The organism is Caulobacter sp. (assembly GCF_965279145.1).
Classification (GTDB): Bacteria; Pseudomonadota; Alphaproteobacteria; order Caulobacterales; family Caulobacteraceae; genus Caulobacter.
In genome coordinates, this window is record NZ_OZ257139.1 from 1354854 (window position 1) to 1772500 (window position 417647).

Sequence of the window (417647 nt, forward strand, 5' to 3'; positions counted from 1 at the left end):
GACTATGCGGCCCAGGGTGACGATATCGCGCCGCTCGGCGCGCGGACGGTAGACCGCGCGGGTCAGGTCCAGGCCGCTGGGCAGGGTGATGACGGGACAGCCGGACATGGCCTCGATCATGCGGCCCACCGAGTCGCTGATGGCGCCGTTGAGGCGAACGAAGCGGGGCAGCAGGCTCTGCATGACACTGTAGAAGGCCGAGGCGCGGACCTCGCACCAGTGCAGGAGGGCGCGCTCGCGGGCCTTGCGGGGCAGGGTCAGCACATGCAGCAGGGGCCATTCGTTGAGCAGGTAGAAATCGTGTTCGCCCTTCTTGGCCACGGCGCGGGTGCGCAGGGCGAAGCGGCACATCTGGGGCCAGTCGCGGCGCATGGCCGAGAACAGGGGGCGCTTGTAGGTGGCCGCGATGGGATAGCGATGGACGGCGAGGCCGCCGATGGTCTCGGTCGGGGCCAGGCCCCGCTCATGGCCGATGCAGTAGATGTCTACCGTATGGCCGCGGGCTTGGAGCGCTTCGCCCAGTCCGCGAAAGAAGGCTTCCTGTCCACCGATGCTTGGCGCGTAGAGTTCGGTGAAGACCGCGATCTTCATGGAGCGGCGACTTTGCGGGGCTGGGGTTCGGCGGCCAGGTTGTAGCGCGCGGTCAGTTGGGGGCTGAGGTCGGGGGCGGCCCAGAGGTCGGACAGGGCGTCCTGGATGTCGTGTTGGGGACGCCAGCCGAAGCCGGCCTCGATGCGCCGGATGTCGGCGCCCAGATATGGCCGGTCGACCGCGCGTGCACGGGAGGGGTCGTGCTCGACGACGATGTCGAGGCCGGTGATCGCGCGCAGGCGCTCGAGGATCTCCTCGACGGAGTATTGCTGCGCCGTACCGAGATTGACGGTGACGGTCTCGCCGGGAGGGACCTCGCCGCGCAGGGCGACGGCGGCGAAGCCGCGGGCGGCGTCGGCGACGTGGATGTAGTCGCGCTTGGGCCACATGTTGCCCAGGCGGATGGTGGTGAGGCCCGCCTTCAGCTGGGCGATGATCTCGGGCAGCAGGTGGGGGTTGGTCTCGCCGGGGCCGGCGACGTTGAACAGACGCACGATGACGGTGGAGAGCCGGCGCGTCTCGGCGAAATAGCGCACGTAGCCCTCGCCGTGCAGCTTGTTGAGGCCGTAGACGTCGCGGGGGCCGATCTCGGAGGCGGCCTCGTCATGCAGGTCGTCGGAGGGGGCGTAGACGGCGCCGCTGCTGGCGAAGACGAATCGGCAGTCGGGGGGGCAAGCGGACAGGAGGTTGACCAGGCCGACGACGTTGGTGGCGGTCGAGAAGCCGGGCTGGTTCTCGCAGAGGGGGATGAAGTGGATGGCGGCCAGATGGACGATCACGTCGGGACGGAAGCGTTCGACGACGGCCGTCAACGCCGGCAGGTCCAGAATATCCAATGTTTCCAGTTGGATGTGATCAAGGTCTTTCGGAGACAGGCGGTCCGGCCCGAAGGTCAGCGTATCGACGACGCAGACGTCATGGGTCGTGTAGAGTTCACGCGAGAGCGCGCGACCGACATAACCAGCGCCGCCCGAGATCAGGACTCTCTTGCGCAATTTTCCCCCGCGATGTCAGTCAAGCGCTTTAGACTTACCCAATCCTTAGAATAGATGCCTTAAATTATTTCTACCGAGGCTCCATTCGCCATGAGGCGGGAGCGGGTCGCCCGGGTGCTAAAAAGCGCCATCGCCATCGGCGGGGCGCCTATATTCAACGCTCTCGCCGCGCCGTCGGGTCAGGGTAGACATCACCACGAGGATAGCGAAGCCGAGGGCGCCCATCGGCAGGTTCGGGCGCAGGGACACCTCCGACAGCGCCGCCGCGCCCCAGCCGATCAGGAAGATCACGCACACCTGGGTCAGCAGGCTCACATGGGGCCCGCGGGCGGTCGCCGCGCGGGCGATGGCCCAGGCTACGGCTCCATAGAGCAGCAGGGATCCGACGAGGCCGGCGCTCAGGGCCAGGTCGATATAGCCGTTGTGGGTGTTCTGGGCGTGGAAGCGGGCGATGATGTAGGGCGTGAGCCCTCCGACGCTGGCCGAGCCGTAGCCGTAGCCGAACAGGGGCTGCTGGATGAACATCCGGTAGGCCGCGCTCCAGATCTCGGTGCGTCCGGAGAAGTCCGATCCGCGCCCCAGGGCCTGGAGCGCAACGTCCTTGAGGGCCAGGCCCATGACCAGCAGCGGCGGCGCGAGCATCAGGCAGACCACGCGCGCCAAGCCTTGCATGAGGAAGAAGACCCCGTAGGCCGCGCCGCACAGGCCCACGAGCACGAAGGCCGAGGCCGAGCGGCTCTTGAGCACCAGCAGCAGGGTCAGGGCCATGGCCAGGTACTGGATCCAGCGCGCGCCCAGCAGTTCCCGGCCCTTGACGGCATAGATGATGAAGAACACCGCCATGATCTGGCCCAGGGCGTTCTTGTGGGTGTAGACGCCGCGCCAGGCGCCGGCGTGGCCGCCCTGGGACGCCTCCTCGGCGCCGTGGACGCCGTAGAGCGGCAGGGCCAGGATCGTCAGCAGGGAGAAGCCGGCGATCAGCAGGCCGGTGTAGCCGATCACCCTGGCGACGCTGAGCTCGTCACACCAGACCACCAGCACCACCCCGGCCAGCAGGGCCGTGGTCAGGTAGATCACGTCGGTGATCGAGTTGCCGGGGGTCTCCGACCAGCGCACCGAGCAGGCGACATAGAGATAGAAGGCGCACAGGAGCGGAAAGCGCGGCGGCATGCGCAGGGCCGCGCGCCATCGCCAGGCCGCCAGGCCGCCCAGGGCCAGGAGGATGCCGCCCTTGAGGGCCATCTGCAGGTGGGCGTTGGCGTAGATGGCGCGCGAGGTGCTGGGATCGGTCAGGCTGGCCGCGCCGGGGACGATGCCCTTGATGAGGAATTCCCAGGGGTTGCTGATCATCAGCAGCAGGAACGCCAGGCCCAGAAGGCGCAGCCGCGTCGACCAGCCGCCATCGGCCAGGAGCCCCCCGGTCGTCGGCTCGGTGCTGAGGAGCGCGCTGCTCATGGCTGCATGATCACTTGAAGATCGAAGGGCGGGCGCGCGACCAGATTCGCGCGCGCTCTATCGACTACGCCGCAACAGGTTGACGCCCCATGTATATCCAAGCCTGATCTTGCGCGTGCGTCGCCGACCGTTTCGGCGAGGGGTGTGGTGTTTTGATGGCGTCGAGCAGTTTTGAGGCAGGGATCCGGGGGATGCGGGTCCTGCATGTCATCGCCGACGGCGCGCCGGGCGGCGGGCCCACCATGGTCCAGACGCTCTGCGCCCAGATGGCGCCGTGGGGCGTCGAGCCTCTCATCGTCACCCAGGCCGACAGCCCTCTGCACGCCCAGGGACCGGCCGCAGGCCTGAGGACCGTCGGGCTGGACTTCGCCAGCCGGGCCGCCGGGCTGCGCCTGGCGGGCCAGATCGCCCGGTTGGCGGCGCAGGAGCGGATCGACCTGATCCACGCCCACGGCGCTCGCTCGGCCCTGCCGGCGGCCCTGATGAGGCGCTCGGAGCGTCCGCCGCTGGTCTATACGGTCCATGGCTTCCATTATCGCCGCAAGCCCGCGCCGCTCCGCTGGCTGGGGCGCGAGGCCGAGCGCTTCTGCATCCGGCGGGCCGAGGCCACGACCTTCGTGTCCTCGGGCGATGAGGCGAGCGCGCGCCAGGAGCGCCTGCTGGGCGCGGGGCGCGCTGTCCTGATCCACAACGGGGTTTCGGTTCCGCCGGGCCTGGCCGTTCCCGACGCCCAGCGCCGGTTCGACCTGGCCTTCGTCGGCCGCCTGCACCCCCAGAAGGATCCCCTGATCCTGCCCGACATCCTGGCGGCCATGCGCCCGGCCCGGCCCAGCCTGCTCGTGGTCGGCGGCGGCCCCCTGGAGGGGGCTCTGCGTGAGCGGATTCTCGCCCGGGGCGTGGAGGCCCAGGTCACCCTGCTGCCGGCCATGCCCCGGGCCGAGGCCCTGGCCTGGCTGGCCCAGGCGCGCGTCTGCGTCCTGCCCTCGCTGTGGGAGGGGCTGCCGATCTCCCTGGCCGAGGCCATGCTGCTGGACGTCTGCGTGGCGGCCTCGCGGGTCGAGGGCAATATCGAGATCGTCCACGACGGTCAGACCGGCCGTCTGGCCCCGGCGGGCGAGGCGGCGGGCTTCGCCAAGATCCTGGGCGAGCTCCTGGCCGCGCCCGAGCCGCGCGCGGCCTTGGCCCAGGCCGGCCGCCGCTTCGCCGAAGAGACCTTCTCGCCGGCCCGCCAGGCCCAGGCCTTCGCCGATCTCTACGCCCGCCTCCTGGCCGTCCGCGCCGGCGCCCAACCTTCCGAGAGACCCGAATGAAAATCGCCTTCGTCGGCTGCGGCTACGTCTTCGACATCTATATGCGCAGCCAATGGGCCCATCCCGAGCTGGAGATCTGCGGTGTCTTCGACATCGATCTGGCGCGCTCGGCCGTCGTCGCCCGCCATTACGGCCTGAGGGTCTATGACAGCTACGCAGCGCTGCTGGCCGATCCGGCGGTCGAGATCGTCGTCAACCTTACCAGCATCGGCGCGCACCACGCCGTGGTCCGGGCCGCCCTGGAGGCGGGCAAACACGTCTATTCCGAAAAGCCCCTGACCACGGACCTGGCCCAGACCCAGGCGCTGTTCGCCCTGGCCCAGGCCTGCGGCCTGGTGTTCACCGGCGCCCCCTGCAACCTCTACAGCGACGCGGTGGCCACGGTCTGGAAGGCCGTGCGGGACGGCGCGGTCGGTAAACCGGTGCTGGTCTACGCCGAGCTGGACGACAATCCCGCCCACCTGATGGGCCTGGAGACCGTGCGCAGCCCGACCGGCGCGCCGTTCCCCTATGTCGAGGAGCTGCAGGAGGGCTGCACGGTCGAACATGTCGGCTACCACCTGCTGTGGCTGTGCGCGCTGTTTGGGCCGGTGCTGTCGGTGGCGGCCTTCTCCACCTGCCTGATCGCGCACAAGACCGACACGCCTCTGGACCCGGCCGACACCCCCGATCTGTCGGTGGCGTGCCTGACCTTCGCGGACGGGGTTTCGGCGCGGGTGACCTGCAGCTGGGTCGCCCCGCGCGACCACAGCTTCACGGTGATCGGCCAGGCCGGGGCGATCAGCGTCGACAACGTGTTCCACGACCAGTCCCCGGTGCGCCTGGAGCGGTTCTCGCGGGTCAGCCTGAGCGCGCGCAAGGCCTACACCCTGCGCACCCAACCGCTGATCGGCCGCCTGTTTGGCCTGGGGGGGCGACGCCTGAAGCTGGTGCGGCGCTGGAAATCCCATGGCGTCGAGGCCGAGCGGGGCGTGGGGCGTTCGCTCAAGCACCGGTTCGTCAGCTGGCTGCGCCGCCGCGAGGTCTACGCCCAGGACAAGCTGCTGGGGGTGGCCGAGATGGTCCGGGCCCTGCGGGAGGGCCGCCCCCAGCCGACCCCGCCCGACTTCCTGGCGCATCTCAACGAGGTCACCCTGCTGATCCATCGGGCCGGCGCCGGCGCCGGTCCGGTGATCCCGACCACCCGCTTTGTTCCCCTCGAGCCCCTGCCCGACATGATCGCGGGCCAGCCGGACTATCGGGCCGCCTATCGCCCCCGCCGGCTGGAGGCGGCCCTGGGTGGGTTGGTGGCGGCCTTGCACCGGCGCTAGAGTCCTTGCCGATCTGATGGTTTCAATCAGATCGGCAAGGGCTCTATTTCAACAGCTTATGCCATGGCCGGCGGGGTGTGGCCGTCGTGGTCCAGGGCGTCGTAAAGCGCCTGTTCGAGCTTGAGGAAATGGGCCTCCCAGGTCCAGTTCTCCAGAACGTAGCGCCGGGCCTCCTGGCCCATGGCGACCGCCTGGTCCGGCGCCTGCAGGAATCGGATCACCCCCGCCGCGAAGGCCTCCGGATCGTCGGCGATGACCAGGGTGCCCGCCGGGGCCTGGATGCCCTCGTTGGAGACGCTGGTGGCCACTACGGCCTTGGCCGAGGCCATGTACTCGATCAGCTTGTTCTGCATGCCCCCGGCGGCGCGCACCGGGTTAACGCAGACGGTGGCCGAACGGATGATCGGACCCACGTCCGGCACCGAGCCGGTCACCGTGACGCCGTCGCGACCGTCGAGGGCGCGGATTTCCGCCACGGGGTCGCGGCCCTGGATGATCAGTTCGGCGTCGGGGACGGCGGCCCGCACCTGGGGCCAGCAGGTCTCGAGAAACCACTGGATGGCCTGGATGTTGGGCTTGTAGAGCATGCTGCCCGAGAACACGACGCGTCCGGGAACCAGCTCCTCGGGGGCTGCGGGCAGGAAGCGGTCGGTGTTGGTGCCGTGGGCGCCGTAGACCCAGTTGTCGATCGGCGCCAGCCCCTCGGCGGCGCAGACGTCCTTGATCGCCTCCACATCGCGCGGCCCGATGAGCACGCTGCGCGTGAAGTCCTTCCAGACGTGGGCCTCGAAGCGACGCAGCAGGCGCCACTCGATCCAGTAGATGAAGCGCTTGGCCAGGCCCGTCTCGTTGCGGAAGATGCGCTCGGTGTTCAGCGTCTGCGACAGCTGCATGGCCAGGAAGGACACCACGCGCCGGCCCTGGATGAGGCTGGCCTTCTTGGAGTGGAAGAGGCCTCGCACCACCGGGGCGCTGCGGATGTAGTAGACATAGGCGACGTCGTATTCGCCGCGCTTGACGGCGCTGGAGACCGCTCGCTCCATCTTGCCGTTGCGGAAGAAGCCCACCTGCAGAGGCTGCCCCCTGAGCAGGGCCCGCGCCACGCCCCAGGCCGCCCGGAGGAGGGAATGGGAGTAGAGGTTCACGTTGCGGCAGACGCCGCGCAGCCAAGCCTCCTGCTTGTCGTTCATCTCCCCACCCACGTTCAGGGTGAAAAAATCGACGTTATGGCCGCGCGCCTTGAGGAAGCTGAGCAGGTGGGCGACCGTCAGTTGGTCGCCCCGCATCATCGGAAAAGGCACGCGGCTATAGGCGAACGCAATGTTCAGCGGTCGCGGAGCCGCGTCGCAGCACATCTGCTTTGGTAGGTCCGTTGGCAACGACCGCCGCCCCCTTGAAAGAACCGGTTCCAGAGCGCGTCTGGGTCAAGCTTGTGCGGACGACCCTAACGCGCCAGGTCCCTTTTCCGACAGACCAGAAAAGGCTGTCGCACCGAAAATGTCTCGTGATCTGATCCAAGGCCCCCGGGATGGCCTTCCGGGAGCGCCGTCTAGGCCAGGGCGCCGATGTCGATCTTACGCTTGGTCTTCAGCGCCAAGCCCTTGGAGCGGGCGGAGGTGTCGACGACCAGATCAAACTCCGTAGCCTCGGCGGTCTGTTGGTCGATCAGCAGCTCGCCAAGGTCGGGCAGGTGCTGGAACGAGTAACCCAGGTTCTGGCCCAGCAGGTTCTTGGGCTCCACGAAGGGGTCCAGGATCGACAGCTTGTAGCCGCCCTGCAGGAACTTGCGGGCCAGGTCGATGTTGGGGCTCTCGCGCAGGTCGTCGCTGTCCTTCTTGAAGGACACCCCCAGCATCAGCACGCGCGCGCCTTCGGCCAGGTCCTTGACGCACATCTCGAAGAGGAAATGCTTGTGAGCCTCGTTGCTGCGGATCAGCGAGTCGACCACGTGGGCCGAGGCGCCGACATCGCCGGCGATATATTGCAGCGCCCGCACGTCCTTGGGCAGGCACGAGCCGCCGAAGGCGCCGCCCGGACGCATGTAGTAGGGCGAGATGTTGAGCTTGGTGTCGGAGATGAAGATCTCGTGGACCTTGGTCGCGCTGATGCCCAGGCGCACGCAGACCCGACCGACCTCGTTGGCGAAGGCCACCTTCAGGGCGTGGAAGGTGTTGTCCACAAACTTGGTGAACTCCGCCTCGCGATAGCCCACGTAGAACACCGGGGCGTCCAGGCCCTCGTTGACGATGTCCATGTTCTTGTTGGGCTTGCCGTCATGAGTGCCGATGACGATCTTGGGCGGCGAGAAATAGTCCTTGATGGCGCTGGATTCCCGCAGGAACTCCGGATTGTAGACCAGCTCGATGACGCCGACCTTGTCGCCCATCACCCGCCTGAAGATCGGATAGACCAGCTCTTCCAGCGTGCCGGGGCGGATCGTGCTGCGATAGACCACGGTCAGCGGCCGGCTGCGGTCCTTGTCGACCGCCGTGGCGATCTGGCGCGACACCTCGGCGATATAGCTCATGTTGTGCGAACCGTCCGGGGCGCTGGGCGTGCCCACGCAGACGATGGCCATGTCGCAATCGGCCAGGCGGTTCTCGATGGCCGAGAAGCAGGTCAGCTTGCCGTCGGCCACGGCGGTGGCGATCAGCTCCTCCAGGCCCGGTTCGCTGATCGGCGACTTGCCGGCCATGACCGTCGCCAGCTTCTGTTCGCTGACATCGAAACCCACGATCTCATGGCCGCTCTTGGTGAGGCAGGCTGCGGCGGTCAAGCCAACATAGCCAAGACCGAAAATACCGATCTTCATAAAATCCCCGTCTCTACCAATATGTCACGAGAGCTTGGCGTACGAGTAGCGCCGAGTGTCATTTGGCATAAGTCTGATCTGTCAACAAATGCCTTCTGGCCATTGCAACAACAATAGCGCGACCTTGCGTACGCGCAGGCGTTCAGACTATGGGATGACCCGATTTGTGGCGACTCCAACGAAGATGCCGGCCCCAATGACAGGACGCAAAAATATTCTTTACGAAGTTTGGCTAGGGCCTGTGTTTCGTTGGGGAATTCCCAAACCGGTGATTGTCTGACTCGTAGGGGCCGGCTGACGCGACGCTATGGCCCGCAGGACGACAAATGGGATCGGATCAAGGATTTCCTGCCGGGCCGAAAAGGCCAGCAGACGCATCGCCGGGGACTTCCTGCGCCACCTCACTGCGGCTGCGCCCTACAAGATCTACACCGTGCTGACCGACAATGGCGCGCACTTCACCACGCCAGCCGCCGGTGGCTCAGCGGTCCCCGAGATCAAGCTGGCCCTTTAGCGCGGCGAGCCGGTCCGGGCCCATGGCTTCGAGCTGGCCTGCGTCCAGGCCGACACCGATCATCGCCTCACAAGCCCAAGCATCCCGGGACCAACGGCCAGGTCGAGCGGATGAACAAGACCATCAAATAACCGACCGTCAAACGCTTCTACTGCGAGATCCACGACCAGCTTCGTCCCGCCTCGGCGACTTCATCGACGCCTACAACTTCGCTCGCCGCCTCAAGACCCTGCAGGGCCTCACCCCCTACGAATACGTCTGCGAAATCTGGACAAAAGAGCCCGCCAGATTCAAGGCCCATCCAATCCCTCAACGTCCGGGACTAAATATCTAGAGAAGCCAGCCGCTGAAATTGGTCTGATTGCCGACGAGCAGCAGCATCGCGTCCGCCTTGCCGTCGCCGTTCACGTCGAAAGAAGCCGTGGTGATGTTCGCGCCGGCGTCGTAGCTGATCAGGAGTTCGGCCGGCTTGTTGCTGAACGCGGTAACAATCTGGAACGCCTGATCCCCGCTGACCAGCGTGTTGGCGTCGAAGGCCCGCACATCGATCGTATCGCCAGCGCTCAGGTCCATAATGGTGTCCGGCCTGGCGACCGTCGTGTCCGACAGGGCGGAGGTGTATACAAAGGCATCATTACCGGCGCCGCCGGTCATCTTGTCCGCGCCTTCGTTGCCGAAAAACCGGTCATTGCCGGCCCCGCCATCCATGGTGTCGTCGCCAAAGCTGGCGTAGAGGCGGTCATTGCCGTCGCCGCCCGAGAGGTAGTCATTGCCGTTGCCGGCGTTGATGATGTCGTCGCCGGCTTCGCCATACAAGACGTCGTCGCCACCCTCGCCGTTCAGGGTGTCATTGCCGTCGCCGCCTGCGCAGTAGTCATTGCCGTTGCCGGCGTTGATGATGTCGTCTCCGGCGTCGCCATAGAGGAGGTCGTCGCCGGCATCGCCGTTCAGGGTGTCGCTGCCCGCGCCGCCGCTCAACGTGTCATTGCCCGCGCCGCCATAGATGGTGTCGGCGCCGTCGCCGCCAGACAGCCAGGTGTCGGCGCCGTCGCCGCCATAGATGAGGTCGTCGCCGGCGCCGCCAAAGATAGAATCCGCGCCGCCGTCGCCGGAGAGCGTGTCGGCGCCGTTATCGCCCGAGATCACATCGTCGCCGTCTCCGCCGTAAATGCGGTCGTTGCCGTCGCCGCCGGACAGCCATTTGTCGTTTCCGGCGCCGCCGTAGATCACATCGTTACCCATGCCGCCGTAGATTTCGTCGACGCCGCCGTCGCCGTACAGCGTGTCGTCGCCGTTGTCGCCCGTGATCCCATCGTCGCCGTCTCCGCCATAAATGCGGTCGTTGCCGTCGCCGCCGGACAGCCATTTATCGTTTCCGGCGCCGCCGTAGATCCCATCGTTACCCTTACCGCCGTAGATTTCGTCGACGCCACTGGTCCCGTAAAGGTAGAGGTCGTCGCCGTCCGTGCCCATCACGGTGCTGACGGCTTTGGTCAGGGCGCTGGCCACGGCCGTCTTAGCGCTCGCGGTGACGCCGGAAACGGCGTTCAGGACGCTGTCGTCCGGCTTCGACGAGTAGACGTGGACATAGTCGACCAGCAACTGGGCGGTCTTGAACTGGCTCGGGTCGACATCACCGGGCATGGGGCCACCGATCGCCAGATTCAGGATCATGAACATCGGCGTGTTCATGCCGGCCGGGGTGGCGATCTTGTAAACCGGCACGCCGTCGAAGTACCAGGTGATGTCGTCCTTGGTCCAATCGACGCCATAGGTGTGGAAACCGGCCGTCATGTCGGTGAGGAAGGCCGACTGACCCGTGGTCATTCCACTTGACGTGTTGTCGTGCAGAGTGGTGATCAGCTTTGTCGGATCCTGGCCGATCATCTCCATGACGTCGAGCTCGTACGAGTTCGTCATATCGGCGTTGACCAGCCAGAAGGCGGGCCACGCACCCTTCCCCGCCGGCATCTGAGCCCGGATCTCAAAGTAGCCGTATGTCTGGCTGAAGCTGTGCGCGGTGTTGAGCTGGCCGGACGTGTAGGCTGAGTTGTTGACCAGCGACGCGATCGAGGGGTCCGTGGCTGTAGCAGTGATCGTCAGGACCCCGTCCTTCACCGTCCAGGGCTTCACGCTGCTGGTCGGCGCGTAACGGGAGTCGATGTACCATTCTTGCTCGCCCGGAAAGCGCGAACCGTTGGCGGTGCCCTGCCAATAATAGGAGGTTTCCCACGTACCCTGGCTGCCGTTCCAGAGGCTCAGATTGTTGAAATCGTCACTGAAGGTCAGAACCGCGGTGGCCGACGATGTCATGCTAAATCTCCCGTTCAAGGGAGAAGTTATTATCGATCTGTGAATATAGGTCTGATCAACGCGGCTAAAAAGCTCTATGCAAGATCGGTAAACCTAGAATTTACCATAAACAAATTGCAAATATTTTGAAGTTAATATTTAAAAAACTTCATGTTTTACTCCACTCAGCCCTAACAACTTCGGTAACGCATTGGCGTAACTCTGTTATACTAAAGGTGTGCGACAGCTTAATCCCCGCGACGTGTCGACCCACACCCCATGCGTTCAGAGCTAGCAAGATGAACTCGGACGCGATCGCGGCGATCACCGCGCCAGGCAAACCCCACACCGGAAGGAGGACGATGTTGATCGCCACGCTGGCGACTGCGCTGATCCCCGCATAGGTGACGCGGCGATGCACATTCTGTCCCTGGACCAATACGGCGCTGTAGGCGCTTTGCACGAACCGCAGGGGAATGGTCAGCGAAAGCCAGGCAAGGACGGTGGCTGCGGCGGCGTACTTGGGACCAAAGATCAACGGCATCGCATAGCGGGCCCCCAACGCCGTGCAGACCATTCCGACAAGGCCGATGATCGCCATGGTCGCGACCGAAAGATGCAGAACTCCCCGAAAGGCGGCGGCGTCATGCTCGGCCCATCGACAGATGCGCCCCATGAGGAATTTGGTGAAGATTATGTTCGGCACCAGATGGATCGCGGCGATGATCAGGAGCGCGCTGTTGAACATCGCCGTCTGCTCGGGCCCAAGCACGGCGGAGATGATCAGGATCACGCTCTGGAAGTAGACGATATAGAAGATCGTGATCAGGGCGAACGGGAAGGCGCGTCGCCCGGTCTCGAGCATGCTCGGCGGACGCCTCTTGACGTCGGCCGCCCCCTCAGTGGGCGCGACGTGCCCCGCTAGCCTGACATGGCCATGCACGAACTGCCAGACGACCAACAGAGTTTGGGCCAGAAGCAACAGGCCGATCGCGGCGTACCCGAGGAGCACCGCGTCAAGGGTAAGCGCATGGGCCAGCATCAGCAGGGCGGCGATCAGAAAGCGACCGACCTGCGAAACCGACTGCCAGATCGCCAATCGGCCGAAGCGTTCTTCGAGCTGGTGCTTTACGGAAATGATCTCGACGCCACACTGGCCCAGAAGCATCAAGGCGCATAGCGGCACCACCCCCCAGGGACGATCCATCCCGATCTGGGCGAAGAACAGGAAATAGACCGCCAAGCCCACAAGGCTGGCAAGATTGGTTACCGCGAGCAGCTTAACCGACGGCCACACCCATCGATAGCCCCCGCGCCCCTCCGCCCCGAACGCCTGCACCCAGAACCAGTTCACGCCGAAGGTGGCGATCGGCGACAGCAGATTCACGGCGGCGAGCACCGTGGCGAGATGACCATAGTCGGCCACGCTAAGCGCGCGGGCCAGCAGGAGTTGCGTTGCGAAGGCGAACCCCGCCGAACCAAAGGTGCCACCGAACAGCAACAGCAGCGGCCCCAGTCGCGCAGCGGCGCGAGCAAGGCGACCAGAAGGCAGGTCCTGAACTTGGTTCATCGAGCGTCCGCGTGTCGAGGCGCCGCGCGCTCATACGCCACGTGTGGCGCCGGGCGCCGAACTATCCGATAGTAATCGTGCTGTTGACCAGCGCATGCTGGTCGGGCCGTGATGCGGACCTCTAGCGAAAGATTCAACGTCAAAAAATGACCCACGAAGTCCACGAAGTGTTCAGCCCGAAGATGTCCAAGTCGCGAAGACTCCTTCGGCTTGTCCTCGGGGCTCTGGACCCCCGCGCCTATTTGCATCTTATCCGGATCGTGAACTACTACAATCACACCCACGTCGTCCCGCGGCGCAAGGTCAGGATGGGCGCCGACTGTGCGATCGCGCCGGATGTCAACTTCGCGCACGGCGAGCGGATCAGCCTTGGAAGTCGGGTCAATATCGGCCCGCGCTGCCACATCTGGGCAGGACCTTCCACAAGCGAGATTCGATTGGCCGACGACGTGCTGCTCGGTCCCGAGGTGCTCATCACCGCCGCGACCTACGACTACAATCGCGGCTCACCCGTCAATGCCCAGCCGATGAAGGAGCGCGATATCGTGATCGGCCGCGATGTATGGATCGGTTGCCGCGCCATCGTTCTGGCCGGCGTGACGATCGGCGACGGATGCGTGATTGGCGCAGGATCGATCGTGACCAAGGATCTACCGCCGGGGTCGGTGGCCGTCGGTGCGCCAGCGCGTGTGGTCCACTCCAGGCCGGGCTTCGCGTGAAATGACTTTTGATCCTCTTCTCCGACGTCGGGTCCTGAAGGGCCTGACTACGGTTTCGCTGGTCGGCGCTGCGCTCGCGAGGCCCTACCTGGCGCGTGCGGCGCCAGGGAACGCGGCGGCGCGCAAGCTGCTGAATGGCGTCAAGTCGGCCAAACCCACGACGGTCATGGCGTCACCGCCGTCGATAGTCGCCAAACCGGACTGGGCGGGATCGACGATCTCGGGCGTCTATCGCAGCGAAATGAAGCCGATGATCCGCCCCGATAGTCCGCTGCTGCGTCAAGTCTCGGGCAATCTCCGACAGATGCCACGGGATCCAGCCGCGTTCACCGCCGGCTACATCAGCCATGACGCGGGCGGCGGCCCCGTGAGTGGCTTCTCCAATGGATGGGGTATCGCCTTCCTGTTCTCGGGCTATGGCTTCGACTTCGCGCTCAACGGCTACTACTACGGAGGTCCGAAGCGTTTTCTCATCCGGATCAACGGTCAGTGGACACAAGCGGAGGACAGCGTCAGCCAGACCGAGCAGGTCGCCGTCGTGCAGGTTACCTTCCCCAGCCCGGTGAAAAACGCTCTTGTCGAAATCTTCTTTGGCGAAGCGATCTATCTGTACGGCTTCAATGTCGATGCCCGAGCCAACATAACCGCCCCGCCGGTCGATCCCGCCGAAATCCGGGCCGTCATGCTCGGCGACAGCTACGCACAAGGCTATAACGGCCGAACGCGCCGCTCGGGACTCCCGCATAGGCTCGGCGAGGCGCTCGGCGTTCGAAACATCGTCGCCTCGGGCGTCGGTTCGCAAGGGTGGGTCGCCGCACAGGCCGGCCGTACGCAGTTGGATCGCATCCTTCTGGGCGACCTCGACCGCTTCGGGCCTCTAGATCTCGTGGTTCTCTATGGCTCAGTCAATGACTGGCGGTCGCCCGAGGCGTTGATCCGAGGCAATGTCGCCAAGGGCGTCAAGGCGGCTTCAGAACGACACCCAGAGGCGATCAAGTTGTTCCTGTCCAGCTTCTCCGCCGACGGCGCGGTCGTCTCGCCGTCACGCAACGCCGCCGCCCGAGACGCGGCCCTTGCGGGTGGGGATGACCGCACGGTGGTTCTGGATCTCTTCGCGCTCGGGCTGCCGAGAATTCGTGGCGACCGCACGGTCGATAGGACGCACCCGAACGAGGACGAGTGCCGCGATCTGGCCCAGGCTATCGCCAAGGCGTTCGCTGAGCGCCTGACCAAGATGACCTAGGGCCGGCGCGCGGCGCCGCCTTGAACACCCGCCCTTTCCACGCAAGGAACGTCATGTCCGCCCCCCCTCTTCGCCAACTGTCCGGCAAGCCGATATCACGCCTGGGCATTGGCTGCAGCCGAATCGGGTCCTTCAACAACGACACGCCGATCGCGGAGACCCGGGTCATGCTGGCCGAGGCCTTGGACCTGGGAGTCACCGTCTTCGACACGGCCAACATCTATGGCCAGGGCGACAGCGAACGGGAACTGGGACGCCTGCTCAAGGGACGGAGTGAGCAGGCTTTCGTCGTGACCAAGCTGGGCAAACGGTTCTCGATGAAGATGCGGCTGCTTCGGCCCGTGAAACCCCTGATCAAGGCCGTTCTGCCGAAGGGCGGGCGCGCGGCGGTCACCCAAGCGCGCGACTCGTCGATGGATCCAGACGACTACCGGCCCGAGACCTTCGCACCGACCCTGAAAGCGTCGCTACGCCGGCTGGGGATGGATTGCATCGACGGCCTGATGCTGCATGGCCCGCGCGCGCCCGTGCTTTCCGACGGCGCCGTCCCAGAGGCCCTGGCCGGGCTGGCCAAGCAAGGCCTCGTCCGCCACTGGGGCGTTTCGGTCGACACCGAGGAAGAGCTCCGGCTGGCGCTCGCCATGCCGGGACTGTCGATTCTCCAGATCCCGCTCGACCTGATCGAGGCGATCGCGGGCTCTCCCCTTGAACAAGCCGTGCGCGCGTGCGGCGCCGTCGTCTTCGCCCGTGAGGTGATGCGGTTTCAGCCCGACCTCTCGCCGCCTCAGGCGGTCGCGAGAGCCGCGACCTTTCCGATCATCGACTGCGTGCTGGCCGGCGTTTCAAGCCGCAAGCACATGCGCGAGTTGGTAGCGACGATCCGGAGCTAAGACGAGCGCCCATGCGCAGGGCCAGGCTCAAGTCGAACCGCGCGCCACTCGAGGTTTGAGAACAGGACGCAAGGCGGCGAGGATCGGCTTCTCAAGCAGCAGATGAGTCATCACGCCTGCGACTCCGACCGAGATCAACACCAGGACCAGCAGCGTCGCGTCGAGCGCCGGTCCCAAATCGGGCAGTCGCCCCCGGACCAGATCCGCCGCCTTTATGACGAACGGATGGGTCAGGTAGATGGAGTAGCTGGCTTCTCCCAGCAGAAGCGGAATTCTCCATCCCGCCGACGCCGACGCCGACGGCTGCTCCAGCCATAGCGCCACGGCCATGATGGCGATCGCCGGGAGACCCCATTTGACCACCCGATGTAGGTGAGGCCACGCGCTGTCGCCCAGAACCAGAACGCCGAACATCGTGGCGCCCAGCAGAAGGAGGCTGATGCGGCGGCCAGCCGATAGGGGCCCGGCGGGGGAGCGAAGGCGATAGACCAGACTCAGCCACATCCCCGCGACGAACTCGATCATCAGGGGATCGGTGTAGGTCTGCATCGGGGCCCCACGGGGCGGCGACACCAGGCCCAGACCGACAAGAGCCAGAAGCGCCGCGCTGACGACGGCCAGGCGCAACACCTCGCGCCGGATCAGCAGAGCCGCCGCGAACACCAGGTAGAAGAACATCTCGTTGTTCAGGGTCCAGCCGACAAACAGGACCGGATGGACGGCGCCCGAACCGTCGAAATAGGGGATGAACAGCAGGGACTTGATCAACATCGCCCCGGTCGGCGGCCCGGCCGCGCCGGCAAGCCCCGGAGTGACTAGGGCCATCGCGAACAGGAAAAGCGTGATGAGCCAGTAGATCGGCGCGATGCGGACAACTCGCTTGGCCATGAACGCGCCCGGTCGCCCGAAATCGCCCTGCCGGCTGACATGCGCAATGATGAAGCCGCTGATGACGAAGAAGATATCGACCCCGGCGTTGCCGAAATCGACGGGCATGACGCTCTCGATCGGCGTCAGCACTCGCGCGTGATAGAAAACCACCAAGTAGGCGGCGATGGCGCGCAGGACCTGGACGTTCTTGAGCACGCCGCCACGGTCGCCGCGCGTCTCAACGACAGCTTGCTGAGTCATGACCCGGCCTCGTTTCTCGACAAGAGGCCGGCCCCGGCCTGGCGCGCGGTGGCCCAACGCAGGAAGGGCTTCTCCACCAGCTTGTGGACGGCGACGCCCACCGCCGCGCTGATCACGATCGAGACGACCATCACGATCGCAAACTGAACCGGACCCGTCAGCGGGGCCCGCTTCAGCACGATCTGGACAACCGGCAGGGTCAGGGTGTGAGTCAGGTAGATCGCATAGCTCGCGTCGCCCAGTAGCTTCATAGCCGGCCAGCGCGGCAGGCGCGGCTCGAGCGCGACGGCGCCCAGGACGACGGCCGCAGCGGCGATGGCTCGCCCCACGATCGCGTCCGGCGCATTCCCGGCCCAGACCAGATAGGCGAACCCGAGCGGCGCAAGCGCGCCCAGGGTCAAGGGCGCGGCCTTGGACGCCGTGGCGGAGACCCCCGCGACGGCGATCCAGAGGCCCAGCACGAACGGCAGCAGCTGGAGGCTGGTGTAGGTCCCCGGCGCCGCGCCTTCGGGGGAGAGCCACAGGCCAAGCGCCATCAGGAGAAGGATGATCGCGGAGGTCGCGGCCGCCGGCCTGCGAACCAACAGGCCCACGGCGAAGACGGCGTAGAAGAACACTTCGAAATTCAGCGTCCACCCCGGAACCAGATAGGGCCAGACGCCGGGGGCGAGCGGGCTTTCGTGGGGAACGAACAGCAGCGACAGGACCACATGGCGGATCAGGTCCGGGGTCAGGGCCTCACCCTTGGTCGTCACCTGCAGGCCTAGCATCACAAGCGTCGCGGCCCAGTAGAATGGCGCGATCCGCAAAAAACGCCGCCAGGCGAACGCGCCCACGGTTTCGTCGCGCGCGGCCCAGAACATGATGAAGCCGCTGACCACGAAGAAGATGTCGACTCCCGTCGCCCCCCACGTGGCGTCATGCATCGGATTAAACAGCCAGGTCGCCGGATTGCGGGCGTGATGCGCCACGACCATCAGCGCGGCGATCGCGCGTAGATACTGAATCGACAGCAGCGGCCCGGCGCGCGGTGAGGAATTGGCGACCAACGGCGATGCCCCTCGCAAGGTGTCGCTAAGCGCCACCGCGTCCCCGTACGTGGACCTTCACCGGCGGCGCGGCGTATTCCGGCACCCGTTTGGGCTTGGGCGGCGCGGGGGGGAGCATGCAGCTGGCGACGAGGAATCCCAGGTTTGTCCACGTCAGCACCGCGATCGGGAAGCTGTTGGTGAACAGCACAGTCTCGAACGAATTGTGGACCAGCACCCCGCCAAGATAGACGCTCAGGATGACGCCCGCGGAGTCCACCGGCGCGGTAAACGCTCGATAGCCGATCGCCGCGACCAGCCCGAACACCACGATCAGGCCGACAAAGCCGCCCTGCAACCCGACATTGAGGAAGGCGTTGTGGGTCGAGAACGGGCGCCCCGTCACATCAGAGGCCCTGACCGTGGGACCATAGCCCAAGGGCGGCGCCTCGATGATGGCCTCGGAGATCGAGCCCCACATCTTCTGGCGGCCCGAAAGCATGGAGCGGCCGGTCTGCTTCCTGACCTCGGCGTCCACCAGCCGGAACTCCGGGATTTTCTGGTACTGGGTGTAGACGGCGATCGCGCCGACGCCGATGGAGACCGCCAGCAGGACGGGAATCAGCCGCGCCCAGCGCACCTTGACGAGATTCAGCAACGCCACGCCCAGCGGCATGGCCAGGCCCAGGGCCAGCATCAGGCGATGCCCCGTCGCCAGGGCGCCGCCCAACACCAGCACCGCCAGCAGCACCAGAGGCCCCGCGCCGCGCTCTCCGCGCGCATAGCCGCACAGGAAATTCAACATGGCGGTCGCGAAGATCACCCCGCCCAGTACGTTCTTTTCGCGCCCCGCCGGATTGAGCAGGGCCACAGCGGCGATGGCCAGGCACAGCAGCACGCAGACGACCTGCACGATGATCAGGTACTTGGGATAGTCCTTCGCGCGGTTGCGCAGCGCCCCGCCGACCAACAGCGCCGCCGAAGACAGCACGATGGTCGACACCGAGCGCAGGATCGTCTCCGGGCTGACGTCCGCCGGCGTGCTGGTCAGCGACAGCAACGTCACCCCGACATAGGCGAGCAGCACCCAGCCCACGCTCCCCAGCATGCGGGGCGCGGGATAGACCGAGCCGATGACCGCGAAGACCGCCGCCACGGCGATGGCCAGGTCCAGCCCCGGGCCGTTGGTCAGGTAGGAGTCGATGTTCGAGGCCGCCGAGACGCCGGCGAGCAGGCAGACGGCGGCGATCGACAGCGCCACGGGCCAGCGCGAGTTGTAGTCCGACTCCAGCGGCAGCTTCGACTTGGCGATCACCATGGCCCATTCTCTGACAGCATCGAAACCCCCGACCGCCCGCCTCCCGCGAGCGGTGAAACCCTAGAGCCTTTCCGGGGCGTAGGGAATCATTCGCGACGGATGATCGATCCCCTCGTCGCAACGCCGGCGCGCGTCAGGGTCGCGGGCCGGCGGAAGGGGCGGGAACTGGGACCGGAGCCAGTTGGTAGACGCGCACATAGTCGACCACGAAGGCATCCAGACCCGCCAGCAGCGGACTGGCGCCGCGCCAGTTGGCGCGATCGATCGGCTCGTCGGAGATCACGATCGACAGCGGAACCTGGCACACCCCGCCCGCCGCCGTCTCCCAGACCATGTCTCCGTCGATATAGAACCGGTAGAAGGTCGGCGACCACCACACCGCGTAGGTATGGAAGTTGAAATAATCGATCCGCTTCTGAGGCTTGAAGTTAGCGGTCTTTTCCTCGGGACCGTAACCGTCCCAATGCAGGTTAATCTCGATCCGTCCCGTGCGGCTCGGCGCTTCGAAGATGTCAATCTCGGTCCCGTCGCGCCCCTCGTCGCCGACCCTGTTGACTTCGGGCCCAGTCAGCCAAAACGCGGGGCGGTTGCCCGCCGGTATACCGGGCAGCTTGGCCCGGATCTCGAAATAACCGAACTTCCACCGGGCTCGCCCGCGTCCGTCGACGCCAGCGCCGGCCAGTCGGCCGTCCTTGCGCGTGGTCCGGAAGACCAAGTTGCCCTTACCGTCCAGCACGACGTTGTCGCGAAGGAACCAGCCGTCGCCGCGCGTTTTGTCAGGATGCACGAACCAGGCCTGCGGATCGATGCGCTCGCCGTTGAACTCGTCAGCAAACGCAAGACCCCAAGTCATGCCGTTAGGCGGTGGCGGTAGCGAGTCCATGGGATTTAACCTTCTCTGGGCGAGACGCTCAGTGATGATGACGGATGGAGGGAATTTTGAGTTAAAGCCTGCCTAAAGAATCATCGCTCCATATAGACAACGGCAAGAAGGCTTTCCTTTGACGGGATCTCGGCAAGGCTGAACGCCGCCTTGCCGTTCGCCGTCAATTTGCCAATGGACGCCAGTGGGCCGAAGCCGCTAAATCCGTAGCGGTCCGCGATGGCTAGGCCGCTAGGGATTTTCGCCTGGACCGAGAACTTATTGGGATTTCTATGTCGAACACCCCCGGACAGAGATCAGACGCTCGCTACACCTTTCCAAGCCTTCCTTGGTTGGTGGGCAGCGCGCTGCTCGCAACGTCGATCTTCCCAATTTTCCTCAATAACAATCCCGGGTTCACCCTTAGTGTTCAGCTGCTACTGCCCATGGCCGCCGTGCTTTTGGCAGGGCGCCAATTTATTCAGAATTTTTACTTTCAGGCTGCTGCCGCGGCCTATTTTTTGGTCTTAAGCGTCGTCAACGCTTGGCCGCTGCTATCGGCAGCAAAAGAAGCCTATCAAATCTTACACTTCTCACTTTCGGCCGCACTCCTCCTATTTGCATTCGACAAACGCCCGAAAGAAATGGCTCTCGCCGCCAAGGCTTTGGTGATTGCCAATGTGATGATGATTCCCGCCGTATTTCTTTTCAGATTCGTTCCCTCGATCGAGTCTGCATATGTGCGCTCGGACGTACTCAAGCTTTTCGTCAGCCCCACGGTGATTGAATGGTTTGGCGATGTTGGCAACAACGTCGCAGACCCCGATAAAGCCGCTGGGCTGCTCTACATGAATGGCAATCAGGCTGCAGGGTACTTTGTAGCCCTAGGATGCCTAGCCTATCTGGCTTTTCAGGGCCGTCTCAGGATTGCGTTTTCTGCTTTGATGTTCGCTGGCGTTTTTGCGACCGGTTCGAAGACGCCACTCTTCGCGGTCCCGATGGTTGCACTAACCGTTGCCTTCTTGATGTATACTAAAAGGATGCATGAAGCTCTTCGGTGGTTTTTTATCATCGTCATCCTGAGCCTAGCGACATTTTTCGACGTACTTTTCGGCTTCTCAGGAGAAGTCGGCGAAATTGATACATTCAAGATCCGACTTCGGCTGTGGGCTCGAGCCATTGAACATCTTAACGATTACTGGCTATTCGGCTCAGGCGAAAATTATTGGTATCAACTTTGGTACGATCAGGGCGCGCTTTACTTTACAAAACTCCCCGTTCACAACTACATTCTCCGAATTTTGATGATTGGCGGAATCGGCACCGCCATTTTGATCGTCTCTCAACTCGTACTCATTGAGAGAAAAATCGTTGCACTTGAACACAAGTACGGAACTAGGGTGTATTTCGGATTTGCAGCATTTATGTATATCGCGATCTACTCTCTTGTTGAGAATTTTACCATATTTGGCGACAGTAGAGTTGGCATTGTGCTCGCGTGCTGCTACGCACTTTCGACGACCGATCCATCGAAACTATTCGGATCCTCTACAGTCACGCGTAGACGAGCGCGTATTCCTGTCAAAGTACGTACTCGCAACGCACCCAGCAGTATTTGATTGCTGATTCAAAGAAGCTGCTTGGGAAGCAATCGCGCAAACGCTGTGCGCCTCGCCCACGCAGCACGACTGACACTGGTCGTCTTTCTGGTTCAATAGGAGACCGCATGGCCGAGGCGAAAACCCCCAGCGACCGCGGCAGGATTGATAACCTTCAGATCCTGCGGGCGGTTGCGGCCTTGGCTGTCGTCGTGAGCCATTCCTGCGGCGATGTGATCGACATCTTCGGCGCGGGCTCCGCAATACCGCCGTTGCCGGGCCAGTTTGGCGTCGAGATATTCTTCGTCATCTCGGGTTTCATTATTTGGCATATCGCGAGCCGGGATTTCTCGAAGCCGGGAGCGTGGAAGCACTTCGCCTGGAACCGGGCCTGGCGTGTCATTCCGCTCTACTGGCTGACGACGCTGGCCTATATCGCGATCGGTCGATTGGTCCCGGGAGCGATCAATCGCGACGGTTTCGAGTGGACGCACGTCCTGGCGTCCTTCGTCTTCATCCCGGTGCAAGGCCCCTCGGGGTCGATGAGCCCGATCTATTCGCTCGGATGGTCGCTGAACTACGAGATGTTCTTCTACGCCATAATGGCCTGCCTGCTTGGGCTCCGGGCCCGGACGGCGCTGATCGTGCTCAGCGTGGTGATGGTCGTGCTGGCGTCGCTTCATCCGTTCACGCCGGTCAACACCGCGCCTTGGGTCTGGACCCGGGCGTTTGTGATCGAGTTCCTGGCCGGGGTTCTGCTCTCGGCGCTGTGGGCCCGCTATGCGCGCAGACTGCCCGCGGGGCTGTTCCTACCCGGTCTGGCCGTCGCCCTCACGGCCATCATCGCCTATTTCCAGGCCTCGTTCGGACCCGCGCAGGTCGCCGCCTGGGCTGACGGCGCCGCCTATCCGCTGCGCCCGGAAACCATGGTGATGGCGGTCGGCCTGGTCGCCTTCGGCCTGTTCTGCGCCCAGCCGAACAAGGAGATCTGGATCCGCAAGCCGCTGAAGCTGATCGGCGACGCCTCGTTCAGCCTCTATCTGACGCACATGTTCGTGGTGCGGATCGCCGCCAAGGTCGCCGAGAAGGCGCACGTTGAGCGCTTCCTCTCGCCCCCGATCTTCTGGGCGATGCTTGTGCTGCTTTGCTGCGTGGCCGCCTATTTCAGCTACATGCTGATCGAGAAGCCCGGCGCGGATCTGGCGAAAACGCTGTGGCGGAAGTTCAACCGTCCGGCCGCCGCGGAGAAGGCGGCCTAGGCAAGGCCTTCAAGCGCTTAGACGCCCCTTCATGAAGCATCGGATGGCGTGGCGGAGCGAGAGGGCGCGCCCTCTCGCTCCGCCACGCAAAGAAATACTTGCGTCCCCATCAGCGCCTACTTTCGTTAGGCTCCGCAACGGGCGTATGCCTCACCTAGCTGCTTCCTAGAAAGCGCACACGATCTGAGTGACCGGCTCGATCAGAGAGAGAGCTGCGGACGCGGGAGAGAGGTCCCGACACACGACGGACGAATCGCTAACACCGAACTCTCAGGGGCGCAAACGGTGCTCGGGCGCAGCAGCGAGACCAGTGACGATCTCGCTGCCCTTTGCCGAATGCCGCCTATCGGACCAGAACGATCCCGAACGAGAGCTTGTTGACGTTGAAATTGCCACCCTTGAGCAGGCCCTTCGAGCTCTGCTCCATCCGCGAGAGGCCGGCCGTCAGGCCCAGGCCGCGGTTCAGCAGGTAGGTGGCGCTGGCGCCGAAGGTGGTCCGCTTGTCGTCGCGGTCCAGGCCGACGAAGTTCAGCTTGTCGCGGCCGACCGAGCCCGTGAGGATCAGGTTGCGCAGCAGCTCGTGGTCGACCTGACCGCCGAAGTGGGTGGCCAGGGCGCCGGCGGAGCCGACCAGGCCGCTGTCCTGCAGCTTGCGCTCGGTGTTCAGGGTGACCGTGGTGATCTGGGTCGGGAACCACTCCAGGGTGCCGCCGGCGCTGTAACCGGAGATGTCCTTGAAGGCGGCGCCTTTGAAGTCCTGCTTCAGCCAGCCCACGCCGATATCGGCGCGCAGGACGTTAGTCAGCTGGAAGTTGGCGCCGACCAGGAACTCGGCGCCCTTGGAGTCGCGATCCACGCCGCTGACCGCGGTCTTGAAGTTATTGGTGTTGTGCGTGACCTTGGTGAACAACGCCGTGTCCGGGGTCAGGGCGTAGTCAGCGCGGCCCGTCATCACGGTGATGTCGCGCTCGCGGAACTTCTGGCTGATCACCGCGCCGGCGGCCGTGCGGCCGTCGTCATAGGAGAAGTTGTCGCGATTGGCCGAGCCGGTCAGCCGTACGCGGTTGAACGCGCGGGTGGCGCCGAGATAGGCGCTGCGCTGGTCGAACTGGATCGGCTTGATCGACGCCGTGGGATTGCTGGACGCCGTGCGCTGCTCGACGAAGTGGCCCGCCGAGGCGCCGCCCGTGATGTTGGCGTCACGTAGCACGTCCAGACGGCCCCGCGCGCCGAGTTGCCAGCTGGCGCTGTTCTCTTCGCTGACCTTGGCGTAGCGATCGAACTCGGTCGAGGCGTTCAGCGCGATCTCGTTGCGAGCCCAGTTCGACTTGACCATGACCGACGGCGTCAGGGCCAGGTAGCTGGCCGACTTGGCGTTGGTGTTGGAGCCGTAGAGGTTGTCCGTGTGGATGACCTGGGTGGTCAGCTTGGGATTGACCAGGAACGCGCCGGCGCGGACGCCGAGCGGCTCATACTCAGGATGCGGGCGCTCGCGGACCGCGACGTTCTTGGTGCGCGAGAACGAATTGTTGGTCTGCGCAAAAGCCGGCGCGCTGGGCACGGCGACCATGGCCGCGACAACGATACCGACGCCAGCCCAGTTCAAGTTGCCCTGCATGCTCTAAACCCCCAAGAAGCCGTTCCACATAGCGACGTTGTCGCCTGGCCGCAACGGCCATCGCTAGAGCGCTTTCGATCTAAGTGCGCGCGGTTAAACCGCTCAAACACGCCCTAAGTGCATGAATCTTAAAGCCTCTATGGCTGGCCGTAGGTGCCCGTCTGGCCCGAACCACCACCAGCGTTGATCGGCGGCGCACCCAGCAACGACACGCCGTTGCCGACGCCCGCGCTGGGGCTGATCAGGGCGGCGATCGCGCGCCGCGCCGTGGCGAAGGCGGCAGCAATCGGCGGCGTCCATTGCCCGTCGGCCTTGAGGCGCGCCTCAGCGATGTTCAGCGCCGCCGAGGCGACGCCAGGCGTAGCGCGCGCGGTGGCCAAGGCGCTCTCCAGGAACGATTCGGTGTTCGCCTGCAGCGTCTTGGGGTCGCTGCTCTGAATAGCCTGCTTGACACCGTTGACGATAGCGGCGGCGAGGCTCGCCGAGCCCGGCTCGGATTGCGCATGCGCGGCCGGCGCGATGACCACCGCAGGCACGGCGCAGATTAGCGCGAGAGCGAAGACAAAAGTTGGAAGTCTCATGTCGAGAACCTGATCTGACCCCTGCCGCGTAACTCTGAGTTGATTCTAGCCATGCCTCATCTCTCCCCGAAAATCAAGCTCGTTGAGGCCCGCGACCCAGATTCTACGGCACATTGCCGAGCGTGTGTTGAGTCTAGCGCGATACCTGCCCAAAAAATGGGAATGTTAATGGTTACTATTTTCCGCTGAGCCAAACCTGAGACTCCCAGAAGGCCGCCACAAAGGCCCCCTCCGGATTGCGAATGCTTTCCAGCATAGCGACCAAGACCTTTCGATACTGCCCAGTCGACAACAGCGCATCGAACTCTCGCTTGACCTGAATCCTCGTGGCGGGATCGACCTGCCCCCAGTTCTCAAGGGCAAAGCGGATGCGCCAGACCGCCACCGACTGATCCAGCGGGATCAATTGGTAGGATCGCCGCAACTGCGCCGCTCCGGTCGGGGTCAGCCGCCCTTGCTCGAGCGTATCGATATAGGCCAGGCGCAGGACGCCGGAGGTATTGTAGGGCGAATCCTGGATCGCGGCCAAGGTCGCCCTCCGGGCTGCGGCGAGCCGCGCCGGGTCGCGCCCCCCCTCGATCAGGCGCACGGCCAGCCGATCGTAGCCCGCCGAGACCGGGATGATCCGCTGACCCGCGACGACGACGGCGCCGCCCGCCAACAGGCTCGCAAGCGCTGTAGCCCCGAGCACGGCGACGGCGAGGCCCAGTACGGCCAGGATCGGCGCCCGGCGAAGCTGGTCGCTGGGGTCCTGCGAGGGCCTTAGGGCCAGTCCGACCTGAAGACCCAGCAGCAGCGCGAACAGCGCCGCCACCGAGGGCGTCTGCAAGCCGAAGTCGCTGACGCCATGGATCAGGAAGATCAAGTCCACACCGAACAGCGCCCAGAGGAGACTCGAGGAGACCTTGCGACGGATCGCGCCGACCACGCACAGGCCGATGGCCGTCAACAGGGTCGAGCCCATGCAGAGCGCGCCTAGCACGCCCGCCTCCTCCAGCCATTGGAGGTAAAGATTGTGGGCCGCCCGCATCATCCACAATCGTGGAAACGTATCGGCGGTCAGGTGGGTGCGGTTGAGGATGTCGAACGTCCCCAGACCATGGCCCCACAACGGCCTTTCCAGGAAAACGCCCCAGTGCAGGGCGAACAGCTCGCCCCGGATCGCGGCGTCGGCCGGTGCGGTAAATAACCGCTCGACGAAGGCCCCGCCGAAGGCGACGCCGACCGCCAGCACCACAATCGTAACACCGCCCAAGGCGATGCGGTTCATCGCACCGCTACGCAGCCACTGCGAGATCAGAAGAACGATGAACGCCGCCGCGAACGCCGCGATGGCGCCGCGCGAGGCGGTCAGCATCAGGGCTGTGGCCAGAACGCACGCCACGCCGATCCAGCCAGCGAGAAGCGCCCACCCTCCGCCGCCGGCAAACGTTCGCCGCAGACCCTGCATGATCTCGTAGACGGCAAGCAGCAGCAGAACCGCAAAGACGAGGCCTGCCGTGTTCGCGGTGTGATAGGTAGCAGCCAGGCGTCCCGCGAAGATCGCGGAGTCCATCCCGGCCTCCATCGCCCAGATCGCCCAGGCGGCGAAGACCGCGCCGCCTATGACAAGCCACCTGATAGTGCGCACTGCGGCGCGATGGGTCGCCGCGATAATGGCGCCGAGCATGAACAGGCAGCCAAAGCCCAAGATGACGATCACATCGACGCTGGTCGCCGACGGGTCGAGGCTTCGAGGGCGCCAGCTCCAGGGCGCTGCAGCCGAGGCGAGCACGGTGACGCCAGCCAGAAAGACAATCTGCATCGCCAGCAGGGCCGGCCGACGGCCGACGGCGGCGCCGCTGCCCATTTGCAGGCACTGCCACGCCAGAAGCGCTGCGGCCGAAACGGTCATCAGCAACGCTGACTCCGAGGCCAGGGCGCCCCAAGACGCCTGAAGCGCCAACAACAGAGCCACGACGATCGCGCCGGTCACCGACCGTTGCGCGCCCCACACGTCAGCCTGATCGATCCGTGTCAGAGCCGCAGTCATAAACCTTCATTCCAACGCCAGCTATGGCGATTAAAAGCGCCTTCCCAACTCGCGCCAGGAACGAGTCGATGCCGCACGCTCAACTGGCCGCCGGCGCCGATATCCATACCCAGGCCATCGGGTCACCGCCCGGCGCCTGCCGCTCAAGCCAGCGATAGCCCGTGGCGGACCAAGGCGTCACCCAAGCGGACAGGTTGTCCAGCACATATTCGCCCCGATCGGTGGCGACGAGCAGAACGGCGTGTCCCTCGCCCGCTGGGGTCAGCACCAGGGCGATTGAAAGCGCCTTGGGCGATAGACCCTTTGCAATGAGACTGCGACGCTTCTCAAGCACGTAGTCTTCGCAGTCTCCATAACGCTTCCCCTGCTCAAGCGGCAAGGTCCAATAGTCGCTCGCCCCCCAGGCTGTACGATCGTCGTCAAACTGTATCGCGCGGTTGATTGACTTGTTCACCTTGGTCAACAGCGCCATCGTCTCGCGATCAAGCTGGATCTGGGCGTCGGTATCCGACGTCGCGCGCACGAGAGCCGCGGTCGTGGAGCCCTCCACCGGCGCCTGCTGGAACCGGGCGGCGGCGAAGAGCGCGCTCCAGTCGGCGCGGCGCTCATTGCTTACCGCCCAACCCGCAGACGCGCCACCCGACGCTGAGACCGTCCCGGACGCGGATGACAGGCCGGACGGCGCGGCGTCGCCCCGCGCCACCTCGACCACGCGCTCATCGACGGTAGCGCGTTTCGTCTCGCCACACTCCTGAGGCGTGCGTGCGCAGAACGCAATGAAGCCGGCCGGAGCCGGCGCGGCGGGCCCTATGACCAGCATCGCGCTTGAACTTTCGACGGTGGCGCAGGCGGCCAGACCGTTCAGTGCGGCCACAAGCACGGCGGCCTTCAGAACTCTAACCAGCGACGGGGACATGGGTAAGGCCTCGCAATTGAGGCCCCAACCTGATCCGAATGGAATTAAAATTGATGTTTAAATTATAGTGTATTCAAATTTAACAGCCAAAATCCCCCAAAAAATCAATTAACACGATATAAACGAAGATAAATTATTGGCTAATTTGTATCCTACATCACTAGCAATTCTCAAAATTGGTTATCGAAATAAAAACGCCCAATCCACCGATCGAAAATATACTGTAATGCGCATCGAGATTCCACGGAGCAGGATAAGGTTAATTCCATTGGCAATTTTAGGGATTTCTTAGCTAGCTTTCTTGAACCGATATTTACCCAGACAGCTTCAGATAGGCCATCTCACGCCAGACGCGTGCCGAACCGGCTCATCAGAGGCTCCATTATGTCTGCTCAACGGAAATTCGCGTCAGGGACAGAAGCCTCTCCCAAGACGAAAACGCGCCACGGACCACAACTGGTCGGGGACGGCGCAGTCGCGCAAGCATCCCCGGCCCTCGCGCTCCAGAGCCTTTTGGAACTCGAACTTCGCGATGACCGCTGGCCCGTCCGCCAACGCGCGACCTTCCTGCTGCTGAGCGGCGCCGTCGCGTGGACGGCGATCTTCATCAGCATCTCGGCCATCGCCCACGGACTGTAACGTCAACGCCATCCGGCGACTGGGTCGCTGGATTGGCGTCACGAGACCTTGCTATACCTCCCTGGCGGGGACCTCGGCGCGAGGTTGAGATCCGCTCAAGGGGATTCCGGCTTGACGCCTGACGCAGGGACCAAGAACAGGTCGAGAGAGCAAATCTCCACACCGGTCGAGCCGCCCAAGGGCTTCTTCCCCGGCATTCAGATTCTCCGCGGCGCCGCGGCGATGTTGGTGGTTCTGTGCCACACCGTGGTCCAGATCACGGAGTTCTATGGGCCAACCCCGCAAGCCCTGGGCCTTGTCACCTTCGGCATGTCCGGCGTCGACATCTTCTTTGTCATCAGCGGCTTCATCATCACCTTTGGGTCGACCGGCGCTTCGGCGCCTAACCGATGGCGCTTCCTCGCCAACCGGGCCATCCGAATCTACCCCCTGTATTGGCTGGTGATGACGGCCATGCTTTCGCTGACGGCGCTGGGGCTCTTCTCTTCGATGCGGTCAAGCCTCGGCGAGATCGTCCTTTCCTACCTGCTCGCGCCGGTCGAGCACCCCGTTTTTCCGCTGGCGTGGACGCTCACCTACGAGATGTTCTTCTACGCCCTGATGTTCGGGACATATGGCCTGCGGGGACGCCCCGCGCTCTTCGTGGCGACCAACATCGCCCTTCTCGTCGGGTTCGTAGCCGTCTGCGCGACCGACGCCTTCCACATCGACTTCTTCCGCCGTGGCGAAGTGGTGATGGAATTCTGCGCCGGAATGCTGCTGGCCCTCGCCTATCGCCGGCTTGGCCCCCGCATGATCTTGCCCACGCCCTGGGCCCTAGCACTGGGCCTTTTCGGATTCGTCTGGCTGGCGGCCGGCGTGGTCGCCGCGCCGCACGCTCCGGGCGAGCCCCCCGCCTGGCGGTCTCTGATCTGGGGCCCTGGGGCGGCCATGATCGTCTTTAGCGCGCTATCGATGAAGTCCGGCTCTGGGTGGGGCTACAGGACGTTACTCGCGATCGGCGACGCATCCTATTCGATCTATCTGACCCACGTATTCCTGATCGGGGCCTATCACCTGGCCTTGGCCCGTACGCCGCTGTCCCATTTTGATCAAACCCTGCCCGCTCTAGGCGTAATGGCCCTCAGCGCGCTGGCGGGCCTCGCGAGCTATCGCCTGGCTGAACGCCCGCTGCTGGTCGCCATGCGCCGCCGACTCCTGGGCGAGCGGCGCTCCGCAAGCCTTGGGGTCGCCTAGCGGCCGGCTAGCGCCGATCGCATGCGTCATTGCGCAGATTCGCGGCGCCGCTCTTGCATACGGACCGCACCGAAGGGTCGTGTGATTGTCCGCGCGCCTCAAAAATGCCATTCAGGGACATTAGCGTTCAGGCTACAGTCATCTGTCGGCAATAGAGTGATTGGGCGATCACACTTTTCGTTGGATGGAACCAGGCTGCGCAGCAAAGTCAGCCAGCCAAGCGTTTCGATGAAAGTTACGGAAGACACGATGAACCGAAAACTACTCATCACCACTGTGTGCGGCATCCTGATGGCCAGCGGTTCCAGCGCTTGGGCTCAGGACAGCGCCGCGACGGCGCCCTCCCCTGCGGTGACTAGCGCCGGATCCGTTTCGTCGGACTACGTTCTCGGCCCGGGCGACAAGATGCGCGTGATCGTGTTCGGGGAAGACACTCTGAGCGGTCAGTTCGTCGTTGCGGACAACGGCCTTGTCGCCATGCCGCTGATCGGCGTGGTCCCCGCCGCAGGCAAGTCCGTTCAGGATTTCCAGAAGCGCATCGAAGCCCTGCTGGTGGATGGCTACCTTCGCGATCCCCGCGTCAGCGTCGAGGTGCTGACTTTCCGCCCGTTCTACATCCTCGGCGAGGTCAACAAGCCGGGTGAATACCCCTACACCAACGACCTCAACGTCGTGAACGCCATCGCCAAGGCCGGCGGGTTCACCTATCGCGCCAACACCAAACGGGCTTTTGTGCGCCGCTCCGGCGAGGCTAAGGAGCAGCAGTACGGCTTGGACAGCAAACTGACGATCTCACCGGGCGACACCGTTCGCATCGGCGAGCGCCTCTTCTAGAGCCAGCCCTTCGCGTCGGCCTGAGTGGTCTCGGGTCGGGGCGACCGATAAAAGTCATAGGGCGGCAGGATATCCTGCCGCCCTATTTTCTTGGGTGATGATCAGAGGCCGGCGAGACTACGCCGGAAGTCGAATCACGCCGGAGGGCTCACGTTCAATACTCCGGAGCGTCTCTCGATCCGAACACGGCCTATTCCGCCCCCTCCACGGATCCGCTACGCGCCACCGGCAGGCTCTCTCCATCCACACCGCGCCTCGAACGCGAGGATGATCGGGAGACGTGAGAGCCCGCGTCTTGGCCCGAGCCTTCGGAACTGATCGAGCGACGCCGACGCCGGGGCCGATGCTCGACCACCTCTCGGAAATTGGCGCAGAACAGCATGCACAGCAGCGGGTAGATGGGCACAAGGAAGCCGCCCCCCATGAAGCTGAAGAAGACGAAGAAGCAGATCGATACGCGCCAGTTCGGCGTACGCCAGAAGAGCGCATAGATGAAAAGGGCGTAGAACGAGATGGCGGTGAGTAGGCCATACTCAACTGTCACCTTGGTGAAGGGCCACCAGACGACGTTGTCGGCCTTGAGGATCGAGCCCGCGCCGATGCCCGTATAAAGGGCGTCGTCCCGGTGAAGGAAGTCGACAAGCAGCTTCCAGGGGGCGATGAACCGGTGATTGGCGCTGGTGTTTTGGCGCTGGTACTCGGTGAAACGCCCCGACATCTGATCGAACCAGTTGATCTGGTCAGCGACGATCAAGGCCGCGACGAAGGCGATAGCCAACAATATCCACGTACGCCGGGTGAACCGTGTCAGCAGGAACGGCAAGGTGAGCGCCAGCATGAACAGCCCTGTACCCGCGAAGGTCAGCAGCAGAGCAATGATCAGGAAGGCCGTCGGAACGACCCGTTGGAGATAGACAATCTCCATGACCAACGCGAGACAGAGGAACTGGGAGAGGATCGAAACCTCGGCGAAGAACACGCCATTGGGCTTCATGAACTGTGAGTCTGGCGTGATAGGCTGGATATAGACGAAATTGGGCATGAGCAGCCCAGGCGGGATCATCTCATCCAGGTTGGGCCAGGCTCGCCAGCCTGCAGTCAATTGCACGAGATGCTGCAGCAGCACGATGGCGCCGGCGACCATCATGATTCCGATGAACAACTCCACGATAACGCGGAAGATCCGGGGCGGCACTTCGTAGAAAACCACGAAGGGCGCGTAGATCAGGAGGGCCAGCAGGAAGCTGGTGGTCGACTGGCCCGCCGGTTGGAAGAACGTGCTGACGAAGGCGAAGAAGCAAAACGCGCCGTAGAGCAGCGCGCGAACCTTGTCGACCTTGGGCCTGACCCAGTAGGCGAGAACCGCCATGCCGCCGACTGCCGTCGGGAGGCACAGTTGCAGCAACTTGTCGGACGCCGGCAGACCCACTTTCTGGAACATCGTCAAGGCGAGCATCTGCACGAGAGCGTAAATCAACAACGCCTTCTGAGGCTTTGTCGCGCCACGATAGATGTCGAGGATGCTGGGCTTTGACTTCGAGCGCTTGCTCCGCTCTCGCCGACCGTTGATTGAAATCTGCATGGTTTTAATCGCCCCCAGAACGTCCGCGCCATTCATAGTCAGGCTGCGGTCGCGATTGGCAAGATTGTTGATGGCGAACTTAGCGCCTTGCGGCTGTCGCCTGGATCAAGGTCAGCTTGTCTTCATGAATACGTACAGCGGTCAGAACGCCGCTCGCGTAGGCCCCGGTATCGATGCCCAGCTTTCCCTCTTGGATCTTGGGGGAGTCGACGGGCGTGTGCCCGTAGATCACGAGCTTCCCGGGCATCGGGTCCGCGGCGTCCAGGAACTCGCCCCGAATACCCATGAGGTCCCGAGGCTCCTGACGCTCAAGTGGGACGCCCGGCTTAACCCCCGCGTGGACGAACACATAGTCGCCGATCGCTCGAAAAAGTTCCGTGGCCTTGAGGAACTCTAAGTGTCGATCTCCAATCTTGTGGCGAAGCTCTTGCGCCACCGCATCAAGTTCCTTCTGATCAGCTTCGGGTCCGGGCGGGGACACGCCGTAGGACTGCATAGTGGCCGCGCCACCGAGGCGCCGCCACATGGTCCAAGTGCTCGGCGCGCGCGTGAACTCAAGTAGGTACTGGTCATGGTTGCCGCGCAACATCGTCGCCTTGAACGGCACGTTGTCCGCTAACGCAATCAACGTATCGATTACTCGTTTTGTCTGCAGACCGCGATCAACATAGTCACCAAGGAATACAACCTCAGCTTCGGCGGCGCCGCTCTTCTGAATATCTGAGGTAATTAAGCCGATCATGACGTCGAGTAGATCAGCTCGGCCGTGGATATCGCCAACGGCGTAAATCATGGAAACTCCGTGGTGGGCGCGGGGATTGGTCTTAATTTTTCTGAGGTCTTGAAGTGTAAGAGTATCGCCAACGCGCAGGCGATTTCAAGCCGCTGGCGCATGCCAAGAGGCAGATCGGCGCTGAACACCAGCGCGCCGGCCCCGTCGATCCGCATTTAGGACGCGGGCGCCTGGTTGGACCAGCTTCGAGGCGTGCGCCGCGAGCCCATAGGGAACAAGTGTATCATTCCGGAGCGATGCGGCGCCAACAGACGGAAAACAACTCAACCATGTCCATGCGCGCCGGCACGCTCACCCAGAGCGTTAATCAACGTCCTATCGAACAGAGAAGCGGCAATTCTCCTGCGCGCAAACACGCCCGCGCCCTTCGTGCTTGACCAATCCCGGCGCACACTCCCCACCTATGGGGATTGAATTGCCATAATATCCGATCGCTTCATGTTTTTGGCGCTCGTTACCGAGACGCTTGTGACATAACACGCCGGAAAGTTTGGCGACACACCACGGCTACGATAAACCGTCTTGCTCCTGGCATACAGTTTTCTGGCCTACAGCTTGCAGATAGGCTCCGCAGCACGACGGTGTGCGACTTGAGGGGACGTCGTCCATGACGGATGTTTGGGGGTACCAGTTGCACGAGCCCGCGCCGCAGACTTGGTCCAATCGCTTGGACGAGATGGCCATCCGCGCCTGCGATATCGCCTTCTCCCTCGTCATCCTGGTCTTCTGCGCGCCCCTCATGCTCATCACCGCCCTCGTCGTATGGGCCCAGGACGGCGGCTCTCCCCTCTTTGGTCACCTGCGCATCGGCCGCGACGGCAAGACCTTCCGATGCCTGAAGTTCCGCAGCATGGTCACCGACTCCGCAGAACGCCTGGCTAGGCTTCTGGAATCCAGTCCCGCCGCGCGCCAGGAGTGGGAGCGCGACCACAAGCTCCGCAACGACCCTCGCATCACCGCCTACGGCGCATTCATACGCAAAACCAGCATCGACGAGCTTCCCCAGCTCTTCAACGTCCTCCGTGGCGAGATGAGCCTCGTGGGGCCCCGCCCCATCGTCGCCAGCGAGGTCCCTCGCTACGGCCGATACATCTCAAGCTACTATTCCGTCACACCCGGCATCACCGGCCTGTGGCAGGTCAGCGGACGCAACAACACCACCTACCGGCGACGCGTCGTCCTCGACGTCGCCTTCGCTCGCTCCAGGACCTTCGTCCTCTACATGAAAATACTCTTCGCAACCGTTCCCGCCGTCTTCCTCTCTCGCGGCGCATTCTAACCCCCCTCCCTTCGGCTAACTTGCCGACCACATTATCGTGGAGATGCGCCGCGCGGGATCGTCCGACGCCGTTCTAGGGCTCAAGCACCGGGTAGAGGAAATCGAAGGCGTCGGTAGTGACCACCGATACGCGATAGTGCGCCTTGTCCTTGAAGTTGCTCCTGCCTCCGACCACGATCGAACACCGCTCGCGGGAACAGAGAAGGTCTGCTGGCTCCGCTGCGGGCGGAGATAGTCCGTAGCTCGTGACGAATATATTCCGCTTACGGACTGAACACCCGAGCAATGACGTTCGGAAGCAAGTTTAGGGCAGACCCAGTCGACACGTCAGGGGCCGGTGATCCGAGCCCAGGTCGGCCCCGACCACGCACCCCATGGAGCGCACGCCGCGAGACGTCAGCACGTGATCGATCGGCGAGCCGAAGACGTACCGTCCTGGCTTCGACAGGATACGGGTTGCTTGCGGGATCAGAGAATAGTCCGCGTCATAGAGCTTGGCCGCGCGAAGGAAGCCGAGAAAATGCGGCGACCACCGAGTCGTGTTCAGGTCGCCAACCACAATCCGATCGCTGGTGTGGGCTCTGCCTTCGTTGGCGAGCCCCCAGCCGAGCCACTGCCCAAGCGTCTTCAGATACAGGTTCCTCAGCGACCAGGCGTCGCGGGCACGCAAGGTGTCAGCGTGAAGAACCATCACGTTGACGGGGCGGCCCTCGATGCTGACGATGGCCGAAACCATCAGCCTATCCGCGCCGAGCGGCGCATAGACCTCCGCCGAGAGGATGGGATAACGGCTCAGCAGTTCAATCCCTCCGTGCGGTTGCTGCTGAACCAGTTCGGGTGACGCGATGCGAGCCGAATAGGGATAGACGTCGTGAAGCTTCTGAAGAACGCCAAGCCAGTTCCACGAAACTTCCTGCAAACCGACGATGTCCGGGCGCGTCTGGCGGAGCCAGCGATCCAAATCGTCGTAGCGCCTGTTCTGGTGCAACACATTGAAGGTGGCGACGGTGACGACGCGGCTTGGCGTGAGCAGCGGCGCGGCCACTCGGGTCGGCGGCGACAGCAGGATGACCAACATGCTTCCCAGCGCAAGCGCCAGCGCGGCCGAGACCAGCTTCAATCGCAACGCCAAGCTTATCAGCAGCAGAACAGCCGCCGGGATGGCGTAGAGCGGCTGGAAGAGGGTCATGACGTCCGCCCACCAGAAGAACGGCGCGGCGAACCAGGCCAGAGCTAGAAAGCCAACGACCACGGCGCAGATCGCTAGGGTGGTGTTCGCCACGACCAAGGCATGGCGCTGTTCTCCGAACACCTCGTCCCGAGCATTCTTCGCCATTCAGCCGCCCCTCGCGCCCCGCACTACTCAACAAACGCGCGGAGAACCCCGACGCCTTGTGAGCCTTAACATGCGGGGGACAGTGTGCAGCGAAAATTGCTAGACCGTTACTGATTTCCCGTCAGGAGCACCAGGGGCTCGGCCGTTGACCGCGGGACGCGCGCGGGCGCCACGCGCTCGCGCAGGTCGGCGTCATGTCGCGCGCGCGACGGAGCAGCCCCTGTCAGGACCAGAGCCCTACGCCGCCCAGCTTGACGCCGAACAGCATGCGATCTCGGCCATCTAACCGGAGACAGGTCAGGACGCCGGTCGCGTAGGCGCCGGTATCGACCCCGATGCGGTAGTCATTGACCATCGGCGCGGTGTCCGTTGAGTGGCCATGAACGATGACCCGCTCGAAGGACCCCTTGTGGTTCAGGAATCGCTCTCGGATCCACAGGAGGTCCTGCTCGGTCTGGGCGTGGATCGGCCGCCCTGGACGAATACCTGCGTGCACGAAAAAGAAGTCGCCGAATTCGACCCCAGGTTTTAGCCCGCGCAAAAACGCGACGTGGCTCGGAGGCATCGCCGCGCGAAGCGCGTCTACGGCCTCGACCCAGGCCGCGGGATCAGCGCCACCCGCGGGAGGCTTCACGCCGTAGGACATCAGCGTGGCGTTCCCGCCAACCCGCGCCCAGCCTGGTCCCTTGTCCGGCGCGTCGAGGACATCGAGCATCATCTGCTCGTGGTTCCCGCGCAGCGCGATAACGGAAAGTCCGGGGATGGAAAGGGACAGCAGCCGGTCGATCACTCCCTTGGAGCTTGGCCCGCGATCCACGTAGTCGCCCAGAAAGATGATGAACCGTGCCACATCCGCGCGCGAAGCGCGGCAGTCCTCAGCGACCCAATCGATCAATCGATCAAGCAGATCGAGACGGCCATGTATGTCACCGACCGCGTAGACGAGCGTATTGGGCGGGATCTCCGCGTCCTGCGGGCGCTTTCGCGCAAGGGTGTTCATGAACGATCGGCACCTTCCCTTAATTGACCGAGACGACGGTATCCCACGGAGATAGTTAGCGGTTAGTACGAACGGAAGCTCGCTGCGCGAATGCCGCACGGGACGGCCCGACCGCCCAAGCGCGTTGTGACGCCCAATGCGGGCCGGCCCGGAAAGGCCGGACAAGCCCGCCAGACCCAGACGCCTACACTCTTGATCATGCTCCGGAGAGAAACGGCCTGACCCGCGCAACCCGTCGCTTTGCTCACGCACGGTCGCAAACGCGCCACCTCAGCGCGCATCCTTAACGCACTTCGCCCGACGGGAGTTCCTGATGGGCTTAGAAGCCCAGAATCATCGCCAGCACCCGCCGCTGGAGCGGAAGATCAGAATGCCTGGCCGGAGTCGTCTAGAAGGGCCCGCGCCAGTCAGCGGCAGCAGGTGATCACCCGGCCAACTGGCGATAGAAGGTCTGAAGCGCCGCGGGATAGTCTGGCCCCGGGAACTTGATCAGGGTGGTCATGGCCGTGAAGCCGATGGCCGAGGCCAGCATCCACAGCGCGCCGCGCAGGTTTGGGGTCAGGCTGATCCCGTTCACCCCGCGCCGCCAGCCATGGCCACGCGCATCTGCTCGGCCTGTTCGGGCGTGATCCCCATGGCCGAAAGGATCGGCGAAGGGGCGTCCTTGTCCCAGGCGCTGCGGCCGCCGACCGTGATGCCGCCATCGACCACGATGTGAGTGCCCGTGACGAACTCGGAATCGTCGCTGGCCAGATAGAGCGCCGCCCGGGCGATATCCTCGGGCAGTCCCGCCTTGGGAATCGGCTGGATCTTGGGTCCGACCTCCGCGACCCGCGCGGCCATCTGGTCGGCGACCTCCCGCGGCAGCCCCATCGAGGCGCCGAAGATCGAGGTGGCGATCAGGCCGGGGCAGATCGCATTGACCCGGATTTTCTGGGGCGACAGCTCAGCCGCCGCGCAGCGGCTCATGTGGATCACCGCCGACTTGGCCGTCGAATAGGCCAGCGGCCCAAAGCCCGCCTGCAGGCCCGCGATGGACGCCGTGTTGATGATCGAGCCGCCGCCCCGCTCCAGCATCAGCGGGGTCGCGTATTTCATGCCCAGGGCCGGCCCCCGCACCAGCAGGGCGAAGGTCCAGTCCCAACCCTCGGCCGTCATGTCGGCGACGCCCAGAGGCGTTCCGCCGTGGCCGGCGTTGTTGAACAGGATGTCGAGCCCGCCGAAGGCGTCCTTGGCCATGTTCACGGCGGCGGCGATGTCGGCTTCGATGGTCACGTCGCACTGGGCGAAGCGGACCTTGTCGGGGAAACGCTTCTCCAGCATCGCGCCCTTTTCGGCCTGCAGGTCGGCGGCGATGACACTGGCGCCCTCGGCCACGAACAGCTCCACCGCCCCAAGGCCGATGCCCGAGCAAGCCCCGGTGATGACGGCGACCTTGCCGTTCAGACGTCCAGCCATGGTGTTGTTCCTTCCCGCTGCGCCCGACCTCTGATGGATCGGTGATCAGCGATCATATTCGCGGAGGAACGGCGGCTTGACTAGCCTTGAACGGAGCGGGCCGTATCGGTTTTCGCGGGCCGAACCGAGCGCGCCCAAAAGGTTCTGCGCAGATCGCTCAAGGCCGGCCCGACCAGGAACCAGGGCTCGACGCAGTAGCGGGAGAACAGGCGGCGCGGATCAGCCATCAGGCGGAACAGCCACTCGACCCCCATTTGCCCCATCCAGCGCGGCGCGGCTTTCTGCACGCCGGCCTCGTAGTCGAAGGCACCGCCGACCGTGAAGTGGACGCAGGGGCCGAGAACGGCCGCGTGGTTCTCCAGCACCCAGATTTCCTGACGCGGCATGCCCATGCCGACCAAAAGTATATCGGGCTTGAAAGCGTTGATGGTTTCGACGACGGCGGCGTTTTCCGGAGAGGAGGCTCGGGCGTCGAAAAAGCCGTGATGGGTTTCCAGGGTGACGCCCGGCCAGTCGGACAGGATCTTTTCCCGCGCCCTCTCGGCCACGCCCGGCTCACCGCCGACGAAGAACACGCGCCAGTTCTCGGCCTGGGCCCGCGCCCAGAACAGGTCGCGCCAATCCAGGTACGTGCAGCGATGAAACTGCCGGCTGGCGTTGCCGATCACCCGCGCCCACAGCAACAGCGGCGTGGAATCAACCTCGACCAGATCGGCCGTCTGGAAGAAGGCTCTGACCCGGGCGTTCTGCCGTATCAGATACAGGCTGTGGAGATTGTGGTTGGCGACAACCGAACTTTCGCCGCGAGCCAGACGACCTGAGACGAAGTGAAAGACCTCTTCGGCGCGGACCAGATCCATGGTCTCGCCCAGCAACCGCACCCGTTCCTCCGGCCGGCGCTTGAGGCGAAACGGACGATCGCCTCCCTGCTGCGGCGAGATTGAACGAGCGGCCTGGGGCATTCTGCGGCTTCCTCTGGAACCGCGTCAGCCTTAGCCAAGCGTCGTAATCATCCCGATAAAACTTGTCCTTAGCGAGGGTTAACCCTGACGGCGAAGCCGCGCTCGCCGTCAGGGATCGGAGCGTCAGTCGTTGGTCACGACGACCTTGCCCATGGCCTTGCGACTGGCCAGATGGGCGATGGCCTCGCCGGCCCGGGCCAGCGGGAAGCGTTCGGAGACGTGCGGCTTGATCTTGCCCTCGGCGTAGAGCGCCATCAGTTCCTTGACGTTCTGGGCATGGCCGGCCGGATCACGAGCCACCGAGGCGCCCCAGAACACACCGACGATGTCGCAGGACTTCAGCAGCGTCAGGTTCAGCGGGATCTTGGGAATGCCCGACGGGAAGCCGATCACCAGGAAGCGGCCGTTCCAGCCGGCGGCGCGGATGGTGGCTTCGGAATAGTCGCCGCCGACCGCGTCATAGGCCACGTCCCAGCCATTGGGCCCGCAGGCTTCCTTGATCAGATTGGCCAGGGCCTTCTGGCCGTCCTTGTCGAACGGTCCGCGCGGATAGACCACGCCGCTGTCGGCGCCGTGGGCGATGGCCAGATCGACCTTTTCCTGGCTGGAGGCGGCGGCGATGACGCGCGCGCCGGCCGCCTTGCCCAGTTCTACCGCCGCGAGGCCGACGCCGCCGGCCGCGCCCAGCACCAGCAGGGTCTCGCCAGCCTTCAGATGGCCGCGATCCTTGAGGGCGTAATAGGAGGTGCCATAGGTGAGAATGAAGGCGGCGGCCTCATCGAAGGGCATGTTGTCGGGGATCTTGGTGCAGCGGCCCTCTTCCAGGGCCAGCTTCTCGGCCATGCCGCCCCAACCGGTCGAGGCCAGCACGCGATCGCCGACCTTGAACTTCGTCACGCCCTCGCCGACGGCGGCGATCAGGCCCGAGACCTCGCCGCCCGGCGCGAAGGGCCGGGTGGGCTTGAACTGGTACTTGTCCTCGATGATCAGCACGTCGGGATAGTTGACCCCGCAGGCCTTGACGTCGATCAGCACCTGGCCGGGACCGGCCACGGGATCGGGCAGTTCTGACAATTCCAGGGTTTCGGGGCCGCCGACCACCGTGCTGAGAACCGCCTTCATCTGTCTTCTCCCGTCTTTATTCGTTAAGAGGCCGGACGCTAACGCAGGGCGCGCGGCCAAGGAAGCGGAATGTCAAACAAACGTTTTAGTCTCGCCCTGCACGGCGGCGCGGGCTCGGCCCCTGGGCATGACTACAGCCAGGAGATCGCTCACATGCGCGGGCTGGTCGAGGCGGCGCGCGACCGTCTGGCCGCGGGGGACAGCGCCCTGGACGTGGCGACCGCCACCGTTGTCGCCCTCGAAGCCAGCGGCCTCTACATCGCCGGCAAGGGCGCCTCGCCCAATGCGGCCGGGGCCTATGAGCTGGACGCCTGCCTGATGGACGGCGCCAGCGGACGGGCCGGCTCGATCGCCACGCTGCAGGGTTTCGAGAGCCCAATCCTGGCCGCCCGGGCGGTGATGGAGAAGACCCCGCACGTGATGCTGGCCGGCGAGGGCGCCATGGCCTTCGCCCGGTCGCAGGGCCTGAAGGAGATCGAGGATCCCGCCAGCTGGTTCACCCAGGCCGGCGCCTTTGAGTCCAACCATCCGCCCGATCACCCCACGGGCACCGTCGGCTGCGTGGTGCGCGACGCCGAGGGACGGCTGGCGGCGGCGACCTCGACGGCTGGCGTGTTCGGAAAGATGCCAGGACGCATCGGCGACAGCCCCCTGATCGGGGCCGGCGCCTGGGCCGACGACACGGTCGCGGTCTCCTGCACCGGCCAGGGCGAGTTCTTTATCCGCACGGCGGTGGCGGTGCAGATCGCCCACCGCATGCGTTTTGGCGGCGAGAGCCTGGAAAGCGCGGCGGCCGCCGCCATCACCGGGGTCGCGGCCCTGGGCGGGGACGGCGGACTGATCGCGATCGACCGCGATGGTCGCGTCGCCATGCCCTTCGCCTCCGACGGCGTCAAACGCGCTGCCCTGCTGCCGGACGGAACGATCTTCAGCGCCGCGTTCTGAGTCGCCGATTGACGGTGGGCACATTGAGGCAGGCGGTCGATTGAACCTGTAATCCTTGGTGGATAGGTTGCCGCCATGCCTGCACACACTGGACAGTGGCTGACCCTGGCCGGCGAGCTGATCGGCCACGCCCCCCCTCCGGTCCTCCGGGCCACCTCCCCCAAAGGGGAGGATCTGCCCGCTATCGGACACCAAGACCCCGCCTACGTCCCCGCCACCTTGAACGTCGCATGGGCGCGCGCCACCGGCTTGCCGTCGGCGCTGACCGTGCAGTCGGCGTAGCACAGGCTCTTCCCCGGCTTGATGAAGTCGGTGTCGAAGGTCAGCCATTGGCCCAGCTTCGCCGCGCCCAGATAGTCGAGGCTCAGCGAGACGGTGACCAGACCATTGGACGGGATCTGCAGCGCCGCCAGCATCACCCCGCACGACAGGCCCATGGCGTTGTCGGCCAGGGCGGCGATCAGGCCGCCGTGCGGGGCGCCGCGGGAGTTGGTGTGGGGCTCGCGGATCTCGATGCCCAGCACCCAGCGGTCGGCGCGGATGTCGGCGAAGATCGGCTCCCATGGCGCGGTCAGGGGGCTCTTGCGGGTATGGAGGACGAAAGGCTCGGGCGGCTGGAAGGTCATGGTCGCGCTCCGTGATGACCAATCCAAACACGCGTTTGAATTGGCGGCAAGCGCGCGGGCCGTGCTAGCGTCACCGTGAAGCGGAGGAGTCGATGGCCAGGAGCGGAGCCAGAGAGGGCGGCGGGCGAAAGCTGGACGCGGCCAAGGTGGTCCAGACGCTGGATAGTCTGCGCGCGCGGGTGTCCGAGCGGTTTCCGGACTCGGGCCTGGCCCAGGTCTGCGCCGAGCTGACGGCCACGGCCCGCACCACCGCCCAGCGCGCCAGGCGGCTGTCGCGGCCCTATCTGGGTCTGCGGCTGCTGGTGCTGGCCATCGTGGTGATCGCCGCGGGGCTGGAGGTTGGACTGTTCGCGCGGCTCGACTGGCTGGCCAGCCTCAACAGGGCCGACAGCTTCGGCCTGGCCTCGGGCCTGGAGTCGGCGGTCAACCTGATCGTGCTGTCGGGCGCGGCGGCCTGGTTCCTGCTGTCGCTGGAGACCCGCTGGAAGCGGATCCGGGTGCAGAGGGCCCTGCACGAACTGCGGTCCTTCGCCCACGTGATCGACATGCACCAGCTGACCAAGGACCCGACCCTGGTGCTGGGGCCGCGCACCAGCTCCTCGCCGGCCCGCGAGATGAGCCGCTTCCAGCTGGCCCGCTATCTGGACTATTGCGCCGAGATGCTGGCCCTGACCGCCAAGCTGGCCGCCCTCTATGCCGGCGAGACCAATGACGCGGTCATCGTTTCGGCGATCAACGATATCGAGACCCTGACCTCGGACCTGGGCCGCAAGATCTGGCAGAAGATCATGATCCTGGGCCAGCTCGACGAAGCGCGCCCCGCCAGCTGAACCGCGACCGGGGCGAGACGTTCAATGTCCATGCGCGCCTTCGCCCACCTGCTGGACCGCCTGTCCCTGACCAGCTCGCGCAACGCCAAGCTGACCCTGATCGAGGACTTCTTGAGGGGCCAGCCTGATCCCGATCGCGGCTTCGCCCTGGCGGCCCTGACCGGGGCCCTGTCATTCAGCGCGGCCAAGCCGGCCTTCATCCGCAAGGCGGTGGAGGCGCGGATGGACGCCCAGCTGTTCGCCTGGTCCTACGACTATGTCGGCGATCTGGCCGAGACCGTCGCTTTGGTTTGGCCCACGCGGCCCGGGGCCAATCGCGAGCCGGAACTGTCCGAAGTGATCGAGGCCCTGCGCACCGCGTCGCGCGGCGAGGTCCAGCGGCTGATAGAGGACTGGCTCGACGCCCTGGATCCCGATGGTCGCTGGGCGCTGCTGAAGCTGATGACCGGCGGCCTGCGGGTGGGCGTCTCGGCGCGCCTGGCCAAGCAGGCCTGCGCCAACCTCGGCAAGGTCGAGATCGGCGAGATCGAGGAGGTGTGGCACGCGCTGGAGCCCCCTTACGGCGATCTGTTCGCCTGGCTGGAGGGGCGGTCGGAGCGGCCCTCGCCCGACGCGCCGGGGCGTTTTAGGCCAGTGATGCTGGCCCAGGCGATCGACGAGGCCGTCGACTTCGCCAAGCTGGATCCCGCCGACTATGTGGCCGAGTGGAAGTGGGACGGCATCCGCGTGCAGGCGGTTTCGGAGCGTGGCGAGCGGCGGCTCTACACCCGCACTGGCGACGATATCTCGGCGACCTTTCCCGACGTGCTGGCGGCGCTGGATTTCGACGGCGCGATCGACGGCGAACTGGTGGTGATCCGCGACGGGGCGCTGGCGTCGTTCGGCGATCTGCAGCAGCGGCTGAACCGCAAGACGGTGGACGCCAAACAACTGGCGAGCTTTCCGGCCGGCATCCGGGCCTATGACCTGCTGCTGGACGGCGAGACAGACGTGCGGTCGCTGCCGTTCGTCGAGCGCCGGGCGCGGCTGGAGGCCTTCGTGGCCAGGATCGACAGCCCGCGCATCGACCTGTCGCCCCTGCAGCCGTTCGAGACCTGGGAGGGACTTGCGGCGCTGCGCGCCGATCCGCCCGAAGGCGACGCGCGACTGTCCGAAGGACTGATGCTCAAGCGTCGCGACAGCGTCTATGAGCCCGGCCGGCCCAAGGGGCCGTGGTTCAAGTGGAAGCGCGATCCCCGGCTGATCGACGCGGTGCTGATGTACGCGCAGCGCGGTCACGGCAAGCGGTCGAGCTTCTATTCGGACTACACCTTCGGGGTCTGGCGCGAGGACGAGCGGGGCGAGCGGTCGCTGACCCCGGTGGGCAAGGCCTATTTCGGCTTCACCGACGAGGAGCTGAAACAGATCGACAAGTTCGTGCGCGACAACACCGTCGAGCGGTTCGGGCCGGTGCGCTCGGTGCGGGCCGATCTGGAGTTTGGCCTGGTGTTCGAGGTGGCGTTCGAGGGGCTGCAGCGCTCGACCCGGCACAAGTCGGGCGTGGCCATGCGCTTTCCCAGGATCAGCCGCATCCGCTGGGACAAGCCGTCGCGCGAGGCCGATGTGCTGGAAACCCTGGAGCGCATGCTGGATTAGGGCCCGGCGTTCACCTGTCGTTTTCCATGTCTGCTTAGGCATGGAGGCAGGAGACCGCGTATGTTCAAGTTCCTGGCGTCCTTGCTTCCACACCTGCCGGCCAACGCCGACGAGCGTTATCGGCAGGTCTTTTCCAGGCTGGGCCTGACGGTGCTGCTCAGCTGGGCGCTGCACCTGATCCGGCGGGACGACCTGATTGTCGCCTGGGTGGCGACCAGTCTTTCGGTGCAGGTGCTGGAGTTCTTCGCGGTGCGGCCCTTCGCCGGCGGCCGGACGCCGGTGCGGCATGTCCAGGCCCATGCCCTGCTGATGTTGGCCTCGATGGTGGCCATGGCCGTGGTCCACGCCGGGGTGGTGACGATCTTCTGGCTCAGCAACCAGCCACCCCTGATGGCCGTGGCCCTGATGGTGCTGGCGGGCGGCGCGCTCAACAATGTCGCCTCGGGCGTCGACAGCCGGCCGCTGTTCTATCTGGGCGCCACGCCCTATGCGATCAGCCTGGCGACCATGCCGATCTGGTGGTGGCGCGGCGCGCACGGGCAGGTGGCGATCCTGTCGGTGTCGGTGGTGTTCTTCATGATGGCGGTGCACGCCACCTGGCTTCGACTCCACCTGGCCCGCAAGGCGGAGATCGCCGCGCGCGAGGACGCTGACGCCCGCCGCATCCAGGCCGAGGACGCGGTGGCCGACCGCGCCGCCATGGCCGCGATCGTCAGCCATGAACTCCGCACGCCGCTGTCGGCGATCCTGGCCGGAGCCCACATGATCCGCCGGGGCGCGCACCCGGCCCAGACCGCCGCCACCGCCGACCTCATCGTCGACGCCGGCCACCTGATGACCGGCCTGCTGACCGACATGCTCGACCAGGCCAAGATCGAGGCGCGGGCCATGAGCCTGGAGAGCCGCGACTTCGATCTGCTGGGCGCGCTGCGCGACGCCACCCGGTTCTGGAACGCCCAGGCCGCCGCCAAGGGACTGAGCCTGCGCGAACCGCCGGGCGAGCAGCCCGCGGTCTGGGTGCGCGGCGATCCCTTCCGCCTGCGCCAGATCCTCAACAACCTGCTGTCCAACGCCGTCAAGTTCACCGAGGACGGCGTGATCGAGCTGCGGCTGGCGGTCGAGGCGGCGGACGACGACAGCCTGGGGGTCGTCATCGAGGTGCAGGACAATGGCCCGGGCATTTCGCCCGAGGCGATGGCGCGGCTGTTCACGCCCTACGCCCAGGCCTCGCAGGAGACCGCCCGGACCTATGGCGGTACGGGACTGGGCCTGGCGGTCAGCCGCCAGCTGGCGCGGCTGATGGGCGGCGAGCTGGACGCCCGGCCCGGCGCCCCTCGAGGCGCGGTCTTCCGCCTGACCCTCAACTTCACGGCGGGGCGCGAGGAAGCCATCGCCAGCACGCCTGCCACGCTGGGCGGCGCGCCGGCCCTCTCGACATTGAAGGTCCTGGCGGTCGACGACCATGAGGTGAACCGCCGGACCCTGGCCCTGGTGCTGGAACCCCTGGGCGTGGCCCTGTCGACGGCGCCGGATGGCCTGGAGGCGCTGCGGCGCCTGGATGCGGAGCGCTTCGACATCGTGCTGATGGACGTCAACATGCCCGGCCTGGACGGGCGCGAGGCGACGCGGCGGCTGCGGGCCGGCGCGGGCCTCAATCGCGACACGCCGGTGATCGGGTTCAGCGCCGGGGTGGCGGTCGAGGAAGTCCAGGCCTGCCGTGACGCCGGCATGACCGACTGGCTGGCCAAGCCGCTGGATATCCGGGCGCTCTACGACGCTCTGGACCGCGCCACCGCGGCCTAGAGTCTCTCAGTTGGCCGACGGCCCGGCGTGGAACAGCCGGCCCTTCTCGGTGATGATCACGGCGATCAGCCCCGCGAGACCCGAGCCGGTGAAGCCCAGGGTCAGGGGTCCCACCGTGCCGTCGAACAGCTGGCCGATCCAGAAGCCGAACAGCGCCCCGCCGATGGTGGTGATGAAGCCCTGAACCGAAGCCGCGGTGCCGGCCAGATGGCCCAGGGGCTCCATGGCCAGGGCGCCGAAGTTCGACATCGTCAGGCCAAAGCAGAACATCATCCCCGCCTGCATGAAGGCGAACACCCATAGGCTCTCATGTCCACTGAGGGCGATCAGGGCGTGGACGCCAGCGAAGGCGATATAGCCGCACAGGGCCACGTGCGAGACCAGCCGCATGCCCAGCTTGCCGACGATGCGTGAATTGATCAGCGACGACACGGCGATGCCCGCCGCGATGCCGGCGAAGATGACCGTGAACAGCTTGCCGGCGCCCAGCACGTCGACGAACACCTGCTGGGCCGAGTTGAGGAAGCCGAACAGTCCGCCCAGCACCAGGGTCGAGGCCAGGGTGTAGCCGACGGCCACGCGGTTGGTCAGGCACGCCTTGAACGCCGCCAGCACGGGTTTGACCTCCAGCGGGACGCGGTCCTGCGGATGCAGGGTCTCGGGCAGCTTGATCGCGGTCCAGGCGATGACCAGCAGGCCGAAGATCGCCAGCACGCCGAAGATCCACGGCCAGGGCGCGACCAGAACGATGGCTTGGCCCACCGACGGGGCGATGATCGGCACGGCCAGGAAGACGATGAACGACAGCGACATCACCTTGGCCATCTGCCGGCCGCTGTAGCAGTCGCGGACGATCGACACCGACAGCACGCGGGTCGCGGCGGCGCCCACGCCGCACAGGGCGCGGGCGACCAGCAGCATCTCGAACGAGGTGGAAAAGGCGCAGAGGGTGGCGAACAGGACGTACAGCGCCAGACCGACCAGCAGCACCGGCTTGCGTCCGAAGCGATCGGCCAGAGAACCATAGACCAGCTGCGCGGCGCCGAAGCCCAGCAGATAGGCGGTCAGGATCCACTGGCGCTGGTTCGGACTGCCCACGCCCAGCGCCTCGCCGATCTGCGGCAGGGCCGGCAGCATCGAGTCGATGGCCAGGGCGTTGGTGGCCATCATCGCCGCGATCAGGGCGATGAATTGCCTGGAGCCCATGCCGGGATGCGGCGTCGGGGTCGGCTCGGCATTGGACATCGGCAACCTCGGTCTGGACGACGTCCGACCTGAAGGCGCGACGCTACGCCCGTCCTATAGCCGCCGGAGATGACAGCCGCCAACCATCGCTGACGGGGTCCTAACCGTTGAAGGCGCGGATCGCGTCGATGATCGTCTGCTGGTCAGCCTCGCCCAGATAGGGGTGCATCGGCAGGGCCAGCACCGTCTCGGCCTTGGCCTCGGTGACCGGCAGGCCGCCGGCGCCGCGCGGGAAGTCGGCATAGGGCGCCTGGATGTGCATCGGCACCGGATAATAGACGGCGGTCGGAACGCCCTGCGTCTTCAGGTGCGCGGCCAGGCCATCGCGGTTCTCGTGCTCGATCACGTACTGCGCCCACACCGAGACGCCGCCGTCGATGACCTTGGGCGTGGCCAGCACCGCGCCGGCCAGACCGTCGGCATAGCGGTCGGCGACGACCTGACGCAACGCGATCTCTTCGGCGAAGATCGCCAGCTTCTCGATCAGGATCGCCGCCTGGATCGTGTCCAGCCGCGAGTTCATGCCGATACGGGTGTTCAGATACTTGGTGTCGTGGTCGAAGGTGCGGCCCACCAGGTCCGGGGCCACGGCCTTGCCGTGGACGCGGTAGCTGTCCATCAGGTCCCACAGCACCGGATCATTGGTCAGCACCGCCCCGCCGTCGCCATAGCAGCCCAGCGGCTTGGCCGGGAAGAAGCTGGTGGTGGCCACATCGGCCCAGTGCAGCGGGTGATGGCCATTGAGCGTACAGCCGAACCCCTGGGCGCTGTCGGCGATCAGCTTCATGCCCTCGCGGTCGCAGATGGCCTTGATGGCCGGATAGTCGGCCGGCTGGCCGAACAGGTCGACCGCGATCACCACCTTGGGCGTCAGCTTGCCGTCGGCCTTCACGCCGGCGATGGCGGCTTCCAGCTTGGCGGGGTCGAGGTTGAAGGTGTCGGGCAGCACGTCGACAAAGACCGGGGTGGCGTCGACCCACGGCACCACTTCCGGCGTCGCGGCGAAGGTGAAGGACGGGCAGAACACCGCGTCGCCCTTGCCGATCCCCCAGGCCATCAACGGCAGGGCGATGGCGTCGGTGCCGTTGGCGCAGGACAGGGCCAGCCTGGCCTGGCCGAAGGCGGCCAGCTTGGCCTCGAACTCGCGAACCTGCGGGCCCATCACATAGGCGCCGCTGTCGAGGACGCCGGCGATGGCGGCGTCGATCCTGTCGCGGATCCGGCGCTGCTGCGCGGCGAGGTCGATGAAGGGCATGCTCATGGGCGGGGCTCTTAGAGGCGGATCGAAGCGAGTTCGAGCCAATTGATGTAACCGACTGTTTCGCCAGCACGAAGCGGGGCCTTGAGGGAACAGGCCGGCGGCCCTCGCCGTTGACCGCTCGTGGCGGGGGCGCCATCGAGAGTTCCATGACCAAGCCGACGATTATTCCGCCCCAAGCCCGCCTCCCCTCGATCGCCAATGTGAGGGCCGACGAGACCATGCTGGGACACTTCCTTGACTGGCTGGGCAAGGTGGCGGTCAATCTGGTGGTGGCCGGGATCATCCTGATCCTGACCTTCTGGCTGGCGGGATGGCTGGCCGGGGTGGTGCGCCGGGCCCTGGGCCGCGTGCACCGGACCAATCCCGACCCCACCCTGCAGAGCTTCGGCGCCTCGCTGGTCCGCTACGCCGTGATCGCCGTGGGCCTGGTGGCGGTGCTGCAGCAGCTGGGCGTGCAGGCCACCTCGATCATCGCCGTGCTGGGCGCGGCCTCCCTGGCCATCGGCCTGGCCCTGCAGGGCGCGCTGTCCAACGTGGCGGCCGGGGTGATGATCCTGATGTTCCGCCCCTACAAGGTGGGCGACACCATCGAGACGGCGACGCGGGTCGGCACGGTCAAGTCGCTGGACCTGCTGTTCACCGAGATCGCCACGTTCGACAACGTCAAGGTGATGATCCCCAACAGCAAGGTGTTCGGCGACGTCATCCTCAACTACTCCACCCACCGCACGCGCCGGGTGGACGTGCTGTTCAAGGTGCCGCTGAAAACCGATCTGGTCGGCGTGCTGAAACGTCTGCGCGAGCGGGCCGAGAGCGATCCGCGCATCCGCAACGAGCCGGCCGTGCAGATCGAGGTCACCGACCTGTCGGAAGCCTTCGCCCAGGCGGCGATCCGCGCCTGGACGGCGCGCGAGGATTTCGCCGCGGTGAAGACCGACCTGATGCTGACGGCTCACCTGCTGTCGGAAGACCCGGCCCGCCAGGACCTGCCGCCGCCGCGTCCGTCCAAGGCGATCGATCCCTCGCCGGCCATGCCGGGCGAAGGCGAGCATCACCTGTTCAGGCTGCCCCGGCCGCGTCGGAGCCGACCGTCGGGGTCGAGCAAGGCTCCCTCCTCGCCCAAGACCTGATCAGCCGGCCCCCAGGCAAAGACGATCGTTCGGGATTTACGAAGTATCGGGCCGCTCCTAGCGTCAGCCCATGACCGAGCGTTTCGCCGCCGATTTCGAGACCCTGTTCCGGACCGTCTATGGGGCCGCCGTGCGGCGCGTGCGGGACAAGCGCGAGCGCCTGTCGCCCGAGACCGTGGCCCTGCTGGACCACCTGGCGGCGGCCGGTCCCCTGACCGCCAGCGAGCTGTCGCGCCATATCGACCGCGCGCCCAGCACGCTGACCGAGATGGTCGATCATCTGGTCGCCAAGGGCTTGCTGACCCGCGACCGCGACCCGGTCGACGCGCGCCGCAGCTTGATCTGGCTGACCGACGCGGGCCAGGCGGCCCTGGTCGAGGCGCGCAATGTGCTTGACCACGACATGCTGGCGGCCGCCGGCCGGCGCCTGACCGCCGAGCAGCGCGCGGCCTTGCTGGATCTTTTCCAGACCTTCGTCACCCAGCTGAAAGGAGTCCGACCATGAGCCATAACTGCGAGAGCTGCGGCATGCCGATCGAGAACGGTCGGTACTGCCAGCATTGCGTCACCGAGGACGGCGTCCTGCAGGATTTCGACACCCGCTTCGAGCGGATGGTGCAGTGGCAGGAGCGGCGCGGCAGCCCGCGCGCCCAGGCCGAGACCGAAACCCTGGCCTATATGGCCAGGATGCCGGCCTGGAAGGATCACCCAAGGGTTCTGGAGCGGCTCTCGACCTGACGACGTCGGGCCGGAAAGGCCTCAGGCCTGACCCAGCGTGCCGCGCAGACGCAGCCATTCCTGCGCGAACTTGCGGCTGACCCCGGCGTCCTCGAACACGACGCGGCGGATCTGGCCGGCGATCTGCGGGGCGTCGTGGATGATCACGAAGGGAAAGCCGTTGGCCGACAGGAAGCCCTGGACGAAGGTCGAGAAGCTGGCGGCCTCGGCGGAGTCGGCGAGGCGGATTTCGGCGGTGGCGTCGGTCGGAACCATGACGGTCTCCCCAGTTGCTGACGCCACCCTAACGCACGAGATCGCAAATGCGAACACAGTTCGCGTAAGCGAAATAATCAGTGATCAGTATGTACGGCGCCAGGCGAACCCGGCGCCGTACCAATCTGAAGCCCTAGAGGATCGATTGGCCGGTGCCGGCCCAATCCTTCATGAACTGTTCCAGGCCCTTGTCGGTCAGCGGATGCTTGAACAGGTCGCTGAACACGGCGGGCGGGATGGTGACGACATCGGCGCCGACAATGGCGGCGTCCTTGACGTGGGCGACATTGCGCACCGAGGCGGCCAGGATCTCGGTCTCGTAGCCATAGTTGTCATAGATCGTGCGGATGTCGCGGATCAGGTCCATGCCGTCGAAGCCATAGTCGTCCAGGCGGCCGATGAAGGGCGAGACGAAGGTCGCGCCGGCCTTGGCGGCCAGCAGGGCCTGGGTCGGCGAGAAGCACAGGGTGACATTGGTTGAGATGCCTTCGCTGGCGAAGGCGGCGCAGGCGATCAAACCATCGCGGGTCAGCGGGATCTTGACCACCACATTGGGGGCGATGCCGGCCAGCTTCGTGCCTTCGGCGATCATGGCGTCGGCGGTGGTGGCGGCGACCTCGGCGCTGATCGGACCGGGCACCAGGTCGCAGATCTCGGCGATCACTTCCAGCATCGGACGGCCGGCCTTGGCGATCAGGGTCGGGTTGGTGGTCACGCCGTCCACAAGGCCGGTGGAGGCCAGATCGGCGATGACCTTGGTGTCGGTGCTGTCGAGAAAGATCTGCATGGGACTCTTGCGCTGAAGTCTATGGGGGCTTGGCCCGGTTTATCGCGATGGGCGGTCCGGCGCCAGCATTCAGGCCTGAATGCCGTCGGCAACCAGCTGGTCGGCCACGCGCCGCACGGCCGGCCGCCAGGGCTGCGGCTCGAAGCCAAACACCCCGGCCAGCTTGCCGCTGTCCAGCGGCGAGCGCGGCGGGCGGGCGGCGGCTTCGGCGAAGGCGTTTTGCGTCGTGGGCTCGAGCCGCGCGCGGGTCTGCGGATCGCGTTCGATGGCCGCCTTGGCGAAATCGAAGCGACTGGTCTGCCCGGCATTGGCGAAATGGAACAGGCCGAACGCGGGATCATCGGCCTTCGCCGCCGCCCAGCGCCCGGCGTTGGCGACCATGAACGCCGCCAGGGCCTCGGCGTCGGTGGGACTGCCGAACTGGTCGGCGACCACCTTCAGCACGTCCCGCGTGCGGCCAAGCCTGAGCATGAAACTCACATAGTTGCGGCCATACGGCGAGAACACCCACGAGATCCGCAGCACCGCCGCGCGAGGATGGGCGAGCACCGCCTGTTCGCCGGCCAGCTTGGAGCGGCCATAGACGCTGATCGGATTGGGCGTGTCGGTCTCGACATAGGGGCGATCGGTCTGGCCGTCGAAGACGCTGTCGGTCGACAGATGTACGAACGGCAGGTCACGCTCGGCGCAGGCCGCGGCCATCGCCGCCGGCCCGTCGGCATTGACCGCGAAGGCCAGGTCCGGCTCGGATTCGGCGCGATCGACCTGGGTGTAGGCGGCGGCGTTGATCACCAGATCACAGTCGGCGGCCAGGATCGCGGCGCGGAGGGCGGCGGGGTCGGTCAGGTCGACATCGTTTCGCGACAGGGCGGTCAGCGCGACCCTGCCCCGCGCCGCCGCGATCAGGGCCTGTCCGACCTGCCCCGTGGCGCCGAACTGCAGGACCTTGAGGGTCATTTCAGGCCGGGAACCCGGTCGCCCAGAACCTCGACCACGAAGGCATGCAGGTCGCCGCCGGGAAACAGGTAGCCGGGCATGCCCGCCCGGCGGCCGGCTTCGACGTCGCTGTCCTTGTCGCCGATGATCACCGCCTGGGCCGGCGTCAGGCCGCTGTCGGCCAGGCCGCGCAGCAGCATGCCGGGATTGGGTTTGCGGTCGGGGTGGTCGGCCACCCGATAGGCCTCCACCGCCGCGTCCTCGTGGTGGGGCGCGAAATAGAAGGCCTCGATCCGCCCGCCCAGCGGCGCCAGCTGCCTCTGCATCTCGGCGTGGAAGCGGTGCATGGCCGCCTCGTCGAAATAGCCCCGGCCCACGCCCGACTGGTTGGTGACCACCATCACCCTAAGCCCCGCCCGGGTCAGCGCCGCCACGGCCTCGCGCGCGCCGTCGATCCAGTCCAGCCTGGCCGGGTCGCTGACATAGCCATGGTCGATGTTGAGCACGCCGTCCCGGTCGAGAAAGACGGCGGCGAGGGGCGGCGAGGTGTCCATAAGGCGAGCTTTATCGCCTGAGAGCCCATCGCAACAAGGCTCTGTCTTGGCGAGAGCGGTAGACTTCGCCTAGAAAACACCCGCACCTGGAGAGCACCCGATGACCGACGCCTTTGACGACGCCGCTCGCCTTCGCGACCTGTTGAAAGGTTGGGCGCTGTCGACCGCCTTTCCGCTGTGGTGGAAGGTCGGCGCCGACCACAAGAACGGCGGCTTCTTCGAGACGATCGAGCAGTCGGGCGAGGCCAAGGACTCGCCGCGTCGGGGTCGGGTGCTGCCGCGCCAGATCTACGCGTTCTCGACCGCCGGCGAGCTGGGCTGGACCGGTCCGTGGCGCGAGGCGGTCGATCACGGCCTGGCCTATTATCTGGACATCTATCGCCGGCCTGACGGCCTGTTCCGCGCGCTGGTCGGTCCGGGCGGCGTGAGCCTGGACGACAGCGCCGCGGTCTATGACCAGGCCTTCGCCATGTTCGCCCTGGGCATGGCCACCAAGGTCAAGCCCGAGCGTACGGACCTGCGCCAGATCGCGGTGTCGGTGCGCGAAACCCTGATGGCCACGCTGAAGCATCCCCTGGGCGGCTTCCACCTGACCGATCCCGAGACCCTGCCCCTGCAGTCCAATCCGCACATGCACCTGTTCGAGGCCTGCCTGGCCTGGAACGAGGTCGACGCCGATCCGGCGTGGCGGGCCCTGGCCGACGAGATCGCCGAACTGGCGCTGTCGAAGTTCATCGCTCCCGACACCGGCGCGCTGCGCGAGTTCTTCGCCGCCGACTGGAGCACCGGTCCCGGCGTCGAAGGCCGCATCTGGGAGCCTGGCCACCAGTATGAGTGGGGCTGGCTTCTGCTGCGTTGGGGCAAGCTGGCCGGTCGCCAGGACGCGATCACGGCGGCCCTGCGCATGCTGGACCTGGCCGAGCAGGTCGGCTGCGACGCCGAGCGCGGCGTGGCGATCAACGCCATGCTCGACGACATGACCGCCCACGACGACGGCGCGCGCCTGTGGCCGCAGACCGAGCGGATCAAGGCCGGCGTGCTGGCGGCCGAGATCACCGGAGAGGATCGCTGGTGGGGCGTGGCGGCGGCCGGCGCCGAGGGCCTGATGCAGTACCTGCGCACGCCCGTGCCGGGCCTGTGGCGCGACAAGCTCAAGCCCGACGGTTCTTTCGTCGACGAGCCCGCGCCCGCCAGTTCATTCTACCACATCGTCTGCGCCATCGGAGAGATGGACCGGGCGGTCTCGGCGAAAGCCGCCCAGGCCTGACGGCCTGGGCGATAGCGTCTAGACCCGCCGGGTGACCAGCAGGGTCGCTCCGGTGGCGGCGGTGACCGAGGTGGCCGCATCGATAGCGGTCAGCGCGGCGTTCAGGGTGGTGTCTCCGGCCAGGATCTGGACGGAGCCGACCGGCAGTTCGACCGTCTCGCCGGCCGCCAGGGTCCAGATCGAGACTTCCGAGTCGCCGACAGTGGTCAGGACGCGTCGCGGACCATCGCCGCGATCACGGCCGGTGGCGATGGCGCGGCCATCCCGCTTGAGGCCGTCGACCAGGGCCTTGACCGACTGGCTGGCGTCGCGATGGCAGACGAGAACGGCGTCGGGCTCGGCGATCACGACGATGTCCGAAAGGCTGATGACGCCGACGAATGGGCCGGTCGAGCGCACCAGGACATTCTGGCTGTCGATCAAGGCCACGTCGCCCGACACGGCGTTGGCCTTGTCGTCCTTGGGGAAGGCGTCCCAGATGGCGTCCCAGGCGCCCAGGTCCGACCACGAGAAGGCGGCGGGGACCACGGCGGCCTTCTGGGTCCGCTCCATCACGGCATAGTCGAGCGAGATCTTGGCGGCGCCGGAGAAGGCGGCCTTGTCCAGCCGACCCACCGCGCCATCGAGGGTCAGAACATCCATGCAGGCGCGCGCGGCGGCGGAAATGCTGGGCTCGAAGGCGTCCAGTTCGCCCAGCAGCACGCCGGCCTTGAACGCGAAATTGCCGCTGTTCCACAGATAGCCGTCGGCGACATAGGACTCGGCGGTGGCGCGGTCGGGCTTCTCGACGAAGGCGGCCACGGCGCTGACGCTGCCGTCCAGCAGGGCCTGACCTGGCCGGATATAGCCAAAGCCGGTGGCGGGGCTGGTCGGCTTGACGCCAAAGGTGACGATCCAGCCCTGGGCGGCGGCGCGGGCGGCGACGACGGCGGCCTCGCCGAAGATCTCGGGCTGGGCGATATAATGGTCGGCGGCCAGCATCAGGGCCACGCCGTCAGGGTCACGCGACTCGACATAGGCGGCGGCGGCGGCGACGGCGGGCGCGGAATCCCGGGCCTCGGGCTCGACCAGCACGGTGACCGGAACGCCGATCTCGGCGGTCTGGGCCAGCACGAAGTCGATCATGGCCCCGCCCGTCACGATGACGATCTCGGCGCGGCCGGGGAGATTGGCCACCCGCAGCACGGTGTCCTGGAAACTGGAATGGTCGCCAATCAGTTTGAGAAACTGCTTGGGCTGGTCGGCGCGCGAGGCGGGCCAAAGACGCGTGCCCGAACCGCCGCACAGGATCACCGGATAGATCGCGCTCACAAGTCCCCCACCATCATTCGACCTCACACCGAGGCCCCTAGCGTCAACTAGCACGGGTATCTTAACGAGCGAATGTCGGGAGTGACTTCCCCATCAATCTTCGCGGATCGCCGTATTGGCGTGCAGTTCCGCCAGCCAGATGTCGGCGGTGGCGTCCGACGGCATCCGCCAGTCGCCGCGCGGCGACAGGGCGCCGCCCGACGAGATCTTCGGGCCGTTGGGCATGGCCGAGCGCTTGAACTGGTTGGCGAAGAACCGGCGGAGGAAGAGATCCAGCCACCGTTTGATCTCGGCCAGGTCATAGGCTTTGCGCGCCGCCTCTGGCGTGCCGACCGGCCAGCCGCCTAGGTCCGCGTCATGCCAGGCGCTCCAGGCCAGGAAGGCGATCTTGGACGGGCTCATGCCGTAGCGGGTCAGGTAGTAGAGATTGAAGTCCTGCAGGGCGTAGGGCCCCACGAAGCTCTCGGTGGCCTGAACCTGCTCGCCGGGCACCAGTTCCGGCGAGATCTCGGTATTGAGAATGTCTTCCAGCAGATCGCCGGTCGCCGCATCGACGTCGCCCGAGGCCGCCACGAAGCGGATCAGGTGCTGGATCAGGGTCTTGGCCACGCCCGAATTGGGATTGTAGTGGCTCATCTGGTCGCCGACGCCATAGGTGCACCAGCCGAGCGCCAGTTCCGACAAGTCGCCGGTGCCCACCACCAGCGCGCCGTTGTGATTGGCCAGCCGGAACAGATAGTCGGTGCGCAGGCCCGCCTGGATGTTCTCGAACGTCACGTCATAGACCGGCTCGCCCCGCGAATAGGGGTGGCCCAAGTCCTTCAGCATCTGCTCGGCGGCCGGGCGGATGTCGATCTCGTCGGCCGTCACACCCATCGCCGTCATCAGCTTCCAGGCGTTGGACTTGGTGCGATCCGAGGTGGCGAAGCCCGGCAGGGTGTAGGCGAGGATGTTGCTTCGGGGCAGGTCCAGCTGGTCCATGGCCCTGGCGGCGACGATCAGGGCATGGGTCGAGTCCAGCCCGCCCGAAATGCCGATCACCAGTTTCTTCAGGCCCGAGGCCTCGACCCGGCGGGCCAGGCCCTGGATCTGGATGTTGTAGGCCTCGTAGCAGTTCTCGGCCAGCTTGGCCGGGTCCGACGGCGTGAACGGGAAGCGCTCGACCGTGCGGGCCAGGGCCAGGTCGCCGGCGGGCGGCGTGAAGTCGAACGGCGCGATCCGGAACGGCGTTGGGGCCAGGCTCGCGGCGTCGCCGAAGCTGACCACCCGCATGCGCTCCTGACGGATGCGGTCGACATCCACATCGGCCATGGCCATCACGGCGGTGGTCGAAAAGCGCGGGGTTTCTGCGAGAAGGGCGCCCATCTCGTGGATGTCGGCGTGGCCGTCCCAGGCGACGTCGGTCGAGCTCTCGCCCGCCCCGGCCGCCGAATAGACATAGGCGGCGATGGCCCGCGCCGACTGGCTGGCGCACAGCAGGCGGCGAGTCTCGGACTTGCCGATGGTGATGTTGCTGGCCGACAGGTTCAGCAGGATCTCGGCCCCGGCCATGGCCTGGGCGGTGCTGGGCGGGGTGGGCGTCCAGACGTCCTCGCAGATCTCGATTCCCACATTGAAGGGTGTCGGGCCGCTGGCCCGAAGGATGATGTCCGTGCCGAACGGCGCCACCTCGCCGGCCAGGGTCACGGTCTTGCCCACCACCCCCGCGCCCGGCGTGAACCAGCGGCGCTCGTAGAATTCGCGATAGTTGGGCAGGAAGCTCTTGGGGATCACACCCCGCACCCTGCCGCCCTGGATGGCGACGGCGGTGTTGTAAAGTCGGCCATCTACGCGCAGCGGCGCGCCCACCACGAACAGCGGGGCCAGCGCCGCGCTGGCCTCGGCCAGGGTTTCGATCGCCGCTTCGACGGCGTCCAGCAGGGCGTCCTGTTGCAACAGGTCGTCGATCGAATAGCCGGTCAGGCCCAGTTCGGGGAACACCAGCACCGCCACGCCCGCCGCGTCGGCCTGACCGACCAGATCGAGAACGCTGGCGGCGTTGGCGGCCGGATCGACCAGCTTGACCTTCGGCACGGCCGTGGCGACGCGCACGAAACCGTGGCGGTAGGGCGAGAAGAACGGAAGGTTCGCCAAGGCGGGCCCCTTAGTTATGCTAAAAATGAGCATAAGTCTCGATCCAGCTATAGCCGGTCCGGCCGTTGTTGCAAAGCATCGATGCGACATCGAAGTGTCATGGGAAGCGCGCCCAAAAGGCCCGCGAAACTTGACCCACGGGGGTCATCGTGCGACCTCGCGCCCGCGCAGCCCTGCAAAACATAACGAACAAAGACGAACGCCCATGCCCGTTTCGCCCATCAAAATGGCCGACGCGATCCGCGTCCTTTCCATGGATGCGGTCCACAAGGCCAAGTCCGGACACCAAGGCATGCCGATGGGCATGGCTGACGTGGCGACCGTGCTGTGGAGCAAGTTCCTCAAGTTTGACGCCGCCAAGCCCGACTGGGCCGACCGCGACCGCTTCGTGCTGTCGGCCGGCCACGGCTCGATGCTGATCTATTCCCTGCTTCACCTGACCGGCTTCAAGGCCATGACGATGAAGGAGATCGAGAATTTCCGTCAGTGGGGTTCGCTGACCCCCGGCCACCCGGAAGTGCACCACACCCCCGGCGTCGAGACCACCACCGGCCCGCTGGGCCAGGGCCTGGCCACCGCCGTCGGCATGGCCATGGCCGAAGCCCATCTGGCCTCGCGCTTTGGCTCCGACATCGTCGATCACCGCACCTGGGTGATCGCCGGCGACGGCTGCCTGATGGAAGGCGTCAGCCATGAAGCCATCAGCATCGCCGGCCGCCTGAAGCTTTCCAAGCTGACCGTGCTGTTCGACGACAACAACACCACGATCGACGGCGTCGCCACCATCTCCGAGACCGGCGACCAGGTCATGCGCTTCAAGGCCGCCGGCTGGGCGGTCAAGGTCGTCGACGGCCACGACCACGGCAAGATCGCCGCCGCCCTGCGCTGGGCCACCAAGCAGGACCGCCCGACCATGATCGCGTGCAAGACGCTGATCTCGAAGGGCGCGGGTCCCAAGGAAGGCGACCCCCACAGCCACGGCTACACCCTGTTCGACAACGAGATCGCCGCCTCGCGCGTCGCCATGGGCTGGGACGCCGCGCCGTTCACCGTGCCCGACGACATCGCCAAGGCCTGGAAGAGCGTCGGCCGTCGCGGCGCCAAGGTTCGCAAGACCTGGGAAGCGGCGCTCAACGCCTCGGCCAAGGCCGGCGAGTTCAAGCGCGCCATGTCGGGCGCCCTGCCCGACGGCGCCTTCTCGGCCGTCAACGCCCATATCGAGGCCATGGCGGCCAGCAAGCCGGCCAACGCCACCCGCGTTCACTCCGGCGCGGCCCTGGACCATCTGATCCCGTCGATCCCGGAAATGATCGGCGGCTCGGCCGACCTGACCGGCTCCAACAACACCTTCGTCAAGGGCATGACGGCGTTCGACACCCCCGACTACGCCGGCCGCTACGTCCATTACGGCGTGCGTGAGTTCGGCATGGCCGCGGCGATGAACGGCATGGCCCTGCACGGCGGCGTCATTCCCTATTCGGGCACCTTCCTGGCCTTCGCCGACTACAGCCGCGCCGCCATCCGCCTGGGCGCCCTGATGCAGGCCAAGGTCATCCACGTGATGACCCACGACTCCATCGGCCTGGGCGAGGACGGTCCCACCCACCAGCCGGTGGAACAGGTCGCGTCCCTGCGCGCCATTCCCAACCTGCTGGTCTTCCGCCCTTGCGACGCGGTGGAAGCCGCCGAGTGCTGGAAGATCGCGCTGGAACAGACCTCGACCCCCTCGGTCATGGCCCTGTCGCGCCAGAAGACCCCGGGCGTCCGCGCCTCCGGCGCCGAGAACCTGTCGGCCAAGGGCGCCTATGAGCTGCTGGCCGCCGAGGGCGGTGAGGCGGCGGTGACGCTATTCGCCACCGGCACTGAAGTGGCGCTGGCCGTCGCCGCCCGCGACATCCTGCAGGGCCAGGGCAAGCCGACCCGGGTGGTCTCGGTTCCCTGCTGGGAGCTGTTCGAGCAGCAACCGGCCGCCTATCGCCAGGCCGTCATCGGCAAGGCGGCCCGACGCGTCGCGGTTGAAGCGGGCATCCGCCAGGGCTGGGACCGCTTCATCGGCGAGGACGGCGGCTTTGTCGGCATGACCGGCTTTGGCGCCAGCGCCCCGTTCGAGCGCCTCTACAAGGAATTCGGCATCACCGCCGAAGCCGTGGCCGCCGCCGCGGCCTGATCCCGATCCAGCCAGGGTGGGCGTCGGCCCGCCCTGGCCAGGGCGTCAGATATCCCAGTCGACGCGGAAGCCGGCTGACTCCGCCAGCGCGCCCATGACGCGCTCGAAGGCGTGCGCCAGCGTGCCGTCGACCTGGCCCAGCTCGGGATCGAACGGCAGGTTCTGCCCGCCCAGCCCCGCCAGAGCCTGGAAGGCCGCGACTCGGCCCCAGAACATCGTTCCCGCCGGAAAGGCGGTCCTGGGTCCGTAGCGAAAGCCCAGGCGGCGCGCGAGATAGGCCACGCCATCGGCGTTCTGGGTCATGATCCCAGGATGGTCGAAGCCGACGCGGGTGTCTTCGCCGGCCAGCAGGCCCAACCTGGGGTCTTGCGCGAACCGGGCCAGGGCCTTGCGGGCGGGCTCGGGCGACATCAGCCCATCCAGCAGGCGATCGCGCCAGGCGGCGCCGTCGGACCGGTGCGGCGACTTCTTGCTGTGCGCCTTGCAGAAGAGGGTGTGGCCCCGGCCCCGGGCGATCTCCAGCGCGGTCAGGAACGGGGCGACGTCGCGGCCGCGATTGGGCGCGGGCGCCAGCACGGCGCCGGGCACGGCGCGCGCCAGGGCTTCGACGGTCTCGTCCGGCCACTGGTCCGGGAAGGTGACGATGACGTCCAGGCTGGCGCGCAGGGGCGCCAGGCGGGCGGCCAGGTCGTCGATCAGGTCCGGATAGTAGATGTGGAACAGCATCACCGCGTCGTGCGCCCGGGGCAGGTCGCGCGAGGCGAGGACGGCGGGGTGCAGCAGAGCGGTGGCCGGCGCCAGGTTGGCGACCGCGCGCCGCAGGGCCTGGGCCGAGGCGTGGCCGTACCAGCGGTCGGGCTCCAGATAGGCGCCCTCGCCCCACTCGTTCCAGGCGTTGACGAAGACCAGTCGCTCGTCCGGCGGCGCCAGTCGCATGCTGCAGTCCAGGGCGGCGCTCGACCACGCATGGAAGCGCTGCGGCGTCGCGCCGTGGAAGATGTTGCTGAAGCCCGGCTTGCGGGCCTCGTTGTCCCAGGAGGGCATCACGCCGGGGAAGATGCGGGCGTCCTGGCGCTGGCCCAGCGCGGCGATCCGCCCCTCGACGATGGCGCTGTAGTCATAGACGCGGCCGCCGAAGTCGGGGTTCAGGCGCTCGACCGTCTCGGTGATGTCGCCCTGGGTCAGGGCGTGGGGCGGGAACTCGACCAGGCCGTCGAAGCCGGCGTCCTTGTAGGCCGAGAAGCCGAAGGCGTTGGTGCAGAGGATGAAGAGCTCGCCGATGCCGATGTCGCGGGCGCGCCGGCGCCAGCGCTCCACCGTCGCCGCCGCGCTGGGCAGGGTGTCGGGGCGATAGACGATCAGCAGGGGCTTGCCGCCGACCCGCACATAGCGCGGCGAGGCCATGTAGCGCGCCAGGTCGTCCAGCAGCGCCCGGTCGTCCTCGGGTGAATGGTTCTGGCCGATCAGGATGTCGGACTCGCGGCCGTCCCAGCGCCGCGTCCAGTTCTCGTTGGCCCAGCACAGGGCGAACGGCAGGTCGATCGCGGGGTCGCCCACGAAGGCGTCGAGCGGCCGCTCCAGCAGGCGCTTTCCCTCGAACCAGTAGTAGTAGAAGCAGAAGGCGTCGACGCCGGCGTTCTTGGCCAGATCGGCCTGGGCTCGCAGCACCTCGGGCACGCGCAGGTCATAGAAGCCCAGCTCGCCGGGCAGGTGGGGCTGGCGATGGCCGACGAACTGCGGCGTGGCCTTGCTGACATTGGTCCACTCGGTGAAGCCCTTGCCCCACCAGCGGTCGTTCTCCGGGAACGGATGATACTGCGGGAGATAGAAGGCCAGCACCCTGGGAGCGTCCGGCGCCTTGGGCGGCGGGTGCAGGGCCGGGGCGGCGAACTCTGGGCTGGTCTGGCCCTTGGCCACGCCGACGGCGTTCAGATAGGCAGCCCGCCACGGGTCTCGGCTGAAGCCGGCCAGGGCGCTGCGGCCCATCGTCATCAGGCCGCGCGGGTTGCGCAGGCTCCGCAGGCCGGTCCGGACCCAGCGGGCCGTGTTTGGGGAAACCTTGCGAAGCCCGGCGCGCAGCAGCCTGCGGGGGGCCGACAGGCGCGGGGCGGCGCCGCTCGGCTCCGAGGCGGGGTCGACGCGAAACGCCTCGATCTCGAACTGGCCCGGCGTCTTCGAGGGCAGGAACAACACCTGCGACAGCGCCCCGGCATTGGTGTGGACCACCACCGCGTAGACGTCATCGCCGACGGGCTTGAGCGCGATCGGCTGGCCCAGTTCCAGGCCGTCGCCCCAGTCGACGATGATGCTGGGGCCGTCGACCACGCCCTCCAGGGCGCGGATCGTCACCGCCACCCGGACCGACGCGACGCCGTCGAAGGCGGGCTGCTCCGCCCGCGTCAGGCGCAGCAGCATGTCGGCGTCGGGAGACAGGGTTCGAAACTGGCCCGGCGGTCCGGCAGCCTCGATGGCCTTCCGGGGCGTGGGGAGCCGTCCGCTCACGCCGCGTTGCTTCTCTCAAGCCACTCGGCGGTGGTGCCGAAGAAGGTCGGCACGCCGGATTCCATGGTCATGACCTTGTTGCAGACCGCCGCGGCCAGCTTGTAGTCGTGGGTGGCCAGGACGACGATCTTGGCGGCGTCGACCATGCCGCTGAGGCGCTCGGTGGCCCGCTTCTGGAACTCGGCGTCGCCGGCGCTGATCCACTCGTCCATGATCATGATCTCGGCGTCCATCTGGGTGGCCACCGAGAAGGTCAGGCGCGCGATCATGCCGGCTGAATAGGTCTTGAGCGGCATGTGCACGAAGGCGCCCAGGCCCGAGAACTCGACGATGTCGGGCATGCGACGCTTGATCTCGCGATCCGACATCATCTGCATCATCGCCAGGTTGCGGATGTTGTCCAAGCCCGAGGCCTCGATGTCGAGGCCGACGGTGATGGAGATCATCGAGCTGATCCGCCCGCGAATATCGACCTTGCCCGAGGTCGGCGCATAGATGCCGGCCAGGATCTTCAGCAGCGAGGTCTTGCCCGAGCCGTTGTGGCCGATCACGGCCAGCCGGTCGCCTTCCTCCAGCCTGAAGCTGACGTCCGACAGGGCGCGGATGTAGCTGACATCCTTGCCTTCCTGGATCAGGCGGCCGCCGACGGCCATGTTGAACACCGCGTTGCGCAGCGACTGGGCCCGAACGCTGTAGAGGTTGTAGTCCAGCGTGACGTTCTTGAGTTCGACGGAACTGCTCATGGGACCTACAACCAGAACACGACGCGAGTGCGGGCGAAGGTCAGGCTGACCAGCGTGACGATGACCGCGACTCCGAGATAGGCGAGCGACGCCATAAGGTCATGATAGGGCACCATGTGCCCCATCAACGGCTGCCGGATGATCTCGAGCAGGTGGCTGAACGGGTTGAGGTCCACGACCCAGCGCATGGTCTCGGGCACCTGCGAGCGCCGCCAGAACACCGGCGTCAGCATGAACAGGCTCTGGGCGACAAAGCCGACCATGTAGTTCACGTCGCGATAGCGCACCGAGATCATGCCCAGCGGGATGCTGACGAACAGCCCGGCCAGCAGCAGGATCGGCAGGGTGATCAGCAGGCTCCAGTGCGGCACCACCGCCAGCTTCATCACGATCAGCACCAGCCACAGACCGACGATCTGGTGCAGGAAGTTGATGAAGATGCGGCTCATCTGCTGGAAGGCGTGGAAGCTCAGCGGCAGGTTTCGCACCTGCATCACGCCGGCCGCCTGCACGAAGGTGCCGGCGATCTCGGGCAGCAGGCCGCCGGCCAGCGACCAGGCGACCACGCCGATCATGATGAAGGGCAGGGTGTCCTTGCTGTTACCACCGAAGATCGAGCCGTAGATGATGGCCAGGGAGAAGGCGGTGGCCAGGGTGGTGCTGGCCATCCAGACCGGGCCCAGCAGGCTGCGGCGGTAGCGGGTGACGGTCTGCTCGACGCTCACCCGCCACCACAGGGGCGTCAGGCGCACACCGCGATACAGGTCCAGTACGGCGGCTTTGAAATTACCGGCGAGGCTCATTCAGAAGCCATTCCTGCTGACGGCGAAGACATTCGGCAACTCACGCGAACAGGTCGGCGTCGAGCGAAACTCCCAAACACCCCTCCCGCCAAAGCGGGCGCCTTCTTAACAGGCCTTGGGAGCTTGGGAAACATTTCATCCGGCGGCGCGACCCGCTGATTCTTCTAGAGGTTTAGGTCGGTTCGACCCTCGGGAACAGCCGCTGATCGCGACGCGCGAGCGCCGGTTTTCACGGCTATTTTTCGGGGATTTCAGCGCCCCGTCGCATGACGGCGCCAAGGGCGGGACGGAGGCTTTTCACAGGCCCAGACGCTGGCCGGCATAGCGGTCGCGCAGCGGTCGCCACCAGTCCTCGCGGGCCAGATACCATTCGACGGTCTTGCGCAGGCCGGTGTCGAACGTCTCCTCCGCCGTCCAGCCCAGTTCGGTTTCCAGCTTGGTCGCGTCGATGGCGTAGCGGGCGTCGTGGCCCGGACGGTCGGGGACGAACCGGATCAGGTCGCGACGCTTCAGGCCCGGCTGGGGCCGCAGTTCGTCCAGCAGATCGCAGATCGCCTCGACCACTTCCAGATTGGTGCGCTCGTTGCGACCGCCGACAGTGTAGCTCTCGCCGACCCGACCGCGAGTGGCGATGGTGACCAGCGCCCGGGCGTGGTCGTCGACATAGAGCCAGTCACGGATGTTGTCGCCCTGGCCATAGACCGGCAGCGGCTGGCCCTCGAGGGCGTTGAGCGTGACCAGCGGGATCAGCTTCTCGGGGAAGTGATACGGGCCGTAGTTGTTCGAACAGTTGGAGACCACCACCGGCAGGCCATAGGTGTGATACCAGGCGCGCACCATATGGTCGGACGCGGCCTTCGAGGCCGAATAGGGCGAGCGCGGATCATAGGGCGTGGTCTCGGAAAACAGCCCCTCGGCGCCCAGGCTGCCGAACACCTCGTCGGTCGAGATGTGGTGGAAACGGAAAGCCCCGGCGGCCTCGGCGTCCAGCGTCCGCCAATAGTCCAGCGCCGCCTGCAGCATCACATAGGTGCCGACGATATTGGTCTGGATGAAGGCGCCCGGCCCGGTGATCGAGCGGTCCACATGCGACTCGGCGGCCAGGTGCATGATGTGGGTCGGCCTGAAGTCGGCGATGGCGCGCGCCACAGCGCCCGCGTCGGCGACGTCGCCCTTCACGAAGGCATAGCTGTTGTGGCCGCGCAGGTCGTCGAGGCTGGCCTCGGAGGCCGCATAGGTCAGGGCGTCGAAATTGAGGATCACCGCGTCGCCCTGGCCGGCGAGGTAACGGCAGACGGCCGAGCCGATGAAACCGCAGCCGCCGGTGACCATGATGCGGAGTTTGTGCTGCGACATACCCTGGAAAGCCTCGGCCATCGAAGAAGACGGCCGTATCCAGTTTTTCCTGTAGTTGCAACCGCGCAGGCCGGAACGCCGGTCGAGGACCGCTAGTCGGTGAACACCACCGTCTTGCGGCCGTTCAGCAGCACCCGGTCTTCCAGGCGATAGCGCAGGGCGCGGGCCAGGACGCGGCGCTCGATGTCGCGGCCCTTGCGGATCAGGTCCTCGGGCGTGTCGCGGTGGCTGATGCGCTCGACGTCCTGCTCGATGATCGGGCCTTCATCCAGGTCGCCGGTGACATAGTGGGCCGAGGCGCCGATCACCTTCACGCCGCGGGCATGGGCCTGGTGATAGGGCTTGGCGCCCTTGAAGCCGGGCAGAAACGAGTGGTGGATGTTGATGCAGCGCCCGGCCAGCTTGGCCGACAGCCCGTCCGACAGCACCTGCATGTAGCGGGCCAGCACGACGATATCGGTCTTCGTCTCCTGGATCAGCTTCCAGAGCGCGGCTTCCTGCTCGAACTTGGTCTCCTTGGTCACCGGCAGGTGATGGAAGGGCAGGCCCGACAGATCGACATTGGCATAGGTCTCGGCCGGGTGGTTGGCGACGACCCCGGCGATCTCCATCGGCAGCTCGCCGATCTTCCAGCGATAGACCAGGTCGGCCAGGCAGTGGTCGAACTTGCTGGCCAGGATCATCACCCGGTAGCGGTCTGTGCGGGCGCGCAGCGTCCACTTCATCGACAGGGCGGCGGCCACCACCGTGAAGTCGGCGCGCAGGGCTTCATGGTCGGCGTCGTCGGCGTCGAACACCACGCGCATGAAGAACTGGCCGGTCTCCTGGTCGTCGAACTGCTGCGCGTCCAGGATGTTGCAGGCGCGTTCGAAGAGAAAGGCGGACACCTTGGCGACGATGCCGCGCTGGTCGGGGCAGGAGAGGGTCAGGATCATGGTCCGCTCCCTCTAGAGGCTTGGCGGGCCGAAGAAAAGCGTCTCGGCGGATGGCGCGGGGACGAAACGGCTCGGCGGAGGCAGAAAACGGTCGGGTTTCGGCAAGGGTATGCCTCGCGCGCGGACAAGATCCGCGATCTGCCCGCGCCCGGCTAGGCAGCGACGAGGCGACGGGTCTAGGCTCCGCCCATGGCATCCTCCTCCGAAGCGCTTTCCGTTCGCGCGATCGACGTCCTGGCCAAGCTGGTCGCGTTCGACACCACCTCGCGCCTGTCCAACCTGGCCCTGATCGAATGGGTCGAGGGCTATCTGTCCGATCTGGGCGTGGCCTCGCGGCGGGTGCCCAATGTCGACGGTACGAAATCCAACCTGCTGGCCAGCATCGGCCCGGCGGTGGAGGGCGGCGTCGTGCTGTCGGGCCATACCGACGTGGTGCCGGTCGATGGCCAGCCGTGGTCCACCGACCCGTTCGTGCTCACCGAGAAGGACGGCCGGCTCTATGGCCGGGGGACCTGCGACATGAAGGGCTTCCTGGCCCTGGCGCTGGCGGCCGCGCCGGATCTGGCGGCCGCGACGTTGACCAAGCCGGTGCACCTGGCCTTTTCCTATGACGAAGAGGTCGGCTGCCTGGGCGCGCCGGACATGATCGAGGTGATCGCCCGCGACCTGCCCAAGCCGGCGGTGGTGGTGGTCGGCGAACCCACCGACATGGTCGCCGTCAGCGGTCACAAGGGCATAGCCAGCTTCCGCGTCACGGTCTCCGGCCGCGAGGCCCATTCCAGCCTGACCCATCTGGGCGTCTCGGCCAACATGGCGGCGATCAGGCTGATGGCGGGCCTTGTCGAACTTTCGGAAAGGCTGGAGCGCGAGGCCGATCCCGCCTCGGCATTCACGCCAAAGGGCGCGAGCCTGACCATCGGCCAGGTCAATGGCGGCACGGCGGTCAACATCCTGGCGCGCGAATGTGTCTTCATCTTCGACCTGCGCACCCCGCCCGGAATGGATCCGATGGCGATCCTGGCCGGGTTCTTCGCGAAGGCCGAGGCGATGGACACCGAGCTGAAGGCCCGCGCGCCCGAGGCCGGGGTCAGGGTCGAGCGTCGCTCTCTGACGCCCGCCTTCGCGCCCGAGGTCGATGGCGCGGCCGAGGCCTTCGCCCGCCGGATGGCCGGCGACAACGGACCAGCCCGTGTCGTGCCCTATGCCGCCGAGGCCGGGCAGTTCCAGGGCGCAGGGTTCTCGACGGTGATCTGCGGCCCCGGCTCGATCGACCAGGCCCACCAGCCGGATGAGTTCGTGGAGATCTCCCAGATGCAGCGCGGCGCGGCCTTCATGGCGCGGCTGATCGAGGATCTTTCGGTTCGGGCGGGACCGGACGGTGGGACATGAAGAGAAGCAGAATAGTTCTGGTAATATTTCTCGCTACTGCGGTCGCTTATATAGCGTGGGCCGCTACGCCATTTAGCAGCACGCGCCTTGCGTTACGCAGCGACTATGGGCGCATTGATTCTGGTGAAATGTTCGGAATTCGCATTGGATTACCAATCCAGTCAGTTCCGCTGAATTTAAACAATCATGGGTTCAAGTTTCGCGAAAAGGACACGGACTCATACTGTCTAAGACATGACAATGGCCCGAATTACCGAGTAAATATCTATACGGACGATAGCTGGAGGCGCGCCACCTTATGTGTGGTTTATGATAGTGGCGCGGTGGTGAGGTATATTGAATGGTCTTACGCAACATTTATGATTGATATGTAGAAAAATTCTCCAATCATTTATCGCCCTTTTGACCTGATAATCTCTGTTTCCGGATCACGAACCGCCGCCCCACGAACGCCACCGGGTCGATCGACATCACCCGCAGAATCGCCAGCGACCCGATCTTGCGCCGGGCCTGAACCGTCCTGCGGTCGGCCATGACCGCCTTGAGATCCGCCCTCTGCAAAGCCGCCCTGATCCCCCGCACCGCCGGCCCGGCGTCGCCCCGGCGCAGGTGCAGCAGCAGCAGGGCGCTTGTCACCGCCACATGCAGGGGCGTGGTCAGCCACAGCAGCACGGGCGGGGTGTTCTTCAGGAAGGTCCAGATGCGGTTGCGCGAGCCATGGAAGATCGCGAAGTCCGAGCGCACCCCGGTGCTGGCCGAGCCCACATGGGCCACGCGGGCCCCGGGCAGCAGCACGGTCGCGCGGCCGGTCAGGCGCAGGCGATAACCCAGGTCGACGTCCTCGCAGTAGCAGAAGAACCGCTCGTCAAAGCCGCCAAGGTCCAGAAACAGCGCCCGGTCGATCAGCATGGCCGCGCCGCACGACGAGAACACCTCGCCCTCCGGCAGGTCGGCCGGCAGCCTGCGGCCATAGCCACCCCGGAAGGGAATGCCCGCCGAGGTCATGTTGTCGCCGGCGCCGTCCAGGCGATCGGGCTCATCGACCGAGGTCTGCAGCGAGGCGAAGCTTTCGATCCCCGGATACCGGGCGACGCCGTCCATCAGGGCGGCCAGCCAGTCGGGTTCGGGATAGGCGTCGGGGTTGAGCAGGGCCAGCCAGCGGCCTCGCGCCCGGCCGACCGCCAGGTTGTTGCCGGCCGCGAAGCCCAGATTGGCGCCGGGCTCCAGGAAGATCAGCGACGGATCGGCCGCCACGGCCGCCTGGGGCGCGCCGTCGGTCGAGGCGTTGTCGACCAGGAGGATCTCGAAATCGGTGAAGGTCTGAGCCTTCAGCCCCGCCAGGCAGCGCTCGAGGGTGGGGCCGCTCTGGTAGGAGACGATGATCACGCTGACCGCTGGCGCGCTCTTGTCATCGGGGATCGGCGCGGGCATCGGTGGTCGGCTCATTTCCAGTCGAGTTCCCGTCATGAAGATCACGCCCCTGGCGATCCCCGAGGTCCTGCTTATCACGCCCGCCCGGCATGGCGACGAGCGGGGCTGGTTTTCGGAGACCTTCCGTCAGGCGGCCCTGGAGGAGGCGGGGTTTACCAGCCTGTTCGTTCAGGACAACCACGTGCGTTCGACCCGGCGCGGCATCCAGCGCGGGCTGCACTACCAGAAGCCGCCCCACGCCCAGGACAAGCTGCTGCGCTGCGTGGTCGGGGCGATCTTCGACGTCGCCGTCGACATCCGCAAAGGCTCGCCGACCTGGGGCCAGTGGGTTGGGGCCGAGCTGTCGGCTGAAAACCGCCAGCAACTGCTGGTCCCCAAGGGCTTCGCCCACGGCTACTGCACGCTCAGCGACGACTGCGAGGTGATCTACAAGGTCACCGACTACTACGCGCCGCAGGCGGAAGGCGCGGTGCGCTGGAACGATCCGGCCATCGGCATCGACTGGACGATGCCCAACAGCGAGATCGCGGCCAATGCGCGGGATGAAGCCGCGCCGCTGCTGAGCGAGATCGACTCGCCGTTCGCGTACTGAAGACAGGGATCGCCAATGACCTTCACCGACCTCTTCTGGACCTCAGGCGAAGGCCTGCCGCTGCACGCCCGAGACTATGCGCCGGTGGGCGACGTCACCGGCCTGCCCGTGATCTGCATCCACGGTCTGACCCGCAACGCCCGCGATTTCGAGGACCTGGCGCCGCTGATCGCGGCCCGCGGCCGTCGTGTTCTGGCGGTCGATGTGCGTGGTCGGGGCCTGTCGGCCTGGGATCCCCAGCCCCTCAACTATCACCCCGGAACCTATGCCGGCGACGTCGTGGCCCTGCTGGCGGCGACCGGGATCGAGAAGGCGGTGTTCATCGGCACCAGCATGGGCGGGCTGATCACCATGGTTCTGGCCTCGTTCAAGCCCGAGGCCATCGCGGCGGCGGTGTTGAACGACGTCGGCCCCGAGCTGTCGCCGGTGGGTCTGGCCCGCATCGCCGCCTATGCCGGCGGGGCCAGCCGGTTCGAGACCTGGCCCGAGGCCGTCGACTACGCCCGCCGCATCAACCAGGCCGCCTTTCCCGCCTATGGCGACGCCGACTGGGACCGCTTCGCCCGCCGGTTCTTCGACGAGAAGGACGGCGGCTACGTCCTGGCCTGCGATCCCGACATCTCGGCGCCCATCAAGGCCGCGGCGGCGGCCGGGCAGCAGGGCGGTTCGGCCCTGGCGCCGGACATGTATCCGCTGTTCCGCGCCCTGACGAAGGATCGCGAAGTGCTCCTGGTGCGGGGCGGCATTTCCGACCTGATCGATCCGCCGATCGTGGAACGAATGTGCGCCGCCGCGCCCCAGATGGCGGTGGTCGAGGTTCCCGGCGTCGGGCACGCGCCAATGCTCACCGAGCCGCAGGCCTGGACAGCCATCACCGATCTGCTCGATCGGGCCCCCTGAGGCGCCGCGAGACGTGCGGAGGCCGGATCGAATGTGCTAGACGCGCCCCCGACGCCCCCTTCGCCAGCTATTGTTCCGCGTCCAGACAGGTAGCCCATGACTCTCGACCTCGCCGCCATCCAGGCCGCCGCCGGCCGCCTCAAGGGCCATATCGAGCGCACGCCGTGCCGCTATTCCAAGACCCTGTCGAAGATCACCGGCGCCGAGGTGTGGGTGAAGTTCGAGAACCTGCAGTTCACGGCGGCCTACAAGGAGCGCGGCGCGCTCAACAAGCTCATGCTCCTGTCCGACGCGCAGAAGGCCAAGGGCGTCATCGCCGCCAGCGCCGGCAACCATGCCCAGGGCCTGGCCTATCACGGCGCCCGGCTGGGCGTGCCGGTGACCATCGTCATGCCCAAGACAACTCCCTTCGTGAAGGTGCAGCACACCCGCGACTTCGGCGCGACGGTGATCATCGAGGGCGAAAGCTATGACGACGCCAACGCCCACGCGCTGAAACTGCGCGAAGAGCAGGGCCTGACCTTCGTCCACCCGTTCGACGACTATGACATCATGGCCGGACAGGGGACCATCGCCCTGGAGATGCTGGAAGACGCGCCCGATCTGGAGGTCCTGCCCGTGCCGATCGGCGGCGGCGGCCTGATCAGCGGCGTGGCCACGGCGGCCAAGGCGCTGAAGCCCGACATCCGCATCATCGGCTGCGAGCCGGCCATGTATCCGTCCTTCACCGCCAAGATGCGCGGCATGACCGCCCATTGCGGCGGCCAGACGATCGCCGAGGGCGTTGCGGTCAAGACCGTGGGCGAGCTGACCTATGGCGTCGCCCGGCCGCTGATCGATGACGTGCTGCTGCTGGAAGAGCCGCACATCGAGCAGGCCGTGGCGCTCTACTGCAATGTCGAAAAGACCATCGCCGAGGGGGCCGGGGCGGCCTCGCTGGCGGCGCTGCTGGCCTATCCGGAACGCTTCCGGGGCAAGAAGTGCGGCCTGATCCTGTGCGGCGGCAATATCGACACCCGCCTGCTGGCCTCGGTGCTGACCCGCGAGCTGGTGCGCGCCCAGCGGCTGGTGAGCCTGCGCATCGTGGGCGACGACCGTCCGGGCCTGCTGTCGACCGTGGCCAACGTGATCGGCGTGATGGGCGCCAACATCATCGAGGTCAACCACAACCGCCTGGCGCTCGACGTCCCCGCCAAGGGCGCGGAGTTCGACATCACCATCGAAACTCGCGACGCCCAGCACACCCAGGAAATCATCGACGCCCTGCGCGAGAAGGGCTACCCGCCGCGGTCGGTTTAGGGCGAAAATCCTCTCCCTGAAGGGGGAGGCGACCGAAGGTCGGAGGGGGAAGTGGCAATGAATGAGCCGCGACTTCCCCCTCCGTCGGCTTCGCCGACACCTCCCCCGCTAGGGGGAGGATTTACGGCCGCTACTCCTTCACCGTCCCCTTCGGCGACCGCAGCACATCGATCAGTTCGATCCTGAAGATCATCACGCTGTTGCCGGGGATCGGACCCTTGTCTTCCGCGCCATAGCCCAAGGCCGGGGGCACATAGAGCATCCACTCGTCGCCGGCTTTCATGCGCTGCAGGGCGATGATCCAGGCCGGCACCAGGCCGTCCAGCGGGAACGAGGCCGGCACGCCGCGCTCGTAGCTGCTGTCGAAGATCGTGCCGTCGATCAGCTTACCCTCGTAATTAACCTTCACCTCGTCGGCGCGCGTGGGGTGCATGCCGCCCTGCGGGCCCGAGCGGATGACCTTGTACTGCAGACCTTCCGGCAGGGTGACCACGCCGGGCTGCTTGGCGTTCTGGGCCATGAAGGCGTCGGCGGCGGCCAGGTTTTCCTTGGCCTTCTTGCTCCCGCAGCCGGCCAGGGAGACAGCCGCTCCGGCGGCCATGAGGGTGAGAACGGCGCGGCGGTGCATGGGGGCCTCCCGGGGACAATCTGGCGGTTGAGCTAGCAGTCTGAGCACGAAGATCAATCGTCCGTTCCCCGGAACCGTCAGGCCGGCGACGATTTCATCGAACGGCGGTGGCGTTTCGCGTGAGCGCCCCCTAGAAACCACCTCCAGTGAAACCGATGAGGCGCTCATGAAACCCGTCCGCAAAGCTGTTCTTCCCGTCGCCGGCTTTGGCACCCGCGTGCTTCCAGGCACCAAGACGACGCCGAAGGAACTGCTGAACGTCGTGGACCGGCCGATCCTGTCCTATGTGGTCGCGGAGGCCCGGGCGGCGGGCATCGAGCACTTCGTCTTCGTGACCGGCCGCAACAAGGGCGCGATCGAGGACTATTTCGACCATCAGGTCGAACTGGAGGCCGCGCTGGCCGCCAAGGGCAAGACCGAGATGCTGGATGAGCTGCTGGCCGAGCTGCCCAAGCCCGGCGAGATGAGCTTCGTGCGCCAGATGGCCCCGCTGGGCCTGGGCCACGCGGTGTGGTGCGCCCGCGACATCATCGGCGACGAGCCCTTCGCGGTGCTGCTGCCCGACATGGTCATGCACGCCAAGACGTCCGCTCTCGCCCAGGCCATCGAGGCCTATGATCAGGTCGGCGGCAATATCGTGGTGGTCGAGCCCTGCCCGCAAGGCCAGGCCCACCAGTACGGCATCGTGGCGCTGGACGGTCAGGACGGCCGCCTGAACCGCATGACCGGCATGGTCGAGAAGCCGCCGAAGGGCACCGAGCCCTCCAACCTGTTCATCAGCGGCCGCTACATCCTGCAGCCCGAGATCTTCGACCTGCTGGCCTCGCAGGAAAAGGGCGCCGGCAACGAGATCCAGCTGACGGACTCGATGCTGAAGCTGATGGGGACTCAGGAGTTCCACGCTCTGGAATACGAAGGCGTCACCTATGACTGCGGCGACAAGATCGGCCTGCTGCGGGCCAATGTCGCCTTGGCGCTGGCCCATCCGGAGCTGGGCTCGGCGGCGCGGACGGCGATCGAGGATCTGCTGAAGCTGTAAGCAAGGTCCTCCCCCTGAAGGGGGAGGCGGCCGAAGGCCGGAGGGGGAAGACCGCAATGAGTCAGCAGAACTTCCCCCTCCGTCGCCTACGGCGACACGTCCCCCGCTAGGGGGAGGACTTCAAGCCCACTCCGCCAACACATCGGTGTCTTCTTCAACGCCCCGCAACGTCGCCGCCCTGTCCGGCGCCAAACGCCGCGCCGCCCACACCGCCGCGCCGCGCACCACCGACGCCGGATCGCTCAACAACGGCTCGACCACAGCCATCAACCCGGCATCGCCGCTGTTGCCGATCGCGTAGAGCACATTGCGTACAAACCGGTCGCGCCCGATGCGCTTGACCGGACTCTTGGAAAACACCGCCCGGAACGACGGGTCATCCAGCACGGCCAGCGCCGCCAGCGACGGCCCCTTCAGCGTCTCCCGCGCATGAAACGCCGCCTCGCTGGAGACCTGGGCGAACTTGTTCCACGGGCACACCGCCAGGCAGTCGTCGCAGCCATAGATCCGGTTGCCCATCGCCGACCGGAACTCGACCGGGATCGGGCCGGCCAGCTCGATGGTCAGGTAGGAGATGCAACGCCGCGCATCGAGGCGATTGGGCTCGGGAAAGGCGTTGGTCGGACAGACATCCAGGCAGGCCCGGCACGAGCCGCAGTGATCGGCTTCCGGCGCATCGGGCGGCAGGTCCAGGGTGGTCAGCACCGAGCCCAGGAACAGCCATGAGCCGAACGGCCGCGAGACGAGATTGGTGTGCTTGCCCTGCCAGCCCAGTCCGGCCCGCTGGGCCAGGGGCTTTTCCATCAGCGGCGCGGTGTCGACGAACACCTTCACCTCTTCCCCGAAGCGTCGATGCATCCAGCCGGCCAGAAGCTTGAGCCGCTTCTTGACCACGTCGTGATAGTCGTCGCCCTGGGCATAGACCGAGATCGCGGCGCGGTCGGGATGATCCAGGGCCGTCAGCGGATCGTGCTCGGGACCATAGTTCATGCCCAGCACCACGGCCGATCGGGCCTCGGTCCACATGGCGGTGGGATGGCTGCGGCGTTCCAGCGTCTCTTCCATCCAGCCCATGTCGCCATGGAAGCCGTCGGCCACGAAGTCGGCCAGCCATTGGCCATTGGGCCAGGCGGCGGTCGCGTCGGCGAAGCCGCACGCATGGAAGCCCAAGCGCAGGGCCTCGGCGCGGATCTCGTCCTTCAACAGCTGGTTCGGGTGACTAGAAGTCGAGGTCGTCATAATGCGCGGCCGGCGCGAGGCCGGGCCAGCGATCGGCCAGGATGGGCCTGAAGCAGGGCCTCGATTTCAGCTTCATGTACCAGGTCTTGGCCGTCTGGAAGTCCTGCCAGGGCACGTCGCCGAAATAGTCGATCACCGACAGGTGGGCGGCGGCGGCGAAATCGGCCAGGCTCATGCGGCGGCCGGCCAGCCAGTCGCGGGTCTGCAGCAGGCCATCCACATAGGCCAGATGGTGGCGCAGCGCCTCGCGGCCGCGGCGCAGGGCCGAAAGGTCCGGGGCGCCCAGCCGCAGCAGGCGCTTTTCCATCTTCTCGTGCAGCAGGAAGCCGTTGACCTCATTGTCGAACTTGCGATCGAACCACTGCAGCAGGCGGCGGGCCTCCGCGCGCTCGCTCGCGTCGCGGCCCAGCAGAGCGGGCTCGGGCTCCTGCTCCTCGATGTGTTCGAGGATGGCGCGGGTCTCGCAGACCACGGTCTTGCGCTCGTTGCGGATCTCGACCAGCACCGGGGTCACGCCCGACGGGTTCAGCGCGATGAAATCGTCGGCGCCTTCCCAGTAGCGAACCTGGACCTCGACAAAAGGCAGGCGCTTTTCCCCCAGCACCAGACGCACCTGCCGCGAGGCGGGGTCCAGGGGGAAATGATGAAGGGTGCGATCGACGCTCATGCCCATTTACGCTCAGGCTGCATCAAAAGAGCGATGCGCCGTTTTGCTTAACAAGAGATTGCTGAACGCCGTTAACCCAAGGAATGCAGGCGTTTGCGTCGCATTTTGGCTCTGGCCGCCCAGGCTTCAGGCGTTCATCCGGCCGATCAGGGCGGTGGTGCTCTGTCCCGCCTTGAGGTCGGCCAGCAGCACCCTGCCGCCATAGCCCAGCACTACGTCAGACCCGACCACCGTCTCGACGGTGTAGTCGGCGCCCTTGACCAGCACGTCGGGACGGAAGGCCTCGATCAGCGTCAGCGGGGTGTCCTCGTCGAACAGCACCACCAGGTCCACCGACGACAGCGAAGCCAGCACCGTGGCGCGGCCGGCCTCCTTCTGAACGGGCCGGGTGGGGCCCTTCAGCTTGGAGACCGAGGCGTCGGTGTTGAGGCCGACGATCAACCGGTCGCAGGCGGCCTTGGACTGGTCCAGCAGCGAGACGTGGCCGGGATGCAGCAGGTCGAAACAGCCATTGGTGAAGCCAACCTTCAGCCCGCGGGCCCGCCAGCCGGCCACGATGGCGCGGGCCTGGTCCAGGTCGGCGATCTTGATCTCGCCCGGCGCGCCGGCGTCGGAATGGGCCAGGGCTGTCAGTTCATGGGCGGTGACCACGTCGGTCCCCAGCTTGGCCACCACCAGGCCGGCGGCCAGATTGGCGAGGCGCGCGGCCAGGGCCAGCGGCGCGCCGGCGGCCACGGCCAGGGCCAGGGTCGCGGCCACGGTGTCTCCGGCGCCGGAGACGTCGAACACCTCGACCGCGCTGGCCGGGATGTGCACGGCCGGCTCGCCGCGCACGCTCAGGGTCATGCCCGCCCCGCCCCGGGTGACCAGGGCCGCCCGCAGCGTCGGGGCCATGGCCAGGATCGCCGCGCCGGCCTCTTCGGAGGCCTCGTCGCTGGCGTCGGTGATGCCAGTGGCCTCGGCGGCCTCCTTGCGGTTGGGCTTGATCAGGGTGGCGCCGTCATATCGGGCGAAGTCGCGGCTCTTGGGATCGACGATCACCGGCTTGCCTGCGGCGCGGGCGGCGTCGATGGCCTCGCGCACGACCTGCGGCGTCAGCACGCCCTTGGCGTAGTCGGACAGCACCACCACGTCGGCGGCCGCCAGGCGCTGGTTGAAGGCGGCCAGCAGGGTCGTCGCCTCGGCCGGCCCACGATCTTCGCGATCCACCCGCAGCATCTGGTGCGAGCCGGAGATGTAGCGGACCTTTTCCGTGGTGCGGCGGGCCGTGTCGGTGACAAGGCGGGCTTCGATCCCAGCTTCCTCGGCGATCATGGCAGCCAGGGCGCGGCCGGCCTCGTCATCGCCGATCAGGCCGATCAGCACGGCCTTGCCGCCCAGCGCCGCGACATTGCGGGCCACATTGCCGGCCCCGCCCAGCATGGCGGTCTCGCGCTCGACGGCGATCACCGGCACGGGAGCCTCGGGCGAGATGCGATCGACGGCCCCGTAGATGAAGCGGTCCAGCATCACATCGCCCAGCACCAGCACGGTCTTGCCGGCGAAGGCGTGGGGCAGTTGGGCCAGGGTGTCGTCCATGAAGCGCGTCTCGAAGCGGTGTTCAGGCCGCTATTGGCCCGTTCAGGGCCGTGGGAGCAAGCCCCTCAGCCGTGATCGCTCTCGGCGAACAACCCGCCATGGCTCTCGGCCTTTCCCCGTGGATCGGGGTGGATGATGATGTCGGCGGCCGGAAAGGCTTCCAGCAGGCGGTTCTCGGCCGCCACCATGATGGTGTGGGCCTCGGCCAGCGAGATGCCGGCTTCCAGGTCGGCGTGCATCTGCATGTGGACATAGGGGCCCGAGGCGCGGGTGCGCAGCTGGTGCACCCCCAGCAGGCGCGGATCCTCGGTGGCCAGGGCGACGATGCGCTTGCGGTCCTCGTCGGGCAGTTCGCGGTCCATCAGCTGGTGAGAGGCCTCGCCGAACACCCCGATCGCACCCCAGATCAGCCACAGGGCGACCAGCAGGCCGGCGACGGCGTCGATCCAGCCCAGGCCCAGCCAGGAGGCCGCGCCGATGCCGACCAGGGCCACGGCGTTGGAGGCCAGGTCGGCCGCGTAGTGGGCGCGGTCGCCCGAGACGGCGATCGAGCCCGTCGACTTCAGCACCCGGGATTGGGCGACGATCAGGCCCACGGTGAGAACGATGGAGATCACCATCACCGCCATGGCGACCAGGCCCTGCTCGACCGGGCGCGGATGCAGCATGGCGCGGATGGCTTCCTGGCCGATCAGGGCGCCCGAGGCGAAGACCAGACCGGCCTGGGTCAGGCTGGAAAAGGCCTCGGCCTTGCCGTGACCGAAGCGGTGCTCGGCGTCCGGCGGCTCGGCCGCGTAGCGCACGGCGAAGAAGGTGATCAGCGAGGCGATCAGATCCAGGCCGGAGTCCGACAGCGAGGCCAGCAGGGCCACAGAGCCGCTGGCCAGCCAGGCCAGGGTCTTGACCACGATCAGCACCGCCGCGACCGCCACCGACAGGGCGGTGACGCGGCGGGTCAGGGCCTGGGTTTCAGGCGAAAGGGCGGAGAGCGTCATGCCGCCTCCTTAACAAGCGGCGACGCGCGGCCCCAGCGAGAACGACTCGCGCGAGTCGTTCTCGCCTTTGCGGGTCAGGCCGCCTGGCGAACCCCCGGCCCCACATAGACCGATTGCGGCCGGATCAGCTTGCCGCCCGCCAGCTGTTCGCGGGCGTGGGCGATCCAGCCCGCCGTGCGGCCCATGGCGAAGACGCAGGTGAAGCTGGACGGCGGCAGGCCGAGGGCCTCCAGCAGCAGGGCCGTGTAGAACTCGACATTGGTGTCCAGCGGTCGGTCGGGCTTGCGCTCGCGCAGGATCTGGAGGGCCGCCTGCTCGACGGCCTCGGCGAAGGCGACGCGGCCGGGCAGGGTCCTGGAGGCGCCCGACAGCTTGCGCACGGCGGCCTTCAGGGCGTCGGCGCGCGGGTCGCGGACGCGATAGATGCGGTGACCGAACCCCATCAGCCGGTCGCCGCGCGCCAGGGCCTTTTCCAGCCAGGGCCGAGCGTTCTCGGGCGTGCCGATGGCGTCCAGCATGTCGATCACCGGACCGGGCGCGCCGCCGTGCAGCGGACCCTTCAGGGCCGAGATCCCGCCCAGCACCGCCGAGGTCAGGCCCGCGCGCGTCGAGGCGATGACTCGGGCCGCGAAGGTCGAGGCGTTCAGACCATGGTCGCAGACGGTGACCAGATAGGCGTCCAGCGCCCGGGTCTCCGCGTCGCTGGCGGGTTCGCCCCGGGTCATCCGCAGGATGTCGGCGGCGTGCGACAGGGCCGGATCGGGCGCGACCGGCGCCTTGCCGGCCGCGACGCGCAGCACGGCGGGCGTGAAGACGGCCGGGGCGGCCAGCAGCAGCAGGGCGGTGGCGAGATCATCGCCGTCGGGCAGGCGCGCCAGCAAGGCGCGCATGGCCTCGACGGGATCGCGTTTGGCCAGGCCTTCGTCGAGCGCCCCCACCTCGGCGAACACCTTGACCCGGGCCGCGCCCAGGGCCGACGCGAGGTCGGCGGGGGCCTCGTCGAAGAAGCCATCGAACAACAGGTGCGCGGCCTGCTCGAACGTGGTGTGGCCGGCGAGGTCCTCGACGGCATAGCCGCGAATGACCAGGCGGCCATGAGCGCCGTCGACGTCGGACAGAACGGTGTGGGCGGCGATCACGCCTTCGAGCCCGTGGGCCAGACCTTCGGACATTTGAGGTCTCCTTTCGTCGCGCAATTCGCGCCCGCCGTGCTTGATCGTCAATCTTGATCAATATAATCAATCTATATGGCGAACGACTGGCTGGACGCGGAACAGGTGCTGGAACGGCTGGGGATCCGGCCGCAGACGCTCTACGCCTATGTCAGCCGGGGCCGGATCGAGGCCGCCGCCCATCCCGATGATCCACGCCGCAGCCTGTATCGCGCCTCTGACGTCGCGGCGCTTTCCGCCCGCAAGGCGCGGGGCCGGCGCGCGGCGGATGTCGCGGCCGAAGCCATCGCCTGGGGCGAGCCGGTGCTGGCCTCGGCGATCACCACGGTGGCGGGCGGCCGGCTCTGGTATCGCGGCCGCGACGCGGCGGTGCTGGCGCAGGATCACACGCTGGAACAGACGGCGCGGCTGCTGCGCGGCGGCCACGGCGCGGCGCTGAAGGCGGCGCGGACGGGGGAGGTCGTGGCCGGCGAGACCGCCCGAGCTCGACTGTTCAACGCCCTGGCGTTGCGGGCGGGGGCGGAGGCCCCGGCGCGCGGGCGGGCGCCGCTGGCCCTGGCCATGGAGGCCGCCAGCCTGCTCGACGCCGTGGTCGACGCGGCGGCGGGCGAGGTCACCGAAGGTCCTGCCCATCTGCGCCTGGCGCGGGCCTGGGGCGTCGACGCGGCGGGGGCGGACCTGCTGCGGACGGCGCTGGTGCTGCTGGCCGACCACGAGCTGAACGCCTCCACCTTCGCGGCCCGTGTCGCCGCCTCGACGGGGGCGTCGCTGTCGGCCGCCGCCCTGGCCGGGCTGTGCGCCCTGTCGGGGCCGCTGCATGGCGGCATGGCCGCGCGGGTCGAGGCCTTCGTCGCGGAGGCCGATCGGGCGGGCCCCGCCAGGGCCGTGTCGGCGCGCCTGGCGCAGGGATCTTCGACGCCGGGCTTTGGGCATCCGCTCTATCCGGATGGGGACCCGAGGGCGCGGGCCTTGCTGGCGGCGTTCGAGCCGCCGGCTCTGCTGGCGGATCTGCGGCGGGAGACGGAGGCCGCGACGGGCCAGCTGCCGAATATCGATTTCGCCCTGGTGGGTCTGGCCCGGGCGCTGGCCCTGCCGACCGACGCGCCGTTCATCCTGTTCGCCGTGGCGCGCACGGCCGGCTGGCTGGCCCATGCGATCGAGCAGGGGCAGACCGGGCGGCTGATCCGGCCGAGGGCGCGGTATGTGGGCGAGGCGCTGGTGGTGGGAGCTGGCGGGGGGGCAGGACAGGTGTGAGGGGGCGGTGGTGGGGATGCAGGCTGTCGGCGCTGGAAGCGGGCGGCCCGAAGGTCTGAGAAGGGTGGATGGCGGACGCTACCGACTGAACGCCAACGTCAAACTCTCTTCAAATGGAGGCTGGCTGACGGCACTGAACCAGTCCTCGCGGAACCCCGGAAGAGCTTGAAGGTGCTCGACTAGAGCAAGCCATTCACTAGCCTCCTCGTGGCAGAACCACGTGTGGCCATCAGCCTCGACCTCACAACAGATAAGATCGGTGGTGATCTCATCCCGCTTGAAGAAGATCACTTTGGTGATGCTCGACAGAGGGATGTTCGTGGCGGCGGCGTTCAGCAAGGCGGGCATGAACCAACGTCGCAAGAAGAATACATGTGCGCAACGGGTGGTTAGGAAACGTTGCGGGTGACGCTGAAGCCGACACCGACCTCGGCGGTCACAAAGCCTTCTTCACGAAACGTTCGATCAAGATCTTCGCTGAGTTTGACGCCAATCCAGTCGATCTTCGACCAATTCGGATGGTGAAGGTCCACTGTCTCGCCAGAACATCGCTACTGCCGATTTCGTCCATGCCGGACTTGAACAGCGCACTGTTCGGATCTGTGGCCTTTGCACGCCATTTTTCTTCAGCGAGCGCCCTGTTTTCAGGAGACGCGACCAACCAAAAAGCGTCGCCCACTACGGGGGTCTCTTCGGACCCGTAGTCTGGTGAGAAGGCGACAACGACATGCATCGCCGTGATGTGTCATGCCGAGCTAGTGTCCGCAACGGGTCGGAAGCAGCTATTGCCTTCCCGCCCCACAAGCGGGCGCCCTGCGCCCCGCTCATCCTTAGATCTCCTGGAGGCTGCAGCGTGCTGGTCTGGAAAGGTCAGTCAAGGACCGCCTCCGGCGGCCGCGTCGCGGCGACGCGGAGCGTCGTCCTTGAGTGACCTTTCCAGACCAGCGATCGTCTCGCCGTGAGATTTAAGGATGGCTCCCTTCGGCGTGAAGGCGGCGGGACCAAGTCCTCCCCCTGAAGGGGGAGGCGGCCGGAGGCCGGTGGGGGAAGACCGCAATGAGTCAGCAGCACTTCCCCTCCGTCGGCCCCAAGGGGCCGACACCTCCCCCGCTAGGGGGAGGACTTATGGGGACAGGCCGCGCTCAATCCCCGTTCCTGCCAGAACAAACCCCAGCCAGATCAAGCGCTTGTAAAAAACCTGATCGCGCCAATCCTCCGCGTTCAAACCTCCCGCATAATCAATCTCACCTGACAGCACGGGAAGGGCGCACGTACGGCGACCGTTGCAGCTGTCAGGGGTGGTCGAGCGGGAAGCGTCCGTCGGCCGTCGTCTGAAGGCCCGATGGGGTCTGGCGGAGCGGAGCGGTCCTTGCGGGGGCCGAACGTGTCGAGGCCAGGCCCGGACCGCCGGGAACTCCCCTTGGCGACGCCCGCACGATGCGCAGCAGGCATGGGCTGAAATCGCCCATGCGGTCTGGACGGGGTCGTCAGCCCCTCCACCCGTCGGGGGCCTAAGGTCGGGAGCGGGTTAAAACCCCGCGCCCCGAGGGCTCACCGGATAACGGCTGCGCGGAGCGTCTGTCTTCGGCGAAACGGTATTCAACTATCCCATCTTCCGGGCGAGGCCCGGACGCTCCGCAGCCCTTCCCATCAACTCGGCGGTTTCCGCGCGAGGCTGCGAAGCCGTGTCCGCCAGACTTGCCCCCTACTGACCGCTATCGCGGTCGTCTTCCCCCGGAGGGGGAAGATGGGATCCGCGCTTCTTCATCTTCCCCCTACGGGGGAGGAGCGCCGCAGGCGCGGAGGGGGCAAGTTCCTAGCGCCCGCAAACGCCTAGGCCGCGACCTCTTCCGCCGCCAAAGGCTGCGGCAGACGGCTGACCATCTCCTTGGGGCAGACCTGCCAGAACAGGTCCCGCACCCGGTCCCAGTCGCGCAGCAGGCTCTCGGCGAAGGCCGAGTCGGTCTCGCGGGCGTGTTCGGCCACCAGGGAGCGCAGCACGCCCTCCCAATAGGGTGAGGCCAGGCGCTGGACGACGATGCTTTCGGGGTTGAAAGCGCGCTCGAACCGGCCGTGCTGGTCGAGGACGAAGGCCATGCCGCCGGTCATGCCGGCCCCGAAGTTGCCGCCCGTCGGGCCCAGGATCACCACCTGGCCGCCGGTCATGTATTCGCAGCCATTGGCGCCGCAGCCCTCGACCACCGTGGTGGCGCCCGAGTTGCGGACCGCGAAGCGCTCGCCCGCCTGCCCCGCCGCGAACAGTCGGCCCGAGGTGGCGCCGAACAGCACGGTGTTGCCCAGCAGGGCGTTGCTTTCCGGCGCCGCCAGGGTGCGCGAAGGCTTGATCACGATGGTCGCGCCCGACAGGCCCTTGCCGACATAGTCGTTGGCCTCGCCGGTCAGTTCGATCCGCAGGCCCTGGACCGCGAAGGCCCCCAGGCTCTGGCCGGCCGAGCCCTTGAGCTGGACGGTCAGGTGGCCGGCGGGCAGGCCCTTCATGCCGAACTTGCGCACGATGTGGCTGGAGGTGCGGGCGCCGATCGAGCGTGCCGTGCTGCGGACCGTATAGGTCAGCTGCATCTTCTCGCCGCGTTCCAGCAGGGGCGCGGCGTCGCGGACGATCTGGGCGTCCAGGGTGTCGGGCACTTCGTTGCGGCCGACCACGGTGTTGTAGGGCTTGTTGCTGCCCGGATCGGCGCGAACCAGCAGCGGGTTGAGGTCGAGGTCGTCGAGGTGCTCGCCGCCGCGGCTGACCTGGGCCAGCAGGTCGGTGCGGCCGACGATGTCCTGCAGGGACTTGAAGCCCAGTCCGGCCAGGATCTCGCGCACCTCTTCAGCGATGAAGCTGAACAGGTTGATGACCTTTTCCGGCGTGCCGGTGAACTTGGCGCGCAGGGCCTCGTCCTGGGTGCAGACCCCGACCGGGCAGGTGTTGGAATGGCACTGGCGCACCATGATGCAGCCCATGGCCACCAGGGATGCGGTGCCGATGCCGAACTCCTCGGCGCCCAGCATGGCGGCGATGACGATGTCGCGACCCGTGCGCATGCCGCCGTCGGCCCGCAGGACGACAGAGTGGCGCAGGTTGTTGAGGGTCAGAACCTGGTTGGCTTCCGACAGGCCCATCTCCCACGGACCACCGGCATATTTCACCGAGGTCTGGGGCGACGCGCCCGTGCCGCCGACGCCGCCGGCGACCAGGATCACGTCCGCTTTCGCTTTCGCGACGCCGGCCGCGATGGCGCCAATGCCGGTCATGGCGACCAGCTTCACCGTCACGCGGGCGACCGGGTTGATCTGCTTCAGGTCATAGATGAGCTGGGCCAGGTCCTCGATCGAGTAGATGTCGTGGTGCGGCGGCGGGCTGATCAGCATGACGCCGGGGGTGGCGTGGCGCAGCCGGGCGATCATCTCGGTGACCTTGAAGCCGGGCAGCTGGCCGCCTTCGCCGGGCTTGGCGCCCTGGGCGACCTTGATCTCCAGCTCGACGCACTGGTTCAGATATTCGGCGGTGACGCCGAACCGCCCCGAGGCCACCTGCTTAATGGCGCTGTTGGGGTTGTCGCCGTTGGGCAGCGGCTTGTAGCGCGCCGAGTCCTCGCCGCCCTCGCCCGAGACCGACTTGGCCCCAATGCGGTTCATGGCGATGTTCAGCATGCCGTGGGCTTCAGGGCCCAGGGCCCCGAGGCTCATGCCCGGCGTGACGAAGCGCTTGCGGATCTCGTTGACGCTCTCGACGTCATCGGTGGAGATCGGGTTGCGGTCCGAGCGCCAGTCCAGCAGGTCGCGCAGCTGGATCGGCTTCTGCGTGCGCAGGCCGTTGGACCAGCGGCGATAGAGCTCATAGTCGCCGGTGTCGCAGGCGCTTTGCAGGGTGTGGATCAGGCGCGCCTCGAAGGCGTGGGCCTCGCCCGACTTGCGCAGCTTGTAGAGACCGCCGACCGGCAGGGTGACGGCGGCGCTGTCCCAGGCCTTGCGGTGCAGCTCGACCGCCTTGCTCTCGATGCCGGCCAGGCCGATGCCCGAGATGCGCGAGGGCATGCCGGGGAAGAACTCGGCGGCCAGGGCCCGCGACAGGCCGACGGCTTCGAAATTGTAGCCGCCGCGATAGGACGAGATGACGCTGATGCCCATCTTGGAGATGATCTTCAGCAGGCCGGCCTCGATGGCGCCCTTGAAGTTCAGGCACACGTCACGCAGCGTCTTGTCGCCGATCAGGCCGCGCTCCAGGCGATCCTGGAAGGTTTCCTGGGCCAGATAGGCGTTGACCGCCGTGGCGCCCACGCCGACCAGCACCGCGAAATAGTGGGTGTCGAGGCACTCGGCCGAGCGGACGATGATCGAGACGTAGGACCGCAGGCCCTTCCCGACCAGGTGGGCGTGAACGCCGCCGGTGGCCAGGATCATCGGCAGGGCCACGCGGTCCTGTTGGCTGGCCTCGTCGGTCAGCACGATGGCGCCGCAGCCGCGCAGGACGGCGTCCTCGGCCTCGGCCCGGATGCGATCGAGATTAGCGCGCAAGGCGTCGCCGGGACGCGCCTCGGCGGCGGGCAGCGGCATGGTGCAGTCGATGACCGCGACGTTCTTTTCGCCCAGCGCTTCGCGAATGCGCAGATACATGCCGGTGGTCAGGACCGGGCTCTGCAGCACATAGACGTCGGCCTGGGCGGCGTCCTGAGCCAGAATGTTGCCCAGGTTCTTGAACCGGGTCTTCAGGCTCATGACGTTGGTTTCCCGCAGCGGATCGATCGGCGGGTTGGTCACCTGGCTGAAGTTCTGGCGGAAGAAGTGGCTGAGCGGGCGATACTTTTCCGACAGCACGGCCAGCGGGCTGTCGTCGCCCATCGAGCCGACGGCTTCCTTGCCGTCCTCGACCATGGGAGCGAGGATCATTTCCAGGTCTTCGAGGCTGAAGCCGGCGGCGGCCTGGCGGCGGGTCAGTTCCTCGCGGCCATAGCTGCGCGGCTCGGGACCAGGCGCGATCTCCTTTTCGAGATCGACCATGTTGCCCAGCCACTCGGTATAGGGATGGCGACCGGCCAGTTCGTCGATGATCTCGTCTTCGCCATAGAGGCGGCCTTCGAGCAGATCGATGGCGATCATCCGGCCCGGCGCGATGGCCAGCTTGCGGGTGATGCGGCTCTCGGCCACGCCGCACATGCCCGCTTCCGAGCCCATGATCACCAGGCCGTCGTCGGTATAGGCCACGCGCAGCGGACGCAGGCCCGAACGGTCCTTGCCGGCCACGACCCAGCGGCCATCGGTGGCGCACAGGGCGGCCGGGCCGTCCCACGGCTCCATCACGGCGTTGCAATAGCTGTAGAGCGCCTTGTGGGCGTCCTGCATGTGCTCGTTGGCGGCTTCCGGCACCAGCAGGGCCTTGGCCATCGGCGCGTCGCGACCGGCGCGGACCAGCACCTCGAAGGTGTTGTCCAGGCTGGCCGAGTCCGAACCGCCCGGCTGGATAACCGGCTTCACGTCATCCCCGAACTCGCCGAAGGCCTGGGCGGCCATCTTGATCTCGTGGGACTTCATCCAGTTGATGTTGCCCTTGATGGTGTTGATCTCGCCGTTGTGGGCGAGCATCCGGAAGGGCTGGGCCAGGCGCCATTCGGGGAAGGTATTGGTCGAATAGCGCTGATGGAAGATCGCCACATTGGCGGCGAAGCGGTCGTCCTTGAGGTCGGGATAGAACTCGTCGATCGCCTCGGCCAGGAACATGCCCTTGTAGATCAGCGACTTGGCCGACAGCGAGCAGATGTAGAAGCCCGACAGGTTCTGGGCGTGGACGCGCTTTTCGATCCGCTTGCGGCACAGGAACAGGGCGCGTTCCAGCGCCTCGCCTTCCAGGCCGGCCGGGGCGGCGAGCATGATCTGTTCGATTTCCGGACGGGTGGCGTTGGCCTTCTCGCCGATCACGGCGGTGTTCACCGGCACCTGGCGCCAGCCATAGATGTAGAAGCCAAAGCGCAGGGCCTCGGCCTCGACGATGGTACGGCAGGCTTCCTGAGCGCCCAGGTCGGTGCGCGGCAGGAAGATCTGGCCCACAGCGATCGGGCCGGCGCGCAGGGCGTGGCCCGTGCGGCGCACCTGGTCGGTGAAGAAGTCCTGCGGCACCGACAGCAGAATGCCGGCGCCGTCGCCGGTCTTGCCGTCGGCGTCGACCGCGCCCCGGTGCCACAGGGCCTTCAGGGCCTTGATCGCCAGTTCGACGACCTCGCGGCGGGGCGTGCCGTCGATGGCGCAGACCAGGCCGACGCCGCAGGCGTCGCGCTCGGTGGTCGGGTCATAGGCGTGCCCGTCGATCAGGCGCTGGCGGTTGGCCAGATAGTGTTGGATCTCTTGGCTCATGATCGTCACTCCGCCGCGATCAGCGCCGAAGCGCCGACCTTGGACTTCAGATAGCGGTGGATGGCGTCGGCGGCGTCGCGGCCGTCCTTGATCGCCCAGACCACCAGGGAGGCGCCGCGCACGATGTCGCCGGCGGCGAACACGCCGTCCAGATTGGTCATCTGGTTGCGCACGTCGGCCTTGACCGTGCCCCAGCGCGTGGTCTTCAGATCGGGCGCCGACCACTTTTCGGGCAGGTTCTCGGGCTCGAAACCGAGGGCCTTGACCACCAGCTGGGCCGGGCGATCGAAATCGCCGCCCTCGATCTCTTCGGGGCTCTGACGGCCCGAGGAGTCCGGCGCGCCCAGGCGCATGCGGATGGCGCGCACGCCGGTCACCGCGTCGGCGTCGCCGCTGAGGGCGCGCGGAGCGGCCAGCCATTCGAAGGTCACGCCCTCTTCTTCGGCATTGGCCACCTCGCGCAGCGAGCCCGGCATATTGGCCTTGTCGCGCCGATAGAGGCAGGTGACCGAGGCCGCGCCCTGGCGGATGGCGGTGCGCACGCAGTCCATGGCGGTGTCGCCGCCGCCGACCACGACCACGTCCTTGCCCTCGGCGTTCAGCGTGCCGTTCTCATAGTCGGGAACGCTGTCGCCCAGGCCGGTGCGGTTGGAGGCGATCAGATAGTCTAGCGCCGGCACCACGCCCTGGCTGCCGGCGCCGGGCGCCACCAGGTCGCGCGCGGCATAGACGCCGACGGCGATCAGAACGGCGTCGTGCTTGTCGCGAAGGTCCTGAAGGCTGGCGTCGCGACCGACCTCGAAGTTCATTCTGAAGACCACGCCGCCGTCAGCCAGGCGCCGGGTGCGACGCTCGACGACGTCCTTTTCCAGCTTGAAGCCGGGGATGCCGTAGATCAGCAGGCCGCCCGCCCGGTCATGGCGGTCATAGACAACCACCTCGTGACCCTGCTCGCGCAGCATCTCGGCGGCGGCCAGCCCGGCGGGCCCCGCGCCGATGATCCCGACCGACTGGCCAGAGGCCGCGCCGGCGACCAGCGGCTTCACCCAGCCCATCTCCCAGGCCTTGTCGGTGAGATAGCGTTCGACCGAGCCGATCGTCACGGTGCCGTGACCCGACTGCTCTATGACACAGTTGCCTTCGCACAGGCGGTCCTGCGGGCAGATTCTACCGCAGACCTCGGGCATCGAATTGGTGGCCTGGGAAAGCTGGTAGGCTTCTTCCAGGCGGCCCTCGGCGGTCATCCGCAACCAGTCGGGGATGTTGTTATGCAGCGGGCAGTGGGTCTGGCAGAACGGCACGCCGCATTGCGAGCAGCGCGAGGCCTGCTCGGTCGCCTTGGCGTCGATGAAGTCGGCATAGATCTCGTGGAAGTCACCGCTACGAGCGTCCGCAGCACGCTTTTCAGGCGTCTTGCGGGCGACCGTCGTGAATTTCAGCATGCGCTCGGCCATGCGACTTCCCCAATCCCGACTTCTAGGCCCTGGTTGCAGGGTAAAAATTGCGTATCGCGGCCTATTACGGACTCTTTTCCGCAAGAAGAATGCGGTGGTCTACAAAATAGACAATATTATCCCCACCCTCGGGTTCGCCGTTGCGAGGGCTTCGCAGCAAAGGGGCTAAATGGTCCACTTTGTGGATTAACGCGGTATTTACCGCGTTGGGCGCACGCCGGAATTCTATTTTGAGGGGGCTGGAATGCCGGACTGGTTGAGCGCGATTATCCTGGGCCTCGTTGAAGGCCTGACGGAGTTCATTCCCGTCTCTTCGACGGGCCACCTGTTGCTGGCCAAGACGGCGATGGGGCTGACCGATCCCGCCTGGGACACCTTCATCGTGCTGATCCAGCTGGGCGCGATCCTGGCGGTGGTGGCGCTCTACTTCCAGCGCCTGTGGCAGGTGCTGATCGGCCTGCCGACCAAACCGGAAGCGCGTCGCTTCGCCCTGTCGATCCTGGTCGCCTTCCTGCCGGCGGTGTTTCTGGGCCTGCTGCTGCACGACTTCATCAAGGCCGTCCTGTTCGAGAGCCCGGCGGTGATCTGCTGGTCGCTGGTGATCGGCGGGGTCGTGCTGCTGGTCCTCGACCGCTGGAGCCCGACGCCGCGTCACGGCGACGCGATGAAGTATCCGCTGCTGACCTCGCTGGGCATCGGCTTCTTCCAGTGCCTGTCGATGATCCCCGGCGTCTCGCGTTCGGGCGCCACCATCGTCGGCGCCCTGCTGCTGCGGGGCGACAAGCGCTCGGCGGCCGAGTTCAGCTTCTTCCTGGCCATCCCGACCATGGTCGCGGCCTTCGCCTATGACCTCTACAAGAACCGAGACGCCATAGACGCGGCCCATGCCGGGATCATCGGTATCGGTTTCGTCACCGCCTTCATTTCGGGGATGGTGGTGATCAAGGTCATGCTCGACTTCGTCGCCAAGCGCGGCTTCGCCCCCTTCGCCTGGTGGCGGATCGCGGTGGGCGTGATCGGTCTGGGCCTGATCTACATCCCGCACTGAGCGGGACGCGCAAAAAGAAAGGGGCGGACGCCGCGGCGTCCGCCCCTTTTTCGTCAGCGCTGCCTACGCTCTAGAACGCCCCCGCCGGGGTCGCGGCGTACTGGCCGCCCTTGCGGTAGCGATAGAGGTACGACGGCACGATGGCTTCGATGCTGGTCGGGACGACGCCCGCCTCGGCCAGGCCCGGCAGGCCGTGCTCGGCGACATTGTCGAACTTCAGCAGCTCGACCTGGTCGCTGGTGATCGGCGGCGCGAGCGGCAGGATGCCGGCCTGGATGTCGCCGATCTTGCCCAGCAGCGACGCGGCGAACCAGGGCAGCGGCAGCAGGACGCGGTCGCGGCCGGTCTCGGTCAGGATCAGCTGCAGGATCTCGCGCATCGTGAAGACGCCCGGACCGCCCAGCTCATAGGTCAGGCCCTCGGCCGCCGGGTTGGAGACCGCCCCGGCGATCACGGCGGCCACGTCGCCGACGAAAACCGGCTGCAGGCGCGTGTCGCCGCCCACCAGCGGCAGGGCCGGCGACACGGCGGCCATCTGGCCAAACCGGTTGAAGAACTGGTCCTCGGGGCCGAACACCACCGACGGACGGACGATCACAGCGCCCGGGAAGGCGGCGCGGACGGCCTCTTCGCCCTCGGCCTTGGTGCGGGCGTACTTGGAGTCCGAGTTGGCGTCGGCGCCGATGGCGCTGATCTGCACGAAGCGGCTGACGCCGCCGGCCTTGGCGCGTTCGGCGACGGTCTTGGCGCCCATCACGTGGACGGCCTGGAATTTCTGACGGCCGGACTCGTAGAGGAGCCCGACCAGGTTAACGCAGGCTTCCGCGCCTTCGAGCGCCCGCGTCACCGAGGCGACGTTGCGGACATTGGCCTGGACCACCTCGATCTGGCCGACGTCGCCCAGCATGCGCATGCGGTAGGCGAGGTTGGGCTGGCGCACCGCCACCCGTACGCGGTGACCCGCCTTGGCGAGCTGCCGCACGACCTGGCTGCCGACGAAGCCGGAGCCGCCGAACACCGTGACCAGACCTTGCATCTTGTATCCTCGTCGCCTGCGATGAAGCGGGGGATAGACGACCGCGAGGCGGTTCGCAACGAATTGCGCGATTTGTCGATTGACGCGGTCAAAAGCTTTCCCTAAACGTCCCGGCCTCGCGGCGATCCAAGCGGTTGCTTCGCGGGCCCAGGTGGCGGAATTGGTAGACGCGCTGGCTTCAGGTGCCAGTGACTGAAAGGTCGTGGAGGTTCGAGTCCTCTCCTGGGCACCACCCCCTACCAACCTTCGAAAGAAGGTCGGGGTGGCGCCACAAAGATCCTTCCGATGGATATCTCGTTCGCCGTGGCTATAGTGTCGCGCGCCCCAACGGGTGTGCGGGCGCCGGACGGCGCATGTCGTTCAGCCGCGTCGCCGGAGAATTCTGAAGCCTTGGCCAATTTTGTTCATGTGGGCGACCTGCCCGACGGCGTGTTCGCCGGCGCGACCGCGATCGCGATCGATTCGGAAACCATGGGCCTGCGCCTGGGGCGCGACCCCCTGTGCGTGGTGCAGCTGTCGTCGGGCGACGGCAACGCCCACGTGGTGCAGCTGGACCGCTCCACCTATGACGCGCCCAATCTCAAGCGCCTGCTGACCGATCCGGCGATTCTGAAGCTTTTCCACTTCGGCCGCTTCGATATCGCCATGTTCCTGCTGCATCTGGGCGTGATGACCACGCCCGTCTACTGCACCAAGATCGCCTCGAAGCTGGCCCGCACCTACACCGATCGCCACGGACTCAAGGACGTGACGCGCGAACTTCTCGGCGTGGAGCTGTCCAAGGCCCAGCAGAGCTCTGACTGGGGCGCGGCGACGCTGAGCCCCGAACAGGTGGCCTATGCCGCCTCTGACGTGCTGCACCTGCATGGTCTGCGCGATCGCCTCAACGCCATGCTCGAGCGCGAGGGCCGCATGGCCCTGGCCCAGGCGTCCTTTGACTTCCTGCCCCACCGCGCGGCCCTCGACCTGGCCGGGTGGGAGGACGTCGACATCTTCGCGCATACCTGACCATGACGGCGGTCTCGGCCACGGCGGGACGCTCGATCGCCCGGGACCTGGGGCGGTGGCGCCGGCGCTCGCGCCTGATCCGGACGCTGCGGATCCTGCTGCCGGCCGGCATCGCCGGGATTCTGCTTTATGTGGCCAGCGAGGTGGGCTGGCGCTCGATGCAGGCGGCCTCGCGGCCGGCCGCCGAGGCCAAGACCCAGATCCGCATGATCGCGCCGCGCTTCTATGGCCAGTCCAGCGACGGCCGCAGCTTCATGATCACCGCCCGCTCGGCGCTGCGCGACGACAAGGACATGATGATCGTGCGGCTGGATTCGCCGACCCTGACCCTGGGTTTCGACGAGCCCCAGCCCAGCCGGGTGACGGCGAAGTCCGGCGTCTACCGCGAAGACACCCTGAAACTGCAGCTGAACGGCGATGTCCGCATCGACGACGGCGGCGGTTATCGCTTCGCGTCGGAGCAGGCCATGGTCGACACCATGACCGGAAATATCACCGGCGAGACCACAATGCTGGGCGAAGGCCCGACGGGGCAGGTGAAATCCAACGCCTACTCCGTATATGACAAGGGTGACCGCGTCGTTTTCAGGGGCGGGGTTCGCACTCGGCTCGAACGGAAGTAAGAAGACGCACGCGGCTTGGCCGTGAGCGCGAGAGATGAGGACTCTGACTTGAAGCAGCGTTGGATGGCGGCGGCGGCGATGACCGCACTGATCCTGGCGAGCGGCGGCGCGGCCTTCGCCCAGATCGCCAACGACTCCAGCGCGCCCGTGGACATCTCCGCGGACCAGCAGGAGAACATCAACAGCCAGTGCCGCACGATCTTTAGCGGCAATGTCGAGATGCTGCAGGACAAGAGCCGCATGCGCGCCAGCGTGGTCAACGCCTATTCCAAGCGCAAACCGGGCCAGAGCGGCTCGAACGCCTGCGGCGACGTCGATCACATCGAGGCCGACGGCGACGTCTATTTCGTCAACCAGACCCAGACGGTGCGGGGCGACCACGCGGTCTACACCTATGCCAACGACACGATCGTGATCACCGGCAATGTCATCGTGCTGCGTGGCCAGGACGTGGCGCGCGGCGACCGGATGACGGTCAACACCAAGACCAATGACGTGAAGCTGGAATCCAATACCAAGGGTCGCGGCAAGCCGGGCCGGGTGCGGTCGGTGATCTATCCCGACGACTCCAAGGACCAGCAACCCGCCGCTGGCGATCGCTAGGACCGCCCGGATGAAGATGACGCCCCTCGGCGGTTCCAATCGCCCCGACGCCGACGGCCTGTTTGTCGACGCCATCGGCAAGTCGTTCGGCGACCGCCCGGTGGTCAAGAGCGTGTCCCTGCGCCTCAAGCGCGGCGAGGTCGCGGGCCTGCTGGGTCCCAACGGCGCCGGCAAGACCACCTGCTTCTACATGATCACCGGCCTGATCGCCGCCGACTACGGCTCGATCTATCTGGACGGCGAGGACATCACCGCCCAGCCGATGTTCCAGCGCGCCCGGCTGGGCGTCGGCTATCTGCCGCAGGAAGCCTCGATCTTCCGGGGCATGACGGTCGAGCAGAACGTCATGGCCGTGGTCGAAATGCGCGAGAAGAGCCAGCGCGCGGCCGCCGAGACGGTGACCAACATCCTCGAGGAACTGCGGATCACCCATATCCGCAAGTCGCCGGCCGTGGCCCTGTCGGGCGGCGAGCGGCGCCGCGTGGAAATCGCCCGGGCGCTGGCCAGCGAACCGTCCTTCATGCTGCTGGACGAGCCGTTCGCCGGCATCGACCCGCTGGCGATCGCCGACATCCGCGAGGTCATCGGCTATCTGAAGAAGCGCGGCATCGGCATCCTGATCACCGACCACAATGTTCGCGAGACGCTTGATATCATCGATCGCGCGTCAATCATTCACGCGGGCGAGGTGCTGTTCGAAGGCTCGCCCAAGGAAATCGTCGACGATCCCGAAGTCCGTCGCGTCTATCTGGGCGATCATTTCGCCGAGCGCGTCTAAAAACATTTCTCTGTCAAAAGAGTAGCTTATCGCGCGCGGCCGGCCAGCCGCGCGCGATTTTCGTTGCACCGGAACGGGACTGAAGGTCGCACCGGCCCGGATATTGCAGGCGTTGGGGAGCCGTTAACCTAGTTGGCCTTTCAATGGCGGTCGAAACGTCTTTCGATTTGCCCAGGAGGGCGCATTGGCTCTCGGCCATCGACTAGAACTCCGGCAAGGCCAGGGCCTCGTCATCACACCGCAGCTGCAGCAGGCGATCAAGCTGCTGCAACTGTCCAATATCGAGCTCGACGCCTTCGTCGAGGCCGAGCTTGAGCGCAATCCGCTTCTGCAACGCGATGAGGGCGAGAGCGAGCCCGCGACCGAGATCGACCGCGAGCCGGCGGCCAGCGACCTGGGCGTCGACATCGTGGCCGAGGGCTCGGCCAATCACGAGATGGACGCCACGCCCGACGATGTCTCGCCCGGCGAACGCGCCTCGGGCGATGGCGAGCAGGCCCAGGAGGCCGGTGGCCAGATCGACTGGTCACGCGCCGGCGGCGGCGGCTCGTTCGAGCATGACGGCGACTATGAAGGCGCCCTGACGGCCGTTCCGACCCTGTCCGAACACCTCAACGGCCAGTTGGCCCAGGCCGGCCTGTCGGCGTCCGAGCAGATGATCGCCGGCGTGCTGATCGACGGCGTCGACGAGGGCGGCTATCTGCGCCTGGACCTGGCCGACACGGCCGAGCGGCTGGGATGCGCCCAGACCCTGGTCGAGAGCGTCCTGACCGTGCTTCAGGGCTTTGAGCCCACCGGCGTGTTCGCCCGCGACGTCCGCGAATGCCTGGCCCTGCAGCTGAAGGATCAGAACCGCTACGACCCGGCCATGGCCGCCCTGCTCGACAATCTCGACATGCTGGCGCGCCGCGACATGAACAGCCTGCGCCGGGTCTGCGGGGTCGACGACGAGGATCTGCGCGAGATGATCGCCGAGATCCGCGCCCTGACCCCCCGCCCGGGCGCGGCCTTCAACAGCGACACCGCCGAGACCCTGGTCCCGGACGTCCATGTCCGCGAGGGGCTTGGCGGCATGTGGCATGTCGAACTGAACACCGACACCCTCCCCCGGGTGCTAGTGGATCAGCGCTATCACGCCCGGGTTTCCAAGGGCGCGCGGACCGACCAGGAAAAGACCTTCGTCTCCGACTGCATGGCCACCGCCAACTGGCTGGTGAAGAGCCTGGACCAGCGGGCCAAGACCATCCTGAAGGTCTCCAGCGAGATCGTCCGCCAGCAGGACGGCTTTCTCGCCTATGGCGTCGAGCATCTGCGCCCGCTGAACCTGAAGACCGTCGCCGACGCCATCGGCATGCATGAGAGCACGGTCAGTCGGGTCACCTCGAACAAGTACATCGCCACCCCGCGCGGCGTGTTCGAGCTGAAGTTCTTCTTCACCTCGGCCATCCAGTCGTCCGAAGGCGGAGAGGCGCACTCGGCCGCCAGCGTCCGTCACAAGATCAAGGGCCTTGTCGACGCCGAGAAGGTCGAGAAAGACGTCCACTCCGACGACGCCATCGTCGAGATCCTGAAGGCGGCCGGCGTCGACATCGCGCGCCGCACCGTGGCCAAGTACCGCGAGGCGCTGCGTATTCCGTCATCTGTGGAGCGTCGGCGGCTGATGAAGGAAGCCTGCTGATCAAATCGGCCGGTGCGGCATATCTTCACGACCCTTTCTCCTGATCGGCGTTATAGGATCGCGGACCAGGAGTGAGCATGTCCACCGAAAGCCTAGCTGATGTGATCGAGGGGTTTGGCGAGGACGTTCGTCCGATCCTCACCGTCGGTCAGATGCTGGACGCTTTCGACAGCCGCGCCTTCGGGGCGATGCTGTTCGTGTTCGGCGCGCTGAACTGCCTGCCGCTGCCGCCGGGCTCCTCGACGATCCTCAGCCTGCCGATCCTGCTGCTGGCCCCCCAGGTCGCCCTCGGCGCCGACGCGCCTTGGCTGCCGCGCCGGATGATCGACCGGCCGGTCAGGCGCGACGACCTGCGCGGTCTGTTCCGCAAGCTCACCCCCGTGGTCAAGCGGATGGAACTGATCACCAGGCCCCGCCTGGGATGGCTGTTCACGCCGCTGGGCGAGCGGATGATCGGGGTGGTGTGCACCCTGTTGGCCCTCGTCCTCATTTTGCCTATCCCCCTGGGCAACCTCGCGCCCGGCGCGACGGTCGCTCTCCTGTCGCTGGCGCTGCTGCAGAGGGACGGCCTTCTGGCCCTGGCGGGCTATCTGATGGCCTTTGTGAGCCTGGGCCTGCTGTTCGTCAGCGCGGGGGTCGTGGCGGCCGCCGTTCACAAGATCATCGGTCTTGTTTCGAGCTTTTTCTGAACCCATTACGGCCGCTTGACACCGTCTCTGGACAGGCGCGTTGTTACGGCATGCAAGTCCAAGTCTCCGGCAAGCATGTCGACGTTGGTGAGGCTCTGCGAGCGCGAGTCTCCGACGAAATCACCCTGAGCATCGGCAAGTATTTTGACCGCGGCGGCGCCGCCGACGTGGTCATCAGCAAGGAGGGCCACGCCTTCCGCGCCGACTGTTCGGTAAAGCTGGCTTCGGGTCAGCAACTCCTTAGCCATGGATCGGGCGGTGACGCCCATGCGGCGTTTGACGCCGCCCTGGCCAAGATCGAGACAAGGATCAGGCGCTACAAGCGACGACTGAAAAGCCACTCCATCGCGGCCACGGCCAAGCAGGCCGAGAACGCTGCGATGTACGTGCTGCGGGCTCCCGACATCAATGACCACGAGGATGACGACTGGGGCGGTGACGAGGACCACCCCGCCGGCGCGCCTTCGGCCATGATCATCGCCGAGACCCAAGCCTCGTTGAAGATAATGACCGTTTCCATGGCTGTCATGGAACTGGACTTGACCGAGTCCCAGGCAATCGTGTTTAGGAACGCCGCTCACGACGGATTGTCCGTGGTGTACAGGCGGCCAGACGGAAATATCGGCTGGATCGACCCCGAACGCACGAAGTCGCTGAACGGGAACGGGTCAACCGCGAGCTAACGGATTCCTGTCAGGATCCTGGACGTTCGGGGAAACCCTCAGCAACGGCGTTTCGGCGACCGACAGCGAGCGAGCGTTTAAGTCCATGACTATCGCCGATCTCTTGGACCCTGGGGCGGTGGCGCTACGCGTCAGCGCGCCAGGCAAGCGTCAGGTCCTCGGCGTCATTGCCGACGTCGCCGCCCGGGTTCTGGGCGTCGACGCCGACGTGGTGCTGGAAGGCCTGATGGAGCGCGAGGCGGCCGGCTCGACCGGCGTCGGCCAGGGCGTAGCCATCCCCCATGCCCGCATCGAGGGTCTGGATCGTGTGCGCGCCATCTTTGTGCGCCTGGAAACGCCGGTGGCGTTCGGGTCTGTCGATGACAAACCCGTGGACCTGCTGCTGGCCCTGCTCGCTCCCCCGGAAGCCAACGCCCAGCACCTGCGGTCTCTGGCGCGGGTGTCGCGCATGATGCGCCAGCCCGAGCTGCGCGAGGGCCTGCGTCAGGCGCGATCGGCTGACGCCGTGCACGTTCTGCTGGCGCATGAGGCGACCAGCAGCGCGGCCTGACGTCCTTGGTCTGAAATTCTTCCGGCGCTGAGCGCTTCACGCGCCATCAGCCTGCAAGGCGCGGAGGAAGGCTCTCCGCGCCCCTGGGGTCAGTGCACCGAAACCGGCGCCAGTTCATGGGCGATGGCGGCCGCGACCGCCGTGTCGCGATCGACCATCACGGCCAGGCGCGCGCCGTCGGCGCGGCAGACCGCATAGAGCGTCTGGTCGGGGCTGAGATCGAAATCGGTCGTGCCGACGGGCGCGTCGGCCAGGATTTCGGCGGCCTTGATCGGCCGGACATAGACCAGATCCGGCGCGCCGAGCGCGGCGAAGGCTTCCGTCGTAAAGACCGAGGCTTGGGTATTGGGTGTCATGATGACCACCTCCTTCGAATAGGGAACGCGCCGCGTCACGCCCGGTTCATGGGGCTGTCAGGCGCGTGGGAAAGTCTGTCGCCGCTGTCGGTCAGGCGACCGAGCGAATGGGGATGCGCTTGACCAGGCGCTCTGGACGCGGCCGGGCCAGGTCGATGTGCAGGAGGCCGTGCTCCAGGGTCGCCGCGGTGACCTCTATGCCCTCGGCCAGCACGAAGGTGCGAACAAAGCCCCGCGCCGCGATCCCGCGATGCAGGAACGCCCTGTCGGCCTCGGCCCGGCTCTCAGGCTCGCGCTTGCCCGCCACCACCAGCTGGCCACCCTCGACGGTCACATGGAGCTGGTCGGGCGAGAACCCGGCGACGGCCAGGGTAATGCGCACCCCGCCTTCGTCATCCTGCTCGACATTGTAGGGCGGATAGCTTTCGGACGCGGCCTTGGCCGCGCGCTCGATCAGGTCTCGGGTGTGTTCGAAGCCCAGGAGAAAGGGGCTGTCGAACAGAATCGTTCGGGTCATCGCGAAGTCCTTCGCAAAAGCGACTTCGTTCGCGCGGTCATGACCCGGGATCGGCGCCTGGCCGCGCAACGTATTTTCTAGGTGGAGGCTTGGGTCGGCCGGTTCAAGGCGCCCTGATGGTCAAGTTCAGCGGCAAACCGCCGCGACAGCGCGTCGCCAGGAACCAGACATGGAAACGGCCGCTTCCTTTAGGGAAGCGGCCGTTTTGGTGGAGCTTAGCGGAGTCGAACCGCTGACCTCTTGCATGCCATGCAAGCGCTCTACCAGCTGAGCTAAAGCCCCGAGGTCCTTGGTTTCCCAAGAGAACCTTGGTGTTTCTCGTCGGTTCCGAACGTGTCGTCCCCGGCGAGGCGCGATGTCTATGCCGGGAGGGTTTTTGGATCAACCCTCCCGGCGAACTTTTTTCGAAGAATTTTTCGAAGGCTGTTTCAGGCCCTACAGATCGTCGTCGTCAGCGCCCGGAAGACCTTCGATTTCGTCTTCAAGAGCGTCGTCGTCGTCCTCGTCCTCGAGGAACGGCACGTCGTCGGCCTCGTCTTCGGCGAGATCCTCGTCCTCGGCGAAGTCGACGCCCAGGTCATCACCACCCGCGGGGGTCGGCGTACCCGGATCGGCGTCTTCGTCGTCGGTCTCGATGACGTCCGGCTCGACCTTGTCGATTTCCGGGGTCTCATCGACCTCGTCCTCGAAGCCGTCCTCGTCCTTGGGCGCGGGGGCGGGCTTCTCGTCCTCGGCGTCATAATCCGGCGTGACAGCGCGAGCCCGGACGCGGCGCGATTTGAGCGCCTCTTCCGGGTCGAACGACTCGCCGCATTTGGGGCAGACCGCCGGACGGCGGCCGAGGTCATAGAATTTCGATTGGCAGTTGGGGCAAATTTGTTTTGCGCCCAATTCGGGATTGGCCAAGAGGCGAACCTTTGATCCAGATGGGAAAAGCGGCCGGTGACTTGCCATGACCAAGGCCCGCTGTCAAAAGCAATCCCCTCGCGAAAACCACCAAGATCAGGGAGCCGGTTTCGGCATGACGGCTGCTGGACTGAAGAGCGGGCCTGGCGGGGCCCTTCGCGGCGTCGTCCGGGCCCCCGGCGACAAGTCGATTTCGCACCGCTCGATGATCCTCGGCGCCCTGGCTCAGGGCACCACCACGGTCGAGGGTTTGCTTGAGGGCGATGACGTCCTGGCGACCGCGCGGGCCATGCAGGCCTTCGGCGCGCGCGTCGAACAGGAGGGCGTCGGTCGCTGGCGCATCGAGGGCAATGGCGGCTTCGTCGAGCCCTCGGATGTCATTGACTGCGGCAATGCCGGCACCGGCGTGCGCTTGATCATGGGCGCGGCGGCCGGATTTCCCATCTGCTCCACCTTCACCGGCGACGCCTCCCTGCGCGGCCGACCGATGGGCCGGGTTCTGGACCCCCTGGCCCGCATGGGCGCGACCTGGTTTGGCCGCGACAAGGGCCGACTGCCCCTGACGCTGAAGGGCGGAAATCTGCGCGGCCTGACCTATCGGCTGCCGATGGCCTCGGCCCAGGTGAAATCGGCCGTGCTACTGGCCGGCCTGCACGCGGAGGGCGGCGTCGAGGTCATCGAGCCGGAAGCCACCCGCGACCATACCGAGCGCATGCTGCGCGCTTTCGGCGCCGAAGTGATCGTGGAAGACCGCGATGGCGTCCGTCACATCCGCCTGCCCGAGGGCCAGGCTCTGACTGGAACCCACGTGTCGGTGCCCGGCGATCCGTCGTCGGCTGCTTTCCCGCTGGTCGCCGGCCTGATCGTTCCAGGCTCGGAAGTGACCGTCGAGGGCGTGATGCTCAACGTCCTGCGCACCGGCCTCTTCACGACGCTGAAGGAAATGGGCGCGGATCTGGTGATCTCGAACGTCCGGATGTCGAGCGGCGAGGAAGTCGGCGACATCACCGCCCGCTATTCGCAAATGAAGGGCGTCGTCGTGCCGCCCGAGCGGGCGCCGGCTATGATCGACGAATATCCGATCCTGGCCGTGGCCGCCGCCTTCGCCGAGGGCGAGACGGTGATGCGCGGCGTGGGCGAGATGCGGGTCAAGGAAAGCGATCGCATCAGCTTGACCGCCAATGGCCTCAAGGCCTGCGGCGTTCAGGTGGTGGAGGAGCCGGAAGGCTTCATCGTCACCGGAACCGGCCAGGCGCCCAAGGGCGGAGCCACGGTCACCACCCACGGCGATCACCGCATCGCCATGAGCCACCTCGTCCTGGGCCTCGCCGCCCAGCAGGGCGTGGCGGTGGACGAGCCGGGCATGATCGCCACCAGCTTCCCGGGCTTCGCCGACATGATGCGCGGCCTCGGCGGCGACCTGTCGGAAGCCTGAGCATGGCCTTCGTCATCGCCGTCGACGGTCCCGCCGCCTCCGGCAAGGGCACGGTCGCCAGCCGGCTGGCGGCGCTCTACGGCTACGAGATGCTGGATACGGGCCTGCTCTACCGGGCGGTAGGGGTGCGCCTGCTGAACACGGGCGGTGATCTGGACGACGCGGTCGCCGCTGAGGCCGCTGCCAAGGGCCTGGACCTCTCTGAGCTGGAAAGCGCCCAGGTGCGCACCCGCGCCGCCGGCGAGGCCGCCAGCCGGGTGGCGGTGCATCCAGGCGTCCGCGCGGCCCTGTTCGCCCTGCAGCGCGGCTTCACCACCCGCGAGCCGGGCAGCGTGATCGATGGCCGCGACATCGGCACGGTCATCGCCCCCGAGGCGCCGGCCAAGCTCTACGTCACCGCCAGCCCGGAAATCCGCGCGGAGCGGCGCTGGAAACAGCTGTCGGGACAGGGCGAGACGGTCAGCTTTGACGACGTCCTGGCCGACATCCACAAGCGCGACGCCCGCGACGGCGGTCGCGAGAGCGCGCCCATGACCCAAGCCCCAGACGCCGTCTTGCTCGACACGTCGGAAATGACTATAGAGCAGGCCTTCGATGCGGCCCGCCGCATTGTCGAGACGGCGCGCGCCCGGTCGGGAAACCTCCCGGGCTAATCTAACGCCCGCCTCGCCGCCGCTTAGGAAGCTGCGGATCCGCATCAAAAATCACCCAACCCGGAATCCCCAGAACCGTCATCCGACGGCCTTCGCCAATGGGGAGTCCCTCAACACGAGACTAAACATCAGCATGGCTGACGATATGAGCTTCAACCCGACGCGCGACGATTTCGAAGCGCTGCTTAACGATTCCATGGGCGGCCGCGACTTCCAAGAAGGCACCGTCGTCAAGGGTATCGTTGTCGGGATCGAGAAAGACTTCGCGATCATCGACGTCGGTCTGAAGACCGAAGGTCGCGTTCCCCAGAAGGAATTCGGCGTCGACGAAACCGGCAAGCCCACCATCAAGGTCGGCGACTCGGTCGAAGTCTTCCTGGAACGCCTGGAAAACGCCCTGGGCGAAGCGGTCATCAGCCGCGAAAAGGCCAAGCGCGAAGAAGCCTGGACCCGTCTGGAAGGCGTCTACGCCCAGAACGTCCCGGTGCTCGGCGCCATCGTCGGTCGCGTCAAGGGCGGCTTCACCGTCGACCTGGGCGGCGCCTCGGCGTTCCTGCCCGGCTCGCAAGTCGACATCCGCCCGGTGCGCGACGTCGGCCCGCTCATGGGCAAGGAACAGCCCTTCGCCATCCTCAAGATGGACCGTCCGCGCGGCAACATCGTCGTCTCGCGTCGCGCCATCCTGGAAGAAGCCCGCGCCGAGCAGCGCACCGAACTGGTGTCGCAGCTGCAAGAGGGTGAAATCCGCGAAGGCGTCGTCAAGAACATCACCGACTACGGTGCGTTCGTTGACCTGGGCGGCATCGACGGCCTGCTGCACGTGACCGACATGAGCTGGAAGCGCGTCAACCACCCGAGCCAAGTGCTCGCCGTGGGCGACACCGTGAAGGTCCAGATCGTCAAGATCAACCCGGACACCCAGCGCATCAGCCTCGGCATGAAGCAGCTGCAGTCGGATCCGTGGGATGGTGTTGAAGCCAAGTACCCGGTCGGCGCCAAGTTCACGGGCCGCATCACCAACATCACTGACTACGGCGCGTTTGTTGAGCTGGAAGCCGGCGTTGAAGGCCTGGTCCACGTCTCGGAAATGTCCTGGACCAAGAAGAACGTCCACCCCGGCAAGATCGTCTCGACCTCGCAGGAAGTCGACGTGGTCGTGCTGGACGTCGATCCGTCCAAGCGTCGCGTGTCGCTGGGCCTGAAGCAGGCTCTGGCCAACCCGTGGGATTCGTTCCTCGAAACCCACCCGGTCGGCTCGACCGTCGAAGGCGAAGTCAAGAACGCGACCGAATTCGGTCTGTTCATCGGCCTCGACAACGACATCGACGGCATGGTGCACCTGTCGGACATCGACTGGAGCGCGTCGGGCGAAGAAGCCATGGCTCGCTACAAGAAGGGCGACATGGTCAAGGCGAAGGTTCTCGACGTCGACGTCGAGAAGGAACGCATCTCGCTGGGCATCAAGCAGCTGGGCGGCGATCCGATGTCGGGTGACACCTATCGCAAGGGTCAGACCGTCACCGTCACCGTGACCGAAGTGACCACCGGCGGCATCGAAGTTCGCTTCGGCGAAGACGACGCCCTGATGACCGCGTTCATCCGCAAGTCGGACCTGTCGCGCGACCGTCAGGAACAGCGCCCCGAGCGCTTCGCCGTGGGTGACCGCGTCGACGCTCAGATCACCAACATCGACAAGGCGGCCCGCCGCGTTTCGATGTCGATCAAGTCGCTGGAAATGGCCGAAGAGAAGGAAGCCATCGAGCAGTTCGGCTCGTCGGACTCCGGCGCTTCGCTGGGCGACATCCTGGGCGCGGCTCTCCGCGAACGGGCTACCCCCAAGGAATAGTCTTCCGTCCCTTTCGGACTGAAGTCAGCGGCGGCCGGAGCGATCCGGCCGCCGTTTTCTTTGCGCACTGCCTGGCTAACTCATTGGTCCGGCGAAGGTTTGGTAAAGGCCGCGGCCACCATGACCTGACCGGGCGGGTCTTTCTTCCGCCCAAGATCGCGTTCGCAAGCTTCGACCCTTTTCCCGACCCTGGCGGATCCGTCCATGCGCGCCCCGAGCGATTTCCGAGACGAATGACGCTCCAAGCTGCAGCGCCCGGGTTGATTCTTGTCTGCCTCAGTTCGAGCGCCCAGCCCGGCGGCGAGCGAGAATCGCAAGCAGCCTCTTGAAGACTCAACAACCCTTGGGCAAAGGTCCGGTCGCGCCAGTCCTCCCTCCGGCGCCGGGGATATCGATGATCAAGTCTGAACTCATCGCCAGGCTCGCGAATGAAAATCCGCACCTGACGCAGAAGGACGTCGAGCGCGTGGTCGGCGTGATCCTGGAGCGCATGATCGGCGCGCTCGAAGGTGGCGGCCGCGTGGAGCTGCGGGGCTTCGGCGCCCTGTCGGTGCGTTCGCGTCCGGCCCGCTCGGGTCGCAACCCGCGCACGGGCGAAACGGTCGATGTTCGCGCCAAGCACGTGCCCTTTTTCAAGAGCGGCAAGGAACTGCGCGCGCGCCTCAACGCCGACGAGTAGTCGACGCGCAATCTTGACCTGAATGGGCGAACGCCTTCAGCCTTGCGGCGGGTTCAGTCACCGGCGAGGTCATGGCGCATGAGCATCTTCAAGGAATTCCGCGAGTTCATCTCGCGCGGCAACGTCGTCGATCTGGCCGTGGGCGTGATCATCGGCGCGGCGTTCAACGGCATCGTCAAGAGCCTGGTCGACCAGGTGATCATGCCGCCGATCGGCCTCCTGACCGGCGGCCTGGACTTCTCGAAACTGGAATGGGTGCTCAAGCCCGAAGATCCGGCCACGGACGCCATCGAGAAGGTCGCCGTGCAGTATGGCGCCTTCATCAACACCCTGATCCAGTTCCTGATCGTGGCGGCGGTGGTTTTCCTGCTGGTCAAGGCGGTCAACAGCATCCGTCGCGCCGAGGCCGCCGAGCCGGGTCCCAGCGAGCCGTCAGCCCCGACGACGGGCGAAGCCCTGCTGATGGAAATCCGCGACCTGCTGGCGAGGACTCCGGCAAGCACCCCGGCGACCCCGAAGGCGGCTGCCGCGCCCAAGGCGGCGTCAACAGCCAAGCCCGCCGCCAAGGCCCCGGCGCCCAAGGCGGCCAAGCCCAGGGCCAAGGGTTAGGCCCTCAAGTGGTCGGCGCGCCCTGGAGCTCGATGCAGCCCCCGGGCTTCACGCCGCCGGCCAGCAGAGCCGTCCAGACGCCCTCGGCGTCCTCGGCGAACTGGAAGAGCTCCAGGTCCTTGGCGGCGATCATGCCGTGCTCGGCCAGGGCGTCGAAGTTCAGCACCGCGCGCCAGTAGCTTTCATCGACCAGCACGATGGGGATCGGCGGGGCCTTGTCTGTCTGGCGCAGGGTCAGAATCTCGAACAGTTCGTCGAAGGTGCCAAAGCCGCCCGGGAAAACCACCAGGGCGTTGGCCCGCATGGCCAGGTGCATCTTGCGCATGGCGAAATAGTGGAAGCGAAACGACAGCTCCGGCGTCGCATAGGGATTGGGCGACTGCTCGTGAGGCAGGGTGATGTTGAAGCCGACCGATGGGGCCCCCGCCTCGAACGCGCCCCGGTTGGCCGCTTCCATGATCCCGGGGCCGCCGCCGGTGGCGATCACATTGTCTCGCGGCCCCATCGCGCCCAGGGCGCCGCCGCGCTCCGAGGCCAGCCGGCCAAAGGCGCGCGCTGTCGCATACCAGTCGGCCTGCCGGCCGGGCCCATGCTCGCCCACCCGGGCGCTGCCGAAGACGACGATGGTTGATCGCACGCCCCAGGTCCGCAGCGCTTCCTCGGCCTTGGCGTATTCCAGAAGGAACCGGACCCCGCGCATCGGATCGCTGAGCAGAAAGTCCTGATCGAGCGCGGCGAGCCGATAGGAGGGTGAGGCCAGCTGGGCGGCGTTGTCGGGCATGGGATCTCCGGCGGCGGTCACGGGCGACGCGCGACCTCCCGGAACGACCTGGGGCCGATCCGGGCGGTCGCGCGCGGGGTCGCTACTTACCGCTGGTCAGGCTGGGGCTGTCCAGATCAAGCTTGGCGGCCGGGATCACCGTGGCGCCGGGAACAGCCCTGGTCAGGGCCTCGCCCATGACCTTGGCGTCGCCCGCGACGATGACGCTGGTCTGCGCGGGGTCCAGCAGGCCCTTGGCGAAGGCCTGGACGTCGCTGGCGCTGACCGCCTCGACCTTGCTGGCATAGACCTTGATCTCGTCCAGCGGCACGCCATAGACGGCCAGGTTGCCCAGGATGTTGGCCAGGCCTTCCGAAGTGCCCAGGTCACGGCCAAAGCCGCCGACCAGCACCGACTTGCGGGCGGTCAGCTCGCCGGCCGTCGCGGGCTCGGCGGCCAGGCGGGTCAGCTCCGAGCGGACCAGGCCCACAACCTCGCCGGCCGACTCGTTCTTGGTCTGCACCCGGGCCGCGAAGCCGCCGAACTGGCCCTGGGGCGTCAGGCTGGACCCCGCGCCATAGGACAGGCCGCGCTTGATGCGGATTTCCTGGTTCAGACGCGAGCTGAAGCCGACGCCCAGCACGGTGTTGGCGACCAGGCCCGAATAGTAGCGGGGGTCGGCGCGGGTGATGGCCGGCTTGGCCAGCACCACAGAGGCCTGACCCGTGCCCGGCAGGTCGATGACCAGGTTGCGCGGCTTGTAGGCTGTCGGGGCCGCCGGCGTGATGGGCGGCGGGGTGGAGGGCTTTTTCCAGCCGCCGAAGGCCTGCTCGGCGAGGGCGAAGCCGGCCTCGGGCGTCAGGTTGCCGGTCAGCACCAGGATGGCGTTGTCCGGACGCCAGGCGGCGGCGTGGGTCTTGACCAGGTCCTCGCGCTTGATCTTCGGCAGCGAGCCCGGGGTGCCGCCCGCCACGTGGCCATAGGCCGAGCCGGCATAAAGGATGGTGGGCGTGGCGAAGCCGGTCAGGCCGCCGGGGCGCTGGAACGACACCGACAGGCTGTCGAGGGTCTCGGCCCGCACGCGGTCCAGTTCATCGGCCTTGAAGGTCGGGTTCTGGGCGACGTCGGCCATGATCGTCATGGCGGCCGGCGCCTTGTCGGCGATGACGCTGAGGGTCAGGGACGAAGATTCCCAGCCAGAGCCGGCCTCCAGGTTGGCGCCGAGGGCTTCGGTCTGACGAGCGATATCAACCGCGCCGCGCGTCTTGGTGCCTTCGGTCAGCAGTTCCGAGGTCAGGCTGGACGTGCCGGCCAGACCGGCGGGATCGGAGCTGGCGCCGCCGCGCACGGTCAGGTCGGCGGTGATCAGCGGCAGGTCGCTGGATTTGGCGACGATGACGCGCAGGCCGTTGGCCAGGGTCTTCTCGACGGGCGAGGGCAGGACCGCCGGGACGGGGGCGGCCACGGCCGGCGGCTTTTGACGCTCGGCCTCGGGCGCCAGGGTGATGACCGCGCCGTCGAACTTCACCGAGGCGACCTTGGGGGCGACCGGGGTCACGTCCTTCTCGCCGGCCGGTCGCGCCGATTCCGGCAGATAGCGGATCACCGTGCGGCGATCATCGGCCAGATAGGTCCGGGCCACGCGCTGCACGTCGGCGGCGGTCACCTTCTGCAGGTCGGCAAGGTCGGTATTGGCGCGCGCGGCGTCGCCTTCGGTCTGCAGGGCGTAGCCGATGGCGAAGGCGCGGCCGTCGATCTCCTCGCGCTTGCGCACGGCGTCGGCCAGCAGGCCGGTCTTGGCCTCGGCCAGTTCGGCCTCGGTGGGCGGGGCGTCGCGCAGGCGGGCGACCTGGGCGCGCAGGGCCGCTTCGCCCTGCTCGGCGGTCTTGCCGCCGGCCATGATCGCGCCGAGATAGAAGATGCCGGGCTGGGCGTTGCCATTGCCCGACGAGAACACCGACTGGGCGATCTTCTGCTCATAGACCAGGCTGTCATAGAGCCGCGAGGACTTGCCGCCCGACAGGATGGCGTCCAGCACGGTCAGGGCCGCTGAGTCCCTGGCGGCGGCCGGCGGAGCCTGCCAGGTGATGGCCAGGGCCGGCAGCGGCACGTTGGGGCCATAGGTGTTGACGGTCTTGGGACCGGTGCGGGCCGGCTCGACCACGGTCACCTTGGGCAGCGGCGTCGCGGGCGTCTTCAGAGGCGCGAAATACTTGTCGATCATCGCCGACAGTTCGGCTTCGTCGAAATTGCCAGCCACGATCAGGGCGGCGTTGTCGGGGCGATAATAGGTGGCGTGGAAGGCGCGGACGTCATCGACCGTGGCCGCGTCGAGCTCTTCGATCGAGCCGATGCCGGGGCGCTTGTAGGGGTGGTCGGTGAACGACTGCTGGGTGATGTAGAGCGAGAACAGGCGACCATAGGGATTGGCCAGCACGCCCTGGCGCAGCTCCTCCTTCACGACGTTGCGTTCCGAGACGAAGGTCGGCTCGTCGATCACGAGGGTCGAGAGGCGGTCGGCCTCGGCCCAGAGCAGGCGCTCCAGATGATTGGCCGGCACCACCTCGTAGTAGTTGGTGAAGTCGTCCCAGGTGGAGGCGTTGTTGAAGCCGCCGACATCCTCGGTCAAGCGGTCGAGCGTCTCGCTGGGCATGTTGCGGGTCGACTTGAACATCAGGTGTTCGAACAGGTGCGCGAAGCCCGAGCGGCCGTTGGGATCGTCCTTGGAGCCGACGCCGTACCAGACCTGCACCGAGACGTTCGGTGTGGAGGTGTCGCGCGCCGTGAACACCTTCATGCCGTTGGCCAGCACCCGCTGCTTGTAGACGATCGGCGGCACGGCGATCGCTGCATCGGCGACGGGCGCGGCGAAGGCCATCGGCGACAGGGCGGTGGTGGACAGGGCCAGCGCCACGAGGGCTGCCTTGGCGGCGGGACGGATCATGCAGTGAGCTCCAGCGAACACGGTTGGCCGGACCCTATCACCGCGCCGCGAGAGCGAAACCTTACCGTCCTGTCATGAAGGGGCCAGGGCCTATTCGCTGGCCTCGCACTCGCGACGCAGGGCGCGCAGGGCGTCGGGGACATCGCGGCGCATCAGGCCGCTGAGGATCGGGACCGGGACGGCGAAGGGGGCGGCGGCCCACATTTCGTAGGTCACCCGCGTGCTCGCGCCGGCATTGATCGGCTGCAGCGTCCAGACGCCTTCGCAGGCCCGGATGTCGCCGCCGACGCAGGTGAAGCGGATCGTGCGGTCGGAGTCGATCTCCACGCGGGACGTGGAGCGCAGGGTCGGCAGGAAGAAGCCCCACTTGACCAGGTGTTCGCGCAGCTCCGAGCGGCCGTCGGGCGCGCGGGAAATCACCCGGCAGCGCTTGACCCCGGGGGTCATCCGCGCGGCGCGGTCGCAATCCAGTATGGTGCGCCAGACCACCGCGGCTGGGGTCGAAATGTCGATGGCCGCCTTGACCATGCCGCCGCGTCCGTGGGCGTCGGCGCTGGCCTCGACGGGAATGTCGCCGGCCCGCAGCCGTTCGGCCCAGTCGGTCGCGGCCCAGGCGGGTCTGGCCAGGCACAGCAGCAGAAAAAGGGAGAGGAGCCGGCGCATCATACTGACGCTAACGCGCCGGCGGGCTTTCCGTTAGGCCCCGGCCCGATTTTTCACCAGATCATCGACCACCGACGGGTCGGCCAGGGTCGAGGTGTCGCCCAGGCTGCCCAGTTCGTTCTCGGCGATCTTGCGCAGGATGCGGCGCATGATCTTGCCCGAGCGGGTCTTGGGCAGGCCAGGAGCCCACTGGATGATATCGGGCGCGGCGAAGGGGCCGATCTCGTGACGGACCCACAGGACCAGGGCCTTGCGAAGGTCTTCGGTGGGTTCGACCCCGGCGTTGAGGGTGACATAGGCATAGACGCCCTGGCCCTTGATGTCGTGCGGGCAGCCGACGACGGCGGCCTCGGCGACCGTCTCGTGGGCCACCAGGGCGCTCTCGATCTCGGCCGTGCCCAGGCGGTGGCCCGAGACGTTGATCACGTCATCGACCCGTCCGGTGATCCAGTAATAGCCGTCGGCGTCGCGGCGGCAGCCGTCGCCGGTGAAATACTTGCCCGGATAGGTCGAGAAGTAGGTCTCGAAGAACCGGCTGTGGTCGCCATAGACCGTGCGCATCATGCCAGGCCAGCTGTCGGTGATGACCAGGTTGCCCTCGGTCGCGCCGTCCAGCACCAGGCCTTCGGCATCGACCAGCTGCGGCTTGACGCCGGGCAGGGGCTTTGAGGCCGAGCCGGGCTTGAGGTCGGTCGCGCCGGGCAGCGGGGTGATCAGCATCCCGCCGGTCTCGGTCTGCCACCAGGTGTCGACGATCGGCAGCTTCTCCTTGCCGACCACGCGGTGGTACCAGAGCCAGGCCTCGGGATTGATCGGCTCGCCGACGCTGCCCAGCAGGCGCAGGCTCGACAGGTCGTTCTTGGTGACCCAGTCGTCGCCCTCGCGCATCAGGGCCCGAAGGGCGGTGGGGGCGGTGTAGAAGATCTCGACCTTGTGCTTGTCGATCACCTCCCAGAACCGGCTGGGGGTGGGATGGTTGGGCACGCCCTCGAAGATCAGGCTGGTCCCGCCATTGGCCAGCGGGCCATAGACGACATAGCTGTGGCCCGTGACCCAGCCCACGTCGGCCGTGCACCAGAAGACCTCGCCGGGCTTGTAGTCGAACACCGCCCAGAAGGTCCACGACGCCCAGGCCAGATAGCCGCCGGTGGTGTGCAGCACGCCCTTGGGCTTTCCCGTCGAGCCGGAGGTGTAGAGGATGAACAGCGGGTCCTCGGCGTTCATCGGCTCGGGCGCGCAGTCGGCCGACACGGCGTCGCGCACATCCTGCCAGACGATGTCGCGGTTCTTGACCAGCGGCACGTCGGCGCCGGTCCAGCGCACCATCAGCACCTTGCCCACCCAGGGGCAGTGCTTGAGCGCCTCGTCCATATTGGCTTTCAGCGGCACGCGCTTGCCGCCCCGCTTGCCCTCGTCGGCGGTGATCACGAAGTGCGAGGCGCAATCCTGGATGCGGCCGGCGATCGACTCGGGCGAGAACCCGCCGAACACCACCGAGTGCACCGCGCCGATCCGCGCGCAGGCCAGCATGGCGACGGCGGCGATCGGGATCATCGGCAGGTAGATCGTCACCCGATCACCCTTCTGGACGCCCTGCACCTTGAGGACGTTGGCCATGCGGCAAACCTCCTCGTGCAGCTGTCCATAGGTCAGGGTGTCGGAGGTTCCGGGCTCGTCGCCTTCAAAGATGAGGGCGATCTCGTCCTTCTTGTGCGGCAGGTGGCGGTCGATGCAGTTGGCGCTGACGTTCAGCACCCCGTCGGCGTACCAGCGGATGCGGAAGTCGTCCTTGTTGAACGACACGTCCTTGATCTGGGTGGGCGCCTTGATCCAGTCCAGCCGGGCGGCGATATCGCGCCAGTAGCCTTCGGGATCAGCCTGCACGCGCGCCAGCGCGGCCTCATAGGCGGCAGCGTCGACATGCGCCGACTTCGCCAGGGCTTCTGGAACCGGGAACACCTGTCCTTCGCTCACGCCGTTTTCTCCCTTGGTCTTGTTGTGGCCGGAGTATGCGAAGGCGAAGGCGCGGCGCAAGAAGACCAATCCGGTTTCCCGCGCCGCGTCGCCCGATCCGGCGTTTTTATTGTCAGAAGAAGCCAAGCGCCTTGGGGCTGTAGCTGACCAGCATGTTCTTGGTCTGCTGGTAGTGGTCGAGCATCATCTTGTGGTTCTCGCGACCCACGCCCGACTGCTTGTAGCCGCCGAAGGCGGCGTGGGCGGGATAGGCGTGGTAGCAGTTGGTCCACACCCGGCCCGCCTGGATGCCCCGCCCGAAGCGGTAGCAGCGGTTGGCGTCGCGGCTCCACACCCCGGCGCCCAGGCCAAAGGCGGTGTCGTTGGCGATCTCGAGGGCCTCGGCCTCATCCTTGAAGGTGGTCACGGCCAGGACGGGGCCGAAGATCTCTTCCTGGAAGATCCGCATCTTGTTGTGGCCCTCGAACACGGTCGGCTCGACATAGTAGCCGTCGGACAGCAGGCCCGGCAGGATCTTGCGCTTGCCGCCGGTCAGCAGCTTGGCGCCCTCGTCGCGGCCGATGTCCATGTAGCCGAGGATCTTGTTCAGCTGCTCCTCGGACGCCTGGGCTCCGATCATGGTGGCCGGGTCCAGCGGGCTGCCCTGGACGACGGCGTTCACGCGCTTGAGGGCGCGCTCCATGAACCGCTCATAGATCGACTCCTGCACCAGGGCCCGGCTGGGGCAGGTGCAGACCTCGCCCTGGTTGAGGGCGAACATGGTGAAGCCCTCCAGCGCCTTGTCGAAATAGTCGTCGTCCTCGCGGGCCACGTCGTCGAAGAAGATGTTGGGCGACTTGCCGCCCAGTTCCAGGGTGACCGGGATCAGGTTCTGGCTGGCGTACTGCATGATCAGCCGGCCGGTGCTGGTTTCGCCGGTGAAGGCGATCTTGGCGACGCGTGGGCTGGAGGCCAGCGGCTTGCCGGCCTCGACGCCGAAGCCGTTGACGATGTTGAGCACGCCGGGCGGCAGCAGATCGCCGACCAGCTCGACCCAGACCATGATGCTGGCGGGAGTCTGCTCGGCGGGCTTGAGCACCACGCAGTTGCCGGCCGCCAGGGCGGGGGCCAGCTTCCAGCAGGCCATCAGCAGCGGGAAGTTCCATGGGATGATCTGGCCGACCACGCCCAGGGGTTCGTGGAAGTGGTAGGCGATAGTGTCGTGGTCGATCTCGCTGATCGAGCCTTCCTGGCCGCGCAGGCAGCCAGCGAAATAGCGGAAGTGGTCGATGGCCAGGGGCAGGTCGGCGGCCAGGGTCTCGCGGATCGGCTTGCCGTTGTCCCAGGTCTCGGCCGTGGCCAGAAGCTCGAGATTGGCCTCCATCCGGTCGGCGATCCGCAGCAGGACCAGTGAACGATCGGCGGCGCTGGTCTTGCCCCAGGCGTCCTTGGCCGCATGGGCGGCGTCGAGGGCGCGTTCGATGTCCTCGGCCTGCGAGCGGGCGATCTCGCAGATCTTCTTGCCGTGGATGGGCGAGGCATTGTCGAAATAACGACCGTCGGCCGGGGGCGCCCACTGTCCGCCGATGAAGTTGTCATAGCGGGCCTTGAAGGGCGGACGCGAAAGCGAGTCGATGAACTCTGGCTTGGTCATGGTTTCCTCCGTCGCGCCTTGAGCGGCGTCTGGAGGTCAGGCTAGGGGCGCGCGAAGGCCGGGAGTCGGTCCGGCGGCTCAAGCCGGCGCCTTCTGTCGCAGGAATGCGACAGGTCAGACGTCTTTCGACGGCCGATGCAGGTCCAGGCGCTTCATCTTGCGGTGCAGGGTGGCGCGACTGACGCCCAGGTCACGGGCCGCGGCCGAGACGCTGCCCCCGGCCCGGCTGAGCGCCCGCTTGACCGCGCCGCGTTCAGCCTCGACCAGATCAGACCGTCCCGCGCCTTCCGGACCGGCCATCAGGTCCGAAGCCGAAGCGCCCCACTGGATCATCTGGTCGGTCAGCCGCGCCACCTTGCGCGCGGCGTGGGTGGCGCCCACCACCATGTCGTCGCCGTCGACCGCCAGCAGCGGCGTGCTCGACCGCGCGCCGGGCTCGCCCAGCATCATCAGGCGGGCATGGGGAAAGGTCTGGCGGAAGGCCTCGGCCTCGATGCGCCGGGCGGCGTCCAGCACCGCCGCGCGCAGCAGCTCGACCATGTCGCCCAGCCCCGCCCGGCACGACGACACATCCAGCGCGCCGGCCAGGCGCCCCCAGGGGTCGTAGATCGGCGCCACCGTGCAGCTGAGGCCGATGTTCTTGGTGTGGAAGTGCTCGTCGCGATGAATGGTCAGGGGGCGCTGCTCGGCGAGGCAGGTGCCGACGCCGTTGGTGCCCTCGGCGGCCTCGCTCCACACCACGCCCGTCCACAGGCCCCAGAGCCGGAACACCGAGTCATCGCCCGCCTCGCCCCGGCGATCCACCGGCGCGCCGGTGGCGTCGGTCAGCAGCACGCAGCAGCCGGCGTGGCCGACAGCCTTGAACAGGGCGTCGAGGCTGGCCTGGGCGGCGGGCAGGACCGCGCCCATGCCGTCCCGGGCCTGTCGCAGTTCGGCGCTGGACAGCACATGGGGCGGGGCGCGGCGTTCGGGATCCAGGCCATGCACGGTCACGCAGCGTCGCCATGAGGCGGCGACCGACGACAGGGCGGACTGCGAGCCATCGAGGCTGGCGAGCACGCGATGAGCGTGGCCCTGCGGGGCCATGGGCTTCCTCCCGGATTTTTTCCCAGCATGCGCCCGAGATCACGGCGCAGGCAAGACGCCCGGTTGTCGCTTAACCCCGGGGTCGGTACGCGCTATGCCGAAGGCCTGTCGCTTCCGGAGGCCCTGATGCTGCTCGCCCTCTCAACCTGGTCCGAGATCGAGACCTTCCTGAAGACCAGCAAGACCGTGGTCGTGCCCATCGGCTCGAACGAGCAGCACGGCCCCACGGGCCTGCTGGGCACCGACTGGCTGTGTCCGGAGATCATCTCGCACGAGGCCCAGAAGCAGTCCGACACCGTGCTGGTGGCGCCGACCTTCAACATCGGCATGGCCCAGCACCACCTGGCCTTTCCGGGCACCATCTTCCTGCGGCCTTCGACCTTCATCGCCGCGATCGGCGACTGGGTGCGGTCGCTGGGCGCGCATGGTTTCGAGCGGATCTATTTCCTCAACGGCCACGGCGGCAATGTCGCCTCGATCGAGGCGGCGTTCTCGGAGATCTATGCCGACTACAGCTTCCGCGGCGCGCGCGCGCCGTTCGCGCTGAAGCTGAAGAACTGGTGGGACCTGGCCGGCGTCAACGCCCTGGCCAACCGGCAATTCCCCGTCGGTCACGGCAGCCACGCCACCCCGTCCGAGATCGCGGTGACCCAGTGGGCCTATCCAGAGACGATCAAGACCACCGCCTATGAACCGAAGATCGCGCCGACGGGTCCGATCCGCGAGGCTTTGGACTTCCGCGCCCGCTATCCCGATGGGCGCATGGGTTCGGATCCAGCCCTGGCCACGCCGGAAAAGGGCGGGGAACTGGTGGCGATGGCGGCCAAGGCCCTGATCGAGGACCTGGCGGCGTTCTCGGCGGAGAAGGCGCCGGTCTAGGAGCAAAAAGGCTTGTCATCCCGGGCTTGGCGTAGCGAAGGCCCCAGATCAGGGCATGCGTCTGTGCTTGCGGCGGTCCCGGATCGACCTTTCAGGCCGTCCGGGACGACAATAGCGATTAAGCCGCTTGGCGCTGGCCGCCCGCTTGCGCGGCGTCGATCCGCAGTTCGCCCATGCGCTGAGCCAGGCGCGTCGCTTCCTGAGCCAGGGCGTGGCTGGCGGCGGTGGTTTCCTCGACCATGGCCGCGTTCTGCTGGGTGACCTGGTCCATCTGGTTCATGGTCGTGTTGACCTCGGCCAGGCCGCGAGCCTGTTCGGCGGCCGACGCGGCCATTTCGCCGATCAGGGCGTCGATCTGGTCGACCTCGTCGGCAATGGCGCGCAGGGCCTCGCCGGCCTTGCCGACATATTCGACCCCCTGGCCGACCTCGGCCGCGCTGGTGGCGATCAGGGTCTTGATCTCCTTGGCGGCGTCGGCGGACCGCTGGGCCAGGGCCCGGACTTCCTGGGCGACCACGGCGAAGCCGCGACCGGCCTCGCCGGCCCGGGCGGCCTCGACCCCGGCGTTGAGGGCCAGCAGGTTGGTCTGGAAGGCGATTTCGTCGATCACCCCAATGATCTGGCCGATCTGGCTGGAGGACTTTTCGATCGCGCCCATGGCGCTGACGGCCTGGTCGACGATCGCGCCGCTGTTACCGGCGGCGGCGCGGGCCTGTTCGACCACCTTGCGGACCCGGTTGGCCCCTTCAGCGGTCTGGCGCACCGTGCTGGTGATCTCGTCAAGGGCCGCGGCGGCCTCTTCCAGGCTGGCGGCCTGATGCTCGGTGCGGCGCGACAGGTCGTCGGCGGCCTCGGTGATCTCTGCGGTGCCCCCGTGGATCATCGACACCCCCTCCAGAGAGGCGGCGATCACGCCTGACAGCTTGTGAACCGCCGCATTGTAGTCGGTGCGAAGGCGCTCATAGCCTTCGGGAAAATGCTGATCGATGCGATGCGAGAGATCGCCGTCGGCCAGTTGCCGAAGGGCGTCGCCCAGATTGCCGACCACGGCGTTCTGGGCCGCGTCCTCGGCGGCGCGCCGGGCTTCGGACGCGTGACGCTCGACTTCCAGGGCGTCGCGGACATCGGCGGCTTCGAGTTCTTTCTGGCGGGCTTCGACGGCGTCGCGGAAGGCGACCAGAGCGGTGGTCATCTCCCCGATCTCGTCGCTGCGGCGATTCTGTGGAATTTTCGCTCCCACGTCGCCCTGCGCAAGGCGACGCAGGCACTGCGTGATCAGGACCAGCGGGGTGATAAGACCCTGACGAGCGGCGATGATCAGGCCCGCGGCCAGGGCGGCCGCGGCCAGCAATAGTCCCCCCATGACGGCCTGGCCGATACGGCTCAGGGATCTGGCCGCCGCCGCATCGCGGCTCGAGGCCTGCTCGATCTTCTCGGAAGCGCCTTCCATCGCGCCTTCCAGGGTCGTGAACTGGGTATTGAAGCCCGGCAGCTTGGCGCGCGTCCCCGCAGGGTCCTTATCCGCCACCGATGCGAGGTCCTGGGCCGCCGCGATATAGGCCTTCAGGGGCGCGTCGACTTCGGCGAGGGCGGCCTTCACGGCAGGGTCGCGCGCGATCGCCTGGCCTTCCTGGATATCCTTGTTGAAGGCCTCGACATGTTCGGCCATCGATTTTCGCACCTCGGCGATGTCGATGGCGAGCGTCGGGTCGCTGGACATGATGGCCTGGCTGACGTCCGTGCGCAGGGTATCGTGCATCATGTCCGCGTGCATGTGCAGACGCATGTTGCGCGCCGAGATTTCAGCTCGATCGAGCGCCGAGCCCAGGCTCAGCGCCACCCAAAGCCCGGTGCCCGCCGTCGCCGCGCAAAGCAGTGCGGCGCCGGCGCTCGCCCCGATAATCTTCTGACCCAGTGACGCCATCTGATCGCCTCCCCCTCGGATATCGATTCCGAGCGGCCCTCAGGATGAAGGCGACATGTCTAACGGATCTTAACCTTAAGCCTCTCGGTGAGCGACATAATGTCGCGCGATCAAGCGGTTACGATGTCTTTGCCGACGGCGCGCACCGGCCATGACATCAGCGTCTGGCCGGGACAGGGGCCCGCCACGCAGACCCCGTCCTCGATCCGGAACAGGGCCGCATGGCCGCCGCAGAGGATCAGGTCATTCTCACGCGTGAGAAAGCGGCCCGCGAATCCGGCCAGCGGCCATCCCGCATGCGGGCAGCTGTCGACATAGCCAAACAGCGCCTCGCCCCGCCGGACGACGAAGCCCGCGAACAATGCCTGGTCCTCGCGGAAGCGAAACCCCTTGGCGCCGGGTGAGGCGATCTCGTCGAGCGCGCACAGAAGCGTCCCGGGAGCCGGGCGGGCGGGATTGTCGGGGTCGGTGCGCATCAGGTCCCTGATCTCCTGTCCTGTGCTCTGCGGCCTTGGCCGGGAAGAGCAGAGGATGTGGAGCTTAAAGTTCGCCGATGGCCAGGCGCCAGGGGCGGACCTCGACGCTCTCGAACACGCCGGCGGCGGTGAAGGGGTCGTTGTCGGCCTGGGCCTGGGCGGCGGCCAGGTCGTCGGCCTCGACGATCAGCAGCGAACCGACCGGATTGCCGTCCTCGCCCAGCAGAGCGCCGGCCAGTTTCAGGCCCTTGGAGTCCTTCAGATAGTCCAGATGGACAGGCCGGGTCGCCAGGCGGTTTTCCAGCGCGCCGGGCTTGTCCTTGCAGGTGATGGCGAAGAGAGGCATCGGGCGGTCCTTGGTTGAGGGTGGTTAGCTTTGCGTCCTTCGAGGCCCGCTGCGCGGGCGCCTCAGGATGAGGAATTCAGGTGCAATCCACGATCCTCATCCTGAGGTGCGAACCGCAGGTGAGCCTCGAAGGACGCAAGACGTTTCAAACTTCAGCCTTCAGCGGGCGCGACAGCAGGCCGGCGATGGCGGCGTCGACCTCGACCTCGCCGGCCAGGATGGCGGCGACAGCCTGAGAGATCGGGGCCTCGACACCCAGGCGCCGCGCCAGTTGACGCACGGCCGGGGCCGAGGCGACGCCTTCGGCCACCGACAGCTTGCCGGCCAAGGCTTCTTCCAGGCTCATGCCCTGGCCCAGGGCCAGGCCCACGCTCATGTTACGCGACTGGGGGCTGGAGCAGGTGAGCACCAGATCGCCCAGGCCGCACAGGCCGGCGACGGTCTCGGCCTTGCCGCCCAAGGCCACCGCAAGACGGGTCAACTCGGCGAAGCCCCGGGTAATCAGGGCGGCGTGCGCGCTGCGGCCCAGACCCTTGCCCTCGACGATGCCGCAGGCGATGGCCAACACGTTCTTGACCGCCCCGCCCGCCTCCGCGCCGATCAGGTCGGCGACGAGATAGGGGCGGAAGGTCGGGGTGGCGATGGTCTCGGCGATGGCGCGGCCCAGGGCCTCGTCCTCGCAGGCCAGGGTGACGGCGGTGGGCAGGTTGCGCGCCACCTCGCCGGCGAAGCTGGGACCCGACAGCACCGCGATCGGAGCGTCCGGCAGGGTCTCGGCGGCGACCTCGGTCATCAGCTTCAAACTGCCCTGCTCGACGCCCTTGGCGCACAGCACCACCGGCACGCCGGCGCGCAGATGGGGCGCCAGGGCCTTGAGCGCCGAGCGAAGGTGCTGGGCCGGGGCGACCGCCAGGATCAGGTCGCAGCCGGCGAGACCGGCCATGTCGGAGACGGCGGCGATCTCGGCCTCGAGCGCGACGCCCGGCAGGAACAGCGTATTCTCGCCCTTGGCCTTGATGCTTTCGACCACCTCGGATTCGCGGGCCTGCAGGGTGACCTTCAGGCCGGCCCGGGCGCAGACCTGGGCCAGGGCCGTGCCCCAGGCCCCGGCGCCGATGACGCCTGCGTGCTTAAAGGTCATGCCTTGGCTCCCTTGCGACCGAAACTGTTGCTCGGATTTGACAACGCGGAAGCTTCGTCCAGCGGCCAGCGTGGACGCGCCACGGCGTCGAGATCGTCGAAAATCCCCAGCGCCAGGCGCTCCGCGCCGGCCAGGGCGATCATCGCGGCGTTGTCGGTGCAATAGGCCAGGGGCGGCGCGTCGAACGTAAAGCCGTTGTCGTCGCAGTTCTTCTTCAGCGCCGCCTTGACCGCGCCATTGGCCGCCACGCCGCCGGCCACCACGAAGCGCAGCGGCTGGTCCGGATGGCTCTCTCTATAGAGTTTCATGGCGCGGTCGGTGCGTTCCGACAGCTGGCGGGCGATGGCGGCCTGGACGGCGGCGGCCAGATCGGCGCGCGATTGGTCGTCCGTGATCTTCTCGGCCTGCCGGGCGGCGGCGGTCTTCAGGCCCGAGAACGAGAAATCGCAGTCCTTGCGGCCCAGCAGGGCGCGCGGCAGCTCGAACTTGCTCGGATCGCCGCTCGCCGCCAGCTTTTCCAGGGCCGGACCGCCCGGATAGGGCAGGCCCAGGGACTTGGCGATCTTGTCGAAGGCCTCGCCGGCCGCGTCGTCGATGGTGGTGCCCAGGCGGGTGCAGGCGCCGACCCCGGCGACCTCCAGCAACTGGCAGTGACCGCCGGATACCAGCAGCAGCAGGAAGGGATAGGGAATGTCGGCGCCCAGGCGGGCCGAGACGGCGTGACCTTCCAGATGATTGACCGCCACCAGGGGCACGTCGCGGGCGAGGGCCACGGCCTTGCCGAACGCCAGCCCGACCATCACCCCGCCCACGAGGCCGGGTCCGGCCGTGGCCGCGACGCCGTCCAGATCAGCGAACGACAGACCCGAGGCGCGCATCGCCTCGGCGGCGATGGCGTCGATGGCTTCCACGTGAGCGCGGGCGGCGATCTCGGGCACGACGCCGCCAAACGGGGCGTGCTGCTCGAACTGGGTGCCGATGACAGACGACAACACCGTCACCGTTCCATCCGCCGCGCGACGCACGACCGAGGCCGCGGTCTCGTCGCAGCTGGTCTCCAGGCCAAGGATCGTCAGGGTCTTGGGGTTCGGCATTCGGTTGCGGGGTTCCCGCCGCTCCTGTAGCAGCGATGACTTCAATCTTGTCTCCGCAGGTAACGTTCCGACCGTGTCCCGGCAACCTCCCATCCGCATTGGCGCCCGCGGCTCCAAGCTCTCACTGGCCCAGTCCGGCCTCATGCAGGTGCGGATCGCCGCCGCGCTCGGCGCGTCCCCCGGCGAGGAAGAGGCCTATGCGCCCCTGATCCCGATCGTGACCTCGGGTGACCGCATCCAGGATCGTCGCCTGATGGAGATCGGCGGCAAGGGCCTGTTCACCAAGGAAATCGAGGAAGCCCTGCTGGACGGCCGCATCGACTGCGCCATCCACTCGCTCAAGGACATGCCCGCCGAACTGCCGCCGGGCCTGATCCTGGCCGCCACGCCCGAACGCGAGGATCCGCGCGACGCCTTCATCAGCCATGTGTGCGACCGTCTGGAAGACCTGCCCCACGGCGCACGGCTGGGCACGGCGTCTCTGCGTCGCCAGGCTCAGGCCCTGCACGTGCGGCCCGATCTCGAGATCATCATGCTGCGCGGCAATGTCGACACCCGTCTGGCCAAGCTGGAGCGCGGTGAGGCCGACGCCATCCTGCTGGCCCAGTCCGGCCTGAACCGCCTGGGCCTTGGACATCTGCCGAAGAGCTGGATCGATCCGATCGCCTGCCCGCCGGCCCCCGGTCAGGGCGCCCTGGTCATCGAGACCCGGCTTGAGGATGTGAACGCCGACTGGCTGGAAGCCGTCCGTTGCCGTCCGACCACGATCTGCGTGGCCGCCGAGCGCGGCGCGCTCTATGCGCTGGAAGGCTCCTGCCGCACCGCGATCGGGGCGCATGCCATCCTGGACGGTCAAAGCCTGTCGATGATCGTCGAGGCCCTGACGCCCGATGGCGTTCAACGTTTCCGTCGCGAGGGCGAGATCACCCTGGATGGGGCCGACGATGTGGCCGCCGCCCGCGCGCTGGGCCTGTCGCTGGGCGGTCAAGTGCGGGCCGAGGGCGGCGACGCCCTGATCCTGCCGGACTAGGACCCATGAGCGCGGGCGGCGCGATCTGGATCACCCGCGCCCAGCCCGGCGCCCAGGCCACGGCCCGCCGGGTCGAGGCCTTGGGCTACGCGCCGCTGGTCGACCCGCTGCTGGAAATCTGCGCCCTGACGCCCGAGGTCGACCTGGGCGACATCGCGGCCCTGGCCTTCACCAGCGCCAACGGCGTCGAGGCCTTCGCCCGCCTGTCGGCGATTCGCGACCTGCCGGTCTTCGCCGTGGGCGAGACGACGGCCATGGCCGCCCGCGCGGCGGGTTTCGCAAATCCCGTCAGCGCCGACGGCGATGTCGAGGCCCTGGCCGCAGTGATCGCCGCGACGCGTCCCGGCCAGGTGCTGTGCGTCGGCGCCGAGGAGCCGGCCGCCGATCTGCCCGCCCTGCTGGCCCGTGGCGGCGTCGCGGCCCGCGCCCTCGCCGTCTACGCCTCGCGGGACCGCGCGCCGACGCCGCAAACCCTGGACCGCCTGGGGGAGCTTGACGCCGTGCTGCTGCATTCGCCCCGCGCTGCGCGGGGACTGGCGGCGATCCTGCGGACCGCGCCGGCGCCAGGCCTGAAGGCCCTGTGCCTGTCGCCCGCCGTGGCCGAGCCCCTGGCCGCCGCCCATCGGGAAGGACGTCTGGGGCCTGTGGCCTTCGCGCCTCGACCCCGCGAATCCGCCCTGCTGGATCTTCTGACGCGATAGCTTGAACATTGCGCGGCGGTTCGGCGTGGGGCACGAATGGGCGCATGAACGCCGCTCCAGATCCCGCTGAAATCATCGCCCCCAGCGATCCCGCGATCTATGCCCGCCGCCGTCCGCTGCTAGGGCCCGGTTTCTGGGCGATGCTCGCGCTTTGCGTCGTCTGCGTGGCGCTGGGCGCCCTGGTCACCCGCTTCGGACCCAGCTGGTTCCCGCTGAAGGCCGAGCCGGTCCAAAGCGATATCGTCGCCACGCCCAGCGCGACCCCGCCCGGTGCCCGTCTGCCGGTAGGCTCGCCCCTGCCGGTCGAGGCGACCCCACCCGACGCGGCTCCGGCCTCGGCCGAGATCGCCCGCCTGGAGGGACGTATCGTCGCCCTGGAAGCCGGCCAGAGGGGCGTCCTCGACGCCGCCGCCGCCAGCCTGGCCGCCGCCGCCCTGGCCGAGGCCGCGCAGACCTCACGACCGTTCGGCGAGGACCTGGCCAGCCTGGAGCGGGTGCTGCCGCTGTCGCCCGACCTGAGGGCCCTGGCCCGTCTGGCCGAGGCCGGCGCGCCGACCCGCGCCGGCCTGGCTGCCGAGTTCGAAAGCCTGGCCGGCCGCGCCGCCACCGCCGCCCACAATCCCGGCGAGGACGCCGACCTGCTGGCCCGCGTCCGCTACGCCCTCTCCAGCATCGTCTCGATCCGCCAGATCAGCTCGACGCGCGGCTCGACGCCGGACGCCAAGCTGGCCCGCGCCCAGCGCCTGCTCGACGAAGGCGATGTCGAGGGCGCGATCCGGGCGCTGGACACCCTTCCCGACCCCGCCCGCATGGTTCTGGCCCCGTGGCTGGCCTCGGCCGAGCGCCGCGTCGAGATTGATCGCCACGTCTCCGCCATCCGGGCCGACGCCCTGGCCGGCCTGGCCCAGGTCTCGCGGGCCGCCCCATGATCCGCACCGCGTTCATCCTCTTCGTGGTCGCGGCGGTCGCCGTCGCCATCGTGGCCCTGACGGGCGAGCCGGGCCGGGCGCATCTGGACTGGATGGGCTGGCGCATCGAGATGACGGCCGCCGCCGCCGCCCTGCTCACCCTGTTCTCGGCGCTGCTGGCCACCATCCTTTGGCGCGGCCTGATCTGGGTGATCGAAGCCCCGCGCCGCGCGGCCAGGGCCCGGGCCGAGAACAAGCGGCAACAGGGCGTCGAGGCCCTGTCGCGCGGCTTTCTCGCCGTCGCGGCGGGCGATGGCTCGGAAGCGCGCCGTCTCGCCCAGAAGGCCGCTGACCTGGCCGAGGATGCGCCCGGCCTCGTGCGCGTCCTGGCCGCCCAGGCGGCTGAGGCCGCCGGCGATCACGCCGCCGCCAAGGCCGCCTATACCGCCATGCTCGGCTTTCCCGAGATGCGCCTGGCCGGTCTGCGCGGCCTGATGCAGACCGCCCTCGCCGAGGGCGACCGCGTCGCCGCCGTCCGTCACGCCGAAACCGCCTTTGGCCTGGCCCGGACGGCCCGCTGGGCCTGGCGGGCCCTGCTGGAATCGCGACTCGAGGCCGGTGACTGGGCCTCGGCGCTGGATCTGGCCCAGAGCGCTCTGGATCGCAAGATCGTGCCCCCGGTTGTCGCCGAACGCGCCCGCGCCGCCCTGCTGGCCGCCTCCTCCGCCAGCCTGGACGGCGCCGAGGACGCCCGCAAGCGCGCCCAGGCCCTCGACTTCGCCACCCAGGCGGCCAGGCTCAAGCCTGATTTCGCCCCGGGCGTGGTCATGGCCGCGCGTCTGCTGGCCGCCGATGGCAAGGTCGCCAAGGCCGGACAACTGATCGAGGCCGCCTGGAAGAGCGCGCCCCACCCGGCCCTGTGGCTGGCTTACCGCGACCTGAAGACCAACGAGACCCCAAAGGCCCGGGCCACGCGCCTGGCCGCCCTGGCGGCCTTGAAGCCTGACGCGCGCGAGAGCCGCATCCTGCGCGTCGAGAGCGCTCTGATCGGCGGCGATCCGGTCGCCGCCCGCGCCGCCGCCCGCCTGCTGGACGCGGAGGCCCCGACCGCCCGCTTCGCCGGCCTCATGTCCCGGGTCGCCTTCGCCAACGGAGAGGCCGACGAGGCGCGCGCCTGGATCGCTCGCGGCGCTGCCGCGCCGCAGGAGCCCGACTGGTCCGACCTCGACCCCGAGGGGCGCGCCTTCGCCTATGGTCGCGAGGACTGGGCCCGCCTGGCCGTCAGCTTCGCCGAGACGGGCGAGCTGATCCACCCGCGCCACGAGCGGCGCGAGCGCACCATGAACGACTTGCCCGAGCTGCCGTCGGCCTATGTGGAATCGACGCCCTTCGTCCGCGCGGCCGAGGTCGGCGGGCCGCTGATGCCGATCCCCGATGACCCTGGCGTGTTCGACACGGCGCCGCTTTCGGAGCCTCCCGGAGAGGGTCCAGCGCCGCGTCGCAATTCAGGTGCAAGACGGCGCTTGGCAAGTGGCCCTCGCCCCGCTAAATAGGCGCCTCCTCGCGGTCGGGCTTCGCCCGAAGCGACGTGGGCCGCTTTAGCTCAGCTGGTAGAGCACATCATTCGTAATGATGGGGTCAGGTGTTCGAGTCACCTAAGCGGCACCACCCTCCTTCTCCGAAATCCGACATCTCGACGCCTGCGGCAGCCTTCCGGGTTGAGGCGGTTCGCCTGCTCGCGGACGTCCGCTCGCGCCGCTTCGGGGCGTCATTTCGCGGTCATTCGCGCCATGGCCCGCGCCGCGACGGTCCCTGACGGCGCCCCCGAAGTGGCGCGGGGAAGGGTGGCATATCCCCAAAATGGGGAGCGTTTGCCCCCTTGACCGGCCTCTGCGACAAAATGACCGTTTCAGTTTTCGCGCCGCGCCATGACCGGTTTCGCCGCCGGTCTGCCCTGTCCTGGGGCCGGCACTACCGCCAGCTCAGCTTAAGCTCCAAAGCCTCTCCATAAGTCAGATGAGGTTATGGAGCAGCCTTTCGGAGGCTATATTCGAGACATGATGATGTAAATATCGCGATAGACGATATTGAATCGTCGGTATGGCTGGGTAGTGCGGCGTTTTATACTTGCGACATCTTTAAATCTATCGAAGCGTAACCGCGTTATGCGGCGGTCGGTTACTTTCTGTTTACTATCGGACGTCCAATTCCCTAACGCGAAAGCTCGGCAGACACCGGGCAGGGGATGAACATGATGTCGAACAAGATCAAGCCAGGCGCGCTGGCGCTATTTGCCCTGGTGCTCGCCGCCGCGCCGCTAAGCGCACACGCCGACGCCGCCAAAGACCTGCAGGTCGCGGGTCGCGCACTCACCTTCCTCGAGAACGGTCCGACGGGCAAAGCCACGCTGGGCGTCGTCTTCGATCCGTCCAAGCCCGCCTCGGTCGCCGAGAAGAACGCGGTCATGGCCGCCATCGGCGGCGGCCTGAGCGCCGGCGCACTGACCCTGGTCGGCAAGCCGGTCGAAGCCGGTGACGTCGCCGGCGTGTCGGGCGTCGCCGCTCTCTACATCACCACGGGCGTCAACGCCGGCCCGGTCGGCGCGGCCGCCAAGGGCAAGAAGATCATCACGATCGGTTCGGACATGTCCTGCGTGACCAGCGGCGCCTGCGTCATGAGCGTCTCGGCCGACCCGAAGGTGGAAATCGTGGTCAGCCGCTCGGCGGCGGCCGCGGTGGGCGCGGTCTTCAAGGCCGCCTTCCGCATGATGATCCGCGAAGTCTGACCCTAGCGAACGAAAGAGACACACCCATGAAAACGACTCTCTTCGCCGGCGCTGCGGTCGGCCTCTGCATCCTCGCCTCGGCGACCACCGCTTCGGCCCAGTCGATCGACTACGGCGCGATGGAACAGCTGTTCAACGAGCCCGTCACCACCAGCGCCACCGGCTCGCCGCAACGCGCCACCGAAGCGCCGGTCGACATGACCATCATCAGCGCTTCCGACATCAAGCGCTCGGGCGCCGGCGACCTGCCGACGATCCTGAGCCGCGTCGCGGGCGTGGATGTGCTGAACTTCGCCGCCGGCCAGTCCGACGTCGGCATCCGCGGCTACAACCAGGCCCGCTCGCCGCGCCTGCTGGTGCTGATCAACGGCCGCCAGGTCTATCTGGACCACTTCGGCTATACCGACTGGGCCTCGCTGCCGATCGAGCTGAGCGAAATCCGCCAGATCGAAGTCGTGCGCGGTCCCAACAGCGCCATCTTCGGCTTCAACGCCGTCTCGGGCGTGGTCAACATCATCACCTTCAATCCGAAGTTCGACGACACCAACGTCATCGAACTGCGGGCCGGCACGGGGTCCAGCACCAGCGTCTCGGCCGTGAAGACCGTCCGCCTGGGCGAGCGCCTGTCGTTCCGGATCTCGGGCGGCGTCGACCACGCCGATGAGTGGAAGAACACCACGTCGGGCACGGGCGCCGTCCTGGCCTCGCAGATCCACAATCCGTCGACGGCCCGCGCCAATATCGACGCCGTGGCCCAGCTGAACGACAAGACGACCCTGCGCGTCGAAGGTTCGATGTCGAACGGCTCGAGCACCCAGGTGATCTCGACCTTCGCCTACGCCGTTCACCGCATCAAGACCGACTCGCTGAAGGCCACGCTGAACGCGGACACCAAGGCTGGTCTGCTCCAGGCCCAAGTCTATCACAACGGCCTGGACGGCCTGACGCCCGGTCGTCGCTACATGAACGACATCACCGTCTACAGCCTGGAAGACCTGTTCAAGATCGGCGCGGCCCACACCGTGCGCGTCGGCCTGGAATACCGCGACAACCAGCTGGACACGGCTGGCTATGCCGGCGGCAAGATCAGCTACACCGTGCTGGCGCCGTCGGCGATGTGGAACTGGGTCGTCAGCCCCAAGCTGTCGGTGACCACCGCGGTCCGCCTCGACAAGCTGAGCCTGAAGCGCACCGGCACCTTCCCCGTCGGCACGCCGCAGGCCAACAACAGCCTGTGGGATCGTGACATCACCGAGACCAGCGTCAATCTCGGCGCGGTCTACAAGGTTTCGGACAAGGACACCCTGCGCGCCACCTACGCCCGCGGCGTTCAGGCTCCGACCCTGCTGGAACTGGGCGGCCTGCTGATCCCGCCCGCCACGGCGGCGCCCACCGGCGTGCTGATCACCGGCAACCCGCTGCTGGAGCCGGCCATCGTCAGCAACTATCAGCTGACCTATGACCGCGCCCTGCCCTCGCTGAAGGCCCGGGCCAGCGTCAAGCTGTTCACCCAGAAGACCGAAAGCGTGAAGGGTCAGTTCAGCACGGCGGCCGTCGACATCGCCGCCACCGCGACCACCTGGACCACCTTCACCTACAAGAACGTGTCCGACTCGAAGATGAGCGGCGTCGAGCTGTCCGCCTCGGGCAAGCTGGACGGCGGCTTCCACTGGACCGCCGACACCACCTACACGAACGTCAATGACAAGCCCTTCACCACCCTGTCGTCGGTCATCCTGCGCAAGGTGAACTTCGAGGCGACCTCGCCCAAGTATCGCAGCAACCTCGCCGCGGGCTGGTCGAACGACAAGTGGGCGGTCGATGGCTACGCTCACTTCGTCAGCAAGTTCTCGTCGTACAACGGCAACCTGCTGGAGCCGGTCAAGGGCTACACCACGGTCGCCGGCCGGGTCGCCTACACGGTCTCCGATGGCCTGGTCCTGGCTCTGAACGGCCAGAACCTGATGCATGATCGTCAGATGCAGGCCAAGGGCCCCAGCGGCCTGCAAGCCGAGCGTCGGGTGATGATCGGCCTGACCAAGAGCTGGTAAGCTCCAACCTCAGACCCTGATCGAGGGCTCCGCCGAAAGGCGGGGCCCTTTTTCGTTGCGGGTCAGTCCCAGCCCTTGATTTTCTTCTTCTTGCCCAGCGCGAAGATGCCCGGATAGGGCCCCTTGCCGGTGCGGTAGAGGCACCAGTCGTCGTCCTTCTTGCAGGCCCCGTCGAAGGCGGCCTTCTTGTCGGGATCGATGACGGCATACATGGCCGGGCGGTTCTTGTTCTGCTCGCCCAGCTTTTCGGCGCAGGCGTTGCGCTCGGCCTTGGTCAGGGCCAGTTCGTCGGCGTTGCGACAGCCTATGCCGTCGCGCGCCGCCTCGCGAAGCGCGTCGCCGCCGCCGGTCAGGGCGCGGGCCTTGAAGCCTGGCGGGGCGACGGCCTGGGTCGGCGCGGCGGGAACCGTCAACGTCGGCGCGGGCGCGGCCTTGGCGAGCGGTGGCGATCTGGCCGGCGCCGGCGCCGACAAGTGAGCGGCGGGCTTGGGCTGGACCGGTCGCGCCATCGCCTCGGTGGGAAGCACGGGGCTGAGCAGTTCCACCCTGATGGCCGGAGGCTCGACCAGGGGCGGCATGACGCGCACGCCCGCGACCAGTCCGCCCAGCACCAGCAGGTGCGCCGCCGCGGAACCCAGCAGGATCCATGGGCCGCCGCGCTTTCGCCGCCGCCTCGGCGATGGTCCGTCGGCGATCAGGGCGAGAGTCGCCTGCATCGGTCTGTCGTCTCGCGCCCGTCCACTCAAGCTCTTCACATAGGGACGGGGTGCGGCCGAACCATGGCCCGAACATCACGGCATGGAAATGAAGGGGCCGGACATGAAAAGGGCCCGGCGTCGCCGCCGGGCCCTTTCCTGTCTCAGCGATGGAAGAGGCTTACGCCGCCGCCTTCGTCTTGACGCCGAAGCGGCTGTAGAAGGTCTCGCCGTTGGCGGCCATTTCGCGCAGAAGCTTCGGCGGCGCAAAACGCGTGCCGAACTTCTGGGCCAGGGCGTCGCAGCCCTCGACGAAGGCCTTCAGGCCGATGCCGTCGATGAAGCTGACGGGACCGCCGGTCCAGGGCGCGAAGCCCCAGCCCAGGATCGCGCCGACATCGGCTTCGCGCGGATCGACGATGACGCCTTCCTCGAAGCAGCGGGCGGCTTCCACGGCCTGGCGATAGAGGAGACGCGTGCGGATCTCCTCGATCAGGGCCTTGTCGGCGTCCGTCGTGGTGACGGGCATCAGCTCGGCCAGACCCGGCCACAGCTTCTTCTGGCCGCCTTCCGGATAGTCATAGAAGCCCTTGCCGTTCTTGCGGCCGAAACGGCCCAGCTCGACGACCATCTTCTCGATGACCGGCGCGAACGGACGCTCTTCGTACTTGTCGCCGAGGTCCTTCTTGGTCTGCTCGCCGATCTTGTAGGAGAGGTCCAGAGCGACGTCGTCGTTCATCTCCAGCGGACCGCGCGGCATGCCGGTGGCGCGGCCGACATTGTCGATGATGGCGGGGGCGATGCCCTCGGCCATCATCTCCAGGCCTTCCTGCACGAAGGTGCCGAAGCAGCGGCTGGTGTAGAAGCCGCGGCTGTCATTGACGACGATCGGGGTCTTCTTGATCTTCAGGACGTAGTCGATCGACTTGGCCAGGGCTTCCTGGCTGGTCTGCTCGCCCATGATGATCTCGACCAGGCCCATCTTGTCGACCGGCGAGAAGAAGTGGATGCCGATGAAGCTTTCCGGACGCACCGACGCCTTGGCCAGGCCGGTGATCGGCAGGGTCGAGGTGTTGGAGCCGAAGATGGCGGTGTCGGCCAGCTGGGCTTCGGCCTTCTTGGTGACGTCGGCCTTCACTTCGCGGTTTTCAAACACCGCTTCGACCACCAGGTCCGAACCCTTGACCAGGGCGTAGTCGGTGGTCGGGGTGATCAGGGCCAGGACCTTCTCGCCCTTCTCGGCGGTCATCTTGCCGCGCGAGACGGCCTTCTTGACCAGGGCTTCGGCATAGCCCTTGCCCTTGTCGGCGGCTTCCTGGGTCTGGTCGATCAGCACGCTCTCGATGCCGGCCATGGCCTGCACATAGGCGATGCCCGCGCCCATCATGCCGGCGCCGAGGACGGCGACCTTCTTGACGTCATAGGCCGGCACGCCGGCCGGACGGCCCGAACCCTTGCCCAGCTCTTGCAGAGACAGGAACAGGGTGCGGATCATGCCCTTGGCCTGGGGCGTCATCATGGTCTTGAGGAAGTAGCGGGTCTCGATCCGCAGGGCGGCGTCGAACGGCACCTGGGTGCCCTCATAGACCGCCTTCATGATGTTCAGTTGGGCCGGATAGTTGCCATAGGTGCTCTTGCGCAGCATGGCGTTGCCCATCACGAACACCTGGCTGCCGGTCGGGGTGTAGGGACCGCCGCCGGGCAGCTTGAAGTCCTTCTTGTCCCAGGGGGCGACAGGATCGCCCTTGGTCTTGACCCAGGTCTTGGCGGCCTCGACCACCTGATCGGCGGGCACGACTTCATGCACGACCTTGGCGGCCAGCGCCTCGGCCGGCTTCATCGACTTGCCTTCCAGCAGGTAGGGCGCGGCGTTCATCACGCCCATCAGGCGCGGCAGACGCTGGGTGCCGCCGGCGCCCGGCAGCAGGCCGACCTTGGCTTCCGGCAGGGCCAGCTGGATCTTCGGGTTGTCGGCCACGACGCGGTAGTGGCAGGCCAGGGTGATTTCCAGGCCGCCGCCCATGGCCAGGCCATTGATGGCCGCGGCCACCGGCTTGCCGCAGGTTTCCAGGGCGCGGAACGCCTTGTTGAGCGCGAAGCCGGCCTCGAAGGCGGCCTTCAGGCCCTCTTCGCCGGCCGCGCCGCCACCCAGGCCGCCCGAGCCGCCCAGTTCGCCCAGGTCGGCGCCGGCGCAGAAGCCGGTCGTCTTGCCCGAGGTGATGACGGCGCCCTTGATGTTGGCGTCGCTCTTGATGGTCTCGACGACGTCGCCGATTTCCTTGATCACCGAAGCGGTCAGGGTGTTCATCGTCCGGCCGGGCACGTCGAAGGTGACCAGGGCCACGCCGTCGGAATCGACCTCGATCTTGAAGTTTTCCATGGTGTTAGTTCCTTGAGGTCGGTGCTTAGACGCGTTCGATGACGGTGGCGGTGCCCATGCCGGCGCCGACGCACAGGGTGATCAGGGCGGTTTCCTTGTCGGAGCGCTCCAGTTCGTCGAGCATGGTGCTGATCAGCATCGCGCCGGTGGCGCCCAGGGGGTGACCCATGGCGATGGCGCCGCCGTTGACGTTCATCTTGTCGTGCGGGATGTCCAGCGCCTGCATCATGCGCAGGACGACGGCGGCGAAGGCCTCGTTCAGCTCATAAAGGTCGATGTCCTTGACGCTCATGCCCAGGCGCTTGAGCAGCTTTTCGGTGACCAGCGACGGCCCCGTCAGCATGATCGAGGGCTCCGAACCGATCGAGGCGCCGCCCTTGATGCGGCCGCGGGCCTTCAGGCCCAGGGCCTCGCCCATTTCCTTGCTGCCGATCAACACGCCGGCGGCGCCGTCGACGATGCCCGAGCTGTTGCCGGCGTGGTGGACGTGATTGATCTTTTCCACCTGCGGATAGCGCTGGGTGACCACGGCGTCGAAGGCCATCTCGCCCATGCCCGTGAAGGACGGGTTCAGCGACGCCAGGGTCTGCATGGTGGTGGAGCCGCGAACGGTCTCGTCGTGATCCAGGATCGTCAGGCCCAGCTGGTCCTTGACGCCGATCACCGACTTCTTGAAGCGGCCGTCGGCCCACGAGGCGGCGGCGCGGCGCTGGCTCTCGACGGCGTAGGCGTCGACGTCATCGCGGCTGAAGCCGTAGAGCGAGGCGATCAGGTCGGCCGAGACGCCTTGCGGGGCGAAATAGGTCTTGAAGGCGCTGGAGGGGTCGGTCGGCCAGGCGCCGCCGTCGCTGCCCATGGGCACGCGGCTCATGCTCTCGACGCCGCCGCCGATCGCCATGCCGGCCTCGCCGCTGATCACCTTGGCGGCCGCCATGTTCACGGCTTCCAGGCCCGAGGCGCAGAAGCGGTTGATCTGCACACCGGCGACGCTCTCGGCGTAGTCGGCGGTCAGCACGGCGGTGCGGGCGATGTCGCTGCCCTGTTCGCCGACCGGGGCGACGCAGCCCAGGATGACGTCGTCGACAAAGGACGTGTCGAGATTGTTGCGGTCGCGGAGGGCCTCGAGGACCTGGGAGGCCAGGGACAGCGAGGTGATCTCATGCAGAGATCCGTCCTTCTTGCCCTTGCCGCGCGGGGTGCGCACGGCGTCAAAGATGTAAGCGTCGGCCATTTGATGGCTCCTTCCTGCGTAGTTCTAAGCGGGTTGTCTGGTAGGCGCCGGCTCGACCCGCACATCCGTGAGGACCGAATTGGCGATGAAACAGGCGTGGTGGGCGGCCTCGTGCAGGGCGGTTTCCTCGGCCTCGCTGGGCGGGGCGCCCTCGTAGGTGATCCTGGGACGCAGCGTTACCGTGCTGATCCACATCGCGCCGTGATCGTTCCGGGTCATCTCGCCTTCGGCCATGTCGGCATAAGCGGTGATGACGAACCTGGCCCGTCGGGCGAGGTCCAGGAAGGTGAGCATGTGGCAGGCCGACAGCGCCGCGACGAACATCTCTTCCGGATCGACGCCCGCCGGGTCCGACCACGGCAGCGGCACCACCGAAGGTGATGCCGAGCCGGTCGTGGTCACGCCGCCATCGAACGACAGCGTATGGGCGCGGCTGTAGCGGCCCCGGGGGAAGTCCTCCTCCGGTTTCAGGGTCCAGCGGACGGTGGCGGTGTGGACCGACATTACTTCCAGGTTCCGATGGGAGACTTGGCGATCGGCTTGCACATCAGGCCGCGCGCCGAGACCTTGGCGCTGTAGGTCACCCGCTGGCCAAACTCCGGCGCCGGCAGGGCGCAGGCCGTGAAGCCCGAAGTGGTGACCTCAAGGCTCCAGGTCGCGATCTTGGAGCGCAGCAGGTTGTTGCAGACATCGCTGCCAGGCGTCAGCGGCAGCTTGAACTCACCCGGCTGGGGGCGCTTGCCCACCAGCTTGCCCGAAAAGGTCAGCGGCCGACGGCCGCCCTTTTCGGCCCGCACGCAGACGACCGCCGCGCGCGGATCGGCGGCGGGCGCCGCGGTCGCGGTCTGGGCCATCAGGGCGAGCGTGAGGATCACAGCGTCCTCGCGATCAGGATCTTCATCACCTCGTTGGTGCCGCCATAGATCCGCTGGACGCGGCTGTCGCGGTACATCCGGGCGATCGGATATTCGTTCATGAAGCCATAGCCGCCGAACAGCTGCAGGCAGCGGTCGACGATCTTGTTCTCCAGGTCGCTGACCCAGTATTTCGCCATCGAGGCGGTCGAGGCGTCCAGCTTGCCGGCCAGATGCTGCTCGATGCAGTGGTTGGTGAAGACGCGGGCGACGGTCGCCTCGGTCTTACATTCGGCCAGCACGAACTGGGTGTTCTGGAAGTCGATGATCGCCTTGCCGAAGGCCTTGCGCTCCTTGACGTAGGCGATGGTCAGCTCCAGCGCCCGCTCGATGGTGGCCATGCCCTGGACGGCGATGTTCAGCCGCTCTTGCGGCAGTTGGCCCATCAGCTGGAAGAAGCCCTGGCCCTCGTCCGTGCCCAGCAGGTTCTCGGTCGGAACCTTGACGTCGTTGAAGAACAGTTCGGAGGTGTCCTGGGCTTCCTGGCCCAGCTTGTCGAGGTTGCGGCCGCGCTCGAAGCCTTCGGCGCCGTCGGTCTCGACGATCAGCAGGGAGGTGCCGCGCGCGCCGGCCGCGGCGTCGGTCTTGGCGACCACGATGATCAGGTTGGCGGTCTGGCCGTTGGTGATGAAGGTTTTGGAGCCGTTGATGACGTACTGGTTGCCGACCTTCTTGGCCGTCGTCTTGACGCCCTGAAGGTCCGACCCCGCGCCGGGCTCGGTCATGGCGATGGCGCCGACCAGCTCGCCGGTCGCCAGCTTGGGCAGCCAACGGCGCTTCTGCTCTTCCGTCCCGTAGTGGACGAGGTAGGGCATGATGATGGCGTTGTGCAGGCTGATGCCGAAGCCATCCACGCCCTTGAGGCCCAGTTGCTCCATCAGCACGACCTCGTGGCGATAGTCGCCGCCGGCGCCGCCGTATTCTTCCGGCGTGGAGAGGCCCAGCAAGCCGGCCTCTCCCGCCTTGGTCCACATCGAGCGATCGACGCAGTGGTTCTTGCGCCACTGGGCGACCGTCGCTTCAGGCGCGTGCTCGTCGAAGAACTTGCCCACCGCGTCTTCAAAGATCGCGATGTCTTCCTCGGCCATGAAAGCCGGTTTTGCGACGTCGAGCACGCTCATGATCAGAAAGCCTCCGCGGGCAGCGCCATCAGGGTCGCCGAACCCGTCTTGAGTTTGGTCAGATGCGCCCCTGCGTCAGGCAAGATGCGCTCGATGAAATATTGCGCCGTGGTGACCTTGGTCGAATAGAACGGGTCGGACGAGCCGGCCGCGATCTTGGCCTGGGCCGCCTTGACCTGCAGGGCCCACATGTAGGCCAGGCCCGTCAGGCCGAAGAGGTGCATGTAGTCGGTCGAGGCCGCGCCGGCGTTGTCGGGGTTCTGCAGGCCGTTCTGCATCAGCCACATCGTGCCGTCCTGCAGTTGGGCCTTCACCTCGGCCAGCGCCTTGATGAAGGGCTTGAGGCCTTCGTCGCTGTCGTTCTCGCCGATGAACTGGTCGATTTCCTGGAAGAAGGTCATCACCGCGCGGCCGCCCTTGGAGGCCAGCTTGCGGCCCACGAGGTCCAGGGCCTGGATGCCGTTGGTGCCTTCATAGATCAGGGCGATGCGGCAATCGCGCATGAACTGGCTGACCGGGAAGTGCTCGGTGAAGCCGCTGCCGCCGTGCACCTGCACCGCGTCCGAACAGACCTTGAAGCCCTTGTCGGTCAGATAGCCTTTCAGCACCGGCGTCATCAGGCCCATGTAGTCTTCGGCCTTTTCGCGGACCTTCTCGTCCGGGTGGGCGTGGGCCAGGTCGCCGTGCAGGGCGGTCCAGAACAGGAAGGCGCGACCGCCTTCGATCAGGGCCTTGCTCTCCAGAAGCATGCGACGCACGTCCGGGTGGACGATGATCGGGTCGGCCGGGCCTTCGGCGTTCTTCGGGCCGGTCAGCGAGCGGCCTTGCAGGCGATCCTTGGCGAAGGCGACGGCGGCCTGATAGGCGGCCTCGCCCTGGGCCACGCCCTGCATGCCGACGCCTAGGCGGGCCTCGTTCATCATCACGAACATGATCTTCAGGCCGGCGTTCTCGCCGCCGATCAGCCAGCCCTTGGCGTCTTCATACTGCATGACGCAGGTGGCGTTGCCGTGGATGCCCATCTTTTCTTCGAGGCCGACGCACTTGACGCCTTCGTTGCGCTCGCCGGCCGTGCCGTCTTCCTTGGGCAGGAACTTGGGCACGATGAACAGGCTGATGCCCTTCACGCCGGCCGGGGCGCCTTCGATGCGGGCCAGAACCAGGTGGATGATGTTGCCCGACATGTCGTGCTCGCCGGCGCTGATCCAGATCTTCTGGCCGGTGATGCGATACGTGCCGTCAGCCTGGGGAACCGCCTTGGTGCGCAGCAGGCCCAGATCGGTGCCGCAGTGCGGCTCGGTCAGGTTCATGGTGCCGGTCCATTCGCCGGACACCATCTTGGGCAGGTAGAGTTCCTTCTGCGCGTCGGTGCCGCCGGTGTGGATGGCCGAATAGGCGCCGTGGGCCAGGCCCGGATACATCGAGAAGGCCATGTTGGCCGAGCTCGACATCTCGCTGAACGCCAGGTTGACGACATGCGGCAGGCCCTGGCCGCCATAGGCGGGGTCCGAGCCCAGGCCGGTCCAGCCGCCTTCGCACAGCTGCTTGTAGGCTTCCTTGAAGCCCGGCGGCGTGGTGACTTCGTTGGTGTCCTTGTTCAGCACGCAGCCGGTCTTGTCACCGACGGTGTTCAGCGGGGCCAGGACCTCGCCGGTGAACTGGGCGGCGGCCTCCAGGATCTGTTCGACCGTATCGAACGAGGCGTCGGCGAAGGCCGGCAGCTGGCCATGCTGATCGATGTTCAGCATGTCGCGCAGGATGAAGACGTGATCGCGAACGGGCGCCTGGTAGGTCATGGAAGGTCCTGGAAGAGAGAGGAGTAGAAAGGAAAGAGCTTACTTGCCCAGTGCGGCGTCCGCGTGACCGTCCAGCCGGGCGCGCAGCACCTGGTCATAGTCGGCGGCGCGGGGCAGCAGGTCGGGGCGGATCTCGGCCAGGCGCTGCTCGAGACGGGCGCAGGCCTGGTGCAGTTCGATCAGGGCGCCGTCGATATCGTCGCGCTGCTGCTCCAGCGCGGTGGCGCGCTCGCGGAACTTCTTCAGCGACCGGGCCATCTGGGCCGCGCCGTCGTCGTTCTCGTCATACAGGTCCAGCAGTTCGCGGATTTCCGACAGCGACAGGCCCACGCGCTTGCCGCGCAGGATCAGCTGCAGGCGGACGCGGTCCTTGTGGGAATAGACGCGGTTGAGGCCTTCTCGAGCCGGCGACAGCAGGCCCTTGTCCTCATAGAAGCGCAGCGCGCGCGGCGTGGCTTTGAATTCATTGCAGAGATTGCGGATCGTGAACGTCCGCTCGGGGCGACGCAGGTCAGCCAACATAGAAACCTCCCAAGAGGAAAGGCCCAGCTACGCGGCTGGGCCGCTTTGTTATCGTTGATCACTCTAGCGCCGGCTTCCGTTGACGTCAACGTTTACGTAAACGTCAAGCTGAGACTGCCCGGATAGGTTTACTTTCCTAGCGGCAAGGCTTATTTTCCTGTCGCCTCAACCCGCCGGATCTCACGCCATGACGGCTCTTTCGCACACCGAAATCTGGACCGCGATCGACGCGCTCGCAAAGCGTTTCGACATGAGCCCGTCGGCCATGGCCAAGATGGCGGGCCTGGATCCGACCAGCTTCAACCGCTCCAAGCGCATGTCGGCCGACGCCGAGGCGCGGCCCCGCTGGCCCTCGACCGAGAGCCTGGCCAAGGTGCTGGAAGCCACGGGTGTGGGATTTTCGGAATTCGCGGCGCTGACGGAAAACACAAAGCGCCCGCCGGCGCGCGGCGTGCCGCTGCTGGGCTTCGCCCAGGCGGGATCTGACGGCTTCTTCGACGACGCGGGTTTCCCGGCCGGCGAGGGCTGGGACGAGATCGCCTTTCCCGGCCTGCAGGAAGACGGCGTCTATGCGCTGGAGATTTCCGGCGACTCGATGACCCCGGTGTTTCGCGACGGCGACCGCATCCTGGTCTCGCCCTCGATCGAGCCGCGCCGCGGCGACCGGGTGGTGGTCAAGACCAACGACGGCGAGGTGATGGCCAAGGAACTGGCGCGGGTCACCGCCAAGACGATCGAACTGACATCCCTGAACCGGGACTACGGAGACCGTGTGCTGGAGCGCGGCGATGTGGCCTGGATCGCGCGGATCCTCTGGGCCAGTCAGTAAAGCCTAGGTGCGCGGGCAGTTGCCGTGCTGGCCGTTGATATAGGCGATCAGATCGCCTTCCCAGGGCGCGTCGCATGACACGTCGACCCGGTAGGAACCCCAGATGTCGTTATGCGCGGCTTCCACATGGGCGCCGGGGAATTTCGAGGTGAGGTCGCCGAGCAGAGAGTCGAATTCCGAACGATCTGACGGGCGAAGAGTGAACGAAGCCATTGGACTAACCTTGGGGTTCTGATGCTGGAACCTTACAACGCCAATTGCGGACATTCCCTTAACCGGGAATTCAGACTTCATTCATCTTAGCGGACATGGTGTCGCAGGCCCAAAGCCTGAACCGTCCTATCGCTTCAGCAGCGGCGCCCCATTGGCGTGCCAGGACCAGGCGTGATCGATGATCTCGTCCAGGCCATAGCGTGGGCTCCAGCCCAGCTTAGTACGCGCCTTGTCGTTATTGGCCACGAGGCTGGGGGCGTCGCCGGGCCGTCGGTCGGCAGGGATCAGCGGAAAAGGGGTGTTGGAGCGCCGCTCGATGGCGCCGACCAGTTCGCGGACCGTGGTGCCCGTGCCTGTGCCGAGATTGAAAGCGGTGCTCTCACCACCCGCCAGCAGCCACTTCAGGGCCAGAACGTGGGCGTCGGCCAAGTCCAGCACATGGATATAGTCGCGCACGCAGGTGCCGTCGCGGGTGTCGTAGTCGCTGCCAAACAGCGTGAAGGCGTCGCGCTCGCCCCGCGCGGCGGCGATGGCCAGCGGAATGGCGTGGGTCTCGGGCTCGTGCTTCTCGCCGATGCGGCCTTCCGGTTCGGCGCCGGCGGCGTTGAAATAGCGCAGCACCACCGAGCGGAACGCCTTGTAGCGGTCCATGTCCTCGAGAATCTGTTCGACCATCAGCTTGCTGCGGCCATAGGGATTGAGCGGCTGCTGCGGGTGCTTTTCGTCCATCGGCACATAGACCGGCGCGCCATAGGTCGCGCAGGTCGAGGAGAAGACCAGCTTGTCGATCCCGGCGCGGCGGGCGGCCTCGACCAGGGTGATCGTCCCGCCCACATTGTTGGCGTAGAAGGCACCCGGCTCGGCGACCGAAAAGCCCACCTCGATGAAAGCGGCGAAGTGGATGATTGCGGCCGGCTTGTGCCTGGCCAACACGGCGTCCAGCCGGGCGGCGTCATTGATGTCGCCCACCTCCAGCGGACCCCACTGGACGAATGACTCCCAGCCGTTGCTGAGGTTGTCATAGACGATCGGCAGAAAGCCGGCCTCGTGCAGCCTTAGACAGGTGTGGGATCCGATATAGCCCGCGCCACCAGCGACAAGGATCGGCGTTCGTTCGTTCATGGTCGTCCCATCGTCGGTGAGTTCAGGGTCAGGGAGGAGTCTGCCAGAGCCCCACGGCGGCGTCGCCGGGAATATGGTCTCCGGCGATCGCCCGGTCGCTTCGGGTCATCCTGGAGGCAGGAACTGAGCACGGCGCGGCCCGGAACCGCGGACGGCGTAGCAGGGCGGATCAGCTCCTGTGGAAGGTCGGCCACCAGGCGGCGAAGCGGGCCAGGCCCTCCTCCAGCGCCACCTTGGGCTTGTAGCCGGTCAGGGCGTTCAGTTTCGAAATGTCGGCATAGGTGGCGGTCACGTCGCCTGGCTGCATGGGGCGCATGATCTTCACGGCCTTGCGGCCGATGGCCTGCTCCAGGGTGGTGATCATCTCCATCAAGCCGACGGGGTTGCTGTCGCCGATATTGTAGACCTCATGGCCACCTTGGGCCGGCGGATTGTCGAGAACCCCGATAATCCCGTCGATGATATCGTCCACATAGGTGAAGTCGCGAGCCATCCTGCCTTCGCCATAGACTTCGATGGGCTCGCCCGCGAGGATCTTCTGGGTGAAGTCGTAATAGGCCATGTCGGGCCGGCCCCAGGGCCCATAGCCCGTAAAGAACCGCAGGCCGGACTGGGGAAAGCCATACAACCGCGCATAGCTGGCGCTGATCAGCTCGCAGGATCGCTTGGTGGCCGCATAGAGCGAGACGGGCGCGTCAGCCGGATCCGTTTCCCGAAACCCGCCCTCCGCGATCGGCCGGTCGCCATAGACGCTGCTCGACGAGGCATAGACCAGATTTTCGACGCCCGCGTGGCGGCACGCTTCCAGCACGGCCAGATGGCCCGCAAGGTTGGAGCGCTCATAGGCGAAGGGATTGTCGATGGAGTAACGCACGCCCGCCTGAGCGGCCAGGTGCACGATCCGTCTGGCGCCGCTGGTCTTGACGAGATCCAGCAGGGCCTCGTGCTCGGCGATGTCCATGCGGACCATTGAAAAGCCGGGTCGGCCCTCCAGCCGCGCAGCGCGCGCGGCCTTCAGGCGGGGGTCGTAATAGGCGTTGAAGACATCGATCCCCACGACCGCCTCGCCGCGATCCAGCAGCCGCTCGGCCAGGTGCATCCCGATGAAGCCGGCCGCGCCGGTGACAATGACGGGCCCAGAAGCCATCATGCGCGCCCGATTGAGGTGTAGGTGAAGCCGGCGCGGATCATGTCGTTGGGCTTGTAGATATTGCGCAGGTCAACGACGACGGGGGCCTTGAGGGCGGCCTTGAGGCGCTCCAGGTCGAGGGCCCGGAACTGGTCCCATTCGGTGAGGATCAGCAGGACATCGGCGCCCTCTGCCGCCTCATAGGGACCTGCGGCAAAGGTGACGCCCGGCAGCATCTTGACCGCCTCGTGGCCGCCTTGCGGGTCGAAGGCCTGGACACTGGCTCCCATGGCCTGAAGGGCCGGCAGAATGTCCAGGCTGGGAGCGTCGCGCATATCGTCGGTATTGGGCTTGAAGGTCACGCCCAGCACCCCGACGGTCTTGCCCGAGAGGTCTTGAGAGCCCAGGGCGGCGGCGACCTTGGTGGCCATGGCCTTCTTGCGGGCGTCATTGATCTCGACGGTGGCCTCGATCAGCCGGGTGGGTGCGCCATAGTCCTGGGCGGTCTTGACCAAGGCGATGGTGTCTTTCGGGAAGCACGAGCCGCCATAGCCGGGACCGGCATTGAGGAACTTGGAGCCGATGCGCTTGTCCAGGCCGATGCCCTTTGCCACCTGCTGGACGTCGGCCCCGACCTTTTCGCACAGGTCGGCCATCTCGTTGATGAAGGTGATCTTCATGGCGAGGAAGGCGTTGGCGGCGTACTTGATCAGCTCGCTGGTGCGGCGGTCGGTGAAGATGATCGGGGTCTCGTTCAGCGACAGCGGGCGATAGAGTTCGCGCATCACCGCCTGAGCGCGTTCATCCTCGGTGCCGACGACCACGCGGTCTGGACGCTTGAAGTCCTCGATGGCTGCGCCTTCGCGCAGGAACTCGGGGTTGGAGGCCACGGCGAACTGGGCGTCGGGGCGCACGCGGCGGGTGATGGCCTCGACCTCGTCGCCGGTGCCGACCGGCACGGTCGACTTGGTGACGATGACGGTGAAGCCTTCGATCAGGCCGGCGATCTCCTCAGCGGCGGCATAGACGTAGGAGAGGTCGGCATGGCCGTCGCCGCGGCGGGTGGGGGTGCCCACGGCGATGAACACCGCGTCGGCCTCCTTGATGGCGGCAGCGCCATCGAGGGTGAAGGACAGGCGGCCCTCGCGCATGTTGCGCGCGACCAGATCCTCCAGACCCGGCTCGAAGATCGGGATCTTGCCGCGCTCCAAGCGCTCGATCTTGCCCGGATCCTTGTCCACGCACGTCACCAAATGCCCGAAGTCCGCAAAGCAGGCCCCGGACACCAGTCCAACATAGCCCGTGCCGATCATCACTACGCGCATGGAATCCTCACTTGCGACCGCCCCCGGCCGGGAGCGAGATGAACCATCGCCTGCTCGTCACGCGTTTTTCGTGACGCTGCAACCTTCGACCCGACACACAACCACTGGAAAGCGCCGGCTCGCCGAAGGCCGGGCGGATCCGGGCGCTTCAGCGCCCGCCGCACGGTCCCTTCGGTCGTCCGGCGGTCAGACCGCCGTCAGTTTCTCGTCGATCAGGGCGATCGTCCGGTCCAGACCGAAGATCGCCGCGAAGGAGCCAAAGCGCGGCCCCTGGCTCTGCCCTAACAGCACTTCGTAAAGAGCTTGGAACCAGGCGCGCAAAGGTTCGAACTCATGGTCCTTGCCGACCGCGAACACCTCGTTCTGGATCAGCTCGGCGTCCTGGCACCCTTCCGGCAGCGCCGCGAGGCGCCCACGGAGATCAACGATCGCCGCGCGCTCCTTGTCGTCCGGGGCGCGGAAGGTCTTCGAGGGCTTCACGAAGTCCTCGTAATAGTTGATCGCATAGCCGGCCAGGCGGTCCAGCAAGGGCTGGCTCTCCGGCGTGGCGCCGTCGACATAGCGGCCCAGGAAGCCCCACAGGATGTCCTTGGTCGAGGCGTCGGCGGCCGAGACCAGGTTCAGCATCAGGCTGAACGACACCGGCGAGCCCTGCTCGGGAGGCTTGCCCGAGTGGACGTGCCAGGCCGGGTTGTCGATCTGCTTGTTCGGCTCCTGCTTTCCGAACGCCTCCAGCTGCTGGAGATATTCGTCCGTCGCCTTGGGGATGACGTCGAAATAGAGCTTCTTGGCCGACTTGGGGCTCTGGAACATGTAGTAGGCCAGGCTCTCGGGCGCGCCGTAGCGCAGCCACTCGTCCATGGTCAGGCCGTTGCCCTTGGTCTTGGAGATCTTCAGATTGTTCTCGTCCATGAAGAGTTCGTAGTGGAACCCTTCTGGGGGCGAGCCGCCCAGCACCTTGCACACCTGGTTGGACAGGCGGACGCTGTCGATCAGGTCCTTGCCGCTCATCTCGTAATCGACGCCCAGGGCCGTCCAGCGCATCGCCCAGTCGGGGCGCCACTGCATCTTGACGCCGCCGCCGGTCACGGGGACCTCGGTCAGCTCTCCGTCCTCGTCGCGGAACACGATCGTGCCCTTGGCGACATTGCGCTCCAGGGTCGGGACCTGCAGCACCTTGCCGGTCTTGGGGCTGATCGGCAGGAACGGCGAATAGGTGGCCCGGCGCTCTTCGCCCAGCGACGGCAGCATGATCTTCTGGATGGCGTCGAAACGCTCCAGGGCGATCAGCAGGGTCTCGTCAAAGCGGCCGCCGCGATAGCAGTCGGTCGAGGACACGAACTCGTAGTCGAAACCGAAGCCGTCCAGGAACGTGCGCAGGCGGGCGTTGTTGTGATGGCCGAAGCTGTCGAACTCGCCATAGGGGTCGCGGACCACGGTCAGCGGCTTGTCGAGGTCGGGGATCATCACCTCGCCGTTGGGCACGTTCGGCGGGATCTTGCGCAGGCCGTCCATGTCGTCGCTGAACGAGACCAGCCGCGTGGGGATCGCATCATCGGTCAGGGCGCGGAACGCCGCGCGGACCATGGTGGTGCGCGCCACCTCGCCGAAGGTTCCCATGTGCGGCAGGCCCGACGGACCATAGCCGGTCTCCAGCACCACCGGTTTGCGCAGGGCCTCGAACGTGGCGACCGCTTCGTCGGTCTTGCCGGCGTTGATCAGGGTCGAGGCAAGATCGCGCTCGGCGTCGGACAGGCGCAGACGCAGCGTGCGGGCCAGCAGGGCGCGCGCCTGCTCGAACGGCCAGGCGCGTGCGTCGCGGGCGAGGGGGGAGAGGCCTTCAAACATGCGGGCGGTATAGGGGGAAGTGGCGGTGGTGGCTAGGTTTTGGGTGAGGGGGCCTCGCTCTATCTACGAAGGAGGCCCTGGATACCGCGCCCACTCGATTTCCGCCTTCTTGAGCCGCGCAAAAGGGTCGTCGCCGAACTTCCATCCTGCTGGCATGGTCTGCCGATGGTTGGTTTGATCGACGCGATCCAAGCGCTCGGATTCTTCCTTTGAGATCAAAACGATCCGGGTGTTGTCACGGATCAGCTTGGCAAGGGCCTCATCAGATTGCTCTCGCTCCAACATCTGGTGGCACTCTTTGACGATCACTAGCCGAGGAACGACATGCTCTCGCCGGGTCGCATTTTCGGCATAGGAGCGTCCCACCACGGTCAATTCATCGGGTATGAGCAGAGCCTCCAGTAGGCGAGTGTCCGAACTGCCCTTCTCCTCCCACAAGCCGCGGATGTGCATTGCGACTCGAAGGCTCGCGCGTTCGAGTCGCTCAGCAGTTGAGTATTCTCGGCGCATCATTTTCCCCTGCAGGTGGCGCCATCCGCCGCAGCGGAGGCTGGCGCGCCCTGAAACCCTTGGTGGAATTGGAGCTCTGAGGTCAGGCCGTGTCAATGACGGCGCGCCGCGCCGCCGCGCGCGGCCGGCCTCTGGCCGGTCATTGACACGGCTTGGCCTCAGAGCAAGCTCGCCTCCAAGGATTCAGGGCGGGGCCTGGGCGGCTGGGGGCGGCCGACGCACCAACAAACGCTTGTCATCCCGGCCGCAGCGAAGCGGAGCGCCGGGACCCAGGGGCAACCGCAGTGCGCCGGCCCCTGGGTCCCGGCTCGCGCCAAGGCGCGTCCGGGATGACAAGAGTTTTGATGGGGAGGTATGGGGATAGAGGGCGCTCAATCCCCGTTCTTTCCGGAACAAACCCCAACCCAATCAACCGCTTGTAAAATAGTTGATCGCGCCAATCCTCCGCGCTCAAACCTCCCGCATAATCATGGCTGTCCCCGTCGCAGGGGGAGGGCGCTTGGTACCGGCCCAAAGCGGCGACGGGTGATGAAGCTGAGCGGGGCCGCGACGCCCCGCGTCGGGGACGATGGTGGTCTGTTCGTTGGATTGATCCGGGACCACCGGAAGCCTGGGCGCGGAACGGCGCGGATCACAGGGCGGGGATCAGAGTCCGCCTATCGCACATCGTCGGCGTCGAGACGGATTAGCCGATCGACAAGATGCGCGCCCGTCCGGGGGCTAGTTGGGAATCAGAGCTGAAACCGACGCTCGTGTGCCCCAATCCTCACGGTCAAGAACAGCTTGGCGAAGCGGACAGGTCGAGCCGAAACGCACAAAACACATCACGGTCATCCGGGTTCGTCCCGGCCGCTTCGCGCCTCCCCTTCTAACTCAGCGGTCTCCCGCGTGAGGCTGAGAGCCTGTGTCCGCCAGACTTGCCCCCTCCTGACCTGCTGCGCAGGTCAGGAGGGGGCAAGTGGTCACCAGGGAACCGACAATGCCTACTCCCCCTCCTCCTCGTCATACCCCACCAGCCGCAGCGCCCGGGCCGGCAGGCCTTCCAGCTCGCACCAGCGCAGCAGGGCCTCCTCCCGCCCATGGGTGATCCACACCTCGCCAGGACGGAGCTCCGACAGGGTCGCGGTCAGTTCGTCCCAGTCGGCGTGGTCGGACAGGATCAGCGGCAGCTCGACGCCCCGCTGCCGGGCCCTCGCCCGCACGCGCATCCAGCCCGAGGCGAAGCAGTCGACCGGATCGGCGAAGCGCCGCGACCAGCGGTCGGCGATGGCCGAGGGCGGGGCGATGACGATCTGGCCGGCGAAGTCCTTCTTCGCCTGGCCGGTGGTGGCGGGCAGCAGCGGCCCCAGATCGACGCCGTGATCTTCGTACAGGGCGTTCAGCCGCTCGAGCGCGCCGTGCACATAGATCGGCTGATCCCAGCCGCCCTCGCGCAGCAGCTTGATCACCCGCTGGGCCTTGCCCAGGGCATAGGCGCCGACCAGATGGGTGCGCTCGGGAAACTGGGCGACGCTGGCCAGCAGGTTGCGGATCTCGCCCGCGTCGTCGGGATGGCGGAAGACCGGCAGGCCGAAGGTGGCCTCGGTGATGAACACATCGCAGGGCACGGGCTCGAACCGCGCGCAGGTCGGATCGCGGCGGCGCTTGTAGTCGCCCGAGACCACCATGGTCAGGCCCTTCCAGCGCACCACCGCCTGGGCCGAGCCCAGGACGTGGCCGGCAGGGACCAGGGTCACCTCGACGCCGTTGTGGGTGAAGGATCCGCCATAGGGCACGACCTCACGGCGACCGGCGAAGTCCTCGCCATAGCGCACGGCCATGATCGCCAGGGTCTCCGGCGTGGCCGCGACCACGCCATGGCCGGCGCGGGCGTGGTCGGCATGGCCGTGGGTGATCACCGCCCGGTCCACGGGGCGGACCGGGTCTATATAGAAGTCCCCCGGCGGGCAGTAGAGGCCATCCGGTCGCGGACAGAGAAGGTCTTCGGGCTTGATCACGGCTGGATATGACAATGCGCGGACTGCTAATCATATCCCCATGAGTGATGACAACGAACAGAGCCGCATGATCGCCACGGCGATGAACGAGGGCAGCCCGCAAGCGCGGGCCCTGGGCTTCACCACCCTGAAGATCGGCGACGCGGTGGCGATCCTGAAGGTGCCCTACCGCCCCGAGATTGTCGGCGACCCCGAGACGGGGGTGATCGCCGGCGGGGTGATGACCACCCTGCTGGACCACGCCAGCGGCCAGGCGGTGCACGCGGCGCTGGAGACCTGGACCTCGATCGCCACCCTGGACCTGCGGATCGACTATATGCGTCCCGCCCAGCCCGGCCGCGACGTGATGGCCCGGGCCCACTGCTACAAGGTGACCCGCTCGGTCGCCTTCGTCCGCGCCGTGGCCTACGAGGATGATCCCGAGGACCCGGTGGCCACCGCCCAGGCGACCTTCATGCTCGACAGCAGCGCCGGCAAGAAGGCCGGGGCCAATCTCAAGCCCTCCAAGGCAAAAGGAGACGCCGCATGAGCGACGCCGACAACCGCCTGGTCGCCGTTCTGGGCTCGATCCCCTATGCCCGGTTCCTGGGCGTGACCGCCGAGCTGGCGGGCGACGAGATGACCGCCATCCTGCCGTTCGCCGACCACATCGTCGGCAATCCGATGCTGCCGGCCATTCATGGCGGGGTGCTGGGCGCCTTCATGGAGATGACGGCCGTGGCCCAGCTGTCGGTGATCTCGCCGATGAAGCGCCAGCCGCGCACGGTGGACGTGTCGATCGAATATCTGCGCTCGGGCCGGCCGGTCACCACCTATGCCCGCGCCACCGTCAAGAAGCTGGGCCGGCGGGTCGCCAATGTCCATGTCGAGGCCTGGCAGGAAACTCGCGCGGCGCCGATCGCCACCCTGCGCGGCATCTTCCTGGTCGCGCCGTCGGAAGAGTAGAGGGAGGCGCGACCATGACCCGGGCTTCGCGCGGCGGACACGGCGGCGGCAAGGCCGTGCGCAAGGGCGATCTGCCCTCCAAGCCGTGCCTGACCTGCGGTCGGCCGTTCACGTGGCGCAAGAAGTGGGAAGCGGCCTGGGACGAAGTAAGATATTGCTCCGACGGGTGCAGATCACATAAAATTACACCCATGTAATGCGAATTAATGGCAGGATGTTTCTTAAAAAGCCTTCATGACGCAAAGGTAACGGGTATTCACCCTAAGCCGCGCCTATATCCCTGCTCACCGGACGCGAACAACCGCGCCGGCCAACAAAGGGATCAAGACCATGACCATCAAGTCCAACGCTTTCGCCGGTTTCGCCACTCTGGTTCTCGCGGTTCTGCCGCTCGTCGTGATCGCCGGTTCGCTCGCCTCGAGCTTCTGAGTGATCGCCGCGTAGCTCCGTCGGCCGGCCGTCCCGAGGGTCACGAACCCCGGACCGCCCCGACGGAGCAAGGCGCAAGCCGCGCCTGCCAGACTGACCTGATACAGTTTGCGCCGCTCGAGACTCCTCGCGGCGCCCCTCTTTCAAACACCCAACAGACCGGCCGCGGTGCGGTGCAGAATGGCGTGGCGATCGGCCAGACGGTCGATGTCCGGGTCATAGCCCCCGCCGATCACGCCGGCGACAGGCACGTCCCGCGCCAGGCAAAGCCCCAGCACATAGGCCTCCCGACGCCCCAGGCCGTCATGGCTCAGCGAAAGCCGGCCCAGCTTGTCATCGACATGCGGATCGACCCCGGCGTTGAAGAACACCAGATCCGGCTGCGTCCGATCGAGCAGCCCCGGCAGGGTCTCGGCCAGTCGCGCCAGATAGGCCTCATCGCCTGTCCCGTCGGCCAGATCGATGTCGAGATCGCTCAACGCCTTGCGGGCTGGAAAGTTCTTTTCGGCATGCATTGAGAAGGTGAAGACCGAGGTGTCGCCCTCGAAGATCCTGGCCGTGCCGTCGCCCTGATGGACGTCCAGATCAACGACCAGGGCCTGGCCGATCGCACCCTCGGCCAGCAGGCGCCGCGCCGCCACCGCCACGTCGTTGAAGACGCAGAAGCCCGCGCCGCTCTCGGCGCTGGCGTGATGGCTGCCCCCGGCGGTGTTGCAGGCGATCCCGTGCTCCAGGGCCAGCCGGGCCGTCAGCAGCGTGCCGCCCGTCGCGGCGCGGGCCCGGTCGGCCACCGACTGGCTGTTGGGCATGCCGATCCGCCGGACGACATCCGCCGGCAGCGACAGCTCCAGCACGCCCCGGACATAGTCCTCGGTATGCGCAAGCAGCAGGGTCTCGACGTCGATCAGGTCGGGCTGATGGAAGCCGTCCGGTCCCGGAAGGCCCTCGGCCGCCAGCAGGGCGGCCAGGCGCGAGAACTTGTCCATCGGAAACCGGTGCCCCGCCGGCATCTCGGCGCGGAAGGCAGGGTGGTGCACGATGGGTGAGGACATCGGCAAACGATGGCGATCGGGACGACGTGACGCAAGGTCGCGTCTTGCCCCGGCGGCGCTTGGGGAATAACCCATCGCCATGCAGACGACCGACAACCTCGCCGACATCCTCGACCTCGAAGCCATCGAGGTGAACCTGTTCCGGGGCGTAAGCCCCAATGACGGGTTCCCCCGCATCTTTGGCGGCCTGGTCATCGCCCAGGCCCTGCTGGCGGCCTACCGGACCGTGCCCGAGCGGATCTGCCACTCGCTGCACGCCTATTTCATCCGCCCCGGCGATGTGAACGCCCCCGTCCTCTACGAGGTCGAGCGGGCCCGTGACGGCGGCACCTTCACCACCCGTCGGGTCGCGGCCATCCAGCACGGCGAGCAGATCTTCAACCTGGCCTGCTCGTTCCAGACGCCGGAAGACGGCTTCGAGCACCAGTCGCCGATGCCGGCCGCCCCGGCGCCCGATGAGGTGCAAACCGAAGGCGAGTTCCTGCGCAGTCTGGGCGACCAGGTCCATCCCAAGATGCTGGCCTTTCTCGACAAGCCACGCCCGATCGACATCCGTTGGGTCGATCCGCAAAATCCGGTGAAGCCGGAAAAGAAATCGGGCACCAAGGAAGTCTGGATGCGGGCCCGCGCACCGATCGGCGATGACGTTAAGATGCAGCAGGCGGCCCTGGCCTACGCCTCGGACATGGCCTTCATGGAAAGCGCCCTCCGCCCGCACGGCCTGATCTGGACCACGCCCGGCCTGCAGTCGGCCAGCCTGGACCATGCCATGTGGTTCCACCGCCCGTTCAATTTCAACGACTGGACCCTGTTCGCCCAGGACAGCCCCAGCGCCTCGCAGGGACGCGGCATGGTGCGCGGCCAGATGTTCAGCCAGGACGGAACCCTGCTGGCCTCGGTGGCTCAGGAATGCCTGATGCGGATCAAGAAATAGAGCCTAGGCGGCGGGACGACTGATCATCGTCACGCCGGCCTGGGTCAGGCCGACAAGAAGCGAGGCGATCTGGATCGCGGTGGTGATCTCGCCGGTCATGGCCATCCGCACGGCCTCCTCGGGCGTGACCCAAAAGCGCTCGATGCGCTCGGTTGGATCGTCGGCCGGCTCCGCGACCACCACGACGTTGCGCGCCACCACGGTATGGATGCGATTGGCGTGGTTGGCCGGATTGGGACTGGTCTGGCCGATCAGGGTCAGGTCGCCCGCGCAGCCGGTCTCTTCCAGAAGCTCGCGGGCGGCGGCGACCAGTGGATCGTCATCCGAAGCGTCCATCGCGCCCGCCGGCAACTCGATCGAGAAATCGCCGAGGCCATGGCGATACTGGCGGATCAGCAGGACGTTGTCGGCGGCGTCGAGGGCCACGATCTGGACCCAGTCAGGATAGTCCAGCACGTAGTAGGGGGCGACCACCACGCCCTCGTCGGTGACGCAATCGTCGGCACGAACGGCGATCCAGCGATCCTTGTGAACATAGCGCGAGGCGGTGACCCGCCACTTTCCATCGGCCATGTCCCGACACTCCTGGATCAGTCGTAATTGCGCTCGACGATGTCGGCGTCATCGGCCTCTTCGGCCGGACCTTCCGGCTCACCCACCAGGGCGGGAGGATCGGCAAGGATCAGGCGTTCGCCGATCTTCACCTCGGGCACGGCCTGCCGGGTGAAGGGCAGGAACCAGGTCTGGCCGCCCAGGGCGGGCTGGATCTCGAGCAGGTCGCCGGCCCCGAAATTCTGCACGCTCTTCACCGACCCCAGAAGGGCGTTGTCAGCGATGTGGCGCACGGGCAACCCGACCAGATCGGCCAGGTAGAATTCGTCCTCGTCGGGCTCGGGCAGGGAGTCCCGGGGGACATAGAGGCGCAGACCGCGCAGGGCGTCGGCGGCTTCCTTGGTCTCGATCCCCTTGCAGCGGGTGACGAGACCTTCCTTGGCCACGCGGGCCGAGGTGATGGTCAGGGCCGGCGATCCATCCTGGCGCAGCAGCGCCTTGAAGTCGGCCAGGCTCTTGGGGTCTTCGGTATAGGTCGTGATCTTGACCTCGCCGCGCACGCCAAAGCCGCCGGCGACGCGGCCGACGAGGATCAGGTTGGCGGGAGGCGGATTGCTCATGGGGAGAGAGACATCACCGCCCCGATCCGAAGACCGGGGCGGTGGCGTCAAAGGCCTTTAGCCTTCGGTCTTTTCGGCTTCAGCCGGGGCTTCCTCAGCGGCCGGAGCCTCTTCAGCGGCGGCTTCGACCGGGGCTTCTTCAGCGACCGGTTCCGGGGCCGGAGCAGCGGCGGCTTCAGCGGCGGCGGCGGCTTCGGCTTCAGCGGCAGCCTTGGCGTCTTCCTTGGCCTGGGCGGCGGCGGCGGCGGCGTCTTCAGCGGCCTTCACGTCGGCGGCCTTGCGGTCTTCTTCGCGTTGAGCGCGCTCGGCGCTGCGCTCTTGGGCCTTCTTGCCCGGGGCGCCCTTTTGCGGGTTGTTGCCGTGGGTCCACTCGGCGACGCCGGCGGCGGCCAGGAAGCGGGCGACGCGGTCGGTCGGCTGGGCGCCCTTGGCGATCCAGGCCTGGATCGACTCGACCTTCAGGGTGACGCGAGCGGGGTCATCCTTCTTGAGGAGCGGGTTGTAGGTGCCGACCTTTTCGATGAAACGGCCATCGCGCGGCGAGTGGCTGTCAGCAACGACGATCGAGTAGTACGGGCGCTTCTTGGCGCCGCCACGGGCGAGACGGATCTTCAGCATATCGGTAGTCCTTGAGTTCGAGTTCTATTTCTTGAACGGGTTGAAACCGGGCGGCAGACCGCCGCCCAGGCCGGAAAGGAGGTTCGGCTTGGCGTCGCCGCCACCGCCGAGACCGGGAAGACCCGGCAGGCCTCCCGCGGAATTCTGTTCGGGCTGGGCGACCTTGCCGCCACCCATCGCCTTGAGACGCGACATGTCGCCGCCGCCCATCATGCCGGCCATGCGCGCCAGGCTCTTGCCGCCGTCCTTGGACATGGCCTTGAACATGTCGGCCATCTGGCGATGCTGCTTGAGCAGGCGGTTGACCTCGGCCACGTCGACCCCGGCGCCGGCCGCGATGCGGCGCTTGCGCGAGGCGGCCAGGATGTCGGGCTTCTTGCGCTCCAGCTTGGTCATCGAGCTGATGATCGCCTGCTGGCGGCGGAAGACCTTGTCGTCGATGCCGCTCTCGGCGATCTGCTTCTTGACCTTCTGGACGCCCGGCAGCAGGCCCATGATGCCCGCCATGCCGCCCATCTTCTGCATTTGCGACAGCTGGGCCGACAGGTCGTTGAGGTCGAACTGGCCCTTGGCCAGCTTCTTGGCCATGCGCTCGGCTTCGGCATGGTCCAGATCCTGGGCGGCGCGCTCGACCAGGGCGACGACGTCGCCTTGCCCCAGGATGCGGCCGGCCACGCGGCGGGCGTCGAACACGTCCAGCGCGTCGATCTTCTCGCCGGCGCCCAGGAACTTGATCGGCAGGCCGGTGACATGGCGCATCGACAGCGCCGCGCCCCCGCGGCCGTCGCCGTCGGCGCGGGTCAGGATCAGGCCGGTCAGCGGCAGGCGCTCGTGGAAGGCCTTGGCGGTGCGGACGGCGTCCTGGCCGGTCAGGCTGTCGGCGACCAGCAGGGTCTCGGTCGGCTGGGCGATGCGGGCGATTTCCGCCGCTTCGCTCATCATCGCCTCGTCCAGCGTAGTGCGGCCGGCGGTGTCGAGGATCAGGACGTCATAGCCGCCGAGCTTGGCGGCGCTCATGGCCCGCTTGGCGATGTCGACGGCGCTCTGGCCGGCGACGATCGGCAGGCTCTCGACCTCGACCTGCTTGGCCAGCAGGGCCAGCTGTTCCATGGCGGCGGGACGGCGGGTGTCGAGCGAGGCGACCAGCACCTTCTTGCGCTCGTTCTTGGAGAGGCGCAGGGCCAGCTTGCCGGTCGTGGTGGTCTTGCCCGAGCCCTGCAGGCCGGTCATCAGGATCACCGACGGCGGGTTCAGGGCTAGGTTCAGGCCGGTGGGCTCTTCGCCGCCCAGCATGTCGACCAGGCCGTCATAGACGATCTTGACCACCTGATCGGCCGGCTTGACCGAACGGATGACGGCCTCGCCCGAAGCCAGTTCCTTGGCCTTGCTGATGAAGTCCTTGACCACCGGCAGGGCGACATCGGCTTCCAACAGGGCCACGCGAACCTCGCGCAGCGCCTCGTCGATATCCTTTTCGGACAGCACGCCGCGACCGCCGAGGCGGTCGAAGACGCCGGAGAGCCGCTCTGTAAGGCCGTCGAACATGTCGAACCCTGATCAACCACAAGACCAAACGCAATCAGCCCCCATGGACGATCACGTCGATGGGGGTCCTCGCCGCCCTCGTCCAGATGGATCCCGCGCTAGCGGGCTGGGGTCGTGACGGTAGAGGCGCTGCTGATGAAGCGCCGGAAGGCGGGCGTTATGCACAGAAAGGGCGAGGGAGTCAAAAGGCGACCCGCATAAGCGGGTCGCCGCGACCAGACCGGTGGCGTCAGGCCATGCCCAGATAGTCGCGCTTGCCCACCTCGACGCCGTTGTGACGCAGCACGGCGTAGGCCGTGGTCAGGTGGAAGAAGAAGTTCGGCTGGGCCTGGGTCTGCAGATAGGCCAGCCCCTTGACCAGGCTGGTTTCGCCGCGACGCACCAGGGTGATGTCGCGGTCCTCGGCGCCGGCGAAGGCGATCGGGTCGAGGCCCTCGACATAGGCGATGGCGCGATCGACGCGGGCGATCAGCTCGGCGAAGCTGGTTTCGGTGTCGTCCCAGGCCGGAACCTCTTCACCGGCCAGGCGCGCGCAACAGCCCTTGGCGAAGTCAGTGGCGATCTGCGCCTGGCGGATCAGCGGGAACATGTCGGGATAGAGCCGGGCCTTCAGCAGGGCTTCGGGATCCCAGCCCTTGGCTTCGACCTGGGCCTGCGCCTTGGTCAGGACGCCCTTCAGACCCTTCAGGCCCTGGACGAAGACGGGAACGCTGGCCTGATGGATGGAAATCGACATGGAAGCTCCGCTTGAACGTGTGGCGCACAGATAGGGCCGCGGGCCCCCGACGGAAAGCGCGGAACGCACCAAGGCCGGCGCGGGTTTAAGGAGCTTCAGTTCAAACCACGAGGTCTCCCCATGAAAGTCAGCGACGCCATGACCAGCCAGGTCTCGACCGCCGCCCCGACCGACTCCATCCGCCACGTGGCCCAGGTGATGGCTCACATCGACAGCGGCGTGGTGCCGGTGGTCGAGGACGGCAAGGTGATCGGCCTCGTCACTGACCGCGACATCGTGCTTCGCGTGGTCGCCGAGGGTCGCAGTTTCGACTCGCCGATCTCCGACGCCATGTCGGTCGGCGAGGTGCTGAGCGTGAAGGAAGACGACGTCCTGGCCGACGCCACCGCCAAGATGTCGAGCAACCAGGTCCGCCGTCTGGTGGTGCTGAACGACGCCGGCGCCCTGACCGGCATCCTCTCCCTGGGCGACGTGGCCAAGGACTACGGCGCCAAGCAGGTGGGCAAGACCCTGGAAGACATCTCGGCCGAGACGGGCGCCGCGCCGCATTGAGCCAACACGCGCAACCGATCAGATTTATCGTCTAGATTGCGCCCGAATAGGCCGCCAGGGTGTCGCTTCCAGTTGGGGGCGACACCTTGAAGCGAGCACTGGCCGCCTTGGCGGCGAACGCGATGATCTGCACGGCCAGCATGGCCGAGACCATTGCGCCCATCCCCGGCCTCGACGCCGTACTCGCTCGATCCGACCTAAAGTACCTCGTCGTCGGCGAGTTTCACGGCACTGCCGAAATGCCCGCCGCGTTCGGCGACATGGCGTTTGCAGCCGTCAAGCATGGCCCCGTCACCGTCTCGCTCGAAATGCCGACCGTCGACCAGCCCAGTCTTGAGCGCTACGTTCACTCGGCTGGATCAAAGATTGATCGGGCCAATCTCCTGACCGGTTCGCACTGGACATCGTCCTTCAAGGACGGTCGCAGCAGTCAGGCGATGTTTAATCTCGTGGAGCGCCTGAGAGTCGCGATCCAGGCTCATCAAAATCTGAAGATCGCGGCCTGCCAACCTGTCATGGCCGGTGATCCTGCGAGCTACGAGAAAGCCATGGGCGAATGCTGGACCGCCGCCGGCGCCCAGCAACCCAAGGGTCGGGTTCTGATCCTGGTCGGCAACATGCATGCCAGCCTGACGCCGATACGCGACTACGCACCGGCCGCCAGCTACCTGCCGCTACAGCAGACCGTCAGCCTGAACACCGCCTGGCCGGGAGGGCAGGCCTGGAACTGCCAGAAGGACGGTTGCGGACCGCACCCCATGGGTGATGGCGCGGAGCCACGGTCGCGCGGCGTTCACCTCACGCCAGCCAGCGTTGACAAGAAAGGCTTCGACGGCGTTCTGGCCCCCGGAGGACGCTTTAACGCCTCCTCACCGGCGCTGCCTTAGGCTCTATACGAAAAAGGGCGGCTCCTCGCGGAGCCGCCCTTCGTCATTCCGGACTGTCGCGAAGCCTAGACCAGCGACGGGTCGATGGTCTTGCAGACGTCCATCAGGCCCTGAACCGAAGCGACCGAAGCGGCGAACATGGCCTTTTCTTCGTCGTTGGTTTCGAACTCGATGACGCGTTCAGCGCCGCCAGCGCCGATCACGACCGGCACGCCGACATACAGATCCTTCAGGCCGTACTGGCCGGTCAGGAACGTGGCGCAGGGCAGGACGCGCTTCTTGTCCTTCAGGTAGCTGGTGGCCATGGCGATGGCCGATTCAGCCGGGGCGTAGAAGGCCGAGCCGGTCTTCAGCAGGGCGACGATCTCGCCGCCGCCGCCGCGGGTGCGCTTGACGATGCCGTCGAGCTCTTCCTGGGTCATCCAGCCTTGCTTGACCAGTTCAGGCAGCGGCAGGCCGCCGACCGTCGAGTGACGGACCATCGGGACCATGTCGTCGCCGTGGCCGCCCAGGGTCCAGGCGTGGATGTCTTCCACCGACACGCCGGTCTTTTCGGCCAGGAAGTAGGCGAAGCGCGCCGAGTCCAGGACGCCGGCCATGCCGATGACCTTTTCCTTGGGCAGGCCCGAGAACTGCTGCAGCGCCCAGACCATCGCGTCGAGCGGGTTGGTGATGCAGATGACGAAGGCGTTGGGGGCGTGGGCCTTGATGCCTTCGCCGACGGCCTTCATGACCTTCAGGTTGATGCCCAGCAGGTCGTCGCGGCTCATGCCCGGCTTGCGCGGCACGCCGGCGGTCACGATGCAGACGTCGGCGCCGGCGATGTCGGCGTAGTCGTTGGCGCCCTTCAGGACGATGTCCTTGCCGAACACCGCCGAGGCTTCGGCGATGTCGAGGGCCTTGCCCTGCGGCGTGCCTTCGCTGATGTCGAACAGGACGATGTCGCCCAGCTCTTCGCGAGCCGCGATGTGAGCCAGGGTGCCGCCGATCATGCCGGCGCCGATAAGGGCGATCTTCGCGCGAGCCATAGGGTCTCCGTCAGGACTGTGGATGGAAATTCTCGCGGCGGTCTAGACCCATGACGCTCAAGCCTCAAGCCCCCTTCCCCGTTTCGCTGCGCTGCGGCAAAACAGTCTGAACAACGATAAGGACACGCAGGGATGAGCAAGACCGATCCGGGGAACTATTTCGAGGACTTCCGGCTGGGCCAGACCCTGGTCCACGCCACGCCGCGCACCGTCACGGCGGGAGATGTGGCGCTCTATACGGCGTTCTATGGACCGCGGTTTTCGCTGTTCTCGTCGGACGAGGTGGCCCGCGCCAGCGGCCTGCGCGCCGCGCCGGTGGATCCGCTGATCGCCTTCCACATCGTGTTCGGCAAGACGGTGCCCGACATCAGCCTGAACGCCGTGGCCAATCTGGGCTACGCCGAGGGCCTGTTCCTGGCCCCGGTCTATCCGGGCGACACGCTGATGGCGGAGTCCGAGGTGATCGGGCTGAAGGAAAACTCCAACCGCAAGACCGGCGTCGTCTATGTGCGCACCACCGGGACCAACCAGCATGGCCAGCCTGTTTTGCGCTATGTGCGCTGGGTGATGGTGCGCAAGCGCTCGGTCGAGGCGGAGGTCCCCGAACAGTCGACGCCCGACCTGGCCCCGGCCGTGGCCGCCAAGGACCTGCTCATCCCCGAGACCCTGGACTTCTCGAAATACGATTTCGCCCTGGGCGGCGCGCCGCATGCCTTCGAGGACTACGAGATCGGCGAGCGGATCGACCATGTCGACGGCATGGCCATCGAGGAGGCCGAGCACGCCATGGCCACGCGGCTGTGGCAGAACACCGCCAAGGTCCACTTCAACCAGTTCGAGCGGTCTAAGGACCCGTCGGGCCGGCGCCTCGTTTATGGCGGCGTTGTGATCTCGACCGCCAAGGCCCTGTCGTTCAACGGCCTGCAGAACGCCGGCCTGATCCTGGCGATCAATGGCGGCCGCCATGTCAGCCCCTATTTTGCCGGCGGCACGGTGTTCGCCTGGAGCGAGGTGCTGGACAAGGCCGACCTGGGCGACGGGGTCGGGGCCCTGCGCCTGCGTCTGGTGGCGACGCGCGACCGGCCCTGCGATGACTTCCCGGGCAAGGACGAAGCCGGGATCTACAATGATCACGTCATCCTCGACTTCGACTATTGGGCGGCGGTTCCCAAGCGTGGCTGAGTTCGTCCTGGACCCGGCGTTCGCGGCCACATCCGCGGCGCTGGGCGACTTGCCCTTGTGCGAGGCCCGGCTTCAGCTGGACGCCCGCTATCCGTGGATCGTGCTGATCCCGCGCCAGGCCGGTCTGCGCGAGATCGAGGATCTGTCGGCGGCCGACCGTGTCGCCCTGATGGACGAGATCGTCCTGGCCGGCGCCGCGACCCGGGCGATCGGCGCCGCGCTGGGCCTGCCAGTCGACAAGCTGAACGTCGGCGCCCTGGGCAATGTGACGCCGCAACTGCACGTCCATGTCGTGGGCCGGCGCAGCGGCGATCCGGCCTGGCCGGGTCCGGTCTGGGGTCACAGCCCCGCGGAGGCGTTCACGGCCGAGGCCCTTGAGGCGGCGGTCGCGGCGGCCCGCAGGAGTCTCGGGCTCTAGCGGCCCGAAACCAGGTCAGCGCAGCTTCGGCTTCTTCTTGCCCGAGCTCTTGGCCTTGCCCGCCGTCGCCTTGCCCTTGCGGGCGGCGGTCGCCTTGGCCTTGCCGCCCTTTTTCGACTTCAGCGCCGAAGCCTTGGATCCGCCCTTCCTGGCGACAGCGGCGCACTTGGCCTTGGCGGCCTTCAGGGCCTTGCCCTTCTTGCCCTTGGTCGAGCAGGCCACGGGCGCGGCCGGACGGCTGGCGGCGGCGCGGGGCGCGCCCCACACCACCGGACCCCGGCCCTGAATCACGTAGCCCGGCGGCAGGCTGGGCGGCGCCTCGCGCTCGGCGATCACCGTCCGGGCGGCGCCGGCCTCGACCAGATCGCCCGACCAGCGGGTCTCGCCGACCGGACGCAGGGTCAGCACCGACGACACCCCGCCGCGCGGACTGAAGCGCACGATCAGGTCGGCGCCATTGCGTTCGACGCTGTCGATCAATCCGGTCGAGCCCACGGCCCCGGCCCGGCGAATATCGCGCCATGCGCCTTCCAGCGGGCCATAGCCGCCGGCGGGGTCCACCAGCTGAAGGGCATAGAGGGCCGCTCCGTCGGGACCGGAAATCTTCCAGCCGCCGTCCAGCGGCCCCTGCAGGCCCTGGGCCGCCGCGATCGAACCCTTGACCCGCAGTTCATAGATCTGTTCGGCCGGCATGACGGCGCCCTGGGGCGCGATGTGCTCGCCCGCGACAATCGAGGGCGCGGGCGATTCCGGCGCCGGGATCGGGAGGATCGTGGGCTTGTGATAGGGCGCCGGCGTGGTCGGCGTCGCATCTTCCTCGTCGGTCGTGCCGGTCTGGGTGATCAGGTCGCCCAGGGGGTCGATGGCGACCGGAGCCTGCTCGCCCGGCGCCGGGATCGGCGTGGTCTGGAGTGGCGCGGTCTGGGGAGCGGGTTGGGGCGCGGTCGTCACCGGCGCCTCCTGGGCAAGGGCCGGCGCCGCGATCAGGGCGAGAAGGAGAGCCAGGGCCCGCATCATTTTGTCCTAGACGGCCCGGGCCGCGATGGCGGCGGCCACCTCGACCAGGCGCTCGGCCTGGGCCAGGTGCAGACGCTCGGCCATCTTGCCGTCGACCCGCAGAGCCCCCTTGCCGGCATTTTCGGGCGCCTTGAAGGCGGCGATCACGGCCTGGCTCCAGGCGATCTCGTCGGCGCTGGGTGAAAACACCCGGTTGCAGATCTCCAGATGCTTGGGATGGATCAGGGTCTTGCCGTCGAAGCCGAAGTCCACGCCCTGGACGCAGACGGCTTCCAGCGCCGCCAGGTCCTCGATGTCGTTGTGTACGCCGTCCAGGATGGTCAGGCCGTGAGCCCGGGCGGCGGCGACCGACAGGGTCAGCAGCGGCAGGAACGGCGCGCGGTCCGGCGTCTGGCGGGCCCGCATCTCCTTGGCGAAATCATTGACGCCCATCACGAAGGCCGACAGCCGCGTGGACCGGCTGGCGGCGGCGATCTCCCACAGGTGGAAGGCGGCCTTGCCGGTCTCGATCATGGTCCACAGCCGCGTCGCGGGCCGGGCGACGTGCAGGGCCGCGTCATAGACCCGCACGTCGGCGGCGTCATTGACCTTGGGGACCAGCACCGCGTCGGGGCCGGCCTGGGCCGCCGCCCTCAGATCGTCGGCGCCCCAGGGCGTGTCCAGGCCATTGACGCGGATGACGACCTCGCGCGCGCCGAACCCGCCGGCCTTGACCGCCGCGACGGCCGCGTCCCGGGCGATCTCCTTCATCTCGGGCGCGACGGCGTCCTCCAGATCGAGGATGATCACGTCGGCGTCCAGTGTGCGCGCCTTCTCGACCGCCTTGGCGTTGGAGGCGGGCATGTAGAGGGCGCTGCGGCGCGGCCTTGCGACGTCGGACATCGAAATTCCCCTGAGGTCTTGTTCCCCTTCTTAAACATCGGACGCGCCATGGCGAAAGCCATCACGCGCCAGGGACGCTAAACTTCACGCCCCTGATCGCGCGAAGCGGGTTAGGATCAGGGCATGACCACGCGCTATGACGACAAGGCCCGCAACGTGCTGGGCGGCGAGCTCAAGCCCTGCTCCCTGAACCCGGTGACCGGCTTCTACCGCAACGGCTGCTGCGAGACCGGGCCCCACGATCTGGGTCTTCACACCGTCTGCGCGGTGATGACCGACGAATTCCTGGCCTTCTCCAAGGCCATGGGCAACGACCTGTCCACCCCGCGCCCCGAGTTCGCCTTCCAGGGCCTGAAGGCCGGCGATCGCTGGTGCCTGTGCGCCGGACGCTGGAAGGAAGCCCTCGACGCCGGCCTGGCCCCGCCCGTGGTGCTGGAGGCCTCGCACGAGGAGATGCTGGCGATCGTTCCGCTGGGGGTGCTGAAGGACAACGCGGCGGTCTAGGGGGCCCGTCTGGCGGACACGGCTTTGCAGCCTCACGCGAAATCTCGCTGAGTGATGGAAAGGGTCGCGGAGCGTCCGGACCACGTCCGGATGTGAGTTTGATAAATACCGTTTCGACGAAGACGAACGCTCCGCGTGACCGTTCTGGCGAAAGCGCTTCGGGCCCGGCGGTGTTATCGCCTCACCCTCGACGCCTCCGACGGGCAGGCGGGAGAGCGACTCCCCCCTGGACCGCGAGACCTTTCAGTCCGCCTGTTGCTCGCTCGACCCTCGAAGCCACGTCGTTTTAGTTTTCCTCGGCCGACCGCCGCCAGAGAACAACGAGGTTGACGGCCCGGAGCGCAAGACGCCCCTCCCGCCATCGATTGAGCTGCCCGCTCGATCACCCCCCGCCGCCGCCATGGTCGCTGGCCTTGCGCCCTTTCCTCGCGACGAGGTGAGAGCATTATGCGGCAGGTTTGAACGCGGAGGATTGGCGCGATCAGGTTTTTTACAAGCGCTTGATCTGGCTGGCGTTTGTTCTGGCAAGAACGGGGATTGAGCGCGGCGTATCCCCATAAGTCCTCCCCCTGGCGGGGGAGGTGTCGGCCCCTTGGGGCCGACGGAGGGGGAAGTGCCGCTGACTCATTGCGGTCATCCCCCACCGGCCTCCGGCCGCCTCCCCCTTCAGGGGGAGGACTTGGGCCCGCCCCCCTTCGCGCCGAAGGGAGCCATCCTTAAATCTCACGGCGAGACGATCGCTGGTCTGGCAAGGTCACTCAAGGACGACGCTCCGGGGCGTCCGCTTATGATGCTGTGGACGGCTCTCCACCCCACCGGCAGCCTTGGCTTCCGGTTAGAGCTGGAGGAAAGGCCATGGGTCAGGTTGTCACGATCGGTTTGGACATCGCCAAGTCGGTGTTCCAGGTGCACGGCGTCGACGCGGAGGGCGCCGTCGTCATTCGGCAGAAGCTCCCGCGAGCGCGTCTGCTGTCGTTCTTCGCCAAGTTGGAGCCCTGCCTCGTCGGTATCGAGGCGTGCGGCGCATCCCATCACTGGGCGCGCGAGCTCACCAGGCTAGGCCATGAGGCTCGGCTGATGCCGCCCAGTTACGTGAAGCCCTATTTGAAGCGCCAGAAGAACGACATGGCCGACGCGGAGGCTATCTGCGAGGCGGTGACCCGCCCAACGATGCGGTTCGTGCCGGTGAAGTCGCCTGAGCAGCAGGGCGTGATGGTGCTGCATCGGACACGGCTGGTCATGACGCGCCAACGCACCCAGCTCTCCAACGCGATCCGGGGTCACATGGCCGAGTTCGGCCTGACCGCCGCGATCGGTCGAGAAGGGCTGGGCAAGTTGATCGCGGTGATCCTCGATGGCGCGGACGAACGGGTGACGCGAGAAGCGCGCGTGTGCCTCACCATGCTGGTCGATCAGCTTCGGTTGGTGAACCTGCAGATCCTCGAGAACGATCGGCTGATCCGGACCAATGCCCGCGCGACCGAAGTTGGCCGCCGATTGATGGAAATCCCTGGGGTCGGGCCGCTGCTGGCCAGCGCCATGGTCGCCGCCGTGGCCGATCCTGCAGCCTTCAAGACCGGACGCAATCTGGCGGCCTGGATCGGCCTGGTCCCTCGACAGAACTCCAGCGGCGGCAAGGAGCGGCTGGGCGGCATCACCAAGCAGGGCGATCGATACCTGCGACAGCTGCTGGTGGTCGGCGCACTGGCCGTCGTTCGCTACGCGCAACGCAACGGCACGCGTCGGCCGTGGTTGGTGCAACTGCTGGCCCGACGAACGCCGAAGGTCGCGGCGGTCGCGCTCGCCAACAAGAACGCCCGAATGATCTGGGCGATCATGACCAGCGGCGAACGCTACAGGGAGCCGCAGCCGGCTTAGAAGACAGGCTCGGCGCCACGCCGCGGCCGACGAACTTGGGAAGGGCGGACGAGATGTAATGCAACAGCCGGTCGATACCGGAAGGCGGGAAAACCCATCTGCGCCAGCGCGCCTCGAGCGCGTGCTTATGGTCGGGACCCATCTTCGCGAAAGGCATTATGGCCAGCGGTCATGCGTACCGCACTAACAGGTCGAACACATGGCCGCACCGACCAAGCCTAGCAGAACATCAGATCAACCCTTGCCAACGGGGAGCCGTCCACACATGGGCATTGAGCCAAAGACTGCTTTCGACCCATAGCGGACGTTTGGCCAAGCGCAGCCTTGTGCCTGAAGGCGGTTCACTAGCGCACGAATTCTACCGAAATCACGTTGGATCCGGCGTGTCGTCAAACATTGGAACTACGATGAACTCCACATCCCGCATTCCCCGGAACACCTGACAGTCCTTGTCAGCAAGTAGTTCCTTTCGCTGCAAACCTGCCACAACAGGCGTAACGTACGTTTCTCCGGTGGCGTGCGCCTTGTAGGTTACAGCTGCGACGATGCGGAAAGACAGCCGGCTCTCGTCTTGCAATGGAGGAAATGGGAAGTTCGTACTTCTGCCTTCATCAACGAATTCGCCCGGAAAGAGGGCGCGAGTCTGTCGAGGTTCAGTTTTAAGTAGGTTATCGAATTCCAGCGGCCACGCCTCTAGCGTCTCCCAGGCAACTGCAAACGGTCTATAAATAAGCGCGACCTGAACCGCCGGTGTCTGACCTATATTTTCATAACGATAATTGATCTGGCAACCAACTTGGTCCGGATTGTCTGGATAAAGATACAAGTATGCTTTGCTTATCGAGAATTTTATCCAGGGACGTGTAGCGAGATGAGCCACTTTTGCTGCTTCGGCCGCAGCGTAGGCACCAGCCGTCGCTGAAGATAACGCTTCTCGATTCGCTTTCAGCTGCCCCCACACTAGGTAGATCCCAACAGCATTCATCAATAGGCCAATGAAGCCAAGCATCCATGCGGCCAGTGCGGATGTAGCCGCCCAGTACGCCTGCTCTTTCGAGATCAGAAATTCCGTCACAGGGTCCATACAACTCCCCGCCATAACGGCTCATTTTCTGGCGATCTATCCGCCCAGCTAACCTATTCACCAGGATGAACGAAGCTGCGTTACCATGCAAAGGTAAGGCCCGCGATTGTCGAAACGATCTATCGGTAGCAGTCCACCCTAAGCAGGCTATTCAAGTTCGATCTCGATCAGGGTAACCGTTGGATATGGCCATTGACGATCTCTCCGGCGAACCCGTCCTTGCCGGCAGCTGGTTATATGACGGAACTGTGCGTCAGCGGGTCGTGATATCGGCGTGCAACTTCGACCGAGAACACTTTTGGGCTCTGGATGAAGTCGAGCATGTTCTGGACGCCCACGACCACGAGCTAGCTCCTCCTGGACCGCTACGACCGCTAGGACCTGATGGCGTGCTCTATCATGTGGAATCCTCCCCCGATTTCGAGACGATCGCAGAAGCCAAAGCCTGGGCGGACGCGCAGACATGGGGTCCGGTGGAATGGGACGAGGAACGCCACCGGCCCGCTTAGGTCCGCTCACCACCCCGAACAGACAATCACCCTGTCCGCTTCCGGCGTCTCCCGGCTCAGCCCAGCGGGTATTCCCGCTCCAGCCGATAGACCGAGCCCTCGCCGCCCAGCCAGCTGGAATAGAGGCCAAAGCTGTCCACGCGGAACGGCGGCGAATGCAGCAGGTTGTTGGCCTGGACCCAGGCGCCGACCTCGGGCGCGGCGGGGCGCTTGAGGTAGGCCAGGGTGACATGCGGCGTATAGAGCCGCGCCTCGGGTTTCAGGCCCACCTCGCGCGCGGCCCGCTCGTTGGCCTTGGCCAGGCGACGCAGGTCCGGGCTTTCCCCGACCCCCGCCCAGACGGCGTGGATGTCGGCGCCCCCGCCGAAATGGCCGACGCCGGCCAGTTCCAGATCGAAGGCCGGGGCCTCGATCTGGGCCAGGGCTTCGTCCAGTTCGGCGGCCACCGGCTCCTGCACATCACCGATGAACTTCAGCGTGATGTGAAAGGCCTCCTGCGGCCGCCAGCGCGCGTGCTCGATGCCGTGCTGACGGGTCAGCAGGCCCAGGCCGATGTCGGGCGGCACGGCGATGGCAGTGAACAGGCGAAGCATGGGCGTCAGGGGCAGGGGTTGGGCTGCGCCGCGTGGATGGCGTTGACCGCCTTTTCCAGCTCGTCGGTCCAGGTCAGGTCGAAGGCGTCGATGGCGATCTTCAGCTGGTCCATGGTGGTGGCGCCGATAATCGTCGAGGTCACGAACTGGCGTGTGTCGCAGAACTTCAGGGCCAGCGTGGCCGGATCGATACCGAACTTGCCGGCCAGATCGACATAGGCGCGGATCGCGGCTTCCGCCCCCGGGCCCTCATAGCGCTGCATGCGGTTATAGAGCGCCTTGCGCGAGCCCTCGGGCAGGGCGCCGTCCAGATACTTGCCGGTCAGGGCGCCCTGAGCCAGCGGCGAATAGGCCAGCAGACCGACCTGCTCCCGCATGGCGATCTCGGCCAGGCCGTATTCGAACGTGCGGTTGGCCAGGTGATAGGCGTTCTGGATCGAGGCGATGCGCGGCAGGCCGCGGGTCTCGGCCTCCGCCAGGAAGCGCATCACGCCCCAGGGGAACTCGTTGGAGACGCCGATCGCGCGGATCGTGCCCTTCTTCACATGCGTGTCCAGCGCCTCGAGGATGTCGCCGAAGGTCTCGTAGTCCTGCTCGTAGTCCTTGAAGGTCTGGCCGCCGAAAACCCGCACCGGCCGGTCGGGCCAGTGCAGCTGGTAGAGATCCAGATAGTCGGTATTCAGGCGCTTGAGGGAGTTTTCCACCGCCTCGTCGATCTGGGCCTTGGTGTGCCGGGTCGGGGCGCCGTCGGCGCGCATCCAGGTCAGGCCGCCAAAGGCGCTGCCGCGACCGGCCACCTTGGAGGCCAGCACGATCTCGCCCCGCTTGCCGGTCTTGGCCAGCCACGAGCCGATGTGGCGCTCGGTATTGCCCTGGGTCTTCGGATCGGGCGGGCTGGAATACATTTCGGCCGTGTCCCAGAAATTGACCCCGCGCTCCAGCGCGTAGTCCATCTGGGCGTGAGCCTCCTCTTCGCTGTTCTGCGAGCCCCAGGTCATGGTGCCCAGGCAGCAGCGCGAGACCTGCACGCCGGTTCGTCCCAGTTCCGAATAATCCATTCCCGCCCCTAGCCCGTTTTGATTTGCGATGGAGTCTATTTAAGCGCTCTGACGCGGGTCTCAACAGCCATGCCTTGCGCGAAGGCCCCCGGATGCCGATATTCGTCAGGCGTCCATATCGGGCGCGATGCAATCAAAGGGTTTTCCCTCGATGAACGACCTCAACCGCGGCTACGCGCGCTCGATCCCGGCGGATCGCGCCGACATGTCGGTTGACGCCGGCCTGCGCAGCTTCATGCTCGGCGTCTACAACAAGGTGGCTCTGGGCCTCCTGCTGTCCGCCGGCCTCGCCTATCTGACCAGCGCCTACCAGCCGGTGGCCAGCCTGCTGTACGTGCTGACCCCGGATGGTCGCCTGGCCGGGTTCACCATGGCCGGCACCCTGGTCCGCTTCGCGCCGCTGGCGATGATGCTGGTGGCCATGTTCGCCATGCGTAACCCCACCGCCAAGTCGTCCGGCGCGCTCTACTGGGCGCTGGTCGCCTCGATCGGCGCGGGCTCGGGCGTGTGGCTGCTGGCCTATACCGGCGCCTCGGTGGCCTCGACCTTCCTGATCACCGCCATCGCCTTCGGCGGCCTCAGCCTGTTCGGCTACACCACCAAGAAGGACCTGACCGGCTTCGGCAGCTTCCTGATCATGGGCCTGATCGGCCTGGTGCTGGCCTCGCTGGCCCAGATGTTCTTGCGCCTGCCGGGCCTGAGCTTCGTGATCAGCATCCTGGGCGTGTTCATCTTCGCCGGCCTGATCGCCTACGACACCCAGAAGCTGAAGACCGCCTATTATCAAATGGGCGGCGACCAGAACTCGATGGCGGTGGCCACCAACTACGGCGCGCTGAACCTCTATCTGAACTTCATCAACCTGTTCCAGTTCCTGCTCAGCATCTTCGGCTCGCGCCGCTAGATCCTGACCGGATCGGACACGATGGGCCCCGGCGGGAAACCGCCGGGGCTTTTTCGTGGGCGACGCTCGACACCCTCGACCTCGACGGACCGTCGGCGACATGAGAGGCTCTGGCGGGGCCAAGGATGATCTTGATGACCGACCTGCGTTTCTGCCTGATCCTGACGACCGCGGCGCTACTGGCCAGCGCGGCCCACGCCCAGACCCCGCTCAAGCCCTATGCGATCGCGGCAAAGCCTCAGATGATGTCGCTGGCGCGCGACGCGGCGGGGCAGGTTTCACGGCCGGGCCTGTCCGTCCCCGTGCGCTACGCCAACGCCCCGGCTCAACTGCCGCGCGGGATCGCCAAAACCTCGGTGGAAAGCCGGCTGGCCGGCGATGGCCCGGTGGCCTCGGCGGGCGTGCTGTGCGGCCTCAAGCCCAGCGCCGACTACAGCGGCGCGGGCACGGCGCGGGGCTATGACAATGACGGCCGGTTCGTGGGCGCCAAGCTGGCGTTTGCGTTCTAGGCCTCAGTCCACCACCGAGAACTTGCCCTTCTCGAACACCTTCAGCACCTGCGCCAGCTCGTGGCCACGCTTGAGGATCATGCCGCCCTGACCGATGACCGCCCAGGCGCCCTGCTTGCGGGCCAGGGCGGGACGCTTCTCGACGCGATAGAGCGGGGCTTCGGCGGCGTGGCGGAAGATCGAGAACACCGCGCAGTCCGACAGGCCGGCGATGCCGTAGTCGCGCCATTCACCGGCGGCGACCATGCGGCCGTACAGGCGCATGAGCGTGTCCAGCTCGCGCCGCTCGAAGAAGGTCACGCCACCGGGCGAGGGGGCGGACGGGGGCTGCGGATCCAACGCCATCGGACGAATCCTAAGCCCAAACGCCGCCGCAAAGCGAGCGTGGCGTGACGGCCACGGCCCGGGAAAATGCAACACGACGGTCACGCGCCGCCGCGAAACGACCTTATTTCGGCCCATCGCCCGCCTGTTTGCGCCGCCATAAATCCAGTGTCGGCTGATCGGACATCTCGCGGTCCTGGACCCTGAACAGCCCCCCCAGCCCCCCTTGATCGCGGGCCGGTCGGCCGACAGAGCTAAATCCCCTCCCCTATGAGGCCCGCGCGGGTTCCCCCCACCGCGCGGGCCTTTTGGCGTCCGGGGGCTCGGCGAGACCTTGACCATCGGCCTTTTGGTCGCCGCATCGCGCCCCGAAACGACCTTTGTTTGGTCCATCCGCCGCCTGTTTGGCCCCGCATAAAGTCAGTGTCAGCCGACCGGCTCCGGAACCGCGGTTCCTGAACAGCCCCCCAGCCCGCCCCGCTTTCGGGGTCGGTCCGCTGACGACAAGAGCCCTCAATGAGCCCGCGCGATTTTCCCCCGGTCGCGCGGGCTTTTTGCGTTCCGCGGTGGTGGAAAGGTCAGTGCTCGGCCGGTTCCAGGACGCCGAGGATGCGGCCGCCCTTGGCGCCCTGCACCAGGATCACGGTGGCCAGGCCGTCGTCGGTCTGCTCGGGCAGACGGTACAGCCGGGGCTTGCCGCTCCACGGGCCCAGGCGGACCAGTTCGCGCACCACATTGCGATGCACCAGGGTCTGGCCCTTGTTGTCGCCGCGCTTGACGGCGATGTCCTGCTCGCGCGGATCGAACCGCACCATCCAGACCTCGCCGCCGCCGCGCGGGGCGGGGCCCGAGCCGACCGCGACGCGGGTCTTGCCGATGAACTGCATGTCGGGCGGATTGGACGGGGCCTTGGCCGCCGTCTTGACCAGATCCTCGACAGCCTCGGCCTTGGCGCCCGAGGCCTGGACCCGGCCGCCCACCACCATCTGGGGCGTGGGCACGTCGCGCAGGGCGAACTTCTTGGCGTAGGCGCGCTGGCGGTCGGCGAAGCCGGGCTTGGCGAAGGTGTCCTTCCAGCCCAGATAGTCCCAGTAGTCGACCGAATAGGTCAGGGCCAGCACGCCGTCGCGCTCGGCCAGGTCGGCGGCCAGCTGGTTGGCCTTGCCGCAGGACGAGCAGCCTTGCGCCGTGAACAGCTCGACGACCACCGGGGGCCTCGAGGCCCAGGCGGAGGTCGCGGCGAGGCCCGAGAGAGCCAGACAGAACAGGGAGAGGGCGGCCTTACGCATTGCGGGTCACTTAAGCCAAGATCGTCCCGGATAGCCGTTCACGAGACCGTGAAGCCGGGGTTCTTTTACGGAGAGGTCGTGCGCCAAAAGAAAAAGCCGGGCCCCGAAGGACCCGGCTTGATCTCGTTCAGCGTGAACCGCGCCTAGTCGGCCTTGGCCAGGTTGCGCAGCACGTAGTTCAGCACGCCGCCGTTCTTGAAGTATTCAAGCTCGGTCGGGGTGTCGATGCGGCAGCGGACCGGGAAGCGGGCGATGCGGCCGTCGGTCGGGCGGTAGAGCTCGACGATCAGCTGCTTGCGCGGGGCCAGATCGGTGAGGCCGCGGATCGAGACGATCTCCTCGCCGGTCAGTTCCAGCTTCTGCCAGCCGTCCTGGATGAACTGCAGCGGCAGAACGCCCATGCCGACCAGGTTCGAGCGGTGAATACGCTCGAAGCTTTCGGTGATCACCGCGCGGACGCCCAGCAGCTTGGTGCCCTTGGCGGCCCAGTCACGCGACGAGCCGGTGCCGTATTCCTTGCCGGCGAAGACCACCGAGGGGCGACCCTCTTCCTGGTACTTCATGGCCGCGTCGTAGATCGACATCACCTGGCCCGACGGGAAGTGCTTGGTGACGCCCCCTTCGATGTCCGGGGTGATGCGGTTGCGGATGCGGATGTTGGCGAAGGTGCCGCGCATCATGACCTGGTGGTTGCCGCGACGTGCGCCGTAACCGTTGAAGTCGATGGGCTGCACGCCGTTGTCGACCAAGTACTGGCCGGCGGGGCTGGAGGTCTTGATCGAACCGGCCGGGCTGATGTGGTCGGTGGTGATCGAGTCGCCGAACACGGCCAGGACGCGGGCTTCCACGATGTCGGTGACCGGAGTCGGGGTCATCGACATGTTGGGGAAGTAGGGCGGGTTCTGGACGTAGGTCGAGTCACCTTCCCAGGCGTAGGTCTGGCCGCCGGTGATCTTGATGCCCTGCCAGTTCTTGTCGCCCTTGAAGACGTCGCCGTAACGGCTGGCGAACATCTTTTCGGTGACCGACTTGCGCTGCAGGACGGCGATGTCTTCGTTCGAGGGCCAGATGTCCTTCAGGAAGACGTCGTTGCCCTTCTTGTCCTGGCCCAGGGGCTGGGTGGCCAGATCGATCTTCATCGAGCCGGCCAGGGCGTAGGCCACCACCAGCGGCGGCGAGGCCAGGTAGTTGGCGCGGACGTCCGGGTTCACGCGGCCTTCGAAGTTGCGGTTGCCCGACAGCACCGAGCAGGCAACCAGATCGTTGTCGCTGATCGTCTTGCTGATGGCTTCCGGCAGCGGGCCGGAGTTGCCGATGCAGGTCGTGCAGCCATAACCCACCAGGTTGAAGCCGAGAGCATCGAGGTGCTTGGTCAGGCCGGCCTTCAGCAGATAGTCGGTGACCACCTGCGAGCCGGGGGCCAGCGAGGTCTTCACCCACGGCTTGACCTTCAGACCCTTGGCGACCGCGTTCTTGGCCAGCAGGCCGGCGGCGATCAGCACCGAAGGGTTGGAGGTGTTGGTGCACGAGGTGATGGCCGCGATGACCACGTCGCCGTGTCCGACGTCGAAGTTCTCGCCTTCGACGGGGGCGCGCAGCTCGGGGTTCTCGGCCTTGCCGAATTCACCGACCAGAGACTCGGCGAACTTGGACGCGGCGTCGGTCAGCAGAACGCGGTCCTGCGGACGCTTGGGGCCGGCCAGCGACGGCAGAACCGTCGACAGGTCCAGTTCCAGCGAGTCCGTGAAGGTCGGGTCGGGCGTGCCCGGCTCCCACCACAGGCCCTGCTCCTTGGCGTAGGCTTCGACCAGGGCGACGCGGTCGGCTTCGCGGCCGGTGCCCTTGAGGTAGGCGATGGTCGCCGCGCTGATCGGGAAGAAGCCGCAGGTGGCGCCATATTCCGGAGCCATGTTGGCGATGGTCGCCTGGTCTTCCAGGGTCAGGTTGGCCAGGGCGTCGCCGTGGAATTCGACGAACTTGCCGACCACGCCCTTCTTGCGCAGCATCTGGGTGACGGTCAGCACCAGGTCGGTGGCCGTCGCGCCTTCCGGCATGGCGCCGGTCAGCTTGAAGCCGATGACTTCAGGGATCAGCATCGGGATCGGCTGACCCAGCATCGCGGCCTCGGCCTCGATGCCGCCCACGCCCCAGCCCAGGACCGACAGGCCGTTGACCATGGTGGTGTGGCTGTCGGTGCCGACGACGGTGTCGGGATAGGCGACGGTGTCGCCGTCGACGTCGTTGGTCCAGACGGTCTGGGCCAGATATTCCAGGTTCACCTGGTGGCAGATACCGGTGCCGGGGGGCACGACGCGGAAGTTGTTGAACGCCGACGAGCCCCAGCGCAGGAAGCGGTAACGCTCGATGTTGCGCTCGTACTCGCGCTTGACGTTGGCGTCATAGGCCTTGGCGTCGCCGAAGTTGTCGACCATCACCGAGTGGTCGATGACCAGGTCGACGGGGTTGAGCGGGTTGATCTTGGCCGGGTCGGCGCCGAGGGCGACCATGGCGTCGCGCATGGCGGCCAGGTCGACGACGGCGGGAACGCCGGTGAAGTCCTGCATCAGCACGCGCGCGGGGCGGAAGCTGATTTCGTGCTCGACCGAGCCCTTGTTCTGCAGCCAGGCGGCGACCGCCTTGAGGTCGGGTTCGTCAACCGAAACGCCGTCCTCGTTACGCAACAGGTTTTCCAGAAGCACCTTCATCGAGACCGGCAACGACGAAACACCGGTCAGACCGGCTTCCTCAGCGGCGCGAAGGCTGTAATAGACGTAGGTCTTGCCGCCGACGACGAGTTCGCGGCGGGCTTTGAGGCTGTCAACAGACGCCATTTCGGGAGATCCCTTCTCTGTCCACGGCCGCCCGAAAACCACTCCCGGGATCGCGCGATCGAGGCGGACCCACAGCGTCCATCCCCGCGCCGCGTACGCCCCTGACAAGTTGGAGGGGGACGGCCGAGGGCTTCTTAGCGCTGCTCGTTCACAACGTCCATGCGCCGGACAGGGACTTGGTATGTTGAGAGCTGTTCTCATAAAGGATTTGGCGATCTCGCGGGGCGAGCGCCGGCTGTTCTCGGGGCTGCATCTGAGGCTGAACGCGGGCCAGGCCATCGCCCTGACCGGCCGCAACGGCGCGGGCAAGACCAGCCTGTTGCGGGCGGTCGCGGGGCTGCTGCGCGCCGAGGCCGGCGAGATCGTCTTCGAGGCCCTGGACGCCGAGACGGCGCGGGCCGAGCACCTGCACATGGTCGGCCATCATGACGGCCTGAAATCCACCCGCACCGCCTGGGAGGAACTGCGCTTCCAGACCCTGTGGACCGGTGGAACCGAGGCCAGCGCCCGGGTGGCGGCACGGCGGATGGACCTCAATCGCCTGCTGGACCTGGAGGTCCGCCGCCTGTCGGCCGGCCAGCGTCGCCGCCTGGCCCTGGCCCGACTGATCGCCAGCCCCCGCGCCCTGTGGCTGCTGGACGAGCCGATGGCCCCGCTGGACGCCGGACATCGGGCCGCCTTCGGCGCGCTGATGGCCGAGCACCTGGCCGGCGGCGGCATGATGCTGGCCGCCGTCCATGACCCCCTGCCCGTGCCCGCCACCGTGGTGGAGGTCGGCGGATGAAGGCCTTCCTGATCCTGCTGCGCCGCGAACTGGCCCTGGCCTGGGGCAAGGGCGGCGGTCCTCTGCTGGCCCTGGCCTTCTATGCCGGCGTCGTGACCCTGCTTCCCATGGCCGCAGGCCGGGCGCCGGAAAAGCTGGCCGCCGTGGCGCCCGGCATCGCCTGGCTGGCCCTGGCGCTTTCGGCCCTGCTGTCGCTGGAGCGCCTGTTCGAGCGCGATTTCGAGGACGGGGCGCTGGACCTTCTGGCCCTGGGCCCGGCCTCCCTCGAAGCCGTCGCCGTCGCCAAGTGCCTTGCCCAGTGGCTGGCCTCGGGCGCGCCCCTGGCCCTGGCGGCGCCCGTCGCGGCCCTGGCCCTGGGCGCCGATCCGAAGATCATCCCGTTGCTGGTGCTGTGCGGCCTGGCCGGCGGCCTGGCCTTCGCCTTCCTGGGCGGCCTTGGGGCCAGCCTGGCCCTGGGCAGCCGGCGCGGCGGCCTGCTGGTGGCGGTGATCGTGCTGCCGCTCTATGTGCCGCCGGTGATCTTCGGGGCCGGGGCCCTGGACGCCCTGTCTGGCGGCCTGGCCTGGACGCCGGGCCTCTACCTGATGCTGTCCTATTGCGCGGCGGCCGTGGCCCTCAGTCCGCTGGGCATGGCGGCGGCGTGCCGCAACGCGCTGGACTGATTTAAGCGCCGTTCTTCCCGGCGAAGGCCGGGATCCAGATCGAGCCCAGAGCGCCCGCTTGGCTGGTTCGGAGATCCGGCGCGTCATCCCTCGACGCTCAGGCTGAATCTGGGCCCCGGCTGGAGTTTATCCTCGGGCGCGCGCTTTGCGCGACCCGGGGGCCGGGGAGAGCGGGTCAAATGGCCTCCGCGTCAATCCTGTAACATTGTTCACCCAAACTGACATTTTCGCGCCATACGGCGGTGCTCAAGCTTCCCGCGCAGTTTCATCAGGGAGCAAACCTCATGCGTACCTCGACCCGCAACCTGGCCCTGGCCGCCAGCGCCGTTCTGGCCCTGACCGTCGCCGGCGGGGCCGCCATGGCGCAGACGCCGCCGCCGCCCGCGCCCCCGGCGCCGCCCGCCCCGCCCATGCCACCGATGGACGCGATGATGGCCGGCGGCCCGCACATGGTGTTCATGAACATGATGCACGGCCCGCACGGCGATCCGGCCGCCCACGCCCAGCATCTGCGCGACGTGCTGCAGCTGCGCCCCGACCAGGAAGGCGCGCTGAAGACCTATCTGGAAGGCAGCGCGCCCAAGGCGATGCACGAGATGATCAAGGAAGACCGTCCCGACGACGATGACAACAAGCCCCTGACCACGCCCGAGCGCCTCGACCGTCAGGCCGCGCGGATGGCCGAGATGGCCGCCATGTTCCAGAAGCGCACCGCCGTCACCAAGGCCTTCTACGCGGCCCTCTCGCCCAGCCAGCAGAAGGCGTTTGACGCCCTGGGCCCCGAGATGGGCGGACCGCGCATGGAGATGCGTCGCATCGAGACCCGGCACGAAGGCCCTTCCCTCGGCGGCGAGCGCCGGGTGATCATCCAGCGCAAGGCCGGCTGATAAGGGTCGATACGCATTGCGGGCGTCCCTGTAGGGCTCTAATCAGCAATCCATGGACGCCCGACACCCGTTTGATTTCCTGACCAACCCCGAGCGGTTCATGACCTTCTCGCGGTGGGCGGCGCCGATGTTCGGCGCCATCGCGGCCGTTTTGGCCTTGATCGGTCTGGCCCTGACCTTCGCCGCGCCCGAGGACTACCAGCAGGGCGACACGGTTCGGATGATGTTCATCCACGTGCCCGCCGCCGTCATGAGCATGCTGATCTATCTGTTCCTGGGCGGCGCCAGCCTGCTGTCGCTGGTGTTTCGCCACGCCCTGGCCGACGCCGCCGCCCGCGCCTGCGCGCCGCTGGGCGCGATCTTCACCGCCCTGGCCCTGATCACCGGCTCGCTGTGGGGCAAGCCGATGTGGGGCACCTGGTGGCAGTGGGACGCCCGGATGACCTCGGTGCTGGTCCTGTTCCTGTTCTATCTGGGCTATCTGGCCCTGCGCTCGGCCCTCGAGGACGAGCAGAAGGCGGCTCGCGCCGCCGCCATCCTGGCCCTGGTCGGCCTGATCAACCTGCCGATCGTCAAGTTCTCGGTCGAGTGGTGGAACACCCTGCACCAGGGCTCCTCGACGCTGTTCGCCGCCCCGGAAAACCGTTTGCCGGCCGTTTATCTGTGGCCCTGGGCCCTGATGAGCCTGGCCTATCTGTCGGCCTTCGGGTCGCTGTGGCTGGTGCGCATCCGGGCGCTGGTCTGGCGGCGCAAGGCCCGCGCCCTGGCCCTTCGCATGGCGGAAAACTGAAGATGCACTTCGATTTCGACGCCGGAAAATACGCCGTCTATGTCTGGCCGGCCTTCGCGGTCAGCGCGGCGGCCTTCGCCTGGATGATCGCCGGCAGTCTGCTGCTGTCGCGCCGCTGGAAGCGCGAGACGGAGCGCCTGCAGGCGCAGCTCGACGCCCGGGACGGCGCCCGGTGAAGCGCTGGCTGGCCTTCGCGCCGCTGATCGTGCTGGCCGCCCTGGCCCTGCTGTTCGCCGGCTACGCGCTCAAGCGCGACCCCAAGGTCCAGCCGCACGCCATGGTCGGCAAGCCGATGCCGGCCCTGACCCTGCCCGAGCTGGCCAGCGGCCAGCCCGCCGCCTTCAAAGACCTGGCCAAGGGTCCGGTGCTGGTCAATTTCTTCGCCTCGTGGTGCGCGCCCTGCGAGGTGGAGCATCCGCAGCTGATGGCCCTCAAGGCCCAGGGCGTGACCATCATCGGCGTGTCCTACAAGGATGCTCCTTCCAATACCCAGGCCTTCCTGGCCCGGCTGGGCGACCCGTTCGCCGCCCGGCTGGTCGATCGCGACGGTCGCGCGGGACTGGAGTTCGGCGTCACCGGCGTGCCGGAGACCTATCTGATCGGCTCGGACGGCATGATCCTGGCCAAGCACACCGGCCCGCTGACGCCCGACGCGGCCGAGGATCTGCTGGCCAAGGCGCGATAGAACCTGTTTGCAAGGTGCGCTGACAGGTCGCGGACCTTTCCTGTTAACCCGACGTTGACCATGCTCGCCGACTTTCGGTTAACCATGTTAGACTTCGAGTCATGAGCACCGTTCGCCCCGCCGGTTGGCCCTCAGCGCCCGCGAAGCCCGCCTCGACGCCAGCGTCGGGAGCCGGGGCCGCCACGCGTTCGGCCTTCTTCCAGGCGGCGCTTGGCGACGCGGCCGCCACGCGACCGGCCCAGGCCCCCGTTTCGGTGCAGATGCAGGCGCAAGCCCAGGCCCAGCCGCAACGCCAGCCGCCGGCCCGGCCGTTCACGCAGCCGGACGCCCAGCCGCAGAAGATCCTGCGTCCGGGCTCGCTGCTGAATATCGTGGTCTAAGGGCCGTCAGGCCGCCTTCTTGGCGGCCTTGTCCTTCTTGGGCTTCTTGTCTTTCTTCGGCTTGTCGGCCTTGGCCTTCTTGACCTTGGCCGGTTCAGCCTCGGTCGCCGGATGCAGGTCGGCGCCGGCCATATCGGACAGCAGGTCCAGGAAGCCTTCGCGCTTGCCGGGTTTCAGCAGGGCCAGGATCCGCGCGTCGGCCATGGCCACCATCGGCTGGATCTCTTCCAGCATGTCCCGGCCGGCCGGAGCCAGGCGGACGCTGTTGGCGCGGGCGTCCTGGTCGGAGCGCTGACGCTCCAGGTGGCCCTTGGCGATCATCCGGGCGACCATGTCGGCCAGGGTCGAGCGGTCGATGCCGGTGGCCTTGACCAGGGCGGTCTGGGTGACCCCCTCGTTCTGGGCCACCGCCGCCAGCACGGCGAACTGGCGCTGGGTGACCCCGGCGCCGCCACACTCCTCGGCATAGATGTCCAGGGCCAGCTGCAGCACCCGGTGCAGCAGGTGACTGGGCGAACGCTCCAGCAGTCCGCCGCTCTTCTCGACCTTGGTCTTGGCCATGGCTTCGCCCTCGTCCTGTCCGCTGACGGATGAGAGATATCATCGTTACAAGTCGATTTGACGACAATACTCCGTGGGCGGTCTAAGCCGCCCGTCGGGCCTCAAGAGGAGACGGTCCAAGACAGCCTAGAAGCCCGCGTCCGGGGGTTCGGCGGCCGCCGGCTCGTCGCCCTTGGCCATGTGCTTCATGATGAAGGGCAGCTGGCTGAGGATAAACACCACCGCCAAGGGCAGAAGGCCGAGGCGGAACTTGACCCAGGTGTCGGTGGTCTGGGTCAGGCGCACGGCCTCATTGGCCGCGGCGATCAGGCTGAAATACACGGCGTAGCGGATCGTCAGGGTGCGCCAGGCCGCGTCGGCCATGTGCAGGGCCTCGCCCATCAACAACTTCAGAGGCTCGCGCCGGGTCAGCACGCCCCCGAACAGGAAGGCGGCGAGGGACAGGTTGATCACCGTCACCTTGACCTTCACGAAGGCGTCGGAGTGGAAGACGATGCCCAGCACGCCGAACACCAGGGCCATGCCGCCGAAAAACAGCGGCATCAGGGCCAGCCGGCGCTCGACCGCGTAGCCGATGGCCAGGGCGGCGGCTGACGCGGCCACCAGCACCCAGGTAGCCTTCTGGAAGTCGCGGGTGATGAAATACGCCGCGCCGAAGGCGATGGTCGCGCCGTAGTCGACGATCGTCCGGACCCAGCCGGAAGTCTTCTTGCCTGTCTCGCTCACGACCTAGTCCTCCAGACCGACCAGCGAGCGCGAGAAGGCGCGGGCGTCGAAGGGCTGCAGGTCCTCGACCCCCTCGCCGACCCCGATCAGCTTGATCGGGCTGTCGCTGGCGCGGGCCACCGGCACCAGCACCCCGCCGCGCGCGGTGCCGTCCAGCTTGGTCATGACAATCCCGGATACGCCGACCTGGTTGCCGAAGATCTTTTCCTGGGCCAGGGCGTTGCGGCCCACGGTGGCGTCCAGCACCAGAAGCGTCTCGTGCGGATAGTCCGGATCGACCTTCTTGACCACGCGGATCACCTTCAGGAGTTCGTCCATCAGGCCCTGCTTGTTCTGCAGCCGGCCGGCGGTGTCGATCAGCACCACGTCATAGTGCTCGGCCTTGGCGCGCTCGACGGCCTCATAGGCCAGGGCGGCGGCGTCGGACCCGGTGGGCTTGGACATGAAGTCGGCCCCGGCCCGGTCGGCCCAGACCTTCAGCTGCTCGACGGCGGCGGCGCGGAAGGTGTCGCCGGCGGCGATCAGGACGCGGGCGCCCTTCTCGGTCAGGTCGGCGGCGATCTTGCCCAGGGTGGTGGTCTTGCCCGAACCGTTGACGCCGATGAACAGCACCACATAGGGGCGCGGCCCGCCCAGCGGGTCGAAGCGGCCCTCGCGGTCGGCCAGCTCGGCGGCGACCAGCTCGGCCAGGGCCTCCTTGACCTCGTTGTCGGTCGACGACTTGCCAAACCGCGCCTTGCCGAAGGCGTCGGTGATGCGCGCGGCGATCTGCGGGCCAAGGTCGGCCTCGATCAGCATCTCTTCCAGGGCGTCGAGCTGTTCCTGGTCGAGTGGCTTCTTGGTGAAGACCCCCGTGACCTGCTCTGTCATCGCCTGGGACGACCGGGTCAGGCCGGATGTCAGGCGCTGGAACCAGCCTTTTTTCTGCTCGGGCTTATCGCTCATGGCGCTCCTTTAGGGGAACGGGCGAAAGTGTAAATCAGATATTACCGGCCGATGGTTTCCGCCGGGGGCCCGGCCGTGGCATGAACGCCGATGGACCCGCTTTCGGACCCGCTCTCGGCCGCCCTGTTCTGGCTCGACTACGCCGCCGCCGCTGTGTTTGGCGCCACCGGCGCCCTGGCGGCCGCGCGTCGAAAACACGACATCATCACGTTTGGTTTCTTCGCCGCGATCACCGGCGTGGGCGGAGGCACCCTGCGCGACCTGCTGATCGGCGCGCCCGTCTTCTGGATCCAGCGGCCCGGCTACATCCTGGCCTGCCTGGCCGCCGCCACGGTGGTCTGGCTGCTGGGCAGGCGCGGCTGGCGGTTTCGGGCCCTGCTGTGGCTGGACGCCCTGGGCATGGCCGCCTACGCCGTGGTCGGCACGGCCAAGGCCCTGAGCCTGGGCGTGCATCCGTTCACCGCCGTGGTCATGGGCGTGCTGACCACCGCCTTCGGCGGCGTGATCCGCGACGTGCTGGCCGAGGAGCCCAACCTGCTGCTGCGCCGGGAGATCTACATCACCGCCGCCCTGCTGGGGGCCAGTGTCTTCACGGTGCTGAAGCTGCTGGGGCTGGCGTTCTGGCCCGCCGGCATCGCGGGCTTCGTCGCGGCCTTCGGCCTGCGCGCCGCCGCGATCAAGCTGGGCTGGAGCCTGCCGGGCTTCGCGGGCGGCGAGGAGCCAAGCCCTTCTCCCCTTGCGGGAGAAGGTGGCGACCGAAGGTCGACGGATGAGGGGTCGCACTAAACGCGCCGCAATCCGAACAGACAGGTCTATCAACCCCTCATCCGAGCCGCTTCGCGGCCCACCTTCTCCCGCAAGGGGAGAAGGAAATCACGTATCCCGGTCGGGATGCTGCCGGCTGACCACCGCCCCGCCGGGTCCCATCGGCGGCCGCACCGGCATGTCGGCCAGGTGATCCATCCACGCCGGCCGGCGCTCGACCGCCAACTGGACCACAGGCTCCACCGCCGAGGGGTCGTCGAAGGCGAAGACCGCCAGGTCGATCCTGTCCTCGCTCCACTCGAAGGTCAGGGGCGTGCCACAGGCGGCGCAGAAGCCGCGGGTGATGGCGTCGGAGCTCTGGAAGGTCGACCGCGCGCCGCGCGTCCAGGTCAGGTGGGCGACCTCCACCGTGACCAGCGCCCCGAACGGTCCGGCGAAGGCCTTCTGGCACATGCGGCAATGACAGATGGAGGCCCGCCCCGGCTCGCCCTCGACCCGAAAGCGGACCGCGCCGCACTGGCAACCCCCGCTCAGACCCGCGCTGTGGGACATCGGAAACCTCAGGGCCTGGTCGGCAAGGGGGTGAGACGGAACGTCACTTCATAGCCGTCATGGTCGGACAGCACCGGGCCGCCGGCGGCCGAGCCGTCGAACCGGGCCTCGACCCGGATGGGCCGGATCGTGACGCGATCACCCTGCTTGAAGCCGATCAGGTCCTGGGTGTCGAGCCAGGGCGCGTCGCCATCGGCCGAGATCCTGGCGTCGCAGCTTGCCGGCGACTGGAAACAGACCTGGCTGACCACCTCGAACGGATAGTCGGCCATCACGTGATCGAACCGGACGGCCGAATGCATGACGTTGAAGTCGCCGCCGACGATCAGCGGCGCGCCCGGCGTGCGGTCCTGCAGCATGAAGCCCTTCAGCTCATCGGCCTGAAGATGGTGCGCGGCGGTGGCCCGGCTGCGCGGCACCCCCGAGGCGCCCTTGGAATTGAGATGGGTGTCGGCGATCTCGACGGGCGTGGGCAGGCCCGGCACGTCGAGGCTGACCAGCATCACACCCTTGTTGGCCAGGCAGTCCAGGCCCGCGCAGTAGTGATAGGCATGGGATTTCACCCAGTTGATCGGGTGATTGCTCAGCACCCACAGCCCGCTGGAGCCCCATTTCCCCCAGCCCTCGCCCTTGCGGCGATACTTCACCCGCTTGAAGCGCGGGCGCTCCTCGCGGACGACCAGGCTGCCGTCGCGCTGTTTCTTGCGCGGCCCGCGCGCCACGTGCGGATAGCCGCTGAGCCGGATCAGGTCGGCGGTCTCCTCGCGAAAACCTTCCTGCAGCAGCACCACATCGGGTTCGAGCCCCTTTTCGCGCAGGGCCGCCAGCTCGCGGCCGATGGCCTTCAGCTTGTCGCCGCGCCCCGAGCGGATCGGCCAGGGCAGGCCCTCGACATTGTAGGTCATGACGCTGAGCTCGACCGGCTTGAGCGGCCCATGCGGCGCGAAGACGGCGGGCGGCGTCTCCTCGGTCTTGACGACGCGGCCGGGGATTTCCTCGGGACGCTGATCGTCCTGGGCCAGGACGAAGGTCGGCGCGGAGAGGCAAAGCAGCCCCGAAAAGATAACGCCAAAAAATCTTGTCATCCCGGAAGCCTCGCAGAGGCTGTCCGGGACCCAGGGGCCGCCGCATCGCTTGGACCCCTGGGTCCCGGCGCTCCGCTACGCTGCGGCCGGGATGACAAGCGTGGGGGTGTCACCGGTGCATGGACCTCAAGCCGCGAGTTCACCGATCACCCGGCTGCCGTCATGGCCGGTCACCCGGAAGGCGACGATCTGGCCGTGGGCGACCTCGCCGACAAAGGCGATCTCGGTGAAGTCCTCGGCGCGGGCGACGCCGTCGCGCTCGACCAGGCCCGACAGCACGCGACCGACCTGACGCTGCAGGTGGCGTTCCAGACCCGCCTGCCCCGCTTCGCGCAGGCGGCGGGCGCGGTCCTTGATCACCGGGCCCTTGACCGGCGGCATCCGCGCGGCCGGCGTGCCGGGGCGGGCGCTGTAGGGGAAGACGTGCAGGAAGGCCAGACCCGCCTCCTCCACCAGCTTCAGGGTGTTTTCGAAGGCTTCGTCGCTCTCGGTCGGGAAGCCGGCGATCAGGTCGGCGCCGAAGGCGGTGTCGGGACGCACGCGGCGCACCTCGGCGACCAGCTTCAGGGCGTCCTCGCGGCTGTGGCGGCGCTTCATCCGCTTGAGCACCAGATTGTCGCCGGCCTGCAGGCTCAAATGCAGATAGGGCATCAGGCGCGGCTCGGTCTCGAGCAGCTTGAAGAGGTCCGGGTCGATCTCGGCCGCGTCAATCGACGACAGCCGCAGACGCGGCAGGTCGGGGACCAGCTTCAGGATCCGGCCGACCAGTTGGCCCAGGGTGGGCTGGCCCGGCAGGTCGGTTCCCCACGAGGTCACGTCCACCCCGGTCAGCACCACCTCGTTATAACCCTCGGCGGCCAGGCGGCGGATCTGCTCGACCACCTCGCCGGCCGGGGCCGAGCGCGAATTGCCCCGTCCGAACGGGATGATGCAGAAGGTGCAGCGGTGGTCGCAGCCGTTCTGGACCTCGACATAGGCCCGCGCGCGATCCTTCAGTCCGGCGATCAGGTGACCGGCGGTCTCCTTGATCGACATGATGTCATTGACCCGCACGCGGGTGGAGGTGTCGAGCAGGGCCCCCGGCGCGGCCTTTTCGGCGTTGCCCAGCACCAGATCGACTTCCGGCATGGCGGCGAAGGCGGCCGGATCGATCTGGGCGGCGCAGCCGGTGACGATCAGCCGGGCGTCGGGCCGCTCGCGCCGCGCCTTGCGGATCGCCTGCCGCGCCTGGCGCACGGCTTCATTGGTGACGGCGCAGGTGTTGAACACCACCGCGTCCGACAGGCCGTCGGCGCTGGCCCGCGCCCGGATGGCCTCGGACTCATAGGCGTTCAGCCGGCAGCCGAAGGTGACGACATCGACGCCGTCGGGACCGGACGAGACGACAGCGGGGCCGCCTTCCTCGCCAACAGCGGGCTTCGGCGGGCGCGAGATGACGGTGTAGGTCGTCACGGCCTGGCCATGAACGCCGCGAAGGCGTCCTTCCAGTCGTCGTGCCAGCGCGACAGGGCCGGACGGTTCTCGATGATGTCGCCCATGGCCCAGGCCATGCGCTTCTCGTCGACCGCGCGGGTGACGTCGTTGTCGGGGCACAGGATGTAGAAGTCGCCGGCCTCGATGCGGGCCAGCATGAAGTGCACCACCTGCTCGGGCGCCCAGGCCGCGTCGGGCTTGGGGCCCGGACCGCGCTTGGTCATGCCGGTGAAGGTGTAGCCGGGGATCAGCAGGTGGGCGGTGACCTGGCAGTCCTCGGTCTGGCGCAGGGTGTGAGCCAGACCCTCGGTCAGGGCCTTAACCGCCGCCTTTGAGACGTTGTAGGCCGTGTCTCCGGGCGGCTGGGTGATGCCCTGCTTGGAGCCGGTATTGATGATCAGGCCGGGACGACCCGACAGGGCCATCTCCTCGCCGAACACCTGCACGCCGTTGATCACGCCCCACAGATTGACGTCGAGAATGCGCGACCAGGCGTCATCGCCGGCGAAGGCGTCGCCGCCGCCGCCGACCCCGGCATTGTTCATCAGCACATCGACCGCGCCGAACTTTTCCAGGGCGACGGCCTTCAGGGCCTCGACCGCCGCGCGGTCGGCGACGTCGGTGGGCACGGCGATCGCGCCGATGGCCTCGGCCTCCTGCTTCAGCTTGCGGCCGGTGACGTCGGCCATGACCACATTGAGGCCCAGCGCGCGGAAGATCTTGGCGGCGGCCAGGCCGATGCCGTCGGCGGCGCCGGTGATGACGGCGGTGTTTCCGGCGGCGAGCGCGGGGTGGAGGCTCATGCCGCGACCTTCTCCGGCAGCTTGCCGGTATATTCCAGGGTGATCGGGCCGGTCATGATCACGTGGCCGTCGGCCTCGCGCCATTCGATGACCAGGCTGCCGCTCTCGAATTGCACGGTGGCGACGCGGTCGGTGAGGCCCCGGCGCACGGCGGCGACCTGCGCGGCGCAGGCGCCGGTGCCGCAGGCGGCGGTCAGGCCCGCGCCGCGTTCCCAAACCTTCAGCTGGATATGGTCGCGAGCAGCGATGTGGGCGAAGCCAACGTTCACGCCCTCGGGGAAGAGCGGGTGATGCTCGACCAGCGAGCCCGTGCCCGTCGCGAATTCATCGGTCACAGGCGCGTCGACGAAGAACACCACGTGCGGATTGCCCATCGAGACGCAGACTGGCGTGTGGACCAGCGGCGCGTCGATCGGGCCGACCTGCAGCTCGACCCGCTCGGTGTTCATCTCTTCGGACAGCGGAATCTGGGTCCAGTCCAGACCGGGCTGGCCCATGTCGACCGTCACCCGCTTGTCGCCGGCCATCTTGCCCGACAGGCGGCCGCCGTCGGTGTCGAACGCCACGCTATCCTTGCCGGCCGACTGCATCAGCAGCCAAGCCACGCAGCGGGTGCCGTTGCCGCAGGCGCCGATCTCGTCGCCGTCGGAATTCCAGAACCGTACATAGGCCGAGGCGCCCGCGCTGCGGGGCGGATCGATGGCGATCACCTGGTCGCAGCCAATCCCACCCTCGCCGCGTTTGGCGATGGCGCGGATCTCCTCCGCCGTCGGATTGAAGGCTTGGCTGGCGGTCTCGATCACGACGAAGTCGTTGCCGAGCCCGTTCATCTTGAGAAAGGTGCGGCTCATGGTGGGGGCTATATAGTGGAAAAGTCGCGGCGGCGTCAGGGGATGCGGCCCTTTACCCCTCCCCGCTCTCCCCGGCGAAGGCCGGGGCCCAGGTCGAACTCCGGAAAGCAGCGGGTCTGGCGCTGCCTGAAGGCGCATCATCCCCAAACGCCGAGGCTGAATCTGGGCCCCGGCCTTCGCCGGGGAGAGCGGATTAGGGAAAGGCTCCGTAATCCTCGCCCGGCTTCCCGACCATGAAATATCTGTAACCTTCTGGCGCCGGACCAATTGTCCGATACCGTCCCCCGCCATGACGTTGCTTCGCACCTGTTCCGCCGGGGCCCTGGCCCTGACCCTGCTGTCCCACGGCGCCGCGATGGCTCAGGAGAGCGACCCGCATCTGGCGCTGGAGGTCGTGGAAAGCCCCGACAGCCTGGCCTGGGTGAAGGCCCAGAACGACAGGACCCTGCCGCTCCTGTCGAGCGATCCGCGTTTCGCCGGACTTCAGGCCGAGGCGCTGAAGATCCTGTCGGCCAGGGACCGCATCGCCGCGCCCAACTTCATCGGCCAGGACGTGTTCAACTTCTGGCAAGACGAGACCCATGTGCGCGGCGTCTGGCGACGCACGACCCTGGCCTCCTACAAGACCGCCGCGCCGGTCTGGGAGACGGTGCTGGACCTCGACGCCCTGGCCCAGGCCGAGGGCCAGAACTGGATCTGGAAGGGCGCCGACTGCCGGCCCAAGACCCATGACCGCTGCCTCGTAAACCTGTCGAACGGCGGCAAGGACGCCGTGACGGTCCGCGAGTTCGACCTGACGACCAAGAGCTTCGTGGAGGACGGCTTCTCTCTGCCCGAGAGCAAGCAGAACACCGAGTGGCTGGATCCCGACACCCTGATCATGACCCGCGACTGGGGCCCCGGCACGACCACCGACAGCGGCTATGGCATGGTCATCAAGACCTTGAAGCGCGGTCAGGCCCTGAGCGACGCCGTCGAGGTGTTCGCCGGCCAGAAGAGTGACGTCTCCGCCCGGCCCAACGTGCTGCGCGACGCGGCCGGCCATCGGGTGGTGCTGATCGAACGCGCCACCGACTTCTTCCACACCGACTATAATCTGTGGGACGGCGCCGAGGTGGTTCCGCTGGCCATACCGCACAAGGCCAATGTGGTCGGCCTGCTGGACGGCCGGCTGATCATCCAGCTGAAGGAAGACGGCCTCGGCGCCAGGGCCGGTGATCTGGTCGCCGCCTCGGCGGACGCCGGCCTGACCTCCAGCCTGATCTTCTCGCCCTCGGCCCTGCAGTCGGTGGACCAGCTGACCGTCACCGACCACGTCGTGGTGGCGGCGATCTATGACAATGTCCGCGGCGGGGTGTTCACCTTCAGGCCGACCGGGACGGGCTGGACCAGGACCGCCCTGCCCGGCCTGCCCAACGCCTCGGTGGCCCTGGGCTCGCACGCCGACGAGGGCGACCAGCTGTTCTATTCGGTCGAGGGCTTCACCACCCCGACCCAGCTGAAACTGGCCGACGGCGTCAGCGGCGCCGCCGAAACCGTCAAGGCCCTGCCCGCCCAGTTCGACGGCTCCAGGCTGGAAGTCGAGCAGAAGACCGCCACCAGCAAGGACGGAACCAAGGTTCCCTACTTCCTGATCCACCCCAAGGGTCACAAGCACGATGGCGGGAGCCCCACCCTGCTGCACGCCTATGGCGGCTTCCAGCTGTCGAAACTGCCGGTCTATGACCCGCTGATCGGCAAGCTGTGGCTGGAGAAGGGCGGCAGCTACGCCGTGGCCAATATCCGTGGCGGCGGCGAGTTCGGCCCGGCCTGGCACGACGCGGCCCTGAAGGCCCACCGCCAGCGGGCTTTCGACGACTATTACGCCGTGGCCGAGGACATGATCGCCAAAAAGATCACCTCGCCCCGCCATCTGGGCGCCTATGGCCGGTCGAACGGCGGTCTGCTGATGGGCGTGGCCCTGACCCAGCGGCCCGACCTGTGGAACGCGGTGGTGGTGGAAAGCCCGCTGCTGGACATGATCCGCTACACCGTGCTGCCGGCCGGCGCCTCGTGGATCGGCGAATATGGTGATCCGGCCATCCCGGCCGAGCGGGCCTGGATCGAGGCCTATTCGCCCTATCAGAACCTGAAGGCGGGGGTGAAATACCCGCTGGCCTATATCACCACCTCGACCAAGGACGACCGCGTCCATCCCGGCCACGCCCGCAAGTTCGCCGCGCGCCTCGACGACCTGAAGGTCGATCACCTTTATTTCGAGAACACCGACGGCGGCCACGCCAACGGCGCAGACCCCAGGTCGAACGCCCGCCGATGGGCGCTGCACTACACCTACCTGTCGCGCCAGCTGATGGATCACTAACTGATGCGTAGCCTTGTCCTCGCCCTCCTCGCCTCTACGAGCCTCATGACCGCAGCGCACGCCGCCGACCCCGCCCCGCCCGCCAACACCGAGGCGCGCACCCCGCTGTCGGAACTGGGCAAGAACGATCCCTATCTGTGGATGGAGGAGATCGAAGGGACCCGGGCCATGGACTGGGCCAGGGCCCAGAACGGCAAGACCCTGCCGGTGCTGCAGGGCGACACCCGCTACGCCACGCTGGAAAGCCAGGCCCTGGCGATCCTTAACGCCAAGGATCGGGTGCCCGGCGTATCGTTCGCCGGCGACGGCGCCCTGCGCAACTTCTGGCAGGACAAGGACCACGTGCGCGGCGTGTGGCGGAAGACCACGCTGGACAGCTATCGCACCGCCGAGCCCGTCTGGGAGACGATCCTCGACATCGACGCCCTGTCCAAGGCCGAGAACGCCAACTGGGTGTTCAAGGGCGCTTCGTGTCTTCCTCCGGCCGACACCCGCTGCCTGGTCACCCTGTCGAACGGCGGCAAGGACGCCGTTACGGTTCGCGAGTTCGACACCACGACCAAGAGCTTCGTGGACGGCGGCTTCAGCCTGCCCGAGGGCAAGCAGAACTATACGTGGCTGGACGCCGACACCCTGCTGGTCGGCCGCGAATGGGAGCCGGGTCAGGTCACCAAGTCCGGCTACGCCTATGTGATCAAGAGCCTCAAGCGCGGCCAGGCCCTGAGCGAGGCCAAGGAACTCTATCGCGGGACCGAGACCGACGTGTCGGTCAGTCCGTTCGTGCTGCGCGACGCCGAGGGCAAGGTCGTGGCCGTAATGGCCCGGCGCGGCGTCACCTTCTTCGAGAGCGAGACCTATCTGCTGGACGGCCCGGCCCCGGTGAAGCTGGAACTGCCGCTGAAAAGCTCGATCCAGGGCTATGTCGACGGCCAGATGGTGGCGCTGATGGAGCAGGACTGGGCCGAAAAGGGCTTCAAGACCGGCGACCTGATCAGCTTCGACCTGGCCAAGCTGAAGGTAGCTCCGGACAAGGCCGTGGCGACCCTGGTCCTGCGCCCCACCGCTCGCCAGTCGGTGGAACAGGTGACCACCACCCGCTCCAAACTGGTCGTGGGCCTGCTGGACAACGTCAAGGGCGCGGCCCGGGTCTATACCCACGGCCCCAAGGGCTGGACCGCCCAGGCTCTGGACCTGCCGGCCAACAGCGCGATCGGCCTGGGCTCGACCGCCGAGGTCGACGAGCGCCTGTTCCTGACCGTCACCGGCTATCTGGCCCCCACCACCTACTGGCTGGCCGACGCCGGCACGCTGAAGCTGGAACAGGTCAAGGCCTCGCCGGCCCGCTTCGACGCCTCGACCCACGTGGTCGAACAGTTCGAGGCGACCAGCACCGACGGAACCAAGATCCCCTACTTCGTCGTGCGGCCCAGGGGCGTGAAGTATGACGGGACCGCCCCTACCCTGCTCTACGCCTATGGCGGTTTCCAGGTGCCGATGACCCCCGGCTATTCGGGCGTGATGGGCAAGCTGTGGCTGGAGCGCGGCGGCACATATGTGGTCGCCAATATCCGGGGCGGCGGCGAGTTTGGCCCGGCCTGGCACGAGGCGGGCCTGAAAGAGAACCGCCAGAAGGTCTATGACGACTTCTTCGCCGTCAGCCAGGACCTGATCACCCGCAAGATCACCTCGCCGCGCCGGCTGGGGATCATGGGCGGCAGCAACGGCGGCCTGCTGATGGGTGTTGCCCTGACCCAGAGGCCCGAGCTCTACAACGCCATCGTCGTGCAGGTGCCGTTGTTCGACATGATCCGCTACAGCCAGATCGGGGCCGGGGCCTCGTGGGTGGGCGAATATGGCGATCCGGCCATCCCGTCGGAGCGGGCGGTCATCGCCAAGTACGACCCCTATTCCAACCTCAAGGCCGGCCAGAAATATCCCGAGGTGTTCATCGAGACCTCCACCAAGGACGACCGCGTCCACCCCGCCCACGCCCGTAAGGCGGCGGCGCGGCTGGAGGAGCTCGGTTACCCAGTGCTCTATTACGAGAACATCGACGGCGGCCACGCGGCCAGCGCCAACCTGGCCGAGACCGCCCGCCGCCAGGCGCTGGAATATGTGTATCTGTCGCGCAAGCTGATGGACTGATCCTGCTTACCCATGGTGGACGGGGCCCGCGCCGCGTCAACTATGGGGAAAGCTATCTGGCCCAGGATCACGGCCGATCAAACCCGGTCGTGATCCGCCATGAGTCAGCCTGCCTTGAAGATCGACGTCGTCTCCGCGATGGACCTGGCGCCCGCCGACATCGACCGCTGGTCGATGCTGCAGTCGGGCCAGCCGCGCCTGGATTCGCCGTTCCTGTCGCCGCGCTGGACCCAGGCCGTGGCCAGGGCCCGGATCGCGACGGGCAAGGCCGCCTGTGACATCAAGGTCGCGATCCTGCGCGGCGGCGACGGCGTCGCCGTCGGCTTCCTGCCGGTTCGCCTGCGGTCGGACGTGGCCATGCCGGTCGGCGCGCCGATGTGCGACTATCAGGCCCTGGTCGGCGCGCCCGGCCTGGCCGTGGATCCGCGCCGGCTGCTGGCCGCCCTGGGCGCCCACCGCCTCGATTTCTGCCACATGCAGGCCGACGACGAGACCCTGGCCCGGCACGGTCGGGGCCAGACCGACTCCTGGATCGTCGAGATCCCCGACGGCTACGCCGCCTATGAAGCCCAGCGCCGGGCGGCCGGCTCGGGCGTGCTCAAGGATATCGACAAGAAGCGCCGCAAGGCCGAGCGCGAGGTCGGCCCCGCCTTCTTCCGCGCCCTGTCGGACTCGCGCGCCGATTTCGACCAGCTGATCGACTGGAAGCGCGGCCAGCTGATCGCCACCGGCCAGACCGACTATTTCCGCACGCCCTGGGTCATGGAACTGGTCCGCGACCTGTTCGCCACCCGCGACGAGACCTTCGGCGGCGGGCTCTACACCCTGCACCTGGGCGACAGCCTGGCCGCCGTGCACCTGCATCTGCGCGGCGCCCATACCCTTCACGGCTGGCTGATCGCCCACAATCCGGCGTTCGAGCGCTACTCGCCCGGCCTGATGCTGTTCCAGGATATCCTGAAGAGCATGGACGCCACGCCCTACACCCAGCTCGACCTTGGGGCGGGCGACTATCGTTTCAAGCGCGAGCTGTCGAACGCCCGGCAGACGGTGATGTTCGGCTTCTTCGGTTCGCCCTCGCCGGCCACCTTCGTGCGCAGCGCCGCCTATGGCGTGCGCCATATGGCCGAGTCCCTGCCGCTGGGGCGGATGTCGGAACTGCCCGGCAAGGCCATGCGCCGGCTGGACCTTCTGCGCGGCCTGCACTGACATCAGCCCGTCGCCGGCGCTCTAGGCTGGCGGAGGCTCGGCGAAGAAGGTTGCGCAGATCGCGTCCGCCGTCGCTTCGGAGAGGATGATCTCCGGATCCCGCACGAAGGCCAGCAACCCGTCGTCCGGGGTCTCCACCGTGATGCGCTGCAGGTCGGTGAGGCTCTTGTCCCGGCCCTGGCGCACCTTGACCTGCGCGATCAGGCGATTGGCGGTGCGCCGCCGAACCTCTTCCGGCTGGCGGATGTCCAGCCGCTCCACGCGCAGGTCCAGCAGCAGATCCTGTCCTGCCGCGCAGACCGCCAGGCGTTCGTCGATCGTCTCGCGCAGCGTCGTGGCGAAGTGGTCCGACGGTCCCTGCCCCCAACGCCATCCGGTCTGGATGACCACGTCGCGAACGCGGGGTCGCGGCGCCGCCTGGGCGGCGGAGGCCAGGGCGATGGCGGCAAACAAGGCGGCGGGCAAAACGACGGGCAGGGCTTTCATGTCGGGTCCTCGGGATGTCGGACCGCTTTAAAGCCGAGCTTGGATGAACCGCCGATGAGCAGGATCAGGCCTGGCCCAGCCCCACACGCAACGCCGGGGGATCGATGTGGCCGGCCGCCCAGGCGCGCGTCCAGGCCAGCTTTCCGAGGTTTTCGCGGAACGCGAAGCGCAGCAGGTGCTCGGCGACCACATCCTCCAGTCGCGCCAGGCCGTCATGGGAGGTGGCCTCGACGGTGATGTCGAGGCCGGTGTCATCGGCCGCCATCCGGCAGTCCCCAAGGGGAAGCGGAATGGTGGCGGTGGTCTCGTCCAGGCTGACCACGACCTTGTGGCTCCAGTGCTTGGCCAGCTGGGTCATGTAGCGGGCCGCCTTGTCGGTGGGCAGCCGGGCGTGGCTCTGCATCAGGGTCTCCATCAGAGGCGTTCGATGACGCCGGCCGCGTCGTCCAGGGCCTTGGCGATCTGCTCGACTTGCTCGGCGGAAAGCTGGCCGGCGGTGAGCTTCAGGCGCAGGGCGGTCTTGAGGTTTTCGCGGGCCCGCATGATCTGCGGCGAGAAGGCGGCGCTGCGGGCGGCGGCCTCGGCCATCCGCTCGAACAGGCCCTTCACCGGCTGGGAGTTGGCTTCCAGGAAAGCCTCGCCCTCGGCGGTGATGGTGTGCAGCTTCTTGCCGCCGCCGGCGTCGCTGACGGTGATGTAGCCCAGTTCTTCCAGCAGGGTCAGGGTCGGATAGACCACGCCCGGGCTGGGCGTGTAGGCGCCGCCGGCCGCCGTTTCGATGGCCTTGATCAGCTCGTAGCCGTGGCTGGGCTTCTCGGCGATCAGCTTGAGCACCACGAAACGCAGGTCGCCGTGGTCGAAGAACCGGCCCATGCGGCCGCCCCGGCCGTGATGGCCGCGACCGCCGTGATCGTGGCCGTGAAAGCCGAAGGGATGACGGCTGTGATGCCCGCCATGGAAGCCGTGGTGGTGAGAGTGTCGTCCAAACATGTGATTTAGATCCTATTTCGTTATATCGAAATGTTAGATATATCGGATTGGAAATTCGTCAAGAGCGTATTTCGATATATCTGATTGCGATGCGGACGACGGCCTTAGCCAAGCCGCGCGCGAAATGTGCAAGCCAACGCAACGTGGTCAAGTTTAGACAAACCAGGCCTTGATCGGAGGAAAAGCGTGAATACATGCGTGGAATCCCCGCGGCCGGAGACGGACACGGGGGTCGCGATGACAATTTCGGGGACGCCCGAGGTTCTGCGCCAAAACCCTGGACCCGAGACGGCATTCCGCCTTTTCGGTCCCTTCAAGAACCACCGGGTGAGCCGTTTTGACCTCTGATCGATCCCGCAGCCGCGACAGGACCTCCATGTCCACTGCCCTGGGCCTCGCCCTGACCGCGACCGCCCTGGCGTGGACCTCGGGCGCCCAGGCCCAGACGCGACCGCCCCGGGTCGACGCGCCGGCCGCGACCCAGGCTTCGGTCAGCCCTGACGCCGGCGATCCCTGGCGGGGCCTCAACCGCGTCTCCTTCGCCATCAGCATGGGCCTGGACAGGATCGTGATCGGTCCTGTCGCCCACCTCTACATGGCGGTGGTTCCCGGTCCGGTTCGCGATCGCGTCAGTTCGGCGGTCTATAATCTGGGCGAGCCCAATACGACGATGAACCTGGCCCTGCAGGGCCACGGCAAGGCCGCCGCCCGGTCGGGGACCCGTTTCGTGGTCAATTCCACCGTCGGGATGCTGGGCCTGTTCGACGTGGCGGCCAAGACGGGCCTCAAGCGCCGCGAGGCCGATTTCGGCCAGACCTTCGGCCGCTATGGCGCGGGGCCTGGACCCTATCTCTATGTGCCGGTCATGGGCCCCACCAACCTCCGTGACGGGACTGGCCGGGTGCTGGACATCGTCACCGACCCCCTTGGCCTCGCGTTCGGCGGACTGGAGAACCGGTTCGGCCGCGCCCGCCTGGGCGTGACCATCCTCGACACCCGCGTCGTCTATGACAGCGCTTTCGTGGCCCTGGACGACACGATCGACCCCTATGCCGCCTCCCGCTCGGCGAGCCTGCAGCGGCGCGCGGCCTTCGTCCGCGAGGCGACCGGCGAGGTTCAGGCGCTGCCGGACTTCGACGACGCCGAAACCTCATCCCCGACACCCTCGACCACGCTGGAGGCGCAGCCCGCCCAGGCAGGACCACAATGACCCAGACCCCTTCCGCCTTCCGCCCCACCCGCCGCCTGGCGCTTTGCGCCGCGCTCGGCCTGTCGATGCTGGGCGCGCCCGCCCTGGCCCAGGGCGGCGCCCGCGACGCCGGCGCCGAGCAGTTCGTGCAGAGCCGCGCCCAGAGGATCATCGGCGTACTGGCCGACAAGGGCATGACCACCGCCCAGAAGAACGCCTCGTTCCATACGGCGATCGACGAGCTGGCCGACGTGCCGCGCGTCACCAATTTCGTGCTGGGCAAATATGCCCGCGTCATCACGCCCGACCAGAAGGCCCGCTTCTCGGCGGTCTTCCGCACCTATGCCGAGGGCGTCTACCAGAACCGCCTGGGCGACTATCACGGCGAGAGCCTGAAGGTGACCGGCTCGGTCGTGCGCAAGCCGGGCGACGTCATCGTCAACACCGTGGTGGCCGGCGGCCAGGTCAGCCAGCCCCTGCCGGTGGCCTGGCGCGTGCTGAACACGGGCGGCGCCTGGAAGGTGGTCGACGTGCAGGTGTCGGGCGTGTGGCTGGCGATCACCCAGCAGCAGGACTTCGTCTCGACGATCGACAACGCCGGCGGCAACATCGACGTCCTGATCGGGCAACTTCAGCGCGGCGGACAGCGCCCAACGCGGAGCAAATAGACCATGAGTTCGCGCGAACAATGGGCCGAAACCGGCATGGGTATCGTCGTCCTGGCGGTGGCCGGAGCGTTCCTGACCTATTCCCTCAGCGTCGGCGGCGTGAAGATGAAGCCCGGCGGCTATGACGTCACGGCCAGGTTCGGCCAGGCCGGCTCCCTGGCCCCTGGCGCGGCGGTCAGCGTCGCGGGGGTCAAGGTCGGCACGGTCTCGGAAATCACCCTGGATCCCAAGACCTATCTGGCGGTCACCAGGCTTCACCTGGACCCGACGGTGAAGCTGCCGTCGGATTCCACGGCCAAGATCACCAGCGACAGCCTGCTGGGCGGGGTCCACGTGTCGATCGCGCCGGGCTCGGCGCTGGACGACCTCAAGCCCGGCGGCGAGATCGACAACACCCAGGGCGCCGTCGACCTGTTTGGCCTGATCGGCCAGGTGGTGCGTCCGCAGAGCGCCGAGCCGCCCGCCGCCGCTGCTGCTGCTGCGCCGACGCCCGCGCCAAATCCCGCCACCGTCGCGCCCGAGTCCTATTGAGATGGCCGACGCCCACGCCGTGAACCCGGTGCGCAGACTGGGGCGGTCGACCCTGTCCGGCCTGCAGATGGTGGGCTCGGTGGGCCTGTTCGCCCTGCGCGGGACCATCGCAGCCCTCACCCCGCCGTGGTTCGGCGGGCAGACGGCGCGGCAGCTGGTGGCCATCGGCTTCTTCTCCCTGCCCGTGGTCGGCCTGACGGCGGTGTTCACCGGCGCGGCCCTGGCCCTGAACATCTTCACCGGCGGCGGGCGCTTCAACGCCGAGCAGGTGATGCCGCAGATCGTGGCCCTGGGGATCACCCGCGAACTGGGGCCCGTGCTGGCCGCCCTGATGCTGGCCGGACGGGTTTCGGCCGCCATCGCCGCCGAGATCGGGGCCATGCGCGCCACCGAGCAGATCGACGCCATGCGGACCTTGTCGACCGACCCCTACCGCTATCTGGTCGCGCCCCGCCTGCTGGCCGCGACCCTGATGCTGCCGTTGCTGACCGTGATCGCCGACATCATCGGCATCGCCGGCGGCTGGCTGGTGGCGGTGAAGATCCTGCACTTCAACCCGACCATCTATGTGCGCAACACACTCGACTTCATCCAGGCCTGGGACGTCGTCTCGGGCCTGATCAAGGCCGCCGTGTTCGGCTTCATCGTGGCGCTGATGGGCTGCTACCACGGCTACAACGCCTCGGGCGGCGCGCGCGGCGTGGGCCGGGCCACCACCCACGCGGTGGTGTCGTCGGCCATCCTGATCTTCGCCTCCGACTATCTCCTCACGACCCTGTTCAGCACATGACCGACATCGCTCCCAAACTGCACTGGAAGGGCGTCAGCAAGCGCTTCGGCGGCCCGGCCGTGCTGGACGGGCTGGACCTCAGCGTCGCGCCCGGCCGGTCGCTGGTGATCATCGGCGGCTCGGGCCAGGGCAAGTCGGTGACCCTCAAGACCGCCCTGGGCCTGGTGCGACCCGACGCCGGCGAGATCCTGGTGGACGGCTTCAACACCGTGAACCTGAACGAGGGGGCGCGGCGGGAGCTGTTTTCCAGCGTCGGCGTGCTGTTCCAGGGCGCGGCCCTGTTCGACAGCCTCAGCGTCTGGGAAAACGTCGCCTTCCGCCTGATCAACGCCGACGGCGTGCCGCGCAAGCAGGCGAAAGCCATGGCGATCGAGGCCCTGTCCCGCGTTCGCCTGGGCGCCCAGGTCGCCGACCAGTATCCGTCCGACCTGTCGGGCGGCATGCAGAAGCGCGTCGGCCTGGCCCGCGCCGTGGTCGCCAGCCCCCAGATCCTGTTCTTCGACGAGCCGACCACGGGGCTGGACCCGATCACCGCCGCGGCGATCAACGAGCTGATCGTCGACCAGGTGCGCGACCTGGGCTGCACGGCCATCTCGATCACCCACGACCTGGCCTCGGCCCAGACGATCGGCGACGACATCGCCATGTTGCACGGCGGCAGGATCGTCTGGCATGGTCCGGCCGCCGACCTGAAATCGGCCGACAATCCTTATGTCCGCCAGTTCGTCGACGGACGCGCCGAGGGACCGATCGCCAATGTGGTCTAGGACGACAGCGGCCGCGACGCTCGCGGCCCTGACACTCGCGGCGCTGGCCAGCCCGGCGCCGGCCCAGGACTTCGTGCGGGCCGACTGCCGCGACTACGCCACCGCCAACCCGGCGGTGTACGACACGCCCGAGCACCAGCGCTGGTACAAACGGTTCTGGACCGGCGACTGCGAGAAGCTCAGCTTCTGCTTCCCCGGCTCGCCCAACTGGAACGACATCGTCGCCAAGCTGGTGGCGCGGGGCGGGCCCGCGGAGCGCCCGATGCTGCTGCCCAAGGCCTGCCGGCTGGGCCGGCTGATCGGGCTGGAATGGTCGCGCGAGAAGAAGATCCGCCGCATCGACACCACCGACCTGAAAACCTTCAAGACGATGCTGGAAGCCTCCGGCGACGCCCTGCGCGGCGTCGAGCGGGTGGAGGTCTCGGCCCAGACCAAGCTGAAGCGTTAGGCCGCAAACTTTCTGATCAAAATCCTTGTCATCCCGGCCGTAGCGAAGCGGAGAGCCGGGACCCAGGGGCAACCGCGTTGCGACGGCCCCTGGGTCCCGGGTCGGCTACGCCGCCCGGGATGACAAGAGTTTTGTTGGATCCAGCTTCAGGCCGCCTGCAGGGTCTCGGCCAGCAGCCGACCCTCGGCCGCCCGGGTCGAGCCGGCGCGCCAGGCCACCACGATCTCGCGGCTGGAATGTTCCGAGGTCAACGGCCGCACCGTGACGGCGGCGTTGTCGGTCAGGCCGGCCTGCACCGCCATCGACGGCAGGAACGACACGCCCAGGCCAGAGCCGATCATCTGCACCAGGGTGGGCAGGGAGGTGGCCGCGAAGCTCTCTTCATCGCCGACCCCCTTGGGCGGCTCCAGTCCGCAGGCGGCCAGGGCGTGGTCGCGCAGACAGTGGCCATCTTCCAGCAGGATCAGGTCGTCGCCCGACAGGCTGTCGGGATCGACCCGCGCCGACGCCGCCATCGGATGGTTGGCCGGAGCGGCGGCCAGCAGTTCGTCATCCTCGACATGGGCCCAGTCCAGGCCCGACATGTCGTAGGGCAGGGCGATCAGGGCGGCGTCCAGCGCGCCGGCCTTCAGGCCCGCGATCAGGCGCTGGGTCAGGTCCTCGCGCAGGAACAGGCGCAGCTTGGGGAAACGGTCGCGCAGCAGGGGCAGGGCGCGCGGCAGCAGATAGGGCGCCACGGTGGGGATCACGCCCAGCCGGAACCGGCCCGCCAGCGGCAGGCCCGCGCCGCGCGCCGCCTGCACCAGATCCTCGGTGCGGGTCAGGATGTCCTGGGCCCGGCGCACGGCCTCCTGGCCGGCGGCCGTCAGGATCACGCCCGAGCGCGCCCGATCGACCACCGGCGCGCCCAGGATCTTTTCCAGTTCCTGGATCCCCGCCGACAGGGTGGGCTGGGTGACGTGGGCGCTCTCGGCGGCCCGGCTGAACGAGCCGTGCTCGGACAGAAGCTTGAGATATTGCAGCTGGCGCAGGGTGGGGAGCATGGATCCCATATAGGCGCATCAGGCCGCCGCGCATAGAGACAGCCTATCCACAGCAATGATTTAATCGATTGGACCTATCGATCGTCGCTGGGTACATAGGCTCCACCATTTACGGGAGCACTCCATGTCCTTGATCAACACCCCCATCAAACCCTTCACGGCCGAAGCCTTCAAGGCCGGCAAGTTCGTCACCGTCAGCGACGCCGACCTGAAGGGCAAGTGGTCGGTCGTGTTCTTCTATCCGGCCGACTTCACCTTCGTCTGCCCGACGGAACTGGAAGACCTGGCCGACAACTACGCCGAATTCCAGAAGCTGGGCGTGGAGATCTATTCGGTCTCGACCGACACCCACTTCGCCCACAAGGCCTGGCATGACTCGTCGGAAGCCGTCGGCAAGATCGGCTACACCATGGTCGGCGACCCGACCGGCACGATCACCCGCAACTTCGACGTCATGATCGAAGAGGTCGGCCTGGCCGATCGCGGCACCTTCGTCGTCGATCCGGACGGCAAGATCCAGATCGTCGAGATCACCGCCGGCGGCATCGGCCGCGACGCGAGCGAGCTGCTCCGCAAGGTCAAGGCCGCCCAGTACGTCGCCTCGCACCCGGGCGAAGTCTGCCCGGCCAAGTGGGAAGAAGGCGAAAAGACCCTGAAGCCTTCGCTCGACCTCGTCGGCAAGATCTAACGTCTAAAGACCGTCGCGAGCCCTGAAGGTTCGCGATCCGGCGTCGCCGCCCGCTCACCGTCTCCCCACGGAGCCGGCGGCGACGCCCACTTTCTCTCTCGAAAAATTCCACGCGTTCCCCCCGACGGGAGAATTGCGCCTTCCATCCGGAGCCCGCCATGTTGGACGACAGCCTGAAGACCCAGCTGACCGCCTATCTGCAGAACCTGCGTCAGCCCATCGAACTGGTCGCCTCGCTGGGCGAGGGCCAGGGCTCCAAGGACATGCTGGCGCTGCTGCAGGACGTGGCGGCGACCTCCGACAAGGTGACCCTGAACCTGACCGGCGACGACGCCCGCAAGCCGTCGTTCGCCATCACCCGCGCGGCGGGCGACGCTTCGGTTCGGTTCGCAGGCCTGCCGCTGGGCCACGAGTTCACCTCGCTGGTGCTGGCCCTGCTGCACGTCGGCGGCCACCCGCCCAAGGTCGACGCCGAGGTGCTGGACCAGGTCCGCGCCCTGCAGGGCCCGTTCCACTTCGAGACCTATTTCTCGCAGAGCTGCCAGAACTGCCCGGACGTGGTCCAGGCGCTCAACACCATGGCCGCCCTGAACCCCAACATCACCCACGTCGCGATCGACGGCGCCCTGTTCAAGGACGAGGTCGAGCAGCGTCAGGTGATGGCCGTGCCGACCATCCTGCTGAACGGCCAGCCCTTCGGCCAGGGCCGCATGGACCTGGAACAGATCCTGGCCAAGCTGGACACCGGCGCCGTCGACCGCATGGCCGAGAAGATCCGGGCCAAGGACGCCTTCGACGTTCTGGTGATCGGGGGCGGCCCCGCCGGGGCGGCCGCGGCGATCTACGCCGCTCGCAAGGGCATCAACACCGGCGTCGCGGCCGAGCGCTTCGGCGGCCAGGTGCTGGACACCATGGCGATCGAGAACTTCATCTCGGTGCAGCACACCGAAGGCCCCAAGCTGGCCTCGGCCCTGGAGCAGCACGTCAAGGAATACGACGTCGACATCATGAACCTGCAGAAGGCGGTGGGCCTGGTTCCGACCAAGGTTCCCGGCGGCCTGATCGAGGTGAAGCTGGAAAACGGCGCCAGCCTGAAGTCGCGCAGCGTGATCCTGTCCACCGGCGCCCGCTGGCGCAACGTCAATGTGCCCGGCGAGAACGAATACAAGAACCGGGGCGTGGCCTATTGCCCGCACTGCGACGGCCCGCTCTACAAGGGAAAGCGCGTGGCGGTGATCGGCGGCGGCAACAGCGGCGTCGAGGCGGCCATCGACCTGGCCGGCATCGTGGCCCACGTCACCCTGATCGAGTTCGACAGCCAGCTGCGGGCCGACGCGGTGCTGCAGCGCAAGCTGGCCAGCCTGCCCAATGTGACCATCGTGACCTCGGCCATGACCACCGAGATCCTCGGCGACGGCGCCAAGGTGACCGCCCTGACCTACAAGGATCGCAACAGCGACGCGGTCCATCGCGTGGATCTGGAAGGCGTGTTCGTGCAGATCGGCCTGGTGCCCAACACCGAATGGTTGAAGGACAGCGGCGTGGCCCTGAGCAATCGCGGCGAGATCGAAATCGATCATCGCGGCGAGACCTCGATCCCCGGCGTCTTCGCCGCCGGCGACGCCACCACCACGCCCTACAAGCAGATCATCATCGCCATGGGCGAGGGCTCCAAGGCCGCGCTTTCGGCCTTCGACTACCTGATCCGCCTGGATCCAGCGCGTCCGGCGGAGCAGGCGGCGGCCTGATCTTCAGGCTTTTCGGGACCTTGCGATTCGCACCCCGCATTGGGCGGGGTGCGACGTCTGCGCCCTCGACATTCGACTTGACCTTCCGCTACTTTGTTAACTTCTGGAAAAGAGATTCGGTGCCAGCCGGCGACCAGCCGCGCGAGCTTTCCGATACCTCGGGTTGAGAAGGTGGGCGAGATGAGGCTGCTGTCCAAGAACGTCCGTGACGACAAGTCCGGCAAGGCCCCCAAGCCGGCCATGCTGGTCGAAGGCGTCGGACGTCCGGAGGGCGCTGATCGCCTGATCGAGTCCACCCAGGCCATCGGCGTCCGCTACGAGACGATCCATGGCGGCCTCGACAGCATCGCCCGCGTCGTCGAACACCTGCGCGCCATCGAGCCGCTGCTGTCGGAGATCCGCCAGCCGGTCGCCGAGGAGTTCGAAGCCCGCCGCGCCGAGCACGCCGAGCTGATCGCCCTGCGCGCCAATTACGAACAGGCGCTGCGCCAGGTCGCCGCCGCCCAGACCGAAGAACGCGAACTCAGCGCCCGCCTGGCCACTGCGGAAGTCGCCCTCAGCGAATCCGACGCCCGCCGCCAGGCCCAGGACGCCACCCTCGAAGACAACGCCCTCGAGATCGACCGCCTGCGCAACGGCCTGCTGCAGTCGGAACTCAAAGTCGGAAATCTCGACGCCTCCCTGCGCGACTCCACCGCCCGGATCGAGCATCTGGTGCAGGATGTCGAAACCCTGCGCGCCCAGAGCCAGGACATCGACACCCGTCGCGGCGAAGCCGAGGCCGCCCTGGCTCGCGCCAGCCAGGAAAACGCCCTGCTGACCGAGGAAGTCGTCACGCTGAAGAAGCGCGTCGATCAGGCCGGTCTGGACGTGGCCCGCCTGTCGCGCATCGAAACCGACCTCGAAGCCCAGATCGCCGCCGAGCGCGCGCGCATCCAGGCCACCGAGAACGCCCTGGCCGTGCACCAGGCCGACGCCGGCCGCACCATTCGCGGCCTGGAAAGCCAGGTCGAGGCCGGCCGCGCCGAGATCTCGGCCCTGCAGACCCGTCTGGAAACCGCTTCGGGCCGCGCCGACAAGCTGGAAGAGATGAACGGCCAGATCGCCCAGCGTCTAGCCGAATCCAGCGCCCAGCAGCAGGCCGTCGAACGCCGCGCCGGCGACCTCAATGTCGCCCTGGAACGCGCGCTGGACCGCATCCGCTCGCTGGAAGACGAAGCCGAAACCCTGCGTCAGCGCCATGCCGGCGTCGACACCGCCCGCGCCGCCGCCATCGAGCGCGCCGACCAGCTGGCCAAGGGCGCCGTCACCCACGACAAGGCGCTCAAGCGCGCCGAGGAACGGGCTCTCCAGCTCAAGGCCCGCATCGAAGCCCTGCAGGAGTCGCACGATCTGTCGCGTCGCCAGCAGGACGAGAAGGTCGTCGAGCTGCAGGCCCAGATCGACCGCCTCACGTCCGAGGCCGCCCTGGCCGAAGGCGCCCTGGAAGCGGCCCGCCGCGACCGCTCGCGCCTGCAGATGGCGCTGCTGGGCGCCACCGAGGACGACGTGGCGCAAGCCAGCTGATCCGAAGCGATCAGAGCTAAAATCTTGTCATCCCGGGCGGCGTAGCCGACCCGGGATGACAAGTAATTTTGCCGCACCCGCTTATTCCGGCTTTCCCGTCTCGACCTGGGCCTTCAGCCGCGTGACCTGCTGGCCGATGACGCCGTCGACCGGCGCGGCGATCTTGTCGAGCCCGCCCCGGAAATAGCCACCCACGTCGTAGGTGACCGTCAGCCGGGTCTTGCCGTCCGTCTCCGCGAGCAGGAAGGCCAGATGGCCGGTCGCGCCGCTGCTCTGCAGCGGTCCCAGCGCCCCGAACAGCACCAGCTTCTGGCCCGGAACGGCGTTGACCGTGCTCATGTGCAGCACCGAGCCGCCATTGGGTAATTTCTCGCAGAAGCAGCCGCCCGACGCCGCCGCCAGCGACAGATTGGCCGCCGAGCCGGACCAGGTGTGGGCGCCGCTCCACCAGGTGGCGGGCTGGACGATCGTGGCCCAGACCCTGGCGGCCGGCGCGGCGATCTCGACCTCATGCCGGACCTCGAAACCGTTGACGGCGGCGTCGACCACCTCGGCGCGGGCGCTGGTGGCGGCCAGGGCCAGGACGGCGGCGGTGATCCAGATCTTCATGTGGCGAGTCCCCCGTGTGGGCGGCGAGGTTCCCGCCGGCGCGGGAGCCCGTCAAGCCGGCGCGCCTCGTCCGCGCGTCAGTCCGGCGGCGAGGTGATCACCGCGCCGCCCGCCTTCAGCCGGTCCAGCACGCCGTTGGCCGGCAGCAGATAGGCCAGGTCGACCACCGCCACGGTGACGCCGCCCTTGTTCAGCGCGTCGGACAAGGCCGAAGCCGACTGGCCGATCTGCTGGGCCAGCAGGGCCGCGCCGCCGGGCGAGCGGGCCAGGCACCGCTGGGCGGCGCTGGTCGAATAGCGGGCCCGCACGCTGGCCAGGTCGCCCCGCGCCCAGTCGGCGCCGATGGTGGTCGGACGGCCGCCCTCGTATTCCAGCTCGTCCAGCGCATCGCGCAGGCAGGCCAGCTGGGCGTCCGGCGACAGTTTGGCGGCGCTGCCGACCACCGCGCTCATCCGGTACTGGCCCACGGCCCTGACCTTCAGCTTCCGGGCCCTGGCCATGCGCTCGATCGTGCTGACCGGCTTGGCCTCGGACAGGCCGGCCGCCTGGCGGAAGTCCGACAGCAGCAGGAAGCCGGCGACGGCGGGCTGCCAGTTCTTGTAGTCGCCGGCCCCCTTGCGGGCGCGGGTGCGGGCCGAGACAAAGCGGGCCTTCAGGTCCGGCGGCAGCTCGTCTTCCAGCTTGTCGCCCAGGCCCTGGCGCAGGCCGCCGCCGCCCTTGAGCACGAAGCCGGCGATTTGCGCGGGCCCGACCGAGGCCTTGGGCGGGATCAGCAGCACGTCGGCCTGGCCCAGCGCCCGCTCCAGGCGCGGACTTTTCCAGGCCAGCTGGTGGGGCAGGGGGGTGGCCGCGCCGACCACATAGAGTTTGCCGCCGCCCTTCTCGACCAGCCAGATCGCCGGCCCGGGCGCGCGGGCGACGACCAGAAGTTCCTCGACCACCGCGCTGCCGGGCTCCTGCGCGGTGGGGGCGAGGTCGACGGTCTGGGCGTGGGCGGCGGCTGAGAGCGTCAGCGCAAGCGCCAAGGCGGATAGGGCGTTCTTCAGGTTACACCTCGCAGCGTGCGGTCCTTTCCTTCTCCCCTTGCGGGAGAAGGTGTCATCCGAAGGATGACGGATGAGGGGTCGCGCGGGACAGGCCCAGAAACCCCTCACCCGACCCCGGCTTTCGCCGGGGCCACCCTCTCCCGCAGGGGGAGAGGGCAAGGTCATCAGGCCCCCGGAGGCACCGGGAACCCGCGGTCGCGCATCAGGGCGCCGATCTTCACGTCGCGGCCGCGGAAGGCCTTGAACTGGTCGACCGGATCCACCGAATTGCCCTTCGACATGATCGTCTCATAGAGACGCTTGGCCGTGGGCTTGTCGTAGAAGCCGCCCGGCGCCTCCTGGAAGGCCTCGGCCACATCGGCGGTCAGGGTGTCGGCCCACAGATAGCTGTAATAGCCGGCCGAATAGCCGTCGCCCGAGAACACGTGACCAAACTGCGGCGTGCGGTGCCGCATGACGATCTCCTTGGGCATGTTCAGCTTGGCCAGTTCCTCGCGCTCGAACGTGTCCGGATCGATGTCCACGTCGCCGGCCAGGTGCAGCTTCATGTCGATCAGGGCGCTGGCCAGGTATTCGGTGGTGTCGAAGCCCTGGTTGAACTTGTCAGCCGCCTTGATCTTGTCGACCAGGGCCTGCGGGATCGGCTTGCCGGTCTGGTAGTGGACGCAGAAGGTGTTGAGCACCTCCTTGGTCGGCAGCCAGTGCTCGTTCAGCTGGCTGGGGAACTCGACATAGTCGCGCGCCACATTGGTGCCCGACACCGACGGATAGGTCGCGTTGGCGTTCAGCCCATGGATGGCGTGGCCAAACTCGTGGAACAGGGTGGTGGCGTCATCCCACGAGATCAGCACCGGCTCGCCGGGCTTGCCCTTGATGAAGTTGGAGTTGTTGGACACGATCGTGGTGATCTCGCCCCCCGCCTTGGCCGAGAACCGCTCCTGGGTGCGGTAGGCGTTCATCCAGGCGCCGGAGCGCTTGCCCTCGCGGGCATAGGGGTCGAAGTACCACAGGCCCACATGCTTGCCGTCGCGAGTCACCTCGTAGACGGTCATGTCTTCCTGGTAGACCGGAACGCCCTCGACCTTCTTGAACTGGAAGCCGTACAGCTGGCCGGCGGCCCAGAACATGCCCTCGCGCAGCTTGTCCAGCTGCATGTACGGCTTCACCTCGTTCATATCGAGGTCGTACTTCGCCTTGCGGACCTTCTCGGCATAGAAGCGATAGTCCCAGGGCTCGATCTTGAAGCTCGCCCCCCCGGCTTTGGCGTCCTGGTCGACGATCGCCTGCATGGCCGCCACGTCGATGGCCACCTGGGCGATGGCCGGGGTCCACACCGCCTCCATCAGGCCCATGGCGTTTTCCGGCGTCTTGGCCATGGCGTTCTCGAGGCGCCAGTGGGCGTGGGTCTTGAACCCCAGCAGCTTGGCGCGCTCGACCCGCAGCTTCAGGATCTTGCCGATGATGGCGTTGTTGTCGGTGGCGCCGCCGTTGTCGCCGCGATTGACGAAGGCCTTCCAGACCTTCTCGCGGGTGGCGCGCACCGGCGAATAGGTCAGGTAGGGGTCCACGCTGGAGCGGGTGTTCACGATGATGAACTTGCCCGGCATCTTGCGCTGGGTCGCGCTGGAGGCGGCGGCGGCCTTGAGCGAGTCCGGCAGGCCGACCAGATCGGCGTCCGTCAGTGTGATGAAGGTGTTCTCGTCGGCCAGCAGGTTCTGGCTGAACTTGGTGAACAGGCCGGCCAGCTCGGTGTTGATGGCGCCGACCCGGGCCTTGGCCGCCGGGTCCAGCTTGGCGCCGGCCCGCACGAAGTTGGTGTAGTAGATCCACAGCACGCGCTGCTGCTCGGGCGTCAGCTTGGCCTTGTCGGGCGAATTATAGACCGTCTCGATGCGTTTGAAGAGCGCGGGGTTCTGGTTGATCTTGTCCTGCAAGGCCGAGAGCCTGGGGTCCATCTCGGTCTCGACGGCCTGGAACTCCGGCGAGCTCATGTTGCCGCCCCAGATCCCGTAATAGCAGTAGAGGTCGGCCAGGGTCCGGCCGCTGTCTTCCAGCGCCGCGATGGTGTTGTCGAAGGTCGGGGCGGCCGGGTTGGCGGTGATCGCGTCGATCTCGGCCAGGTTCCTGGCCATGGCCGCTTCGAGGGCCGGCTTGAAGTCGGCGACCTTGACCTTGTCGAAGGCCGGCACGCCGCCGAACGGACCGGTCCACTTGGCCAGCAGGGGATTGGTCTCGGCGGCCATGGTCATGCTCGGATTGAGGGTCGCGGCGACGCCGGTGGCGGCGGCCGAAGCGAGAAAGGTGCGACGTTGCAAGGTCTGGACTCCAAAACGTGAACCCGAAACCTAAGGCGCCGGGCGACCAACATGTAAGGGTTTTCGCGCGGAGATGCTCATTGGACCGGCGTTTGGCGGCAGGATCGGCCGCGATCACGGCGAGACGGAGGCGTTCCTTGCAACCCGATCCCAAGGCGTCTGGATCAAGATTCCGACGCCCGCCGCGTGGACGAGGCCGTGTGGGCGCGCTAAAGCCGGGGGCATGTCCATCGGCGTCTTTGACTCCGGCGTAGGCGGCCTCAGCGTCCACCGCGCCCTCGTGCAACGCCTCCCGCAGGCGGATTTCACCTATCTGGCCGACCAGGCCAACGCGCCCTATGGGCTGCGGTCCGGCGAGGAGATCGTCGACCTGACCCGCGCCGGCTGCGAGCGGCTGTTCGACACCGGCGCCAGCCTGGTGGTCCTGGCCTGCAACACCGCCAGCGCCATCGCCCTGCGCCGCCTGCAGCAGACCTGGCTGCCCGGCTATCGCAAGGCGCTGGGTCGCCCGGTCAACGTGCTGGGCATCATCGTGCCCACCATCGAGGCCGCCACCGGCCTGCCCTGGGAGCACGAGGCCGAGCGCCGCGGCGACAAGGTGGAGCAGCTGGACGTGCTGGGTGTGTTCTCCACCCCGGCCACGGCCCGCTCGCGCGTCTATGAGATCGAGATCGACAAGCGCAAACAGGACCTGGCGGTGTTTTCCCAGCCCTGTCCGGACCTGGTGCCGATGATCGAGGCCGACGCCGGCGCGGTCGAGCTGGCCCAGACCGTCGACGGCTATGTCCAGGCGCTGAAGACCCGCATCGGCCGCTTCCCGGACCGCGTGGTGCTGGGCTGCACCCACTACGAGATCATCGCCGACATCTTCCGCGCCGCCCTGCCGGCCGGCACCCCGCTGATCCAGCAACCCACCGCCACGGCCGACGCCCTGGAGCTCTATCTGGAACGCCATCCGGAGCTGGACCCCGGAACCGGCGGCTCGCGAACCTTCCTGACCACCGGCACCCCGGGCCCGCAGAACGGCCTGGTCGAAAGCTTCTGGGGCGGCCCGCTGCGGCTCGAGGCGGCTTAGGCGCGGCGGTCTACCGACGGGCTCTGGCCGTCCGGTCGATGGCCTCGGCGACAGCGGCGTACAGTTCGGCCGGAAGGTCGTGCCCCATGCCCCCCATGAGCATCAGCTCCGCGCCGGGGATCGAGGCGGCCGTATCCTCGCCGCAGGCCGGCGGAAAAAGCGGATCATCGCTGCCGTGAATGACCAGCGTCGGCGCGGTCACCGTCGCGAGTCGCGGCCGCCGATCGCCGGCCACGGCGATCGCCGCGATCTGCCGCCCGAAGCCCTGGCGATCGCCGGCGCGACGCATCTCCTCGACAATGAGACGACGGGCGGCGGCCTCATCGAACGGGTACCCGCCGCCGGCGATGCGGCGCGCGAAGGCGAGGCCATGCGCCACATATCCGGCTTCATCCAGGACGGGGTCAGGAGCAGGGCCGGCCATCATCGCCATGACGTCCGGCGCGGGCGGCGGCAGCGCGGAATTGCCGGTGCTCGACATGATCGAGGTCAGGGACATGACGCGCTCGGGATGCTCACACGCCATGATCTGGGCGATCATGCCGCCCATGGATCGACCCACGACATGGGCTCGGCCGATGGCCAGGGCGTCAAGCAGCCCAACCGCATCGGCCGCCATATCGTAAAGCGTGTAGGGGACGTCCGGCAGTCGTCCGGCCCCGAGCGCGGCCGCCAGGTCACCGAAATCCGGCGGGGCGCGGCCACTGATATGCGTCGAGCCGCCGGCGTCGCGATTGTCGAAACGGATCACATGATAGCCGCGCGCCGCGAGTTCGAGGCAGAAGGGCTCGGTCCATCGGATCATCTGCGTACCCAATCCCGCGATCAGCAGAATGGTCTCATCGGACGGCGCGCCGAACGCGTCGCAGGCCAGTTCGACGCCGTTGGTTTCCAAGCGCTTCATCGCTGGCTTCTCCTGAAGTCCCGACAACCGAGCGGAGGGACGCCAGTTTATTTACCCGGATAAAAACCATAGTCAATATCGCCCGGGTAAATATAAATGCGGCGCGTACGGGCTCGAGTGGCGTCGGGGCTGTCCCAAGCCGTGATCAACGAAGCGAGGCTGTTGATGCGCGCGCTCGGCGACGGGCGATTTCGACCCCGCGCGCCCCTTCGCCCAAACCGCGACTTTCTGAATCGCGCGCAAACGAACGCCGTAAACGCCCCTTAACCCTCTTCAGGCACAACATCGCGGTTCCACAGTTCGATACCCGGTGTTTTCGGAGAGTTTCATGGCGCGAGCGGCGCGGCGTACGACGGCGGAGCTCCTTTGGGATGCGGTTCGCTACGGCTGGGCCCAGCCGTGGTCGGCGCGGTTCCGCGGCGGCGTGATCACCGTGGTCGGCGCGGGTCTGCTGCTGGCCGTCGCCACCTATAACGCCGCCGACCCCAGCCTGAACGCCGCCACCGGCGTCGAGGCCACCAACGCCCTGGGCGGCGCGGGCGCCGCCGTGGCCGATATCGTCATGCAGTCGCTGGGTCTGTCGGCCTGGGGCGCGGCCCTGCTGATGCTGGTGTTCGGCGTGACCCGCGTGTCGCAGGCCGATCCCTCCGCCGAGCGCGAGGACCTGCGCCTGCGGGCCCTGGCCGGCGTCGGCGGCCTGCTGGCCCTGGCCGGCGTGCTGTCGGCCCCGCGTCCGCCGGCCGCCTGGCCGCTGGAAAAGGGCCTGGGCGGGTTCTGGGGCGACGGCCTGCTGCACCTGCTGGCCGGCATCTTCCATTTCGCCCGCATCCCCGGCGCCACCCTGATCGCCGCCCTGCTGCTGGCGGTGCTCGCCGCGATCGCCCTGGGCTACGCCATCGGCTTCCGCCGCTTCGACCCCGAGGCCATCGCCGACGCGGTGGGCGGCGTGCTGCAATCGCGCGAACGGGCCGAGCCCGAGCCGGTGGCCGCGCCGGCGCCGAAGCCGGCCCGCGCCCGCAAGACCGTCGAGACCCCGGTGCCGCCGCGTCGTCCGGCCCGCCCGGAAAACACCCCGCCCGAGCAGGCCTACACCCCGCCCGTTGCGCCGGCCCCCGAGGTCGATGACGAGGACGAAGGCGCCTTCGAAGAGCCGATCAGCGCCCGCCCCCTGGCCATCGCCAAGCCCAAGGGCGCCACCAAGGACAGCGGCCGCGAACAGCGCGAGCAGCAGAAGACCTTCGACTTCACCCATGAAGGCGGCTTCCAGCTGCCGGAACTGGCCATGCTGGCCAAGGCCAAGCCGCGCTCGTCGGAGGTGGACGCCGCCGCCCTGCGCCAGAACGCCCGCCTGCTGGAAAGCGTGCTGGCCGAGTTCGGCGTCAAGGGCCAGATCGACCAGATCCGTCCCGGCCCCGTGGTCACCATGTACGAGCTGGTGCCGGCCCCGGGCGTCAAGACCGCCCGCGTCGTGGCCCTGGCCGACGACATCGCCCGCTCGATGAGCGTGATCTCGTGCCGCGTGGCCGTGGCCCAGGGCCGCAACGCCATCGGCATCGAAATGCCCAACTCCCGGCGCGAGACGGTCTATCTGCGCGACCTGTTGTCCAGCAACGACTACGAGAAGACCAATTCGATCCTGCCCATGGCCCTGGGCGAGACGATCGGCGGCGAGCCCTATATCGCCGACCTGGCCAAGATGCCCCACCTGCTGATCGCCGGCACCACCGGCTCGGGCAAGTCGGTGGGGGTCAACGCCATCATCCTGTCGATCCTCTACAAGCTGCCGCCCGAGAAGTGCCGCTTCATCATGGTGGATCCCAAGATGCTGGAGCTGTCGGTCTATGACGGCATCCCGCACCTGCTGGCGCCCGTCGTGACCGATCCCAAGAAGGCCGTCGTGGCGCTGAAGTGGACCGTGCGCGAGATGGAGGACCGCTATCGCCGGATGTCCAAGATCGGCGTGCGCAACATCGGCGGCTATAACGAGAAGGCCAACGAAGCCCTGGAAAAGGGCGAGCACTTCGAGCGCACCGTGCAGACGGGCTTCGATGACGCCGGCCGCCCGATCTACGAGACCGAACAGATCCGCCCCGAGGCCATGCCCTATCTGGTCGTGGTCATCGACGAGGTCGCCGACCTGATGATGGTGGCCGGCAAGGACATCGAAGGCGCCGTCCAGCGCCTGGCCCAGATGGCCCGCGCCGCCGGCATCCACCTGATCATGGCCACCCAGCGCCCGTCGGTCGACGTCATCACCGGCACCATCAAGGCCAACTTCCCCACCCGGATCAGCTTCCAGGTGACCAGCAAGATCGACGCCCGCACCATCCTGGGCGAGCAGGGCGCCGAGCAGCTGCTGGGCCAGGGCGACATGCTCTACATGGCCGGCGGCGGCCGCATCACCCGTCTGCACGGTCCGTTCGTCAGCGACGCCGAGGTCGAGACCGTGGCCCGCTTCCTGCGCGATCAGGGCACGCCCAACTATCTGGAAGAAGTCACCGCCGGCGGTGACGAGGAACAGGAAGAGGCCATCGAAGGCGCCTTCGCCGGCGAGGGCGGGGCCAACGACCTCTACGACCACGCCGTGGCCGTGGTCACCCGCGACCGCAAGGCCTCGACCAGCTACATCCAGCGCCGCCTGCAGATCGGCTACAACCGCGCCGCCTCCCTGATGGAGCGGATGGAAAAGGAAGGCGTCGTCGGCGCCGCCAACCACGCCGGCAAGCGCGAGATCCTGGCTCCGCCGCCGCCGTCGCTGTAACGACGGATCGTTATGGCTCCGCTTGCGTTTCAGGGCGCGTGACCGCTTCAGCGTCACGCGCCCGATAACGCTTCAAGCGGAGTTCCGACATGATCCCCCTGCGCACGCCCATCCTCGCCCTGACCCTGATCACGATGGTCGGCCTCAGCGCCTGCGACCGCAGCGCCGGCCGCAAGCAGGAGACGGTGGGCAAGATCGAGTCCGGCGTCGGCACGGTGATCGGCGACAAGGACCTGAAGAAGCAGGGCAAGACCGACAAGGTCGTCGGCAATGTGAAGCAGGGCGAGCTGAAGGACGCCGTCAAGGACGCGAAGAAGTAGGGGGCGGCTCAGACGGTCTCACCCCCGCGCAACCCACGCTCCAGCTTCCGCGTTCCCCACACCCAACCTGAACGCCCCTTCATCGGAGCGCCGCCAAATCGCCTCGCGACGGCCTTTCGCTTGTCGTGTCGTCAGGGCAAAGGTTGAGACTACGGAGATATGCAGACCATGACTGACCAGACCCGCCGCTTCCTGATCGCCGCCGCCGTCGCGGGCCTGGCTGCGCCGGCCTTCGCCCAGGTTACAAAGCCCGCGCCCGCCGCGCTGAACGCCGAGCAGCAGGCCCTGGTCGACAAGGCCACCGCCTATATCCAGGACCTGTCGTCGGCCAAGGGCCGGTTTGTTCAGACCGACCAGCGCGGCACGGTCACCCAAGGGACCCTGTGGCTGCAGCGGCCCGGCAAGGCGCGCTTCGCCTATGAGGGTCCATCGGGCCTGCTGGTGGTCAGCAACGGCAGTAACGTCAACATCTTCGACAGCCGCCTGAAGACCTTCGAGAGCTATCCGCTGAGCCGCACGCCTCTGGCCCTGCTGCTGGCGCGCGAGGTGCGGCTGGATCGCGGTGTGGTCATCACCGATGTGCGCAAGCTGGCCGACGGCTTCACGATCGTGGCCCAGGACGCCAAGCGCCAGACCCTGGGCAAGATCAGCCTGGAGTTCAGCAACGCTCCCGTCGCCCTGATGGGTTGGACCGTCAGCGACGTGAAGGGCGGCGAAATCCGCGTGCGTCTGGCCGACCTGGAAAAGGCCTCGGGCTTTGATCCCAAGCTGTTCGTGTTGAACGATCCGCGCCGCCGCGTCGGCAAGCCGTAATTGTGACATTCTCACAACATGCAAGAATCAACAGCATCGCCACTTGACTTAATCTTTTGAAGTGGCATATTTAACACGCATGGCGATGAGAGCCCGACCCTCTCCTCGCAAACCGTACCGGATCCTATCCCCTCCCGGTCGCGGCATGAGAGACCCGACTTTCGCCCAGGCGCTTCAGGCGCCTGGGCGTTTTTCGTTTCCGGCGGCGCTCAAACCTTTTAGAGCCAAGCCATGCGCCTCCGTCTCGCCACCTGGAACGTCAACTCCGTCCGCCTGCGCGCCGAGCAGGTCGCCCGCTTCGTCGACGAGCAGGCGCCCGACGTGCTGTGCCTGCAGGAGATCAAGTGCCAGGAGGGCGAGTTTCCGCGTGAGGCCTTCGAGGCCGCCGGCCTGCCGCACCTGAAGATCGCCGGGCAAAAGGGCTGGCACGGCGTGGCCATCGCCTCGCGCCTGCCGTTCGAGGACGTGCCCACCCTGATGACCTGCCGCGAGGGCCACGCCCGCTGCGTGGCGGTCAAGGTGGCCGGGGTCGACATCCAGAACTTCTACATCCCGGCCGGCGGCGACACGCCCGACCGGATCGGCAATCCCAAGTTCGACCACAAGCTGGACTTCTACGAGACCCTGACCGCCGCCCTGAAGAAGCGTGATCCCAAGGATCCGCTGATCGTCACCGGCGACCTCAATATCGCGCCGGGCGAGAACGATGTCTGGAGCCACCGCCAGATGCTGAAGGTGGTCAGCCACACGCCGGCCGAACTCGAGGCCTTCGACGCCATGATCAAGTCGATGAACCTGCTGGACCTGCCGCGCCTGGCGACGCCCGAGCCGGAAAAGCTGTTTTCCTGGTGGAGCTACCGCGCCGCCGACTTCCGCAAGTCCAATCGCGGCCTGCGCCTGGACCACATCCTGGCCAGCCCTGGCCTGCGCGACGCGGCCTTCGTGGACGGCAAGGTGTCGTCCAAGGTGCATGACACCGTGCGCGAATGGGAACGCCCCAGCGACCACGCACCGGTGACGGCGGATCTGAAGCTTTAAACTGTCCCTTCTCCCCTTGCGGGAGAAGGTGGCGCGCAGCGCCGGATGAGGGGTTGAACGCCTTATCGGAAAGGCTCGCGCGACCCCTCACCCGGCCCGCTTCGCGGCCCACCCTCTCCCACAGGGGGAGAGGGATCAGCGCGCGCCACGCCCCCGCGCGATCAGCGCCGACAGATAGCTCTCCATCAGCAGCACGAACTCGTCCTCCAGCGCCGCCGGCGACAGGGCCAGGTCCGGCTCGGCCGCCGCAGCGCGCAGCAGGCCGGCCACCGCGTGGGTCAGGACGAACAGCTGTTCCGGCGAAAGATCCAGCTTCAGCTCGGCCTTGCCGCCAATCGCCGCCAGGAACGCCTGGTGGTGATGGGCCATCACCGCGTCGCCGCCGCGATCAAACAGGGCGTCCAGCAGGGCCTTGCGGGTTTCGGGCGAGCCTTCGAAGGTGGTCATCAGGGCCTGGACGATCGGGCGGACGCTGCCCAGCTGCGGCGCGGCGATCAGGGTCTGGGCGATCCGGCCGCGCGCCGCCTCGGCCCGGCGCTGGGCCATGGCCGCCAGGATCTCGGCCTTGCCCGCGAAATACTGATAGAGCGTGCCGATGCTGACCCCGGCCCGCTGGGCGATGTGGTTGGTGGTCAGGCGCTCGAGCCCATTGGTCTCCAGAAGTTGAAAGGTCGCGTCGAAAATCGCCTCGACCGTCGCCTCGGCGCGGGCTTGCCGTGGCGTTCTGCGTTCCTTTTCCGACACTTGCCTGATTCCTCCGCGCCAGATCCGCTCGCCAGACAAGGCGAGTAGGAACATGAGCAATGCTTACATAATCTGATGTCTCAGGCGAGGGGCCGCCATCCGCGAGAGGATTTCGAGCATGAACGGCACGATCGAGCAGGTCCGGGCCCGGGTCGCCGACCAGAAGACCCGCCAGCCGGAGCTCTATGGCCGGATCGACTTCGATGCGACGCCCGAGCGCTTCACCGAAGATCCGGCCGACAGCGTGGCGCCCAAGAGCGTGGCGGGCGCCGAGCCCACGGCCGAGCAGCTGGCGCTCGTCCGCGCTTACACCCTGCTGGGCGACCGGGTGGCCGACGCCTATGCCGGCCTGATGCCGCAGCACGGCTTCCGGGGCCTGATCGCGATGCTGACCAGGGCCTGCGAGGAGGGCGTCGAGGCCGTACCCGACGCGCCGCCCGAGCTGGTCGCCTTTATCCGCGACATGGAGCATGTCCCCGACTGGGTCGACATGGACCTGGTCCGGGAAGGCGCGCGGCTGGACCGCAACGCCGCGGCCAACCTGTCGCCTTTCGCCATTCGCGGCGCGTTCGTGGCCACCTTCATGAACAGGTACGCGGCCCTGCCCATGGCCCTGACCGGCACCCTGGGCAACGAGACCGCCGCGCGGCGGGTCAATGAAACGGCCAGCTTCTTCACCTCCACCCTGCTGCCCGGCGCGCTGGAACGACAGGGCGAAGGCTTCAAGGCCGCCGCCATGGTGCGGCTGATGCATTCGATGGTTCGCTTCAACGCCTTGCGCCGGCCCGGCGCCTGGGACCCGAAGGTCTATGGCGTGCCCATCCCCCAGGTCGACCAGATGCCGGCCGGCCTGATCCCGATCTTCCTGCTCAGCTACAAGCTGCTGCGCCAGGGTCGCACCACCTTCACCCCGGCCGAGCGGGCCAAGGTCGAGCTGGCCCGCTATCGCTGCTATCTGCTGGGTCTGCCCGAGGATCTGCTGGCCGACACGCCGGTCGGCGTGGTCCAGACCATGACCGCCCGCAACCAGACCCTGCGCAAGGGCTTCGACGACGAGACCTGCGGCGCCCTGGTGCGCGCCACCCTGGCGGCCTACCTGCCGCCCGACCGCTCGTGGCGCAACCGCCTGTTCGACACCGTCGAGCGCGGCTTCGCCAAGGTGTTCTTCCTGCGCCAGTTCATGGGCGGCGACGTGGCGGCCGCCGCGCGGATGGGGGTGACGATCACCGCCGCCGACCGCGCCCTGTTCGGGCTGGTCGCCGCCATCGTCACCAGCCGGATGCTGGCCTATGGCCTGGCCCTGAAGGTTCCGGGCCTGCGCGATCTGGCCGACCGCGACCTGGTGGCCCAGCTACGCCGCCATCTGGCGCGCTATGGCCACGCCGAGTTCACGACCGACGCGGCCCAGTACCGGCCGACCACGGGCGGCGCGGCGAAGCCCGCGACGGCGTGAGCAAGAACGGGGACGGAGCCCGGCCAATCCCCGTTCTTTTCGCCGTGAAGATCAACGAAATCAAAGCCCTGTAAAATAGTTGATCGCGCCAATCCTCCGCGTTCAAACCGCCCGCATAATGATCTCACCTGACAGCACGGGAAGGGCGTCCGGCCGGCGACCAGAGGCGGCTGTCAGGGGTGATCGAGCGGGGCCACCGGAGTCGCGTGAGCGGGACCGGGCTGGGCTTAAAGGAGGACAGGTGACGTAAACCTGTCCATCGGGGAACTCTCGTCGGAGGTCCCCGTCCGTCCGAAGGTACGTTCCGGGTCCTCCGGAATCGGCGAGGCTGCAGCTTGAGGGCTGGGTCCGTCGCGAGGGGGAGCGCCCGGATGGGGGTGAAGGGTTGAACCAGACCCGCGCGCCCCGGCCAGAGGGATAACGGTCACGCGGAGCGTTCGTCTTCGTCGAAACGGTACTTAGAACTCACACATTCCGGGCGAGGCCCGGACGCTCCGCGACCCTTCCCATCAACTCGGCGGTTTCCGCGCGAGGCTGCGACGCCGTGCGCTCCAAGATCCTCTCCCTGTGGGAGAGGGGTCGCCCAACGGGCGACGGAGAGGGGATGCCATGAACAGAAGGGACTTCCCCCTCCGTCGGCTACGCCGACACCTCCCCCGCTAGGGGGAGGACCTAGCAGCCGGCGCTTCGGGCTCAGCCCTGCAGTTCCACCAGGCCCAGCTTCACCCAGACGGCCTTGTCCTTGAGCGTCGACTGGATCCATTCCACATGGACGGCCCGCTCGGCCTCGGTGGAGCGGGCGGCCAGCGGGCGGGGGCGCAGGCCATAGGCGCCGGCCTGCAGCTGGCCGGCCATGGCTTCGGTGACCACCGCCGTCAGCTCCAGGGCGCGTTCCTTGCCGCCCTGCAGTTCCAGATAGACCTCGGCCAGCAGGTGGGCGTCGATCAGGGCGCCGTGCTTGTCGCGGCTTTCCAGGCTGATCTTGTAGCGTTTGCACAGGGCGTCGAGCGAGTTGTACATGCCCGGAAAGCGCTTCTTGGCCATGGCCAGGGTATCGACCCAGCGGGCTTCGGGCAGGGCGGGACGGCCGCACTTTTCCAGTTCGAAATTGACGAAGCTGCGGTCGAAGGCGGCGTTGTGGGCCACCACCACGCTGTCGCCGACGAACTCCAGGAAGCGGTCGGCGATGGCCTCGAACCGGGGCTTGCCGGTCAGGAAGGCGCTGGACAGGCCGTGGACCTTCTCGGCCTCGGCCGGCATGTCGCGCAACGGGTCGCAATATTCGTGGAACGACTTGCCCGTGGGCATGAAGTCGACCACCTCGATGCAGCCGATTTCGACCAGGCGGTCGCCGGTCTTCGGATCGAAGCCGGTGGTTTCGGTGTCGAGGATGATTTCCCGGGCCATGGCGATTCAATGGGCCGGTTCGGCGGCCCCTTCAAGTCACGCAGGTTGTCGCAGGGTCGCCAGGATCCGACGAACCTGTTGATGGGCGTGTTCCAGCCCCTGGCCGGTGTCGATCACGAAGTCGGCGCGAGCCCGCTTCTCGGCGTCGGGCAGCTGCCGCGCCAGGATGGCGTCCAGCTTGGCCTCGTCCATGCCGGGGCGGGCCAGGACCCGCTGGCGCTGGACCTCGGGCGGGGCCGAGACCACCACCACCTTGTGGACCCGCTTGTCGCCGCCGGTCTCGTACAGCAGGGGCACGTCCAGCACGACGATGTCGTGGCCGCCGGCTTGCGCGTCCTCGAAGAAGCCGATGCGGTGAGCCCCGACCAGCGGATGAACGATGGCCTCCAGCTTCTGCAGCGCCTCGGGATCGCCGACCACCGCCGCGCTCAGCCGGGCGCGGTCGATCGCGCCGTCCACGACGACACCGGGAAAGGCGGCCTCGACCGGACCCACCGCCGCGCCGCCCGCCGCGTAGAGCGCGTGCACCGCCGCGTCGGAATCATAGACGGGCACGCCTTCGGCCTGGAACATCGCCGAGGTCGTGGACTTGCCCATGCCGATCGAACCGGTGAGACCCAGGATGATCATGGCTCAGACCTCGCCAAGGTGATGCAGGGCCAGGGCGCGGACGTCGACAGTGGTCGGCGGGGCCTGGCCGTAGAAGGCTTCAAAGGAGGGGACGGCCTGGCGCAACAGCATTTCCAGTCCGTCGACCGTGCGGCGGCCGGCGGCTTGGGCCCTTTGCAGGAACTCGGTGCGCAGCGGCTTGTAGACCATGTCGACAACAACCGCCTCGAAGGGAGTCAGATCCAACTGGGCCGCCGGACCGTCTCCGCCGCCCAGCCCCAGGGACGTGGCGTTGATGACCAGACCCGCCTCGGCAAGGTGATCGTCCAGGGCCTCTTGCGGCACGGCCACGACCCGCGAGCCGAAGGTTTCCACCAGGTCATGGGCCCGGGCCAGGGTGCGGTTGACCAGACTGATCTGAGGGGCGCCGGCCAGCAGCAGAGCGGCGATCGCGCCGCGCGCCGCGCCGCCGGCCCCCAGCACCACCACCGGCGCCAAAGCGACATCATAACCGGACGCCTGGGCCTCGATCGCGCCCAGCAGACCGGGGCCATCGGTATTGTCGGCGCGGATCGTGCCGTCGGCCTCGAAGATCAGCAGGTTGGCGGCGCCGGCCATGCGGGCCAGATCGCTGGCGCTGTCGGACGCTGCCAGGGCGCGCTCCTTGAAGGGAATGGTGACGTTCAGGCCGCGAATGGCGCCGCCGCGCAGGCCGTCGATGAACGCCTCGAAGCGATCCTCGGCCGGGGCGAACGGCACATAGGCCGCGTCCAGTCCGGCCGCCGCGATCCAGGCATTGTGGATCAACGGGCTCATCGAGTGACGGATCGGCGCGCCGCAGACGCCGGCGACGATCGCCGCGCCGGTGAGGGTCGAACTCATGCCTCGAGGGCTCCATGAAGACGCAGGAAATCCAGCAGGCCCACCAAAGGCAGGCCCAGGATGGTGAAATAGTCGCCGTCGACGGCGTCGAACAGCTGCACGCCTTCGCTTTCCAGCTCGTAGCAGCCGACGCAGTGCAGGATGTGCTCGCCGCGGCGCTCCAGATAGCTGTCGAGCCAGGCGTCGCTGAACGGCCGCACCGACAGCTTGGCGCTCTGCACCACCCGCCAGATCGGCTTGCCGTCGCGGGCGACCACCACGGCCGAGTGCAGCTTGTGGGTCTTGCCGCGCAGTTCCAGCAGCAGGGCGCGGGCCTCGTCCAAGGTCGCGACCTTGTCGATCAGCCGGCCGGCGAAATCCAGGGTCTGGTCGGCGCCGATCACCAGGCCCGGCCGCTTGGTCGAGACCTTGACCGCCTTCAGTTCGGCCAGGGCGTCGGCCACCTCGCGGGGGCTGGCGCCCTCGGCCAGAAGCCCGGCCTTGGTCGCGTCCTCATCCACACCCGCGACGACGGCCTCGAAATCGACCCCGGCATTGCGCAGGATCGCCTGACGGGCCGCGCTCTTCGAGGCCAGGGTGACGGGCGTGCGACTCATCCCAGGACCTCGACCTGGCCCCGACCGCTTGACAGCAGGTTTATGATCGCCGCGGCGGTTTCCTCCACCGAACGACGGGTGACGTCGATGATCGGCCAGCCCATCTTCTCGAACAGGCGGCGGGCGGCGATGATCTCGCTGCGCACCGAGTCGGTGTCGATATAGTCGCTCTCGCGGTTCTCCTTCAGCGACAGCAGCCGGTTGCGACGGATCTGGATCAGCCGGTCGGGTGTGGTCATCAGGCCGACGATCAGGGTGTTCTTCAGCTCGAACAGCTCGGTAGGCGGCGGACGGCCCGGGACCAGCGGCACATTGGCGGCCCGCACCCCGCGATGGGCCAGATAGATGCAGGTCGGGGTCTTCGATGTCCGCGAGACGCCCACCAGGATGACGTCGGCCTGGGTCAGGTCCTGACCGCCTTGCCCGTCATCATGGGCGATGGCGTAGTCCAGCGCCTCGATCCGGTCGAAATAGTCATTGTTGAGCGCGTGCTGGGCGCCCACGCGCGTGGAGATCCGGGCGCCCAGATAGCGCGACATGGCGCTGACCACGGGATCCAGCGCCGCGATGCACGGCATTTCCAGTCGCCGGCAGCCTTCTTCCAGCGCCTGGCGCAGGTTGGGGTCGATGATGGTGTGCATCACCACGCCCGGCGCGCCGCCGATCTCCTCCAGCGCCCGGTCCAGCTGCCGGTTGGAACGGACCAGCGCATAGATGTGTTCGATCGGCAGGATGTCGGTGAACCGGGCGCAGACGGCGCGCGCCATCGCGTTCAGGGTTTCGCCGGTCGAGTCCGACACAAGATGGATATGGAAGTAGGTCGCGAAGCGGGGCGCCGGGCGGTCCTCGCCTCCGCCATTGCTCGAACCTTCCTGTGGATCATCCGTTAACGGTTGCTTAACCACTTGGCCTGCCTCTGGGGACGCGTGGGCGCCGAAACCGTCCCGAAGCGTCATGTCATGGCGCCGCTGTGATCAACGGCCGCATTGACCGCGTAACATCCCCAAGCTCACCCCGCATCCCTCGATCTTGGATCATAGCCATCCCATGTCCGGGGACGAATGGTTAACGAGCCCTTAAGCCTGGCCAAGGCCGTTAAGAGTTCATTAAGGAACGCAAGGCCCTAGCGATCCATCCCCAGGATTAACAGGGCGTCTTCCCCCTGTGGGGGATCGTGGGTAAAAGTCGAGACAGCGTGTGCGCGAGCCAGGGAACAGCGCGGTTTTCCCCAGTTCCCACTTGCTCTTCTCCTCCTACCGTCAAACTTAAGATCTTATTAAGAAATGAAGATTGGCCTTCGGGCTTGAGCCCAAGGGCGGGACGGGATTTAAGGCCTTCATGACGCTCGTGACGCCCAAGCTGCTTTCGGTCCTGTCGGGACAAACCGCCGACCGCCCTCCCGTATGGTTCATGCGGCAGGCGGGTCGCTATCTTCCGGAGTATCGGGCCGTTCGCGCCACGACGCCGGATTTCATCAGCTTCTGCTTCGATCCTGAAAAGGCCGCCGAGGTGACGCTGCAACCAATGCGGCGTTTCCCCTATGACGCGGCCATCGTGTTCGCCGACATCCTGCTGATCCCGGGCGCCCTGGGCCAGAAGGTATGGTTCGAGGCGGGCGAGGGTCCCCGGCTTGGCGAGATGCCGTCGATCGAATCGATGGCGGAACTGGCGGGCAATGCTGGCGCGAAGCTGTCGAACATCGGCGAGACCCTGACCCGGGTCCGCGCCGCGCTTGAGCCTGAGCGGGCCCTGATCGGTTTCGCCGGCGCGCCCTGGACCGTGGCGACCTACATGATCGAGGGCGGCTCCAGCGACCGGACCGGCGCGCGGACCTATGCCTACCAGCATCCCGAAAAGCTGGATCAGTTGATCGCGGTGCTGGTCGAGGCGACCATCGACTATCTGGTCATGCAGGTGAACGCCGGGGCCCAGGCCCTGAAGCTTTTCGAAAGCTGGGCCGAGGGCCTGTCGGAACCGCAGTTCGAACGGCTGGTGATCAAGCCGCACGCCGCCATCGTGCAGGGCCTGCGCGATCGGGGCGTAACCGTTCCAGTGATCGGTTTCCCCAGGGGCGCCGGCACCCTGGTCGAGACCTATGCCTCGGTCGTACCGGTGCAGGGCGTGGCGCTGGACACCCAGGCCAGCGCGGCCATGGGTCAGCGTATCCAGAAGATCAAGCCGATCCAGGGCGCGCTGGACCCTCTGCTGCTGCGGGCCGGTGGCGATGAGCTGCTGCGCCGGGTAGACCAGATGATCGAGCAGTGGGGCCAGGGTCCCTACATCTTCAACCTGGGCCACGGCATCCTGCCCGATACGCCCATCGCCCATGTCGAGCAGGTGCTTGCTCGGGTGACCGGCAAATGACCGCCCGCAAGAAGATCGCCGTCGTCCTGTTCAATCTGGGCGGGCCTGACGGACCGGACGCCGTGCGGCCGTTCCTGTTCAATCTCTTTCGCGACAAGGCGATCATCGGCGCTCCGGCGCTCATCCGCTATCCGATCGCGGCCCTGATCTCGACGACCCGCGAAAAGAGCGCCAAGGCCAACTATGCGATCATGGGCGGCGGCTCGCCCTTGCTGCCCGAAACGCAAAAGCAGGCCGCCGCCCTGGAAACCGTCCTGGCCGAAGCGATGCCGGAGGCCGAGACCAAGTGCTTCATCGCCATGCGGTACTGGAAGCCGTTGACCGAAGAGACCGCCAAGGCGGTCAAGGCCTGGGCGCCGGACGAGATCGTGCTGCTGCCGCTCTATCCGCACTTTTCGACCACCACGACGGGCTCGTCCCTGAAGGCGTGGAACAAGGTCTATCGCGGTCCGGGCCAGACCCGCGCGATCTGCTGCTATCCGACCGATGACGCCCTGATCGAGGCCCATGCCCGCCTGATCCGCGAAACCTATGAGAAGGCCGGCAGCCCCAAGCCCGCGCGTCTGCTGTTCTCGGCCCACGGCCTGCCGGAGAAGGTGATCCTGGCCGGAGACCCCTACCAGCAGCAGATCGAGGCCACGGCCGCGGCGGTGGCCGCCAGGCTCGGCGACGGTTGGGACTGGAAAGTCAGCTATCAGAGCCGGGTGGGTCCTCTGAAATGGATCGGGCCCTCGACCGATGACGAGATCCGCGCCGCGAGCCAGCAAGGTCTGGCCCTCGTGGTGACCCCGATCGCCTTCGTCTCGGAGCACATCGAGACCCTGGTCGAACTGGATCACGAATATCGCGAACTGGCCGTCGAGAACGGCTGCCCGGCCTATGTCCGCGTCGCGGCCCTGGGCGTCGAGCAGGGCTTCATCGGCGGCCTTGCCAAGGCGGTTGTCGAAGCCTTGCCGCGTGAGGGCGTGGCGCCCGCCTGCGCCTGGCGCTGCGGTGGCAACCGCAGCCAGTGCCCCCGCACGCAAGGAGCAGCGGCGTGATCGATTTCCTGGTCCAGCACTTCAACGTTTTTCGCGGCCTGCACATTCTGGCAGTGATCGCGTTCATGGCCGGGATGCTCTACCTGCCGCGCCTCTACGTCTATCACACCCAGGCCACGCCCGGTTCGGAGATGGATGAGACCTTCAAGGTCATGGAGCGCCGGTTGCTGCGCGGCATCATCAATCCGGCCTCGATCCTGACCCTCGTGTTCGGCGTCGCCCTGATCCTGGCCGATAGCCAGATCCGGGGCTGGGACTTTCTCCTGCAGCCCTGGATGCTGACCAAGCTCGCGTCCCTGGTTGTGCTGTATGGCTGGCACGGTTTCCTGTCGGCCTCGCGCCGCAAGTTCGAGCGTGGCGAGAATATCCGCTCCGAGAAGTTCTGGCGGATCACCAACGAGCTGCCGTTCGTGGCGGCGATCATCATTGTTATGTCGGTGACGACGAAGTTCCTCAACCACTAGCACACCCTTCGCGGAGGGCGTGGTGCTTGACCCGCTCTCCCGCATGTGGTTCCCATCGACCTCAGGACCGACAGGTCCTGTCTTCACGGACCGGCGCCCGTCCTGGCGCGCCCCCGGAGCCTGGCTTCGAAGGTCTGTTCCCCAATCGATCCGCGTCGTCGTCATGGCGCGCTCGCCAGGTTTCCAAGCCTGGCGTGAGACCTGAAATCCTTTTCGGCCGGATCGCGTCTCGCGGCCCGCGTCCCCGTTTGAGTCAAAACATGACCGAAGACACCGACAACGACGGTTCCATCGAGGAAGCCCTCGTCGACACCACCACCCCCGCTGAGGCGCCCGGCGCCCAATCGGCCGAGTCCGAGGACGGCGGCGACGCGGAAGACACCGGCATCGCCGACGCTGTCGCGGCCCTGGGCCTCAAGACCATGTCGCTGCAGGAGCTGAAGGAAAAGTCCCCGGCCGACCTGCTGGCGTTCGCCGAGACCTTCGAGGTCGAGAACGCCAACTCCATGCGCAAGCAGGACATGATGTTCGCCATCCTGAAGACCCTCGCCGAAGAAGGCGTGGAGATCTCGGGCTCGGGCACCATGGAAGTGCTGCAGGACGGCTTTGGCTTCCTGCGTTCGCCGGAAGCCAACTATCTTCCGGGCCCGGACGACATCTATGTCTCGCCGTCGCAGATCCGGAAGTATGGCCTGCGCACCGGCGACACCGTCGACGGCGCCATCCGCTCACCGCGTGAGGGCGAGCGCTATTTCGCCCTGACTGGCGTGGCCAAGATCAATTTCGAGGCCCCCGACAACGTCAAGCACAAGATCCACTTCGACAACCTGACGCCGCTCTATCCCGAAGAGCGCCTGAACATGGAACTGCCCGATCCGACCGTGAAGGATCGTTCGGGCCGGATCATCGACATCGTCGCCCCGCTCGGCAAGGGCCAGCGCTGCCTGATCGTCGCCCCGCCGCGCGTGGGCAAGACCGTCATGCTGCAGAACATCGCCAAGTCGATCGAGACCAATCACCCCGAGTGCTATCTGATCGTCCTGCTGATCGATGAGCGCCCGGAAGAAGTCACCGACATGCAGCGCACGGTGAAGGGCGAGGTCATCGCCTCGACCTTCGACGAGCCCGCGACCCGTCACGTGCAGGTGGCCGAGATGGTCATCGAGAAGGCCAAGCGCCTGGTCGAGCACAAGCGCGACGTCGTCATCCTGCTGGACTCCGTGACCCGTCTGGGCCGCGCCTACAACACCACGGTCCCGTCGTCGGGCAAGGTGCTGACCGGCGGTGTTGACGCCAACGCCCTGCAGCGCCCGAAGCGCTTCTTCGGCGCGGCGCGGAACGTTGAGGAGGGCGGCTCGCTCTCGATCATCGCCACCGCCCTGATCGACACCGGCAGCCGGATGGACGAAGTGATCTTCGAAGAGTTCAAGGGCACCGGTAACTCGGAAATCATTCTGGACCGCAAGGTCGCCGACAAGCGCATCTTCCCGGCCATCGACGTGCTGAAGTCCGGCACCCGCAAGGAAGAGCTGATCACCCCGCGCGACCAGCTGCAGAAGACCTATGTGCTGCGCCGGATCCTCAACCCGATGGGCGCGTCGGACGCGATCGAGTTCCTGCTCGAGAAGATGCGCCAGTCCAAGACCAACGGCGACTTCTTCCAGTCGATGAACACCTAGGGGTCCGGGTAGGGCTGAAATGCAAAAGCGCCGGGGGCATACCCCGGCGCTTTTTTCTTGGTCTGACCGCGAAAGTCCTACGGCAGCAGCAGGGTGGCTCCCGTGGTGCGTCGCCCCTCCAGCGCCTCGTGGGCGGCGCGGGCTTCGGCGAGGGGGAAGGTCTGGCCGATATCGATCTTCACCGCGCCTGACGCCAGCACCGCGAACAGGGCTTGGGCGCTTTCGTCGAGCTCCTGTGTCGTGACGATGTAGTCGAACAGGCGAGGGCGGGTGACGAACAACGACTTGCCGGACAGCTCCAGCGGCGAAAACGGCGGCACGGGCCCCGAGGCGTTCCCGAAGGTGGCGAGCACGCCCCGGCGCGCCAGGCTCTTCAAGCTGCCCTCGAAGGTGTCCTTGCCCACACCGTCATAGACGACCGCGACGCCTTTGCCGCCTGTGATCTCCGAGACACGGGCGGCCACGTCTTCCTCGCCATAGAGGATTACGTGGTCCGCGCCGAGATCCCGGGCGATCGAGGCCTTGGCGTCCGAGCCGACCGTGGCGATCACGCTTGCGCCCAGGGCCTTGCACCACTGGACGAGGATCGAGCCGACGCCACCGGCGGCCGCGTGGACAAGGACGACGTCTCCGGGTTTCACGTGGAAACATCGGCGGACGAGAAACTCGGCCGTCATGCCCTTGAGCAGCACGGCCGCGGCGATCTCGAGGCTGACCGCGTCGGGCACCTTTACGGCGCGGTCCGCGGGAACCACGGCCGACTCGGCATAGGCGCCGGGCGAACCGTTATAGGCGACGCGATCGCCCACGGCGAAACGGGTGACGCCGTCGCCCACCGCCTCGACGGTCCCAGACGCCTCCAGGCCCAGCACCATCGGCAGCTTCAGCGGATAGAGGCCGGAGCGGTGATAAGTGTCGATGAAGTTGAGACCCACCGCATGATGCCGGATCAGGATTTGTCCTGGCGGGGGCTTTGGAACGGGGAGGTCGACGGCTTCGAGAACCTCTGGGCCGCCGGTCTTCTGGATCTGGATCGCCAGCATGGACCTAGGCCAGGTTGGTCTGGAAGAAGGTCAGCGAGCGACCATTGGCCTTGGCCGCGTCTGCCGCGTCGTAGTGCGCGCCGCCTTCTCGCGCGAAGGCGTGGTCACGGCCGGCATAGGTATGGATGGTGATCTGTGGGTGATCCTTCAGCGCGGCCTGGATGACCTGCTGGGCTTCCGGCGGAACAAACTGATCCTTCTCGGCGATGTGCATCAGCAGGGGGCGGGCCAGCTTGTCGGCCTCGCCCACGTGCTTTTCCAGACCCACGCCGTAATAGGAGATGCAGGCGTCGGCGTCCGTGCGGGTGGCGGTCAGGAAGGCCAGCAGACCGCCCAGGCAATAGCCGACCGCCCCGACCTTGCCGGACACGCCGGGCAGGGCGCGGGCGGCGGCGATGGTCGCCGCGATGTCGCTCACCCCGGCGTCGACATCGAACGCGTTGAACAGTTCGAAGGCGCGCTTCCACTCAGCTTCCGACTGGTCAGTGATGTCGATGCCGGGCTCGATCCGCCAGAACAGGTCGGGGCAGATAGCGACAAAGCCCTGGGCGGCGAGCCCGTCGCAGATGTCGCGCATCACCTTGTTGACGCCGAAGATCTCCTGGATCACGACGACGGCCGGGGCGGTCTCCGCCGTCGGTCGCGCCACATAGGCCGAAAAGGCGCCGTCCGGCGTGTTGATGGTGAGGGTCTCGCTCATCGGGGCTCTCCGTCGCTTGGCGTCGATGTGACTTTCGACCAAAGCGCTCTAACGTGACACGTCGGGCCTGGCCCATAACAATATCGTGCCCTGACCTGAGGGAACCGCCATGAAGATGACCATCGAGATCGACTGCACGCCCGTGGAGGCGCGAACCTTTCTGGGCCTGCCGGATGTCAGCGCCCTCAACGACCATCTCGTGAAGGAGATGCAGACCCGCATGGACGCCAACATGGCCATGCTGGCTCCAGAGGAATTGATGAAGAACTGGATGGCCTTCGGCGCCGGCGCCCAGGACCAGTTTCGCAAGTTGATGACGGCGGCGGCGGGCGCGGCGGCGGGCAAGCGCGACTGATGACAGATACGATCTTCGCCCTGGCCACTGCGGCCGGGCGGGCGGCGGTGGCCGTCGTGCGCGTGTCTGGACCCGAAACGCGGGCCGTGGTCGCGGCCTTGGCCGGCAAGGTTCCCGCGCCGCGATTGGCCGGACTGCGCCGCCTTCGGCATGAAGGGGTCGAGCTGGACGAGGCGCTGGTGCTCTTCTTCGAAGGCCCGGCCAGCTATACCGGCGAGGACGCCGCCGAGTTTCACGTGCACGGCGGGCCAGCCGTCGTCGAGGCGCTGGTGGAAGCGCTCGTGAACCTAGGCTTGAGGCTCGCTGAGCCAGGGGAATTCACGCGGCGGGCCTTTGGAAACGGCAAGCTGGATCTGGCTCAGGCCGAGGGTGTGGCCGATCTGATCGACGCCGAGACTGAGGGTCAGCGGAGGCAGGCTCTTGGCCAGATCGGTGGCGCGCTCAGCCAACGCTACGATCGTTGGAGAGAGCTGCTTGTCCATGCGCTGGCCATGCTTGAAGCGGCGGTCGACTTCCCGGATGAGGACCTGCCCGAAGAGGTCGCGGCGCGCGCCCGTCCGGGCCTTGAAGTGCTGAACGCCGAGATCGGCGCAGCCTTGGCCGATGTTTCCCGTGGACGCCGCGTGCGCGACGGCTATCGGATCGCGCTGGTCGGGGCGCCCAACGCCGGCAAGAGCACCCTCCTGAACGGCCTTGCCGAGCGGGACGCCGCCATCGTCACGGATACGCCCGGCACAACACGTGACATCATCGAGGTCCCCCTGGTGCTGGGCGGCTATCGCGTGCTGCTGGCTGATACGGCGGGTTTGCGCGAGACGGGCGACGCCATTGAGGCAGAGGGCGTTCGGCGGGCTCGAGCCTGGGCGCAGGCGGCGGATCTGCGGATCTGGGTCTTCGACGGGTTTCACGTGGAACAGTCGAGCGGGGAGGGGAGCGATCTCCTGTCTCCGGGGGACTGGGTGGCGATCAACAAGATCGACATCGCCGATGCGATGGTAGTGGCCGACGTTCGGAACCGCTTCGTAGCCCGAGGCCTGACCGTGGAGATGATCAGCGCCCATTCGCCCGACGCTATCGGTCAATTCAGGGCCCGGCTGACCTCCCACGTGACGTCCGCCCTCTCAGGATCGGAATTTCCGGCGGCTACACGGCAACGCCACGCGGAAAGACTTCGCGAAGCTCAGGTCTACCTGGAGCGCGCTCTGTCGGATGTTGGGCTAGAGGTCGAACTCGCTGCGGAGGATGTACGTCTCGCCGCTCGGGCGCTCGCCAAGATCACGGGGCGTATCGACACCGAAGATGTGCTGGACCGCGTCTTCTCAAGCTTCTGTATCGGCAAGTAACGTTCCACGTGAAACATCGACAGGTTATCCACAGGCTGATCACAGCTCTGTCCTGAGTGTTTCACGTGAAACCTCGTGGACTCACGTCGACCTCCTCGCCTGAAGAGCGTATATGAGAGTCTAGCGCCCCCGCCAGAACCGGGGGCGTTCGCATTGAGGCGCGTACCTTTGTCCAAAACCTGGGATGTTATTGTGATCGGCGGCGGCCACGCCGGCTGCGAGGCGGCCAGCGCCGCCGCGCGCACGGGGGCTCATACCCTTCTGCTGACCCACAAGCTTGAAACCATTGGCGAGATGTCCTGCAACCCTGCCATTGGCGGTCTGGGCAAGGGGCACTTGGTCCGGGAGATCGACGCCCTCGACGGCGTGATGGGGCGAATGGCCGACAAGGCCGGCATCCAGTTCCGGATGCTCAATCGCTCCAAGGGTCCAGCCGTCCGGGGGCCGCGGGCCCAGATCGACCGCAAGCTCTATCGCGAGGCCATGCAGGCCGAGCTCCATGCCACGTGTAACCTCGATATCATCGCGGCCGCGGCCGAGGACCTGATCGTTGAGGACGGTAAGGTCGCCGGTGTGATCGACGGGGCAGGGGTCTCCTACCGCGCCTGCCGTGTGGTGCTGACCACCGGCACTTTCCTGAAGGGCCTGATCCATCTGGGCGAGACCCGAACCCCGGCCGGCCGGGTCGGCGATGCGCCATCGATCGGTCTGTCGGATCGTCTCTACAGCCTGGGCTTCCACATGGGACGCCTGAAGACCGGCACACCCGCCCGTCTCGACGGCGCGACCATCGCCTGGGATCGCCTGGAGATGCAGGCGGCCGACGACGAGCCGATCCCGTTTTCGTTTCTGACCGACAAGATTGACGTGCCGCAGATCCAGTGCGGCATCACCTATACGACGGCGGAGACGCACCAGATCATCGCCGAACGCCTTGGGGAGTCGGCCGTCTATGGCGGCCGCGCGACGGGTATCGGTCCGCGCTACTGCCCGTCGATCGAGGACAAGGTCGTTCGTTTCGCCGACAAGACCAGTCACCAGGTGTTCCTGGAGCCGGAAGGCCTCGACGATACGACGGTCTATCCGAACGGTGTCTCGACGTCGGTTTCCGAAGAGACGCAGCTGCTGTTCCTGCGCACGATCCCGGGTCTCGAGGCTGTCGAGGTCAAGCGCTACGGCTATGCGATCGAGTACGACTATGTCGATCCGCGCGAGCTGTTCGCGACCCTGGAGACCAAGCGTCTGCCGGGTCTCTATCTGGCCGGCCAGATCAACGGCACCACCGGCTATGAGGAGGCGGGGGCGCAAGGCCTAGTCGCCGGCCTTAACGCTGCTCTAGCCGCGAAGGGTCAGGAGCCCGCTGTCTTCGCGCGCGACGAGGCCTATATCGGCGTGATGATCGACGACCTTGTCACCCGTGGCGTCACCGAGCCGTATCGGATGTTCACCAGCCGGGCCGAGTTCCGTCTGACGCTGCGCGCCGACAATGCCGACCAGCGGCTGACCGACCGAGGCATCGCGCTGGGCGTCGTCGGCCCTGTGCGCGCCGAGGCCTGGACCGCCAAGAAGGCCCAGCTCGATACCGCCCGGTCCTTCGCAAGGTCGGTCAACCTGACGCCGCCCGAGGCCCTGAAGGCAGGGTTCAAGGTCAAGGAAGACGGCGAGCGCCGGAACATCTTCGCCTTGCTGGCCTATCCCGAAATCACCCTGGATCGACTGGCTGAAGTCTGGCCCGAGGTTTCCACGTGGAACATGGCGGTCCGCGAGCAGATCGAGATCGAAGCGGCCTATGCCGGCTACCTCGACCGTCAACAAGCCGACGCCGCGTCGTTCCGCAAGGAAGAGGATCTGCGTCTGCCGGCGGATCTTGACTATCGCGCCGTGGGCAGCCTCTCAAACGAGGTCCGCGAGAAGCTGGCTCGGGTGAAGCCCCTTACCCTAGGCCAGGCGGCCCGTATCGAAGGCGTGACGCCCGGAGCGCTGACCGCGCTTCTGGCCCACGTGCGTCGCCATGCAGCCTGAGTCCCTCACCGTTCCGGAAGTCGCGTCCGAGCCTCTGCTCGACGCGGCCGGTTATCAGGCCCTCACGGGGGTGACCGACAGCCAGTTGGCCGATCTCGCCCGCTACCAGACTCTGCTGGCCGAGTGGAACGAGGTCATGAACCTTGTCGGGCCCGCCACCCTCGCCACCTACTGGACCCGGCACGTCCTCGACAGCTCGCAACTGCTGGCGATGGCGCCGGACGCCAGGATCTGGGCTGACCTCGGCGCCGGCGCCGGTCTGCCCGGAATCGTGCTGGCCATACTTCTGAAAGACACACCCGGGGCCAAGGTCCATCTCGTCGAGAGCATGGCCAAGCGCTGCCGGTTCCTGACCGAGGTGGTCGCGGCGCTGCATCTTCCCGCCCAGGTGCACAACGCCCGGGCCGAGGAGCTCAATCTCAAGGTCGAGGTCGTCACGGCTCGCGCCTGCGCGCCGATGACCAAGCTCCTGGGTTTCTCGTGGCCCTATCTGCACCGTGGCGCGCTCGGCCTGTTCCTGAAGGGACAGGATGTCGCGATGGAGCTTTCCGAGGCCGAGAAGGCTTGGAATTTCGATGCCGAGTTGCGACCTAGCCAAAGCGACCCCCGTGGTCGGATCGTTCAAGTGAAAAGGCTTTCCCGTGTCCGCTAAGCCAACCCAGCCGCTCCGCGTTCTCGCTGTCGCCAACCAGAAGGGTGGGGTGGGCAAGACCACCACGGCCATCAATCTGGGCACGGCCCTGGCCGCCTGCGGCGAGCGGGTCTTGCTGATCGACGCCGATCCGCAGGGCAACTGCTCGACGGGCCTTGGCATCACGCGCAAGCAGCGCCGCACGACGCTCTATGATGTGCTCATGGGCGCCTCACCGGTGGTGGACGCCGCTGTCGCCACCAGCCTCCCCGGCCTGGACGTCGTACCGGCCGACGCCGATCTGTCGGGTGTCGAGTTGGAGCTCGGTCAGACCGCGCGCCGGTCATACCGCCTGCGCGACGCCCTGGAGCCGCTGCGCGCCAACGGCCCCTATACCTATGTCCTGATCGACTGCCCGCCGTCGCTGAACGTGCTGACCGTCAATGCCATGACCGCCGCCGACGCGGTGTTCGTGCCCCTGCAGTGCGAGTTCTTCGCCCTGGAAGGCCTGACCCAACTGATCCGCACCATCGAGCGGGTGCGCGGCAGCCTCAATCCGAACCTGGAGATCCAGGGCGTGGTGCTGACCATGTACGACAAGCGCAACAGCCTGTCGGAACAGGTGGCCAAGGATGTGCGCGCCCACTTCGGCGACAAGGTCTATGACGCGGTGATCCCGCGCAACGTCCGCGTCTCGGAAGCGCCGTCCTTCGGCAAGCCCGTCCTGCTGTATGATCTGAAGTGCGCGGGCAGCCAGGCCTATCTGAAGCTGGCCCGTGAAGTGCTCAGCCGCGAGCGCACCCGCCAGGCTCAAGCCGCCTAAAACCGGCCGCCTGACCTAGAACCGTCGATACGAGTTGAGAATGGAGTCCGCCGTGGTGGGAGAGCCGGGTATGGCCGAAGGGCGCAGGGGTTTGGGACGCGGTCTGTCCGCCCTACTGGGCGAGGTGGATTCCGCGCCGGCCCAGGCGCCGGGCGAACGTCTGGGCGGGGCCAACGAGGCGCCGATCGAACTTCTGCGCCGCAACCCGGATCAGCCGCGACGCACCTTCCGCGAGGACGACCTGGTCGAGCTGTCCAATTCGATCCGCGAGAAGGGCATCCTGCAGCCGATCCTGGTGCGTCCCGCGCCGGGCGCGACGGGGGAATACCAGATCGTCGCCGGCGAGCGCCGCTGGCGCGCGGCCCAGCGCGCCGGCCTGCGCAGCGTGCCGATCCTGGTGCGCGAACTCGACGACCTGGCGGTGCTCGAGATCGGCATCATCGAGAACGTCCAGCGCTCTGACCTCAACATCCTGGAAGAGGCGCTGTCGTACCGCGTCCTGATGGACAAGTTCGACCGCACCCAGGAAAACATCGCCCAGACCATCGGCAAGAGCCGCAGCCACGTGGCCAACACGCTGCGTCTGCTGGCCCTACCGGAAGAGGTTCAGCAGCACCTGGTCAGCGGTGAGCTGACCGCCGGTCATGCCCGCGCCATCGCCGCCGCCGAGGATCCCGCTGCTCTGGCCCGTGAGATCTTGAGCAAGGGTCTGTCGGTCCGCGATACCGAAGCCCTGGCCCGCAAGACGCCCGACGCGCGCCCGTCCAAGAACAAGGGCGGCCGTCCGGCCCGCGTCAAGGACACCGACACCCAGGCGCTCGAGTCGGACCTGTCGTCGGTTCTCGGCCTCGATGTGGTCATCGACCATCGCGACGGCGCCGGCTCGCTGACGATCAGCTATGCGACGCTCGAGCAGCTGGACGACCTCTGCAATCGCCTGACACGCGGGGTGTGATCGAACGCACGCGGTGTGGTCCTGAAGGGTGTGATTTCACATATTTTCAGGGTCCTCTGTCGCGCACGGAGCGGCGCCTTTCCGTACTCGGGGAGGCGCCGTTTTCGTGAGACGAGGCGGATTTTCGGGAATTTCGCCGCAAAGCCCTGTTCCATAAGGCTTTCCGGAAAGTCGTCCACAAGCGGGCAAACGGCCTGTATTCGCGATTTTCGACCTAAAGACCCAGCCGCCGGGCGCGGCCAGCGATCATCAGCGCAAGACGTTCAGAAATCAGCTGATCGGGCGAGCCCGAGGTCTTGCAAGCGCGGTCCGCGGTGAGGATCTCACCCTGGATGTCGAGCAGGGTCTCCAGGGTCCAGGCCCGGGCCTGGCGGAGGAACTCCCGTTCCTGTTTCCAGAAGACGCCGGAAGCCTTGGCGGCCTGGGCCAGGTCGATGCCGTTCTTGTGCAGGGTCAGGGTGCGGCGCAGGCGGCCCAGATAGTAGCCCATGGCGCGCACGGCGGCGGGTCCGCCTTCGCCCTCGGCGGCGGCGCGGCGCAGACCGGCTTGAGCAGGGCCCAGGCGTCCGCCGAAGGCGTCGGCCGCGGCGTCGCTGAGAGAGGCTTCAGGCTCCACGCCCAGGAAGTCCGTCAGATCAGCCGCCGTGGCGTTCACGCCGCTGCCGGGGCCCAGGAAAAGGATCAGGCGCTCGATCTCCATCCGCGCCACGCCGCGCTCCTTGGGCAGGCGTGAAACGAACAGATCGAGGGCTTCGCTGTTGAGGCTGACCTTGTCCCGGGCCAGGGTCTCGCGGGCCAGCCGGGCCATGTCGCCGGCTTCATCCTCGTAGCAGGGGATGACGGCGCAGCCGGCGGCCTTCTCGCCGACCTTGCGCAGGGTGGAGTCGCGCCCCAGGGCGCCGGCCTCGATCAGGAAGAAGGCGTCGGGATTGAGCTGGCCTTCGACGTGGCGGGTCACCGCCTCGGCGGTGGCCTTGTCGGGACCAGCCTTCTCGCCCGTCAGGCGCAGGCGCACCAGCCGGCGGCCGCCCATCATCGACAGGGCTGAAAGCTCTTCCTCCAGCTTGCCGGGGTGGGACTCGACGTCGCCCTCGGTCAGTTGGGCGGTGTCGAACGGATCATCGGGACGGGCGAAGAGTCGCTTGGCCAGCTGATCGGCGCGATCGCGCACGACCCCGCGATCGCGGCCATAGATGACGACAGCCCGGATCTCCGGGGTCGGATCCTTGAGGAACCGCTCAACATCCGGTCGCTTGGACAGGATCATGGCGGGGCGTCAGGCCTTCTTGCCCGCCAGCCAGGCGGCGAGGTCGAGCTGGATCTTGCGCGCCACCTCGGCGGCGGCGCGTTCCTGACCGTCCTGCTGGGCGATGACCGCGGCATAGGGCTGGTCAGCCGAGTCGTAGGTGACGGTGGCTTCGGTCTCGCCCTTGCGGATCTCCGCGCCGGTTTTCGCGTCGCCCAGCCGCCACTTCACCTTCATCAGCAGTTCGTAGCGGTTGGCGATGTTGTCCACCCGTACGCCGCGCGCGTAGCGATGCTCCTGCACCGAAAAGGTCAGCCTGTATGCGGGCGAGACCCCGGCGTCGCGGGCCAGGGCGTCATCCAGCTGCTCGCGCAGCAGAAAGCCGGCCCGACCGTCGGCCGCGACCGTCTCGATCGCCGCGAGACCCGGCGAGACGCCCGGCGTTGCGTAGAGCGGGGTGAAGCCGCAGGCCGTCGTGGCGAGGGCGACGACGGCGAGGGCGCCGGCCAGGAGAGTGCGTTTCATCGGTCAGTTGGCCACGATGTTGACGATACGGTCCTTGACCACGATCACCTTGCGGACCGTGACCCCTTCAAGGTGGGCCAGGACGGCGGGATCCGCCAGCGCGATCTTTTCGACCTCGGCTTCGGCGAGACCCGCCTTGACCTTGATCTCGCCGCGACGCTTGCCGTTGATCTGGATCGGCAGGACCCGCTCATCATCGGCCGCCAGGGCCGGATCGGCCACGGGCCAGGCGGCGTTGACCACCATGCCTTCGCCGCCCAGCGCCGCCCAGGCCTCTTCAGCCAGGTGGGGCGTGAACGGAGCGACCAGACGCGCCAGGATGTGCAGGGCTTCCTTGCGGGCCGCCAGCACGCCCTGAGAGGCTCCTTCGGCCGGAGCGGCCTTGAGGGCGTTGAGGAACTCGTACAGACGCGCCACGCCGCTGTTGAAGCGGAAACCCTCGATGCTGTCGGTGACAAAGCCGATCAGCTTGTGGGCCGACTTGCGCAGGGTTAGCGCCGCCTCGTCCGAGGCGTCATGATCGAAATCGCCGGCCGGCTGGCTGTCGAACTCGTTCCACAGTCGGTGGGTGAAGCGCCAGGAGCCCTCGACGCCCGAATTGGTCCACTGCACGTCGCGCTCGGGCGGGCTGTCGCTCATCACGAACAGGCGCGCGGCGTCGACGCCATAGGCCTCGAAGATATCCTCGGGGGCGACGACGTTCTTCTTGGACTTCGACATCTTCTCGATATCGCCGATGGTGATCGGCTCGCCGGTCGTGGCGTGGGTCGCCGAGCGCGTATTGCCTTCGACGGTGATGCGGATGTCGGAGGGCTCAACCCACTCGCCGGCGGCGTTCTTGTAGGCCTCGTGGGTGACCATGCCCTGGGTGAACAGGCCCGCGAACGGCTCTTCGACCGACAGCAGGCCCTCGTCCTTCAGGGCGCGGGTGATGAAGCGGGCATAGAGCAGGTGCAGGATCGCGTGCTCGACGCCGCCGATATATTGGTCGACCGGCATCCAGTGATCGGCCGAGGCCTTGTCGATGCACGCGTCGGCGGTCGGATTGGCGAAGCGCGCGAAGTACCACGAGCTGTCCATGAAGGTGTCGAGCGTGTCGGTCTCGCGCTCGGCCGCGCCGCCGCAGGTCGGGCAGGTGGTGTGCTTCCAGGTCGGGTGGCGCACCAGCGGATTGCCCGGCTTGTCGGCCTCGAAGGTGACGTCTTCGGGCAGCACCACCGGCAGCTGGTCTTCCGGCACCGGCACGGGACCGCATGACGGGCAGTGGATGATCGGGATCGGGCAACCCCAGTAGCGCTGGCGGCTGACGCCCCAGTCGCGCAGGCGATAGACCGTCGCGCCCTGGCCCTGGTCCTGGGCCTCGATGCGGGCGATCGCCTCGGACTTGGCGGACTCGATGTCCATCCCGTCCAGGAATTCCGAATTGTAGATCGAGCCGGGGCCGACATAGGCCTCCTTGCCGACCGCGAAGGTCGACGGATCCTCGCCCGGCGGCAGAACCACCGGCAGCACCGGCAGGTCGTACTTGCGGGCGAAGTCCAGGTCGCGCTGGTCGTGGGCCGGGCAGGCGAAGATCGCGCCCGTGCCGTAGTCCATCAGGATGAAATTGGCGATCCAGACGGGCAGGGTGATCGTCGGATCCAGCGGGTGGACGACGCGCAGGCCGGTGTCGCGACCCAGCTTCTCGGCGCCCTCGATATCGGCTTCCGAGGTGCCGCCCTTGCGGCACTCGGCGATGAAGGCCTGCAGGTCGGGATTGTTCGCCGCCAGCTGCTCGGCCAGCGGATGCTCGGGTGCGATGCCGACGAAGCTGGCGCCGAACAGGGTGTCGGGACGGGTGGTGTAGACCTCCAGGCCGGCGTCATGGCCAGCCGGAGCCTCTCCGTCGAACTTGAAGGTGAAGCGCAGGCCCTTGGACCGGCCGATCCAGTTCTCCTGCATGATGCGGACCTTTTCGGGCCAGCGATCCAGGGTCTTCAGGCCGTCGATCAGGGCGTCGGCATAGTCGGTGATGCGCAGGAACCACTGGGTCAGCTTGCGCTTCTCGACCGGGGCGCCCGAGCGCCAGCCCTTGCCGTCGATGACCTGCTCGTTGGCCAGGACGGTCATGTCGACCGGATCCCAGTTGACCGAGGCTTCCTTGCGATAGACTAGGCCGCGCTTCAGCAGCTTCAGGAACCAGGCCTGCTGTTTGCCGTAATATTCCGGGTCGCAGGTGGCGAATTCGCGCGACCAGTCGATCGACAGGCCCAGGGCCTTCAGCTGTTCGCGCATGGCGGCGATGTTGTCGTAGGTCCAGCCCTTGGGATGGACGCCGCGCTCCATGGCGGCGTTCTCGGCCGGCATGCCAAAGGCGTCCCAGCCCATCGGGTGCAGGACGCTAAAGCCCTGGGCGCGCTTGTAGCGGGCCACCACATCGCCCATGGCGTAGTTGCGCACATGGCCCATATGGATGCGCCCCGAGGGATAGGGGAACATCTCGAGCACGTAGTATTTGGGCCGGCTGTCCGTGATCTCCGCCGTCTTGAAGACGTCGGCCTTGGCCCAGGCGCTACGCCATTTGGGCTCGGTGTCTTTGGGATTGTAGCGGGCCATGGAAACCAGTGTCTTGATGTGCGGAAGCGCTCCGGTGGGGCGCGTCCGCGGACTCTAAGCGGTTTCGCGGCCGGAGCGCGCAGAAAGAAGGCGGAGGGATCGGGTCTTCATCGCCATGCGGTGAAGACCCGACAAACCCTATTTGCTGATGTTGGAAAGACGAAGCTGGCGCGCGCGCGTCAGGATCGCGTTCTCGATATCGGTGGCGGTCTGGTCGGCGGTGGGCGTTTCAACCCAGGCGCCGGCGGTGTCCTTGACCTGCTTGAAGACCGAGACGTTCAGGCCGTCGGCGCGCAGGCGGGTGTCGAGGATGTAGACGGTCGCCTTGAAGCGCTCGTCCGGCTTTTCCGGGTTCACATACCAGTCGGTGACGATCACGCCGCCGTACGGGTCGGCCGAGGCCAGGGGCATGAAGGCCAGGGTGTCGAGGCTGGCGCGCCACAGGTAGCCGTTGACGCCAATCGAACCTTCGCTGGCCGGAGCCTTGGAACCGCCGCCCAGACCCAGGCCCTTGAAGGGCTGAAAGCCGCCCTCTTCCTGAGTGCTGAAAGTCTTGGGTCCCTTGGTGCTGCCGCAGGCGGACACGCCCAGAACCGACAGCGCCAGCACGCCAGCGGCGACGCCGCGCAACACTGACCCACGCTTAAACGCCATAGTACCTCGCTCCAATGTCTCGCCGGCGCGATCGCGCACCTTGGCGCGCCCCCGCTGCCGGAGCCGGTCTATAGCATGGCCGCGTCGCCTCAAAACAGGAATCGCGTGACCCAGCCGCCACAGGCGCCGTCTGAATCATCTTCATTGCGGTCTCATGCGACCAAACGCCGGTTGACCGCGTTCCTGTCAGGCCTTTAATCGAATTCTAAGGGCATGGGTTCCTATATGCGGAACACGTGGGGTTTTGGGGACGGGTAACGAGTAGCGATGATCGCGACACGTTTCATGGCGGCAAGTGCGGCGGCGCTGATCCTGACGGGATCGGCGACGATGGCTAGCGCCCAAATCAAGACCCGATCGGCGACGCCGGATTTCACCGTCAAGAACGACTTCACCAATGCGCCCAAGGGTGTCTTTGGTCCGCAGGATTCCAAGAAAACCCTGCAATGGGACGCCAAGAAGGGCCGCTGGGGCCTGAAGCTCGACCTGGATCAGCCCGTGGGCCGTGACATGGAGCTGAAGGACGTCGAGGCCGGCGCCTATTTCAAGGTCACCCCGTCGATCCGCGTCGGCGGCGCCGTGGCTCTGGGCGACTCCAACCCGGCCCTGGCAGCCCGCAAGGCCGAGCCTGTCGAACCCGCGCCGCGCGTTCGTCTGGAAACCGCCTTCAAGTTCTAGGCTAGAGCTTCGACGGCCGCCAAGCCGACGATCCCGCTATTTTTCAACGCTTCCACTGTCCGCGCCCGGATTCCGCCCAGGGCGTAGATCGGCTTATCCGTGGCCGCGACCAGGGTAATCAGGCCCTCGACGCCCAAGGGCGCGCCGGCCGAGGGGCTGTTGCTGGCAAAGACCGGCGAGACCACCAAAGCATCGACGTCCAGGGCGCCGGCCGTCCTGACCGCTTTCAGGTCATGCGCCGCGACGGTGATCAGGCCTTGGGGCCGCCGGGTCCGTAGGGCTGGCGCCAGATCCGTGGACCTTTCAGGCAGATGTACGCCATCGGCCCCGACGGCGTCGGCCAGGGCCTCGTCGGCTCCGACCAGCAGGATCAGACCGCGCGCGTCGGCGATGGCTCTCAGGCGGTTGCCCTGGGCGACGGCGTCGGCCGCGCCAAAAGCCCGAAACACCACGCCGGCTCCGCGTGGCAGGCGCTCGGCCACGGCTTCGGGATCAGCCACCCTGGCCGGATCGGTAAAGAACAGCAGGGACGGCAGCACGATCCCGCGCGACGTCCTTGGCGGAAAGGTCGCGGCCGTCCTAGACAGGACCTCCAGTTCGTCCACCGTCTTCAAGCGATTTGCCCCATGTCCGACGCCCTAGCCTCCATCCGGTCCCGCATCGCCGCCGCGGCGAAGGCCGCCGGGCGTGCGGAAGACACCATCACCCTGGTGGCGGTCTCCAAGACCCAGCCGTGGGAGCATATCGCGCCGGTTCTGGCGGCTGGCCAGCGGGTGTTTGGCGAAAATCGTGTCCAGGAGGCCATCGAGCGCTGGACGCCGCATCGTCAGGGGCTTGAGCTGCACCTGATCGGTCCGCTGCAGACCAACAAGGCGCGCGACGCGGTGGCGTTCTTCGATGTCATCGAGACCGTGGACCGCGAAAAGCTGGCGCGGGTGCTGGCTGACGAAATCTCGCGCCAGGGCAGGGCCATCCGCCTCTACGTGCAGGTCAATATCGGCGAGGAGCCGCAAAAGGCCGGGATCGCGCCCGCCGAGGCCGACGCCTTCATCGCCCTGTGTCGGGGCGAACTGGGCCTCAACATCGAAGGCCTGATGTGCATTCCGCCGGCGCAGGACGATCCGGCTCCGTATTTCGCGGCGCTGAGGGCCATCGCCGAGCGCAATGGCCTGGAAAAACTGTCGATGGGCATGAGCGATGACTTCGAGATCGCCATCGCCGAAGGCGCGACCTCGGTGCGTGTCGGGTCGGCGATCTTCGGGTCGCGGGGTTAGTCCGCCGCGATCTCGATGGCGTCCCCGGGCTTCGCCGCCGCCAGCAGAGCCTCGAGATCCGCCCGCGCCAGGGCCACGCACCCTTCAGTGCCGGGATAGCCGTCGCGCGCCAGGTGCAGGAAGATCGCCGAGCCCATCCCGGGAACCGGCGGATTGTCGTTGTGGGCCAGGACCGCGACCAGGTCATAGACATGATCGTCGCGCCACAGCCGCTCGGCGCTGGCGGGGTAGGGCAGCTTGACCGGACGGTTATAGGCCGGGTCGTCCGGGGCGTCGCACCAACCGTCATCCGGAGCCATGGCCTTGATGGGCAGGGCGGTGATCGGGCCATCCGGATAGACGTCTGGCCGATAGATCACTTCGCGGATCGTCCAGACACCGACAGGGCTCCTGTTGTCGCCCTCGCGCTTGTCGACGGCGGCGATGACGCCGGCCTTGCCCAGGGCGCAGCGCAGGCTGCGTCCATTCAGCTGGAATTGACCGTCCGCGCTGGCCTTGAAGATCATCAACCGCTTCTCCGCGCCCAAAGGGTTGTCGCCAAGGGCCGCAGCGGTGCATGTTCCGACCCATGGCGCAACGCAAGACCCTTCTGCTGATCGACGACGACGACGACCTGCGCGGCGCGCTGGCCGAGCAATTGGCCCTTCACGAGGAGTTCGCCGTCTCCGAGGCCGCCACGGCCGGCGAGGGCGTGCGGATGGCGCGCGAGATCAAGCCGGACCTGGTGCTGCTCGATGTCGATCTGCCCGACATGGACGGCCGCGAGGCCTGCCGGCTGATGCGCAAGAACGGCGTGATGGCCCCGGTCATCATGCTGACGGCGGCGGCCAGCGACAGCGACACGATCCTGGGCCTGGAATCCGGGGCCAATGACTATGTCACCAAGCCCTTCCGGTTTGGGGTGCTGCTGGCCCGCATCCGCGCCCAGCTGCGCAGCTACGAGGCCTCGGAAGACGCCCTGTTCCGCATCGGCCCTTACGAGTTCCGCCCTTCGGCCAAGCTGCTGGTCGACGAAAAGCAGAAGAAGGTGCGGTTGACCGAGAAGGAAACCAACATCCTCAAATACCTCTACCGCGCCGGCTCAAAGCCGGTGTCGCGCGAGGAGCTGCTGACCGAGGTCTGGGGGTATAACGCCGGGGTCACCACCCACACGCTGGAAACCCACGTCTATCGCCTGCGCCAGAAGATCGAGCCAGATCCGGCCATGGCCAAGATCCTGATTACCGAGATGGGCGGCTATCGGCTGCAGCCTTAGAAAGCGTGGCAGCCGAAAGTGTCAGCGGTTTCGGCGCCCGCAACGCGCCAACAAAGAAAGAAAAACCCCGGCCGCATCTCTGCGCCGGGGTTTCTCAAATCTCACAGATCGATCGGACGCCTTATGCGTTGCCGATGACGACGCCTTCGGCCTGGGCCTTGCGCGCGGCGTAGACGCCGGCGAAGTCGATCGGGTCGATCAGGAAGGGCGGGAAGCCGCCTTCGCTGGTGACGTCCGCGATCAGGCGACGGGCGAACGGGAACAGGAAGCGCGGGCACTCGATCAGCAGCACCGGCTCCAGATCAGCTTCCGGCACGCCGGCGATGTGGAAAAGGCCGCCATAGACCACTTCAACGTGGAAAACCGGCTGTTCCTCGCGCGTGGCGCGGGCCGACAGCTTCAAATCCACCTCGAAAAGGCCGTCGGCGCGGCCCCGGGCGTTCATCTCGACGCCCATGTCGATGGCCGGCTGGGCCGTCCCCGAACGCAGGCTGTCGGGCGCGTGAGGGCTCTCGAACGAGAAATCCCGAACAAACTGGGCGATGATACGGATGCCCGTTTGAGCGGCCGCGTTGTCGTCTGCGAGGCCCTCAGGGGCGGCGGTCGTGTCGGTCATTAGGAATAAATCCGTACTCGGCGTCTAAAAAGGCCGCTAGGAGAGAGCGGCGCTGCTAACACGCGGGCGGGCTTGGCGCAACGCCAGGCGCCTGACGGGAGAGCTTGCCTCACCTATATAGGCATGACGCCCAGCGTGTCGAACCAGCCGCGGATACCCAAGTGTTCATTCAGATTCTCGTTCTCGCGGTCATCGCCGCAGTTGTCCTCTACCAGCTCTACGCGACGCTGGGCCGGCGCGTCGGGCGTCAGCCCGAGGACGCGCCCGTCGGCGTGCAGCCCGGCAAGACCGCCGTTCCGACCGCCGAACCCGTTGTCGCGGCCCGACTGGAGGGCGTCGCCGCCTTGCGCGCGCGCCAGCCCGACTTCGATCCGGGCCGGTTCCTGAACGGCGCGCGGGGCGCCTATGAGATGATCGTCAAGGCCTTCGCCACCGGTGATCGCGAAACGCTCAAGCCTCTGCTGGCCGACGACGTGATGGCCAATTTCGAGGCGGCCATCGTCGCTCGCGAAGCCGAGGGCCGGACCGAGACGGTCGAATTCATGACGCCGCCGCGCGTCGACCTGGAAGACGTGGCCGTGGACGGCGACAACGCCCGGGCGGTCGTGCGTATCCTGGCCGAGGTCCGGGCCCGCTCGACCAGCGCCGAGGGCGATGCGGTCGATGACCGGCGCACCGCCGAGCTGTGGACCTTCGAGCGCAATCTGAAGTCCAGCAATCCCAACTGGGCCCTGGTCCACGTCGCCGCCGCGGAGGCGTGATGTCGCGCCTTGGTCTGATCGCCGTCCTGGCTTCGCTGACCCTGGCGGCCTGCACGACCACCGCGCCGCCGATCGCGACGGGTTCGATCCCGCCGCCCGTGACCCCGACCGCTCCGGCCTTGCCGACCGCGCCGGGCTCCCGGCTCCTGACCTTCGCGTCGCTGAACGGCTGGGCCGAGGAAGATCATCTGGCCGCGCTCGACGCCTTCCGGGCCGGCTGCGGCGCCGCGCGCGATCCCGACCTGTCCCGTGTCTGCAAGCTGGCCCGCACCGACGGCCCGACCGAGGAATGGGGCGCGCGCCTCTTCCTGGAAGCCAACTTCCGGCCCCAGGCCGTCGGCGACCAGGGGCTGCTGACCGCCTATTTCGCCCCCAAGTACGACGCCCGCCTGTCGCGCTCCGATGAGTTCAGCGCCCCGGTTCGCGGCGTGCCCGCCGACCTGGTGGTGCTGGATCTGGGCGCCTTCGAGCCAGGCTTCGCGGGCAAGAAGGTCACCGGCCGGGTCAAGGGCGGCAAGTTCGAGCCCTATCCCGACCGCGCCGCCATCGAGGCCTCGCCGGTCGACAAGCCCCTGGCCTGGATGCGGCCGGAGGAGCTGTTCTTCCTGCAGATTCAGGGTTCTGGCGTTCTGGTGCTGCCCGACGGTCGCCGCGTGCGCGCGGCTTTCGCCGGGGCCAACGGCAAGCCGTTCGTCGGCATCGCCACGGCCCTGCGCGACCGGGGTCTGCTGCCCGACAACAATACCTCCGGCGATGCGATCCGAGCCTGGCTGGCCGACAATCGCGGCCCCAAGGCCGACGAGATCATGCAGCTGAACCCGCGCTATGTGTTCTTCAGGATCTCCGACGACGACGGCAAGGAGCCGGTGGGCGCGGCCGGGGTGTCGCTGCCGGCCGGTCGGGCCATCGCCGTCGATCCCAGCCGTCACGCCATGGGCGAGCTCTACTGGCTGGACGCCACCGCGCCCAAGCTGGCGGGGGCCTTTCCGTCCTATCGCCGCCTGGCGGTGGCCCTGGATGTCGGCGGAGCCATCAAGGGCGATGTGCGGGCCGATCTCTATACCGGCACCGGCCCTGGCGCCGGCGCCGAGGCGGGGCGGGTGCGACACGAGCTGCGCCTCTATCGTCTGATCCCGATACCCCAATCCTGAGGCGAAGGGGTCCTGAGCCATGAAACGGCCGCCGCGTCCGGAAGAACTGCGCCTCTGGGGCATGGTGGCCGACACCGTGCATGCGCGTCCGGGCGACAAGCCGCTGAAGCTGCGCGCCAAGGTCAAGGTGAGGCCGGTCAAGGCGCCCAAGGCCGAGAAGGTCCAGCCGACCTATCTGGCCTCGATCGCGCCATTGCGCATCGATCCGTCCGAACTCAAGCCGGCGCCCGTCCGAACGCCGAAATCCGCGCCGGAGCACATCGAGCCCAACCGCCGCCGCCGGCTGATCAAGGAACACGATCCGATCGGCGCGCGGCTGGACATGCACGGCTTCGACCAGGACCAGGCTCGGCCGGCCCTCGAGGGCTTCATCCGCCGCGCCTATGCCGACGGCCATCGCGCCGTGCTGATCATCACTGGCAAGGGCAAGGTCGGCCACGGCGTGCTGAAGAAGCGCACGCCGGAATGGCTGGCGGCGCCGGCCTTGCGCGAGATGATCGCCGGCGTGTCACAGGCCGATCAGCGGCATGGCGGCGAGGGCGCGCTGTATGTGGCGCTGAAGCGGCGGGGTTAGGCGTTCAAACTGTCATCCCGGCCAAGCGCGAAGCGCGCCGAGCCGGGACCGCCGGAAACGCATGAGCTTGCCACGGTCCCGGGTCTTCGCTTCGCTACGCCCGGGATGACAGTTTAAGTTGGCCGCGAAGCCTTTTCGGCGATGCCCGAGGTCCCCTCGCGCGCCGCCAGCTTGTCCGCCACCGCGTCGAGCGGGACGCCCGAGGCCGCCAGCAGAACCAGCCAGTGGTAGAGCAGGTCGGCGCTCTCGCTAGCGAGTTCGTCCGGGCCCTGGCCGACGGCGGCGATCACCGTCTCGACCGCTTCCTCGCCCAGCTTCTTGGCGGCCAGCTTGGGATCGGCCAGCAGCCTGGCGGTGTAGGACGCGGCCGGATCGCCGCCCTTGCGGCTTTCGATCGTGGCGGCCAGGCGCTCGAGGGTTTCGAACAGCTTGCTCATGCCGCGCCCTTCAGGTCGTCCAGGCGCACGGGGATGCCCGCGTCGGCCATGGCCCGCTTGGCTTCACCGATGCTGATTTCGCCGAAGTGGAAGATCGAGGCGGCAAGCACAGCGGCGGCGTGACCGTCGCGGGCGGCTTCGACCAGGTGTTCGGTCTTGCCCGCCCCGCCCGAGGCGATCACGGGCACGCTCACCGCGCCGGTTACGGCCTTCAGCAGCGGAATATCATAGCCGATCTTGGCGCCGTCGCGGTCCATCGAGGTCAGCAGGATCTCGCCCGCGCCGCGCTCGACCACTTTCGCGGCCCAGTCGACGACGTCGAGACCGGTGTCCTTGCGGCCGCCATAGGTCCAGACGTTCCAGCCCGAACCGTCCTCGCGCAGCTTGGCGTCGATGGCCACCACCACGCACTGGGCGCCGAAAGCATCTGCACCGGCGGCGATCAGGTCGGGGTTTTCGACCGCGGCGGTGTTGGTCGAGACCTTGTCGGCGCCGGCCAGCAGCAGGCGGCGCATGTCGGCCACCTCGCGCACGCCGCCACCGACCGAGACCGGCATGAAGCAGACCTCGGCGGTGCGGGAAATCACGTCCAGGATCAGGCCGCGGCCCTCGCTGGAGGCGGTGATGTCGAGGAACATCAGCTCGTCGGCACCGGCCGCGTCATAGGCGCGGGCCTGCTCCACCGGATCGCCGGCGTCGCGCAGGGCCACGAAATTGACGCCCTTGACCACCCGCCCATCCTTCACGTCGAGGCAGGGAATGATCCGGGTCTTCAGCATCAGGCCGCCGCCACCGTCAGGGCCTCGGCCGGCCGGATCGTGCCGGCATAGAGCGAGCGACCCAGGATGGCGCCGGCGATCTTGACGCCGGGACGGGCCTTCAGACGCTCGATATCGGCCACGGCGGCGACGCCGCCCGAGGCGATGACCGGGATCGAGACGGCGTCGGCCAGTTCGCCCACGCCCTCGACATTGACGCCCGTCAGGGCCCCGTCGCGGCTGATGTCGGTGATGATCAGGGCCGCCACGCCGGCGTCCTCGAAGCGGCGCGACAGGTCGATGGCGCCGAGCTCCGACAGACCGGTCCAGCCGTCGACCGCGACCTTGCCGTCGCGCACGTCGACGGCCACGGCGATCTGTTCCGGCCACAGGCGCGCCGCCTTCTTGACCAGTTCGGGATCATGCACGGCGATGGTGCCCAGGATCACGCGGCTGACGCCGGCCTCGATCCAGGCCTCGATGCCTTCCAGGGTGCGGATGCCGCCGCCCAGTTGAACGGGAATCGAGATCGACTCCAGGATCGACTGCACGGCGGCCGTATTGACCGACTTGCCCTCGATGGCGCCGTTCAGGTCGACCACGTGCAGCCAGGAGAAGCCGTCCTTGACGAAGCGTTCGGCCTGATCGGCGGGCGAGGTGTTGAAGACCGTGGCCTTCTCCATGTCGCCGTGCAGCAGACGCACGCACTGGCCGTCCTTCAGGTCGATGGCGGGATAGAGGATCATGGGCGCCATTCCAGAAAGTTGGCGAGCAGGGATAGCCCTGCGGCTTGAGATTTCTCGGGGTGGAATTGTACCCCTGCGACATTGTCCTTGACCACCGCCGCCGTGAACGGGCCGCCGTGGTCTGTGGTCGCCAGGACGTCGGCCGGATCGGTCGGCGTCAGGGCGAAGGAGTTGGCGTAGTACATGTGGGCGCCGTCGGCGACGCCGGAAAACAATGGGTGATCGCGTGTCAGTTGGATCGCGTTCCAGCCCATGTGCGGAATGGTCAGGCTGGGGTCGCTGGGCGCCAGTTTCCTGACCTCCCCGGCGATCCAGTCCAGGCCCGGCGTGACGCCGAACTCGAGGCCGCGCGTGGCCAGCAGCTGATGACCCACGCAGATGCCCAGGAAGGGCGCGCCCTTGCCGTGGACGGCCGCGTTCATGGCCTCATAGACGCCCGAGGCGTCGAGACCCGCGCGGCACGAGGCGAAGGCCCCGACGCCGGGCAGCATCACGCGGTCGGCGTTGGCGACGATGTCGGGATCGGCCGTGACAACGATGTCAGCGGCAATTCCCCGGCGACGGGCCGCCTCGCGCAGGGCCTTTTCGGCCGAACGCAGGTTGCCCGACCCGTAATCGATCAGGGCGACGGTCTGCATGAGAGAGGTTCCTACAGCACGCCCTTGGTGGAGGGAGCCTGGCCGCCGGTCTTGGGGTCGATCTCGACCGCCTGACGCAGCGCCCGGGCCAGGGCCTTGAACCCGCTTTCGGCAACGTGGTGGGTGTTGTCGCCGTACAGGGTTTCCAGATGGACGCACGCCCCGCAGTTCATGGCGAAGGCGTGGTGGAACTCCTTGAAGAGCTCGGTGTCCATCTCGCCGACCTTGGGCCGCTTGAAGTCGACCTTCCAGATCAGATAGGGCCGGTTGGACAGGTCGATGGCGCAGCGCGTCAGGGTCTCGTCCATCGGGATATAGGCCGAGCCGAAGCGGCGGATGCCCTTGAAGCCGTCCAGCGCCTTGTTGATCGCCAGGCCCAGCACGATGCCGGTGTCTTCCACCGTGTGGTGCATGTCGATGTGCAGGTCGCCCTTGGTCTCGACCTTGAGGTCGAAGCCGCCGTGGCGCGCGAAGCTCTCCAGCATATGGTCGTAGAAACCAATGCCGGTGGAGATCGTCGAGACGCCGGTCCCGTCGAGATCGATCCAGACCCGGATCTGGGTCTCCTTCGTCTCGCGGACCACTTCAGCGGTGCGGGCCATGCCGTATCCTTCAGAGGCCGTTTTGGGCCGCGAGGTCCCGCAAGGACACCTGCGGGCGCGGACCGTAGTGGGCGATCACCTCGGCGGCGGCCAGGGAGCCCAGCTGGCCGCAGACCGGCAGCGGGCGGCCCTGGGAGAGGCCGTAGAGGAAACCCGCCGCGTATTGGTCGCCCGCGCCGGTGGTGTCCACGACTTTTTCGACCGGGAAGGCGGAGATTTCGTGGATATGGCCGCCGGCGACCACGACCGAGCCGTGTTCGCTGCGGGTGACGGCGGCGATGGTGACCTTTTCAGCCAAGGCCTTCACGGCGGCGTCGAAATCGTCGGTCTCGAACAGCGCGCAGACTTCCGAGGCGTTGGCGAAGACGATGTCGCACTGGGTTTCGACGAAACCCAGCAGGGCGGCGCGGTGGCGCTCGACCACGAAGCTGTCCGAAAGGGTGATGGCGATCTGGCGGCTGGAGCCGTGAGCCAGGGCGGCGGCCTTGGCGAAGGCGCGGCGGGCTTCGGGCGGATCGAACAGATAGCCTTCGAGATAGGAATATTTGGCGGCTTCGATGATCGCGGGATCGACGTCGGCGCTGGTCAGTTCGACGCAGGCGCCCAGATAGGTGCTCATGGTGCGCTGGGCGTCGGGGGTGACGTTGATCAGGCTCTGGGCGGTGGCCGGGCCTTCGGCCAGAGACGGCGTGGTGAAGGCGCAGCCGATGGCCTTCATGTCATGGCGGAACACATTGCCCAGCTGGTCGTCGGCGACCTTGCCGATGAAGGCGCCCCGGCCGCCGAAGCTGGCGACGCCCGCGACGGTGTTGGCGGCGCTCCCGCCCGAGGCCTCGATGGCCGCGGCCATGACGTCGTACAGGCTGGAGGCCCGCACCGGATCGATCAGGGCCATCGAGCCCTTCACCAGACCTTCGCGCTCAAGGAAGGCGTCGTCGCACTGGGCGATGACGTCGACGATGGCGTTGCCGATGGCGGCGACGTCGTAGAGAGCGGTCATGGAGATCGACAAGCCTTTGAAAGAGCAGGACGCGAAAAGCGTTTAAGGGGCGGCAAGTAAAGGAAGCGTGCTGTCAAGGCAACGCGAGGCTTGCCGCCTCGCCCGCGACATTCTAACCGCATGGGCATGACTTCGACGATCGCTGATATCCTGATCCTGGCGCCCTCATCGGAAAACGCCGCCTATGCCGCCGCCGGCGTGCGACTGTTCGAGCGGCTCGCCGCGCCGCTGCGCGCCCAGGGCCTGACCCTGACGAGCCAGCCCTGGACCGATCCGGTGGATCCAGACGCCGGTCGGCTAGTGCTGCCGTTGCTGGCCTGGGGCTATCACCTGCGCCAGCCCGAGTGGTTCGCCCAGCTTGACGCCATGGAAGCCGCGGGCGTCCCGGTGATCAATCCCGTCCCGACCCTGCGCTGGAACACGACCAAGACCTATCTGATCGAACTGGAAGCCAAGGGCGCGCCCGTCGTGCCCACCCATGCCCATGAGCGCCTGACCCCCGAAGCCCTGGCCGCCGCCTTCGACGCGTTCGGCGTCGATGAGCTGGTGGTCAAGCCGCAGATCTCCGGCGGCTCGCAGGACACGGTGCGGGTCAGACGCCACGGCGATCTGGAGGGCGGACCGACCGGGCCGGCCCTGATCCAGCCCTTCCTGCCGGCGGTGGGCGAGGAGGGTGAGCTGTCGCTGTTCTATTTCGACGGCGTGTTCAGCCACGCCGTATCCAAGGTGGCGGCCAACGGTGATTTTCGCGTCCAGCCGCAGTTCGGTGGCTTGATCAGCGGCGTCGCGCCTGAGCCCGAGGCGCTCCGCGCCGCGGAAATGGTGCTGGAAGCCGCCGACAAGCCCCTGACCTATGCCCGCATCGACCTGATCCGGGGCCTGGACCATACGCCCCAGCTGATGGAGCTCGAGGTCATCGAGCCGGACCTCTTTCTGGAGCATGCCCACGACCACGGCGCGGCGTTCGCGGCGGCGGTGATGGCGCGGCTCTAGCGAAGACGCGGATCGGACCTATCTAGACCGTAACCGAGGGAGTTACCGAATGTCCGATCTTTCCGCCTTCCCGATCACGCGCCGCTGGCCCGCCCAGCACCCCGACCGCCTGCAGCTGTATTCGCTGCCGACGCCCAACGGCGTGAAGGTGTCGATCATGCTCGAAGAGCTCGGTCTGCCCTATGAGCCGCACGCCATCAACATCATGGCTGACGAGACCTGGGGCCCTGAGTATCTGTCGCTGAACCCGAACGGCAAGATTCCGGCGATCCTCGATCCCGACGGCCCGGATGGCAAGCCGGTGGCCCTGTGGGAGTCCGGCGCGATCCTGCTCTATCTTGCCGAAAAGACCGGCAAGTTCCTGCCCAAGGATCCGATCGCCCGCATCGAGACCATCCAGTGGGTGTTCTTCCAGATGGCCGCCGTCGGGCCGATGTTCGGCCAGCTGGGCTTCTTCCACAAGTTCGCCGGCAAGGACTACGAGGACAAGCGCCCCCGCGACCGCTACGTGGCCGAGAGCAAGCGCCTGCTGGGCGTTCTGGAAGGCCGCCTGGCCGACCGCCCGTTCATCATGGGCGACGACTACACCATCGCCGACATCGCCCTGATCGGCTGGGTGCGGAACCTGAACGGCTTCTACGACGCTGGCGAACTGGTCGACTACGCCAGCCTCAAGGCCGTGCCGGCCTGGCTGGAGCGCTGCCTGGCCCGCCCGGCGGTTCAGCGCGGGCTGGAAATCCCGGCGCGGCCTTAGCGCCACAAAATCTTGTCATCCCGGAAGCGCGTAGCGCTATCCGGGACCCAGGGGCCGGCACACTGCGGTCACCCCTGGGTCCCGGCTCTCCGCTTCGCTACGGCCGGGATGACAAGGATTTTTGAAATCTAAGCCCCCAAAAACAGTTCCCGCGAAGGACATAGATCGCTGATCTTGCAGATCTCGCACCTGGGCTTGCGGGCCACGCACACATAGCGGCCGTGCAGGATCAGCCAGTGATGGGCCCGGGTCTGAAAGGGTCCGGGCACGATCCGCATCAGATCGGCTTCCACGGCGTCCGGGGTCTTGCCCGATGACAGTTTCAGGCGATGAGCGACCCGGAAGACGTGGGTGTCGACGGCGATGGCCGGCTCGATGTCCAGCTCGTTGAGCACCACGCTGGCGGTCTTGCGGCCCACGCCCGGCAGGCTTTCCAGGTCCGCGCGGTTCAGGGGCACCTGACCGCCGTGGCGATCCATCAGGATATGGGCCGAGGCGATGACGTTCTTGGCCTTGGTGCGAAACAGACCGATCGAGGCGATATACTTGATCAGCCCATCCTCGCCGAGCTCCAGCATCTTCTCGGGGCTGTCGGCGACCTGGAACAGCGGACCGGTGGCCTTGTTGACCTGAACGTCAGTGGCCTGGGCCGAAAGGGCGACGGCCGTGACCAGCTCATAGGCGTTATTGTAGTTCAGCTCGGTCTTTGGCCGCAGCTCGAGGCTTTCGAAGCGGTCGAAGAGCACCTGAACGCGGTCGCGCTCGGCCTGAGAGATCCGTCTGGCGGCGGGGCGTTTCTTTTTCAGCGCGGGTTTGACCATCGACCGGACCATGCCGTGATGCGGGGCCCTCGCCAAGGCGGCGTCTCGCGCCTAAATCGATGCCATGGCCACCCCGCTCTACATGGACGCCGTGATTTCGCCCAACCGGTCGCTGAGCCGGACAGGACTGCATGTTCTGTTGGGCGTCCTGATCGCCTTCAACCTGCTGATCGCCCTGTTCCTGCTGGTGCTGGGCGCGCCGCCGGTGCTGCCGTTCCTGGGTCTGGACGTGCTGGCCATCTGGCTGGCCCTGAACGCCAGTTTCCGGGCCGCCGAACGCAAGGAGCGTGTCCGGGTGACCGCCGAGGCCGTCACGGTCAGCCGCGAGGATGAGAAAGGCGCGCGGATCGTCTGGACCTCGCCCACCGCCTTCACCCGGGTCGATGTCGACCAGCCGGGCGAGCATGAGGCCCGGGTTCGCCTTCGAATCTATCGCAAGCGCCTGACCCTCGGCAGGGCGCTGAGCCCGCCGGAGCGGGTGGAGTTCGCCAACGCCCTGGAGCGCGCCATCCGCGACGCCCGGGCCGAGCGCTACGCCTGAGCAAGAACCGGGCGGACAGGCCGTTTGACCGGCGCTAGGCTTGTTTCATGGCCCTCGACATGTCCCCCGCCGAAACCTTCGCGCGCCTCAGTGAGCGCTCGGCCGACTATCATCGCATGGCTGTCGCCCTCGACTGGCTGGCGGAGCGTTGGCAGGAGCGACCGTCCCTGGATCAGGCCGCCGAGGCCGTCGGCCTGTCGCCGTTCCATTTCCAGCGGGTGTTCACGCGCTGGGCCGGGGTCAGCCCCAAGACCTTCGTTTCAGCCATCGCCCATGCCGAGGCTCGCAAGTCGCTGGAAGCCGGGGCCAGCGTGCTCGACGCGGCCTATGACGCCGGCCTGTCCGGCCCCTCGCGGCTGCACGATCTGTTCATCGCTCAGGAAGCGGCCACGCCGGGCGAGGTGCGCCGTCGTGGGGCAGGCATGACCCTGCGGTATGGCTGGGCGCCCACGCCTTTCGGCAGAGGCCTGTTCGTGATGGCCGAGCGCGGCCTGGCGGGGCTGGCCTTTTCCGACGGCGATGACCCGGCGACCTATGACGACATGCACCGGCGCTTTCCCGCCGCCGATTGGGTCCGAGACGATCAGGCCGCCGGCCAGACCGCCCTCCACGCCTTCGCGGGCGGGCAGGGGCCTTTGCCGATCGTGCTGATCGGCTCGCCGTTCCATGTCCAGGTCTGGAAGGCGCTGTTGCGAATTCCCGTCGGAGAAACAAGCACCTATGGCGAGGTCGCGGCCTGGGCCGGCAAGCCCAGGGCCTATCAGGCCACCGGCGGCGCCATCGGGGCCAATCCGATCTCGCTGCTGATCCCGTGCCATCGCGCGATCGCCAAGGACGGCCGGTTGACCGGCTATCACTGGGGTCTGGCGCGCAAGGCGGCGATGCTGGGGATGGAGGCGGTTCAGGCGGCGGGGTGACTGGACTGGCCCCCTACGGATCGCTTCGCGATCGTCTTCCCCCTCCGGGGGAAGACGGCTGCGTAGCAGCCCGTAGGGGGCAAGTGTTTGCCGTTACAGAATAAACCGGCTCAGATCCGCGTTCGCCGCCAGCGCCCCGACGCGCTCCGTGACGTAGGCCGCGTCGATCGTCACGGTTTCGCCCGAGCGGTCCGCCGCCGAGAAGCTGATCTCTTCGACCACCTTTTCCAGAATGGTTTGCAACCGCCGCGCGCCGATATTCTCGACCGAGCCGTTCACCGCCACGGCGGCGTCGGCCAGGGCGTCGATGGCGTCGTCGGTGAAGACCAGGGTCACGCCCTCGGTCAGCAGCAGCGCCTGGTGCTGGCGCACCAGATTGGCTTCCGGCTCGGTCAGGATGCGGCGCAGGTCGTCGCGGGTCAGGCCTTTCAGCTCGACCCGGATCGGCAGGCGGCCCTGAAGCTCGGGCAGCAGGTCGCTGGGCTTGGCCACGTGGAAGGCGCCCGAGGCGATGAACAGGATGTGGTCGGTCTTGACCGGTCCGTGCTTGGTCGAAACCGTCGTGCCCTCGATCAGCGGCAGCAGGTCGCGCTGAACGCCCTCGCGAGACACATCAGCCCCGCCCCGCTGGCTGGAGGACGCGACCTTGTCGATCTCGTCCAGGAACACAATGCCGTGGTTCTCGGCCAGTTCGACCGCTTCCTGGGTCAGGGCCTCCTGATCGATCAGCTTGTCGCTTTCCTCGGCGATCAGCGGCGCATGGGCCCCGGCGACGGTGGTCTTGTGGGTCTTGGTGCGACCCCCGCCCAGCGACTTCATCAGCTCCGACAGATTCAGCACCGAGGCGCCCGGCTGTCCGGGAATGTCGAAACCCGCCGGGCCGCCGGTGTCGACCAGCTGCAGCTCGATTTCCTTGTCGTCCAGTTCGCCGGCCCGCAGCTTCTTGCGGAAACTGTCGCGGGCGGCGGTCGAGCCGGGACCGGTCAGGGCGTCCAGGATGCGTTCCTCGGCGGCGGCTTCGGCCTTGGCGCGGACGCTGGTCCGGCGCTTGTCGCGCACCATCGCCAAGGCGCTCTCGACCAGGTCGCGGACGATCTGGTCGACGTCGCGGCCGACATAGCCGACCTCGGTGAACTTGGTGGCTTCCACCTTCAGGAACGGCGCCTGGGCCAGCTTGGCCAGGCGGCGGGCGATCTCGGTCTTGCCGACGCCGGTGGGGCCGATCAGCAGGATGTTCTTGGGGGTGACCTCGTCGCGGAGGTCGTCGGGCACGCGGCGGCGGCGCCAGCGATTGCGCAGCGCGACGGCGACAGCCTTCTTGGCCTCGGTATGGCCGACGATATAGCGGTCGAGTTCAGAGACGATTTCGCGGGGAGAAAACTCGGTCATGCGTCGTTGTTCAGGGTCTCGAAGATCAGGCGCCAACCATCGGCGCGCTTCTGCCACACATGCATGTAGTGCGCTTGGACGGCGGTTTCATCATGTGCGGCCCAACCAACTTCCCCATAGGTCCAGATGAAATCCCCGGCCGACGACGCGCCGCCGCCCAGCGGGACAAAGGCCATGGAGGTCCAGGTTGCGATCCGGGCCTCGACCGCGTCGGCGCGCAGGGCTTCAGCGCCGTCGGGGCCCAGAAGCAGGGCGTCGGCGGAGAGTGCGGCCCGGTAGGCCTTCGGCGCGTCCTCTCCGGCCTGCTGGGCGAACCGCGCCTCCGCGGCCCTGGCCTCCTCGAAGCCGACGGCCTGGGAGCGCGAGCCCTTCGACGCCACGGGGCCGAAGCTGGCGGGGGTGTCCGGAGCGGGGGCGGCGTTGGCGTCGGCGGCCGCGCCGCCGTCATAGATCCATTTCCAGTCGCCGCCGGCGCCCTTGCGCCAGATGGTGGCGTAGTAGCCGCCGCGCTTGCCGTCGATCGCCCAGGGGCCGACCGACAGGCCCAGATCGCCCGAGCGGGCGATGACCACGTGCTGCGGCCACCATTGCAGCCGTGGCGTCTTGCTGGAGGGGCGCTTTTCGTAGAGCCCCCTGGCGTTCACGGGGCCCGGACGAAACACGATGGCGTCATCGGCCATGTGCCTGAGGAATGAATCGCGGACCCCCAGCGCCAGTCCATCGGCGGCGAAGGCGCGCTCGGCGGCCTCGATCACGCCCGCGGGATGGTCGGCGGCGAAAGCGGGCGCGCCTGACAGCAACAGGGCGACGGCGAGCAGGGTCTTGAGCATGGCGTGTCCCTCCGCGCCCAGCTAAGCGCGGTACGGCCGGTCTGACCCGTGAATTCCGCGTAAACTAAAGCGCTTCCACGGTCAGATTGCCATTGGTGTAGACGCAGATCTCGGCGGCGATGGCCATCGCCTTGCGGGCGATGTCCTCGGCGGAGAGATCCTGGTCGATCAGGGCCTTGGCCGCCGCCAGCGCATAGTTTCCGCCCGAGCCGATGGCCGCGACCGAGCCGCCGCCGGCGCTTTCGCCCGGTTCCAGCACGTCGCCCACGCCGGTGACGGTGTAGATCGAGCCCGCGTCGGCCACCAGCAGCATGGCTTCCAGCCGCCGCAGGTAGCGGTCGGTGCGCCAGTCCTTGGCCAGGTCCACGCAGGCCCGGGCCAGCTGGTCGGGATACTGCTCCAGCTTGGCTTCAAGGCGTTCGATCAGGGTGAAGGCGTCGGCCGTGGCGCCGGCGAACCCGGCCACCACCTTGCCTCCGGCCAGGCGGCGCACCTTGCGGGCGTTGCCCTTGACGACGGTTGGGCCCATGGAGACCTGTCCGTCTCCGGCGATCACGGTCTGTCCGTTCTTGCGCACCGCCAAGATGGTCGTGCCGTGCCAGTCAGGGAAGGAATTGCTGTTTTGCATGGCTCGCATGTGGCGAGGCGGAGCATGGAGATCAAGCGCGATGAGCTTTTCGGACGGCGAGGTCGAGCGTTATGCCCGCCATCTGGTGCTGCGCGAGGTCGGCGGAGCGGGGCAGCAGCGGCTGAAGGCGGCGCGGGTTCTGCTGGTCGGCGCGGGCGGGCTTGGGGCTCCTGCGGCCCTCTACCTGGCGGCGGCGGGGGTTGGAACCCTGGGCCTTGCCGATCCCGACACCGTTTCCCTGTCGAACCTGCAGCGGCAGGTGCTTTATCAGACCACCGATGTTGGCCGGCCCAAGGTCGAGGTCGCCGCCGAACGGCTGGTCGCCATCAATCCGTACGTCGCGGTCGAAACCCACCCGGTATGGCTGGATGGCGCCAATGCGCGCGACCTCGTTGCGCGGTATGACCTCGTCCTGGACGGCACCGACGACTTTTCCACCCGCTTCGCCGTCAGCGACGCCTGTCTGGCCGAGAGCAAGACCCTGGTCAGCGGGGCGCTGGGCCGCTGGACCGGTCAGGTCGGCGTGTTTCAGGGCAGGCCCTGCTATCGCTGCCTCGTGCCGGAGGTTCCGCCGGATGCGGAAACCTGCGCCCTGGTCGGGGTTGTCGGCGCCCTGGCCGGCGTGGTGGGCTCCATGATGGCGCTTGAAGCGGTCAAGCTGATCACGGGCGCGGGCGAGGCTCTGTTGGGTCGGCTCCTGATCTATGACGCCCTGTCGGCCGAGACCCGCACCGTGCGCATCGGCGCCGATCCGGCCTGCCCCGCCTGTGGGCCCAGGGCTTCTGTCGTCTGATTGCGGCGATTACGGAGGCGAAGTCTGGCTTCCCTTGCGCTAAGGGATCGGCGCCGGGTCCCCGGGGGTCGGGGGCAGCGGAGCCGGGGGTGTGCCTATGCGTCAGCCAATCCAATGTGAAGCCCTGAAGTCCAAGGTGACGAGCGCCGAGGAGGCCGCGGCGCTGATCGCGCCCGGCAGCACCGTCGGCATGAGCGGCTTTACCGGATCGGGCTATCCCAAGGCCGTGCCCCTGGCCCTGGCGGCGCGGATCGATGCCGAGCACGCGGCGGGCAATCCCTTCAAGCTGCGCGTCTGGACCGGCGCCTCGACGGGGCCGGAGCTGGACGGCGCCCTGGCCCGCAGCAACGGCGTCGAGTTCCGCCTGCCCTACAATTCCGATCCGATCGCCCGCGAGAAGATCAATCGCGGCGAGATGGAATATTTCGACATGCACCTCAGCCAGGTTGCGCCGATGGCGTGGCAGGGCTTCCTGGGTCCGCTGGACACGGCGGTGATCGAGGTCTCGGGCATCCGGCCCGACGGCGGCCTGATCCCCTCGTCGTCAGTGGGCAACAACAAGACCTGGCTGGACCGGGCCAGCAAGGTGATCCTCGAGGTCAATCGCTGGCAGAACCCGGCGCTGGAGGGGATGCACGACATCTACTACGGCACGGCCCTGCCGCCGCATCGCCTGCCGATCCCGCTGGTGCGGCCCGACGACCGGATCGGCGAGGCCTATTTCCGCTGCGACCCGGCCAAGATCGTCGCCATCGTCGAGACCGAGGCGCCCGACCGCAACCTGCCCTTCGCGGCTCCGGACGAGAAGGCTCACGCCATCGCCGGACATCTGCTGGAATTCTTCGCCCATGAGGTGGCCAAGGGCCGTCTGCCGGCCTCGCTACTGCCGCTGCAATCGGGGGTGGGCAACATCGCCAACGCGGTGCTGACAGGCCTGGTCGATGGTCCGTTCCAGGACATGACCGCCTATACCGAGGTGATCCAGGACGGGATGCTGGACCTGCTGGACGCCGGCAAGCTGCGTATGGCCTCGGCGACGGCCTTTTCGCTGAGCCCCGAGGCCGCCGCCCGGGTCAACGCCGACATGGGCCGCTATCGCGACCGGATGATCCTGCGGCCCCAGGAGATCAGCAACCATCCCGAGCTGATCCGCCGCCTGGGCTGCATCGCCATGAACGGCCTGATCGAGGCCGATATCTATGGCGCCGTCAATTCCACCCACGTGATGGGCTCGCGGATCCAGAACGGTATCGGCGGCTCGGGCGATTTCGCCCGCAACGCCTATGTGTCGATCTTCATGACCCCCTCCACGGCCAAGGGCGGCAAGATCTCGGCGATCGTGCCCCAGGCCTCGCACGTGGATCACATCAACCAGGACGTCCAGGTGCTGGTCACCGAACAGGGCCTGGCCGACCTGCGCGGTCTGTCGCCCAAGCAGAGGGCCGAGCTGATCATCGAAAACTGCGCCCATCCCGACTATCGCCCGGCCCTGAGAGACTATTACCGCCGGGCGCGGGCCGGGTCCTATGGCCAGCAGTCACCGTCCCTGCCGGGCGAGGCCCTGTCCTGGCACCAGCGCTTCATGGATACCGGCACGATGCGGGCCTGACACCGGGGAAGCTTGACGGCTGATCCATCTGGGCCTCCTCTCATCCCATAAAAACAAGGGTTTGCAGGGGGAGGGCGTATGAAGACGCTGGTTCGCGGTCTCGCGATCGCCATGGGCTTGATCGTTGTTCTGGGCGCTGTCGGGTGGTTGGCCCTGCAGCGCCATGACATTCCCTACGAAACCCTGGAAGCCAAGTACGACAGTCCGGCCTCCCGCTACATGGACCTGCCGGGCGGCGTGCGTGTCCATTATCGTGACGAAGGGCGGCGCGACGGTCCCGCCCTGGTGCTTGTGCACGGCTATTCGGCCTCGCTTCACGCCTGGGAGCCCTGGGTGCGGTCGCTGTCCGGCGACTACCGCGTCATCACGCTGGACCTGCCGGGCCATGGCCTGACCCGGACGGACCGAGGCTATGCCGCTGGTCGGGATGGCTATGAGGCGGTGGTCGATCAGGTCACCGCGCGTCTGGGTGTCCAGCGGTTCACCCTGGGCGGCAATTCCATGGGCGGCGGCGTGGCCTGGCGCTATGCGATCGATCATCCGGAGCGGATTGACGCTCTGGTGCTGGTCGACGCCGCCGGCTGGCCCTCGGTCAGCAAGGACCGACCGCTGATCTTCAAGATCCTGAAATACCCGCTGGGCCGGGCCGTGCTCAAGAACATCGACACCCGCCCGCTGGTCCGGCAGGGCTTGCAGGCGGGCTATCTGGAGCCGCGCCTGGTGACGCCTGAACTCGTCGATCGCTATGTCGACCTGGCGCGCGCGCCGGGCCACCGCGACATCCTGCTGAGCCTGCAGACCGGCACGAACCGCGTCGCCACGCCCGAGCTGCTGTCGACGATCAAGGCTCCGACGCTGGTGATGTTCGGCCAGCAGGACAAGGTGATCCCCGCCGCCGACGGTCAACGCTTCGCGGCGGCCATACCGGGCTCGACCCTGATCCTCTATCCGGGCGTCGGCCACGTGCCGATGGAACAGATCCCCGACCGTTCCGCCCGGGATCTGAAGGCGTGGCTCCGGGCCAAGGTCTATCCGGCCCCGGCTCCGCCTAAGCCTTGAAGGCCTTGGCGATGTGGTCGACGCTGCGCGTGTAGACGAGCCGCCATTCGTCCTCCTGCAGGTCGCGGTGGCCGATCCCCTTCATCTCGACCAGTTCGACCGACTTGCCGGCGTCGCGAAGGGCCTTGGCCATGATCCGTGACTGCTTGGGACCGACAATGACATCCTCGGTTCCATGGATGAGCAGCACCGGCGCGTTGATCTTGTCGGCGTGTAGCGCCGGCGAGGCCGCCTCCATCATGGCGCGATCCTGGGCTGGATCGCCGATGGTCTCCAGCCAGTAGAAATAGCTGGGAGAGTCGGGGCCGTCCTGGCTCTTGGTGAAGGCGATGCTCTCGACGAGATCGGCGTCGCCGGCCAGGGCGACCACGGCCTTGTAGAGATCGGGACGGCGGACCGCGCCCATCAGCGCCGCATAGCCGCCATAGCTTCCGCCGCAGATGGCGATCCTGCCGGCGTCGACGCGCCCCGTGGCGACCAGCTGGGCCACGGCGTCCTCGACATCCTCCTGCATGCGGTCGCCCCAGCGCTTGCGCCCGGCGTCCGCGAAGGCCTTGCCATAGCCGCCCGAGCCCCGGAAATTGGGCTGCAGCACCATCCAGCCCTGGGCGGCCATCACCTGGGCGAAGGTGTCGAAATCGTAGGTGTCGCGCAGTTCCGGCCCGCCGTGCGGCATGACCACGAGCGGACGCGGACCCGCCGCCAGCGGCGTGGTCAGATAGGCGGTGATCGTCGCGCCATCGCGAGTCTTCACCGTCATGATCTCCATCGCCGCCAGCCGTTCCGGAACCAGGTCCGGCATCCGCTCGCCTATGCCGTCGAAACGCTTGGCGACCTTGTCATAGAAGAAGATCGAGCCGGGATCGCGCGGGCCGGAAACCCAGGCCAGGAAGCGGTTTCCGTCGTCGCTCATGTCGAAGATCTTGATGTTGCAGGTGTCGCCCAGATACTTGTTCAACCCCTTGAAATGCGCCGCCATCTTGGGGTCGGCGAACTGATAGGTCAGCCGGTCCTCGACGAACGACGCGGCCAGGAACTGGCCCTTGCGGGTGTGCAGCGCGGCCTCGACATCCTGATCGGGGCGACTGGCCAGCACGTCGCCGACCTTCAGGGTCGCCAGGTCGAACTTGCGCAAGGCGATCGTGCCGCCAACCCCCTCGCGGGTGGCCACCATCATCACCCCCGGCTCGGCCGTCGCACCCAGGAACTGGAAGTCCTGCTTGTTGAGCTCGTCGCTGCGAAGCTTGCGATAGAAGGTCCAGTCGGCCGCGCCCGGCGCCCGGATGAAGATCGACAGCACCGTGCGGCGGTCGTTGGCGTCATAGCGGACGACAGGCGCGCCGGCCTGGGTCAGCCAGGTCCAGGTCTTCAGCGTGCCCCGTTCGATTGTCTCGACATCGCCGGAATAGACGTCGACCTTGTAGAGGCAATAGATGCCGATATCGGCGTTCCAGGCCTTCATCAGGATATGGCGGGGATCATCCGGCAGCAGGTCGACGACCGAACCCAGATCGAACACCGCCCGCAGCTTGCCGGTGCCGTCGTCGAACAGGATGACGCTGTTCCTGCCGTCCACGTCGATTGCGAGGATCCGCCGCGCATAGACCGGCTTGTCATCATTGTGGTCCTGCAACCGCGTTCCGGTGGACGCCCGGGCCGGCTTGGTCTTGATCACCAGGGTGATCAGCAGCCGGGTCTCGTTGGCCCAGGCGACATTTTCGACCTTGCGATCCCCCAGAGGCAGAACAGCCAGCGTCCTGTCCGGGGCGTCGGCGGCGATCAGCGTGACATAGGCGTCGTCCTTGTCGCCGCGCTTGCGCGTCGAGGCGACGGCGATCTTGCTTCCCCCCGGCGACAGCGCCGCGTCACGGTCGCGCGGCGTCTGCAGGAAGTCCTCGATCGTATGCGGTCCCAGGGCCGCCCGCGCCAGCGGGGCCTGAAGCAGAAGCGGAGCGACCACCGCCCCCGCGATGGTCTGACGACGCGAGATCATGAACTTACAGTCCCTGCTGCTGGCTTACGGGCTCGAAGCCTCGCCTTGTCAGGCGAAGCCCTTGCCGATGTGAGCGACGGATTTTTCCAAGATCATTGTCCAGTTGGCGTCTGACCAGTCGCGGTGGCCGACGCCCTTCATCTCGACCAGTTCGCAGGTCTTGCCCGCGCCTTTCAGCGCCTTGGCCATGATCCGCGACTGCTTGGGCGTCACGATGGTGTCCTCCGTGCCGTGGATTAGCAGGACCGGCGCCTTGATCTCGGCCGCGCGGAGGGCCGGCGAGGCCGCTGCGAGGGCCGCCTTGTCCGTCTTGGGATCGCCCATGGTCTTGACCCAGTAGTCGTAGGCCTGCGAATCCGCGCCATCCTCCTGGCGGGAGAAGGCCAGGCTCTCCAGCAGGTCCGCGTCGCCGGCGATCGACACCACCGCCTTGTAGAGGTCCGGCTTGCGCACCGCGCCCATCAGAGCGGCATAGCCGCCATAGCTGGCGCCGCAGATGGCGATCCGGGCGGGGTCGGCCAGGCCCAAGCCGATCACATGGGCGACGCAGTCCTCGACATCGTCCTGCATCAGGTCGCCCCAGTGCCGGCGTCCGGCCTCGGCAAAGGCCCGGCCATAGCCGCCCGAGCCTCGGAAGTTTGGCTGCAGGACCAGCCAGCCCTGGGCGGCGAAGGTCTGGGCGAACAGGTCGAAGTCCAGGGCGTCGCGCGCCTCTGGTCCGCCGTGCGGCAGGACGACCATGGGTCTGGGGCCCTTGGTCGGCGTGATCGGCGTCGACAGATAGGCGGTGACGCCCTTGCCATCGCGCGTCTTGATCGCCAGCGCCTTCATGGGCGCCAGTCGGTCGGAACTCAGCCAGGGGCGCCGCTCTCCGAGCAGTTCGACGTTCTTGTGCTCCAGGTCATAGAGCCAATAGGCGCCAGGATGCCGTGGCCCCGTGACATAGAAGATGAAGCGCTTGTGATCGCGGCTCACATCGAAGGGCCGAACATTGCACTCATGGTCAAAATAGGCGTTCACCGCCTTGTAGTGCGCGGCCAGTTTTGGATCGAAGAACCGGTGATTGGCGCGGTCATCGCTGGTCGAGACACTGAGCGCGTTATAACCCTCGTCGATGAAGACGCCCTTGATCTGCCTTTGAGCATCCTGCGCCACCACATCGCCGACCTTCATGTCGCGGGTGTCGAAGCGACGGATCGTAGGCATGTCGGCGCCCTCGTCGAGCCCGAGCATCAGGACCACCCCTGGCTCCGGCGTCGGCGCGACGAAATCCAGTTCCGACAGCTGCTCCAGCTCGTTCTTGCGCACCTTGCGGTACAGCTTCCACTCGGCCTCACCCGGCGCCCGCACATAGATCGTGATCACCGTGCCGCGCGGATTGGAATCGTACCGGATCACCGGAACGCCGTTCTGCGTGAACCAGCCCGTGGTGGCCTGACGACCCTTTTCGACCAGGGTCGCTTCGCCCGTATAGACATCCACCCGATAGAGGGCCTCGACCTCGGCCTGGGTGTCCCACAGCTGCATCAGGATGAGCCGCGGCTCATCATGCATGAGGTCGACCACGTTGCTCAGATTGAACTGACGCCTGAGCACCCCTCTCTGGTTGGCGAACAGGATCACATCGTTCTTGCCGTCCGCGCCGATCGACAGGATGCGGCGCACGGGGATCGGTACGAAGGTGTCGTAGATGTTGAGACCACTGGCGCGCCCTTTGGCGTCCTTGTCGAACCTCAGCCAGACCAGCAGCCGATCCTCGTTGGCCCACTCGACCTGCTCCACGTCGAGGTCGCCCAGCACCACCGGCTTGGCGGTCTCGCCAGCGCTGGTCTCGTAGAACAGAATCTGCGCGAAAGATTTCTTGTCGAAGGTCTTTCGGATCAGGATCGCCGCACGCGTTCCATCCGGCGACAGGGCGCTATCCAGAACCTCGGCGTCTCTCAGAAGCTCTTCGACCGTCGGGGGAACGACCGACGGCTTGGCGGACGCGGCTTGCTCGGCGAAGGCGGGATCGAGAGCAAACGGAGTGGTCATGGCGGCGGCCATGACCAGACGTCGAGTTAGCAAGAGCGGCCCCCCGGTCGCGAAAGCGATTACAAGCCCGACCGGTGGTCAAGCTCGCCCACTTTCACCGGCTTCGCGCCTCATTGCAACCAGGCATGGCGGCGGGCTGCCCTACAACATAGACGGAATGACGCGGTCCGGCGGACGGTGGCCGTCCATGAAGGTCTTCACGTTGACGATCACCTTCTCGCCCATGTCGATCCGGCCCTCGACCGTGGCCGAGCCCATGTGGGGCAGCAGCACGACATTGGGCAGCTTCAGGAGCTTGGGGTTGATCGCCGGCTCGTGCTCGTAGACGTCCAGGCCCGCGCCGGCCAGCTCGCCGCGCGCCAGCATGTTGGCCAGGGCGCCTTCGTCGATCACCTCGCCGCGGGCGGTGTTGACCAGGATGGCGTGCGGCCGCAGCAGCTTCAGGCGACGGGCCGACAGCAGGTGATAGGTGGCCGGGGTGTGCGGGCAGTTGACCGAGACGAAGTCGACCCGGGCCAGCATCTGGTCAAGGCTTTCCCAGTAGGTGCAGCCCAGTTCCTCGGCGATGCGCGGGCTGACCGGCTTGCGGTTGTGATAGTGCACCTGCATGCCGAAGGCCTTGGCGCGGCGCGCCACGGCCTGGCCGATGCGGCCCATGCCGATGATGCCCAGACGCTTGCCCCACAGGCGGCGGCCCAGCATCCAGGTCGGCGACCAGCCGTGGAAGCCGCCGCTCTTGACCACTTCGGCGCCTTCGACGACGCGGCGCGAGGCGGCCATGATCAGGGTCATGGTCAGGTCGGCCGTATCTTCGGTCAGCACGCCGGGCGTGTTGGTGACGATGATGCCCCGCGCATTGGCCGTGGCGACGTCGATATTGTCGACCCCGGCCCCGAAATTGGCGATGAGCTTGAGCCGATCGCCGGATCGCGACAGAAGACGCGAGTCGATCCGGTCGGTGATCGTCGGCACGAGCACGTCGGCCCGGCTCATGGCGTCAACCAGTTCATCCGCCGTCAACGGTTTGTCGGTGACGTTGAGTTCGGTGTCGAACAGCTCGCACATCCGCGTCTCCACCGGATCGGGGAGTTTGCGGGTGACGACGACTTTGAGCTTGCGGGCTGCCATGGGCGGTTGAAAAGCTCTCTCTGACGGGCGTTTGAAAACCTGTAGCAAAGGGGCCCGATGGGGCCAAGCAACATGCCGTCGAATTGTAAACATCGTTCGCTAGGCAGCCTGGCCGCCCTGATGCTCGCGGGGACCGCTTCCAGCGCGGGCGCCGCCGATCCGCCGCGCCTCACGCCGTCGGGTCTGGACGTGCCCCGCTACGTCTCGCTGAAGTACGAAACGATCAACGCCCGCAATGGTCCCGACGAGGCTCACCGCCTGCTTTGGGTCTATCACGCCAAGGGGTTGCCGGTTCAGGTGGTGGCCGAGACGCGCGAATGGCGGCGGATCTGCGATCCCGAGGGGGGGCTGGCGTGGGTCCACAAGCGCACCACCGACGGCCGCCGCACGGCCATGCGGGTGCAACCCAAGCCTCTGGCGCTGCTGGCCAGTCCCAAGCCGGGGTCGAAGGTCAACGCCTGGCTGCGCGGCCGGTCCACCGCCAATCTCGACAAGTGCGAAAAGGGCTGGTGCCGCCTGAAGGCCGACGGCGCGCACGGCTGGGCCCCCGAGACCGAAATCTGGGGCGCGTCATCGCAGGTGCAGTGCAAGTCCTGACGACCGATTTCCACCCTCGCGGAGCATCGAACGTTCACGAGCGTTACCGAAAGTAACATTGAGGCGCGGCCCACCGTCGTGCTAGGGCGTGGCGCATGCAACAAAGTTCATACACTTTCGACGAACTTCTGGCCTGCGGCCGGGGCGAAATGTTTGGCCCCGGCAACGCCCAGCTGCCCGTGCCGCCGATGCTGATGTTCGACCGCATCGTCCGGATCGAATCCGAGGGCGGCAAGTACGGCAAGGGCTATGTCGAGGCCGAGTTCGACATCAATCCCGACCTCTGGTTCTTCGCCTGCCACTTCATCGGCGACCCGGTGATGCCCGGTTGCCTGGGCCTGGACGCCATGTGGCAGCTGGTCGGCTTCTTCCTGGGCTGGTCGGGCGCGCCCGGCCGCGGCCGCGCCCTGGGCGTCGGCGAGGTGAAGTTCACCGGTCAGGTCACTCAAGACGTCAAAAAGGTCGTCTACAAGATCGACCTGAAGCGGGTGATCATGCGTAAGCTGGTCATGGGTATCGCCGACGGCGTTCTGGAAGCCGACGGCAAGCCCATCTATGAGACCAAGGACCTGAAGGTCGGTTTGTTCACCGCCGAGCAGATGGCGTCCTGATCCGAACGTAGGGTCGGCCCTCAGAGAGCCGATCCCATCGGGTCTGGGGGAGAGAAAGAGGGAAGAGTTCATGCGTCGCGTCGTCGTCACCGGACTGGGGATCGTCTCGTCCATCGGCAACAACGCCAATGAGGTGCTCGCCTCACTGCGTGAAGCCAAATCCGGCGTGGTCGCCGCGCCCGAATATGCGGAGCTCAATTTCCGCTGCCAGGTGCACGCCACGGTCAAGCTCGACTCGTGGGAAGCCCTGGTCGACCGCCGCGCGGCGCGCTTCCTGGCGCCCGGCACGGCCTACGCCCACATCGCCATGGAACAGGCCATCGCCGACTCCGGGCTGGAAGAGGGTGACATTTCCAATGAGCGCACCGGCCTGATCGTCGGTTCGGGCGGTCCGTCCACCCGGGTGATCGTCGAAGCCGCCGCCACGACCAAGGAAAAGGGTCCCAAGCGCATCGGTCCGTTCGCGGTGCCCAAGGCCATGAGCTCGGGCCCGTCGGCGGTGCTGTCGACCTGGTTCAAGATCCGCGGCATCAACTATTCGATCAGCTCGGCCTGCGCGACCAGCGCCCACTGCATCGGCGCGGGCGCCGAGCAGATCCAGATGGGCAAGCAGGACATCGTCTTCGCCGGCGGCTGCGAGGAGCTGGACTGGACCCTGTCCAACCTGTTCGACGCCATGGGCGCCATGAGCAGCAACTTCAACGACACGCCGGCCGTGGCCAGCCGCGCCTATGACAAGGATCGTGACGGCTTCGTGATCGCCGGCGGGGCCGGCATCGTGGTGCTGGAAGAATACGAGCACGCCAAGGCGCGCGGCGCGAAGATCTATGGCGAAGTGGTGGGCTACGCCGCCAATTCCGATGGATTCGACATGGTCGCGCCCTCGGGCGAGGGCGCGGCCCGCTGCATGAAGCTGGCCATGGCCCAGGCCGGCGGCCGGACCATCGACTACCTGAACCCGCATGGCACCTCGACGCCGGTCGGCGACAGCAAGGAAATGGGCGCGGTCCGTGACGTCTTTGGCGACAAGGCGCCGCTGATCTCCTCGACCAAGTCGCTGACCGGCCACAGCCTGGGCGCGGCCGGGGCGCAGGAGGCGATCTATTCGATCCTGATGCTCAACAATGATTTCGCCGCCAAGAGCGCCAATATCGAAAACCTCGACCCCGAGTTCGCCGACCTGCCCATCCTGCTGGAGCGTTCCGACAAGCCGCTGACCACCGTGATGTCCAACAGCTTCGGCTTTGGCGGCACCAATGGCGCGCTGATCATCAGCAAGGCCGACTGATCCCGCGCCGCTGGAGGGTTCCAGCGGCGCGCCGACCCTGATAGCTAACCTCCCAAACATGTCGTGTGACGGCGGCTGACAGAGCCTGCGCGTCATGTCCCAGAACACGGAGCGCCGACCCATGGCCGACGATTACGCATTCCCCAAGGGCGAGCTGATGCGGGGCAAGAAGGGCCTCGTCATGGGCGTGGCCAATCACAACTCCATCGCCTGGGGCATCGCCTCGCAACTGGCCGCCCAGGGCGCCGAGATGATCTTCACCTATCAGGGCGAAGCGCTGGAGCGCCGCGTGCGGCCGCTGGCCGAGAGCATCGGCGTCACCACCCTGGTGCCGGCCGACGTCACCGACGACGCCTCGATGGACGCGGCCTTCGCGGCGATTGAAGAGAAGTTCGGCACGATCGACTTCGTCGTCCACTCGGTGGCCTTCGCCAACAAGGACGAACTGAAGGGCTCGTTCGTCGACAACACCACCCGCGAGGGTTTCCTGTTGGCCATGAACATCTCGGCCTTCAGCTTCGTCGACGTCGCCAAGCGCGCCGCCAAGATCATGCCCAACGGCGGGTCGCTGATCACCATGACCTACCTGGGGTCGGAGCGGACCATCCCCAACTACAACACCATGGGCGTGGCCAAGGCCGCCCTGGAAGCGGCGACGCGCTACATCGCCCGCGACCTGGGTCCCAAGGGCATCCGCTGCAACGCCATCTCGGCCGGCGCCATGCGCACCCTGGCCCTGGCGGGCATCTCGGGCGGTCGGGGCATGATCGCCCAGGGCCGCGCGTTCAGCGCCATGAAGGAAGACACCTCGATGGAAGGCGTCGCTGGCGCCGCCCTGTGGCTGGTCTCGGATCTGGGCCGCTCGACCACCGGCGAAGTCGTCCATGTCGACGCCGGCTTCCACATGATGGGCATGCCCGACGAAGCCGAAGCCTAGAGACTAAAGGGCCTGCGCGCTAAGGCGCGTAGGCCCGCATGAAGCGTTCGGCGGCCTCGCCCGCGAGGCTGTCGAACTCGGCCTGCGTCTTGTCCGACGGCAGGCGCAGCAGCGACCGCAGCTGGCTATGGCCCATGACCATGCCCGAGAAGAACTCGGCGGCCTGGTCGAAATTCTCGACCTTCAGCCGGCCCAGGCGCGTTTCGGTCTTCAGGAAAGCAGCCAGCTGCCGGCGCGCGTGGCGGGGCCCGGCCTCGAACACCTCGTGGGCGACATCGGGCATCTCGCCCGCGCCCTGGATGATCACCCGCATCAACGAATAGCTCTTGGTGGTGATCACCGTTTCCAGCACCGAGCGCGCATAGGCTTCCAGCGCCTCGCGCGGATGCTCGGCGGCGCTGGGATCGCGCAGGGGCGCGGTGATCTGGGCGACGCGCCGCGCCATCAGCGCCTTCACCAGCTCGGCCTTGGAGCCATAGTGGTTATAGACGGTCTGCTTGGAGACGCCGGCCCGCCGGGCGATGGCCTCCATCGGCGCCGAAAGGCCGCGCTCGCCGATCACCTCGATGGCGGCGTCGAGGATGGCCTCGGTCTTGGCGACGTCGATCTGTCCTGGAATCCTGGGCATCAGTGCGCATCCGAGGGCGGTGGCGGGGCGTTCTTCGCGGGCTTGGCCAGCAATGAGACGCCCGCGGCGACGAAGCAGCCGATGGCCAGCAGGGTGAAGCTGTCGCCAAACGCCATCACCGTCGCCTGCTGCTGCAGGAAGCCGGAAAAGGCCTTGCGGGCCGCGCCGTCGGGATCGGAGACGCCCAGCTGCGCCATCCGCGCGGCCAGGCCGGTCATCATGCCCTGGGCCTCGACGCTGCCCGCCGTCACGCTGGACGACAGGGAATTGTAGTAGAGCGCCGTCTGCTGGGTGATGCTGGTGGCGAGCATGGCCAGGCCCATGGCGCCGCCGGTATTGCGCGAGAGGTTCACGAGGCCGGAGGCGTTCTTGATCATGTGCGGCGGCAAGGTGCTCATCGTGATCTGCTGGGTGGCGATCATCGCGATCATGACGCCCACGCCACGACAAGCCTGAACGCCCGCGAACTCCCAGAAACCCCAGTCCTTGGTCACACCGTGGGCCATGTACATGCCCCATCCGGCCAAAAGGAAGCCGATGAACATCGGCACGCGCGGGTCCACCTTGCGCACCAGCCGTCCCGCCAGGGGACCCGTGGCGAACATCGACAGGCCGGAGATGACCATGGTGGTGCCGACCTCCGACGCCGAATAGTGGCGCACCCGGCCCAGGAACTGCGGCAGCAGGAATGTGCCGCCAAACAGGCTGGCCCCCGACACGGCGGTCATGGCCACGCCGATCGAGAAGTTTCGGTTGGCGAAGGCCCGCAGCTCGACGATCGGGTTTCTGTAGGTCAGGGACCGCCAGACGAAGACCACGCCGGTCACGGCGGCCAGCACCGCCAGGCCAAGGATGAGATCATCCTGGAACCAGCTGTTCTTGGCGCCTTCCTCCAGCACGAACTGCAGGCTCATCAGGAAGGTGGCCATCACGCCCAGGCCAAACCAGTCGAAGCCCTGGCTCAGGCTTGGATCGCCCTTGTCGAATTCGCCCCAGCGGGCCACGCCGAACAGGACGACCAGGCCGGTGGGCACGTTGATGAAAAACAGCCAGCGCCAGCTGAGCCACTCTGTAAGGTGCCCCCCCAGCGTCGGCCCTACCGTGGGGGCCAGGGTGACGATCAGGCCCATGATGACGCTGGCGGTGATCCGCCGCTCGGGCGGGAAGGCGGTGAAGGCCACGGCGAACACCGTCGGGATCATCGCCCCGCCGATGAAGCCCTGCAGGGCCCGCGTGATGATCATCATGTCGATCGACGAGGACAGCCCCGTCAGCACGCTCATGACGATGAAGCCGGTGCACGAGGCCAGATAGACCCTCTGGGTGCCCCACAGGCGCGAGAGATATCCCGACAACGGGATCATCACGACCTCTGGGATCAGGTAGGCGGTCTGGATCCAGCTGACCTGATCGGCGCTGGCGCCGACCCCGGCCTGGATCTGCGGCAGCGAGGCCGCCACGATCTGGATGTCGAGGATGGCCATGAACTGGCCGATGACCATGGCGCCGAAGCCGAGGAACAGCTTGGTCCAGTCGGACGGGCTCAGGACCTTGGCGGCGACGGCCGGAGCGGGGAGTGTGGCGTCGGTCATGGCCCGCGCCTAGCGCGCCGCCCCTTCGCGGGCCACGAGGGGCGAGGCCTGACCCGCCTCGGCGAAGGACGGGCCCGAACGATCGCGGACGTCGACCTTGACCTCGACCGACAGGCCCGGACGCAGGGCGGCGCCGTACTTGGAACGATCGACGGCGATCTTGACCGGCAGGCGCTGGGTGATCTTGGTAAAGTTGCCCACCGCGTTCTCCACGGGGATCAGGGCGAACTCCTGACCTGTGGCGGGGGCGAAGCTGTCGACCTTGCCGTGGATGGCTTCCTTGCCGAAGGCGTCGGCCTTGATCTCGACGGGTTGGCCGACCCGCAGGCGCGAGACCTGGGTCTCCTTGAAATTGGCGACCACATAGCTCTGGCCCAGGGGCACCACCTGCATCAGCGTGGACCCGGGCTGGACCAGCTGTCCGGGGCGCACCGAGCGGGCGCCGACGACGCCGGCGACCGGGGCGCGGATGATGGTGCGGTCCAGGTCAAGCTTGGCCTGCTCCACGGCCGCGTGGGCGGCTGCGGCCTGGGCGATGGTCTGGGCCTTGGCCGAGCCCAGGGATTGGGCCGAGCGGCGCTCGGCCTCGAGCGCGGCCTGGGCGCTGGTGACGGCGGCGGCCGATTGGGTGGCGCCGGCGCGGGTGGTCTGGACCTTCTGCTGCGACACCCAGCCCTGGTGGGCCAGGCTGTCATAGCGGTCGAGATCGGCCTTGGCGCGGCTGGCGTCGGCCTGGGCGCTGGAGACGCCGGCGGCCTTCTGGGCGATCAGGGCCTGTTCCAGCGAGGCCTTGTCATCCACGGCGCGGACGGCCGCGTCCAGAGCCTGGGCGTTGGCGATCGCCTGGTCGAGGCGGGCCTGGAAGGTGGCCGGATCGATGCGGGCCAGAACCTGGCCGGGCTCGACCCGCTGGTTGTCTGCCACCAGCACCTCGACGATGCTGCCGGAAATCTGCGGGCTGACCTGCACGGTGTCGGCCTGCACGAAGGCGTTGTCCGTCGTTTCGAAGTGTTGCTTGTCGATGAACCAAAGGGTCCCACCGATCACGATCGCCCCCAGGGCGACGCCGCCGACGATCATCGGAACAAGTTTCTTGTTTTGTGGCGCCGCCATGACCCAACCCTGAATAACCCAACGTAACCGATGCGCCCGATAGAAGGGTCTGACGCGTTCCGCAAGTGTTAAATGGACGCGGTAGTCCAAAAATCAACAGAGTCGGCGGAAAGAGTTTCAGCCGTCCATCCCGGCGTCGACCCGATCGAGACCGGAACGGTCTGGCGCGGCGGGATCGCCTCTCACGCGAAGGTGTGACACCCGGTCGCAATTCGCCTTGCGTCAGAATCGATAGAGATTAAAAGCCGTCCCCCATCGCAACCAAGCGACCGGGGAGCGCGTATCCCCATGCGGCGATGGTCCACCGCCCCAGTTACGCCCGCGCCAAAGGATGCGCCGATGAACGTTCAACCGCCGCTCGGCCAATCGCCCCTGGGCATGTTCCGGCCCGTGCTCTGGCTGGCCGCCGCCGCCTTCGCGACGGGTTTCGGCGGTTACCTGATCCTGGGCCTGCACGCCATCAACGGCTAGCCCTGGACGCCTGTCGATCCAAAGCCGCCGGTTCCGCGTTCGGTGGCGTCGAGATCGTCGACCTCGACCAGCGCCCATTGCGGCGCCGCGGCGATGATCCCCTGGGCGATGCGGTCGCCCCGGCGGATAGTGAAGTCTTCCTCGCCCAGATTGATCAGCAGCACGCAGACCTGACCGCGATAGTCGCTGTCGATCGTGCCCGGCGCGTTGGTCACCGTGACGCCGTTCTTGAACGCCAGGCCAGAGCGCGGGCGCACCTGCATTTCATAGCCCTCGGGAATCGCCACCGAAAAGCCGGTGGGCGCCATGCAGCGTGCGCCGGGCTTGAGCACGATGGGCTCGTCTTCCGGCACATGGGCGCGCAGATCGAAACCCGCGGCGCCGGCCGTGGCGTAGGTCGGAACTGGCAGGTCGGCATTGCCGTCCCAGCGCTTGAAGCGGATCGTTTGAGCGGTCATGCGGACGTTCCTGATGGTCGAGCCCGGGGGCTGTAGCTGATTTGGCCCAACGGAGACCAGAATTTAGGCTAGGGCCCCGGCGATGCGGAGGGCGATGGCGCGAGCCACCTCGTCCTTGGGCGCGCGATCCCAGCGCTCGGTCCCGTCGCGGGTCACCAGCAGCACCGCGTTCTCGTCGCCGCCCATCACGCCAGGTTCGGTGACGTCATTGGCGATGATCCAGTCGCAGCCCTTGCGCGACAGCTTGGCGCGCGCGTGCATCTCGACATCGTTGGTCTCGGCCGCGAAGCCCACCACCAGCCTGGGACGGTTTGGTCCGGTCGCCGAGACGGTGGCCAGGATGTCGGGGTTCTCGACGAAGGTCAGGGCCGGCGGCCCGCCCTTTTCCTTCTTCAGTTTGGTCCCGAACGCCTCGTCCACGCGCCAGTCGGCGACGGCGGCGACGAAGACGCCGACATCGGCGGGCAGCGCCGCCTGGCTGGCGGCCAGCATCTGGCGGGCGGTCTCGACATCCACGCGCCTGACGCCCGGAGGCGTCGGCAGGAACACCGGGCCAGCGATCAGGGTGACCTCGGCGCCCAGGCGCGCCAGGGCCTCGGCGATGGCGAAGCCCTGGCGGCCGCTGGAGCGGTTGGTGATGCCGCGCACCGGGTCGATCGGCTCGAAGGTCGGCCCGGCCGTGACCAGGGCCCGCTTGCCCGCCAGCGGCCGGCCGGTCGAGCCCTCCAGACGATCCATGATCGCCGCGAAGATCACCTCCGGTTCCGCCAGGCGGCCGGGGCCGAACTCGCCGCAGGCCATGGCGCCCTCGTCGGGACCGACGAACGCGACGCCGTCGGCCTTCAGCGTGGCGATATTGCGCTGGGTGGCCCGGTGCAGCCACATCCGCACGTTCATGGCCGGGGCCATCAGCACCGGCTTGTCGGTGGCCAGCAGGGTGGTCGAGGCCAGGTCGCCGGCCAGGCCATGGGCGGCCTTGGCGATCAGGTCGGCTGTCGCCGGGGCCACGACGACCAGGTCGGCCGAACGCGACAGCTGGATGTGGCCCATCTCGGCCTCGTCCGTCAGCGAGAACAACTCGTCATAGACCTTGTCCTCGGCCAGCGAGCCCAGCGACAGGGGCGTGACGAACTCGGCCCCGGCCCTGGTGAGGATCGGCCGCACGCCCACGCCCGCCTTGCGCAGCAGGCGCGTCAGCTCCAGCGCCTTGTAGGCCGCGATGCCGCCGCCAACGATCAGAAGAACCCGCTTTTCGCTCACGCCGGTCGGTCTCCACTCGGTTCGCAGCCCTTATGACCCAACCGCGACGATCCGACAAAGGACAAGCGTGTGACGGACTCGACTCTCGTTCCGCTTTCGTTCATTAATCGGCCAGGTTGAATGAATGGGGCAAACAGGTCATGGGGTTGAACAGATTTTCCACCGTCGCCACGTCGCTTCTGGCCGCGGGCGCTCTTCTTCTCACGGGCTGTGACGGCGGCGCATCCGCCGTGAAGGCCCCCAAGGCTGGAGAGCGCGCCGCCTCTGTCGACAGCGCCGATCCTCCGGCGTCGTCATCCTCGGAGGCTCGCCGAAGCGATCCGCGCGACGCGCCGGTGCGTCTGGTGGCGGGAAAGCCGTTCTGGGCCGCCAACCGCACCCGCACCGCCGAGGAGAACGCGCAGCGCGGTTTCGAGCGCAACGGTGAAGCCTTCGGCGCCGCGACGGTCGATGACTATGTCGCCGCGGCCCACAAATTCGTCAGCGATCCGCCGAAAGGCTCGGAAACGCTGAAACGCGCCAATGGCGACACGCTGATCTACGATCCCAAGGGCAATGTCTTCGCGGTGGTGTCCAAGGACGGCGCGCCGCGAGCGCTGTTCAAGCCGGATGACGGCGAGAGCTACTGGGAGGTGCAGAAGACCCGCGAGAGCCGAAGGGCGACGGCCGCGCGGGAGCGGGAGCAGACGACCAGCGGCTAGGGCGCTCTAGCCGTACGCCAGGGCCCCGGCGGCGAAGGCCAGGATACCCACGGCCGCGCCGGCCGCGAACCAGGCCAGCGGGGTCATCGTCTTAGGCGGCGCGACCACCACCGCCGTCGCCGGCGGCGCCTCGGCCAGCCGCGCCAGGGCCCGGATCGCCTTCACAGCTTCGTCGGCGAAGTCGCGGACCTTGGCGGCGGGGGAAAGCTCGCGGGTGATCCAGCGGCGGACCACCGGATCGGCGGCGGCCCAGATGTCGTGGGCCGGGTCGATCCGGCGCGCCACGCCCTCGACGGTGACCATGGTCTTTTGCAGCAGGACAAGCTCGGGCCGCAGGGCCATCTCGAACAGGGCGGTGATCTCGAACAGCTGGGCCAGCAGTCTGCCCATCGACACCTCGCGGGCGTCGCGGCCGAAGATCGGCTCGCCCACGGCGCGCAGCGCCTGGGCGAAGGCGTCGACATCGTGGTGGGCGGGCACATAGCCGGCGTCGAAATGGATGCGGGCGATGCGGGCATAGTCGCGGTTCAGGAAGCCGAACAGGATCTCGGCCAGATATTTGCGCTCGCCGGGGCCCAGCCTGCCGATGATGCCGTAGTCGATCGCCACCACCCGGGCCGGGGCGTCGATGAACAGGTTGCCCTCGTGCAGGTCGGCGTGGAACAGGCCGTGGTCCAGGGCCTGGGCCAGAAAGCCGCGCGTGATGTTGTCGGCCAGAGCCTTGCGATCCAGACCCGGCAGCTCAAGCGACTGGGGATCGGACAACGGTACGCCGTCGGCCCAGGCCAGGGTCAGGACGCGCTTGCCGACTCCGTCCCAGAGCACCGAAGGGGCGGCCATATAGGCGTCCCGGGCCATCACCTCGCCCAGTTCGGCGCAGCCGGCGGCCTCGAAGCGGAGGTCCATTTCCAGGTCCAGCGCCCGGATCACCACCTCGACGAAGTCGCGGGGCTTGAGGCGGCGGGCCTCGGGAACCAGGCGCTCGGCCAGACCGGCGGCCAGCCGCAGCACGGCGCTGTCCTGGGCGACGCGACGCTCTATGCCGGGTCGCAGCACCTTGACCGCCACCTTGCGGCCGTCCAGCAACCAGGCCGGATGGGCCTGGGCTAGGGAGGCGGCGGCGACGGGCTCTTTGAGGGCTAAGAACAGGGTCTCGATCGGTCGGCCGAGATTGCGCTCGATCTCGGCGCGGGCGACCGCGAGCGGGAAGGGCGGCAGGCGGTCCTTCAGGCGCGACAGATCCTCGGCGAAGGACGCGCCGAAGATGTCGGCCCGGGTCGACAGGAACTGGCCCATCTTGATCGCGGCGGGGCCCAGGCCCTCCAGGGCGCCGGCCAGGCGCTGGCCCGGACGGCCCAGGCGGGCGCGAGGCCCGGAGAACAGGCGCAGGGCCCGCGCCGCCAGCCGAGCCGAGGGCGGCAGGATCGGATCCAGCTCGCGCGGGATCAGGGCGTCGGCCCGGATCAGGACCCAGCCCGCGCCGACAAGGCGCCAGAACGCGGACATTTGTCCCATGGACTAGACGGCCCAGCCCTGGTGCATCGCCGCGACGCCGCCGGTGAAGTTGGTGATGGTCACCCGCTTGAAGCCGGCGTTCTCCATCATCGCCGCGAAGGTCTTCTGGTCGGGGAAGCGGCGGATGCTCTCGACCAGGTATTGATAGGCCTCGCGATCCTTGGCCACCCATTCGCCGACCTGGGGGATGACCTTGAAGCTGTAGGCGTCATAGGCCTTGGCCAACGCTTCGGTCACGGGGCGCGAAAACTCCAGGCAGATGAAGCGGCCGCCGGGCTTCAGGACCCGGCGCGCCTCGCGCAGGGCCGCGTCGATATCGGTGACGTTGCGGATGCCGAACGAGATCACATAGGCGTCGGCGTAGGCGTCGGGTAGCGGCAGGGCCTGCGCGTCGCCGACCGTCCAGGTGATTTCTGGCTCGCCGCCCTTTTCGATGCCGGCGGCGATCATCTCGGCATTGTAGTCGATGATGTTGATCAGGGCGTCGGGGCCGCCCCGGCGCTCCTGCGCGCGTCGCGCCATCTTCGCGAAGCGGCGGGCCATGTCGCCGGTGCCGCCGGCGCAGTCGATGATCACCTCGCCCGGCTGCGGGTTCAGGCGCGCGGCGACGGCGTCCTTCCACAGGCGGTGGACGCCCCCGCTCATCAGGTCGTTCATCAGGTCGTAGTTCTTGGCGACGCGATCGAAGACCCCGCGCACCAGGCCGGCCTTCACCGAAGGATCGACGTCCTTGAAACCGAATGTGGCGGCAGGCTTGCTCATGACGTCTATCGACCAGGCTCTCTATATGCTGGATCGCTCATAGAGCCTGTCCGATGCAGATGGAACCATCCGCATCGGATAAACAGGCTCTACGATTTAAAGCGGGAGCGTGATGGCCGCCGAAACCGGCATCCACTTTCGGCTATCACGCTCTCGACCGCTCCCTGCGTCGCGTCACCTTCTTGAGGCCGCCCTTGCCCGAATTGCCCGAAGTCGAGACCGTCCGGCGCGGCCTTGAACCTGTCCTGAGCGGCGCCCGCCTGACCCGCGTGCGCGCCAACCGGCCCGACCTGCGCTTTCCCCTGCCCGACGGTTTCGTCCAGCGGCTGACAGGCGCCAGGATCCTGCGGCTGGACCGGCGGGCCAAATATCTGCTGGCCCCGCTGGATCGCGGCGACACCCTGGTGATGCATCTGGGCATGACCGGCCGGTTCGAGATCGCCGCCCCTGAGGGGACCATCCGTCCTGGCGACTTCGCCCGCGAGGTCAAGCCCGACGACAAGCACGCCCACGTCATCTTCGAGACCGAAGAGGGGGCGGTGGTCACCTATCACGACCCCCGGCGGTTCGGGTTCATGGACCTGATCGCCACCGACCGCGTCGATCGCCATCCGTGGTTCGCGACCATGGGCCCCGAACCGCTGGGCGAGGCCTTCGACGCCAGGACCCTGGTCAAGGCCTTCGCGGGCCGCAAGCAGGGCCCCAAGACCCTGCTGCTGGACCAGAAGACCGTCGCGGGCCTGGGCAATATCTATGTGTGCGAGGCCCTGCACCGCGCCCACATCTCGCCGTTCAAGCCGTCGGGGATGATCGCCGGCAAGCGGCTGGGGCCCCTGACCACCGCCATCAAGGAGGTCCTGGCCGAGGCCGTCGAGGTCGGCGGCTCCACACTCAAGGACTTCGCCGCCGCCGACGGGGCGCTAGGCTATTTCCAGCACCGATTCCGCGTCTATGACCGCGAGGGCGAGCCCTGCCCGACGCCGGGCTGCAAGGGGGTCGTCGCGCGGGAGGTCCAGGCGGGGCGGTCGACGTTCTTCTGTCCGGTGTGTCAGGTCTGAGGCCAGGCTCTTTCGCAATTGTCGATCTGTGGTTAGGCTCTCTCCAAACCAAAAGTTGTGAGGTCGCATCATGAAGCCTGCACTTTTCATCGGCGCCGCCCTGATGGCGTTCTCTTCCGTCCCGGCCATGGCGGACAACGGCCAGGTCTTCGACGAGCAGGCCCAGCTGCGGGCCTATTCGTCGACCATCCCGGCCGATGGGGCCAGGCGGTGCTTCAACGGCAAGTTCATCACTGGGGCGAACCGCGCGGGTGGGAAGACCCTCTATGTCCAGTCGACGCAGAGGATGATTTACCGGGTGCGGCTCGCGGAGGGTTGCGACGCCCTGCAATCCGCCGAGAAGGTGAGTCTGCGCGCGAACGGGGGCGATGTTGTCTGTTCAGGCGACGCCGCCGAGATGATCGCCCAGACAGCCGCCGGCCCCAAGCGATGCCGTGTCTCCGATGTACGGCGGCTGACGTCCGGTGAAGTGACGGCGCTGGCGACCGCGCCTCGGCGATAGCCGCGCAAGCCTCGCCGACCGGGCTCGATGATCGACGACGCGCGCGTCGTCGATATGCGAAACCCGCGCGCTCGGGGCTCCCTTTCGTGACGCGGCGCTCCTATAAAGCGACACATAGCAAGGAGCCTCCGCGTGGCCTACGAGACCCTGATCGTCGAAACCGCCCCCGAGGGGGCCGCCGGCGTCGTCCTGATCCGCCTGAACCGGCCCGAGGCGCTGAACGCCCTGAACGCGGCGCTGCTGGGTGAGCTGGGTCAGGCCCTGGCGGCGGCGGAGGCTGACGACAGCGTCGGGGCCATCGTGCTGACCGGCTCGGCCAAGGCCTTCGCGGCCGGCGCCGACATCAAGGAGATGTCGGACAAGTCGTATGCCGAGATGTTCAAGGCCGACTTCTTCACGGCCGGCGCCCGCGCTGTCGAGCAGTGCCGCAAGCCGATCATCGCCGCCGTGTCCGGCTACGCCCTCGGCGGCGGCTGCGAGCTGGCGATGATGTGCGACTTCATCATCGCCGCCGACACCGCCAAGTTCGGCCAGCCCGAGATCACCCTGGGCGTCTCGCCCGGCATCGGCGGCACCCAGCGGCTGACCCGCTTTGTCGGCAAGTCCAAGGCCATGGACATGATCCTGACGGGCCGGATGATGGGCGCCGAGGAGGCCGAGCGTTCGGGCCTGGTCAGCCGCGTGTTCCCGGCCGCCGACCTGATGACCGAGGTCCTGGCGATCGCGGGCAAGATCGCCGCCCAGTCGCCTCTGGCCGTGACCATGAACAAGGAGCTGGTCAACGCCGCCTATGAGACCACCCTGACCACGGGCGTGGCCCTGGAGCGGCGGCTGTTCCACTCGCTGTTCGCCTTCGAGGACCAGAAGGAAGGCATGGCGGCGTTCGTCGATAAACGTAAACCAACGTTCAAGGGCCGCTGAAGCCTGGGCGCGACAGCTCGTCGCACCCGTCGGCAAATCCTTCTCGACAGCCGTTGACCGATCTACCTGCTTCCCGTATATCCGCGCGCTCAAGATTTTCCCTGCTTCGCGGCTGTCCCGCGCGGCTGTCCGTTTGAAGGTCCTACCTATGGCCAATAATCCCGGCGCCAAGAAAGCGATCCGCAAGATCGCCCGCCGTACCGAGGTGAACACCGCGCGTCGTTCGCGCGTGCGCACCTTCCTTCGCAAGTTCGAAGATGCGATCTCGGCCGGTGATGTCGCCGTCGCCAAGGCCGCTTTCATCGAGGCTCAATCGGAGCTGATGCGCGCGGTTTCCAAGGGCGTGGTTCATCCGAACACGGGCTCTCGGAAGGTCTCGCGCCTGGCGGCCCGACTGAAGAAGCTGGACAAGGCCGCAGCCTAGTCCAGATTCTGGACGAACGCCGTTCGTCCAGCGAATTCAAGTATTTACGAAAGCCGGTTGGAGCAATCCAACCGGCTTTTGCTTTGCGCTCAACTGCACGCATTGTTCAAATAACAACGTCCGAAAAATTGCTGACTTAACTATTCCCTTGCCAGGCGAGGGGGTCTCGCGAGTCAACAGAAATATCCGCGATCGGACGCAAGTTTTCCGTTTGACCAGCAGGGGCCGCTGGCTAGTTTAAGGGTCTCAACGCTCTTCCAGTCCATGGATGAAACGGCGGCGGCGGAACCCTTGTGGCTGCCGATAGAGCACCCGTGTGCGTTGAGAAAACCGGTCGTTCGCCATGGGGGGCGGCGGCTGGCGTGCGGGCGGTGTTTTTTCGACGAGGCGGTGAACTGATGACAATCAAGGGCGGGGTGGCGAGCCAAGCGTTTTCGGCTGCGATTCCAGCGGTTGCCTGTGAACCGGCCGGCGGAGTCTGGCAAAAGGTGTGCGTGGCGCTGAAGCGTGAGCTGGGCGACGCGTCCTTCGGGTCCTGGATCGCGCCGGCGCTGCTGCGCGAAGGTCCTTCGGGCGACGTGGTTCTCGTGACCCCGACCGGGATCGCGCGCGACTGGATCCGTCGCGGCGCGTGGCGCCGGATCGGCGAGCTTTGGGCCGCCAATGATCCGATGGCGCGCCGTATCGACCTGAAGTCGCGACTGGAATTCGAAGCCTCGGCCGGTGCCTATGTCGACGTGGCCAAGGTCGAGCCGATCGAAATCGTCCTGCCCGTGTCCACCGACACGCCCAGCCTGGCCCCGGTTTCGACCGGCAAGCCCTCGCGCACCCAGGGCTTGCAGGAACGCTTCACGTTCGAGACCTTCGTCCCCGGCCCCGCCAATGAATTCGCCCACGCCGTGGCGCGCCGGGTGGCCAGTTGGGCCGACGGCCACTTCAATCCCGTCCTGTTCCACGGCCCGTACGGCTTTGGCAAAACCCACCTGCTCAACGCCCTGGCCTGGGAGGCCATGCGTCAGGCCCCGACCAAGCGCGTGGTCTATCTGACCGCCGAGCGCTTCCTGTCGACCTTCGTGCGCGCCGTGATGGATCGTCAGACGGCCGCCTTCAAGGAAGAGCTGCGGGCCGCCGACCTGCTGATCATCGACGACGTACACTTCATCGCCGGCAAGCAGTCGACCCAGGAAGAGCTGTTCCACACCCTGACCGCCCTGGTCGAGGAAGGCCGCCGCGTGGTGTTCTCGTCGGACCGTCCGCCCTCGGCCATGACCGAGATGGACGCCCACCTGCGCTCGCACCTGTCGGCGGGCCTGGTCTGCGGCCTGGAGCCGGCCGACCGCTCGCTGCGGATGGGCATCCTGGAGCGCAAGATCCAGACCCTGTCGGCCGGCTACGGCTCGGACCCGACCATGCGTCCCGACGTGCTGCAGTTCCTGGCCGACCGTTTCACCGACAGCGTCCGCGAGCTGGAAGGCGCGCTCAACACCCTGTCGGCCAGGGCTGGCGAGGGTCTGTCGCGCCTGACGCTGGACGAGGTGCAGGCCATCCTGCGTCCGCACCTGCGGTCGGGCGAGAAGCGCATCACCATCGACGACATCCAGAAAGCCACCGCCGACCACTACGGCATGAAACAGGCCGACCTGCTGAGCGAGCGGCGCAACCGCGCCATCGCCCGTCCGCGTCAGGCCGCCATGTGGCTGGCCAAGCAGCTGACGACCCGGTCGCTGCCCGACATCGGCCGTCGCTTCGGCGGTCGCGATCACACCACCGTGCTGCACGCCGTCCGTCGCATCGAGGCCCTGCGCATCGAGGACAGCACCCTGAACCACGACCTGGAGACCCTGACGCGCAAGCTGCGCGGCTAGAGCATTTTCCGATAAGTGTGAAACGGTTATCGGATCGCAAAGGGCTCTAGGTCCGCGCGGCGGAAGAGACCAGTTTCCGCTACGTCAGGTTCACGAAATGAGAAGGGCCGTCCGAAAGGGCGGTCCTTTTTCGTTCAGCCCGCCCGCGCCCGCCGCAGGGTCAGGTTGATCCGCCCGCCGCCTGGAACCAGGCTGGACGAGCCAGCGATCACCCGATCCACGCCGTGAAACGCCAGGCGCGCTGGGCCCGAGAGGCGGCAGACATCGCCTGAAGCCAGCTTCAGGCTTCGGGTCGGGTCCTTGCGTGAGGTCCCGCCGATCCGGAACACTGCGGTGTCGCCCAGAGAGATCGACAGCACCGGAAAGCGCGGATCGGCCTCGTCGCGGTCCTGGTGCAGGCCCATGCGGGCATCGCCGCGATAGAGGTTGATCAGACAGGCGTCCGGCGGCGTCTCCGGATCGCCCAGGGTCGCCCAGAGATCGAGCAGCGCCTGGGGCATCGGCGGCCAGGGGCGCGCCGTGCCCGGATGGCTGTCGGCGTAGCGATAGCCGCCCCGGTCGCTGATCCAGCCCAGGGGCCCAAAGCTGGTCATGCCGACGCTCATCGCCTTGCCCTGGGGCGTGCCATAGTGGGCGAAGGGCGCGATCTCGTCCGCTTCCAGCACGCGGGAGACGAGGGCGCGTTGAGCGTCGGCGTCCAGAAGGCCGGGCCAGAGGTCGAAACCGGGAACGACGGAGAGGGACTGGATCATTACCGATATTTAACGCGCCGGATCGAGGCGGAAGGTGTTGGTTTGCGCCGCCGGCCAGGGAGGCCGGGCGAATTTTTCAGTCCAGGGCCGAACATGCGTCATCTTTTGTCCTCCACGGCCGCCGCCGTCCTACTTCTCGCCGCTGCAGGGGCGCCAGTGGCGGCCTTGGCGGCGCCGGTCGTCAAGTCGGCCGCCTCGCCGACCGCCGCGACGGTGACCACCCAGCTGCCGCGCAATGTCCGTCCCTCGCACTATGACGTGGCCTTCACCCCCGACGCCGACAAGATGGCCTTCACGGCCAAGGTCAAGATCGCCATCGAGGTGATCGAGCCGACCGCGACCGTGACGCTGCAGGCCGCCGACCTGACCTTCGCCAAGGCCGAGATCGCCGGCGTCGGCGCGGCCGCCATCAAGACCGATGACGAGGCTCAGACCGCCAGCTTCACCTTCGCCAAGCCCCTGGCCAAGGGCAAGTACGTCCTGGCCATCGACTACAGCGGCAAGATCTACACCCAGGCGGCCGGCCTGTTCGCCCTCGACTACGAAACCGAGGCCGGCAAGAAGCGGGCGATCTACACCCAGTTCGAGAACTCCGACGCCCGCCGCTTCATTCCGTCGTGGGACGAGCCCTTCTACAAGGCCACCTTCAGCGTCGAGGCCACCGTGCCGACCGGCCAGATGGCGCTGGGCAACATGCCCATCGCCAAGACCACCGACCTGGGCAACGGGAAGAGCCTGGTGAAGTTCGCCACCTCGCCCAGGATGTCGACCTATCTGCTGTTCTTCGGGCTGGGCGAGTTCGATCGCGCCACGGTCAAGGCGGCCGGCGCCGATGTCGGCGTGGTCACCAAGAAAGGCGACACCGGCAAGGCCCAGTTCGCCCTCAAGGCGGCCGCCGACCTGCTGCCCTGGTACAATGACTATTTCGGCGTCCCCTATCCGCTGCCGGCCCTGGACAACATCGCCGCGCCCGGCCGCAGCCAGTTCTTCAGCGCGATGGAGAACTGGGGCGCGATCTTCTATTTCGAATACGCCCTGCTGCTGGACCCCAAGATCTCCAGCCAGACCGACAACCAGCGGGTCTTCACCACCGTGGCCCACGAAATGGCCCACCAGTGGTTCGGCGATCTGGTCACCATGGCCTGGTGGGATGACCTGTGGCTCAACGAAGGCTTCGCCTCGTGGATGGAAGGCCGGGCCACCGAGCATTTCCACCCTGAATGGAACAGCGCCCTGGCCGCCGTCGGCGGGCGCGAATACGCCATGAGCCTGGACGCCCTGCAGACCACCCACCCGGTGGTCCAGCACGTCGAGACCGTGGAACAGGCCAGCCAGGCCTTTGACGGCATCACTTACCAGAAGGGCGAGGCGGTCATCCGCATGCTGGAGGCCTATGTCGGCCCCGACGCCTGGCGGGCCGGGGTGCGCGCCTACATGAAGAAGCACGCCCACGGCAACACGGTCAGTGACGACCTGTGGCGGGAGATCGAGGCGTCCGCCGGCAAGCCGATCACCGACATCGCCCATGATTTCACCCTGCAGCCGGGCGTGCCGCTGATCACGGTGACCAATTCGACCTGCTCGGCCGGCAAGACCACTCTGGACCTGACCCAGGGCGAGTTCAGCAAGGACCTGCCCAACAAGACGCCGCTGGCCTGGCGCGTGCCGGTCACGGTCAAGGCTGTCGGCGGCGGCGAAGCCAAGACGCTCGTGACGGGCGGCAAGGGCTCGGTCACGGTCGACGGCTGCGGCCCGGTGATCGTCAATGCCGGCCAGAGCGGCTATTTCCGCACGCTGTACGGCCCGACCCGCTTCAGCGGCGTGGTGTCCAGCTTCGCCAAGCTGCCAGCCATCGACCAGTTGGGCGTGATGTCCGATGTCTGGTCGATGGGCCTGTCGGGTTACCAGCCCGCCACGGACTTCCTGGACCTGGCCAACGTCACCCCGGCCAGCGCCGATCCGCAGGTTCTGTCCAAGATCGCCGGCGTGTTTGAAACCATCGACGCCTATTATGAGGGCATGCCCGCCGAACGCGCCGCGTTCCGCAAGGTGGCGCTGGCCCGCCTGAATCCGCTGCTGGCGGCGGTGGGCTGGGCGCCCAAGGCCGGCGAGCCCGACACGGTAGCCATCCTGCGCGGCGAGCTGATCGGCGCCCTGGGCGGCATGGGTGACGCCGCGGTGGTCGCCGAGGCCAACCGTCGGTTCGCCGCCGACAGGACCGATCCGTCGGCCATCCCCGGTCCGCTGCGCAAGACGATCCTGGCGGTCGTCGCCGCCCACGCCGACGCCGCCACCTGGGACGCCATCCGCGCCCAGGCCCAGGCGGAGAAGACCCCGCTGATCCGCTCGCAGCTCTATTCGCTGCTGGCGGCGGCCGAGGACGAGGCCCTGGCCCGCAAGGCCCTGGAGCTGGCCCTGACCACCGAGCCGGGCGAGACCCTGTCGAGCACGATGATTTCGCGCGTCGCGGGCAATCACCCGGACATGGCCTTCGACTGGGCCGTCGCCAACAAGGACGCGGTCAACGGCAAGGTCGATTCCAGCTCGCGCACGCGGTTCATCCCGGGTCTGGGCGCCGGCTCGTCCAACCCGGCCACGGCCGAGAAAATCCGCGCCTATGCCGTCGCCAACCTGGCCGAGGGTTCGCGCAAGGAGGCCGAAAAGTCGGCCGCCTCGGTGATCAACCGCGCCAAGATCCGCCAGGATCGCCTGCCGGCGATCACGGAATGGGTCAAGAAGACCGGCGGCTGATCGCCCTATCCCAATGACCTGACGATGGCCGCGCCCCCAATACGCTCGGGGCGCGGCCATTTTCCGTTGTGCAGCTTGCAGATTCCCCTTCGGAAGATGAGGGAATGGGCTTGCGGGCCGGCGCGTATCCCCCATATCGGCTTCAAGCGGGGTTGACGGGCTCGTCAACTTCGAAGAACGCATTCTGCCCGCTCGACTTTCGTCGAGAGAGGTAGGATTGGATCAACCGTTAGGAAGTTCGACCAGACGGGGACGGAGCGAGAAAAACCGGGGCGCTTGCGTCTAAGGCCCTTGTCACCGCCGTCCGCCATTCAGGAGCGACAGGTTCGTATTATGAGCAAGATTATTGGTATCGACCTTGGCACCACGAATTCGTGCGTGGCCATCATGGACGGCAAGACCCCGAAGGTGATCGAGAACGCCGAAGGCGCTCGTACGACTCCGTCGGTCGTCGCATTCCTCGAGGACGGTGAGCGCCTGGTTGGCCAGCCCGCCAAGCGTCAGGCCGTGACCAACCCGACCAACACGCTGTTCGCGATCAAGCGCCTGATTGGCCGCAACGCGAGCGACCCGGTGGTCGAGAAGGACAAGGGCATGGTGCCCTACGACATCGTCAAGGGTCCGACCGGCGACGCCTGGGTCAAGGCCCAGGGCAAGGACTACTCGCCGCAGGAAGTGTCGGCCTTCATCCTGCAGAAGATGAAGGAAGCCGCCGAGACCCATCTGGGCGAACCGGTGACCAAGGCGGTCATCACGGTTCCGGCCTATTTCAACGACGCCCAGCGTCAGGCGACCAAGGACGCCGGCAAGATCGCCGGCCTGGAAGTCCTGCGCATCATCAACGAGCCGACCGCGGCCGCGCTCGCCTATGGCCTGGACAAGAACGACGGCAAGAAGATCGCCGTCTATGACCTGGGCGGCGGCACGTTCGACGTCTCGATCCTGGAAATCGGCGACGGCGTCTTCGAGGTGAAGTCGACCAACGGCGACACCTTCCTGGGCGGCGAGGACTTCGACCTGCGGATCGTCGACTACCTGGCCGACGAGTTCAAGAAGGAGCAGGGCGTCGACCTGCGCAAGGACAAGCTGGCTCTGCAGCGTCTGCGCGAAGAAGCGGAAAAGGCCAAGAAGGAGCTGTCCTCGACGGCTCAGTACGAGGTCAACCTGCCCTTCATCTCGATGAACGCGTCGGGCCCGCTGCACCTGAACATCAAGCTGTCGCGCTCCAAGCTCGAAGCCCTGGTGGAAGACCTGATCTCGCGCACCATCGGTCCGTGCGAACAGGCCCTGAAGGACGCCGGCCTCAAGAAGAGCGACATCGACGAAGTGATCCTGGTCGGCGGCATGAGCCGCATGCCCAAGGTTCAACAGGCGGTGCAGGACTTCTTCGGCCGCGAGCCGCACAAGGGCGTGAACCCTGACGAAGTCGTGGCCCTGGGCGCCGCCGTTCAGGCCGGCGTTCTGCAAGGCGACGTCAAGGACGTTCTGCTGCTGGACGTGACCCCGCTTACCCTGGGCATCGAGACCCTGGGCGGCGTGTTCACCCCGCTGATCGAGCGCAACACCACCATCCCGACCAAGCGCTCGCAGACCTTCTCGACCGCTGACGACAACCAGTCGGCCGTGACGATCCGCGCCTTCCAGGGCGAGCGGCCGATGGCCGTCGACAACAAGTTCCTGGGTCAGTTCGACCTGCAGGGCATTCCGCCGGCGCCGCGCGGCGTGCCGCAGATCGAGGTCACCTTCGACATCGACGCCAACGGCATCGTCAACGTCCACGCCAAGGACAAGGCGACCAACAAGGAGCACTCGATCCGCATTCAGGCCAATGGCGGCCTCTCCGACGCGGACATCGAGCGCATGGTCAAGGAAGCCGAGGCCAACAAGGCGTCGGACGAAAAGAAGAAGGCCCTCGTCGAGGCCAAGAACCAGGGCGAGGCCATCGTGCACTCGACCGAGAAGGCCTTCGCCGAACACGGCGACAAGGTCGGCCCGGCCGAGAAGGCCGCCATCGAGACCGGCCTGACCGATCTGAAGGCGGCCCTGGAAGGCGAAGACGTCGAGGCCATCTCGGCCAAGACCCAGGCGCTGATCCAGGCCTCGATGAAGCTGGGCGAGGCCATGTACGCCTCGCAACAGGGCTCGGACGGCGATGACGGCTCGGCCGCGGACGACGGTGTCGTCGACGCCGAGTTCGAGGAAGTCGACGACAACAAGCCGGCGAACTAAAGCTTCGCCATGCGCGCCCCGCGGAACGTTCTGGACTTGAGCGTTCCGCGGCGGCGATCGTGGGTTCCGCGCGCTTTTGACGCCTTGCGTCGAGCCCAGCGACATCCCACCTGCTTTCCTATCAACGCCTCTCCCGTGGGCCTTTTGGGCGCCAGACGCTGACGATGCGCGACTATTACGAAATTCTCGGTGTGGACCGATCCTGCGACGACGCGGGCCTGAAGTCCGCGTTCCGCAAGCTGGCCATGGAGCACCATCCCGACCGCAACGGCGGTTGCGAGGAGGCTGGCGGCCGCTTCAAGGAAATCAACGAGGCCTATTCGATCCTGTCGGATCCGCAGAAGCGCGCGGCCTATGACCGTTTCGGCCATGCCGGGGTCAACGGCCCGCAGGGCGGCGGTGGTCCGGGCGGCTTCGACGCCAGCGACATCTTCAGCGATGTGTTCGGCGACGTGTTCGGCGAGATGTTCGGCGGCGGCCGCCGTCCGTCCAACGGCCCCCAGCGCGGCCAGGACCTGCGCTACGATCTGGAGATCTCCCTTGAGCAGGCCTATGCCGGCGCCGAGGTCGAGATCCGCGTTCCCGCCGCCATCACCTGCGAGGTCTGCGACGGCTCGGGCGCCAAGCCCGGAACCAGCCCGACGGTCTGCGGCACCTGCGGCGGCGCGGGCCGCGTGCGGGCCACCCAGGGTTTCTTCGCCGTCGAGCGCGGCTGTCCGCGCTGCGGCGGGTCCGGTCGTCTGGTGCTGGACCCCTGCGCGACCTGCAACGGCCATGGCCAGGTGCGCCGCGAGCGCATCCTGTCGGTGCGTATCCCCGCCGGCGTCGATGACGGCGCCCGCATCCGTCTGGCCGGCGAAGGCGACGCGGGGGCCCGCGGCGGGCCGCGCGGCGACCTCTACATCTTCCTGTCGGTGATCCCGCACGAACTGTTCGAGCGGGACGGCCTGGACCTTCTGTGCACCGTGCCGGTGCCGATGACCGTGGCCGCCCTCGGCGGCGAGATCGACGCGCCCTGCCTGATGGGCGGCGAGGAATGCGACGGCACCTGCAAGATCCCGGTCAAGGTTCCCGAAGGCGCCCAGACCGGCAAGACCGTCCGCCTCAAGGGCAAGGGGATGCCGTCCCTGCGCAGCCGTCAGCGCGGCGACCTGGTGGTGGAGCTGTTCGTCGAGACCCCGACCCACCTCTCGGCCCGTCAGAAAGAGCTCCTCAAGGAGCTGGCCGGCCTGTGCGGCGAGAAACAGAATCCCAAGTCGGCAAACTTCGTCGGCAAGGCCAAGCGGTTCTGGGACGAGGTTACGGGTAGCTAGGGGGCTCAGCCTCTCCGGCCCGGCCTGCCTACGGCTGCGAAAAGGAGCGCCAGAAGCGCGAAAGCGATCGCCGCAAGGCCGACGATCAGCAGGATGTCGCCTGAATCCAGCGGCGTGGCCGGCAGTTCGACCTTTGGCTGGATGGTGGCCTCGGCCTTCCAGTTGCTTTCCGGAACCTGGAACACGACCGGGATCGTCACCTCGGCGGGTTTGCCCGCATAGCCTTCAGGCGGCGGCAGCATCCGGAATTTTTGCGACAAAGCGACAGCGGCTACGCCGAAGTCCTCGCCCATCGGGGTTTCCGAGATCACCTGGCAGTCACTCAGGCGGCCGTCATGGCCGACCGCGCACCTGATCACCGCCTTGCCTTCGATGTCATGGCGCTGGGCATGAGCGGGATAGGCCCATTCCATGTCGTCGCCGGATGGCTTTTCGATCCAGTCCGGCTTGTAGGGTCCCATGACGGCGGGCCGTTCCGGAATGGCGACGGCCGCTTTGGATGCAGACATGTTCAACCCCCAACCCAGGGGCGATCTGGCACGAAGTCTCGACGGTCGGCAATCGGTTCGCCGCGGGATTTTGATGTGGCGCTCAAATCAAGGTTGTTCTACTCTTGTTCTCGTTCGTTGATTGGGAACGCAGCCTTGCAACAAGACGACGCCGCGCCGGTGCGCCTCCTTGAGGATGTGGATACCGGTCACCGCTTCCTGATCTACGGGACGGAGCGCGGGCCCAGGGTTGAACTTCGCTATGACGGCGATGCGCTGTGGATGACCCAGGCGCAGATGGCGGCGCTGTTTGGCCGCGATGTCTCGGTGATATCTCGGCATATCGCCAACATCTTTGAAGAAGGTGAGTTGGCGGAAGAGAGCAATTTGCATTTTATGCAAATTGCTCGGTCGGCCAAGCCGGTCGCGCTCTACAGCCTCGATATGGTGATCTCGGTCGGCTACCGGGTCAGCTCCACTCAAGCCACGCTGTTTCGAAAATGGGCGACGAGCGTTCTCGTGCGGTTCGCGACCAAGGGCTTCGTGGTTGATGCGGATCGGCTGAAGAATCCGGAAGATCAGGATCGCGTCCGGGAACTGCGCGAGATCGTTCGCGACATCCGGGCCTCTGAAGCCAACGTCTATGCCGAACTCCGTCGGATCTGTGGTTTCTGTCAGGACTACGAGCCAAGCTCGCAAGTGGCGTCGGAGTTCTACCGCCGTATGCAAGCCAAGCTTCTGTATGCCGTCGTGAATCAGACGCCGTCTGAACTGCTCGCGTCGCGCGCGGACTCAAGCGAGCCCAATATGGGCCTTCAGTCATGGCCCAAGGACGATATCCGTCAGGCCGACGCCGTCGTCGCCAAGAACTATCTCGCGCCGGCCGAGCTGAGGGAGCTGAACCGACTGACGACGATCCTGTTGGACATCTTCGACGACCAGCTTGAGATCGGCAGATTGGTGCTGATGGATCAAGCGGCCCGGCTTCTTGATGAGCAACTTGCTAGCCTCAAGCGTGTCGTTCTCGATCACGGTGGTCGCATCCGGCACGATCAGGCTGAATCGAGGGCCAAGGCCGAGTATAGGAAGTTCGACGATGCTCGGAGGATCGCGCGGCGCGAAGAGGCTGATCGAACCCTGGCTGAACTTAAGAGAACCGACGCGACCCTGCCCAAGACGCGGCCATCACGAAACCGTCCCGAGAAACCTTAACGCCGCCCCTTAACGCGACGCGCGACGCTCTGTAGTTTCCCGGGCGATGAACGCCCCCGCTTCCCAGACCTTCCAGACCTTTGACGCCACCGGCGCCACGCCGGTGATGCAGCAGTTCTTCGAGATGAAGGCGCGGCAGCCCGACGCCCTGATCTTCTTCCGGATGGGCGATTTCTACGAGTTGTTCTTCGACGACGCCTACAAGGCCGCCGCCGCGCTCGGCATCTCCCAGACCTTTCGCGGCACCCATGCCGGCGAGCCGATCCCGATGGCGGGCGTGCCGCAGCACGCGGCCGAGGCCTATCTCTCCAAGCTGATCCGCCTGGGCTTCAAGGTCGCCGTCTGCGAGCAGATGGAAGATCCGGCCGAGGCCAAGAAGCGCGGCTCCAAGTCCGTGGTCCGCCGGGATATCGTGCGGGTGGTGACGCCGGGCACCCTGACCGAGGACGGCCTGCTGGACGCCCGGGGCGCCAACCGCCTGGCGGCCGTGGCCGTGCGCGCGGGGCAGGCGGCCGTGGCGTCGGTCGAGCTGTCGACTGGCGAGGTCGAGGTGTTCTCGGTCAGCAAGGACGGCGTCGCCGGCATCCTGGCGGCTCTGGCCCCTTCGGAAACCCTGGTCGCTGACCGGCTGCTGTCGGACGATGCCCTGTCCCAGACCCTGAAGATCTGCGGCGGCCTGGTGCAGCCCATGCCATCGGCCCTGTCGGAGCCCCAGGCGTCGGAGACTCGCGTGAAGCGGCTCTATGGCGTCGACACCCTGGACGGGTTCGGGGGACTGTCACCGGCCGAGATCGGGGCCCTGGGCCTGATCGCCGCCCACCTGGAAATGACCCAGGCCGGACGCCTGCCGGCCCTGCGCGCCCCGCGCCGGGCGGCCGACGCCGACGTCATGGCCATCGACCCAGCCACCCGCAACAGCCTGGAGATCGACCGCACCCAGACCGGCGGTCGCGAGGGCTCGCTGCTGGCCGCCATCGACCGCACGGTCAGCGCCGGCGGCGCCCGGATGCTGGCCTCGCGCCTGGCCCGGCCGCTGTTGGACCCCGCCGCCATCGACCAGCGCCTGGACGCCGTGGAGTGGTTCGTCGAGCACCGCGCCCTGCGCCAGCGCCTGCGCGAGGTGCTCAAGGGCTCCGGCGACATGGCCCGCGCCCTGTCGCGCCTGGCCCTGGGGCGCGGCGGTCCGCGCGACCTGGGCTGCATCCGCGACACGCTGAAGGTCGGCGAGCAACTGGCCGGCCTGGCGGGCGGGTCCAGCGATCCGCTGTCGCCGCCGCCGTTCGAGCTGGAACACGCCTTCATCGCCCTGACGCCGTCGCTGCATCCGGAACTGTCCAGTTTCCTGGCGGCGCTGGAGGCGGGTCTCGGTTCCGATCTGCCGGCCCTGGCCCGCGACGGCGGCTATGTCGCGTCCGGCGTGCTGGCCGAGCTGGATGAGGCCCGGGCCCTGCGCGACAACAGCCGCCGGGTGATCGCCACGCTGGAATCCCAGCTGGCCCTGGAAAGCGGCGTGCCGCTGAAGATCCGCCACAACGGCGTGCTGGGCTATTTCGTCGAGGCCACGGCCGGCAAGGCCGATCCTCTGTTCCAGCCGCCGCTGAGCGCCACCTTCATCCACCGCCAGACCCTGGCCAACCAGGTGCGCTTCACCACCGTGGAGCTGGCTGATCTGGACGCCCGCATCGCCCAGGCCGCCGAGCGCGTGCTGGCCATGGAGATCGCCGCCTTCGAGACCTGGCGCGAGATGGCCCGGCTGATGGCCGACGCCATCCAGATCGCCGCCGAGGCCCTGGCGCGCCTGGATGTCGCCGCCGCCCTGGCCGAGTGGGCCGAGGATGGCAAGGCCGTGCGTCCGATCGTCGACCGCTCTTTGGCCTTCGAGGCCCAGGCCGCCCGTCACCCGGTGGTGGAAGCCGCCGTCAAGCGGGCCGGCGATCCCTACACCCCCAATGACTGCCGCCTGGACGCGGCCGGCGAGGTGGGCGCGCGCCTGTCGATCGTCACCGGTCCCAACATGGCTGGTAAGTCGACCTTCCTGCGCCAGAACGCCCTGCTGGCCATCCTGGCCCAGTCCGGCTGCTTCGTGCCCGCCGCCAGTTTCCGGCTGGGCGTGGTCGACCGATTGTTCAGCCGCGTCGGCGCGGGCGACGACCTGGCGCGGGGCCGCTCGACCTTCATGATGGAGATGGTCGAGACCGCCGCCATCCTCACCCAGGCCGGGCCGCGCAGTCTGGTGATCCTGGATGAGATCGGCCGGGGCACGGCCACCTATGACGGCCTGGCCATCGCCTGGGCCTGCGCCGAGGCCCTGCACGACACCAACCGCTGCCGGGCCCTGTTCGCCACCCACTATCACGAGCTGGCGACCCTGGAGGAACGGCTGGACCACGTCTCCAACCTGTCCCTGCGGGCCAAGGAATGGAACGGGGACCTCGTCTTCCTGCACGAGGCCGCCGCCGGTCCCGCCGACCGCTCGTACGGCGTGCAGGTGGCCAAGCTGGCCGGGGTGCCCGGACCGGTCGTGGCCCGCGCCCGCGAGGTGCTGGATCGCCTGGAGACCAAGGACGAATCACCGGCCCGTCTGGACGATCTGCCGCTGTTCGCCATGAGCCAGGCCGTCCAGGCGCCCGCCCAGATGCATGCCAAACCGGCGCCCAGCGCCGTCGACGCGGCGCTGAAGGATCTGGATGTGGACGGAATGTCGCCTCGGGAAGCGCTTGAAGCGCTATATCGCCTTAAGGGTCTCCTCAGGACCTCGTGATCTATAGTCAGAGCGTGATGGTCGCCGAAACCGGCTCCCGCTTTTGGCTATCGCCCTTTGGAAGACCATATCCCCATCATGCCCCGCCGCCTTCGCCCAACCCCGCTGGAACACGTCGTTGACGGTCACGCCCTGCGGGCGCGTCTGTCGGCCGCCGCGCTCGACAGTCTCGGCGACGAGATCGCCCAGCGCGCCCGCGCCATCGAGATCCTGAAACAGGCTCTGTTTCGCGGCCGGATGATCGCCAAGGAGCGGCTGGAGAACGGGGCCGGCGGTCTGGAGACCTCGCGCCTGCTCAGCGGCGTCACCGACGAGGTGATCACCGCCCTCTACGATTTCACCACCGTCCACGTGTTCCGGGCCCGCAACCCCACCGAGGGCGAGCGCCTGTGCCTGTTGGCCGTCGGCGGCTATGGCCGGCGCACCCTGGCGCCCTACAGCGACATCGATCTGCTGTTCCTGCGCCCCTACAAGACCACGCCGCACGCCGAGAGCGTGATCGAGTTCATGCTCTATGCGCTGTGGGATCTGGGCTTCAAGGTCGGCCACGCCTCGCGCACCGTCGACGAGTGCGTGAAGCTGTCGCGCGAGGACTTCACGATCCGGACGACCATCCTGGAAGCCCGCCGCCTGACCGGCGACGAGCGTCTGGCCGTCGATCTGAAGAAGCGCTTCCAGGACGAGGTGATGAAGGGCACGGGCGCCCAGTTCGTCGCCGCCAAGCTGAAGGAGCGCGACGACCGCCAGGCCCGGGCCGGGGCCAGCCGCTACATGGTCGAGCCCAACGTCAAGGAGGGCAAGGGCGGCCTGCGCGACCTGCACACCCTGATGTGGATCGCCGAATATCTGCATCCGGTGGACCGCCCGGAAGACGTCTTCAAGCTGGCGGTGTTCGATCGGCGCGAGGCCAAGGCGTTCATCCGCGCCTTCGACTTCCTGCACGCCGTGCGCGCCCACCTGCACTTCACCACGGGGCGGCCCGAAGAGCGCCTGACCTTCGACCTGCAGCCCGAGATCGCCCGCCGCATGGGCTATGGCGACCGCGGCGACGCGCCGGCGGTCGAGCGCTTCATGCGCCGCTACTTCCTGATCGCCAAGGAGGTCGGGGCCCTGACCCGCGCCTTCTCGGCCAAGCTGGAAGCCGACAATTTCAAGCACGAGCCCAAGGGCATTTCACGCTTCCTGCCCGGTGGCGGCAGGCCCAAGCGCAAGGCGCTGGATGTCGAGGGCTTCTACGAGGACGGCGGCCGGCTCAATATCGACGGGCCCGAGGTGTTCGAGGCCGACCCGGTCAACCTGATCCGGCTGTTCAAGATCGCCGACGAGCGCGACCTGGATCTGCATCCCGACGCGTTCACGGCGGTGACCCGCTCCCTGGGCCTGATCACCTCGCGCGTCCGCCGCGACGAGGACGCCTGCCAGGCCTTCCTGCACCTGCTGGCCCGGGGCAAGCGGTCCTATCGCACCCTGACCCTGATGAACGACGCCGGGGTGCTGGGCCGGTTCATCCCCGAGTTCGGACGCATCGTGGCCCAGATGCAGTTCAACATGTACCACTCCTACACGGTGGACGAGCACACCCTGCGGGCCGTGGGCGTGATCGGCGACATCGCCGCCGGGCGCCTGGCCGACGACCATCCGCTGGCCGTCTCCATCATGCCGCTGATCGAGGACCGCGAGGCCCTGTTCCTGGCCATGCTGCTGCACGACACAGGCAAGGGCGGGGTGGGCGGCCAGGAGAAGGCCGGGGCCCGCAGCGCCCGCAGCGCCTGCGAGCGCCTGGGCGTCGACCGCCTGAAGGTCGAGCTGGTGGCCTGGCTGGTTGAGAACCACTTGGTCATGAGCGACTTCGCCCAGAAGCGCGACGTCTCCGATCCCGGCACGGTCGCGGCCTTCGCCCGCATCGTCGAAAACCCCGAGCGCCTGCGCCTGCTGCTGGTGATCACCGTCGCCGACATCCGCGCCGTGGGGCCGGGCGTCTGGAACGGCTGGAAGGGCCAGCTGCTGCGCGAGCTCTATAACGCCACCGAAGCGGTGTTCCGGGGCGGCCGGGGCAGTGACGCCGCCGCCAGCGTCCAGCGCCATCAGGAGGCCGTCGCCGAGGCCGCGCGCGAGGCCCTGATCGCCGGCGACCCTGCCGCCAAGGGCTGGGCCTCCGCCATGGAGGACGCCTATTTCAGCGCCTTCAAGTCCGAGGAACTGAAGGATCACGCCGCCCTGGCTCGCCGGGCCGCCATTCAGGGCGGCGCGGCCGCCGAGGGCCAGGTGACGCCGGGCTCCAACGCCGCCGAGATCGTGATCGCCGCCAAGGACCGGCGCGGCCTGTTCGCCGACCTGGCCCTGGCGATCTCGTCCCTGGGCGGCAATGTGGTCGGCGCGCGGGTCTTCACCTCCCGCCAGGGCCAGGCCCTGGACGTCTTCTATGTGCAGGATGTCACCGGCGCGCCCATGGGCTGCGAGAACCCCCGGGCCCTGCGCCGCATGGCCGACGCCCTGGAGGCGGCCGGTCGCGGCGAGACCGCCAGCTTCGAGCCGCGTCGCGGAGCCGAGCAATCACGCACGGCGGCCTTCTCGATCGCGCCCAGCGTGGTGATCGACAACGAGTCTTCCGACGACGCCACCGTGGTCGAGGCCTCGGGCCGCGACCGCCCCGGCCTGTTGCACGCCCTGGCCCAGACCCTGGCCCAGAACGGCCTGTCCATCCAGTCGGCCCATATCGACGGCTATGGCGAACGGGCGGTCGACGCCTTCTATGTCCAGACCGCCGAGAACGGGAAACTGACCGAGACCCGCAAGATCACGACTTTGAAGGCCGATCTGCTGTCGGCGCTGGAGGCCAACGAGGCCGGCGCGCCCAATACGCGCCCAGGGCTGAAGCGGGCGCGGGCGAGCGTGGCGCGGTAGTTGGGGCAATTTAGGGTGGCGAACGCTTTAGTGCCTTCAATCGACCTACAAGATCGTCATATTGATATACAGCCTTTAGTAGTTCTTTCGCGAGTTCTATGGCTATTGTGGCCTCTTCTTGTGTAATCGCATCATAGTTTTTGGATTCAATGTGTGCGGCATCATTTCCTAAGAGGCGAAGCTCATTTGCAGCGTCGAGTAAACTCTGAGGTATAACAATAGTGGTGCCAAGTGATTTCAGTCTGGCGTCAAGATTGCTTCCTTTAGCGCCTCTATCCTCACACAGCTCTTCGAGCACTCGCCGAACCATAAGAGCGGAGGCCCGATAAGCTTTTGCTCCATGGCAAGCTATCGCTTCTTCAAGCGAATTTTTAATAACTTTAGGCAGTGATTTAGAATCAAAATCGATTAGAGCTACCGGATAGATGTTATCTAGAACTCCATTGTCAACAAAAATGGAAGCTACAGTGCCACATGAACTGTTTGGGCAAACACGAATACCTGCAGAAGAATATCCTCCATCCCAAGAAGTATCCTTAGTGCCGGATATAGACTCGAAAGTACCGTTTTGGCCACAACCGGGGCAGCGGATTGAAACCTTGAACGGCTCAGACGCCTTTGCAGAGCCAGTTACTTTGAGCACAAACGTGCCTCCTTTTTGAAAACATAATCTAGTATAACTTAGATTTTCCAAGCATGACGCGCCCTCGCGCAGAGCCAGCCCTTCATCTCTTGGAGGCAGCAGCGTGCCGTACTGTCCAGGTCAGTCAAGGCCCGGTCTGCGACCGGCCGCTCCGCGGCGGCCCGGAGGGCCGGCCTTGACTGACCTGGACAGTACGGCGATCGTCTCGCCGTGAGATGAAGGGATGGCTCCCTTCGGCGCGAAGGTGGGCAGGACGCCCATCCCATAAATCACCGTCATTCCCGCCCTTGTGGCGGGAACCCCTGTTTCTGCTGACGCGTGAAGCGCCAGCGAAGTGCGCGCGCACTTCGCCCCTCCCGCCCCTGCGGCGGATAGAGGGGTTCCCGCCACAAGGGCGGGAATGACGGTGGAGTATGGTGATGGGCGGCGCTCAATCCCCGTTCTTTCCGGGTCCGAGCTCAACGAAATCAACGCGCTATAAAATAGTTGATCGCGCCAATCCTCCGCGCTCAAACCTCCCGTATTCTTGATCCTGTCCCCGTCGCAGGGGGAGGGCGCTTGGTACCGGCCCAAAGCGGCGACGGGTGATGAAGCTGAGCGGGGCCGCGACGCCCTGGGCGGCGGGTCGAAGCGGGCGGACTGTCTCAGAAGGACGGACCGGGCGCCGAGGGGCTCGTCGGCCGAGCGAGCGCGGGTTGAAGAGGGCGGGGATCAGAGTCCGCCTATCGCACATCGTCGGCGTCGAGACGGATTAGCCGATCGACAAGATGCGCGCCCGTCCGGGGGCTAGTTGGGAATCAGAGCTGAAACCGACGCTCGTGTGCCCCAATCCTCACGGTCAAGAACAGCTTGGCGAAGCGGACAGGTCGAGCCGAAACGCACAAAACACATCACGGTCATCCGGGTTCGTCCCGGCCGCTTCGCGCCTCCCCACTAAACTCAGCGAGTGATCTCGCGAGAGGCTGAGAACTCGTGTCCGCCAGACTTGCCCCCTCCTGAACTGCTTCGCAGGTCGTCCTCCCCCGTAGGGGGAAGATGAAACGCGCCGACCTCATCTTCCCCCTCCGGGGGAAGACGACCGCGTAGCGGTCCGTAGGGGGCCAGTGCAGGGCCTATGCCTTGACGCCAACGCCGCCACCCCGCAGAAGCCAGACGTGACCGACATCGCCCCGCCGCCCGAAACCGCCGCCGCACCCGCTCCCAAGAAGAGCGGCATGATCCGGTCGTCGATGATCTATTCGGCCCTGACCCTGGTCAGCCGGTTCATGGGCCTGGCGCGCGACCTGGTGGTCACCGCCCGGCTGGGGGCCAGCGCCACCTTCGCGGCCGACGCCTACAACACCGCCCTGATGTTCCCCAACCTGTTCCGGCGGATCTTCGCCGAGGGCGCCTTCGCGGCCGCCTTCGTGCCGGCCTATTCCAAGGCCCTGGAGACCGACGGCGAGGACAAGGCCGACGAGCTGGCGGCCGACGCCATGGCCACCCTGGCGGCGGCCACCATCGTCATCACCGTCGTCGCTCAGCTGGCCATGCCGTGGCTGATGTACCTGATCAGCCCCGGCTTCGCGGCCGAGCCGGCCAAGTTCAAGCTGGCCGTCACCCTGACCCAGATCTCCATGCCCTACCTGCCGTGCATGGCCATCGTCGCCCACCTGTCGGGCGTGCTGAACGCCCGGGGACGCTTTGTGCTGTCGGCCGGCGCGCCTGTGCTGCTGAACCTGATCATGCTGATCGCCATCTGGCCGCAGAAGAACAGCCATGACGCCGCCTATGCGGCCTCGTGGGCGATCCTGGCGGCGGGTGTGGCTCAGGCCGGCCTGCTGACCTGGGGCGTCAACAAGTCGGGCGCCAAGGTCCATTGGCGGCTGCCGCGCCTGACGCCCGAGATCAAGACCCTGCTGTCCCTGGCCGTGCCCGGCGCGATCGCCGCCAGCGCCTCGCAGGTCAATGTGTTCGTCTCGACCGTGCTGGCCAGCCATGTCAACGGCGCCCGCTCGTGGCTGGCGACCGCCGATCGGCTGTACCAGCTGCCCCTGGGCCTGGTGGGCGTCGCCATCGGCGTGGCCCTGCTGCCGCGCCTGTCGCGGGCCGTTCAGGCCAAGGACGGCGGCGAGGCCCAGGCGGCCATGGACCAGGCGGTGGTGTTCGCCATGGCCCTGACCCTGCCGGCCGCCACGGCCCTGGTGGCCATGCCCGACTTCCTGATCGATGGCCTGTTCCGCCGGGGCGAGTTCAACGCCTTCGACGTCCGCTCGACCGCCGCCGTGCTGCTGTTCTACGGCCTGGCGACGCCGGCCTTCGTGCTGCTGCGGGTGCTGTCGCCGGGGTTCTTCGCGCGGGGCGACACCAAGTCGCCGATGCGTTTCGCCCTGATCTCGGTGGCCGTGAACGTGATCCTGGGCATCGCCCTGTTCTACGTGATCGGCGTGCCCGGCATCGCCGCCGCCACGGCGGTGGCCTCGTGGGCCAATGTCGGCCAGATGATCTTCACCCTCGGCAAGCGCGGCGACTACTGGCCCAGCGCCAAGGCGTGGGGAAAGCTGATCCGCGTGCTGGCCGCCAGCGTGGTGCTGGGCGTGATGCTGGCCACGGTCCAGGCGTTCCGCCCGGTGGTCGAGGCGCCGCTGGCCGGCGTCCATCTCGCGGGGATCGGCGCCAAGGAGATCGCGGTGCTGGGGACCTGCGCCCTGGCGGCCCTGGTCTATCCGGCGCTGCTGCTGGCGTTCGGCGGGGTCACGATGGCCGAGGCCAGGGCGGCCCTGCGGCGCAAGGGCAAGGCGGGCTAGGCCTTGCTCTTCGCCCTCGCCAGGGGTAACCAGCGCTCATGGCTACGACCGGTCTCTTCGCCTCGCGATGGCGCGGCTCCAACTGACACCGACCGCCGCGCGTCCCTCCGTTGTTGGGGGCCGCGGCTCGCACAGCTGTGCGCTCGCCATTCCAAGTTCCAAGTTCCAAGGCTGAAGCCATGACCGACCAAACCGTCGCCGCCCCCGTCGGCGCCCCCGCCGACGCTTATGCGGGCCCCGCCCGCGTGCTTTCGGGGGTGCAACCCTCCGGCGCCCTGCACCTGGGCAACTATCTCGGCGCGCTGGTGAAGTTCGCCCGCCTGCAGCACGAGATCGACACCTTCATCTTTGTGGCCGACCTGCACGCCATCACCGTGTGGCAGGAGCCGGCCGCCCTGGCCCAGCAGACCCGCGAGATCGCCGCCGCCTATCTGGCGGCCGGCCTCGATCCGGCCAAGGCCACGATCTTCCCGCAATCGGCCGTGCCCGAGCACGCCGAGCTGGCCTGGATCTTCCAGTGCGTGGCCCGCCTGGGCTGGCTGGACCGGATGACCCAGTTCAAGGAGAAGAGCGGCAAGCACAAGGAGCGCTCCAGCGTCGGCCTCTACACCTATCCGGTGCTGCAGGCCGCCGACATCCTGATCTACAAGGCCACCCACGTGCCGGTGGGCGAGGACCAGAAGCAGCATCTGGAGCTGACCCGCGACATCGCCGCCAAGTTCAACCACGACTTCTCGGCGCCGAACTTCTTCCCGCAGCCCGACCCGCTGATCCAGGGTCCGGGCGCGCGGGTCATGAGCCTGCGCGACGGCTCGGCCAAGATGAGCAAGTCCGACCCTTCGGACTACAGCCGCATCAACCTGACCGACGACGCCGACGCCATCGCCGCCAAGGTCAGGAAGGCCCGCACCGACCCCGAGCCGCTGCCGGAGACCCTGGAAGAGCTGGCGACGCGCGCCGAGGCCGACAACCTGGTCGGCATCTTCGCCGCCCTCGACGGCCGGACGAAAGCCGAGGTTCTGGCCGAATACGCCGGCAAGGGCTTTGGCGCCTTCAAGCCGGCCCTGGCCGATCTGGCGGTCGAGAAACTGGCCCCGGTCGGCGAGACGATGCGCCGCCTGCTGGCCGACCCCGCCGAGATCGACCGCATCCTGGCGGCCGGCGCGGCCCGGGCTCGCGACGTCGCGGCCCCGACCGTGGCCGAGGTCAGGAAGCTGGTCGGGTTCTGGGGGGCGTAAAGACGCCCCGTTTTGGGGAGGGCCGGGCTCTGGTCCGGTGGCCAGCGGCCCGGTTGTGTGGGACTTTTTCGTGATCAGCGGGCGACGGCGGTGGCCGCCGCGCCGCGGTCACGGGGGAAGTCGCTCTGGATTCGACGGTGGAAATGGCCGTTTCGGCGGGCCCGCGGGACATTCCGCTGGCGCCCCAGCTTGTCGAGCGCCTGACCGCCGGTCGGGATTCCCCGGCCCGCTATATCGAGATGTCGCTGCGCCCGTATCGCGTCCAGATCACACCGGGACCGGGCGTCCTGCGGGTCGTCGGCGACGAGATCGCCGTGACACTGGTGGCGACGATCGCCGGCAAGATCGCGGAGATGGTCCAGGCGGCGAATGACGGGCGCCATAATCTGGTGGCGGAGGCGACGGCTTCGGTGCTCGACAACGCCCTGAAGTTCGAGCTGGCCTACCGTCTCAAGGGCATCAACCAGGCGGTGCGGCCGATGTCGCTGAGCCAGGTCTGCTTCATGAACGCCCTGCTGCATTCGGAGCGTTCGCTGCTGTTCGGCATCGGTCCCACGGGCACCGGCAAGACCCACCTGGCGATCGCCGCCGGCCTGAGCCTGGTGGCCGAGGGCAAATACAAGAGTCTGGTCATCACCCGCCCCCGCGTCCTGCTGGAGGGCGAGACCATGACCCCGGCGCTGCGGGCCGAGACCGCTTATGATGAGCAGTTGACGCCGATCGATGACGAGCTGCGCCATCTGATCAGTCCGCACGAGGTTCAGCGTCTCACCGAACAGGGGCTGATCGAGATCACGCCGCTGGGGCGGATGCGCGGGCGCACTTTCAACGACAGCTATATCGTCGTCGACGAGGCCCAGAACATGACGGTGGGCAAGATGCGGATGGCGGTGACCCGCCTGGGCCGCAATTCCCGCATGGTCCTGACCGGCGATCCCGCCCAGGTCGATCTGGTCGGCGACCAGGTTTCGGGCCTGACCCACCTGCTGCAGCTGATCGCTGGAACCGACCTGGCGATGGTGCACAGGTTCGAGACCTACCAGATCATCCGCAACCCCGTCGTGGCCCAGCTGGAGACCCTGTATTCGGGCGAGGGCGAAGCGCGGGCCCGGGCGGCGTCCTGACGTCGATCCCGGACGGCTGGAGCGCCGGTCGGATTTTCGGGGGCTTGAGCCAGGACGAAAACAGAGGTCATGCTTTGGGGATGGATGACGCCTCCAAGAGCCGCCGCAAGTTCCTGGTCATCGCCGATGACAGTCCGGAGTTCGGCGCCGCCCTGCGCTATGCCTGCCGAAGGGCCCGCTCGACCGGCGGCCATGTCGCCCTGCTGCGGGTGATCGCGCCGGCGCAGTTCGAACACTGGAGCGGGGTGCGCGACGAGATCGAGCGCCAGGAACGGGCCGAGGCCGAGGTGCTGCTGCACGACCTGGCCGACCGGGTGATCGCCGAGACCGGCCTGCCGCCCGAATTCATCATCAAGCACGCCGAGAGCACCCGCGCGGCGGTCAGGGCGGTGGTCGCCGGCGATCCGGACATCAAGATCCTGATCCTGGCCACCTCGACCGGCGGCCGGGGACCCGGGCCCCTGGTCTCGGCCATCGCCAAGGAGGGCGTCGGCTGGAGCGGCCGCAAGTTGCCCGTCACCGTGGTGCCGGGCGACCTGACGGATGAGGAGATCGAGGACCTGGCTTGAGCTGACCCTTCTCCCCTTGCGGGAGAAGGTGGCGCGCAGCGCCGGATGAGGGGTTGAAAGCCCTGTCAGAAAGGCCCGAGCGACCCCTCACCCGACCCCGGCGTTCGCCGGGGCCACCCTCTCCCGCAAGGGGAGAGGGACTTAAACCCGCTCCGGGATCCGCACCGTCAGGCTCTCGTAGCCCTTCACGAAGCTGGAATAGACCCGGCGCGGTTCGTCGAGGACCTCGATCTTCGGGAAGCGCTTGAGGATCTCCTCCCAGACGATCTTCAGCTGCATTTCGGCCAGGCGGTTGCCCACGCAGCGGTGGATGCCGAAGCCGAACGACAGGTGGCGGCGGGGATTGTCGCGGTCGATGATGAAGCTGTCGGCGTTCTCGATCACCGTGTCGTCGCGGTTTCCCGAGACGTACCACATGACGACCTTGTCGCCCTTCTTGATCTGCTTGCCGGCCAGTTCGACGTCTTCCAGAGCCGTGCGGCGCATGTGGGCCAGCGGCGTCTGCCAGCGAATGATCTCCGACACCATCGACGGGATCAGCTCGGGGTTGGCGCGCAGCTTGGCTTCCTGCTCCGGGTTCTTTGACAGGGCGTAGAGGCCGCCGGTCAGCGAATTGCGAGTCGTGTCATTGCCGCCGACGATCAGCAGGATGATGTTGCCCAGATATTCCATGGGCGGCATGTCCCGCGTCGCCTCGCCGTGGGCCAGCATCGAGATCAGGTCGCCGCCGGGCTCGGTGGCGTTGACGCGCTCGTTCCAGAGATTGGTGAAATAGGCCAGGCACTCCAGCAGCTCGGCCCGGCGGGCGTCCTCGCTCTCGATCAGGCCGCTTTCCGGCGAGGCGGTGGCGATGTCCGACCAGCGGGTCAGCTTGCGGCGCTCTTCCCAGGGGAAGTCGAACAGGGTGGCCAGCATCTGGGTGGTCAGCTCGATCGACACCCGGTCGACCCAGTCGAAGGGCTGGCCGATCGGCAGGTCGTCGAGGATCAGGCAGACCCGTTCGCGGATCAGGCCTTCCAGCTTGGCCAGGTTCACCGGCGAAACGATCGGGCTGACCGTCTTGCGCTGGATGTCGTGCTTGGGCGGATCCATGGCGATGAACATCGGCAGGACGAAGTCCTCGTCGAAGTTCCGGATCGTGATGCCGCCCAGATGGGCGTCGGACGAGAACACCTGGTGATTGGTGTCGACCGCCATGATGTCGTTGTACTTGGTCACCGACCAGTAGGGGCCCGTCTCCTCGTCGCCCTTGGACCAGTGGACGGGATCTTCTTTCCGCATGCGTTCGAAATAGGGCCACATGGCGTCGGCCTGGAACAGGACCGGGTCGGCGACATGGTAGTCCTCAAGGGGAATGGACCAAGCCTTGGCGCGCGCATCGGCGCTCAGATCAATCGAGCCATCGCTCATGGAAGCCTCCCGCGGATCATTGTTTTCCGTATCACGCCAGAAAATGACGCCTGTGTCACCTTTCTTTGTGAGGCGCCCGACATCTTGCGCGCGGGGCCGGCGAGGTCCATCTCTCCGCCATGTTCATTCAGACCGAAACCACCCCCAATCCCGAGGTGCTGAAGTTCCTGCCCGGCCGTGAAGTGCTGGGTGACGGCGCGCGCGAGTTCAGGACGGCGGAGGAGGGCGAGTCCTCGCCCCTGGCCACGGCCCTGTTCCAGCTGGGCGACGTGACGCGGGTGTTCTTCGGTCCCGACTTCCTGACCGTGACCAAGGACCCCGACGCCCAGTGGCCGCACCTGAAGGCGCCGATCTTGGCCGCCATCATGGACCACTTCACCAGCGGCCGGCCCCTGCTGCTGGACGCCGCCGAGAGCGGTCACGACGACGACGGCGTCTATGACGAGGAAAACAGCCAGATCGTCGCCGAGATCAAGGAGCTGCTCGACACCCGCATCCGCCCGGCCGTGGCCCAGGACGGCGGCGACATCGTGTTCAACCGGTTCGAACCCGCCACCGGCGTGGTCTGGCTGCACATGCGCGGCGCCTGTTCGGGCTGCCCGTCGTCCTCGGCGACCCTGAAGGCCGGCGTCGAGAACATGCTCAAGCACTATGTGCCCGAAGTGACCCGGGTGGAGCAGACGCTCTAGGTCGTGGCGATTTCGCGGAAGGCCCGGCTTGCGCGCCCTTCTCGAAGGCCTATACTGTAACTATACAAGTTGCTGATAGCCCTCTTGAGGATCGCAAATGGCCAAGCTCGACGCTCCGGCGCTCGCCCAACTGTTCACCGAGGCGCGGACGCGCAATGGGTGGAAGACCGATCCGCTGCCCGAGAGCCTGCTGCGCGAGCTGTATGACCTGGTGAAGTTTGGCCCGACGGCCGCCAACTCGACCCCGGCGCGCTTCGTCTTCGTGACCAGCCCGGAAGCCAAGGCCAAGCTGGCCGCGCTGTCGTCGGGCTCGAACGGCCCCAAGATCCTGCAGGCCCCGGCCACGGTGATCGTCGGCTACGACCTGGATTTCCCCGAAACCCTCGACAAGCTGTTCCCGCACGCCCCGGGCGCCAAGAACTGGTTTGGCGACCCCGTGGCCAAGGAATGGGGCGCGTTCCGCAACAGCTCGCTGCAGGGCGGCTATTTCATCCTCGCCGCCCGGGCCCTGGGCCTGGACGTCGGCGCGATGTCGGGCTTCGACAATGCGGGCGTCGACGCGGAATTCTTCGCCGGCACCAACATAAAGTCCAATTTCATTGCTTCTATCGGCCATGGCACGGACGACAACCTCTTCCCGCGCAGCCCGCGTCTGGACTTCGAGGAAGCCGCCAGGATCATCTGATCCCGCCACACCCTTTGGCCGATCCGCGTGAGTATGGATCGGCTGGACCAGAGCCTCCGGTCGTTTCGGCGATCGGAGGCGACGGTTGTTTTGTGCATCGGGTGCGCACGCGCTAAAACCCTCCCATGACCCAGCGCCACGCCCTGATCGCCGTTCCCATCCTGCTGCTCGCCGCCTGCGGGCCGGTGGAGAAAAAGGCCGACGAGGCCGGCTCCGCCCCGCCGCCCGCCGAGCCGGGCAAGAGCGGCTCGGTCGCCGTCATGGTCAAACCCTATCAGGACGGCCCGCTGGCCGTTCGCGCCGACGGCGTGGGCCCGATCACCGCCGCCACGGCCTTCGACCTGCCGACGATCAAGGTGCTGTTCCCCAGGGCGGTGGTTGCTCAAGCCTTCCTGCACTTCGGTTCCGGTCCGGCCCAGCCGATCATCAATGTCGAGCAGAACCAGATTCCGTTGATGGAAATCTCCAAGAGCGAGGACGGCGACCTCGGCGCGATCCGCCTGGAAGGCGGCGACGTTCGCGGCCTCAGGGACGAGACCCTGCTGACCGAGTGGTCGGCCCTGGGTCTGGACATCGCCAACTGCAGGGCCGGTGAAGGGCGTGACATCAACACCGTGGTCTGCGCCCGTCCCGAGGCGCCCAATGTCAGCTATCTGATCGGCGTGCCCGGCTGGACCAAGGGCGGCCTGCCCTCGGTCGAAATCCTGAAGGCCAAGGGCAAGCTGAACGGCTTTGTCTGGCGTCCGGCCGAAGTCGCCGCCGTTGGCGCGGCCTGATCGTCCGATGTCGATCCGCATGATTCTGGCCGCCGTTCCGTTGGCGCTGCTCGCCGCCTGCGGGCCGGCGGACAAGCCTGTCGAGCCTGCATCGGCGCCGGCGCAACCCGCGGCTCGCGTTCAGGGCCTGCTGCCGCTCGACGAATATTCCGTGGGTCCGATCATGGCCCAGACGCCCTTCAAGGCCGAGGCGATCCAGGCCCTGTTCCCGGATGACAGGGTCGAGACGCGCAGGGACGCGATCATTGTCGTTCGCGATGGCGTCCAGATGCTGGATATTCGCGGCGAGCCTGGCCTGAGCACGGTCGGAGAGATCCATATCGCCGGGCGGTCCGGGGCGGGTCCGCGCGGTGAACTGTTCGGCATGCCGTGGTCCAGGCTGGACGTGCCGCTCAAGCGCTGCTGGATGGGCAAGGACGCCTTTCGCCACGCCGTGATTTGCACCCAGCCGGGCGAGTCCGTGCTGCGCTACGTCTTCGAGGTCCCCGGCTGGACCCGGGACGACCTGCCGCCGATCGACGGGCTGGCCAGGGCGACCCTGCGCGACTTCATCTGGAAGAGCGGGGCGGGCGGTTATGTCCCGGCCGGAGGCGGCGCGTGATCCTCGCCATCGACACCTGCCTGGGCGCCAGTTCCGTCGCCATCCTGGACGGCGAGCGCGTCCTGGCGACGCGGAGCGAGCCGATGACCCGTGGCCACCAGGAGCGCATCGGCATGCTGGCCCGCGAGGTCGCCGCCGAGGCTGGCGTGAAATTTCCGGACCTGGCCCGTATCGCCGTCACCGTGGGGCCGGGCTCGTTCACCGGCCTGCGCGTGGGCCTGGCCTTCGCCAAGGGCCTGGCCACGGCGCTGGCGATCCCCTGCGTGGGGGTCAATACGCTGGAAGCCCTGGCCGCCAGCGTCCCGGGCGGCGGCTTCATCGCCGCCGTGCTGGATGCGCGGATGAGCCAGGTCTATCTGCAGATCTTCGACGGTGGCGTGGCCCTGATGGCGCCCGACGCGCTGGATCTGGGCTCGGCCGCCGCGCGGCTGGCCGAGCTGCACGGTGGACAGGCCGTCACCCTGGTGGGCTCGGGCGCGCCGCTGCTGGCCCAGACCTTTCCGAGCGCGACGGTGCTGACCCCGGTCTCGCCCGACCCCGTCGCCGTGGCCCGCCTGGCCGCCGCCCGGCCCGCGCCGTCGCATTCGCCCCGGCCGCTCTATCTGCGCGCGCCCTACGCCACGCTGCCTGCCACCCAGTCCGCGACATGATCCTTCGCCCCGTTGGCCTCGAGGCCTGTTTCATTCTCGCCGACCTGCACGACCGCGCCTTTCCCCGGCCGTGGAGCGCGATCGAGTTCGAGGACCTGCTGAAATCGCCCGGCGTCTTCGCGGTGCTGGGCGAGGCCGGCGAGCCGGCCGTCGAGAAGGGCTTCATCCTGTGCCGCTCGATCGCCGGCGAGGCCGAGATCCTGACCGTCGCCGTCGATCCGGCCGCCCGCCGTCGCGGCTGGGGCGCGGCCCTGGTCGAGATGGCCGCCGGAATCGCGACCGAGACCGGCTCCGAAGCGATGTTCCTGGAGGTGGCCGACGACAACGCGGCCGCCATCGCTCTGTATGCGGCCACCGGCTTCGCCCGGGTGGGGCTGCGCAAGGGCTATTATCCCCATCCGGATGGCGCTAGGGACGCGGTTGTCATGCGGCGGGCGCTTAACACTTAAGGGTTCGCCGCCTATCCTGCCATCGACTCAGACGGAGGCGCCGCCTTGGATCGACTTGAAAAGCTCTGCATCGAGAAGGGCATGCGCATGACCGATCAGCGCCGCGTCATCGCGCGCGTGCTGTCGGCCGCCGACGATCATCCAGATGTGGAAGAGCTGCACCGCCGCGCCCACGCCGTCGATCCGCACATCTCGATCGCCACGGTCTATCGCACCGTGCGGCTGTTCGAGGAGAGCGGCATCATCGAGCGCCACGACTTCCGCGACGGCCGCTCGCGCTACGAAGAAACCCCCAGCCACCACCACGACCACCTGATCGACATGAAGACCGGCAAGGTCGTCGAGTTCGTGGACGAGGAGATCGAGGCCCTGCAGAACGCCATTGCGCGCAAGCTGGGCTACAAGCTGGTGGACCACAGGCTGGAGCTCTACGGGGTGCCGATCGAGGAGTGATCGCGGCCTAGGTCCTCCCCCTGAAGGGGGAGGCGGCCGTCAGGCCGGTGGGGGAAGACCTCACCGATTCAGCAGCACTTCCCCCTCTGTCGGCTTCGCCGACACCTCCCCCGCTAGGGGGAGGATTTCCGCCCATGTCCTTGCACGTCGGCCCCCGCGCCCTCATAACCTCGCCCATGAGCGAGACCCCGCAAAAGCGCCTCTATATCAAGACCTACGGCTGTCAGATGAACGTCTATGACAGCGAGCGCATGGCCGATGTCCTGCGTCCGCTGGGCTATGGCGTGGTCGATGACCCCGAAGGCGCCGATCTGGTGGTGCTCAACACCTGCCACATCCGCGAGAAGGCCACCGAGAAGGTCTATTCGGAACTGGGCCAGATCAAGCTGATGAAGGACCGCAAGGCGGCGGACGGCGGTCGCATGACCATCGCCGTGGCCGGCTGCGTGGCCCAGGCCGAGGGCAAGGAGATCATGCATCGCCAGAAGGCGGTCGATCTGGTCGTGGGTCCGCAATCCTATCACCAGCTGCCCGAGCTGATCGCCCGCGCCCACCGGGCCACAGGCGAGCGGCTGTCGACCAGCTTCGCGGCCGATGAGAAGTTCGACGCCCTGCCGGCCGAGCGTCAGGTCAATGGCGTCACCGCCTTCCTGACCGTGCAGGAGGGCTGCGACAAGTTCTGCACCTTCTGCGTGGTGCCCTATACGCGCGGCGGTGAGTGGTCGCGGCCGGTGAACGACATTCTCGAGGAGGCCCGGCGCCTGGCCGATCAGGGCGTGCGCGAGGTCACCCTGCTGGGCCAGAACGTCAACGCCTATGACGGCGACGGCTCGACCCTGGCCAAGCTGGTTCGCCAGCTGGCGAAGATCGATGGACTGGACCGCATCCGCTATACGACGAGCCATCCGCGCGACATGGGCGACGACCTGATCGAGGCCCATGGCGAGCTGCCGGAGCTGATGCCCTATCTGCACCTGCCGGTGCAGGCGGGCAGCGACAAGATCCTGAAAGCCATGAACCGCGACCACACGGCCGAAAGCTATGTGAAGCTGATCGAGAAGATCCGCGCGGCGCGGCCCGACATCGCCATGAGCGGCGACTTCATCGTCGGCTTCCCCGGCGAGCGCGACGGCGATTTCGAAAAGACCCTGGAGCTGGTCCGCGAGGTCGGTTTCGCCTCGGCCTTCTCGTTCAAATATTCGCGCCGCCCCGGCACGCCGGCCTCGGCCATGACCGGCCAGGTCGACGAAGCCGTGAAGGCCGAGCGTCTTGAGCGCCTGAACCAGCTGCTGGACGAGCAGCAGAAGGCCTTCAACGCGGCTCAGGTCGGCAAGGTGCTGCCGGTGCTGTTTGAAAAAAGTGGCCGCCACGCCGGTCAAATCGTCGGCCGCAGTCCCTATCTTCAGGCGGTCCACGCCGTGGGCGCGGATCACCTTCTGGGAACGATCGTTCCGGTCCGTATCGAAAGCGCCGCCAAGATGAGCCTGGGCGGCGTGCTGGAAACCTCTGCCATTCTGGAAACCGCTTGAGCCGCACCCCTGAGTTCCTGCCGCTGTCGGACGACGCCGTTCACGCCGTCTCCGGTCCCGGTGGCCGTCACGCCGCCCTGATCGAAGACGCCTTCAAGGTGCTGATCGAGACCCCGGGTGGCGGCGTCACCATCACCGGCGACGTCAAGGGCCGCACGGGCGCCAAGCGGGCGCTGAACGATCTGGCCCACCGCGCCGACGCCGGCGAGGAGGTGGTCGAGGCCGATGTCCGCATCGCCGTCGGCGAGGCCCAGAGCACCGGTGGTCAGGCTTCGGCCCGCACCGTGCGCAAGGGCTCGGTGTCGCCCAAGACCAAGGGCCAGGCCCGCTACATGGAAGCCATGGGCAGCCATCCGCTGTCCTTCGGTCTGGGTCCGGCGGGCACCGGCAAGACCTTCCTGGCCGTGGCCCACGGGGCCGGCATGCTGCTGCGCGGCGAGGTCGACCGCCTGATCGTCACCCGCCCCGCCGTCGAGGCCGGCGAAAAGCTCGGATTTCTTCCGGGCGACCTGAACGAAAAGGTCGATCCCTACATGGCCCCCGTGTGGGAGGCCCTGACCGACATCATGGGCGCCGAACAGCTGCGCCGTCGTCGCGAGAAACTGGAGATCGAGGTCGCCCCGATCGCCTTCATGCGCGGCCGCACCCTGGCCCATGCCTTCGTCATCGTCGACGAGGCCCAAAACTGCTCGCGCCTGCAGATGAAGATGGTCCTGACCCGCCTAGGCGAGGGCTCGCGCATGGTGGTGACGGGCGACCCGACCCAGATCGACCTGCTCAATCCGCGCGACTCGGGCCTGGCCCACGCCGTCTCGATCCTGGAAGGGGTCGAGGGGGTTTCGGTCTCGCGCTTCACCGCCGCCGACGTTGTCCGCCACCCGCTGGTGGAGCGCATCGTCAAGGCCTACGACGCCGACGCGGCCCAAAGCACGCCCCGATAATGGTACACCTCGCTAAATGACCATCACTGTCGACATCGAGATCGAGGACGAGGCCTGGATCAAGGCCGAGCCGGAAGCCGAGGCGCTGGTCTGGCGCGCCGCCCAGGCCGTGCTGGACGCCCACGAAGACATCGAAGGCCAGGGGATCGTCATCCTGCTGGCCGACGATGACAGCGTTCAGGCCCTGAACCGTGACTTCCGCCAGAAGGACTACGCCACCAACGTCCTGTCCTTCCCCTCGCCCCCCAATCCGGAAGGCCAGATCGGCGACATCGCCCTGGCGTTCGGGGTCTGCCAGCGCGAAGCGATCGAGCAGGGCAAGCCTCTGGCGCACCATTTGCAACATCTGGTGGCGCACGGGGTGCTGCATCTCTTAGGATATGATCACGAAGGCGACGAAGAGGCTGAGTCCATGGAGGCCCTGGAACGCGAGATCCTGGCCGCGCTGGATGTGCCCGATCCGTACGCCGGCGATCAGGGGTGACGATCCAAGGCCATGCCAAGCGACGACTCTAGTTCCCAGCCCGCCGGTCCAGCTCGACAGAGCCGGGGCGTGCGGGCGTTTTTTCGCAAGATGCGCAAGCGGCTGTCCGCCCCGGTCGAGGTCGCCCGTCCGCCCGAGCCGCCCCAGGAGGGCGAGGTCGACATCGTCGACCAGGCCGAGGCCTTCCAGACCCTGCGCGTCGCCGACGTGATGACGCCCCGGGCCGATATCGTCTCTGTCGAGCTTTCCTCGTCCTTCGAGGCCCTGGTCGCCCAGTTCACCGAGGCCGAGCATTCGCGGATGCCGATCTATCGCGAGACGCTCGACGACCCGGTTGGGGTGGTCCACGTCAAGGACGTGTTCCGCCTGCTGGCCGCGGATGACAGCCGCCCGGCCGGGACCGATGTGGTCCTGCACAAAATCCGCCGCGAGGCGCTGTATGTGCCCGCCTCGATGCGGGCGGCGGACCTGCTGCTGCGCATGCGCACCAGCCGCATCCACCTGGCCCTGGTCATCGACGAGTTCGGCGGCACCGACGGTCTGGTCACCATGGAAGACCTGATCGAGGCGGTGGTCGGCGAGATCGACGACGAACATGACGACGCCCATGCCGCCAGCATCGTCGCGCGCCCCGGCGGGGTGTTCGAGGCCGACGCCCGGGCGCCGCTCGAGGAGCTGGAGGCCGCCCTGGGGCAGGAACTGGCCCCGCGCGACATGGAAGAGGATATCGACACCGTCGCCGGCCTCGTCGTCGCCCTGGCCGGCCGCGTGCCGCAACGGGGCGAGGTGATCGCCCATCCCGGCGGCTTTGACCTGGAAGTGGTCGAGGCCGACCCGCGCCGGGTTCGCCGGGTGCGTGTCCGCCCCGCCGCCGCGCCGGCCGAAGCCGCCGGGGCGCGAGCCTCGTGACCGGCAAGATCGTCTCGTGAATTTCAAGTTCGCGACGCTGTGGCGCGCGCGATGTCTGGCCCTGGTGGCCGGGCTGGCCGCCGCCCTGGCCCATCCGCCGTTCGGCGTGCTGCCCGGGTTGCTGGGCTACGCCCTGCTGCTGTGGCTGCTCGACACCGTCGAGGGGCCGCGTCCGCTGCGCTCGGCGTTCCTGCGCGGCTGGCTGGCCGGCCTGGCCTATTTCGGCCTGGGCACGTGGTGGATCGCCGAGGCCTTCATGGTCGACGCGGCCAACCAGGGCTGGATGGCGCCCTTCGCCGTGGCCGCCATGGCTGGCGGCCTGGCCCTGTTCTGGGGCGCGGCGGCGCTGCTCTATCGGTTGATCCGGCCGCTCGGCGTGCGCCGCATCCTGGTGTTCGCCGGCGCCTTCGCGGCCCTGGAGTGGGTGCGCGGTCATGTGCTGACCGGCTTCCCGTGGAACCTGCCCGGCGAGACCTGGAGGGCCGGCTCCGCCCCGTCCCAGGTCGCCGCCCTGGTCGGCGCCTATGGCCTGACCTGGATCACCCTGGCCATCGCCGCCGCGCCCGCCGTCTGGCGCGAGGGCCTGGCGGGTCGAAAGGCGATCGCGGCGGCGGCGGCCATGCTGGTGGCGCTCTATGTCAACGGCTGGACGCCTTCGCCCGCGCCGCGACCCGCGCATCCGGCGCCGAGCGTGCGGATCGTCCAGGCCGACATCCCGCAGGAAGCCAAGTGGGACGCCGACCGGTTCAGCCGGATCGTTCAGGCCTATGTCGCGCTGACGGCCAGGCCCTACGCCGCCGGCAAGCCGGCCGACATCGTGGTCTGGCCCGAGGGCGCGCTGCCGGCCGCCATCAACGACTATCTGGCCCCCGGAACCTGGGTGCGCCAGGCGATCGTCGATGCTCTCCAGCCCGGCCAGCTGCTGCTGATCGGCGGCTATCGCTACGAAGGCTCGCCCGATAAGCCGCTGTATTACAACAGCCTGATCGCCCTGAAGCGCGGCGAGAGCGACATCGAGGTCGTCGGAATCTATGACAAGCACCGGCTGGTGCCGTTCGGCGAATATCTGCCGATGGACGCCCTGCTGACCAGGCTGGGCGTCAAGAGCCTGGCCCATCTGGGCGACGGTTTCGAGACCGGGCCGCGTCCGGCGCCGTTGCGGGTGTCGCCCGACCTGATCGTGCAGCCGCTGATCTGCTACGAGAGCCTGTTTCCGCGCCTGGCCGAACCGGCGCCCGGGGTGCGGGCGCTGGTCAATGTGTCCAACGACGCCTGGTTCGGTGTGACTTCCGGGCCGCTGCAGCACCTGAATCTGGCCAGCTATCGCGCGATCGAAACCGGGGTCCCGATCCTTCGCGCCACGCCCACCGGTGTGTCGGCCCTGATCGACGCCAGGGGTAGGATCGTGCCCGGAGCGCGGCTGGACCTGGGAAAATCCGGAGTGATCGATGGACTTTTGCCCGAACTGGGCAATTCGACACCCTTCGCGCGCCTCGGCCACTGGCCTTTCGCGGCCCTGATCCTGATATCAATGTTCGCCGTTGTTCGCCCAAGAGCGGGTAAGGGCTTCCCATTGTTACCAAACCGTAAGACATAGGCTGAATTAAAACCGCAATTTTAGCTATCAAGCGTAGGCATGAGCGCTCCTTCCGACCAAGACCGCCACCCCAATCCGATCGACCTTCACGTCGGCGCGCGGATCCGAATGCGACGCAAGATCCTGGGCGTCAGCCAGGAGCGGCTGGCCGAGGATCTGGGCCTGACGTTCCAGCAGGTTCAGAAGTATGAGCGCGGCGCCAACCGGGTCAGCGCCAGCAAGCTGTACGAGATCGCCCGCAGCCTGCAGTCGTCGGTGGCCTATTTCTTCGAAGGCCTGGCCGACCCGACCGACGCCGAGGGCATGGCCGACGGCGGCTCCGAGCAGTTCGTCCACGACTTCCTGATGACGCCCGAGGGCCTGGAGCTGGCCAGCCTGTTCCCCAAGATCAGTCGCAGCAAGGTGCGTCGCCGGATCCTGGACCTGGTTCGTTCGATGGCTGACGAGGAAGTCGCCGAAGCGGACGACTGAGGACGGTCGCGGGCCGCGACGATCCGCGCGGCTTGCAGACATAAACATATCTTTATATGGTGGCCGGCTAACTGGGTGAACCTGTTGTTCGCCTGGGCGAATTCCATGGCCGGAGTTGTCCCTTGAGCCGTTCGTCCTACATCTTCACCAGCGAGAGCGTTTCCGAGGGTCACCCCGACAAGGTCGCTGACCGGATCAGCGACACCGTCGTCGACGCCTTTCTGAGCGTGGATCCCGAGGCGCGTGTCGCCTGCGAGACCCTGGTCACCACCAACCGCATCATCCTGGCCGGCGAAGTCCGCGCCGGGCGGCCCGACGGCGACAAGGCCGCCAACAAGCAGCTGACCAAGGACATCCTCAAATCGCTGGAGCCCAAGGTGCGGGCCGCGATCAAGGACATCGGCTACGAGCAGAAGGGCTTCCACTGGCACAAGGCCAAGTTCGCCAACTATCTGCACGGCCAGTCGGCCCATATCGCCCAGGGCGTGGACGCCAGCGACAAGAAGGACGAGGGCGCCGGCGACCAGGGCATCATGTTCGGCTACGCCAGCACCGAGACCCCGGAGCTGATGCCGGCCACCCTGCAATACAGCCACAACATCCTCAGCCACTTGGCCAAGCTGCGTCACAGCGGCGAGCTGCATGAGCTGGAGCCCGACGCCAAGAGCCAGGTGACCCTGGAATATGACGGCGACGGCAAGCCGGTCCGCGTCGTCTCGATCGTTGTGTCGCACCAGCACAAGAAGAAGATCGACGGCAAGGCCGCCACGTCCAAGCGCGTGCTGGACCTGATCCGTCCGCACATCCTGCCGATCTTCCCCGAAGGCCTGATCACCAAGAAGACCCAGTGGCTGATCAATCCGACCGGTCGCTTCGAGATCGGCGGCCCCGACGGCGACGCCGGCGTCACCGGTCGCAAGATCATCGTCGACACCTACGGCGGCGCGGCCCCGCACGGCGGCGGCGCGTTCTCGGGCAAGGATCCGACCAAGGTCGATCGCTCGGCCGCCTATGCCTGCCGCTATCTGGCCAAGAACGTCGTCGCGGCCGGCCTGGCCGATCGCTGCACCATCCAGATCGCCTATGCGATCGGCGTGGCCAAGCCGGTGTCGTTCCACGTCGACCTGCACGGCACGGGCCGGGTCGATCCGGCGGTGCTGGAAAAGCTGCTGCCCCAGCTGATCGGCGGCGCCACGCCCCGCGCGATCCGCGAGCACCTGCAGCTGAACAAGCCGATCTACGCCCGCACCGCCGCCTATGGCCATTTCGGCCGCACGCCGGACAACGAGGGCGGCTTCTCCTGGGAGAAGACCGACCTGGTGGGCGAACTGAAGGGTCTGGCGTAGGTCTTAGTCTTTCTTGAGTTTCGGAGCGGGCCTCGATCGTTGATCGGGGCCCGTTTTCGTTTGGAGGCCGTGCGTCCTTCGAGGCTCGGCTTCGCCTCGCACCTCAGGATGAGGACGGTGGGTTGGCTTTGATGTCCCCATCCTGAGGTGCGCGCTCCCGAGCGCGCCTCGAAGGACGCATGGCCTCGCCGCTGGCCTCCAGCGAGGATGGAAGGTAAGAGCCGCCTCATGACCTCTCCCACCGTTCCCCACGGGCCCTTGCGCTCGTTCGGCCGCATCAAGTCGCGGCCGGTGAAGCCGCGCCAGCAGGCGCTGCTCGACACCCTGTTGCCGCGGATCGCCGTGCCCGAGGCGCCGTTCCAGCCGCGCGACCTCGCCCCCGAGACCACCGAGACCTGGCTTGAGATCGGCTTCGGCGGCGGCGAGCACATGGCCGCCCAGGCCGGCCGCCATCCCCACGCCCTGATCCTCGGCGCCGAACCCTTCGTCAACGGCGTGGCCAGCGCGGTCCGTCACATCGAGGAGCAGGCGCTCGGCAACGTCCGCATCCATGAAGGCGACGCCCGTGACGTGATCGGCTGGCTGCCCGACGCCTGCCTGACGCGGGTGTTCATCATGTTCCCCGATCCCTGGCACAAGGCCCGGCACAACAAGCGCCGCCTGATCCAGCCGGCGGTGGTGACAGAACTCGCTCGCGTGCTGAAGCCCGGCGGTCGGCTGCGCTTCGCCACCGACTGGGCCGACTACGCCGAATGGACCATCGAGCGCGTGCTGGCCGATCCGGCCTTCCGCTTCGAGAGCGAGACGGCCGACCGCAACGCCCCGCCGGCCGATCATGTGACCACGCGCTACGAGGAAAAGAAGCTGGGCGACTGCGCGCCGGTGTTCCTGGATTTCGTGAGGGTTTAGGGAGTGGGGCGACTTGCCCCCTCCGCGCCTTCGGCGCTCCTCCCCCGTAGGAGGAAGATGACCTGCGCAGCAGGTCTGGTGGGGGCGAGAGTGATCCCGCCCCCGACCTTCAATCAATAATTATCGTCGTGGCGCTTGATCGCCGCGCGGATGATGTCGGCGGTTTCTTCCAGGTCGGCCCAGCCGCTGATCTTGGTCGACTTGCCCTTTTCCAGATCCTTGTAGTGCTGGAAGAAGTGGGCGATCTGCTCGGTCAGGATCACCGGCAGGTCGCGCCAGCTGTTCACGCCCGTATAGAAGGGGTGCAGCTTGTCGACCGGCACGGCCAGGATCTTTTCGTCCGAACCGGCTTCATCGACCATCATCAGGGTGCCGATCGGACGGCAGCGGATGATCGCGCCCGGCACCACCGGGGTCGGACCCACCACCATGATGTCGGCCGGGTCGCCGTCGTCGGCCAGGGTGTGCGGGATGAAGCCGTAGTTGGCCGGATAGAACATCGCCGTGTGCAGGAAGCGGTCCACCATCAGGGCGCCGCTTTCCTTGTCGATCTCGTACTTCACCGGTTCGCCGCCCTGCGGGATCTCGATGATGGCGTTGAGGTCGTAGGGCGGGTTCACGCCCGTGGCGATCTTGGAGAGGTCCATTATGACTCTTCTGTGGAAAGGGCGCCGCGGGGAGGCGGGCCTGCGCGGGCGTCTGTATAGGCCACAAGTGCTGCGGTGCGAAAGAGGGCCCGCGCGCGGGCCGGTCGGTAGCCCTGTCGCGGGGGCTTCCAACCGTCCGAACATCGCGCTATAAAGCCCTCACATCGTCCGTCAGCGCTGCTAGCGCTTTCGAGCGGCGGCCCGAAAGGCTGCCGCTTTTTCTTTGGCTGTTTGGCGCCCGCGTCTTACGGCCCAGTTTGAGTTGAGAAAACCGTTGCGCGGCAAGACGCAGGAAGACCGTGATCTGATCGAAATGCTTGATCCCGTGGCCGAGTCCGTGGGCTTCGAGATCGTCCGTCTGCGCCTGATGGGCGGGGCCGAGCAGCGTCGCCTGCAGATCATGGCCGAGCGTCCGCTGCTGGAAGACGGCACGGGCGGCGACATGAACGTCGAGGACTGCGCCAAGCTGTCGCGCGCCGTGTCCGAGATCCTGGACGCCGCCGATCCGATCAGCGGCGAATACACCCTGGAAGTCTCCAGCCCGGGCGTGGATCGCCCGCTGACGCGACTGAAGGATTTCGACGACTATTCCGGCCTGGAGGTGCGCATCGAGCTGGATCGCGTCGCCGAGGGCCGCAAGCGCTTCAAGGGCGAGCTGGCCGGCGTCGAGGATGGCCAGGTCGGCCTGAACATCGAGGGCGAGGACGACACCACCGTCTATTTCCCGTTCGAGTGGCTGGTCGACGCCAAGCTGGTGCTGACCGATCAACTTATGAAGCGGGGCGCTGAACAGCGCGCCGCCCGCGTCGCAGCCGACGGCGGTGACGCTGACGAAGACGATCTCGGCGACGACGCCGAAGACGAAGATTTTGACCTGTCCGAAAGTGAAGAGGACTGACCATGGCCATCGGCATTTCCGCCAACCGGCTCGAGCTGCTGCAGATCGCTGACGCGGTCGCGCGCGAAAAAGGCATCGAGAAGGAAGTCGTCATCGAGGCGATCGAGGACGCCCTGCAGAAGGCGGCCCGCGCCCGTTACGGCGCCGAGCACGACATCCGGGTGAAGATCGATCCGCGCACCGGCGAGACCAGCCAGAAGCGGATCATCACCGTGGTCGGCGACGATCAGGAGATCGAGGGCGAGATCGGCCAGGTCCAGCTGTCGATCGCCAAGCGCACCTGGCGCGACGCCGAAATCGGCAAGGTCTATGAAGAAGACCTGCCGCCGTTCGAGATCGGCCGCGTCCAGACGCAGATGGCCCGCCAGGTCGTCATGCACAAGGTTCGCGAAGCCGAGCGCGAGCGCCAGTACGACGAGTACAAGGATCGCGCCGGCGAGATCGTCAACGGCAGCGTCAAGCGCGTCGAATACGGCAATGTCATCGTCGACCTGGGCCGCGGCGAGGGCATCATGCGCCGCGACCAGTCGATCCCGCGCGAGAACTTCAACGTCGGCGACCGCATCCGCGCCTACATCTACGACGTCCGTCGCGAGACCAAGGGCCCGCAGATCATGCTGTCGCGCGCCCACGGCGGCTTCATGGCCAAGCTGTTCGCGCAGGAAGTGCCGGAAGTCTATGACGGCGTCATCGAGATCCGCGCCGTCGCCCGCGATCCGGGTTCGCGCGCCAAGATGGCCGTGATCTCCAACGACGGTTCGATCGACCCCGTCGGCGCCTGCGTCGGCATGCGCGGTTCGCGCGTGCAGGCGGTGGTGGCCGAGCTGCAGGGCGAAAAGATCGACATCATCCAGTGGTCCGAGGACGAGGCGACCTTCATCGTCAACGCCCTGGCCCCGGCCGAAGTCTCCAAGGTCGTCATGGACGAGGAAGACGAGCGCGTCGAAGTCGTGGTGCCCGATGAGCAGCTGTCGCTGGCCATCGGCCGTCGCGGCCAGAACGTCCGCTTGGCCTCGCAGCTGACCGGCTGGCAGATCGACATCATGACGGAAAGCCAGGAGAGCGAGCGCCGTCAGAAGCAGTTCACCGAAACCACGGCCCTGTTCCAGGAAGCCCTGGACGTGGACGAGGTCATCGCCCAGCTGCTGGTCACCGAAGGCTTCGCTGCGGTGGAAGACGTCGCCTATGTCGAGCCGCACGAGATCGCGGCCATCGAAGGCTTCGACGACGAGACCGCCGAGGAACTGCAGGCCCGCGCCCGCGAATTCCTCGACAAGGAAGCCGCCGCCCTGGACGCCAAGCGCGTCGAACTGGGCGTCGAGGACGCCGTGCTCGAGATCGAAGGCGTCACCCTGCCCATGGCCGTGGCCCTGGGCGAAGGCGATGTGAAGACCGTCGAGGATCTGGCCGGCCTGGTGCCCGACGACATGCGCGGCTGGTTCGAGAGCAAGAACGGCGAGCGCGTGCGCGAGCCGGGCATTCTGGAAAGCTTCAACCTGTCGCCGGAAGACGCCGAGGCGCTGATCATGCGCGCCCGGATCGTCATGGGCTGGGTCGAGGCCCCGCCGGAGCCGGAATACGAAGAAGTCGCCTATGAGGAGGGCGAATTCGAAGCCGAGGCCGTGGAAGGCGAGGCTGTCGAAGCCGAAGCCGAAGAGCCGGTCGCCGTCGAAGAGCCGCAGGACTAGGAAACGCTTCGGCCCTCCCGTCCGTCGGGAGGGCCGAGGTCTTTCAAGAGCCGCATGAACCAAGACCCCCTCGATCCTCCGGCTGACATCGACGTTCCCGTCGATCCCAATGCCCCCAAGACCCATGCCGAGGCTTTCCGCCTTCGCAAGGATGTCGTTCTGGGCGAGGCGACCGACGAGACCAAGCTGATCCGCTTCGTCGAGGGGCCGGGCGGGATCGTGGTTCCCGACCTGGCGCGCAAGCTGCCGGGACGCGGGATCTGGGTCGGCGCCGACCGCGACTCCGTGACGCTGGCCGCCAAGAAGGGCCTGTTCTCGCGCTCGGCCAAGACGAAGCTGACCGCGCCGGCCGACCTGGCCGACCAGGTCGAGGCCCTGCTGGCCAAGCGGGTGCTTGACGGCCTGGGCCTTGCGCGGCGCGCCGGAAACATTATCTCGGGGTTCGAGAAAGTCGTCGCCGCGCTGAATTCCGGCAAGACGGCCTGGCTGATCGAGGCGTCCGACGGCGCCGACGATGGTCGCCGAAAGATGCTCACCGCCGTCTACAAGGCCCCGAACACCCCGCGAATTCTGGGGATGTTCACGTCCGATGAATTGGGTTTGGCCTTGGGCGGGGAGAATGTGATACACACGGCGCTTCTTGCCGGGCGTGGCACTGATCGCTGGACTTTAGACGTCGAGCGGTTATCAGGCTTCCGCCCGCTACTCCCTCCGACCTGGTCGGCGAGTTGGCGCGAGGAGCCCTAGGGTCTTTCGATTGAACCGGCGTGGCCGGTCTGATCGCAAGGCTCTAGAATCTTTGAGGTGGAGCGCAACCCTTCGGGTTGGGCCCGTGAGTGAAGGGTCGGGAAACGAGCTTCCTTCGTGGGAGTACGTCCGGGCCCCTTTCTCACATGGAACGAACGGTTTTTGGCCAGGCCTTGTCTGGCGGAAGTACAAGCGAGCGCATGAGCGACGAGAACGATAACGGTCGGCCCGGCACCCCAGGTGGGCGCGCGCCCATCACACTGAAGCCCCGCCAGGGCTCGGTGAGCGCCGGCGTGGTGAAGCAAAGCTTCAGCCACGGCCGCACCAAGACGGTAGTGGTCGAAACCAAGCGGACCCGTCCGCACGCCGCGCCGGCCGGTAATCTGGCCGCGCCGTCCTCGGCCGAGCGCCGTCACACCAACGAGCCGCGTTCGTCCCAATCTTCGGGTGGCGGCAGTTCGGCTGGCGGCCTGTCGCAGGACGAGATGCGCGCTCGCCAGCGCGCCATCGAGGCGGCTCGCGAGAACCAGGACCGTCAGGCGACGCAACGCGCCGCCGACGAAGCCAAGGCTCGGGCCGCTGAAGCCGCCGCGCGCGAGGCCGCCGCCAAGGCCGCCGCCGCCGCGAAGGCCGCCGCTGAACCGCCGCCGACCCCGTCGCCTGTCGCCGCGCCGACCCCGGCTCCCGCGCCCGTCGCTGCGGCTCCCGCCGCGCCGGTCGTTCAGGCCCCCGCCCCGCAAGCGCCTGTCGCGCAGGCTCCGACGCCGGCTCCCGCCGCGCCGCCGGTCGCCGCCGCGCCTGCCGCGCCGCGTGCCGAAGGTCCGCGTCCGGCCGCTCCTGGTGGCCAGACCCGCACCTACGAGCCCAGCCGCGACCGTCGCGACGACCGCTCGTCGACCACCACCTATCGTCCGCCGGCCGGCGAGCGCCCGCCGCAGGGTGATCGTCCGCAAGGCGATCGTCCTCAGGGCGACCGGCCGTTCAACCAGCGCGCCCCGCGCCAGGACGGCCCCTATAATCAACGCGCGCCGCGTCCCGACGCCGCGCCGCGTGGTCCGCGTCCTGAAGGCGCCGGCGGTTTCCGCAACGACCGTCCGCAGGGTGATCGTCCGCAAGGCGACCGTCCCCAGGGCGACCGTCCGACCCAGACCGTCCGCTATTCGGCCCTGGCGCCCCGCCCGGCGCCCGGCGCCCGTCCGGGCCCCGGCGGTCCGCCGCGCGGTCCGCGTCCTGGCGTTCCGGCCGCCGCTCCGGCGACCCCGGAAGTCCAGCGCGCCATGCGTTCGGCCCCGCGTCCCGGCGGCGAAGTCAGCCGCCGGCCCGAGGACGACGATGATCGCCGCAAGGCCGCCGCCCCCGGCAAGGCCGTCTCGCGCGCCAAGGGCGCGCCGGTGCGCCGCGAAGGCCGCCTGACGATCCAGACCGTGGCCGGCGACGGAGACTCCGCCGACCGCATGCGTTCGCTGGCCTCGGTTCGCCGAGCCCGTGAACGTGAAAAGGAAAAGCGTCGCGGCGGTCCCGCTGAAGTTGTTAAGGTCAGCCGCGAAGTGGTCATTCCTGACGTCATCACCGTGCAGGAACTGTCCAACCGGATGGCCGTGCGTGGTGTCGAGATCATCAAGTTCCTGATGCGTCAGGGCGTGATGCTGAAGATCAACGACGTCATCGACAACGATACCGCCGAGCTGGTGGCGACCGAATTTGGTCACACCGTGCGCCGCGTGTCGGAAGCCGACGTCGAAGAAGGCTTCATCGGCGCCGAGGACATCGACGATCACCTGGAGCCCCGGCCCCCGGTCGTCACCGTCATGGGTCACGTCGACCACGGCAAGACCAGCCTGCTGGACGCGCTGCGCAAGGCCGATGTGGCCGGCGGCGAGCACGGCGGCATCACCCAGCATATCGGCGCCTACCAGGTTCGCCTGGAAGGCGGCGAGAAGGTCACCTTCCTCGACACCCCTGGTCACGCGGCCTTCTCGCAAATGCGGGCTCGCGGCGCCAACATCACCGACCTGGTGATCCTGGTGGTGGCCGGCGACGATGGCGTCATGCCGCAGACGGTCGAGGCGATCAAACACGCCCGCGCCGCCAACGTGCCGATCATCGTGGCCGTCAACAAGATGGACAAGCCGGGCTCGGACCCGACCCGCGTGGTCAACGAGCTGCTGCAACACGAGATCGTGGTCGAAAGCCTGGGCGGCGAAACCCAGATCGTCGAAGTCTCGGCCAAGACCGGCCAGGGCCTGGACGAACTGATCGAGCGCATCCTGCTGCAGGCCGAGGTCCTCGACCTGAAGGCCAACCCCGACCGCACCGCCGACGGCGTGGTGATCGAGGCCAAGCTCGACAAGGGTCGCGGCGCGGTCTCCACCGTGCTGGTCAATCGCGGCACGCTGAAGCGCGGCGACATCGTCGTGGCCGGCAGCCAGTTCGGCCGGGTTCGCGCCCTGCTCAACGAGCGTAACGAGCAACTGACCGAAGCTGGTCCGGCCACCCCGGTCGAGATCCTCGGCCTGGACGGCGTTCCTTCGCCCGGCGACACCTTCGCCGTGGTGGAAAACGAAGCCCGCGCTCGCGAGCTGACCGAATATCGTATCCGCCAGAAGCGCGAGAAATCGATGCATCCGGTCGGCGCGGGCGCCACCAGCATGGCCGACATGATGGCCAAGCTGCAGGACAAGAAGTTCCGCGAACTGCCGCTGGTCATCAAGGCCGACGTGCAGGGCTCGGCCGAAGCGATCATCGGGTCGCTGGACGCCATGTCGACCGACGAGGTCCGCGCGCGGATCATCCTGTCGGGCGCCGGGGCGATCAGCGAAAGCGACGTCATGCTGGCCAAGGGCGCCGGCGCGCCGCTCATCGGCTTCAACGTCCGGGCCTCGGCCCAGGCGCGGGCGCTGGCCGAGCGCGAAGGCGTCGAGATCCGTTACTACGCGATCATCTACGACCTGCTGGACGACATCAAAGGCGTGCTCTCGGGCATGTTGGCGCCGATCCAGCGCGAAACCTTCCTGGGCAACGCCGAAGTGCTGCAAGCCTTCGACATCTCCAAGGTCGGCAAGGTCGCCGGTTGCCGCGTCACCGAAGGTGTCGTGCGCAAGGGCGCCAAGGTCCGGATCATCCGTCAGGACATCGTGGTGCTCGAACTGGGCACCCTGCAGACGCTCAAGCGCTTCAAGGACGAGGTCAATGAGGTCCCGTCCGGCCAGGAGTGCGGCATGATGTTCGCCGGCTTCCAGGACATCAAGGTCGGCGACACCATCGAGTGCTTCACCGTCGAGGAGATCAAGCGCCAGCTCGACTAGGGCCGGCCTTGAGATCAAAAACCATCGGAAGGGCGCGGATCGCAAGGTCCGCGCCTTTTTCGTTTGCGGCCGGCGAACTCGACGGAAAAGGCGCGGCGTGGCAAGATAATCGCCTGTTGGAGCCTGGGCATGAACCAGATCACGGTCGGAACATGGGGTGAGGCCATGGCCTCGGGCGGCCTGCGGGACGCCGGGCGCGCTGCGGGCCTGGTCGATGGTGAGCGGGTCGAGATCGAAGCCAAGGACGGCGATATCGTCATTCGCCGCGCCAGGAAAATCCCGCTCAAGGGAAGCCCCGAGGCGATGGCGGCCGCCTAGGCGCTGATCGAAAACGGTCGCGGCGTGACGCTGGGCGATGTGACGATCCGTGAGCTGATCGAAGAGGGCCGGCGCGGGTGATCCTGGTTCTCGACGCCTCAATGACGATTGCGGCGATCTTCGAGGACGAAGCCAATCGGGCGGCCCAGGGTGTTATCCGCATGGTCGGCCGGGAGGGCGCAACCGTCCCGTCTCTCTGGCGGCTCGAAATCGCCAATGTCCTGCGAAATTCGATCAGGCGCGGGCGGTGCGATGTCGCATTCGCGGATCGGGCTCTGCGGCTTCTGTCCGATCTCCCGATCGCCATCGACCTCCATACCGACATTCACGCCTGGGGCGCGACTGTCGAAATCTCCCGCCAGGAAGACCTCACCCTCTACGACGCCGCCTATCTCGAACCGACGGTTCGGCTGGGCGCGACCTTGGCGTCCTGCGACAGGGATCTGGTCGCCGCAGCCCGTCGCAGGGGCCTCGACGTCCTCACCGCCTGACGTATCGGACTGGAATTCGCCCAATTCCGGCGCTACGCCTTCACTATGCGTATCAAAGCCCTCCTCGCCCTGACCGCCGCGACCCTGTCGCTCAGCGCCTGCGCCACCGTCGATCGCCTCGACGCGGCCGGCGATGTTCACACCCTGCTGACGGCGATCCGGGATCGTGACCGCGCGACGTTCGACGCCCATGTCGACCGCCCGGCCCTGAAGGGCGAGATCGAGGCGCGGCTGATGGCCGAGGCCCGCAGCCGCAAGGTCGACGACAAGTGGGCCGCCGTCGCCGCCGTGCTGGCGGGCCCGGCCGCCGACCTGGCCGGCGAGGCCCTGATCCGGCCCGAAACCTTCCGCGCCGCCGCCACCTATTACGGCTACACGCCCGACAAGCCCCTGCCGGGCCGGGTGGCCATCGCCGGTTCCTTGCGCCCCATCGGCAACGGCCGGGTCTGCGCCGCCAAGAAGGACGGCCCCTGCCTGCTGACCTTCACCCGCGAGGGCGACACCTGGCGGCTCAGCGGCTTTGATCCCGAAGCGGCGAACCTGCACTTCAAGCGATGAGGCTGGCGCTTTCGATTGTTCTGGCGGCCGCCACGCTGAGCTCGGCCGCCCACGCCGAACGGCGGATGTTTTCCTACGACCCGATCTCGCCGGACGCCAAGCGGCTGACCGGCGCCGGCCTGACCGTGCTGTTCGAGCAGGGCCTGCTGGGCGTCAAGCCGATCAAGGTGCTGGCCACCGGCGTGCCGGCCCAGGGCCTGCTGATCAAGGGTCGCGAAAAGGATCTGGGGCCCCGGGGCCTCGCCGGTCTGGACGGCGTCGACGCCAAGGCCGATCTCTACGAGGTCGATCCCAAGGCCGAGCAGGGCAAGGTCTATATCCGCGCCTTCTGCCCCGGTGCGACCCGGCTGTGGCTGAGCTTCAGCAACATCGCCCTGCGCCGCGACCTACGCGTCCAGGCCCTGGGCGACGTGCCCGCGAGGGCGGGGGCCGAAGCCCCGGGCCAGACCCGCGTCTGCGGCACCCTGGATTTCAGCTGGCGCGGCGAATGGAAGCTGCCCGGCGGCGCCCGGCCTGATCCGCTGGAAGACTGGACCGACAACCTGAACGGCGTTCGCTAAGGCTTGTTTGCCGGCCCGATGACGGCCAAGCTCCCGCTCAACTAACGGGTAGCGGGCGGAACCACCATGACCAGCGCGCTGGACGGCTTCACACGGTTCGAGTTCGACGACGGCCGCTGGACCCGTGAGGTCTATCGGATCGGCTCGGGGCCGGCGGTGATCGTCATCCACGAGATGCCCGGCCTGCATCCCGGCGTCCTGGCCTTCGCCCGCGACGTGGCGGCGGCGGGCATGACGGTCTTCTGCCCCAGCCTGTTCGGCACGCCCGCCAAGACCGTCAGCCTGGGCTATGCCCTGGGCGAGATCGCCAAGACCCTGTGCGTGCGTCGCGAGTTCACCGCCTGGGCCACCGATCGCTCAAGCCCGATCGTCGACTGGCTGCGGGCCCTGGCGCGTCAGGCGCACAAGGAGTGCGGCGGCAAGGGCGTAGGCGCGGTGGGCATGTGCTTCACCGGCGGCTTTGCTTTGGCGATGATGACCGAGCCGTCGGTGGTGGCGCCGGTGCTGTCGCAGCCCTCATTGCCGTTCGGCAAGACGGGCGCGGGCTCCATCGGCTGTTCGGCCGCCGAGATCAGCTGCGCCCGCACGCGGTTCGAGACCGAGGACCTGTCGCTGCTGGCCCTGAGGTTCAAGTCCGACAAGCTGGTCCCCGACGCCCGCTTCGAGACGCTGAAGCGTGAATTCGGCGACCATGTCGAGACGATCGAACTGGACGACGCCGACGCGGCCAAGGGCGTGCCCATGGCCCCGCACTCGGTGCTGACCCTCCACCTGGACCGCGCCGATCCGCTGGGCCCGACCATGCAGACGCGCGACAAGGTGATCGCGTTCTTCAAGGCGCGGACGGGGGCTTAGTCACGTTCCTTTCCATCCCGTCTCCCCGGCGAAGGCCGGGGAGACGGGGTTTGTCAGGGCGGGCTGATGCTCAGACGCCCGGCACTGGACTTATCCCCCCCACAAGCCTAGACACCGCGCCTTGCATTTTTCCCCGCGCACCGGTGTTCGATCCGCCGGCCGGGACGGAAGGACACCGCGCCATGAAGCGCCATACCGACAAGACCCCCAAGGCGGCGCCCACCGGCCCGTCACAGCGCCAGCTGCGCGCCGGCGAACTGATCCGCCACGCCCTGGTCGACATCCTGCGCCATGAAGACCTGCAGGACCCGGCCCTGACCAATGTCTCGGTGACGGTGACGGAGGTGCGGCTGACCCCGGACCTGCGCCACGCGGTCTGCTTCGTCGAGCCCCTGGGCGCCGGCATCGCGCCGAAGATCGACCGCGAGGCCTCGTCGCCGTCGCGGATCGCCGTCGAGCTGGGCAGCCCCGAGGTGGTGGTCGCCGGCCTCAACCGCGTGGCCAAGTTCCTGCGCGCCCGCCTGGGCAAGACCATCGACATGAAGTTCACGCCCGACCTGAAGTTCATCCACGACAACAGCTTCAACTCGGCCGCCTATATGGACCGCCTGTTCGACAACCCGGTGGTGCAGCAGGACCTGCGCCGCCTGTCCGACGTGGCCGACCAGGACGAAGACTAGGCATGGCCCGTCGCAAGAAGGGCGATCCCGTCTCGGGCTGGCTGTGCCTGGACAAGCCCTATGACCTGACCTCGACCAGCGCCGTCGGCCGCGTGCGCCGCGCGTTCAACGCCCAGAAGGCCGGTCACGCCGGCACGCTGGATCCGCTGGCCACCGGCATCCTGCCCATCGCCCTGGGCGAGGCGACCAAGACGGTTCCGTTCCTGATGGACGCCGACAAGGCCTATCGCTTCACCATCCAGTGGGGACGCAACACCACCACCCTGGACCGCGAGGGCGAGACGACCGCGACCTCCGACGCGCGCCCCACCCGCGAGCAGGTCGAGGCCGTGCTTGGCGCGTTCATCGGCGAGGTCGACCAGATCCCGCCCAACTATTCGGCCATCAAGGTCGACGGCGAGCGCGCCTATGACCTGGCCCGCGACGGGGTCGAGTTCGAGCTGGCGACGCGCAAGGTCAACATCCACAGCCTGCGGGTGGTGGAGGTTCCCGACGTCGATCACGTCGTGCTGGAGATGGAATGCGGCAAGGGCACCTATGTCCGCGCCGTGGTCCGCGACCTCGCGGCCAAGCTCGAAACCTGCGGTCACGTCGATCAGCTGCGCCGCACGCGGGTGGGCCGGTTCACCGAGGATGCGGCGATATCGCTGGAAACTCTTGAGAATTTGAGCTATGAGGCCCGCCTGTCGGAGGCATTGCTTCCGGTCGAGACCGCGCTGGACGACATCCCGGCGCTGGCCGTGACCGATGAAGACGCCTTCCGGCTTGCGCAGGGACGCGCCATCGTTCTGCTCCCAAGGCAGGTTGAAACGCTGAAAGCCGAGCTCACGCCCGGTGATCGAACCGTTTCCGCCATGTCGGGAGAGAAGCTGGTGGCCCTGTGCGAGATGCGCGCCGGAAAGCTCAATCCGGTGCGGGTCTTCCAACTCACCTGAGCGGAGACAACCCGATGTCGATCACTGCCGAGCGCAAGACCGCTCTTATCGCCGAACACGCTCGTTCCGAGGGTGACACCGGCAGCGCCGAAGTCCAGGTCGCGATCCTCTCCGAGCGCATCGCTAACCTGACCGAGCACTTCAAGACCCACAAGAAGGACAACCACAGCCGTCGTGGTCTGTTGATGATGGTTTCCCAGCGTCGCAGCCTCCTCGACCACCTGAAGAAGTCCGATCTGGGCCGTTACACGACCCTCATCGAAAAGCTGGGTCTGCGCCGCTAGTTTTTGGCGCAGTCGGCCGCCTCGCTCACGCGGGGCGGCCGAACGCTTTTCTGGGCTCCCGTTTCAAGACAGGCCGAAACGAGAGTTGCTGCGGATCCGCCTCATGCGGCTCCGAACATGTAAGCCGGAGATCACGATCCCCGGACGCCTGTCGAACTGGATGAGGAATACTCGGGACCGCCATTCGGCCGCCCGCCCCTGTCCGTCCTGAAGGAAATGGGTCCTTCGGAACCGAAAGAAGCAAATATGTTCGAAATCATGCGCAAGACGATCGAGTGGGGCGGCAAGAGCCTGGTCCTCGAAACCGGTCGTATCGCCCGTCAGGCTGACGGCGCCGTTCTGGCCACCATGGGCGAAACCGTCGTCCTGGCCACCGCCGTGTTCGCCAAGAAGGCCAAGCCGGGTCAAGACTTCTTCCCGCTGACCGTCAACTACATCGAGAAGACCTACGCCGCGGGCAAGATCCCGGGCGGCTTCTTCAAGCGCGAAGGTCGTCCGTCGGAAAAGGAAACCCTGGTTTCCCGCCTGATCGACCGTCCGATCCGCCCCCTGTTCGTCAAGGGCTTCAAGAACGAAGTCCAGGTCGTCTGCACCGTGCTGCAGCATGACCTCGAGAACGATCCCGACATCGTCGCCATGGTCGCCGCCTCGGCCGCCCTGGTGATCTCCGGCGCCCCGTTCATGGGCCCGATCGGCGGCTGCCGCGTGGGTTACGTCAACGGCGAATACGTGCTGAACCCGACGCTCGACGAGCTGAAGGAAAGCAAGATGGACCTCGTCGTGGCCGGCACCGCCGAAGCCGTGATGATGGTCGAATCCGAAATCCAGGAGCTCTCGGAAGAGATCGTCCTGGGTGGCGTCAGCTTCGCCCACAAGTCGATGCAGGCCGTGATCAACGGCATCATCGAACTGGCCGAACACGCCGCCAAGGAACCCTTCGACTTCCAGCCGGAAGACACCGACGCCCTGAAGGCCGAAGTGAAGAAGGCCGTCGGCAAGGACCTGGCCGAAGCCTACACCATCCGCGCCAAGGGCGACCGCGTCGCGGCCCTGTCGGCCGCCAAGTCCAAGGCCGTCGACACCTTCGCCAAGAGCGACACCAACCCGGCCGGCATCGATCCGCTGAAGCTGATCTCGGTGTTCAAGGAACTGGAAGCCGACATCGTCCGTCGCTCCATCCTCGACACCGGCATCCGCATCGACGGCCGCACCGTCGACAAGGTCCGTCCGATCCTGGGTGAAGTCGGCATCCTGCCGCGCACCCACGGCTCGGCCCTGTTCACGCGCGGCGAAACGCAAGCCATCGTGGTCGCCACCCTGGGCACCGGCGACGACGAGCAGTTCATCGACGCCCTGGAAGGCACCTACAAGGAATCCTTCCTGCTGCACTACAACTTCCCTCCCTTCTCGGTCGGCGAGACCGGTCGGATGGGCAGCCCCGGCCGCCGCGAAATCGGCCACGGCAAGCTGGCCTGGCGCGCCCTGCGCCCGATGCTGCCGGCCAAGGAAGACTTCCCCTACACCATCCGCCTGGTCTCCGAGATCACCGAGTCGAACGGCTCGTCCTCGATGGCCACGGTCTGCGGCTCCTCGCTGGCCATGATGGACGCGGGCGTTCCGCTGATCCGTCCGGTCTCGGGCATCGCCATGGGCCTGATCCTCGAAAAGGACGGCTTCGCCGTTCTGTCCGACATCCTGGGCGACGAAGATCACCTGGGCGACATGGACTTCAAGGTGGCCGGCACCAGCGAGGGTCTCACCTCGCTGCAGATGGACATCAAGATCGCCGGCATCACCGAAGAGATCATGAAGCAAGCGCTGGCCCAGGCTAAGGGCGGCCGCGAGCACATCCTCAACGAGATGAACAAGGCGATGGATGCGCCTCGTGAAGAAGTCGGCGACTACGCGCCGAAGATCGAAACCATCACCATCCCGACCGACAAGATCCGGGAAGTGATCGGCACCGGCGGCAAGGTGATCCGCGAGATCGTCGCCACCACCGGCGCCAAGGTCGACATCAACGACGAAGGCACGGTCAAGGTTTCGGCCTCGGACGGCGCCAAGATCAAGGCCGCCATCGACTGGATCAAGTCGATCACGCAAGAAGCTGAAGTCGGCGCGATCTATGACGGCAAGGTCGTCAAGGTCGTCGATTTCGGCGCCTTCGTGAACTTCTTCGGCGCCAAGGACGGCCTCGTCCACGTCAGCCAGATCAGCAACGAACGCGTCGCCAAGCCCTCGGACGTGCTGAAGGAAGGCCAGATCGTCAAAGTGAAGCTTCTCGGCTTCGACGATCGCGGCAAGACCAAGCTGTCGATGAAGGTCGTCGACCAGGAAACCGGCGAAGACCTGTCCAAGAAGGAAGCCCCGGCCGAAGAGGCGTAAGCCTTTTCAGCCCGGTCTTTCCGGAATGAACGCAGCGGGCGGCTCCGAAAGGGGCCGCCCGTTTTGCGTTTGGGGTCCTTTCCTTCTCCCCTTGTGGGAGAAGGTGGCCTGCGAAGCAGGTCGGATGAGGGGTTGAAAGTCTTGTCCGGAAAGGGCTGAGAGACCCCTCACCCACCCTCTCCCGCAAGGGGAGAGGGATCGGCGTCATCGAGCATCCAGGCAGTCGCCCGCTGACCTCCAGGGTCGGTGCGATCCTTACATCTCTTGGAGGCTGCAGCGTGCCGAGGCGTACAGGTCTGTCCGCCGACACGGCCCTCCGGGCAGCCGCAGCACGGCGACGCGTGCGCGTCGTCCTTGAGAGACCTGTACGCCTCGGCGATCGTCTCGCCGGGAGATGTAAGGATGGCTCCCTCCGGCGCGGAGGTTTTCCCACGACCTGGCACGCTAAGGCGCGACCCTTCCCCCTCTGATGGGGGAAGGGCAGGGATGGGGGTGACACCGCCGGACGATTTCACGCCGGCCGCGCCATATCCTGAACCTCTGTCACCCCCACCCCCGACCCTTCCCCCATCAAAGGGGGAAGGGAGAAGTCTCGCGTCGGACCCTTATCCCCGCGCCCGCACGGGGATAGCCCCGCCCCGATCCCAACGAATTCAACGGCCTGACCCCGCCTCCCAGCGTCACGATGCAAAATCGACGCAACACCCCCAAAAACGCCCGCATACTTCTCCTCGCTCCATCGCATGGGGAGGGCGTCCAGCTGGCGACCTGACGGGCGGTGGGGGCGGTTGTACGGGTTTAGAGGACAGGGGACGTAAACCTGTCCATCGGAGGAAGGCCAAAGCCTCCGCCCGTCCGAAGGTTCGTTCCGGGTCCTCCGGAATCGGCGAGGCTGCAGCCCAAGGCTGGGTCCGTCGCGAGGGGGAGTGCCCGGATGGGTGCAAAGGGTTGAACGAGACCCGCGCGTGCCGGCCAGAGGGATAACAACCGTGCGGAGCGCTCCGGCCACGGCCGAAACGGTACTCCAACTATCCTCATCCGGGCCTGGCCCGGACGCTCCGCCGCCTCCCCACTCGCCGGTGAAAACCGGCGAGGCCGCGAACCTGTGTCTACCGCCTCTGCGTCACCCGGATGGTCACCGGGTCGGGCGTGCCATTGCCGCCGCGACAGGCGGCCGGCTTGAACTTCAGGTCCAGGCACACCCATACCTCGGTCAGGCGATTGTCCTTGTTGACCCGCACATTCAGCCCCTCGGCCGTCAGGCCGCGATTGCGCGTCAGGAAGGCCTGGCGCACCTGGCCGGCCGTCATCGTCCCGTTGGCGTCCGGCGTCAGGTCCGGCACGTTCAATTTCGAACGCACGGCGCGGGCCTTCCTGAAATAGGCCTCCGGGGTGGGCCAGTCGCAGGTGCCGTGGGCCTGCCACTCGTGCTGCAGCAGCCAGGGCGAGGGGGTCATGCACAGATTGGCCTTCACCGTTTTCAGGCTGATCGGCGGGCTGGGCTTGCAGTAGCGGGGATGGATGCGGTCGGGCCCGTTGGGCCACAGGCCGTGGACGGTGAAGCCGAAGCTGTTGGCCTGGCACTGGATGGCCTTGTCGGACTCCGGGATGTTGGCCCGGCAGGATTCCGGCGACCAGAACAGGGCCAGCAGATAGGCCGCGATCGGCACGTCGGTGTGGATCTGGTCGGCGGGCGGGGTCTCGCTCGGGGCGGGGACCACGTCGGGCGGAACCGCGCAGGCCTTCAGGTCGGCGGCCTGGGCCGCGCCGGCGAGGGACAAGGCGGCGGTGGCGAGCGCGGTCGCGACGATCTTTGACAACATGGAAACGCAACTCCGAAACGGACGGCGATTTGGGTCGCCGCCCGGTCCCGGGTCAAGCGTCGGTTAGCGCCGGGCTTCTGTCGCCATGCGGACCGCCAGGCCGCCCAGCACCGTGGCCATCAGCCAGCGCTGGACCAGCACGAAGCTGGGCCGCGTCGCCAGGAAGCTCGCGATCGTGCCGGCGGCCAGGCAGATGACGCCGTTGATCGTCAGGCTGATGACGATCTGGCTGCCGCCCAGCACCAGCGACTGGCCCATCACGGCGCCGCGATGCGGGTCGATGAACTGCGGCAGCAGCGAAAGATACAGCATGGCCGCCTTGGGATTGAGCAGATTGGTCAGCAGGCCCATGGCCATCAGCCGGGCCGGCGTATCCCGGGGCAGGTCGCGCACCTGGAACGGCGCGGCGCCGCCCGGCCGGATCGCCTGCCAGGCCAGCCACAGGAGATACAGCGCGCCGCCGAACCGCAGGATGTCATAGGCGATGGGCGCGGCCATCAGCAGGGCGGTGATGCCCAGGGCCGCGCACAGCAGATAGATGACAAAGCCCGCCGCCGTGCCGACCAGCGAGACGATGCCGGCCAGTGGTCCCTGGCTGATCGAGCGGCTGACCAGGTACAGCATGTTGGGGCCGGGGGTCAGGGCCATGCCCAGGCAGATGAGGCAGAAGGCGATCCAGGTCTTGGCTTCCGGCATGGGCGCGGCTCCATCGAGAGGTGAGGGCGCCCAGGCGAACGGCTCTGCTGTGGCCCGCGCTCCCCGAGGGTGACCCCTCCAATCGCCAGTCGCGCGCACGGTGGAACGTTACACGGGGGGCTCGGGCCCGTCGAGGACGGGTCGCCGTTCCCTGGTGACCACTGGCCCCCTACGGGCTCCGTCCATCCCTGTCATTTTGAGAATGATTATCATTGCGTCCCGATTGCGGCGCCGCTAAGAACGCTTCGCAATATCAGGACGGGCCGCGATGTACCGCGGCCCTGCTGGGGACAGGATTTTTTCATGCGTAACCCGAAGACCTCTGGCCCGATCGGCGGCATCGTCAGCCGCCCCCATCGCGCCCTCGGCGCCGCCGCCGTCGCCGGCCTGGCCGGCCTCACCCTCGGCGCGGGCCTGGCCCACGCGGCGCCCGGCGCTGAGGACGCCGCCGTGGCGACCGCGCCCGCCGACGCCACCGAAGTGTCGGGCGTCAAGGTCGACGGCAAGAAGGCCACTGACGTCCAGTCGGGCAAATACACCGCGCCGCTGGTCGACACGCCGCGCTCGATCACGGTGATCTCCAGCAAGATCATCGAGCAGACCGCCGCCACCTCGCTGCAGGACATCCTGCGCACCTCGCCGGGCATCACCTTCGGGGCGGGCGAGGGCGGCCAGCCCCTGGCCGACCGTCCGTTCATCCGCGGCCAGGCCTCGGGCAACAACGTCTTCGTCGACGGCATCCGCGACGCCGGCGGCCAGACCCGCGAAGTGTTCAACCTCGAGCAGGTCGAGGTCATCAAGGGTCCGGACTCGGTCTATAGCGGCCGCGGCTCGGGCGGCGGCAGCATCAACCTGGGCAGCAAGTCGCCCAAGCCGACCAATTTCGCGCACGCCTCGCTAGCCGGCGGAACCGATTCCTATGTGCGGGCCACGGCCGACGCCAACTACGCTTTCGCCGACACCGCCGCCTTCCGCCTGAACATCATGGCCACGAAGGGCGACACGCCCGGTCGGGACAGCGTCGATTTCAAGCGCTGGGGCATCGCGCCGTCGCTGGCCTTCGGCATCGGCACGGACACCCAGGTGACGGCCAGCTACTACCACCTCGACACCGACCAGGACCCCGACTACGGCATCCCGTTGGCCAGCAAGCGCACCTGGGGCGTGGCCGGAACCGACAGCAAGACGCGTCCGGCAAGCGGCATTCTGGATGTGTCCCGCGACGCCTATTACGGCGTCGCCTCGCGCGATTTCATGAAGACCAAGGCCGACATCGCCACCCTGGTCTTCAACCACCAGATCAATGACGACTTCTCGGTTCGCCAGGCGGTCCGCTATTCCAAGACCGTAAACGACTACATCGTCACCAATCCCGGCGACGGCGGCGCGGCGCAGTTCGTGGCCGGCGAATGGTGGATGAAGCGCGGCACCAAGGCCCGCTACAATCCGGCCACCACGGTCGCGGCGGTCACCGATCTGACCGGCAAGTTCGACGTCGGCTCGATCGGCAACAGCTTCAATCTCGGCGTCGAGCTGTCGCGGGAAGTCAACGAGAACGCCGGCTACGTGATCTACACGACGGCGGGCTCGGCCTGTCCGACCGGCTTTACCAACACCGCGACGACGGCCGGAATCGGCGACTGCACCCGCCTCTACGCTCCCAACACCGGCGATGCGTGGGCCGGTCTGATCACCCGCGCCCCGGCGGCCAGGACGGTGACCAAGACCGCCGCCGCCTACGCCTTCGACACCCTAACCCTGACCCCCAAGCTGCTGGTCAATCTGGGCGTCCGCTACGACGACTATTCGACCAGCGGCCTGAACGTCAGCAGCACCAGCGCCAACGGCGTGATCACCAGCGTCACCTATACGGGCGTCGCCGAGGCGAACTGGACCTTCTTCAACTACCAGGTCGGCCTGGTCTACAAGCCGACCCCGTCGAGCAGCGTCTACACCTCGTACGCGACCTCCTCGACGCCTCCGGGCATCGCCGGCGGCGACCAGAGCACCTCGGGCTCGGTGGGCACGGGCAATCTGTCCACCACCCAGCTGGAGCCGGAAGACACCACCAGCTACGAAGCCGGCGCCAAGTGGAACCTGTTCGACGACACCCTGGCCCTGTCGGGCGCGGTGTTCCGCACCGAGCGCAAGAACGCCCAGATCCAGACCTCGCCGGGCATCTATGAGCAGGTCGGCGAGACCATGGTCCAGGGCGTCGAACTGGGCGCGTCGGGTAATGTCACGCCCAAGTGGCAGGTGTTCGGCGGCTATACCTATATGGACAGCGAACTGGTGCGCGGCGCCTATACCGGCGTCAACCAGGGCGACCCTCTGGCCAACACGCCCAAGCATACCGCCAGCCTGTTCACGACCTATCGCGTGACCCGCAGGATCGCCCTGGGCGGCGGCGCCTACTATGTGTCGCGCAGCTTCGGCGGCAACCAGGGCGGGGCCGGCGGCGGGGCCAACAAGGTCTATGCCCCGTCCTACACCCGCTACGACGCCTTCGCCTCGTGGGCCGTCAACGACCGGGTCGACCTGCAGCTCAACGTCCAGAACCTGACCGACGAGCGCTACATCCTTCGCACCAACGGCGTGCACCACGCCGATCCGGCGCCGGCGCGCCAGACGATGCTCACCGTCAACGTCAAGTACTGAGACTCCCCTCTCGACCTGACGTTCGCCCCATCCGGCAGGCCCACGCCGGATGGGGCTCTTCCCTTCGCGGGGCCCCGAGTCACCCCCTCATGATGCTGCAGATCCCCGAAGTCCTGACCAAGGCGCAGGTCGCGCAGTGCCGGGCGATCATGGACGCCGCCCCCTGGGCCGATGGCAACATCACCTCGGGCTTCCAGGCCGCCATGGCCAAGAACAACCAGCAGCTGCCGCAGGACGGCGAGGCGGCCAAGGCGGTCGGCGCGATCATCCTGGCGGCCCTGGAGGTCAATCCGCTGTTCGTCTCGGCGGCCCTGCCCCGGACGATCCTGTCGCCGATGTTCAACCGCTATGGCCAGGGCATGGGCTTTGGCGACCACATCGACAACTCGATCCGCCGCGATCCCGTCACCGGCCAGCGCCTGCGCACCGACCTGTCGGCGACGCTGTTCCTGTGCGAACCCGAGGACTATGACGGCGGCGAACTGGTGGTCGACGACCTGTATGGCAGTCACAGCGTGAAGCTGGGCGCCGGCGACCTGATCCTCTACCCCGCCTCCAGCCTGCACCATGTGACGGCGGTGACGCGCGGAACCCGAACGGCCAGCTTCTTCTGGATCCAGAGCCTGGTGCGCGAGGACGCCAAGCGGTCGCTGCTGCTGGACATGGACGTGGCCATCCAGCGCCTGTCGCGGACGGTGGGGGTCGACGATCCGTCGATCCTGGGCCTGACCGGAACCTACCACAATCTGCTGCGCCAGTGGGCGGAGGTCTGAAATATCGCGATTGGCGAACGTTGTTCGATATCGCCAACCATAAGTTTACCCTTGGGGCCGCACGATCCGGACGCAAACGACCGGAGCCTCCATGACCGCGCGCCTGTCTTCCGACGCGACCCTGCTCGCGTCCTCGCCGTTCGGCGAGGCGGAGGCCGCGCGCTGGTTCTTCGAGAACGCTCTTGACCTGTTCGCCGTCGTCACGCCCGAAGGACGGTTTTCGGTGGTCAACCCGGCCTGGACCGCCCTGACGGGCTGGTCCGCCGACGATCTGATCGGCCAGGCCTGCGTCAGCTTCGTCCATCCCGAGAGCCACGCCGAGCTGGTCGAGACGGGGCGCCGGATCCGCCAGACGGGTTCGGCCGTGAACCGGCTGCGGGTGTTGCGCAAGGACGGCGGAACGATCTGGCTCGAGGGCCATTCGCGGCGGGGACCCGGCGGCGAGATGGTCGGCGTCCTTCACGATATCTCGACCAAGGTTGCCGCCAGTCGCACCCATGAGATGCTGGCCGAGGCCGCCGGGATCGGCGTGTGGAGCTACGATCCGCGGAGCGGGGCGATCGAATGGTCGCCCGACGCCCTGATCGCCGCCGGCCTGTCGCCGGCCGACCTGGCCACGGTCGAGCTCTTCCTGTCGCATCTGCCCGACGACCAGCGCGACGCGGTGTTCCAGACCTTCGCCAACGCCGTGACCTCGGGCCAGCCCGGCACGGTGGAATATCGGTTGCGCGGCCGCGACGGCCAGTGGTTCACCCTGCGCTCGACCTTCCGGGGCGAACCCCTGGACGGCGGCCTGTTCGCCCTCAAGGGCATCTCGCAGAACGTCACCGAGGTGGCCCGCAGCCGCGACGCGGCGCTGTGGGGCGAGCGGCGGGCCCGCCAGCTGGTCGAGGAAGCGCCGTTCGCGGTGGCGGTCTATGACTTGGACCTGAGGCTGCGGGTGGTCAGCCCCAAGTTCCTCGAAGTGTTCAAGTCGACCGAGGCCGAGGTGATCGGCAAGTCGCTGGGCGTGCTCACCCAGGGCACGCGCCGCCGCTTTGTCTCGGCCGTGACCCGGGCGCTGTCCGGCGAGACGATCGCCCGGCGCGAGGACCGGCTGCGGGACGCCGAGGGCGTCGAACACTGCCTGCGCTGGGAGGCGCGGCCGTGGCGCAACGCGACCGGCGCGATTGTCGGCGTCATCACCTATATGGACGACATCACCGCCCTGGCCGACGCCCGGCGCGAGGCGCGGGTCAACGCCCGGCGGCTGCGGGTCGCTCTCGGCGCGGCCCGGGCCGGGGTCTACGAGATCGACCACGTGGACAAGGGCTTCTGGGGTTCGCCCGAGTTCCACCGCATCATGGGGCGCCGGATCAGTTATGAAGACGTCCATGAGGCCGTCTGGCCGATGATCCATCCCGACGATCGGGAGATGATCTATACGACCGCGGGCCAGTGGCGACAGGCCGGGCCCCAGACCTTCGATGTGCGCCTGGTTACCGCCGCTGGCCAGGAACGCTGGATGCGGATCTTCCACGAGGTCCGTCGCGACGCGGCGGGCCAGGCCCGCAAGGCGTTCGGGCTGATCCTCGACATCGACGAGAAGAAGCGGGCCGAGCTGGCCCTGGTGGCCGCCGAGCGCGCGGCCCAGGCGGCCAGCGAGGCCAAGGCCCAGTTCCTGGCCAATATGAGCCACGAGATCCGCACGCCCATGAACGGCGTGCTGGGCGTCATGCATCTGCTCAAGCGACAGACCCTGCCGGGCGACGCCCACGCCCTGCTGGGCGAGGCCCTGGCCTGCGGCCAGATGCTGTCGACCTTGCTGGATGACGTGATCGATATCTCGCGCATCGAGGCCGGGCGGCTGGAGATGAACCGCGAGCCCGTCGATCCGGGCGAGCTGGTGCGCGGCGTCGGCCGGCTGCTGGCCGCCCAGGCCGAACACAAGGGCCTGGTGCTGACGATCGACGCCCCCGATCTGGGCTGGATCGAGACCGATCCCACCCGCCTGCGACAGGCCCTGTTCAACCTGATCGGCAACGCCCTGAAATTCACCCTCAAGGGCTCTGTGCTGGTTCGCGGCCGGCGCCTTCAGACATCGACCGGCCCGACGATCGCCTTCGACGTCATCGACACCGGCGTGGGCGTGCCCCGGGCGGCGCAAGCGCGCCTGTTTGAACGCTTCGAGCAGGGCGACGCCAGCACCACCCGTCGGTTCGGAGGGTCTGGTCTGGGCCTGGCGATCACCCGCCGGCTGGCCGAGATGCTGGGCGGAGCGGTGGTCTTCGAGTCCGAGCCCGGCGTCGGATCGCGTTTCACACTGACCATAGCGGCGCCCCCCGCCGTCGCGCCGGTCGCGATCGAACAGCAGGCCGGCGAAATCCTGGCGGGTCTGCGGATCCTGCTGGTCGAGGACAACCCCACCAACCAGATGGTCGCCTCGCGCATCCTGGAACAGCTGGGCGCGTCGGTGCGTACGGCCGATGACGGGCTCTCGGGTGTCGAGGCGGCCCGGACGGGGGGCTTCGACCTCATCCTGATGGATGTGCAGATGCCCGGCATCGACGGGCTGGAAGCGTCGCGCCGGATCCGGGCCCTGCCGGGCGCGGCCGGCATGACGCCGATCATCGCCCTGACCGCCAATGTCATGGCCCATCAGCGCGCGACCTATCGCGCCGCCGGCATGGACGGGGTGGCCGCCAAGCCGATCGCTCCGGCCGCCCTGATCGCTGAGATTCTGCGGCTGACCGAGCCCGACAACCTGGTTCCGGACACCGCCGTCGCCTGAGTTTCCCCAGAGATCGAACCGCGCTAAAGCTGGCGCGAAGTGGGGCGTGGCCGCAGAGCGCGCCTCAAGGGGGAAGAGAATGACCGACCTGGCGACCAAGGAAGAAAGCGCGTCGATGCGCACGGTGGTGGCGGCTTCGTCCGCCGGCACGGCGTTCGAATGGTACGACTTCTTCATTTTCGGCAGCCTGGCGCAGGTCATTTCCAAGACCTTCTTCACCGGCCTCAGCGACTCGGCCGGCTATATCGCCGCCCTGGCCCTGTTCGGGGTGGGTTTCGCCTTTCGGCCGATCGGGGCTCTGGTGTTCGGCAAGATCGGCGACCAGGCCGGTCGCAAGGGCGCCTTCCTGGCGACGGTTCTGCTGATGGGCGGCGCGACCTTCGCGATCGCCTTCCTGCCCACCTACCAGCAGGCCGGAATCATCTCGCCGATCCTGCTGATCATCATGCGCTGCGTGCAGGGCTTCGCCCTGGGCGGCGAGTATGGCGGAGCGGCCATCTATGTGGCCGAGCATTCGCCCCCCAACAAGCGTGGCTGGTCGACCTCGTGGGTGCAGACCTCGGCGGCCTTCGGCCTGTTTGGCGCCCTGCTGGTCATCCTGGGGACCCGCGCCGCGATCGGTCTTGAAGCGTTCGACGCCTGGGGCTGGCGCATCCCGTTCGCCGTCTCGATCGGTCTGCTGGGCGTCTCGGTCTGGATGCGCCTGAAGCTCTCTGAAAGCCCCGCCTTCGCCAAGATGAAGGAAGAGGGCGAAACCTCGAAGGCCCCCTATGCCGAGGCGTTCGGCGAGTGGAAGAACATGAAGCTGGTGATCCTGGCTTTCCTGTCGATGATGTGCGCCCAGGGCGCCGTCTGGTACACCAGCTTCTTCTACGTCCAGACCTTCATGGAGAAGTTCCTCAAGGTCGATCCCGTCACCATCAACACCCTGATGATGAGCGCCACGGCCGTCAGCGCCGTCTTCTACGTCGTGTTCGGGGCGCTATCCGACAAGGTAGGCCGCAAGCCGGTGATGCTGGCCGGGATGACCCTGGCCCTGGCCTTCTATTTCCCCGGCTTCCACCTGATGGAGCGCGCCGCCAATCCGGCCCTGGCCGAGGCGTCGGCCAGGTCGCCGGTCGTGGTCGTCGCCGACCCCAGGGACTGCGCCCTGCAGTTCGACCCGGTCGGCAAGGCGGCATTCGTGTCGTCCTGCGACATCGTCAAGAGCACCCTGGCCAATGCCGGGGTGTCCTACGCCAACCAGAAGGCTCCGGCCGGAAGTCAGGCCGTGATGCGGGTGGGATCGGTCGAGGTGGCCTCGCCCAGCGCCAGGGGCCTGTCGAAGGCCCAGACCAAGGCCGTGAAGACCGCCACGGAGACGGCCATCAAGACCGCCCTGGTCAAGGCCGGCTATCCGGCCAAGGCCGATCCGGCGCGGATGAACACGCTGGGCATGTTCGGCGTGCTGTTCGTGTTCGTGATCGCCGCGACGGCGCTGTTCGGCCCGCTGGCCGCCTGCCTGGTCGAGCTGTTCCCGACCCGGGTGCGCTACACCGCCCTGTCGCTGCCTTACCACATCGGCACGGGCTGGGTCGGCGGCTTCGTGCCGTTCTTCGCCTTCGCCATCGTCACGGCCGTGGGCAATATCTATGCGGGCCTCTGGTATCCGGTGTTCTTCACCCTGGTCAGCGTGCTGACCACCCTGTTCTTCCTGCCGGAGACCAGGGGGCGCTCGTTGCACGAGGCCTAGCTTGCGGGCGCTGAGAGCAAGACCTCGACCGCAGTGCCGGCGGCGGTCAGGGCCTGGACCAGCGCCGGTTCCACCGGGCCGGTGATCAGGCGCACGATCTGACGACCCTCGGCGGCCAGCTGATTCAGGCGCTCGGCCGAGGCGTCCTCCGGCGTGATCCGCTCGACATCGCGGCGGGCCATGGTCAGGATCTGCGGATCGACGTCCGGATCGAAGATCAGGACGTCGGCCGCCGACAGAGCGCGCACCGCCCGCAGGGTCAGCAGGTCGGATGGACCCTTGCCGGCGATGAACCGCACCCGGCCCTTGCGCGCCGAGCCCTTGGCCAGGGCTTCGCGGAACAGTCGCCCGGCCGTCTCCATGTCGCCCGCCATGGCCGCCTGGGCCGCTTCGCCAGCGGCGGCGTCGCGCAGGAAGGCCCGGCGCTCGTGCAGGGCGGGCAGGGTCTTGCGCACCTCGTCCTGGAACCGGCGCAGCATGGCGGCGACGCGGCCCGCGCCTTCTGGCACCTGGGCCTCGATGTCGTTGCGCAGCATGGTGGCCAGCACCGGGGCCGAGCCGCCGGTGCCGACGGCCGCCACCACCTCGCCCCGGTCGATCACCGCCGGGGTGTTGAAGTCGCACAGGGCGGGCTTGTCGACCACATTGACCAGCACCCGCGCCGCGCGCGCCGCCGCCGCCGCCGCCTGGATGAACACCTCGTCGTCACTGGCCACGAAGGCGAGGACCGCGCCGACATAGGAGCCGGGCAGGAAGGCGGCGTGGCCGTCCAGCCGGACGATCGTGGCGGGCGAACCTTCGAACAGGCGCGCCTTGTTCTCGGCGCCTTCGCCGGAACCGGCGATCACCACCTTGCGGCCGGCGAGAGGGAAATAGGCGGGGAAGGAATCCAATGGTGCGTCCTCAGCGTGCCTGGCAGTCATTGTACGGTCCGCCGGGAAAGCCGGTCAGGGTGGCGTCGGGGCCCTTGCCCCAGATCTGGAAGTCGCCCTTCTGGTAGCGAGCGCCCGAGGCCGAGCGCGCCAGCGGCAGGGTTTTGGTGACGCCGCCGGCCGAGACGACCGCCTTGTTTCCCTTGGCCGGATAGGTGGCTGTGAAGCGCTTGCCGGCCTTGCAGGCATAGGTCACCGGCGTGGTGGTGGCCTCGGTCGGAGCCAGGGTGGCGCATCCCGAAAGGGTCAGCAGCGCCAGGGCTGAGGCAAGCAACAAGCGACGCAAGGCGAACTCCTGGCCAGGGGGCGCCGCGAAACAGGCGGCGTCCACAGCATACGCGGTTTCGCGGCCTCGCCGCGCTTCCTCTCATCGCCCGGCGCGCGTTTCCGTTCGACCGCTTTCAACCCGCCCGGGAAACCTCGCCGGCGGGCGTGGAAATATCGCTGGTCCAGGCCGTTGTGAACGGTGTTAGGATTGAAGCGCAGCAGGGTCCGCCCCCGGCCCTGCCTTCGTTGGGAGGCGAAGATTGATGGCCGCGACTCTGGATGTGAACGGCAAATCGGTGACGGTGAACGCCGACCCCGCCACCCCCCTGCTCTGGGTCCTTCGGGACGAGCTGGGTCTGACCGGAACCAAGTTTGGCTGCGGCATGGCCCAGTGCGGCGCGTGCACGGTGCATGTTGACGGCCAGCCGGTCCGCTCGTGCGTCACGCCGATCGAAGGCCTGTCGGGCGTCAAGATCACCACCATCGAGGGCCTGGGCGGATCGCATCCGCTGCAGCAGGCCTGGGTCAAGCATGACGTGCCCCAGTGCGGCTACTGCCAGTCGGGCCAGATCATGTCGGCCGCCGCCCTGATCGAGCAGAACAAGTCGCCGTCCGACGAGGACATCGACAACGCCATGAGTGGCAACATCTGTCGCTGCGGCACCTATCAGCGCATCCGCGAGGCCATCAAGGAGGCGGCGGGTCTGCCCTTGGTCGCCGCGGGCCAGCCTCACGCCGATATCGATGAAGCCATCGCAGCCGCCACCGGCGCGACCAGCCGCGGAGCTGGCCGATGAACGCGCCCTTCAACAAGCCGGACGGTGTCAGCCGTCGCGAAGCCCTGGTCGTCGGCTCGGCGCTGGTGGGCGGCGCCCTGCTGGTCGGCTGCTCGCCGGCCGACATCATGAGCGCCGGCTCCAAGGTCGAGGTCGGCGCCTTCGGGCCCTTCATCAAGGTCGCCGCCGACGGCGCGGTGACGGTGATCTCCAAGCACATCGAATTTGGCCAGGGCAATCACGCCGGTCTCGCCGCCATCGTCGCCGAGGAGCTGGACGCCGACTGGACCCGGGTCTCGGTCGAGCAGGCTCCGGCCAACGCCAAGCTCTACGCCAACGGCTCCCTGGGCGCCCAGCTGACCGGCGGCTCGTCCGCCATTTCCAATTCCTGGACCCAGTTGCGCACCGCCGGCGCCGCGACCCGGGCGATGTTCGTCCAGGCCGCCGCCGCCAGATGGAGCGTTCCGCCCGGCGAGATCACCGTCAAGGACAGCGTCCTGACCCACGCCTCGGGCAAGACCGCCGGCTTTGGCGATCTGCTGGCCGACGCCGCCAAGATCACGCCGCCCGCCAGCCCGGCCCTGAAGGACCCCAAGACCTTCACCCTGATCGGCACCGACCGGGTGCGCCGCAAGGACGCTCAGGCCAAGAGCGACGGCACGGCGCGCTTCACCCAGGACGTGCGCCTGCCCGACATGCTGACGGCCGTGGTCGCCCATGCGCCGCGCTTCGGGGCGACCGTGAAGAGCTTCGACGCCGCCGAGGCCAAGAAGGTGCCAGGCGTGGTCGAGGTCTATGAGATCCCGACCGGTGTCGCGGTGGTCGCCCAGACCACCTATGCCGCCCGCATGGGTCGTGAGGCCCTGAAGATCGAGTGGAACGAGGACAAGGCCGAGAAGCGCAGCTCGTCGGCCATTCTGGCGTCCTTCCACGACCTTGCCGTCGGCAAGGGCCCCGCCGACCAGAAGTGGGAAGCCTTCGATTCCAAGGGTGACGCCGCCGTGATCGCCGGCGCCAAGGGCGCCAAGGTGTTCGAGGCGACCTACGCGTTCCCCTATCTGGCCCACGCCACCATGGAGCCGATGAACTGCGTGGCCATGGTCGATGGCAACAAGGTGAAGATGGTGTTTGGCTCCCAGGGCCAGACTCTGGACCAGCTGAACGCCGCCAAGATCGTCGGAACCCTGCCGGGCTCGGTCGAGATCGAGACCCTGTTCGCCGGGGGCTCGTTTGGTCGCCGCGCCAACTTCCCGTCCGACTATGTCTCCGAGTGCGTCCACATCGCCAAGAAGGTCGGCAAGGGCCGGCCGGTGAAACTGGTCTGGACCCGCGAGGACGACATGCGCGCCGGCTTCTTCCGGCCGCAGGTGGTTCACGCCGTCAAGATCAGCCTCGACAAGGACGGCTATCCGGCCGCCTGGCGTCACCGCATCGTCAGCCAATCGATCATGAAGGGCTCGCCGATGGGCGGCAAGGGCCCCGACCAGACCGCCATCGAGGGGACGGCCGGCTCGCCCTATCTGAAGGCCACGCCGATCGTCGACGCCCAGCTGGCCCTGCCCGACGTCGGAGTGCCGGTGCTGTGGTGGCGCTCGGTGGGCGCGACCCACACCGCCTTCGTCATGGAGCACACCATCGACCAGCTGGCCCGCAAGGCCGGCAAGGACCCCGTCGACTATCGCCGGGCGCTGTACGCCAAGGCCGGGGCCGACCGGCACCTGGCGGCTTTGAACCTGGCCCTGGAAAAGGCCGGTCCCAAGCCGACCGACGGCTGGAGCCGGGGCGTGGCCGTGCACGAGAGCTTCGGCTCGGTTGTCGCCCAGGTGGCCGAGGTCAAGCTGGTGGACGGCGCGCCCAAGGTCGGCCGCGTGGTCACCGCCATCGACTGCGGCGTGGCGATCTCGCCCGACCAGATCGCCGCCCAGATGGAGGGCGGCGCCTGCTACGGCCTGTCGGCGGCGCTGTTTGGCGAGATCACCCTGACTGACGGCGCGGTCGATCAGGGCAATTTCGACGGCTATCGCGTGCTGCGCATCAACGAGGCCCCGCATGTCGAGACCCATATCGTGCCGTCGGGCAATGCGCCCAGCGGCGTGGGCGAGCCCGGCACGCCGGTGATCGCGCCGGCCGTCGCCAACGCCCTGCTGGCCCTGACGAGCAAGCCGACGACGCGGCTGCCCTTCTCCAGGCAGACCGCCTAGGTCTTCGCCGTCCCGCGCATCGCTTGCGCTGGACGGCGCGAGAACCTCGACGCATGCTAGCGGCATGGTGGAATCGGCCGAGAGCTTGAGCTTCGAGCGCCTCACGCCTCGTGAGCGTGAGATCCTGCGCCTGATCGCCAGCCACCTGCAGTCCAAGGAAATCGCCCGCCTGCTCAGCCTCTCGCCGAAGACGGTCGAGATGCACGTGCTCAGCGCGCGCCGCAGGCTGTCGGGCATGAGCCGCCGCGACGCCGCCCTGGCCTTCATCGCCTGGGAAGCCGACCCCGGTAATGACTACCGTAGGCAATCGGGCGACCTAGCCCTGGCCCCTGACCGGGTCTCTTCTCACCGTACAGGTGGGAACGACCATGAACGACAATCAGACCCGGAAAACAGCGCGGCCTCGCAACGAGACGTCGGGCTTCTTCATCGCCAGCTGGCAGTCGCTGGAAGAAGGTCTGACCCTGCTGGCGGGCACGCCGGAACGGGGTCAGCTGGTTTCGGAGACGGTGTCGGCGCTGAGGAAGGCGCAGGAGGCTGGCGACCCGCCGTCCAAACTGCTGCTGCGCGTCCTGGCGGCGACAGCCTTCCTGGCCGACGACCGGCCGCTGCGGAGCGAACTGGGAGGGGTTGGCGCGATGACCTGACTCCCCTGCAATGGCTGGGTCTCATCGTCGGACTGGCGGTGCTGGGCGGTCTTCTGCTCGGCGCCCTGACCACCGGAGCCCATGACTTCCTCTACGCCCTTCAGCGGTTCCGCGAGGGTTGGAGCCCGCCGCCCCCTCGGGCCGGCTAAACTTCAAAAACGCAAACCGAAACCTTCGCGCGCGCGGACCTGCTCCGCGTGACCGGGAGAGTCTTGCATGAAACGTCTCGATGCGGCCCGCGCTGGGGCCCACAAGCTGATGCGCGCCGAGGCGGCGATAGACGCCGCGCTGCGCGAAACCGCCGAGCTGATGGGGCTTTTGCCCAGCCTGCGGATGGAGGCCCACCTGTCGGCGGTGATCGGACAGGATGCGGTTGACGACCTGGGCGAGACCTTGAGCCACATCCTTTCAGCCCGGCGGACGATCATTCGGGCCCATGGCGGCCTGCAGACCGTGCGCGAACAGATCGGCTGCCGGTCGGTGTCGGTGGGCGAGCTCGACAAGCCCGAGGACGGGCCTCGCACCGGGGGCTTCCATGCGCTGGAAGGCGGTCGCGCCGCATGACGACCGGCTTTTCCAACGGCGCCGCTTACGGCATGGTCGCGCGCCAGTTCGCGTCGAGGCCATGCCGTGTACCACACCCTTACCCCGTGGATTTCCTATGGCGTGGCCGTCCTGATCTGCGGCTTCGCGCTGTGGAAGGGCGATCGCTGGCTCCGCTTCGTGGCCGCAGTCTATCTGGCGGGCTGGACGGCGTCGCCGTTCGTGGCGATCCGCGACCTGATGAGCCCCGAATGGGGCGTCATGGCGATCGACGTCTTGGTCATGGTCCTGCTGGTCTGGGCGTCGCTGAAGGCGCGGCGGATCTGGAGCATCGTGGCGGCGGCCTGCCAGATGATGAGCGTGGCCTCTCACATCGTCTCGATCATCGACCTGCGCATCTACATCGCCACGCTGGTCGCGGGCTTGGCCCTGCTCAGCTATGGCGTCCTGATCGCCCTGCTGGCGGGAACCCTTTCGGCGCTGCGCGCCAGGCGGCTCGCCGATGAGCGGGACCGCGACCTACATCCATGATGTCTCCCCCGAGGAGATCGCCGAGTTCAAACGTGGGCTCAATGCGCTGGACCCCTTCAGCCGGCGCATCCTGTCCCTGCTGATACCGCGCCTGATCGCCCTGGAGGAACAGGGCGACACCGACGGCGCCTTGCGGGTGATCGAGGAGATTCGCCTGATCCTGTGGGAGGGCCGGCGCACCCGTCACTGACCGGCCAGATCCTCCCGGCGGTCCACGTCAAACAGGACGCCGGGATCGCCGGTCTCCACCGCGAGGAAGCGGTCGCCCGCCTGCCGGATCAGGCCCTGGGCGCCGCTGTCGCCGTCGAGGGCGCGCAGGGCGGTGATCCAGTCACCGCCGAACAACACCGGATGACCCCGCCGACCGGCATGGGTCGGCGCGACGATCCCGTCCCGGCCGGTCAGGGCCTGGGCCAGGGTGGCGGAAACGTCCGGCCGTATCAGCGGCATGTCGCCCAGGAACACGAAGACGCCGTCCAGGTCTTCGGGTAAGGCGCGAGCCGCCGCGGCCAGGGACGCGCCCATGCCCCGGGCCGGATCGGCCACGCGAACGAGGCGCGCCTCGACGGTCTCGTCCAGATCGAGGATCGCCGCCTCGAGGTCGGGATCATCGCCGATCGCCACGACGACCGAGACGACGGGCGCGTTCAGGGCGCTGGCCAGCGCTCCGGCGATCAGGGGGCGGCCCCGAAAGGGCGCGGTCAGCTTGCCGCCGCCGAAGCGGGTTCCCAATCCCGCCGCCAGGACGATCGCCGCCAGCCGCGTGCTTTCGCTTTCCGCCATGTCGTCCAACGCTTATCCTGTCTCAAGACATGACGCCCTATGACGCCACCCCAATGCAAGCGGGCCTCGCCGCGCCCCGTCTGATCGACGGTTTCGGGAGAGCCGTCACCTATCTTCGGGTGTCGGTCACCGACCGCTGCGATCTGCGCTGCGTCTATTGCATGGCCGAGCACATGACCTTCCTGCCCAAGGCGCAGGTGCTGACGCTGGAGGAGCTGGACCGCGTGGCGTCCACCTTCATCGGCTTGGGCGTCCGCAAGCTGCGGCTGACCGGCGGCGAGCCGCTGGTGCGCAAGGGCTTCATGGATCTGGTCGGCAAGCTCTCGCGCCACCTGCGGTCCGGGGCGCTGGACGAGCTGACCCTGACGACCAACGGCACCCAGCTGGCGAAATATGCCGAGGATCTGGCGCGTCACGGCGTGCGGCGGATCAATGTCTCGCTCGACACCCTCAAGCCCGACCTGTTCAGGCGGCTGACCCGGGGCGGCGACGTCGCCCAGGTGATCGGTGGCATCGACGCGGCCCTGGCGGCCGGCATCGCGGTGAAGATCAACGCCGTCGCCCTCAAGCACGACAACGCCGATGAACTGCCGGCCCTGATCACCTGGGCTCACCAGCGCGGCTGCGACATGACCCTGATCGAGACCATGCCGCTGGGCGAGATCGACGAGGACCGCACCGACCAGTACCTGTCGCTCAAGGACGTGCGGCGTGACCTGGCCTCGTTCTGGACCCTGGAAGACCTGGCCTACGCCACCGGCGGGCCGGCCCGTTACACCCGCGTCGCCGAGACCGGCGGACGCCTGGGCTTCATCACCCCGCTCAGTCACAATTTCTGCGAGGCCTGCAATCGGGTGCGCCTGACCTGCACGGGAACCCTGCACACCTGCCTGGGGCGCGATGACGCCTCGGACCTGCGGGCCGTGATCCGCGCCGGCGCGACCGACGCCCAGCTGGAGCAGGCCATCTTCGCCGCGATCGGGTCCAAGCCGGAAGGCCACGACTTCCAGATCGCCGGCGCGCGGCCCGCCGTGGCGCGCCACATGTCGACGACTGGCGGCTGACCGATGGCGCGGGTGCTGCTGTTTGGACGCCTGGCCGACCAGGCCGGCTGGCGCGACCGGGCCTTCGAGGCCACGTCCCTGGCGGCGTTGCGCGGCCTGATCGCTCATGACGATCCTGATCTCGGCGAGGCCCTGAGCGGCCCGGGCGTCCAGGTGGCCGTCGACAAGACCGTGGTGCGCGGTGAGGCGGCGTTGCTGGCCGCCACCGAGGTCGCCTTCCTGCCGCCGATGAGCGGCGGATGATCACCCTCACCGCAGAGCCTTTCGAGCCCGGCGCGCTGCTGACCGCGTTCTGCGCCGGTCGCGACGAGACCGGAGCGGTGGCCAGCTTCGTGGGCCTGGCCCGCGCCGAGCAGGGCCAGGCCGCGGCGCTGGAGCTGGAGGCCTATCCCGGCTTCACGGACGTCGCGATCAGCGACTTCGCGGAAGCCGCCAAGACTCGCTTCCACCTGCACGACTATCACATCGTCCACCGCACCGGCCGCATCGGTCCCGGCGAGGCGATCGTCTTCGTGGCCACAGCCGCCGGCCACCGCCGCGAGGCCTTCGAGGCCTGCGACTTCCTGATGGACTGGCTGAAAAGCCGCGCGCCGTTCTGGAAGAAGGAGCACGGCCCGGACGGCGCCCGCTGGATCGAGCCGACGGACCGCGATAGGACCGACGCATCGCGTTGGGATCAGGAGTAGATCATGTCTGCAGCAGGCCTCACCCCCGGCGGCGGGATCAAGCCGGACCTTCCGTTCACGCCGGTGCGCGTGGCGATCCTGACCATTTCCGACACCCGCGACGAGGAAAGCGACACCTCGGGCCAGGTGCTGGTCGACCGCGTCAAGGCCGCCGGCCATGAGCTGGGCGGCCGGGCGGTGGTTCGCGACGACATTCCCCAGATCCGCGATCAGGTCCGCAACTGGATCGCGAGCGGCCAGGTCGACGCCATCGTCACCACCGGCGGCACCGGCCTGACCGGCCGCGATGTGACGGTCGAGGCGCTGGAGCCGCTGTTCAACAAGAAGATCGACGGCTTCTCGGTGATCTTCCACATGGTCTCCTACGCCTCGGTGGGCCTGTCGACCCTGCAGTCGCGGGCCACGGCCGGCCTGATCGACGGGGTCTTCGTGTTCTGCCTGCCGGGCAGCAACGGCGCGGTGCGCGACGGCTGGGACAAGGTCATCTCCGCCCAGCTCGACAGTCGCCACAAGCCCTGCAACATGGTCGAGCTGATGCCCCGGCTGCTGGAGCAGTGAGCAAGCTCACCCATATCGACGACCAGGGCCGGGCCCGCATGGTCGATGTCTCGGGCAAACCCGAGACGGCGCGCGAGGCGGTGGCGACGGGCTTCGTGCGGATGAGCGCCGAGACCCTGGCGCTGGCCGTGTCCGGAACCGGTCGAAAGGGCGATGTCCGGGCCGTGGCCGAGATCGCTGGCGTCATGGCGGCCAAGCAGACCTCGAACCTGATCCCTCTGTGCCACCCCCTGGCCCTGTCCAAGGTGGTGGTCGAGGTCGAGCCTGCCGAGGGCGGCCTCGCCGTCACCGCCCGGGTCAAGACCACCGGCCCGACCGGGGTCGAGATGGAGGCCCTGACCGCCGTCTCGGTGGCCTGCCTGACGATCTACGACATGCTGAAGGCCGCCGAGAAGGGCATGGTCATCGAGGCCGTGCGCCTGATCGAGAAGACCGGCGGCAAGTCGGGGGACTGGAAGGCCCAATAATCCCCGCTCTCCCCGGCGAAAGCCGGGGCCCAGATTCATCCAGAGCCTTTGGGGGTGATCCGCCTTCAGCCTCAACCGAGCCTGGAAACGCTGCGGGTTCGATCTGGGCCCCGGCTTTCGCCGGGGAGAACGGATTGGGGGATCAGACCTCCACCGTCCGACGCTCCAGCGCCGGCTGCCCGTGCCGGGCCGCCATGATTTCCCCAATCACCGCCACCGCCACCTCGAACGGGGCCTTGCCGCCGAGGTCGAGGCCGATCGGCGCGCGCAGCTTGGCCAGGTCGCGATCGGTCAGGCCTGCCGCCTTCAGGCGTTCGATCCGCTCGCCCAGCCGACGCCGCGCGCCCAGCAGGCCGACATAGGGCGCGGGCGACGGCAGGGCGGCCAGCAGGGCGGCGTGGTCGATGTCCAGATCGTGGCCGCAGATGGCGACGGAGGTCCAGGCGTCGAGGCCAAGGTCGGCCAGGGCGTCCTGGACCGCGTCGCGGCTGTAGGTCACGCCGGCCAGGGGGGGCGGCGCGGCGGGGCCCTTGGGCCGGATCAGGAAGGTTTCGAAGCCGGACTGCGCGCCCAGACTGGCCACGGCCAGGGCGGTGGGATCGCCGCCGACCACCACCAGCCGCGGGACCGGGTCATAGGCGCGCTCGAAGGCCCCGGGCCAGGGCGCCAGCGGCTCCTCCATGCACTGGCGTCGCTGCCCGTCACTGACCCAGAAGGCCGGGAAGCGGCAGTCGGCCAGTCGCAACAGGGTCGCCGCCGCCGGGTCGTCGGGGGCGATGCGCTCGACCAGGATCTCGATCCGGGCGCCGCACAGCAGCCGGATGTCCGGCCAGGGACTGCCCTCGCCATAGATCAGGCGGCGCGGCCGGCCGTCTTCCAGACAGCGCCGGGCATGCGCCTCGACATCGGCCTCGATGCAGCCGCCTGACAAAAATCCGGAAACAATATTTTCTCCGAACACCATTTGCGTGCCGACGGGACGCGGCCCCCCGCCGCCCAGGGCGATGATCGTGGCCAGGGCCGTCGGACCGGCCAAAAGCCCCGCCCGCAAGGCGGGTCGGGCATCGTCGGCCATGCCGTGGAGGGGCCAGTCGGCGGCCGTTTGAAAGCTGTTCATCACCGCCGACTTTAACCCCTCGGCAAGGTTCCAGAAACGCCTTCTTCAAACCTTGGCGCGTAGGGTCATCTCACAAAGGTGTCGTTCCTCACGGATGGTCATGCCCATTTCGGTTTCAAAGCTTGGTCTCGCGGCCGCCCAGTTCGGGCTCGATGGCATGACGTCGTCGCCGCGCGGGCGTTCGCCTGAAGCCGAGGCGCGCGATATCCTGAACATTGCTCACCGTTCGAGCCTGTCGGTTCTGGACGTCTCGGGCGTCTATGGCCGGGCCGAATCGCTTCTGGGCGACCTGATCCCGCGTCCCGTCTCGTTCCGCGTGACCCTGTCGTCGGTTCGCGCCGATCGCGGTCCCGACTTCGTCGAGGCCGAAGCCCGCGCCGGTCTGCGCCGCCTGGGCATGGAGCGCGCCGACGCCATCATCGTCCAGACGCCGTCGGAGCTGTTTGGCCCGCACGGCGCCGCGCTGTGGGACCGTCTTCAGCGCCTGCGCGACGAGGGCCTGTTCGCCAAGATCGGCGTCGCGGCCCACGCCAGCGACGATCCGGTGGGCGTTGCCCGCCGCTTCAAGCCCGATATCCTGCAGGCTCCCGCCTCGCTCCTGGACCAGCGCCTGCTGGCCGACGGCTCGCTGGCCCGCATCGCCGGCATGGGCGTCGAGGTGCAGCTGCGCTCGATCTTCCTCAATGGCCTGCTGTTCCTGCCGCCCGATCGCGTGCCGGCCCAGCTGAAGGGCGCCTCGGGTCGTCTGTCGCGCGTGCGCCGGATGATCGCCGAGGGTCGTTCCGATCCGCTGCAGGCCGCCCTGGGTTTTGCCCTGTCGCGTCCGGAAGCCAGCGCCGTCCTGGTGGGCGTCACCTCGGCCGCCGAACTGTCGGCGGTGGTCGCCGCCGCCTCCAGCCCGCCGCCGGACCTGGACTGGGACGAGATGGCCATCGACGATCCGGTCGCGCTCGATCCGCGACGTTGGGTCGCCTAGGCCCCAGGCCGAATCAAACTCGACAGTGAACCCGGTCGCCAGGCCGATCCATCGCGCGCCATGGTCGCGATGATGGATAATGTCGCGTAAATACTTGATTCACCGCACTTTTATCTTTGTCGGCTAGCCTACATCCAACAAGCAAGTCTGGGAGCCGTCCGATGATCCTCGCTGTCCTGCAGGCCCGCATGGGCGCCGGCCGTCTGCCTGGCAAGGCCATGGCGACGCTCCGCGGCGAGCCGATGATCATCCGGCAACTGGAGCGTCTGCGCGGCGCGCGACGCCTGACCAAGATCATTGTCGCCACCAGCGCCGACGCGTCAGACGACGCCCTGGCTGGCTTCGTCGTGTCGCGGGGCTATGCCGTGCATCGCGGCGCCGGCGCCGACATTCTCGACCGCATCGCCCGGTGCGCCGAGGCCATCAGTTCGGTCAGCCACGTGGTTCGCATCAAGGGCGACGCGCCGTTCGTCGATCCCGGCATCGTGGACGAGGCGGTCGACCTGGCCCTGTCCAGCGGCGCCGACTACACCTCAAACCGCGCCGTGCGCACCTATCCGGCCGGCCTCGAGGTCGAGGTGATCGCCGCCAACGCCCTGCGCGTCGCGGCCGCCGAAACCCGTGATCCTCTCGCCCGCGTCTCGCCCACCGCCGCCATTCGCAACGCCCCGGACCGGTTCAGCCAGGCGCACCTGAAGGCCCGCCGCGACTGGTCGGGCCTGGACTGGCGGGTCAAGACCGCCGCCGACCTGGCCTTCGCCCGCTCGATCTACGACGCCCTTCATCCGGTCGATCCGGACTTCTGCATGAACGACGTGCTGGACCTGGTGGAAAGCCACCAGGACATCGCGCGGTTCGCGGCTTAAAGGCCTTGCGTCCTTCGAGGCCCGCTGCGCGGGCGCCTCAGGATGAGGAGCTTTTAACGGCATTCCTCATTCTGAGGTGCGAGGCGTAGCCGAGCCTCGAAGGACGCGCTGCGTCTACTTCCAGGCGCCGTAAGGATCCACCGACGGCTTGCCCAGCGCCTGAGCGACGGCCGGGTGGGTCAGTTCGCCCTTCAGCACATTCAGGCCGCGCGCCAGGTGGACATTGGTCTTCAGCGCGTCCAGGCCGTGGTCGGCCAGGGCCAGACCGAAGGGCAGGGTGGCGTTGCCCAGGGCTTCCGACGAGGTGCGCGGCGCGGCGCCCGGCATGTTGGCCACGCAGTAGTGCACGACGCCGTCGACCGTGTAGGTCGGATCGGCGTGGGTGGTCGGCTTACTGGTTTCGAAACAGCCGCCCTGGTCGATCGAGACATCCACCAGAACCGAGCCCGGCTTCATCTGCTTGAGGTGCTCGCGACGCACCAGCTTGGGCGCGGCGGCGCCGGCGGTCAGCACGGCGCCGATGATGACGTCGGCCTTGAGGATCTCTTCCTCGACGGCCGCGAAGGTCGAGTAGCGGGTCAGGATGCGGCCTTGATACAGGTCGTCCAGTTCGCGCATGCGCGGGATCGAGCGCTCCAGAACCACGACCTCGGCGCCCAGGCCGGCGGCCATGCGGGCGGCATTGGAGCCGACCACGCCGCCGCCCAGCACGGCCACGCGGGCCGGGGGCACGCCGGGCACGCCGCACAGCAGCAGGCCCATGCCGCCATTGTGCTTGAGCAGGGTCTCGGCGGCCGAGAACACGGCGATCCGGCCGGCCACTTCCGACATCGGGGCCAGCAGCGGCAGGCCGCCCTTGGCGTCGGTGACGGTCTCATAGGCGATGGCCGCGCAGCCGCTCTTCAGCAGGCCCTCGGTCTGGGCGGGATCGGGCGCCAGGTGCAGGTAGGTGAACAGGATGTGGCGCGGCTCCAGCCGCTCCCACTCGATCTTCTGCGGTTCCTTGACCTTGATGATCATGTCGGCGCCGGAAAACACCGCCGCCGCATCGGGCGCGATCGTCGCGCCGGCCTTGACATAGGCGTCGTCCGAATAGCCGGCGCCGAGGCCCGCGCCGGTCTGAACCAGCACGTCGTGGCCGTGGCCGACATATTCGCGGACGGCCGTGGGGGTGAGGCCGACCCGGTGTTCGCCCGGTTTGATCTCTGAGGGGACGCCTACGCGCATGATGGTTTCCTCCAATGGCGCTTTCCCGCCGGTTTACGCCTCCTGCCCCGCAAGTTCCTTGGCTATTTCATGCCGCAAGAACTATGTTATGCAGGAATCCTGCGTCAACGGGTGTTTCGATGAAGAAATCTGCTGTCCAGCTCGACAGCTTCGACCGGAAGCTCCTGACCCTGCTCCAACGACGGGGTCGGGCCAGCTATGTGGACATGGCCGAGGCGGTGAATCTGTCCGAGTCCGCCTGCCTGCGCCGGGTGCGGGCGCTGGAGGAGGCGGGGGTGATCAGCCGCTACGCCGCCGTGATCGACGAGCGCACCGTGGGCCTGCCGCTCAGCGTCTTCGTCACCGTGACCCTGTCGTCCCAGGCGGAGGGCACGCTGAGCGCTTTCGAGAAGGCCGTGGCCAATGTGCGCGAGGTGGCCGAATGCTACCTGATGACCGGCGGCTCGGACTATCTGCTGCGGCTGGTGGTGCGCGATGTCGACGATCTGGAGCGGGTTCACGCCCAGGAGCTGACGCGAATTCCCGGCGTGGTGCGGGTCAGTTCCAGCATCGCCATGCGCACCGTGGTCAAGCGCGCCGAATTGCCGCTGTAGGCGCCGGCAAAAACCTACCGAAGGTTAACCTTGTCCCGCTAGGTCTGGACCCCGACACACTAGATGCGTCGGGGGACGAGATGGTTTCGAGACGAGTTCTGCTGGGCGCGCTGGCGTCCGGACTGGCCGCCACGCCGCTGGCCGCCTTCGCCGAGGGCGATGACCACCACGCGGCCGCGCCCCGCAAGGTCGCGCCCAGGCCGCGCGCGCCCATGGCCGCCCAGACCGCCGCGCCGGCGCCCGGTCCGGTGCGCTCGACGGTCAATGAATACCCCAAGCCGATGGAGACCGAGCCCGAGGAGGTCTTCGTCAATCCGGACGAGGCCCTGGGTCGCCTCAAGCACGGCAACGCCATCTTCGCGCGCGGCGGCGCCAGCATGGCCCTGCCCAGCTGGACCCGGATCAACGAACTGGCGGCGGGCCAGAAGCCCTTCGCCGTCATTGTCGGCTGCTCCGACAGCCGCGTGCCGCCGGAACTGGTGTTCGACTGCAGCCTGGGCGAACTGTTCGTCGTGCGGACGGCGGGGTCCACCGTCAGCCGCGAGGGCCTGGGCTCGATCCTCTATGCCGTCGAGCATCTGGGCGCGCCGCTGATCGTGGTTCTGGGCCACACCAAGTGCGGCGCGGTCGGTGCGGCGGTGGATGTCGCCACCAAGCACGCCCACCTGCACGGGGCCCTGTTTGACATGGCCCTGCCGATCCTGCCGGCCGTGCTGGAGGCCGAGGAAAGCCATCCGGCCGACCTGCAGGACGCCGCGATCCGTCGCAACGCGATCAATATCGCCGAACGCCTGCGGACCGCCGACGAGGCCTTCACCACCCGCATCGCCGCTAATCGCCTGAAGGTGGTTTCGGCCGTCTACAGCCTGCAGAGCGGCCAGGTGGAGTTCATGGGCTAGGGCGCTCGCCCTGGCCGGCGAAACCCTTCACAGTCTTGCCGTTGACCGCGCCCGGGGCTTGGGATCACATCGATCCCTCAGGACGCGTGTGAAGAGGGGCAAGGGATGTCGACGGACGAGACGCCGCCGGAGAGCGGCGCTGATCAATCGACCTCGCGGTTCCCGTGGATCGAACGCCTTCGCGAGGCTCTGCCCAAGGACGCGCGCTCGCGCATGATCGCCGTGGGCGTCGGCGCCCTGGCGGTCGGGTTTGGCGGCGGCATACTGGTCGGCAAGGCCGGCGAGCTGGGCTGGTTCGGCGGTGGCAAGGCCGCCGTGGCCACCGCCCCCGTCAAGGGTCAGGCCTGGTCGCTGTTCGGCAAGCCCCGCTCGGCCAACGCGCCGCGCCGCGGCATTCCCAAGCCGGAAGGCTTCGCCGTCTGGCAGAGCCGCATCGACAGCGCGGGCCAGGACCCGATGGCCTGCGTGCGGATGAGCAAGGCGCTCGATCCGTCCAAATCCTATGCCGACTACGTGCTGATCTCGCCCGACATCGGCCGCCAGCCCGCCGTGCGGGTCAAGGGCGACGAGCTGTGCGTCGGCGGCGTCGGCTTCACCGACCACCGCGTGACCCTGCTCAAGGGCCTGCCCGCCAAGGGCGGCGAGACGCTTTCGGCCAATGCCGACGTCGATTTCACGTTTGGCGAAAAGCCCCCTTATGTCGGTTTCGCCGGCGACGGCGTGATCCTGCCGCGCGAGGAATCCGACGGCGTCGGCATCGAGACCATCAACGTCTCGGCCCTGGCCGTCGAGGTCTGGCGGGTGCCGGACCGCAATCTGGTCCGCAAGTCGATCAGCGCGCCCGATCCGACGGGTGAGGGCGACTGGGCCGGCGACTATGGCGACGACAGCGTCGGCGAGGATGGTCGCCGGGTGTGGAAGGGCCTCGTGCAGGTCACCGGCGCGGCCGGTCAGAAGGCGACCACCGTCTTCCCGCTGGGCGCGGTGCTCAAGGACATGAAGGCTGGCGGCTATGTCATCAAGGCGCGCGACGCCTCGGGCGGCCGTGATCCCGACGCGGATGGCGACACCCCGCCCGCCCAGGCGCGCCGCTGGATCATGTTCACCGACATGGCGCTCAGCGCCTATGACGGCTCCGAATCCCTCGACGTCGTGGTCCGCTCGCTGAAGACGGCCAAGACGATGTCGGGCGTGAAGGTCTCGCTGGTGGCCAAGGACGGCGAAGACCTGGCCCAGGCCGTCAGCGACGCCGACGGCCGCGTGCGCTTCCTGCGTCCGCTGCTGCAGGGTGAAGGCGCCGAGCACGCCCGGATGGTCATGGCCTATGGGCCGCAGAGCGACCTGGCCGTGCTGGACCTGGACCGCTCGCCGGTCGACCTGTCCAAGCAGGGCGTCGGCGGGCGCGAGGGCGCTGCCGACGGCCGCTCGACCAAGACCGATATCGACGGCTTCCTCTATGCCGACCGCGGCATCTATCGCCCCGGCGAGACCGTCCACCTCACGGCCATGGTCCGCGACCGGCTGGCCAAGGCGGTCAACGACCGCAAGGGCGAGATCGTCGTCAAGCGGCCCTCGGGCGTCGAGTTCAAGCGCTATCCGTTCAGCGGCGCCAATGCCGGCGCCGTGCTCGCCGATATCGCCCTGCCGCGCACCGCGCCGCGTGGGCGCTGGATCGCCGAGCTGAAGATCGAGGGTATCGAGGCCGCCGCCGGCAGCCTGACCTTCAGCGTCGAGGACTTCGCGCCGCAGCGCCTGGCCGTCACCGCCACGGGCCAGGAGTCCATTCCGCTGGCCGTGGGCGAGACCCGCAAGGTCGATGTCTCGGCCCGCTTCCTCTATGGCGCGCCGGGGGCTGGTCTGCAGACCCAGGGCGAGGCCCGCCTGCGCGTCGACAACGATCCGTTCCCCGCCTTCAAGGACTATCGCTGGGGCGACGCCGACAAGCCGTTCGAGGAGAAGTTCCTGGAGCTGGGCACGACGGTCACCGACGGCGAGGGCCGCGCGGTGCTGTCGGTCGGAACCGATCTGGCCGGCGACACCGCCCAGCCTCTGGTCGCGGCCGTGACGACCTCGGTGTTCGAGCCGGGCGGCCGTCCGGTGCGCGAGGGGCTGGACCTGAAGGTGCGCGCCAAGCCGCTGTATTTCGGCGTCAAGGTCGATCAGGGCGAAAGCGCCAAGGGCGATCCGCCGATCACCCTGAACGTCATCGCCGTCAACGCCGCCGGCAAGCGGGTGGGCGCCACGGCGACCTACACGCTGATCAGCGAAAACTGGGACTATGACTGGTTCCAGGAAGGCGGCCGCTGGCAGTGGCGGCGCACCAGCCGCGACGCGGTGGTGGCCAAGACCCAGGCCAATATCGGCGCCGGCGATCCGCTGCGCATCACCCGCCGCCTGGGCTGGGGCGACTATCGCCTGGTGGTCGAAGGCGCGGATGGTTCCAGGACCGTCACCCGCTTCGCCGCCGGCTGGGGCTCGCCCGCCAAGGACGCCGAGGCGCCCGACTTCGTGCGCGTCAGCGCCGGGACCAAGGCCTACAGCCAGGGCGACACCGTCGAGATCACCCTGAAACCGCCCTATGCCGGCCAGGCCCAGGTGGCCGTCGCCACCGATCGGCTGATCGACTTGAAGACCGTGTCGGTCGGCGAGAACGGGACGACCGTGCGTCTGAAGACCTCGGCCGCCTGGGGCGGCGGGGCCTATGTGATGGTCAGCGTCATCCAGCCGCGCGACCCGGTCGCCTCGCCCAAGCCGCGTCGCGCCTTGGGTCTCGTTTATGTGCCGCTCGATCCCAAGGGTCGGAAGCTGACGGTCGACCTGGGCACGCCGGTGAAGATCGACTCCAAGGCGCCGGTCGAGATCCCCGTCGCGGTGAAAGGCCTCGGCCTCGGCCAGCGGGCCCACGTCACCGTCGCGGCGGTGGACGAGGGCATCCTGCGCCTGACCCACCAGGACAGCCCCGATCCGGTGAAATGGTACTTCGGCAAGCGCGCCCTCGGCGTCGACTATCGCGATGACTATGGCCGCCTGCTCGACCCCAATCTGGGCGCGCCCGCCAATGTCAATTTCGGCGGCGACGAGGTCGGCGGCGAGGGCCTGACCGTGACCCCGATCAAGACCGTGGCCCTGTGGTCCGGCGTGGTCGAGACGGGTCTGGACGGCAAGGCGGTGATCAAGCTGCCGGCCGCCGACTTCAACGGCGAGCTGCGTCTGATGGCCGTGGCCTGGACCGATAACGCCGTCGGCTCGGGCTCCAAGCCCTTGACGGTGCGCCAGCCCGTGGTGGCCGACCTCAACCTGCCGCGCTTCCTGGCCCCTGGCGACAAGGCCATGGCCACGCTGGAACTGCACAATGTCGAGGGCAAGCCCGGCGCCTATACTGCCGAGGCCTTCTCGTCGGGCGGGCTGAAGGTGGCCTTCAAAAAGGTGTTCCAGCTGATCCTGGGCCAGCGCATCGCCGAGAAGATTCCCTTCCTGGCGCCCGACGTGACCGGCATCGGCAAGATCGGCTTCAAGGTGGCCGGCCCGGGCTTCGCGACAGCCAAGGACTATCCGATCCAGACCCGCCTGGGCTGGGGCGACGTGGTGCGCACCACCACCCAGCTGCAGCAACCCGGCGCGTCCTATACCCCGTCCTACGACCTGATGAGCGGACTGGCGGCCGGGGACGTGACGCTGCAGGTCAGCTATTCGCCGTTCAAGGGCTTCGACCCGGCGGCGATCGCGGTGGCCCTGCAGCGCTATCCCTATGGCTGCACCGAGCAGCTGGTTTCGACGGCCTATCCGCTGCTCTACGCCCAGAGCCTGACCAGCGATCCCAAGCTGAAGCGTTCGCCGGCGGCTCTGGCCGGGGCGGTGGGCAAGCTGCTGGATCGTCAGACCCTCGACGGAGCCTTCGGGCTGTGGCGGGTGGGCGACGGCGAAGCCGACGCCTGGCTGGGCGCCTACACGACCGACTTCCTGCTGGAAGCCAGGGCGCAAGGCATCGCCGTGCCGGACGCGGCGATCGACAAGGCGATGAACGCCATGCGCCAGATCAGCCGTCCCGACAGCTGGGCCTCGGTCTCCTACCGGATGGAATATCCCGAATGGTGGGCGGCGACGCCGGAGCAGTCGAAGAAGGCCACCGAACGCATGCGCCGCCGGGCCTCGGCCTATGCGCTGTACGTGATGGCCAAGGGCGGTCGCGGCGATCTGGCCCGCCTGCGCTGGTGGCACGACGTGCAGATGAAGGACGAGGACCAGCCGGTCGCCAAAGCCTATGTCGCCGCCGGCCTGGCCCGCATGGGCGACAACGCCCGGGCCCGCTCGGCCATGCGCCAGGCGGTCAAGTCGCTGGGTTATCGCGACGACCAGGACTGGTACCAGAGCCCGCTGCGTGACGTGGCGACCTTGACCGCGCTGGCCGTCGAGTCCGGCCAGGGTGACATCGCCCGTCAGCTGCAAGGTCGGCTTGAGAACGTGGTCAAGGATCCCGACGCCCTCAACACCCAGGAACAGGCCGCTGTGCTGCACGCCGCCTTCGCCCTGCTGAAGGCGGCCGGTCCGATCTCGATCGACGCCAAGGGGGCCATGCCCCTGCCGGCGGCCGGCGGCGCGCCGCGCTGGGCGGTGGGCAAGCTGGCCGACAGCCGCTTCACCAACACCGGCAAGGGCGCGTTGTGGCGGACGGTCAGTGTTCGCGGCACGCCGGTGTCGGCGCCCGGCGCGGCGTCGAACGGCCTGGTCGTCAGCAAGCGCCTTCTGTCGATGAGCGGCGGGGCGGTTGATCCCTCGACGATCCATCAGGGCGACCGGGTGATCATCCTGGTCTCGGGCCGCTCCATGCAGGCCAGGTCCACGGCTCTCGTGGTCGACGACGCCCTGCCGGCCGGTTTCGAGATCGAGACCACGCTGGGGGCCGACGACGCCCAGAACGGCCCGTACAAGTTCCTGGGCGAACTGACGGCGGCCGACGTGCAGGAAAGCCGCGACGATCGCTTCATCGCCGCGCTGGACCTGCCGGGCAACAAGCCCTTCGCCCTAGCCTATGTGGCCCGGGCCGTGACGCCGGGCGAGTTCTTCCTGCCCGGGGCGGTGGCCAAGGACATGTACCGGCCCAGCCTGAACGCGCGGTCGGACGCCGGCCGCGCGGTGATCGCGCCGGGGCAGTGAAGGTGAATGAGTGGCGTCTCCCTTCCCCCTTGATGGGGGAAGGGTTGGGGATGGGGGTGACAGCGTGTCCGGTTGAGGCGCGGCCTTGGTGAAATCGTCCGACGGTGTCACCCCCAACCCCGCCCTTCCCCCATCAAAGGGGGAAGGGAGAGAACGGTATGCTCCGCTATTCACCCGGGTCCTCGTCGGCTTCATGGGCCTGCAAGCCGCGCTCTTCACCCTGAGCGCCGTCTTCCCGCCGGACATGACCCGCGCCCGCCACTCCTCGCCCGTGGCGCTGGACCGGCGCGGCGCGTGGCTGCGGGCCCTGCCGGTCGAGGACGGCCGCTGGCGGATCCGGGCGGATCTCGACCGCACGGACCAGACCTTCCAGAAGCGCCTGATCGCCGTCGAGGACGCGCGGTTCTACGGCCACCTGGGCGTCGATCCGCTGGCGGTGGTCCGCGCGGCGGGCTCGGCGATTGTCCACGGCCGCGCCACCTCCGGCGCCTCGACCCTGACCATGCAGACGGCCCGCCTGCTGGAGCCGCGCCCGCGTAACCTCGGCTCCAAGCTGATCGAGATGATCCGCGCCGTGCAGCTGGAATCGCGGCTGACCAAGCGCGAGACCCTGGCCCTGTACCTGACCCTGGCCCCCTATGGCGGCAATCTGGAGGGCGTGCGCGCCGCCAGCCTGGCCTATTTCGGCCATGAGCCGACCAGCCTGACCGACGGTGAGCAGGCGCTGCTGATCGCCCTGCCGCAGTCGCCCGAGGCCCGCAGGCCCGACCGTCGGCCGGAGGCGGCGCGGTATGCCCGGCGTGCGGTGCTGGACAAGATGGTCCGCGCCCGTGTGCTGAGCGAGGTCGCCGCCGGCGAGGCCGAGGCCGAGCCCCTGCCGCGCCGCGCGCCGTTCCCGGCCCTGGCCTGGAACATCGCCGGCGAACTGGCCAAGGCCGCGCCGGTCAGTCAGGCCAGCGTGATCTCGACGCTCGACGCCGACCTGCAGGCCCGGCTGGAACCGATGGCCGCCGCCGTCGCGGCCACGCAGGGGGCGGACGCCGCCGCCGCGATCCTGGTGGTGGAAATCAAGGGCCGGGCGGTGCGGGCCGCCGTCGGCTCGGCGGGGCGCGACCGGCCGGGCGGCTGGGTGGACATGACCCGCGCCCTGCGCTCCCCCGGCTCGGCGCTGAAGCCTTTCATCTACGCCATGGCCATGGATGACGGTCTGGTCGCGCCCGACACCCAACTGACCGACAACGCCACGCGCTTCGCCGACTATCAGCCAGAGAATTTCGACCGGGTGTTCCACGACAAGGTCACGGTGCGCGAGGCCCTGACCCACTCGCTGAACGTGCCGGCCGTGGCCACCCTGGAACGTCTGGGTCCCGAGGCCTTCGCCGGCCGGATCGAGGCGGCCGGCGCGCATCTGGCGCGGCCCAAGTCTGAGCTGAAGGCGGCGGGCCTGGCCCTGGCGCTTGGCGGCGAGGGGATCACCCTGCGCGATCTGGTGATGCTGTACGCCGCGCTGGGCGACGGCGGCCTGGCCAAGCCTTTGGCCTGGACCGAAGCCGATGCGCGCCTGCGGGAAAAGTCCGGCGGAACCCGCATGGTCCGGCCCGAGGCGGCGCGGCAGGTGCTGGACATCCTGCGGGAAGCCCCGGCCCCGCGCGGCCGCGCGCCGTCTGCCCTGACCCTGGGCGGCCCGGCCATGGCCTTCAAGACCGGCACCTCCTACGGCTTCCGCGACGCCGTGGCGGCCGGGGTGGTCGGCGGCTATGCGATCATCGTCTGGACCGGCCGGGCCGACGGCGGCGCGCGCGGCGGGTTGACCGGGCGGGACGCGGCCCTGCCGCTGCTGTTCGACGTCGCCGACGTTGTGGGGGCTCCGACGGCCGCGCCCCGTCCGATCGCGCCGAAGTCCGCGCCTCAAGCTTTGCAGACGCTGCGCGCGGCGACCGAAGGTCCGCGCCTGATCTTCCCGCCCGACGGCGCGGCGGTGCAGGTCGAGGCCCTGGGGCCGGGGTCGCGCGGGCTGGTGCTGGCGGCCGGCGGGGACGACCTGACCTGGTACGTGGCGGGGACGCCGCTGTCGGCGGATCCGGTCAGCGGCCGGGTGGTCTGGCGGCCTTCGGCGCCGGGGTTCTACAAGCTGTCGGTGGTGGACGGGCAGGGGCGCAAGGCGTTGGCGCGGGTGCGGATCAAGGCGGGGTAGGCAGCCCAACACTTGTCATCCCGGACAAGCGCGTAGCGCGCCGATCCGGGACCGTTTCAAGCTCCGGGCTTCCGGCGGTCCCGGCTCTTCCCCCGGCTTTCGCCGGGGTTCGGCCGGGATGACAGGTTTTAGTGAGCTAGCTAGGCCCGCCGGCCACGCGCTCATAGTCCGCCAGGCTGGAAATCCCGACATTGAGATCCGTCACCAGGCCGTTGGACAGCGAATAGACCCAGCCATGCACGGCCAGCGGCTGGCCGCGCGCCCAGGCGTCCTGCACGAAGACGTCGGAGGCCACGTTGCGCACCTGGCGGATGACGTTCAGCTCGCACAGGCGGTTGAGCTTTTCCTTCTGGCCGGGCAGGGCGTCCAGCTCGTGCTTGTGCTCGGCGTGAACCTCGCGGATCGGGTGCAGCCAGTGATCGACCAGGCCGCGCCGCTGGCCGTCGATGGCCGCCGCCACGCCGCCGCAGCCATAGTGGCCGACGACCATCACGTGCTTGACCTTGATCACGTCGACCGCGAACTGCAGCACTGACAGATAGTTGGCGTCCTGCGGCGGGGCCAGGTTGGCGACGTTGCGGTGCACGAACAGCTCGCCGGGATCCAGGCCGACGATCTCGTTGGCTGGCACGCGGCTGTCGCTGCAGCCGATCCACAGATATTCCGGGCTCTGCTGGTTTTCGAGCCGCTTGAAAAACTGCGGGTCGACCTGGGTCTTGCCCTTCGACCAGGCGGCGTTGTTGGCCTTCAAGTCTTCAAGCATGCCTTTTCCTCAAGCCTTCTCGGCGTCGGGTTGCAGGTTGGGGTGGGCGGCGGCGATCGCCGGGTGGTCCAGCGCTTTCGCCACGGCGGCGCGGATCGCAGGGAACGGCGTCATGTCCACGTGGAAGCGGGCGGCGTTATAGACCTGTGGGACCAGACAGCAATCCACCAGGCCCGGTGTGTCGCCAAAGGCGTAGCCCCGTCCGTGGGCGGCGACCATCGGCTCCAGCGCGGCGAAGCCGTCGCCGATCCAGCGCTGGGCCCAGGCGTCGCGGCCGTCCTGGTCGACGCCGAGGCCGGTCAGGGCGCGCAGAATGCGCAGGTTGTTCACGGGATGAATGTCGCAGGCGATGATCTCGGCCATGGCGCGGACCGTGGCGCGATCAAACGGATCGGCGGGTAACAGGCGGGGCTCGGGGACCGTTTCGTCCAGCCACTCCAGGATCGCCAGGCTCTGGGTCAGGCGTCGGCCGTTAACTTCGAGGGTCGGGACCAGGGCCTGGGCGTTCAGGGTGCGATAGGCCTCGCCCTGGTGCTGGCTTGAGACCAGGTCGACGGGGCGGACCTCATAGTCCAGGCCCTTGAGGTTCAGGCCGATGCGCACCCGATAGGGCGCGCTGGCGCGCCAGGCGCTGTGCAGGGTCAGCTTCACGGGACGCTCCTAGACCAGGGTGAAGGACAGCTTGCCGACGCCTTCGACCTCGCCCTCGACCCTGTCGCCGCGCACGATCGGGCCGACGCCCTCGGGGGTGCCGGTGAAGATCAGGTCGCCGGCTTCCAGCCGCCAAAGCTGGCTGGCCTTGGCGATCACCTCGGCGACGTTCCAGATCATGTCGGCGATTTCCCCGCGCTGCTTTTCAACGCCATTGACCGACAGGAAGATCGCGCCTTCGGGGGGCAGGCCGCTCATCGGGCGGATGGCCGAGATCGGCGCGCTGGCGTCGAAGGCCTTGCCCGCTTCCCACGGATGGCCCTTGGCCTTGGCGGCGTTCTGCAGATCGCGGCGGGTCAGGTCGACGCCGACCGCATAGCCGAACACCAGGTCGATGGCCTGCTCGGGGGTCAGGTTTTCGCCGCCGGCCTTCAGCGCCGCGACCAGCTCGATCTCGTGGTGCAGATCAGAGGTGGCCGAGGGGTAGGGCACGGACGTCGGCATGGTGAAGATCGCGTCGGCCGGCTTGGCGAAGAAGAAGGGCGGATCACGCGTGTCCGCGCCCATCTCCCGGGCGTGGGCGGCGTAGTTGCGGCCGACGCAGAGGATCCGGCGCACCGGAAAGACGTCTGTGGAGCCCTCGACCGGGACCGTGGGAAGGGCGGGCGGGGGAAAGGCGTACGTCGTCATGCCGTCTGATTAGCGCCAAACCGCTCGCTTCAAAAGCACCCTGCCTGTGATATCGCGCGTTGGAGATCATCCGGCGCGGATGATCGTCTAAATGTTCTTTCACTTGCCCCGGACCGCGTCGTCGAGTCATGACGATCATGGAAAATTTTGGGCGTCTTTCTGCGGGGGCTGTGAGCGCGCGAATGTTGATCATCGAGAATCTGACCCACGTCTACGGCAACGGCGTTCGCGCCCTGGACGAGGTCAGCCTGACCATACCGCGCGGCATGTACGGCCTGCTGGGCCCGAACGGCGCGGGCAAGTCGACCTTGATGCGCACCATCGCCACCCTGCAGGCCCCGACCTCGGGCCATATCCGCTTCGGCGACATCGACGTGCTGAAGACCCCCGAGCTGCTGCGCCGCACCCTGGGCTATTTGCCGCAGGACTTCGGCGTCTATCCGCGGGTCTCGGCCTACGACATGCTCGACCACATGGCCGTGCTGAAGGGCATCGCCGGCGCCAAGGAACGCAAGGAAACGGTCGAGAGCCTGCTCAATCAGGTCAATCTGTGGGGCGTGCGCAAGAAGGCCCTGGCCGGGTTCTCGGGCGGCATGCGCCAGCGCTTCGGCATCGCCCAGGCCCTGATCGGCGACCCCCGCCTGATCATCGTCGACGAGCCCACCGCCGGCCTCGACCCCGAGGAACGCAACCGGTTCCTGAACCTGCTGGCCGAGATCGGCGAGAACGTGGTGGTGATCCTGTCGACCCACATCGTCGAGGACGTCTCAGACCTCTGCCCGGCCATGGCGATCATCTGCGACGGCCGTATCGTCAAGGAAGGCGCCCCGGGCGACCTGGTCACCCAGCTGACCGGCCGCGTCTGGCGAAAGACCATCGACAAGGCCGAGCTCGAAGCGACCAAGGCCAAGTATCAGGTCATCTCGACCCGCCTGCTGGGCGGCCGCACCGTCATTCACATCCTCGCCGACAGCGATCCCGGCGCCGGCTTCACGCCGGTCGAGGGCGGCCTTGAGGACGTCTATTTCTCGACCCTGTCCACCACCCGCCGCGCGGCGTAGGAGGACAGCCGGATGTTTCGCAAGATCGCGGGCTTCGAGCTCCGCTACCAGCTGAAGTCGCCCGTCTTCTGGGTGGTGGCGGTCGTCTTCTTCCTGCTGACCTTCGGGGCGGCCACGATCGACCAGATCCGCATCGGCGGCGGCGGGCAGATCCACAAGAACGCGCCGTTCGCGATCGCCCAGACCCACCTGATCCTGTCGATCTTCTACATGTTCGTGACCACGGCGTTCGTGGCCAATGTGGTGGTCCGCGACGACGAGACCGGCTTCGGGCCGATCCTGCGCTCCACCCGGATCGGCAAGTTCGACTATCTGTACGGGCGCTTCACCGGGGCCTTCCTGGCGGCGGCGATCTCGTTCCTGGTCGTGCCGCTGGCGATCTTCATCGGCTCGTTCATGCCGTGGGTCGATCCCGAACGACTGGGCCCCAACGTCCTCCAAGCCTATCTCTTCTCGTATTTCGCCCTGGCCCTGCCGGCGATTTTCCTGACCTCGGCGATCTTCTTCGCCCTGGCCACCGTGACCCGCTCGATGATGTGGACCTATGTCGGCGTCATCGCCTTCCTGGTGCTGTGGATTATCGCCGGCATCGCCCTGGACCGTCCCGAGTTCGAGAAGGGCGCGGCGCTGTGGGAGCCCCTGGGCACCGGGGCCTATGGCCTGATCACCAAATACTGGACCGCCACCGAGCGAAATACGGTGACGCCGCCGCTGGCCGGGGTGCTGCTGTGGAACCGCGTGTTCAGCCTGGCGGTGTCTTGCGCCTTCCTGGCCGCCGCCTACTGGCTGTTTTCGCTGCAGTCGGCCGAGCTGTCGGGGAACAAGAAGGTCAAGAAGGCCAAGGCCGGCGCCGTCGAGGCCGACGCCCCCCCGCCTCCGAGCGGCCCGCTGGCCAGCCCGCGCCATGATCGCCAGACCGCCTGGGCCCAGCTGGTGGCCCGCACCCGGCTGGACATGGGCCAGGTGTTCAAGAGCCCGGCCTATTTCGTGCTGCTGGCCCTGGGCCTGGCCAACGCCATGGGCTCGCTGTGGTTCGCCACCGACGCCGGCCGCTATGGCGGGGTGATCTATCCCGTCACCCGCATGCTGCTGACGCCGCTGATGGGATCGTTCGGCCTGATCCCGATGATCATCGCCATCTACTATTCCGGCGAACTGGTCTGGCGCGAACGCGAGCGCAAGACCCACGAGATCATCGACGCGACGCCGGTTCCCGACTGGGCCTTCGTCGGCCCCAAGACCCTGGCCATCTCGCTGGTGCTGATCTCGACCCTGTTTGTCAGCGTCCTGGCGGCGATCATCAGCCAGCTGGCCCATGGCTATACCAACCTCGAGCTTTCCAAGTACCTGCTGTGGTACGTTCTGCCGCAGTCGGTGGACTGGATCCTGCTGGCCGTGCTGGCGGTGTTCCTGCAGGCGATCAGCCCGCACAAGTTCATCGGCTGGGGCCTGATGGTGATCTACATGGTCGCCACCATCACGTTCACGAACCTGGGCTTCGAGCACAAGCTCTACAATTACGGCGCGGTCACCGACACGCCGTTCTCGGACATGAACGGCCAGGGCAAGTTCTGGATCGGGGCCTGGTGGCTGCGCGCCTACTGGACCGCCTTCGCCGTCATCCTGTTGGTGCTGGCCTATGGGCTGTGGCGCCGCGGAACCGAGAGCCGGCTGTGGCCGCGCCTCCAGCGGCTGCCGCGCCGCATGACCGGCAAGGCCGGCGCGACCCTGGCGGTCAGCCTGGTGGCGTTCGTGGCGACGGGGACCTTCATCTACGTCAACACCAACATCTGGAACGACTATCGGACCAATATCGACGACGAGAAGTGGCGGGCCGACTACGAAAAGACCCTGCTGCCGTTCGAAAAGACGCCGCAGCCCAAGATCGTGTCGATGATGCTGGATGTCGATCTGTATCCGGGCGAGCCGCGCGTCGACACCAAGGGCTCCTATGTTCTGGAGAACCGCACGGGGGCGCCCCTCAAGGAAATCCACGTCCGCTTCGACCGCGACCTGGTGGTCAAGGGCCTGTCCATCGAGGGCGCCCGGTCCAAGAAGACCTACGACAAGTTCAACTATCGCATCTTCGCCTTCGACACGCCGATGGCGCCGGGCGAGCGGCGCAAGATGAGCTTCATCACCCAGCGCGCCCAGAAGGGCTTTCCCAACAGCGGCGCGGAATCGCGCGTGGTGGGCAACGGCACGTTCCTGAACAACATGGAGATCGCGCCGATCCTGGGCATGGCGCGCGACGGCCTGCTGAAGGATCGCGCCAAGCGCCGCAAATATGGCCTGCCCGCCGAGCGCCGCATGGCCAGGCTGGGCGATGTTGCTTCGCGGCAGTTCAACGGCCTGCGCAAGGACGCCGACTGGGTGTCGTCCGACATCACCGTCACCACCGTGGCCGACCAGACGCCGATCGCGCCGGGCTACAAGGTTTCCGACGTGGTGAAGGGCGACCGCCGCGTCGCGCGTTTCGTGACCGAGGCCCCGATCCAGAACTTCGTCTCGATCCAGTCGGCCCGCTACCAGATCAGCCACGAGACCTACAAGGGCGTGGACCTGGCCGTCTATTACGACGCCCAGCACCCCTGGAACATCGACCGCATGAAGGGGGCGATGAAGGCCTCGCTGGACTATATGGGGACCGAGTTCAGCCCCTATCAGTTCCGCCAGCTGCGGTTCCAGGAGTTCCCGGATTACGCCCAGTTCGCCCAGTCGTTCGCCAATACGATCCCGTGGTCGGAGGGGCTGTTCTTCATCTCCGACTATCGCGATCCGACCAAGATCGACATGGTCACCTATGTCGGGGCCCACGAGATCGGCCACCAGTGGTGGGCGCACCAGGTGATCGGCGCCGACCAGCAGGGCGGCGCCATGCTGAGCGAGACCTTCGCCCAGTATTCGGCCCTGATGGTGATGAAGCGCCTGTATGGCGAGAGCCAGATCCGCAAGTTCCTGAAGTTCGAGCTGGACAGCTATCTGCGCGCGCGGGGCGGCGATCCGCTTGAAGAGCAGCCGCTCTACAAGGTCGAGGAGCAGCCTTACGTCTATTATCGCAAGGGCTCGCTGGTCATGTACCGGCTGCAGAGCGAGATCGGCGAGGCGGCGGTCAACCGGGCCCTGCGCAAGCTGATCAGGGACCACGCCTTCAAGGGCGCGCCCTATCCCACGACGCTGGACTTCATGGCCGCCATCCGGGCCGAGGCGCCGGCCGACAAGCAGGCCCTGATCACCGACCTGTTCGAGAAGATCACGCTGTATGACATCCAGACCAAGGCCGCGACGACCAAGAAGCGCGCCGACGGCCGGTATGACGTGACGCTGACGGTCGAGGCCAAGAAGATGTACGCCGACGGCAAGGGCAAGGAGACGCCCGCGCCCCTGAGCGAGGCCATGGATGTGGGCCTGTTCACCGCCGAGCCCGGCAAGAAGGACTTCAAGGCCGGCAATGTGATGCTCTATGAGCGCCGCATGATCCGCTCGGGCGTCCAGACCCTGACCTTCACGGTCGACAGGGCGCCGAAGTTCGCGGGCGTGGATCCCTACAACACCGTCATCGACCGCAACGGCGACGACAACACGATCAAGGTGGGGGGATGAGCGCGCCCGGCGTCATCCAGATGGACGCCGACGCGCTGAACGCCTTCCTGCGGCGCGCCTTTCCGGAAACGGATCCGGAGCAGATGCCGTTGATCGTCGAGGTGGAGCCGGGGCGGGTGCTGCTGAAGCTGCCCTTCGCCAGCCGCCAACTTCGGCCGGGCGGGGTGATCTCGGGTCCAACCCTGATGACCCTGGCCGATACCGCGGCCTATGCCGTGATCCTGGCCCATATCGGCGAGGTGGCCATGGCGGTCACGACCTCGCTGACGATCCATTTCCTGAGAGGCTGCAAGCCCGGCGAACTCTACGCCGAGGCCACTCTGCTCAAGCTCGGCCGCCGCATCGCGACGGCCGATATCCTGATGTGGACGGAATCGCGCGAGCGGGCGGCGGCCAAGGCCACCGTCGCCTATGCGATTCCGTAGTCACCACTTTCAAATCCACAACGCTTGTCATCCCGGCCGTAGCGCCGGGACCCAGGGGCAACCGCAGTGCGCCGGCCCCTGGGTCCCGGACAGCCTCTGCGAGGCTTCCGGGATGACAAGTGATGGAATGCTGAAAGTTCAGATGTTTTGGCTTAGTTCACGAAGCCCTTCTTGAGGCCTTCGGCCATGTTCAGGTGCTCCTGAACGGTCGGCGCCAGGCCGGCCGCGAAGGCCTTGATGGCGGCGGTGTCGCCGTCCTGGGCATAGCGTTGCAGCAGGTTCAGCGCCGCCTGATGGGCGTCGACCTGGCTGTCGGCATAGGCCTTGTCGAAGTCGCTATCGCTGGCCTTGCGCAGGTCATCCAGCTTGCCCTGCAGATCTTCGGGCAACATGGTCGGCAGGGTGATCGTCGCGCCGGAGGCCGCGATCGCCGTCTTCAGGGCGTCGCTGCTCTTGGTGTGAGCGGTTTCCATCTTCTTGGCGAAGGCCTTGACCTGGACGTTGGTCGAGCGCGTGGCGGCCAGCTTGGCGGCTTCGATCTCGAACATGTCGCTGGCGGCGGCCTTCATGGCGAAGACATCGGCCTTGGTCTCGTCGGCCGGCGTCGGCACCGTGGCCGCCGGGTTGGCGTCCGGGGTCTGGGCCTGTTCGGTCGGGGTGGCGGCGCCCTTGGTTTCTTCGGTCTTGGGGCTGCAGGCGGCGAAGCTAAGCGCGGCGAAGGCGGCGCCGACGATAAGGATGTTGCGGGTCATGGCTGTCTTTCCCTGCGCGTTTCTCTAGAGGATTTGATTTCCGGCCGGCGTCGCGCGGCGCCGTATGGTGACAAGAACATCACGGCGCCGTGAACGGTTCCGTGAGCCGCGGGGGAGATCGACATGGCGCAGGCGCCGCTGACCGGAATTCGGGTGATCGAGATGGGCTCGCTGATCGCGGGGCCCTTCTGCGGTCAGGTGCTGGGCGATTTCGGCGCCGAGGTCATCAAGCTGGAAGATCCCAAGGCCGGAGACCCGATGCGCCAGTGGGGCCGCAGCAAGCCACAGGGCCTGTCGCCCTGGTGGCCGGTGATCGGCCGCAACAAGAAATCGGTGACCGTCGACCTGCGCACCGACGAGGGCCGCGACCTGGCGCGCGGCCTGATCGCCACCGCCGACGTGGTGGTCGAGAACTTCCGTCCCGGCACGATGGAGGCCTGGGGGTTGGGCTATGAGGCGCTGTCGGCGCTCAATCCTGGCCTGGTGATGGCGCGGGTCTCGGGCTTTGGCCAGACCGGCCCCTATTCGCATCGCGCCGGCTACGCCCTGGTCGGCGAGGCCATGGGCGGCCTGCGGCACATCACTGGCGAGCCCGACCGCAATCCCGCCCGCGCCGGCATCTCGATCGGCGACAGCCTGTCGGGCCTTAACACCGCGCTGGGCGTGATGATGGCCCTGCATGCGCGCCACGCCACCGGCCGGGGCCAGGTGGTCGACACCGCGATCTATGAGAGTGTGCTGACGGTGATGGAAAACCTGATCACCGAATACGACCTGACCGGCTATATCCGCGAACGCTCTGGCGCGGTCCTGCCGGGCATCGCGCCCTCCAACGTCTATCCCACCAAGAGCGGCGAGCTGATCCTGATCGGCGCCAACCAGGACACCCTGTTTCGGCGGCTGTGCGACCTGATGGGGCGTCCGGACCTGGCCGATGACGTCCGCTATCGCGACCACGCGGCGCGGGGCGCTCACCAGGGCGAACTGGACGCCCGCATCGCCGCCTGGACCGCCGACCACGAGATCGAGGCGCTGTTGCCCCTGCTGGAAGAGGCGGGCATCGCCACGGGCCGCATCTATCGCGCGCCCGACATGCTGACCGACCCGCAGTTCATCGCCCGGGAGTCGATCGTCACCGTGCCGCATCCGGTGTTTGGCCAGGTGAAGATGCAGAACGCCTTTCCCCGTCTGTCGGAAACCCCCGGCGGCGTCCGCTGGACCGCCCCGACCCTGGGCGAGCACACCGACGCGGTGCTGCGCGAGGTGGCGGGCCTCAGCGACGAGGCGATCGCCGGGCTGCGGGCGCGGAAGGTTTTGTAGGGCGTAGATCCTCCCCCTGAAGGGGGAGGCGGCCGGAGGCCGGTGGGGGAAGGCGGCGCCGAGTCATCAACACTTCCCCCTCCGTCGCCTGCGGCGACACCTCCCCCGCTAGGGGGAGGATTTAGAGGCCTCAGTGCCGTCCCGTTACGTCCGCGATCGCCCGGGCGATCTGGTGCACGTTGTAGGGCTTGCGCACGATGGGCGCGTCGAAGCCCATCGGGGTGGCCTTGTCGGCGTAGCCGGTCGCGAAGACGAACGGCCGGTTGTGCCGGCGCAGGATCTCGGCCACCGGAGCCACCGACTGGCCGTTGAGGTCGGCGTCCAGGACGGCGACGTCGAAATCCAGGTCCAGCATCGACAGGGCCTCGCCCAGTTCAGCGGCGCAGCCCACCACCTCGACGCCGGCGTCTTCCAGGCCCGCTTCCAGCTCAAGGGCCAGAAGCAGGGAGTCCTCGACGATCAGGACCTTGAGGCCGGCGATGGCGCCGGGCCGCACGGTCTCGTCGGCGGCGATCAGGGTCTCGACGATGCGCTCGGGCGCCGCCGCGGGGGCGGGCTCGGGCGGTGGGGCGTCGGCCAGGGCCTCGGCGGCGGCCTGGATCAGGGCGCTGACGCCGCTGCGGCGATATTCGATGCGGGCGCGGCCGCCCAGCTCGCGGCCGACGACGTCCTCGACCAGGGTGGCGCCAAAGCCGCGCTTGGTCGGGGCGTTGGCGGGCGGACCGCCGGTCTCCAGCCATTCCAGGGCGAAGCCGCCCTCGGGCGAGCGCCGCCACACCACCTCGACCTTGCCGGTCTCGGTCGACAGGGCGCCGTACTTCACCGCGTTGACGGCCAGCTCGTGCAGGGTCAGCGACAGGGCGGAGGCCGCGCGCGGGGTCAGGAACAGTTCTGGGCCGTCCCAGCGGGTCTGGGTGGGCGCCAGGCCGCCCAGTTCGGCGGCGGCGATCCGCGCCAGGGTGGCGCCGCGCCAGCGGGCGGCGCTGAGCAGGTCGTGGGCCGAGCTCATCGACTTGAGCCGCCCGGCGAAGGTCTTGAGGAAGACGTCCAGCGAGGATGACTTGCGGGCCGACTGGGCCGCCACCGACTGGACCACGGCCAGCAGGTTCTTGATGCGGTGGTCCAGTTCGGCCAGCAGGCTCTCGCGCTGCTCGTCCTGCTGCTTGCGACCGGTGATGTCCTGAACCACGCCGATCAGACGGATGGGCTTGTGGTCCTCGTCCAGCATCATGGCGCCGGCCGCGCGGTTCCATTCGGTGCGGCCATGCGAATCTGGCGGCCGGCGATACTCGACCTCATAGTGGCCGCGAGCGTTGAGCTGCTCGGTGACCGACCGGTCCACGGCGTCGCGATCATCGGCATGGATGTAGGCGAACAGCGCCTGTCCGCCCTCGGCCGGGATCTCGCCTTCGGGAATGCCGGCGATCTTCGAGAGGCGGGGGCTGATGCGGTAGAGGTCCCGCGCGAGATCCCACTCGAACTCGCCCAGGCTGGCGGCGCCGATGGCCAGGGCCAGGCGCTCGCTGTCCAGGCTGCGGCCCGCGGCCTCGCGGCGGGCGTCGGCGACGTCGCGCAGCAACTCTTCCATCGCCAGGGCGGCCAGGTCTTTCAGCGTCTCCCGGTCCTCGGGGCCGGTGGGCGGGCCGGCGGCGGCGCTTTCGACGCACAGCAGGCCGACCACCTCGCCGGCGGGATCGATGACCGGCGCGCAGGCCAGGAAGCCGAACGGAACCGGCGCCTGGGCCGCGAGGCGGGCGTCCGTCCGGGCGTTCTCGCAGATGATCGGCTCGCGCTTGGCGATGACCAGGTCCGCCAGCGACCTGGCGCGGGGCGCCTGCTCCAGCGGGCAGCCGAAGCAGGCCTTGGGCTTCAGCGTTGCGTCGTCGATCAGGAACAGTCGGGCGCGGGGCGCGCCGAACAGACGGGCCGCCAGGCGCACGATGCGCAGGAAGCGGGGATCGTCGCAGGGACCCTCGAAGGCGTTCAGGGCGCGCATGGCGCGAAGGCGGGCGGCTTCCCCGGGGGCTGTCCCGGTGGCGTCCTTCTCGGCGTTTCGCGCGGAACGGGGTTCCTCCATGCTTCGGACCATAGACTCGCTTCGCGTCTGGCGCGAGTGTCGATGATGATTCCGCTGTGGTGAAGCTTTTGTCGCCGCGCTATTATGGAACCGCCCACCCCAGCCTCGCGTTGACGGGGCTCAGCTTGATTGCCAGCGCGCTCTGTTGGCCGTGTCGCGAACCGGAGAAGACGATGTCCGCTAATGTCCTGAAGACCGCCGCCAAGGACGCCGAAGCCGTCAAGGCCGCCGCCGCGGAAGCCGCCAGCCACGCCGAGCACAGCTTTATCGAGGCCGCCGCCGCCGCCAAGGTGTCGCTGGCCGAAGCCGCCAAGCGCGTCGAGAAGTCGGTCTCCGAAGGGCTCGACACCCTGCGCGCCCAGAGCCGCGCCTATGGCGACACGGCCGGCCAGCAGCTGGAAGACGCCCAGCGCTATGTGACCGAACGCGTCCGCGAGCGTCCGTTGACCGCGACCCTGGCTGGTCTCGGCGTCGGCGTTCTGCTGGGCCTCCTGATCGCCGGCAGCCGCAACAACAACCGGTGATTTTCGAAAGAACCCTCATGACGCTGGCTGCGGCGGCGGCGATCGCCGCCGCGGCCGCCGTCGGCGTGTTCGCCGCCGCGTTCGCGCTGTACGCGGTGGTCCAGACCTATCTGGGCCCCGCCGGCGCCGCCGCTGTCGTCGCCGCCGTGGCGGCCCTGATCGTCGCTGTCGCCGGACTGGTCGCGGCCCGCAAGGCCGACCAGCGTCAGGCGCCCCGCCAGGGCGCCGCGCCGCAGGACTCCTTCGGTTTCGCCGAGAAGGTGGTCGAGATCGTCAAGGATCGGCCGCTGCTGTCGATCGGCGCGGCGCTCGCCGCCGGCGTCTTCGCGCTGAAGAATCCGACGCTGACGGCGGCTGTCGCCAAGGCGTTTATGGAAACCCGGCAACCGCCGCGCTAGATCCCCGTTCTTAGTCGCGTTCCCATCCTCCCCTCCAGGGAACGCCGTTCCATGGAGTGAGAGCATGTATACGCTGCCTGAGCTGCCCTACGCCTATGACGCCCTTGAGCCGACCGTGTCGGCCAACACCCTGCATTTCCACCACGACAAGCACCACGCCGCCTATGTCACGGCCCTGAACGGCCTGTTGAACGGCGACGACAAGGGCTCGCTGGAAGAGGTCATCAAGACCGCCGCGCCGGGCAAGGTGTTCAACAACGCCGCCCAGGCCTGGAACCACGCCTTCTTCTGGGACGCGATGAGCCCCACGAAGACCCAGCCGGGCGCCGAGCTGACCGCCGCCATCAACGAAGCCTTTGGCGATCTGGCGTCGCTGAAGACCGCCTTCGTCACCGAGGGCGTCGGCCACTTCGCCTCGGGCTGGGTGTGGCTGGTCTCCGAAGGCGGCAAGCTGAAGGTGATCTCGACCCATGACGCGGCCACCACCGTCACCCACGACGGCGTCACCCCGCTGCTGGTCTGCGACGTCTGGGAGCACGCCTACTATCTGGACCACCAGAACAACCGGAAGGGCTTCCTGGAAGCCTGGTTCGACGGCCTGGCCAACTGGACCCTGGCCGACAGCCAGTTCGCGGCCGCCAAGGGCGCGGGCGCCGGCTGGGCCTATCCCAAGCCCGCCTAGCTTCACCGGAACGATCGCCGCTCGATGTGCGTTGGACCTTGGTGTCGCTCCCGCGACGCCGAAGTCCAACCCTCCGCCGGTCCGCCGCGGAGCGATCCGGAGATTCCGATGCTGAGATGGGCGTTGATCTTCTTGGTGGTGGCCCTGGTCTCTGGTCTGCTGGGGTTCACCACCCTGGCCGGCGCGGCCATCGGCATCGCCAAGATCCTGTTCTACGTGTTCGTCGTCCTGTTCCTGGTCTCGCTGGTCATGCACCTGTTTCGAGGCCGGGCGGCCTGAGACGAACCCCGGAAACGGCGCGGCTCAGGCCGCGCCGTTTTCATGTCCGGCGCGGAAACGCCCAGCTGCGCCAGACCTGGAACGCCGTGCGCTCGAAGGCCATGGCCGTCACGCGGATCTCGCTCGGGTCGATCTCGATGACATTGAAGCTGGGCGGCGCGCCGCGCTCGCGAATCGACAGCGTGCCCGAGCCCACCGCCACCGTCCGGCCGTCGCCGAACGGATAGGGCGCGACGAAGGGGACGTGGATGTGCCCCGACAGCACGAGGTCGGCGCCGGCCTCGGTCAGGGTCTGGGCCACGTGGCTTCCGCCCCGCACCCGCGCCGTCATCGGCCCGCCGGTGATCTCGACCAGGGGGTGATGGCAGACGACGATCTTGGCCTGATCCTTCGGCGCGGCCAGCAGGCGGCGCTTCAGGCGCCGGGTCTGGCCGCGAGACACCGCGCCCTTCGACCAGTTGAGCCGGATCTGGGCGCCGCGCGCGCTGTTCAGCGTGAAGGCCGACACGCCCTCGCCGCGCCAGGCGACATCGTCGGCGGATCCGAAACGGTCCTCATAGCGCCGCCAGGGCCGCATCAGGCGCTCGACGATTTCCAGCGGCCCCATATAGGGCGCGTCGTGGTTGCCCGGGGCGATCAGGCGCGGCTCGGGCGTCTGGTCCATCCAGGCCTTGGCGGCGTCGAACTCATCGACGGCGCCGTCGCGGGTCAGGTCGCCGGCGGCGATCAGCAGGTCGGGCTTTTCGGCGTGAAAGCGCTCCAGGGCCGCCTGCACCGCCTCGACGTTCTCGCCGCCGAAGTGAATGTCGGACACCTGGATGATCTTGCGGGTTGGGCTCATTGCGGCAGGGACACCGCGCGGAAGGCCTTGGGCCGGAAGCGGATGTGGACCTCGGGGTCCAGCCGCATCGGTTCCCCGTCCAGGATGGCCGGGATGTGACCGCCGGCCCAGACACGGCCGACGCGGCAGCGACCCATGCTGACGGAAGGATCCTCGCGCCAGTGGCCGCTGAGGGCGTTGACGCCGAGACGGAAGATGTCGAGGGCGCTGGTCGGGTCCAGGGCCGCGACCTCCAGGGCGCGCTCGTCCTCGTCCAGGGCGGTGGAAACCAGCGGACACATCAGGGTGAGGGCCTCCGTCTTGCCCTTGGGGCGGCCGTCCAGCGTATAGCGCAGCCGGCCGGAGAAGGCGCGGCGGAAGGCGCGCTGGGCGCGCGAGATGGCCAGGCGCACCTTGCCGGAGCGCGCCGCCTCGCGCGCTTCGGCCCACAGGGCCGGGCTGCCCAGGATGGCGGCGACGAAGAACAGCCGTCCGGCCACCTCGCCGCCCGAGACCATGCGCGGCTCGCCGGTCTCCAGACACGCGGCCATGGCCTCCTGCCAGGTGCGCTCGCCATAGAGGGCGCGGGGCAGCATGTTCATGGTGCCGCCGGGCAGGGGCGCGATCGGGGGGCCGTCAGGTCCCGACATCTCGGCCGCCGCGCGCGCGGTGCCGTCGCCGGCCAGGATGAAGACCGCGTCGGGGGCGGAATCGATGACCTCGCGCAGGCACGCCTCCAGCTGGCCTTCGCCGGGGGTGTGCACGGAGCCTTCGACCCCGTGTTCGGTCAGGATCCGCTCGGCCTCGGCGGGGGCGTCGGGGCCGACCGATCCCGAGGCGATATTGGCTATGATTTCGACGCGCCGCACTGGCGATCCCCCACTGAACTCGATGTCTTGGCTAACGGCGCAGCTTTGCCGAGGTTCCGCGCGGAACCTTGCCCGGGCGCGGCCGTTAGCCAGACCGGGACTGCTCGATTGGAGAGCCACGATGAAAACGATGATGATCGCCCTGATGGGGGTTGGCCTGATGGCTTCGGCCTGCACCTCCACGGGTAATGTGGAACGCAACGCCGCGGGCGGCGCCGCCCTGGGCGCGCTGGCCGGCGCGGTGATCGGCAACAATGTCGGCAGCGGCAGCGCCAGCACGGGAGCCGCGATCGGCGCGGCCCTCGGCGGCACGGCCGGGGCGGTCAAGGGTTGCCGCGAAGACGGCGGCTGCGGCGCCGACGCGGTCAATCGCCGCCAGTACTATGACGAGCGCGCGGGTCGTTACTATTACTACGACTCCAAGAGCGGCCGCTACTTCTGGGAGGACGGTCGTCCTCGCTAAGGGACGATCAGGTCCAGAGAAAACCCAAGGGGCGGCCGGCCAAGTCGGTCGCCCCTTCGCATGTCCGGCAAGGAAAAACGCGATGAGCAAGATGACCCTGGCCCTGGCGGGCGTCGTGGGCCTCACCCTGGCGGGCTGCGCTTCGGCGCCCTGGAAACCGACCCGGGCGGCGATCGAGATCGCCCCGGCGGTCTGCGCCGATTTTCAGGTCTCGCTCTATTTCGAACGCGACGAGGCCCGCATCACCCGCGAGGCGCGGTCAGTGCTGAACAGCGCCCGCGCCATGGCCCGGGGCTGCGGCGTCCAGAAGGCGCGCGTGGTCGGCCTAGCCGACGCCGTGGGCGCGGCGGACGTCAACATGGCGCTGTCGCGGCGCCGGGCCGAGGCCGTGACCCGGGCCCTGGGCAAGGCGGGCTTCGCCCAGGTGGAGTTCGATACGATGGTGGTGGGCGACGCGGGAGCCATGACGGGCGGGGGCGCGAGCGCGCCGCTGCGCCGCCGCGCGGACATCTTCTTCGATCTGGCGACGCCTGCGCGCTGATCGCTGGAACGGCGCGCAAAGAAAGGGGCGGGCCACTGGCGGTCCGCCCTGAAGTCGCTTCACGAAAAAAAGGGGGGGGTGCGGAGGCGACAGGCCAGCTTGCGCCAGCCTCAAGTCGGGGGGGCGTCGCCGCCTCCGCAATAGGAAAACGCGGTCCTGGCGGCCGGGTTCCAGGCGGCCCGCATTTTTTCCAGGTTTTTTTGCGGGCCCCAGGCGCACGGAACAGCGGCTCTCGGGAAGCGTTGTTCTGTGGACGGTCGAGCCGACCGTTATCGCGACACACGAGGGGACGCCATGATCAGCACCTATCAAGCCCAGCATGGCGGAACCGTTTTCAGCCTGACGCCCAGCCGACGCCAGCGCGCCGCTCGCAAGCGCCTCATGGCGCTGGTGGTCATCACCGCCGTCGCGGGCTCGGCCGGCGTCGTCCAGGCGTTCCAGGCGCGGCTGTCTCCAGCCCACGCTCTGGCGTCCGCCTATTCAATGCCTTGAAGGAGGTCTTCATGTCCGCCGACATTCACGATGACGCCCCTGTCCACCTGAACGCGACGCGCGCCCGCCAGGGACGCTGGGGTCAGCACATCTTCGCGATCCTGGTGGTGTCCACCGTTCTGGCCGCGATCGCCCTGTTCGGCGCCTGGGGCTTCCGCTCCAATGACCTGGCGGCGGTCGAGCACAACAACGGCGCCAAGACGCCGGCCGAGGCCAGCCGCTACAGCACCGAGCAGAGCCCGGCCCGGCAGAACACCACCCCGCCCGCCAACTAGCCGTTCCCGATCCTGAGCCGATACGAAAACGGCCGCCCCTGCGGGGGCGGCCGTTGACGTGCTGTCGTTCTGGACGGCTCTAGGCCGCCTTGCGGGTCTTTCGCGGATGGAAGAACAGCGCCTGACCGATCGCCGCCTTCACCGTTTCCGGCTGGAAGGGCTTGGTGATCAGGAAGGTCGGCTCGGGCCGCTCGCCGGTCAGCAGGCGTTCGGGGAAGGCGGTGATGAAGATCACAGGCACGTCCAGGCGGGCCAGGATGTCCTTGACCGCGTCGATGCCCGACGAGCCGTCGGCCAGCTGGATGTCGGCCAGCACCAGGCCCGGCGTCTTGCGCGCCACCGCCTCGATCGCCTCGCCGCGCGTGGCGGCGATGTCGGTGACCTCGTGACCCAGTTCGCGGACCAGGGCCTCGATGTCGGCGGCGATGACCGGTTCGTCCTCGATGATGAGCACGGTGGTGGCCAGTTCGGCGTCGATCTCGGTCTGGGCTTCGGAGATCAGGCGTTCAACCTCGCCGAACTCGCAATCCAGGATCTGCGCGGCCTCGGTCGGTGTGAAGCCTTCCAGGGCGGTGAGCAGGAAGGCCTGGCGCGAACGCGGGGCGATCCGCATCAGACGCTGGGCCGCGTCGTCCGCCGGCGTATGGCCTTCGTCGCGGCGGGCTTCCAGCTGGGCGCCGGACGACAGCCAGATGGCGTGGAAGACGCGGTACAGCGCGACGCGCGGAGAAAGGTCCGCGTCCAGGGAACGATCCCCGGCGGCCAGCGCTTCAAGCGCCACCCGGACGTAGTGATCCCCGGTATTCTGATCGCCAGTGAGGGCGCGGGCGTAGCGGCGGATGTAAGGCAGATGCGGCGCCAGCCGAGCAAGAAGACTCATGACCCCTCCCGATGCGGTGTCTTCGTGAAAACGCGACCCAATGGTCAAGCTAGGCCATTCGATCAGGGTGTTTAACGCCGCCTCACGAAGGCGGTTCCGCCGATCGCGGAATTTTGCCATCTTATGCCCAAGCTTCGGGAACCGGATACGGAAAACGGCGTTGACCACTGGCAGAGACACATTCGGCCAAAGGGGGCGGGCGTCGCGTTATTTCGGCGTCGAGGACATGATCGAACACGTACCCATGGAAGATCACCGCAAGGGCGCTCCGGCGCTGGACGAAGCCCGTCTGCGCCAGCAGGCCATCGGCGTTAAGCTGCGCCAGATGTTCGACGAGGTCGTCAACGAGGCGGTCCCGGACGAGTTTCTCGAAATCCTGCGCAAGGCTGACAAGCCTGCGGGAGAGAAATGAGCATGACGGAGACCCAGGTGGGCCGTTCGCCATTCGATCCCGAGCGCGACACGGTATTCAAGAAAGAACTCGTCACGCTCATTCCGCATCTGCGCGCCTTCGCCCGCACGCTGACGGGCGATCCGACCGCGGCCGACGACCTGGCCCAGGACGCCATGATGAAGGCGTGGGACGCCCGCGCCAGTTTCCAACTGGGCACCAACATGAAGGCCTGGACCTTCATGATCCTGCGCAACCAGTTCTATTCCGAGAAGCGCCGCTCGTGGCGCCAGAGCCAGCTTGACCAGGAAGCCGCCGAGCGGACCCTGGTCGCCGTCGATGATCCCGAAGCGCCGGTGGCGCTGGACGAGCTGCGTCTGAGCCTTGGCATGCTTCCCGCCGAACAGCGCGAAGCCCTGATCCTGGTCGGCGCCGGCGGGTTCGCCTACGAAGAGGCCGCCGAGATCTGCGGCTGCGCCGTGGGCACGGTCAAGAGCCGGGTCAGCCGCGCCCGTCGCGCCTTGCAGGCCATCCTCGAGGCCGGGGCCTATGACCGTGACGGCCGTTCGGCCGGCGAGGCGATGGGCTCGATCCTGGCCGACGCGGAGCGATTGAGCTCCTTGCGGTGAAGCCTTTCGCAAGGCGAGGCGCGAAGATCGCGACCTCTATCCGAGTGCGCCTGGCCGCGGCGCTTGTTGTCGCGCTTCTGCCTGTCCTGATCCTTGGCGGCCTGCAGTCGATCTTCGCCTTCCGGGCCGAGGCCGACTCGCGACGCCAGAGCCTGGAGCTGGCCGTGGGGCGCAGCGCCGCGATCGCCCGCGCCCGCATCGAGGCGGCCGGCGTCCTGCTGCAGACCCTGGGTCCTGGCTCGGTGGGGCTGGAGTGCGCCCAGCGCCTGGCCGATGTGCGCGCCCGGCTGCCGGGCTACGCCAACCTGATCCGTTTTGACTCCCGCGGCCGCGTGTCATGCGCGGCGGCGACCACGCCGCCTGATCCCAATCGCGCCGGTCGCGCCTGGTTTCGCGAGCTGGCCGGTGGTCAGGACATGGTCGTGGCCAGCGCGCCGGGCGCGGTCTATGCCGACGAACCCGCCGTCCTGGCCGCCGTTCGCGCCAGGACCGGCGACCAGCGCTTCGACGGCGCCATGGTGGCGGTGCTGACCTTGCGCAGCCTGCGTCTGGAAACCGCCAATCGCTTCATGCCCCAGGGCGCCGAGATCGCCCTGATCGACTCCCACGGCAAGATGTTCGCCGCCACCCAGCCCAGCGCCTTCGGCGCCCCGCCCATGGGCTGGCGCGCTCAGGCCGCCCAACGCGGGGTCGCCCAGTGGTCGGCCAAGGACCTCAACAATCGCGAGCGGGCCTATTCGGCGGCGCCGCTGGTCGACAAGGAGGTCTTCCTGGTCCTGTCGGCGCCGTCGCCGGGCCTGGTGTCCTGGGCGTGGATCAATCCGATCTCGCGCCTGGTGCTGCCGCTGCTGGCCTTCGCCCTGGCGCTGGGCGCGGTGCTGTACGCGGCCGAGCGGGCGGTGATCCGCTGGATCATCTATCTGCAGCGCGTGGCCGCCATCTACGCCAAGGGCCGCTTTACCGTGCGCCCCCTGCAGGCCGAGCGCGCGCCGCCGGAAATCCGCGAACTGGCCGCGACCCTGGATGACATGGCCGGCGCCATCGTGGCCCGCGACGCATCCCTGATGGACAGCCTGGCCGAGAAGGACGCGCTGATGCGCGAGATCCATCACCGGGTGAAGAACAATCTGCAGATCATCACCTCGCTGCTCAACATGCAGCAGCGGGCCCTGACCGATCCGGCCGCCAAGGCGGCGATGAACGACACGCGCCAGCGGATCACCGCCCTGGCCCAGATCTATCGCGCCCTCTACCAGGGACCTGACCTGAAGCGGGTCGACCTGCGCCCGTTCCTGGAGGAGCTGACGGCGCTGCTGCTGGCCGGTGACGCCAATATTCACCTGCATGGCGGCGTGCGCACCGAGGTTCACGCCGACCCTCTGGTCATCGACCCCGACCGACTGGCGCCGATCGCGCTGTTCGCCGTCGAGGCGATCACCAACGCCCAGAAGCATGCGTTCAGCGAGCGCGGCGGGGTGCTGACGGTCAATTTCGTCGTGCGCGGCGAGGAGGCCGAACTGTCGATCGGCGATGATGGCCCCGGTTCGGTGGACGGCGTCGCCGAGGGGGTGGGACGCACCCTGATGAACGCCTTCGCCCGCCAGTTGCGCGGCAAGGTTTCCTTCGAGCGCCTGGGTGAAACCGGCCTCCTGGTGCGCCTGATCTTTCCCACGCCGCAAGCGCCGCCGGCGCCCGGAACCTAGCTTCGCCGCAGGCGTTGTCCCCCTGAACGGCCCACCCCCGTCTTGGGCCGAACCAGCGGAGAACACCCATGCGCAAGTTGATCATCCTGGCCGCCCTGGCCGCCAGCCTTTCCGTCGCCGCCTGCAACACCGTCGAAGGCGCCGGCAAGGACGTCTCGTCGGCCGGCAAGGCCGTCACCGACACCGCCAAGGACGCCAAGAACTAGGCTCGGTTCCACGGATCCGAAGAAAGCCCGCCGGTCACGCGATCGGCGGGCTTTTCTGTGTCTCGCGCTCGGCGCGGATTTCGTTTCCAGGTTGAAACGTGGCGGAGATACGCACGTTAGGTTCGGCGGCGAAGCTCGGCGACTTCGCATCGCAGGGACCTGTTTCGCGTGTCGTCATCCTCCGGCCGAACCGTCTTCGTCCACAGTGGCTGGAGGTGTTCCAGCACCTATGTCTGGAGCCGTTTTCGCGCCTTGCCCGGCGTGCGCGCCTATTACGAGCCCTGGCATGAGCAGCTGGCGCGGCTGACCGCGCGGACCATCCCCGCCGAGACGCCCGACAACAGCGGCCTGCGCCATCCCGGCGGGGCCGAGCCCTATCTGCAGGAGTTCTCGCCGGTGCTCGATCCGGCCGGGGGCGTGCGCGGCTATGAAAGCCGCTTCGCCCTCGACCGCTATTTCCTCGATGCCGAAGAGGAGGATCCCGAGCAGGGCGCCTATGTCGAGGGCCTGATCGGCGCCGCGCGCGCGCGGGGAGAGACGCCGGTTCTGGCCTGCTGCCGCACCCTGGGCCGAATCGCCTGGCTGCGGCGGCGCTTTGACGGCTTCCACATCGTGCTGATCCGCGATCCGGTGCAGCAGTGGCTGTCGTTCTATTCCCTGCGCCGCCGGCCCCGGCCGACCTATTTCGAGCTGTGCCAGTATGTGATCCTGGCCGAGACGCCGGGCCAGCATGACGCCGCCCAGGCCTTGCTGGGGCGGGGAGGCGCTCCGCGAGGCGCGCTGGCCGACCGGATCGCCGCCGTGCGTCGCCGGCTGAAGCGAGCCCACCCCCAGGTGTCGTTCGCCGCGTTCATGGCGGTGTATCTGCTGTCCTATCTCAGGGCCCTGCCCCAGGCCGACCTGGTGATCGATGTCGACCGAATGGCGCGCGACGCGGACTATGCCCGCGCGATCGAGGCGGCGATTCGCGACGGCTGCGGCCTGTCGCCCGACTTCTCCGACTGCCGCACGCCCGAGCGCCACGATCCTGGTCTGGTGGCCTTCCGCACCGTCGCGCGGCAGGTGGTCGACGGCATGGGCCTGCGTCCGGCCATAGCCAGCCGGGACGCCCTGTTGCTGTATGGCAAGCTGGCCAACACCTTCGCGATGATGCCGTCGCGAGAGCCGGGCCTGGGCGCGCGGCTGCGAACCTGGGCGGCGGGCCTGGCGCGTTTGAAGGGCGTCGCCTTGGAGGCCGCCAGACCTTAGGCGGCGGCCACGGCCCGGGCCTGGCCGCGCACGAAGACGCCGGCCTGTTCGGTCGCCTCGACCAGGTCGCCCGCGCTGTTGGGCAGGTGATCGTCGGGACTCAGCACCAGCACGCCGTCCGGCGCCAGCAGGGCGGCGAGGCTTTCGACGATCCGGCCGTGCAGGCTGGGCTCCAGGCCGCTGAGCACATGGCGCAGCAGGATGACGTCGAAACGACCCAGCGAAGACAGGTCGCTGAGCAGGTTGATCCGCTTCCAGCGCACCGACTGGCGGATGCGCGGCGAGATCTCCCAGGTGTCGTCCTGGTTTCCGAAATGCTGGACCAGCAGCCGGATCGGCAGGCCGCGCTGGACCTCGAACTGGGTGTAGAGGCCGCTCTGGGCCTTTTCCAGGCAGCGCTCCGACAGGTCGGAGCCGAAGAATTCAAAGCGGGTTCCGGGGTCCAGCGTTTCGCTGGCGGCCGCCGCCATGGCCAGGGAGTAGACCTCCTGGCCCGTCGAGCAGGCGGCGCTCCAGATGCGGATCGGCTGATCGCGCCGGGACCTGGACAGGGTCGGCAGGACCTCGTCGCGAAGGTGCGCGAACAGGTCCTTGTCGCGGAAGAAGCTGGTCTCGTTGAAGGTCAGCGCCTCGATGACCGCCCAGATCAGGCGCTCCTCGCGCTTGGCCCGCAGGGCGGAGATCATGGCCTCGATCGAGTCGAAGCCCTCGCGCCGGGCCAGGGGCGCCAGGCGGGTCTCGACCAGATAGGTGCGGTCGACGTCGATCTTGAGGCCGGCGCGGGCCCGGCCCAGGGCCGCCAGCAGTTCCATGTCCTCGGGCGTCACAGCAGACCCGCCTCGGCGAACTTCGCCGCGATGATTTCGCCGTCGAACGGCTTCATGATGTATTCGTTGGCCCCGGCCTCGAGGGCGGTGCGGATGTGGTCGACATCGTTCTCGACGGTGCAGAAGACCACGGTCGGCGCCTCGCCGCCCGGCTCGGCGCGCAGCTGGCGCAGGAACTCGATCCCGTTCATCACCGGCATGTTCCAGTCGAGCAGCACCGCGTCGGGCATGGCCGCGCGACACCACGCCAGAGCCTCCATGCCATCGGCGGCCTCTGCGATTTCGAAGCCGATGTCCTCCAGGACCCGGCGGGCGACCTTGCGGATCACCCGGCTGTCGTCGACCACCAGACAGGTCTTCACGGCATGCTCCAATCCAAGGCTCCATGGTCGGGCGCCGAGGTTAAGGAGCGGTGAGCATGTTTGGTGTTTTCACCCGCGATGGGGTCAGGCGGGAACCCAGCAGGCCAGGCTGACGCGATCCTCGGCCACCTCGACGGCGATCTGGCCGCCGGCGGCGCGCACCAGGGCGTGCAGATAGGCCGCCTGCACCCACGGGCCGCCCAGGCCTTCGGTCAGGGCCTCGCCCTTCAGGCCCGCCAGCACCTCGGGCCGCAGCCGGGCCCGGGCGCCCAGCGAGTCGGCGGTGATCAGGAACCGGCCCTCGGCCGTGACGCCCTTCAGGGTGGCGACCCCGCCGGCCGGCAGGGCGCTGGCGGCGATCTGGGCGATGTTGAGCACGGCCCGGGCCGAGGGCTTGTTCATCGCCTGCGACTCGATGGCCCACACCATGGTCGGGCGAACGTGGTCGAACACGCCCTGGGCCAGCTTTTCCAGCTCGCGGGAGTCGAAGTTCTCGGCCGAGGCCGAGGCGCCGAAGGCCACGCGGGTGAACTGCAGCAGGTCGGCCAGCTTTCGCGCCGACGAGGCGATCAGGCTCATGGCGTCCTCGCGCATGTCCTGGGCGGCCGGATCCTCAAGCAGGTCCAGGCCCGAGACGATGGCGCTGGCCGGGCTGATGAAGTCGTGACACAGGCGCGCGGCCAGCAGGGCCGCGAAATCGGGACCCTGCACGTCGATAGCCCCAGTCGCGGGGGGCGTCGCGGGGGCCGGGGTGGGGGCGGCGGGAACTTGGCTGTCGGTCATGGGCGCGAACTCTGGCGTGATTTGAAGCTTTGGCAAACTGGACGCGCGGCTTATCAGGGAGGCCTTATGGATCCGTTTCTCGAACCGGGCGTCCTCGTGCGCCACCCTGACCGCCCCGACTGGGGGCTTGGACAGGTGCAATCCGTGATCGGACACCGCGTCACCGTCAACTTCGAAGACGCCGGCAAGCAGATGATCGACGCCCAGCGCGTGACCCTGACCTTCGTCGGCGACGACCCCAGGGGATCCTGAATGAGCGCCTCCGACCATCTTCCCCTCGCTGACTGGGGTCGCGCCCTGGCCCTGATCTGCGAAGAGGCCGCCCAGGTCATCCTGCCGTTCTGGCGCACCGAGCTTGCTGTGGTTCAGAAGGCCGACGCCAGCCCGGTGACTGAGGCCGATCAGGCCGGCGAGCGCCTGATCCTGCGCCGCCTGGCCGAGCAGTTCCCCGCAGTCCCGACGGTGTCGGAAGAACACGCCAGCGAGTTCGGCGCGCCGGAAGACATCGGCCCGCGTTTCTTTCTGGTCGATCCGGTGGACGGCACCAAGGCCTTCGTGCGCGGCGATCCCAACTTCACGGTCAATATCGGCCTGATCGAGAACGGCGTCCCCGTGGCCGGCGCGATCGTGGCCCCGGCCACCGGCGAGGCCTGGTTCACCACGGCCGACGGCGTCCTCAAGCGCATGGCCCCCGGCGGCCCCGACGTTCCGGTCTCGGCGCGCGCCTGGCCCAAGGGGCAGGCCATCGCCTTGGTCAGCCACACCATGAAGGAAGAGCGCGCGGCCGAGCTGGCCGCCGAGTACGGCTTTGACCTGCGCACCCCGATGGACAGCTCGATCAAGATGGTCCGCATCGCCGAGGGCTCGGCCGACATCTATCCGCGCCATGGGCCGACCATGGAATGGGACACCGCGGCGGGCCACGCGATCCTGGCCGCGGCGGGCGGCAGGTTCACCAAGCCGGACGGCGGGGCCTTCACCTATGGCAAGGCGGATGAGGGGTTCCGCAACGGCTGGTTCGTGGCGCGGGGCGCCTAGAGCGCGATAGCCGAAAGTGCACGCGGTTTCGGCGGTTATCGCGCTCTAAGTGTATGATTTAGAGCCTTTTTGAACGCTTCATATGATTCCATATGAAGCTAAAAGGCTCTAGGCGCCCACCCCCTCCGCGCTGACGGGTTCCTCAGCCGGCGTCGTCAGGATCGTCCCGACCGACGCCGCCACGATCGCGCCGATCGCCAGTCCTTGCAGCGGCGCCAGCCTTTCGCCCAGCATCACCAGCCCCGCCAGGGCTCCGACCGCCGGTTCGGCGCTGAGCAGCACGCCGAAGCTGCGCTTGGGGATGCCCTTCAGGGCGATCATCTCCAGCGAATAGGGAATGGCGCTGGACAGCACCGCCACCACCAGGCCCAGGGCCAGCAGCTTGGGCTGGAACAGGTTGGCCTTGGCGGTGAAGAGGCCGATCGGGACCAGGATCAGGGCGGCGGTGGTCATGCCCAGGGCCACGGCGCGCCCGGCGTGCAGGTGGCCGGCGCGCTTGCCCAGAACGATGTAGAGCGCCCAGAACACCGCCGCCATCGCCGCGAAGCCGACCCCGACCGGGTCCAGCGCGCTCGCGCCGCCCTTCAGCGGCAGCAGCAGGCCAAGGCCCAGAGCCGCCAGGGCGATCCAGACGAAATGGATCAGCTTGCGCGAATGGATCAGGGCCAGGGCCAAGGGTCCGGTGAACTCTATGGCGATGGCCACGCCCAGCGGGATGGTGCGCAGCGCCATGTAGAAGCTGAGGTTCATCAACCCCATCACCGCCCCGTACAGCGCCACGGCCTTCAGGTCGGCGGGCTTGAGCGGATGCCGCCAGGGCCGCCAGACGATCAGCAGCACCAGGGCCGAAAAACCCACGCGATAGGCGCTCGTCCCCTGGGCCCCGACGATGGGAAACAGCGTCTTGGCGAAGGACGTACCGACGCACAGCGTCACGATCGCGCCCAGCAGCGCGGCGTAGGGAACCAGGGATCTGGTGGAGGCGGCCATGCGGCCGTTCTTAGGGGAGCGGCGGGGGCGGTTCCACAAAGATCCTCCCCCTGAAGGGGGAGGCGGCCGAAGGCCGGAGGGGGAAGTCGGCAGTGACTGAGCCGCTGCTTCCCCCTCCGTCGCCCCGGATCAAGTCCGGGGCGACACCTCCCCCGCTAGGGGGAGGATCTGCTACTTCTTCATCCAGCCGCCATCCAGCGGCTTCCAGTACTGGCCCGGCGCCAGGCGGCTGTAGAGCTGCTTGGCGGTGGCCTGGCCGGCGGCTTCGGGGGTCACGCCGGTCTTGGCGGCGATGTCCTTGTAGGCGGCGGCGCGGCCGGTGTTGATTTCGGCGACCGAGGCGCGCAGGGCGGCGTCGCCGCCGGCCACGATGCCCAGATAGCCGTCGGCCTGCTCGCCGACCGTGCCGGCGGCCTTGGCGGCGTCGACGGCGGCCTTGGCGGCGGCCGATTGGGCGGAGGCCGCGCCGACGCCGACGGCGGCGAGCGAAAGGCCGATGGCGACGGCCGTGAGTGTCTTGCGGATCATGTCGGCGCCTTTCCTAGAACAGGTTGGGGTTTTGCTGGATCAGCGTCTGGACTTCCTTGTCCAGTCGCACCCGGACGTCGGCGTCCAGCTTGGCGTAGATGTTGATGGGATCGACCTTGACGCGGATCGTCGGCGTGCAGGCGCCGAGCGCTCCCATCGCGATCAGGGCCGTCAGTAGGGCGCGCTTTCTCATGCGTCTGTCTCCAGTTCGAGTGAATAGTCGGCGGTCACGGCTGAACCGGGGCTGAACGCGCAACAGAAGGGTCTTCACCCTTATAGGCGCGTCGCCAAGCGTCCAGAAGCTCATCGAAGTTCAGCGAGGTGTCGAGGGTCAGGTCAACCGGCGTCTTGGCCGGCAGGGCGATGCGCTTGTTGAACGCGCGGCCGCGCAGAAGGTCCAGCACGGCGATCCGGGCCTTTTCGGCGACCTTGGGATCGTGCTCGCCCTTGATGTGGAACAGGATCCTCAGCCGCCCGCCGTCGGTGCTGTTGACCCCGGCCTCCAGGGTGTCGAACGCCAGGTTCTCCATGGCCTGATAGGCGAAGTCCTGGATGGCGTTGACCGGCGGCGCGGGCGCGCCGGGCGCGCTGGCCTCGCCGGTCTGGACACTGGTCAGGGCCGCGCGGGAGATGGCCATCCGGCCCGGCTGGATGGCGTGGATCTTCCCGTCCAGGAACCGGAAGCCCTTGGGGCCGAACTCGAACGGCAGGCGGCCATCGACCACGGCGTCCAGCTGCACCTTTTCCACCAAGGACGAGGCGGCGATCAGTTCGCCCAGGTCCAGATGCTCGATGACGATGACGCCCCGGATCGGCTTGGTCGGGTCCAGCGGCACGTCGGTGGGCTCGATCGACACCCGGCCCTTGGCGGCGTTGAAGGCCGCCGACGAGATGTGCAGCGACTCCGCGCCCAGGCTGAAGAAGGCGCCGAAGGCCTCCAGCGGCACGATGGCGTCGACCCGGGTGATCTTCAGGCTCTGGTCGGGCGCGCTGATCAACGGGGTGAGGCTGGTGAAGTCGATGCCGCCGTCCAGGGTGGCGACGAAGCCGATCGGGCTGGTGAAGTCGATCCTGTCGGCGACCAGCCGGCCCTTGCTGGTCATGCCGTCGGCGTCCCAGGTAAACAGGCCGGTGAAGGTGGCGGGGCCGGTGGCCTGGGTGGCCCAGGCGGCCATCGGCGACAGGTCGCCCGGCTGCAGGCCGTCCTTGGCGAAGGCCAGCTTGCTGGCGTCGATCTCGGCCCGGCCGCGCGCCTGGGCCACGTCGTGGCGCAGGGTGATCCGGCCCAGCGGCTGGCCGACGGGCGTGCTGGCGTCGATCGCCCCGCTCCAGACGCCATTGGCCAGCACCAGCCGGCCGGCGGTCTTGATCGGATTGAAGCGGCGGGTCTCGGCCGCGTCGCTCAGCACCCCCTGCTCCAGCCGCGCTTCGGCCCGCTCGGGCGCGCCGGCGCCGCTGGCGGTCAGGGTTCCGGCCCCGTCGCTGATCCTGGCCTGCGCCTCGTCGAGCGAGGATTCCAGGGCCTTGAACCGGGCCGAGGCGGTCCAGCCGGCGCCGGTCGAGGCGATCAGCGGGGCCGCGCCGGGGCAGAGGGTCACTTTCGGCGCGCTGAGCGGCGTCTCGCCGACCAGCAGGCGTCGGGCGCCCAGGGGGGTGCAGCCGTCCAGGGCGAAGCTGAAGCGCGCGCCCGCCAACTGGACCCGGCCCGCGATCTGGCCGGCCACGCCCTCGGCCGGCGGGATGTCGATATGGTCGCCGGTCAGGGTGACATGGGCGGCCAGCGCGCCGTCGGTCATCCGCCAGTCCGGCGCGTCGATCCGCAGGTTGGGCAGGCCGCCGCCGGTCAGGCTGGCGGCCAGGCCGCCCTGGCCCTGGTTGCCGGTGAGGTCCAGCAGGGTTCCGCGCGGCGCGGCGATACGGGCCTGGACGCCATTGGGCGCCGCCAGGGTGATCGGCTGGGGCAGGCTCAGGACCGTGCGGCCATTCTGGACGCTGACCTTCAGGGCCGGGGCGCGCAGGTCGAACGTGCGCAGGGCCTGGGCGGCCGTGCGGGCATAGGCGGGATTGGGCAGGGCGGCGGCCAGGCGCTCGGCGTCGGGGCCCGAGATGCCGCTGTCGGCGCCGGCCGAGCCCTCCAGGGTCAGGCCGGGCGCGTTGAGCGGGCCGGAGATCCTGCCCTGGGCGTTGGCCGCCAGGCTGGTCAGGGCCAGGGCTCCGCCGGCCAGCCGGCTGGCGCCCAGCTGCAGGGCCAGCGGGCCATTGATCGCGCCGCCGTTCGCGTCGCTGGAGAGGATCAGGCCGGTCGAGGCGATCCGCGCCGCGCCGCCGCGCACGGCCGCGCCGCCCGCCAGGGCCTGACCGGCCTCGGCCGAGACCGAGCCGCCGATCCGGGCGCCGATTCTCTGGTCGCGCCGCACGACCGAGACGGTGTCCAGCGCCAGGTCCAGGCCGATGTCGCGGGCGTTGACCTGCGGCGATTCCAGGGTGTCGCCGCGCGCCTTGCCGGTCAGATGGCCGTCGAACCGAACCTGCGCGAGCCCGCCGTCCAGCCGGCCGGCCAGGTCCAGGCTGGCCGCCACGCCCCCGGCCGAGGCGTCGCCCACCCGGATGGCGTCGGCGGTGAAGGCGGCGCGCAGCGCGGCGGGACCGTCGGCGCTGAAACGGGTCAGGTCGGGATAGGCCAGGTCGGCGCTCAGCTCGCCCTTGGCCTCGTCCAGCTCGACGGCCTGGCTGACCAGGGTGTCGAGATCGAACCGCGCCACCACTGACAGGCGCTCACCGCGCTTGCGGGCGGTGATCAGGGCCCCCTTGGTCTCGACCACCAGATCCTTGTCGGCATAGCGCATGCGGGCCAGCTGGCCGTCGAAGCGCAGCAGCTTGCCGTCGTCGAGGCTGGCGTCGCCGGTGATGCGGGCCAGGCCGCCGGGGGTGCGCAGGTCGACGCGGGCGTTCTCGACCAGGATGGCGGGGCCCGTGGCCTTGGGGTCCTTGGGCGAGCTCAGCGCCTCGTCGATCAGCGGCTGCAGCGGGCCGAAGTTCAGGCCCTTGTCGGTCAGGCTGGCCTTCAGGCGCGGCCGCACCAGACGCACGGCGCGAGTGTCGAGGGCGAACGGCCCCCCGGACCACGGCGCCTGAAGGTCATAGGCCACCTCGATGCGCTCGGCGGCGAAGATCGGGTCGCCCTTGGGCCCCATCAGGATCGAGCCGGAAAAGCCGCTGGCGTCCAGGTCGTCGACCGTGACCACCGCGTCGATGCCGTGGTCGCGCAGCCAGCCCTCGGCCAGCTCCCGGCTGATCTCGCGACGGCCGGCATAGGCCAGCATGCCCAGGGCGATCACGCCCATCATCGACAGCGAGACGGCTTCCAGTCCGGCGTCGATCAGCCGCTCACGGCGCCATCGGGGGCGGGGCGGGGGAGCGGAGTCGGGCGTCGGGTCGGCCATCAGGTCCCAAGTCTAGATGCAAGCCCCCCGGCTCTTTTCCATGTCTAGTGGGGCGCGGCTAAGGACGAAAGCCCAGAACGTCCTGCATGTCGTAGAGACCGGGCGGCTGGCGCGTGGCCCAGACGGCGGCGGCGACCGCGCCGCGGGCGAACAAACCCCGGTCGGTGGCCGAGTGCGACAGGGTCAGCACCTCTTCCTCGCCGGCGAAGATCACGCTGTGCTCGCCGATGATCCCGCCGCCGCGCACCACCGAAAAGCCGATCGAGCCTTCCTCGCGCGGGCCGGTGACGCCGTCGCGGGCCCGCACCTCGACCTCGGGCAGGGCGACGCCCCGGCCGTCGGCGGCCGCCTGGCCCAGCATCAGGGCGGTGCCCGAGGGGGCGTCGATCTTGCGCTTGTGGTGGGCCTCGAAGACCTCGATGTCCCACTCGGCGGCGGGCAGGGCGGCGGCGGCTTGCTTGACCAGCCCCATCAGCATGTTGACGCCCAGCGAATAGTTGCCCGAGCGGACGATGGCGATCTTCGTCGCCGCCGCGTCGATGCGGGCCAGCTGTTCGGCGGAGAAGCCGGTCGAGCCGATGACCAGGGCCGGGCCGCCGCGTGCGGCGCAGGCCTCGGCCAGCAGAACGGAGGCTTCGGGCAGGGTGAAGTCGATCACCGCGTCGGCGGCGGCCAGGGCGGCGTCGCGCGCGACCAGACCCGGACCTTCCGCGCCCGGACGGTCGAAGCGGGCGGCGGCGACGGCCAGGGCGTGCCCGTCCAGGGTCTTGGCGACGGCCTGTCCCATACGGCCCAGGGCCCCGGCGACGGCGATTTTCACGGGCGTTGTCATGACCGCCTAGTCACCCATTCTTCGGGGCCCGGTCAATCTCGGATCGCGCGCCGGTCGCCGCTCAAGGTTGACGCAACGCCAAGCCCAACAAGCGTTTGCGCGCCCTTTTATCCCGCGCGACAGGTTGTGAGGGCGCGGCGCCGCCGCTACGGTGCCCGCCCATAAGGGCGCCCCGCATTGTCCGGCTCGTCCCATCAACTTGCACGCAGGACGGGGAACGCCATCATGAGCGACTCTGAGAAGAAGACCTTCACCGACGCCGAAGCGCTGGCCTTCCACCGCTATCCGACCCCGGGCAAGATCGCGATCGTGCCGACCAAGCCGATGGCCACCCAGCGCGACCTGTCGCTGGCCTATTCCCCCGGCGTCGCCGTTCCCGTCCACGCCATCGCCGCCGATCCGGACATGGCCTACGAATACACCTCCAAGGGCAACCTGGTGGCGGTGATCTCCAACGGCACCGCGATCCTGGGCCTGGGCGATCTGGGGGCCCTGGCCTCCAAGCCGGTGATGGAAGGTAAGTCGGTCCTCTTCAAGCGCTTCGGCGACGTCGACAGCATCGACATCGAGATCAGCTCCAAGGACGCCGACGAGATCATCACGGTGGTCAAGAACATCGGCGTCACCTTCGGCGGCATCAATCTGGAGGACATCAAGAGCCCCGAGTGCTTCCGCATCGAGACCGAGCTGCAGGAGCTGCTCGACATTCCGGTGTTCCACGATGACCAGCACGGCACGGCGATCATCTGCGCCGCCGGCCTGATCAACGCCTGCCACATCACCGGCAAGAAGCTGGAAGACGTCAAGGTGGTGCTCAACGGCCCCGGCGCGGCGGGCATCGCCTCGCTGGAGCTGATCAAGGCCATGGGCGTGCGCGCCGAGAACTGCATCGCGGTCGACAGCAAGGGCGTGCTCTATCGCGGCCGCACCGAGGGCATGAACCAGTGGAAGAGCGCCCACGCGGTCGACACCGACAAGCGCACCCTGGCCGAGGCGGTCAAGGGCGCCGACGTGCTGCTGGGTCTGTCGGCCAAGGGCGCCTTCACGCCCGAGATGATCGCCAGCATGGCCCCCAACCCGGTCATCTTCGCCATGGCCAACCCCGATCCCGAGATCACGCCGGAGGAAGTCCACGCCGTCCGCAAGGACGCCATCATGGGCACCGGCCGCAGCGACTATCCCAACCAGGTCAACAACGTCCTGGGCTTCCCCTACATCTTCCGCGGCGCGCTGGACGTGCGGGCCCGCCGCGTCAATCACGAGATGAAGATCGCCTGCGCCAACGCCCTGGCCATGCTGGCCCGCGAGGATGTGCCCGACGAGGTCGCCGCCGCCTATCACGGCCGCCAGCTGAAGTTCGGCCCGCAATACATCATCCCCTCGGCCTTCGATCCGCGCCTGATCTGGTACGTGCCGCCCTTCGTCGCCCAGGCGGCGATGGACACCGGCGTGGCCCGCAAGCCGATCGAGGACATGGACGCCTATCGCGCCAGTCTGGCCCAGCGCCTGGATCCCACCGCCGGCTTCCTGCAGAAGATCAGCGGCGCCGTGCTGGCCAATCCCAAGACCATCGTCTTCGCCGAGGGCGAGGACCCGTCGGTGATCCGCGCCGCCTACGCCTACCAGACCGGCGGCTACGGCAAGGCCATCCTGTGCGGCCGCGAGAACCTGGTCACCGAGAACATGAAGGTGGTGGGGCTGGACCCGGAAACGGCCGGCCTGGAAATCATCAACGCCCGCCTTAGCGACCGCAATCCCGACTATGTCGACGCGCTCTACGCCCGCCTGCAGCGCCAGGGCTATCTGAAGCGCGACGTCCAGCGCCTGATCAACCAGGACCGCAACAGCTTCGCCGCCTCGATGGTCACGCTGGGCGAGGCCGACGGCATGGTCACCGGCGTCACCCGCAGCTTCGACCAGGCCCTGGAAGAGGTGCTGCGCGTCGTCGACCCCGCGCCCGGCGGCCGGATCATGGGCATGAGCGTGGTGCTGGCCAAGGGCCGCACCATCTTCGTGGCCGACACCAATGTCACCGAACTGCCCGAGGCCGAGGAACTGGTCGAGATCGCCTGCGAGGCGGCCCGCGCCGTCACCCGCCTGGGCTTCAAGCCGCGCGTCGCCTTCATGAGCTATTCCACCTTCGGCAACCCGATGGGCCTGCGCTCGGAAAAGGTGCGCGAGGCCGTGGCCACGCTCGACGAGATGGACGTCGACTTCGAATACGAGGGCGAAATGCCGCCCGAACTGGCGCTGGACCCCGAAAAGCGCGCCAACTACCCGTTCATGCGCCTGACCGACAGCGCCAACATCCTGATCATGCCGGCCATCCACGCCGCCTCGATCTCGACCAAGCTGGTGCAGTCGCTGGGCGGCGCCACGGTGATCGGCCCTGTGCTGCTGGGCCTGAGCAAGTCGATCCAGATCGCGCCGCTCAGCTCGTCGGTGTCGCGGATCCTGAACATGGCGATGATGGCGGCCTATGAGGGGGCGGCGGAGGGGTAGGGGCTCACGCTCCCTCTCACCGTCATTTGCCTCTTGCCCGCCACAGCCATGAGAACGGGGATAGCGATCGCCCCGTCCACGGATGGGGACGGGGATTGACGCTGTAGGTCCTCCCCCTGAAGGGGGAGGCGGCCGGAGGCCGGTGGGGGAACACCGCATTGAGTCTGCAGGACTTCCCCCTCCGCCGGCTTCGCCGACACCTCCCCCGCTAGGGGGAGGACCTGTACGAGCGTCCAGACAATCGACGCAGCCGCGCTCAAACCTCCCGTATTCTGTAGCCACCTCGTCGCGAGGAAAGGGCGCAAGGCCAGCGACCGATGCGGCGGCGGGGGGTGATCGAGCGGGAAGCTCAATCGATGGCGGGAGGGGCGTCTTGCGTTCCGGGCCGTCAACCTCGTTGTTCTCTGGCGGCGGTCGGCCGTGGAAAACTAAAACGACGTGACTTCGAGGGTCGTGCGAGCAGCAGGCTGGTCCGGAAGGATCGGCAGTCCGGGCGGGAACGCTATCCCGTCCGCCCGTCGGAGGCTTCAAGGCGGCGAGGCCCGAACAGGGCTCGAGCGCCGCGCGCTTTCGCCAGAACGGTCACGCGGAGCGGACGGCTTCGTCGAAACGGTACTTAAAACACAATCATCCGGGCGAGGCCCGGACGCTCCGCGACCCTTTCCATCACCCTCGCAGCTTCGGCGCGAGGTCGCGGTCCCGCGTCCGTCAACGCTGACGTGAACCCCTGGGGGATGATGGGCGATGACTCGCGCTCGCCGTGAGGCTAGCCTCACCGCAGTTTCCAAGAGGGGCGCAATGACCCCCGGTCGCCGTGATCGGGACGCGCCAGCGGCAGCCTCGCGGGCCGGTGGGTGTGAATGGTTGAGGACGCGTCCTTTCTGTCGGCCTCGCCGAGCGTGGCGATCGCGCTCCAGCATGCGCCGTTGGGGATCGCGATCTTCGACCTGCAGATGCGCTATCTGGCCGCCTCGCGGCAGTATCTGACCGATCAGGGCCTGCCGGCCGACATGCCGCTGGTCGGGCGTCGCCACTACGAGGTGTTCCCCGAGATCCCGCAGCGCTGGCGCGACTTCCATGCCCAGGTGCTGGCCGAGGGGGTCGAGCTGCGCGGCGACGAGGGCGACCGCTATGTGGACCGCAACGGCCGGGTGGAGTGGATCCGCTGGTCGATGGCCCCCTGGCGCACCGATGACGGCGCGATCGGCGGGCTGGTGCTCTATACCGAGGTGGTCACCGCCACCGTCCAGGCGCGGATGAAGCTGGAGGCCGCCGAGGCCCGCTATCGCGCCGTGTTCGACCAGTCGGCCATGGGCGTGGCCCGGGTCGGGGGCGACGGCGTGTTCCTGGAGATGAACGACCGCTTCTGCGCCATCACCCGGCGCGATCGCGAGACGCTGCTGGCGGGCCGGTTCCGCGATCTGGTCCAGGACGAGGACCGGCTGGACGCCATGGAACAGGCCCGCACCCTGCTGGCGGGCGAGGCCGACAGCTATGTGGCCGAGCGTCAGATCGTGTCGGGCGCCGACGGGTCGCTGATCTGGATCCACCTGACGGTGTCGCGGGTGCAACTGGGCGACGAGCCGCCCTATCTGGTGATCATCATTTCCGACATCACCGCCCGCAAGCAGGTGGAGAGCGAGCAGCAGCATTATCAGGGCCAGCTGCGGCTGCTGATCAACGAGCTGAACCACCGGGTCAAGAACACCCTGGCCACCGTCCAGTCGATGGCGGCCCAGACCCTGAAGACCGAGCCCGACCCGGCCGTGGCCTTCGAGAAGTTCGAGGCGCGGTTGCTGGGTCTGTCGCAGGTGCACGACGTGCTGACCCGCGAGAGCTGGCACGGGGCGGGGCTGCGCGACGTGGCCGAGCGGGCCATGGCCCCCTTCGCCGTGGCTGCCGGCCGGCTGAGCATCGACGGACCCGCCGTCTGGCTGGCGCCCGGCGGGGCCCTGACCATGGCGCTGATCTTCCATGAACTGGCAACCAACGCCCTGAAATACGGGGCCCTGTCGAACCTGGACGGGCGGGTGGCGTTGAGCTGGACCTATGATCCGCAAGCCCGGGCCCTGGCCCTGAGCTGGGTCGAGTCAGGCGGCCCGGCCGTGTCGGCGCCGACCCGCCGGGGCTTTGGTTCGCGGCTGATCGAACGCAGCCTGCGCGGCGAGTTGAAGGGGGCGGCGACCATGGACTATCGGCCCGAAGGCCTGGTCTGCGAGATGCGGGCCACCTTGTCCGATCCGGCGCAACCCCTTGCGCCCGGCCTGCCCCGGACGTAACTGCCCGGTGATGACGACCAAAGCCAAGATCTGCGGGCTCTCGACGCCGGAAGCGGTGAGCACGGCCGTGAACGGCGGCGCGGCCTATCTGGGCTTCATCTTTTTCGAGAAGAGCCCCCGCAACCTGACGCCGGAAGCCGCCGCGCGGCTGGTGGCGCCCCTGCAAGGCCGGAACGGGGCGGTCAAGACCGTGGCCGTGACCGTCGATCCCGACGACGCCCTGATCGACCGCCTGATGGCGACGATGAAGCCCGACCTGATCCAGGCCCATGGCAAGGAGACCCCCGCCCGGGTCCGGCAGATCGCCGAGCGGTCGGGCGTGGGCGTCATCAAGGCGTTTTCGGTCTCGTCGGCCTCCGATGTCGACCAGGCCCGCGCCTTCGAGACCGTGGCCGAGCAGTTCCTGTTCGACGCCCGGCCCGTCGAAGGCTCGGTTCTGCCGGGCGGCACGGGGGCCCGTTTCGACTGGACCCTGCTGGACGGCCGGCGCTTCGCCCGTCCGCACTTCCTGGCCGGCGGGCTGGATCCCTGGAACGTGGCCGACGCGATCCGGGTGTCCGGCGCGCCGCTGGTGGACGTTTCCTCTGGCGTGGAGCGCGGTCCCGGCCTAAAGGACCCGGCTCTGATCACGGCGTTCCTCGACGCCGTTAAACGCCTGTAGCGCTGCCCAGCCTTTGGATGATCTCGTGAACGCCCCCTCAAAGCCCAACGACTACTCGGCCTATCCCGACGCCAACGGTCGGTTCGGCGACTTCGGCGGCCGCTATGTGGCCGAGACCCTGATGCCGCTGGTGCTGGAGCTGGGCGAGGCCTATGCCGCCGCCAAGGCCGATCCGGCGTTCCAGGAACAGCTGAAGAGCTTCAACACCCACTATGCCGGCCGGCCCAGCCCGCTCTATTTCGCCGAGCGGCTGACCGAGCACTTCGGCGGGGCCAAGATCTATTTCAAGCGCGATGAGCTGAACCACACCGGCTCGCACAAGATCAACAACGCCCTGGGCCAGATCCTGCTGGCCATGCGCATGGGCAAGACCCGGATCATCGCCGAGACCGGCGCCGGCCAGCACGGCGTGGCCACCGCCACCGTCTGCGCCCGCTTCGGCCTGCCCTGCGTCGTCTATATGGGCGCCACCGACGTCGAACGTCAGAAGCCCAACGTGTTCCGCATGAACCTGCTGGGCGCTGAAGTGCGTCCGGTGACCTCGGGCACGGGCACCCTGAAGGACGCCATGAACGAGGCGATGCGCGACTGGGTCACCAACGTGCACGACACCTATTACCTGATCGGCACCGCCGCCGGCCCGCACCCCTATCCGGTGATGGTCCGCGACTTCCAGAGCGTGATCGGCATCGAGGCGCGCGCCCAGATGCTGGAAATGGAAGGCCGCCTGCCTGACGCCGTCGTGGCCTGCATCGGCGGCGGCTCCAACGCCATCGGCCTGTTCCACCCGTTCCTGGCCGACGAGGGCGTACGCCTGATCGGCGTCGAGGCGGCCGGCCACGGCGTCGACACCGACAAGCACGCCGCGTCCCTGACCGGCGGCCGCCCCGGCGTGCTGCACGGCAACCGCACCTACCTGCTGCAGGACGACGACGGCCAGATCATCGACGCCCACTCGATCTCGGCCGGCCTCGACTATCCGGGCATCGGCCCCGAGCACTCGTTCCTGCACGAGATCGGCCGCGCCGAATATGTCTCGACCACCGACCAGGAGGCGCTGGACGCCTTCATGCTGTGCTCGCAGCTGGAAGGCATCATCCCGGCCCTGGAACCGGCCCACGCTTTGGCCCGGGTCGGCGAGATCGCCCAGCAGCTGGGCAAGGGCAAGATCGTCGTGATGAATCTGTGCGGTCGCGGCGACAAGGACATCTTCACGGTGGCCGAGGCTCTCGGGCGCAAGATCTAGGACCTATCCAGCGTGACCAAAGACCGTATCGACCGTCGCTTCGCGGATCTGAAGGCGCAGAACCGCGCCGGCTTCGTGACCTATGTCATGGCCGGCGATCCCGACGCCGCCACCACCCTGAGCGTGCTGAAGGGCCTGCCGGGGGCCGGCGCCGACCTGATCGAGCTGGGCTTTCCCTTCTCCGATCCGATGGCCGAGGGTCCGACCATCCAGCGCGCCGCCCAGCGCGGCCTGCGCTCGGGCATGACCCTGCAAGGGACGCTGGACCTGGTGGCCGCCTTCCGCGAAGGCGACACCGACACCCCGGTGATCCTGATGGGCTATCTCAATCCGGTGCTGCACCGCGGCTTCGAGAGCTTCGCCGCCGCCGCCGCCACGGCCGGCGTCGATGGCCTGATCATCGTCGACTGTCCGCCCGAAGAGGCCGATCCGCTGACCGACGCCCTGGAGGTCGAGGGCATCGCCCTGATCCGCCTGGCGGCCCCGACCACCGATGATGCGCGCCTGCCGATGGTGGTCCGCCGCACCTCGGGCTTCGTCTATTACGTCTCGGTCGCCGGCGTGACCGGCGTGAAGTCGGCCGACGCCGCCGACGTGGCGCCGGCCGTCGAGCGGCTGCGCAAGGCCTCGGGCCTGCCGGTCGCGGTGGGTTTCGGCATCCGTACGCCTGAGCAGGCCGCCGCCGTGGCCCGCGTCGCCGACGCCGCCGTGGTGGGCTCGGCGCTTGTGGACGAAATCGAATCGGCCGCCCAGTTGAACGAAAACGTGACCGAGAAGGTTCTTTCCAAGGCGTCGGAGCTGGCTAAGGCTGTGCGATCGGCGCGAGTCGGGAACGAAGTGAGGCTTTAAGGCTATGGCTATGGCTGAACCCCAGGACCCGAAAAAGGGCGACAAATCCAAGGCTTCGGCTGAAGGCCGACGCGGCGGCGGATGGTTGTCGCGCATCGCCCCGGGTGTTCGCGGCGCCTTCTCCAAGCGCGAGACGCCCGAGAACCTCTGGGTCAAATGCCCCGATACGGGCGAAATGATCTTCCGCTCCGACCTGGAAGCCGCCCTGTGGGTGACGCCGGCCGGTCGCCACATGCGGATCGGGCCGGAAGCCCGTTTCAAGTTCACCTTCGATGACGGCGCCTACGAGACCCTGCCGACCCCGGCCGTGCCCGAGGACCCGCTGCACTTCTCGGACGGCAAGCCCTACAAGGAGCGCCTCGCGGCGGCCCGCAAGGCGACGGGTGAGCCCGACGCCATGGCCATCGCGCTTGGCAATGTCGGCGGCGCGCCGGCCGTGGTGCTGGTCCAGGACTTCGCCTTCATGGGCGGCTCGCTGGGCATGGCCGCCGGCGAAGGCTTCGTCGCCGCCGCCCGGGCCGCCCTGGCCCGCCAGATCCCGCTCGTGGTGTTCACCGCCGCCGGCGGCGCCCGGATGCAGGAAGGCGCCCTGTCGCTGATGCAGATGGCCCGCACCACCCTGGCGATCAACGAGCTGAAGGACGCGGCGCTGCCCTATATCGTGGTGCTCACCGACCCGACCACGGGCGGCGTCACCGCCTCCTACGCCATGCTGGGCGACGTGCACCTGGCCGAGCCGGGCGCCCTGATCGGCTTCGCCGGCCCCCGCGTGATCGAGCAGACCATCCGCGAGACCCTGCCGCCGGGCTTCCAGCGTTCGGAATACCTCGTGGAAAAGGGCATGGTCGACCGGGTCACCCCCCGCAAGGACCTGCCGGCCGTGCTGGGCTCGATCCTGACCACCCTGATGATGGGCCGGGGCCGCAAGGCGGCCTAGGTTTGCTAGATGCTCCCCTTCGGGGGAGCTGTCGCGGAGCGACTGAGGGGGCTACTCCGCTTAGGCCGCGCTGCCCCCTCCACCCCTTCGGGGTCCCCCTCCCCCAGAGGGGGAGGATCTTGAAATGACCGATCATCTCCGCGTCCACGACGCCGCCCTGGCCCGCTTGCAGGCCCTGCATCCCAAGCTGATCGACCTGTCGCTGGACCGGATGTGGCGGCTGTGCGCGGCGCTGGACAATCCGCAGGATCGCCTGCCGCCGGTGATCCATGTGGCCGGCACCAACGGCAAGGGTTCAACGGTCGCCTACCTGCGGGCCATGGCCGAGGCTGCGGGCCTGAAGGTCCACGTCTTCACCTCGCCGCATCTGGTGCGCTTCGCCGAACGCATCCGTCTGGCTGGAACCCTGATCACCGACGCTCATCTGGCCGACGTGCTGGATCGGGTCGAGCGCGCCAACGCCGGCCTGCCGATCACCTTTTTCGAGATCACCACGGCCGCCGCCCTCGTGGCCTTCGCCGAGGTTCCGGCCGATCTCTGCATCGTCGAGGTCGGCCTGGGCGGCGTGCTGGACGCGACGAACATCGTCACGCCCGCCGTCAGCGTCATCGCCCCGGTCGACATCGATCACCGCGAGTTCCTGGGCGACACCCTCGACAAGATCGCCATCGAAAAGGCGGGGATCATCAAGCCCGAGGCGCCCGTCGTGTCGGCGCGCCAGCGCCAGGAGGCCGAGGACGTCATCGAGACCGCCGCCGCCCTGGCCGGCGTCGATCTGACCCTGATGGGCCGCGACTTCGACGCCTGGAACGAGCGCGGCCGCCTGCTGGTGCAGATGCAGGACCGCCTGCTGGACCTGCCCGCGCCGTCCTTGCTGGGCGACCACCAGTTCGCCAATGCCGGCCTGGCGGTCGCGGCGCTGCTGGCCCTGGCCGATCCCCGCATCGACGAGGCGGCCATGGCGGCCGGGATCGCCGGCGCGGTCTGGCCCGCTCGCTTCCAGCGGCTGACCGCCGGGCCCCTGGCCGAGCGCGCCAGGGCGGCGGGGGCCGATCTCTGGCTGGATGGCGGGCACAACCCCCACGCCGGACAGGCCGTGGCCCGCGCCCTCGGCGACCTGGCGGCCCGCGACGGCCGGCCGGTGGTGCTGATCTCGGGCCTGCTCGCCAACAAGGACGCCACCGGCTTTTTCTCGCCGTTCGCGCGGCTGGGCGCCGAGGTGTTCGCGGTCACCTTCGAGGGCCACGCCGCCGCGCCCGCCGCCCAGACCGCCGCCGCCGCCGAGCTGGCGGGCCTGCGAGCCCATGCCTGCGACAGCCTCGAAGAGGCCCTGACCAAGGCTCTCGCCCGGTCGCCGACCCCGCATGTGCTGATCTGCGGCTCGCTTTATCTGGCCGGCGAAGTGCTGGCGATGAGCCCCGAGACCTGGCCGGCCTGAACCAGAGCTTGGGCGCGGGCCGCGACAGGCGTATGGCTCGGATACGCCGATAGGGCGGCACGGCGCGCCGGACATCCCCGGCGGGCGCGCCCGCCCTGGCAGGAACCGTCGATGGCCAAGGGTCAGAAGAAGTCCAACAAGGAAGTTCGCAAACCGAAGGCCGACAAGAAGGCCGCGGCGCCGGCGGCCTCGCCGTTCATCATCACCCAGGCCAAGAAGTAACCGGCCCGGACGGTCGCGCCTCGCTAGTCCGTCCGCCGGAACCTAAGGCGAAGCTTTCCGTTTTCGACCTGCATATTGGGAAGAGTGGAATGATGAGCCGACCGGATTTTCGATATAGGGGCTTGAGGCGCGCCGCGCTGGTTCTGGCCGCCCTGGCGTGCGCCAGCGCCGCCCAGGCCCAGACGACGGCCGCGCCGTCCAAGCCGAAGGAAGAGGCCCCCGCGGAAAGCAGCTGGGCCAGGGATACGGGCAAGAAGGCCCTGGACATCGGCATGCAGCCGACCCGCGACGTGGGGATTTCCCGCCGCGAGATCCCGCCGATCCTCGAGAAGGCCCGCGCCGACCCTTACAGCCTCAAGGGCCTGAAGACCTGCACCCAGCTGGCCGCCGAGGTGACCCGCCTGAACGCGGAGCTGGGCCCGGACTACGTGGTCGGCAATGAGGTCAAGGAAAACCGCGCTGGCAAGCTGGCCGAGGCGGGCGGCAAGACCCTCGTCAACGCCATTATTCCGTTCCGGGGCCTGGTGCGGGAAATGTCTGGCGCGGCTCCGGCCGAGCGTCGCATGGACGCGGCGCTGGACGCGGGCTACGCGCGGCGCGGTTTCCTGCGGGGCGTTCACGCCAAGCAGGGCTGCCGGACCCGTTTCTGACGCTGTATCGCGAAAACGCCCGCCCCGCGTGAGCGGGACGGGCGCTTTCAGATCGTTGATCTTCAGGACTTTCAGGCGGCCTTGACGCCGGCCTCGGTCAGCCATTCCAGGATCTTCTGCTTGGGCATGGCGCCGACCTTCATCGAGGTCATCTGGCCGCCACGGAACAGCATCATGGTCGGGATGCCGCGCACGCCGTAGCGCGAGGGCGTGGTCGGGCTGTCCTCGATATTGACCTTGGCCACGGTCACGTGGTCGGCGAGTTCCTCGGAGATCTGCTCCAGGGCCGGGGCGATCTGCTTGCAGGGGCCACACCATTCGGCCCAGAAGTCTACGAGCACCGGGCCGTCGGCCTGCAGCACGTCGCGTTCGAAGGATTCGTCGGTCACGGTCACCGTGCTCATCGGGTCTGCTCCATCAGGGCGCCGTTCTGGACAGCGCTAAAACAACAAAGCCCGCGAGTCGTCGCGAGCGCTTGAAGAAGATGTAGGCGCCGCAGACGTTCCCGGCAACGGCCTAGCCGATCCGGCGCAGGGCGTCGGATATCACCTTTTCTGGAACCGGCATCAGTTTGGGGCCATCGGTCCACACCAGGGCGGCCTCGACGGGGCGGTCGGGGAACACCTCGCGCAACACCGCCACATAGACCGCCATCTGGGCCAGATAGGCCGGATCGGCGTCCTCGATACCGGCGGGCGCGGGACGATTGGTCTTGTAATCGACCACCAGAACACGCTCGGGCGTCACCACCAGCCGGTCGACGCGGCCCGAGATCGCCAGGCCCTTGGGCAGTAGGGCGCTGGTCCCGGCCAGGGCGACCTCAGCCCGTGAGCCCGGCCCGAACACGGCGGCGAAGCGATGGTCTTCCAGCACCCCGAAGGCGGCGGCGGCCATTTCGAGACGTTGGTCGTCGGACAGGTCGCGCTCGGCGGCCAGCAGGCGTCCGCCCGCCGCCCGGCGTTCGCCGGGGTTCACATCGGGCAGGATCTGCAGCAGTCGGTGAATGATCTCGCCGCGCCGGTAGCGGCCCAGACCCTCGACCTTGGCCAGCGGCGAAGGGGCGGGTGCTCTGGAGTCGGCCTCGTCCTCGATCCGCGACGGGGCGGCGTAACGGGCGGTGGCCGGTTCGGCCCTGGCCGGGCCGGTGGCCCAGACGGGCAGGGGCGTCGAGACCGTCAACGCCTCGGCCTCGCGCGGCAAGGTCTTCGGATCGGGGCCATAGCGCAGGATCGGCGCGTCGGGATCGCCGATCTCACGGACGTCGGGAGCGATGTCGGGATGGGCGAAGGCCGCGCGGGCCGCCGCGTACCAGCCGCCGACGTTCTCGTCCTTGGTGCGGGCGTCGATGCGGCCGCACAACACCAGGCGATCCCGGGCCCGGGTCAGGGCCACGTAATAGAGCCGAAGGGCCTCTTCGGCCTCCTTCTTGTCGCGCAGCTCGCGGGCGGCGGCCGAGGCCGCGCAGTCGGCGCTCTTGCCCGTGGACCAAAGGACTCCACCCTCTTCCGTCGCCAGTAGGGGCGAGCCGCCCGCGCCGCGCTTCACCGTGGTCTCGGGCAGGAAGACGATCGGCGCCTCAAGGCCCTTGGAGCCGTGGGCGGTCATCACCCGCACCTCGCGGCGGGCGCCTTCCATCTCGCGCTTGACGATGATGTCCAGCGCCGCGAAGTCGGCGACCAGGGCCTCCAGGTCGCGGATGTTGCGCTGCTCGGCGTCCATCACCTGGGCCAGGAACTCGTCCAGAGCCTCGTCGGCCTCGCCGCCCAGGCGGGCGAGCACCTTGGCGCGGTTGGACAGGCCGGCGGCGTCGACGCGGCCCAGCAGGGTGGCGAAGAACTCGAACGGCTGTCGCTTGCGGCCCTCGACCAGCGCCCAGGCCAGCAGATCGCGGGCGGCGATCCAGCGGGGGTCTTCCTCGGCGCGCAGCGACAGGGTCGCCCACAGGGTGCGCGGCTTGCGGCTTTTCGCCAGGGCGTAGACGTCGTCGTCGGTCAGGCCGCAGAACGGGCTCTTCAGCAGCGCCGCCAGGGTCAGGTCGTCATCGGGGAACAGCACGAACCGGCCCAGGGCCAGCAGGTCGTCGAAGGCGATGTGGGCCGACAGCGACAGGCGGTCGGCGCCGGCCACCGGCACGCCGCGCCGCTTCAAGGCCCGGATGATTTCCTCGAACAGCACCTTGCGGCGGCGCACCAGGATCAGGATGTCGCCGGCGTGGGCGGCGCGGCGGACCTTGCGATCCTTGTCATGCACCTCGTCGCCGCGCGCCAGGATGCCGGCGATCTCGGCGGCGATGGCTTCGGCCAGGCGGCGATTGGCGCTGTGGTCGGTCTCGGCGTCGACTGGCGCTTCCCAGGCGTCGCGTTCCTCGCCGGGTCGCTCGCGGGTCAGCGGCCACAGGTCGACGCAGCCGGGGCCGTCGGTGCGGAACGGCTGGTGGGTGACCAGGTCGTCACCGGCCGGCGGCGGCACGCCCTCGCGGGTGGCGGGATCGGAGAACAGCGCGTCGACGAAGCTCAGAACCTCGCGCGTCGAGCGATACGAGACGGTCAGCGGCACGCCCAGCCCGACCTGACCCACCGCCTCGATCTGGGCGATATAGCCCTGGGTCTCGATCAGTAGCCGCTGCGGGTCGGCGCCCTGGAATGAATAGATCGACTGCTTCTCGTCGCCGACCACGAACAGGGTCCGCGCGTCGCGCGTCCTGCGCCAGCCGCCCGCGCCGGCCCCGGCGAAGAAGTCGGCGGTCAGGGCCCGCAGGATCGCCCACTGGTCGGGGGCGGTGTCCTGGGCCTCGTCCAGCAGGATGTGATCGATGCCGCCGTCCAGCTTGTAGAGCACCCAGGCCGCGTCGACCTTTTCGGTCAGCAGCACGCGGGTGCGCTCGATCAGGTCGGCGAAGTCCAGCGCGCCCCGCGACGCCTTTTCCAGCCCGTGGGCCTCGATATAGAGCGCCGCCAGCAGCAGGGCCCCGCCGGTGTCGTGCGCCACCTGGGCGGCGCGGACCCTCTGACGCTCGAACGACAGCCGGTCGGTCTCCTCCAGCAGCGCCTCGCGCAGATCTTCCCGCGCCTTGAAGGTCGTGGTCGTCTGCAGGTGCTTGCGGGGCTCTTCCTTGTCGGTGAACAGGGCGGACAGGGCGTCGCCGAAGGCGCGGCTGGCCAGGGTGGCGCGCAGCTGGGCGGCGTGTTCGGTGTCGCGGGCCTTGCCGCTGGACTCCAGCAGGCTGGCGCAGGCTTCCCAGAGATCTGGATCAAGCTCGGCCATCGCCTCGGCGGCGACGGCGTCCGGATCGGTGGGCTGATCAAAGCCGCAGACGCGCCAGACATCCTCGATCGCGCCGGACAGGCCGCCCTGCCGGTGCAGATAGTCCGCGATCGCCCCGCGCCGGATCTCGAACGTCCCGAACATCGACTCGAAGGCGGCGAAGTCCAGCGCCACCGAGAACCGCGCATAGGCGTCGGCATAGGGGTCGTCATGGGTGTCGACATAGGTCGCCACGGTGCGGCGGGCGGCGCGGGCCACGGCCGAGCTGGCCGAGTCATCCATCACCACAAAGCCGGGCGACACGCCGGCCTCCAGCGGAAAGCGCCGCAGCAGCTTTTCGCAGAAGGCGTGGATGGTCTGGATCTTCAGGCCGCCGGGCGTCTCCAGGGCGCGGGCGAACAGGGCGCGAGCCTTGGAGAGCTCGCCGGGGCCAAAGGTCTCTTCCGGCTCGCCGACCAGCCTGGCCAGTTCCGTCCGCAGCGGACCATCGGCGGTCACCGACCAGCCGCCCAGGCGTTCGAACAGGCGGCGCTGCATCTCGGCGGCGGCGGCCTTGGTGTAGGTCACGCACAGGATCGCCTCGGGCGTCGATCCGGCCAGCAGCAGCCGCGCCACCCGGTCGATCAGGGTCTTGGTCTTGCCCGAGCCGGCATTGGCGGTGACGAAGGCGCTGATCGCGGGATCGGCGGCGACGCGCTGGGGGTCGTGCGTCATCGTCCTCCCCCTGAAGGGGGAGGCGGCCGGAGGCCGGCGGGGGAAGACCGCATCGAGTCAGCCGTCACTTCCCCCTCCGTCGGCTTCGCCGACACCTCCCCCGCTAGGGGGAGGATCTGATCAAGCGCCCTCACTCCGAACCCTCCCCATCATCGCCGCTGGTCGACCATTCGAACACCCGCGCCAGGTGGGCGTAGTCGCCGGGGTGATCCTTGACGAACTGCGGCGCGGTGCGCGAGCGATAGGGCTGGGACGGATCGTCATAGCGAGTGATCAGGGTGCGCAGGCCATCCAGCGCCGCGAACGCCGCCTGCTCGCTGTCGGCGGCCGTGACTCGAACCTCCTCCAGACCGGCGGGCTTGCGCCCGGTGACGCGCACATAGGTCAGGTCGCCGGGCTTGCGGCCCTGCAGAGCCTTGAACCCGCCGTTCAGCAGGATCGCCGCCGTCAGGGTCAGTTGCGGCGAGAAGCCGGTCTCGACCTGTTTCTTGCTGGGCGCGGCGCCGGTCTTGTAGTCGAGGATATGGGCCAGGCCGTCGCGGGTGGGCTCGATACGGTCGGCCTTGGCGGTGAGGGTGAAGTCGCGTCCGCCGATGTCGAAGGTGAGCACGCCCTCGGCCTCGACGATGATCTGCTCGGCTTCGGCGCGGCGCTGGCGCTCCCAGTCCGCGACCCAGGCGGCGGCCTCCCTGGCCAGAGCCCGCTCGCGAGCCAGCGCCGTCGGCGGCATGCCGGCCGAGACCAGTTCGCTCATATAGAGCGCCTCGAAGATCGCGGGCGCATCGACCGGGACAGGTCCGGGGTGCCGTTCGGCGAACTTCTCGAACGCCGCGTGGATGGCGGTGCCCCGGGCTCGGGCCTCGACCGGCTCGTCCGGGCGCTCCAGCGGGTAGAGTTTCAGAATATCGCGGGCCCACACGGCATAGGGGTCGCGGGTCAGGGCCTCGATCCGGGTGACGGCCATCTTGCGCGGACGATCCTCGACCGGCGGGGTCGGAGCGGGGCGGGGATAGGGGGCGTACGGGGCGGGCGCATCGAGGACGCGGGCCCACTCCAGGGCGTCGTCGCGGCCGGGCAGGGACAGTCCCGCGCCGCCGGCCAGGGTTTTTAGTCGCCACAGCCAGCGGGACTCGACGGCCGGCGCGCCGCCGCGTCGCTCGCAATGGACCAGGATCACGTCCGGCGCGCTGGCGGCCTGGGCGAAGTCGTGGGCGGTCAGGCCGACTCGGCGCTCGGGCGGCGGCAGGCCCAGCTTCTCGCGCATCGGCCGCGACAGGAACGGATCGATCGGCGCGCCCTGCGGCCAGATGCCTTCCTCCAGCCCCGCCAGCACCAGCCGATCGGCCCGAACCAGACGCGCCTCGATGGCGCCCAGGATGCGCAGGCGCGGATGGGTGGCGCCGCCGACCCGCAGGGTCTCCTCATTGACCAGCCGGTTGAGGATGTCGGCGAAGGCTTGCGGTTTGGCGTCGGGCAGCACGACGCCGTCCTCGATCAGGGCCGACAGCAGGCCGCCCAGGCACTCGCCGGCCTGGCCGATCCACAGGCGGTCGGGACCGGTCAGGGCTTCCAGCGCCTCGGTCAGGGCCAGGGCCGCCTTCGCGGGCGGGGCCAGCTCGTCGACATAGGGCGCGGCGGCATGGGCGACGGCGCCCAGCAGGCGCTGGGCCAGCGTTCTGGCGTTCGCGTGACCATCCAGCCGCCCCAGCAGGGCCTCGGCCGAGCGCGGCGCTGGACCACGCAGGCCCTTCAGCTCCAGAATCGTCGAGGCTTCGAGATCCTCCTCGGACCGCACCAGCGGATGCTTGGCCAGGGCCAGCAGGCGCACCGGATCCAGCGGGTCGGCGACCAGACCGGCCAGATGCTGGGCCAGGATCGCGACCGGGCTGGCGGCCAGGGGCGCACCGGCCGAGCTGTCGGGGATCACGCCCCAGCGCAGCAGGCGGGCATTGACCCTGCGGGCCAGGGTCTGGTCGGGGGTGACGAGGGCCGCGGTGCGTCCCGGCGTCTCCAGGGCTTCGCGCAGGAGAAGCGCGCAGGCGCTGGCGGCTTCCTCCTCGGTGCGGGCGGAGATCAGCGACAGGCCCTTCAGGCCCTCGGCGACGGGGTCGAGCTCGGGGGCCTCGGCCCGCAGGCTGTCGATCTGGGCCAGCCAGTCGGCGGTGGCCTCGGCCGGGCGCAGGGCCTCATTGACGATCCGCCGACGCCAGCGGCCCCGGCTGTCGCTCTCGGGAAACCAGGGGCGCACATCAGCGCGGGTGACGCCGGCGCGATCCAGCAGACGCCGCATGGCCCCCTGCGGATGCTGTTCGCCGACCTTGTCCCAGGCGCTTTCGGCCAGGTCTTCGTCCAGACCCGGCAGCACGACCGCGCCCAAGGGGGCGGCGGCGACAACGCGCAGCAGGTCGGCGGTGGCCGGGGCCGTGCCGGTCGAGCCGGCGGCGACCAGAACCTCGGTCGGCGGATGCTCTGTCCAGCGCTTGGCCAGGGCCCGCAGCAGTAGGACGCGGCGATCGGCGACGTCGATCAGGCCCAGCTCTTTCAGTCGCGCGGGCCACGCGGCCAGCACCGCCTTGAGGAACCGCGCCGAGACCTGCCAGTGCTGGGCCAGGTCGCCGTCGGCCAGGCCGTCCAGCTTGCCGTCGGTGTCGATCTCCTCGATCCGGCAGCTATCCAGGAAGTCCGACAGGGCCTTGGCCATTTCCAGCGCCTGGGCGGCGCCGGGGGTGAAGGTCAGGAGGTCGGCGTGATCGACCACGATCCGGGCCAGCTCGAACCGGCGGCGGCGCGAGCTGATGGCGGGCGGCAGGTCCAGCGCCAGATCGCCCGGCTCGAACGGCGGCTCGCCCTCGTCCAGGTCGCCCAGCGGGCGGATCTGCGGCAGCAGCAGGGCCTTGCCGTCGCTGGCGGCCAGCAGGGCGTCGGCCACGGCGCGGGCGCCGCGCCGGGTCGGGGTCAAGAGCGTGGCGCGGGGCAGGGCCTCGGGCCCCATGTGCGCCAACGCCGCCAGGAAGCCTCGGGCCAGATCGTCGACGAACGGGCGATGGGCCGGGATCGAGAACCAGCGCGGCCCGTCGCGATCAAAAGGGCCGCTGAAGGTCATTTCAGTTTCGCTTCCGCCAGATCGCGCGCGTCGGGGTCGCCGACATGCATCCACAGGCCGTCGGGCGACACGCCATGGACGCGGTGGTCAGCGGCCAGGCCCTTCCAGATCGGCAGCAGCGAGAACGGGCCTTCGGGACCGTCGGCGGTGATCACCGGCTTGCAGATGTGGACGCCGACATAGACCAGCGGCGCGGTCTCGCCCGGGCCCTTGAAGCGCACGACCCCGTCGTCGGACAGGAACACGTCGCCGCTGTCGTGAAAGCCCAGCGAGCCGGCGGTCGAGGCCAGCATCAGGCAGACATCCATGGCGTCGGGATCCCACGCCGCCGCGACGGCGCCGAGGGCCGGGGCGCCGCTCTCGATCCACACGGAGTCGATATTGGCCACCCAGACCGGGCCTTCGCCCAGCAGGGGCAGGGCGTGCCTGATCCCGCCGCCGGTCTCCAGCGCCTGGGGCCGCTCGTCGGAGATGACGATGCGCGGGCCCAGCCCCCTGGCCTGGCGCGCGGCGAGGTGCGCTTCGACCAGATCGGCGAAGTAATGGACATTGACCACGGCCGTCTCGACGCCCGCCTCGACCAGACGGTCTAGCATGTGGTCGATCAGGACCCGGCCGCCGACCTCGACCAGGGCCTTGGGCCGGTCGTTGGTGAGCGGACGCATTCGGGTGCCGAGGCCCGCGGCCAGCACCATGGCCACCTTGGGGGCGATCTTGGGAGCGGCGCTCATCGGCGGGCCTCGGCCGGAACGTTGGCGTCGAACCAGGCCTTCAGGCCGGCCATGGCCGGATCTCGCAAATTGCGCTCCAGATAGCGCCAGGTGCGCGGCATGTAGGCCTCATATTGCGGTCGGCCCAGCAGGGCCTGGCGGGCGAACACCCGGCCCAGGATTCGCGCGGCGTTGGAGGCGGCCAGGGCGCGGTAGTCGGCGATGAAGGCCTCGCGGTCCAGGTCCGGACGGGCGGCCAGGTAACGATCGAGCATGGCGCTCTCGGTCTCCGGCGACACGTCGCGGCGCGCGTCCTGCAACAGATGGGTCAGATCCCAGGCCGGGTGGGCGCGCAGGGCGTCCTGGAAATCCAGCAAGCCGACGCGGGCCGCACCGACGCGCTCTGGCAGCCAGACCAGGTTCTGGGCGTGATAGTCGCGGTGGGTGAAGACTGTCGTCCCGGCCTCGCCACGCACCCAGACCGGCGCCCACAGGGCGTCCCACTCGGCGACGGCGACGGCGCTGAAGGGCGCAAGCCCCGCGAACTTCGGCCACCATTCCAGGAAGGTGTCCGTGGCGACTTTCAGGGCCAGGGTGTCGTAGGTCAGCAGCGGCCAGCTCACCCCGCCCGGGGCGGTCAGGATCTCCGGCGGCGTTTCGGCGTGCAGGGCGATCTGCACGTCGACGGCGGCCTCGTACAGTGGGCGCTCATCTTGGCCCTCGGCGATCAGGGTGGCGTAGAGGCCATCGCCCAGGTCTTCCAGGATCGCGAGGCCCGACTCGATGTCGTGAGCCAGTATGACCGGCGCCGACAGGCCGCGCTCGCGCAGATAGGCGGCCGTGGCGACGAAGGCGGCGACCGAGCCGGCGGCCAGGCGCGCGGCGGCGTTGTAGCCCAGGGCGATCCGCTCGGCGTCGCTGGCGCCCGGCGGGCAAACCACGCTTTCCAGGGCCGGCGGCTGGTCCATGAAGATGAAGCTCTGACCGCCCCCTTCTTGGCTATTGGCGCGATGCAGACGCTCATAGCTGCGGGTCGAGGCGTCGCCGCCCAGGCTCTCGCGGCGCGTGTCGCCAAAGCCGTGGGCGATCAGGAACGCGGCCTTGGCCGTCTCGCGCTCAGAACTCAAGGGTGCGTCCTTCAAATCCGCCATGCCGGGTGACCGTGACGCCTCGGGCGTCGCCGTCGAGGGCGATGTCTATATCGAGCCGAGTCGGGGGCAAACGCCCTTCCAGCCTCTGCGGCCATTCAATCAGCGCGACGCCGCCGTCGAGGGCTTCGTCCAGGCCGATCTCATAGGCTTCGTCAGGATCGGTCAGGCGGTAGAGATCGAAATGGGCCAGGGGGAAGGCGGCGGTCTCGTAGAACTGCACCAGGGTGAAGGTCGGGCTGGGGACCTCTTCGTCGGGCGTGGTCAGGGCGCGGATCAGGGCGCGGGCCAGGGTCGACTTGCCGGCCCCCAGCGGTCCGGTCAGGCAGAGCGCGTCGCCGGGCTGAAGGGCGCGGGCCAGGGCGCGGCCCAGATCCTGGGTGGCGGTTTCGTCGGCGAGGCGGATTGGGCTCAAGTCAGGGCGCCTTCGGGGTGCTTTGGCAGGACCCGCTCCACATAGCGCTTCAGGTCGGTCGTGGCTTCCCCCGTATCGGCGGCCAGGGACGCGGGATCGATGGGCTTGCCGACAACGAGCTCGAATCGGCGGCCGGTCTTGTTCAGCAGCTCGTGGAAAAGCGTGATGTCGCGAAGTTCCCGCGAGCGCTTGTCGAACAGGTGGAACAGGGTCGACCACGGACCGGCGACATGGACCGGGATGATCGGCGCCTCATACTTGCGGGCGATGGAGACGGCCGAGGCGGCCCAGGGCGGATCGGTCAGCAGGCCGTTCTCGTCCCTCACCGCCAGCCGACCGGCTGGGAAGATCATCAGGGCGCGTTCGGCTTCAAGGGCGTCGCGGGTCATCGACAGGGTCAGGCGCATGCGTTCGCGGCTGCGCTTTTCCTCGACCCATTCGACCGGGATCAGCACCTCGTCGAACTGGCGGCACACGCGATGGGCGTCGGCGTTGGCGTAGAAGGCGATGTCCGGCCGGACGCCTTTCAGGGCGTCGTACACCGCCACGCCGTCGGCGATGCCGGTCGGGTGATTGGCGACGACGACCGTCCGGCCGGTCGCGGGCATGTTCGAAAGTCCCACGACCGCCACCTTCAGATCCAGCAGAACCGAGACGTGCTCCAGCGCCGCGCGGCCGCCGATTTCGGCGATGGTGTCGGCCATCCGCCTGGCCCTGTGATAGCCGAGCAGGGCGTAAAGCGGCGGGCGAACCAGTGGCCACAGCGGCGAGGCTGTAAGCCGGGGCGCACGCTCGGCGATGAGCGTGTCGACGATGTGCGAGGGTCTGGGCGCCGAACGCGCCTCTGGGACGTTGACCATGCCGCCAGCTTAGGCGCCGGCGCGGGCGATGTCAGGAAAATTGACGGCCGCCGCGCGAAGGTTGAGCTTAGGGGTCGACGATCATGGGAGTGCGGGACTTGAAGAACCTGATGCGCGGGCTGATCGCCCTTGTGATCGTGGCCCTGATCGCGGCCGGCGCCTATGGCTACTGGAACATGGAGCTGCGTTGGCGGCCCAAGACCATCACCAAACACCAGGCCGAGATCGCCAAGATCCTGCAGGAGTCCGGCTGGGTGTCGCCGGGCCTGGCGGGGCCGCAGTTCTACATGGTCAGCTTCCGCACCTGCCCCGACTGCGTGCGGTTCAAGGCCGAGGAGTTTCCCAAGCTGCACGCGGCCGGCGTCGACACCCGGGTGATCGAGATCGCCCGCGCCGACCGCAACGGCGTGTCCAAGTCCACGGCCGTCGAGCGGGCCACGGTGGCCGAGCTCTGGGTCAATCGCAGCTGGGCCCTCGCCGAGACCTGGGACAAGACCCCGGTCGAGGCCTGGACCGCGCCCGGGATCAAGCCCGCCGACGGCGATATCGCCCGCACCGCGGTGATCGAAGCCGGCCGCGCCAATATCGAAAAGCTGGTTCCCCTGATGAAGGACAACGGCGTCAGCTTCGCCTGGCCGCTGATGGTCTGGTGGACCAAGGACGGCCAGATGCGGGCCTGCGCCTGCGAGCGGCGCGAGACCTATCGGTTCGTGCGCAAGGAGCTGGGGGCTTAAGCGGCTTGCTCCCAGCGACCCTCCCGCGCTAACCGCAGTCCCGATGCCGACATCACTTCGCACCGCCTACCGCGAGCGCCTGACCCTGGGCGAGATCCGCCCCGACTCCGCCCAGGCCGCCGCCATCGACGCCCTGTCGCGGCTGGAGGCTGATCTGGACTCGGCCGGCGAGCCCAGCTTCTCGCTGTTTGGCCGCAAGCCCAAGAGCCAGCGCGGCGTCTACCTGTGGGGCCCGGTCGGGCGCGGCAAGTCCATGCTGATGGACCTGTTCTTCGAAAGCGCGCCGATCGCCCGCAAGCGCCGGATCCATTTCCACGCCTTCATGGCCGAGGTTCACGGCCATATCGACGCCTGGCGCAAGGGCGACCCGGCCCAGCGCAAGGCGCGGTTTGGCCAGCACAAGGGCGACGATCCCATCGTGCCGACCGCCGAGCTGATCTCCGGCCAGGCGCGCCTGCTGTGCTTCGACGAGCTGCAGGTCACCGATATCGCCGACGCCATGATCCTGGGCCGGTTGTTCGAGGCGCTGTTCGCCCACGGCGTCACCCTGGTGGCTACCTCGAACCGTCCGCCGGACGACCTCTACAAGGACGGGCTGAACCGCCAGCTGTTCACCCCCTTCATCGACATGCTGAAACAGGCGCTGGACGTGGTGGCCGTGCGCGGTCCGGTGGACTTCCGCCTGGATCGCCTGCGCGCGGCGCGCACTTGGCTGTCGCCCAATGACAAGGCCTGTCAGGCCGAGTTCGAGCGGCTGTGGGCCGACATGCTGGATGGCGCGCCTGAAACGGGCGTGACCCTGACCGTGCTCGGCCGCGAGATCCGCCTGCCGCGCGCCGCCGGGGGCCTGTTGCGCTCGTCCTTCGCCAGCCTGTGCCAGCAGGCGCTGGGGCCACAGGACTATCTGGCCCTGGCCGCGCGCTTCCACACGATCTTTCTCGAGGACGTCCCGCGTCTGACGCCGGAGCGGCGCGACGCGGCCAAGCGGTTCAACACCCTGATCGACGCGCTCTACGAGGCCGACGCCAAGCTGGTGGCGCTGGCGGACGCCGAGCCCGAGGCGCTGTATCCGGCCGGCGACGGCGCCTTCGAGTTCGAGCGCACCGTCTCGCGCCTGCAGGAAATGCGTTCGGCCGATTACGTCGCCCGGGTGCGGGATTAGGAGGGAAGGCCGTGAGCGTCAGCGACCGCATAAGGATCCGCGAGGAGCGCCTGCTTTCCGACAACTGGTACGTCTTGAAGACCACGACGTTTGACTGGAAACGTCGCGACGGAACCTGGCAGACCCAGAGCCGCGAGACCTATGACCGGGGCAACGGCGCGGTGTTGCTGCCCTACAACCTGGCCGCCCGCACGGTGCTGCTGGTCCGGCAGTTCCGCTATCCGGCCTATGTGAACGGCTATGACGGCCTGCTGATCGAGGCGGCCGCCGGCCTGCTCGACAACGCCGAGCCCGAAGCGCGTATTCGCGCCGAGGTCGAGGAAGAGCTGGGCTATCGGCTCGGCGCGGTCCGCAAGGTGTTCGAGGCGTTCATGAGCCCCGGCTCGGTGACCGAGACCCTGCATTTCTTCGTGGCCGAATACGACGCGGCCATGCGGATCGGCGACGGCGGCGGCCATCCGGACGAGGGCGAGGATATCGAGGTGCTTGAACCCACGCTCGACGAGGCCCTGGCCATGATCGCCGACGGTCGCATCCGCGACGCCAAGACCATCATGCTGTTGCAGCATCTGGCGCTGAACGTGTTCCGCTAAGGCTCGCTCGCCAGCGGCAGGGTAAACCGGCACACTAGGCCGGTCGCCGCGTAGTCCACCTCGATTTGCCCCTGCAGTTCGCCGCGGATGCTGCGTTCGATAAGGCGCGACCCAAAGCCCCTGCGCGCCGGCGCCGCCGCCGGAGGGCCGCCGGTCTCGCGCCATTCCAGCGTCAACAGTCCAGTCGACCCCCGTGACCAGATCACGGTCAGGCGACCCTCCGACGACAGCGCGCCGTACTTGGCCGCGTTCGTGGCCAGTTCGTGGAAGACCATTCCGAGCGACAGGGCCGTCCGCGCCGACAGATGCACGTCGGCGCCCTCGAGCGAGACGCGCTCGGCGCCATAGGGGCTCAGCTCCTGCCAGAGAATCTGCTTCAGGCTCGCGCCCGACCACTGGCTCTCGGTCAGGGCGTTGTGGGTCTTGGACAGGGCCATCAGCCTGGATTCGAAGGCTTCCAGAAAGCGCTCGGGATCGGCTGCGCCCCTCAGGGTCTGCTGGGCGATGGCCTGAACGGTCGCCAGCGTGTTCTTCACGCGGTGGTTCAGCTCGTCCATCAACAACCGCTGCCGGTCCTGGGCGCGGACCTGATCGGTAATGTCGGAGCCTTCGACGAAGACGCCTGAAACCTCGCCGTCGTCCTCGATGATCGGCTGAAAGATGAAGTCGAGATGGCGTTCCTCCAGCGGCGCGCCGGGATTGCGCGCCAGCGCGATCTTCACCTGCCTGCCGACGAAGGCCTCGCCCGAGGTCCGCACCTGATCGAGCAGGGCGACAAACCCTTGCTGGGCGATTTCCGGCAGGGCCTGATGGATCGGCCGTCCGATCACGTCGCGACGGCCGATCAATTTCTGGAAGGTGTTATTGGCCAGTTCGACCTGGTGATCACGGTCACGCAGCACCGCCATGAAGCCCGGGGCCTGCATGAACAGGCGGCGCAGCTGCAGGCTGTGGGTCTGCACGGCCTGGGCCCGTCGCAGAACCTCGTCGCCCAGCAGGGTCGCGGTCGGCGGCGTCGGTCCGCCAAACGCCAGGTCCTTGAGGCGCTGAATCTCGGTCACGTCCTGGGTGTGCTGGAGGATGTATAGGGTCACCCCGTCGTCGCCGGGTATCGGCGTGTGGGTGGCGCTCCAGATCCGCGACTCGAAGCCGCCGCCCAGGCCTTCCGGGCGCTCTATGGCGTAGTGGATCAGTGGCAGCATATCGACGTGGCCGGTGTCCCTGGCCCGCAGGAGGGAGGCTTCCAGCAGACGGCGGCTGTCGCCCGCCGACGGAAAAGCCTCGAACAGCGCCACCCCTTCAAGGTCGGCCCAGCTTCGGCCGACGGTGCGCAGATAGGCTGCGTTCGCCGCGACATACCGCAACTCGCGGTCCAGCAGCATGTAGGGGCTGGGGATCCGGTCGAAGACCTTGCTGAAGTCGATCGGATCGCGCATGGGCGCCGTCCCCCGTGCGCTAACCATCCGATAACGCAAGCTAGAGCATGCTGGTTCCGCGCCTGTCATGGCGCGTGGGTTTGAAAACGTTTCTCAACAGCAGCGGTTTCGTTGACACCCCCGCGCCAAGGCTTAAATGCATCTCGCAACGCACAATGGCTACTGGGGTTGGACCTCTCATGACCGACACGAGCCGGGGGCTGCCCGAGCGCCCGATGTCGCCGCACCTGCAAGTGTGGCGGTGGCATATCACCATGGCCTGCTCGATCCTGCACCGCGGCTGCATCATGGGCCTGTATTTCGGCGCCGTTCTGCTGGCCGGCTGGGCCCTGTCGCTAGCCCTGGGCCCTGACGCCTACGCCGCCTATGCGGGTCTGCTGGGATCGCTGATCGGCAAGCTGGTGATGATCGGCCTGACCTTCGCCCTGTTCTTCAACATCGCCTATACGATCCGCCAGAGCTTCTGGGACGCCGGCCTCGGCTTCGCGCTGAAGACCGCCGACCTGACGGGCGCGGCCGCCATCGCCTTCGCGGTGGTCGCCACGATCGTCACCTGGGTGATCGCCGCCGCCACGGGAGCGTTCTGATCATGGCCGAGACGCACTCCGAACGTTTCCGCACCCCGCTGTCGCGCGCGCGCGGCACGGGCTCTTCCCGTCATGGCGTCAGCCACTTCATGACCGAGCGCGTCTCGGGCATGGCGCTGGTGCCGTTGTCGCTGTGGGGCGTGTTCGCCGGCCTCAAGCTCGGCGCCGGTGATTTCGAAGGCGCGGCCGTCTGGCTGTCCAGCCCGGTCAACGCCGTGCTGCTGGTGCTGCTGCTGGTCGCCGCCCTGATCCACCTGCAGGGCGCCGTCCAGGTCGTGATCGAGGACTATATCCACAAGTTCACGACCAAGACCGCGCTCGTCGTTCTCAATATCTTCGTCTGCGTGCTTAGCGGCGCCCTGGGGGTCTTCTCGATCCTCAAGGTCGCCCTCACCGGAGCCTTTTGATGTCGGCCTACAAGTTCATTGACCACAAGTTCGACGTCGTCGTCGTCGGCGCCGGCGGCTCGGGCCTGCGCGCCGCGCTCGGCTGCGCCCAGGCCGGTCTGAAGACCGCCTGCGTCACCAAGGTGTTCCCGACCCGCAGCCACACCGTGGCGGCCCAGGGCGGCATCTCGGCCTCGCTGGGCAACATGGGTCAGGATGACTGGCGTTGGCACATGTACGACACCGTCAAGGGGTCGGACTGGCTGGGCGACCAGGACGCCATCGAGTACCTGACCCGCAACGCCCCGGCCGCCGTCTATGAGCTGGAGCACTGGGGCGTGCCCTTCTCGCGCACGGCCGAGGGCAAGATCTATCAGCGCGCCTTTGGCGGCATGACCAAGAACTATGGCGAAGGTCCGATCCAGCGCACCTGCGCGGCGGCCGACCGCACCGGTCACGCCATGCTGCACACGATGTACGGCCAGTCCCTGGCCCACGACACCGAGTTCTTCATCGAGTACTTCGCCCTCGACCTGATCATGGAAGACGGCGTCTGCCGCGGCGTCACCGCCTGGAAGCTCGACGACGGCACGCTGCACCGCTTCCAGGCCCAGATGGTGATTCTGGCGACCGGCGGTTACGGCCGCGCCTACTTCTCGGCCACCTCGGCCCACACCTGCACGGGCGACGGCAACGCCATGGCGCTGCGCGCCGGCCTGCCGCTGCAGGACATGGAATTCGTGCAGTTCCACCCCACCGGCATCTACGGCGCCGGCTGCCTGATCACCGAGGGCGCCCGCGGCGAAGGCGGCTATCTGACCAACTCGGAAGGCGAGCGCTTCATGGAGCGCTATGCGCCGTCCGTGAAGGACCTGGCCCCGCGCGACATGGTCAGCCGGGCCATGACCATCGAGATCCGCGAAGGTCGCGGCGTGGGCCCCAACAAGGACCACATCTTCCTGCACCTGGATCACCTGGATCCGAAGATCCTGCACGAGCGCCTGCCCGGCATCTCCGAGACCGCCAAGGTCTTCGCCGGCGTCGACGTGACCAAGGCGCCGATCCCGGTGCTGCCGACCGTCCACTACAACATGGGCGGCATCCCCACGAACTTCCACGGTGAAGTCGTCACCAAGTCGGGCGACAATCCCGACCAGGTGATCCCCGGCCTGATGGCCGTGGGCGAGGCGGCCTGCGTCTCGGTGCACGGCGCCAACCGCCTGGGCTCCAACTCGCTGATCGACCTGGTGGTGTTCGGCCGCGCGGCCGCGCTGCGCTGCGCCGAGATTCTCAAGCCCATGGCCACCCAGCCCGAGCTGAAGAACGCCAATACCGACGCCCACCTGGCGCGCTTCGACCGCTATCGCAACGCCAGCGGAACCCAGGGCACGGCCGGCCTGCGTCTCGAGATGCAGAAGGCCATGCAGGAAGACGCCGCCGTGTTCCGGACCGGCGAAACCCTGGTCGGCGGCGCCCAGCGCCTGGCGACGGTCTGGGAGAAGGCCAAGGACATCAAGGTCAACGATCGCGGTCTGGTGTGGAACACCGACCTGATGGAGACCCTGGAGTTCGACAACCTGATCGGCCAGGCGGTCGTGACGGTGGCCGGCGCGGTCAACCGCACCGAAAGCCGCGGCGCCCACGCCCGCGAAGACTTCGGCGATCGCAACGACGGCGAGTGGATGAAGCACACCCTGGCGTGGCTCGATGTCGACACCGGCAAGGTGAAGATCGATTACCGCCCGGTCCACAGCTACACGATGTCGGACGACATCGCTTACATCCCGCCCAAAGCACGGGTTTATTGAGGGTCCTATGGTCGAGCTGACGCTTCCCAAGAACTCCCAGGTCAAGGCCGGCAAGCACTGGCCGGCGCCCGCCGGAGCCACGAAGGTCAAGACCTTCAAGATCTATCGCTACGACCCCGAAGCGGGCGGCAATCCGCGCTGGGATACGTACGACGTCGATATGGAAGCGGTGGGGCCCATGGTCCTGGACGCCCTGCTCTATATCAAGAACACCATCGACCCGACGCTGGCCTTCCGCCGGTCGTGCCGGGAAGGGGTCTGCGGCTCCTGCTCGATGAACATCGGCGGCCGCAACACCCTGGCCTGCACCCACGGCTGGGCCGAAGTGCCCGGCAAGACCGTGCAGATCGCCCCGCTGCCGCACGCGCCGGTGGTCAAGGACCTGATCCCGGACCTGACGCTGTTCTACGCGCAGTACGCCTCGGTCGAGCCCTGGCTGCACACCGACACGCCCGAGCCCCAGGCCGAATGGCGCCAGAGCCCGGAAGACCGCCTGAAGCTGGACGGTCTGTACGAGTGCATCCTGTGCGCCTGCTGCTCGACCTCGTGCCCCAGCTACTGGTGGAACGGCGACAAGTATCTGGGCCCGGCAGCCCTGCTGCACGCCTATCGCTGGCTGATCGACAGCCGCGATGAAGCCACTGGCGACCGCCTCGACCAGCTCGAGGACCCGTTCAAGCTGTATCGCTGTCACACGATCATGAACTGCGCCCAGGTCTGCCCCAAGGGCTTGAACCCGGCCAAGGCGATCGCGGAAATCAAGAAGATGATGGTCGAACGCGTCGTCTGACGCGTTTGGCCATGTCTCTTCCGCGTAAGGTGCTTGCCAAAAGGTGACGCCGCCGTCATTTTTGACGAAATGGGAGGGCGCGTCCTTGAACGCAGTCGAGTCGGGCGATTTAAACGCGCGCGTGGTGATCGTGGGCGCCGGCCATGCCGGGGGCTCGGCGGCAGCGTTTCTGCGTCAGTACGGTCATACGGGTCCGATCGTGCTGATCGGCGACGAGCCGCTGCTGCCCTATCAGCGCCCGCCGCTGTCCAAGGCCTGGCTCAAGGGCGAGGCTGATGCGGACTCTCTCTCCCTGAAGCCCGCCGACTGGTACGCCGAGGCTGGCGTCTCCCTGCGGCTGGGCGGGGTGGTCACGGCGATCAACCGCGCCGACCGCTTCGTCACCCTCGCCTCGGGCGAGACCTGCCCCTACGATTATCTGATCCTGGCCACCGGCGCCCGCGCCCGCAAGCTTGCGATCCCGGGAGCGGACCTCGAGGGGGTGCTGGCGCTGCGCACGGCGGCCGACGCCGAGTTGCTGAAGCAGGCGCTGGGCCCGGGCAAGCGCCTGGCCGTGGTCGGCGGCGGCTATGTGGGCCTGGAGGCGGCGGCCTCGGCCCGGGCGCTGGGCGCGCACGCCATGATCATCGAACGCGAGGATCGCGTTCTGGCCCGGGTGGCGTGTCCTACGCTGTCCAGCTTCTTTCAGGACTATCACGCCGCGCGTGGGGTCGCGTTCGAGCTCAACGCCGGCGTCGAGGCCTTTGAAGGCGAGAACGGGCGCGTCACGGGCGTGCGGTTCACCGATGGCCGGGTTGTCGCCTGCGACGTCGCCCTGGTCGGAGTCGGCGCGATCCCCAATGACGAGTTGGCCAAGGCGGCCGGTCTCGATTGCGCCAATGGCGTGGTCGTGGATCTGGAGGCGCGCACGAAGGACGAGCGGATCTTCGCGATCGGCGACGTGAGCCACCGGCCGCTGCCGCTGTATGAGCGCCAGTTCCGCCTGGAGAGCGTGCCCAACGCTCTGGAGCAGGCCAAGCAGGCCGCCGCCGCCATTGTCGGTCGCGCGGGCCCCGCGCCCGAGGTTCCGTGGTTCTGGTCCGACCAGTATGATCTGAAGCTGCAGATCGCCGGCCTGCCGTTCGACGCCGACCGGATCATCGTTCGCGGCGATGTGTCGGCGGCGAAGTTCGCGGTCTTCCATCTCAAGGGCGACCTGATTCAGGCCGTCGAGGCGGTCAATGCGCCGCCCGAATTCATGGCGGGCAAGCAGCTGATCGCCAAGCGCACGCCGGTGTCGGCCGAAAAGCTGGGCGACACCTCCATTTCTATGAAGGACGTGGCGGCCTGAAGCCGCACACAGGGGAACTCCCAAAAAGGGGGAAAGAAGGAAACCTCATGGCCAAGATTACCTATATCGAGCACGACGGAACCGAGCACGCCATCGAGGTGAAGGCCGGGCTGACGGTCATGGAAGGCGCTGTGAAGAACAACGTGCCCGGGATCGACGCCGACTGCGGCGGCGCCTGCGCCTGCGCCACCTGCCATGTCTATGTGGACGACGC

The 417647-nt window shown here is 67.6% G+C and carries 396 protein-coding genes, 3 tRNA genes, 8 pseudogenes and 1 riboswitch (2 of these 408 cut by a window edge); of the genes and pseudogenes, 225 read left to right on the plus strand and 182 right to left on the minus strand.

What is annotated here, in order from left to right:
- The 3 genes from ACQY9P_RS06280 to ACQY9P_RS06290 form a co-directional block, all read right to left on the minus strand.
- Positions 1 to 591, minus strand: the 5' portion of a protein-coding gene (locus ACQY9P_RS06280) for a glycosyltransferase family 4 protein (protein ID WP_421736126.1). 504 nt of this gene lie to the left of the window's left edge; only the first 591 of its 1095 coding nucleotides appear in the window; its start codon is at positions 589 to 591; the stop codon falls past the left edge of the window.
- Positions 588 to 1586: an NAD-dependent epimerase/dehydratase family protein gene (locus tag ACQY9P_RS06285; protein WP_421736125.1), complete on the minus strand. Its 999-nt coding sequence runs from the start codon at positions 1584 to 1586 to the stop codon at positions 588 to 590. Before ACQY9P_RS06285 ends, ACQY9P_RS06280 begins: the two co-directional genes overlap by 4 nt.
- 117 nt (positions 1587 to 1703) lie before the next feature.
- Positions 1704 to 3041: an O-antigen ligase family protein gene (locus ACQY9P_RS06290; RefSeq protein WP_421736124.1), complete on the minus strand. Its 1338-nt coding sequence runs from the start codon at positions 3039 to 3041 to the stop codon at positions 1704 to 1706.
- A gap of 191 nt (positions 3042 to 3232) precedes the next feature.
- Between ACQY9P_RS06290 and ACQY9P_RS06295 the strand changes: the two genes are divergently transcribed.
- The gene (locus ACQY9P_RS06295) at positions 3233 to 4351 is read left to right on the plus strand and encodes a glycosyltransferase family 4 protein (protein WP_421736123.1); all 1119 of its coding nucleotides are present in this window, start codon (positions 3233 to 3235) and stop codon (positions 4349 to 4351) included.
- Positions 4348 to 5661 (plus strand): Gfo/Idh/MocA family protein, encoded by a 1314-nt coding sequence (locus ACQY9P_RS06300; RefSeq protein ID WP_421736122.1) that lies wholly within the window; start codon positions 4348 to 4350, stop codon positions 5659 to 5661. Before ACQY9P_RS06295 ends, ACQY9P_RS06300 begins: the two co-directional genes overlap by 4 nt.
- 56 nt (positions 5662 to 5717) lie before the next feature.
- Here ACQY9P_RS06300 and ACQY9P_RS06305 read toward each other — a convergent pair whose 3' ends face one another.
- Both ACQY9P_RS06305 and ACQY9P_RS06310 read right to left on the minus strand, forming a co-directional pair.
- Positions 5718 to 6962, minus strand: a complete 1245-nt coding sequence (locus tag ACQY9P_RS06305; RefSeq protein ID WP_421736134.1) for a glycosyltransferase — start codon at positions 6960 to 6962, stop codon at positions 5718 to 5720.
- Positions 6963 to 7210: 248 nt separating this feature from the next.
- The gene (locus ACQY9P_RS06310) at positions 7211 to 8473 is read right to left on the minus strand and encodes a nucleotide sugar dehydrogenase (protein ID WP_421736135.1); all 1263 of its coding nucleotides are present in this window, start codon (positions 8471 to 8473) and stop codon (positions 7211 to 7213) included.
- Positions 8474 to 8831: 358 nt separating this feature from the next.
- On the opposite strand from ACQY9P_RS06310, the pseudogene ACQY9P_RS06315 reads away from it, so the two are divergent.
- Positions 8832 to 9321, plus strand: a pseudogene (locus ACQY9P_RS06315) (integrase core domain-containing protein); the annotation flags it as partial.
- Here ACQY9P_RS06315 and ACQY9P_RS06320 read toward each other — a convergent pair.
- Together ACQY9P_RS06320 and ACQY9P_RS06325 are read right to left on the minus strand one after the other, a co-directional pair.
- Complete coding sequence (locus ACQY9P_RS06320; RefSeq protein ID WP_421740086.1) at positions 9318 to 11300, minus strand: family 16 glycosylhydrolase; 1983 nt, start codon at positions 11298 to 11300, stop codon at positions 9318 to 9320. The pseudogene ACQY9P_RS06315 and the gene ACQY9P_RS06320 overlap by 4 nt on opposite strands.
- A 148-nt stretch (positions 11301 to 11448) precedes the next feature.
- Positions 11449 to 12849: a lipopolysaccharide biosynthesis protein gene (locus tag ACQY9P_RS06325; RefSeq protein ID WP_421740085.1), complete on the minus strand. Its 1401-nt coding sequence runs from the start codon at positions 12847 to 12849 to the stop codon at positions 11449 to 11451.
- A 146-nt stretch (positions 12850 to 12995) separates the two neighbouring features.
- On the opposite strand from ACQY9P_RS06325, the gene ACQY9P_RS06330 reads away from it, so the two are divergent.
- From ACQY9P_RS06330 to ACQY9P_RS06340, 3 genes are read left to right on the plus strand one after another with little or no spacing between them, the layout of a single operon-like run.
- Positions 12996 to 13568: an acyltransferase gene (locus ACQY9P_RS06330; RefSeq protein WP_421740084.1), complete on the plus strand. Its 573-nt coding sequence runs from the start codon at positions 12996 to 12998 to the stop codon at positions 13566 to 13568.
- Between the two features lies 1 nt (position 13569).
- Positions 13570 to 14811, plus strand: coding sequence for an SGNH/GDSL hydrolase family protein (locus ACQY9P_RS06335; RefSeq protein ID WP_421740083.1), 1242 nt, complete (start codon positions 13570 to 13572; stop codon positions 14809 to 14811).
- Positions 14812 to 14864: 53 nt separating this feature from the next.
- Entirely contained in the window at positions 14865 to 15701 is an 837-nt protein-coding gene (locus ACQY9P_RS06340) for an aldo/keto reductase (protein WP_421740082.1), read from the plus strand.
- A gap of 27 nt (positions 15702 to 15728) precedes the next feature.
- Here ACQY9P_RS06340 and ACQY9P_RS06345 read toward each other — a convergent pair whose 3' ends face one another.
- The 4 genes from ACQY9P_RS06345 to ACQY9P_RS06360 all read right to left on the minus strand — a co-directional run bounded on the left by ACQY9P_RS06345 (position 15729) and on the right by ACQY9P_RS06360 (position 20061).
- The gene (locus tag ACQY9P_RS06345) at positions 15729 to 16832 is read right to left on the minus strand and encodes an acyltransferase family protein (RefSeq protein ID WP_421740081.1); all 1104 of its coding nucleotides are present in this window, start codon (positions 16830 to 16832) and stop codon (positions 15729 to 15731) included.
- Positions 16829 to 17881, minus strand: coding sequence for an acyltransferase family protein (locus ACQY9P_RS06350; RefSeq protein ID WP_421740080.1), 1053 nt, complete (start codon positions 17879 to 17881; stop codon positions 16829 to 16831). The genes ACQY9P_RS06345 and ACQY9P_RS06350 overlap by 4 nt, the downstream gene beginning before the upstream one ends.
- 25 nt (positions 17882 to 17906) lie before the next feature.
- Positions 17907 to 19178, minus strand: a complete 1272-nt coding sequence (locus ACQY9P_RS06355) for an O-antigen ligase family protein (protein ID WP_421740079.1) — start codon at positions 19176 to 19178, stop codon at positions 17907 to 17909.
- A gap of 133 nt (positions 19179 to 19311) precedes the next feature.
- Positions 19312 to 20061 (minus strand): glycoside hydrolase family 16 protein, encoded by a 750-nt coding sequence (locus ACQY9P_RS06360; protein WP_421740078.1) that lies wholly within the window; start codon positions 20059 to 20061, stop codon positions 19312 to 19314.
- A 272-nt stretch (positions 20062 to 20333) separates the two neighbouring features.
- Between ACQY9P_RS06360 and ACQY9P_RS06365 the strand changes: the two genes are divergently transcribed.
- Both ACQY9P_RS06365 and ACQY9P_RS06370 read left to right on the plus strand, forming a co-directional pair.
- Entirely contained in the window at positions 20334 to 21659 is a 1326-nt protein-coding gene (locus ACQY9P_RS06365; RefSeq protein WP_428151332.1) for an O-antigen ligase family protein, read from the plus strand.
- Between the two features lie 107 nt (positions 21660 to 21766).
- Positions 21767 to 22897, plus strand: a complete 1131-nt coding sequence (locus tag ACQY9P_RS06370; RefSeq protein ID WP_421740076.1) for an acyltransferase family protein — start codon at positions 21767 to 21769, stop codon at positions 22895 to 22897.
- Positions 22898 to 23240: 343 nt separating this feature from the next.
- Here ACQY9P_RS06370 and ACQY9P_RS06375 read toward each other — a convergent pair whose 3' ends face one another.
- From ACQY9P_RS06375 to ACQY9P_RS06390, 4 genes are all read right to left on the minus strand, one after another.
- Positions 23241 to 24515 carry an outer membrane beta-barrel protein gene (locus ACQY9P_RS06375; protein ID WP_428151334.1) on the minus strand — a complete coding sequence of 425 codons (1275 nt, stop codon included), beginning with the start codon at positions 24513 to 24515 and terminating at the stop codon, positions 23241 to 23243.
- Between the two features lie 137 nt (positions 24516 to 24652).
- Complete coding sequence (locus ACQY9P_RS06380; protein WP_421740075.1) at positions 24653 to 25096, minus strand: hypothetical protein; 444 nt, start codon at positions 25094 to 25096, stop codon at positions 24653 to 24655.
- 175 nt (positions 25097 to 25271) lie between these two features.
- Complete coding sequence (locus ACQY9P_RS06385; RefSeq protein WP_421740074.1) at positions 25272 to 27128, minus strand: O-antigen ligase family protein; 1857 nt, start codon at positions 27126 to 27128, stop codon at positions 25272 to 25274.
- A 79-nt stretch (positions 27129 to 27207) separates the two neighbouring features.
- A complete protein-coding gene (locus tag ACQY9P_RS06390; RefSeq protein WP_421740073.1) occupies positions 27208 to 28044 on the minus strand; it encodes a transglutaminase-like cysteine peptidase in 837 nt (278 codons plus the stop codon).
- A gap of 513 nt (positions 28045 to 28557) precedes the next feature.
- Here ACQY9P_RS06390 and ACQY9P_RS06395 point away from each other — a divergent pair.
- The 3 genes from ACQY9P_RS06395 (at position 28558) to ACQY9P_RS06405 (ending at position 30753) form a co-directional block, all read left to right on the plus strand.
- Entirely contained in the window at positions 28558 to 28683 is a 126-nt protein-coding gene (locus ACQY9P_RS06395) for a hypothetical protein (protein WP_421740072.1), read from the plus strand.
- Between the two features lie 111 nt (positions 28684 to 28794).
- A complete protein-coding gene (locus ACQY9P_RS06400; protein WP_428151337.1) occupies positions 28795 to 29919 on the plus strand; it encodes an acyltransferase family protein in 1125 nt (374 codons plus the stop codon).
- 180 nt (positions 29920 to 30099) lie between these two features.
- Complete coding sequence (locus ACQY9P_RS06405) at positions 30100 to 30753, plus strand: polysaccharide biosynthesis/export family protein (protein WP_428151339.1); 654 nt, start codon at positions 30100 to 30102, stop codon at positions 30751 to 30753.
- 190 nt (positions 30754 to 30943) lie between these two features.
- Here ACQY9P_RS06405 and ACQY9P_RS06410 read toward each other — a convergent pair whose 3' ends face one another.
- Both ACQY9P_RS06410 and ACQY9P_RS06415 read right to left on the minus strand, forming a co-directional pair.
- Positions 30944 to 32335, minus strand: coding sequence for a hypothetical protein (locus ACQY9P_RS06410; RefSeq protein WP_421740069.1), 1392 nt, complete (start codon positions 32333 to 32335; stop codon positions 30944 to 30946).
- A gap of 79 nt (positions 32336 to 32414) precedes the next feature.
- Positions 32415 to 33128 carry a metallophosphoesterase family protein gene (locus ACQY9P_RS06415; RefSeq protein ID WP_421740068.1) on the minus strand — a complete coding sequence of 238 codons (714 nt, stop codon included), beginning with the start codon at positions 33126 to 33128 and terminating at the stop codon, positions 32415 to 32417.
- 607 nt (positions 33129 to 33735) lie between these two features.
- Between ACQY9P_RS06415 and ACQY9P_RS06420 the strand changes: the two genes are divergently transcribed.
- The gene (locus ACQY9P_RS06420) at positions 33736 to 34407 is read left to right on the plus strand and encodes a sugar transferase (protein ID WP_421740067.1); all 672 of its coding nucleotides are present in this window, start codon (positions 33736 to 33738) and stop codon (positions 34405 to 34407) included.
- A 304-nt stretch (positions 34408 to 34711) separates the two neighbouring features.
- On the opposite strand, the gene ACQY9P_RS06425 is transcribed toward ACQY9P_RS06420, so the two are convergent.
- From ACQY9P_RS06425 to ACQY9P_RS06450, 6 genes and pseudogenes are all read right to left on the minus strand, one after another.
- The gene (locus ACQY9P_RS06425; protein WP_421740066.1) at positions 34712 to 35743 is read right to left on the minus strand and encodes an endonuclease/exonuclease/phosphatase family protein; all 1032 of its coding nucleotides are present in this window, start codon (positions 35741 to 35743) and stop codon (positions 34712 to 34714) included.
- Between the two features lie 223 nt (positions 35744 to 35966).
- Positions 35967 to 36743: a metallophosphoesterase family protein gene (locus tag ACQY9P_RS06430; RefSeq protein WP_421740065.1), complete on the minus strand. Its 777-nt coding sequence runs from the start codon at positions 36741 to 36743 to the stop codon at positions 35967 to 35969.
- A 345-nt stretch (positions 36744 to 37088) separates the two neighbouring features.
- Positions 37089 to 37311: pseudogene (locus tag ACQY9P_RS06435) on the minus strand (DMT family transporter); the annotation flags it as partial.
- A 5-nt stretch (positions 37312 to 37316) separates the two neighbouring features.
- Complete coding sequence (locus tag ACQY9P_RS06440; protein WP_421740064.1) at positions 37317 to 38201, minus strand: SDR family NAD(P)-dependent oxidoreductase; 885 nt, start codon at positions 38199 to 38201, stop codon at positions 37317 to 37319.
- An 80-nt stretch (positions 38202 to 38281) separates the two neighbouring features.
- Positions 38282 to 39163, minus strand: coding sequence for a WecB/TagA/CpsF family glycosyltransferase (locus ACQY9P_RS06445; RefSeq protein ID WP_421740063.1), 882 nt, complete (start codon positions 39161 to 39163; stop codon positions 38282 to 38284).
- 123 nt (positions 39164 to 39286) lie between these two features.
- Positions 39287 to 40285: an NADPH:quinone oxidoreductase family protein gene (locus tag ACQY9P_RS06450; RefSeq protein WP_421740062.1), complete on the minus strand. Its 999-nt coding sequence runs from the start codon at positions 40283 to 40285 to the stop codon at positions 39287 to 39289.
- Positions 40286 to 40354: 69 nt separating this feature from the next.
- On the opposite strand from ACQY9P_RS06450, the gene ACQY9P_RS06455 reads away from it, so the two are divergent.
- The gene (locus tag ACQY9P_RS06455; RefSeq protein ID WP_421740061.1) at positions 40355 to 41230 is read left to right on the plus strand and encodes an isoaspartyl peptidase/L-asparaginase family protein; all 876 of its coding nucleotides are present in this window, start codon (positions 40355 to 40357) and stop codon (positions 41228 to 41230) included.
- Positions 41231 to 41433: 203 nt separating this feature from the next.
- Here ACQY9P_RS06455 and ACQY9P_RS06460 read toward each other — a convergent pair whose 3' ends face one another.
- Positions 41434 to 41856: a PaaI family thioesterase gene (locus tag ACQY9P_RS06460; protein ID WP_421740060.1), complete on the minus strand. Its 423-nt coding sequence runs from the start codon at positions 41854 to 41856 to the stop codon at positions 41434 to 41436.
- 92 nt (positions 41857 to 41948) lie between these two features.
- Here ACQY9P_RS06460 and ACQY9P_RS06465 point away from each other — a divergent pair, with 92 nt between their 5' ends.
- The 3 genes from ACQY9P_RS06465 to ACQY9P_RS06475 are packed head-to-tail and all read left to right on the plus strand — an operon-like array spanning position 41949 to position 46124.
- Complete coding sequence (locus ACQY9P_RS06465) at positions 41949 to 42686, plus strand: hypothetical protein (protein ID WP_421740059.1); 738 nt, start codon at positions 41949 to 41951, stop codon at positions 42684 to 42686.
- A gap of 24 nt (positions 42687 to 42710) precedes the next feature.
- A complete protein-coding gene (locus tag ACQY9P_RS06470) occupies positions 42711 to 44321 on the plus strand; it encodes a cisplatin damage response ATP-dependent DNA ligase (RefSeq protein WP_421740058.1) in 1611 nt (536 codons plus the stop codon).
- A 60-nt stretch (positions 44322 to 44381) separates the two neighbouring features.
- Positions 44382 to 46124 carry an ATP-binding protein gene (locus ACQY9P_RS06475; protein ID WP_421740057.1) on the plus strand — a complete coding sequence of 581 codons (1743 nt, stop codon included), beginning with the start codon at positions 44382 to 44384 and terminating at the stop codon, positions 46122 to 46124.
- A gap of 6 nt (positions 46125 to 46130) precedes the next feature.
- On the opposite strand, the gene ACQY9P_RS06480 is transcribed toward ACQY9P_RS06475, so the two are convergent.
- Both ACQY9P_RS06480 and ACQY9P_RS06485 read right to left on the minus strand, forming a co-directional pair.
- Positions 46131 to 47330, minus strand: a complete 1200-nt coding sequence (locus tag ACQY9P_RS06480) for a multidrug effflux MFS transporter (protein ID WP_421740147.1) — start codon at positions 47328 to 47330, stop codon at positions 46131 to 46133.
- 139 nt (positions 47331 to 47469) lie between these two features.
- Positions 47470 to 48630, minus strand: coding sequence for a DegT/DnrJ/EryC1/StrS family aminotransferase (locus ACQY9P_RS06485; RefSeq protein ID WP_421740056.1), 1161 nt, complete (start codon positions 48628 to 48630; stop codon positions 47470 to 47472).
- A 146-nt stretch (positions 48631 to 48776) separates the two neighbouring features.
- On the opposite strand from ACQY9P_RS06485, the gene ACQY9P_RS06490 reads away from it, so the two are divergent.
- From ACQY9P_RS06490 to ACQY9P_RS06500, 3 genes are all read left to right on the plus strand, one after another.
- Positions 48777 to 49760, plus strand: coding sequence for a mechanosensitive ion channel family protein (locus tag ACQY9P_RS06490; RefSeq protein ID WP_421740055.1), 984 nt, complete (start codon positions 48777 to 48779; stop codon positions 49758 to 49760).
- Positions 49761 to 49830: 70 nt separating this feature from the next.
- On the plus strand, positions 49831 to 50265 hold the full coding sequence (locus ACQY9P_RS06495; protein ID WP_421740054.1) for a MarR family winged helix-turn-helix transcriptional regulator: 435 nt from the start codon (positions 49831 to 49833) through the stop codon (positions 50263 to 50265).
- Positions 50262 to 50498: a hypothetical protein gene (locus ACQY9P_RS06500; protein WP_421740053.1), complete on the plus strand. Its 237-nt coding sequence runs from the start codon at positions 50262 to 50264 to the stop codon at positions 50496 to 50498. The genes ACQY9P_RS06495 and ACQY9P_RS06500 overlap by 4 nt, the downstream gene beginning before the upstream one ends.
- Before the next feature lie 21 nt (positions 50499 to 50519).
- Here the strand turns inward: ACQY9P_RS06500 and ACQY9P_RS06505 are convergent, their stop codons facing one another.
- The 4 genes from ACQY9P_RS06505 to ACQY9P_RS06520 form a co-directional block, all read right to left on the minus strand.
- Positions 50520 to 50753, minus strand: a complete 234-nt coding sequence (locus ACQY9P_RS06505) for a hypothetical protein (protein ID WP_421740052.1) — start codon at positions 50751 to 50753, stop codon at positions 50520 to 50522.
- 133 nt (positions 50754 to 50886) lie between these two features.
- Positions 50887 to 51540 (minus strand): fructose-6-phosphate aldolase, encoded by a 654-nt coding sequence (fsa, locus tag ACQY9P_RS06510; RefSeq protein ID WP_421740051.1) that lies wholly within the window; start codon positions 51538 to 51540, stop codon positions 50887 to 50889.
- Between the two features lie 69 nt (positions 51541 to 51609).
- Positions 51610 to 52497 (minus strand): dTDP-4-dehydrorhamnose reductase, encoded by an 888-nt coding sequence (rfbD, locus tag ACQY9P_RS06515; RefSeq protein WP_421740050.1) that lies wholly within the window; start codon positions 52495 to 52497, stop codon positions 51610 to 51612.
- Positions 52494 to 53030: a D-glycero-alpha-D-manno-heptose-1,7-bisphosphate 7-phosphatase gene (locus ACQY9P_RS06520; RefSeq protein ID WP_421740049.1), complete on the minus strand. Its 537-nt coding sequence runs from the start codon at positions 53028 to 53030 to the stop codon at positions 52494 to 52496. Before ACQY9P_RS06520 ends, rfbD begins: the two co-directional genes overlap by 4 nt.
- A 100-nt stretch (positions 53031 to 53130) precedes the next feature.
- Here ACQY9P_RS06520 and ACQY9P_RS06525 point away from each other — a divergent pair, with 100 nt between their 5' ends.
- Positions 53131 to 54297 (plus strand): AGE family epimerase/isomerase, encoded by a 1167-nt coding sequence (locus ACQY9P_RS06525; RefSeq protein ID WP_421740048.1) that lies wholly within the window; start codon positions 53131 to 53133, stop codon positions 54295 to 54297.
- Positions 54298 to 54315: 18 nt separating this feature from the next.
- Here ACQY9P_RS06525 and ACQY9P_RS06530 read toward each other — a convergent pair whose 3' ends face one another.
- Positions 54316 to 55608: a mannose-1-phosphate guanylyltransferase gene (locus ACQY9P_RS06530; RefSeq protein WP_421740047.1), complete on the minus strand. Its 1293-nt coding sequence runs from the start codon at positions 55606 to 55608 to the stop codon at positions 54316 to 54318.
- Positions 55609 to 55701: 93 nt separating this feature from the next.
- Positions 55702 to 57741 (minus strand): NAD(+) synthase, encoded by a 2040-nt coding sequence (locus tag ACQY9P_RS06535; RefSeq protein WP_421740046.1) that lies wholly within the window; start codon positions 57739 to 57741, stop codon positions 55702 to 55704.
- A gap of 205 nt (positions 57742 to 57946) precedes the next feature.
- Here ACQY9P_RS06535 and tkt point away from each other — a divergent pair, with 205 nt between their 5' ends.
- Complete coding sequence (tkt, locus tag ACQY9P_RS06540) at positions 57947 to 59908, plus strand: transketolase (RefSeq protein WP_421740045.1); 1962 nt, start codon at positions 57947 to 57949, stop codon at positions 59906 to 59908.
- A gap of 45 nt (positions 59909 to 59953) precedes the next feature.
- Here the strand turns inward: tkt and ACQY9P_RS06545 are convergent, their stop codons facing one another.
- The 5 genes from ACQY9P_RS06545 to purU form a co-directional block, all read right to left on the minus strand.
- Positions 59954 to 62410, minus strand: coding sequence for a glycoside hydrolase family 99-like domain-containing protein (locus ACQY9P_RS06545; RefSeq protein WP_421740044.1), 2457 nt, complete (start codon positions 62408 to 62410; stop codon positions 59954 to 59956).
- Entirely contained in the window at positions 62407 to 63153 is a 747-nt protein-coding gene (locus ACQY9P_RS06550; protein WP_421740043.1) for an ABC transporter ATP-binding protein, read from the minus strand. Before ACQY9P_RS06550 ends, ACQY9P_RS06545 begins: the two co-directional genes overlap by 4 nt.
- Before the next feature lie 5 nt (positions 63154 to 63158).
- Positions 63159 to 63956, minus strand: coding sequence for an ABC transporter permease (locus ACQY9P_RS06555; RefSeq protein ID WP_421740042.1), 798 nt, complete (start codon positions 63954 to 63956; stop codon positions 63159 to 63161).
- Positions 63957 to 64253: 297 nt separating this feature from the next.
- Complete coding sequence (gene rfbB, locus ACQY9P_RS06560; RefSeq protein ID WP_421740041.1) at positions 64254 to 65312, minus strand: dTDP-glucose 4,6-dehydratase; 1059 nt, start codon at positions 65310 to 65312, stop codon at positions 64254 to 64256.
- A 92-nt stretch (positions 65313 to 65404) separates the two neighbouring features.
- Complete coding sequence (gene purU / locus ACQY9P_RS06565; protein WP_421740040.1) at positions 65405 to 66247, minus strand: formyltetrahydrofolate deformylase; 843 nt, start codon at positions 66245 to 66247, stop codon at positions 65405 to 65407.
- A gap of 189 nt (positions 66248 to 66436) precedes the next feature.
- On the opposite strand from purU, the gene argE reads away from it, so the two are divergent.
- The gene (argE, locus tag ACQY9P_RS06570) at positions 66437 to 67636 is read left to right on the plus strand and encodes an acetylornithine deacetylase (protein ID WP_421740039.1); all 1200 of its coding nucleotides are present in this window, start codon (positions 66437 to 66439) and stop codon (positions 67634 to 67636) included.
- 387 nt (positions 67637 to 68023) lie between these two features.
- Here the strand turns inward: argE and ACQY9P_RS06575 are convergent, their stop codons facing one another.
- The gene (locus ACQY9P_RS06575; protein WP_421740146.1) at positions 68024 to 69067 is read right to left on the minus strand and encodes a glycosyltransferase family 2 protein; all 1044 of its coding nucleotides are present in this window, start codon (positions 69065 to 69067) and stop codon (positions 68024 to 68026) included.
- Between the two features lie 34 nt (positions 69068 to 69101).
- Between ACQY9P_RS06575 and rfbC the strand changes: the two genes are divergently transcribed.
- From rfbC to ACQY9P_RS06595, 4 genes and pseudogenes are all read left to right on the plus strand, one after another.
- Positions 69102 to 69659, plus strand: coding sequence for a dTDP-4-dehydrorhamnose 3,5-epimerase (gene rfbC, locus ACQY9P_RS06580; RefSeq protein WP_421740038.1), 558 nt, complete (start codon positions 69102 to 69104; stop codon positions 69657 to 69659).
- A 15-nt stretch (positions 69660 to 69674) separates the two neighbouring features.
- Complete coding sequence (locus ACQY9P_RS06585; RefSeq protein WP_421740037.1) at positions 69675 to 70559, plus strand: alpha/beta fold hydrolase; 885 nt, start codon at positions 69675 to 69677, stop codon at positions 70557 to 70559.
- 96 nt (positions 70560 to 70655) lie between these two features.
- The gene (locus ACQY9P_RS06590; protein ID WP_421740036.1) at positions 70656 to 71858 is read left to right on the plus strand and encodes a threonine ammonia-lyase; all 1203 of its coding nucleotides are present in this window, start codon (positions 70656 to 70658) and stop codon (positions 71856 to 71858) included.
- A 20-nt stretch (positions 71859 to 71878) separates the two neighbouring features.
- Positions 71879 to 71980: pseudogene (locus ACQY9P_RS06595) on the plus strand (hypothetical protein); the annotation flags it as partial.
- Between the two features lie 8 nt (positions 71981 to 71988).
- On the opposite strand, the gene ACQY9P_RS06600 reads toward ACQY9P_RS06595, so the two are convergent.
- Positions 71989 to 72486, minus strand: a complete 498-nt coding sequence (locus ACQY9P_RS06600; RefSeq protein WP_421740035.1) for an FKBP-type peptidyl-prolyl cis-trans isomerase — start codon at positions 72484 to 72486, stop codon at positions 71989 to 71991.
- A gap of 166 nt (positions 72487 to 72652) precedes the next feature.
- Here ACQY9P_RS06600 and ACQY9P_RS06605 point away from each other — a divergent pair, with 166 nt between their 5' ends.
- Positions 72653 to 73525: a UTP--glucose-1-phosphate uridylyltransferase gene (locus ACQY9P_RS06605; protein ID WP_421740034.1), complete on the plus strand. Its 873-nt coding sequence runs from the start codon at positions 72653 to 72655 to the stop codon at positions 73523 to 73525.
- A 120-nt stretch (positions 73526 to 73645) separates the two neighbouring features.
- Here the strand turns inward: ACQY9P_RS06605 and queG are convergent, their stop codons facing one another.
- The 5 genes from queG to ACQY9P_RS06630 all read right to left on the minus strand — a co-directional run bounded on the left by queG (position 73646) and on the right by ACQY9P_RS06630 (position 79164).
- The gene (gene queG, locus ACQY9P_RS06610) at positions 73646 to 74764 is read right to left on the minus strand and encodes a tRNA epoxyqueuosine(34) reductase QueG (RefSeq protein ID WP_421740033.1); all 1119 of its coding nucleotides are present in this window, start codon (positions 74762 to 74764) and stop codon (positions 73646 to 73648) included.
- Positions 74745 to 75431, minus strand: coding sequence for a glutathione S-transferase family protein (locus ACQY9P_RS06615; RefSeq protein WP_421740032.1), 687 nt, complete (start codon positions 75429 to 75431; stop codon positions 74745 to 74747). Before ACQY9P_RS06615 ends, queG begins: the two co-directional genes overlap by 20 nt.
- Positions 75432 to 75557: 126 nt before the next feature.
- Positions 75558 to 77009 carry a D-glycero-beta-D-manno-heptose-7-phosphate kinase gene (gene rfaE1, locus ACQY9P_RS06620; protein WP_421740031.1) on the minus strand — a complete coding sequence of 484 codons (1452 nt, stop codon included), beginning with the start codon at positions 77007 to 77009 and terminating at the stop codon, positions 75558 to 75560.
- A gap of 65 nt (positions 77010 to 77074) precedes the next feature.
- Positions 77075 to 78004, minus strand: coding sequence for a cation diffusion facilitator family transporter (locus tag ACQY9P_RS06625; protein WP_421740030.1), 930 nt, complete (start codon positions 78002 to 78004; stop codon positions 77075 to 77077).
- A gap of 74 nt (positions 78005 to 78078) precedes the next feature.
- On the minus strand, positions 78079 to 79164 hold the full coding sequence (locus ACQY9P_RS06630; protein ID WP_421740145.1) for a citrate synthase/methylcitrate synthase: 1086 nt from the start codon (positions 79162 to 79164) through the stop codon (positions 78079 to 78081).
- A gap of 87 nt (positions 79165 to 79251) precedes the next feature.
- Between ACQY9P_RS06630 and ACQY9P_RS06635 the strand changes: the two genes are divergently transcribed.
- Complete coding sequence (locus tag ACQY9P_RS06635) at positions 79252 to 80430, plus strand: citrate synthase family protein (RefSeq protein ID WP_421740029.1); 1179 nt, start codon at positions 79252 to 79254, stop codon at positions 80428 to 80430.
- A 78-nt stretch (positions 80431 to 80508) separates the two neighbouring features.
- Here the strand turns inward: ACQY9P_RS06635 and ACQY9P_RS06640 are convergent, their stop codons facing one another.
- From ACQY9P_RS06640 to ACQY9P_RS06655, 4 genes are all read right to left on the minus strand, one after another.
- Positions 80509 to 80778, minus strand: coding sequence for a hypothetical protein (locus ACQY9P_RS06640; RefSeq protein ID WP_421740028.1), 270 nt, complete (start codon positions 80776 to 80778; stop codon positions 80509 to 80511).
- Between the two features lie 88 nt (positions 80779 to 80866).
- The gene (locus ACQY9P_RS06645) at positions 80867 to 81109 is read right to left on the minus strand and encodes a hypothetical protein (RefSeq protein ID WP_421740027.1); all 243 of its coding nucleotides are present in this window, start codon (positions 81107 to 81109) and stop codon (positions 80867 to 80869) included.
- 1154 nt (positions 81110 to 82263) lie between these two features.
- Complete coding sequence (gene gltB / locus ACQY9P_RS06650; protein WP_421740026.1) at positions 82264 to 86781, minus strand: glutamate synthase large subunit; 4518 nt, start codon at positions 86779 to 86781, stop codon at positions 82264 to 82266.
- Positions 86782 to 86786: 5 nt separating this feature from the next.
- Complete coding sequence (locus tag ACQY9P_RS06655; RefSeq protein ID WP_421740025.1) at positions 86787 to 88235, minus strand: NAD(P)-dependent oxidoreductase; 1449 nt, start codon at positions 88233 to 88235, stop codon at positions 86787 to 86789.
- Between the two features lie 244 nt (positions 88236 to 88479).
- On the opposite strand from ACQY9P_RS06655, the gene ACQY9P_RS06660 reads away from it, so the two are divergent.
- Positions 88480 to 89283 (plus strand): undecaprenyl-diphosphate phosphatase, encoded by an 804-nt coding sequence (locus ACQY9P_RS06660; protein ID WP_421740024.1) that lies wholly within the window; start codon positions 88480 to 88482, stop codon positions 89281 to 89283.
- A 70-nt stretch (positions 89284 to 89353) separates the two neighbouring features.
- Here ACQY9P_RS06660 and ACQY9P_RS06665 read toward each other — a convergent pair whose 3' ends face one another.
- Positions 89354 to 90319 (minus strand): complex I NDUFA9 subunit family protein, encoded by a 966-nt coding sequence (locus ACQY9P_RS06665; protein ID WP_421740023.1) that lies wholly within the window; start codon positions 90317 to 90319, stop codon positions 89354 to 89356.
- A 145-nt stretch (positions 90320 to 90464) separates the two neighbouring features.
- On the opposite strand from ACQY9P_RS06665, the gene ACQY9P_RS06670 reads away from it, so the two are divergent.
- The 9 genes from ACQY9P_RS06670 to ptsN all read left to right on the plus strand — a co-directional run bounded on the left by ACQY9P_RS06670 (position 90465) and on the right by ptsN (position 96931).
- Positions 90465 to 90551 (plus strand) — tRNA-Leu (locus ACQY9P_RS06670).
- Positions 90552 to 90709: 158 nt separating this feature from the next.
- Positions 90710 to 91327: a ribonuclease D gene (locus ACQY9P_RS06675; RefSeq protein ID WP_421740022.1), complete on the plus strand. Its 618-nt coding sequence runs from the start codon at positions 90710 to 90712 to the stop codon at positions 91325 to 91327.
- 2 nt (positions 91328 to 91329) lie between these two features.
- On the plus strand, positions 91330 to 91950 hold the full coding sequence (gene lptC, locus ACQY9P_RS06680) for an LPS export ABC transporter periplasmic protein LptC (protein WP_421740021.1): 621 nt from the start codon (positions 91330 to 91332) through the stop codon (positions 91948 to 91950).
- Between the two features lie 48 nt (positions 91951 to 91998).
- Positions 91999 to 92553, plus strand: coding sequence for an LptA/OstA family protein (locus ACQY9P_RS06685; RefSeq protein WP_421740020.1), 555 nt, complete (start codon positions 91999 to 92001; stop codon positions 92551 to 92553).
- Between the two features lie 16 nt (positions 92554 to 92569).
- The gene (gene lptB, locus ACQY9P_RS06690; protein ID WP_421740144.1) at positions 92570 to 93331 is read left to right on the plus strand and encodes an LPS export ABC transporter ATP-binding protein; all 762 of its coding nucleotides are present in this window, start codon (positions 92570 to 92572) and stop codon (positions 93329 to 93331) included.
- Between the two features lie 184 nt (positions 93332 to 93515).
- Positions 93516 to 95009: an RNA polymerase factor sigma-54 gene (rpoN, locus tag ACQY9P_RS06695; RefSeq protein ID WP_421740019.1), complete on the plus strand. Its 1494-nt coding sequence runs from the start codon at positions 93516 to 93518 to the stop codon at positions 95007 to 95009.
- Positions 95010 to 95086: 77 nt separating this feature from the next.
- Complete coding sequence (locus ACQY9P_RS06700; protein WP_421740018.1) at positions 95087 to 95698, plus strand: exopolysaccharide biosynthesis protein; 612 nt, start codon at positions 95087 to 95089, stop codon at positions 95696 to 95698.
- A 50-nt stretch (positions 95699 to 95748) separates the two neighbouring features.
- Entirely contained in the window at positions 95749 to 96381 is a 633-nt protein-coding gene (gene hpf / locus ACQY9P_RS06705; protein ID WP_421740017.1) for a ribosome hibernation-promoting factor, HPF/YfiA family, read from the plus strand.
- Positions 96382 to 96466: 85 nt separating this feature from the next.
- Positions 96467 to 96931, plus strand: a complete 465-nt coding sequence (gene ptsN / locus ACQY9P_RS06710; RefSeq protein ID WP_421740016.1) for a PTS IIA-like nitrogen regulatory protein PtsN — start codon at positions 96467 to 96469, stop codon at positions 96929 to 96931.
- An 89-nt stretch (positions 96932 to 97020) separates the two neighbouring features.
- Here ptsN and ACQY9P_RS06715 read toward each other — a convergent pair whose 3' ends face one another.
- The 4 genes from ACQY9P_RS06715 to ACQY9P_RS06730 form a co-directional block, all read right to left on the minus strand.
- Entirely contained in the window at positions 97021 to 97287 is a 267-nt protein-coding gene (locus ACQY9P_RS06715; protein WP_421740015.1) for a DUF1150 family protein, read from the minus strand.
- Positions 97288 to 97378: 91 nt separating this feature from the next.
- Positions 97379 to 97804: an Hsp20 family protein gene (locus tag ACQY9P_RS06720; RefSeq protein ID WP_421740014.1), complete on the minus strand. Its 426-nt coding sequence runs from the start codon at positions 97802 to 97804 to the stop codon at positions 97379 to 97381.
- A 206-nt stretch (positions 97805 to 98010) separates the two neighbouring features.
- Positions 98011 to 98086 (minus strand) — tRNA-Ala (locus ACQY9P_RS06725).
- Between the two features lie 153 nt (positions 98087 to 98239).
- A complete protein-coding gene (locus ACQY9P_RS06730; RefSeq protein ID WP_421740013.1) occupies positions 98240 to 98710 on the minus strand; it encodes a TIGR02300 family protein in 471 nt (156 codons plus the stop codon).
- Between the two features lie 115 nt (positions 98711 to 98825).
- On the opposite strand from ACQY9P_RS06730, the gene aroA reads away from it, so the two are divergent.
- The 5 genes and pseudogenes from aroA to mscL form a co-directional block, all read left to right on the plus strand.
- Positions 98826 to 100145 carry a 3-phosphoshikimate 1-carboxyvinyltransferase gene (gene aroA / locus ACQY9P_RS06735; RefSeq protein WP_421740012.1) on the plus strand — a complete coding sequence of 440 codons (1320 nt, stop codon included), beginning with the start codon at positions 98826 to 98828 and terminating at the stop codon, positions 100143 to 100145.
- A gap of 2 nt (positions 100146 to 100147) precedes the next feature.
- Complete coding sequence (gene cmk, locus ACQY9P_RS06740) at positions 100148 to 100798, plus strand: (d)CMP kinase (RefSeq protein WP_421740011.1); 651 nt, start codon at positions 100148 to 100150, stop codon at positions 100796 to 100798.
- A 133-nt stretch (positions 100799 to 100931) separates the two neighbouring features.
- Positions 100932 to 102644 (plus strand): 30S ribosomal protein S1, encoded by a 1713-nt coding sequence (gene rpsA / locus ACQY9P_RS06745; protein WP_421740010.1) that lies wholly within the window; start codon positions 100932 to 100934, stop codon positions 102642 to 102644.
- Positions 102645 to 103038: 394 nt separating this feature from the next.
- Positions 103039 to 103323, plus strand: coding sequence for an integration host factor subunit beta (locus ACQY9P_RS06750; protein WP_035048510.1), 285 nt, complete (start codon positions 103039 to 103041; stop codon positions 103321 to 103323).
- A gap of 78 nt (positions 103324 to 103401) precedes the next feature.
- Positions 103402 to 103812, plus strand: a pseudogene (mscL, locus tag ACQY9P_RS06755) (large-conductance mechanosensitive channel protein MscL); the annotation flags it as partial.
- Positions 103813 to 103936: 124 nt separating this feature from the next.
- On the opposite strand, the gene ACQY9P_RS06760 reads toward mscL, so the two are convergent.
- The 6 genes from ACQY9P_RS06760 to ACQY9P_RS06785 all read right to left on the minus strand — a co-directional run bounded on the left by ACQY9P_RS06760 (position 103937) and on the right by ACQY9P_RS06785 (position 112992).
- The gene (locus ACQY9P_RS06760) at positions 103937 to 104713 is read right to left on the minus strand and encodes a TIGR00730 family Rossman fold protein (RefSeq protein ID WP_421740009.1); all 777 of its coding nucleotides are present in this window, start codon (positions 104711 to 104713) and stop codon (positions 103937 to 103939) included.
- Between the two features lie 82 nt (positions 104714 to 104795).
- Entirely contained in the window at positions 104796 to 107636 is a 2841-nt protein-coding gene (locus ACQY9P_RS06765; protein ID WP_421740008.1) for a M16 family metallopeptidase, read from the minus strand.
- 90 nt (positions 107637 to 107726) lie between these two features.
- Positions 107727 to 108299, minus strand: a complete 573-nt coding sequence (locus tag ACQY9P_RS06770; protein ID WP_428151364.1) for an SRPBCC family protein — start codon at positions 108297 to 108299, stop codon at positions 107727 to 107729.
- Between the two features lie 33 nt (positions 108300 to 108332).
- Positions 108333 to 110273 carry an acetate--CoA ligase gene (acs, locus tag ACQY9P_RS06775; protein WP_421740006.1) on the minus strand — a complete coding sequence of 647 codons (1941 nt, stop codon included), beginning with the start codon at positions 110271 to 110273 and terminating at the stop codon, positions 108333 to 108335.
- Positions 110274 to 110385: 112 nt separating this feature from the next.
- The gene (gene adh, locus ACQY9P_RS06780; RefSeq protein ID WP_421740005.1) at positions 110386 to 111906 is read right to left on the minus strand and encodes an aldehyde dehydrogenase; all 1521 of its coding nucleotides are present in this window, start codon (positions 111904 to 111906) and stop codon (positions 110386 to 110388) included.
- A gap of 114 nt (positions 111907 to 112020) precedes the next feature.
- Positions 112021 to 112992 (minus strand): GAF domain-containing protein, encoded by a 972-nt coding sequence (locus tag ACQY9P_RS06785; RefSeq protein WP_421740004.1) that lies wholly within the window; start codon positions 112990 to 112992, stop codon positions 112021 to 112023.
- 126 nt (positions 112993 to 113118) lie between these two features.
- Between ACQY9P_RS06785 and ACQY9P_RS06790 the strand changes: the two genes are divergently transcribed.
- A complete protein-coding gene (locus ACQY9P_RS06790) occupies positions 113119 to 113871 on the plus strand; it encodes a creatininase family protein (RefSeq protein WP_421740143.1) in 753 nt (250 codons plus the stop codon).
- A gap of 118 nt (positions 113872 to 113989) precedes the next feature.
- On the opposite strand, the gene ACQY9P_RS06795 is transcribed toward ACQY9P_RS06790, so the two are convergent.
- The 5 genes from ACQY9P_RS06795 to tsaD form a co-directional block, all read right to left on the minus strand.
- Positions 113990 to 115795: a methyl-accepting chemotaxis protein gene (locus ACQY9P_RS06795; RefSeq protein ID WP_421740003.1), complete on the minus strand. Its 1806-nt coding sequence runs from the start codon at positions 115793 to 115795 to the stop codon at positions 113990 to 113992.
- Between the two features lie 110 nt (positions 115796 to 115905).
- Positions 115906 to 116271, minus strand: a complete 366-nt coding sequence (locus ACQY9P_RS06800; RefSeq protein WP_421740002.1) for a Rieske (2Fe-2S) protein — start codon at positions 116269 to 116271, stop codon at positions 115906 to 115908.
- Positions 116272 to 116335: 64 nt separating this feature from the next.
- Positions 116336 to 116617: a YciI family protein gene (locus ACQY9P_RS06805; RefSeq protein ID WP_421740001.1), complete on the minus strand. Its 282-nt coding sequence runs from the start codon at positions 116615 to 116617 to the stop codon at positions 116336 to 116338.
- A 145-nt stretch (positions 116618 to 116762) separates the two neighbouring features.
- The gene (locus ACQY9P_RS06810) at positions 116763 to 117758 is read right to left on the minus strand and encodes an NAD(P)H-dependent glycerol-3-phosphate dehydrogenase (protein WP_421740000.1); all 996 of its coding nucleotides are present in this window, start codon (positions 117756 to 117758) and stop codon (positions 116763 to 116765) included.
- A complete protein-coding gene (gene tsaD, locus ACQY9P_RS06815; protein WP_421739999.1) occupies positions 117755 to 118852 on the minus strand; it encodes a tRNA (adenosine(37)-N6)-threonylcarbamoyltransferase complex transferase subunit TsaD in 1098 nt (365 codons plus the stop codon). Before tsaD ends, ACQY9P_RS06810 begins: the two co-directional genes overlap by 4 nt.
- 73 nt (positions 118853 to 118925) lie before the next feature.
- On the opposite strand from tsaD, the gene hemC reads away from it, so the two are divergent.
- The 7 genes from hemC to ACQY9P_RS06850 all read left to right on the plus strand — a co-directional run bounded on the left by hemC (position 118926) and on the right by ACQY9P_RS06850 (position 126327).
- Positions 118926 to 119882, plus strand: a complete 957-nt coding sequence (gene hemC, locus ACQY9P_RS06820) for a hydroxymethylbilane synthase (protein WP_421739998.1) — start codon at positions 118926 to 118928, stop codon at positions 119880 to 119882.
- A gap of 5 nt (positions 119883 to 119887) precedes the next feature.
- Complete coding sequence (locus ACQY9P_RS06825; protein WP_421739997.1) at positions 119888 to 120583, plus strand: uroporphyrinogen-III synthase; 696 nt, start codon at positions 119888 to 119890, stop codon at positions 120581 to 120583.
- Between the two features lie 44 nt (positions 120584 to 120627).
- Positions 120628 to 121512 (plus strand): COG4223 family protein, encoded by an 885-nt coding sequence (locus ACQY9P_RS06830; protein WP_421739996.1) that lies wholly within the window; start codon positions 120628 to 120630, stop codon positions 121510 to 121512.
- Entirely contained in the window at positions 121509 to 123044 is a 1536-nt protein-coding gene (locus tag ACQY9P_RS06835) for a heme biosynthesis protein HemY (protein ID WP_421739995.1), read from the plus strand. The genes ACQY9P_RS06830 and ACQY9P_RS06835 overlap by 4 nt, the downstream gene beginning before the upstream one ends.
- Positions 123045 to 123083: 39 nt before the next feature.
- A tRNA-Thr gene (locus ACQY9P_RS06840) sits at positions 123084 to 123159 on the plus strand.
- A gap of 586 nt (positions 123160 to 123745) precedes the next feature.
- Positions 123746 to 124276, plus strand: a complete 531-nt coding sequence (locus ACQY9P_RS06845; protein WP_421739994.1) for a hypothetical protein — start codon at positions 123746 to 123748, stop codon at positions 124274 to 124276.
- A 26-nt stretch (positions 124277 to 124302) separates the two neighbouring features.
- The gene (locus ACQY9P_RS06850; RefSeq protein ID WP_421739993.1) at positions 124303 to 126327 is read left to right on the plus strand and encodes a TonB-dependent receptor plug domain-containing protein; all 2025 of its coding nucleotides are present in this window, start codon (positions 124303 to 124305) and stop codon (positions 126325 to 126327) included.
- A 62-nt stretch (positions 126328 to 126389) separates the two neighbouring features.
- On the opposite strand, the gene ACQY9P_RS06855 is transcribed toward ACQY9P_RS06850, so the two are convergent.
- The 8 genes from ACQY9P_RS06855 to ACQY9P_RS06890 form a co-directional block, all read right to left on the minus strand.
- Positions 126390 to 127043 (minus strand): hypothetical protein, encoded by a 654-nt coding sequence (locus ACQY9P_RS06855; RefSeq protein WP_421739992.1) that lies wholly within the window; start codon positions 127041 to 127043, stop codon positions 126390 to 126392.
- A 160-nt stretch (positions 127044 to 127203) separates the two neighbouring features.
- Positions 127204 to 129402: a 3-hydroxyacyl-CoA dehydrogenase NAD-binding domain-containing protein gene (locus ACQY9P_RS06860; RefSeq protein WP_421739991.1), complete on the minus strand. Its 2199-nt coding sequence runs from the start codon at positions 129400 to 129402 to the stop codon at positions 127204 to 127206.
- A 25-nt stretch (positions 129403 to 129427) separates the two neighbouring features.
- Positions 129428 to 130633 (minus strand): acetyl-CoA C-acetyltransferase, encoded by a 1206-nt coding sequence (locus ACQY9P_RS06865; RefSeq protein ID WP_421739990.1) that lies wholly within the window; start codon positions 130631 to 130633, stop codon positions 129428 to 129430.
- A gap of 24 nt (positions 130634 to 130657) precedes the next feature.
- Positions 130658 to 131137, minus strand: a complete 480-nt coding sequence (locus ACQY9P_RS06870) for an OsmC family protein (RefSeq protein WP_421739989.1) — start codon at positions 131135 to 131137, stop codon at positions 130658 to 130660.
- Positions 131137 to 131487 carry a hypothetical protein gene (locus ACQY9P_RS06875; RefSeq protein WP_421740142.1) on the minus strand — a complete coding sequence of 117 codons (351 nt, stop codon included), beginning with the start codon at positions 131485 to 131487 and terminating at the stop codon, positions 131137 to 131139. The genes ACQY9P_RS06870 and ACQY9P_RS06875 overlap by 1 nt, the downstream gene beginning before the upstream one ends.
- 17 nt (positions 131488 to 131504) lie before the next feature.
- Positions 131505 to 132668: an acyl-CoA dehydrogenase family protein gene (locus tag ACQY9P_RS06880; protein WP_421739988.1), complete on the minus strand. Its 1164-nt coding sequence runs from the start codon at positions 132666 to 132668 to the stop codon at positions 131505 to 131507.
- 2 nt (positions 132669 to 132670) lie between these two features.
- The gene (locus ACQY9P_RS06885; protein ID WP_421739987.1) at positions 132671 to 134464 is read right to left on the minus strand and encodes an acyl-CoA dehydrogenase C-terminal domain-containing protein; all 1794 of its coding nucleotides are present in this window, start codon (positions 134462 to 134464) and stop codon (positions 132671 to 132673) included.
- A 39-nt stretch (positions 134465 to 134503) separates the two neighbouring features.
- Positions 134504 to 134983 (minus strand): MerR family transcriptional regulator, encoded by a 480-nt coding sequence (locus ACQY9P_RS06890; protein WP_421739986.1) that lies wholly within the window; start codon positions 134981 to 134983, stop codon positions 134504 to 134506.
- Positions 134984 to 135173: 190 nt separating this feature from the next.
- Here ACQY9P_RS06890 and ACQY9P_RS06895 point away from each other — a divergent pair, with 190 nt between their 5' ends.
- The gene (locus ACQY9P_RS06895) at positions 135174 to 135815 is read left to right on the plus strand and encodes a S24 family peptidase (RefSeq protein WP_421739985.1); all 642 of its coding nucleotides are present in this window, start codon (positions 135174 to 135176) and stop codon (positions 135813 to 135815) included.
- Positions 135816 to 135818: 3 nt separating this feature from the next.
- Here ACQY9P_RS06895 and ACQY9P_RS06900 read toward each other — a convergent pair whose 3' ends face one another.
- The 6 genes from ACQY9P_RS06900 to ACQY9P_RS06925 all read right to left on the minus strand — a co-directional run bounded on the left by ACQY9P_RS06900 (position 135819) and on the right by ACQY9P_RS06925 (position 141905).
- Entirely contained in the window at positions 135819 to 136028 is a 210-nt protein-coding gene (locus ACQY9P_RS06900) for a hypothetical protein (RefSeq protein WP_421739984.1), read from the minus strand.
- 126 nt (positions 136029 to 136154) lie between these two features.
- Positions 136155 to 137150, minus strand: coding sequence for a UDP-glucose 4-epimerase GalE (galE, locus tag ACQY9P_RS06905; RefSeq protein WP_421739983.1), 996 nt, complete (start codon positions 137148 to 137150; stop codon positions 136155 to 136157).
- A gap of 169 nt (positions 137151 to 137319) precedes the next feature.
- On the minus strand, positions 137320 to 138297 hold the full coding sequence (locus tag ACQY9P_RS06910; RefSeq protein WP_421739982.1) for an NAD-dependent epimerase/dehydratase family protein: 978 nt from the start codon (positions 138295 to 138297) through the stop codon (positions 137320 to 137322).
- Positions 138297 to 139604 carry a UDP-glucose dehydrogenase family protein gene (locus ACQY9P_RS06915; protein WP_421739981.1) on the minus strand — a complete coding sequence of 436 codons (1308 nt, stop codon included), beginning with the start codon at positions 139602 to 139604 and terminating at the stop codon, positions 138297 to 138299. The genes ACQY9P_RS06910 and ACQY9P_RS06915 overlap by 1 nt, the downstream gene beginning before the upstream one ends.
- Before the next feature lie 186 nt (positions 139605 to 139790).
- Positions 139791 to 141452, minus strand: a complete 1662-nt coding sequence (locus tag ACQY9P_RS06920; RefSeq protein ID WP_421739980.1) for a lysine--tRNA ligase — start codon at positions 141450 to 141452, stop codon at positions 139791 to 139793.
- A gap of 63 nt (positions 141453 to 141515) precedes the next feature.
- On the minus strand, positions 141516 to 141905 hold the full coding sequence (locus ACQY9P_RS06925) for a hypothetical protein (RefSeq protein ID WP_421739979.1): 390 nt from the start codon (positions 141903 to 141905) through the stop codon (positions 141516 to 141518).
- A gap of 260 nt (positions 141906 to 142165) precedes the next feature.
- Here ACQY9P_RS06925 and ACQY9P_RS06930 point away from each other — a divergent pair.
- A pseudogene (locus ACQY9P_RS06930) lies at positions 142166 to 142326 on the plus strand (hypothetical protein).
- 619 nt (positions 142327 to 142945) lie between these two features.
- Here the strand turns inward: ACQY9P_RS06930 and ACQY9P_RS06935 are convergent.
- The gene (locus ACQY9P_RS06935; protein WP_421739978.1) at positions 142946 to 143974 is read right to left on the minus strand and encodes a ligase-associated DNA damage response exonuclease; all 1029 of its coding nucleotides are present in this window, start codon (positions 143972 to 143974) and stop codon (positions 142946 to 142948) included.
- A 25-nt stretch (positions 143975 to 143999) separates the two neighbouring features.
- Here ACQY9P_RS06935 and ACQY9P_RS06940 point away from each other — a divergent pair, with 25 nt between their 5' ends.
- The 4 genes from ACQY9P_RS06940 to ACQY9P_RS06955 all read left to right on the plus strand — a co-directional run bounded on the left by ACQY9P_RS06940 (position 144000) and on the right by ACQY9P_RS06955 (position 145333).
- On the plus strand, positions 144000 to 144488 hold the full coding sequence (locus tag ACQY9P_RS06940) for a PaaI family thioesterase (RefSeq protein ID WP_421739977.1): 489 nt from the start codon (positions 144000 to 144002) through the stop codon (positions 144486 to 144488).
- Positions 144485 to 144904: a PaaI family thioesterase gene (locus ACQY9P_RS06945; protein ID WP_421739976.1), complete on the plus strand. Its 420-nt coding sequence runs from the start codon at positions 144485 to 144487 to the stop codon at positions 144902 to 144904. Before ACQY9P_RS06940 ends, ACQY9P_RS06945 begins: the two co-directional genes overlap by 4 nt.
- 14 nt (positions 144905 to 144918) lie before the next feature.
- Complete coding sequence (locus ACQY9P_RS06950) at positions 144919 to 145101, plus strand: DUF2256 domain-containing protein (RefSeq protein ID WP_421739975.1); 183 nt, start codon at positions 144919 to 144921, stop codon at positions 145099 to 145101.
- Positions 145102 to 145234: 133 nt separating this feature from the next.
- Positions 145235 to 145333 (plus strand): hypothetical protein, encoded by a 99-nt coding sequence (locus ACQY9P_RS06955; protein WP_421739974.1) that lies wholly within the window; start codon positions 145235 to 145237, stop codon positions 145331 to 145333.
- Between the two features lie 143 nt (positions 145334 to 145476).
- Here the strand turns inward: ACQY9P_RS06955 and ACQY9P_RS06960 are convergent, their stop codons facing one another.
- Positions 145477 to 146385, minus strand: coding sequence for a histone deacetylase (locus tag ACQY9P_RS06960; RefSeq protein WP_421739973.1), 909 nt, complete (start codon positions 146383 to 146385; stop codon positions 145477 to 145479).
- A 79-nt stretch (positions 146386 to 146464) separates the two neighbouring features.
- On the opposite strand from ACQY9P_RS06960, the gene ACQY9P_RS06965 reads away from it, so the two are divergent.
- Positions 146465 to 147319 (plus strand): acyl-CoA thioesterase, encoded by an 855-nt coding sequence (locus ACQY9P_RS06965; RefSeq protein ID WP_421739972.1) that lies wholly within the window; start codon positions 146465 to 146467, stop codon positions 147317 to 147319.
- 3 nt (positions 147320 to 147322) lie between these two features.
- Here the strand turns inward: ACQY9P_RS06965 and ACQY9P_RS06970 are convergent, their stop codons facing one another.
- The 5 genes from ACQY9P_RS06970 to ACQY9P_RS06990 all read right to left on the minus strand — a co-directional run bounded on the left by ACQY9P_RS06970 (position 147323) and on the right by ACQY9P_RS06990 (position 151390).
- Positions 147323 to 147892: an NUDIX hydrolase gene (locus tag ACQY9P_RS06970; RefSeq protein WP_421739971.1), complete on the minus strand. Its 570-nt coding sequence runs from the start codon at positions 147890 to 147892 to the stop codon at positions 147323 to 147325.
- Between the two features lie 17 nt (positions 147893 to 147909).
- Positions 147910 to 148491, minus strand: a complete 582-nt coding sequence (gene rimM / locus ACQY9P_RS06975) for a ribosome maturation factor RimM (protein ID WP_421739970.1) — start codon at positions 148489 to 148491, stop codon at positions 147910 to 147912.
- Positions 148492 to 148548: 57 nt separating this feature from the next.
- Positions 148549 to 149109 carry a 30S ribosomal protein S16 gene (rpsP, locus tag ACQY9P_RS06980; RefSeq protein WP_421739969.1) on the minus strand — a complete coding sequence of 187 codons (561 nt, stop codon included), beginning with the start codon at positions 149107 to 149109 and terminating at the stop codon, positions 148549 to 148551.
- Between the two features lie 24 nt (positions 149110 to 149133).
- Positions 149134 to 150654, minus strand: coding sequence for a signal recognition particle protein (ffh, locus tag ACQY9P_RS06985; RefSeq protein ID WP_421739968.1), 1521 nt, complete (start codon positions 150652 to 150654; stop codon positions 149134 to 149136).
- Positions 150655 to 150883: 229 nt separating this feature from the next.
- Positions 150884 to 151390: a DUF1993 domain-containing protein gene (locus tag ACQY9P_RS06990; protein WP_421739967.1), complete on the minus strand. Its 507-nt coding sequence runs from the start codon at positions 151388 to 151390 to the stop codon at positions 150884 to 150886.
- Positions 151391 to 151510: 120 nt separating this feature from the next.
- Here ACQY9P_RS06990 and ACQY9P_RS06995 point away from each other — a divergent pair, with 120 nt between their 5' ends.
- Positions 151511 to 151942: a CBS domain-containing protein gene (locus ACQY9P_RS06995; RefSeq protein ID WP_421739966.1), complete on the plus strand. Its 432-nt coding sequence runs from the start codon at positions 151511 to 151513 to the stop codon at positions 151940 to 151942.
- Positions 151943 to 151973: 31 nt separating this feature from the next.
- Here ACQY9P_RS06995 and ACQY9P_RS07000 read toward each other — a convergent pair whose 3' ends face one another.
- Positions 151974 to 152096 (minus strand): hypothetical protein, encoded by a 123-nt coding sequence (locus ACQY9P_RS07000; RefSeq protein ID WP_421739965.1) that lies wholly within the window; start codon positions 152094 to 152096, stop codon positions 151974 to 151976.
- Here ACQY9P_RS07000 and ACQY9P_RS07005 point away from each other — a divergent pair.
- Positions 152083 to 152829: a hypothetical protein gene (locus ACQY9P_RS07005; RefSeq protein WP_421739964.1), complete on the plus strand. Its 747-nt coding sequence runs from the start codon at positions 152083 to 152085 to the stop codon at positions 152827 to 152829. The two genes, ACQY9P_RS07000 and ACQY9P_RS07005, sit on opposite strands and share 14 nt — an antisense overlap.
- A gap of 65 nt (positions 152830 to 152894) precedes the next feature.
- Here ACQY9P_RS07005 and mdh read toward each other — a convergent pair whose 3' ends face one another.
- A complete protein-coding gene (gene mdh / locus ACQY9P_RS07010) occupies positions 152895 to 153857 on the minus strand; it encodes a malate dehydrogenase (protein WP_421739963.1) in 963 nt (320 codons plus the stop codon).
- 132 nt (positions 153858 to 153989) lie between these two features.
- On the opposite strand from mdh, the gene ACQY9P_RS07015 reads away from it, so the two are divergent.
- Entirely contained in the window at positions 153990 to 155039 is a 1050-nt protein-coding gene (locus ACQY9P_RS07015) for a MaoC family dehydratase (protein ID WP_421739962.1), read from the plus strand.
- Entirely contained in the window at positions 155032 to 155457 is a 426-nt protein-coding gene (locus ACQY9P_RS07020; protein ID WP_421739961.1) for an HIT domain-containing protein, read from the plus strand. Before ACQY9P_RS07015 ends, ACQY9P_RS07020 begins: the two co-directional genes overlap by 8 nt.
- Positions 155458 to 155472: 15 nt before the next feature.
- On the opposite strand, the gene ACQY9P_RS07025 is transcribed toward ACQY9P_RS07020, so the two are convergent.
- Positions 155473 to 156471, minus strand: a complete 999-nt coding sequence (locus ACQY9P_RS07025) for a hypothetical protein (RefSeq protein WP_421739960.1) — start codon at positions 156469 to 156471, stop codon at positions 155473 to 155475.
- A gap of 9 nt (positions 156472 to 156480) precedes the next feature.
- Positions 156481 to 157356, minus strand: a complete 876-nt coding sequence (locus ACQY9P_RS07030; protein WP_421739959.1) for an HpcH/HpaI aldolase/citrate lyase family protein — start codon at positions 157354 to 157356, stop codon at positions 156481 to 156483.
- A gap of 123 nt (positions 157357 to 157479) precedes the next feature.
- On the opposite strand from ACQY9P_RS07030, the gene ACQY9P_RS07035 reads away from it, so the two are divergent.
- Together ACQY9P_RS07035 and ACQY9P_RS07040 are read left to right on the plus strand one after the other, a co-directional pair.
- Positions 157480 to 157860 carry a DUF2237 family protein gene (locus ACQY9P_RS07035; protein ID WP_421739958.1) on the plus strand — a complete coding sequence of 127 codons (381 nt, stop codon included), beginning with the start codon at positions 157480 to 157482 and terminating at the stop codon, positions 157858 to 157860.
- 855 nt (positions 157861 to 158715) lie between these two features.
- The gene (locus ACQY9P_RS07040; protein ID WP_421736430.1) at positions 158716 to 159738 is read left to right on the plus strand and encodes an IS110 family transposase; all 1023 of its coding nucleotides are present in this window, start codon (positions 158716 to 158718) and stop codon (positions 159736 to 159738) included.
- A gap of 367 nt (positions 159739 to 160105) precedes the next feature.
- On the opposite strand, the gene ACQY9P_RS07045 is transcribed toward ACQY9P_RS07040, so the two are convergent.
- Positions 160106 to 160822 (minus strand): hypothetical protein, encoded by a 717-nt coding sequence (locus ACQY9P_RS07045; RefSeq protein ID WP_421739957.1) that lies wholly within the window; start codon positions 160820 to 160822, stop codon positions 160106 to 160108.
- Positions 160823 to 161007: 185 nt separating this feature from the next.
- Between ACQY9P_RS07045 and ACQY9P_RS07050 the strand changes: the two genes are divergently transcribed.
- A complete protein-coding gene (locus ACQY9P_RS07050; RefSeq protein WP_421739956.1) occupies positions 161008 to 161331 on the plus strand; it encodes a hypothetical protein in 324 nt (107 codons plus the stop codon).
- 56 nt (positions 161332 to 161387) lie between these two features.
- Here the strand turns inward: ACQY9P_RS07050 and thpR are convergent, their stop codons facing one another.
- Both thpR and ACQY9P_RS07060 read right to left on the minus strand, forming a co-directional pair.
- Positions 161388 to 161924, minus strand: a complete 537-nt coding sequence (gene thpR, locus ACQY9P_RS07055; RefSeq protein WP_421739955.1) for an RNA 2',3'-cyclic phosphodiesterase — start codon at positions 161922 to 161924, stop codon at positions 161388 to 161390.
- A 5-nt stretch (positions 161925 to 161929) separates the two neighbouring features.
- Complete coding sequence (locus ACQY9P_RS07060; RefSeq protein WP_421739954.1) at positions 161930 to 162982, minus strand: aldo/keto reductase; 1053 nt, start codon at positions 162980 to 162982, stop codon at positions 161930 to 161932.
- Positions 162983 to 163133: 151 nt separating this feature from the next.
- On the opposite strand from ACQY9P_RS07060, the gene ACQY9P_RS07065 reads away from it, so the two are divergent.
- Both ACQY9P_RS07065 and ACQY9P_RS07070 read left to right on the plus strand, forming a co-directional pair.
- Positions 163134 to 163886 (plus strand): Bax inhibitor-1/YccA family protein, encoded by a 753-nt coding sequence (locus ACQY9P_RS07065; RefSeq protein WP_421739953.1) that lies wholly within the window; start codon positions 163134 to 163136, stop codon positions 163884 to 163886.
- Between the two features lie 134 nt (positions 163887 to 164020).
- Positions 164021 to 164395 carry a hypothetical protein gene (locus ACQY9P_RS07070; RefSeq protein WP_421739952.1) on the plus strand — a complete coding sequence of 125 codons (375 nt, stop codon included), beginning with the start codon at positions 164021 to 164023 and terminating at the stop codon, positions 164393 to 164395.
- Positions 164396 to 164398: 3 nt separating this feature from the next.
- Here ACQY9P_RS07070 and ACQY9P_RS07075 read toward each other — a convergent pair whose 3' ends face one another.
- The 3 genes from ACQY9P_RS07075 to acnA all read right to left on the minus strand — a co-directional run bounded on the left by ACQY9P_RS07075 (position 164399) and on the right by acnA (position 168839).
- A complete protein-coding gene (locus tag ACQY9P_RS07075; RefSeq protein WP_421739951.1) occupies positions 164399 to 164740 on the minus strand; it encodes a DUF2794 domain-containing protein in 342 nt (113 codons plus the stop codon).
- Between the two features lie 557 nt (positions 164741 to 165297).
- Complete coding sequence (locus tag ACQY9P_RS07080) at positions 165298 to 166008, minus strand: DUF1223 domain-containing protein (RefSeq protein ID WP_421739950.1); 711 nt, start codon at positions 166006 to 166008, stop codon at positions 165298 to 165300.
- Positions 166009 to 166151: 143 nt separating this feature from the next.
- A complete protein-coding gene (acnA, locus tag ACQY9P_RS07085) occupies positions 166152 to 168839 on the minus strand; it encodes an aconitate hydratase AcnA (protein WP_421739949.1) in 2688 nt (895 codons plus the stop codon).
- A 181-nt stretch (positions 168840 to 169020) separates the two neighbouring features.
- Here acnA and ccmA point away from each other — a divergent pair, with 181 nt between their 5' ends.
- The 7 genes from ccmA (at position 169021) to ACQY9P_RS07120 (ending at position 173027) form a co-directional block, all read left to right on the plus strand.
- Complete coding sequence (gene ccmA / locus ACQY9P_RS07090; RefSeq protein WP_421739948.1) at positions 169021 to 169623, plus strand: heme ABC exporter ATP-binding protein CcmA; 603 nt, start codon at positions 169021 to 169023, stop codon at positions 169621 to 169623.
- Positions 169620 to 170285 (plus strand): heme exporter protein CcmB, encoded by a 666-nt coding sequence (gene ccmB, locus ACQY9P_RS07095; protein WP_421739947.1) that lies wholly within the window; start codon positions 169620 to 169622, stop codon positions 170283 to 170285. Before ccmA ends, ccmB begins: the two co-directional genes overlap by 4 nt.
- A 284-nt stretch (positions 170286 to 170569) precedes the next feature.
- Complete coding sequence (locus ACQY9P_RS07100; protein WP_421739946.1) at positions 170570 to 171172, plus strand: Spy/CpxP family protein refolding chaperone; 603 nt, start codon at positions 170570 to 170572, stop codon at positions 171170 to 171172.
- 52 nt (positions 171173 to 171224) lie between these two features.
- A complete protein-coding gene (gene ccmC / locus ACQY9P_RS07105; protein ID WP_421739945.1) occupies positions 171225 to 171962 on the plus strand; it encodes a heme ABC transporter permease CcmC in 738 nt (245 codons plus the stop codon).
- A gap of 2 nt (positions 171963 to 171964) precedes the next feature.
- Positions 171965 to 172138, plus strand: a complete 174-nt coding sequence (gene ccmD, locus ACQY9P_RS07110; protein ID WP_421739944.1) for a heme exporter protein CcmD — start codon at positions 171965 to 171967, stop codon at positions 172136 to 172138.
- The gene (locus tag ACQY9P_RS07115) at positions 172135 to 172647 is read left to right on the plus strand and encodes a DsbE family thiol:disulfide interchange protein (RefSeq protein WP_421739943.1); all 513 of its coding nucleotides are present in this window, start codon (positions 172135 to 172137) and stop codon (positions 172645 to 172647) included. Before ccmD ends, ACQY9P_RS07115 begins: the two co-directional genes overlap by 4 nt.
- 101 nt (positions 172648 to 172748) lie before the next feature.
- A complete protein-coding gene (locus tag ACQY9P_RS07120; RefSeq protein WP_421739942.1) occupies positions 172749 to 173027 on the plus strand; it encodes a hypothetical protein in 279 nt (92 codons plus the stop codon).
- A gap of 6 nt (positions 173028 to 173033) precedes the next feature.
- Here ACQY9P_RS07120 and ACQY9P_RS07125 read toward each other — a convergent pair whose 3' ends face one another.
- The 3 genes from ACQY9P_RS07125 to ftsY form a co-directional block, all read right to left on the minus strand.
- Complete coding sequence (locus ACQY9P_RS07125; protein WP_421739941.1) at positions 173034 to 173588, minus strand: MarR family winged helix-turn-helix transcriptional regulator; 555 nt, start codon at positions 173586 to 173588, stop codon at positions 173034 to 173036.
- A 126-nt stretch (positions 173589 to 173714) separates the two neighbouring features.
- A complete protein-coding gene (locus ACQY9P_RS07130) occupies positions 173715 to 174314 on the minus strand; it encodes an inner membrane-spanning protein YciB (RefSeq protein WP_421739940.1) in 600 nt (199 codons plus the stop codon).
- Between the two features lie 3 nt (positions 174315 to 174317).
- Complete coding sequence (gene ftsY / locus ACQY9P_RS07135; protein ID WP_428151387.1) at positions 174318 to 175259, minus strand: signal recognition particle-docking protein FtsY; 942 nt, start codon at positions 175257 to 175259, stop codon at positions 174318 to 174320.
- A 90-nt stretch (positions 175260 to 175349) separates the two neighbouring features.
- On the opposite strand from ftsY, the gene ACQY9P_RS07140 reads away from it, so the two are divergent.
- Complete coding sequence (locus ACQY9P_RS07140; protein ID WP_421739939.1) at positions 175350 to 176045, plus strand: trimeric intracellular cation channel family protein; 696 nt, start codon at positions 175350 to 175352, stop codon at positions 176043 to 176045.
- Positions 176046 to 176132: 87 nt separating this feature from the next.
- Here ACQY9P_RS07140 and ACQY9P_RS07145 read toward each other — a convergent pair whose 3' ends face one another.
- From ACQY9P_RS07145 to dapF, 5 genes are all read right to left on the minus strand, one after another.
- Positions 176133 to 176576: a GFA family protein gene (locus ACQY9P_RS07145; RefSeq protein ID WP_421739938.1), complete on the minus strand. Its 444-nt coding sequence runs from the start codon at positions 176574 to 176576 to the stop codon at positions 176133 to 176135.
- A gap of 8 nt (positions 176577 to 176584) precedes the next feature.
- Entirely contained in the window at positions 176585 to 177661 is a 1077-nt protein-coding gene (locus tag ACQY9P_RS07150; RefSeq protein WP_421739937.1) for an endonuclease/exonuclease/phosphatase family protein, read from the minus strand.
- Between the two features lie 126 nt (positions 177662 to 177787).
- On the minus strand, positions 177788 to 179113 hold the full coding sequence (gene mtaB / locus ACQY9P_RS07155; RefSeq protein WP_421739936.1) for a tRNA (N(6)-L-threonylcarbamoyladenosine(37)-C(2))-methylthiotransferase MtaB: 1326 nt from the start codon (positions 179111 to 179113) through the stop codon (positions 177788 to 177790).
- A complete protein-coding gene (locus ACQY9P_RS07160) occupies positions 179110 to 180021 on the minus strand; it encodes an SDR family NAD(P)-dependent oxidoreductase (protein ID WP_421739935.1) in 912 nt (303 codons plus the stop codon). The genes mtaB and ACQY9P_RS07160 overlap by 4 nt, the downstream gene beginning before the upstream one ends.
- The gene (dapF, locus tag ACQY9P_RS07165; RefSeq protein WP_421739934.1) at positions 179934 to 180788 is read right to left on the minus strand and encodes a diaminopimelate epimerase; all 855 of its coding nucleotides are present in this window, start codon (positions 180786 to 180788) and stop codon (positions 179934 to 179936) included. Before dapF ends, ACQY9P_RS07160 begins: the two co-directional genes overlap by 88 nt.
- A gap of 289 nt (positions 180789 to 181077) precedes the next feature.
- Between dapF and ACQY9P_RS07170 the strand changes: the two genes are divergently transcribed.
- The 3 genes from ACQY9P_RS07170 to ACQY9P_RS07180 all read left to right on the plus strand — a co-directional run bounded on the left by ACQY9P_RS07170 (position 181078) and on the right by ACQY9P_RS07180 (position 186504).
- Complete coding sequence (locus ACQY9P_RS07170; protein WP_421739933.1) at positions 181078 to 183150, plus strand: prolyl oligopeptidase family serine peptidase; 2073 nt, start codon at positions 181078 to 181080, stop codon at positions 183148 to 183150.
- 3 nt (positions 183151 to 183153) lie between these two features.
- Entirely contained in the window at positions 183154 to 185295 is a 2142-nt protein-coding gene (locus ACQY9P_RS07175; RefSeq protein ID WP_421739932.1) for a prolyl oligopeptidase family serine peptidase, read from the plus strand.
- 99 nt (positions 185296 to 185394) lie between these two features.
- Positions 185395 to 186504, plus strand: a complete 1110-nt coding sequence (locus ACQY9P_RS07180; RefSeq protein WP_421739931.1) for a GNAT family N-acetyltransferase — start codon at positions 185395 to 185397, stop codon at positions 186502 to 186504.
- Positions 186505 to 186525: 21 nt separating this feature from the next.
- Here ACQY9P_RS07180 and ACQY9P_RS07185 read toward each other — a convergent pair whose 3' ends face one another.
- The 3 genes from ACQY9P_RS07185 to ACQY9P_RS07195 form a co-directional block, all read right to left on the minus strand.
- Entirely contained in the window at positions 186526 to 186990 is a 465-nt protein-coding gene (locus ACQY9P_RS07185; protein WP_421739930.1) for a hypothetical protein, read from the minus strand.
- Between the two features lie 64 nt (positions 186991 to 187054).
- Entirely contained in the window at positions 187055 to 187393 is a 339-nt protein-coding gene (locus ACQY9P_RS07190) for a DUF2218 domain-containing protein (RefSeq protein ID WP_421739929.1), read from the minus strand.
- 11 nt (positions 187394 to 187404) lie between these two features.
- On the minus strand, positions 187405 to 187980 hold the full coding sequence (locus ACQY9P_RS07195; protein WP_421739928.1) for a PadR family transcriptional regulator: 576 nt from the start codon (positions 187978 to 187980) through the stop codon (positions 187405 to 187407).
- 376 nt (positions 187981 to 188356) lie between these two features.
- Here ACQY9P_RS07195 and ACQY9P_RS07200 point away from each other — a divergent pair, with 376 nt between their 5' ends.
- The 7 genes and pseudogenes from ACQY9P_RS07200 to ACQY9P_RS07230 all read left to right on the plus strand — a co-directional run.
- On the plus strand, positions 188357 to 189190 hold the full coding sequence (locus ACQY9P_RS07200) for an MlaA family lipoprotein (protein WP_421739927.1): 834 nt from the start codon (positions 188357 to 188359) through the stop codon (positions 189188 to 189190).
- Positions 189187 to 189837, plus strand: coding sequence for an MlaC/ttg2D family ABC transporter substrate-binding protein (locus ACQY9P_RS07205; RefSeq protein WP_421739926.1), 651 nt, complete (start codon positions 189187 to 189189; stop codon positions 189835 to 189837). Before ACQY9P_RS07200 ends, ACQY9P_RS07205 begins: the two co-directional genes overlap by 4 nt.
- 3 nt (positions 189838 to 189840) lie before the next feature.
- The gene (gene mlaD / locus ACQY9P_RS07210; RefSeq protein ID WP_421739925.1) at positions 189841 to 190368 is read left to right on the plus strand and encodes an outer membrane lipid asymmetry maintenance protein MlaD; all 528 of its coding nucleotides are present in this window, start codon (positions 189841 to 189843) and stop codon (positions 190366 to 190368) included.
- 1 nt (position 190369) lies between these two features.
- Entirely contained in the window at positions 190370 to 191158 is a 789-nt protein-coding gene (locus ACQY9P_RS07215) for an MlaE family ABC transporter permease (protein ID WP_421739924.1), read from the plus strand.
- Entirely contained in the window at positions 191155 to 191925 is a 771-nt protein-coding gene (locus ACQY9P_RS07220; protein WP_421739923.1) for an ABC transporter ATP-binding protein, read from the plus strand. Before ACQY9P_RS07215 ends, ACQY9P_RS07220 begins: the two co-directional genes overlap by 4 nt.
- Entirely contained in the window at positions 191915 to 192373 is a 459-nt protein-coding gene (locus tag ACQY9P_RS07225) for a hypothetical protein (RefSeq protein ID WP_421739922.1), read from the plus strand. Before ACQY9P_RS07220 ends, ACQY9P_RS07225 begins: the two co-directional genes overlap by 11 nt.
- Positions 192374 to 192390: 17 nt before the next feature.
- A pseudogene (locus ACQY9P_RS07230) lies at positions 192391 to 192480 on the plus strand (hypothetical protein); the annotation flags it as partial.
- Positions 192481 to 192519: 39 nt separating this feature from the next.
- Here the strand turns inward: ACQY9P_RS07230 and ACQY9P_RS07235 are convergent.
- Positions 192520 to 193416, minus strand: coding sequence for a hydrogen peroxide-inducible genes activator (locus ACQY9P_RS07235; protein ID WP_421739921.1), 897 nt, complete (start codon positions 193414 to 193416; stop codon positions 192520 to 192522).
- 124 nt (positions 193417 to 193540) lie between these two features.
- Here ACQY9P_RS07235 and ahpC point away from each other — a divergent pair, with 124 nt between their 5' ends.
- The 3 genes from ahpC (at position 193541) to ACQY9P_RS07250 (ending at position 197418) form a co-directional block, all read left to right on the plus strand.
- A complete protein-coding gene (ahpC, locus tag ACQY9P_RS07240; RefSeq protein WP_421739920.1) occupies positions 193541 to 194104 on the plus strand; it encodes an alkyl hydroperoxide reductase subunit C in 564 nt (187 codons plus the stop codon).
- Between the two features lie 158 nt (positions 194105 to 194262).
- Positions 194263 to 195852 carry an alkyl hydroperoxide reductase subunit F gene (gene ahpF / locus ACQY9P_RS07245; protein WP_421739919.1) on the plus strand — a complete coding sequence of 530 codons (1590 nt, stop codon included), beginning with the start codon at positions 194263 to 194265 and terminating at the stop codon, positions 195850 to 195852.
- 180 nt (positions 195853 to 196032) lie between these two features.
- Positions 196033 to 197418, plus strand: coding sequence for an intermediate filament-like cell shape determinant CreS (locus ACQY9P_RS07250; RefSeq protein ID WP_421739917.1), 1386 nt, complete (start codon positions 196033 to 196035; stop codon positions 197416 to 197418).
- Between the two features lie 81 nt (positions 197419 to 197499).
- Here ACQY9P_RS07250 and ACQY9P_RS07255 read toward each other — a convergent pair whose 3' ends face one another.
- From ACQY9P_RS07255 to ACQY9P_RS07265, 3 genes are all read right to left on the minus strand, one after another.
- Entirely contained in the window at positions 197500 to 198027 is a 528-nt protein-coding gene (locus tag ACQY9P_RS07255; RefSeq protein ID WP_421739916.1) for an SRPBCC family protein, read from the minus strand.
- A 77-nt stretch (positions 198028 to 198104) separates the two neighbouring features.
- Positions 198105 to 199073: a TraB/GumN family protein gene (locus tag ACQY9P_RS07260; protein ID WP_421740141.1), complete on the minus strand. Its 969-nt coding sequence runs from the start codon at positions 199071 to 199073 to the stop codon at positions 198105 to 198107.
- Between the two features lie 164 nt (positions 199074 to 199237).
- Positions 199238 to 201388 (minus strand): M3 family metallopeptidase, encoded by a 2151-nt coding sequence (locus tag ACQY9P_RS07265; RefSeq protein WP_421739915.1) that lies wholly within the window; start codon positions 201386 to 201388, stop codon positions 199238 to 199240.
- Between the two features lie 223 nt (positions 201389 to 201611).
- Here ACQY9P_RS07265 and ACQY9P_RS07270 point away from each other — a divergent pair, with 223 nt between their 5' ends.
- A complete protein-coding gene (locus ACQY9P_RS07270) occupies positions 201612 to 202463 on the plus strand; it encodes a glutamate racemase (protein ID WP_421739914.1) in 852 nt (283 codons plus the stop codon).
- A gap of 10 nt (positions 202464 to 202473) precedes the next feature.
- On the opposite strand, the gene ACQY9P_RS07275 is transcribed toward ACQY9P_RS07270, so the two are convergent.
- The gene (locus ACQY9P_RS07275; protein WP_421739913.1) at positions 202474 to 203367 is read right to left on the minus strand and encodes an alpha/beta fold hydrolase; all 894 of its coding nucleotides are present in this window, start codon (positions 203365 to 203367) and stop codon (positions 202474 to 202476) included.
- Between the two features lie 328 nt (positions 203368 to 203695).
- Between ACQY9P_RS07275 and ACQY9P_RS07280 the strand changes: the two genes are divergently transcribed.
- The 4 genes from ACQY9P_RS07280 to ACQY9P_RS07295 all read left to right on the plus strand — a co-directional run bounded on the left by ACQY9P_RS07280 (position 203696) and on the right by ACQY9P_RS07295 (position 208299).
- A complete protein-coding gene (locus ACQY9P_RS07280) occupies positions 203696 to 206128 on the plus strand; it encodes a DNA translocase FtsK 4TM domain-containing protein (protein WP_421739912.1) in 2433 nt (810 codons plus the stop codon).
- Positions 206129 to 206217: 89 nt separating this feature from the next.
- On the plus strand, positions 206218 to 206448 hold the full coding sequence (locus ACQY9P_RS07285) for a hypothetical protein (protein ID WP_421739911.1): 231 nt from the start codon (positions 206218 to 206220) through the stop codon (positions 206446 to 206448).
- Positions 206449 to 206616: 168 nt separating this feature from the next.
- Positions 206617 to 207261: an outer-membrane lipoprotein carrier protein LolA gene (locus tag ACQY9P_RS07290; RefSeq protein WP_421739910.1), complete on the plus strand. Its 645-nt coding sequence runs from the start codon at positions 206617 to 206619 to the stop codon at positions 207259 to 207261.
- A 231-nt stretch (positions 207262 to 207492) separates the two neighbouring features.
- A complete protein-coding gene (locus ACQY9P_RS07295) occupies positions 207493 to 208299 on the plus strand; it encodes an exodeoxyribonuclease III (RefSeq protein ID WP_421739909.1) in 807 nt (268 codons plus the stop codon).
- Positions 208300 to 208434: 135 nt separating this feature from the next.
- Here the strand turns inward: ACQY9P_RS07295 and ACQY9P_RS07300 are convergent, their stop codons facing one another.
- Positions 208435 to 209043, minus strand: coding sequence for a TetR/AcrR family transcriptional regulator (locus ACQY9P_RS07300; protein ID WP_421739908.1), 609 nt, complete (start codon positions 209041 to 209043; stop codon positions 208435 to 208437).
- Between the two features lie 118 nt (positions 209044 to 209161).
- Here ACQY9P_RS07300 and ACQY9P_RS07305 point away from each other — a divergent pair, with 118 nt between their 5' ends.
- Entirely contained in the window at positions 209162 to 210496 is a 1335-nt protein-coding gene (locus tag ACQY9P_RS07305; RefSeq protein ID WP_421739907.1) for an oxygenase MpaB family protein, read from the plus strand.
- A gap of 693 nt (positions 210497 to 211189) precedes the next feature.
- Here the strand turns inward: ACQY9P_RS07305 and dnaQ are convergent.
- The 5 genes from dnaQ to ACQY9P_RS07330 are packed head-to-tail and all read right to left on the minus strand — an operon-like array spanning position 211190 to position 214895.
- Positions 211190 to 211903 (minus strand): DNA polymerase III subunit epsilon, encoded by a 714-nt coding sequence (gene dnaQ / locus ACQY9P_RS07310; RefSeq protein ID WP_421739906.1) that lies wholly within the window; start codon positions 211901 to 211903, stop codon positions 211190 to 211192.
- Between the two features lie 36 nt (positions 211904 to 211939).
- Positions 211940 to 212533 (minus strand): dephospho-CoA kinase, encoded by a 594-nt coding sequence (gene coaE / locus ACQY9P_RS07315; protein ID WP_421739905.1) that lies wholly within the window; start codon positions 212531 to 212533, stop codon positions 211940 to 211942.
- 3 nt (positions 212534 to 212536) lie between these two features.
- Positions 212537 to 213394: a shikimate dehydrogenase gene (aroE, locus tag ACQY9P_RS07320; RefSeq protein ID WP_421739904.1), complete on the minus strand. Its 858-nt coding sequence runs from the start codon at positions 213392 to 213394 to the stop codon at positions 212537 to 212539.
- Positions 213391 to 213990 carry a Maf family protein gene (locus tag ACQY9P_RS07325; protein WP_421739903.1) on the minus strand — a complete coding sequence of 200 codons (600 nt, stop codon included), beginning with the start codon at positions 213988 to 213990 and terminating at the stop codon, positions 213391 to 213393. The genes aroE and ACQY9P_RS07325 overlap by 4 nt, the downstream gene beginning before the upstream one ends.
- On the minus strand, positions 213987 to 214895 hold the full coding sequence (locus ACQY9P_RS07330; RefSeq protein ID WP_421739902.1) for a pyruvate, water dikinase regulatory protein: 909 nt from the start codon (positions 214893 to 214895) through the stop codon (positions 213987 to 213989). Before ACQY9P_RS07330 ends, ACQY9P_RS07325 begins: the two co-directional genes overlap by 4 nt.
- Before the next feature lie 433 nt (positions 214896 to 215328).
- Here ACQY9P_RS07330 and hemE point away from each other — a divergent pair, with 433 nt between their 5' ends.
- The 4 genes from hemE to rho all read left to right on the plus strand — a co-directional run bounded on the left by hemE (position 215329) and on the right by rho (position 219537).
- Entirely contained in the window at positions 215329 to 216354 is a 1026-nt protein-coding gene (gene hemE / locus ACQY9P_RS07335; RefSeq protein WP_421739901.1) for a uroporphyrinogen decarboxylase, read from the plus strand.
- A complete protein-coding gene (gene hemH, locus ACQY9P_RS07340) occupies positions 216351 to 217394 on the plus strand; it encodes a ferrochelatase (RefSeq protein ID WP_421739900.1) in 1044 nt (347 codons plus the stop codon). The genes hemE and hemH overlap by 4 nt, the downstream gene beginning before the upstream one ends.
- The gene (locus tag ACQY9P_RS07345) at positions 217343 to 217858 is read left to right on the plus strand and encodes a CopD family protein (protein WP_421740140.1); all 516 of its coding nucleotides are present in this window, start codon (positions 217343 to 217345) and stop codon (positions 217856 to 217858) included. Before hemH ends, ACQY9P_RS07345 begins: the two co-directional genes overlap by 52 nt.
- A gap of 260 nt (positions 217859 to 218118) precedes the next feature.
- Positions 218119 to 219537, plus strand: coding sequence for a transcription termination factor Rho (rho, locus tag ACQY9P_RS07350; RefSeq protein ID WP_421739899.1), 1419 nt, complete (start codon positions 218119 to 218121; stop codon positions 219535 to 219537).
- A 77-nt stretch (positions 219538 to 219614) separates the two neighbouring features.
- Here the strand turns inward: rho and ACQY9P_RS07355 are convergent, their stop codons facing one another.
- On the minus strand, positions 219615 to 220580 hold the full coding sequence (locus ACQY9P_RS07355) for a quinone oxidoreductase family protein (protein ID WP_421739898.1): 966 nt from the start codon (positions 220578 to 220580) through the stop codon (positions 219615 to 219617).
- A 4-nt stretch (positions 220581 to 220584) separates the two neighbouring features.
- Positions 220585 to 221280, minus strand: a complete 696-nt coding sequence (locus ACQY9P_RS07360) for a dienelactone hydrolase family protein (RefSeq protein ID WP_421739897.1) — start codon at positions 221278 to 221280, stop codon at positions 220585 to 220587.
- Positions 221281 to 221389: 109 nt separating this feature from the next.
- Between ACQY9P_RS07360 and ACQY9P_RS07365 the strand changes: the two genes are divergently transcribed.
- The 6 genes from ACQY9P_RS07365 to ACQY9P_RS07390 all read left to right on the plus strand — a co-directional run bounded on the left by ACQY9P_RS07365 (position 221390) and on the right by ACQY9P_RS07390 (position 227409).
- Positions 221390 to 221635 (plus strand): DUF6489 family protein, encoded by a 246-nt coding sequence (locus tag ACQY9P_RS07365; RefSeq protein ID WP_421739896.1) that lies wholly within the window; start codon positions 221390 to 221392, stop codon positions 221633 to 221635.
- Positions 221635 to 222978: a tRNA uridine-5-carboxymethylaminomethyl(34) synthesis GTPase MnmE gene (gene mnmE, locus ACQY9P_RS07370; RefSeq protein ID WP_421739895.1), complete on the plus strand. Its 1344-nt coding sequence runs from the start codon at positions 221635 to 221637 to the stop codon at positions 222976 to 222978. Before ACQY9P_RS07365 ends, mnmE begins: the two co-directional genes overlap by 1 nt.
- A gap of 168 nt (positions 222979 to 223146) precedes the next feature.
- The gene (gene mnmG, locus ACQY9P_RS07375) at positions 223147 to 225000 is read left to right on the plus strand and encodes a tRNA uridine-5-carboxymethylaminomethyl(34) synthesis enzyme MnmG (RefSeq protein ID WP_421739894.1); all 1854 of its coding nucleotides are present in this window, start codon (positions 223147 to 223149) and stop codon (positions 224998 to 225000) included.
- Positions 224990 to 225652 (plus strand): 16S rRNA (guanine(527)-N(7))-methyltransferase RsmG, encoded by a 663-nt coding sequence (gene rsmG / locus ACQY9P_RS07380; protein WP_421739893.1) that lies wholly within the window; start codon positions 224990 to 224992, stop codon positions 225650 to 225652. The genes mnmG and rsmG overlap by 11 nt, the downstream gene beginning before the upstream one ends.
- Positions 225642 to 226454 carry a ParA family protein gene (locus tag ACQY9P_RS07385; RefSeq protein WP_421739892.1) on the plus strand — a complete coding sequence of 271 codons (813 nt, stop codon included), beginning with the start codon at positions 225642 to 225644 and terminating at the stop codon, positions 226452 to 226454. Before rsmG ends, ACQY9P_RS07385 begins: the two co-directional genes overlap by 11 nt.
- A 40-nt stretch (positions 226455 to 226494) precedes the next feature.
- Entirely contained in the window at positions 226495 to 227409 is a 915-nt protein-coding gene (locus ACQY9P_RS07390; protein WP_421739891.1) for a ParB/RepB/Spo0J family partition protein, read from the plus strand.
- A gap of 214 nt (positions 227410 to 227623) precedes the next feature.
- Here the strand turns inward: ACQY9P_RS07390 and holA are convergent, their stop codons facing one another.
- The 4 genes from holA to ACQY9P_RS07410 form a co-directional block, all read right to left on the minus strand.
- Positions 227624 to 228676: a DNA polymerase III subunit delta gene (holA, locus tag ACQY9P_RS07395; RefSeq protein ID WP_421739890.1), complete on the minus strand. Its 1053-nt coding sequence runs from the start codon at positions 228674 to 228676 to the stop codon at positions 227624 to 227626.
- Between the two features lie 9 nt (positions 228677 to 228685).
- On the minus strand, positions 228686 to 229180 hold the full coding sequence (lptE, locus tag ACQY9P_RS07400) for an LPS assembly lipoprotein LptE (protein WP_421739889.1): 495 nt from the start codon (positions 229178 to 229180) through the stop codon (positions 228686 to 228688).
- A 3-nt stretch (positions 229181 to 229183) separates the two neighbouring features.
- Positions 229184 to 231775 (minus strand): leucine--tRNA ligase, encoded by a 2592-nt coding sequence (gene leuS, locus ACQY9P_RS07405; RefSeq protein WP_421739888.1) that lies wholly within the window; start codon positions 231773 to 231775, stop codon positions 229184 to 229186.
- 138 nt (positions 231776 to 231913) lie between these two features.
- The gene (locus tag ACQY9P_RS07410) at positions 231914 to 232444 is read right to left on the minus strand and encodes a DUF3576 domain-containing protein (protein ID WP_421740139.1); all 531 of its coding nucleotides are present in this window, start codon (positions 232442 to 232444) and stop codon (positions 231914 to 231916) included.
- A gap of 252 nt (positions 232445 to 232696) precedes the next feature.
- Here ACQY9P_RS07410 and ACQY9P_RS07415 point away from each other — a divergent pair, with 252 nt between their 5' ends.
- On the plus strand, positions 232697 to 233107 hold the full coding sequence (locus ACQY9P_RS07415; protein WP_421739887.1) for an NtrZ family periplasmic regulatory protein: 411 nt from the start codon (positions 232697 to 232699) through the stop codon (positions 233105 to 233107).
- Here ACQY9P_RS07415 and ACQY9P_RS07420 read toward each other — a convergent pair.
- Positions 233104 to 233721: a thiamine phosphate synthase gene (locus ACQY9P_RS07420; RefSeq protein ID WP_421739886.1), complete on the minus strand. Its 618-nt coding sequence runs from the start codon at positions 233719 to 233721 to the stop codon at positions 233104 to 233106. The two genes, ACQY9P_RS07415 and ACQY9P_RS07420, sit on opposite strands and share 4 nt — an antisense overlap.
- A 12-nt stretch (positions 233722 to 233733) precedes the next feature.
- Here ACQY9P_RS07420 and ACQY9P_RS07425 point away from each other — a divergent pair, with 12 nt between their 5' ends.
- Positions 233734 to 234381 (plus strand): YggS family pyridoxal phosphate-dependent enzyme, encoded by a 648-nt coding sequence (locus ACQY9P_RS07425; protein WP_421739885.1) that lies wholly within the window; start codon positions 233734 to 233736, stop codon positions 234379 to 234381.
- On the opposite strand, the gene ACQY9P_RS07430 is transcribed toward ACQY9P_RS07425, so the two are convergent.
- Positions 234378 to 234887 (minus strand): L,D-transpeptidase family protein, encoded by a 510-nt coding sequence (locus tag ACQY9P_RS07430; protein WP_421739884.1) that lies wholly within the window; start codon positions 234885 to 234887, stop codon positions 234378 to 234380. The genes ACQY9P_RS07425 and ACQY9P_RS07430 overlap by 4 nt on opposite strands.
- Before the next feature lie 62 nt (positions 234888 to 234949).
- Between ACQY9P_RS07430 and ACQY9P_RS07435 the strand changes: the two genes are divergently transcribed.
- On the plus strand, positions 234950 to 235636 hold the full coding sequence (locus tag ACQY9P_RS07435; protein WP_421740138.1) for a response regulator transcription factor: 687 nt from the start codon (positions 234950 to 234952) through the stop codon (positions 235634 to 235636).
- Positions 235637 to 235757: 121 nt separating this feature from the next.
- On the opposite strand, the gene secB is transcribed toward ACQY9P_RS07435, so the two are convergent.
- Positions 235758 to 236252: a protein-export chaperone SecB gene (gene secB, locus ACQY9P_RS07440; protein ID WP_421739883.1), complete on the minus strand. Its 495-nt coding sequence runs from the start codon at positions 236250 to 236252 to the stop codon at positions 235758 to 235760.
- A 161-nt stretch (positions 236253 to 236413) separates the two neighbouring features.
- On the opposite strand from secB, the gene timA reads away from it, so the two are divergent.
- From timA to ACQY9P_RS07455, 3 genes are read left to right on the plus strand one after another with little or no spacing between them, the layout of a single operon-like run.
- Positions 236414 to 237013, plus strand: coding sequence for a TIM44-related membrane protein TimA (gene timA, locus ACQY9P_RS07445; RefSeq protein WP_421739882.1), 600 nt, complete (start codon positions 236414 to 236416; stop codon positions 237011 to 237013).
- Positions 237013 to 238164 carry a murein transglycosylase A gene (locus ACQY9P_RS07450; RefSeq protein ID WP_421739881.1) on the plus strand — a complete coding sequence of 384 codons (1152 nt, stop codon included), beginning with the start codon at positions 237013 to 237015 and terminating at the stop codon, positions 238162 to 238164. Before timA ends, ACQY9P_RS07450 begins: the two co-directional genes overlap by 1 nt.
- A 19-nt stretch (positions 238165 to 238183) precedes the next feature.
- A complete protein-coding gene (locus ACQY9P_RS07455; RefSeq protein ID WP_421739880.1) occupies positions 238184 to 238738 on the plus strand; it encodes a Smr/MutS family protein in 555 nt (184 codons plus the stop codon).
- 113 nt (positions 238739 to 238851) lie between these two features.
- Here the strand turns inward: ACQY9P_RS07455 and ACQY9P_RS07460 are convergent, their stop codons facing one another.
- The 6 genes from ACQY9P_RS07460 to ACQY9P_RS07485 are packed head-to-tail and all read right to left on the minus strand — an operon-like array spanning position 238852 to position 242919.
- Complete coding sequence (locus ACQY9P_RS07460) at positions 238852 to 239175, minus strand: phosphoribosyl-ATP diphosphatase (RefSeq protein ID WP_421739879.1); 324 nt, start codon at positions 239173 to 239175, stop codon at positions 238852 to 238854.
- On the minus strand, positions 239172 to 239954 hold the full coding sequence (gene hisF, locus ACQY9P_RS07465; protein ID WP_419253506.1) for an imidazole glycerol phosphate synthase subunit HisF: 783 nt from the start codon (positions 239952 to 239954) through the stop codon (positions 239172 to 239174). Before hisF ends, ACQY9P_RS07460 begins: the two co-directional genes overlap by 4 nt.
- The gene (gene hisA / locus ACQY9P_RS07470; RefSeq protein ID WP_421739878.1) at positions 239954 to 240688 is read right to left on the minus strand and encodes a 1-(5-phosphoribosyl)-5-[(5-phosphoribosylamino)methylideneamino]imidazole-4-carboxamide isomerase; all 735 of its coding nucleotides are present in this window, start codon (positions 240686 to 240688) and stop codon (positions 239954 to 239956) included. The genes hisF and hisA overlap by 1 nt, the downstream gene beginning before the upstream one ends.
- Entirely contained in the window at positions 240676 to 241317 is a 642-nt protein-coding gene (gene hisH / locus ACQY9P_RS07475; protein WP_421739877.1) for an imidazole glycerol phosphate synthase subunit HisH, read from the minus strand. The genes hisA and hisH overlap by 13 nt, the downstream gene beginning before the upstream one ends.
- A gap of 11 nt (positions 241318 to 241328) precedes the next feature.
- Positions 241329 to 241919, minus strand: coding sequence for an imidazoleglycerol-phosphate dehydratase HisB (gene hisB, locus ACQY9P_RS07480; RefSeq protein WP_108506034.1), 591 nt, complete (start codon positions 241917 to 241919; stop codon positions 241329 to 241331).
- A 10-nt stretch (positions 241920 to 241929) separates the two neighbouring features.
- The gene (locus ACQY9P_RS07485; protein WP_421739876.1) at positions 241930 to 242919 is read right to left on the minus strand and encodes an adenosine kinase; all 990 of its coding nucleotides are present in this window, start codon (positions 242917 to 242919) and stop codon (positions 241930 to 241932) included.
- Between the two features lie 138 nt (positions 242920 to 243057).
- Here ACQY9P_RS07485 and ACQY9P_RS07490 point away from each other — a divergent pair, with 138 nt between their 5' ends.
- Positions 243058 to 243912, plus strand: coding sequence for an ATP-grasp domain-containing protein (locus ACQY9P_RS07490; RefSeq protein ID WP_421740137.1), 855 nt, complete (start codon positions 243058 to 243060; stop codon positions 243910 to 243912).
- Positions 243913 to 243961: 49 nt separating this feature from the next.
- Positions 243962 to 244666 (plus strand): glutathione S-transferase N-terminal domain-containing protein, encoded by a 705-nt coding sequence (locus tag ACQY9P_RS07495; protein ID WP_421739875.1) that lies wholly within the window; start codon positions 243962 to 243964, stop codon positions 244664 to 244666.
- 128 nt (positions 244667 to 244794) lie between these two features.
- On the opposite strand, the gene nth is transcribed toward ACQY9P_RS07495, so the two are convergent.
- Positions 244795 to 245499: an endonuclease III gene (gene nth / locus ACQY9P_RS07500; RefSeq protein ID WP_421740136.1), complete on the minus strand. Its 705-nt coding sequence runs from the start codon at positions 245497 to 245499 to the stop codon at positions 244795 to 244797.
- A 52-nt stretch (positions 245500 to 245551) separates the two neighbouring features.
- Between nth and ACQY9P_RS07505 the strand changes: the two genes are divergently transcribed.
- Positions 245552 to 246028: a DUF2244 domain-containing protein gene (locus ACQY9P_RS07505; RefSeq protein WP_421739874.1), complete on the plus strand. Its 477-nt coding sequence runs from the start codon at positions 245552 to 245554 to the stop codon at positions 246026 to 246028.
- 47 nt (positions 246029 to 246075) lie between these two features.
- Positions 246076 to 246945 (plus strand): methylated-DNA--[protein]-cysteine S-methyltransferase, encoded by an 870-nt coding sequence (locus tag ACQY9P_RS07510; protein WP_421739873.1) that lies wholly within the window; start codon positions 246076 to 246078, stop codon positions 246943 to 246945.
- Positions 246946 to 247038: 93 nt separating this feature from the next.
- Here ACQY9P_RS07510 and hslU read toward each other — a convergent pair whose 3' ends face one another.
- The 3 genes from hslU to hslV form a co-directional block, all read right to left on the minus strand.
- Positions 247039 to 248334, minus strand: a complete 1296-nt coding sequence (gene hslU / locus ACQY9P_RS07515; RefSeq protein ID WP_421739872.1) for an ATP-dependent protease ATPase subunit HslU — start codon at positions 248332 to 248334, stop codon at positions 247039 to 247041.
- Complete coding sequence (locus ACQY9P_RS07520) at positions 248331 to 249164, minus strand: DUF4440 domain-containing protein (protein WP_421739871.1); 834 nt, start codon at positions 249162 to 249164, stop codon at positions 248331 to 248333. The genes hslU and ACQY9P_RS07520 overlap by 4 nt, the downstream gene beginning before the upstream one ends.
- Before the next feature lie 64 nt (positions 249165 to 249228).
- Positions 249229 to 249801, minus strand: coding sequence for an ATP-dependent protease subunit HslV (gene hslV / locus ACQY9P_RS07525; protein ID WP_421739870.1), 573 nt, complete (start codon positions 249799 to 249801; stop codon positions 249229 to 249231).
- A 31-nt stretch (positions 249802 to 249832) separates the two neighbouring features.
- Between hslV and ACQY9P_RS07530 the strand changes: the two genes are divergently transcribed.
- The 3 genes from ACQY9P_RS07530 (at position 249833) to ACQY9P_RS07540 (ending at position 253253) form a co-directional block, all read left to right on the plus strand.
- On the plus strand, positions 249833 to 250585 hold the full coding sequence (locus tag ACQY9P_RS07530; RefSeq protein WP_421739869.1) for a HesA/MoeB/ThiF family protein: 753 nt from the start codon (positions 249833 to 249835) through the stop codon (positions 250583 to 250585).
- A gap of 97 nt (positions 250586 to 250682) precedes the next feature.
- The gene (locus tag ACQY9P_RS07535; RefSeq protein WP_421739868.1) at positions 250683 to 252194 is read left to right on the plus strand and encodes an acetyl-CoA hydrolase/transferase family protein; all 1512 of its coding nucleotides are present in this window, start codon (positions 250683 to 250685) and stop codon (positions 252192 to 252194) included.
- 78 nt (positions 252195 to 252272) lie between these two features.
- Positions 252273 to 253253 carry an alpha/beta fold hydrolase gene (locus tag ACQY9P_RS07540; protein ID WP_421739867.1) on the plus strand — a complete coding sequence of 327 codons (981 nt, stop codon included), beginning with the start codon at positions 252273 to 252275 and terminating at the stop codon, positions 253251 to 253253.
- Here the strand turns inward: ACQY9P_RS07540 and ACQY9P_RS07545 are convergent.
- From ACQY9P_RS07545 to ACQY9P_RS07555, 3 genes are all read right to left on the minus strand, one after another.
- Positions 253243 to 255246 carry an alpha/beta hydrolase family protein gene (locus ACQY9P_RS07545; protein WP_421739866.1) on the minus strand — a complete coding sequence of 668 codons (2004 nt, stop codon included), beginning with the start codon at positions 255244 to 255246 and terminating at the stop codon, positions 253243 to 253245. The two genes, ACQY9P_RS07540 and ACQY9P_RS07545, sit on opposite strands and share 11 nt — an antisense overlap.
- A 48-nt stretch (positions 255247 to 255294) precedes the next feature.
- The gene (locus ACQY9P_RS07550) at positions 255295 to 257280 is read right to left on the minus strand and encodes an alpha/beta hydrolase family protein (RefSeq protein ID WP_421739865.1); all 1986 of its coding nucleotides are present in this window, start codon (positions 257278 to 257280) and stop codon (positions 255295 to 255297) included.
- A 141-nt stretch (positions 257281 to 257421) separates the two neighbouring features.
- Positions 257422 to 258408 carry a 2-hydroxyacid dehydrogenase gene (locus ACQY9P_RS07555; RefSeq protein WP_421739864.1) on the minus strand — a complete coding sequence of 329 codons (987 nt, stop codon included), beginning with the start codon at positions 258406 to 258408 and terminating at the stop codon, positions 257422 to 257424.
- Between the two features lie 72 nt (positions 258409 to 258480).
- Here ACQY9P_RS07555 and ACQY9P_RS07560 point away from each other — a divergent pair, with 72 nt between their 5' ends.
- The 4 genes from ACQY9P_RS07560 to ACQY9P_RS07575 all read left to right on the plus strand — a co-directional run bounded on the left by ACQY9P_RS07560 (position 258481) and on the right by ACQY9P_RS07575 (position 261841).
- Positions 258481 to 259005 (plus strand): SH3 domain-containing protein, encoded by a 525-nt coding sequence (locus tag ACQY9P_RS07560; RefSeq protein WP_421739863.1) that lies wholly within the window; start codon positions 258481 to 258483, stop codon positions 259003 to 259005.
- Positions 259006 to 259100: 95 nt separating this feature from the next.
- Positions 259101 to 259616, plus strand: a complete 516-nt coding sequence (fabA, locus tag ACQY9P_RS07565; RefSeq protein ID WP_421739862.1) for a 3-hydroxyacyl-[acyl-carrier-protein] dehydratase FabA — start codon at positions 259101 to 259103, stop codon at positions 259614 to 259616.
- Positions 259617 to 259686: 70 nt separating this feature from the next.
- Positions 259687 to 260904, plus strand: coding sequence for a beta-ketoacyl-ACP synthase I (gene fabB, locus ACQY9P_RS07570; protein WP_421739861.1), 1218 nt, complete (start codon positions 259687 to 259689; stop codon positions 260902 to 260904).
- 121 nt (positions 260905 to 261025) lie between these two features.
- Complete coding sequence (locus ACQY9P_RS07575; protein ID WP_421739860.1) at positions 261026 to 261841, plus strand: enoyl-ACP reductase FabI; 816 nt, start codon at positions 261026 to 261028, stop codon at positions 261839 to 261841.
- A 19-nt stretch (positions 261842 to 261860) separates the two neighbouring features.
- On the opposite strand, the gene ACQY9P_RS07580 is transcribed toward ACQY9P_RS07575, so the two are convergent.
- From ACQY9P_RS07580 to ACQY9P_RS07590, 3 genes are read right to left on the minus strand one after another with little or no spacing between them, the layout of a single operon-like run.
- Entirely contained in the window at positions 261861 to 262469 is a 609-nt protein-coding gene (locus ACQY9P_RS07580) for a TetR/AcrR family transcriptional regulator (RefSeq protein WP_421739859.1), read from the minus strand.
- Positions 262469 to 264061 (minus strand): DHA2 family efflux MFS transporter permease subunit, encoded by a 1593-nt coding sequence (locus ACQY9P_RS07585; RefSeq protein WP_421739858.1) that lies wholly within the window; start codon positions 264059 to 264061, stop codon positions 262469 to 262471. Before ACQY9P_RS07585 ends, ACQY9P_RS07580 begins: the two co-directional genes overlap by 1 nt.
- Positions 264062 to 264070: 9 nt before the next feature.
- On the minus strand, positions 264071 to 265174 hold the full coding sequence (locus ACQY9P_RS07590) for an HlyD family secretion protein (RefSeq protein WP_421739857.1): 1104 nt from the start codon (positions 265172 to 265174) through the stop codon (positions 264071 to 264073).
- A gap of 339 nt (positions 265175 to 265513) precedes the next feature.
- On the opposite strand from ACQY9P_RS07590, the gene ACQY9P_RS07595 reads away from it, so the two are divergent.
- The gene (locus tag ACQY9P_RS07595) at positions 265514 to 265645 is read left to right on the plus strand and encodes a hypothetical protein (protein ID WP_421739856.1); all 132 of its coding nucleotides are present in this window, start codon (positions 265514 to 265516) and stop codon (positions 265643 to 265645) included.
- On the opposite strand, the gene dut is transcribed toward ACQY9P_RS07595, so the two are convergent.
- Together dut and coaBC are read right to left on the minus strand one after the other, a co-directional pair.
- The gene (gene dut / locus ACQY9P_RS07600) at positions 265642 to 266103 is read right to left on the minus strand and encodes a dUTP diphosphatase (RefSeq protein ID WP_421739855.1); all 462 of its coding nucleotides are present in this window, start codon (positions 266101 to 266103) and stop codon (positions 265642 to 265644) included. The two genes, ACQY9P_RS07595 and dut, sit on opposite strands and share 4 nt — an antisense overlap.
- 63 nt (positions 266104 to 266166) lie before the next feature.
- The gene (gene coaBC / locus ACQY9P_RS07605; RefSeq protein ID WP_421739854.1) at positions 266167 to 267363 is read right to left on the minus strand and encodes a bifunctional phosphopantothenoylcysteine decarboxylase/phosphopantothenate--cysteine ligase CoaBC; all 1197 of its coding nucleotides are present in this window, start codon (positions 267361 to 267363) and stop codon (positions 266167 to 266169) included.
- Between the two features lie 140 nt (positions 267364 to 267503).
- On the opposite strand from coaBC, the gene ACQY9P_RS07610 reads away from it, so the two are divergent.
- The gene (locus tag ACQY9P_RS07610; protein ID WP_421739853.1) at positions 267504 to 268064 is read left to right on the plus strand and encodes a hypothetical protein; all 561 of its coding nucleotides are present in this window, start codon (positions 267504 to 267506) and stop codon (positions 268062 to 268064) included.
- Between the two features lie 6 nt (positions 268065 to 268070).
- On the opposite strand, the gene ubiB is transcribed toward ACQY9P_RS07610, so the two are convergent.
- A complete protein-coding gene (ubiB, locus tag ACQY9P_RS07615) occupies positions 268071 to 269579 on the minus strand; it encodes a 2-polyprenylphenol 6-hydroxylase (RefSeq protein ID WP_421739852.1) in 1509 nt (502 codons plus the stop codon).
- A gap of 3 nt (positions 269580 to 269582) precedes the next feature.
- A complete protein-coding gene (locus ACQY9P_RS07620; protein WP_421739851.1) occupies positions 269583 to 270341 on the minus strand; it encodes a class I SAM-dependent methyltransferase in 759 nt (252 codons plus the stop codon).
- Between the two features lie 194 nt (positions 270342 to 270535).
- Between ACQY9P_RS07620 and mutM the strand changes: the two genes are divergently transcribed.
- From mutM to dnaA, 5 genes are all read left to right on the plus strand, one after another.
- A complete protein-coding gene (gene mutM, locus ACQY9P_RS07625; RefSeq protein ID WP_421739850.1) occupies positions 270536 to 271399 on the plus strand; it encodes a bifunctional DNA-formamidopyrimidine glycosylase/DNA-(apurinic or apyrimidinic site) lyase in 864 nt (287 codons plus the stop codon).
- A 70-nt stretch (positions 271400 to 271469) separates the two neighbouring features.
- Positions 271470 to 271901: a DUF6491 family protein gene (locus tag ACQY9P_RS07630; protein ID WP_421739849.1), complete on the plus strand. Its 432-nt coding sequence runs from the start codon at positions 271470 to 271472 to the stop codon at positions 271899 to 271901.
- A gap of 132 nt (positions 271902 to 272033) precedes the next feature.
- Positions 272034 to 272822, plus strand: a complete 789-nt coding sequence (locus ACQY9P_RS07635; protein WP_421739848.1) for an enoyl-CoA hydratase — start codon at positions 272034 to 272036, stop codon at positions 272820 to 272822.
- A 148-nt stretch (positions 272823 to 272970) separates the two neighbouring features.
- A complete protein-coding gene (rpsT, locus tag ACQY9P_RS07640; RefSeq protein WP_421739847.1) occupies positions 272971 to 273246 on the plus strand; it encodes a 30S ribosomal protein S20 in 276 nt (91 codons plus the stop codon).
- A gap of 398 nt (positions 273247 to 273644) precedes the next feature.
- Entirely contained in the window at positions 273645 to 275111 is a 1467-nt protein-coding gene (gene dnaA / locus ACQY9P_RS07645) for a chromosomal replication initiator protein DnaA (protein WP_421739846.1), read from the plus strand.
- Between the two features lie 134 nt (positions 275112 to 275245).
- Here dnaA and ACQY9P_RS07650 read toward each other — a convergent pair whose 3' ends face one another.
- A complete protein-coding gene (locus ACQY9P_RS07650; RefSeq protein ID WP_421739845.1) occupies positions 275246 to 275863 on the minus strand; it encodes an alpha-ketoglutarate-dependent dioxygenase AlkB in 618 nt (205 codons plus the stop codon).
- 93 nt (positions 275864 to 275956) lie between these two features.
- Between ACQY9P_RS07650 and ACQY9P_RS07655 the strand changes: the two genes are divergently transcribed.
- From ACQY9P_RS07655 to dnaJ, 3 genes are all read left to right on the plus strand, one after another.
- The gene (locus ACQY9P_RS07655; protein WP_421739844.1) at positions 275957 to 278614 is read left to right on the plus strand and encodes a M1 family metallopeptidase; all 2658 of its coding nucleotides are present in this window, start codon (positions 275957 to 275959) and stop codon (positions 278612 to 278614) included.
- 333 nt (positions 278615 to 278947) lie between these two features.
- On the plus strand, positions 278948 to 280843 hold the full coding sequence (gene dnaK / locus ACQY9P_RS07660; RefSeq protein WP_421739843.1) for a molecular chaperone DnaK: 1896 nt from the start codon (positions 278948 to 278950) through the stop codon (positions 280841 to 280843).
- 164 nt (positions 280844 to 281007) lie between these two features.
- Positions 281008 to 282156 (plus strand): molecular chaperone DnaJ, encoded by a 1149-nt coding sequence (gene dnaJ, locus ACQY9P_RS07665; RefSeq protein WP_421739842.1) that lies wholly within the window; start codon positions 281008 to 281010, stop codon positions 282154 to 282156.
- A 5-nt stretch (positions 282157 to 282161) separates the two neighbouring features.
- On the opposite strand, the gene ACQY9P_RS07670 is transcribed toward dnaJ, so the two are convergent.
- A complete protein-coding gene (locus ACQY9P_RS07670; protein WP_421739841.1) occupies positions 282162 to 282665 on the minus strand; it encodes an energy transducer TonB family protein in 504 nt (167 codons plus the stop codon).
- A gap of 135 nt (positions 282666 to 282800) precedes the next feature.
- Here ACQY9P_RS07670 and rhuM point away from each other — a divergent pair, with 135 nt between their 5' ends.
- The 3 genes from rhuM to ACQY9P_RS07685 all read left to right on the plus strand — a co-directional run bounded on the left by rhuM (position 282801) and on the right by ACQY9P_RS07685 (position 289521).
- Positions 282801 to 283856 carry a RhuM family protein gene (gene rhuM, locus ACQY9P_RS07675; RefSeq protein WP_421739840.1) on the plus strand — a complete coding sequence of 352 codons (1056 nt, stop codon included), beginning with the start codon at positions 282801 to 282803 and terminating at the stop codon, positions 283854 to 283856.
- Positions 283857 to 283902: 46 nt separating this feature from the next.
- Positions 283903 to 286617, plus strand: coding sequence for a DNA mismatch repair protein MutS (gene mutS, locus ACQY9P_RS07680; RefSeq protein WP_421739839.1), 2715 nt, complete (start codon positions 283903 to 283905; stop codon positions 286615 to 286617).
- A gap of 78 nt (positions 286618 to 286695) precedes the next feature.
- The gene (locus ACQY9P_RS07685) at positions 286696 to 289521 is read left to right on the plus strand and encodes a [protein-PII] uridylyltransferase (protein ID WP_421739838.1); all 2826 of its coding nucleotides are present in this window, start codon (positions 286696 to 286698) and stop codon (positions 289519 to 289521) included.
- Positions 289522 to 289531: 10 nt separating this feature from the next.
- Here ACQY9P_RS07685 and ACQY9P_RS07690 read toward each other — a convergent pair whose 3' ends face one another.
- Positions 289532 to 290164, minus strand: a complete 633-nt coding sequence (locus ACQY9P_RS07690; protein ID WP_421739837.1) for a DUF4145 domain-containing protein — start codon at positions 290162 to 290164, stop codon at positions 289532 to 289534.
- A 1154-nt stretch (positions 290165 to 291318) separates the two neighbouring features.
- Between ACQY9P_RS07690 and murJ the strand changes: the two genes are divergently transcribed.
- The 4 genes from murJ (at position 291319) to ACQY9P_RS07710 (ending at position 295881) form a co-directional block, all read left to right on the plus strand.
- Positions 291319 to 292950, plus strand: a complete 1632-nt coding sequence (gene murJ / locus ACQY9P_RS07695) for a murein biosynthesis integral membrane protein MurJ (protein WP_421739836.1) — start codon at positions 291319 to 291321, stop codon at positions 292948 to 292950.
- A gap of 179 nt (positions 292951 to 293129) precedes the next feature.
- Positions 293130 to 294188 carry a tryptophan--tRNA ligase gene (gene trpS, locus ACQY9P_RS07700; RefSeq protein ID WP_421739835.1) on the plus strand — a complete coding sequence of 353 codons (1059 nt, stop codon included), beginning with the start codon at positions 293130 to 293132 and terminating at the stop codon, positions 294186 to 294188.
- A gap of 143 nt (positions 294189 to 294331) precedes the next feature.
- Complete coding sequence (locus ACQY9P_RS07705; RefSeq protein ID WP_421739834.1) at positions 294332 to 295312, plus strand: PhoH family protein; 981 nt, start codon at positions 294332 to 294334, stop codon at positions 295310 to 295312.
- Between the two features lie 80 nt (positions 295313 to 295392).
- The gene (locus tag ACQY9P_RS07710; protein ID WP_421739833.1) at positions 295393 to 295881 is read left to right on the plus strand and encodes a universal stress protein; all 489 of its coding nucleotides are present in this window, start codon (positions 295393 to 295395) and stop codon (positions 295879 to 295881) included.
- A gap of 141 nt (positions 295882 to 296022) precedes the next feature.
- Here the strand turns inward: ACQY9P_RS07710 and ACQY9P_RS07715 are convergent, their stop codons facing one another.
- Positions 296023 to 297291 (minus strand): cytochrome P450, encoded by a 1269-nt coding sequence (locus tag ACQY9P_RS07715; RefSeq protein ID WP_421739832.1) that lies wholly within the window; start codon positions 297289 to 297291, stop codon positions 296023 to 296025.
- Positions 297292 to 297410: 119 nt separating this feature from the next.
- On the opposite strand from ACQY9P_RS07715, the gene ACQY9P_RS07720 reads away from it, so the two are divergent.
- The 15 genes from ACQY9P_RS07720 to trmB all read left to right on the plus strand — a co-directional run bounded on the left by ACQY9P_RS07720 (position 297411) and on the right by trmB (position 309780).
- On the plus strand, positions 297411 to 297980 hold the full coding sequence (locus tag ACQY9P_RS07720) for a NifU family protein (protein ID WP_421739831.1): 570 nt from the start codon (positions 297411 to 297413) through the stop codon (positions 297978 to 297980).
- A gap of 97 nt (positions 297981 to 298077) precedes the next feature.
- On the plus strand, positions 298078 to 298665 hold the full coding sequence (locus ACQY9P_RS07725) for a malonic semialdehyde reductase (RefSeq protein WP_421739830.1): 588 nt from the start codon (positions 298078 to 298080) through the stop codon (positions 298663 to 298665).
- A 125-nt stretch (positions 298666 to 298790) separates the two neighbouring features.
- Positions 298791 to 299441 (plus strand): DUF1131 family protein, encoded by a 651-nt coding sequence (locus ACQY9P_RS07730; RefSeq protein ID WP_421739829.1) that lies wholly within the window; start codon positions 298791 to 298793, stop codon positions 299439 to 299441.
- 7 nt (positions 299442 to 299448) lie between these two features.
- Positions 299449 to 300042, plus strand: coding sequence for a DUF1131 domain-containing protein (locus ACQY9P_RS07735; RefSeq protein ID WP_421739828.1), 594 nt, complete (start codon positions 299449 to 299451; stop codon positions 300040 to 300042).
- Positions 300039 to 300692, plus strand: coding sequence for a tRNA (adenosine(37)-N6)-threonylcarbamoyltransferase complex dimerization subunit type 1 TsaB (gene tsaB, locus ACQY9P_RS07740; protein WP_421739827.1), 654 nt, complete (start codon positions 300039 to 300041; stop codon positions 300690 to 300692). Before ACQY9P_RS07735 ends, tsaB begins: the two co-directional genes overlap by 4 nt.
- Entirely contained in the window at positions 300689 to 301141 is a 453-nt protein-coding gene (locus tag ACQY9P_RS07745) for a GNAT family N-acetyltransferase (protein WP_421739826.1), read from the plus strand. Before tsaB ends, ACQY9P_RS07745 begins: the two co-directional genes overlap by 4 nt.
- A gap of 45 nt (positions 301142 to 301186) precedes the next feature.
- The gene (locus ACQY9P_RS07750; protein WP_421739825.1) at positions 301187 to 301594 is read left to right on the plus strand and encodes a Fur family transcriptional regulator; all 408 of its coding nucleotides are present in this window, start codon (positions 301187 to 301189) and stop codon (positions 301592 to 301594) included.
- 176 nt (positions 301595 to 301770) lie between these two features.
- The gene (miaB, locus tag ACQY9P_RS07755) at positions 301771 to 303123 is read left to right on the plus strand and encodes a tRNA (N6-isopentenyl adenosine(37)-C2)-methylthiotransferase MiaB (protein ID WP_421740135.1); all 1353 of its coding nucleotides are present in this window, start codon (positions 301771 to 301773) and stop codon (positions 303121 to 303123) included.
- The gene (locus ACQY9P_RS07760) at positions 303120 to 304064 is read left to right on the plus strand and encodes a PhoH family protein (protein WP_421739824.1); all 945 of its coding nucleotides are present in this window, start codon (positions 303120 to 303122) and stop codon (positions 304062 to 304064) included. Before miaB ends, ACQY9P_RS07760 begins: the two co-directional genes overlap by 4 nt.
- A 34-nt stretch (positions 304065 to 304098) precedes the next feature.
- Entirely contained in the window at positions 304099 to 304548 is a 450-nt protein-coding gene (gene ybeY / locus ACQY9P_RS07765) for an rRNA maturation RNase YbeY (protein WP_421740134.1), read from the plus strand.
- A 12-nt stretch (positions 304549 to 304560) separates the two neighbouring features.
- Complete coding sequence (locus ACQY9P_RS07770; protein WP_421739823.1) at positions 304561 to 305457, plus strand: hemolysin family protein; 897 nt, start codon at positions 304561 to 304563, stop codon at positions 305455 to 305457.
- 16 nt (positions 305458 to 305473) lie between these two features.
- Entirely contained in the window at positions 305474 to 307054 is a 1581-nt protein-coding gene (lnt, locus tag ACQY9P_RS07775) for an apolipoprotein N-acyltransferase (RefSeq protein ID WP_421739822.1), read from the plus strand.
- A gap of 39 nt (positions 307055 to 307093) precedes the next feature.
- Positions 307094 to 307525, plus strand: coding sequence for a helix-turn-helix domain-containing protein (locus tag ACQY9P_RS07780; RefSeq protein ID WP_421739821.1), 432 nt, complete (start codon positions 307094 to 307096; stop codon positions 307523 to 307525).
- Between the two features lie 122 nt (positions 307526 to 307647).
- Entirely contained in the window at positions 307648 to 308871 is a 1224-nt protein-coding gene (gene metK / locus ACQY9P_RS07785; protein WP_421739820.1) for a methionine adenosyltransferase, read from the plus strand.
- 228 nt (positions 308872 to 309099) lie between these two features.
- The gene (gene trmB, locus ACQY9P_RS07790) at positions 309100 to 309780 is read left to right on the plus strand and encodes a tRNA (guanosine(46)-N7)-methyltransferase TrmB (protein WP_421739819.1); all 681 of its coding nucleotides are present in this window, start codon (positions 309100 to 309102) and stop codon (positions 309778 to 309780) included.
- A gap of 113 nt (positions 309781 to 309893) precedes the next feature.
- Here the strand turns inward: trmB and ppa are convergent, their stop codons facing one another.
- On the minus strand, positions 309894 to 310427 hold the full coding sequence (ppa, locus tag ACQY9P_RS07795) for an inorganic diphosphatase (protein WP_421739818.1): 534 nt from the start codon (positions 310425 to 310427) through the stop codon (positions 309894 to 309896).
- 274 nt (positions 310428 to 310701) lie between these two features.
- Here ppa and rimP point away from each other — a divergent pair, with 274 nt between their 5' ends.
- From rimP to pnp, 13 genes are all read left to right on the plus strand, one after another.
- Positions 310702 to 311325, plus strand: a complete 624-nt coding sequence (gene rimP / locus ACQY9P_RS07800; RefSeq protein WP_421739817.1) for a ribosome maturation factor RimP — start codon at positions 310702 to 310704, stop codon at positions 311323 to 311325.
- Positions 311326 to 311327: 2 nt separating this feature from the next.
- Positions 311328 to 313013, plus strand: coding sequence for a transcription termination factor NusA (gene nusA, locus ACQY9P_RS07805; protein WP_421739816.1), 1686 nt, complete (start codon positions 311328 to 311330; stop codon positions 313011 to 313013).
- A 54-nt stretch (positions 313014 to 313067) separates the two neighbouring features.
- Positions 313068 to 313760 (plus strand): RNA-binding protein, encoded by a 693-nt coding sequence (locus ACQY9P_RS07810; RefSeq protein WP_421739815.1) that lies wholly within the window; start codon positions 313068 to 313070, stop codon positions 313758 to 313760.
- A 200-nt stretch (positions 313761 to 313960) separates the two neighbouring features.
- The gene (infB, locus tag ACQY9P_RS07815; RefSeq protein ID WP_421739814.1) at positions 313961 to 317065 is read left to right on the plus strand and encodes a translation initiation factor IF-2; all 3105 of its coding nucleotides are present in this window, start codon (positions 313961 to 313963) and stop codon (positions 317063 to 317065) included.
- A 129-nt stretch (positions 317066 to 317194) separates the two neighbouring features.
- Positions 317195 to 317383 carry a hypothetical protein gene (locus ACQY9P_RS07820; RefSeq protein WP_421739813.1) on the plus strand — a complete coding sequence of 63 codons (189 nt, stop codon included), beginning with the start codon at positions 317195 to 317197 and terminating at the stop codon, positions 317381 to 317383.
- Between the two features lie 77 nt (positions 317384 to 317460).
- A complete protein-coding gene (locus ACQY9P_RS07825; RefSeq protein ID WP_421739812.1) occupies positions 317461 to 317874 on the plus strand; it encodes a type II toxin-antitoxin system VapC family toxin in 414 nt (137 codons plus the stop codon).
- A gap of 45 nt (positions 317875 to 317919) precedes the next feature.
- Positions 317920 to 318432, plus strand: a complete 513-nt coding sequence (locus ACQY9P_RS07830) for a DUF2939 domain-containing protein (protein WP_421739811.1) — start codon at positions 317920 to 317922, stop codon at positions 318430 to 318432.
- Complete coding sequence (locus ACQY9P_RS07835) at positions 318429 to 318992, plus strand: hypothetical protein (protein ID WP_421739810.1); 564 nt, start codon at positions 318429 to 318431, stop codon at positions 318990 to 318992. The genes ACQY9P_RS07830 and ACQY9P_RS07835 overlap by 4 nt, the downstream gene beginning before the upstream one ends.
- A 66-nt stretch (positions 318993 to 319058) precedes the next feature.
- Entirely contained in the window at positions 319059 to 319847 is a 789-nt protein-coding gene (locus ACQY9P_RS07840; protein ID WP_421739809.1) for a dienelactone hydrolase family protein, read from the plus strand.
- Positions 319848 to 320029: 182 nt separating this feature from the next.
- Positions 320030 to 320527, plus strand: coding sequence for a 30S ribosome-binding factor RbfA (gene rbfA / locus ACQY9P_RS07845; RefSeq protein ID WP_421739808.1), 498 nt, complete (start codon positions 320030 to 320032; stop codon positions 320525 to 320527).
- A 2-nt stretch (positions 320528 to 320529) separates the two neighbouring features.
- The gene (truB, locus tag ACQY9P_RS07850; RefSeq protein ID WP_421739807.1) at positions 320530 to 321462 is read left to right on the plus strand and encodes a tRNA pseudouridine(55) synthase TruB; all 933 of its coding nucleotides are present in this window, start codon (positions 320530 to 320532) and stop codon (positions 321460 to 321462) included.
- A gap of 14 nt (positions 321463 to 321476) precedes the next feature.
- Positions 321477 to 321746: a 30S ribosomal protein S15 gene (gene rpsO, locus ACQY9P_RS07855; protein WP_421739806.1), complete on the plus strand. Its 270-nt coding sequence runs from the start codon at positions 321477 to 321479 to the stop codon at positions 321744 to 321746.
- 246 nt (positions 321747 to 321992) lie between these two features.
- Positions 321993 to 324131, plus strand: a complete 2139-nt coding sequence (pnp, locus tag ACQY9P_RS07860) for a polyribonucleotide nucleotidyltransferase (protein ID WP_421739805.1) — start codon at positions 321993 to 321995, stop codon at positions 324129 to 324131.
- A gap of 1109 nt (positions 324132 to 325240) precedes the next feature.
- Here the strand turns inward: pnp and ACQY9P_RS07865 are convergent.
- Positions 325241 to 325954, minus strand: coding sequence for a ribonuclease T2 (locus ACQY9P_RS07865; protein ID WP_421739804.1), 714 nt, complete (start codon positions 325952 to 325954; stop codon positions 325241 to 325243).
- 63 nt (positions 325955 to 326017) lie between these two features.
- Positions 326018 to 326650, minus strand: coding sequence for a LysE family translocator (locus ACQY9P_RS07870; protein WP_421739803.1), 633 nt, complete (start codon positions 326648 to 326650; stop codon positions 326018 to 326020).
- 21 nt (positions 326651 to 326671) lie between these two features.
- Positions 326672 to 326753: riboswitch (ZMP/ZTP riboswitch) on the minus strand.
- Positions 326754 to 326953: 200 nt separating this feature from the next.
- Between ACQY9P_RS07870 and ACQY9P_RS07875 the strand changes: the two genes are divergently transcribed.
- The 4 genes from ACQY9P_RS07875 to ACQY9P_RS07890 all read left to right on the plus strand — a co-directional run bounded on the left by ACQY9P_RS07875 (position 326954) and on the right by ACQY9P_RS07890 (position 334583).
- Positions 326954 to 329308, plus strand: a complete 2355-nt coding sequence (locus tag ACQY9P_RS07875; protein ID WP_421739802.1) for a TonB-dependent receptor — start codon at positions 326954 to 326956, stop codon at positions 329306 to 329308.
- 89 nt (positions 329309 to 329397) lie between these two features.
- Entirely contained in the window at positions 329398 to 330081 is a 684-nt protein-coding gene (locus ACQY9P_RS07880; RefSeq protein WP_421739801.1) for a Fe2+-dependent dioxygenase, read from the plus strand.
- Positions 330082 to 330172: 91 nt separating this feature from the next.
- Entirely contained in the window at positions 330173 to 332851 is a 2679-nt protein-coding gene (locus tag ACQY9P_RS07885; RefSeq protein WP_421739800.1) for a PAS domain S-box protein, read from the plus strand.
- Positions 332852 to 332930: 79 nt separating this feature from the next.
- Positions 332931 to 334583: an MFS transporter gene (locus tag ACQY9P_RS07890; protein WP_421739799.1), complete on the plus strand. Its 1653-nt coding sequence runs from the start codon at positions 332931 to 332933 to the stop codon at positions 334581 to 334583.
- Here ACQY9P_RS07890 and ACQY9P_RS07895 read toward each other — a convergent pair.
- Both ACQY9P_RS07895 and ACQY9P_RS07900 read right to left on the minus strand, forming a co-directional pair.
- Positions 334580 to 335476: an NAD(P)-dependent oxidoreductase gene (locus ACQY9P_RS07895; protein ID WP_421739798.1), complete on the minus strand. Its 897-nt coding sequence runs from the start codon at positions 335474 to 335476 to the stop codon at positions 334580 to 334582. The two genes, ACQY9P_RS07890 and ACQY9P_RS07895, sit on opposite strands and share 4 nt — an antisense overlap.
- A 10-nt stretch (positions 335477 to 335486) precedes the next feature.
- Complete coding sequence (locus ACQY9P_RS07900; RefSeq protein WP_421739797.1) at positions 335487 to 335801, minus strand: MliC family protein; 315 nt, start codon at positions 335799 to 335801, stop codon at positions 335487 to 335489.
- A 244-nt stretch (positions 335802 to 336045) separates the two neighbouring features.
- On the opposite strand from ACQY9P_RS07900, the gene ACQY9P_RS07905 reads away from it, so the two are divergent.
- The 7 genes and pseudogenes from ACQY9P_RS07905 to ACQY9P_RS07935 all read left to right on the plus strand — a co-directional run bounded on the left by ACQY9P_RS07905 (position 336046) and on the right by ACQY9P_RS07935 (position 340670).
- Complete coding sequence (locus ACQY9P_RS07905) at positions 336046 to 336579, plus strand: (2Fe-2S)-binding protein (protein WP_421739796.1); 534 nt, start codon at positions 336046 to 336048, stop codon at positions 336577 to 336579.
- Positions 336576 to 338759, plus strand: coding sequence for a molybdopterin cofactor-binding domain-containing protein (locus tag ACQY9P_RS07910; RefSeq protein ID WP_421739795.1), 2184 nt, complete (start codon positions 336576 to 336578; stop codon positions 338757 to 338759). The genes ACQY9P_RS07905 and ACQY9P_RS07910 overlap by 4 nt, the downstream gene beginning before the upstream one ends.
- Before the next feature lie 64 nt (positions 338760 to 338823).
- Positions 338824 to 339006: pseudogene (locus ACQY9P_RS07915) on the plus strand (response regulator transcription factor); the annotation flags it as partial.
- Between the two features lie 121 nt (positions 339007 to 339127).
- Positions 339128 to 339406, plus strand: coding sequence for a hypothetical protein (locus ACQY9P_RS07920; RefSeq protein WP_421739794.1), 279 nt, complete (start codon positions 339128 to 339130; stop codon positions 339404 to 339406).
- Between the two features lie 216 nt (positions 339407 to 339622).
- Entirely contained in the window at positions 339623 to 339970 is a 348-nt protein-coding gene (locus ACQY9P_RS07925) for a hypothetical protein (RefSeq protein WP_421739793.1), read from the plus strand.
- A 66-nt stretch (positions 339971 to 340036) separates the two neighbouring features.
- The gene (locus tag ACQY9P_RS07930) at positions 340037 to 340480 is read left to right on the plus strand and encodes a hypothetical protein (RefSeq protein WP_421739792.1); all 444 of its coding nucleotides are present in this window, start codon (positions 340037 to 340039) and stop codon (positions 340478 to 340480) included.
- Complete coding sequence (locus tag ACQY9P_RS07935) at positions 340452 to 340670, plus strand: hypothetical protein (RefSeq protein ID WP_421739791.1); 219 nt, start codon at positions 340452 to 340454, stop codon at positions 340668 to 340670. Before ACQY9P_RS07930 ends, ACQY9P_RS07935 begins: the two co-directional genes overlap by 29 nt.
- On the opposite strand, the gene ACQY9P_RS07940 is transcribed toward ACQY9P_RS07935, so the two are convergent.
- On the minus strand, positions 340664 to 341263 hold the full coding sequence (locus tag ACQY9P_RS07940) for a nucleotidyltransferase family protein (protein WP_421739790.1): 600 nt from the start codon (positions 341261 to 341263) through the stop codon (positions 340664 to 340666). The genes ACQY9P_RS07935 and ACQY9P_RS07940 overlap by 7 nt on opposite strands.
- Positions 341264 to 341292: 29 nt before the next feature.
- Between ACQY9P_RS07940 and moaA the strand changes: the two genes are divergently transcribed.
- Genes moaA through moaC form a run of 5 tightly spaced genes read left to right on the plus strand, consistent with a single transcriptional unit; the run spans position 341293 to position 344038 of the window.
- Positions 341293 to 342327: a GTP 3',8-cyclase MoaA gene (gene moaA, locus ACQY9P_RS07945; protein ID WP_421739789.1), complete on the plus strand. Its 1035-nt coding sequence runs from the start codon at positions 341293 to 341295 to the stop codon at positions 342325 to 342327.
- A 3-nt stretch (positions 342328 to 342330) separates the two neighbouring features.
- Complete coding sequence (locus ACQY9P_RS07950) at positions 342331 to 342570, plus strand: MoaD/ThiS family protein (RefSeq protein ID WP_421739788.1); 240 nt, start codon at positions 342331 to 342333, stop codon at positions 342568 to 342570.
- Positions 342567 to 343013, plus strand: coding sequence for a molybdenum cofactor biosynthesis protein MoaE (locus tag ACQY9P_RS07955; RefSeq protein ID WP_421739787.1), 447 nt, complete (start codon positions 342567 to 342569; stop codon positions 343011 to 343013). Before ACQY9P_RS07950 ends, ACQY9P_RS07955 begins: the two co-directional genes overlap by 4 nt.
- A gap of 3 nt (positions 343014 to 343016) precedes the next feature.
- Positions 343017 to 343571, plus strand: coding sequence for a molybdenum cofactor biosynthesis protein B (gene moaB / locus ACQY9P_RS07960; RefSeq protein ID WP_421739786.1), 555 nt, complete (start codon positions 343017 to 343019; stop codon positions 343569 to 343571).
- Positions 343568 to 344038, plus strand: coding sequence for a cyclic pyranopterin monophosphate synthase MoaC (gene moaC, locus ACQY9P_RS07965; protein WP_421739785.1), 471 nt, complete (start codon positions 343568 to 343570; stop codon positions 344036 to 344038). The genes moaB and moaC overlap by 4 nt, the downstream gene beginning before the upstream one ends.
- Positions 344039 to 344180: 142 nt before the next feature.
- Here the strand turns inward: moaC and ACQY9P_RS07970 are convergent.
- A pseudogene (locus tag ACQY9P_RS07970) lies at positions 344181 to 345204 on the minus strand (XdhC family protein).
- A 51-nt stretch (positions 345205 to 345255) separates the two neighbouring features.
- Here ACQY9P_RS07970 and ACQY9P_RS07975 point away from each other — a divergent pair.
- Positions 345256 to 346131 carry a bifunctional regulator KidO gene (locus tag ACQY9P_RS07975; RefSeq protein ID WP_421739784.1) on the plus strand — a complete coding sequence of 292 codons (876 nt, stop codon included), beginning with the start codon at positions 345256 to 345258 and terminating at the stop codon, positions 346129 to 346131.
- Positions 346132 to 346292: 161 nt separating this feature from the next.
- Positions 346293 to 346997 (plus strand): glycosyltransferase family protein, encoded by a 705-nt coding sequence (locus ACQY9P_RS07980; RefSeq protein ID WP_421739783.1) that lies wholly within the window; start codon positions 346293 to 346295, stop codon positions 346995 to 346997.
- Between the two features lie 114 nt (positions 346998 to 347111).
- Here the strand turns inward: ACQY9P_RS07980 and ald are convergent, their stop codons facing one another.
- Complete coding sequence (ald, locus tag ACQY9P_RS07985; protein ID WP_421739782.1) at positions 347112 to 348224, minus strand: alanine dehydrogenase; 1113 nt, start codon at positions 348222 to 348224, stop codon at positions 347112 to 347114.
- Between the two features lie 119 nt (positions 348225 to 348343).
- Between ald and ACQY9P_RS07990 the strand changes: the two genes are divergently transcribed.
- The 4 genes from ACQY9P_RS07990 to pbpC all read left to right on the plus strand — a co-directional run bounded on the left by ACQY9P_RS07990 (position 348344) and on the right by pbpC (position 357064).
- Complete coding sequence (locus tag ACQY9P_RS07990; RefSeq protein WP_421739781.1) at positions 348344 to 348817, plus strand: Lrp/AsnC family transcriptional regulator; 474 nt, start codon at positions 348344 to 348346, stop codon at positions 348815 to 348817.
- 80 nt (positions 348818 to 348897) lie between these two features.
- Positions 348898 to 349716 carry a carbonic anhydrase gene (locus ACQY9P_RS07995; RefSeq protein WP_421739780.1) on the plus strand — a complete coding sequence of 273 codons (819 nt, stop codon included), beginning with the start codon at positions 348898 to 348900 and terminating at the stop codon, positions 349714 to 349716.
- A gap of 213 nt (positions 349717 to 349929) precedes the next feature.
- Positions 349930 to 354870 carry an alpha-2-macroglobulin family protein gene (locus ACQY9P_RS08000; RefSeq protein WP_421740133.1) on the plus strand — a complete coding sequence of 1647 codons (4941 nt, stop codon included), beginning with the start codon at positions 349930 to 349932 and terminating at the stop codon, positions 354868 to 354870.
- A gap of 193 nt (positions 354871 to 355063) precedes the next feature.
- Positions 355064 to 357064, plus strand: coding sequence for a penicillin-binding protein 1C (gene pbpC / locus ACQY9P_RS08005; protein WP_421739779.1), 2001 nt, complete (start codon positions 355064 to 355066; stop codon positions 357062 to 357064).
- A 136-nt stretch (positions 357065 to 357200) separates the two neighbouring features.
- On the opposite strand, the gene ACQY9P_RS08010 is transcribed toward pbpC, so the two are convergent.
- From ACQY9P_RS08010 to ACQY9P_RS08020, 3 genes are read right to left on the minus strand one after another with little or no spacing between them, the layout of a single operon-like run.
- The gene (locus ACQY9P_RS08010) at positions 357201 to 357827 is read right to left on the minus strand and encodes a carbonic anhydrase (protein WP_421739778.1); all 627 of its coding nucleotides are present in this window, start codon (positions 357825 to 357827) and stop codon (positions 357201 to 357203) included.
- 9 nt (positions 357828 to 357836) lie between these two features.
- Positions 357837 to 358478, minus strand: coding sequence for a maleylacetoacetate isomerase (maiA, locus tag ACQY9P_RS08015; protein WP_421739777.1), 642 nt, complete (start codon positions 358476 to 358478; stop codon positions 357837 to 357839).
- A 9-nt stretch (positions 358479 to 358487) separates the two neighbouring features.
- Positions 358488 to 359168, minus strand: a complete 681-nt coding sequence (locus ACQY9P_RS08020) for a fumarylacetoacetate hydrolase family protein (RefSeq protein ID WP_421739776.1) — start codon at positions 359166 to 359168, stop codon at positions 358488 to 358490.
- A gap of 182 nt (positions 359169 to 359350) precedes the next feature.
- On the opposite strand from ACQY9P_RS08020, the gene ACQY9P_RS08025 reads away from it, so the two are divergent.
- From ACQY9P_RS08025 to ACQY9P_RS08035, 3 genes are read left to right on the plus strand one after another with little or no spacing between them, the layout of a single operon-like run.
- On the plus strand, positions 359351 to 360229 hold the full coding sequence (locus tag ACQY9P_RS08025) for an ABC transporter ATP-binding protein (RefSeq protein WP_421739775.1): 879 nt from the start codon (positions 359351 to 359353) through the stop codon (positions 360227 to 360229).
- A 12-nt stretch (positions 360230 to 360241) separates the two neighbouring features.
- A complete protein-coding gene (locus ACQY9P_RS08030) occupies positions 360242 to 363832 on the plus strand; it encodes a M1 family aminopeptidase (RefSeq protein ID WP_421739774.1) in 3591 nt (1196 codons plus the stop codon).
- Positions 363829 to 364257, plus strand: a complete 429-nt coding sequence (locus ACQY9P_RS08035; RefSeq protein ID WP_421739773.1) for a PaaI family thioesterase — start codon at positions 363829 to 363831, stop codon at positions 364255 to 364257. Before ACQY9P_RS08030 ends, ACQY9P_RS08035 begins: the two co-directional genes overlap by 4 nt.
- 152 nt (positions 364258 to 364409) lie before the next feature.
- On the opposite strand, the gene ACQY9P_RS08040 is transcribed toward ACQY9P_RS08035, so the two are convergent.
- Positions 364410 to 365009: a DUF4142 domain-containing protein gene (locus ACQY9P_RS08040; protein ID WP_421739772.1), complete on the minus strand. Its 600-nt coding sequence runs from the start codon at positions 365007 to 365009 to the stop codon at positions 364410 to 364412.
- A gap of 123 nt (positions 365010 to 365132) precedes the next feature.
- On the opposite strand from ACQY9P_RS08040, the gene ACQY9P_RS08045 reads away from it, so the two are divergent.
- Entirely contained in the window at positions 365133 to 366329 is a 1197-nt protein-coding gene (locus ACQY9P_RS08045) for a CaiB/BaiF CoA transferase family protein (RefSeq protein ID WP_421739771.1), read from the plus strand.
- Positions 366330 to 366459: 130 nt separating this feature from the next.
- Here the strand turns inward: ACQY9P_RS08045 and ACQY9P_RS08050 are convergent, their stop codons facing one another.
- Entirely contained in the window at positions 366460 to 368406 is a 1947-nt protein-coding gene (locus ACQY9P_RS08050) for an HWE histidine kinase domain-containing protein (RefSeq protein ID WP_421739770.1), read from the minus strand.
- A gap of 173 nt (positions 368407 to 368579) precedes the next feature.
- On the opposite strand from ACQY9P_RS08050, the gene ACQY9P_RS08055 reads away from it, so the two are divergent.
- The 4 genes from ACQY9P_RS08055 to ACQY9P_RS08070 all read left to right on the plus strand — a co-directional run bounded on the left by ACQY9P_RS08055 (position 368580) and on the right by ACQY9P_RS08070 (position 370289).
- On the plus strand, positions 368580 to 368930 hold the full coding sequence (locus ACQY9P_RS08055) for a hypothetical protein (protein ID WP_421739769.1): 351 nt from the start codon (positions 368580 to 368582) through the stop codon (positions 368928 to 368930).
- Positions 368931 to 368947: 17 nt separating this feature from the next.
- On the plus strand, positions 368948 to 369328 hold the full coding sequence (locus tag ACQY9P_RS08060) for a hypothetical protein (RefSeq protein ID WP_421739768.1): 381 nt from the start codon (positions 368948 to 368950) through the stop codon (positions 369326 to 369328).
- 64 nt (positions 369329 to 369392) lie between these two features.
- The gene (locus tag ACQY9P_RS08065; RefSeq protein ID WP_421739767.1) at positions 369393 to 370010 is read left to right on the plus strand and encodes a superoxide dismutase; all 618 of its coding nucleotides are present in this window, start codon (positions 369393 to 369395) and stop codon (positions 370008 to 370010) included.
- Positions 370011 to 370118: 108 nt separating this feature from the next.
- A complete protein-coding gene (locus ACQY9P_RS08070; RefSeq protein WP_421739766.1) occupies positions 370119 to 370289 on the plus strand; it encodes a DUF1328 domain-containing protein in 171 nt (56 codons plus the stop codon).
- A gap of 40 nt (positions 370290 to 370329) precedes the next feature.
- On the opposite strand, the gene ACQY9P_RS08075 is transcribed toward ACQY9P_RS08070, so the two are convergent.
- A complete protein-coding gene (locus tag ACQY9P_RS08075) occupies positions 370330 to 371103 on the minus strand; it encodes a metallophosphoesterase family protein (protein WP_421739765.1) in 774 nt (257 codons plus the stop codon).
- 23 nt (positions 371104 to 371126) lie between these two features.
- Positions 371127 to 371978: a diacylglycerol/lipid kinase family protein gene (locus ACQY9P_RS08080; RefSeq protein WP_421739764.1), complete on the minus strand. Its 852-nt coding sequence runs from the start codon at positions 371976 to 371978 to the stop codon at positions 371127 to 371129.
- Between the two features lie 121 nt (positions 371979 to 372099).
- On the opposite strand from ACQY9P_RS08080, the gene ACQY9P_RS08085 reads away from it, so the two are divergent.
- From ACQY9P_RS08085 to ACQY9P_RS08100, 4 genes are all read left to right on the plus strand, one after another.
- Positions 372100 to 372441 carry a YMGG-like glycine zipper-containing protein gene (locus ACQY9P_RS08085; RefSeq protein ID WP_421739763.1) on the plus strand — a complete coding sequence of 114 codons (342 nt, stop codon included), beginning with the start codon at positions 372100 to 372102 and terminating at the stop codon, positions 372439 to 372441.
- Between the two features lie 82 nt (positions 372442 to 372523).
- Complete coding sequence (locus ACQY9P_RS08090; protein ID WP_421739762.1) at positions 372524 to 372982, plus strand: OmpA family protein; 459 nt, start codon at positions 372524 to 372526, stop codon at positions 372980 to 372982.
- Positions 372983 to 373276: 294 nt separating this feature from the next.
- Positions 373277 to 373474 (plus strand): hypothetical protein, encoded by a 198-nt coding sequence (locus ACQY9P_RS08095; RefSeq protein ID WP_421739761.1) that lies wholly within the window; start codon positions 373277 to 373279, stop codon positions 373472 to 373474.
- An 11-nt stretch (positions 373475 to 373485) separates the two neighbouring features.
- A complete protein-coding gene (locus ACQY9P_RS08100; protein ID WP_421739760.1) occupies positions 373486 to 373749 on the plus strand; it encodes a hypothetical protein in 264 nt (87 codons plus the stop codon).
- A gap of 79 nt (positions 373750 to 373828) precedes the next feature.
- On the opposite strand, the gene ACQY9P_RS08105 is transcribed toward ACQY9P_RS08100, so the two are convergent.
- Positions 373829 to 374629 (minus strand): response regulator, encoded by an 801-nt coding sequence (locus ACQY9P_RS08105; RefSeq protein ID WP_421739759.1) that lies wholly within the window; start codon positions 374627 to 374629, stop codon positions 373829 to 373831.
- Between the two features lie 226 nt (positions 374630 to 374855).
- On the opposite strand from ACQY9P_RS08105, the gene ACQY9P_RS08110 reads away from it, so the two are divergent.
- From ACQY9P_RS08110 to ACQY9P_RS08130, 5 genes are all read left to right on the plus strand, one after another.
- A complete protein-coding gene (locus ACQY9P_RS08110) occupies positions 374856 to 375041 on the plus strand; it encodes a NepR family anti-sigma factor (protein ID WP_421739758.1) in 186 nt (61 codons plus the stop codon).
- A 2-nt stretch (positions 375042 to 375043) separates the two neighbouring features.
- The gene (locus tag ACQY9P_RS08115) at positions 375044 to 375649 is read left to right on the plus strand and encodes a sigma-70 family RNA polymerase sigma factor (RefSeq protein ID WP_421740132.1); all 606 of its coding nucleotides are present in this window, start codon (positions 375044 to 375046) and stop codon (positions 375647 to 375649) included.
- On the plus strand, positions 375646 to 377352 hold the full coding sequence (locus ACQY9P_RS08120) for a sensor histidine kinase (protein WP_421739757.1): 1707 nt from the start codon (positions 375646 to 375648) through the stop codon (positions 377350 to 377352). Before ACQY9P_RS08115 ends, ACQY9P_RS08120 begins: the two co-directional genes overlap by 4 nt.
- 68 nt (positions 377353 to 377420) lie before the next feature.
- The gene (locus ACQY9P_RS08125; protein WP_421739756.1) at positions 377421 to 377558 is read left to right on the plus strand and encodes an entericidin A/B family lipoprotein; all 138 of its coding nucleotides are present in this window, start codon (positions 377421 to 377423) and stop codon (positions 377556 to 377558) included.
- 168 nt (positions 377559 to 377726) lie between these two features.
- Positions 377727 to 378806 (plus strand): hypothetical protein, encoded by a 1080-nt coding sequence (locus tag ACQY9P_RS08130; protein ID WP_421739755.1) that lies wholly within the window; start codon positions 377727 to 377729, stop codon positions 378804 to 378806.
- Here the strand turns inward: ACQY9P_RS08130 and ACQY9P_RS08135 are convergent.
- The 3 genes from ACQY9P_RS08135 to chpT form a co-directional block, all read right to left on the minus strand.
- A complete protein-coding gene (locus ACQY9P_RS08135) occupies positions 378803 to 379633 on the minus strand; it encodes a CheR family methyltransferase (protein ID WP_421739754.1) in 831 nt (276 codons plus the stop codon). The genes ACQY9P_RS08130 and ACQY9P_RS08135 overlap by 4 nt on opposite strands.
- Complete coding sequence (locus ACQY9P_RS08140) at positions 379630 to 380007, minus strand: response regulator (protein WP_421739753.1); 378 nt, start codon at positions 380005 to 380007, stop codon at positions 379630 to 379632. The genes ACQY9P_RS08135 and ACQY9P_RS08140 overlap by 4 nt, the downstream gene beginning before the upstream one ends.
- Positions 380008 to 380079: 72 nt before the next feature.
- On the minus strand, positions 380080 to 380778 hold the full coding sequence (gene chpT, locus ACQY9P_RS08145) for a histidine phosphotransferase ChpT (RefSeq protein WP_421739752.1): 699 nt from the start codon (positions 380776 to 380778) through the stop codon (positions 380080 to 380082).
- 66 nt (positions 380779 to 380844) lie between these two features.
- Here chpT and ACQY9P_RS08150 point away from each other — a divergent pair, with 66 nt between their 5' ends.
- Positions 380845 to 381030, plus strand: coding sequence for a DUF3553 domain-containing protein (locus ACQY9P_RS08150; RefSeq protein WP_035049074.1), 186 nt, complete (start codon positions 380845 to 380847; stop codon positions 381028 to 381030).
- Positions 381031 to 381816, plus strand: a complete 786-nt coding sequence (gene cysQ, locus ACQY9P_RS08155) for a 3'(2'),5'-bisphosphate nucleotidase CysQ (protein WP_421739751.1) — start codon at positions 381031 to 381033, stop codon at positions 381814 to 381816.
- A gap of 108 nt (positions 381817 to 381924) precedes the next feature.
- On the opposite strand, the gene ACQY9P_RS08160 is transcribed toward cysQ, so the two are convergent.
- The 5 genes from ACQY9P_RS08160 to dapB form a co-directional block, all read right to left on the minus strand.
- Positions 381925 to 382806: an EamA family transporter gene (locus tag ACQY9P_RS08160; RefSeq protein WP_421739750.1), complete on the minus strand. Its 882-nt coding sequence runs from the start codon at positions 382804 to 382806 to the stop codon at positions 381925 to 381927.
- Between the two features lie 171 nt (positions 382807 to 382977).
- Complete coding sequence (locus ACQY9P_RS08165; protein ID WP_421739749.1) at positions 382978 to 383334, minus strand: YdbL family protein; 357 nt, start codon at positions 383332 to 383334, stop codon at positions 382978 to 382980.
- A 13-nt stretch (positions 383335 to 383347) separates the two neighbouring features.
- Positions 383348 to 383527 carry a YnbE family lipoprotein gene (locus tag ACQY9P_RS08170; protein ID WP_108489247.1) on the minus strand — a complete coding sequence of 60 codons (180 nt, stop codon included), beginning with the start codon at positions 383525 to 383527 and terminating at the stop codon, positions 383348 to 383350.
- Between the two features lie 34 nt (positions 383528 to 383561).
- Positions 383562 to 386777 (minus strand): intermembrane phospholipid transport protein YdbH family protein, encoded by a 3216-nt coding sequence (locus ACQY9P_RS08175; RefSeq protein WP_421739748.1) that lies wholly within the window; start codon positions 386775 to 386777, stop codon positions 383562 to 383564.
- Positions 386778 to 386835: 58 nt separating this feature from the next.
- On the minus strand, positions 386836 to 387609 hold the full coding sequence (gene dapB, locus ACQY9P_RS08180) for a 4-hydroxy-tetrahydrodipicolinate reductase (RefSeq protein ID WP_421739747.1): 774 nt from the start codon (positions 387607 to 387609) through the stop codon (positions 386836 to 386838).
- Positions 387610 to 387834: 225 nt separating this feature from the next.
- Between dapB and ACQY9P_RS08185 the strand changes: the two genes are divergently transcribed.
- The 9 genes from ACQY9P_RS08185 to ACQY9P_RS08225 all read left to right on the plus strand — a co-directional run bounded on the left by ACQY9P_RS08185 (position 387835) and on the right by ACQY9P_RS08225 (position 398393).
- Positions 387835 to 390111: an NADP-dependent malic enzyme gene (locus ACQY9P_RS08185; RefSeq protein WP_421739746.1), complete on the plus strand. Its 2277-nt coding sequence runs from the start codon at positions 387835 to 387837 to the stop codon at positions 390109 to 390111.
- An 860-nt stretch (positions 390112 to 390971) separates the two neighbouring features.
- Complete coding sequence (locus ACQY9P_RS08190) at positions 390972 to 392390, plus strand: sensor histidine kinase (RefSeq protein WP_421739745.1); 1419 nt, start codon at positions 390972 to 390974, stop codon at positions 392388 to 392390.
- Between the two features lie 10 nt (positions 392391 to 392400).
- A complete protein-coding gene (locus ACQY9P_RS08195; RefSeq protein WP_421739744.1) occupies positions 392401 to 393051 on the plus strand; it encodes a phosphoribosylanthranilate isomerase in 651 nt (216 codons plus the stop codon).
- Between the two features lie 25 nt (positions 393052 to 393076).
- Positions 393077 to 394297 carry a tryptophan synthase subunit beta gene (trpB, locus tag ACQY9P_RS08200; protein WP_421739743.1) on the plus strand — a complete coding sequence of 407 codons (1221 nt, stop codon included), beginning with the start codon at positions 393077 to 393079 and terminating at the stop codon, positions 394295 to 394297.
- A 12-nt stretch (positions 394298 to 394309) separates the two neighbouring features.
- A complete protein-coding gene (gene trpA, locus ACQY9P_RS08205) occupies positions 394310 to 395146 on the plus strand; it encodes a tryptophan synthase subunit alpha (RefSeq protein ID WP_421739742.1) in 837 nt (278 codons plus the stop codon).
- Positions 395147 to 395150: 4 nt separating this feature from the next.
- Positions 395151 to 396083, plus strand: coding sequence for an acetyl-CoA carboxylase carboxyltransferase subunit beta (locus tag ACQY9P_RS08210; protein ID WP_421739741.1), 933 nt, complete (start codon positions 395151 to 395153; stop codon positions 396081 to 396083).
- A 124-nt stretch (positions 396084 to 396207) separates the two neighbouring features.
- On the plus strand, positions 396208 to 397521 hold the full coding sequence (locus tag ACQY9P_RS08215; RefSeq protein WP_421739740.1) for a bifunctional folylpolyglutamate synthase/dihydrofolate synthase: 1314 nt from the start codon (positions 396208 to 396210) through the stop codon (positions 397519 to 397521).
- 111 nt (positions 397522 to 397632) lie between these two features.
- Positions 397633 to 397743 (plus strand): hypothetical protein, encoded by a 111-nt coding sequence (locus ACQY9P_RS08220; RefSeq protein ID WP_421739739.1) that lies wholly within the window; start codon positions 397633 to 397635, stop codon positions 397741 to 397743.
- 92 nt (positions 397744 to 397835) lie between these two features.
- On the plus strand, positions 397836 to 398393 hold the full coding sequence (locus ACQY9P_RS08225) for a hypothetical protein (protein WP_421739738.1): 558 nt from the start codon (positions 397836 to 397838) through the stop codon (positions 398391 to 398393).
- A 71-nt stretch (positions 398394 to 398464) separates the two neighbouring features.
- Here the strand turns inward: ACQY9P_RS08225 and trxA are convergent, their stop codons facing one another.
- The 7 genes from trxA to ACQY9P_RS08260 all read right to left on the minus strand — a co-directional run bounded on the left by trxA (position 398465) and on the right by ACQY9P_RS08260 (position 408607).
- Entirely contained in the window at positions 398465 to 398797 is a 333-nt protein-coding gene (gene trxA / locus ACQY9P_RS08230) for a thioredoxin (protein ID WP_421739737.1), read from the minus strand.
- 112 nt (positions 398798 to 398909) lie between these two features.
- On the minus strand, positions 398910 to 402371 hold the full coding sequence (addA, locus tag ACQY9P_RS08235; RefSeq protein ID WP_421739736.1) for a double-strand break repair helicase AddA: 3462 nt from the start codon (positions 402369 to 402371) through the stop codon (positions 398910 to 398912).
- A gap of 130 nt (positions 402372 to 402501) precedes the next feature.
- Positions 402502 to 405474: a double-strand break repair protein AddB gene (gene addB / locus ACQY9P_RS08240; protein WP_421739735.1), complete on the minus strand. Its 2973-nt coding sequence runs from the start codon at positions 405472 to 405474 to the stop codon at positions 402502 to 402504.
- Complete coding sequence (gene murU / locus ACQY9P_RS08245; protein ID WP_421739734.1) at positions 405471 to 406205, minus strand: N-acetylmuramate alpha-1-phosphate uridylyltransferase MurU; 735 nt, start codon at positions 406203 to 406205, stop codon at positions 405471 to 405473. Before murU ends, addB begins: the two co-directional genes overlap by 4 nt.
- On the minus strand, positions 406202 to 407311 hold the full coding sequence (amgK, locus tag ACQY9P_RS08250; RefSeq protein WP_421739733.1) for an N-acetylmuramate/N-acetylglucosamine kinase AmgK: 1110 nt from the start codon (positions 407309 to 407311) through the stop codon (positions 406202 to 406204). Before amgK ends, murU begins: the two co-directional genes overlap by 4 nt.
- Positions 407301 to 407747 carry a tRNA (adenosine(37)-N6)-threonylcarbamoyltransferase complex ATPase subunit type 1 TsaE gene (tsaE, locus tag ACQY9P_RS08255; RefSeq protein WP_421739732.1) on the minus strand — a complete coding sequence of 149 codons (447 nt, stop codon included), beginning with the start codon at positions 407745 to 407747 and terminating at the stop codon, positions 407301 to 407303. Before tsaE ends, amgK begins: the two co-directional genes overlap by 11 nt.
- Positions 407744 to 408607 carry a GNAT family N-acetyltransferase gene (locus tag ACQY9P_RS08260; RefSeq protein ID WP_421739731.1) on the minus strand — a complete coding sequence of 288 codons (864 nt, stop codon included), beginning with the start codon at positions 408605 to 408607 and terminating at the stop codon, positions 407744 to 407746. The genes tsaE and ACQY9P_RS08260 overlap by 4 nt, the downstream gene beginning before the upstream one ends.
- A gap of 98 nt (positions 408608 to 408705) precedes the next feature.
- Here ACQY9P_RS08260 and ACQY9P_RS08265 point away from each other — a divergent pair, with 98 nt between their 5' ends.
- From ACQY9P_RS08265 to ACQY9P_RS08275, 3 genes are read left to right on the plus strand one after another with little or no spacing between them, the layout of a single operon-like run.
- Positions 408706 to 409341, plus strand: a complete 636-nt coding sequence (locus tag ACQY9P_RS08265) for a hypothetical protein (RefSeq protein ID WP_428151462.1) — start codon at positions 408706 to 408708, stop codon at positions 409339 to 409341.
- A 43-nt stretch (positions 409342 to 409384) separates the two neighbouring features.
- Entirely contained in the window at positions 409385 to 410503 is a 1119-nt protein-coding gene (gene zapE / locus ACQY9P_RS08270; protein WP_421739729.1) for a cell division protein ZapE, read from the plus strand.
- 11 nt (positions 410504 to 410514) lie between these two features.
- Positions 410515 to 411096: a GDP-mannose pyrophosphatase gene (locus ACQY9P_RS08275; protein WP_421739728.1), complete on the plus strand. Its 582-nt coding sequence runs from the start codon at positions 410515 to 410517 to the stop codon at positions 411094 to 411096.
- On the opposite strand, the gene ACQY9P_RS08280 is transcribed toward ACQY9P_RS08275, so the two are convergent.
- Positions 411093 to 412532: a sensor histidine kinase gene (locus ACQY9P_RS08280; protein WP_421739727.1), complete on the minus strand. Its 1440-nt coding sequence runs from the start codon at positions 412530 to 412532 to the stop codon at positions 411093 to 411095. The two genes, ACQY9P_RS08275 and ACQY9P_RS08280, sit on opposite strands and share 4 nt — an antisense overlap.
- 179 nt (positions 412533 to 412711) lie before the next feature.
- Here ACQY9P_RS08280 and sdhC point away from each other — a divergent pair, with 179 nt between their 5' ends.
- From sdhC to ACQY9P_RS08310, 6 genes are all read left to right on the plus strand, one after another.
- A complete protein-coding gene (gene sdhC, locus ACQY9P_RS08285; protein ID WP_421739726.1) occupies positions 412712 to 413119 on the plus strand; it encodes a succinate dehydrogenase, cytochrome b556 subunit in 408 nt (135 codons plus the stop codon).
- A 2-nt stretch (positions 413120 to 413121) separates the two neighbouring features.
- A complete protein-coding gene (gene sdhD / locus ACQY9P_RS08290; RefSeq protein ID WP_421739725.1) occupies positions 413122 to 413526 on the plus strand; it encodes a succinate dehydrogenase, hydrophobic membrane anchor protein in 405 nt (134 codons plus the stop codon).
- Positions 413526 to 415313, plus strand: coding sequence for a succinate dehydrogenase flavoprotein subunit (sdhA, locus tag ACQY9P_RS08295; RefSeq protein ID WP_421739724.1), 1788 nt, complete (start codon positions 413526 to 413528; stop codon positions 415311 to 415313). Before sdhD ends, sdhA begins: the two co-directional genes overlap by 1 nt.
- A gap of 7 nt (positions 415314 to 415320) precedes the next feature.
- Positions 415321 to 416103, plus strand: coding sequence for a succinate dehydrogenase iron-sulfur subunit (locus ACQY9P_RS08300; protein WP_421739723.1), 783 nt, complete (start codon positions 415321 to 415323; stop codon positions 416101 to 416103).
- An 85-nt stretch (positions 416104 to 416188) separates the two neighbouring features.
- Positions 416189 to 417433: an NAD(P)/FAD-dependent oxidoreductase gene (locus tag ACQY9P_RS08305; RefSeq protein ID WP_421739722.1), complete on the plus strand. Its 1245-nt coding sequence runs from the start codon at positions 416189 to 416191 to the stop codon at positions 417431 to 417433.
- A gap of 47 nt (positions 417434 to 417480) precedes the next feature.
- On the plus strand, positions 417481 to 417647 hold the 5' portion of the coding sequence (locus ACQY9P_RS08310; protein WP_421739721.1) for a 2Fe-2S iron-sulfur cluster-binding protein. 154 nt of this gene lie beyond the right edge of the window; 167 of the gene's 321 nt are visible here — the first part of the coding sequence; the start codon lies at positions 417481 to 417483; the stop codon falls past the right edge of the window.

Bases quoted from the DNA above. Each gene is read 5' to 3' on its own strand.
- ACQY9P_RS06290 (WP_421736124.1), bottom strand. From the start codon at position 3,041: ATGAGCAGCGCGCTCCTCAGCACCGAGCCGACGACCGGGGGGCTCCTG.
- ACQY9P_RS06295 (WP_421736123.1), top strand. From the start codon at position 3,233: ATGCGGGTCCTGCATGTCATCGCCGACGGCGCGCCGGGCGGCGGGCCC.
- ACQY9P_RS06300 (WP_421736122.1), top strand. From the start codon at position 4,348: ATGAAAATCGCCTTCGTCGGCTGCGGCTACGTCTTCGACATCTATATG.
- ACQY9P_RS06310 (WP_421736135.1), bottom strand. From the start codon at position 8,473: ATGAAGATCGGTATTTTCGGTCTTGGCTATGTTGGCTTGACCGCCGCA.
- ACQY9P_RS06320 (WP_421740086.1), bottom strand. From the start codon at position 11,300: ATGACATCGTCGGCCACCGCGGTTCTGACCTTCAGTGACGATTTCAAC.
- ACQY9P_RS06325 (WP_421740085.1), bottom strand. From the start codon at position 12,849: ATGAACCAAGTTCAGGACCTGCCTTCTGGTCGCCTTGCTCGCGCCGCT.
- ACQY9P_RS06330 (WP_421740084.1), top strand. From the start codon at position 12,996: ATGACCCACGAAGTCCACGAAGTGTTCAGCCCGAAGATGTCCAAGTCG.
- ACQY9P_RS06335 (WP_421740083.1), top strand. From the start codon at position 13,570: ATGACTTTTGATCCTCTTCTCCGACGTCGGGTCCTGAAGGGCCTGACT.
- ACQY9P_RS06340 (WP_421740082.1), top strand. From the start codon at position 14,865: ATGTCCGCCCCCCCTCTTCGCCAACTGTCCGGCAAGCCGATATCACGC.
- ACQY9P_RS06345 (WP_421740081.1), bottom strand. From the start codon at position 16,832: ATGACTCAGCAAGCTGTCGTTGAGACGCGCGGCGACCGTGGCGGCGTG.
- ACQY9P_RS06355 (WP_421740079.1), bottom strand. From the start codon at position 19,178: ATGGTGATCGCCAAGTCGAAGCTGCCGCTGGAGTCGGACTACAACTCG.
- ACQY9P_RS06360 (WP_421740078.1), bottom strand. From the start codon at position 20,061: ATGGACTCGCTACCGCCACCGCCTAACGGCATGACTTGGGGTCTTGCG.
- ACQY9P_RS06365 (WP_428151332.1), top strand. From the start codon at position 20,334: ATGTCGAACACCCCCGGACAGAGATCAGACGCTCGCTACACCTTTCCA.
- ACQY9P_RS06370 (WP_421740076.1), top strand. From the start codon at position 21,767: ATGGCCGAGGCGAAAACCCCCAGCGACCGCGGCAGGATTGATAACCTT.
- ACQY9P_RS06375 (WP_428151334.1), bottom strand. From the start codon at position 24,515: ATGCAGGGCAACTTGAACTGGGCTGGCGTCGGTATCGTTGTCGCGGCC.
- ACQY9P_RS06380 (WP_421740075.1), bottom strand. From the start codon at position 25,096: ATGAGACTTCCAACTTTTGTCTTCGCTCTCGCGCTAATCTGCGCCGTG.
- ACQY9P_RS06385 (WP_421740074.1), bottom strand. From the start codon at position 27,128: ATGACTGCGGCTCTGACACGGATCGATCAGGCTGACGTGTGGGGCGCG.
- ACQY9P_RS06390 (WP_421740073.1), bottom strand. From the start codon at position 28,044: ATGTCCCCGTCGCTGGTTAGAGTTCTGAAGGCCGCCGTGCTTGTGGCC.
- ACQY9P_RS06410 (WP_421740069.1), bottom strand. From the start codon at position 32,335: ATGCAGATTTCAATCAACGGTCGGCGAGAGCGGAGCAAGCGCTCGAAG.
- ACQY9P_RS06415 (WP_421740068.1), bottom strand. From the start codon at position 33,128: ATGATTTACGCCGTTGGCGATATCCACGGCCGAGCTGATCTACTCGAC.
- ACQY9P_RS06420 (WP_421740067.1), top strand. From the start codon at position 33,736: ATGACGGATGTTTGGGGGTACCAGTTGCACGAGCCCGCGCCGCAGACT.
- ACQY9P_RS06425 (WP_421740066.1), bottom strand. From the start codon at position 35,743: ATGGCGAAGAATGCTCGGGACGAGGTGTTCGGAGAACAGCGCCATGCC.
- ACQY9P_RS06430 (WP_421740065.1), bottom strand. From the start codon at position 36,743: ATGAACACCCTTGCGCGAAAGCGCCCGCAGGACGCGGAGATCCCGCCC.
- ACQY9P_RS06440 (WP_421740064.1), bottom strand. From the start codon at position 38,201: ATGGCTGGACGTCTGAACGGCAAGGTCGCCGTCATCACCGGGGCTTGC.
- ACQY9P_RS06445 (WP_421740063.1), bottom strand. From the start codon at position 39,163: ATGCCCCAGGCCGCTCGTTCAATCTCGCCGCAGCAGGGAGGCGATCGT.
- ACQY9P_RS06450 (WP_421740062.1), bottom strand. From the start codon at position 40,285: ATGAAGGCGGTTCTCAGCACGGTGGTCGGCGGCCCCGAAACCCTGGAA.
- ACQY9P_RS06455 (WP_421740061.1), top strand. From the start codon at position 40,355: ATGTCAAACAAACGTTTTAGTCTCGCCCTGCACGGCGGCGCGGGCTCG.
- ACQY9P_RS06460 (WP_421740060.1), bottom strand. From the start codon at position 41,856: ATGACCTTCCAGCCGCCCGAGCCTTTCGTCCTCCATACCCGCAAGAGC.
- ACQY9P_RS06465 (WP_421740059.1), top strand. From the start codon at position 41,949: ATGGCCAGGAGCGGAGCCAGAGAGGGCGGCGGGCGAAAGCTGGACGCG.
- ACQY9P_RS06470 (WP_421740058.1), top strand. From the start codon at position 42,711: ATGTCCATGCGCGCCTTCGCCCACCTGCTGGACCGCCTGTCCCTGACC.
- ACQY9P_RS06475 (WP_421740057.1), top strand. From the start codon at position 44,382: ATGTTCAAGTTCCTGGCGTCCTTGCTTCCACACCTGCCGGCCAACGCC.
- ACQY9P_RS06480 (WP_421740147.1), bottom strand. From the start codon at position 47,330: ATGGGCTCCAGGCAATTCATCGCCCTGATCGCGGCGATGATGGCCACC.
- ACQY9P_RS06485 (WP_421740056.1), bottom strand. From the start codon at position 48,630: ATGAGCATGCCCTTCATCGACCTCGCCGCGCAGCAGCGCCGGATCCGC.
- ACQY9P_RS06490 (WP_421740055.1), top strand. From the start codon at position 48,777: ATGACCAAGCCGACGATTATTCCGCCCCAAGCCCGCCTCCCCTCGATC.
- ACQY9P_RS06495 (WP_421740054.1), top strand. From the start codon at position 49,831: ATGACCGAGCGTTTCGCCGCCGATTTCGAGACCCTGTTCCGGACCGTC.
- ACQY9P_RS06500 (WP_421740053.1), top strand. From the start codon at position 50,262: ATGAGCCATAACTGCGAGAGCTGCGGCATGCCGATCGAGAACGGTCGG.
- ACQY9P_RS06505 (WP_421740052.1), bottom strand. From the start codon at position 50,753: ATGGTTCCGACCGACGCCACCGCCGAAATCCGCCTCGCCGACTCCGCC.
- fsa (WP_421740051.1), bottom strand. From the start codon at position 51,540: ATGCAGATCTTTCTCGACAGCACCGACACCAAGGTCATCGCCGATCTG.
- rfbD (WP_421740050.1), bottom strand. From the start codon at position 52,497: ATGACCCTCAAGGTCCTGCAGTTCGGCGCCACGGGGCAGGTCGGACAG.
- ACQY9P_RS06520 (WP_421740049.1), bottom strand. From the start codon at position 53,030: ATGGACACCTCGCCGCCCCTCGCCGCCGTCTTTCTCGACCGGGACGGC.
- ACQY9P_RS06525 (WP_421740048.1), top strand. From the start codon at position 53,131: ATGACCGACGCCTTTGACGACGCCGCTCGCCTTCGCGACCTGTTGAAA.
- tkt (WP_421740045.1), top strand. From the start codon at position 57,947: ATGCCCGTTTCGCCCATCAAAATGGCCGACGCGATCCGCGTCCTTTCC.
- ACQY9P_RS06550 (WP_421740043.1), bottom strand. From the start codon at position 63,153: ATGAGCAGTTCCGTCGAACTCAAGAACGTCACGCTGGACTACAACCTC.
- ACQY9P_RS06555 (WP_421740042.1), bottom strand. From the start codon at position 63,956: ATGAGCCTCGCCGGTAATTTCAAAGCCGCCGTACTGGACCTGTATCGC.
- rfbB (WP_421740041.1), bottom strand. From the start codon at position 65,312: ATGTCGCAGCACAAACTCCGCATCATGGTCACCGGCGGCTGCGGTTTC.
- purU (WP_421740040.1), bottom strand. From the start codon at position 66,247: ATGATCCTGACCCTCTCCTGCCCCGACCAGCGCGGCATCGTCGCCAAG.
- argE (WP_421740039.1), top strand. From the start codon at position 66,437: ATGGCATCCTCCTCCGAAGCGCTTTCCGTTCGCGCGATCGACGTCCTG.
- ACQY9P_RS06575 (WP_421740146.1), bottom strand. From the start codon at position 69,067: ATGCCCGCGCCGATCCCCGATGACAAGAGCGCGCCAGCGGTCAGCGTG.
- rfbC (WP_421740038.1), top strand. From the start codon at position 69,102: ATGAAGATCACGCCCCTGGCGATCCCCGAGGTCCTGCTTATCACGCCC.
- ACQY9P_RS06585 (WP_421740037.1), top strand. From the start codon at position 69,675: ATGACCTTCACCGACCTCTTCTGGACCTCAGGCGAAGGCCTGCCGCTG.
- ACQY9P_RS06590 (WP_421740036.1), top strand. From the start codon at position 70,656: ATGACTCTCGACCTCGCCGCCATCCAGGCCGCCGCCGGCCGCCTCAAG.
- ACQY9P_RS06600 (WP_421740035.1), bottom strand. From the start codon at position 72,486: ATGCACCGCCGCGCCGTTCTCACCCTCATGGCCGCCGGAGCGGCTGTC.
- ACQY9P_RS06605 (WP_421740034.1), top strand. From the start codon at position 72,653: ATGAAACCCGTCCGCAAAGCTGTTCTTCCCGTCGCCGGCTTTGGCACC.
- queG (WP_421740033.1), bottom strand. From the start codon at position 74,764: ATGACGACCTCGACTTCTAGTCACCCGAACCAGCTGTTGAAGGACGAG.
- ACQY9P_RS06615 (WP_421740032.1), bottom strand. From the start codon at position 75,431: ATGAGCGTCGATCGCACCCTTCATCATTTCCCCCTGGACCCCGCCTCG.
- rfaE1 (WP_421740031.1), bottom strand. From the start codon at position 77,009: ATGGACGACACCCTGGCCCAACTGCCCCACGCCTTCGCCGGCAAGACC.
- ACQY9P_RS06625 (WP_421740030.1), bottom strand. From the start codon at position 78,004: ATGACGCTCTCCGCCCTTTCGCCTGAAACCCAGGCCCTGACCCGCCGC.
- ACQY9P_RS06635 (WP_421740029.1), top strand. From the start codon at position 79,252: ATGGCGAACGACTGGCTGGACGCGGAACAGGTGCTGGAACGGCTGGGG.
- ACQY9P_RS06640 (WP_421740028.1), bottom strand. From the start codon at position 80,778: ATGCCCGCCTTGCTGAACGCCGCCGCCACGAACATCCCTCTGTCGAGC.
- gltB (WP_421740026.1), bottom strand. From the start codon at position 86,781: ATGAGCCAAGAGATCCAACACTATCTGGCCAACCGCCAGCGCCTGATC.
- ACQY9P_RS06655 (WP_421740025.1), bottom strand. From the start codon at position 88,235: ATGGCCGAGCGCATGCTGAAATTCACGACGGTCGCCCGCAAGACGCCT.
- ACQY9P_RS06660 (WP_421740024.1), top strand. From the start codon at position 88,480: ATGCCGGACTGGTTGAGCGCGATTATCCTGGGCCTCGTTGAAGGCCTG.
- ACQY9P_RS06665 (WP_421740023.1), bottom strand. From the start codon at position 90,319: ATGCAAGGTCTGGTCACGGTGTTCGGCGGCTCCGGCTTCGTCGGCAGC.
- lptC (WP_421740021.1), top strand. From the start codon at position 91,330: ATGACGGCGGTCTCGGCCACGGCGGGACGCTCGATCGCCCGGGACCTG.
- lptB (WP_421740144.1), top strand. From the start codon at position 92,570: ATGACGCCCCTCGGCGGTTCCAATCGCCCCGACGCCGACGGCCTGTTT.
- ACQY9P_RS06700 (WP_421740018.1), top strand. From the start codon at position 95,087: ATGTCCACCGAAAGCCTAGCTGATGTGATCGAGGGGTTTGGCGAGGAC.
- hpf (WP_421740017.1), top strand. From the start codon at position 95,749: ATGCAAGTCCAAGTCTCCGGCAAGCATGTCGACGTTGGTGAGGCTCTG.
- ptsN (WP_421740016.1), top strand. From the start codon at position 96,467: ATGACTATCGCCGATCTCTTGGACCCTGGGGCGGTGGCGCTACGCGTC.
- ACQY9P_RS06715 (WP_421740015.1), bottom strand. From the start codon at position 97,287: ATGACACCCAATACCCAAGCCTCGGTCTTTACGACGGAAGCCTTCGCC.
- ACQY9P_RS06720 (WP_421740014.1), bottom strand. From the start codon at position 97,804: ATGACCCGAACGATTCTGTTCGACAGCCCCTTTCTCCTGGGCTTCGAA.
- aroA (WP_421740012.1), top strand. From the start codon at position 98,826: ATGACGGCTGCTGGACTGAAGAGCGGGCCTGGCGGGGCCCTTCGCGGC.
- cmk (WP_421740011.1), top strand. From the start codon at position 100,148: ATGGCCTTCGTCATCGCCGTCGACGGTCCCGCCGCCTCCGGCAAGGGC.
- rpsA (WP_421740010.1), top strand. From the start codon at position 100,932: ATGGCTGACGATATGAGCTTCAACCCGACGCGCGACGATTTCGAAGCG.
- ACQY9P_RS06750 (WP_035048510.1), top strand. From the start codon at position 103,039: ATGATCAAGTCTGAACTCATCGCCAGGCTCGCGAATGAAAATCCGCAC.
- ACQY9P_RS06760 (WP_421740009.1), bottom strand. From the start codon at position 104,713: ATGCCCGACAACGCCGCCCAGCTGGCCTCACCCTCCTATCGGCTCGCC.
- ACQY9P_RS06765 (WP_421740008.1), bottom strand. From the start codon at position 107,636: ATGATCCGTCCCGCCGCCAAGGCAGCCCTCGTGGCGCTGGCCCTGTCC.
- ACQY9P_RS06770 (WP_428151364.1), bottom strand. From the start codon at position 108,299: ATGCGCCGGCTCCTCTCCCTTTTTCTGCTGCTGTGCCTGGCCAGACCC.
- adh (WP_421740005.1), bottom strand. From the start codon at position 111,906: ATGACCAAGCCAGAGTTCATCGACTCGCTTTCGCGTCCGCCCTTCAAG.
- ACQY9P_RS06785 (WP_421740004.1), bottom strand. From the start codon at position 112,992: ATGGCCCCGCAGGGCCACGCTCATCGCGTGCTCGCCAGCCTCGATGGC.
- ACQY9P_RS06790 (WP_421740143.1), top strand. From the start codon at position 113,119: ATGCTGCTCGCCCTCTCAACCTGGTCCGAGATCGAGACCTTCCTGAAG.
- ACQY9P_RS06795 (WP_421740003.1), bottom strand. From the start codon at position 115,795: ATGGCGTCACTGGGTCAGAAGATTATCGGGGCGAGCGCCGGCGCCGCA.
- ACQY9P_RS06800 (WP_421740002.1), bottom strand. From the start codon at position 116,271: ATGCGCACCGACCCCGACAATCCCGCCCGCCCGGCTCCCGGGACGCTT.
- ACQY9P_RS06805 (WP_421740001.1), bottom strand. From the start codon at position 116,617: ATGCCTCTCTTCGCCATCACCTGCAAGGACAAGCCCGGCGCGCTGGAA.
- ACQY9P_RS06810 (WP_421740000.1), bottom strand. From the start codon at position 117,758: ATGACCTTTAAGCACGCAGGCGTCATCGGCGCCGGGGCCTGGGGCACG.
- tsaD (WP_421739999.1), bottom strand. From the start codon at position 118,852: ATGCCGAACCCCAAGACCCTGACGATCCTTGGCCTGGAGACCAGCTGC.
- ACQY9P_RS06825 (WP_421739997.1), top strand. From the start codon at position 119,888: ATGAGCGCGGGCGGCGCGATCTGGATCACCCGCGCCCAGCCCGGCGCC.
- ACQY9P_RS06830 (WP_421739996.1), top strand. From the start codon at position 120,628: ATGAACGCCGCTCCAGATCCCGCTGAAATCATCGCCCCCAGCGATCCC.
- ACQY9P_RS06835 (WP_421739995.1), top strand. From the start codon at position 121,509: ATGATCCGCACCGCGTTCATCCTCTTCGTGGTCGCGGCGGTCGCCGTC.
- ACQY9P_RS06845 (WP_421739994.1), top strand. From the start codon at position 123,746: ATGTCGAACAAGATCAAGCCAGGCGCGCTGGCGCTATTTGCCCTGGTG.
- ACQY9P_RS06850 (WP_421739993.1), top strand. From the start codon at position 124,303: ATGAAAACGACTCTCTTCGCCGGCGCTGCGGTCGGCCTCTGCATCCTC.
- ACQY9P_RS06855 (WP_421739992.1), bottom strand. From the start codon at position 127,043: ATGCAGGCGACTCTCGCCCTGATCGCCGACGGACCATCGCCGAGGCGG.
- ACQY9P_RS06860 (WP_421739991.1), bottom strand. From the start codon at position 129,402: ATGGAAAACTTCAAGATCGAGGTCGATTCCGACGGCGTGGCCCTGGTC.
- ACQY9P_RS06865 (WP_421739990.1), bottom strand. From the start codon at position 130,633: ATGGCCGACGCTTACATCTTTGACGCCGTGCGCACCCCGCGCGGCAAG.
- ACQY9P_RS06870 (WP_421739989.1), bottom strand. From the start codon at position 131,137: ATGTCGGTCCACACCGCCACCGTCCGCTGGACCCTGAAACCGGAGGAG.
- ACQY9P_RS06875 (WP_421740142.1), bottom strand. From the start codon at position 131,487: ATGGCCCAGACCGCGACCGCGGCGCCCGCCGCCGATCCGCGCGCGGCG.
- ACQY9P_RS06880 (WP_421739988.1), bottom strand. From the start codon at position 132,668: ATGAGCGTGCTCGACGTCGCAAAACCGGCTTTCATGGCCGAGGAAGAC.
- ACQY9P_RS06885 (WP_421739987.1), bottom strand. From the start codon at position 134,464: ATGACCTACCAGGCGCCCGTTCGCGATCACGTCTTCATCCTGCGCGAC.
- ACQY9P_RS06895 (WP_421739985.1), top strand. From the start codon at position 135,174: ATGACGGCTCTTTCGCACACCGAAATCTGGACCGCGATCGACGCGCTC.
- ACQY9P_RS06900 (WP_421739984.1), bottom strand. From the start codon at position 136,028: ATGGCTTCGTTCACTCTTCGCCCGTCAGATCGTTCGGAATTCGACTCT.
- galE (WP_421739983.1), bottom strand. From the start codon at position 137,150: ATGAACGAACGAACGCCGATCCTTGTCGCTGGTGGCGCGGGCTATATC.
- ACQY9P_RS06910 (WP_421739982.1), bottom strand. From the start codon at position 138,297: ATGGCTTCTGGGCCCGTCATTGTCACCGGCGCGGCCGGCTTCATCGGG.
- ACQY9P_RS06915 (WP_421739981.1), bottom strand. From the start codon at position 139,604: ATGCGCGTAGTGATGATCGGCACGGGCTATGTTGGACTGGTGTCCGGG.
- ACQY9P_RS06920 (WP_421739980.1), bottom strand. From the start codon at position 141,452: ATGTTTGAAGGCCTCTCCCCCCTCGCCCGCGACGCACGCGCCTGGCCG.
- ACQY9P_RS06925 (WP_421739979.1), bottom strand. From the start codon at position 141,905: ATGCACATCCGCGGCTTGTGGGAGGAGAAGGGCAGTTCGGACACTCGC.
- ACQY9P_RS06940 (WP_421739977.1), top strand. From the start codon at position 144,000: ATGAGTGATGACAACGAACAGAGCCGCATGATCGCCACGGCGATGAAC.
- ACQY9P_RS06945 (WP_421739976.1), top strand. From the start codon at position 144,485: ATGAGCGACGCCGACAACCGCCTGGTCGCCGTTCTGGGCTCGATCCCC.
- ACQY9P_RS06950 (WP_421739975.1), top strand. From the start codon at position 144,919: ATGACCCGGGCTTCGCGCGGCGGACACGGCGGCGGCAAGGCCGTGCGC.
- ACQY9P_RS06955 (WP_421739974.1), top strand. From the start codon at position 145,235: ATGACCATCAAGTCCAACGCTTTCGCCGGTTTCGCCACTCTGGTTCTC.
- ACQY9P_RS06960 (WP_421739973.1), bottom strand. From the start codon at position 146,385: ATGTCCTCACCCATCGTGCACCACCCTGCCTTCCGCGCCGAGATGCCG.
- ACQY9P_RS06965 (WP_421739972.1), top strand. From the start codon at position 146,465: ATGCAGACGACCGACAACCTCGCCGACATCCTCGACCTCGAAGCCATC.
- ACQY9P_RS06970 (WP_421739971.1), bottom strand. From the start codon at position 147,892: ATGGCCGATGGAAAGTGGCGGGTCACCGCCTCGCGCTATGTTCACAAG.
- rimM (WP_421739970.1), bottom strand. From the start codon at position 148,491: ATGAGCAATCCGCCTCCCGCCAACCTGATCCTCGTCGGCCGCGTCGCC.
- rpsP (WP_421739969.1), bottom strand. From the start codon at position 149,109: ATGCTGAAGATCCGTCTCGCCCGTGGCGGCGCCAAGAAGCGCCCGTAC.
- ffh (WP_421739968.1), bottom strand. From the start codon at position 150,654: ATGTTCGACGGCCTTACAGAGCGGCTCTCCGGCGTCTTCGACCGCCTC.
- ACQY9P_RS06990 (WP_421739967.1), bottom strand. From the start codon at position 151,390: ATGTCGATTTCCATCCATCAGGCCAGCGTTCCCGTCTTCGTCCAGGGC.
- ACQY9P_RS06995 (WP_421739966.1), top strand. From the start codon at position 151,511: ATGAAAGTCAGCGACGCCATGACCAGCCAGGTCTCGACCGCCGCCCCG.
- ACQY9P_RS07005 (WP_421739964.1), top strand. From the start codon at position 152,083: ATGGCCGAGACCATTGCGCCCATCCCCGGCCTCGACGCCGTACTCGCT.
- ACQY9P_RS07000 (WP_421739965.1), bottom strand. From the start codon at position 152,096: ATGGTCTCGGCCATGCTGGCCGTGCAGATCATCGCGTTCGCCGCCAAG.
- mdh (WP_421739963.1), bottom strand. From the start codon at position 153,857: ATGGCTCGCGCGAAGATCGCCCTTATCGGCGCCGGCATGATCGGCGGC.
- ACQY9P_RS07015 (WP_421739962.1), top strand. From the start codon at position 153,990: ATGAGCAAGACCGATCCGGGGAACTATTTCGAGGACTTCCGGCTGGGC.
- ACQY9P_RS07025 (WP_421739960.1), bottom strand. From the start codon at position 156,471: ATGCGGGCCCTGGCTCTCCTTCTCGCCCTGATCGCGGCGCCGGCCCTT.
- ACQY9P_RS07030 (WP_421739959.1), bottom strand. From the start codon at position 157,356: ATGTCCGACGTCGCAAGGCCGCGCCGCAGCGCCCTCTACATGCCCGCC.
- ACQY9P_RS07035 (WP_421739958.1), top strand. From the start codon at position 157,480: ATGACCACGCGCTATGACGACAAGGCCCGCAACGTGCTGGGCGGCGAG.
- ACQY9P_RS07040 (WP_421736430.1), top strand. From the start codon at position 158,716: ATGGGTCAGGTTGTCACGATCGGTTTGGACATCGCCAAGTCGGTGTTC.
- ACQY9P_RS07045 (WP_421739957.1), bottom strand. From the start codon at position 160,822: ATGGACCCTGTGACGGAATTTCTGATCTCGAAAGAGCAGGCGTACTGG.
- ACQY9P_RS07050 (WP_421739956.1), top strand. From the start codon at position 161,008: ATGGCCATTGACGATCTCTCCGGCGAACCCGTCCTTGCCGGCAGCTGG.
- thpR (WP_421739955.1), bottom strand. From the start codon at position 161,924: ATGCTTCGCCTGTTCACTGCCATCGCCGTGCCGCCCGACATCGGCCTG.
- ACQY9P_RS07060 (WP_421739954.1), bottom strand. From the start codon at position 162,982: ATGGATTATTCGGAACTGGGACGAACCGGCGTGCAGGTCTCGCGCTGC.
- ACQY9P_RS07065 (WP_421739953.1), top strand. From the start codon at position 163,134: ATGAACGACCTCAACCGCGGCTACGCGCGCTCGATCCCGGCGGATCGC.
- ACQY9P_RS07070 (WP_421739952.1), top strand. From the start codon at position 164,021: ATGACCGACCTGCGTTTCTGCCTGATCCTGACGACCGCGGCGCTACTG.
- ACQY9P_RS07075 (WP_421739951.1), bottom strand. From the start codon at position 164,740: ATGGCGTTGGATCCGCAGCCCCCGTCCGCCCCCTCGCCCGGTGGCGTG.
- ACQY9P_RS07080 (WP_421739950.1), bottom strand. From the start codon at position 166,008: ATGCGTAAGGCCGCCCTCTCCCTGTTCTGTCTGGCTCTCTCGGGCCTC.
- acnA (WP_421739949.1), bottom strand. From the start codon at position 168,839: ATGGCGTCTGTTGACAGCCTCAAAGCCCGCCGCGAACTCGTCGTCGGC.
- ccmA (WP_421739948.1), top strand. From the start codon at position 169,021: ATGTTGAGAGCTGTTCTCATAAAGGATTTGGCGATCTCGCGGGGCGAG.
- ccmB (WP_421739947.1), top strand. From the start codon at position 169,620: ATGAAGGCCTTCCTGATCCTGCTGCGCCGCGAACTGGCCCTGGCCTGG.
- ACQY9P_RS07100 (WP_421739946.1), top strand. From the start codon at position 170,570: ATGCGTACCTCGACCCGCAACCTGGCCCTGGCCGCCAGCGCCGTTCTG.
- ccmC (WP_421739945.1), top strand. From the start codon at position 171,225: ATGGACGCCCGACACCCGTTTGATTTCCTGACCAACCCCGAGCGGTTC.
- ccmD (WP_421739944.1), top strand. From the start codon at position 171,965: ATGCACTTCGATTTCGACGCCGGAAAATACGCCGTCTATGTCTGGCCG.
- ACQY9P_RS07120 (WP_421739942.1), top strand. From the start codon at position 172,749: ATGAGCACCGTTCGCCCCGCCGGTTGGCCCTCAGCGCCCGCGAAGCCC.
- ACQY9P_RS07125 (WP_421739941.1), bottom strand. From the start codon at position 173,588: ATGGCCAAGACCAAGGTCGAGAAGAGCGGCGGACTGCTGGAGCGTTCG.
- ftsY (WP_428151387.1), bottom strand. From the start codon at position 175,259: ATGAGCGATAAGCCCGAGCAGAAAAAAGGCTGGTTCCAGCGCCTGACA.
- ACQY9P_RS07140 (WP_421739939.1), top strand. From the start codon at position 175,350: ATGGACCCGCTTTCGGACCCGCTCTCGGCCGCCCTGTTCTGGCTCGAC.
- ACQY9P_RS07145 (WP_421739938.1), bottom strand. From the start codon at position 176,576: ATGTCCCACAGCGCGGGTCTGAGCGGGGGTTGCCAGTGCGGCGCGGTC.
- ACQY9P_RS07150 (WP_421739937.1), bottom strand. From the start codon at position 177,661: ATGACAAGATTTTTTGGCGTTATCTTTTCGGGGCTGCTTTGCCTCTCC.
- ACQY9P_RS07160 (WP_421739935.1), bottom strand. From the start codon at position 180,021: ATGGCGCGAGGCCGACGGCCACGTGATCATGACCGGCCCGATCACCCT.
- dapF (WP_421739934.1), bottom strand. From the start codon at position 180,788: ATGAGCCGCACCTTTCTCAAGATGAACGGGCTCGGCAACGACTTCGTC.
- ACQY9P_RS07170 (WP_421739933.1), top strand. From the start codon at position 181,078: ATGACGTTGCTTCGCACCTGTTCCGCCGGGGCCCTGGCCCTGACCCTG.
- ACQY9P_RS07175 (WP_421739932.1), top strand. From the start codon at position 183,154: ATGCGTAGCCTTGTCCTCGCCCTCCTCGCCTCTACGAGCCTCATGACC.
- ACQY9P_RS07180 (WP_421739931.1), top strand. From the start codon at position 185,395: ATGAGTCAGCCTGCCTTGAAGATCGACGTCGTCTCCGCGATGGACCTG.
- ACQY9P_RS07185 (WP_421739930.1), bottom strand. From the start codon at position 186,990: ATGAAAGCCCTGCCCGTCGTTTTGCCCGCCGCCTTGTTTGCCGCCATC.
- ACQY9P_RS07190 (WP_421739929.1), bottom strand. From the start codon at position 187,393: ATGCAGAGCCACGCCCGGCTGCCCACCGACAAGGCGGCCCGCTACATG.
- ACQY9P_RS07195 (WP_421739928.1), bottom strand. From the start codon at position 187,980: ATGTTTGGACGACACTCTCACCACCACGGCTTCCATGGCGGGCATCAC.
- ACQY9P_RS07200 (WP_421739927.1), top strand. From the start codon at position 188,357: ATGTCCACTGCCCTGGGCCTCGCCCTGACCGCGACCGCCCTGGCGTGG.
- ACQY9P_RS07205 (WP_421739926.1), top strand. From the start codon at position 189,187: ATGACCCAGACCCCTTCCGCCTTCCGCCCCACCCGCCGCCTGGCGCTT.
- mlaD (WP_421739925.1), top strand. From the start codon at position 189,841: ATGAGTTCGCGCGAACAATGGGCCGAAACCGGCATGGGTATCGTCGTC.
- ACQY9P_RS07215 (WP_421739924.1), top strand. From the start codon at position 190,370: ATGGCCGACGCCCACGCCGTGAACCCGGTGCGCAGACTGGGGCGGTCG.
- ACQY9P_RS07220 (WP_421739923.1), top strand. From the start codon at position 191,155: ATGACCGACATCGCTCCCAAACTGCACTGGAAGGGCGTCAGCAAGCGC.
- ACQY9P_RS07225 (WP_421739922.1), top strand. From the start codon at position 191,915: ATGTGGTCTAGGACGACAGCGGCCGCGACGCTCGCGGCCCTGACACTC.
- ACQY9P_RS07235 (WP_421739921.1), bottom strand. From the start codon at position 193,416: ATGCTCCCCACCCTGCGCCAGCTGCAATATCTCAAGCTTCTGTCCGAG.
- ahpC (WP_421739920.1), top strand. From the start codon at position 193,541: ATGTCCTTGATCAACACCCCCATCAAACCCTTCACGGCCGAAGCCTTC.
- ahpF (WP_421739919.1), top strand. From the start codon at position 194,263: ATGTTGGACGACAGCCTGAAGACCCAGCTGACCGCCTATCTGCAGAAC.
- ACQY9P_RS07250 (WP_421739917.1), top strand. From the start codon at position 196,033: ATGAGGCTGCTGTCCAAGAACGTCCGTGACGACAAGTCCGGCAAGGCC.
- ACQY9P_RS07255 (WP_421739916.1), bottom strand. From the start codon at position 198,027: ATGAAGATCTGGATCACCGCCGCCGTCCTGGCCCTGGCCGCCACCAGC.
- ACQY9P_RS07270 (WP_421739914.1), top strand. From the start codon at position 201,612: ATGTCCATCGGCGTCTTTGACTCCGGCGTAGGCGGCCTCAGCGTCCAC.
- ACQY9P_RS07275 (WP_421739913.1), bottom strand. From the start codon at position 203,367: ATGAAGCGCTTGGAAACCAACGGCGTCGAACTGGCCTGCGACGCGTTC.
- ACQY9P_RS07280 (WP_421739912.1), top strand. From the start codon at position 203,696: ATGGCGCGAGCGGCGCGGCGTACGACGGCGGAGCTCCTTTGGGATGCG.
- ACQY9P_RS07285 (WP_421739911.1), top strand. From the start codon at position 206,218: ATGATCCCCCTGCGCACGCCCATCCTCGCCCTGACCCTGATCACGATG.
- ACQY9P_RS07290 (WP_421739910.1), top strand. From the start codon at position 206,617: ATGACTGACCAGACCCGCCGCTTCCTGATCGCCGCCGCCGTCGCGGGC.
- ACQY9P_RS07295 (WP_421739909.1), top strand. From the start codon at position 207,493: ATGCGCCTCCGTCTCGCCACCTGGAACGTCAACTCCGTCCGCCTGCGC.
- ACQY9P_RS07305 (WP_421739907.1), top strand. From the start codon at position 209,162: ATGAACGGCACGATCGAGCAGGTCCGGGCCCGGGTCGCCGACCAGAAG.
- dnaQ (WP_421739906.1), bottom strand. From the start codon at position 211,903: ATGGCCCGGGAAATCATCCTCGACACCGAAACCACCGGCTTCGATCCG.
- coaE (WP_421739905.1), bottom strand. From the start codon at position 212,533: ATGATCATCCTGGGTCTCACCGGTTCGATCGGCATGGGCAAGTCCACG.
- aroE (WP_421739904.1), bottom strand. From the start codon at position 213,394: ATGAGTTCGACCCTCACCGGCGCGGCGATCGTCGCCGGCGTCTGCGGC.
- ACQY9P_RS07325 (WP_421739903.1), bottom strand. From the start codon at position 213,990: ATGAGTCGCACGCCCGTCACCCTGGCCTCGAAGAGCGCGGCCCGTCAG.
- hemE (WP_421739901.1), top strand. From the start codon at position 215,329: ATGACGCTCGTGACGCCCAAGCTGCTTTCGGTCCTGTCGGGACAAACC.
- hemH (WP_421739900.1), top strand. From the start codon at position 216,351: ATGACCGCCCGCAAGAAGATCGCCGTCGTCCTGTTCAATCTGGGCGGG.
- rho (WP_421739899.1), top strand. From the start codon at position 218,119: ATGACCGAAGACACCGACAACGACGGTTCCATCGAGGAAGCCCTCGTC.
- ACQY9P_RS07355 (WP_421739898.1), bottom strand. From the start codon at position 220,580: ATGCTGGCGATCCAGATCCAGAAGACCGGCGGCCCAGAGGTTCTCGAA.
- ACQY9P_RS07360 (WP_421739897.1), bottom strand. From the start codon at position 221,280: ATGAGCGAGACCCTCACCATCAACACGCCGGACGGCGCCTTTTCGGCC.
- ACQY9P_RS07365 (WP_421739896.1), top strand. From the start codon at position 221,390: ATGAAGATGACCATCGAGATCGACTGCACGCCCGTGGAGGCGCGAACC.
- mnmE (WP_421739895.1), top strand. From the start codon at position 221,635: ATGACAGATACGATCTTCGCCCTGGCCACTGCGGCCGGGCGGGCGGCG.
- rsmG (WP_421739893.1), top strand. From the start codon at position 224,990: ATGCAGCCTGAGTCCCTCACCGTTCCGGAAGTCGCGTCCGAGCCTCTG.
- ACQY9P_RS07390 (WP_421739891.1), top strand. From the start codon at position 226,495: ATGGAGTCCGCCGTGGTGGGAGAGCCGGGTATGGCCGAAGGGCGCAGG.
- holA (WP_421739890.1), bottom strand. From the start codon at position 228,676: ATGATCCTGTCCAAGCGACCGGATGTTGAGCGGTTCCTCAAGGATCCG.
- lptE (WP_421739889.1), bottom strand. From the start codon at position 229,180: ATGAAACGCACTCTCCTGGCCGGCGCCCTCGCCGTCGTCGCCCTCGCC.
- leuS (WP_421739888.1), bottom strand. From the start codon at position 231,775: ATGGCCCGCTACAATCCCAAAGACACCGAGCCCAAATGGCGTAGCGCC.
- ACQY9P_RS07415 (WP_421739887.1), top strand. From the start codon at position 232,697: ATGATCGCGACACGTTTCATGGCGGCAAGTGCGGCGGCGCTGATCCTG.
- ACQY9P_RS07425 (WP_421739885.1), top strand. From the start codon at position 233,734: ATGTCCGACGCCCTAGCCTCCATCCGGTCCCGCATCGCCGCCGCGGCG.
- ACQY9P_RS07430 (WP_421739884.1), bottom strand. From the start codon at position 234,887: ATGATCTTCAAGGCCAGCGCGGACGGTCAATTCCAGCTGAATGGACGC.
- ACQY9P_RS07435 (WP_421740138.1), top strand. From the start codon at position 234,950: ATGGCGCAACGCAAGACCCTTCTGCTGATCGACGACGACGACGACCTG.
- secB (WP_421739883.1), bottom strand. From the start codon at position 236,252: ATGACCGACACGACCGCCGCCCCTGAGGGCCTCGCAGACGACAACGCG.
- ACQY9P_RS07450 (WP_421739881.1), top strand. From the start codon at position 237,013: ATGTCGCGCCTTGGTCTGATCGCCGTCCTGGCTTCGCTGACCCTGGCG.
- ACQY9P_RS07455 (WP_421739880.1), top strand. From the start codon at position 238,184: ATGAAACGGCCGCCGCGTCCGGAAGAACTGCGCCTCTGGGGCATGGTG.
- ACQY9P_RS07460 (WP_421739879.1), bottom strand. From the start codon at position 239,175: ATGAGCAAGCTGTTCGAAACCCTCGAGCGCCTGGCCGCCACGATCGAA.
- hisF (WP_419253506.1), bottom strand. From the start codon at position 239,954: ATGCTGAAGACCCGGATCATTCCCTGCCTCGACGTGAAGGATGGGCGG.
- hisA (WP_421739878.1), bottom strand. From the start codon at position 240,688: ATGGCGCCCATGATCCTCTATCCCGCCATCGACCTGAAGGACGGCCAG.
- hisH (WP_421739877.1), bottom strand. From the start codon at position 241,317: ATGCAGACCGTCGCCCTGATCGATTACGGGTCGGGCAACCTGCGTTCG.
- hisB (WP_108506034.1), bottom strand. From the start codon at position 241,919: ATGGCCCGCACCGCTGAAGTGGTCCGCGAGACGAAGGAGACCCAGATC.
- ACQY9P_RS07485 (WP_421739876.1), bottom strand. From the start codon at position 242,919: ATGACCGCTCTCTACGACGTCGCCGCCATCGGCAACGCCATCGTCGAC.
- ACQY9P_RS07495 (WP_421739875.1), top strand. From the start codon at position 243,962: ATGTCCGATCTTTCCGCCTTCCCGATCACGCGCCGCTGGCCCGCCCAG.
- nth (WP_421740136.1), bottom strand. From the start codon at position 245,499: ATGGTCCGGTCGATGGTCAAACCCGCGCTGAAAAAGAAACGCCCCGCC.
- ACQY9P_RS07505 (WP_421739874.1), top strand. From the start codon at position 245,552: ATGGCCACCCCGCTCTACATGGACGCCGTGATTTCGCCCAACCGGTCG.
- ACQY9P_RS07510 (WP_421739873.1), top strand. From the start codon at position 246,076: ATGGCCCTCGACATGTCCCCCGCCGAAACCTTCGCGCGCCTCAGTGAG.
- hslU (WP_421739872.1), bottom strand. From the start codon at position 248,334: ATGACCGAGTTTTCTCCCCGCGAAATCGTCTCTGAACTCGACCGCTAT.
- ACQY9P_RS07520 (WP_421739871.1), bottom strand. From the start codon at position 249,164: ATGCTCAAGACCCTGCTCGCCGTCGCCCTGTTGCTGTCAGGCGCGCCC.
- hslV (WP_421739870.1), bottom strand. From the start codon at position 249,801: ATGCGAGCCATGCAAAACAGCAATTCCTTCCCTGACTGGCACGGCACG.
- ACQY9P_RS07530 (WP_421739869.1), top strand. From the start codon at position 249,833: ATGAGCTTTTCGGACGGCGAGGTCGAGCGTTATGCCCGCCATCTGGTG.
- ACQY9P_RS07535 (WP_421739868.1), top strand. From the start codon at position 250,683: ATGCGTCAGCCAATCCAATGTGAAGCCCTGAAGTCCAAGGTGACGAGC.
- ACQY9P_RS07540 (WP_421739867.1), top strand. From the start codon at position 252,273: ATGAAGACGCTGGTTCGCGGTCTCGCGATCGCCATGGGCTTGATCGTT.
- ACQY9P_RS07545 (WP_421739866.1), bottom strand. From the start codon at position 255,246: ATGATCTCGCGTCGTCAGACCATCGCGGGGGCGGTGGTCGCTCCGCTT.
- ACQY9P_RS07550 (WP_421739865.1), bottom strand. From the start codon at position 257,280: ATGACCACTCCGTTTGCTCTCGATCCCGCCTTCGCCGAGCAAGCCGCG.
- ACQY9P_RS07555 (WP_421739864.1), bottom strand. From the start codon at position 258,408: ATGGCAGCCCGCAAGCTCAAAGTCGTCGTCACCCGCAAACTCCCCGAT.
- ACQY9P_RS07560 (WP_421739863.1), top strand. From the start codon at position 258,481: ATGCCGTCGAATTGTAAACATCGTTCGCTAGGCAGCCTGGCCGCCCTG.
- fabA (WP_421739862.1), top strand. From the start codon at position 259,101: ATGCAACAAAGTTCATACACTTTCGACGAACTTCTGGCCTGCGGCCGG.
- fabB (WP_421739861.1), top strand. From the start codon at position 259,687: ATGCGTCGCGTCGTCGTCACCGGACTGGGGATCGTCTCGTCCATCGGC.
- ACQY9P_RS07575 (WP_421739860.1), top strand. From the start codon at position 261,026: ATGGCCGACGATTACGCATTCCCCAAGGGCGAGCTGATGCGGGGCAAG.
- ACQY9P_RS07580 (WP_421739859.1), bottom strand. From the start codon at position 262,469: ATGCCCAGGATTCCAGGACAGATCGACGTCGCCAAGACCGAGGCCATC.
- ACQY9P_RS07585 (WP_421739858.1), bottom strand. From the start codon at position 264,061: ATGACCGACGCCACACTCCCCGCTCCGGCCGTCGCCGCCAAGGTCCTG.
- ACQY9P_RS07590 (WP_421739857.1), bottom strand. From the start codon at position 265,174: ATGGCGGCGCCACAAAACAAGAAACTTGTTCCGATGATCGTCGGCGGC.
- ACQY9P_RS07595 (WP_421739856.1), top strand. From the start codon at position 265,514: ATGAACGTTCAACCGCCGCTCGGCCAATCGCCCCTGGGCATGTTCCGG.
- dut (WP_421739855.1), bottom strand. From the start codon at position 266,103: ATGACCGCTCAAACGATCCGCTTCAAGCGCTGGGACGGCAATGCCGAC.
- ACQY9P_RS07610 (WP_421739853.1), top strand. From the start codon at position 267,504: ATGGGGTTGAACAGATTTTCCACCGTCGCCACGTCGCTTCTGGCCGCG.
- ubiB (WP_421739852.1), bottom strand. From the start codon at position 269,579: ATGGGACAAATGTCCGCGTTCTGGCGCCTTGTCGGCGCGGGCTGGGTC.
- ACQY9P_RS07620 (WP_421739851.1), bottom strand. From the start codon at position 270,341: ATGAGCAAGCCTGCCGCCACATTCGGTTTCAAGGACGTCGATCCTTCG.
- ACQY9P_RS07630 (WP_421739849.1), top strand. From the start codon at position 271,470: ATGAAGCCTGCACTTTTCATCGGCGCCGCCCTGATGGCGTTCTCTTCC.
- rpsT (WP_421739847.1), top strand. From the start codon at position 272,971: ATGGCCAATAATCCCGGCGCCAAGAAAGCGATCCGCAAGATCGCCCGC.
- dnaA (WP_421739846.1), top strand. From the start codon at position 273,645: ATGACAATCAAGGGCGGGGTGGCGAGCCAAGCGTTTTCGGCTGCGATT.
- ACQY9P_RS07650 (WP_421739845.1), bottom strand. From the start codon at position 275,863: ATGATCCAGTCCCTCTCCGTCGTTCCCGGTTTCGACCTCTGGCCCGGC.
- ACQY9P_RS07655 (WP_421739844.1), top strand. From the start codon at position 275,957: ATGCGTCATCTTTTGTCCTCCACGGCCGCCGCCGTCCTACTTCTCGCC.
- dnaK (WP_421739843.1), top strand. From the start codon at position 278,948: ATGAGCAAGATTATTGGTATCGACCTTGGCACCACGAATTCGTGCGTG.
- dnaJ (WP_421739842.1), top strand. From the start codon at position 281,008: ATGCGCGACTATTACGAAATTCTCGGTGTGGACCGATCCTGCGACGAC.
- ACQY9P_RS07670 (WP_421739841.1), bottom strand. From the start codon at position 282,665: ATGTCTGCATCCAAAGCGGCCGTCGCCATTCCGGAACGGCCCGCCGTC.
- mutS (WP_421739839.1), top strand. From the start codon at position 283,903: ATGAACGCCCCCGCTTCCCAGACCTTCCAGACCTTTGACGCCACCGGC.
- ACQY9P_RS07685 (WP_421739838.1), top strand. From the start codon at position 286,696: ATGCCCCGCCGCCTTCGCCCAACCCCGCTGGAACACGTCGTTGACGGT.
- trpS (WP_421739835.1), top strand. From the start codon at position 293,130: ATGACCGACCAAACCGTCGCCGCCCCCGTCGGCGCCCCCGCCGACGCT.
- ACQY9P_RS07705 (WP_421739834.1), top strand. From the start codon at position 294,332: ATGGCCGTTTCGGCGGGCCCGCGGGACATTCCGCTGGCGCCCCAGCTT.
- ACQY9P_RS07710 (WP_421739833.1), top strand. From the start codon at position 295,393: ATGGATGACGCCTCCAAGAGCCGCCGCAAGTTCCTGGTCATCGCCGAT.
- ACQY9P_RS07715 (WP_421739832.1), bottom strand. From the start codon at position 297,291: ATGAGCGATGGCTCGATTGATCTGAGCGCCGATGCGCGCGCCAAGGCT.
- ACQY9P_RS07720 (WP_421739831.1), top strand. From the start codon at position 297,411: ATGTTCATTCAGACCGAAACCACCCCCAATCCCGAGGTGCTGAAGTTC.
- ACQY9P_RS07725 (WP_421739830.1), top strand. From the start codon at position 298,078: ATGGCCAAGCTCGACGCTCCGGCGCTCGCCCAACTGTTCACCGAGGCG.
- ACQY9P_RS07730 (WP_421739829.1), top strand. From the start codon at position 298,791: ATGACCCAGCGCCACGCCCTGATCGCCGTTCCCATCCTGCTGCTCGCC.
- ACQY9P_RS07735 (WP_421739828.1), top strand. From the start codon at position 299,449: ATGTCGATCCGCATGATTCTGGCCGCCGTTCCGTTGGCGCTGCTCGCC.
- ACQY9P_RS07745 (WP_421739826.1), top strand. From the start codon at position 300,689: ATGATCCTTCGCCCCGTTGGCCTCGAGGCCTGTTTCATTCTCGCCGAC.
- miaB (WP_421740135.1), top strand. From the start codon at position 301,771: ATGAGCGAGACCCCGCAAAAGCGCCTCTATATCAAGACCTACGGCTGT.
- ACQY9P_RS07770 (WP_421739823.1), top strand. From the start codon at position 304,561: ATGCCAAGCGACGACTCTAGTTCCCAGCCCGCCGGTCCAGCTCGACAG.
- ACQY9P_RS07780 (WP_421739821.1), top strand. From the start codon at position 307,094: ATGAGCGCTCCTTCCGACCAAGACCGCCACCCCAATCCGATCGACCTT.
- trmB (WP_421739819.1), top strand. From the start codon at position 309,100: ATGACCTCTCCCACCGTTCCCCACGGGCCCTTGCGCTCGTTCGGCCGC.
- ppa (WP_421739818.1), bottom strand. From the start codon at position 310,427: ATGGACCTCTCCAAGATCGCCACGGGCGTGAACCCGCCCTACGACCTC.
- nusA (WP_421739816.1), top strand. From the start codon at position 311,328: ATGGCCATCGGCATTTCCGCCAACCGGCTCGAGCTGCTGCAGATCGCT.
- ACQY9P_RS07810 (WP_421739815.1), top strand. From the start codon at position 313,068: ATGAACCAAGACCCCCTCGATCCTCCGGCTGACATCGACGTTCCCGTC.
- infB (WP_421739814.1), top strand. From the start codon at position 313,961: ATGAGCGACGAGAACGATAACGGTCGGCCCGGCACCCCAGGTGGGCGC.
- ACQY9P_RS07820 (WP_421739813.1), top strand. From the start codon at position 317,195: ATGAACCAGATCACGGTCGGAACATGGGGTGAGGCCATGGCCTCGGGC.
- ACQY9P_RS07830 (WP_421739811.1), top strand. From the start codon at position 317,920: ATGCGTATCAAAGCCCTCCTCGCCCTGACCGCCGCGACCCTGTCGCTC.
- ACQY9P_RS07835 (WP_421739810.1), top strand. From the start codon at position 318,429: ATGAGGCTGGCGCTTTCGATTGTTCTGGCGGCCGCCACGCTGAGCTCG.
- ACQY9P_RS07840 (WP_421739809.1), top strand. From the start codon at position 319,059: ATGACCAGCGCGCTGGACGGCTTCACACGGTTCGAGTTCGACGACGGC.
- rbfA (WP_421739808.1), top strand. From the start codon at position 320,030: ATGAAGCGCCATACCGACAAGACCCCCAAGGCGGCGCCCACCGGCCCG.
- truB (WP_421739807.1), top strand. From the start codon at position 320,530: ATGGCCCGTCGCAAGAAGGGCGATCCCGTCTCGGGCTGGCTGTGCCTG.
- rpsO (WP_421739806.1), top strand. From the start codon at position 321,477: ATGTCGATCACTGCCGAGCGCAAGACCGCTCTTATCGCCGAACACGCT.
- pnp (WP_421739805.1), top strand. From the start codon at position 321,993: ATGTTCGAAATCATGCGCAAGACGATCGAGTGGGGCGGCAAGAGCCTG.
- ACQY9P_RS07865 (WP_421739804.1), bottom strand. From the start codon at position 325,954: ATGTTGTCAAAGATCGTCGCGACCGCGCTCGCCACCGCCGCCTTGTCC.
- ACQY9P_RS07870 (WP_421739803.1), bottom strand. From the start codon at position 326,650: ATGCCGGAAGCCAAGACCTGGATCGCCTTCTGCCTCATCTGCCTGGGC.
- ACQY9P_RS07875 (WP_421739802.1), top strand. From the start codon at position 326,954: ATGCGTAACCCGAAGACCTCTGGCCCGATCGGCGGCATCGTCAGCCGC.
- ACQY9P_RS07880 (WP_421739801.1), top strand. From the start codon at position 329,398: ATGATGCTGCAGATCCCCGAAGTCCTGACCAAGGCGCAGGTCGCGCAG.
- ACQY9P_RS07885 (WP_421739800.1), top strand. From the start codon at position 330,173: ATGACCGCGCGCCTGTCTTCCGACGCGACCCTGCTCGCGTCCTCGCCG.
- ACQY9P_RS07890 (WP_421739799.1), top strand. From the start codon at position 332,931: ATGACCGACCTGGCGACCAAGGAAGAAAGCGCGTCGATGCGCACGGTG.
- ACQY9P_RS07905 (WP_421739796.1), top strand. From the start codon at position 336,046: ATGGCCGCGACTCTGGATGTGAACGGCAAATCGGTGACGGTGAACGCC.
- ACQY9P_RS07910 (WP_421739795.1), top strand. From the start codon at position 336,576: ATGAACGCGCCCTTCAACAAGCCGGACGGTGTCAGCCGTCGCGAAGCC.
- ACQY9P_RS07920 (WP_421739794.1), top strand. From the start codon at position 339,128: ATGAACGACAATCAGACCCGGAAAACAGCGCGGCCTCGCAACGAGACG.
- ACQY9P_RS07925 (WP_421739793.1), top strand. From the start codon at position 339,623: ATGAAACGTCTCGATGCGGCCCGCGCTGGGGCCCACAAGCTGATGCGC.
- ACQY9P_RS07935 (WP_421739791.1), top strand. From the start codon at position 340,452: ATGAGCGGGACCGCGACCTACATCCATGATGTCTCCCCCGAGGAGATC.
- ACQY9P_RS07940 (WP_421739790.1), bottom strand. From the start codon at position 341,263: ATGGCGGAAAGCGAAAGCACGCGGCTGGCGGCGATCGTCCTGGCGGCG.
- moaA (WP_421739789.1), top strand. From the start codon at position 341,293: ATGACGCCCTATGACGCCACCCCAATGCAAGCGGGCCTCGCCGCGCCC.
- ACQY9P_RS07950 (WP_421739788.1), top strand. From the start codon at position 342,331: ATGGCGCGGGTGCTGCTGTTTGGACGCCTGGCCGACCAGGCCGGCTGG.
- ACQY9P_RS07955 (WP_421739787.1), top strand. From the start codon at position 342,567: ATGATCACCCTCACCGCAGAGCCTTTCGAGCCCGGCGCGCTGCTGACC.
- moaB (WP_421739786.1), top strand. From the start codon at position 343,017: ATGTCTGCAGCAGGCCTCACCCCCGGCGGCGGGATCAAGCCGGACCTT.
- ACQY9P_RS07975 (WP_421739784.1), top strand. From the start codon at position 345,256: ATGCCCATTTCGGTTTCAAAGCTTGGTCTCGCGGCCGCCCAGTTCGGG.
- ACQY9P_RS07980 (WP_421739783.1), top strand. From the start codon at position 346,293: ATGATCCTCGCTGTCCTGCAGGCCCGCATGGGCGCCGGCCGTCTGCCT.
- ald (WP_421739782.1), bottom strand. From the start codon at position 348,224: ATGCGCGTAGGCGTCCCCTCAGAGATCAAACCGGGCGAACACCGGGTC.
- ACQY9P_RS07990 (WP_421739781.1), top strand. From the start codon at position 348,344: ATGAAGAAATCTGCTGTCCAGCTCGACAGCTTCGACCGGAAGCTCCTG.
- ACQY9P_RS07995 (WP_421739780.1), top strand. From the start codon at position 348,898: ATGGTTTCGAGACGAGTTCTGCTGGGCGCGCTGGCGTCCGGACTGGCC.
- ACQY9P_RS08000 (WP_421740133.1), top strand. From the start codon at position 349,930: ATGATCGCCGTGGGCGTCGGCGCCCTGGCGGTCGGGTTTGGCGGCGGC.
- pbpC (WP_421739779.1), top strand. From the start codon at position 355,064: ATGGGCCTGCAAGCCGCGCTCTTCACCCTGAGCGCCGTCTTCCCGCCG.
- ACQY9P_RS08010 (WP_421739778.1), bottom strand. From the start codon at position 357,827: ATGCTTGAAGACTTGAAGGCCAACAACGCCGCCTGGTCGAAGGGCAAG.
- ACQY9P_RS08020 (WP_421739776.1), bottom strand. From the start codon at position 359,168: ATGACGACGTACGCCTTTCCCCCGCCCGCCCTTCCCACGGTCCCGGTC.
- ACQY9P_RS08025 (WP_421739775.1), top strand. From the start codon at position 359,351: ATGTTGATCATCGAGAATCTGACCCACGTCTACGGCAACGGCGTTCGC.
- ACQY9P_RS08030 (WP_421739774.1), top strand. From the start codon at position 360,242: ATGTTTCGCAAGATCGCGGGCTTCGAGCTCCGCTACCAGCTGAAGTCG.
- ACQY9P_RS08035 (WP_421739773.1), top strand. From the start codon at position 363,829: ATGAGCGCGCCCGGCGTCATCCAGATGGACGCCGACGCGCTGAACGCC.
- ACQY9P_RS08040 (WP_421739772.1), bottom strand. From the start codon at position 365,009: ATGACCCGCAACATCCTTATCGTCGGCGCCGCCTTCGCCGCGCTTAGC.
- ACQY9P_RS08045 (WP_421739771.1), top strand. From the start codon at position 365,133: ATGGCGCAGGCGCCGCTGACCGGAATTCGGGTGATCGAGATGGGCTCG.
- ACQY9P_RS08050 (WP_421739770.1), bottom strand. From the start codon at position 368,406: ATGGAGGAACCCCGTTCCGCGCGAAACGCCGAGAAGGACGCCACCGGG.
- ACQY9P_RS08055 (WP_421739769.1), top strand. From the start codon at position 368,580: ATGTCCGCTAATGTCCTGAAGACCGCCGCCAAGGACGCCGAAGCCGTC.
- ACQY9P_RS08060 (WP_421739768.1), top strand. From the start codon at position 368,948: ATGACGCTGGCTGCGGCGGCGGCGATCGCCGCCGCGGCCGCCGTCGGC.
- ACQY9P_RS08065 (WP_421739767.1), top strand. From the start codon at position 369,393: ATGTATACGCTGCCTGAGCTGCCCTACGCCTATGACGCCCTTGAGCCG.
- ACQY9P_RS08070 (WP_421739766.1), top strand. From the start codon at position 370,119: ATGCTGAGATGGGCGTTGATCTTCTTGGTGGTGGCCCTGGTCTCTGGT.
- ACQY9P_RS08085 (WP_421739763.1), top strand. From the start codon at position 372,100: ATGAAAACGATGATGATCGCCCTGATGGGGGTTGGCCTGATGGCTTCG.
- ACQY9P_RS08090 (WP_421739762.1), top strand. From the start codon at position 372,524: ATGAGCAAGATGACCCTGGCCCTGGCGGGCGTCGTGGGCCTCACCCTG.
- ACQY9P_RS08095 (WP_421739761.1), top strand. From the start codon at position 373,277: ATGATCAGCACCTATCAAGCCCAGCATGGCGGAACCGTTTTCAGCCTG.
- ACQY9P_RS08100 (WP_421739760.1), top strand. From the start codon at position 373,486: ATGTCCGCCGACATTCACGATGACGCCCCTGTCCACCTGAACGCGACG.
- ACQY9P_RS08105 (WP_421739759.1), bottom strand. From the start codon at position 374,629: ATGAGTCTTCTTGCTCGGCTGGCGCCGCATCTGCCTTACATCCGCCGC.
- ACQY9P_RS08110 (WP_421739758.1), top strand. From the start codon at position 374,856: ATGATCGAACACGTACCCATGGAAGATCACCGCAAGGGCGCTCCGGCG.
- ACQY9P_RS08115 (WP_421740132.1), top strand. From the start codon at position 375,044: ATGACGGAGACCCAGGTGGGCCGTTCGCCATTCGATCCCGAGCGCGAC.
- ACQY9P_RS08125 (WP_421739756.1), top strand. From the start codon at position 377,421: ATGCGCAAGTTGATCATCCTGGCCGCCCTGGCCGCCAGCCTTTCCGTC.
- chpT (WP_421739752.1), bottom strand. From the start codon at position 380,778: ATGACCGACAGCCAAGTTCCCGCCGCCCCCACCCCGGCCCCCGCGACG.
- ACQY9P_RS08150 (WP_035049074.1), top strand. From the start codon at position 380,845: ATGGATCCGTTTCTCGAACCGGGCGTCCTCGTGCGCCACCCTGACCGC.
- cysQ (WP_421739751.1), top strand. From the start codon at position 381,031: ATGAGCGCCTCCGACCATCTTCCCCTCGCTGACTGGGGTCGCGCCCTG.
- ACQY9P_RS08160 (WP_421739750.1), bottom strand. From the start codon at position 382,806: ATGGCCGCCTCCACCAGATCCCTGGTTCCCTACGCCGCGCTGCTGGGC.
- ACQY9P_RS08165 (WP_421739749.1), bottom strand. From the start codon at position 383,334: ATGATCCGCAAGACACTCACGGCCGTCGCCATCGGCCTTTCGCTCGCC.
- ACQY9P_RS08170 (WP_108489247.1), bottom strand. From the start codon at position 383,527: ATGAGAAAGCGCGCCCTACTGACGGCCCTGATCGCGATGGGAGCGCTC.
- ACQY9P_RS08175 (WP_421739748.1), bottom strand. From the start codon at position 386,777: ATGGCCGACCCGACGCCCGACTCCGCTCCCCCGCCCCGCCCCCGATGG.
- dapB (WP_421739747.1), bottom strand. From the start codon at position 387,609: ATGACAACGCCCGTGAAAATCGCCGTCGCCGGGGCCCTGGGCCGTATG.
- ACQY9P_RS08185 (WP_421739746.1), top strand. From the start codon at position 387,835: ATGAGCGACTCTGAGAAGAAGACCTTCACCGACGCCGAAGCGCTGGCC.
- ACQY9P_RS08190 (WP_421739745.1), top strand. From the start codon at position 390,972: ATGGTTGAGGACGCGTCCTTTCTGTCGGCCTCGCCGAGCGTGGCGATC.
- ACQY9P_RS08195 (WP_421739744.1), top strand. From the start codon at position 392,401: ATGACGACCAAAGCCAAGATCTGCGGGCTCTCGACGCCGGAAGCGGTG.
- ACQY9P_RS08210 (WP_421739741.1), top strand. From the start codon at position 395,151: ATGGCTATGGCTGAACCCCAGGACCCGAAAAAGGGCGACAAATCCAAG.
- ACQY9P_RS08215 (WP_421739740.1), top strand. From the start codon at position 396,208: ATGACCGATCATCTCCGCGTCCACGACGCCGCCCTGGCCCGCTTGCAG.
- ACQY9P_RS08220 (WP_421739739.1), top strand. From the start codon at position 397,633: ATGGCCAAGGGTCAGAAGAAGTCCAACAAGGAAGTTCGCAAACCGAAG.
- ACQY9P_RS08225 (WP_421739738.1), top strand. From the start codon at position 397,836: ATGAGCCGACCGGATTTTCGATATAGGGGCTTGAGGCGCGCCGCGCTG.
- trxA (WP_421739737.1), bottom strand. From the start codon at position 398,797: ATGAGCACGGTGACCGTGACCGACGAATCCTTCGAACGCGACGTGCTG.
- addA (WP_421739736.1), bottom strand. From the start codon at position 402,371: ATGACGCACGACCCCCAGCGCGTCGCCGCCGATCCCGCGATCAGCGCC.
- addB (WP_421739735.1), bottom strand. From the start codon at position 405,474: ATGACCTTCAGCGGCCCTTTTGATCGCGACGGGCCGCGCTGGTTCTCG.
- murU (WP_421739734.1), bottom strand. From the start codon at position 406,205: ATGAGCGCCGCTCCCAAGATCGCCCCCAAGGTGGCCATGGTGCTGGCC.
- ACQY9P_RS08260 (WP_421739731.1), bottom strand. From the start codon at position 408,607: ATGGTCAACGTCCCAGAGGCGCGTTCGGCGCCCAGACCCTCGCACATC.
- zapE (WP_421739729.1), top strand. From the start codon at position 409,385: ATGCCGACATCACTTCGCACCGCCTACCGCGAGCGCCTGACCCTGGGC.
- ACQY9P_RS08280 (WP_421739727.1), bottom strand. From the start codon at position 412,532: ATGCGCGATCCGATCGACTTCAGCAAGGTCTTCGACCGGATCCCCAGC.
- sdhC (WP_421739726.1), top strand. From the start codon at position 412,712: ATGACCGACACGAGCCGGGGGCTGCCCGAGCGCCCGATGTCGCCGCAC.
- sdhD (WP_421739725.1), top strand. From the start codon at position 413,122: ATGGCCGAGACGCACTCCGAACGTTTCCGCACCCCGCTGTCGCGCGCG.
- sdhA (WP_421739724.1), top strand. From the start codon at position 413,526: ATGTCGGCCTACAAGTTCATTGACCACAAGTTCGACGTCGTCGTCGTC.
- ACQY9P_RS08300 (WP_421739723.1), top strand. From the start codon at position 415,321: ATGGTCGAGCTGACGCTTCCCAAGAACTCCCAGGTCAAGGCCGGCAAG.